Source organism: Maribacter sp. 6B07 (assembly GCF_002700155.1).
In the GTDB taxonomy this organism is placed as follows: Bacteria; Bacteroidota; Bacteroidia; order Flavobacteriales; family Flavobacteriaceae; genus Maribacter; species Maribacter dokdonensis.
Genome location: NZ_PDUT01000004.1, coordinates 1 through 461373, shown reverse-complemented (window position 1 = coordinate 461373; position 461373 = coordinate 1). Strand labels below are relative to the sequence as shown.

The 461373-nt window shown below is 35.6% G+C and carries 450 protein-coding genes, 1 other RNA gene, 4 pseudogenes and 2 riboswitches (1 of these 457 only partly in view); of the genes and pseudogenes, 206 read left to right on the top strand and 249 right to left on the bottom strand.

Annotated features, from left to right (window positions below):
* Positions 1 to 1385, top strand: the 3' portion of a protein-coding gene (priA, locus tag CSC80_RS16245; protein ID WP_099193386.1) for a primosomal protein N'. 1072 nt of this gene lie to the left of the window's left edge; 1385 of the gene's 2457 nt are visible here — the last part of the coding sequence; its start codon lies off the left edge, out of view; its stop codon occupies positions 1383 to 1385.
* Positions 1386 to 1437: 52 nt separating this feature from the next.
* On the opposite strand, the gene CSC80_RS16240 is transcribed toward priA, so the two are convergent.
* On the bottom strand, positions 1438 to 2130 hold the full coding sequence (locus CSC80_RS16240) for a LytTR family DNA-binding domain-containing protein (protein WP_058103007.1): 693 nt from the start codon (positions 2128 to 2130) through the stop codon (positions 1438 to 1440).
* Between the two features lie 231 nt (positions 2131 to 2361).
* Between CSC80_RS16240 and rpsF the strand changes: the two genes are divergently transcribed.
* The 8 genes from rpsF to CSC80_RS16200 all read left to right on the top strand — a co-directional run bounded on the left by rpsF (position 2362) and on the right by CSC80_RS16200 (position 10105).
* On the top strand, positions 2362 to 2703 hold the full coding sequence (rpsF, locus tag CSC80_RS16235; RefSeq protein WP_058103006.1) for a 30S ribosomal protein S6: 342 nt from the start codon (positions 2362 to 2364) through the stop codon (positions 2701 to 2703).
* 5 nt (positions 2704 to 2708) lie between these two features.
* Positions 2709 to 3005 carry a 30S ribosomal protein S18 gene (gene rpsR, locus CSC80_RS16230; protein WP_027067300.1) on the top strand — a complete coding sequence of 99 codons (297 nt, stop codon included), beginning with the start codon at positions 2709 to 2711 and terminating at the stop codon, positions 3003 to 3005.
* Between the two features lie 14 nt (positions 3006 to 3019).
* Positions 3020 to 3472 (top strand): 50S ribosomal protein L9, encoded by a 453-nt coding sequence (rplI, locus tag CSC80_RS16225; RefSeq protein ID WP_058103005.1) that lies wholly within the window; start codon positions 3020 to 3022, stop codon positions 3470 to 3472.
* Between the two features lie 103 nt (positions 3473 to 3575).
* Entirely contained in the window at positions 3576 to 6683 is a 3108-nt protein-coding gene (locus tag CSC80_RS16220) for a TonB-dependent receptor (RefSeq protein ID WP_058103004.1), read from the top strand.
* 61 nt (positions 6684 to 6744) lie between these two features.
* The gene (locus tag CSC80_RS16215; RefSeq protein WP_058103003.1) at positions 6745 to 7221 is read left to right on the top strand and encodes a DUF6495 family protein; all 477 of its coding nucleotides are present in this window, start codon (positions 6745 to 6747) and stop codon (positions 7219 to 7221) included.
* Positions 7222 to 7303: 82 nt separating this feature from the next.
* Positions 7304 to 8683 carry a histidine--tRNA ligase gene (hisS, locus tag CSC80_RS16210; RefSeq protein WP_099193064.1) on the top strand — a complete coding sequence of 460 codons (1380 nt, stop codon included), beginning with the start codon at positions 7304 to 7306 and terminating at the stop codon, positions 8681 to 8683.
* A 136-nt stretch (positions 8684 to 8819) separates the two neighbouring features.
* A complete protein-coding gene (locus tag CSC80_RS16205; RefSeq protein WP_099193063.1) occupies positions 8820 to 9590 on the top strand; it encodes a glucose 1-dehydrogenase in 771 nt (256 codons plus the stop codon).
* Positions 9591 to 9670: 80 nt separating this feature from the next.
* Positions 9671 to 10105, top strand: coding sequence for an RbsD/FucU family protein (locus tag CSC80_RS16200; RefSeq protein WP_058103000.1), 435 nt, complete (start codon positions 9671 to 9673; stop codon positions 10103 to 10105).
* Between the two features lie 31 nt (positions 10106 to 10136).
* Here CSC80_RS16200 and CSC80_RS16195 read toward each other — a convergent pair whose 3' ends face one another.
* Together CSC80_RS16195 and CSC80_RS16190 are read right to left on the bottom strand one after the other, a co-directional pair.
* Positions 10137 to 10694: an NUDIX domain-containing protein gene (locus CSC80_RS16195; RefSeq protein WP_099193062.1), complete on the bottom strand. Its 558-nt coding sequence runs from the start codon at positions 10692 to 10694 to the stop codon at positions 10137 to 10139.
* A gap of 46 nt (positions 10695 to 10740) precedes the next feature.
* Positions 10741 to 11829, bottom strand: a complete 1089-nt coding sequence (locus tag CSC80_RS16190) for a M42 family metallopeptidase (protein ID WP_058102998.1) — start codon at positions 11827 to 11829, stop codon at positions 10741 to 10743.
* A 104-nt stretch (positions 11830 to 11933) separates the two neighbouring features.
* Here CSC80_RS16190 and CSC80_RS16185 point away from each other — a divergent pair, with 104 nt between their 5' ends.
* Entirely contained in the window at positions 11934 to 12626 is a 693-nt protein-coding gene (locus tag CSC80_RS16185) for a DUF4294 domain-containing protein (RefSeq protein ID WP_058104255.1), read from the top strand.
* A 5-nt stretch (positions 12627 to 12631) separates the two neighbouring features.
* Here the strand turns inward: CSC80_RS16185 and CSC80_RS16180 are convergent, their stop codons facing one another.
* The 10 genes from CSC80_RS16180 to CSC80_RS16135 form a co-directional block, all read right to left on the bottom strand.
* Positions 12632 to 12859, bottom strand: a complete 228-nt coding sequence (locus CSC80_RS16180) for a DUF6095 family protein (protein ID WP_071339577.1) — start codon at positions 12857 to 12859, stop codon at positions 12632 to 12634.
* Positions 12846 to 13766 carry a DUF4249 family protein gene (locus CSC80_RS16175; RefSeq protein WP_099193061.1) on the bottom strand — a complete coding sequence of 307 codons (921 nt, stop codon included), beginning with the start codon at positions 13764 to 13766 and terminating at the stop codon, positions 12846 to 12848. The genes CSC80_RS16180 and CSC80_RS16175 overlap by 14 nt, the downstream gene beginning before the upstream one ends.
* Positions 13767 to 13769: 3 nt before the next feature.
* Complete coding sequence (locus CSC80_RS16170; RefSeq protein WP_099193060.1) at positions 13770 to 16169, bottom strand: TonB-dependent receptor; 2400 nt, start codon at positions 16167 to 16169, stop codon at positions 13770 to 13772.
* Positions 16170 to 16282: 113 nt separating this feature from the next.
* The gene (locus CSC80_RS16165) at positions 16283 to 18499 is read right to left on the bottom strand and encodes an NADP-dependent isocitrate dehydrogenase (protein WP_099193059.1); all 2217 of its coding nucleotides are present in this window, start codon (positions 18497 to 18499) and stop codon (positions 16283 to 16285) included.
* A gap of 646 nt (positions 18500 to 19145) precedes the next feature.
* Positions 19146 to 19496 (bottom strand): 50S ribosomal protein L19, encoded by a 351-nt coding sequence (gene rplS, locus CSC80_RS16160; RefSeq protein WP_058102993.1) that lies wholly within the window; start codon positions 19494 to 19496, stop codon positions 19146 to 19148.
* 138 nt (positions 19497 to 19634) lie between these two features.
* Positions 19635 to 20309, bottom strand: coding sequence for a tRNA (guanosine(37)-N1)-methyltransferase TrmD (gene trmD, locus CSC80_RS16155; protein WP_099193058.1), 675 nt, complete (start codon positions 20307 to 20309; stop codon positions 19635 to 19637).
* 16 nt (positions 20310 to 20325) lie between these two features.
* Positions 20326 to 20769 carry a GNAT family N-acetyltransferase gene (locus CSC80_RS16150; protein ID WP_099193057.1) on the bottom strand — a complete coding sequence of 148 codons (444 nt, stop codon included), beginning with the start codon at positions 20767 to 20769 and terminating at the stop codon, positions 20326 to 20328.
* Positions 20770 to 20805: 36 nt separating this feature from the next.
* Positions 20806 to 21429 (bottom strand): hypothetical protein, encoded by a 624-nt coding sequence (locus CSC80_RS16145; protein ID WP_058102990.1) that lies wholly within the window; start codon positions 21427 to 21429, stop codon positions 20806 to 20808.
* 144 nt (positions 21430 to 21573) lie between these two features.
* A complete protein-coding gene (locus CSC80_RS16140) occupies positions 21574 to 23022 on the bottom strand; it encodes a glyceraldehyde-3-phosphate dehydrogenase (RefSeq protein WP_058102989.1) in 1449 nt (482 codons plus the stop codon).
* 115 nt (positions 23023 to 23137) lie between these two features.
* On the bottom strand, positions 23138 to 24529 hold the full coding sequence (locus CSC80_RS16135) for a trypsin-like peptidase domain-containing protein (RefSeq protein ID WP_058104254.1): 1392 nt from the start codon (positions 24527 to 24529) through the stop codon (positions 23138 to 23140).
* A 127-nt stretch (positions 24530 to 24656) separates the two neighbouring features.
* Between CSC80_RS16135 and dapF the strand changes: the two genes are divergently transcribed.
* From dapF to CSC80_RS16115, 4 genes are all read left to right on the top strand, one after another.
* Positions 24657 to 25433 carry a diaminopimelate epimerase gene (gene dapF, locus CSC80_RS16130; protein WP_099193056.1) on the top strand — a complete coding sequence of 259 codons (777 nt, stop codon included), beginning with the start codon at positions 24657 to 24659 and terminating at the stop codon, positions 25431 to 25433.
* Positions 25427 to 25951 (top strand): GNAT family protein, encoded by a 525-nt coding sequence (locus CSC80_RS16125; protein ID WP_099193055.1) that lies wholly within the window; start codon positions 25427 to 25429, stop codon positions 25949 to 25951. The genes dapF and CSC80_RS16125 overlap by 7 nt, the downstream gene beginning before the upstream one ends.
* Positions 25951 to 26994: an endolytic transglycosylase MltG gene (mltG, locus tag CSC80_RS16120; RefSeq protein WP_099193054.1), complete on the top strand. Its 1044-nt coding sequence runs from the start codon at positions 25951 to 25953 to the stop codon at positions 26992 to 26994. Before CSC80_RS16125 ends, mltG begins: the two co-directional genes overlap by 1 nt.
* A 147-nt stretch (positions 26995 to 27141) precedes the next feature.
* Complete coding sequence (locus CSC80_RS16115; protein WP_058102985.1) at positions 27142 to 27771, top strand: hypothetical protein; 630 nt, start codon at positions 27142 to 27144, stop codon at positions 27769 to 27771.
* A 56-nt stretch (positions 27772 to 27827) separates the two neighbouring features.
* Here CSC80_RS16115 and CSC80_RS16110 read toward each other — a convergent pair whose 3' ends face one another.
* Genes CSC80_RS16110 through dnaA form a run of 3 tightly spaced genes read right to left on the bottom strand, consistent with a single transcriptional unit; the run spans position 27828 to position 30440 of the window.
* Positions 27828 to 28550 (bottom strand): SAM-dependent methyltransferase, encoded by a 723-nt coding sequence (locus tag CSC80_RS16110; protein ID WP_058102984.1) that lies wholly within the window; start codon positions 28548 to 28550, stop codon positions 27828 to 27830.
* A 3-nt stretch (positions 28551 to 28553) separates the two neighbouring features.
* A complete protein-coding gene (locus CSC80_RS16105; RefSeq protein ID WP_099193053.1) occupies positions 28554 to 29003 on the bottom strand; it encodes a low molecular weight protein-tyrosine-phosphatase in 450 nt (149 codons plus the stop codon).
* Positions 29004 to 29015: 12 nt separating this feature from the next.
* Positions 29016 to 30440 carry a chromosomal replication initiator protein DnaA gene (gene dnaA / locus CSC80_RS16100; protein ID WP_058102982.1) on the bottom strand — a complete coding sequence of 475 codons (1425 nt, stop codon included), beginning with the start codon at positions 30438 to 30440 and terminating at the stop codon, positions 29016 to 29018.
* A gap of 202 nt (positions 30441 to 30642) precedes the next feature.
* On the opposite strand from dnaA, the gene CSC80_RS16095 reads away from it, so the two are divergent.
* Complete coding sequence (locus CSC80_RS16095; RefSeq protein WP_099193052.1) at positions 30643 to 31041, top strand: thioesterase family protein; 399 nt, start codon at positions 30643 to 30645, stop codon at positions 31039 to 31041.
* A 3-nt stretch (positions 31042 to 31044) separates the two neighbouring features.
* On the opposite strand, the gene CSC80_RS16090 is transcribed toward CSC80_RS16095, so the two are convergent.
* Genes CSC80_RS16090 through ribD form a run of 4 tightly spaced genes read right to left on the bottom strand, consistent with a single transcriptional unit; the run spans position 31045 to position 34255 of the window.
* Complete coding sequence (locus CSC80_RS16090; RefSeq protein WP_099193051.1) at positions 31045 to 31647, bottom strand: YigZ family protein; 603 nt, start codon at positions 31645 to 31647, stop codon at positions 31045 to 31047.
* A gap of 21 nt (positions 31648 to 31668) precedes the next feature.
* Positions 31669 to 32550, bottom strand: coding sequence for a GRP family sugar transporter (locus CSC80_RS16085; RefSeq protein WP_099193050.1), 882 nt, complete (start codon positions 32548 to 32550; stop codon positions 31669 to 31671).
* Positions 32551 to 33156: an HAD-IA family hydrolase gene (locus CSC80_RS16080; protein WP_099193049.1), complete on the bottom strand. Its 606-nt coding sequence runs from the start codon at positions 33154 to 33156 to the stop codon at positions 32551 to 32553. It abuts the gene before it with no gap.
* Positions 33149 to 34255: a bifunctional diaminohydroxyphosphoribosylaminopyrimidine deaminase/5-amino-6-(5-phosphoribosylamino)uracil reductase RibD gene (gene ribD, locus CSC80_RS16075; RefSeq protein ID WP_236973419.1), complete on the bottom strand. Its 1107-nt coding sequence runs from the start codon at positions 34253 to 34255 to the stop codon at positions 33149 to 33151. The genes CSC80_RS16080 and ribD overlap by 8 nt, the downstream gene beginning before the upstream one ends.
* Positions 34256 to 34332: 77 nt before the next feature.
* Between ribD and CSC80_RS16070 the strand changes: the two genes are divergently transcribed.
* From CSC80_RS16070 to CSC80_RS16045, 6 genes are read left to right on the top strand one after another with little or no spacing between them, the layout of a single operon-like run.
* On the top strand, positions 34333 to 34818 hold the full coding sequence (locus CSC80_RS16070; RefSeq protein WP_099193048.1) for a GNAT family N-acetyltransferase: 486 nt from the start codon (positions 34333 to 34335) through the stop codon (positions 34816 to 34818).
* Positions 34819 to 34820: 2 nt separating this feature from the next.
* Entirely contained in the window at positions 34821 to 35690 is an 870-nt protein-coding gene (prmC, locus tag CSC80_RS16065; RefSeq protein WP_099193047.1) for a peptide chain release factor N(5)-glutamine methyltransferase, read from the top strand.
* A complete protein-coding gene (locus tag CSC80_RS16060; RefSeq protein WP_099193046.1) occupies positions 35687 to 36268 on the top strand; it encodes a TIGR00730 family Rossman fold protein in 582 nt (193 codons plus the stop codon). Before prmC ends, CSC80_RS16060 begins: the two co-directional genes overlap by 4 nt.
* A complete protein-coding gene (ligA, locus tag CSC80_RS16055; protein ID WP_099193045.1) occupies positions 36268 to 38265 on the top strand; it encodes an NAD-dependent DNA ligase LigA in 1998 nt (665 codons plus the stop codon). The genes CSC80_RS16060 and ligA overlap by 1 nt, the downstream gene beginning before the upstream one ends.
* A 6-nt stretch (positions 38266 to 38271) precedes the next feature.
* Positions 38272 to 39510, top strand: a complete 1239-nt coding sequence (locus CSC80_RS16050; protein WP_099193044.1) for a sodium:proton antiporter — start codon at positions 38272 to 38274, stop codon at positions 39508 to 39510.
* Complete coding sequence (locus CSC80_RS16045; RefSeq protein ID WP_091603701.1) at positions 39507 to 39806, top strand: hypothetical protein; 300 nt, start codon at positions 39507 to 39509, stop codon at positions 39804 to 39806. Before CSC80_RS16050 ends, CSC80_RS16045 begins: the two co-directional genes overlap by 4 nt.
* A gap of 3 nt (positions 39807 to 39809) precedes the next feature.
* Here the strand turns inward: CSC80_RS16045 and CSC80_RS16040 are convergent, their stop codons facing one another.
* On the bottom strand, positions 39810 to 40298 hold the full coding sequence (locus CSC80_RS16040) for a hypothetical protein (protein ID WP_099193043.1): 489 nt from the start codon (positions 40296 to 40298) through the stop codon (positions 39810 to 39812).
* A gap of 129 nt (positions 40299 to 40427) precedes the next feature.
* Here CSC80_RS16040 and CSC80_RS16035 point away from each other — a divergent pair, with 129 nt between their 5' ends.
* Together CSC80_RS16035 and CSC80_RS16030 are read left to right on the top strand one after the other, a co-directional pair.
* Positions 40428 to 41570 (top strand): MFS transporter, encoded by a 1143-nt coding sequence (locus CSC80_RS16035; protein WP_099193042.1) that lies wholly within the window; start codon positions 40428 to 40430, stop codon positions 41568 to 41570.
* 45 nt (positions 41571 to 41615) lie between these two features.
* Positions 41616 to 42383: a helix-turn-helix domain-containing protein gene (locus CSC80_RS16030; RefSeq protein ID WP_099193041.1), complete on the top strand. Its 768-nt coding sequence runs from the start codon at positions 41616 to 41618 to the stop codon at positions 42381 to 42383.
* A gap of 70 nt (positions 42384 to 42453) precedes the next feature.
* Here the strand turns inward: CSC80_RS16030 and CSC80_RS16025 are convergent, their stop codons facing one another.
* The 6 genes and pseudogenes from CSC80_RS16025 to CSC80_RS16000 all read right to left on the bottom strand — a co-directional run bounded on the left by CSC80_RS16025 (position 42454) and on the right by CSC80_RS16000 (position 46733).
* Positions 42454 to 43068, bottom strand: a complete 615-nt coding sequence (locus tag CSC80_RS16025) for a fumarylacetoacetate hydrolase family protein (RefSeq protein WP_099193040.1) — start codon at positions 43066 to 43068, stop codon at positions 42454 to 42456.
* A gap of 101 nt (positions 43069 to 43169) precedes the next feature.
* A pseudogene (gene blaOXA, locus CSC80_RS16020) lies at positions 43170 to 44012 on the bottom strand (class D beta-lactamase).
* 164 nt (positions 44013 to 44176) lie between these two features.
* Positions 44177 to 44365 carry a hypothetical protein gene (locus tag CSC80_RS16015; protein WP_071342418.1) on the bottom strand — a complete coding sequence of 63 codons (189 nt, stop codon included), beginning with the start codon at positions 44363 to 44365 and terminating at the stop codon, positions 44177 to 44179.
* Positions 44366 to 44567: 202 nt separating this feature from the next.
* Entirely contained in the window at positions 44568 to 45026 is a 459-nt protein-coding gene (locus CSC80_RS16010) for a GNAT family N-acetyltransferase (RefSeq protein ID WP_099193039.1), read from the bottom strand.
* Between the two features lie 14 nt (positions 45027 to 45040).
* Positions 45041 to 45946, bottom strand: a complete 906-nt coding sequence (locus CSC80_RS16005) for a metallophosphatase (protein WP_099193038.1) — start codon at positions 45944 to 45946, stop codon at positions 45041 to 45043.
* 1 nt (position 45947) lies between these two features.
* The gene (locus CSC80_RS16000) at positions 45948 to 46733 is read right to left on the bottom strand and encodes a 5'-nucleotidase (protein WP_099193037.1); all 786 of its coding nucleotides are present in this window, start codon (positions 46731 to 46733) and stop codon (positions 45948 to 45950) included.
* 45 nt (positions 46734 to 46778) lie between these two features.
* Here CSC80_RS16000 and CSC80_RS15995 point away from each other — a divergent pair, with 45 nt between their 5' ends.
* The 13 genes from CSC80_RS15995 (at position 46779) to CSC80_RS15935 (ending at position 59190) form a co-directional block, all read left to right on the top strand.
* Positions 46779 to 47312, top strand: a complete 534-nt coding sequence (locus CSC80_RS15995) for a hypothetical protein (protein ID WP_058102964.1) — start codon at positions 46779 to 46781, stop codon at positions 47310 to 47312.
* Positions 47313 to 47314: 2 nt separating this feature from the next.
* Entirely contained in the window at positions 47315 to 48205 is an 891-nt protein-coding gene (dapA, locus tag CSC80_RS15990) for a 4-hydroxy-tetrahydrodipicolinate synthase (RefSeq protein ID WP_099193036.1), read from the top strand.
* Positions 48206 to 48324: 119 nt separating this feature from the next.
* The gene (bamD, locus tag CSC80_RS15985) at positions 48325 to 49155 is read left to right on the top strand and encodes an outer membrane protein assembly factor BamD (RefSeq protein ID WP_236973418.1); all 831 of its coding nucleotides are present in this window, start codon (positions 48325 to 48327) and stop codon (positions 49153 to 49155) included.
* 17 nt (positions 49156 to 49172) lie between these two features.
* The gene (locus CSC80_RS15980) at positions 49173 to 49499 is read left to right on the top strand and encodes a DNA-directed RNA polymerase subunit omega (protein WP_058104250.1); all 327 of its coding nucleotides are present in this window, start codon (positions 49173 to 49175) and stop codon (positions 49497 to 49499) included.
* A 5-nt stretch (positions 49500 to 49504) separates the two neighbouring features.
* Complete coding sequence (gene coaBC / locus CSC80_RS15975; RefSeq protein ID WP_099193034.1) at positions 49505 to 50710, top strand: bifunctional phosphopantothenoylcysteine decarboxylase/phosphopantothenate--cysteine ligase CoaBC; 1206 nt, start codon at positions 49505 to 49507, stop codon at positions 50708 to 50710.
* Positions 50703 to 51596: a DUF4835 family protein gene (locus CSC80_RS15970; protein ID WP_074674806.1), complete on the top strand. Its 894-nt coding sequence runs from the start codon at positions 50703 to 50705 to the stop codon at positions 51594 to 51596. The genes coaBC and CSC80_RS15970 overlap by 8 nt, the downstream gene beginning before the upstream one ends.
* Before the next feature lie 55 nt (positions 51597 to 51651).
* A complete protein-coding gene (gene recN / locus CSC80_RS15965; RefSeq protein ID WP_099193033.1) occupies positions 51652 to 53304 on the top strand; it encodes a DNA repair protein RecN in 1653 nt (550 codons plus the stop codon).
* 83 nt (positions 53305 to 53387) lie between these two features.
* Positions 53388 to 54194 (top strand): SDR family oxidoreductase, encoded by an 807-nt coding sequence (locus CSC80_RS15960; RefSeq protein WP_058102959.1) that lies wholly within the window; start codon positions 53388 to 53390, stop codon positions 54192 to 54194.
* 55 nt (positions 54195 to 54249) lie between these two features.
* Positions 54250 to 55257, top strand: coding sequence for a glycosyltransferase (locus CSC80_RS15955; RefSeq protein ID WP_099193032.1), 1008 nt, complete (start codon positions 54250 to 54252; stop codon positions 55255 to 55257).
* Positions 55257 to 56222: a hypothetical protein gene (locus CSC80_RS15950; RefSeq protein ID WP_099193031.1), complete on the top strand. Its 966-nt coding sequence runs from the start codon at positions 55257 to 55259 to the stop codon at positions 56220 to 56222. Before CSC80_RS15955 ends, CSC80_RS15950 begins: the two co-directional genes overlap by 1 nt.
* Positions 56219 to 56803, top strand: a complete 585-nt coding sequence (gene coaE, locus CSC80_RS15945; protein ID WP_099193030.1) for a dephospho-CoA kinase — start codon at positions 56219 to 56221, stop codon at positions 56801 to 56803. The genes CSC80_RS15950 and coaE overlap by 4 nt, the downstream gene beginning before the upstream one ends.
* Positions 56804 to 56886: 83 nt before the next feature.
* Positions 56887 to 58470, top strand: coding sequence for a HAMP domain-containing sensor histidine kinase (locus CSC80_RS15940; protein WP_071342408.1), 1584 nt, complete (start codon positions 56887 to 56889; stop codon positions 58468 to 58470).
* A gap of 6 nt (positions 58471 to 58476) precedes the next feature.
* Entirely contained in the window at positions 58477 to 59190 is a 714-nt protein-coding gene (locus CSC80_RS15935) for a response regulator transcription factor (protein ID WP_027067244.1), read from the top strand.
* Positions 59191 to 59243: 53 nt separating this feature from the next.
* On the opposite strand, the gene CSC80_RS15930 is transcribed toward CSC80_RS15935, so the two are convergent.
* The 7 genes from CSC80_RS15930 to CSC80_RS15900 are packed head-to-tail and all read right to left on the bottom strand — an operon-like array spanning position 59244 to position 65466.
* A complete protein-coding gene (locus CSC80_RS15930; RefSeq protein ID WP_236973417.1) occupies positions 59244 to 59732 on the bottom strand; it encodes a gluconokinase in 489 nt (162 codons plus the stop codon).
* Positions 59725 to 60645 (bottom strand): tRNA (adenosine(37)-N6)-dimethylallyltransferase MiaA, encoded by a 921-nt coding sequence (gene miaA, locus CSC80_RS15925; protein ID WP_099193029.1) that lies wholly within the window; start codon positions 60643 to 60645, stop codon positions 59725 to 59727. The genes CSC80_RS15930 and miaA overlap by 8 nt, the downstream gene beginning before the upstream one ends.
* Entirely contained in the window at positions 60638 to 61495 is an 858-nt protein-coding gene (locus CSC80_RS15920) for an ion transporter (protein ID WP_058102952.1), read from the bottom strand. The genes miaA and CSC80_RS15920 overlap by 8 nt, the downstream gene beginning before the upstream one ends.
* A 1-nt stretch (position 61496) precedes the next feature.
* Entirely contained in the window at positions 61497 to 62864 is a 1368-nt protein-coding gene (locus CSC80_RS15915) for an exonuclease domain-containing protein (protein ID WP_099193028.1), read from the bottom strand.
* 38 nt (positions 62865 to 62902) lie between these two features.
* Entirely contained in the window at positions 62903 to 63556 is a 654-nt protein-coding gene (locus CSC80_RS15910) for a YggS family pyridoxal phosphate-dependent enzyme (protein WP_099193027.1), read from the bottom strand.
* Positions 63557 to 63604: 48 nt separating this feature from the next.
* Positions 63605 to 64495 (bottom strand): 3-hydroxybutyryl-CoA dehydrogenase, encoded by an 891-nt coding sequence (locus CSC80_RS15905; protein ID WP_099193026.1) that lies wholly within the window; start codon positions 64493 to 64495, stop codon positions 63605 to 63607.
* Positions 64492 to 65466, bottom strand: a complete 975-nt coding sequence (locus tag CSC80_RS15900) for a Gfo/Idh/MocA family oxidoreductase (RefSeq protein WP_099193025.1) — start codon at positions 65464 to 65466, stop codon at positions 64492 to 64494. The genes CSC80_RS15905 and CSC80_RS15900 overlap by 4 nt, the downstream gene beginning before the upstream one ends.
* A gap of 147 nt (positions 65467 to 65613) precedes the next feature.
* Between CSC80_RS15900 and CSC80_RS15895 the strand changes: the two genes are divergently transcribed.
* Positions 65614 to 66255 carry a protein-L-isoaspartate(D-aspartate) O-methyltransferase gene (locus tag CSC80_RS15895; RefSeq protein WP_058102947.1) on the top strand — a complete coding sequence of 214 codons (642 nt, stop codon included), beginning with the start codon at positions 65614 to 65616 and terminating at the stop codon, positions 66253 to 66255.
* On the opposite strand, the gene smpB is transcribed toward CSC80_RS15895, so the two are convergent.
* Positions 66252 to 66713, bottom strand: a complete 462-nt coding sequence (gene smpB, locus CSC80_RS15890) for an SsrA-binding protein SmpB (protein ID WP_099193024.1) — start codon at positions 66711 to 66713, stop codon at positions 66252 to 66254. The genes CSC80_RS15895 and smpB overlap by 4 nt on opposite strands.
* 80 nt (positions 66714 to 66793) lie before the next feature.
* Entirely contained in the window at positions 66794 to 67336 is a 543-nt protein-coding gene (locus tag CSC80_RS15885) for a phosphoglycerate mutase family protein (protein WP_099193023.1), read from the bottom strand.
* A gap of 84 nt (positions 67337 to 67420) precedes the next feature.
* On the opposite strand from CSC80_RS15885, the gene CSC80_RS15880 reads away from it, so the two are divergent.
* Complete coding sequence (locus CSC80_RS15880; RefSeq protein ID WP_099193022.1) at positions 67421 to 69055, top strand: PorP/SprF family type IX secretion system membrane protein; 1635 nt, start codon at positions 67421 to 67423, stop codon at positions 69053 to 69055.
* Positions 69056 to 69110: 55 nt separating this feature from the next.
* Here the strand turns inward: CSC80_RS15880 and CSC80_RS15875 are convergent, their stop codons facing one another.
* Together CSC80_RS15875 and clpB are read right to left on the bottom strand one after the other, a co-directional pair.
* On the bottom strand, positions 69111 to 69704 hold the full coding sequence (locus CSC80_RS15875) for a TetR/AcrR family transcriptional regulator (protein WP_058102943.1): 594 nt from the start codon (positions 69702 to 69704) through the stop codon (positions 69111 to 69113).
* Between the two features lie 110 nt (positions 69705 to 69814).
* Complete coding sequence (clpB, locus tag CSC80_RS15870; protein WP_099193383.1) at positions 69815 to 72415, bottom strand: ATP-dependent chaperone ClpB; 2601 nt, start codon at positions 72413 to 72415, stop codon at positions 69815 to 69817.
* A gap of 157 nt (positions 72416 to 72572) precedes the next feature.
* Between clpB and ytxJ the strand changes: the two genes are divergently transcribed.
* On the top strand, positions 72573 to 72968 hold the full coding sequence (ytxJ, locus tag CSC80_RS15865) for a bacillithiol system redox-active protein YtxJ (RefSeq protein WP_099193021.1): 396 nt from the start codon (positions 72573 to 72575) through the stop codon (positions 72966 to 72968).
* 29 nt (positions 72969 to 72997) lie between these two features.
* Here ytxJ and CSC80_RS15860 read toward each other — a convergent pair whose 3' ends face one another.
* Positions 72998 to 74182 (bottom strand): hypothetical protein, encoded by a 1185-nt coding sequence (locus CSC80_RS15860; protein WP_058102941.1) that lies wholly within the window; start codon positions 74180 to 74182, stop codon positions 72998 to 73000.
* 246 nt (positions 74183 to 74428) lie between these two features.
* Between CSC80_RS15860 and glyA the strand changes: the two genes are divergently transcribed.
* Complete coding sequence (gene glyA, locus CSC80_RS15855; protein WP_058102940.1) at positions 74429 to 75703, top strand: serine hydroxymethyltransferase; 1275 nt, start codon at positions 74429 to 74431, stop codon at positions 75701 to 75703.
* 26 nt (positions 75704 to 75729) lie between these two features.
* Here glyA and CSC80_RS15850 read toward each other — a convergent pair whose 3' ends face one another.
* The 8 genes from CSC80_RS15850 to CSC80_RS15820 all read right to left on the bottom strand — a co-directional run bounded on the left by CSC80_RS15850 (position 75730) and on the right by CSC80_RS15820 (position 83587).
* On the bottom strand, positions 75730 to 76368 hold the full coding sequence (locus tag CSC80_RS15850; protein ID WP_058102939.1) for a hypothetical protein: 639 nt from the start codon (positions 76366 to 76368) through the stop codon (positions 75730 to 75732).
* A gap of 155 nt (positions 76369 to 76523) precedes the next feature.
* Positions 76524 to 77192, bottom strand: a complete 669-nt coding sequence (locus CSC80_RS15845; protein ID WP_058102938.1) for a response regulator transcription factor — start codon at positions 77190 to 77192, stop codon at positions 76524 to 76526.
* Between the two features lie 76 nt (positions 77193 to 77268).
* A complete protein-coding gene (locus tag CSC80_RS15840) occupies positions 77269 to 79305 on the bottom strand; it encodes a tetratricopeptide repeat-containing sensor histidine kinase (protein ID WP_099193020.1) in 2037 nt (678 codons plus the stop codon).
* A gap of 92 nt (positions 79306 to 79397) precedes the next feature.
* Positions 79398 to 79574, bottom strand: a complete 177-nt coding sequence (locus tag CSC80_RS19525) for a hypothetical protein (RefSeq protein WP_156894600.1) — start codon at positions 79572 to 79574, stop codon at positions 79398 to 79400.
* Between the two features lie 136 nt (positions 79575 to 79710).
* On the bottom strand, positions 79711 to 80442 hold the full coding sequence (locus tag CSC80_RS15835; RefSeq protein ID WP_099193019.1) for a LytTR family DNA-binding domain-containing protein: 732 nt from the start codon (positions 80440 to 80442) through the stop codon (positions 79711 to 79713).
* Between the two features lie 144 nt (positions 80443 to 80586).
* Positions 80587 to 82113, bottom strand: coding sequence for a hypothetical protein (locus tag CSC80_RS15830; RefSeq protein WP_099193018.1), 1527 nt, complete (start codon positions 82111 to 82113; stop codon positions 80587 to 80589).
* Positions 82114 to 82139: 26 nt separating this feature from the next.
* The gene (locus CSC80_RS15825) at positions 82140 to 82529 is read right to left on the bottom strand and encodes a thioesterase family protein (RefSeq protein ID WP_099193017.1); all 390 of its coding nucleotides are present in this window, start codon (positions 82527 to 82529) and stop codon (positions 82140 to 82142) included.
* 2 nt (positions 82530 to 82531) lie between these two features.
* Positions 82532 to 83587, bottom strand: a complete 1056-nt coding sequence (locus CSC80_RS15820) for a glutaminyl-peptide cyclotransferase (RefSeq protein ID WP_099193016.1) — start codon at positions 83585 to 83587, stop codon at positions 82532 to 82534.
* A 134-nt stretch (positions 83588 to 83721) separates the two neighbouring features.
* Here CSC80_RS15820 and ffs point away from each other — a divergent pair.
* Both ffs and CSC80_RS15810 read left to right on the top strand, forming a co-directional pair.
* Positions 83722 to 83820, top strand: an RNA gene (gene ffs / locus CSC80_RS15815) — signal recognition particle sRNA small type.
* An 89-nt stretch (positions 83821 to 83909) separates the two neighbouring features.
* The gene (locus CSC80_RS15810; RefSeq protein ID WP_099193015.1) at positions 83910 to 84719 is read left to right on the top strand and encodes an SDR family oxidoreductase; all 810 of its coding nucleotides are present in this window, start codon (positions 83910 to 83912) and stop codon (positions 84717 to 84719) included.
* Here the strand turns inward: CSC80_RS15810 and CSC80_RS15805 are convergent.
* Positions 84716 to 86098, bottom strand: coding sequence for a transaldolase (locus CSC80_RS15805; protein WP_099193014.1), 1383 nt, complete (start codon positions 86096 to 86098; stop codon positions 84716 to 84718). The two genes, CSC80_RS15810 and CSC80_RS15805, sit on opposite strands and share 4 nt — an antisense overlap.
* A gap of 179 nt (positions 86099 to 86277) precedes the next feature.
* Here CSC80_RS15805 and CSC80_RS15800 point away from each other — a divergent pair, with 179 nt between their 5' ends.
* The gene (locus CSC80_RS15800; protein ID WP_058102930.1) at positions 86278 to 87900 is read left to right on the top strand and encodes an ABC-F family ATP-binding cassette domain-containing protein; all 1623 of its coding nucleotides are present in this window, start codon (positions 86278 to 86280) and stop codon (positions 87898 to 87900) included.
* 35 nt (positions 87901 to 87935) lie between these two features.
* Positions 87936 to 89057, top strand: a complete 1122-nt coding sequence (locus tag CSC80_RS15795) for a hypothetical protein (protein WP_099193013.1) — start codon at positions 87936 to 87938, stop codon at positions 89055 to 89057.
* Positions 89058 to 89069: 12 nt separating this feature from the next.
* On the opposite strand, the gene CSC80_RS15790 is transcribed toward CSC80_RS15795, so the two are convergent.
* On the bottom strand, positions 89070 to 89792 hold the full coding sequence (locus CSC80_RS15790) for a hypothetical protein (protein WP_071342387.1): 723 nt from the start codon (positions 89790 to 89792) through the stop codon (positions 89070 to 89072).
* Positions 89793 to 89999: 207 nt separating this feature from the next.
* Between CSC80_RS15790 and CSC80_RS15785 the strand changes: the two genes are divergently transcribed.
* On the top strand, positions 90000 to 90572 hold the full coding sequence (locus CSC80_RS15785) for a fasciclin domain-containing protein (protein WP_058102927.1): 573 nt from the start codon (positions 90000 to 90002) through the stop codon (positions 90570 to 90572).
* Here the strand turns inward: CSC80_RS15785 and pheT are convergent, their stop codons facing one another.
* Complete coding sequence (gene pheT / locus CSC80_RS15780; RefSeq protein ID WP_099193012.1) at positions 90573 to 93002, bottom strand: phenylalanine--tRNA ligase subunit beta; 2430 nt, start codon at positions 93000 to 93002, stop codon at positions 90573 to 90575.
* Positions 93003 to 93129: 127 nt separating this feature from the next.
* Here pheT and CSC80_RS15775 point away from each other — a divergent pair, with 127 nt between their 5' ends.
* Positions 93130 to 94353, top strand: coding sequence for a TlpA disulfide reductase family protein (locus CSC80_RS15775; protein ID WP_099193011.1), 1224 nt, complete (start codon positions 93130 to 93132; stop codon positions 94351 to 94353).
* A 1-nt stretch (position 94354) separates the two neighbouring features.
* Here the strand turns inward: CSC80_RS15775 and leuB are convergent, their stop codons facing one another.
* Together leuB and CSC80_RS15765 are read right to left on the bottom strand one after the other, a co-directional pair.
* Complete coding sequence (gene leuB / locus CSC80_RS15770) at positions 94355 to 95473, bottom strand: 3-isopropylmalate dehydrogenase (RefSeq protein ID WP_058102924.1); 1119 nt, start codon at positions 95471 to 95473, stop codon at positions 94355 to 94357.
* A 2-nt stretch (positions 95474 to 95475) separates the two neighbouring features.
* Positions 95476 to 96648 (bottom strand): 2-isopropylmalate synthase, encoded by a 1173-nt coding sequence (locus CSC80_RS15765; protein ID WP_074674129.1) that lies wholly within the window; start codon positions 96646 to 96648, stop codon positions 95476 to 95478.
* Positions 96649 to 96793: 145 nt separating this feature from the next.
* On the opposite strand from CSC80_RS15765, the gene CSC80_RS15760 reads away from it, so the two are divergent.
* Both CSC80_RS15760 and CSC80_RS15755 read left to right on the top strand, forming a co-directional pair.
* Entirely contained in the window at positions 96794 to 98338 is a 1545-nt protein-coding gene (locus CSC80_RS15760; RefSeq protein ID WP_099193010.1) for a hypothetical protein, read from the top strand.
* A 15-nt stretch (positions 98339 to 98353) separates the two neighbouring features.
* Positions 98354 to 99214, top strand: a complete 861-nt coding sequence (locus CSC80_RS15755) for a DMT family transporter (protein ID WP_236973416.1) — start codon at positions 98354 to 98356, stop codon at positions 99212 to 99214.
* A 5-nt stretch (positions 99215 to 99219) separates the two neighbouring features.
* On the opposite strand, the gene CSC80_RS15750 is transcribed toward CSC80_RS15755, so the two are convergent.
* Genes CSC80_RS15750 through panB form a run of 3 tightly spaced genes read right to left on the bottom strand, consistent with a single transcriptional unit; the run spans position 99220 to position 101320 of the window.
* Positions 99220 to 99753 carry a DUF4252 domain-containing protein gene (locus CSC80_RS15750; protein WP_236973415.1) on the bottom strand — a complete coding sequence of 178 codons (534 nt, stop codon included), beginning with the start codon at positions 99751 to 99753 and terminating at the stop codon, positions 99220 to 99222.
* A gap of 31 nt (positions 99754 to 99784) precedes the next feature.
* Positions 99785 to 100483: an RluA family pseudouridine synthase gene (locus tag CSC80_RS15745; protein ID WP_074674125.1), complete on the bottom strand. Its 699-nt coding sequence runs from the start codon at positions 100481 to 100483 to the stop codon at positions 99785 to 99787.
* An 18-nt stretch (positions 100484 to 100501) separates the two neighbouring features.
* Positions 100502 to 101320 (bottom strand): 3-methyl-2-oxobutanoate hydroxymethyltransferase, encoded by an 819-nt coding sequence (gene panB / locus CSC80_RS15740; RefSeq protein ID WP_058102919.1) that lies wholly within the window; start codon positions 101318 to 101320, stop codon positions 100502 to 100504.
* Positions 101321 to 101456: 136 nt separating this feature from the next.
* Between panB and CSC80_RS15735 the strand changes: the two genes are divergently transcribed.
* Positions 101457 to 101924, top strand: coding sequence for a 3-methyl-2-oxobutanoate hydroxymethyltransferase (locus CSC80_RS15735; RefSeq protein ID WP_099193008.1), 468 nt, complete (start codon positions 101457 to 101459; stop codon positions 101922 to 101924).
* Between the two features lie 11 nt (positions 101925 to 101935).
* Here the strand turns inward: CSC80_RS15735 and CSC80_RS15730 are convergent, their stop codons facing one another.
* Positions 101936 to 102979: a ThuA domain-containing protein gene (locus CSC80_RS15730; RefSeq protein ID WP_099193007.1), complete on the bottom strand. Its 1044-nt coding sequence runs from the start codon at positions 102977 to 102979 to the stop codon at positions 101936 to 101938.
* A 161-nt stretch (positions 102980 to 103140) separates the two neighbouring features.
* On the opposite strand from CSC80_RS15730, the gene CSC80_RS15725 reads away from it, so the two are divergent.
* The gene (locus CSC80_RS15725; protein WP_091603838.1) at positions 103141 to 103671 is read left to right on the top strand and encodes a hypothetical protein; all 531 of its coding nucleotides are present in this window, start codon (positions 103141 to 103143) and stop codon (positions 103669 to 103671) included.
* Between the two features lie 19 nt (positions 103672 to 103690).
* Here the strand turns inward: CSC80_RS15725 and CSC80_RS15720 are convergent, their stop codons facing one another.
* Together CSC80_RS15720 and CSC80_RS15715 are read right to left on the bottom strand one after the other, a co-directional pair.
* Positions 103691 to 104731: an alpha/beta hydrolase gene (locus CSC80_RS15720; RefSeq protein WP_099193006.1), complete on the bottom strand. Its 1041-nt coding sequence runs from the start codon at positions 104729 to 104731 to the stop codon at positions 103691 to 103693.
* Between the two features lie 119 nt (positions 104732 to 104850).
* Entirely contained in the window at positions 104851 to 105492 is a 642-nt protein-coding gene (locus CSC80_RS15715) for a GyrI-like domain-containing protein (RefSeq protein ID WP_099193005.1), read from the bottom strand.
* 182 nt (positions 105493 to 105674) lie between these two features.
* Here CSC80_RS15715 and CSC80_RS15710 point away from each other — a divergent pair, with 182 nt between their 5' ends.
* Positions 105675 to 106679, top strand: a complete 1005-nt coding sequence (locus CSC80_RS15710) for a sugar kinase (RefSeq protein WP_099193004.1) — start codon at positions 105675 to 105677, stop codon at positions 106677 to 106679.
* Positions 106680 to 106740: 61 nt separating this feature from the next.
* Here the strand turns inward: CSC80_RS15710 and CSC80_RS15705 are convergent, their stop codons facing one another.
* The 4 genes from CSC80_RS15705 to CSC80_RS15690 all read right to left on the bottom strand — a co-directional run bounded on the left by CSC80_RS15705 (position 106741) and on the right by CSC80_RS15690 (position 110053).
* On the bottom strand, positions 106741 to 107148 hold the full coding sequence (locus CSC80_RS15705; protein WP_099193003.1) for an OsmC family protein: 408 nt from the start codon (positions 107146 to 107148) through the stop codon (positions 106741 to 106743).
* 136 nt (positions 107149 to 107284) lie between these two features.
* Positions 107285 to 107746 (bottom strand): DUF3291 domain-containing protein, encoded by a 462-nt coding sequence (locus CSC80_RS15700; protein WP_099193002.1) that lies wholly within the window; start codon positions 107744 to 107746, stop codon positions 107285 to 107287.
* A gap of 62 nt (positions 107747 to 107808) precedes the next feature.
* On the bottom strand, positions 107809 to 108585 hold the full coding sequence (locus CSC80_RS15695) for a TIGR03915 family putative DNA repair protein (protein ID WP_099193001.1): 777 nt from the start codon (positions 108583 to 108585) through the stop codon (positions 107809 to 107811).
* 208 nt (positions 108586 to 108793) lie between these two features.
* Positions 108794 to 110053 carry a putative DNA modification/repair radical SAM protein gene (locus CSC80_RS15690; protein ID WP_099193000.1) on the bottom strand — a complete coding sequence of 420 codons (1260 nt, stop codon included), beginning with the start codon at positions 110051 to 110053 and terminating at the stop codon, positions 108794 to 108796.
* A 139-nt stretch (positions 110054 to 110192) separates the two neighbouring features.
* Between CSC80_RS15690 and CSC80_RS15685 the strand changes: the two genes are divergently transcribed.
* Positions 110193 to 110960: a LexA family transcriptional regulator gene (locus tag CSC80_RS15685; protein ID WP_071342370.1), complete on the top strand. Its 768-nt coding sequence runs from the start codon at positions 110193 to 110195 to the stop codon at positions 110958 to 110960.
* Here the strand turns inward: CSC80_RS15685 and CSC80_RS15680 are convergent.
* The 4 genes from CSC80_RS15680 to CSC80_RS15665 all read right to left on the bottom strand — a co-directional run bounded on the left by CSC80_RS15680 (position 110957) and on the right by CSC80_RS15665 (position 114528).
* Positions 110957 to 111391, bottom strand: coding sequence for a GNAT family N-acetyltransferase (locus CSC80_RS15680; protein ID WP_058102906.1), 435 nt, complete (start codon positions 111389 to 111391; stop codon positions 110957 to 110959). The two genes, CSC80_RS15685 and CSC80_RS15680, sit on opposite strands and share 4 nt — an antisense overlap.
* Positions 111392 to 111405: 14 nt before the next feature.
* Positions 111406 to 112104, bottom strand: coding sequence for a hypothetical protein (locus CSC80_RS15675; protein WP_099192999.1), 699 nt, complete (start codon positions 112102 to 112104; stop codon positions 111406 to 111408).
* 74 nt (positions 112105 to 112178) lie between these two features.
* On the bottom strand, positions 112179 to 113870 hold the full coding sequence (ggt, locus tag CSC80_RS15670; protein ID WP_099192998.1) for a gamma-glutamyltransferase: 1692 nt from the start codon (positions 113868 to 113870) through the stop codon (positions 112179 to 112181).
* Positions 113871 to 113934: 64 nt separating this feature from the next.
* On the bottom strand, positions 113935 to 114528 hold the full coding sequence (locus CSC80_RS15665; RefSeq protein ID WP_099192997.1) for an acyl carrier protein phosphodiesterase: 594 nt from the start codon (positions 114526 to 114528) through the stop codon (positions 113935 to 113937).
* A 94-nt stretch (positions 114529 to 114622) separates the two neighbouring features.
* On the opposite strand from CSC80_RS15665, the gene glmM reads away from it, so the two are divergent.
* On the top strand, positions 114623 to 116011 hold the full coding sequence (gene glmM / locus CSC80_RS15660) for a phosphoglucosamine mutase (RefSeq protein ID WP_099192996.1): 1389 nt from the start codon (positions 114623 to 114625) through the stop codon (positions 116009 to 116011).
* Between the two features lie 67 nt (positions 116012 to 116078).
* Here the strand turns inward: glmM and CSC80_RS15655 are convergent, their stop codons facing one another.
* Positions 116079 to 116996 (bottom strand): lysophospholipid acyltransferase family protein, encoded by a 918-nt coding sequence (locus CSC80_RS15655; protein WP_343224355.1) that lies wholly within the window; start codon positions 116994 to 116996, stop codon positions 116079 to 116081.
* Positions 116997 to 117032: 36 nt separating this feature from the next.
* On the opposite strand from CSC80_RS15655, the gene CSC80_RS15650 reads away from it, so the two are divergent.
* Positions 117033 to 117683, top strand: coding sequence for a rhomboid family intramembrane serine protease (locus CSC80_RS15650; protein ID WP_058102900.1), 651 nt, complete (start codon positions 117033 to 117035; stop codon positions 117681 to 117683).
* Positions 117684 to 117810: 127 nt separating this feature from the next.
* Positions 117811 to 119469: a hypothetical protein gene (locus tag CSC80_RS15645; RefSeq protein WP_236973414.1), complete on the top strand. Its 1659-nt coding sequence runs from the start codon at positions 117811 to 117813 to the stop codon at positions 119467 to 119469.
* A 71-nt stretch (positions 119470 to 119540) separates the two neighbouring features.
* Here CSC80_RS15645 and CSC80_RS15640 read toward each other — a convergent pair whose 3' ends face one another.
* Together CSC80_RS15640 and CSC80_RS15635 are read right to left on the bottom strand one after the other, a co-directional pair.
* Positions 119541 to 120659, bottom strand: a complete 1119-nt coding sequence (locus tag CSC80_RS15640) for a TlpA disulfide reductase family protein (protein WP_099192994.1) — start codon at positions 120657 to 120659, stop codon at positions 119541 to 119543.
* 102 nt (positions 120660 to 120761) lie between these two features.
* Positions 120762 to 121256 carry a hypothetical protein gene (locus CSC80_RS15635; protein ID WP_074674106.1) on the bottom strand — a complete coding sequence of 165 codons (495 nt, stop codon included), beginning with the start codon at positions 121254 to 121256 and terminating at the stop codon, positions 120762 to 120764.
* Between the two features lie 90 nt (positions 121257 to 121346).
* On the opposite strand from CSC80_RS15635, the gene CSC80_RS15630 reads away from it, so the two are divergent.
* Positions 121347 to 124265 (top strand): FAD-binding and (Fe-S)-binding domain-containing protein, encoded by a 2919-nt coding sequence (locus tag CSC80_RS15630; RefSeq protein ID WP_099192993.1) that lies wholly within the window; start codon positions 121347 to 121349, stop codon positions 124263 to 124265.
* Here the strand turns inward: CSC80_RS15630 and CSC80_RS15625 are convergent.
* Positions 124262 to 125128, bottom strand: coding sequence for a UDP-2,3-diacylglucosamine diphosphatase (locus tag CSC80_RS15625; protein ID WP_091603878.1), 867 nt, complete (start codon positions 125126 to 125128; stop codon positions 124262 to 124264). The genes CSC80_RS15630 and CSC80_RS15625 overlap by 4 nt on opposite strands.
* Before the next feature lie 229 nt (positions 125129 to 125357).
* On the opposite strand from CSC80_RS15625, the gene aroC reads away from it, so the two are divergent.
* Both aroC and CSC80_RS15615 read left to right on the top strand, forming a co-directional pair.
* A complete protein-coding gene (aroC, locus tag CSC80_RS15620; protein WP_099192992.1) occupies positions 125358 to 126422 on the top strand; it encodes a chorismate synthase in 1065 nt (354 codons plus the stop codon).
* A 60-nt stretch (positions 126423 to 126482) separates the two neighbouring features.
* Positions 126483 to 127784 carry a dicarboxylate/amino acid:cation symporter gene (locus CSC80_RS15615; protein ID WP_099192991.1) on the top strand — a complete coding sequence of 434 codons (1302 nt, stop codon included), beginning with the start codon at positions 126483 to 126485 and terminating at the stop codon, positions 127782 to 127784.
* A 5-nt stretch (positions 127785 to 127789) separates the two neighbouring features.
* On the opposite strand, the gene CSC80_RS15610 is transcribed toward CSC80_RS15615, so the two are convergent.
* The 5 genes from CSC80_RS15610 to CSC80_RS15590 all read right to left on the bottom strand — a co-directional run bounded on the left by CSC80_RS15610 (position 127790) and on the right by CSC80_RS15590 (position 133721).
* Positions 127790 to 128581, bottom strand: coding sequence for a DUF1206 domain-containing protein (locus CSC80_RS15610; RefSeq protein WP_099192990.1), 792 nt, complete (start codon positions 128579 to 128581; stop codon positions 127790 to 127792).
* A gap of 55 nt (positions 128582 to 128636) precedes the next feature.
* Positions 128637 to 129746 (bottom strand): DUF748 domain-containing protein, encoded by a 1110-nt coding sequence (locus tag CSC80_RS15605; RefSeq protein ID WP_099192989.1) that lies wholly within the window; start codon positions 129744 to 129746, stop codon positions 128637 to 128639.
* A gap of 131 nt (positions 129747 to 129877) precedes the next feature.
* Positions 129878 to 130297 carry a DUF393 domain-containing protein gene (locus CSC80_RS15600; RefSeq protein ID WP_071342353.1) on the bottom strand — a complete coding sequence of 140 codons (420 nt, stop codon included), beginning with the start codon at positions 130295 to 130297 and terminating at the stop codon, positions 129878 to 129880.
* Between the two features lie 254 nt (positions 130298 to 130551).
* Positions 130552 to 131469, bottom strand: a complete 918-nt coding sequence (locus CSC80_RS15595; protein WP_099192988.1) for a polysaccharide lyase family 7 protein — start codon at positions 131467 to 131469, stop codon at positions 130552 to 130554.
* 80 nt (positions 131470 to 131549) lie between these two features.
* The gene (locus CSC80_RS15590) at positions 131550 to 133721 is read right to left on the bottom strand and encodes a DNA mismatch repair protein MutS (protein WP_099192987.1); all 2172 of its coding nucleotides are present in this window, start codon (positions 133719 to 133721) and stop codon (positions 131550 to 131552) included.
* Positions 133722 to 133897: 176 nt separating this feature from the next.
* On the opposite strand from CSC80_RS15590, the gene ung reads away from it, so the two are divergent.
* Together ung and CSC80_RS15580 are read left to right on the top strand one after the other, a co-directional pair.
* Positions 133898 to 134584 carry a uracil-DNA glycosylase gene (ung, locus tag CSC80_RS15585; RefSeq protein WP_099192986.1) on the top strand — a complete coding sequence of 229 codons (687 nt, stop codon included), beginning with the start codon at positions 133898 to 133900 and terminating at the stop codon, positions 134582 to 134584.
* 80 nt (positions 134585 to 134664) lie between these two features.
* On the top strand, positions 134665 to 135093 hold the full coding sequence (locus CSC80_RS15580) for a response regulator (protein WP_058102886.1): 429 nt from the start codon (positions 134665 to 134667) through the stop codon (positions 135091 to 135093).
* Between the two features lie 2 nt (positions 135094 to 135095).
* Here the strand turns inward: CSC80_RS15580 and CSC80_RS15575 are convergent, their stop codons facing one another.
* The 6 genes from CSC80_RS15575 to CSC80_RS15550 all read right to left on the bottom strand — a co-directional run bounded on the left by CSC80_RS15575 (position 135096) and on the right by CSC80_RS15550 (position 141213).
* Positions 135096 to 135941, bottom strand: a complete 846-nt coding sequence (locus tag CSC80_RS15575; protein WP_099192985.1) for a substrate-binding domain-containing protein — start codon at positions 135939 to 135941, stop codon at positions 135096 to 135098.
* Positions 135928 to 137964 (bottom strand): polyphosphate kinase 1, encoded by a 2037-nt coding sequence (ppk1, locus tag CSC80_RS15570; RefSeq protein WP_099192984.1) that lies wholly within the window; start codon positions 137962 to 137964, stop codon positions 135928 to 135930. The genes CSC80_RS15575 and ppk1 overlap by 14 nt, the downstream gene beginning before the upstream one ends.
* A gap of 55 nt (positions 137965 to 138019) precedes the next feature.
* On the bottom strand, positions 138020 to 138886 hold the full coding sequence (locus CSC80_RS15565) for a nucleoside phosphorylase (RefSeq protein ID WP_099192983.1): 867 nt from the start codon (positions 138884 to 138886) through the stop codon (positions 138020 to 138022).
* A 1-nt stretch (position 138887) separates the two neighbouring features.
* Entirely contained in the window at positions 138888 to 139820 is a 933-nt protein-coding gene (locus tag CSC80_RS15560) for a DUF1835 domain-containing protein (protein WP_058102882.1), read from the bottom strand.
* 107 nt (positions 139821 to 139927) lie between these two features.
* Entirely contained in the window at positions 139928 to 140257 is a 330-nt protein-coding gene (locus tag CSC80_RS15555) for a translation initiation factor (RefSeq protein ID WP_091603903.1), read from the bottom strand.
* Positions 140258 to 140262: 5 nt separating this feature from the next.
* The gene (locus CSC80_RS15550) at positions 140263 to 141213 is read right to left on the bottom strand and encodes a 2-oxoglutarate and iron-dependent oxygenase domain-containing protein (protein ID WP_099192982.1); all 951 of its coding nucleotides are present in this window, start codon (positions 141211 to 141213) and stop codon (positions 140263 to 140265) included.
* 121 nt (positions 141214 to 141334) lie between these two features.
* Here CSC80_RS15550 and CSC80_RS15545 point away from each other — a divergent pair, with 121 nt between their 5' ends.
* The 10 genes from CSC80_RS15545 to CSC80_RS15500 all read left to right on the top strand — a co-directional run bounded on the left by CSC80_RS15545 (position 141335) and on the right by CSC80_RS15500 (position 150466).
* On the top strand, positions 141335 to 143311 hold the full coding sequence (locus CSC80_RS15545; protein WP_058102879.1) for an alpha-ketoacid dehydrogenase subunit alpha/beta: 1977 nt from the start codon (positions 141335 to 141337) through the stop codon (positions 143309 to 143311).
* Between the two features lie 148 nt (positions 143312 to 143459).
* Positions 143460 to 143939 (top strand): lipocalin family protein, encoded by a 480-nt coding sequence (locus CSC80_RS15540; RefSeq protein WP_058102878.1) that lies wholly within the window; start codon positions 143460 to 143462, stop codon positions 143937 to 143939.
* 28 nt (positions 143940 to 143967) lie between these two features.
* Positions 143968 to 144660: an OmpA family protein gene (locus CSC80_RS15535; RefSeq protein ID WP_058102877.1), complete on the top strand. Its 693-nt coding sequence runs from the start codon at positions 143968 to 143970 to the stop codon at positions 144658 to 144660.
* Positions 144661 to 144741: 81 nt separating this feature from the next.
* Complete coding sequence (locus CSC80_RS15530) at positions 144742 to 145863, top strand: NAD(P)/FAD-dependent oxidoreductase (RefSeq protein WP_099192981.1); 1122 nt, start codon at positions 144742 to 144744, stop codon at positions 145861 to 145863.
* On the top strand, positions 145863 to 146570 hold the full coding sequence (locus tag CSC80_RS15525) for a methyltransferase domain-containing protein (protein ID WP_099192980.1): 708 nt from the start codon (positions 145863 to 145865) through the stop codon (positions 146568 to 146570). Before CSC80_RS15530 ends, CSC80_RS15525 begins: the two co-directional genes overlap by 1 nt.
* A 22-nt stretch (positions 146571 to 146592) precedes the next feature.
* Entirely contained in the window at positions 146593 to 147648 is a 1056-nt protein-coding gene (locus tag CSC80_RS15520; RefSeq protein ID WP_099192979.1) for a 3-oxoacyl-[acyl-carrier-protein] synthase III C-terminal domain-containing protein, read from the top strand.
* Between the two features lie 12 nt (positions 147649 to 147660).
* Positions 147661 to 148443, top strand: a complete 783-nt coding sequence (locus CSC80_RS15515; protein ID WP_099192978.1) for an SDR family oxidoreductase — start codon at positions 147661 to 147663, stop codon at positions 148441 to 148443.
* Positions 148444 to 148454: 11 nt separating this feature from the next.
* Entirely contained in the window at positions 148455 to 148892 is a 438-nt protein-coding gene (locus CSC80_RS15510) for a FabA/FabZ family ACP-dehydratase (protein WP_099192977.1), read from the top strand.
* A 3-nt stretch (positions 148893 to 148895) separates the two neighbouring features.
* Complete coding sequence (locus CSC80_RS15505) at positions 148896 to 150170, top strand: beta-ketoacyl-[acyl-carrier-protein] synthase family protein (RefSeq protein WP_099192976.1); 1275 nt, start codon at positions 148896 to 148898, stop codon at positions 150168 to 150170.
* 44 nt (positions 150171 to 150214) lie between these two features.
* A complete protein-coding gene (locus tag CSC80_RS15500; RefSeq protein WP_058102870.1) occupies positions 150215 to 150466 on the top strand; it encodes a phosphopantetheine-binding protein in 252 nt (83 codons plus the stop codon).
* Positions 150467 to 150471: 5 nt separating this feature from the next.
* Here the strand turns inward: CSC80_RS15500 and CSC80_RS15495 are convergent, their stop codons facing one another.
* Positions 150472 to 151431 carry a TerC family protein gene (locus tag CSC80_RS15495; RefSeq protein ID WP_058102869.1) on the bottom strand — a complete coding sequence of 320 codons (960 nt, stop codon included), beginning with the start codon at positions 151429 to 151431 and terminating at the stop codon, positions 150472 to 150474.
* 308 nt (positions 151432 to 151739) lie between these two features.
* On the opposite strand from CSC80_RS15495, the gene CSC80_RS15490 reads away from it, so the two are divergent.
* Positions 151740 to 152069, top strand: coding sequence for a hypothetical protein (locus CSC80_RS15490; protein ID WP_143751763.1), 330 nt, complete (start codon positions 151740 to 151742; stop codon positions 152067 to 152069).
* 23 nt (positions 152070 to 152092) lie between these two features.
* Here the strand turns inward: CSC80_RS15490 and CSC80_RS15485 are convergent, their stop codons facing one another.
* Positions 152093 to 152395 carry an HPF/RaiA family ribosome-associated protein gene (locus CSC80_RS15485; RefSeq protein ID WP_058102867.1) on the bottom strand — a complete coding sequence of 101 codons (303 nt, stop codon included), beginning with the start codon at positions 152393 to 152395 and terminating at the stop codon, positions 152093 to 152095.
* A gap of 232 nt (positions 152396 to 152627) precedes the next feature.
* Between CSC80_RS15485 and CSC80_RS15480 the strand changes: the two genes are divergently transcribed.
* From CSC80_RS15480 to CSC80_RS15470, 3 genes are all read left to right on the top strand, one after another.
* On the top strand, positions 152628 to 152960 hold the full coding sequence (locus CSC80_RS15480) for a hypothetical protein (protein WP_058102866.1): 333 nt from the start codon (positions 152628 to 152630) through the stop codon (positions 152958 to 152960).
* 171 nt (positions 152961 to 153131) lie between these two features.
* Positions 153132 to 153404 carry a hypothetical protein gene (locus tag CSC80_RS15475; protein WP_091603929.1) on the top strand — a complete coding sequence of 91 codons (273 nt, stop codon included), beginning with the start codon at positions 153132 to 153134 and terminating at the stop codon, positions 153402 to 153404.
* 55 nt (positions 153405 to 153459) lie between these two features.
* Complete coding sequence (locus CSC80_RS15470; RefSeq protein ID WP_099192974.1) at positions 153460 to 154005, top strand: DUF4251 domain-containing protein; 546 nt, start codon at positions 153460 to 153462, stop codon at positions 154003 to 154005.
* Between the two features lie 28 nt (positions 154006 to 154033).
* Here CSC80_RS15470 and CSC80_RS15465 read toward each other — a convergent pair whose 3' ends face one another.
* On the bottom strand, positions 154034 to 155542 hold the full coding sequence (locus CSC80_RS15465; RefSeq protein ID WP_099192973.1) for a TolB family protein: 1509 nt from the start codon (positions 155540 to 155542) through the stop codon (positions 154034 to 154036).
* A 261-nt stretch (positions 155543 to 155803) separates the two neighbouring features.
* Here CSC80_RS15465 and CSC80_RS15460 point away from each other — a divergent pair, with 261 nt between their 5' ends.
* The 3 genes from CSC80_RS15460 to CSC80_RS15450 all read left to right on the top strand — a co-directional run bounded on the left by CSC80_RS15460 (position 155804) and on the right by CSC80_RS15450 (position 158077).
* Positions 155804 to 156232, top strand: a complete 429-nt coding sequence (locus CSC80_RS15460) for a peptidylprolyl isomerase (protein WP_058102862.1) — start codon at positions 155804 to 155806, stop codon at positions 156230 to 156232.
* Between the two features lie 94 nt (positions 156233 to 156326).
* On the top strand, positions 156327 to 156836 hold the full coding sequence (locus CSC80_RS15455) for a TlpA disulfide reductase family protein (RefSeq protein ID WP_099192972.1): 510 nt from the start codon (positions 156327 to 156329) through the stop codon (positions 156834 to 156836).
* Positions 156836 to 158077 (top strand): hypothetical protein, encoded by a 1242-nt coding sequence (locus tag CSC80_RS15450; RefSeq protein ID WP_180268630.1) that lies wholly within the window; start codon positions 156836 to 156838, stop codon positions 158075 to 158077. Before CSC80_RS15455 ends, CSC80_RS15450 begins: the two co-directional genes overlap by 1 nt.
* Here the strand turns inward: CSC80_RS15450 and CSC80_RS15445 are convergent.
* A complete protein-coding gene (locus tag CSC80_RS15445) occupies positions 158070 to 158540 on the bottom strand; it encodes an FKBP-type peptidyl-prolyl cis-trans isomerase (RefSeq protein ID WP_099192971.1) in 471 nt (156 codons plus the stop codon). The genes CSC80_RS15450 and CSC80_RS15445 overlap by 8 nt on opposite strands.
* A gap of 572 nt (positions 158541 to 159112) precedes the next feature.
* Here CSC80_RS15445 and CSC80_RS15435 point away from each other — a divergent pair.
* The 13 genes from CSC80_RS15435 (at position 159113) to CSC80_RS15375 (ending at position 176053) form a co-directional block, all read left to right on the top strand.
* Positions 159113 to 159490 (top strand): hypothetical protein, encoded by a 378-nt coding sequence (locus CSC80_RS15435; RefSeq protein WP_236973413.1) that lies wholly within the window; start codon positions 159113 to 159115, stop codon positions 159488 to 159490.
* Between the two features lie 125 nt (positions 159491 to 159615).
* Positions 159616 to 163368: an efflux RND transporter permease subunit gene (locus CSC80_RS15430; protein ID WP_099192969.1), complete on the top strand. Its 3753-nt coding sequence runs from the start codon at positions 159616 to 159618 to the stop codon at positions 163366 to 163368.
* Positions 163365 to 164582 carry a TolC family protein gene (locus CSC80_RS15425; protein WP_099192968.1) on the top strand — a complete coding sequence of 406 codons (1218 nt, stop codon included), beginning with the start codon at positions 163365 to 163367 and terminating at the stop codon, positions 164580 to 164582. Before CSC80_RS15430 ends, CSC80_RS15425 begins: the two co-directional genes overlap by 4 nt.
* Positions 164583 to 164585: 3 nt before the next feature.
* Entirely contained in the window at positions 164586 to 165152 is a 567-nt protein-coding gene (locus tag CSC80_RS15420; RefSeq protein ID WP_099192967.1) for an AraC family transcriptional regulator, read from the top strand.
* Between the two features lie 67 nt (positions 165153 to 165219).
* Positions 165220 to 167550 carry a multicopper oxidase domain-containing protein gene (locus tag CSC80_RS15415; RefSeq protein WP_099192966.1) on the top strand — a complete coding sequence of 777 codons (2331 nt, stop codon included), beginning with the start codon at positions 165220 to 165222 and terminating at the stop codon, positions 167548 to 167550.
* Positions 167551 to 167578: 28 nt separating this feature from the next.
* Positions 167579 to 168163: a DUF3347 domain-containing protein gene (locus tag CSC80_RS15410; RefSeq protein ID WP_099192965.1), complete on the top strand. Its 585-nt coding sequence runs from the start codon at positions 167579 to 167581 to the stop codon at positions 168161 to 168163.
* Entirely contained in the window at positions 168164 to 168619 is a 456-nt protein-coding gene (locus CSC80_RS15405) for a heme-binding domain-containing protein (protein ID WP_099192964.1), read from the top strand.
* A gap of 213 nt (positions 168620 to 168832) precedes the next feature.
* A complete protein-coding gene (locus CSC80_RS15400; protein WP_099192963.1) occupies positions 168833 to 171343 on the top strand; it encodes a heavy metal translocating P-type ATPase in 2511 nt (836 codons plus the stop codon).
* An 8-nt stretch (positions 171344 to 171351) separates the two neighbouring features.
* On the top strand, positions 171352 to 172059 hold the full coding sequence (locus CSC80_RS15395) for a PepSY domain-containing protein (protein WP_071342650.1): 708 nt from the start codon (positions 171352 to 171354) through the stop codon (positions 172057 to 172059).
* 12 nt (positions 172060 to 172071) lie between these two features.
* Positions 172072 to 172563, top strand: a complete 492-nt coding sequence (locus CSC80_RS15390) for a DUF305 domain-containing protein (protein WP_180268629.1) — start codon at positions 172072 to 172074, stop codon at positions 172561 to 172563.
* Between the two features lie 2 nt (positions 172564 to 172565).
* The gene (locus CSC80_RS15385) at positions 172566 to 174338 is read left to right on the top strand and encodes an efflux RND transporter periplasmic adaptor subunit (protein ID WP_099192962.1); all 1773 of its coding nucleotides are present in this window, start codon (positions 172566 to 172568) and stop codon (positions 174336 to 174338) included.
* Between the two features lie 21 nt (positions 174339 to 174359).
* Positions 174360 to 175190 (top strand): class I SAM-dependent methyltransferase, encoded by an 831-nt coding sequence (locus tag CSC80_RS15380; protein ID WP_099192961.1) that lies wholly within the window; start codon positions 174360 to 174362, stop codon positions 175188 to 175190.
* A 65-nt stretch (positions 175191 to 175255) separates the two neighbouring features.
* A complete protein-coding gene (locus CSC80_RS15375) occupies positions 175256 to 176053 on the top strand; it encodes a CPBP family glutamic-type intramembrane protease (RefSeq protein WP_099192960.1) in 798 nt (265 codons plus the stop codon).
* Between the two features lie 1468 nt (positions 176054 to 177521).
* Here CSC80_RS15375 and CSC80_RS15365 read toward each other — a convergent pair.
* The 6 genes from CSC80_RS15365 to CSC80_RS15340 all read right to left on the bottom strand — a co-directional run bounded on the left by CSC80_RS15365 (position 177522) and on the right by CSC80_RS15340 (position 182688).
* On the bottom strand, positions 177522 to 178310 hold the full coding sequence (locus tag CSC80_RS15365; RefSeq protein WP_099192958.1) for an RloB family protein: 789 nt from the start codon (positions 178308 to 178310) through the stop codon (positions 177522 to 177524).
* Positions 178276 to 179595 (bottom strand): ATP-binding protein, encoded by a 1320-nt coding sequence (locus CSC80_RS15360; RefSeq protein WP_099192957.1) that lies wholly within the window; start codon positions 179593 to 179595, stop codon positions 178276 to 178278. Before CSC80_RS15360 ends, CSC80_RS15365 begins: the two co-directional genes overlap by 35 nt.
* A gap of 613 nt (positions 179596 to 180208) precedes the next feature.
* A complete protein-coding gene (locus tag CSC80_RS19720) occupies positions 180209 to 180418 on the bottom strand; it encodes a GDCCVxC domain-containing (seleno)protein (protein ID WP_099193379.1) in 210 nt (69 codons plus the stop codon).
* The gene (gene merTP, locus CSC80_RS15350; RefSeq protein WP_099192956.1) at positions 180418 to 181005 is read right to left on the bottom strand and encodes a mercuric transport protein MerTP; all 588 of its coding nucleotides are present in this window, start codon (positions 181003 to 181005) and stop codon (positions 180418 to 180420) included. Before merTP ends, CSC80_RS19720 begins: the two co-directional genes overlap by 1 nt.
* Complete coding sequence (locus tag CSC80_RS15345; protein WP_099192955.1) at positions 181002 to 181379, bottom strand: metalloregulator ArsR/SmtB family transcription factor; 378 nt, start codon at positions 181377 to 181379, stop codon at positions 181002 to 181004. Before CSC80_RS15345 ends, merTP begins: the two co-directional genes overlap by 4 nt.
* A 400-nt stretch (positions 181380 to 181779) precedes the next feature.
* On the bottom strand, positions 181780 to 182688 hold the full coding sequence (locus tag CSC80_RS15340; RefSeq protein ID WP_099192954.1) for a DUF1338 domain-containing protein: 909 nt from the start codon (positions 182686 to 182688) through the stop codon (positions 181780 to 181782).
* Positions 182689 to 182798: 110 nt separating this feature from the next.
* Here CSC80_RS15340 and CSC80_RS15335 point away from each other — a divergent pair, with 110 nt between their 5' ends.
* On the top strand, positions 182799 to 183677 hold the full coding sequence (locus tag CSC80_RS15335) for a LysR family transcriptional regulator (protein WP_236973412.1): 879 nt from the start codon (positions 182799 to 182801) through the stop codon (positions 183675 to 183677).
* 127 nt (positions 183678 to 183804) lie between these two features.
* On the opposite strand, the gene CSC80_RS15325 is transcribed toward CSC80_RS15335, so the two are convergent.
* From CSC80_RS15325 to CSC80_RS15250, 16 genes are all read right to left on the bottom strand, one after another.
* Positions 183805 to 184776 (bottom strand): TIGR03571 family LLM class oxidoreductase, encoded by a 972-nt coding sequence (locus CSC80_RS15325; RefSeq protein WP_099192952.1) that lies wholly within the window; start codon positions 184774 to 184776, stop codon positions 183805 to 183807.
* A 55-nt stretch (positions 184777 to 184831) separates the two neighbouring features.
* Positions 184832 to 185773 carry an aldo/keto reductase gene (locus CSC80_RS15320; RefSeq protein WP_343224353.1) on the bottom strand — a complete coding sequence of 314 codons (942 nt, stop codon included), beginning with the start codon at positions 185771 to 185773 and terminating at the stop codon, positions 184832 to 184834.
* 8 nt (positions 185774 to 185781) lie between these two features.
* Positions 185782 to 186990 carry an MFS transporter gene (locus CSC80_RS15315; protein WP_099192950.1) on the bottom strand — a complete coding sequence of 403 codons (1209 nt, stop codon included), beginning with the start codon at positions 186988 to 186990 and terminating at the stop codon, positions 185782 to 185784.
* Between the two features lie 25 nt (positions 186991 to 187015).
* On the bottom strand, positions 187016 to 187954 hold the full coding sequence (locus CSC80_RS15310) for a cyclase family protein (RefSeq protein ID WP_099192949.1): 939 nt from the start codon (positions 187952 to 187954) through the stop codon (positions 187016 to 187018).
* A 132-nt stretch (positions 187955 to 188086) separates the two neighbouring features.
* Complete coding sequence (locus CSC80_RS15305) at positions 188087 to 189184, bottom strand: L-dopachrome tautomerase-related protein (RefSeq protein WP_099192948.1); 1098 nt, start codon at positions 189182 to 189184, stop codon at positions 188087 to 188089.
* Between the two features lie 32 nt (positions 189185 to 189216).
* Positions 189217 to 189699: a cupin domain-containing protein gene (locus CSC80_RS15300; protein ID WP_099192947.1), complete on the bottom strand. Its 483-nt coding sequence runs from the start codon at positions 189697 to 189699 to the stop codon at positions 189217 to 189219.
* A gap of 118 nt (positions 189700 to 189817) precedes the next feature.
* Entirely contained in the window at positions 189818 to 190390 is a 573-nt protein-coding gene (locus CSC80_RS15295; protein ID WP_074674040.1) for a Crp/Fnr family transcriptional regulator, read from the bottom strand.
* A 121-nt stretch (positions 190391 to 190511) separates the two neighbouring features.
* Positions 190512 to 191111: a DUF6642 family protein gene (locus CSC80_RS15290; protein WP_099192946.1), complete on the bottom strand. Its 600-nt coding sequence runs from the start codon at positions 191109 to 191111 to the stop codon at positions 190512 to 190514.
* Between the two features lie 138 nt (positions 191112 to 191249).
* Positions 191250 to 191816 carry a hypothetical protein gene (locus CSC80_RS15285; protein ID WP_099192945.1) on the bottom strand — a complete coding sequence of 189 codons (567 nt, stop codon included), beginning with the start codon at positions 191814 to 191816 and terminating at the stop codon, positions 191250 to 191252.
* Between the two features lie 15 nt (positions 191817 to 191831).
* Positions 191832 to 192563, bottom strand: coding sequence for an NAD(P)-binding oxidoreductase (locus tag CSC80_RS15280; RefSeq protein ID WP_099192944.1), 732 nt, complete (start codon positions 192561 to 192563; stop codon positions 191832 to 191834).
* Positions 192564 to 192676: 113 nt separating this feature from the next.
* Positions 192677 to 193726, bottom strand: a complete 1050-nt coding sequence (locus CSC80_RS15275) for a serine hydrolase domain-containing protein (RefSeq protein ID WP_099192943.1) — start codon at positions 193724 to 193726, stop codon at positions 192677 to 192679.
* 240 nt (positions 193727 to 193966) lie between these two features.
* Positions 193967 to 194731, bottom strand: a complete 765-nt coding sequence (locus CSC80_RS15270; protein WP_099192942.1) for a phosphoribosyltransferase family protein — start codon at positions 194729 to 194731, stop codon at positions 193967 to 193969.
* A 3-nt stretch (positions 194732 to 194734) separates the two neighbouring features.
* A complete protein-coding gene (locus CSC80_RS15265) occupies positions 194735 to 195733 on the bottom strand; it encodes a hypothetical protein (RefSeq protein ID WP_099192941.1) in 999 nt (332 codons plus the stop codon).
* A gap of 12 nt (positions 195734 to 195745) precedes the next feature.
* A complete protein-coding gene (locus CSC80_RS15260) occupies positions 195746 to 197200 on the bottom strand; it encodes a nicotinate phosphoribosyltransferase (protein ID WP_099192940.1) in 1455 nt (484 codons plus the stop codon).
* Positions 197201 to 197210: 10 nt separating this feature from the next.
* Entirely contained in the window at positions 197211 to 197648 is a 438-nt protein-coding gene (locus CSC80_RS15255; RefSeq protein WP_099192939.1) for a nucleoside 2-deoxyribosyltransferase domain-containing protein, read from the bottom strand.
* A gap of 97 nt (positions 197649 to 197745) precedes the next feature.
* Complete coding sequence (locus CSC80_RS15250; protein ID WP_091604023.1) at positions 197746 to 198420, bottom strand: NUDIX domain-containing protein; 675 nt, start codon at positions 198418 to 198420, stop codon at positions 197746 to 197748.
* 200 nt (positions 198421 to 198620) lie between these two features.
* Positions 198621 to 198714, top strand: a riboswitch (TPP riboswitch).
* A gap of 101 nt (positions 198715 to 198815) precedes the next feature.
* Here CSC80_RS15250 and thiS point away from each other — a divergent pair.
* The 6 genes from thiS to thiH all read left to right on the top strand — a co-directional run bounded on the left by thiS (position 198816) and on the right by thiH (position 204244).
* Positions 198816 to 199019 (top strand): sulfur carrier protein ThiS, encoded by a 204-nt coding sequence (gene thiS, locus CSC80_RS15245; protein WP_091604025.1) that lies wholly within the window; start codon positions 198816 to 198818, stop codon positions 199017 to 199019.
* Between the two features lie 70 nt (positions 199020 to 199089).
* Entirely contained in the window at positions 199090 to 200949 is a 1860-nt protein-coding gene (gene thiC, locus CSC80_RS15240; RefSeq protein WP_099192938.1) for a phosphomethylpyrimidine synthase ThiC, read from the top strand.
* Between the two features lie 103 nt (positions 200950 to 201052).
* The gene (locus tag CSC80_RS15235) at positions 201053 to 201694 is read left to right on the top strand and encodes a thiamine phosphate synthase (RefSeq protein ID WP_099192937.1); all 642 of its coding nucleotides are present in this window, start codon (positions 201053 to 201055) and stop codon (positions 201692 to 201694) included.
* Positions 201695 to 201706: 12 nt separating this feature from the next.
* Positions 201707 to 202360 carry a thiamine phosphate synthase gene (thiE, locus tag CSC80_RS15230; RefSeq protein WP_099192936.1) on the top strand — a complete coding sequence of 218 codons (654 nt, stop codon included), beginning with the start codon at positions 201707 to 201709 and terminating at the stop codon, positions 202358 to 202360.
* A 1-nt stretch (position 202361) separates the two neighbouring features.
* Complete coding sequence (locus CSC80_RS15225; protein WP_099192935.1) at positions 202362 to 203126, top strand: thiazole synthase; 765 nt, start codon at positions 202362 to 202364, stop codon at positions 203124 to 203126.
* Between the two features lie 5 nt (positions 203127 to 203131).
* Complete coding sequence (gene thiH / locus CSC80_RS15220) at positions 203132 to 204244, top strand: 2-iminoacetate synthase ThiH (RefSeq protein WP_099192934.1); 1113 nt, start codon at positions 203132 to 203134, stop codon at positions 204242 to 204244.
* A 36-nt stretch (positions 204245 to 204280) separates the two neighbouring features.
* Here the strand turns inward: thiH and CSC80_RS15215 are convergent, their stop codons facing one another.
* From CSC80_RS15215 to CSC80_RS15190, 6 genes are all read right to left on the bottom strand, one after another.
* Positions 204281 to 204745, bottom strand: coding sequence for a cupin domain-containing protein (locus CSC80_RS15215; protein WP_236973411.1), 465 nt, complete (start codon positions 204743 to 204745; stop codon positions 204281 to 204283).
* Positions 204746 to 204755: 10 nt separating this feature from the next.
* Positions 204756 to 205529, bottom strand: coding sequence for a carboxymuconolactone decarboxylase family protein (locus CSC80_RS15210; protein ID WP_236973410.1), 774 nt, complete (start codon positions 205527 to 205529; stop codon positions 204756 to 204758).
* Between the two features lie 10 nt (positions 205530 to 205539).
* On the bottom strand, positions 205540 to 206013 hold the full coding sequence (locus tag CSC80_RS15205) for a cupin domain-containing protein (RefSeq protein WP_099193377.1): 474 nt from the start codon (positions 206011 to 206013) through the stop codon (positions 205540 to 205542).
* 161 nt (positions 206014 to 206174) lie between these two features.
* A complete protein-coding gene (locus tag CSC80_RS19355; protein ID WP_143751762.1) occupies positions 206175 to 206453 on the bottom strand; it encodes a hypothetical protein in 279 nt (92 codons plus the stop codon).
* Between the two features lie 123 nt (positions 206454 to 206576).
* Positions 206577 to 207035, bottom strand: coding sequence for a nuclear transport factor 2 family protein (locus tag CSC80_RS15195; RefSeq protein WP_099192932.1), 459 nt, complete (start codon positions 207033 to 207035; stop codon positions 206577 to 206579).
* Between the two features lie 53 nt (positions 207036 to 207088).
* Positions 207089 to 207841 (bottom strand): hypothetical protein, encoded by a 753-nt coding sequence (locus CSC80_RS15190; protein WP_099192931.1) that lies wholly within the window; start codon positions 207839 to 207841, stop codon positions 207089 to 207091.
* Between the two features lie 149 nt (positions 207842 to 207990).
* On the opposite strand from CSC80_RS15190, the gene CSC80_RS15185 reads away from it, so the two are divergent.
* Positions 207991 to 208905, top strand: coding sequence for a helix-turn-helix domain-containing protein (locus CSC80_RS15185; protein WP_099192930.1), 915 nt, complete (start codon positions 207991 to 207993; stop codon positions 208903 to 208905).
* A gap of 25 nt (positions 208906 to 208930) precedes the next feature.
* Here CSC80_RS15185 and CSC80_RS15180 read toward each other — a convergent pair whose 3' ends face one another.
* The 7 genes from CSC80_RS15180 to CSC80_RS15150 form a co-directional block, all read right to left on the bottom strand.
* Entirely contained in the window at positions 208931 to 210184 is a 1254-nt protein-coding gene (locus CSC80_RS15180) for an NAD(P)/FAD-dependent oxidoreductase (protein ID WP_099192929.1), read from the bottom strand.
* A gap of 47 nt (positions 210185 to 210231) precedes the next feature.
* The gene (locus CSC80_RS15175) at positions 210232 to 210396 is read right to left on the bottom strand and encodes a Lacal_2735 family protein (RefSeq protein WP_058104242.1); all 165 of its coding nucleotides are present in this window, start codon (positions 210394 to 210396) and stop codon (positions 210232 to 210234) included.
* A gap of 255 nt (positions 210397 to 210651) precedes the next feature.
* The gene (locus CSC80_RS15170) at positions 210652 to 213879 is read right to left on the bottom strand and encodes a glycosyl hydrolase (RefSeq protein WP_099192928.1); all 3228 of its coding nucleotides are present in this window, start codon (positions 213877 to 213879) and stop codon (positions 210652 to 210654) included.
* 299 nt (positions 213880 to 214178) lie between these two features.
* The gene (locus CSC80_RS15165) at positions 214179 to 214916 is read right to left on the bottom strand and encodes a DUF5995 family protein (protein WP_262497252.1); all 738 of its coding nucleotides are present in this window, start codon (positions 214914 to 214916) and stop codon (positions 214179 to 214181) included.
* 185 nt (positions 214917 to 215101) lie between these two features.
* On the bottom strand, positions 215102 to 216370 hold the full coding sequence (locus CSC80_RS15160; protein WP_099192926.1) for a cytosine permease: 1269 nt from the start codon (positions 216368 to 216370) through the stop codon (positions 215102 to 215104).
* Positions 216363 to 217397: a hypothetical protein gene (locus tag CSC80_RS15155; protein ID WP_071342295.1), complete on the bottom strand. Its 1035-nt coding sequence runs from the start codon at positions 217395 to 217397 to the stop codon at positions 216363 to 216365. Before CSC80_RS15155 ends, CSC80_RS15160 begins: the two co-directional genes overlap by 8 nt.
* A 73-nt stretch (positions 217398 to 217470) precedes the next feature.
* The gene (locus CSC80_RS15150; RefSeq protein ID WP_099192925.1) at positions 217471 to 219825 is read right to left on the bottom strand and encodes a TonB-dependent receptor; all 2355 of its coding nucleotides are present in this window, start codon (positions 219823 to 219825) and stop codon (positions 217471 to 217473) included.
* A gap of 110 nt (positions 219826 to 219935) precedes the next feature.
* Between CSC80_RS15150 and CSC80_RS15145 the strand changes: the two genes are divergently transcribed.
* Positions 219936 to 221162 carry a hypothetical protein gene (locus CSC80_RS15145; RefSeq protein ID WP_099192924.1) on the top strand — a complete coding sequence of 409 codons (1227 nt, stop codon included), beginning with the start codon at positions 219936 to 219938 and terminating at the stop codon, positions 221160 to 221162.
* A gap of 108 nt (positions 221163 to 221270) precedes the next feature.
* Here the strand turns inward: CSC80_RS15145 and CSC80_RS15140 are convergent, their stop codons facing one another.
* The 6 genes from CSC80_RS15140 to CSC80_RS15115 form a co-directional block, all read right to left on the bottom strand.
* Positions 221271 to 221750 (bottom strand): DUF4625 domain-containing protein, encoded by a 480-nt coding sequence (locus CSC80_RS15140; RefSeq protein WP_099192923.1) that lies wholly within the window; start codon positions 221748 to 221750, stop codon positions 221271 to 221273.
* A gap of 58 nt (positions 221751 to 221808) precedes the next feature.
* Complete coding sequence (locus tag CSC80_RS15135; protein WP_099193376.1) at positions 221809 to 222633, bottom strand: DUF4625 domain-containing protein; 825 nt, start codon at positions 222631 to 222633, stop codon at positions 221809 to 221811.
* Positions 222634 to 222678: 45 nt separating this feature from the next.
* Positions 222679 to 225048, bottom strand: a complete 2370-nt coding sequence (locus CSC80_RS15130; RefSeq protein ID WP_099192922.1) for a TonB-dependent receptor — start codon at positions 225046 to 225048, stop codon at positions 222679 to 222681.
* A gap of 151 nt (positions 225049 to 225199) precedes the next feature.
* Positions 225200 to 225442, bottom strand: a complete 243-nt coding sequence (locus CSC80_RS15125) for a hypothetical protein (protein ID WP_143751761.1) — start codon at positions 225440 to 225442, stop codon at positions 225200 to 225202.
* Positions 225443 to 225541: 99 nt separating this feature from the next.
* Positions 225542 to 226207, bottom strand: a complete 666-nt coding sequence (gene folE, locus CSC80_RS15120; RefSeq protein ID WP_099192920.1) for a GTP cyclohydrolase I FolE — start codon at positions 226205 to 226207, stop codon at positions 225542 to 225544.
* Positions 226197 to 226601: a MerC domain-containing protein gene (locus tag CSC80_RS15115; protein WP_099192919.1), complete on the bottom strand. Its 405-nt coding sequence runs from the start codon at positions 226599 to 226601 to the stop codon at positions 226197 to 226199. The genes folE and CSC80_RS15115 overlap by 11 nt, the downstream gene beginning before the upstream one ends.
* Before the next feature lie 81 nt (positions 226602 to 226682).
* Between CSC80_RS15115 and CSC80_RS15110 the strand changes: the two genes are divergently transcribed.
* From CSC80_RS15110 to CSC80_RS15070, 9 genes are all read left to right on the top strand, one after another.
* On the top strand, positions 226683 to 227063 hold the full coding sequence (locus CSC80_RS15110; RefSeq protein WP_099192918.1) for a transcriptional repressor: 381 nt from the start codon (positions 226683 to 226685) through the stop codon (positions 227061 to 227063).
* A gap of 300 nt (positions 227064 to 227363) precedes the next feature.
* On the top strand, positions 227364 to 227747 hold the full coding sequence (locus CSC80_RS15105) for a response regulator (protein WP_099192917.1): 384 nt from the start codon (positions 227364 to 227366) through the stop codon (positions 227745 to 227747).
* A gap of 178 nt (positions 227748 to 227925) precedes the next feature.
* The gene (locus tag CSC80_RS15100; protein WP_099192916.1) at positions 227926 to 228582 is read left to right on the top strand and encodes a hypothetical protein; all 657 of its coding nucleotides are present in this window, start codon (positions 227926 to 227928) and stop codon (positions 228580 to 228582) included.
* Between the two features lie 164 nt (positions 228583 to 228746).
* On the top strand, positions 228747 to 229268 hold the full coding sequence (locus tag CSC80_RS15095) for an RNA polymerase sigma factor (protein WP_058102805.1): 522 nt from the start codon (positions 228747 to 228749) through the stop codon (positions 229266 to 229268).
* 37 nt (positions 229269 to 229305) lie between these two features.
* Positions 229306 to 230217, top strand: coding sequence for a FecR family protein (locus tag CSC80_RS15090; protein ID WP_099192915.1), 912 nt, complete (start codon positions 229306 to 229308; stop codon positions 230215 to 230217).
* A gap of 23 nt (positions 230218 to 230240) precedes the next feature.
* Complete coding sequence (locus CSC80_RS15085) at positions 230241 to 232742, top strand: TonB-dependent receptor plug domain-containing protein (RefSeq protein WP_099192914.1); 2502 nt, start codon at positions 230241 to 230243, stop codon at positions 232740 to 232742.
* Between the two features lie 169 nt (positions 232743 to 232911).
* Positions 232912 to 234366, top strand: coding sequence for a vanadium-dependent haloperoxidase (locus tag CSC80_RS15080; protein WP_099192913.1), 1455 nt, complete (start codon positions 232912 to 232914; stop codon positions 234364 to 234366).
* A gap of 150 nt (positions 234367 to 234516) precedes the next feature.
* Entirely contained in the window at positions 234517 to 235731 is a 1215-nt protein-coding gene (locus CSC80_RS15075; RefSeq protein ID WP_099192912.1) for a cytochrome c peroxidase, read from the top strand.
* A gap of 257 nt (positions 235732 to 235988) precedes the next feature.
* Complete coding sequence (locus tag CSC80_RS15070; protein ID WP_099192911.1) at positions 235989 to 236846, top strand: outer membrane beta-barrel protein; 858 nt, start codon at positions 235989 to 235991, stop codon at positions 236844 to 236846.
* A 120-nt stretch (positions 236847 to 236966) separates the two neighbouring features.
* On the opposite strand, the gene CSC80_RS15065 is transcribed toward CSC80_RS15070, so the two are convergent.
* From CSC80_RS15065 to CSC80_RS15050, 3 genes are all read right to left on the bottom strand, one after another.
* Positions 236967 to 237266, bottom strand: a complete 300-nt coding sequence (locus CSC80_RS15065; protein WP_058102799.1) for a hypothetical protein — start codon at positions 237264 to 237266, stop codon at positions 236967 to 236969.
* Positions 237267 to 237395: 129 nt separating this feature from the next.
* Positions 237396 to 238139, bottom strand: a complete 744-nt coding sequence (locus tag CSC80_RS19520) for a hypothetical protein (protein WP_180268628.1) — start codon at positions 238137 to 238139, stop codon at positions 237396 to 237398.
* A 239-nt stretch (positions 238140 to 238378) separates the two neighbouring features.
* Positions 238379 to 239644 carry an arylsulfotransferase family protein gene (locus CSC80_RS15050; RefSeq protein WP_099193375.1) on the bottom strand — a complete coding sequence of 422 codons (1266 nt, stop codon included), beginning with the start codon at positions 239642 to 239644 and terminating at the stop codon, positions 238379 to 238381.
* Positions 239645 to 239936: 292 nt separating this feature from the next.
* Positions 239937 to 240033, top strand: a riboswitch (SAM-I-IV-variant riboswitch).
* A gap of 51 nt (positions 240034 to 240084) precedes the next feature.
* Here CSC80_RS15050 and CSC80_RS15045 point away from each other — a divergent pair.
* Positions 240085 to 241380 carry a Na+/H+ antiporter NhaC family protein gene (locus tag CSC80_RS15045; RefSeq protein ID WP_099192909.1) on the top strand — a complete coding sequence of 432 codons (1296 nt, stop codon included), beginning with the start codon at positions 240085 to 240087 and terminating at the stop codon, positions 241378 to 241380.
* A 67-nt stretch (positions 241381 to 241447) separates the two neighbouring features.
* Here CSC80_RS15045 and CSC80_RS19715 read toward each other — a convergent pair.
* The 4 genes and pseudogenes from CSC80_RS19715 to CSC80_RS15020 form a co-directional block, all read right to left on the bottom strand.
* Positions 241448 to 242764, bottom strand: a pseudogene (locus CSC80_RS19715) (Xaa-Pro peptidase family protein).
* A gap of 48 nt (positions 242765 to 242812) precedes the next feature.
* Entirely contained in the window at positions 242813 to 244129 is a 1317-nt protein-coding gene (locus CSC80_RS15030; RefSeq protein ID WP_099192906.1) for a DEAD/DEAH box helicase, read from the bottom strand.
* A 200-nt stretch (positions 244130 to 244329) separates the two neighbouring features.
* The gene (locus tag CSC80_RS15025) at positions 244330 to 245367 is read right to left on the bottom strand and encodes a leishmanolysin-related zinc metalloendopeptidase (protein ID WP_099192905.1); all 1038 of its coding nucleotides are present in this window, start codon (positions 245365 to 245367) and stop codon (positions 244330 to 244332) included.
* Positions 245368 to 245469: 102 nt separating this feature from the next.
* Positions 245470 to 246678 (bottom strand): patatin-like phospholipase family protein, encoded by a 1209-nt coding sequence (locus tag CSC80_RS15020; RefSeq protein ID WP_099192904.1) that lies wholly within the window; start codon positions 246676 to 246678, stop codon positions 245470 to 245472.
* A 222-nt stretch (positions 246679 to 246900) separates the two neighbouring features.
* On the opposite strand from CSC80_RS15020, the gene CSC80_RS15015 reads away from it, so the two are divergent.
* From CSC80_RS15015 to CSC80_RS14990, 6 genes are all read left to right on the top strand, one after another.
* The gene (locus CSC80_RS15015) at positions 246901 to 247485 is read left to right on the top strand and encodes a TetR/AcrR family transcriptional regulator (RefSeq protein ID WP_099192903.1); all 585 of its coding nucleotides are present in this window, start codon (positions 246901 to 246903) and stop codon (positions 247483 to 247485) included.
* Between the two features lies 1 nt (position 247486).
* On the top strand, positions 247487 to 248152 hold the full coding sequence (locus CSC80_RS15010; RefSeq protein ID WP_099192902.1) for an NAD(P)H-binding protein: 666 nt from the start codon (positions 247487 to 247489) through the stop codon (positions 248150 to 248152).
* Positions 248153 to 248165: 13 nt separating this feature from the next.
* On the top strand, positions 248166 to 248798 hold the full coding sequence (locus tag CSC80_RS15005; protein ID WP_071342269.1) for a nitroreductase family protein: 633 nt from the start codon (positions 248166 to 248168) through the stop codon (positions 248796 to 248798).
* Positions 248799 to 248837: 39 nt separating this feature from the next.
* Positions 248838 to 249995, top strand: coding sequence for an iron-containing alcohol dehydrogenase (locus CSC80_RS15000; RefSeq protein ID WP_099192901.1), 1158 nt, complete (start codon positions 248838 to 248840; stop codon positions 249993 to 249995).
* A gap of 125 nt (positions 249996 to 250120) precedes the next feature.
* Positions 250121 to 251020: an EamA family transporter gene (locus CSC80_RS14995; protein ID WP_099192900.1), complete on the top strand. Its 900-nt coding sequence runs from the start codon at positions 250121 to 250123 to the stop codon at positions 251018 to 251020.
* A gap of 87 nt (positions 251021 to 251107) precedes the next feature.
* On the top strand, positions 251108 to 251719 hold the full coding sequence (locus CSC80_RS14990; protein WP_099192899.1) for a DEAD/DEAH box helicase: 612 nt from the start codon (positions 251108 to 251110) through the stop codon (positions 251717 to 251719).
* 7 nt (positions 251720 to 251726) lie between these two features.
* Here the strand turns inward: CSC80_RS14990 and CSC80_RS14985 are convergent, their stop codons facing one another.
* The 17 genes from CSC80_RS14985 to CSC80_RS14905 form a co-directional block, all read right to left on the bottom strand.
* Positions 251727 to 252488 carry a patatin-like phospholipase family protein gene (locus CSC80_RS14985; RefSeq protein ID WP_099192898.1) on the bottom strand — a complete coding sequence of 254 codons (762 nt, stop codon included), beginning with the start codon at positions 252486 to 252488 and terminating at the stop codon, positions 251727 to 251729.
* Between the two features lie 26 nt (positions 252489 to 252514).
* A complete protein-coding gene (locus CSC80_RS14980; RefSeq protein WP_201796644.1) occupies positions 252515 to 253129 on the bottom strand; it encodes a DUF6134 family protein in 615 nt (204 codons plus the stop codon).
* A gap of 161 nt (positions 253130 to 253290) precedes the next feature.
* Positions 253291 to 253875 (bottom strand): DUF6515 family protein, encoded by a 585-nt coding sequence (locus tag CSC80_RS14975; RefSeq protein WP_099192897.1) that lies wholly within the window; start codon positions 253873 to 253875, stop codon positions 253291 to 253293.
* A 194-nt stretch (positions 253876 to 254069) separates the two neighbouring features.
* A complete protein-coding gene (locus CSC80_RS14970; protein ID WP_091604179.1) occupies positions 254070 to 255968 on the bottom strand; it encodes a monovalent cation:proton antiporter-2 (CPA2) family protein in 1899 nt (632 codons plus the stop codon).
* Between the two features lie 41 nt (positions 255969 to 256009).
* On the bottom strand, positions 256010 to 256561 hold the full coding sequence (locus tag CSC80_RS14965; protein WP_099192896.1) for an NAD(P)H-dependent oxidoreductase: 552 nt from the start codon (positions 256559 to 256561) through the stop codon (positions 256010 to 256012).
* Positions 256562 to 256604: 43 nt separating this feature from the next.
* Positions 256605 to 257228 (bottom strand): MarC family protein, encoded by a 624-nt coding sequence (locus CSC80_RS14960; protein ID WP_058102779.1) that lies wholly within the window; start codon positions 257226 to 257228, stop codon positions 256605 to 256607.
* A 161-nt stretch (positions 257229 to 257389) separates the two neighbouring features.
* Positions 257390 to 258505, bottom strand: a complete 1116-nt coding sequence (locus CSC80_RS14955; RefSeq protein ID WP_099192895.1) for an esterase-like activity of phytase family protein — start codon at positions 258503 to 258505, stop codon at positions 257390 to 257392.
* A 181-nt stretch (positions 258506 to 258686) separates the two neighbouring features.
* Positions 258687 to 259466 carry an SDR family NAD(P)-dependent oxidoreductase gene (locus tag CSC80_RS14950; RefSeq protein WP_099192894.1) on the bottom strand — a complete coding sequence of 260 codons (780 nt, stop codon included), beginning with the start codon at positions 259464 to 259466 and terminating at the stop codon, positions 258687 to 258689.
* Positions 259467 to 259656: 190 nt separating this feature from the next.
* On the bottom strand, positions 259657 to 260622 hold the full coding sequence (locus CSC80_RS14945; protein ID WP_099192892.1) for a 2OG-Fe(II) oxygenase: 966 nt from the start codon (positions 260620 to 260622) through the stop codon (positions 259657 to 259659).
* Positions 260623 to 260829: 207 nt separating this feature from the next.
* The gene (locus CSC80_RS14940) at positions 260830 to 261813 is read right to left on the bottom strand and encodes a zinc-dependent alcohol dehydrogenase family protein (RefSeq protein ID WP_099192890.1); all 984 of its coding nucleotides are present in this window, start codon (positions 261811 to 261813) and stop codon (positions 260830 to 260832) included.
* 169 nt (positions 261814 to 261982) lie between these two features.
* Positions 261983 to 262828 (bottom strand): enoyl-CoA hydratase/isomerase family protein, encoded by an 846-nt coding sequence (locus CSC80_RS14935; RefSeq protein WP_099192888.1) that lies wholly within the window; start codon positions 262826 to 262828, stop codon positions 261983 to 261985.
* A gap of 122 nt (positions 262829 to 262950) precedes the next feature.
* Complete coding sequence (locus tag CSC80_RS14930; RefSeq protein WP_099192886.1) at positions 262951 to 263817, bottom strand: AraC family transcriptional regulator; 867 nt, start codon at positions 263815 to 263817, stop codon at positions 262951 to 262953.
* A gap of 14 nt (positions 263818 to 263831) precedes the next feature.
* Positions 263832 to 265475: an FAD-dependent oxidoreductase gene (locus tag CSC80_RS19795; protein WP_099192884.1), complete on the bottom strand. Its 1644-nt coding sequence runs from the start codon at positions 265473 to 265475 to the stop codon at positions 263832 to 263834.
* A 56-nt stretch (positions 265476 to 265531) separates the two neighbouring features.
* Positions 265532 to 266371: a DUF4437 domain-containing protein gene (locus CSC80_RS14920; protein WP_099192882.1), complete on the bottom strand. Its 840-nt coding sequence runs from the start codon at positions 266369 to 266371 to the stop codon at positions 265532 to 265534.
* A 28-nt stretch (positions 266372 to 266399) separates the two neighbouring features.
* Positions 266400 to 267407 carry a zinc-binding alcohol dehydrogenase family protein gene (locus CSC80_RS14915; protein WP_099192880.1) on the bottom strand — a complete coding sequence of 336 codons (1008 nt, stop codon included), beginning with the start codon at positions 267405 to 267407 and terminating at the stop codon, positions 266400 to 266402.
* A gap of 27 nt (positions 267408 to 267434) precedes the next feature.
* Positions 267435 to 268109, bottom strand: coding sequence for an NAD(P)H-dependent oxidoreductase (locus tag CSC80_RS14910; RefSeq protein WP_099192878.1), 675 nt, complete (start codon positions 268107 to 268109; stop codon positions 267435 to 267437).
* A 207-nt stretch (positions 268110 to 268316) separates the two neighbouring features.
* Complete coding sequence (locus tag CSC80_RS14905) at positions 268317 to 268616, bottom strand: putative quinol monooxygenase (RefSeq protein WP_099192876.1); 300 nt, start codon at positions 268614 to 268616, stop codon at positions 268317 to 268319.
* 187 nt (positions 268617 to 268803) lie between these two features.
* Here CSC80_RS14905 and CSC80_RS14900 point away from each other — a divergent pair, with 187 nt between their 5' ends.
* A complete protein-coding gene (locus tag CSC80_RS14900; RefSeq protein WP_099193373.1) occupies positions 268804 to 269700 on the top strand; it encodes an AraC family transcriptional regulator in 897 nt (298 codons plus the stop codon).
* Here CSC80_RS14900 and CSC80_RS14895 read toward each other — a convergent pair.
* Positions 269697 to 270452, bottom strand: a complete 756-nt coding sequence (locus tag CSC80_RS14895) for an amino acid racemase (RefSeq protein ID WP_236973409.1) — start codon at positions 270450 to 270452, stop codon at positions 269697 to 269699. The genes CSC80_RS14900 and CSC80_RS14895 overlap by 4 nt on opposite strands.
* 239 nt (positions 270453 to 270691) lie before the next feature.
* Between CSC80_RS14895 and CSC80_RS14890 the strand changes: the two genes are divergently transcribed.
* The 4 genes from CSC80_RS14890 to CSC80_RS14875 all read left to right on the top strand — a co-directional run bounded on the left by CSC80_RS14890 (position 270692) and on the right by CSC80_RS14875 (position 274890).
* Positions 270692 to 271432 (top strand): SDR family oxidoreductase, encoded by a 741-nt coding sequence (locus CSC80_RS14890; protein ID WP_099192874.1) that lies wholly within the window; start codon positions 270692 to 270694, stop codon positions 271430 to 271432.
* Between the two features lie 111 nt (positions 271433 to 271543).
* Positions 271544 to 272938 (top strand): NAD-dependent succinate-semialdehyde dehydrogenase, encoded by a 1395-nt coding sequence (locus CSC80_RS14885; protein ID WP_099192872.1) that lies wholly within the window; start codon positions 271544 to 271546, stop codon positions 272936 to 272938.
* 232 nt (positions 272939 to 273170) lie between these two features.
* Positions 273171 to 274169 (top strand): NADP-dependent oxidoreductase, encoded by a 999-nt coding sequence (locus tag CSC80_RS14880; protein WP_099192870.1) that lies wholly within the window; start codon positions 273171 to 273173, stop codon positions 274167 to 274169.
* A gap of 43 nt (positions 274170 to 274212) precedes the next feature.
* The gene (locus tag CSC80_RS14875; RefSeq protein WP_099192868.1) at positions 274213 to 274890 is read left to right on the top strand and encodes a type 1 glutamine amidotransferase domain-containing protein; all 678 of its coding nucleotides are present in this window, start codon (positions 274213 to 274215) and stop codon (positions 274888 to 274890) included.
* 80 nt (positions 274891 to 274970) lie between these two features.
* Here CSC80_RS14875 and CSC80_RS14870 read toward each other — a convergent pair whose 3' ends face one another.
* From CSC80_RS14870 to CSC80_RS14840, 7 genes are all read right to left on the bottom strand, one after another.
* Complete coding sequence (locus tag CSC80_RS14870; RefSeq protein ID WP_099192866.1) at positions 274971 to 275645, bottom strand: SCO family protein; 675 nt, start codon at positions 275643 to 275645, stop codon at positions 274971 to 274973.
* A complete protein-coding gene (locus CSC80_RS14865; RefSeq protein WP_236973408.1) occupies positions 275642 to 276262 on the bottom strand; it encodes a toxin-antitoxin system YwqK family antitoxin in 621 nt (206 codons plus the stop codon). The genes CSC80_RS14870 and CSC80_RS14865 overlap by 4 nt, the downstream gene beginning before the upstream one ends.
* Before the next feature lie 2 nt (positions 276263 to 276264).
* Positions 276265 to 277056: a YHYH protein gene (locus tag CSC80_RS14860; RefSeq protein ID WP_099192862.1), complete on the bottom strand. Its 792-nt coding sequence runs from the start codon at positions 277054 to 277056 to the stop codon at positions 276265 to 276267.
* A 117-nt stretch (positions 277057 to 277173) separates the two neighbouring features.
* Entirely contained in the window at positions 277174 to 277806 is a 633-nt protein-coding gene (locus CSC80_RS14855; RefSeq protein ID WP_099192860.1) for a hypothetical protein, read from the bottom strand.
* A 6-nt stretch (positions 277807 to 277812) separates the two neighbouring features.
* Positions 277813 to 278835, bottom strand: coding sequence for a YHYH protein (locus tag CSC80_RS14850; RefSeq protein WP_099192858.1), 1023 nt, complete (start codon positions 278833 to 278835; stop codon positions 277813 to 277815).
* Between the two features lie 27 nt (positions 278836 to 278862).
* Positions 278863 to 279615: a hypothetical protein gene (locus CSC80_RS14845; protein WP_058102756.1), complete on the bottom strand. Its 753-nt coding sequence runs from the start codon at positions 279613 to 279615 to the stop codon at positions 278863 to 278865.
* Between the two features lie 211 nt (positions 279616 to 279826).
* The gene (locus CSC80_RS14840; RefSeq protein ID WP_058102755.1) at positions 279827 to 280108 is read right to left on the bottom strand and encodes an EF-hand domain-containing protein; all 282 of its coding nucleotides are present in this window, start codon (positions 280106 to 280108) and stop codon (positions 279827 to 279829) included.
* Between the two features lie 190 nt (positions 280109 to 280298).
* On the opposite strand from CSC80_RS14840, the gene CSC80_RS14835 reads away from it, so the two are divergent.
* From CSC80_RS14835 to CSC80_RS14825, 3 genes are all read left to right on the top strand, one after another.
* Positions 280299 to 281366 carry a sensor histidine kinase gene (locus CSC80_RS14835; RefSeq protein ID WP_099192856.1) on the top strand — a complete coding sequence of 356 codons (1068 nt, stop codon included), beginning with the start codon at positions 280299 to 280301 and terminating at the stop codon, positions 281364 to 281366.
* Positions 281359 to 282033 (top strand): LytTR family DNA-binding domain-containing protein, encoded by a 675-nt coding sequence (locus CSC80_RS14830; protein ID WP_099192854.1) that lies wholly within the window; start codon positions 281359 to 281361, stop codon positions 282031 to 282033. The genes CSC80_RS14835 and CSC80_RS14830 overlap by 8 nt, the downstream gene beginning before the upstream one ends.
* A 162-nt stretch (positions 282034 to 282195) precedes the next feature.
* The gene (locus CSC80_RS14825; protein ID WP_099192852.1) at positions 282196 to 282753 is read left to right on the top strand and encodes a DUF4494 domain-containing protein; all 558 of its coding nucleotides are present in this window, start codon (positions 282196 to 282198) and stop codon (positions 282751 to 282753) included.
* A 72-nt stretch (positions 282754 to 282825) separates the two neighbouring features.
* Here CSC80_RS14825 and CSC80_RS14820 read toward each other — a convergent pair whose 3' ends face one another.
* From CSC80_RS14820 to CSC80_RS14720, 21 genes are all read right to left on the bottom strand, one after another.
* Positions 282826 to 283464, bottom strand: coding sequence for a fasciclin domain-containing protein (locus CSC80_RS14820; protein ID WP_099192850.1), 639 nt, complete (start codon positions 283462 to 283464; stop codon positions 282826 to 282828).
* Between the two features lie 158 nt (positions 283465 to 283622).
* Positions 283623 to 285752 carry a catalase gene (locus CSC80_RS14815; RefSeq protein ID WP_099192848.1) on the bottom strand — a complete coding sequence of 710 codons (2130 nt, stop codon included), beginning with the start codon at positions 285750 to 285752 and terminating at the stop codon, positions 283623 to 283625.
* Positions 285753 to 286031: 279 nt separating this feature from the next.
* The gene (locus CSC80_RS14810; protein WP_198033496.1) at positions 286032 to 286769 is read right to left on the bottom strand and encodes a LytTR family DNA-binding domain-containing protein; all 738 of its coding nucleotides are present in this window, start codon (positions 286767 to 286769) and stop codon (positions 286032 to 286034) included.
* A 1-nt stretch (position 286770) separates the two neighbouring features.
* Positions 286771 to 287805 (bottom strand): histidine kinase, encoded by a 1035-nt coding sequence (locus CSC80_RS14805; RefSeq protein ID WP_071342232.1) that lies wholly within the window; start codon positions 287803 to 287805, stop codon positions 286771 to 286773.
* Between the two features lie 6 nt (positions 287806 to 287811).
* Positions 287812 to 289032, bottom strand: coding sequence for an ABC transporter permease (locus tag CSC80_RS14800; RefSeq protein ID WP_099192846.1), 1221 nt, complete (start codon positions 289030 to 289032; stop codon positions 287812 to 287814).
* A gap of 2 nt (positions 289033 to 289034) precedes the next feature.
* Positions 289035 to 289778: an ABC transporter ATP-binding protein gene (locus CSC80_RS14795; RefSeq protein ID WP_099192844.1), complete on the bottom strand. Its 744-nt coding sequence runs from the start codon at positions 289776 to 289778 to the stop codon at positions 289035 to 289037.
* Between the two features lie 5 nt (positions 289779 to 289783).
* On the bottom strand, positions 289784 to 291001 hold the full coding sequence (locus CSC80_RS14790) for an efflux RND transporter periplasmic adaptor subunit (RefSeq protein WP_099192842.1): 1218 nt from the start codon (positions 290999 to 291001) through the stop codon (positions 289784 to 289786).
* A gap of 5 nt (positions 291002 to 291006) precedes the next feature.
* Complete coding sequence (locus CSC80_RS14785; RefSeq protein WP_099192840.1) at positions 291007 to 292338, bottom strand: TolC family protein; 1332 nt, start codon at positions 292336 to 292338, stop codon at positions 291007 to 291009.
* Between the two features lie 158 nt (positions 292339 to 292496).
* Entirely contained in the window at positions 292497 to 295493 is a 2997-nt protein-coding gene (locus CSC80_RS14780; protein WP_099192838.1) for a hypothetical protein, read from the bottom strand.
* 169 nt (positions 295494 to 295662) lie between these two features.
* The gene (locus tag CSC80_RS14775) at positions 295663 to 296514 is read right to left on the bottom strand and encodes a hypothetical protein (RefSeq protein WP_099192836.1); all 852 of its coding nucleotides are present in this window, start codon (positions 296512 to 296514) and stop codon (positions 295663 to 295665) included.
* A gap of 23 nt (positions 296515 to 296537) precedes the next feature.
* A complete protein-coding gene (locus CSC80_RS14770; protein ID WP_099192834.1) occupies positions 296538 to 297371 on the bottom strand; it encodes a DUF2490 domain-containing protein in 834 nt (277 codons plus the stop codon).
* A 3-nt stretch (positions 297372 to 297374) separates the two neighbouring features.
* Positions 297375 to 299261, bottom strand: a complete 1887-nt coding sequence (locus tag CSC80_RS14765; RefSeq protein WP_143751760.1) for a hypothetical protein — start codon at positions 299259 to 299261, stop codon at positions 297375 to 297377.
* 282 nt (positions 299262 to 299543) lie between these two features.
* The gene (locus CSC80_RS14760) at positions 299544 to 300479 is read right to left on the bottom strand and encodes a YwqG family protein (RefSeq protein WP_099192830.1); all 936 of its coding nucleotides are present in this window, start codon (positions 300477 to 300479) and stop codon (positions 299544 to 299546) included.
* A gap of 37 nt (positions 300480 to 300516) precedes the next feature.
* Positions 300517 to 302067 (bottom strand): SDR family oxidoreductase, encoded by a 1551-nt coding sequence (locus CSC80_RS14755; RefSeq protein ID WP_099192829.1) that lies wholly within the window; start codon positions 302065 to 302067, stop codon positions 300517 to 300519.
* Positions 302068 to 302104: 37 nt separating this feature from the next.
* The gene (locus CSC80_RS14750; protein ID WP_099192827.1) at positions 302105 to 303406 is read right to left on the bottom strand and encodes a DEAD/DEAH box helicase; all 1302 of its coding nucleotides are present in this window, start codon (positions 303404 to 303406) and stop codon (positions 302105 to 302107) included.
* 27 nt (positions 303407 to 303433) lie between these two features.
* Entirely contained in the window at positions 303434 to 303880 is a 447-nt protein-coding gene (locus CSC80_RS14745) for a KTSC domain-containing protein (protein WP_058102736.1), read from the bottom strand.
* Between the two features lie 96 nt (positions 303881 to 303976).
* A complete protein-coding gene (locus CSC80_RS14740) occupies positions 303977 to 308866 on the bottom strand; it encodes a DNA repair ATPase (protein WP_099192826.1) in 4890 nt (1629 codons plus the stop codon).
* Positions 308867 to 308925: 59 nt separating this feature from the next.
* Positions 308926 to 310992 carry an SPFH domain-containing protein gene (locus CSC80_RS14735; RefSeq protein ID WP_099192824.1) on the bottom strand — a complete coding sequence of 689 codons (2067 nt, stop codon included), beginning with the start codon at positions 310990 to 310992 and terminating at the stop codon, positions 308926 to 308928.
* Positions 310993 to 311006: 14 nt separating this feature from the next.
* The gene (locus tag CSC80_RS14730) at positions 311007 to 311711 is read right to left on the bottom strand and encodes an OB-fold-containig protein (protein ID WP_074673844.1); all 705 of its coding nucleotides are present in this window, start codon (positions 311709 to 311711) and stop codon (positions 311007 to 311009) included.
* Positions 311712 to 311715: 4 nt separating this feature from the next.
* Positions 311716 to 312429 carry a PspA/IM30 family protein gene (locus tag CSC80_RS14725; protein WP_074674794.1) on the bottom strand — a complete coding sequence of 238 codons (714 nt, stop codon included), beginning with the start codon at positions 312427 to 312429 and terminating at the stop codon, positions 311716 to 311718.
* Positions 312430 to 312441: 12 nt separating this feature from the next.
* Entirely contained in the window at positions 312442 to 312837 is a 396-nt protein-coding gene (locus tag CSC80_RS14720) for a molecular chaperone Tir (protein ID WP_058102732.1), read from the bottom strand.
* 244 nt (positions 312838 to 313081) lie between these two features.
* Between CSC80_RS14720 and CSC80_RS14715 the strand changes: the two genes are divergently transcribed.
* Entirely contained in the window at positions 313082 to 313837 is a 756-nt protein-coding gene (locus tag CSC80_RS14715; RefSeq protein ID WP_099192822.1) for a helix-turn-helix transcriptional regulator, read from the top strand.
* 57 nt (positions 313838 to 313894) lie between these two features.
* Here the strand turns inward: CSC80_RS14715 and CSC80_RS14710 are convergent, their stop codons facing one another.
* Positions 313895 to 314086: a cold-shock protein gene (locus CSC80_RS14710; RefSeq protein WP_027067037.1), complete on the bottom strand. Its 192-nt coding sequence runs from the start codon at positions 314084 to 314086 to the stop codon at positions 313895 to 313897.
* A 284-nt stretch (positions 314087 to 314370) separates the two neighbouring features.
* On the opposite strand from CSC80_RS14710, the gene CSC80_RS14705 reads away from it, so the two are divergent.
* The gene (locus tag CSC80_RS14705; protein WP_099192819.1) at positions 314371 to 315213 is read left to right on the top strand and encodes a hypothetical protein; all 843 of its coding nucleotides are present in this window, start codon (positions 314371 to 314373) and stop codon (positions 315211 to 315213) included.
* 4 nt (positions 315214 to 315217) lie between these two features.
* Here CSC80_RS14705 and CSC80_RS14700 read toward each other — a convergent pair whose 3' ends face one another.
* The 4 genes from CSC80_RS14700 to CSC80_RS14685 all read right to left on the bottom strand — a co-directional run bounded on the left by CSC80_RS14700 (position 315218) and on the right by CSC80_RS14685 (position 319146).
* On the bottom strand, positions 315218 to 316057 hold the full coding sequence (locus tag CSC80_RS14700; RefSeq protein ID WP_099192813.1) for an aminotransferase class IV: 840 nt from the start codon (positions 316055 to 316057) through the stop codon (positions 315218 to 315220).
* Between the two features lie 3 nt (positions 316058 to 316060).
* Positions 316061 to 316960 (bottom strand): sugar phosphate isomerase/epimerase, encoded by a 900-nt coding sequence (locus CSC80_RS14695; protein ID WP_201796643.1) that lies wholly within the window; start codon positions 316958 to 316960, stop codon positions 316061 to 316063.
* A 125-nt stretch (positions 316961 to 317085) separates the two neighbouring features.
* Positions 317086 to 318273, bottom strand: a complete 1188-nt coding sequence (locus tag CSC80_RS14690) for a PQQ-dependent sugar dehydrogenase (protein ID WP_099192811.1) — start codon at positions 318271 to 318273, stop codon at positions 317086 to 317088.
* A gap of 243 nt (positions 318274 to 318516) precedes the next feature.
* The gene (locus tag CSC80_RS14685; protein WP_099193371.1) at positions 318517 to 319146 is read right to left on the bottom strand and encodes an SDR family oxidoreductase; all 630 of its coding nucleotides are present in this window, start codon (positions 319144 to 319146) and stop codon (positions 318517 to 318519) included.
* Between the two features lie 192 nt (positions 319147 to 319338).
* Between CSC80_RS14685 and CSC80_RS14680 the strand changes: the two genes are divergently transcribed.
* On the top strand, positions 319339 to 319626 hold the full coding sequence (locus CSC80_RS14680) for a hypothetical protein (RefSeq protein ID WP_058102727.1): 288 nt from the start codon (positions 319339 to 319341) through the stop codon (positions 319624 to 319626).
* A gap of 54 nt (positions 319627 to 319680) precedes the next feature.
* Here the strand turns inward: CSC80_RS14680 and CSC80_RS14675 are convergent, their stop codons facing one another.
* On the bottom strand, positions 319681 to 320790 hold the full coding sequence (locus CSC80_RS14675) for an alkene reductase (RefSeq protein ID WP_099192807.1): 1110 nt from the start codon (positions 320788 to 320790) through the stop codon (positions 319681 to 319683).
* 211 nt (positions 320791 to 321001) lie between these two features.
* On the opposite strand from CSC80_RS14675, the gene CSC80_RS14670 reads away from it, so the two are divergent.
* From CSC80_RS14670 to CSC80_RS14655, 4 genes are all read left to right on the top strand, one after another.
* Positions 321002 to 323254, top strand: coding sequence for a TonB-dependent receptor plug domain-containing protein (locus tag CSC80_RS14670; protein ID WP_236973407.1), 2253 nt, complete (start codon positions 321002 to 321004; stop codon positions 323252 to 323254).
* 80 nt (positions 323255 to 323334) lie between these two features.
* On the top strand, positions 323335 to 324177 hold the full coding sequence (locus CSC80_RS14665; RefSeq protein ID WP_099192803.1) for a helix-turn-helix domain-containing protein: 843 nt from the start codon (positions 323335 to 323337) through the stop codon (positions 324175 to 324177).
* A 378-nt stretch (positions 324178 to 324555) separates the two neighbouring features.
* Positions 324556 to 325089, top strand: a complete 534-nt coding sequence (locus CSC80_RS14660; RefSeq protein WP_099192800.1) for a carboxymuconolactone decarboxylase family protein — start codon at positions 324556 to 324558, stop codon at positions 325087 to 325089.
* A 62-nt stretch (positions 325090 to 325151) separates the two neighbouring features.
* Positions 325152 to 325538 (top strand): hypothetical protein, encoded by a 387-nt coding sequence (locus CSC80_RS14655; protein WP_058102720.1) that lies wholly within the window; start codon positions 325152 to 325154, stop codon positions 325536 to 325538.
* Positions 325539 to 325601: 63 nt separating this feature from the next.
* Here CSC80_RS14655 and CSC80_RS14650 read toward each other — a convergent pair whose 3' ends face one another.
* Positions 325602 to 327155: a DEAD/DEAH box helicase gene (locus tag CSC80_RS14650; RefSeq protein WP_058102719.1), complete on the bottom strand. Its 1554-nt coding sequence runs from the start codon at positions 327153 to 327155 to the stop codon at positions 325602 to 325604.
* 120 nt (positions 327156 to 327275) lie between these two features.
* Between CSC80_RS14650 and CSC80_RS14645 the strand changes: the two genes are divergently transcribed.
* Positions 327276 to 327860, top strand: coding sequence for a pseudouridine synthase (locus CSC80_RS14645; RefSeq protein ID WP_099192798.1), 585 nt, complete (start codon positions 327276 to 327278; stop codon positions 327858 to 327860).
* On the opposite strand, the gene CSC80_RS14640 is transcribed toward CSC80_RS14645, so the two are convergent.
* From CSC80_RS14640 to CSC80_RS14630, 3 genes are all read right to left on the bottom strand, one after another.
* The gene (locus CSC80_RS14640) at positions 327841 to 328788 is read right to left on the bottom strand and encodes an EamA family transporter (RefSeq protein ID WP_099192796.1); all 948 of its coding nucleotides are present in this window, start codon (positions 328786 to 328788) and stop codon (positions 327841 to 327843) included. The two genes, CSC80_RS14645 and CSC80_RS14640, sit on opposite strands and share 20 nt — an antisense overlap.
* A gap of 18 nt (positions 328789 to 328806) precedes the next feature.
* On the bottom strand, positions 328807 to 329265 hold the full coding sequence (locus tag CSC80_RS14635) for a cold shock domain-containing protein (RefSeq protein ID WP_036154395.1): 459 nt from the start codon (positions 329263 to 329265) through the stop codon (positions 328807 to 328809).
* 1268 nt (positions 329266 to 330533) lie between these two features.
* On the bottom strand, positions 330534 to 331316 hold the full coding sequence (locus tag CSC80_RS14630) for a hypothetical protein (RefSeq protein WP_099192794.1): 783 nt from the start codon (positions 331314 to 331316) through the stop codon (positions 330534 to 330536).
* A gap of 163 nt (positions 331317 to 331479) precedes the next feature.
* On the opposite strand from CSC80_RS14630, the gene CSC80_RS14625 reads away from it, so the two are divergent.
* Positions 331480 to 332097, top strand: a complete 618-nt coding sequence (locus CSC80_RS14625) for a GntR family transcriptional regulator (protein ID WP_236973406.1) — start codon at positions 331480 to 331482, stop codon at positions 332095 to 332097.
* A 5-nt stretch (positions 332098 to 332102) separates the two neighbouring features.
* Here the strand turns inward: CSC80_RS14625 and CSC80_RS14620 are convergent, their stop codons facing one another.
* Both CSC80_RS14620 and CSC80_RS14615 read right to left on the bottom strand, forming a co-directional pair.
* Positions 332103 to 332702, bottom strand: a complete 600-nt coding sequence (locus CSC80_RS14620; RefSeq protein ID WP_099192790.1) for a hypothetical protein — start codon at positions 332700 to 332702, stop codon at positions 332103 to 332105.
* Between the two features lie 3 nt (positions 332703 to 332705).
* Entirely contained in the window at positions 332706 to 333194 is a 489-nt protein-coding gene (locus tag CSC80_RS14615; protein WP_099192788.1) for a sigma-70 family RNA polymerase sigma factor, read from the bottom strand.
* A 143-nt stretch (positions 333195 to 333337) separates the two neighbouring features.
* On the opposite strand from CSC80_RS14615, the gene CSC80_RS19515 reads away from it, so the two are divergent.
* Positions 333338 to 333484 carry a hypothetical protein gene (locus CSC80_RS19515; RefSeq protein ID WP_180268626.1) on the top strand — a complete coding sequence of 49 codons (147 nt, stop codon included), beginning with the start codon at positions 333338 to 333340 and terminating at the stop codon, positions 333482 to 333484.
* 3 nt (positions 333485 to 333487) lie between these two features.
* Here CSC80_RS19515 and CSC80_RS14610 read toward each other — a convergent pair whose 3' ends face one another.
* The 3 genes from CSC80_RS14610 to CSC80_RS14600 are packed head-to-tail and all read right to left on the bottom strand — an operon-like array spanning position 333488 to position 336212.
* A complete protein-coding gene (locus tag CSC80_RS14610) occupies positions 333488 to 334579 on the bottom strand; it encodes an amidohydrolase family protein (RefSeq protein WP_099192786.1) in 1092 nt (363 codons plus the stop codon).
* Positions 334580 to 334582: 3 nt separating this feature from the next.
* The gene (locus tag CSC80_RS14605; RefSeq protein ID WP_099192784.1) at positions 334583 to 335200 is read right to left on the bottom strand and encodes a nucleotidyltransferase family protein; all 618 of its coding nucleotides are present in this window, start codon (positions 335198 to 335200) and stop codon (positions 334583 to 334585) included.
* A 1-nt stretch (position 335201) separates the two neighbouring features.
* Positions 335202 to 336212, bottom strand: a complete 1011-nt coding sequence (locus tag CSC80_RS14600) for an XdhC family protein (RefSeq protein WP_099192782.1) — start codon at positions 336210 to 336212, stop codon at positions 335202 to 335204.
* A 206-nt stretch (positions 336213 to 336418) separates the two neighbouring features.
* On the opposite strand from CSC80_RS14600, the gene CSC80_RS14595 reads away from it, so the two are divergent.
* Both CSC80_RS14595 and CSC80_RS14590 read left to right on the top strand, forming a co-directional pair.
* Positions 336419 to 337510 (top strand): VWA domain-containing protein, encoded by a 1092-nt coding sequence (locus CSC80_RS14595; protein ID WP_099192780.1) that lies wholly within the window; start codon positions 336419 to 336421, stop codon positions 337508 to 337510.
* A 204-nt stretch (positions 337511 to 337714) separates the two neighbouring features.
* Positions 337715 to 338545: an OmpA family protein gene (locus tag CSC80_RS14590; protein ID WP_058102708.1), complete on the top strand. Its 831-nt coding sequence runs from the start codon at positions 337715 to 337717 to the stop codon at positions 338543 to 338545.
* A 72-nt stretch (positions 338546 to 338617) separates the two neighbouring features.
* Here CSC80_RS14590 and CSC80_RS14585 read toward each other — a convergent pair whose 3' ends face one another.
* Genes CSC80_RS14585 through CSC80_RS14570 form a run of 4 tightly spaced genes read right to left on the bottom strand, consistent with a single transcriptional unit; the run spans position 338618 to position 342695 of the window.
* A complete protein-coding gene (locus CSC80_RS14585) occupies positions 338618 to 340081 on the bottom strand; it encodes a M14 metallopeptidase family protein (protein ID WP_099192777.1) in 1464 nt (487 codons plus the stop codon).
* Between the two features lie 12 nt (positions 340082 to 340093).
* Positions 340094 to 340756 (bottom strand): peptidoglycan recognition family protein, encoded by a 663-nt coding sequence (locus CSC80_RS14580; RefSeq protein WP_099192775.1) that lies wholly within the window; start codon positions 340754 to 340756, stop codon positions 340094 to 340096.
* Positions 340753 to 341178: a 3D domain-containing protein gene (locus CSC80_RS14575; RefSeq protein WP_099192773.1), complete on the bottom strand. Its 426-nt coding sequence runs from the start codon at positions 341176 to 341178 to the stop codon at positions 340753 to 340755. The genes CSC80_RS14580 and CSC80_RS14575 overlap by 4 nt, the downstream gene beginning before the upstream one ends.
* 5 nt (positions 341179 to 341183) lie before the next feature.
* Complete coding sequence (locus tag CSC80_RS14570) at positions 341184 to 342695, bottom strand: VCBS repeat-containing protein (protein ID WP_099192767.1); 1512 nt, start codon at positions 342693 to 342695, stop codon at positions 341184 to 341186.
* Positions 342696 to 342798: 103 nt separating this feature from the next.
* Between CSC80_RS14570 and CSC80_RS14565 the strand changes: the two genes are divergently transcribed.
* On the top strand, positions 342799 to 343200 hold the full coding sequence (locus CSC80_RS14565; RefSeq protein WP_074674792.1) for a DUF2452 domain-containing protein: 402 nt from the start codon (positions 342799 to 342801) through the stop codon (positions 343198 to 343200).
* Between the two features lie 52 nt (positions 343201 to 343252).
* Positions 343253 to 344587 carry a serine hydrolase gene (locus CSC80_RS14560; protein ID WP_099192764.1) on the top strand — a complete coding sequence of 445 codons (1335 nt, stop codon included), beginning with the start codon at positions 343253 to 343255 and terminating at the stop codon, positions 344585 to 344587.
* A gap of 451 nt (positions 344588 to 345038) precedes the next feature.
* Here the strand turns inward: CSC80_RS14560 and CSC80_RS14555 are convergent, their stop codons facing one another.
* Positions 345039 to 345881, bottom strand: a complete 843-nt coding sequence (locus tag CSC80_RS14555) for a 1,4-dihydroxy-2-naphthoyl-CoA synthase (protein ID WP_099192762.1) — start codon at positions 345879 to 345881, stop codon at positions 345039 to 345041.
* 182 nt (positions 345882 to 346063) lie between these two features.
* Between CSC80_RS14555 and CSC80_RS14550 the strand changes: the two genes are divergently transcribed.
* The 10 genes from CSC80_RS14550 to CSC80_RS14505 all read left to right on the top strand — a co-directional run bounded on the left by CSC80_RS14550 (position 346064) and on the right by CSC80_RS14505 (position 354862).
* Complete coding sequence (locus CSC80_RS14550) at positions 346064 to 346792, top strand: phosphatase PAP2 family protein (protein ID WP_074673796.1); 729 nt, start codon at positions 346064 to 346066, stop codon at positions 346790 to 346792.
* Positions 346793 to 346901: 109 nt separating this feature from the next.
* On the top strand, positions 346902 to 347666 hold the full coding sequence (locus CSC80_RS14545; protein ID WP_074673795.1) for an SDR family oxidoreductase: 765 nt from the start codon (positions 346902 to 346904) through the stop codon (positions 347664 to 347666).
* A 99-nt stretch (positions 347667 to 347765) separates the two neighbouring features.
* Positions 347766 to 348341, top strand: a complete 576-nt coding sequence (locus CSC80_RS14540) for a DUF2911 domain-containing protein (protein ID WP_201796642.1) — start codon at positions 347766 to 347768, stop codon at positions 348339 to 348341.
* Positions 348342 to 348453: 112 nt separating this feature from the next.
* Positions 348454 to 349788, top strand: a complete 1335-nt coding sequence (locus CSC80_RS14535; protein WP_099192760.1) for a carboxypeptidase-like regulatory domain-containing protein — start codon at positions 348454 to 348456, stop codon at positions 349786 to 349788.
* Positions 349789 to 349872: 84 nt separating this feature from the next.
* Positions 349873 to 350736: a helix-turn-helix transcriptional regulator gene (locus tag CSC80_RS14530; RefSeq protein ID WP_099192758.1), complete on the top strand. Its 864-nt coding sequence runs from the start codon at positions 349873 to 349875 to the stop codon at positions 350734 to 350736.
* A 107-nt stretch (positions 350737 to 350843) separates the two neighbouring features.
* Positions 350844 to 352298: a nuclear transport factor 2 family protein gene (locus CSC80_RS19705; RefSeq protein WP_236973405.1), complete on the top strand. Its 1455-nt coding sequence runs from the start codon at positions 350844 to 350846 to the stop codon at positions 352296 to 352298.
* A gap of 172 nt (positions 352299 to 352470) precedes the next feature.
* On the top strand, positions 352471 to 353094 hold the full coding sequence (locus CSC80_RS14520; RefSeq protein WP_201796641.1) for a class I SAM-dependent methyltransferase: 624 nt from the start codon (positions 352471 to 352473) through the stop codon (positions 353092 to 353094).
* Position 353095: 1 nt separating this feature from the next.
* Positions 353096 to 353293 (top strand): hypothetical protein, encoded by a 198-nt coding sequence (locus CSC80_RS14515; protein ID WP_099192755.1) that lies wholly within the window; start codon positions 353096 to 353098, stop codon positions 353291 to 353293.
* Between the two features lies 1 nt (position 353294).
* Entirely contained in the window at positions 353295 to 353921 is a 627-nt protein-coding gene (locus CSC80_RS14510) for a ferric reductase-like transmembrane domain-containing protein (RefSeq protein WP_099192752.1), read from the top strand.
* Between the two features lie 89 nt (positions 353922 to 354010).
* Positions 354011 to 354862: an SDR family oxidoreductase gene (locus CSC80_RS14505; protein ID WP_099192748.1), complete on the top strand. Its 852-nt coding sequence runs from the start codon at positions 354011 to 354013 to the stop codon at positions 354860 to 354862.
* A gap of 3 nt (positions 354863 to 354865) precedes the next feature.
* On the opposite strand, the gene CSC80_RS14500 is transcribed toward CSC80_RS14505, so the two are convergent.
* Complete coding sequence (locus CSC80_RS14500; protein WP_099192746.1) at positions 354866 to 355789, bottom strand: hydrogen peroxide-inducible genes activator; 924 nt, start codon at positions 355787 to 355789, stop codon at positions 354866 to 354868.
* Between the two features lie 108 nt (positions 355790 to 355897).
* Between CSC80_RS14500 and CSC80_RS14495 the strand changes: the two genes are divergently transcribed.
* From CSC80_RS14495 to CSC80_RS14425, 15 genes are all read left to right on the top strand, one after another.
* Positions 355898 to 357418 (top strand): catalase, encoded by a 1521-nt coding sequence (locus tag CSC80_RS14495; RefSeq protein WP_099192744.1) that lies wholly within the window; start codon positions 355898 to 355900, stop codon positions 357416 to 357418.
* A gap of 84 nt (positions 357419 to 357502) precedes the next feature.
* Positions 357503 to 357988 (top strand): ankyrin repeat domain-containing protein, encoded by a 486-nt coding sequence (locus CSC80_RS14490; protein ID WP_236973404.1) that lies wholly within the window; start codon positions 357503 to 357505, stop codon positions 357986 to 357988.
* 98 nt (positions 357989 to 358086) lie between these two features.
* Positions 358087 to 359076 (top strand): 2-hydroxyacid dehydrogenase, encoded by a 990-nt coding sequence (locus tag CSC80_RS14485; RefSeq protein ID WP_099192741.1) that lies wholly within the window; start codon positions 358087 to 358089, stop codon positions 359074 to 359076.
* Between the two features lie 21 nt (positions 359077 to 359097).
* Positions 359098 to 360057, top strand: a complete 960-nt coding sequence (locus CSC80_RS14480) for an NAD(P)-dependent alcohol dehydrogenase (protein WP_099192739.1) — start codon at positions 359098 to 359100, stop codon at positions 360055 to 360057.
* Positions 360058 to 360148: 91 nt separating this feature from the next.
* Positions 360149 to 361252 carry a polysaccharide lyase family 7 protein gene (locus CSC80_RS14475; RefSeq protein WP_099192737.1) on the top strand — a complete coding sequence of 368 codons (1104 nt, stop codon included), beginning with the start codon at positions 360149 to 360151 and terminating at the stop codon, positions 361250 to 361252.
* Between the two features lie 190 nt (positions 361253 to 361442).
* Positions 361443 to 362234 (top strand): hydroxyethylthiazole kinase, encoded by a 792-nt coding sequence (gene thiM, locus CSC80_RS14470; RefSeq protein WP_099192735.1) that lies wholly within the window; start codon positions 361443 to 361445, stop codon positions 362232 to 362234.
* On the top strand, positions 362227 to 362868 hold the full coding sequence (gene thiE, locus CSC80_RS14465) for a thiamine phosphate synthase (protein ID WP_099192733.1): 642 nt from the start codon (positions 362227 to 362229) through the stop codon (positions 362866 to 362868). The genes thiM and thiE (CSC80_RS14465) overlap by 8 nt, the downstream gene beginning before the upstream one ends.
* Positions 362847 to 363500, top strand: a complete 654-nt coding sequence (gene tenA / locus CSC80_RS14460; protein ID WP_099192732.1) for a thiaminase II — start codon at positions 362847 to 362849, stop codon at positions 363498 to 363500. The genes thiE (CSC80_RS14465) and tenA overlap by 22 nt, the downstream gene beginning before the upstream one ends.
* On the top strand, positions 363488 to 364300 hold the full coding sequence (gene thiD, locus CSC80_RS14455; RefSeq protein WP_099192731.1) for a bifunctional hydroxymethylpyrimidine kinase/phosphomethylpyrimidine kinase: 813 nt from the start codon (positions 363488 to 363490) through the stop codon (positions 364298 to 364300). The genes tenA and thiD overlap by 13 nt, the downstream gene beginning before the upstream one ends.
* A 20-nt stretch (positions 364301 to 364320) precedes the next feature.
* A complete protein-coding gene (locus tag CSC80_RS14450) occupies positions 364321 to 364893 on the top strand; it encodes a Crp/Fnr family transcriptional regulator (RefSeq protein ID WP_099192730.1) in 573 nt (190 codons plus the stop codon).
* An 89-nt stretch (positions 364894 to 364982) separates the two neighbouring features.
* Positions 364983 to 365471, top strand: a complete 489-nt coding sequence (locus tag CSC80_RS14445; RefSeq protein WP_099192728.1) for a heme-binding protein — start codon at positions 364983 to 364985, stop codon at positions 365469 to 365471.
* Positions 365472 to 365486: 15 nt separating this feature from the next.
* Positions 365487 to 367025 (top strand): Dabb family protein, encoded by a 1539-nt coding sequence (locus CSC80_RS14440; RefSeq protein ID WP_236973403.1) that lies wholly within the window; start codon positions 365487 to 365489, stop codon positions 367023 to 367025.
* Between the two features lie 95 nt (positions 367026 to 367120).
* Entirely contained in the window at positions 367121 to 367684 is a 564-nt protein-coding gene (locus CSC80_RS14435) for a Crp/Fnr family transcriptional regulator (protein ID WP_099192727.1), read from the top strand.
* Positions 367685 to 367781: 97 nt separating this feature from the next.
* Positions 367782 to 368171: a RidA family protein gene (locus CSC80_RS14430; RefSeq protein WP_099192726.1), complete on the top strand. Its 390-nt coding sequence runs from the start codon at positions 367782 to 367784 to the stop codon at positions 368169 to 368171.
* A gap of 109 nt (positions 368172 to 368280) precedes the next feature.
* A complete protein-coding gene (locus CSC80_RS14425; RefSeq protein WP_099192724.1) occupies positions 368281 to 369261 on the top strand; it encodes a pyridoxal-phosphate dependent enzyme in 981 nt (326 codons plus the stop codon).
* A gap of 17 nt (positions 369262 to 369278) precedes the next feature.
* Here the strand turns inward: CSC80_RS14425 and CSC80_RS14420 are convergent, their stop codons facing one another.
* Complete coding sequence (locus tag CSC80_RS14420) at positions 369279 to 371123, bottom strand: PLP-dependent transferase (protein WP_099192722.1); 1845 nt, start codon at positions 371121 to 371123, stop codon at positions 369279 to 369281.
* 294 nt (positions 371124 to 371417) lie between these two features.
* Between CSC80_RS14420 and CSC80_RS14415 the strand changes: the two genes are divergently transcribed.
* The 4 genes and pseudogenes from CSC80_RS14415 to CSC80_RS14405 all read left to right on the top strand — a co-directional run bounded on the left by CSC80_RS14415 (position 371418) and on the right by CSC80_RS14405 (position 373653).
* Positions 371418 to 371819, top strand: coding sequence for a hypothetical protein (locus CSC80_RS14415; RefSeq protein ID WP_236973402.1), 402 nt, complete (start codon positions 371418 to 371420; stop codon positions 371817 to 371819).
* A pseudogene (locus CSC80_RS19700) lies at positions 371780 to 371902 on the top strand (DNA cytosine methyltransferase); the annotation flags it as partial. The gene CSC80_RS14415 and the pseudogene CSC80_RS19700, both read left to right, overlap by 40 nt.
* Positions 371903 to 372082: 180 nt before the next feature.
* On the top strand, positions 372083 to 372853 hold the full coding sequence (locus CSC80_RS14410) for an HNH endonuclease (protein ID WP_099192720.1): 771 nt from the start codon (positions 372083 to 372085) through the stop codon (positions 372851 to 372853).
* A gap of 86 nt (positions 372854 to 372939) precedes the next feature.
* A complete protein-coding gene (locus CSC80_RS14405) occupies positions 372940 to 373653 on the top strand; it encodes an MvaI/BcnI restriction endonuclease family protein (protein WP_262497246.1) in 714 nt (237 codons plus the stop codon).
* 109 nt (positions 373654 to 373762) lie between these two features.
* On the opposite strand, the gene CSC80_RS14400 is transcribed toward CSC80_RS14405, so the two are convergent.
* The 5 genes from CSC80_RS14400 to CSC80_RS14375 form a co-directional block, all read right to left on the bottom strand.
* Entirely contained in the window at positions 373763 to 375010 is a 1248-nt protein-coding gene (locus CSC80_RS14400; RefSeq protein WP_236973400.1) for a glycosyltransferase, read from the bottom strand.
* A gap of 827 nt (positions 375011 to 375837) precedes the next feature.
* Positions 375838 to 378048 carry a hypothetical protein gene (locus tag CSC80_RS14390; protein ID WP_099192707.1) on the bottom strand — a complete coding sequence of 737 codons (2211 nt, stop codon included), beginning with the start codon at positions 378046 to 378048 and terminating at the stop codon, positions 375838 to 375840.
* 165 nt (positions 378049 to 378213) lie between these two features.
* Positions 378214 to 379725 carry a DEAD/DEAH box helicase gene (locus CSC80_RS14385; RefSeq protein WP_071342170.1) on the bottom strand — a complete coding sequence of 504 codons (1512 nt, stop codon included), beginning with the start codon at positions 379723 to 379725 and terminating at the stop codon, positions 378214 to 378216.
* Between the two features lie 98 nt (positions 379726 to 379823).
* Positions 379824 to 380753, bottom strand: a complete 930-nt coding sequence (locus CSC80_RS14380) for a glyoxylate/hydroxypyruvate reductase A (RefSeq protein WP_099192705.1) — start codon at positions 380751 to 380753, stop codon at positions 379824 to 379826.
* A gap of 3 nt (positions 380754 to 380756) precedes the next feature.
* Positions 380757 to 381266, bottom strand: a complete 510-nt coding sequence (locus CSC80_RS14375; RefSeq protein ID WP_099192703.1) for a DUF6155 family protein — start codon at positions 381264 to 381266, stop codon at positions 380757 to 380759.
* Between the two features lie 172 nt (positions 381267 to 381438).
* Here CSC80_RS14375 and CSC80_RS14370 point away from each other — a divergent pair, with 172 nt between their 5' ends.
* Both CSC80_RS14370 and CSC80_RS14365 read left to right on the top strand, forming a co-directional pair.
* On the top strand, positions 381439 to 382302 hold the full coding sequence (locus CSC80_RS14370) for an RNA polymerase sigma factor RpoD/SigA (RefSeq protein WP_036154298.1): 864 nt from the start codon (positions 381439 to 381441) through the stop codon (positions 382300 to 382302).
* Between the two features lie 744 nt (positions 382303 to 383046).
* Positions 383047 to 384339: a hypothetical protein gene (locus CSC80_RS14365; RefSeq protein ID WP_143751759.1), complete on the top strand. Its 1293-nt coding sequence runs from the start codon at positions 383047 to 383049 to the stop codon at positions 384337 to 384339.
* Here the strand turns inward: CSC80_RS14365 and CSC80_RS14360 are convergent.
* Genes CSC80_RS14360 through CSC80_RS14335 form a run of 6 tightly spaced genes read right to left on the bottom strand, consistent with a single transcriptional unit; the run spans position 384329 to position 393923 of the window.
* Entirely contained in the window at positions 384329 to 385600 is a 1272-nt protein-coding gene (locus tag CSC80_RS14360; RefSeq protein ID WP_180268625.1) for a YaiO family outer membrane beta-barrel protein, read from the bottom strand. The genes CSC80_RS14365 and CSC80_RS14360 overlap by 11 nt on opposite strands.
* Before the next feature lie 35 nt (positions 385601 to 385635).
* Positions 385636 to 388017, bottom strand: coding sequence for an LTA synthase family protein (locus CSC80_RS14355; protein WP_099192698.1), 2382 nt, complete (start codon positions 388015 to 388017; stop codon positions 385636 to 385638).
* 5 nt (positions 388018 to 388022) lie between these two features.
* Positions 388023 to 389453 carry a glycosyltransferase gene (locus CSC80_RS14350; RefSeq protein ID WP_058102674.1) on the bottom strand — a complete coding sequence of 477 codons (1431 nt, stop codon included), beginning with the start codon at positions 389451 to 389453 and terminating at the stop codon, positions 388023 to 388025.
* The gene (locus CSC80_RS14345; protein ID WP_099192696.1) at positions 389446 to 391782 is read right to left on the bottom strand and encodes a HEAT repeat domain-containing protein; all 2337 of its coding nucleotides are present in this window, start codon (positions 391780 to 391782) and stop codon (positions 389446 to 389448) included. The genes CSC80_RS14350 and CSC80_RS14345 overlap by 8 nt, the downstream gene beginning before the upstream one ends.
* 16 nt (positions 391783 to 391798) lie before the next feature.
* Positions 391799 to 392164, bottom strand: a complete 366-nt coding sequence (locus tag CSC80_RS14340) for a response regulator transcription factor (RefSeq protein ID WP_099192695.1) — start codon at positions 392162 to 392164, stop codon at positions 391799 to 391801.
* 1 nt (position 392165) lies between these two features.
* Complete coding sequence (locus tag CSC80_RS14335; protein WP_099192694.1) at positions 392166 to 393923, bottom strand: sensor histidine kinase; 1758 nt, start codon at positions 393921 to 393923, stop codon at positions 392166 to 392168.
* 143 nt (positions 393924 to 394066) lie between these two features.
* On the opposite strand from CSC80_RS14335, the gene CSC80_RS14330 reads away from it, so the two are divergent.
* Positions 394067 to 395356, top strand: a complete 1290-nt coding sequence (locus CSC80_RS14330) for a dipeptidase (RefSeq protein ID WP_099192692.1) — start codon at positions 394067 to 394069, stop codon at positions 395354 to 395356.
* On the opposite strand, the gene CSC80_RS14325 is transcribed toward CSC80_RS14330, so the two are convergent.
* Positions 395353 to 395757 (bottom strand): hotdog domain-containing protein, encoded by a 405-nt coding sequence (locus tag CSC80_RS14325; protein WP_058102669.1) that lies wholly within the window; start codon positions 395755 to 395757, stop codon positions 395353 to 395355. The genes CSC80_RS14330 and CSC80_RS14325 overlap by 4 nt on opposite strands.
* A gap of 276 nt (positions 395758 to 396033) precedes the next feature.
* On the opposite strand from CSC80_RS14325, the gene CSC80_RS14320 reads away from it, so the two are divergent.
* Positions 396034 to 396441: a hypothetical protein gene (locus CSC80_RS14320; RefSeq protein ID WP_058102668.1), complete on the top strand. Its 408-nt coding sequence runs from the start codon at positions 396034 to 396036 to the stop codon at positions 396439 to 396441.
* Here CSC80_RS14320 and CSC80_RS14315 read toward each other — a convergent pair.
* The gene (locus tag CSC80_RS14315) at positions 396424 to 397110 is read right to left on the bottom strand and encodes a DUF2461 domain-containing protein (protein WP_099193365.1); all 687 of its coding nucleotides are present in this window, start codon (positions 397108 to 397110) and stop codon (positions 396424 to 396426) included. The genes CSC80_RS14320 and CSC80_RS14315 overlap by 18 nt on opposite strands.
* A 94-nt stretch (positions 397111 to 397204) precedes the next feature.
* Between CSC80_RS14315 and epsC the strand changes: the two genes are divergently transcribed.
* Complete coding sequence (gene epsC / locus CSC80_RS14310) at positions 397205 to 397996, top strand: serine O-acetyltransferase EpsC (protein ID WP_099192690.1); 792 nt, start codon at positions 397205 to 397207, stop codon at positions 397994 to 397996.
* Positions 397989 to 398873, top strand: a complete 885-nt coding sequence (gene cysM / locus CSC80_RS14305; protein WP_058102666.1) for a cysteine synthase CysM — start codon at positions 397989 to 397991, stop codon at positions 398871 to 398873. The genes epsC and cysM overlap by 8 nt, the downstream gene beginning before the upstream one ends.
* 69 nt (positions 398874 to 398942) lie before the next feature.
* On the opposite strand, the gene CSC80_RS14300 is transcribed toward cysM, so the two are convergent.
* The 3 genes from CSC80_RS14300 to truA all read right to left on the bottom strand — a co-directional run bounded on the left by CSC80_RS14300 (position 398943) and on the right by truA (position 401593).
* Positions 398943 to 399485 (bottom strand): hypothetical protein, encoded by a 543-nt coding sequence (locus CSC80_RS14300; protein WP_143751758.1) that lies wholly within the window; start codon positions 399483 to 399485, stop codon positions 398943 to 398945.
* Between the two features lie 192 nt (positions 399486 to 399677).
* The gene (corA, locus tag CSC80_RS14295; protein ID WP_099192688.1) at positions 399678 to 400772 is read right to left on the bottom strand and encodes a magnesium/cobalt transporter CorA; all 1095 of its coding nucleotides are present in this window, start codon (positions 400770 to 400772) and stop codon (positions 399678 to 399680) included.
* Between the two features lie 35 nt (positions 400773 to 400807).
* On the bottom strand, positions 400808 to 401593 hold the full coding sequence (gene truA, locus CSC80_RS14290; RefSeq protein ID WP_099192686.1) for a tRNA pseudouridine(38-40) synthase TruA: 786 nt from the start codon (positions 401591 to 401593) through the stop codon (positions 400808 to 400810).
* A gap of 105 nt (positions 401594 to 401698) precedes the next feature.
* Between truA and CSC80_RS14285 the strand changes: the two genes are divergently transcribed.
* From CSC80_RS14285 to CSC80_RS14265, 5 genes are all read left to right on the top strand, one after another.
* Positions 401699 to 402133, top strand: a complete 435-nt coding sequence (locus tag CSC80_RS14285; protein WP_099192684.1) for a hypothetical protein — start codon at positions 401699 to 401701, stop codon at positions 402131 to 402133.
* 117 nt (positions 402134 to 402250) lie between these two features.
* Positions 402251 to 402733: a hypothetical protein gene (locus tag CSC80_RS14280; protein ID WP_074673716.1), complete on the top strand. Its 483-nt coding sequence runs from the start codon at positions 402251 to 402253 to the stop codon at positions 402731 to 402733.
* 222 nt (positions 402734 to 402955) lie between these two features.
* On the top strand, positions 402956 to 403657 hold the full coding sequence (locus CSC80_RS14275) for a response regulator transcription factor (protein ID WP_058102660.1): 702 nt from the start codon (positions 402956 to 402958) through the stop codon (positions 403655 to 403657).
* Positions 403654 to 405147 carry a HAMP domain-containing sensor histidine kinase gene (locus CSC80_RS14270; RefSeq protein WP_099192682.1) on the top strand — a complete coding sequence of 498 codons (1494 nt, stop codon included), beginning with the start codon at positions 403654 to 403656 and terminating at the stop codon, positions 405145 to 405147. The genes CSC80_RS14275 and CSC80_RS14270 overlap by 4 nt, the downstream gene beginning before the upstream one ends.
* 118 nt (positions 405148 to 405265) lie before the next feature.
* On the top strand, positions 405266 to 406618 hold the full coding sequence (locus CSC80_RS14265; RefSeq protein ID WP_099192680.1) for a kelch repeat-containing protein: 1353 nt from the start codon (positions 405266 to 405268) through the stop codon (positions 406616 to 406618).
* 68 nt (positions 406619 to 406686) lie between these two features.
* Here the strand turns inward: CSC80_RS14265 and CSC80_RS14260 are convergent, their stop codons facing one another.
* Together CSC80_RS14260 and CSC80_RS14255 are read right to left on the bottom strand one after the other, a co-directional pair.
* Positions 406687 to 408156: a magnesium chelatase gene (locus tag CSC80_RS14260; RefSeq protein WP_099192678.1), complete on the bottom strand. Its 1470-nt coding sequence runs from the start codon at positions 408154 to 408156 to the stop codon at positions 406687 to 406689.
* Between the two features lie 15 nt (positions 408157 to 408171).
* Complete coding sequence (locus CSC80_RS14255) at positions 408172 to 409323, bottom strand: VWA domain-containing protein (RefSeq protein ID WP_058102657.1); 1152 nt, start codon at positions 409321 to 409323, stop codon at positions 408172 to 408174.
* 351 nt (positions 409324 to 409674) lie between these two features.
* Here CSC80_RS14255 and CSC80_RS14250 point away from each other — a divergent pair, with 351 nt between their 5' ends.
* The 8 genes from CSC80_RS14250 (at position 409675) to CSC80_RS14215 (ending at position 416420) form a co-directional block, all read left to right on the top strand.
* Positions 409675 to 410493 carry a DUF1853 family protein gene (locus CSC80_RS14250; RefSeq protein ID WP_343224358.1) on the top strand — a complete coding sequence of 273 codons (819 nt, stop codon included), beginning with the start codon at positions 409675 to 409677 and terminating at the stop codon, positions 410491 to 410493.
* A 152-nt stretch (positions 410494 to 410645) separates the two neighbouring features.
* Entirely contained in the window at positions 410646 to 411446 is an 801-nt protein-coding gene (locus CSC80_RS14245; RefSeq protein WP_099192674.1) for a hypothetical protein, read from the top strand.
* Between the two features lie 150 nt (positions 411447 to 411596).
* Positions 411597 to 412631, top strand: a complete 1035-nt coding sequence (locus tag CSC80_RS14240; protein WP_099192672.1) for a DUF262 domain-containing protein — start codon at positions 411597 to 411599, stop codon at positions 412629 to 412631.
* A gap of 6 nt (positions 412632 to 412637) precedes the next feature.
* Entirely contained in the window at positions 412638 to 413252 is a 615-nt protein-coding gene (locus CSC80_RS14235; RefSeq protein ID WP_099192670.1) for a hypothetical protein, read from the top strand.
* A 91-nt stretch (positions 413253 to 413343) separates the two neighbouring features.
* Positions 413344 to 414090, top strand: a complete 747-nt coding sequence (locus tag CSC80_RS14230; RefSeq protein WP_099192668.1) for a hypothetical protein — start codon at positions 413344 to 413346, stop codon at positions 414088 to 414090.
* A 179-nt stretch (positions 414091 to 414269) separates the two neighbouring features.
* The gene (locus CSC80_RS14225; RefSeq protein WP_143751757.1) at positions 414270 to 414902 is read left to right on the top strand and encodes a hypothetical protein; all 633 of its coding nucleotides are present in this window, start codon (positions 414270 to 414272) and stop codon (positions 414900 to 414902) included.
* Between the two features lie 151 nt (positions 414903 to 415053).
* The gene (locus CSC80_RS14220) at positions 415054 to 415869 is read left to right on the top strand and encodes a DUF6597 domain-containing transcriptional factor (RefSeq protein WP_099192664.1); all 816 of its coding nucleotides are present in this window, start codon (positions 415054 to 415056) and stop codon (positions 415867 to 415869) included.
* Positions 415870 to 415943: 74 nt separating this feature from the next.
* Positions 415944 to 416420 carry a VOC family protein gene (locus CSC80_RS14215; protein WP_236973399.1) on the top strand — a complete coding sequence of 159 codons (477 nt, stop codon included), beginning with the start codon at positions 415944 to 415946 and terminating at the stop codon, positions 416418 to 416420.
* Between the two features lie 140 nt (positions 416421 to 416560).
* Here CSC80_RS14215 and CSC80_RS14210 read toward each other — a convergent pair whose 3' ends face one another.
* Entirely contained in the window at positions 416561 to 416971 is a 411-nt protein-coding gene (locus CSC80_RS14210; RefSeq protein ID WP_099192662.1) for a hypothetical protein, read from the bottom strand.
* Between the two features lie 307 nt (positions 416972 to 417278).
* Between CSC80_RS14210 and CSC80_RS14205 the strand changes: the two genes are divergently transcribed.
* Together CSC80_RS14205 and CSC80_RS14200 are read left to right on the top strand one after the other, a co-directional pair.
* Positions 417279 to 418583 carry a sugar phosphate isomerase/epimerase gene (locus CSC80_RS14205; RefSeq protein ID WP_099192660.1) on the top strand — a complete coding sequence of 435 codons (1305 nt, stop codon included), beginning with the start codon at positions 417279 to 417281 and terminating at the stop codon, positions 418581 to 418583.
* Positions 418584 to 418609: 26 nt separating this feature from the next.
* A complete protein-coding gene (locus CSC80_RS14200) occupies positions 418610 to 419374 on the top strand; it encodes a ThuA domain-containing protein (RefSeq protein ID WP_099192658.1) in 765 nt (254 codons plus the stop codon).
* An 88-nt stretch (positions 419375 to 419462) separates the two neighbouring features.
* Here the strand turns inward: CSC80_RS14200 and CSC80_RS14195 are convergent, their stop codons facing one another.
* Positions 419463 to 420302, bottom strand: a complete 840-nt coding sequence (locus CSC80_RS14195; protein WP_099192656.1) for a DUF4249 family protein — start codon at positions 420300 to 420302, stop codon at positions 419463 to 419465.
* Positions 420303 to 420306: 4 nt separating this feature from the next.
* Positions 420307 to 422667 carry a TonB-dependent receptor gene (locus tag CSC80_RS14190; RefSeq protein WP_074674783.1) on the bottom strand — a complete coding sequence of 787 codons (2361 nt, stop codon included), beginning with the start codon at positions 422665 to 422667 and terminating at the stop codon, positions 420307 to 420309.
* A gap of 276 nt (positions 422668 to 422943) precedes the next feature.
* On the opposite strand from CSC80_RS14190, the gene CSC80_RS14185 reads away from it, so the two are divergent.
* Genes CSC80_RS14185 through CSC80_RS14175 form a run of 3 tightly spaced genes read left to right on the top strand, consistent with a single transcriptional unit; the run spans position 422944 to position 425097 of the window.
* Positions 422944 to 423486, top strand: a complete 543-nt coding sequence (locus tag CSC80_RS14185; protein ID WP_236973398.1) for a sigma-70 family RNA polymerase sigma factor — start codon at positions 422944 to 422946, stop codon at positions 423484 to 423486.
* On the top strand, positions 423486 to 424025 hold the full coding sequence (locus CSC80_RS14180) for a hypothetical protein (protein ID WP_099192652.1): 540 nt from the start codon (positions 423486 to 423488) through the stop codon (positions 424023 to 424025). Before CSC80_RS14185 ends, CSC80_RS14180 begins: the two co-directional genes overlap by 1 nt.
* Positions 424009 to 425097: a hypothetical protein gene (locus CSC80_RS14175; RefSeq protein WP_143751756.1), complete on the top strand. Its 1089-nt coding sequence runs from the start codon at positions 424009 to 424011 to the stop codon at positions 425095 to 425097. The genes CSC80_RS14180 and CSC80_RS14175 overlap by 17 nt, the downstream gene beginning before the upstream one ends.
* 59 nt (positions 425098 to 425156) lie before the next feature.
* Here the strand turns inward: CSC80_RS14175 and CSC80_RS14170 are convergent, their stop codons facing one another.
* Entirely contained in the window at positions 425157 to 426164 is a 1008-nt protein-coding gene (locus CSC80_RS14170) for a hypothetical protein (protein ID WP_099192648.1), read from the bottom strand.
* 108 nt (positions 426165 to 426272) lie between these two features.
* Positions 426273 to 426785, bottom strand: coding sequence for a VOC family protein (locus CSC80_RS14165; RefSeq protein WP_099192646.1), 513 nt, complete (start codon positions 426783 to 426785; stop codon positions 426273 to 426275).
* A gap of 116 nt (positions 426786 to 426901) precedes the next feature.
* Here CSC80_RS14165 and CSC80_RS14160 point away from each other — a divergent pair, with 116 nt between their 5' ends.
* From CSC80_RS14160 to CSC80_RS14140, 5 genes are all read left to right on the top strand, one after another.
* Positions 426902 to 427222, top strand: coding sequence for a helix-turn-helix domain-containing protein (locus CSC80_RS14160; RefSeq protein WP_071342139.1), 321 nt, complete (start codon positions 426902 to 426904; stop codon positions 427220 to 427222).
* A gap of 129 nt (positions 427223 to 427351) precedes the next feature.
* Positions 427352 to 428020 carry a hypothetical protein gene (locus tag CSC80_RS14155; RefSeq protein WP_143751755.1) on the top strand — a complete coding sequence of 223 codons (669 nt, stop codon included), beginning with the start codon at positions 427352 to 427354 and terminating at the stop codon, positions 428018 to 428020.
* Positions 428017 to 428211: a hypothetical protein gene (locus CSC80_RS14150; protein WP_058102640.1), complete on the top strand. Its 195-nt coding sequence runs from the start codon at positions 428017 to 428019 to the stop codon at positions 428209 to 428211. Before CSC80_RS14155 ends, CSC80_RS14150 begins: the two co-directional genes overlap by 4 nt.
* A 43-nt stretch (positions 428212 to 428254) precedes the next feature.
* Complete coding sequence (locus CSC80_RS14145) at positions 428255 to 428674, top strand: GNAT family N-acetyltransferase (protein ID WP_236973397.1); 420 nt, start codon at positions 428255 to 428257, stop codon at positions 428672 to 428674.
* Positions 428667 to 429404: a class I SAM-dependent methyltransferase gene (locus CSC80_RS14140; protein ID WP_099192644.1), complete on the top strand. Its 738-nt coding sequence runs from the start codon at positions 428667 to 428669 to the stop codon at positions 429402 to 429404. The genes CSC80_RS14145 and CSC80_RS14140 overlap by 8 nt, the downstream gene beginning before the upstream one ends.
* A 3-nt stretch (positions 429405 to 429407) precedes the next feature.
* Here CSC80_RS14140 and hisIE read toward each other — a convergent pair whose 3' ends face one another.
* The 20 genes from hisIE to CSC80_RS14040 form a co-directional block, all read right to left on the bottom strand.
* On the bottom strand, positions 429408 to 430016 hold the full coding sequence (gene hisIE, locus CSC80_RS14135; RefSeq protein ID WP_099192642.1) for a bifunctional phosphoribosyl-AMP cyclohydrolase/phosphoribosyl-ATP diphosphatase HisIE: 609 nt from the start codon (positions 430014 to 430016) through the stop codon (positions 429408 to 429410).
* A 196-nt stretch (positions 430017 to 430212) separates the two neighbouring features.
* Positions 430213 to 430968: an imidazole glycerol phosphate synthase subunit HisF gene (hisF, locus tag CSC80_RS14130; protein ID WP_099192640.1), complete on the bottom strand. Its 756-nt coding sequence runs from the start codon at positions 430966 to 430968 to the stop codon at positions 430213 to 430215.
* Between the two features lie 184 nt (positions 430969 to 431152).
* Positions 431153 to 431668 (bottom strand): DinB family protein, encoded by a 516-nt coding sequence (locus CSC80_RS14125; RefSeq protein WP_071342134.1) that lies wholly within the window; start codon positions 431666 to 431668, stop codon positions 431153 to 431155.
* Entirely contained in the window at positions 431661 to 432392 is a 732-nt protein-coding gene (gene hisA, locus CSC80_RS14120) for a 1-(5-phosphoribosyl)-5-[(5-phosphoribosylamino)methylideneamino]imidazole-4-carboxamide isomerase (protein WP_074673693.1), read from the bottom strand. The genes CSC80_RS14125 and hisA overlap by 8 nt, the downstream gene beginning before the upstream one ends.
* Before the next feature lie 2 nt (positions 432393 to 432394).
* A complete protein-coding gene (locus CSC80_RS14115; RefSeq protein WP_099192638.1) occupies positions 432395 to 432817 on the bottom strand; it encodes a GNAT family N-acetyltransferase in 423 nt (140 codons plus the stop codon).
* Entirely contained in the window at positions 432817 to 433398 is a 582-nt protein-coding gene (gene hisH / locus CSC80_RS14110; RefSeq protein ID WP_099192636.1) for an imidazole glycerol phosphate synthase subunit HisH, read from the bottom strand. The genes CSC80_RS14115 and hisH overlap by 1 nt, the downstream gene beginning before the upstream one ends.
* Positions 433399 to 433481: 83 nt before the next feature.
* Complete coding sequence (gene hisB / locus CSC80_RS14105; RefSeq protein WP_099192634.1) at positions 433482 to 434618, bottom strand: bifunctional histidinol-phosphatase/imidazoleglycerol-phosphate dehydratase HisB; 1137 nt, start codon at positions 434616 to 434618, stop codon at positions 433482 to 433484.
* Position 434619: 1 nt separating this feature from the next.
* On the bottom strand, positions 434620 to 435666 hold the full coding sequence (gene hisC / locus CSC80_RS14100; protein WP_099193362.1) for a histidinol-phosphate transaminase: 1047 nt from the start codon (positions 435664 to 435666) through the stop codon (positions 434620 to 434622).
* A gap of 43 nt (positions 435667 to 435709) precedes the next feature.
* A complete protein-coding gene (hisD, locus tag CSC80_RS14095; protein WP_099192632.1) occupies positions 435710 to 436993 on the bottom strand; it encodes a histidinol dehydrogenase in 1284 nt (427 codons plus the stop codon).
* 147 nt (positions 436994 to 437140) lie between these two features.
* Positions 437141 to 437998: an ATP phosphoribosyltransferase gene (gene hisG / locus CSC80_RS14090; RefSeq protein WP_058102627.1), complete on the bottom strand. Its 858-nt coding sequence runs from the start codon at positions 437996 to 437998 to the stop codon at positions 437141 to 437143.
* 234 nt (positions 437999 to 438232) lie between these two features.
* Positions 438233 to 439048, bottom strand: a complete 816-nt coding sequence (locus CSC80_RS14085; RefSeq protein WP_058102626.1) for a prohibitin family protein — start codon at positions 439046 to 439048, stop codon at positions 438233 to 438235.
* A 10-nt stretch (positions 439049 to 439058) separates the two neighbouring features.
* Positions 439059 to 441083 carry a carboxypeptidase-like regulatory domain-containing protein gene (locus CSC80_RS14080; protein WP_099192630.1) on the bottom strand — a complete coding sequence of 675 codons (2025 nt, stop codon included), beginning with the start codon at positions 441081 to 441083 and terminating at the stop codon, positions 439059 to 439061.
* Between the two features lie 64 nt (positions 441084 to 441147).
* Positions 441148 to 441897, bottom strand: coding sequence for a 3-oxoacyl-[acyl-carrier-protein] reductase (gene fabG / locus CSC80_RS14075; RefSeq protein WP_071342125.1), 750 nt, complete (start codon positions 441895 to 441897; stop codon positions 441148 to 441150).
* Positions 441898 to 442003: 106 nt separating this feature from the next.
* Positions 442004 to 442876 carry a succinate--CoA ligase subunit alpha gene (gene sucD / locus CSC80_RS14070; protein WP_058102623.1) on the bottom strand — a complete coding sequence of 291 codons (873 nt, stop codon included), beginning with the start codon at positions 442874 to 442876 and terminating at the stop codon, positions 442004 to 442006.
* A gap of 75 nt (positions 442877 to 442951) precedes the next feature.
* Positions 442952 to 443887 carry a UDP-3-O-(3-hydroxymyristoyl)glucosamine N-acyltransferase gene (locus tag CSC80_RS14065; RefSeq protein WP_099192628.1) on the bottom strand — a complete coding sequence of 312 codons (936 nt, stop codon included), beginning with the start codon at positions 443885 to 443887 and terminating at the stop codon, positions 442952 to 442954.
* 41 nt (positions 443888 to 443928) lie between these two features.
* On the bottom strand, positions 443929 to 444495 hold the full coding sequence (gene efp / locus CSC80_RS14060) for an elongation factor P (protein WP_058102621.1): 567 nt from the start codon (positions 444493 to 444495) through the stop codon (positions 443929 to 443931).
* Positions 444496 to 444538: 43 nt separating this feature from the next.
* Positions 444539 to 445324 (bottom strand): acyl-ACP--UDP-N-acetylglucosamine O-acyltransferase, encoded by a 786-nt coding sequence (lpxA, locus tag CSC80_RS14055; protein WP_058102620.1) that lies wholly within the window; start codon positions 445322 to 445324, stop codon positions 444539 to 444541.
* 1 nt (position 445325) lies between these two features.
* The gene (locus tag CSC80_RS14050) at positions 445326 to 446726 is read right to left on the bottom strand and encodes a bifunctional UDP-3-O-[3-hydroxymyristoyl] N-acetylglucosamine deacetylase/3-hydroxyacyl-ACP dehydratase (protein ID WP_058102619.1); all 1401 of its coding nucleotides are present in this window, start codon (positions 446724 to 446726) and stop codon (positions 445326 to 445328) included.
* 2 nt (positions 446727 to 446728) lie between these two features.
* Positions 446729 to 447745 carry a UDP-3-O-(3-hydroxymyristoyl)glucosamine N-acyltransferase gene (lpxD, locus tag CSC80_RS14045; protein ID WP_058102618.1) on the bottom strand — a complete coding sequence of 339 codons (1017 nt, stop codon included), beginning with the start codon at positions 447743 to 447745 and terminating at the stop codon, positions 446729 to 446731.
* Positions 447746 to 447768: 23 nt separating this feature from the next.
* Positions 447769 to 448998, bottom strand: a complete 1230-nt coding sequence (locus CSC80_RS14040; protein WP_099192626.1) for an HD domain-containing protein — start codon at positions 448996 to 448998, stop codon at positions 447769 to 447771.
* Between the two features lie 86 nt (positions 448999 to 449084).
* On the opposite strand from CSC80_RS14040, the gene CSC80_RS14035 reads away from it, so the two are divergent.
* The 6 genes from CSC80_RS14035 to CSC80_RS14015 all read left to right on the top strand — a co-directional run bounded on the left by CSC80_RS14035 (position 449085) and on the right by CSC80_RS14015 (position 453914).
* Complete coding sequence (locus CSC80_RS14035) at positions 449085 to 450629, top strand: response regulator (RefSeq protein ID WP_099192624.1); 1545 nt, start codon at positions 449085 to 449087, stop codon at positions 450627 to 450629.
* A gap of 9 nt (positions 450630 to 450638) precedes the next feature.
* A complete protein-coding gene (tsaE, locus tag CSC80_RS14030) occupies positions 450639 to 451052 on the top strand; it encodes a tRNA (adenosine(37)-N6)-threonylcarbamoyltransferase complex ATPase subunit type 1 TsaE (RefSeq protein WP_074673682.1) in 414 nt (137 codons plus the stop codon).
* Between the two features lie 223 nt (positions 451053 to 451275).
* Positions 451276 to 451407, top strand: coding sequence for a hypothetical protein (locus CSC80_RS19770; RefSeq protein WP_262497244.1), 132 nt, complete (start codon positions 451276 to 451278; stop codon positions 451405 to 451407).
* Between the two features lie 105 nt (positions 451408 to 451512).
* Positions 451513 to 452154, top strand: coding sequence for a hypothetical protein (locus CSC80_RS14025; protein WP_099192622.1), 642 nt, complete (start codon positions 451513 to 451515; stop codon positions 452152 to 452154).
* A 98-nt stretch (positions 452155 to 452252) separates the two neighbouring features.
* Entirely contained in the window at positions 452253 to 453452 is a 1200-nt protein-coding gene (locus CSC80_RS14020) for an alanine dehydrogenase (RefSeq protein WP_058102613.1), read from the top strand.
* A gap of 78 nt (positions 453453 to 453530) precedes the next feature.
* The gene (locus CSC80_RS14015; protein WP_071342120.1) at positions 453531 to 453914 is read left to right on the top strand and encodes a DUF4258 domain-containing protein; all 384 of its coding nucleotides are present in this window, start codon (positions 453531 to 453533) and stop codon (positions 453912 to 453914) included.
* A gap of 3 nt (positions 453915 to 453917) precedes the next feature.
* On the opposite strand, the gene CSC80_RS14010 is transcribed toward CSC80_RS14015, so the two are convergent.
* Positions 453918 to 455084, bottom strand: coding sequence for a proline dehydrogenase family protein (locus CSC80_RS14010; RefSeq protein ID WP_091604573.1), 1167 nt, complete (start codon positions 455082 to 455084; stop codon positions 453918 to 453920).
* Positions 455085 to 455194: 110 nt separating this feature from the next.
* On the opposite strand from CSC80_RS14010, the gene aroB reads away from it, so the two are divergent.
* Positions 455195 to 456256: a 3-dehydroquinate synthase gene (aroB, locus tag CSC80_RS14005; RefSeq protein WP_074673678.1), complete on the top strand. Its 1062-nt coding sequence runs from the start codon at positions 455195 to 455197 to the stop codon at positions 456254 to 456256.
* Between the two features lie 109 nt (positions 456257 to 456365).
* Entirely contained in the window at positions 456366 to 456695 is a 330-nt protein-coding gene (locus CSC80_RS14000; RefSeq protein ID WP_074673677.1) for a hypothetical protein, read from the top strand.
* Here the strand turns inward: CSC80_RS14000 and CSC80_RS13995 are convergent.
* From CSC80_RS13995 to CSC80_RS13985, 3 genes are all read right to left on the bottom strand, one after another.
* Entirely contained in the window at positions 456692 to 457213 is a 522-nt protein-coding gene (locus CSC80_RS13995) for a DinB family protein (RefSeq protein ID WP_091604579.1), read from the bottom strand. The two genes, CSC80_RS14000 and CSC80_RS13995, sit on opposite strands and share 4 nt — an antisense overlap.
* Positions 457214 to 457303: 90 nt before the next feature.
* Positions 457304 to 457783 (bottom strand): winged helix-turn-helix transcriptional regulator, encoded by a 480-nt coding sequence (locus CSC80_RS13990; RefSeq protein ID WP_027066901.1) that lies wholly within the window; start codon positions 457781 to 457783, stop codon positions 457304 to 457306.
* Between the two features lie 116 nt (positions 457784 to 457899).
* On the bottom strand, positions 457900 to 459003 hold the full coding sequence (locus CSC80_RS13985; RefSeq protein ID WP_091604582.1) for a M14 metallopeptidase family protein: 1104 nt from the start codon (positions 459001 to 459003) through the stop codon (positions 457900 to 457902).
* A gap of 255 nt (positions 459004 to 459258) precedes the next feature.
* Here CSC80_RS13985 and CSC80_RS13980 point away from each other — a divergent pair, with 255 nt between their 5' ends.
* The 3 genes from CSC80_RS13980 (at position 459259) to CSC80_RS13970 (ending at position 460879) form a co-directional block, all read left to right on the top strand.
* Positions 459259 to 459615, top strand: coding sequence for a helix-turn-helix transcriptional regulator (locus CSC80_RS13980; RefSeq protein ID WP_091604585.1), 357 nt, complete (start codon positions 459259 to 459261; stop codon positions 459613 to 459615).
* A gap of 71 nt (positions 459616 to 459686) precedes the next feature.
* Complete coding sequence (locus CSC80_RS13975) at positions 459687 to 460064, top strand: hypothetical protein (RefSeq protein WP_099192620.1); 378 nt, start codon at positions 459687 to 459689, stop codon at positions 460062 to 460064.
* Positions 460065 to 460066: 2 nt separating this feature from the next.
* Positions 460067 to 460879, top strand: a complete 813-nt coding sequence (locus CSC80_RS13970) for a TerC family protein (RefSeq protein ID WP_099192618.1) — start codon at positions 460067 to 460069, stop codon at positions 460877 to 460879.
* Between the two features lie 92 nt (positions 460880 to 460971).
* Here the strand turns inward: CSC80_RS13970 and CSC80_RS13965 are convergent.
* A pseudogene (locus tag CSC80_RS13965) lies at positions 460972 to 461373 on the bottom strand (C-5 sterol desaturase); the annotation flags it as partial.

Genomic DNA, 461373 nt, shown 5'->3' with positions numbered 1-461373 from the left:
ATCATTCAAAATATAATGTACAGGAAAGGGTAGAGGTTTGGCAAAATGTATTACAGTCTAAACCCAAGGCGCAGCTTGTAATTGGCGCAAGATCGGCAATGTATCTGCCCTTTGGTAAGTTGGGGCTTATAATAGTTGATGAGGAGCATGAGAGTTCATTTAAGCAATTTGATCCGGCACCAAGATATCATGCAAGAGATGCGGCTATTGTTTTAGGGCATTTTCATAAAGCAAATATTTTATTGGGTTCTGCAACGCCCAGTGTAGAGAGTTATTACAATACCCAAACCGGTAAATATGGTTATGCTGAAATTACCAGGCGTTATGGCAATGTGCTTATGCCAGATATGGAATTGGTTGATATAAAAGAAGCGCAAAGGAAAAGAAAAATGAAAGGACATTTTTCCGAACGTCTTTTTTTGGAGATGGAAGAAACCCTAAAGGAGGGTTCTCAAATCATACTTTTTCAAAATAGAAGGGGGTTTGCACCATTGATGGAGTGTTTAACATGTGGTCATTCTCCCCAATGTCCAAATTGTGATGTAAGTTTAACCTACCATCAATATAGGAACCAATTACGCTGTCATTATTGCGGTCATCATACGGCATTACCAGAAGCTTGCTTTGCTTGTGGTAGTCCAGAATTGGATACCAAAGGATTTGGCACCGAACAAATAGAAAAGGAAGTTAAGGAGTTATTTCCAGAGGCCAGGGTAGGGAGAATGGATTTGGATACTACTCGTGGCAAACATGGTTATGAAAAGATAATTAATGCCTTTGAGCAACAAGAGCTGGATATTTTGGTGGGTACCCAAATGCTGACCAAAGGCCTGGATTTTAGAAATGTGAATTTGGTTGGGGTAATGAATGCAGATTCATTATTGAATTTCCCTGATTATAGAGCGCATGAAAAAACCTATCAATTGTTAACTCAAGTATCAGGTAGGGCAGGGCGAACCAAGAAAAGGGGAAAGGTTTTAATACAAACCTATAATCCTTACCATCAAATATTAAAACAGGTGACCACGGGTGATTACGTGAATATGTATAAAGAACAGCTATATGAGCGAGAACAGTTTAAATACCCGCCCGTAAATAGAATTATAAAAGTAACGTTCAAGCATAAAAACTACAATGTGCTTAATGAGGCTGCAGATTGGTTCACAAGTGCATTGCGTACCAATTTTGGCGGTACGGTATTAGGACCGGAATACCCACCGGTTGCAAGAATTAGAAATCAGTACTTAAAGCATATAGTAGTAAAGGTTCAAAAGGCAAATTCTTTGGTACAGACAAAAGCGAATATTAGAAGAATAGAGAAGTCATTTAAATCTGTAGCTATGTATAGAAGTGTTCGGGTTATTTATAATGTAGACCATATATAAAAAAAGACCGCTGATCAGCGGTCTTTTTTTGAGAGTAAAATTATACCATATATTATACGTTACTAAGCGCTTCGGCAAGTTCTGTTTTCTTATTTCTACTTAACGGAATAGATCTACCGCTAACTTCAACATTTTTACTGTTGAATTTTTCAACCTTTTCTAGGTTAATGATATATGATTTGTGAATTCTTAAAAACTTATCTTCTGGCAATTGCTTTTCAAAAGACTTCATTGTTGATAAGATTACAATATTAGCTTCGTCTGTTACCAACTTAATATAGTCACCAAGAGCTTCGATCCACTTAATATCATTTAAAATGACCTTTCTCTTCTTGAGGTTACTTTTTACAAAAATATGCTCTTCGTCTTCATTGACTCTATGCATTTGTTCGTAATTGGCAACGGCTCTTTTTACAGAAGCATCAAAACGTGCCATGGTAATCGGTTTATGTAAATAATCCGTTACATCATAATCAAATGCTTTAAGGGCATAATCAGGTTTACCGGTAATTAAAATTACCTGAGGACTGTTTTCTAGTGACTCGAGTAGGTCGAATCCTGTAATAATTGGCATTTCAACATCAAGGAATATAAGATCTATCTCATGGTTCTTGATTCCATTTTTAGCTTCGATAGCATTACTATATTCAGCTACCATAGTTAAATTTGGATGATTGTTTACCAACTTGGCAACGGCCATCCTTTGCATAGATGAGTCGTCAACGATGATACTTCTTAACTTCATAAGGGTTGATTTGTGGGGTTAAATCATCGACAAAGAACCGAAAAAACATGCTGAACTGCAACAAAAGATGTGAACAATGCGCTGTTGATCGTGTAATTGGTAATGATGATATATTTAAGATTTGGTTTAATTTTTACATGTTAATACCATTCAATAACGAAGAATATTTGCATTTCTTATATTTATTTTAAAAAAATATCTATTTTTGCACTCCTTAAAAACAAATATAATATGAACCATTACGAAACTGTTTTCATTTTGAATCCCGTTCTATCTGATGTTCAGATAGAGGAAACAGTTAAGAAATTTGAAGATTTCTTAATTAACAATGGCGCCAAAATGGTAGCTAAAGAGAATTGGGGGCTAAAGAAATTAGCTTATCCTATTCAAAACAAAAAGAGTGGCTTTTACCACTTGTTTGAATTCACTAGCGATGGTGAGGTAGTATCACCTTACGAGCAGGAATTTAGAAGAGATGAACGTGTTATGCGTTTCTTGACCGTTAAATTGGACAAGCACGCAATTGCATGGGCAGAAAAAAGAAGAACAAGAAACAAAACCGCTAAAGCTTAAGTATTATGGCAACATTACAACAACAGGCAAAAGGAAAGAAAGATGGAGAGATCAGGTATCTAACTCCATTGAACATTGAGACCAACACTAAGAAAAAGTATTGTCGTTTTAAAAAATCTGGTATTAAATACGTAGATTATAAAGATGCTGATTTTTTATTGAAGTTGGTAAACGAGCAAGGTAAATTGTTACCTAGAAGACTTACAGGAACTTCATTGAAGTATCAAAGAAAAGTGGCACAAGCCGTAAAAAGAGCTCGTCATTTGGCTTTAATGCCATATGTTGCTGATTTATTAAAATAATAAGACAAAGAATCATGGAGCTTATATTAAAAGAAGACGTACAAAATTTAGGTTTTAAAGACGACGTAGTAAATGTTAAGAACGGTTACGGAAGAAATTTCCTTATACCACAAGGCTTGGCTACTATGGCTACGGTTTCAGCTAAAAAAGTTTTAGCTGAAAATTTAAAACAAAGAGCACATAAAGAGAAAAAAGTAATTGATGCAGCTAAGAAAACTGAAGAGGCATTAAAAGCTTTAGAATTAAAAATTACCGCTAAAACAGGTGCTGCCGACAAATTGTTCGGTTCTGTTACAAATGGTGATTTAGCTGGTGCTCTTGAAAAAGAAGGTCACGCAATTGACAAGAAATATATTAGCATACAAGGTGGTGCCGTTAAAAGAACCGGTCCTTATAATGCTCAAATCAGATTACACCGCGAGGTAATTGTTGATTTTGGTTTCGAAGTTGTTGCCGAGCAGAAATAATTAACTCTCTAAGTTAATAACTTTAAAGAGCTATGCGTGCATAGCTCTTTTTTTTTGGTATTTTTGTTAAAGAACTCATAAATAACTCTAAACCAAAAATTCCATGAAAAACAACTTGTTTTTTCAATTGTTGTTGTTGCTTTTTGTAAGCGCAACTTACGGTCAGGTTACCACCTCTAACATTAGAGGTTTGGTAATGGATGACCAAGATCAACCACTATTTGGAGCAAATATTGTAGCCATACATACCCCTACAGGTACTAAGTATGGTTCTATTTCTAACGAAGATGGTAGATTTAACCTACTTAACCTTCGTGTTGGTGGTCCTTACACGGTAGAAATCTCTTATGTAGGATTTAAACCTTATTTACTTACAGATGTTAATTTATCATTAGGCCAAACATTTAACGTTGATGTTAAATTGGCAAGTGAAAGTCAAGCATTGGACGAGGTCACGGTAGTATCTGATCGTTCTGGTACTTTTAGTAGTGATAGAACTGGTGCAGAAACTAGTGTGGGTAGAAGAGAGTTGACGCGTTTACCTACAATTTCACGTTCTGCTGCAGATTTTACACGTTTAGAGCCAACAGCAAGCGGAAATTCTTTTGGTGGTAGAAATGACCAATTCAATAATTTTTCTCTAGATGGAGCAATTTTCAATAACCCATTTGGGTTAGATGCAGCTACACCAGGAGGTCAGACAGATTCTCAACCAATTTCATTGGATGCCATTGAACAAATTCAAGTATCAACAGCACCTTATGATGTAACTCAGTCCGGTTTTACGGGGGCTTCAGTTAATGCCGTAACCAAGAGTGGATCTAACGAATTTCACGGTACGGTTTACGGTTTTTTCAGAAATGAAGATATGACCGGGGGAAAAATCAAAGGTGATGACATTGTAAAACCAAAATTAGACCAAAGTCAATACGGTGTAAGTATTGGTGGTCCGGTAGTGAAGAACAAACTATTCTTTTTCGCTAATTTCGAAAGAGATGAGAGAACAGATTTAGGAACTAATGGCTGGGTACCAAACACAGGTTCGGGAGCTATCAATGAATCTAGAGTATTGGAAAGTGATTTAATAGCTGTTAGGGATCAATTACTGGCAGTAGGATACGATCCAGGTGCTTATGAAGGTTTTACCCATGATGCAGAATCTACAAAAGGGCTTTTTAAATTAGACTGGAACATAAACGATAATAATCGTTTAGCGGTGATTTATAACTTTTTGAATGCATCCAAGCAAAAACCGGCACACCCTACGGCAATACAGTTTAGAGGTCCTAATGCAAATACGCTACAGTTTCAAAATTCTGGTTATGAGCAAAATAACGAGCTTAAATCTGTTCAGGTAGAATTAAATTCATCATTATCCGAAACAGCATCTAACAAGCTTCAAGTGGGGTATACTCATTTTAATGACTATAGAAATCCATTTTCGTCTCCTGCTCCATCAATCAATATTGCTAAAGATGGGTCTAATTACATTATTGCTGGTCATGAGCCATTTTCTGCTCACAATAGATTGGATCAAAAGGTATTTCAAATTACGAACAACCTAAATTTTTACAAAGGAGATCATACGTATACAGTAGGGTTTTCTCTTGAGAAATTCATGTTCGATAATTCATTTAACCTTACGGCATATGGTTTTTCAAAATTTGGAAGCGTAGATATAGCCGATTTCGATGCAACTACGTATGACTTTGCAGGACCGCAAGCAACATTTAATGCCAATAACGCTGTACCTGATGGCGAAGGTTGGGCATTGGCAGAAACAAATGTAGGTCAATTGGCTTTTTATGTACAAGATGAATGGAACGTAAACGAGAAATTTAAATTAACCTATGGTGTACGTTTTGATAAGCCTTTGTTTTTTGATTCCGCACAGAAAGCACAAGATGTTATTGATAGAGGTTTTGTAATTGCTGATCAACCTTATGAAAACCCTAATACAGGCGAAACGGTTTTTATTGATAATACACAAATGCCAACTAATGATTGGCTAATTTCTCCAAGAGTAGGTTTTAACTATGATGTAAATGGGGATAAGTCGCTACAGCTTCGTGGTGGTTCAGGTTTGTTTACAGGTCGTTTTCCATTTGTATGGTTAGGAAACCAAATTGCTAATCCAGATGTATTTTTCTTGCAGGCGGTTGATCCAGATTACAAATTTCCACAAGTATGGAGAACTAATTTAGGTGTTGATAAGCGTTTAGATGATGGTATGGTGCTTACTGCAGACCTTTCTTATACAAAAGATATCAATGGTCCACACGTTCAAAACTGGGCATTGACATCACCATCTGGTAATTTATCAGGTGTAGATACAAGAGCAACCTATACTGCTGATGATTTATTGAACAGCTTTGGTTTAGGTGCTGGTCCATATGTATTTACCAACTCAAATAAAGGAAGAATTTGGAATGCATCTTTGAAGGCCCAGAAAAACTTTAATAATGGTCTGTATACAATGTTAGCATATAGTTATTTAGATGCCAAGGATGTAAACTCCATTGAAGCTGAAATTACATCAGATGCTTTTGCAGGTAACCCAATTATTAATGACGCCAACGCAGATATATTAGCACCATCAAAATATGGTGATAAACATAGGTTTATTGGTGTAGCTAGCAAAAACTGGGAGTATGGTAATGGTAAATGGGCCTCTACACTTTCCACATTCTTTGAATATGCTCAAGGCGGTAGGTTCAACTATACGTACGGTGGTGATATCAATGGAGATGGATCTGGTATTAATGACCTTATTTATGTCCCTACTTCAGCTGAAATTGGTCAAATGCAATTTTCCGGTGCAGGTCAAGGAGCGGCTTTTGATGCCTATATTGCACAAGATGATTACTTAAGTGACCGTAGAGGTCAGTATGCAGAGCGTTATGGAGCTTTAGCACCATGGAGAGGAAGATGGGATGTGAAATTCTTGCAAGATTACAAAATCACTGTATCCGAAGGAAAAACCAATACTATACAATTTAGTGTAGATGTATTGAATATAGGTAATTTGATCAGTTCTGATTGGGGCTTGGTACAACAGCCAAATAATGTTCAACCTGTTGGTGTAACTGTTGATCCGGACACTAATGTGCCTACCTACACATTTAATCCTGAATTGACAGAGACATTTGGGTACGATGCAAGTCTGTTGTCTAGATGGCAAGCACAAGTAGGATTGAGATATATCTTTTAAGTTTATAAAATTAAGTTGTAAAAGCCCTAGCAAATATGTTAGGGCTTTTTATTTTTGCAAAATGAAATATACGCGGCTAACAAAAGAGCAACTGGAAGAATTGCATCCAGAATTTATCAATTTTCTTGCGACACAATCAATCACAGGCGATGAATGGGATGATATTAAAAAGAACAAGCCCAAGGTTGCTGAGGAAGAATTAGATGTGTTTAGCGATTTGGTATGGGAAGGTGTTTTAGCAAAAGTGACCTATTTGGAGAATATTTCCAACAATCAAATGCACCTATTTCATTTAACGGATAAAGAAATGAAATTGATTTCCGTAAAGGTGATGAATCCTGAAATTGATTTAACCACAACTGTTGGTTTCGATTGGTTCAAGAGAAACTGGCAATCGGATTTTGTAGAGTATTTAACTGCATCTAAAGCCTACACTGATGATAAAAACGTAGATAAGTTTTTATTGATAAAGCAAGGAGCGGTAATTACCAAGGGAGAATTATACCAATGGTTCGAGAAAGTTATCGTTACCAAATAGAACAATAAAAATCTAAAATCCATACTATTAAAATGTAGCCTTGTTTTATGGAAGGTTATATTTGCAATACAATATAAATTTAATGGCACAGAAACCATCTATACCTAAAGGCACCAGAGATTTTAATCCTTCTGAAATAGCAAAACGTAATTACATTTTTGATACTATCAAAAAGAACTTTCAAACTTATGGATTTCAACCTATTGAAACTCCTTCTTTTGAGAATTCAGATACGTTGTTGGGTAAATATGGTGAAGAGGGTGATCGTTTGATTTTCAAAATATTGAATTCCGGTGATTTTCTTAGAAAGGTTGATGATGCTACGTATGCGGAAAAGAATTCTAACAATATAGCTCCTAAAATTACTGAGAAAGCATTACGCTACGATCTAACTGTACCTTTTGCACGTTACGTGGTTATGCATCAAAATGAGTTGGATTTTCCTTTTAAACGCTATCAAATTCAACCAGTTTGGAGAGCCGATAGACCACAAAAGGGTAGATTTAGAGAGTTTTTTCAATGTGATGCCGATGTTGTTGGCTCAGATTCATTGCTTCAAGAAGTAGAGCTGGTTCAGTTATACGATGCTGTATTTTCCGATTTAAAATTGGAAGGTGCAACTATAAAAATGAACAATAGAAAAATCTTGGCAGGTATTGCAGAAGTAATTGGAGCTAAGGATTTATTGATAGATTTTACCGTTGCATTGGATAAGCTGGATAAAATAGGGGAGGACGGAGTCAAAAAAGAAATGCTCGCTAAGGGTATTACCGAAGAAGCAATTGAAAAAGCATCACCATTATTTTTACCACAAGGCAGTAACAACGAACAATTAGAACGCTTGGATGGTCTTTTAAAAGATTCTGAAGAAGGTAAAAAAGGATTGGACGAGCTGCGTTTTATTCTAGAGACTATTTCAGCCCTAGGTCTACAATCTGCTGAATTGTCAATAGATGTCACCCTGGCACGCGGATTAAATTATTATACCGGCGCTATATTTGAAGTTGCGGCGCCTGAGGGTGTTAAAATGGGATCTATAGGTGGTGGTGGCCGCTATGATGACCTTACGGGAATTTTTGGCCTAAAGAATGTAAGCGGTGTGGGAATTTCCTTTGGTTTGGATCGTATTTATTTAGTACTAGAAGAACTTGATCTTTTTCCTGAAGCAATTGATCGCTCGCTACAAGTACTTTGTGTCAATTTTGGGGAAAAGGAAGCTATGGCGACCTTAAAATTGGTTACTCAGTTGCGAAAAGCCGGCATAAAGGCAGATATGTATCCTTCAAGTGCCAAAATGCAAAAGCAGATGAAGTATGCCAATAATCGCAATGTACCTTATGTTATATTAATTGGGGAGCAGGAGTTGAGTAATAATTCATTTGTTGTAAAGAACATGAATGAAGGCTCTCAACTAGAATATAGCTTAAACAACGTTGGTGCTTTCATAGATTATTTGAGTTAAGTACCTTAAAATCAAATATAAGCTTACTGAGTCATTTTGATTATATTTGGTTAACCAATTTGGTTGTGCAGTTTTCAATTGCCGATCAAAATGGTTTAGAACCAAAATACAATCAAGTTTTATAATTAAAAGAATCATGACGAATAGTAACAAATTATTTGGTAAAAATGTATTGATTACCGCCGGTGCACAAGGAATAGGAGAGTCTATCACCAAACATTTCATTGATAGTGGCGCAAATGTTTCCATTCATTATTTCTCAAGTGCAGATACCGCAGATAAGCTTGTGGCTTATGCTAAGGATAAAGGTGTAAAAGCAATTGCGGTAAGTGGTGATCTCACAAAAGAAAGCGATGCAAACACATTGGTAGAAAAGACAGTTGAAGCATTGGGCGGACTTCATATTTTAATCAATAATGCAGGTTCTTTAGTTGCCCGTAAAATGCTAAGTGAAATGGAAACGGATTTTTGGCACAAGGTGATGGATATTAATATGACTTCAATGATGTTCGTTACACGGGCAGCAGCACCATATTTGGCAAAGAATGAAAATAGTAGTATGGTCAATTTAGCATCATTGGCAGGTCGTAAAGGCGGTCACCCGGGATCATTGGTATATTCAACCAGTAAAGGAGCTATTTTAACGTATACAAGGGCACTTGCATCAGAATTGGGACCACAGGGAATAAGAGTTAATGCTGTTGCGCCAGGGCTTATCTTAGGTACTTCATTTCACAATACGCATACAACAAAGGAATCAGCTGCAGAAACTACAAAAGGTATTCCTATTCAAAGAGCAGGTAACGCTGATGATGTAGCTAGAGCTGTATTGTATCTGGCATCTGAATACGATGGCTTTATTACTGGAGCTACGCTAGACATCAATGGTGGCGTTTACAATATGTAAAAAAATCGATTAAAAATAAAACACTGGTTGCCATTTGGTAGCTAGTGTTTTGTTCTCATTTTTCTCTTAAAAATATAATTATGCTTAAGACTCCGGTTATTCATCCTACTATAATGGAGGTTCTTGCACGCTCTGGGCATTTTGCCCAAGTTGTTATTGCAGATGGTAATCTACCTGTTGGCGCAATGAACGGTCCAAATTCCACAACAGTGCATTTAAATTTTAAACCAGGGCTGTTAGATGCATTGACCGTTCTTGAAGGTATACTTGAGGTTTGTCCTATACAAGGAGCAATTGTAATGGAAAAACCACCTGAAGCAAATGCTGAAATACATTTGGCATATAAAGAATTGCTGGGAGATGTTAGTTGGAGTGAAATGGAAAGGTGGGCATTTTACGACCAAATTCGTGATAAGACCACTACACTAATTTTACAGACAGGTGAACAACGACGTTTTGCCAATTTGATTTTAACGGTTGGGGTAGTTAAAATGGCTGAGGAAAGCAGTTTTTAAACTATAAGAGGTAACATTGAAATCCTGGCTTTTAATTGCTTGTTGCCAAACATTTAGAAATTTCCTTGGTGATGGTATTATAGTACGATATTTCATGTGGCACGTATTTAAACTTTGAAATATCACCTAATTCTTTAGTGAATTGATCCATTGGAATCAATTTTAAGTTTTCTACTTCACTTTCTTGCTTTCGTAAATCATGTAATGATAAATGTAAGGGAGCCAAAAATGTATGATGAAACTCATAGTCCATCAAATTTTTGGAATGATTGTGTATAGATTTAAAAACTCCAATTTTTTGCAATTTTTCAGGTTGAATGGTTAAACCGATTTCTTCTTCTATTTCACGTAGTGCAGAGGTAATTATATTTTCGCCAGCACCAATATGACCTGCAACGCTTACATCCCAAAGTAGGGGGTAAACATCTTTGTTCTTACCTCGTTGCTGTAAAAGAACTTTGCCATCTAAGGTGTAAAACCAAATATGAACCGTTTGGTGAAACCATCCGTTTTTATGGGCTTCACTTTTCATTGCCGTTCTATTGGTCATTCTTCCATCGGCATCTAAAATATCAATTAGTTCATCCATAGCGTAAAAAAAAATCCCTCCAAATTGGTGGAGGGATTAAATAAGATTATTCGAAATAGCTAAAAGTTTCGCCATCCTTTATCGTTAACAATGTTTCGTAGATCAGACGAATTACATTTTCAACATCATCTTTATGAACCGTTTCTACGGTAGTGTGCATGTAACGTAACGGTAAAGAAATTAAAGCAGAAGCAACACCGCCATTACTGTAAGCAAATGCATCTGTATCTGTACCGGTAGATCTAGATGCAGCCATTCGTTGAAATGGTATGTTTTTCTTTTCGGCGGTCTCAATGATACGTTCACGTAATTTGTTCTGTACCGCTGGAGCATAAGAAATTACAGGTCCGGCTCCAATTTCGGTATGTCCCTGAACCTCTTTTTTGATCATTGGAGTTGTCGTATCGTGACAAACATCTGTAACAATAGCAATGTTTGGCTGAATAGTTTGTGTAATCATTTCCGCACCGCGCAATCCAATCTCTTCTTGAACAGAGTTTGTAATGTAAAGTCCAAAAGGTAATTCTACTTTATTCTCATGCAAAAGACGTGCAACTTCGGCAATCATAAAACCACCAGCTCTATTATCTATAGCTCTACAAACATATTTGTTCTTATTAAGAATTTGAAATTCGTCTGGGTATGTAATTACACAACCTACATGTACACCAAGTTTTTCAACTTCTTCTTTGGTGGTTGCACCAACATCAACGGTAATATTCTCAATTTTTGGAGTTTCCTCTTTATCCCCTTTACGGGTATGAATAGCTGGCCAGCCAAAAATACCTTTTACAATTCCGTTTTTAGTATGTATGTTTACCCATTTAGAAGGAGCAATTAGATGATCGCTTCCACCATTTCTTATAACATGAATAAGTCCGTTATCCGTAATATAATTAACGTACCATGAGATTTCGTCTGAATGCCCTTCAATGACCACTTTATATTTAGCATCAGGATTTATAACTCCTACCGCAGTACCATAAGTATCTGTTATAAATGTATCTACATAAGGCTTTAGGTAGTCCATCCAAATTTTTTGCCCTTCCCACTCATAACCTGTAGGAGCGGCATTGTTCAAGTATTTTTCAAAAAAGTCTTCAGACTTTTTGGTAATTATTTTTTTCTCAGCCATCAATGTTAATTTAAGATACAAACTTAAGAATATTAGCGTTGTATTAATAATAACCTTCTTTAATATTCGTTAATTTTGGCAGGACTTTTGTTAAGCCTATGGTAATGAAATATAACTTTTTAATACTTTATCTACTGGTCTCCGGTGTTTTTATCTGTACAGCTCAGGTTGAGGAACAAGAGCTTGATTCTGTTGCGGAAAAAATGATTATCGTAACAGGGGACTCATTGCTGCAAAGTTCTATAGCATTAGAGGAAGCGTATGTTTTTGGTAAACTTAAGTTCTCGTCTTATGATGAAAAATTACGCTACTATATTTTAAGGAGAAAAACGCAAAAAGTATATCCATACGCTAAAATGGCTGCGGAGCGTTTGGTTGAGCTAAACGATAGTTTGGCGAATATGAAGAACAACCGTAAACGCAAAAAGTATACTAAAAAAGTACAGAAATTTATTGAAGAAGAATTTTCTGAAGAGTTGAAAAAATTAACTAGAACCGAAGGTCAAATTTTGGTGAAACTAATTTATAGGCAAACGGGTACTACCGCTTTTGATTTGGTCAAGGATCTTAGAAATGGTTGGAGAGCTTTTTGGTATAATACCACGGCCAAATTGTTCAATATAAGCATTAAGGAAGAGTTTCATCCAGACCTTGTAGAAGAAGACTATTTGATAGAAGATATTTTGCAACGCGCTTTTTCAAAAGGTAAATTAGAACGGCAAGAAACGGTTTTAGATTACGATTACGATAAGCTTTATAATAAGTGGAAGAAAACGACCAAAATACCAAAAGGCTAAAGTTTTTATTTTTTACCGAACATTGAATCCATTATTGTCATAATGCCTTTAAACCCCATATAAACGGCATATGCGGCAAGAACCAATCCTAAAATACAAACCGGCCAGAACATAGAGTGGTCTTGGTTCTTGAAAGCCTGCCATAGTACAAAGGGGGCAGTGAACATTAATAAAACGGTGAATGCCAATCTTTTTAAACCTGTTACAAGTAAATCTTTATCAGTTCTCCTCATTGTTTGTAATTGTTATGCTATCTGTATATTCTTCTACAATGGCGAAATAACCCAATGCAAAATTATCTGAACGTTCAACATTGTCAACAACCTCGTCGTTATCAATTCCGGTAACATTTATTATGTTACCACGAACAGTAGCTGCCGGGGTTTGAAACGGACCTTGATCGCCACCGGACTGAACAATGATTTGGTTCATGTAATTGTAAAATTGTTCATCTACGCCAAGTAAACTTGTATTTACTACAGAGCTTGTATTTATTGCTAATTCATTATCGTAAAAATATGAGAATACAAAAGTCTGCCCTTGATAAAATTCATCCTCTGTTACTAAAAACTCTCCAAAATCCAAGTCGAGCAAATAAAAATCGTTGCTTTCCCCCGGGTCTGTAAATGTTACTATTACTTCTGTTTCATCACCTGAAAATAGGGTTTCGTCACCTTGCTCTAAGGAATCTATAGGCACAGATTTCACATAGGTAGTCGTAGCAAAAAATTGCTCATTTTCTGTTTCTAGAATAAGTTGAAAAACATCTCCTTCTTCAATACTGCTAACTCTAATTCTTTGGTCACTATCAAAACTAGGGTCAGGTACCCAAATACCGCTACCTGGTTCTACTTCAGCTAAATTGGAAATACCACCTCCTTCTAAAATTTCCGGGGCATCGGCGTTAGGGGTGCCATAATAGATAATGGCACTTTTTAATGATGCTACCGTGTTTTCGTCAAAAAAAGAGCTGCTTTCGGAAACAGCTATTTCAATGGGTAGAAATTCTTGATTTTCATCTACGCGTATTACACCGTTAACAACTAGTCTGGTGTCATTTTCCGGTAATTCAACCTCTATGACATCTTCACATGAGATAAAAAGAATAAAGCCTAATATGATTAATATAAAGCGTTTCATTTCCTAAAGATTAAAATTGTAAGTTACTGCCGGCACTATGCCAAATATAGAGGTTCTTACAGCCTCGTTGACTCCGGTGTCATCATTCTGCCTAAAATTAATAGAAGCTGCATTTCGTCTATTATAAACATTATATAAGCTAAAGACCCATTCACCTTTTAATTTTCGGTTCTTATTTTTTTTAGGTTTCAAAGTAGCCGATAGGTCAAGGCGATTGTATGCCGGTAATCGTTGAGAATTTCTTAAACCGTAATAAGGCACGGTTAAATCTTGAAATTCAAATTGACCGACGGGGTAATTGGTAGGTTGCCCGGTTTGGTATGTGAAATTTCCACTAAAACTCCATTTATCGGTTAGATCATAACTTAAGAACAAAGAAATGTCATGCGTTTTATCGTAAGGTGTATTGTACCAATTCCCAAAATTAATTCCGGTTTCAACATTGCTACGACCATTGTCTATAACAGGCGCTCTACCAGGTGTGCGTTGTTCAGATTTGGACAGGGTATAGGCTAGCCAACCCTGTAGTTTTCCCTCATTTTTCCGCAAAAGAAACTCCAGTCCATAAGCACGTGCTTCACCATTTAGAATTACTTGTTCAATGGCGTTATTGGCAATAAGATTAGCACCGTCTATATAATCTATTCTATTTTGAACATTTTTATAGAAGACTTCAGTTTCTAAGGAGAAATCTCCATCATTAATATTTTTAAAGTAACCAAAAGCATATTGATCTAATAGCTGTGGCTTTGTAAATGGTCCACTTGGTGTCCAAACGTCTAAAGGGGTAGGCGAGCTGGTATTTGAAAGTAGATGTAGGTATTGAGCTAATCTAGTGTAACTCGCTTTAATGGAGCTAGATTGATTTAAGGTATATGAAAGGGAAGCTCTTGGTTCAAAATTGCTAAAATGAGACAGCGTAGTGCCTCTACCGGGATTTATAACATCTATAGGGTCTGCTTCTTGATAGATGAGTAAAAAGGGATCATAAGTAACCGGATTGTTATTGGCATAGACATTTAATTCATCTTGCCCTAGTCTCATAAAGTGACTAAAACGCAGCCCGTAACCTACACTCAAATTTTCGCTTAATCTGTGTTCAAAATCAACATAAGCGGCAAATTCATTAGCATATTTTTCAATTAGTTGTTCTTCAATAATGCCAGACTCTGAATTGCTTGGTTCAATTTTACCTGGATTAAACTGGTAGTAGACGTTGTTAATGCCGTAATTGATCTGCAATTTGTCTGTGGCGTAATGTTTAAGGTCATATTTAAGATTAAAGTTTCTTATGCCTGAGTTCCAATTGAACCCTACGAAATCTAGTTTTAACCCGTAATAGTAATCAGAGTAAATTAAAGATAGGTTGGAGAAAAGTTTGTCGGAGAATAAATGGTTCCATCTAAAATTGCCCACAGCATTACCATAGGTGTTTACAAAACTATCGTTGATACCAAAGACATCTCTACCAAAATATCCAGAAAGAAAAATGTTATTTTTCTCATTCAACCTATAGTTGAATTTAGTGTTTAGGTCATAGAAATATGCTGTGTTATCTACATCGAACAATGGAAGGAACAAATGGGCGTAAGAAGCTCTACCGCCAATTAAAAAAGCTGCTTTATCTTTTTTAATGGGACCTTCTAGCAACAATCTACTGGCAACTGCACCAATACCGCCATTCATTTTAAACTCTTTGCTATTGCCTTCTTTTTGAAATATATCTAGCACAGATGAAACTCGACCGCCATAGCGGGCAGGTATGCCACCTTTATATAGTTTTACATCTTTAATGGCATCGGGATTAAATACAGAGAAGAATCCAAAAAGGTGAGAAGAGTTAAAGATGATGGCTTCATCTAATAGAATAAGGTTTTGATCAGCGGCTCCACCTCTCACGTTAAAACCCGAGGCACCTTCACCGGCATTGGTTACACCCGGTAATAGTAATATGGATTTTATGACATCTGCTTCACCTAAAATCACCGGTATTTTTTTAATAGTACCTACTGAAAGGGTATTAACGCTCATTTGTGGCTTTCTGATATCCATTTTTTCCACATTTTCCGTAACCACTACTTCCTCTAATTGTTCAGCTTCTTCGATTAACAAAAAATCTTTACGTCTATTTTCTGTCAATGTTATTTGTTGAGTGATATCCTCAAAACCTAAATAACTTATAAGTACGGTATAGGTACCTTCTGGAAGGGTGATGGAATAAAAACCGTATTCATTGGTGGTAACACCGGTTTTTAATTCTGGTATTGCCACTGTAACGCCAATTAATGTTTCGTTACTGCTTACTTCAGATATAGTACCGCTTAGTGTATATTTTTGTTGGCCCTGAATAGTATGGGATAAGCTTAAAAATAAGATGATAAGAATCGGCAAAAGTACTTTCATCAATTTTTTTGTGTAAAAATACTTAGAATAGATCTATACTCCTAAAAGTAATTAAAGGTCAAAAAAAATACCCTTAAATTTAATTAAGGGTATTCATAGAAGTTAAAGTTGAATTAAATGGATTCTAATATTCCATTTAAAGTAGAACTTGGTCTCATTGCTTTTTGAACCAAAGCGGTGTCTGGCTTATAATAACCACCCACATCTTGTGCTGATCCTTGTGCATCTATCAATTCTGAAAGGATATCATTTTCCTTGTTATTGATTTCTGAACTTACTTTAGAGAAAATAGCTTTTAATTCAGCGTTATCATCTTGTAGCGCCAATGCTTCTGCCCAGTATTTTGCCAAGAAAAAATGACTACCCCTTGTATCCAGTTCTTTTACTTTTCTTGAAGGAGACTTGTCGTTCAATAAAAATTTCTCGGTAGCGCTATCCAAGGTGTCACCAAGAACCTTTGCTGCTGCATTTCCATTCTTTTCTCCATAGAACTCCAAAGAAACGCCTAATGCTAAGAATTCACCCAAAGAATCCCATCTTAAATGACCTTCCTCTAGGAATTGTTCTACGTGCTTTGGTGCTGAGCCTCCTGCTCCTGTTTCAAAAAGTCCACCGCCGTTCATTAAAGGAACAATCGATAACATTTTGGCACTTGTTCCTACTTCCAAAATAGGGAAGAGGTCAGTAAGGTAATCTCTTAATACATTTCCGGAAACAGATATAGTATCCTTGCCATCTTTCATTCTTTTTAATGTGAAAGCTGTGGCTTTAATTGGAGACATAATTTGGATGTCCAAACCATTAGTGTCCTCTTGTGCTAAATATGTATTTACCTTCTTAATTAGCTCGGCATCATGTGATCTGTTCTCGTCTAACCAGAATATAGCAGGTACATCGGTAGCTCTTGCTCTAGAAACTGCCAATTTTACCCAGTCTTGAATAGGAGCGTCCTTAACCTGGCACATACGCCAAATATCGCCACTGCTTACGGTATGCTCAAGTAATACTTTACCACTAGTGGTGTCAACTACCTGTACAGTTCCGCTTTGGCTAATTTCAAAGGTTTTGTCATGTGAGCCATACTCCTCTGCCTTTTGTGCCATTAGACCAACATTTGGTACGGTACCCATAGTAGTAGGGTCAAACGCACCATGTTCTTTACAGAAATCAATGGTAGCCGTATAAATACCTGCATAGCTACTATCTGGTATTACAGCTTTGGTGTCTTGAGATTTACCTTCCGCATTCCACATTTGTCCAGAGTTTCTGATCATAGCTGGCATAGATGCATCAATAATAATATCACTTGGAACGTGTAGGTTGGTAATTCCTTTGTCTGAATTTACCATTGCTAGATCTGGTCCTTTAGCCAAAGCTTCATCTAAATCTTTAGTAATGGCATCTTTTTCACTAGCGGGTAATTTTTCAATCTTCTGGTATAAACTGGCAAGTCCGTCATTAGGGCTAATACCTAATTTATCGAAAGTATCTGCATATTTTACAAATACGGGTTTAAAGAAAGTTTCAACAACATGACCAAAAATAATAGGGTCGGAAACTTTCATCATTGTAGCCTTTAAATGCACTGAAAAAAGGATGCCTTTATCTTTTGCATCTTTAATTTCTGCTTGAAGAAAATCTAGCAAGGCTGTTTTGTTCATTACCGTTGCATCGATAATTTCACCCTTAAGCAGGCTTAAATTATCTTTTAGAACAGTTTCTGAGCCTTCGGAAACCAATTTTATCTGTACCGTAGTGGCATTGGCTAATGTTGTTGATTTCTCATTGGCCTGAAAATCGCCATCGCCCATTGTTGCTACATGAGTTTTAGAGCTAGAGCTCCATGCACCCATGCTATGAGGATTTTGCTTTGCGTAATTCTTTACAGCTCTAGGAGCTCTACGGTCAGAGTTACCTTCCCTTAAAACAGGGTTTACGGCACTACCTTTAATTTTATCGTACTTCGCCTTTATTTGCTTTTCCTCATCAGTTTTAGGCTCGTCTGGGTAGTTTGGTATGTTGTAACCCTTAGCTTGCAATTCTGCGATAGCCTCGTTCAATTGAGGAACCGATGCACTTATGTTAGGTAATTTTATAATGTTTGCTTCTGGCTGTTTTGCCATGTTGCCCAATTCTTCCAAATCATTGGACACCTGTTGTTCTTTCGATAAAAACTCTGGAAAGGTAGCAGCAATTCTGCCGGCTAAAGAAATATCTTTAGTTTCGATTTCAATTCCTGATGATTTTGTGAAAGCTTTTACAATAGGTAAAAAAGACTCTGTAGCCAATGCAGGCGCCTCGTCTGTTTTGGTATAAAAAATTTTGGACATTTGCAGTTTGTTTTAATTTAAGCGGAACAAATATACAATTTTCTAAAGGTATGAAAGTGTTGAAAATGGCTTAATATTTCAGGCAGGTGGGAAGTTTTGTTAAATAACAAAAGCCATATCAATGTACGCATACAATGATATGGCTTTTTAGAAAAAGTTTACGGACAGTTTGTTTTGATTTTTCATCAAAACGGCAACCCTTGATTGCATCCGCTTTACTGATTCAACGTTTAAAATGTTTTTCGATTCCCAGGTTAGGCAACCCAGCATCTACACAGCATTTCTTTTTTATTGTCATCATTGAATAATAAAAACCTAATTTATAGTCTCTTTACTATTCAACTAATCTTAAATTCAATTAGCGACAGCCAACAAATTTAAAATTTACCCCATTTAATAATCATTAAATGCTTTGGTCAAACAACAATACGATAGAACGCAAACTTCGTAATGGTTTTAAAATAGGCATTTTTCTAAAGCTCTATTTCGTAACCATGTTCTAATTTACAAAAAATAATAATACAAAGCTTAAAAATGTAATCTTTTATTAGTCAACATGTTATGAACATGTGTTGTTCACTTTTGTTCATAAAAAAAGCACTGTTCTAAAATAGAACAGTGCTTTATATTTATTTGGATATAAAATTTATCCTCTTACTTCTTTAATTCTAGCTTTCTTACCAGTTAATTCACGGAAGTAGTAAATTCTAGATCTACGTACTTTACCACGTTTATTAACTTCAATTTTCTGAAGTGCAGGTAAGTTAATTGGGAAGATACGCTCAACACCAACTGTTCCAGACATTTTACGAATAGTAAATGTTTCTGTAGAACCGGTACCTCTTCGTTGTATTACAACACCTTTAAAGAACTGTGTTCTTGTTTTTTCACCTTCCTTAATTTCGTAGTAAACAGTGATTGTATCACCAGCAGAAAATTTTGGAAATTCTTTTTTCGTTACGAATTCGTCTTGTACAAATTTTATTAATGATTCCATTGTATAGTTAAAATTGGAATTAAATCAGAGCAACGTTCACGATTATCGTCAGAGGTTGTTCTAACAGGCTGCAAAATTAGTATTTAAATTTAATCACGCAAGTATTTATTTGCTTTTTCTTTAATTCTCAAAATTATGTTACTCTAGCAAATCTGGACGTAATTTTTCGGTACGTTCGTATGCTTTGTTTTCTCTCCATTCTTCAATCTTTCCAAAGTTACCGCTTAACAGTACGTCTGGCACAGTCATTCCTTTATACTCCGCAGGTCTAGTGTATACGGGTGGGGCAAGCAGACCATCTTGAAAGGTATCAGTTAGTGCTGATGTTTCATCATTAAGTACGCCTGGCAATAATCTAATGACTGCATCGCATAAAACTGCGGCGCCCAATTCTCCACCTGAAAGTACATAGTCGCCAATGGATATTTCTTTGGTTATAAAAAGATCGCGTACACGTTGGTCAACGCCTTTATAATGACCGCAAAGAATTATTATATTTTTTGCCAATGAAAGTGTGTTGGCGGTTTTTTGATTTAGGGTTGCACCATCTGGAGTCATATAAATGATTTCATCGTATGTTCTTTCAGACTTTAAGCTAGAGATACATTTGTCAATGGGCTCTATCATAAGTACCATACCGGCTCCTCCTCCAAATTGATAATCATCTACATTTCTATATTTTGTATCGGTATAATCCCTGAGGTTATGAAAATGGACTTCAACCAAATCTTTTTCTATTGCTCTTTTTAAAATGGAAGCTTCAAATGGGCTAGTGAGTAGTTCGGGCAATACTGTAATTATGTCTATTCTCATTTTTTGATGTGCATCTTCATTTAACCTGCCAAAAGTAATGAAAACAGTAGGAATCTTTCTCCCAGCCAAGCTTTTCATATAATTTTTGAGCTGGGTTGTCAATAGCGGTCTCCAGGGCAAGGCCTTTATAACCATTTATTTTACAGAATTCTTGAGATTTTAGTAGTAATTGTTGTCCTACGGATTTACCTCTATGTTCGGCTGCAACATACAAATCGTTTAATATTATCGATTTCTCTAAGCTTACCGAGGAAAAGGTGAAATAGAGCTGAACAAAGCCAATGGCGTTTTTTCCTTCATAAGCAGCAAATATTACGGATTCGTTATTTGTCACTCTATCCTGCAGAAATATTCTTGCGGCATCTAAATCAGATTTCATTTTATAAAAAACTCTATATCCATCAAAAAGAGGTATAATGTCGTTAATTTCTGATGTCGTTACTTGTTCTATATTGACCATATCAAAAAAAAAGCTCCAAAATGGAGCTTTAAAAATTTACTTAGTTTTTTTCTGTTTGTTAATCTCGTCTTGTAGCTGTCTACTTATTTTTTGTTCACGCTCTAATGCCCTTCTTCTGTGATCTTCGTATTCAACTTCTAATTCAGATAAGTTTTGTTTGGCTTCTTGAGTCAGTATATTACTATTTCTAAATTTATAAATAAATAAACCAAGGGTAAGAAACAATGCGCCTATAATAGTCCATAGTACAAAATTATATGTTCCCTTGGAAACTGGTAAGCCAAGAAAAGACATACTATCTTTTTCTTCGGTAACCAGACCCAAATTAGTGGTGGTCTCCTCCAATTTTTTATTTAAAGATGTAATTGTAGTTTCATGTTCTGCAATTGTAGCCTTTAACTCACCCGTTTTTTTATTCATGGCGGCAATAGAGTCAAGAACATTTTTTCTAATCTTAAATAAATTAGATTCTTTTACCACTTCATATCTAACACCATCTGCTCTATAGTTTCCTGATCGCTTGGCTATATAATCGAATTGATTACTGATCGGTCCTTCATCTAATGATAACTTATCTTCCTCTTCTTCGGCATTTTGTGCAAATTGTACATTACTAGCTAATAATAAGGCTAGTAATAATAGTATTCTATAGAAATTCATGTAATAGATTCTTAGGTTAATTTGAATAATTTAGAGTTGACTAAAGTACTTTATAAATATTGAATTATGAAAAAAATATAAAGCTTAAACATTCTTTATTTACCTACGTTCTTAATTAACAAATAGATCTTTTCTTTTTAAAAATTAATAATAGGTAAAACGTCTTACTTTGGCAATGTATTTGGCTAAACGAATTACTTGATGAGAATAACCATACTCATTGTCATACCATATATATAATATAACACTCTTTCCTGTACCGGAAACTATTGTAGCCATGCTATCGTAAATAGATGGGGCAGAGGTTCCTATAATATCGGAAGAAACCAATTCTTTATCAAGTGAGTATTTTATTTGTTCAACTAAATCTCCTTCTAATGCATATTTCTTGATCATGGAGTTTACACCTTCTAGTGATGTTTTTTGATTAATTTCCAAATTAAGAATAGCTAGTGATCCGTTGGGTACAGGAACTCTAATGGCATTAGAGGTAAGTTTGCCTTCCAAAGAAGGTAAGGCTTTTGTTACTGCTTTGCCTGCACCGGTTTCAGTAATAACCATGTTGAGTGCCGCAGCACGGCCCCTTCTGTATTTACCATGCATATTGTCTACCAAATTTTGATCATTGGTATAGGCATGTATGGTTTCTAAATGTCCTTTCTCAATACCAAAAGTTTCTTCTATTGCCTTTAAAATAGGAGTTATGGCGTTTGTGGTACATGATGCTGCAGAAAATATATCTGTGTCATCAGGTGAATATTCTAAATGGTTTACACCATGTACTATATTGGCAACTTCTTTGCCTGGAGCGGTTAATAAAACTTTGGCGGCTCCGTTGGCTTGTAAATGCCTTTCTAATTGTTCTTTAGTTCTAAAAGCTCCTGTATTGTCTATCACCAAAGCTTCGTTTATACCGTACTCCGTATAGTCGATTTCTTCTGGCATATTGGCATATATTACATGTACAGTTGTGCCATTGATGATCAATTTTAGGTTTGAGTAGTCTACTTTTACGGTGCCATTAAAAATACCGTGTACAGAATCTGTTCTAAGTAGGCTGGCTCTTTTTTCAAGATTTTCAATACTAGGCTTGCCTCTTACTACAATAGCTCTAAGTCTTAATTGGTTGCCTTTTCCTGTTTTGGACATAAGCTCTCTTGCAACTAATCTACCTATTCTTCCAAAACCATATAGTACTACATCTTTAGGTTCTATACTTTTGAAGTCTTGAGCAGATTGTAATTTATCTATTACAAAAGATTTTACATTGTTAAGAATGTTGGTGTCAGAATGGTATTCATAGGTTAATTTACCAATATCTAACTTAGAAGGTGGCAACGCCATGTCTGAAATTGACCTTAGTATTTCTACAGAATCAAAAATAGAAATGGGTTTTTGTACAAATTCACCAGCATACTCATGCAAGTGCATTATATCGCTTACATTTTTGTCAATAACCTGATTTTTAAAAAGGACAATTTCAATGGATTTGTCATACCATAGATCACTTACGATTTTGATAAATTCCGTTGTAGCTTTTCTACGATCCGCTTGAAATGCCAGCTCTTTTTCAAAAGTGGTTTGTGGAGCCATAATTAGTTGATTAATTTTATAATTCGCACAAAACTAGAAAAATTAAGCACTTTAAATAAATATTTTTCAAAAAAAAGCCTTCGTTTTTGCGAAGGCTGTATTTTATTGGGTTTTGTTATTGAAATATGAGACGGTCTCTTTGGCCATTGGATCCTAACATGGTAATCACGGTTTTTCCATATTTTGAAATGCCGCCAAATGCTGTATATGCATCGTCAATATTTCCTATTTCTTGATCATCGATTTTGACGATTACTTTTTCTGATAGGCCGTAACCTCTGTAACGTTCCGGTACTCCAATAATTTTTACACCCGTTTTGGTTTTGTATACCTTCTTATCTTGTTCCGTTAGGTTTTTAACTTCTAAGCCCATCTCCGGAACCACTAAGGTTTGTCTCTCCTTTAGGGTTAATGGTAATATTAGCTGCTCGTCTTTTCTGTCTATTACAATTTCTAAAGTGTCACCTGGTCTTTTTGTAGATAAGTATCCTGTTAGATCAGGGTATTTGTGCACATCGATTTCATCAACTTTTTTGATGATATCACCGACTACGATTCCGGCCTCCTGCGCTGCAGATTCTTCTTCGATAAATTCAATGTACACTCCATCAATATTGTTTATGCCTTTTTCTATAGCATCTCTTGTGTTTACAGGTGCAGGTCTAATGCCCATAAATCCCTTTTGAACATTACCGTATTCTAAAATATCCTGAATTACCTTTTTTGCAATATTGCTGGGTACCGCAAATGAATAACCTACATAAGATCCGGTTTGCGAGGTTATTGCTGTATTGATACCTACGAGGTCTCCATTAGTGTTTACCAATGCGCCACCTGAGTTTCCGGGGTTTACGGCGGCATCTGTCTGAATGAAAGATTGGTTTTTTCCAAGGTTTCTAGCTTTTGCACTGACAATACCCGCTGTAACGGTAGAAGTCAGGTTAAAAGGATTTCCAACAGCCAATACCCATTCGCCAATTTTGGTTTGATCGGAATCACCAAATGCCAAGTATGGTAATTTTTCATTTGGGTCTATTTTTATAAGGGCAATATCAGAATTTGGATCCGTGCCTATCAACTCGGCATTGTATGTTCTGTTATTGTTCAAAGTAACCTGTAGTTGATTTGCTCTACTGATTACATGATTATTGGTGACAATATATCCATCAGAAGAAATTATTACTCCAGATCCCGTACCTACTTGCGGTACTACTTTTCCACTGGTACCGTAAAAAAAGTCGAATATATTGGTAGGGGCCTTATTAATGGTAATGTTCTTTACGTGGACAACGGCATTCACGGTATTCTCGGCGGCATTAGTGAAATCAACCTCATTGATGCCCGCACCTCTAGCGGAAGTAGGTGTATAACTTGCGTTTACTATTCCGTTATTATTATCTTGGGTAATAATGGTAAAATTTTCCTTTTCGAAAAATAGTTTATAAGCACCCAATGTAATCGCACCTGCAAAAACGGATACAAATAGGAGACTAGCTATTCTTTTCATATTCATTAATATTTTAACGTATTCTACACAAAATTACTTGATTTTATGCTATTATATAAGCGTTTAACTACTTTTTAACTACACTTTAAAAAGTAATAATGTACTATCTTTGGAGCTTTGTTAAAGCATGGAAAATACATTTTATAAATATCAAGGTACAGGTAATGATTTTGTAATGGTAGATAATCGTAATGGACAGTTTCCAAAAGACGATTATCCATTGATTGCAAAAATCTGTAATAGACGATTTGGCGTAGGTGCAGACGGTTTAATTTTATTGGAAAATGATGCCGAAACCGATTTTAGAATGGTTTATTTCAATGCGGATGGCAAAGAAGGGAGTATGTGTGGTAATGGTGGTAGATGTATTGTTGCTTTTGCACATTTTTTAAAGGTTATTGAAAAGGAAACTGTATTTATAGCGGTTGATGGTTTACATGAAGCTACAATAACAGATGATGTAGTAAGTCTTAAAATGTTGGACGTTAAGGAAATAAAGAAAAAAACCAATGCTCTTTTTATGGATACGGGATCACCGCACCATGTACAATTGGTCAATGGGTTAAAATCGTTTAATGTTGTAAAAGAAGGTGCACGCATGCGCTATGGTGTGTATGGTGAAAAGGGCAGTAATATTAATTTTGTTGAAAAGAATGATGAAGGTGGTTTTGATATTAGGACATATGAACGTGGGGTAGAGGATGAAACCTTGTCTTGTGGAACTGGAGTAACTGCGGTGGCTCTTGGAATGTATCACCTTGGGAATACAAAAGAGAATACGATCGGTATCAAAGCCCTTGGTGGTAATTTGGAAGTTTCATTCAAAGAACAGAACGGTTCTTATTCGGATATTTACCTAAAAGGGGAGGCTAAACAGGTTTTTAAAGGTGAACTAACGTGGTAACATTGAAAGGAAAACAGATTTATCTAAGGGCTTTGGAAAAAAAAGACCTTGATTTTCTGTATCTATTGGAGAATGATACCAGCGTATGGGAAGTTAGTGGAACGGTAACTCCGTATTCAAAAGACGTACTTAGATTTTATTTGGAGAATGCGCATAGGGATATCTTTGATGTTAAACAGTTACGTTTGGTCATTTGTACACATGAGTATAACACATTGGGGTTGATAGATGTCTTTGATTTTGAGCCAAATCACAAAAGAGCTGGTATTGGTATTGTGATATTGAACCAGGCAGAAAGAAATAAGGGGATTGGGGCAGAAGCAATTACCTTACTTACGGAGTATTTGTTCGAAGCCTTAGGATTACGACAGGTATATGCTAATATATTAGAAGATAATTTGGCTAGCCTTCATTTGTTCCACAAGTTAGGATTTCAACAAGTTGGGGTCAAGAAAGATTGGGTGCGCTTTAAAAATACCTTTAAGAACGAAATATTATTACAAAAAATAAATAATTGATGTATATCAAACGTATTTTATTGGGTGTGGTGCTCATAGGGTTGATAGGTGGTGGAATTTTTGCCTTTATGGTTTATGGTACATTTTTTACCCCAAATACCAGCTTTAATAATGATGAGGCCATTGTATTTGTACCGACCGATGCTACTTTGATGGATTTGGAAGAGCGTCTTTCTCCTGTTTTAGAAGACTTTAGTTCATTTGAATCTGCGGCCGATCGAAAAGGTTACTTGGGTAATATAAAGGCCGGTCGATATAAGATAAAGAAGGGTATGAATAATAATGAGATTGTAAACTCATTAAGAAGTGGCAATTTGCCTGTAAAGGTATCTTTCAATAATCAAGAAAATATTAATGATTTGGCAGGAAGAATTGCAGGGCAAATTGAGGCTGATAGCGTTTCTTTAGTTTTGGCATTTAACGATAAAGAGTTTTTAAAGGCGAACGGATTTGATGATGCCAATAAAATATCATTGTACATTCCTAATAGCTATGAATTTTTCTGGAATACATCGGCTGAAGGGTTTAGGAGTAGAATGTTAAAGGAGTATAATAGATTTTGGACGGATACACGTAAGGATAAAGCTAAAGCACTTGGCTTGAAACCGAATGAAGTTATTGCTTTGGCATCCATAGTACATAAGGAAACAGCAAAAGTTGATGAGCGTCCTACGGTTGCCGGGGTGTATTTGAATAGGTTGAGAAAAAGGATGTTGCTTCAGGCTGATCCTACCGTTATATATGCGATAAAGAAAGAAACGGGTAACTTTGATACCATTATTAAAAGGGTCTTGTATAAGGATTTGGAAATGGATTCACCTTATAATACCTATAAGTATGCAGGATTGCCGCCAGGGCCAATTGCAATGCCGGATATAACGGCGATTGATGCGGTTTTAAATCCTAAAAAACACAATTATTACTATTTTGTAGCCAATGTTGAAAAGTTCGGTTATCATATGTTTGCAGAGAATTTAACGCAACACAACCGAAATAAAGAGCAGTACATCCGATGGATTAACGCTCAGAAAATCAACAGGTAAGCTTTCATCCGAATTTTAGAACTTGTTAACTAATTCTGTATTCTTTTAACAGAACCTTCTAAAACTCTTAAAATTTCAGACCTACCTTTGCCTCAGAAATTTAAGCAGGCAAATAGTAGTCGCCATAAGTCTTAAGAAACTATATGTATGAGAAGATGGATATTAGCAAGTTGTCCTCTAATTGTTACGTTTATAATTTCTGGTTATGGGTTTAAACCCTTTAAGGTAGATGTGCCTAATCAGTTAAAAGTAAACAAGCCAGAGCTGGTTTCTTTTCCGGAAGATGAAGCTCTATTGTCAAATTATCAAATAGCTCCCCCTTTTCTTGGTCGCCAATTTATAGGTTTCAAAGAAGCTTTAGCTTTTAAGGAGTCTCAAGGAAACTATTTTGTAACCAATACTTTTGGTTACTTAGGTAAGTATCAATTTGGGTTGGGCACTTTAGAGTTGGTCGGTGTTTACAATGGAAATGAATTCTTGAATAATCCTGAATTACAGGAAAAAGTTTTTCATGTTAACACGTCACGTAACAAGTGGATTTTAAGAAGGGATATTAAACGCTATGTAGGTGTTCGCATGAACGGTGTTGAAATTACCGAGTCGGGTATTTTGGCAGCAGCGCACCTTGCAGGACCGGGTAATGTGAAATTATATTTAAGGTCTCATGGTCGTATGGAAATCACCGACGGTTACGGTACAAGTATTTCTAATTATATGAAAAAGTTTGCGGGTTATGATGTCTCAATGATCGAAGCAAAACGCAACCCAAGAATCTAAGAATTTAAGTAGATATGAGAATGTGAAACCTTGGCACTAGTTTGTCAAGGTTTTTTTTATGCTTGGATTATAAATATAGCCGGTCTTTTGTGTAGATCTACATTTTCCTTTTTCCAGTTAATTGCTGTTTTGGTCTTAATGTATTCGGTAGGTAATGTAATATCGGCAGCAACACAAATACTTGTGCTTGGTGCAAGGGTTTTGATCAACTCTTCAAGCATTTTATTGTTTCTGTAAGGTGTTTCTATAAATACTTGAGATTGATTTTCTTCTTTTGATCTACGCTCTAAGTTTTTAATATATTTTTTTCGGTCAGAACTGTCAATAGGGAGGTACCCGTTGAATGCAAAATTTTGACCGTTCATGCCACTTGCCATTAAAGCTAATAAAATGGAAGAGGGACCTACTAATGGAATAACTTGAATGTTTTTGCTGTGGGCTATTTTTACCACGGCGGCACCAGGATCGGCTATACCTGGGCAACCAGCTTCGGAAAGTATGCCTACATCGTTACCTTCCAAGCAAGGGTTTAGAAAAGTGGGAATTTCTTCTGGTTCAGTGAACTTGTTAAGAACAAAAAGTTTTAAGCCAGGTTGGGATTTTCTGGGACTTATTTTTTTTATAAAATGTCGAGCGGTTTTTTCGTTCTCTACCACATAATGATCAAGTCTCTCTATGGTTTGTTTTATAGAAATGGGTAATACTTCTAACGGTGGCATATCGCCTAGCGTAGAAGGAATCAAATAAACTTTTCCAATTTTACCGTTTTGTGTGCTCATTTATTAATGGTCTAATCTGGCTGCAATTATATTACAAGCTTTATCTATCATTTGAAAAACGGTTTCAAATCCGTCGTCTGCATCATAATAGGGGTCTGGCACTTCTTGGTCCGTGGGGTCAATTTCATTCAACAAAAGCTTTACCTTTTCTGCATCTGCTCTATTTCTGGCCATACCAATTATATTGCCATAATTGCTTTTGTCCATGGCATATATCACATCAAAAGTGTCAAAATCAGATACCAAAAATTTTCTACAGATTTGTGAGCTAATGTCGATGTTATGGTTTTGTGCTACTTTTATAGATCTTGGGTCAGGTGTATTTCCAATATGGTAACCTGCTGTACCTGCTGAGTCTACGTGTACTTTTGTTGTGTCAACTTTACTTTTAAGAATACCCTCTGCCAATGGAGACCTGCAAATATTACCTAGGCAAACCATCAACACCTTCATTTAGTATAGAATTTAAGAGAATTTCTTAGTTAGGTCATCAATATACTTGCGAAACTGCTTGTCTGTTTCGGCTAAGTTATCCACTGTTTTGCATGCATGAAGTACCGTAGCGTGATCACGCTTTCCAATTTGTGAACCAATACTTGCCAATGAGGCTTTAGTGAACTTCTTGGCAAAGAACATGGCTAATTGTCTAGCTTGTACAATATGTCTCTTTCTTGTTTTGGACTGTAATGTTGCAACATCCATCTCAAAGTAATCGGAAACAACTTTTTGTATGTAGTCAATAGAAACTTCACGTTTAGTGTTCTTTACGAATTTTTCAACTACTTGTTGTGCAAGCTCAATAGTGACCTCTCTTTTGTTTAGGGTTGACTGTGCAATAAGTGAAATTATGGCGCCTTCAAGTTCTCTAATATTGGTTTTAATATGTTTAGCAACATATTCAATAATATCTTCTGGTATCTCTACACCATCTCTATATAACTTGTTTTTTAAGATAGAGATTCTTGTTTCGTAATCCGGACTTTGCAATTCTGCGGATAACCCCCATTTAAATCGAGATAACAATCGTTGCTCAATATCCTGCATATCTACAGGAGCTTTGTCAGATGTAAGAATTACTTGTTTTCCGTTTTGATGTAAGTGATTGAAAATATGGAAGAAAACATCTTGCGTACCAGACTTACCTGATAAGAATTGTACATCATCAATAATCAGAACATCTATTAACTGGTAGAAATGTATAAAATCATTTCTAGTGTTTTTCTTTACGGATTCAATATACTGTTGGGTAAATTTTTCTGCAGAAATATAAAGCACTGTACGCTCAGGGTACTTGTCTTTTATTTCAACACCAATGGCGTGTGCCAAGTGTGTTTTTCCTAATCCGACACCACCAAAAACCAATAACGGGTTGAAAGATGTACCTCCCGGTTTGTTGGCTACGGCCATACCGGCAGAACGTGCCAAACGGTTAGAATCTCCTTCAAGGAAATTATCAAAATTATAATTAGGATTTAATTGAGATTCTATCTTTATGTTTCTAATCCCTGGAATAACAAACGGATTGCGTAGTTCAGGGTTTTTAGATTTAATGGGTACATCCATTTCCTGGGCGGCCATTGCACCTCTATTTGAACTAGGAATTTTTTCTGTAAAAGGCTCTTTGTTGCCATACGTATTTTCCATACGTATGATATATACTAATTTCGCAGTCTCTCCTAATTCTTTAGTTAATGCAACCTTTAGCAGTTTAACGTAATGCTCTTCTAGCCACTCGTAAAAGAATTTACTTGGTACTTGAATGCTTAAGGCATTTTCTGTAAGCTTTATAGGTTTAATGGGTTCAAACCATGTTTTGAATGCCTGCGGTTGGATATTATCCTTAATAAACACCAAACAGTTTTTCCATACGGAATTAGCAGTAACATTCATAATAATCTATACTCTTTTAATGGTTAGCTTTTAGCTAAAAGAGATTGAATTTTTTCAATCTAAGTTCTCGTTCAACTTGGGCAAATATGTGAACAAATTATTTAAAAAAAAAATTGATTGTCATTGATTTTGACCTTTTTTTTTCTCATGTTCGTTTACCGCTTAGGGGAGCTTTTAAATATATACTTTTTACTTGAAATAAATGCGAACAAACGAAATTTCTTTTAGAATAAGATACAGTGAGACGGATCAAATGGGAGTTGTCTATCATGGAAACTATGCTCAGTATTTAGAATTAGCAAGAGTTGAATGGTTAAGGTTGTTAGGAATTTCTTACAAAAGTATGGAGGAGGGCGGAATTATGCTTCCGGTGATTAGTTTGTCCATTAAATATTTGAAATCTGCGAAGTATGATGATTTGGTAACCGTAAAGGTAATTTTGACGAAAAAACCTGCGGTTAGAATTGAATTTGATTATGAAATGACAAATGAAGCGGGAGAATTATTGGCGACCGCAAATACGGTTTTGGTATTTATGGATATGAAAAGAAATAGACCCACTAAATGTCCGCAGATATTATTGGACAAATTGGAATATTAAAGATTAGACGTTTGCCTTGATTTCTAATTTGTGATGTGCTTTAAAAAGTTTCATTGTTTTTTTTAAATCACTTTTATTTACAGCTAAAATCATTTTGCATTTCAAATGCAAATCTTGTGATACAATGGTTAGTTGGTGTTTTTTGACCAAACGCATTACGATGTCCATTTCTGAATATTCAAAAGTAACGGTTAGTTCTTCTTGTAATACTTTGGTGATTATTGCCGCATTTTCCAATGCTAGCTTTGCAGTTTCCTTGTAAGCACTGATCAATCCACCGACACCTAGTTTGGTGCCGCCAAATATTCGTACCACTGCAACTAGAATGTTGGTTACATCAAAAGATTGTATTTGCCCATAAATTGGCATACCGGCAGAATTGTTGGGTTCTCCATCGTCATTGGCACGATAAGACTTGGATTCAACACCCATTTGCCATGCGTAGCACACATGGTTGGCGGTTGGGTATTCTTTTCTTAATGCCTCTATGTGTTCTTTAATACTGTCTTCATCGGAAACCGGAAAGCAATATCCATAAAATTTACTTTTTCGCTCTTTGAACAATAGGGGGGTAGAAGGTTTTGAAATGGTTTTATAGGTGTCCATATACGTAGTGCCAAGTAGAATTTAAAGGTACATCATTATTTTAGGGCCAAAAGCCACCAGAATAATACTGAAAATTGCCAAACCTATACCAAACCAGTTTTTAATGCTTAATCTTTCTTTAAACAATAGTATGCCTAAAAGGGTGGAGAACATTACAATGGCCACATTGTTAATAGTAAACACAGATGCACTGTTCCAAGTTGGGTGCTGTAAGGCTTTTAATAAGAAATATATGGAGAAGTAATTGGGGACACCTAAACAAATTCCACCAATAATATTTTTGAAATTTATTTTTAATCGTTGTTGGGTGGATTTATATGCGATAAAAAATAAGCCGAATATCCCTGCAGATGCAAATACCGTTGCGGAGAACAGTGCGTATTCTTCTTCGGGCATATGTGCATCTTGAAAGTATTTTATGCTTGTGTCTATTATGCCTGATCCTAGAAAAACTAAGACCGGTAGGGCAAATGCCCATTTTTCAGCTTTTATTTTGTTTTCCTTTAAAGAAGTGAAGTAAACGGCCAACAATGCGAGAATTATTCCTAAAATTTCTAATATGCTTAAAACTTCCCTGTAGAAGAATACTCCAAACAATACCGGAATGGTGAGTGACATTTTAGTGGCAACAGAAGCTACGGATACACCTAGCTTTTGTGAAGTGGCTGCCATTAAATTAAATATTAGTATGAATAATAGACCAAGAAGTAGACTTCCCCAAAACCAGCTCTTTTGTGGTATGTCATATACATTGATCGGTTCTTTATAATATAGTAAGCCGACAATGCAAGCAATGAAGTAGTTAGTGATAATGGCATAAATTGTTTGTACCCGATACTTGGCATATAATTTAAAAACCACAAAGATTAAGCTGGAGAAAAGAATACTGAGCGCTAAATACATTTATACTATGCGGCTTAAAGTTTCTAAAACATCTTCTTTTCCTACTTGAAGATTCCAACACTGTATTCCTAGTTTAGATGCGCTATCTGTATTTTCTTTGGTATCATCAATGAAAAAAGTTTCTGATGCGTTCAAATTATTATCGCTAAGCACCTTTTCATATATATTGGCATTAGGTTTTCGCATTTTCATTTCTTGTGATAGGTAGAACACCTCAAAACAATTTTTAAACCTTAAAAACCGCTCCATTCCCATAGACTCCTTAACCTTGTCAATGTGAAGATCGTTAGTATTGCTCAACAAGAACAGTCGGTATTGATTGTCGGCTTTCAACTTTTCAATAAACTTTAGGCGTTCTTCCGGAAAGTCCAGTATAATGGAATTCCAGGCATCTGTAATCTGTGTTTTAGAAGCGTTGGTGAAAATGCCTTGCAGTTTTTCAACAAACACGTTAGACGTTATTAAGCCCATTTCATATGACTTGAAAATGGCATCTAAATCCGAAGTCATTTCGGTAAATCCAAATTTTGCCATTTCTATTAACGGCGCTTGTTTGTCTAGATTGATAAATATATCACCAAAATCGAAAATTATATTTTTAATCATTTCTAAGTAAGGTTAGTTGGTCGGTCAAAATTTCCATTTGTTTTATTATTCGTCCTGTGGGTTTTGGAGCTTTTATTCCTTTTTGAAATTCGGCTGCTCCTCTGAAGATTCGAGCTTCGTCCCATAAGTCAGCATCAATAAAACTTTGTAGTGTTTGTGATCCGCCTTCAATAATGACACTTTGTAGCTGCTCTTCAAACATCAGATTACATAATTGCTGCGGTAATTGAGATTCAAAATTCAAAATTTTATAGCTAACCCCTTTAATGTACTTTGTGGTATCTACTATTTGTGTACATACTATCGTTTTTTGTTGTCCATCTAAAACATGAAAATCTTTAGAAATCCTTAGATTTCTATCAAGAACAATTCGTGTAGGTGCTTTTCCTGTCCACTGTCTAATATTCAATTGTGGGTTGTCAGCTAACACAGTGTTGGTGCCCACTAGTATACCTGGTTCTTCACTACGCCATTTATGTACCAATTGCCGAGATTTGGTGTTTGTAATCCAATAAGGTTTCTTTTCTTCTTCTCTTATTAAAGGCTCTGGTGCAATAAATCCGTCAGATGTTTCCGCCCATTTTAAAATAACGTAGGGTCTCTTTTTGGTAAAAAAAGTTAAGAATCGTTTATGGTGTTCCGTGCATTCTTGTTCTAAAACACCAACATTTACTTCGCAACCCGCCGCTTTCAATTTTTTTATACCATTACCGGCTACTTTTTCATGAGGGTCCTTTAACCCAATGACAACCTTAGGTATTTCCATTTTTACGATTAAATCCGCACAAGGTGGAGTTTTGCCATAATGAGAGCAAGGTTCTAAGGTTACATAAATAGTAGAATTTTTGAGTAGCGTACTGTCTTTTACCGAGTTTATAGCATTCACCTCGGCATGTGAACCACCATAAGCACTGGTAAAGCCTTCACCAATAATTGTGTCATTATACACAATTACTGCACCTACCATGGGGTTGGGCGCTGTAGTACCCAATCCGTTTTTTGCAATTTCAATACACCGTTGCATATATTTCTCATCTGCAGAAAGTGCGTTTGATTGAGATGGTATTGAATTTGTAGAATCAAGATTATTAATGGACATCAAACTTTACCTTTATACGCATATCACGTATCTTCACACCTCAAAAATAGTACTTTAAAACCTATTGCATAGTTCATATGGAAAATGTCGTGATACGTGAAATTAAAAAGGAAGATAACCCGCAAGTTGCTAGGGTAATACGGCAGGTATTGGAAGATTTGGGAGTGCCAAAAGTGGGCACGGCCTATGAAGACCCTTCATTGGATAACATGTATGAGCATTATAATAAGCCCAAGGCCACTTATTTTGTGATCGAAGAAAATGGTTCAATTTTAGGCTGTGCCGGTATTGCACAACTAGATAATTACAATGGTAATATTTGTGAGCTTCAGAAAATGTACTTTTTGCAAGAAGCCAGAGGCAAAGGGTCGGGTCATAAAATGATCAATGTATGTTTGGATAAAGCCAAGGAATACGGTTTTGATGCCTGTTATTTGGAGACAATGCCCTATATGGAAGCTGCCCAAAAATTGTATAAGAAAATGGGCTTTGAATATATAGATGCCCGTATGGGGGATACCGGTCATTATTCATGTCCTGTATTTATGCTTAAAACGTTGTAATTGTGCTGTTAAAAGAGGTAAAAAATATTTTTCATGCAGAATTAGACGCTATCTATGGTAAAGATGAAGTAAACAGCTTTTTCTATCTACTTATTGAGCACTATTTTGAATTAGAACGTTTTGTATTGGCGTTACAACCTAATCTTAATATAGAAAAAGAACAAGAGACTATCTTGTTTAAGGCGTTGTCCGAATTGAAGTTACATAAACCTATTCAGCATATTACAGGTACGGCATATTTTATGGATTTGGACTTTACTGTAAATGAACACGTATTAATACCTAGACCAGAAACCGAAGAATTGGTACGTTGGGTGTTGGATGATGTCAAAGAAGTAAAACATTCCTTAAATATCTTAGATATGGGTACAGGTAGTGGTTGTATTCCTATTTCGTTAGATAAAAATCTGTTGGATGCTAAAGTGTACGCTTTAGATGTTTCGCCCCAAGCCTTAGTGGTTGCTGAAGAAAACAATAGAACGCTTGGTGCAAATGTTACGTTTGTTAAGGCGGATATGTTGTCCTTACATTCTAAAACCTCAGCAAAAGAATTAGATCAAAAATTTGATATTATTATTTCCAATCCGCCATATGTACGCGAATTGGAAAAAGCAGAAATGCAAAATAATGTAATAGACCATGAGCCAAGTTTGGCACTTTTTGTTCCAGATGAAGACCCGTTAAAGTTTTACAAGGCAGTAGTAAATTTTGCATCTGAACACTTGAATAAAAATGGTTGTCTGTATTTGGAGATCAATCAGTATTTAGGAGAAGAAACCAAGCAAATATTACAAAAATCTAATTTTAAGACTATCGAGTTAAGACCAGATATGTTTGGTAATGACCGTATGATAAAAGGAATAAGAAAATGAAAAGTATTGTAGTGTTTTGCGGTAGTAGTGAAGGTATTGTTTCTGATTATGGAATAAAAGCATATGAACTGGGAGAGACTTTTGCAAAGAAAGATATACAACTTGTATATGGAGGAGCCAAAATTGGCATTATGGGTAAAGTTGCCGAAGGTGTTTTAAATAATAAAGGAAAGGTAATAGGGGTAATTCCTGTATTTTTAAAGAAAAAAGAGGTAGTTCACGAGGAGTTAACGGAATTGATAGTCACCCAAAATATGCATGAACGCAAATTGAAAATGCATGAACTATCTGACGGGATTTTAATGCTCCCTGGAGGATTTGGTACTTTAGAAGAGTTTTTTGAAATGTTGACTTGGTCGCAGCTTGGGTTGCATCAATACCCTATAGGAATTTTGAATACCAATGGTTTTTACGATTCCCTATTACAAATGATGCATGACATGGTCCAGAACGGATTTGTTAAAAAAGAACATTTAAATACTATTTTGGTAGATGATACTATAGAAACCCTATTGCATAAAATGGAAAACTATATACCATTGCCTACACCAAAATGGATCAATAAAGAACAGCTTTAATAATTATGAAGGCAAAGATTGAAGAACTAAGAAAAGAGTTGCGAGAGCATAATCACAATTATTATGTGTTGGATAACCCGACCATTTCAGATTATGAATTCGATATGAAATTGAAAGAATTACAGGATTTGGAAGCTAAACATCCTGAATTTTATGATGCCAGTTCGCCATCATTACGTGTAGGTGGTATGATCACCAAGAATTTTGCAACCGTAGTTCATGAGCATAGAATGTACTCTTTAGACAATTCATACTCTAAAGAAGATTTAGAGGATTGGGAGAAACGTATTCAGCGTAATTTGGGAGACGTGCCTGTTGAATTTACTTGTGAGTTAAAATATGATGGCGCATCTATCAGTATAACTTATGAACAAGGTAAACTGGTAAGAGCGGTTACCCGTGGTGACGGAATTCAAGGAGATGATGTTACCAATAATATAAAAACCATTAAATCGGTTCCGCTCCAGTTAAAAGGAGATTATCCTGATAAGTTTGATATACGAGGAGAAATAGTATTACCGTTCGACGGATTTCAGAAAATGAACGAAGAACGCATTGCCAATGGAGAAGAGCCGTATATGAATCCGCGAAATACGGCATCGGGCAGTTTAAAACTTCAAGATAGCAGTGTTGTTGCACAGAGACCATTAGATTGTTTGCTGTACAGTATTGTAGGTAGAAACCTGAATATTGACTCTCAATTTCATATGTTGGAGAAAGCACGAGAATGGGGCTTTAAAGTACCAACTGTTGCCAAACTTTGTAAAATTACAGATGAGGTAATGGCATTTGTTGAGGAGTGGGATGTAAAACGCCATGAGTTGCCTTATGAAACCGATGGTGTGGTCATTAAAGTAAATAGTCTACAATACCAAGAAGAGCTCGGTTTTACCTCAAAAGCCCCGCGATGGGCAATGGCGTATAAATTTAAGGCAGAACAGGTTTTTACCACTTTAAATGAAATTACCTATCAAGTAGGACGTACTGGAGCGATAACCCCGGTAGCCAATCTAGAACCGGTTTTATTGGCAGGTACTACGGTAAAAAGAGCATCGTTACATAATGCCGACCAAATAGAAAAATTGGATATTAGGGTAGGCGATACCGTATTTGTAGAAAAAGGCGGAGAAATTATCCCCAAGATTATAGCGGTAGATCTTTCGAAAAGACCAGCAGATTCAAAACCAACGGAATATATTCATGAATGTCCAGAATGTGGTACCGAGCTTACTCGTACAGCGGGTGATGCGAAACATTATTGCCCAAATGAATATGGTTGTCCGCCACAAATAACCGGTAGAATTCAGCATTTCATTTCTAGAAAGGCGATGGATATTGAAGGTTTGGGTGGCGAGACGGTAGAATTACTGTTTAAAGAAGGGTTGATAGACGATTATGCCGATTTATATAAACTCACCAAAGAAGATGTTTTGCCCTTAGAACGAATGGCGGAGAAATCTGCCGAGAATTTAGTAAACGGAGTAGCGGAATCTGTAAAAGTACCTTTTGAACGTGTGTTGTTTGCTTTAGGTATTCGTTTTGTAGGCGAGACCGTGGCTAAGAAGTTGGCAAAAGCATATAAAAACATAGATGCTTTAAAAGAAGCGACGCTAGAGCATTTAACTTCTGTAGATGAGATAGGGGAGCGCATAGCGCAAAGTGTCATTGATTTTTTTGCGAACGAGAAGAATATAGATGCCATAGAAAGATTGCGAAGCTTTGGCGTACAATTATCAATATCTGAAGAAAAGTTACAAAACCAGACCGATACCTTGGCGGGTAATACCTTTGTAGTTTCCGGGGTATTTGAGATTTTAAGTAGAGATGAGCTTAAAAAGAAAATAGAGGATAATGGTGGTAAAGTTGGGTCATCTATATCTTCTAAAACTAGTTATTTGGTTGCGGGAGATAAAATGGGACCTAGTAAGCTTGCAAAGGCAGAAAAACTGGGTATACCCATTATCAGTGAGCAAGATTTTATAAACATGTTAGCATAGATCATTATGGATATTTTTACAATAATTTCAGTACTTGTTTTTCTTTCGGCAATTTTTGGATATATAAATGCCCGCTTTTTAAAACTACCCAATAGTATTGGCTTAATGTTGATTACAATTGTGTTTACTTTAGCTGTATTTGCCATAGGCTATATAGACGATACGTTAATAAACGCAGAGCGTTACATTATTACACAGATAGATTTCAAGTCTGTTCTGCTAGATATAATGTTGAGTTTCTTGTTATTTGCAGGGGCGCTGCATACCAATTTTGAACAGCTGAAAGTACAACGTTGGCCTATACTGGTGTTCTCTACATTAGGTGTTTTGGTGTCTACCTTTTTAGTAGGGACCAGTATGTATTATTTGTTGCAGTTGTTGGGTATGCAGATCAATTTCATTTACTTTTTGTTATTTGGATCTCTTATATCACCAACAGATCCTATTGCCGTTTTGGGAATTTTAAAAAAGGCTGGTGCACCAAAAAAGTTGGAAACCAAAATTGTGGGAGAATCATTGTTCAATGACGGAGTAGGGGTCGTTGTATTCTTAACGATATTTCAACTGGCATCTGCAACCGAGGTAGCTGTATCTCCATTAGATATTATAGAACTATTTGGGGTTGAGGTAATTGGCGGGTTGGGATTGGGTCTGGCTCTAGGTTGGGGAACGTATAAGTTAATGCGATCTATTGACGATTATGATATAGAGGTGATCATTACATTGGCAACGGTAATGGTAGGTACATTGATAGCACAGAAATTCCATTTATCGGCACCTTTGGCAATGGTAGCTGCAGGTTTGGTGGTTGGTAATGACACCGTTCGTAATTCTGCCATGTCAGAGACCACGGAGACCTATGTAGATAAATTTTGGGAGCTTTTGGATATTCTGTTGAATACCTTGTTATTTGTATTGATAGGGATGGAAATGCTGGTACTGACATTTAAAACAGAATATATTATTGCAGGTTTATTGGCAATTCCGCTAGTATTGCTTTGTCGCTATCTTTCATTAATGCTTCCTATTAAATTCTTTGAAGAGAAGTTGGATTTTGTACCAAGGACCAATTTGGTCATGACATGGGGAGGATTACGCGGTGGTATATCTATAGCATTGGCATTAGGTCTTTCAGATGACATGCATAGAGACGCTTTTTTAGTGATAACCTACATAGTTGTGGTGTTCTCGATAATAGGGCAAGGCTTAACCGTTGAAAAATTGATTAAAAGCGTAGTGAAATGATACCTAAGACCTATCTTGAATTTGAAAAAAGTTTGGAATTTACCAATGTGCCAAAAGACTGGTCAAACGGACTAAAAGCTGCTTGGTACGATGCCAAAGGCGATTGGGAAGCTTCTCATAATATTGCCCAAGATATGCACAATGAACTTGGTAGTTGGTTGCATGCCTATTTGCACAGAAAAGAAGGTGATAGATTTAATGCGGGATACTGGTATAGATTAGCGAATAAAGAATATCCCACAATTACCTTGGACGAAGAGTTAAAGATAATTGTGGAATCAATTATTATGAGTTAAGTACTAATTTGTTTTCTCCAGTTCTATTGCATGTGTTACTTCACCACTTCCTCTAGAGTCTTTAGCTTTTACTTTGAAAACGGCATTGCCATTAAAGTCTGAATTAAATCTTATAGTAGCAATAGATTTAGAAGTAGAACCGGTTGCACTTTCTTCGATATTAATAATTTCCATACTCCCAGACTCAATAGTCCATGTGAAAAGAGCAACTCGAGCGTTATATTCTGCGGCGAACGTTATGGTTTCGTTTGGCAAGGCATAGTCTGCACCATTCAAACAAACCTTAACTCCTGTAGGTGAAAAGTCTCCTAAATCACATGAGGTAACACTTTTTGGATTTAAGCTTGCATCATCATTGTTATCATTTGAACATGAAAATTGAAATGAAGTTATGACGATTAGAAATAATAGTTTAATCGACTTTTTTATTGGTGCAGTTTTAAATTGGTTATAGTAGGAAATAATAACTCTAAAATAGGAAAAATAGCACATAGAATTATCTGTTTAACATTTTTCATATGTTATAATTCCTTTGTAGTTGTAGTTGAAAATTTCCATTTTGGTCTATCATTTTAGAAAATCGGCAAAGTTCCTTGAACGAAGATGCAAGAACTTTGCAGTATGAAAAAAATATCAAACTTCGGAATATTTACACTGCTGTTCGTTAGTAGTTTAACGATAATGGTAGGTACGGTGATAGCACCTTCATTATCAGGAATAATGCAACATAAAGACCTAAGCTTTTCACCAAGCTGGTTAATTACCTTACCATCATTGGGTGTTGTGGTTTTTGCCCCGATTATAGGACGTACCTTGAATAAACTGGGAGCATTAAAACTGTTGTATTTTGGTTTAGTGCCTTATGCGTTTTTAGGAGTTATTGGCGCGTTTATAGATAATGATTATGTTTTAATTGTTGATCGGTTTTTATTGGGTGGGGCAACGGTTGCAGTTCAGGTTTCCGTAACAGCTTACATTGCAGAAAAATTTAGCGGTGAACATCGAATGAAAATGATAGCTTGGCAAGGAATGGCAATTGAGTTAGGCGGTGTCGTTTTCTTGGCAATTGGGGGTGTTCTGGGTGAACTAAATTGGCAGTATCCTTTCTATATCTATCTGGTTGCATTGATCTGTTTAATATTAGTTTTAAAGGCATTGCCCAAGGTAAATAAACATGTAGTTGATGAATCATTAAAAACGATAGTAACCAAAAAAGATAAACAAGGAGTCAAAGTAATATTTATTGCGGCTCTTTTAGCAATGATGTTGTTTTTTATAGGATTTGTAACCCTACCATTATATTTGCCATCTGCTTTTAATTTTAGTGAGTCGGAAACCGGCTATTTAATGTCCTTTATATCGCTGATTGCCATTATTACTGCGAGCCAAATGCCTAAAATGGTAAAATGGTTTGGAGACGGAAGAACGGTAGCGCTTGGTTTCTTATTCTTTATGGTAGGTTATTTGGTTCTGGCAATTACCATGAGTATACCGTTTTTAGGGTTAACAGCACTATTTATAGGAATTGGTTTTGGGTTTACGATCCCATTATTAAATCACATGATGATAGAGGTGAGCAATGCTCAAAATCAAGGTAAAAACTTAGGGTTGTTTTCAATGGGCGTTTTTGGAGGTCAATTTCTATCTACGTTTGTGGAATATATTTCTAACAACTACATGGCAATTTACGGGGTTTCAGCGGTATTTGCATTGTGTATAGGTGTTGTTATATTTTTTAGTTTTAGAAAATTGAGAAAAGATTAGGGTTACTTGAATTCTTGTTACTTTTATAGACTTCTATGAAAGTTTATGAATTTGAATACCTGGAAAACTAAAATTAAGATTGATTTAAATTTCGATACAAAGACGGTGTTGTTATCAGGTAATTCTATGGGTATTTACTTTGAGTTTTATTCGGTAAATAACATTATTGTACATTTTAAGCCATTAAATGAATTATTTAAAAATAGTGTTTACAACGGTAATAGCGGTGTGCTTTTAAATTTTGAGCGCGATTTAATAGATGAAGATGATGTAGAGTACGCATTAGATGTTATGTCGCTTTTCAATAAATATCCTCAATTAAATATCAGATCTGAAAAAGAAGTAGCTCAGGTAAAGAAGTTGATTGAGATGTTGAAAGATGAGTATTTTGGAGAGAACGTATCTTACATTATGCTTAAAACATTATTGAAAGTACTCTTGTTACATTTAATTCGGTTTCAGAACAATGAATTGTTGCCACAAGACATTCATCAAAAAAGAGTGTTTCAGTTTTTAGAATTGATGGAAATTAATTTTTTGAATGAAACCAATGCAGAATATTATGCAAATCAATTAGGGATAAGTACAAAGCGATTAAATCAGGTGCTTCAAGAAAAGTTGAACCTTACCGCAAAACAAGTGATACAGCAAAGACGAATAACAGAGGCAAAACGCAAACTTATAAGAAGCGAAATCACTACAAAGGAATTGGCTTTTGACCTAGGGTTCGAGTCTATAAGCAGTTTTTCCCGCTTTTTTAAAAAGAATGTAGGTGTGAGTCCAACCGCTTTCAAGGCTCAGCAAAATTCTTAAAATTTAAATTTGGAGCAAAAAAAATCGGAATTACTTAGTAATTCCGATTCTTATAATGCTATAAAAGCAACTAGATCATTTTAAAATCCAGAAGAATTTCTCCTTCTATGGAAGCCTGTAAATGGTCTCCTTTAAAAGTTTCACCTGCACCAACAGCTGGCGTTCCGGTAAAAATCATGTCGCCCGGATTTAAGGTCATAAAAGTAGAAACAAAACTGATGATTTCGGCAAAGTTATAAATGATGTAACCGGTGTTGCCAACTTGCTTCTTTTCACCATTGATGACCAAATCAAAGTTAATATTATCCAATTCGGGAAAATCGGAAATAGGTTTAAAACCAGAAATAGGTGAGGCACCGTCAAAACCTTTGGCCAAAGCCCATGGACCTTTCTTTTCTCTGCTGGCAGTAAGTACATCCTTTGCAGTATAGTCTATTCCAATACCTATTTCAGAAATGTATGAGTTTGCTTCCTCTACAGAAACGTTTTTTGCGGTTTTACCGATTTTCACGACCAATTCTACCTCATAGATCAATTGATTGGTAATCGCAGGGAATTCAACATCCTTGCTATCCATTACCAATGATGAATCTGGTTTGGTGAATATTAGTTGTACATCATTTTTTAAATCATCAATTTCAGATTTATCTAAAACATAGTTTTTGCCAATGCCTATAATTTTCATTACTGTGGTGTTAGTGTATTATTAATTTTGAAGTGAAATTAAACAATCTGGCGAGTAATATTTATTGTTTTAATTGAAATCACAATAACATCATTTTTTGTTTATGATATAGCATTGATTGTTTTAAGCGCCGATATGGTAACTTCTTTTCTAATAGCATTAAATTCTTGTATATCGATTGTGGCACTCTTTGGATCTAGATTAGTAGCAAAGAAATAAACATCGTTGCCTACTTCTATATACCCAACGAACCAGCCATTATAATGATTGTTGGCAATAGATAATCCGGTTTTTCCGCTAAGTGTATAAGCGCTATTTTCATCAATGAGCAAAATGGTCTTTACGATTTTTGTAGTTCTCTTGGATATTGGAAGCTTATTGGTATAAAATCGTTTTAAGAAATCTATTTGTTGCATTTGATTTATTCTAGATTCGCCTTCTAACCAAAAATCGGTAATGTTGGAATCATCAATTTTTCAATTGCCATATTGCAATTTATTTACATACTGGTTCATTTGTTGAGATCCAATTTTTGACGCCACTGACTGATAACAAGGAACGCAAGAAAACTGAAATGCATCACGTAAAACTAAATCTTGCTCCCAGAGATCTAACCACTTTTGTTCTCCATCCCATTTAAATATTGTTGAATCGCTTTCAATAACTCCCGTTTCCAATCCAATAATAGTATTTGTGATTTTAAAGGTTGATGCTGGCAGTTTACCTTGTAATGCCCAATCAAAATTATTGGAATAGTAGGTGTCTTTAGTGAGGTTGTAAATTACAATAGAACCGTTAGCATCTGCCTTATAAATGATAGTTTGAATTTGAGACTTTTTAATTTTGTTTATATTCCTCACAACGGTTGCCTGTTTTTCAGCCTTCTTTTGTTGTTTACAAGAGGTAAAACAGATGAATAAAAATAAGAGTAAATGTAATTTCATAAGGTAAACGCTTGGATAGAACAACGATGATTAAATATAATTAATCGGTGTTTAATCATTTACGGAAAATACTTTTGAATTAAATGTAAAGCAATAAAAAAGCGACAGTGAATGAACATTGTCGCCAAATGATTTAAAATCTATTGAAGTAAATAAGAATGTGGTTAGTAAAGACTACCCATTGCATCTATTTTCTTTTCAAGATATTCTTCTTTACTATTTTTCAATTGATTTTGCTTTGCTAAAGCTGTCAACTTAAGATTGTTTTTAATGGAGAATTTAAGCTTCATATATTTCTCTTGTAAAACACCAAGATGATCCTCAAGCCCTTCAGAATGGATGTTTAATTGCATAATTTTAAAATTTAGATATATTCTAAGGTAAAAATTAATTGACTGATAATCATTTATTTAAATGAAAATTAAATGTGAATAGGAGAGAAATATGAATTTGATTTTATATAGGGTTCTTAATTGCTGAACTCTTTTTTTAGAGGTGTTTTTTTAATGTATTCGTAAAATAGGTATATACCTGAATAATTGATTTGGATTGGACTTAGGAAGGTTTTAAATATTTCTTAAAACAAACACTATTCTCCATTTCCTCGTAGGGCGGATAGTTATCAATCACTGTATAATTATTCTTCTTATAAAGTGCAATGGCTTCCGGTTGGCGTAATCCGGTTTCCAAAACAGCGTAGGAGTAATTGAATTCTTTTGCCCACTCTTCTAGTACCTTTAGTGCTTTTGAGGCAATGCCTTTTCCTCGAAAATCTGGTTGAACAAACATTCGCTTAATCTCGACCGAGTCTTCATTAAATTCTTTGAATGCGCCACAGGCTACAAGTGTTTTGTCCAAATAAAAAACAACACAGTTTTTCAACGCATCAATACCGTTGAATTGTGCGTAGAAAGCATTTTCATCACCATCACGTAATGCCAAATCAGCATCGAGCAAAGCAACTAATTCTTTAAAGTTTTTATTATCACTAGAACAACGTTTATAGTAAAGCATAAGAGGTCTCTTTTTTAGACTTTAATGGAATATCCATCCGCATTAACCGTGCTATTGTCAAAATAAAAATCAATTCTACCTAGATTTACTCCAAAACACCCAACTTGATTTACAAGAATATCACGCTCTACGGCATTACTAACTACAGTAGGTTGATCTAGAAAGGTGTGAGTGTGCCCACCAATAATTAAATCTGTATATTTCGTTTTTTTAGCGAGCTTTAAATCATCTGGTTTTTGACTTTTATACTCATACCCTAAATGAGAAAGGCATATGACCAAATCGCACTTTTCTTCTTCTTTAAGTTTAGTTTCCATATCTATCGCAAGTTCATAAGGGTCAAGAAATACAGTCTCTTTGTAAAGTTGTTTGGTTACCAATCCGTCCAATTTAATTCCTAATCCGTAAACACCTAACTTAATTCCGTCTTTTTCATAAATTTTATAAGACTGAGTTAATCCGTCTAAAACGGTATTGGAAAAATCGTAATTGGCACTGATAAAATTAAACTTGGCATATGGCATTTGAGCCAATAGACCGTCAATACCATTATCAAAATCATGGTTTCCAATGGTAGTTGCATCATAATTGAGCATACTCATTAGTTTAAATTCTAACTCACCACCATAAAAGTTGAAGTATGGAGTACCTTGGAAAATATCACCGGCATCAAAAAGAAAAGTATTCGAATTCTCTTTTCTGATACTATCTACCAAACCAGCTCTACGCGCCAAACCGCCTAAGCCTGGAAAATCTGCATGATCGTTAGGGAAAGCGTCTACGTGACTGTGTACGTCATTAGTGTGTAAAATGGTAATGTGTTTTTTTGTGGCAACGTTGCAAGAGTTTAAGCTAAGTCCGCCCAAAGTCAATAAACCAGAGGTTGCAGCCGTATTTTTTATAAATTTTCTTCTTTCCATTTTACTGTAATTGATAATATCTTAAATCTACTTTTGGGGCTAGGGTATCCACTTTGGAAAAGAAATCTATCATGGCATTTCTTATTTTGTAATCGGTTTCCGTTTTTGAAATGGCATCTTTGAAAAATCCCATATTGTCGCCACCAGTTACCAAATAATCTGATGTAGCCACATAGTAGGATTTATTTTTGTCAATAGGTTTACCGTCCACAGTAAAGGCTTTGACTGTGTTATTTTTATTCAATATAAGCTGTGCGCCTGCAATGGGGTGCGCTCGTTTAGAATGTATAAGGTAGTCTACCATTTTCATTAACGATTCACCTTTTAATTCTACGACGACAACGGAATTTTCAAAAGGCATTACCTCGTAAGCGGTTCTGGAAGTAACGTTGCCTTTGGAGATAATAGAGCGTATACCGCCATGGTTCAATAAAACCATATCTATATTGTGACCAGTTCGTTTCTTAAATATTGGATTGGTTTCACTTAGAACAATATCCGCCATTAAATTACCTGCTGTAGTGTTGAATTTTCCATCGGTTTTAGAAATAACGAACGGAGCATAGGCCAACGTACTATCTAAAATACTTTCTACTCTATCATGAAAAGGTTGAATAAATTTTTGAATACTGTCAATAGAAGTATAATTTGTATCAACAGCTATTTGCTTGCCAGTCAGCTCAATGAGATGTTCTGGAGCATCTTTGCAAGACGCTAAAACTATAAATGTTATAAATATAACATAATGTTTTATATTTAAAATATTAAAGTGTTTTAACTTCGCCATATAGTTGCAGGGATATTATTTACATTTGTCTAAATGTAAAAATACATGTTTTTAAAAGGAATTAAGGACAAGTTTAAACGGAAATCTGGCCGTAAAATATTAAAACAGTTGGTGGCAACACCAATTGCTGTAACGCGTGAGAGTAAAGGAATACGTTCTGTAGGTTGTATTGTGGATCTAGATAAGTTTGAGAAATCTGAGGTGTTTTTTCAGTTTCAAGAAGAGTTATCATTGCATCCAAATGCGGTGAAAATTATTGGTTATAAACGTTTTTATGATAAAAACTCGCCATATGCCACTCCAGTTTTTTCAGATAAAGATCTTGGATGGAACGGCGATATAGAGAACAGTTATGCCCTTGAATTTTTAGGACGTGAATATGACTTATTGGTGAATTATTATAATGAGGACAGCTTACTGTTAAATTTAATGTCAGTAAAGACCAAGGCTCGTTTAAAGGTAGGTTTTAAAGAAGTTGGGCCTACTTATAATGATTTAATGTTAGATACGCCGTTAAAGGACTTTCAGATATTTAAAAAAGAATTGAAAAAGTACTTGGGCATTTTTAAGGAGATTTAGTTATGAAAGAATTAAGAGGAGCAGGGGTAGCGTTAATAACGCCATTTAAGAAAGATGGATCTGTAGATGTTGAGGCTCTTAGAAAAGTTGTAGCCTTTAATATTGAAGGTAACATAGATTATTTAGTAGTGTTAGGTACAACGGCCGAGTCAGTAACGCTATCAAAAGCGGAAAAACTATTGGTAATGCGTACGGTAGAAGAGGCAAATGCTGGTGCATTACCATTGGTGATAGGTATTGGTGGTAATAATACAGCTGCCTTGGTAGAAGAATTACAATCTGCGGATTTGTCCGCATATGATGCCATACTTTCTGTTTCTCCATATTATAATCGCCCAACCCAAGAGGGAATTTATCAACACTTTGCTGCACTTTCACAAGCATCTCCTTTACCTATAATTTTATACAACGTACCAGGTAGAACAGGAAGTAATATGTTGCCGGAAACCGTTGTTCGTTTAGCAAAGAAGTTTGATAACATTGTTGCGGTTAAAGAAGCTTGTGGAGATATGACCCAAGTACAAGAATTGATTTCAAAAAGACCAGAAGGCTTTTTAGTGCTTTCAGGTGATGATATTACTGCATTGCCTACAATTGTTGCTGGAGGCGATGGTGTAATTTCGGTAATTGGTCAGGGGCTGCCAGAAGAATTTTCTAAAATGGTTCATGAAGGCTTAAATGGAAATACCGAAGTGGCTTATAGCTACCATTATAAAATGCAAGAAGGTATGAAGTTGATCTTTGAAGAAGGCAATCCGGCAGGTATTAAGGTAATTTTTGAATATCTAGGTTTAGCTAACCCCTTTGTGAGACTGCCTTTAATTGTTGCATCGGATGCTTTAAAGCATAGAATTGTTTCATTTATGGAATCCATGATACGTATACCTGCATAAATATTCGTTAAATCTTCATTGAGTAGGGCATTCTTGTGGTTTAAAGCCTGTATTTTTATTGGATTATTTTGTTTTTTAAATCCATTGATAATCACTAATTTTGCAAAATGTTTTTTAAAATGAGGAGAGTTTTTCCAATAGTATTGATTGCCATTGCTTTACAATCTTGTAGCGAGTACCAAAAGGTGCTTAAGCATGATGATGTAAAAGCTAAGTATGATATGGCAGAAACATTCTACGAAGAGGGAGATTTTAGAAGAGCAAATAGATTGCTTGAACAAATTGCCCCTAAATACGTAGGTAAGCCACAAGGGGAACGTGTCATGTTCTTTTTGTCCAACAGCTATTTTCAGCGTGGAGATTATAATATGGCTGGCTACCAGTTTGAGCGTTTTGTAAAGTCATATCCAAAAAGTGATAAGGCGGTAGAGGCTACTTTTTTAGGCGCCAAAAGTTACTACAAACTATCTCCGGAATATTCGTTGGATCAAACAGATACCGATAAAGCCTTGTTGAAATTGCAAAACTTCATCAATACTTATGCTGAGTCGGAATATTTTGCAGAAGCAAATGCGATGGCGCAAGAATTGACTACGAAGAAAGAGCAAAAGGCTTTTGAAATTTTAAAGCAATATAATAAACTAGGCGAGTTCAATTACGATATGCTGAAATCTGCAGTTGCGGCAAGCGATAACTTTGTAGCGGACAATCCGGGTTCTCCTTTTAGGGAAGAGGCCATGTTCGTAAAGGTAGAGGCTTTAACGCATATGGCGGTCAATAGTTTTGAACAGTTGAAGGAAGAGCGACTAAAGAATGCTAAAGCGGCACATGCAGCTTTGATGAAACAGTTTCCTGAATCAAAATTTGATAAAGAGGCTACGGATTTAATTGAAAAGATTGATAAAGAATTACAACGCTTGCAACAAGCGCAGGTAGTTGGGTCAAAATAAATAATGTAATTATGAATATGAACGATTTAAAAAACTCTAAAGCATCAGTATCTACGGTAACTATTAATCGTAATGAGTTTGATCAGCCTACGGAAAATATCTATGAGGCTATTTCAATTACTGCAAAACGTGCTATTCAGATCAACTCTGAAATTAAAAAAGAGCTTTTAGAAAAGTTAGAGGAGTTTGCTACTTACAGCGATAGTTTAGAAGAGGTTTTTGAGAATAAAGAGCAAATAGAGGTTTCTAAATTTTACGAGAAATTACCTAAGCCACACGCTATGGCGGTAGAAGAGTGGTTAATGGATAAAATTTACCACAGAAATACAGAAAAAGACGCTTAAGAAATATGTTGAACGGCAAAAATGTTCTTTTAGGAATCACTGGAGGCATTGCTGCTTATAAGACAACATTCTTAGTTCGTTTATTTATAAAAGCTGGTGCTAACGTTAAGGTTATCCTTACTGATAGTGCCAGTTCTTTTGTTTCTCCACTTACCTTGGCCACTTTGGCTAAAAACCCAGTTGTTCTAGATTTTGTAAAGACCGATGAAAACACGGTCGACTGGAACAATCATGTGGCATTGGGTTTGTGGGCAGACTTAATGGTCATTGCACCTGCAACTGCCAATACCATGTCTAAAATGGCAAATGGAAATTGCGACAATGTGTTAATGGCTACATACTTGTCAGCTAAATGTCCGGTTTATATTGCACCTGCTATGGATCTGGATATGTACAAGCATCCAAGTACAAAAAAATCTTTACAGCAACTTACATCCTTCGGCAATATGGTGATACCGGCAACAAGTGGTGAATTGGCCAGTGGTTTGCATGGTGAAGGAAGAATGGCGGAACCAGAAGAAATCGTTGATTTTATAAAAAATCAATTGTCCAAAGGTTTACCCTTAACAGGTAAAAAAGTTTTAATAACGGCAGGACCAACCTATGAGGCTATAGACCCCGTTCGTTTTATTGGAAATCACTCTTCCGGTCTAATGGGTTTTGAGCTTGCTAAAACAGCGGCTAATTTGGGTGCCGAAGTGTATTTGGTTACAGGGCCTACAAGGTTATCCGTTTCTGATGATAACATACATGTTGTTGATGTAGTTTCTGCAGATGACATGTATCACAGTGCGCAAATGTACTATGATACTGCGGATATTGTTATATGTGCCGCAGCTGTTGCAGATTATAGACCTAAAACCGTTGCGGAACAAAAAATTAAAAAATCCGAAGAAAACCTCACTATTGAACTAGTGAAGAATAAGGATATCTTAAAAACTTTTGGTGATCATAAAACGCATCAATTTTTAGTAGGCTTTGCCTTGGAAACCGAGAATGAGGTAGAAAATGCCAAGGGGAAATTAAAACGTAAAAATCTAGATGCCATTGTGCTTAACTCAATGAGGGACAAAGGTGCAGGCTTTGGAGGTAATACCAATAAAATTTCATTTATAGATACCAATTCGAACATTACTACGTTTGAACTAAAGACCAAGGCAGAAGTTGCCGTGGATATCTTCAATGAAATTATTAAAAGACGGTATGCGTAAAGCGGTATTTTTATTTTTTTTCAACCTTTTTTGTTTTGTTTCCATTGCACAAGAATTAAACTGTGTTGTTACGGTTAATTCGGATCAATTGACTCAAGGAGATCTTCAGGTTTTTAAAACGTTGGAGCGTTCATTGAACGATTTTATCAATAAATCAAAATGGACCAACCGTGTCTACAAAGAAAATGAGCGTGTAAATGCACAAATGTTCATTACCATTACTTCTTATGAGTCTAACGTATTTAGTGGTAATATTCAAATACAATCGTCAAGACCTGTTTATAATACTTCCTATTCAACACCAGTGTTCAATTATAAGGATAACGCTTTTAATTTTCAATATATTGAATTTCAACCGTTGATATTCAACGAAAATCAGTTCGAGTCCAATTTGGTCAGCGTAATGGCATATTACGCATATGTAATTTTGGGCTTGGATGCCGATACTTTTTCTTTGGAAGGAGGTACTGATTTTTACAGAAGGGCGCAGAATATTGTAACTCAGGCTCAAGGTAGTAATTCTGCCGGATGGAGTCAGTCAGCCGATTCTAATCGAAGTAGATTTGAGTTGATAGATAATTTATTGTCCAATACCTACAGGGAGTATCGCATCGCCATGTATAATTATCATAGAAAAGGATTGGATATTTTGCCAGATAATAATAGTACGGGCAAGCAGGTCATTGCAGGGACCATGAATTTGTTCCAAACGATGATCAATAGACGACCAAATGCATTTCTGATTTCTACATTTTTTGATGCTAAATCTGAAGAGATAAAGAATATTTTTTCTGACGGACCAAAGGTAGATATTGTAAAGCTTAAGGAAACCTTGAATAAAATAGCGCCATTGTACGCTACTACTTGGAACGATATTAAATATTGAACCGTTTTACAAAACCGAATTATAGATTACCTTTGTGTATCTAAAATTCTAACGCGTGCTTTCAACCCTTACCATTTCCAATTACGCATTAATAGACAGTCTAGAAGTGGACTTTAATAAAGGTTTTACCGTTATTACAGGTGAAACAGGTGCCGGTAAATCAATTTTATTGGGTGGTTTGTCCTTGGTATTGGGCAAACGTGCAGATTTAAGTTCTCTAAGGGTCAAAGATCAAAAATGTATCATTGAAGGAACTTTTAAAATTGATACTTACGGTCTTCAAAGTTTCTTTGAGGAAAATGATTTGGATTATGAGGATAGTACCGTCATTAGACGTGAGATTTTGCCAAGTGGAAAGTCTAGGGCGTTTGTGAATGATACTCCGGTTACCTTGGGGGTGTTGTCTACATTGGGAGAAAACTTAATAGATATTCATTCTCAACATCAAACCATGCAACTTACTGAAAATGATTTTCAGTTAAAATTGGTGGATGCTCTGGCTAATAATCAAAAACGGTTAACCGATTACAGAAAAGATTTAAAGATCTATCGTAAGGCTCAAAAAGAACTTCAAAATCTTATTGAAGTTCAAAGTACGGCTATTAAGGAGCAAGACTATAATACCTTTATGTTAGAGGAGCTTGAAAAAGCTCCGTTGAAAGAAGGTATTATTGAGTTGTTAGAAGAGGAGTATGAGCAATTGAATAATGTTGAGTTGATCATGGAACAGCTTTCTAAAGGAGATCAATTGTTCAATGATGAGCAAATAGGGGTATTACCTTTGGTTACGGAAATGCGTCAATCACTTTCTAAATTGGTGGATTTTGGAGCTAATTATAAAGATTTGTACGAGCGTGTTCAATCGGTTTTGATAGAATTGGATGATGTAAATTCTGAATTGCAACGCTTGCAAGACGGTGTAGAGGCAAACCCAGATCAATTGGAGCAGGTTAACGGCAAGCTTCAGCTGCTATATGATCTTCTTAAAAAACACAACGCAAGTGATGTATTAGAATTGATCGAGATTAAAAATGCACTTGCGGATAAGGTATTTGAAACAGCTAGTTTAGACGAGAAAATTACATTGAAGACCAAAGAGATTCAAGAAATGGAATCTGTTTTGGGTAAACAAGCTTTGGTTATTCGTGAAAAACGAAAATCTGTTATTCCACAATTAAAGAAAAAGCTGGAATCAGATTTAAATTTACTGGGCATGCCAAGCGCATCATTTCAAATAGGTCTTACCGATACCAGTACTTTCTTAGCAACTGGTATGGACGAACTATCGTTTCTTTTTACCGCAAATAGAGGTGGTAACTATGGCGAATTAAAAAAAGTAGCATCAGGCGGTGAGCTATCAAGAATTATGCTGGTTATAAAAGCATTGCTTGCCAAATATGAAAAGTTGCCTACCATTATGTTCGATGAAATAGATACTGGGGTGTCTGGCGAAATATCTAATAGAATGGCAGATATTATGAAAGATATGAGTGCGGACCTTCAGGTATTTTCCATTACCCATTTACCTCAAGTGGCATCTAAAGGAAATCATCACTTTAAGGTTTTTAAAACTGAAGGTGCTGAACGTACCATGACAAATTTAAAAGAGCTTACCAATGAGGAAAGAGTTGTGGAACTAGCACATATGCTAGGTGGTAAAGATTTGTCAGATTCGGCATTGGCACATGCAAAGCAACTTTTAAATTAAGGGTTTTTACAGGTCACTTCAATTTTGTTTTAACATATTTTAGATATCTTTGAATATTAAATCAAACTATACAATTTACCATCATGGGATATAACTTATTAAAAGGAAAAAGGGGAATTATTTTTGGAGCATTGGATGAAAATTCTATTGCGTGGAAAACAGCACAAACTGTACATGATGAAGGTGGTACCTTTGTTTTGACAAATGCCCCAATTGCCATGAGAATGGGTCAAATAGACGAGTTGGCAAAGAAAACCGGTTCAGAAATTATTCCTGCAGATGCTACTAGTGTTGAAGATTTAGATAATTTAGTTGCTAAATCTGTTGAGATTTTAGGAGGAAAAATTGACTTTGTATTACACTCTATTGGTATGTCTGTAAATGTACGTAAGGGTAGAGCGTATACAGATGAGAAATATGATTTTACCCAAAAAGGTTGGGATGTTTCGGCATTATCATTTCATAAGGTAATGCAATCGTTATATAAAGCAGATGCAATGAATGAGTGGGGTAGTATTGTGGCCTTGACTTATATGGCGGCTCAAAGAACTTTTCCGGATTACAATGACATGGCAGATAATAAGGCGTATTTAGAATCTGTTGCTCGTAGTTTTGGATACTTCTTTGGTAAAGAGAAAAAAGTTCGTGTAAATACTATTTCACAGTCACCTACGGCCACTACTGCTGGACAAGGGGTAAAAGGTTTTGACGGATTCATTAGTTATGCGGAAAAAATGTCTCCGTTAGGTAATGCATCGGCTCAAGATTGTGCTGATTATACTATAACCTTATTTTCGGATCTTACAAGAAAAGTGACCATGCAGAACTTGTTTCATGATGGCGGTTTCTCTAACACAGGAGTTAGTCAAGAGGTTATAGAGAAATTTTAATCAATATTTTAGTTTTCCAATTTCATTGGAGCCTATTCATAAAAGGAGAGTTATAATGAACTTATCGTTTTCTTTTATCATTCCTGTATACAATAGACCCAATGAAATTAAAGAGTTATTGGATAGTCTACGTTTACAGACCTATGATCAACCTTTTGAAGTAGTAATCGTTGAAGATGGTTCAACTATTTCATCGGAAGAAGTTATAGGTGAGTACGTAGACTATTTGTCCATTTCATATTATAAAAAAGCAAATTCTGGTCCAGGTGATTCCCGTAATTACGGTATGGCTAAGGCAAAGGGCAATTATTTTATTGTGTTGGACTCTGATTGTATATTACCTCCACAATATTTAAAAGAAGCGGAAAAAAGTCTAAAGGATGATTTTGTGCATTGTTATGGAGGTCCAGATGCTGCTCATGAATCATTTTCTACGGTACAAAAGGCAATTAATTATGCCATGACTTCATTTTTAACTACTGGCGGCATACGTGGAGGTAAGAGGGCGGTAGACCAATTTCAGCCCAGAAGTTTTAATATGGGTATATCTAAAGAAGCCTTTGAAAATGTTGGTGGTTACGGTAATATACATCCAGGTGAAGATCCGGATCTTACTATTCGTATTTGGAACAAAGGCTATAGAACAAAATTGATTTTAGAAGCTTTTGTGTATCATAAAAGAAGAATAGACTGGAACAAGTTTTATATTCAGGTCAACAAATTTGGAATGGTTAGGCCTATTTTAAATAAATGGCACCCAGAAACAAAAAAGGTTACATATTGGTTTCCAACCGTTTTTTGTTTAGGATTTATATTAGCATTGATTTTGGTGTTTTTAGGTTTTAAGGTGTTATGGTTTATGTATTGCACATACTTTTTGGTTTTGTTTATTGATGCGCTTTTGAAAACACGAAATATAAAAGTTTCGTTTTTGGCATTATTGGCAACTGCGATACAATTTTTTGGATATGGATACGGATTTTTAAAATCAACCCTGTATATTAATTTTTCTAATAAAGAACCAGAGGAGATTTTTCCTAAATTATTTTTTAGAGTGAAGTAATGGAGCGTTTGCTAGAATGGATCAAAACAGGATTAAAAAAAAGAAAGGTGAAAATCTTTCTAATATTCTTGTTATGTGCTTCACTTGCTTGGTTGATCAATAAACTGTCTTTAACATATACAAGTAACACCAGTTTTAAAGTTGAATATATTAATATACCAGATGATTTTTTACTGGCAACTAGCCCTAAAGATGAAATAGCTGTAAGACTAAAAGCTGTCGGATTTCAATTTTTAGGCTATGAATTAAAGCCTAAACACATTCAATTAGATGTAAGCAAGGTAATGTATGACAATGATAGATATTACCTCACCTCTGATCAAATAAGAATACAATTAGAAGCTCAATTGAGTAATTCAAGTGCTTTGGTAGATTTTGAAAGTGATGCCATTTATTTTGATTTTACTTCTTTGGAGACTAAGAAAATACCGGTTGAGGCTGTATTGCAACTAGATTTTTCTGCAAACCATATACTTGAAGGAGACATTAAAGTAGATCCAGATTCCATACAAGTTTCTGGTCCAAAAAGCCAGATTGATTCCATAAGGGTTGTAAGGTCAATGAAAGTTATAAAAGAAAATTTAAATAATTCCTTTGTTGAAGATGTGAATCTAAACTTGCCAAAAAACTTGAATGGTACTTCGTTTTCTGACCACAAAGTACAAATCTCAGGTAAAGTGGTGAAGTTTTCTGAAAAGGTGTTAGCCGTTCCTGTACAAGTAATTAATCTACCTGATAATGTTCAAGTGCGTACGTTTCCAGAGGTAGTGGAAGTACGCTGTCAAGGTACTCTAGATCATTTAAAAGAATTGGAAGAAGAGGATTTTGTTGTTGAGGCAGATTACGCTAAAACCAATAAAGAAACCGGTAATAGGTTGTCAATTCAACTGGTGCAATATCCTAAAACATTGCATAATGTTGTTCTAAGTGTTAATGAGGTAGAATTTATTTTGCGAAGAGAATGAAAGTGGTAGGTCTAACCGGTGGTATAGGCAGTGGTAAATCTACTGTGGCCAAAATGTTTTTAGAGTTGGGTGTTCCCGTGTACAATTCAGACGAGCGAGCAAAGAAATTAATGAATACATCTGCGGAGATAAAAAATAAAATTGTTGCTTTTTTGGGTAAAGAATCTTACCATGAAGAAAAGTTAAACAGAGCATATATCGCAAAAAAGGTGTTCAATGATACCACTTTGTTGGCGCAGCTTAATGCTATTGTGCATCCAGTAGTTAGAGAAGATTTTCTTAAATGGACAGGTGAGCAAGAGCATTGTTATGTAATTCAAGAAACTGCCTTGTTGTTCGAAAATAATGCGAAGCATTTATACGATAGTATTATTTTGGTCACCGCGCCAAAAGAAGAACGTATCTCACGGGTAGTAAGTAGGGATAATGGCACAAGGGAACAAGTAATTGCAAGAATGAACAATCAAATGGACGATGAAGAGAAATTGAACTTAAGTGATTTCGTTATAGAAAATATTGACATAGAAAGAACTAGGTCAATTGTCCTTCAAGTACACGCTGCAATCATAACTGATTGCTAGTAATTTAGCAATTTTAACATTTTTGTTAAGGTTAGGTTAAACGTACTATCGTCTAACTGTTAAATCTTTAATTTTATCCCCCAATGAACAAAAAGTTATTTGTGCTCTTAGTAGTTTTAATGAGCCTTTCACTTATTGGTCTGATTTTCGTTCAAAGTTTTTGGATAAGCAAATCCATTGATAGTAGTGAAGAACAGTTTTCAAGCAGTGTTTCAGAAGCGTTGAACAGTGTTACCAATAAGATTACGGAAAGAGAATCAAAAAATTACTTCGATAGATATTTACATGCGAAGGATAGTGCAGGTGGTGAACTAAAAGGGGCACAGCTTACAAATTTTTTCTTTATTGATCGAGATATCAATTCTAACGAAATCTTACTGTATGAGCACGGTATTTTAGAAGAGGATTACGGAATCTCGTCTACGTTCTTTGATAGTAGTGATGGTGCGGATACCACCATCATTAAAAATTATACCAGTAAACGAACTACTTCTATTTTTAAAAAAGATTTTGATTTAGAAGGAAATACACCACGTTTAAATCCTATTCAACGAATTGAGAAAATTGGAGGTCTTAATAAAATGGAAAAGGCCGCAATGGAAGAAATGTTTATGGTTCATGCCAAACGCGTTCCAATTCATAAACGTGTATCAAAACAAGAAATAGAATTGTTATTGCAGCGTGAACTTGAGAATAGAGGTGTAGATATCGCTTTTGAATATGGTGTGTACAGCAATGGCTTACCTACCAAAGTAAAGTCATCTAAGTTTAAATATGCCGAAGCAAATATCTACAAATCTCCTATGTTCGTAGATTTTGAAGGGGTTTCAAATTTCGATTTGTTAGTTTCGTTTCCTAAGAAAAAACGTTTCTTGGTGCAGTCTATTTTAGGTCTGGCAATGCTTTCATTATTGTTTACCATTATTATTGTGGTAGCTTATGCAGGGGCAATATACCAGTTGATCCGCCAGAAACAGATATCTGAAATTAAAACTGATTTTATTAATAATATGACGCATGAGTTCAAAACTCCCATTGCGACCATTAATTTAGCTGTTGAGGCAATCAGGAATCCTAAGATAATTGTTGATCAAGAAAAGGTTTTAAGGTACTTGCAGATGATACGTGATGAGAACAAACGTATGCATGCCCAAGTAGAAAACGTTCTAAGAATATCTAAGTTGGAAAAAAATCAGCTGGATATTAGTAAGGATAGGGTTAATGTGCACGACATTATAGAAGATGCAATTACCCACGTAGAATTGATCGTAGATGATCGGGGCGGTTATATTCACACTCATTTAGATGCGGAACGTTCAGAAGTATTGGCGAATGAGATGCATTTTACGAATGTGATTGTCAATATGTTGGATAATGCCATTAAGTACTCTGAAGATGCACCAAAAATAGATGTGTTCACAGAACGAGCTAAAAACTATATCATAATTAAAGTTCAAGATCAAGGAGCTGGTATGAGTAAAGGTGTAGTCAAGAAAGTATTTGAAAAATTCTATCGAGAACACACTGGAGATATACATAACGTTAAAGGTCACGGATTAGGACTGGCCTACGTAAAGAAAATAGTAGAAGACCACCAAGGCGAAGTTTATGCCGAAAGTGAAAAAGGAAAAGGAAGTACATTTTACATCAAATTGCCGTTAATATAAAAAAATATGGAAACAATAAACAAGAAGATACTTTTAGTTGAGGACGATCCAAATTTTGGAATTGTGTTGAAAGATTATTTGTCAATGAACGATTTCGATGTCACCTTGGCTAAGAATGGAATGGAAGGTTTTGAGAAATTTAAAAAAGATAATTATGACATCTGTATATTGGATGTTATGATGCCTTATAAAGATGGTTTTACCTTGGCGAAAGAGATTCGTGAAAAGAATGAGAACGTGCCAATTGTTTTCTTGACGGCGAAAACAATGAAAGAAGATGTTCTTAAAGGGTATAAGGCAGGTGCAGATGATTATTTGAACAAGCCATTTGATTCTGAGGTATTGTTAATGAAGCTAAAAGCTATTCTTCAAAGAAAGGCATCTAACGGATTGGCGGACAGTAAGAAATTTGAATTTACCATTGGTGGTTTCCATTTGAATTCTAAATTAAGATTCTTGAAGTACAAAGATGAAGAATCAATAAAATTATCTCCAAAAGAGAATGAATTGTTACGTTTGTTGGCCTTACATGAAAACGATCTTATGCCAAGAGAATTGGCGTTAACAAAGATTTGGAGAGATGACAACTACTTTACTTCTCGTAGTATGGATGTTTATATAGCCAAATTACGTAAGTATTTAAAAGTGGATGATACTGTTGAGATTTTGAATATTCACGGTGAAGGATTCCGTTTGGTCGTAAAGACAGAAGGTGAATAATTCACTATTCCAGATACTAAAAAAGCATCCAATTTATTGGATGCTTTTTTGTTTTAGAGCTTTCTCATAATGTCGTTGACAATATCATTGGGTTCTTGGTCTATTGATACGGTTATTGCCTCTAAAGGTACTTCAAGAATATCAAATTGAGATTGTAGCAGTCCCGCGGGCATGTAATGATTTTTTCTTGCACTCAACCTTTTGTCTATAAGGTCAAAACTTCCTTCTAAATAAACGAACTTATGCTTGTCCTCTAAATTCTTACTAAGAATTGTTCTATATTTTTTTTTAAGGGAAGAACATACAATTACGGCACCAGTAGCTAAATTTTCTATTGCTACTTCATTTAATTTTTCTAACCAGCCCTGGCGGTCATCATCGTTTAAGGGATGACCTGCTTTCATTTTATTTACGTTCGCTTCTGGATGAAAGTCATCACCATCAAAAAACGGAAACTGTAGTTTATTGGCCAATAATTTCCCAATAGTAGACTTTCCGCTACCCGAAACACCCATTACATATAGAATCTGTTTTTTAACCATGCTTTAGTTTTTTAATTTCATCGTCAATTTCATTTAAAAACTTTTTAGGCTCATAATCATAATTGACCCAAATGGTATTTTTATTGCGCAAGAACCAAGTAAGTTGCCTCTTTGCAAATCTTCTGGTATTTTTTTTAATTTCTGAAACGGCAAAGTCTAAAGTCCAATCTCCTTCAAAATACTTGAATAATTCTTTATATCCAACGGTTTGTAGAGCATTCAAGTTTTTAAAAGATAGCATATTCTTTGCCTCTTCCAATAACCCGTTATCGATCATTAAATCAACTCGTTTATTGATACGGTCGTAAATCATAGCTCTTTCTGCCTTTAGTCCAATAGTTAAAACATTGAAATTTCTTTTTTCCTTAGGTTGATTTACAAAAGAAGAGTAGGGTGTACCGCTGCCAATAGTAACTTCAAGCGCCCTAATGACACGTTGCGGATTGTTGATGTCTACTTTGCCGTAATAGGTTGGGTCCAATTCCTTGAGTTTTGTCTGTAAAGCGGCTATCCCGGAATTTTCTAATTCGGCATTCAATTGTTTACGAATATTTGGGTCTACTGTGGGGAAATTATTTAATCCTTCTGTTATTGCATTTACATAAAGACCACTGCCGCCAACCATAATTACTACTTTGTGTTTTTCAAAGAGGTGAGATAATTTTTGTAAAGCCTCTCGTTCAAAATCGCCTACCGTATATGTTTCTAAGACACTTTTATGTTGTATAAAATTGTGTTTGGCTTGTGCTAGTTCTTCTTTATCGGGAACAGCGGTGCCAATATTCATTTCTTTAAAGAACTGTCTAGAATCCGCAGATATAATTTCGGTCTTGAAATAATTTGCTAATAGAATACCTAATTTGGTTTTGCCAATGGCAGTTGGCCCCACAACAGAAATTAAAATATTATTCATTCAATAAAGATCCACAATTATAACAATGGGTAGCATCATCTCTATGACCCTCTTTGGTGCATGTTGGGCAACACTGTGTGTTAACATGTACATAGCTGCCAGAATTCTTTAAAGTAGAGGTATCTTTACCTTGTTTTGCAAACTCAGCGGTTACCATACCTGTAGGTACGGCAATAATGCCATAACCCAATAACATAATAATGGTAGCAATAGCTTGGCCTTGTGGTGTTATAGGGGCAATGTCTCCATAACCAACAGTAGTAAGTGTAACAATAGTCCAATATATGCTAGTAGGTATGCTTGTAAATCCAGCTTCGTCACCTTCAACCAAGTACATTAAAGTACCCATCATAACAGATGCAATAAGAACGGCAAATAGAAATACCGTGATTTTTGCCCTACTTGCTTTTAATGCTCTTTTCAGTTGCGAAGCTTCACCAAGAAAACGTGCTAATTTTAATATTCTGAAAACACGTAGTAACCTAAATGCTCTAACCGCTAAAAGCACCTGAGAACCCGCAAAAATATAGGAGATATATAATGGTATAGTGGATAGAAAATCAATAATACCATAAAAACTGAATATGTAATTACTTGGTTTTTTAATACATATAATTCTTGCGATATATTCAATAGTAAAGAAAATAGTTACCAGCCATTCTAATATAAATAGTATTTCATGATATTCTGCATCTATTGCTTTAACGCTTTCCAGCATTATAAGTATAACACTGAAAATGATGATGATGAACAAAATAATATCGAACAATTTACCCATAGGGGTATCTGCTTCATAAATGATTTCATGAAGTTTTTGTTTCCATGGAGATAATTTTTGGTCTTCTTTCAAACTAATCGTTTAATTCCAATATTTTAAGTACTCGTTTTTTTCTTAAGTAAGATTCAATTAGATAATTGGCATCTCGTGTACCGTTCATAGGGGTAATTATACTTTCTAAGATATGAATATTATTTATTTGATGGTTCAAATCATAGAAACCTAAACCTACCAAAGATCCGTTTTTAAGTAAAATAGCACTTTGTTCGCCTATTTCCCTGCCTTTGTCTATTACCAAAACCTTGTTGCCCTTAATACTGTTTTTGGTTATTGCCGCGGTTACCCTTTTGTTATACTCGGCTACATCTTCTTTGTTGATACATGCTCCTTGGCACGTGCCTTCATCATAACCTGAGCAATTATTTCTAGCTTCGCTAATGCCATTTAGTTTCTCGCACAGACCAAACTCCTTAGTAATCTTATAACGATAATTTTTTGCACTAAATACACCGTTGAAAAGACCTAGAGGTTCTTTACATTCTCTATAAGGCTCTATTTTTAGCTTATAATACCCATGTTCATCAATAGTTATGCAAATTGCATGACTGTACATTCGTTTTTTAGGAATAGTACTGTATTTAGGTCTTATTTTAAGCAGTTCTTGATGTTCTTTTAAAATTGCTACCAAGTCATTCCCAGTGAGTTCATAAGTTACTTTCTTGGTTTCTTTGGCGAGCTTTTTAAATTTTTGGTTGGACTTGGTAAAGATTTGATTCACCTTTTTCTTTAGATCACTGGTTTTACTTAGGTGAATAATGTCCCCGTCCTTATTGTGCATATAGAATACTCCGGTTTCATTGGGTAGGTCTCTTACGATATCCAATTGCTTTTCAGACAGTTCCCCCTGGGTTTCTTTTCTAATAGCGTCTTTGATGATAATCTTTTCAGAATCTTTGGCCAATAAGAGCTTAAAAAGTTTGACCGTAGCCAAAGCATCGCCATTTGCCCGGTGCCTGTCGCTTACAGGTATACCCAAGGACCTTACCAATTTCCCTAAACTATAGGATTCTGCATCTGGCAGTAATAATTTTGAAAGATCTACGGTACAAAGCGTTTTGCGTTCAAAATTGTACCCTAGGCGCCTAAACTCTGTCCTTAAGATTCTGTAGTCGAACTGTGCATTATGGGCTACAATAACGGTATCTTCCGTAATTTCTATTATCCGTTTGGCTACTTCGTAAAACTTAGGTGCAGTTCTCAACATTTTACTGTTAATCCCAGTAAGTTTTACTACAAAAGGCTGAATCTCTTTCTCGGGGTTTACTAAGCTTATGAACTTGTCTACTACTTTTTGACCATCAAATTTGTGAATAGCAATTTCAGTAATTCCTTCCTCATTAAATTTTCCTCCCGTGGTTTCAATATCTAAAATTGCGTACATGTATAATTATCTGTTTTGGACGGCGGTAGTTTTTAGCGTTAATTTCTGGAGCCAAAGATACTACTTCCTATACGTACCATAGTACTACCTTCTTCAATTGCAATTTGGTAGTCACCGCTCATGCCCATTGAAAGCGTTGTAAAATCTGCATATTCACTTTTAAGTTTTAAGTATAGCGAATGTAAGCTTTTGAACTCACGCCTTACCTGATCCATATTTTCGGTAAAAGTAGCCATACCCATTAATCCCACTATTTTTACATTTTTATGCGATTTGAAATTTTCGTTACGTACTAAGTCTAGCAATTCTTCTTCGTTAAATCCGAATTTAGTGTCTTCCTCAGCAATGTGAACTTGTAAAAGACAGGGTATGGTTCTATTATGTTTTTCAGCTTGTTTGTTGATTTCGGCTAAGAGTCTTGGACTATCTACACCATGAACCAAGCTAACATATTCAGCCATGTACTTTACCTTATTTCGTTGAAGGTGACCAATCATATGCCATTCAATATCTTTTGGCATTTTCTCCCATTTTTCGGTCATTTCTTGCACCCTGTTCTCTCCAAAAATACGCTGGCCTTGGTCATACGCTTCTTGAATATCAGAAATAGGTTTTGTTTTAGATACGGCAACCAATGTTACGGAATTGGGTATGGTTTGTTTAACAGCTAAAAGATTTTCTTTTATGGACATACACTTGATTTCAACTACTACTACTACTACTACTACTACTACTACTACTTAGTTTTTAAATTGACTTGACACCACCTCGGCTTTTTTGCTTACGGCATAATCATAAAATCCTTCACCGGATTTTATACCTTTCTTTCCGGCCATAACCATATTTATCAATAATGGAGAAGGAGCATATTTTGGGTTTTTGAATCCATCGTACATAACGTTCAAAATGGAAAGGCATACATCTAAACCAATAAAATCTGCTAATTGAAGAGGTCCCATGGGGTGCGCCATTCCAAGTTTCATTACTGTATCAATTTCTTCTACGCCTGCAACACCATGATGTAATGTTTCTATGGCCTCATTGATCATTGGCATTAAAATTCTGTTTGCTACAAAACCAGGATAGTCATTGACCTCTGTAGGTATTTTTCCTAATTTTTTAGAAAGTTCCATAATAACGTTAGTCGTCTCGTTAGAAGTACTATAACCACGAATGATTTCAACTAGCTTCATTATTGGAACAGGATTCATGAAGTGCATACCTATTACCTTGTCAGCTCTATTGGTTACAGCTGCTATTTGCGTAATGGAAATTGATGATGTATTTGAGGCTAAAATTGTATTGTTGTTACAAACAGCGTCTAACTCCTTAAAAATGTTCAGTTTTATAGTTACATTTTCTGTGGCTGCCTCTATGGCAAGGTCTACATTTTTTACCCCTGTTTTTAATTCAGTAAACAGTGTAATGTTGGCCAATGTATTTGTCTTGTCGTCATTGGTTATTTTTTCTTTTGCCACCATACGATCTAAATTGTTGGCAATAGTACTTAAACCTTTGTCAAGTGCTTCTTGCGAAACATCTATTAGGTGAACTTGAAATCCGCTTTGCGCAAATACATGAGCTATTCCGTTACCCATAGTACCAGCACCTATAACTGCTATTTTATTCATATTTCTTTTGGATTGAATGCTGCGATAATTTGTAAAGCTACTTTTAATGCTTGTGTGCCCTGTTTTAAACTAACAACTGGTGTTGAATTGTTTTCAATGGCTTCGGCAAAAGAGTCTAATTCGTCTAAAATGGCGTTGTTGGTTTCAATGGACGGATTTTCAAAATATATCTGCTTCTTTATTCCTTCAGCATTTTGAAGAATCATATCAAAATCACCAGGTTCTTTTGGAGCGTCTTTCATTTTGACCACTTCAACTTTCTTTTCCAAAAAATCTACTGAGATATAGGCATCCTTTTGAAAGAAACGCGACTTACGCATATTTTTTAATGAAATTCTACTTGCCGTTAAATTGGCTACACAACCATTTTCGAATTCCAATCTAGCGTTTGCAATATCTGGGGACTGGCTTATTACAGATACCCCGCTTGCATTAACCTGCACAACCTCAGAATTAACGACACTTAAAATAGCATCTATATCGTGTATCATTAAATCTAAAACAACTGGTACATCTGTACCTCTTGGGTTAAATTCTGCCAATCTATGGGACTCAATGAACATTGGGTCCTTTATAGCGTGTTTTACAGCTGTAAATGCAGGGTTAAAACGCTCAACATGACCAACTTGACCTTTAACTTTATATTCTTGTTCTAAGGCCAATAGAGAGTTTGCTTCTTCTAATGTATGTGTAATGGGTTTTTCTATAAAAATATGCTTGCCCTTTTCTATGGCCTGTTTGGCACATTCATAATGAGAAAGAGTAGGGGTAACAATGTCCACCACGTCTACGGCATTCATTAAATCTTCAAGCTTTGCAAAATAGGTATATCCGAATTCCTTGCTAACTTTTTCGCCATTTGTACTATCGGCATCGTAGAAACCGATAAGTTCATATTTTTTAGAATCATTTAGGAGTCTCAGGTGAATCTTACCTAGATGCCCCGCTCCTAAAACACCAACTTTTAACATTTGTATCGTTTTCCCCAAAAATACGCATAGTTAGGTACTTTTAGGTTATCGGTTATTTCAATTTTATCAAAAAATGGATATTAGTTTTAATAGGTTCTTCCATCGTTAAAAGAACTTTGTTAACTTTGAAGAACAAACCGACTACCATTGAAAGATACCTTAAAACACAGGGGAATGCGCAACCACCTAGCGCAAGTATTGATTGACAAAGGAATAGCAGATAAAAAGGTCTTGGACGCCGTTAGACAAATACCAAGACATTTGTTTATGGATAGTAGCTTTGAAGGTCATGCCTATCAAAATAAAGCATTTCCCATTGCTGCAAACCAAACTATTTCACATCCTTATACCGTAGCTTTCCAAACAGAGTTATTACAAGTAGAGCCTGGTCAAAAAATATTGGAGATCGGTACAGGTAGTGGTTACCAAACAGCGGTTCTATTAAAACTTAAAGTGAAGGTGTATACCATTGAACGACAATTGGAACTTTTTAAAAAAACCAATATTTTTTTCAAGAAAATGGGGTATAGGCCAAAGCAGGTGATTTTTGGTGATGGATATAAAGGCTTGCCCAAAGAAGCTCCGTTTGATCGTATCATTGTTACTGCAGGTGCCCCAGAAGTACCCAAAGCATTGTTGTCACAATTAAAAGTGGGGGGCAGGTTAGTAATCCCTATTGGTTTTGAAGAACAAATAATGACCCTTTTCGTCAGAACTACGGAAAAAGAATTTTCAAAGACAGAGTACGGGTCTTTTAGATTTGTACCCTTATTGGAAAATAAGAACTAATTATTAAAGTTCTTTTTAATACGGTCAAGATCTCTTTTGTTATCTCGATCTTTAATGGTTTCTCTTTTGTCGTAGAGTTTTTTACCCTTTGCTAGTGCTATCTGCATTTTTGCTAGTCCGCGGTCATTTATAAATACTCTAAGTGGAACTATAGTAAGACCAGATATTTTTACTTCTTTGCTAAGCTTTTTAAGTTCTCTTTTCTGAAGAAGTAATTTACGTTCCGCTTTAGGTTTATGATTAAAATGCGATGCATGTGAATACTCGTCTATTTGCATATTGATTACAAATAGTTCTTCATTGTCGTTAAATTCACAAAAGCTTTCAGAAATTGATGCACGACCTTCTCTAATGGCCTTGATTTCGGTACCGGCCAAAACGATACCTGCCGTGAACTTGTCCTGTAGCTCATATTCAAAACGAGCTCTTTTGTTCTTAATGTTTATTGTATTCTGCATTACCTACAAAAGTAAGAACTATTCATTTAATGATTTGATCTTTTGTAACTAATTACACGTATTAATCGGATAAAATAGTATTATTTTGGACAGTTACAGTTAAATATGAGTTTATCCACAGAAGGTGTGCCATTAGTGATTTTAACTATAAATAAAGTGCCGTTTTCACTGTCGTCAATGCTATAGAATTTTTGTTCGTCAATTAACTTGTTTACAAATTCAGGTGTTGTATTACTATGTCCTACAATTAAAACGTTCTTATTTAAATTTTCACTTTTAAATTGGGCAATATCAATTAAGGTTGGGTCGTAATAATGGACATCTATATTCTGTTTTACCGAAGTTGGAGCAGCGGTCATAGAAGTTCTATTATAATCAGTGGAATATATGGCATCTAATTCTACGTCTGCCAATATTTCTGCCCAGTGCATGGCTCTTCCCAAACCTTGCTGCGTTAATTCTGGGTCTGCATCATCAGGATTGCTTCTATCTTTTTCCGCATGCCTTATCAAGTAAAAAGTAGAAATGGAAGTTTCTTCTTGAGATTTATCAATTGTGGGTTCATCTTTGCAAGAAAGATTGATAGCCAGCAAAATAAAAAGGATATATTTGAATGCTTTCATGAAAATATGTTTGGTGTATTAATTTAATAACTAAAATTACTTCAAAATAGTACTATAAATAGTCTAATTTTTGTTTTTTTGCATATGAAAAAATTTTGTGGGACACTTCTTATTGGTTTTGTAGTTCTTGGTCTTAAGGCTCAGGAAGTAGTACTTCCTACCGATTTTAGGCAACAAAACTTAACTGAATACAACGGGAGTATAGTAAACCCTGCATATAGTTTAGACCGTAATAATCCATCTTCTATAGCATTTTGGTCTAGATGGCAGTGGCAAACTTATGACGGTGATCCAACTTCTCTCTTCTTAAATTATACAGCTAGGTTAAATGATGTTTCGGCTGCTGGTATTGGCTTTTTTCAACACAATACGGGTATTTTTTTAAATACAGGGGCAAACTTAAATTATGCGTATAATATTGCACTTGGTGAAGATATCTTTTTAGGGGTTGGGTTAAATGTTTTTGCCTTTCAACAAAAATTAGCTGACGATCGTTTTTTTGTTCCTAATCCTATACAGACCTCCGCTGAAAATGATTTTATACTACAAATGGCTCCCGGTATAAATTTAAGTATCGATAGGTTTAATATTGGGTTGACTTCTGAAAATTTGTTCGATTATAATTTTACCACTAACGAACGTAACACAAGTCCTGATGATAGGATGTTTCAGGCATTGGTAAGTTATGATTTTCCTGTAAGTGTGTTAAGTAGTGATGATAGTTCAGTATTTAGACCAATGCTGTATTATAAAACAATTCCAGGATTGGATAATCAAATCGGGTTAATCACCTTATTGACAACTAATAAATATTGGGCGCAAGCTGGGTATAATAGTTTTTATGGATTTTCAGGTGGTATTGGTGGTCGTTTCTTTAAGAGATTGTCTTTTGGTGCATTGGTTGAAGTGGGTACAAGTTCAGATTTAAAGGGTCAAGATCCTACATTTGAGTTGGTCACTTCTTATAAATTAGGAAAACAACAGACACCGGCAGAAGAGCTTGAAGAGCAATTAATTGCTGAAGAGAAAAATAAGGAAGAATTACTTGGTCAGCAAGAGGAAATTGAAGTGGCTTCTACTGAATTGACCAAAGCGGAAAAATTGGCTCTAAAACGTGAGTCTAAAAAACAAGAACGTTTAGCGCTTATAGAAAGTAAAAGGTTAAAAGATTCTATTCAAAATGCATCTAGACAATCAGATTTGGCAGTTAAACAATCTAAAAGGGATATTAAAAGAAAGCGTGACTCGCTAGAGAATGCCAAAGCAGAGCAAGCTTTGGCAGAAGCAAAGGCTTTGCAGCAACAAAGGCAAAAAGACTCCATAGCGGCAGTAATGAAGAGAGAGGCAGAAGCGGTTGCATTGGCACAGCAAAGAAGACAAGATTCTATAGCTGAAAGTAAGGCTTTGGCAATGAGAAATGAGGTCGTGGAAGTAAAAGCTGGCGAAAAATATGAAGAAGTTACCAAAGAGGGTGCTTTGGAACCGGGGTATTATTTGATTGCCAACGTTTTCGGAACTAAAAAATACTTGGATGCTTTCTTGGCAGACATGAAAAAAAGAGGGATAAATGCCAAATCTTTCTTTAGGGAAAAGAATAAATATAATTATGTATACTTAGCTAAGTTTGATTTTATCAAAGATGCGAGACAAGCAAGAGACTCTAAATTGAATGGTAAGTACACGGATAAAATCTGGATATTCAGGGTTACAGGTGAGTAAAGAACTTTATCTCTTACAAAATACACCCTTGGTTAGAACTGAAATAAGCAAAAGCTTATTTCAGTTCTCTTTTTATAAGTACTTCTAAATAGCTAACCGTATTTAATAGATATTTACGGTCTTTGGTTAAAGTCGCCATTGCAATGGATCCTTGTATTATAGTGAACAATTGCTTTGAAAACTGTAATGGTGTAACCGGTAATTTGAATTCACCACCATTTATTCCATTTTCAAAAACCAAGGCAATTTTACCTTCAATTTCCTTAATGGTTTCTTTAGCGGCAGCGGCAAGTAATCTGTTGTTATGTTGAGCGTCTATACCAACATTTAAAATAGGACAACCTCCCATATTTAAAGTGAATACGTCATATTTTTTATAGAATTCTATTAAATTCTTGATCTTTCCCATAGCATTTCCATCAATTGACAGATGTTCATCTATAGCCGTGAGAAGTAGATTTCTATTAAACTCAAATGCAGCTAAGGCTAAAGCTTCTTTATTTTCAAAATTCCCATACAAAGCACCTTTAGTAAGATTGGTGGCCTCTGTTAAGTCGCTCATACTGGTACCTACGTAACCATGTTTGTTAAAAACAGGTGCGACAGTCTCAATAATATAAGCGGTGGTTCTTTCGGCTTTTGTGGACATATAAGACTGTTTTATGCGAATATAAAAAAATCTATACTGTATGGTATATAATGTTCATAAAAAAAGCGTCCATATAAAAATATGAACGCCATTTATCCTAATTGTTTAAATTAAACGGTAATATCCTCTTGATTTCTAAATACTAAACTGTTATCAAAAGCATCTAACAACACAACACTGTCAGATTTGATTTCTCCACTTAAAAGAGATTTGGACATATTGTTAAGTACCTCTTTCTGAATGGTTCTTTTAACCGGTCTTGCACCAAATTGTGGGTCAAAACCTTTTTCTGCCAAGTAATCGATAGCTTCTTCTGTAGCGTCAAGAGTTATCTGCTGCTTATCAAGCATTTTCTTTAAATGCTCTAATTGAAGTCTAACAATTTCTTTAATGTTATCCTTGGTTAAAGGCATGAACATTACAATGTCATCAATTCTGTTTATGAACTCGGGCCTAACCGTTTTCTTTAAAAGTCCAAGAACTTCAATTCTTGCGGTTTCAGATGCGCTATAAACATCATCAGTATTTTCAAAGGTTTCCTGTATAATATCGCTCCCCATGTTACTGGTCATGATAATAATAGTATTCTTGAAATCTGCAACACGACCTTTATTATCCGTTAACCTGCCTTCATCCAATACTTGCAATAGAATATTGAAAGTATCTGGGTGTGCTTTTTCAATTTCATCCAATAATACAACGGAGTAAGGTCTTCTTCGCACGGCTTCCGTCAATTGTCCGCCTTCGTCATACCCTACATATCCTGGAGGTGCACCAACTAATCTACTAACCGAGTGTCTTTCTTGATATTCGCTCATATCAATTCTAGTCATGGCATTTTCATCATCAAATAAATATGAGGCAAGCGTTTTGGCAAGTTCAGTTTTACCGACGCCAGTAGTACCTAAGAAAAGGAATGATCCAATTGGTTTCTTTGCATCTTGTAAACCAGCTCTACTTCTTCTAATTGCATCGGATACAGCTTCAATGGCTTCTTCTTGTCCTACAACCCTTTTATGAAGTACACTTTCTAGCTTCAAAAGTTTTTCACGCTCACTTTGCAGCATTTTGGTCACAGGTATACCTGTCCATTTAGCTACCACTTCGGCAATATCATCACTGGTAACTTCCTCTTTAATCAATGTTCCCGAGTGTTGTTGATTGCTAAGGTCATCTTGTAATTGTGTAAGTTTCTCTTGCGCTTCCTTTATTTTACCGTATCTGATTTCCGCAACTTGACCATAATCTCCATTACGTTCCGCACGTTCTGCTTCAGCTTTGAAATTTTCAATATCCTGTTTTGTCTGTTGTATATTGTCAACTACAGATTTTTCACTTTCCCATTGTGCAAAAATTTCATTTCGTTCTTCCTTAATGTTTGCAAGCTCTAGGTTTAAAACCTGTAGCTTTTGTTTATCATTTTCTCTTTTTATGGCTTCGATCTCAATTTCAATTTGCATGATCTTGCGATCAAGCACATCTAATTCCTCTGGTTTAGAATTGATTTCCATTCTTAATTTAGAGGCAGCTTCATCCATTAGGTCAATTGCTTTATCTGGCAAAAACCTATTGGTAATATAACGTTGAGAAAGCTCAACGGCAGAAATTACGGCCTCATCCTTAATACGTACCTTATGATGTGCTTCATATTTTTCTTTAATACCTCTAAGAATTGATATGGCACTCTCTGTATCTGGTTGATCTACCATGACTTTTTGAAATCTTCGTTCTAGGGCTTTATCCTTTTCAAAATACTTTTGGTATTCATCTAAAGTTGTTGCACCAATAGAGCGAAGCTCTCCTCTGGCAAGAGCAGGTTTAAGAATATTTGCCGCATCCATAGCTCCTTGACCACCACCAGCTCCAATTAGTGTATGGATTTCATCAATGAAAAGGATGATATTGCCATCTGCACTAACAACTTCTTTAATAACGGCCTTAAGGCGCTCTTCAAACTCACCTTTATATTTTGCACCTGCAATTAAGGCACCCATGTCTAGAGAATAAATTACCTTATCTTTTAAGTTTTCAGGAATATCTCCTTGAATAATTCTATGGGCCAAACCTTCTACAATTGCTGTTTTACCTACACCTGGTTCACCCACCAAAATAGGGTTGTTTTTGGTGCGTCTAGATAGGATTTGTAGGATTCTGCGAATTTCTTCATCACGCCCGATCACCGGATCTAATTTACCGCTATCAGCTAATTCATTTAAGTTTTTGGCATATTTCTTTAAAGAGTTATAACTGTCTTCGGCGCTTTGGGAAGTAACCTTTTCACCATTTCGCAATTCATTAATTGCTGAAACCAAATGCTTTTCGGTGGCACCTTGATCTTTTAAAATCTGTGCTATTTTACTTTTGGATTTTAAAATAGCTAAAAAGAGATGTTCAATGGATACGTATTCATCATCCATATTTTTGGCAATAATACTGGCTTCATTTAAAGTTTTACCACCTTCTCTAGAAAATTGCAACTCACCACCTTGTACTTTAGGAAAACTGGATAGCTCTTTATCAAGAATTTGTTGAACCAAAGAAAAATTGATGCCTAATTTTTTAATTAAAAAAGGCATTACATTTTCCTCTACGCCTAAAAGAGCTTTGAATAGATGTTCGTTTTCAATTTGCTGATGTCCGAAATTTTGGGCAATCAGCTGGGCTTGTTGAATAGCCTCTTGTGATTTTATTGTGAAATTATTTATGTTCATTATCTTTAATTTTAGTTTATTGTAATACTTTTGAACATGGTATTTCAACAATCTTACCATTTAAGATTGCAAGACAAAATGGCGTATTTTTGGCTTAAACAAACGACATTTAGTCAGTTTTACTGTAATTGGAAAACAATTTTAAATTAAGGATTTTATGGGATTATTTGGTGGATTATTTGGAGGTTCAAAGAGTGGGGAAGGTGATAATTCATCTAATATACCTTGGATATCCTTGACATCTATAGATCAGTTAAAGGATATTAAGGAAGCTTCAAATAGCAAGCCTCAACTCATTTTTAAGCATTCTACCACGTGCGGAATAAGCAGAATGGTTTTAAATATGTTTAAAAGTAGTTATAGTTTGGAAGAAGGACAAATGGATTTGTATTTTCTGGATCTACTAGCTCATAGGGATGTTTCTAATGGTGTTGCGTCAGAATTTGGGGTAACCCATCAATCTCCACAACTTTTGATCATAAAAAATGGGGAAGTAGTGGTACATGATTCACATGGGTCAATTTCAGAAATAAATATACATCAATATGTATAAAAAAAGCCCCGTAATTACGGGGCTTTTTTTTAATTAAAGCGTTGATTGTTCAGTATGTTTTTAAGATTGTTCTTTAAATCTTCACCGGCATCATAAACCATTTGTTCATTACTTGGAAATGGTACTCTGGCCAATTGTAATAAAGAAACCAAGTCATTATCTAAAGCCCTTTTATCCCCATCGTAATTGGCATAAACATGCTCAAATACAAATTGACTAGATAAAGGATATTGATTGATTTTTTGTTGTTTTTTTAAGTCGATAAAGCTTACGACACCTGTAACTTGTGCGCTTTTAAATTGCGTAAATTGGTAAAAATCACATCTAACAGTTTTAAACTTATCCACTTTAATACTATTGCCAAGACTGTCAGCAACAACATTGCCATTTTGATCTTCAACAAAAGTATAACCATCCTTAATTTGTTTTTCTTTACTTATTTGTTTCTCCCTGATCTGTTCAGGAGAAATATTTATGTCTTGAAAAGACACCTCCATTTGGTAATCATACAACTGGTTTTGAATTCTGTTGGTATGATATTCTGTCCAGTTTGTATTTAATCCGTACGTATTTAAATTTAAAAGTTCATCTTCCAATCTTTTTGGAATTATCTGGTCAGTATTATTGGTCATGTTCACAATAACATAATCTAGCCCTTTTAGGTATGCTTCATCAATTTTAGAGACCACATCTTTATAGTTAGGGTTTATTTCATTTAAATAATTAAGGTCGCTATAAGCATTTCTATAATCGGATTTATAATTAGCATTTGACAATAAGGTAGTTGCTTTGTTATATAGAAATTCAGATAAAGCTGTTTTTGAGGCTATGATATCGTCATCATAATTTTTAAAATTGAACTGAGCTTTTCTACCTTCATCTTGAATATGCAATGGTAGTAAAGGACGAATTCTCTCTTGTATAGATTTTAATCTATTGTATGTATTGAATATCTCCTCATAGTTCGCGGCATTACCATCCTTTTTTAAGAACTTAATGTGCTGTAGTTCCCTTTCGGTATTCTTTTTAAACCCTTCCTCTAAAAGAACAATATATTGTTGATTGCTTTTTTTGGTCTTGTTTTCGGCAATATTGATTACTGCTTTGTTAATGGCAGTCTCATAATTTCCCGAATTTAGAGCCTCCTGCGTTTTCTTTACGCCACTACAAGCTAGTAGTAGTCCAATAAAACTAAATAGTAGAAATTTTTTCATATCTATTATTTTTAAAATTTATAGATGTTATTCAACAGCCGTGCCATAATTCATTTTATAGTTAACGTTTTAAGGCGCTTAATAGTATATTTTCGATAAACGACATATAGTTGTCATTATATAAGCCTTTGATAGAGGTGTAGTTATTAACTTATTTTAATAAATAAGTTATGCGATTGTGTCATTTTTTATATTTCTTTAAGTGTGCTATTTGTATTTTTGCCACTTATTTAAAAGATATAGCACATGCAACGCGATACCACAATTTTTAATCTTATTGAAGAAGAGAAACAACGCCAAATCAACGGCATTGAGTTAATTGCCTCTGAAAATTTTACAAGTCCTCAAGTAATGGAGGCTCAAGGTTCTGTACTTACCAATAAATATGCCGAAGGATACCCTGGTAAAAGGTATTATGGTGGTTGTGAAGTAGTAGATAAAGTAGAGCAATTGGCCATAGATAGGGCAAAAGAGTTATTTGGTGCAGCATATGCGAATGTACAACCACACTCTGGGTCGCAAGCAAATGCAGCTGTATATCATGCATGTTTAAAGCCAGGAGATAAAATTTTAGGTTTTGATTTATCACATGGAGGTCATTTAACGCATGGTTCTCCCGTAAATTTTTCTGGAAGATTGTATACCCCTGTTTTTTATGGAGTAGATAAGGAAACCGGAAGGTTGGATTATGATAAAATTCAGGAAATAGCAACAAAAGAACAACCAAAATTGATAATTGCTGGTGCATCTGCATATTCAAGGGATATGGACTTTGAACGTTTTCGTAAAATTGCCGATAGTGTAAATGCTATTTTACTTGCAGATATTTCTCACCCTGCAGGTTTAATTGCTAAAGGGCTTTTAAGTGACCCAATTCCGCATTGTCACATTGTTACGACAACAACTCACAAAACGTTAAGAGGACCAAGGGGAGGTTTAATATTGATGGGCAAGGATTTTGAAAATCCGTTTGGTATAAAACTTAAGAATGGAAACTTAAGAAAAATGTCGGCATTATTGGATTTAGCGGTTTTTCCAGGAAATCAAGGAGGACCTTTAGAGCATGTTATTGCCGGTAAAGCAATTGCCTTTGGTGAGGCTTTGACAGATTCATATGCTACGTATATTTCTCAAGTAAAGAAAAATGCCGATGCCATGGCTAAGGCCTTTGTAAAACTAGATTACAATATTATTTCTGATGGTACCGATAACCATATGATGCTTATTGATTTAAGAAACAAAGATATTTCTGGTAAAGATGCGGAGAAAGCCTTAGTGTTGGCTGATATCACTGCAAATAAGAATATGGTGCCATTTGATGACAAATCTCCGTTTGTAACATCTGGTATTAGATTTGGGACAGCAGCAATTACTACTAGAGGTCTAGTGGAATCTGATATGGAAAAGGTTGTTGAATTTATTGATCAGGTAATTATGAATCCTGAGAATGAATCAATAATAAAAGAGGTTAGAGGTAAGGTCAACGAAATGATGAAAACAAGACCAATTTTTAATGCCTAAGTAAGTTTAGTAATGATTTGGGGTTTTTATTCAGATAAAAATTCCAAATCACCACTTACATATGTATTTTTATTTACATCATAGATAGAGGCCTCATCATCTTTATCTAGATATATGCCCCAAAATTCAGAGTACGATTTAGGAGCAATATTCATTTCATCTTCGTTATTGTCCGGGTTTTCAAGAGTGTCTTCAAAAATGGGGACAAAAATTTCATATGGTTTTTGCGTTAATCCTCTTGTTAGAAACACATAATTAAACGCAATCTGCTTTAAAATGTCATTTAGCTGGGTGGGTATGCTTTTGTCATAAATACGTTTTATAACAACACTTGTATCATTTAAAAAGAATGTTAGTTCTTCAATATCAATATGGTACTTGTTTTTTAAGTCAAGAATTTCTAATTCTTGTTGTAGTGGAGATTTTTCTTTGCCATTATGCCCCCATCTATCCGTATTAAAATGGGCTAGTAGTTCTAATAAATCCAAATTGCAGGAAATTTCCAAAACTAAGCTAATTGAGTTAAATGTAATATGCTTGTTATTTAGCTTAACACTAGAGAAATAATGGAAGTCTAACGATTTTAAAAACTCATCTATACCAATGATTTCCTTGGTATATTCGGATTTAGAATTATTAATAAAATTTTCGTAATTAAATGGCATACGAGTAGAAATTTATAGCATTCTTTATCATAAAGATACTTTTCTAACTTCAAAATCTGATATAGAAAAACCTTAGAATTTCAGAGGATATTATTATAAAATGAATTAAATTTTTATAAAACCCTGTAAATCAATAATTTAAAAATATGCTAATTCTATAGAAATCCTCTTGTTTTAGCCTCGTTAATTAAGGCAAGGTCATTTCCGTTCTTAACGTCAAAAAGTGCTTTTAGTTGCCTTTTTCTAGCTTCAACAGTTGTATTTGCAGATCCAATTAAAGGGGCTATGTCTCTAGTGTGTATTCCTTGAGATAAATGATATAATATTTTCTGATCTTGCTCATCAATAACAATGTCTGTCGACATTCTTCGTCTAATTGCAGATAATGCACTAGCGGTATAGTAAGGTGAATCGTTTGCTATTGTTTCAACCATGGTTTTAAGAGACATTTCATCAATCTCGGATTTTACCATGTAACCATCAGGATTAACCGTTTTAAAAATGTTATTAATTCTGTAGTTATCACTGTAAGATGACATGAAAACAACTTTTGATTTAGGGACTTCATTTCTTGCAACTATACCTAAATCTATACCAGTTCTTGGGTCTTTGGATTCTGGAGAGAACAACTGAATGTCCAATAAAATAATGTCATAAGGTACTGCTCTTTTTGACATTTCAATTTTGCTCTTTCCTTTTTCGAAGTTCGTTGCTATTTCAACTTTAACATTAAAGTTGTCAAATTCAGAATCTTCTAAGATATATTTATATCCAAGAGCAGTCATTTCATGATCATCTACCGCTAAAATTCGTACAGTGTTCATAAGTTGTGATTCTAATCTAATTTACTAAACGTATTAATATAAACTATTATTATTTGTAAAATTATTACTTTCTATTTTAAATGGGGATATTTAAAGATATGGTAGTGCCCTGACCTTCGGTTGAGTCTATATGAAATGAACCATGTAATTTTTCAATTCTAGAAGTAATATTTCTAATTCCTATTCCTTTTTTACCCTTATTTACATTGTAGCCTATACCATTATCACTCATAATGACATTAAACTTTTCATCATCTCTGTAAAACGTAACTTCAAAGAATGAGCATTTTGCATGCTTAATTGCATTTTGAAAAGTTTCTTGTATAATTCGGTATACGTTAATTTTAATTTCACCAGCTAGACTATCCCAGTTTTCATCTTCATTGAAGTGGAACATTGTTTTGATTTTAGTATTGCGATTATTGGCAAGCAGTGTTTCTACAGAATCTGTAAAGTTGCTAATTTTTTGATAAGCGCTATGGCTCAATTCGTGTGAAATTGCTCTAATCTCATTCTCAATTTCTTGTAATGATCCCAGGGCTTTTGATTTTTCTTGAATAGCTTCATCCGTGGCACGTTTATTTAAACCTGTTAGTATCATTCTTGCACCTAACATTTTACCTAAAACGCCATCATGTAGTTCTTCTGAAATTCGTTTTTGCTCTAGCCTTTTTACTTCATCTACTTTTTGCTTTTGCATTAACATCAAATTAAAAATCTCTTGATTGTTTGCTTGCTGTTGTTGGTCAAATCTTAATTTTTGATTTTTTGCACGTTGGTTGATAATGATGTAGACAGATAGCCCCAGTAAAAAGAAACCAGTAGCAATACCGATCCAAATTTGCTTTTGCTTGGACAGCACCTGTTTTTCACTTTCTAACTCAATATTTTCTGCAATAAATTCGTCAGTTTCAAAACGAATTCGAGCAAATTTATTCTGTTGTTTGCGTTCTTCAGATAGTAGACTATCATTTAGTTTAGTAAATTTTTTGAAATAATCTGAAGCATTATTCTTGTCTAAAATGGCTAAGTATTGCCAGGTTTTTAAAAGACGTTCATTCGACTCTCCTTCTATAGCTAAGCTTTCTGCCACTTTTGCTTTATGGATAGCTGCGGTAGTGTCATGGGCAAAAGCTTCAAATTCTGCGTAATTATAATAACTGGTAGCAATACTTCCAAGATCATTTACCTCTCTTTTAATTTTTATGGCTTGATCAAATAAATTACGAACATTTGAAGTGTCTCTTTTGTACAGTTTTGAAGTCGCTAAATTGCTTAGAGCCAATGCAAATAAACTCGTCCTTTTTGTTAATATACTGTCAATACTTAATACTTTTTCAAAATTTTCAATGGCTTTGTCATATTGTTTGTTGTTTCTATAACTTACGCCAATATTGTTTATTACACTAGCCTCATCCATGTAATTCTCTGGAATTTTTTCTAAATAGAAAAGGGCTTCATTATAATAGGCTAAAGATTTTTCATATTCTTTTAAATCTGTTAAAATTATTCCTAAAAGGTTATAACTTCTATATAGATGATGGTTGTTATTTTCTAATGTTTTAAAATATTCAATCGCTTTTATGGTATTGGCTTCACTGCCAATATAGTCTTTAATCTTCATTTGAATACTGGCCATATTTAAATACAACCGGCCAACGTCTTCTTTATAATTTATTTGGTTGTAAAGGTTAAGAGCTTCTGAGTAATAATAAAATGCACTATCATAGGCAATTCTATTTTCCATAAAATAAGCTAAATCCCAATAAATCGCACCTATAGCAGCGGTATCTTTAATTTTTTGGTTCGCTAAAATTGCTTTTTTATTTATTTGTCGGTATAATGAACTGTCGGAAATAAATTGTTGATTGTAAGAGAGGTTAGAAAAATGTAAGCTTTTTAAAGAATCTGTTGGTGAATTTATTGCGAATTGGTAAGCTTTATATTGTAGTTCTAATTTTCTTTTAGATTCTGCCTCATAACTTTCGGCAGACCATATAGAAATACTATCTTTTGTTACAAATGCTGACGGTATCTCTTCTTTGGGTTCAGTTTTTGTGCAGCTTAAACAAAGTAGAAAAAGTGCGGATATATAATTATAAAGCTTGTTCAAAAATAGATTTTATCGGTATATTAAAACCAAGGTATAAAAAAAGCCTTTAACGTTCGCGTTAAAGGCTTTTTTTGTATTTATATTTTTTAAATCTATGCAATCTTTTTTGGTGGTTTTCTATCATCTGGTGGCAATGAGCAATCGTCACAGGATAAATATTTTGAGATATCGTTCACATTTTCAATTTCATTTGATATATTTTGAGATGACATAGAAGCCATACCAACTGCCATTACTGCTACTGCTAAAATACTTGTTACTTTTTTCATACTGTGTGTTTTAAGGGGTTTTTGGTTTATTATACTACCAAAGTAATATGATAAAGCCGGTAACAAATGATAAAATCATAGCTATGAGTGGATGATTAGGTTCTGTGAGTATATGACCTAATTTTGAGAGAATTCATTAATTTAAGGCAGAAAGTGTGTTTTTGTTGAGTATGCTTTTTAAATTGTCCATATTCTCACGGTAAGATTTAGAGAATGGGATATTTTCGTTTACCTTTTTTATGGCGCATATAGATTTACCAAAATTTATACGAGAGACATAATTGGTGTTTACAATATAGCTTTGGTGAATACGCATAAAGTTCTTGGGCAAGGTATTCTCAAAAGTCTTTAACGTCTTATAGGCATTAATAATTGTGCCGTCTTTCATGAAAAACTCCGTTGTATTATTATCTGCCTTTAGATATAAAATATCATTGGTGTCTAAATATTGAAAATCGTTATATGATTTTAAGCATAGGGTAGCCGGCGCTTTTTCCTTTGGCATGCGCTTTTGAAGCTTCATCAATGATTTACGAATATCAAATTCATTGAATGGTTGCAACCAGTAATCAAAAAAACCGTTTTTGATTGCATCATATGCGTAATTTTTGGTTGCCGCAATACCGATCAAAATAGGAAGCTGATTCATATATTGATGAATCTCGGTAATCATTAAAAAAACAGAGGGATAGTCATTATTTAGGTTTATGAAAACAATATCTGGGGAATATTTAAGAATATCGTTTAAACCATCAGAAGGGTTGTTCGTGGTATTTATACACTCAAAATCGCCATACTCATCTAAGAAAGCATGTAGCTGTAAATTTGAAACAGCATCAGAGTCTATTATGGTGTAAGTATAATTCAAATGATATAGCGTATACCACGAAATTAAACATAGGTTATAAAAGGTTGACCTAGAATGTCCTTATAAAAACAGAGGATATATTTATAAAATCAATGTTTATGGGGTTTGTGAGCGAAAAATCTTGCAGTTAAATAAGAATTATAACTAAAATTCCTCTTCAATTGCTTGATAAGCTCCTAAATCTGGAGAAGATATTCTTGAAACTCCTAAAATATCATAGGGTACGGCGTTTGCTGTATTTACATCCCCTTTGTTAAAGGCTTCACTTTCAAATCCTATTCTAAAATCGTTATCAATGGGTGAAAAATAATCTAGTTCTCCGGACATAATGATATTGCTAAAAAATGCCGTGTTATCGGGATAATTTGAAGCATTACTTTCATTGATTTTGATAAAACAATTTTCAAAGGAATAATTAAATGTATGTTGTTCGTTAGGGCTCAATGAAATTTCAATTTGACTATTGCCATCAATAATTGAATTTTTGAATTCTGCTTTTTGCAAGTCGTATGCTACTTCAGGATTGGTTCTAGTATCGTTTCTAATTTCCAAAGCAGCATTGAACCTAAGACCTTTGTTCCAATAATTTGATATAGTTGAATGCGTAAAGCTATAATATCCACCATTTTCTATAAGTAAAGACGAATTACCTGCACTGCCTATTACTAAATTTTCCCCTGTAATATTTGCATTTCTTGCCCAAAGGTTAGTGGTAGAACTGTTGAAAATTTTGGTATTTGTTATGGTTAGGGTGGATTCAGAATTGTTTTCCCTTCCTTCAACAAACAAACCAATTTGTGCATTCTTAATGGTTAAATAATTTATGGTATTGTTCTGACTTCCAGAGCTTATCCAGATGGCTCCCCATTGTCCTGTAACGTTATCAAAATCCGGTTCAAGCCTATCACCTTCAAATAGTACTTCCCCTTCTAAGAGTTCTTGGTTGTCGCTGAGCTCTCCATTTATAGAAATGGAACCTCCATTTTTTACCAAAATACCAGAATTCTGATGGAAGTGTATTCTAGATCCAGCCTCAATATTTAATTTTTTGTTCTCCTCAACTATAGCGTAGCCATAAACTACGTAGGGTTTATCGTTTTTAAAGGTTAAATAGTCGTCTGTTAGCACAAATCCTTCTAATTCTATAGGTTCTGTTGATTCGTTAACTTGAACATCTATTATTTCAGATTGACTCTTTAATTCGTTGTTTGGGTAAAGGAATATGCCATCTTTTGCTAAGGTTACTAATTGCACTGATTGTTGATACGGCCCACTATCGAACTGAATAGCGTCTGTATAAAGTAATTCATTAGCTGTGGGTTCTTCAATATCAATGGTTGTTTCAATTAAAATAAAAAGGCTGTCCTTTGCATAAATAGGTATATTATTAAATTCTTTACCGGCGACACCATCAACATTAAGTCTGTAGAAACTCGCAGTGCCATTTTTAAGAGCTATATTAGGTATTACCACATCGTCTTTCGTGTCATTAAAAACCTTTAGCGTGTACGTGCTACTACCAATATTTGAAAATACGGTATCTAGATAGACAGTATCCTTGGAAAAGGAAAGATGACCATTACTGGGTGCATATTCAAAATCTTTTCTACACGATGCGGACCATAAAATGGCAAATAGCAGCGGTAAGATGATAAATATTTTGGTACGCACGTGATTCTAATTTTACAACACCTAAGTTATATGAAAATTTCCTTTATATCGTCTGGAATTCTAATGGGTTTGTAAGATTTGCTTTCTAGAAGACACCACTCTGTGCTTGATTTTACAAGTAGCTTGTTGGTAACAGCGTGTTTCATTTCAACCACTCTAATTGATTTTGCACCTGAACTGGAGTCTATATAGGTAGTTATTTTAATTCGGTCGTTCAAAACCGCCGCACGTTTATATTCAATATGATGACTTAATACTACCCAGATAACTTCATCTTGCATTATGGGAGATGCTTTTGTTTGCCAATGTTCTTTAGAAATGTCTTGAATCCACTGCACGTAGCGTACATTATTTACGTGGTTTAAGTCGTCTAAATCGTCAACAGAAACGGTAATTTCCTTATGAAATGAATTCATTCTTATTTTTTCTCTATTTGAACTTCGAACATTTTGTCCCAAAATTTTCCGGTAACAAAGAATGTTTTTCGTTCTGCATGGTAGGCTATACCGTTAAGAACATAGTTGGTTTTGTCCCAATTTTCTGTTTTGGTTATTTTATCGCTTAGGCCACTAAAATTAATAACCCCTTCAATTGCACCAGTTTTGCTGTCAATGATCATAACGCTGGGTTTTTGGTATACGTTGGCATATATCTTGCCATCAACATATTCCAATTCATTAGCAGAATTAAAAATGGAGGAATTGGTTACCGTTTCTATATGACTTTCCTCTGTCATGGTTTCAGGATTAATTAGCCAAATTTTTTCAGTTCCATCACTTTTAAAAATTTTTGTGCCATCATTGGTTAATCCCCAACCTTCTCGACTTTTTCCATATTGAAAATTATCAAGTTTTTTAAAAGTATTTAGGTCGTAAATAAAGCCTAAACCACTTTGCCAGGTAAGCTGATAGATTTTATCATTAAGAATAGTAATGCCTTCTCCAAAATATGATTCGTCCAAATCTATTTGCTTATAAACTTCACCTGTCTTAAAGTTTAGTTTTCTTAAAAAAGACTGACCTTTTTTACCTGTTGATTCGTAAAGGGTATCATTATAGAACTCTAAGCCTTGGGTATAGGCTTTAGTGTCATGTGGGTACTCGTTAATGATTTTGTAGGTGTAAATTTCAGGAGCTTTCTCTGATAATACTTTAAGGTTTTTGTTTATTTCAACAGTTTCACCATCAAAAGTAATTTTAGCAGTTAAAACTTTATGCCCTAGTGTAGGCAGATTGACTTTAATTTTACCATTATTCACAGGTAAAGTAGTGTTGTCAATACTATATTCCACACTTTCTATCTGTTTTTCTTTCTTGTTGTTGATGGAAACACCTATTTCTTGATTTTGATTTATTTGTTTTAAATTATTCTCTAATTTAATTTCAAATAATGAAGAGGCTTTTTGGTTGCCACTGCCGCAAGAAGTGAAAATGCTGGTAATAAGAATAATACAGATTATTTTGAAGATATTCATTAAGTAAATCGGTGTTTTAGAATTAGTGGTATTCCACTAAAAGCATGAGTGATTGTTAATAAAAGGCAATTTAATTCATAAAAATTAGAAACTAAAAGGATTGTCAAAGTTTTAAAAGATTGTATATTTGCACCCGGCAAGTCCTACACGACCAGCTCCTGTAGAATCCCCCAGGGTGGGAACGCAGCAAGGGTATACGGTCGTAGCGGTGCGATGTAGGTAGCTTGCCTTTTTTTGTACCCAAAAGTGAAAGAACTTAAACTTGGGTAATATATTCAAAATCAACTCTATATAAAATTTAGCATCACTTATTTTCTTTAAAATGAAAACAAAAGTAGTACTAATAACAGGTGGGTCTTCAGGAATTGGAAAAGCAATAGGCATACATTTAAAGAGTAAAGGGTACATCGTATACGGTACAACTCGTGATGTAAGTAGATATCCTTCATTTACGGATTTTCCTCTTTTGGAAATGAATGTCAGAAATGTAGAAACCATTAAACAATGTATCAATACACTTTTAGGGAAAGAAAATAAGATTGATGTATTGATCAATAATGCAGGTATAGGTATTACCGGTCCTATGGAAGAAACACCGCATGAAGAAGTACTTAATGCTTTTGCAACAAATTTTAATGGCCCATTGAACGTAATGAACAACATTTTGCCCATCATGCGCAGTCAAAAAAATGGTCTTATTATTAATATTACTTCAATTGCCGGTTATATGGGGCTGCCCTATAGAGGTATTTACTCGGCATCTAAAGGTGCTTTGGAAATTGTTACCGAAAGCTATAGAATGGAAACCAAGCAATTTGGGGTTAAGCTTACCACATTGGCTCCGGGAGATTTTGCAACAAATATTGCTTCTGGTAGGTACCATACTCCTGTGTATGATAATTCTCCGTATAAACGTGATTACAAGAATACTCTTGAGGCTATTGATGCTGATGTTGATAGTGGGGGGGACCCGGCAGATGTAGGTAGAAAAATTGCAAAAATTATTGAAACAAAAAATCCAAAACCTCACTATAAAGTTGGTTCCTTCATTCAAAAATTTTCATTGACACTTAAAAATATATTACCAGGACTTTGGTTTGAGAAATTGTTGGAAAGCCATAGCTCTCATTAATTTTTGTAAATATTTGAAAAACCGTCAACAATTACAGAGTTGTCCGTTATGATAGCTTTATTGATGGGATATAACACCAATTTTTCGGTAAGTTCCTTAAAATCGTTACTATGATATTGTAATGTTGGGTCTACACCAAGTGTGGTTAGTATATTCTTCCACTGGTCATAGTCGGTTTTAATATTAATGCCTATAAGTTCGTGATCAGGCTTGTTTTCTTTCAGTACAGCAATTCTCTTGAAGATATCTAAATACTGTTTTCTATTGGTGCCAGACCAAAAATAGAATAATACCTTTTTGTTTGCGGCAATCTCCGTTAGCGTTTTTGATTCGTTTTCAAAAGTAAGAACAGAAAGATTGGGAATCATTTTGGTGGGTTGAAGATTTGCAATTCCCTGATAAAGATTCTCAATTTCCGCTAAGTGCATATTGTTCTTTGAGACCATCTTAAATTCTTTGATGAAAATTTCTGTGTTTTCCGGAGCATCTTTTTTCTTTAATAGGTAGTCAAATGCAACATTTCTAAATAAGTTGTCCCTTAATTCCTTTTCAACGACAAGGCTATCTATTAAATGGAGCTTGTGTTTTTTGTAATGTAATTGTTTGCTTACGTTTTCATGAATATCGCCACAGTTATCCATACAGGTCATGTAAGATAAATTTCCTAAATGAGCTTTCATGAAGTCATAATAGGGTCTTAGGTAAGTTAGCGTATGGTCATCGTAATTTATGTCGCTTCTATAGGCATAGAAGTCTTTTGGTAAATCATGAAAATTTTCCTCTGCTGTTTTTCTTTTATGTCTAAAAGGATATATTTCTTTATATCTGTTGTAGGTATAGTCAATGCTTCCCGTTAGTAATTTAATAGCTTGATTGGAAATTAAATTTTCAGCATTCAGTTCATTTAGTTTATTGACTTTTTGTTGCTTTAGAGATTTGATTTTCTCTAAAAATTCCAAGGGTTCCAATTCGTAGTATTCAGAATACATGTCAGAATCTTCTACTTCCGTTGCCAAGAAAAGATCTAAGAGAAAATTATTTGTTTCTTCATTACTGCCAGAAAAAACTAAAGATTCATCAAAATATATTGTATTGAGCCTAACCATAAGGCTATCACCTTTTTCTAAATACACATATTGGTGTTCTGGAGCTATATTAAAATGGTAAAGACCATTTTCAATTGAAGATAATTTAAACTTGAACCTGTTATTTTCATCAAGTTTTGCTGAATCTATTTTTGATCCACCTTTAAGTAATATTACTTGATCACTTGTTGGGTTTACAATTTCACCAGCAAAAAGTACGGTGTCAGAATCTTTTTTTGTGGAGGAACAACCCACTAATAAGGCTACGCAAGTAGAGAGTAAAATTCTTATCATATAGTATATGGGACTGGTGATAGTCAAAAATAATAAACAAGATCTCCAGATGTTGTTAATAGCTAGTTAAATGTTATGAAGTGCTAACTTAAGAATCTTTTAGAGAATTAGATCAAAATCTAAGCCGTGTAAGCCTATAAATTCTGTATTTTTGCACGGATTTTTAAAATTTAGTTTCTATGTTATCTGTTTCTAATCTTTCTGTACAATTTGGGAAAAGAGTTTTATTTGATGAAGTAAACGTTGCCTTTACGCAAGGTAATTGTTATGGTATTATTGGTGCTAACGGAGCTGGTAAGTCTACATTTTTAAAGATATTGGCAGGACAGATCGATCCAACTTCTGGTCATGTACATTTGGAGCCTGGTAAAAGAATGTCCATACTGGAGCAAAATCACAACTCTGCAGATGAATATACGGTTTTAGAAGCTGTGGTTATGGGTAATAAACCACTGTATGAAATCAAAAAAGAAATAGACGCTCTTTATGCTGATTATGATGATAAGAATGCAGATAGAATAGGGGAGTTACAAGTGAAGTTTGAGGAAATGAACGGTTGGAATGCAGATAGTAATGCGGCCGCCCTACTTTCTAACCTTGGTATTAATGCCGATATGCATTATACCCTGATGTCAGAGTTAGATTCTAAACTAAAAGTACGAGTGTTGCTGGCACAGGCGTTATTTGGTAATCCAGATGTGCTGATTATGGATGAGCCTACCAACGACTTGGATTATGAAACAATTAGTTGGTTAGAGAATTTCTTGGCAGATTATGAGAATACGGTAATAGTAGTGAGTCATGACCGTCACTTTTTAGATACGGTATGTACAGACATAGGAGATATAGATTTTGGTAAACTAAACCTATACTCAGGTAATTATACTTTTTGGTATGAAAGTAGTCAGTTAGCTGCTCGCCAACGTGCACAGCAAAATAAGAAGGCTGAGGAAAAAGCAAAAGAATTACAGGAGTTTATTTCTCGATTTAGTGCAAACGTTGCAAAAAGTAAACAAGCAACTTCACGTAAAAAAATGCTTTCCAAGTTAAAGGTTGATGATATTAAACCGTCTAGCCGTAGATATCCGGCAATTATATTTGATAGGGAAAGAGAAGCAGGCGATCAAATTTTGAACGTTGAAGGTCTTTCCGCTTCTACGGAAGAAGGAGAGGTGTTGTTCAATAATATTAATATAAACCTGGCTAAAGGAGATAAAGTTGCTATTATATCTAGGGATTCTAGAGCAACATCTGCATTCTATGAAATTATAAACGGTAATAAAAAGGCTGATAAAGGATCTTACCAGTGGGGTGTTACTACCACTCAATCATACTTGCCAGCAGATAATTCTGATTTCTTTACAGATAACATTAACCTTGTAGACTGGTTGCGCCAGTATGCCAAAACCGAGGAGGAAAGAGAAGAGGTTTATATTAGAGGTTTTTTAGGTAAAATGTTGTTTAGTGGAGAAGAGGCACTTAAAAAATGTACGGTACTTTCAGGAGGTGAAAAAGTTCGTTGTATGTTAAGTAGAATGATGTTAATGCGTGCTAATGTATTAATGTTGGATGAGCCAACAAATCACTTGGATCTTGAAAGTATTACAGCTTTTAACAACTCTTTGAAGAACTTTAAAGGAACGGTGCTTTTTACAACACATGATCACGAATTTGCTCAAACTGTGGCAAATAGAATTATAGAATTGACTCCAAAAGGCAACATTGATAGATATTCTACGTTTGATGAATATATGTCTGACAAGGCATTAAAAGACCAGCGTAATAAAATGTACGCTGTTTAAGCATAGAATAATAGATTAACCCAAATCAATGTTTTATGAAAACCTACAATTTTGTGACCTGCTTTGTGCTGGCCTTAAGTTTCGTTGCCTGCGATAAATCTACCAATGAGCAACAAGAAGAAACATCAACTAATATAGCTGTAGACTATACGGTCTTTTTAAAAACGAACGATAACGTGAATGCCGTTATTGTGCGCGATAATGAGGGTAATTTGGCTACGGAAAGTGAAGTAGTCTCTTTAGGCAATATACCTACAAGTGCTATAAAAATAAAATCTGTAAATGGCTTAGGGTATTTTTATACAGCCAATTGCGAAGCTGCTTTGCAATGGTATAATTCAGAAAATCAGACTTCTGGTTCAGTTCAGCTGTTCAATGATTTAAATGCCTGTGATGTTAGCGTAGCTTCTGTAACTTATAATGAAGATAATGTGTTTGCTGCGTATGAAGTAGATTTGGCGGGTAAGGACAAACATTATGTAGTAAGGGTAAGTTCTTTGGACAATCCTTCAGCTTTCTCAGAGGTTATCATTGATAATAAACCTGTAGATATTGTGGAATCCTCGGGCAAACTTTTTGTTTTAACTTTAAATGAATTTGTGTCCAATGAATATCATTTATCGGTAATAGACTTAAGTACCTTAGATGAAATGGTCAATGTAGATTTAGGTTATGACGCGTTAAGGTTGTTTAAGAATGATTCTGGTGAAATAATAGTGAGTTATCCTGAATTGCATACGATAATTGATCCAAAGACCTTAGATAAGGTCTATACTACCTATGGGGAAGATACAGCACCGGGATTTATTTCTACTCAGGATTATCATATTGGTAATGATGGTAAATTTTATTTTCAAAAATACATGCCAAATGCAGCTATTAAAGAAGTGCCAGCTACCTATGATTTTAATAGGAACGGAACTGTAGTTTATTTGTTTGAGAACTTTTTATCGGATTCTGAATTAAATGTAAAATATAATATAGCTGGTACAACGGCTATTGCATATGATGATAAGAACAATTACATGCTAATTGGTTATCAAAAAAGGGGAGCGAACAATGAAGGAGGTGTACTAAGAATAACACCTTCGCCCGATTTTAAATTGATAGATAATATAGACGTCTCCGGTATACCTCAAACCATATTTGTCAATTAAAATTTAACTGGTTTAACTGTTATAATATTTGCTGTTCCATATAGCAGGACTAAAGTTTTTACCTAATGCAAAGCCATAAAAAATAACTACAGAGGCTATACATTTAAACATGAAGAAATATAGAATCCAAAATTGAGCGTTTGTACTTGATTTGGAAAATAGACCGTTTGGGATCATTAAAGTAACTAGGAAACTAATTAGTAATACTAGTATGATAAGGTTCGCCATGTTTTTAAAAGGCCACATTAATAATTTTCTAAAAGGATGAAGGTCATTGCCCCATTGGTGTATTAAATAGTAATAGCCATTTCCAATAGGGGCAAACAATAGTGGGTCATCTTTATCCTCTAACTTAAATAGCTTAGAAGGAGCAATAATTTTAAAACCCTTGATTTCCGTATCGTGTTCTTTTTCAAGGGCTTTAATTTTTGAAAGCCCTTCGGCTGGTATAGTGCCTTTAAAATACTTGGTATCAAGAAAACGTAATCGATAATCTATACATATCTGTTTAATTTCTTTGGTGTGATAAATCTTGTCACTGTTCAATAAATCAATATTGAATTTATTGTTCGCAACGCCATTACCAATAATTACATTGTTCTCTATTCTATCTAATTCATTATCAAGATTGGATAATATGGAATACACTTGTTTAAGGTCTATGTCTTCAGCTAAAATTCGTTTCTTTTTAATAGAAGATAGCTTCTGTTCAATATTTGTTTTAGGCAGTAACATATGTTCTTTTTTAAGCAATACACTCAAAGTTAAGTAATTAGTGTTTTCATGTAAATTCTGTTCAACTTAATTAAAAGTTAATAAAATGTTAAAATTTGTTTTTTCGATAATTTGAACTAGGTGCAAATGGGTTCAAATTGTATATTGACGATGAAATTGACCCGTTCGTCGATTTTTAGAACATTTGCCCCTTAAGAACCAACTATTATGAAAAAATGGACATCCCTCGTGTCCCTGTGTGCCCTATTTTTTGGGTTTAGTATGCATGCGCAGGACAATGCAATTGAATTTAAGTTCGATAATTTAATTTCAAAATTACCTTCAGAAAAATCTATTTTAGAACGAACGGAAAGCTTTGAAAACCATTCTAGTTTGTTAAATGCATTAAGAGCGGTTAATTTGGATAAAGTCTTAAATTATAATGGGGAATTTACTGTCTTTGCGCCCTCTAATCTCGCATTTGAAAAACTTTCAAAATCAACATTGGATAAATTGTTTGATCCGGAAAATAAAAGGACCTTAAAGGCCATGCTTTCCTATCACATCATTGCAGATAAATTATCGGCATCTAGTATACTTAAAGCAATGTGTAGAGGAAATGGCATAGCTAAATTTACGACCATACAAGGCGATGAAATTACGGCTTCAATGCAAGGTATTGATATTGTCTTAACCGATAAATTTGGTAATCATGCTATGATTACTACGGCAGACTCAAATCAATCAAACGGCATCATTCATGAGATTGATACCGTTTTTGTTCCTGAAAAAATGTTGTAGTTACCTTAGGCTGGCTCCTAAATTACGTTCGTAGCTATTTTGTAGCTTGGACATAATTTTTTCTATTTGCTTTTCGGTCAAAGTACTCTTGTCATCTTGCAAGGTAAAGCTTACGGCATAGGATTTTTTCCCTTCCGGTAAATTTTTTCCTTCGTACACATCAAACAAGGTCATATCCTTTAAATATTTTCTTTCTGCACTGAAAGCAAGTTCATGCAGTTCACGATATGTAGCTTTTTGATCAAGTAGAAGGGCAAAATCCCTTTTTACTTCAGGGTGTTTAGGGATTTCCTTGTACTTTACGGGCGTGGTATTAATTTGCTTTAAAATAGTGCCCCAGTCAAAATCCGCAAATAATACATCTTGCTTAATGTCAAAATGTTTTAATATGGACTTTTTAACCAATCCAAATGATACCAACGAGTTCTTCTTATAGGTAAATGTTAGCCCCTCTGAAAAGATAGGGGAAGATGTAGGTTCACTTTTTAAATTGTCTAACCCCAATCTTAATAGTACTGATTGGACAATTGATTTTAATTCGAAAAAATTAGTTGCCATTGCTTTACTTGTCCAGCTATCCGGTGCAGTGTTGCCGGTTAATAAGATGCTCAGATATTTAGGCTCAATTCTTTTATCACCTTTTGCATAATATGTTTTTCCGAACTCGAATAATTTAAGGCTAGCACGTCTACGGTTTATGTTGTAGCTAGCAGCTTCCAATGCTGAAAATAGAGATGTTCTTCTTAAAATTGATAGGTCACCGCTTAAAGGGTTAATGATTTCAATTGACCTATATTCATCTTCATCAGATTCAATTAATGTAGTATATTCAGGGTTGGTCAAGCTATTGGTTAAAATTTCATTATAACCTTTAGATGCCAGTGAATTACCAATAGTGCTTTGTATTTTATGGTCTGCAGCAGCGGTAGTAGTTGCAATAGAGGCGTTTAGTTTTTGGCTAAATGCAACGTTGTTGTAACCATATACCCTTAAAATTTCTTCTATGACATCAACTTGTCTTTGTACGTCTACTCTGTAAGAAGGTACTTCAAGACCCATGCCGGCTTCAGTTACGTTCTTTACCTTAATGTCCAAAGAAGCCAAGATAGATTTTATGGTATCTTGAGGAATTTCTTGTCCAATTAACTTATTGATTTTTTCAAAAGCAAGAAACACTTCAAAATTAGGGTGTTTCTTAGGGTAGAGGTCATAAATGTCAGAGGTAATTTCTCCTCCTGCAATTTCTTTGATTAAAAGTGCTGCACGTTTTAAGCTGTACTCCACATTTTCAATGTCAATACCACGCTCAAACCTAAACGAAGCATCAGTGTTAAGACCGTGTCTTTTTGCTGATTTTCTAATAGATACGGGATTAAAATAGGCGCTCTCTAAGAAAATAGATGTTGTTTCTTCAGTTACACCAGAACCCAAACCGCCAAAAACGCCTGCCAAGCACAATGGCTTTTCGGTGTCACAAATCATTAAATCGTCTTCATGTAGTGTTCTTTCAACTCCGTCCAAAGTGGTAAACTTAGTGCCTTTAGCTAAGGTTTGAACAATAATCTTATTGCCTTTTATTTTAGCTGCATCAAAAGCGTGTAAAGGTTGCCCAAGCTCATGTAGTACGTAATTGGTAGCATCTACTACATTGTTTTTAGGAGTTAATCCTATGGCTTTTAATCTATTCTGTAACCAAGTAGGAGAGGGCTGTATGATTAGATTGCTAATCGTAATTCCGCAATAACGAGGTGCTAATTCGGTTTTAACTACATCTACATCAATTTTTAATGATCGGTCATTAATATTAAAGTGGCTAGTAGAAGGGGTGATCAGTTCTTTAGTAATTTCTTTTTGTTTTAAGCCTGCTTTAAGGTCTCTTGCAACACCAAAATGGCTCATGGCGTCTGCACGGTTAGGTGTTAAGCCAATTTCGAATACTTCGTCTTCTTCAATAGCAAAGATATCGGCACAAGGTGTACCAGGTTTTAGGTCCTTTTCTAAAACCATAATTCCATCATGGCTATCACCAAGACCTAGTTCGTCTTCGGCGCAGATCATACCAAAACTTTCTTCGCCCCTTATTTTACCTTTTTTAATGGTCCATGCTTCACCCTCTGAAGTGTAAAGTGTTGTGCCTATAGTAGCTACAGGTACTTTTTGCCCGGCAGCTACGTTTTTAGCTCCGCAAACAATTTGTACAGGGGCATCTAGACCTATGTCAACCTTGGTCACCTTAAGTTTATCGGCGTTTGTATGCTTTTCACAACTTAAAACGTGTCCTACAACAATACCTTTTAATCCGCCTTTTACAGATTCAAATTTTTCAATTCCTTCGACCTCTAAACCCAAATCCGTTAAAAGTTCACCGGTTTTTTGTGATTCCCAATCTATTTGTATGAACTGTTTAAGCCAGTTGTATGATATTTTCATTCAAAACATTTATAGGTCGCAAAGATAAAACAATGCCCTAATACATTCAATAAGCTATGAAGTCTTTATTTTAATTTTTAATTCTGCCTTTTTAATTGTTTATTAGAAGTTCTTTAAATAAAAAAATATGAGAATAAGTATTGCAGTACTTTTTGTGTTCATGGTATTAGTAGGTTGTAAAGAAGAAAAGGTGGTTAAAAACTTAGCTGAGGGCAATTGGTTAGTTGAGCTAGAAGTAATGGATAACCAAGTGTTACCTTTTAACTTAAAAGTTGAAAAGAACATAAATGGTGATTATGAAATGAATATTATAAATGCCGATGAAGTTATACGAATAGATGAAGTGGAAGTTAAGGGAGATTCTATTTTTATGTATACACCGGTTTTTGAAGGATATTTGGCGGGCACTTTTACAGATAGTACCATTGAGGGGCAATTTATTAAAGAAAGTCTAGATAGGATAGTTCCTTTTAAGGCAATTCATGGTGTTAATGAAAGGTTTAAGGTTGCAAATAAGAAAGGTAAGGAGAACGTAACCGGCATATGGGAAACTTATTTTAGTCCTAATTTGGAAGAAGAATACGTAGGTAAAGGTATTTTTTTACAGGAAGGACATAAGGTAACCGGAACGTTTAGAACTACTACAGGAGACTATAGGTTTTTAGATGGTGTAATGGATGGCGATTCTCTTAAATTATCTGCATTTGATGGTGCCCATGCTTTTCTGTTTACCGCAAAAGTTACGGACTCTAGTATGAATGGTGTTTTCTATTCTGGAAATCATTTTAAAGAGCCATTTGTGGCTACTAGAAATGATGATTTTGAACTTCCGGATCCAGATTCACTTACATTTTTGAACGAAGGTTATGATAAATTGGCATTTACCTTTCCGGATAGTAATGGCGATAAGGTTTCATTGTCAGATGATAGATTTCATAACAAGGTCGTTATTGTGCAATTAATGGGAACCTGGTGCCCAAATTGTCTAGATGAAACAAAGTTTCTAGTGGAATATATGGCTGAAAATAAAGATATAGAAGTCATAGGGCTAGCTTTTGAGTCGGCAAAAACAGAAGATAAAGCCTTTAAAGGCATTCAGCGTCTAAAAGATAGAATAGGGGTGGGTTACCCAATTTTACTTGCGCAATACGGTACTTATGATAAATTAAAAGCGCAAGAAAAACTACCTATGCTTAATCATGTGCTGTCGTATCCCACAACCATTTTTATCGATAAAAAAGGTAATGTTAGGAAAATTCATACCGGTTTCAACGGGCCGGCAACAGGGGAGAAGTATATTGAATTTAAAAAGGAGTTCAATGAATTGGTGACCCAATTAAATAATGAGTAGCTTAGATAATGGTAGATTTACCTAAGCCTATGTTTTCATCGTTAATATTAAAACTACCATCTAATTCCATAATATTATCGGCAATAAAGTCACCAACATAATTGGTCCCATATTTAGAGCTTCCTAATATATCTGGTGTTACTATTTTTTTAGAAAAAGATTTTAAGACCGCTGCTACTACTGCATCAGATTCCTCGTTCATTTTAAAATGTTGCAATAGCATTGCGACGCTTAAAATAGAGGCTACTGGATTTGCAATGTTTTTACCGGCTGCATCAGGGTAAGATCCATGAATAGGTTCAAACATGGCATGCTCTAGCCCAACTGAAGCAGAAGGCAGTAACCCAATAGATCCGGCAATAACGCTTCCTTGGTCAGATAGTATATCGCCAAACATATTGTCGGTCAATATAACATCGAACTGTGATGGGTTTAAAATCATCTGAACCGCAGCATTATCAATAAACAGGCAATTCAATTCCACATCTGGATAACTTTCAGAAATAGCACGAACTACGCGTCTCCATAAACGAGATGTTTCAAGAACATTGGCCTTGTCAACCAATGTTACCTTCTTCTTTCTTGACCTGGCAGATTTGAAGGCTAGGTGGGCTATCCTACTGATTTCAGACTCAGTGTAAGTACAAGTGTCCGTTGCTGAATTTTTGTCTTCATCATTGGATTTGTTACCATAATAGATTCCGCCTGATAATTCCCTGAAAATAATTAGGTCGGTATTTTGAACTTGTGTCTTTGAAAGTGGTGATTGCCTAACCAATGAAGGGAACACCTTTACGGGTCTAATATTGGCAAACAGCCCTAATTTTTTCCGTAATTTCAAAAGACCTTGTTCTGGCCATACTTTGGCTTTAGGATTGTCATCAAATTCAGGAAGGCCCAAAGCACCAAAAAGAGTAGCATCTGTACTTTTGCAAAGTTTTAAAGTTTCTTTAGGTAAAGGGCTGCCTGTCTGCTTAATGGCTGATGCACCAATTAGACCGTTCTTAAATGTAAAACTATGCCCAAAAGTTTCTTCAACAGAACGCAGGCACTTTATAGATTGTGCAACAACCTCTGGTCCAATACCATCTCCCTCTAAAACAGCAATGTCTAAATGCATAATTAGCTTATACTTTGTAAATCTATTTTTGAGGTCTCAATTATTTGATGAATGTCATCGTCTTTCACCTCTTTTTTAACGTCGGCATATTTCAAGAACTCTTGGTATACTTGGTCTAGTTGTGTTTTGGTTAATTCGTAACCCACAATTTTTGCTCTATAGGCCAAGGCTGCCCTACCACTTCTGGCGGTCAACACAATTGAAGATTCTGTGACACCTACATCTGCAGGGTCTATAATTTCATAGGTCTCCCTATTTTTAATTACTCCATCTTGGTGAATTCCAGAACTGTGGGCAAAGGCATTGGCTCCAACAATCGCTTTGTTCGGTTGAACCATCATTCCCATTTTATTGGAAACCATTAAGCTAGTGTCGTATAACAATTTGCTGTTTATACTGGTGTCTAAATTTAAATCCGGGTGCTGACGCATAATCATGACCACTTCTTCTAAAGAAGTATTACCAGCTCTTTCTCCAATTCCGTTTATGGTGCATTCTATTTGTCTGGCACCATTGATGACACCTGCAATTGAATTGGCGGTCGCTAAACCTAAATCGTTGTGGCAATGGCAAGAAAGTGTTGCTTTCTCAATTCCTTTTACGTTTTCACGAAGGTATTTCATTTTTGCTCCGTATTCATCGGGCAAACAATAACCAGTGGTATCAGGTATATTCAATACAGTGGCTCCTGCCTTTATTACGGCTTCACATACACGTGCTAAAAACTCATTGTCCGTTCTACCGGCATCTTCAGCATAGAATTCAACATCTTCTACAAAAGTTTTGGCATAACTGACCGCAGCCACTGCACGTTCTATTATAGCGTCCCTATTTGAGTTGAACTTGAATTTTATATGAGAATCAGATGTGCCTATACCTGTATGTATTCTAGGCATTTTGGCATACTTAAGTGCTTCTGCGGCTACTTCAATGTCATTTTTAACCGCTCTTGTTAAGCCACAAACAGTTGCATTTTTTACAAGTTTGGATATAGCTTCCACAGATTGGAAATCTCCTGGACTGGATACGGGAAAACCGGCTTCAATCACATTTACTCCCAGAATATCTAGGCGTTCAGCGATGACCAATTTTTGTTCCCTGTCTAGTTTGCAGCCAGGTACTTGTTCTCCATCTCTTAAAGTAGTGTCAAATATTTGTACGATATCTTTACTCATATAATTTACGTAGTTTTACTCGTCAAACGAATATATAACCTAAAACACAAAACATACTAATTTTGTGAACATGTTTACAATGTTAAGTCAGTTTTTTAGGTATATAAAACATTGAATTACAATTCTTTAAACTATTATTTTTACGATGACAAATGCGCATAAAGATGCTTTGTTCGTTCTGGTTAAATCACTTTCTAAATCTGAGAAGCGTCAATTTAAGCTTTACGTGGGTAGATTAGGTGTGAATACCGATGCCAAATTTTTAGCTCTGTTCAATTTATTGGATAAAATTAAACAATATGATGAGAAAACAATACTAGAAAGTGGGATTGTTAAAAAAGCTCAGCTTTCTAACCTAAAAGCTCATCTATATAAACAGATTTTGGTGAGCCTTAGATTAAATCCGGTTAACCAGAATATAAGGGTTCAAATAAGGGAGCAATTGGATTTTGCTACAATTCTATATCAGAAAGGCCTTTATAAACAAAGCCTGAAAATATTGGATAAGGTAAAAGCAATAGCAATTGAAAATGAAGAGAAGAATATTGCCTATGAGATAGTTGAGTTGGAAAAAATCATTGAAACGCAATATATAACCCGTAGTATTCCTGATCGTGCAGATGAACTTGCAATACAGGCAAAAGAATTGTCTGGGCATAATGTTATGACCAGTAAACTATCTAACCTTTCATTACAACTTTATGGGATGATGTTAAAGGTTGGCTACGTTAGAAGTAATGAAGATTTTCAAAAGGTAAAAACCTATTTTAATGACCATTTACCGCTATATAACATAGAAGACTTAGGTTTTAGGGAAAAATTATGGTTGTACAAGGCCCACTTATGGTACAGTTTTTTAACGCAAGACTTCTTGTCTTGTTTTAAATATGCTAGCAAATGGGTAGATCTTTTTTATGATAATAAAGATATGATCTATTTAAACCCGGTATTCTTCTTAAAAGGCAATCATTATTTGCTAGAATCTCTTTTTTACGTACAATATGGTTCTCAATTCAAAGAAGTGCTTGAGCGTTTGGAAACTACCATCAAGGAAAAGAACTTTCCAGATAACGACAATATCAATTCATTAGCGTTTATGTATTTAAATGCCAACAAATTGAATTTGCATTTTTTGGAAGGCAACTTTGAAAAAGGATTGTATTTGGTAAAAATTATTGAATACGGAATTAACAAGCACAAAGATAGAATAGATGTGCATCATGTAATGGTACTGTATTATAAAATAGCATGTCTGTATTTTGGAATTGGTGATAATAAAACGTGTATTCAATACTTGAAAAAAATCATTGATAACAAGAATTTAAAAATGCGGGAAGATTTAATGTGCTTTGCTAGAGTTTTAAGTTTAGTTGCTCATTATGAGGCAGGTATGGACTATCATTTGGAAATTCAATTAAAGAGTACATATAAGTTCCTCTTAAAAATGAACGATATGCATGCCGTACAAAAGGAGATGATAAAGTTCTTAAGAAGTCTTGGTGGTATTTATCCAAACCAATTGAAGGCGGAGTTTCAGAAATTGTATACGGAGCTTAAAAAATATGAGCATCATCCATATGAGAAAAGAGCATTTTTATATTTAGATATCCTGTCTTGGTTAGAAAGTCACCTACAGAATAAGTCAGTTTCAGAAATTATACGTGAAAAAGCCTTGGCACGAACACGGTAGGAAAGTGATGAGTAAATGAAAAATAACCATTTTCAGCATTTATTGGAAATCAATTTAGCTATGCTGTTTATTTCCACATCGGGGGCATTGGGTAGATATGTACAATTACCGGTGCCAGTGGCAATAGGTGCGCGGGCAATTTTGGCATTTATTGCATTGTTTTTGTATTGTAAATGGAAGGGGTTTGGTTTAAAAATAGATAAAAAAGATACAGGGGTTATCTTATTGAGTGGGTTATTAATGGGCATTCATTGGATCGCCTATTTCTATGCTTTAAAATTATCCAACGTAGCCATTGGCATGCTATCTATCTTCACTTATCCTGTTATTACGGCTTTGCTAGAACCAGTTCTCTTAAAAACCAAATTTCAGCTGGTACATATTTTACTGGCTGTTCTGGTGTTAACCGGAATGTATTTTCTTAGTCCAACTTTAAATTTTGAAGATTCATATACAATAGCTATAGGCTTTGGTGTGTTTTCTGCTTTGGCCTATGCGTTAAGAAACATTCTTTTAAAAAAGAAAGTTTCAAAGTATAATGGGTCAATGTTAATGACCTACCAAACAGCAATAGTTGGGGTGCTATTATTTCCATTTTTATTTACGGTTACTTCAGGGGCCATTGTGGCTCAGTGGCATGTGCTTGTGGCCTTAGCTATATTGACTACAGCTATTGGGCATACCTTATTTTTAATGACATTTAAACATTTTAATATTACTACGGTAAGTATTTTGAGTAGTATTCAACCTGTTTACGGGATTATAATAGGAGCAATTTTTCTTTCTGAAATACCAAGGGGCACAACTATTATTGGAGGTATACTAATATTAAGTTCTGTGGTTATAGAAAGTATACGTTCAAAAAAAGCTGCCTAAGTAACTTATTTGTTCTGGGAGTTGATGCCAGGTGTACTTGCTCCAAATTGATTAATGATATTATCTCCAAATTTGGTGAATTGCTCGTTTTTTGCCATTTCCCTAACCTTTGCAGGATCAAAATCTCCATTGAAATATAAAAAGGACCCGGTTTGGTTGTCGTTATTGTAAATCAGGATTTCCTTGACTAAATTTTTTCTTTCACGAACAGATACTACATTTCGTTTAAGTTCATCGTTCTTACGAAATATCTCTATGAATGAATTACCGGTAATACCATTCATCTGCTGATTTAAAAATTGAGTGCGACTAGTAGTTGTACTAGGGAATTGCATATATCTTAAATCTTTGGTGTTACCTACCATAGCTTTCATTTCTGGTGAAATTTGACTGATCATGGTAAGCATAAATTGTGGTACTCTAATCGCTGTAACCTGATTATCGTTTTTGTGTGCGTTGTAGAATGAATCAATTGAATTATAGCTGCTGCAAGACGTAATTAGTAAGAAAACGCTTAAAATCGATAATTGCTTTATCATGGTCATAGTGTTTTCCCTAAAAATAGTGAAATTAAAGACATGCATTCCAAATAGGGTCATTTGGCGGTGGGGCAATGATCTCTAAAGGTTCTTTTTTTACAGGATGTGTTAAACGTAATTTTCTGGCGTGTAAATGTATGCTGCCATCATCATTACTTCTATTGAAACCATATTTTAAATCGCCCTTTATTGGCGAGCCAATAGCGCTTAATTGTGATCTTATTTGGTGGTGTCTACCCGTTTCCAAATCAATCTGCAAAAGAAAGTAATGGTTAAGCTTTTTTATGGTTTTGTAGGTAAGCATCGCTTTTTTACTATCGGGTACCTCTTTAATATTTGCGTAAGATTTATTTTGCTTTGTATTTCTTTTCATCCAGTGAACCAGTCTTTTTTCCGGTTCTTTAGGGTTATTTTTAACAATTGCCCAGTATGTTTTCTTTGCATCTTTTTCAGCAAACATCTTATTCAATCTTGGTAGCGCTTTTGATGTCTTTGCGAACACCACAATACCAGATGTAGGTCTATCTAAACGATGAACTACACCTAAATATACATTACCAGGTTTATTGTATTTAATTTTTAAATATGCCTTAACGGTATCGCTAAGAGGTTGGTCTCCGGTTTTGTCGCCCTGTACAATATCACCAGGTCGCTTATTAATGATGATAAGGTGATTGTCTTCAAAAAGTACTTGAAGATTGTCTACGGTAGAATGTGTTTTTTTTGACAAAGAATATGATGATAATAATTAGTATTGCTCGTCATCATTAGGGAAATCTTGACTTTTTACATCACTGACGTAATTGGAGATGGCATTTCCCATTTCTTCATAAAGATTCATATATCTACGTAAAAAACGTGGGTTGAATTCATGTGTCATTCCTAAAAGATCATGAACAACCAATACCTGCCCATCTGCATATTTACCACCACCGATACCTATGGTAGGTATGGTCAAATTTTCAGAGACTTGCTTTGTGAGCATTGCAGGTATTTTTTCTAGAACTATACCAAAGCAACCCAGTTTTTGAAGTAGTTTGGCATCTTCCATTAATTTCTCTGCTTCTTCCTCTTCCTTGGCACGAACGGTATATGTTCCAAACTTATAGATGGATTGTGGTGTAAGGCCCAAATGGCCCATTACCGGAATACCGGCTGCAAGTATTCTTTTAACGGATTCCTTAATTTCTGCACCACCCTCAAGCTTTACAGCATGGGCACCACTTTCTTTCATAATTCTAATTGCCGATCGCAAAGCTTCCTTAGGGTCGCTTTGGTAGCTTCCAAAAGGTAAATCTACAACCACCAATGCACGGTCAATAGCCCTAATAACAGAAGAGGCATGATAAATCATTTGATCTAAAGTAATAGGTAAAGTAGTTTCATGACCCGCCATGACATTACTGGCAGAATCACCAACCAAAATAACATCGACTTTGGCAGCATCTACAATTTTGGCCATTGAATAGTCATATGCTGTAAGCATGGAGATTTTTTCTCCGTTCTTCTTCATATCCACTAAAGATTTGACCGTAACTCTTTTGTATTCTTTTTTAGCTGTTGACATAACTTGATTTTGGTTTTGCGCCATAAAAGTAAGGAGTTTTAATGAGACTAAGCACTCCCTAATTAGAATCCATTTGAAAAGTCATCATTCATATTTTACCTATTTTTACCGTAAATAACTTTTCAAAAGAATAACAATGAAATATTTCTCTTTGCTATTGATGCTTTTTATAATAAATGCAGTAAATGCGCAAATAGACGAAGAGGTAAAGGTTAAGTATGCCGTTGAGACTTTTTTTTATGCTTTTAATGGCAAAAATGAATTTGCCATGAAAGGCGTTGTTGACCCCGATGTTAAAATGCAAACTGTAAATTTAAATGTGCTGGGTAAAATGAGTATTCGGGATAATAACTTTAATGACATAATTAATTTTATGATTACCACGCCTGATTCCATTACCTTTCACGAAAAAATACTAGACTACAAAATTCAAATAGATGGCGGCATGGCCCATGTTTGGGCTCCGTACGAATTTTGGTACAAAGGTGAATTCAGTCATTGTGGTGTTAATTCATTTCAGTTGTTTAAAGAGAAAGATGCCTGGAAAATAATCTACCTAATAGATTCCAGAAGAAGAGAGGACTGTGATCCGGTTTCAGAATAAATAATTATATGTTATTTCCAAGGTCTAGAATTTGAGGCATCGGCTGAAGGGAAATCTTTAGGAATTTCCTGTGTTACTACTCCCGTTGCCGCCCATTCAGATCCTCGTTGAAGCGTAGTTATAAAGCCGGTACATTCCATAGAATAATCAAAGTGTCCTAGTGTGGAGTGAAAAACACGACCCTTACCATAATTAATAGCCATTAATTGTGGTACGTGTTGTCCTAAGCCGGTAACATTGGGGTCCCATGGTGGAGCATTCTTTTCAACATCGGCATATGCCGTGGCTAGTATAGTCGCATTTTCAAATGGTCCTCTCATACGTTCGTACATTTCATCTGGTGTGTGCAACCATTTTTCAGGTAAACCTTTCATGATAGGATGTTCCGCTGCCCTTGTAGTAATTTGAAATTCGTATTCTGGTCCATGAGAACCGCAAACACCAACTACGGTATCTTTTATAATTTCTCCTTGTTCATTATAGTATACGTAAGGTCCTGATTTTTCATCACGGCCACCCCATGCACCTAATCCGATCATTTTATTGTATTCTCCCCATTCTCCCCATGCATTATCTGCAGCATGTATAACCACAAGTCCTCCGCCATTTTTCATATAACTTTCAAAAGCTTCCCTAGTTTTAACGGGCCATAAAGGAGAATCGGCACCAAGGTTGGAAATGATAACGTCATAATTATCAAAATTGAATGAAAAGTCCGATGTTTTAATAGGGCTGTGAGAAATTTGATATGTTTTATCTTTCAAAGGATAGGTCTCAATAAAAGATTCATAAGCTTCGGGGCGTGTTTTATTATATTTTATTCCTAACCATATAGAGTCCATTCTTTCAATATCTACTGTAAATAAATTGGTCTGTTCTAAATAGTCCTTTATCATCATCGTTGTTTTTGGCCACACGTAATGGTTGTTCTGTCCGTCAATAACAAGGGCTTTTATTTTTTTAGGTGACTGTATATGTTCGGCTATTTCTTTCTTTTTTTCTCCGCAAGAAATAAATAGAAAACTAAAAAAGGCAATTGCCATTATATTTTTCATGTTGATGGATTAAGGTTGTATACAAATATTGTCACTAAATGTACATGAAGTAGACTAGATAACAAAAATCAATATTGACTTCATTGGTTGTAAAAAGTAAGTTCTTATTTGCTGATCATCAAAACTGATCTTAAATTAGCGATGCATAAAAGTTGAAAACAATGAAAGTATTAGGAATAGGCTCTAGAATATCACATACGGAATTTGGTAATGGTGTAATTACAAACGTATCCAGTAATATGTATTGGGTGACATTTATGGATAGTGGTTTAGAAACTATTGATATAGATTCTGACTACGAGGTAATCGAGGCAATTGAAAATGAAGTGGATACGGTTAGTTTTTTTGACGTGGAAAGTTCATTGGTCTCCATTTTACAAAAATGGAGCGACGCTACCCAGCGTGTTGCCATAGCCGATAAATGGAAAGGTGGTAATTTAATATTAGAACCAGGTGAGGCTGGTTTAAGTAATAAAGAGATACCTATAAATACTTTTTTTCATAAAATAGTGATGGTTCGTGATCGTATACGGGTTATGGAGCAAAAAATAAATTCCAGTAAAAATTTAGATGATCAAGAGAAGATAGATCTTCAACAATACATTACCCGTATCTATGGCAGTCTAACAACCTTTAATGTGTTGTTTAAAGCTAAAAGTGATCATTTTGTGGGTGATAAGGGGAGCAAATAGGCTGCTCAATGGAAATATGTTATTTCTGGATATAAAGTGATTTTAAGATTTCATATTGTTTTTTAACAATAGCTTCGTTTAAACCATGGGCTGCATTGGAGACTAAAACATATTCTTTTTTTGGAGCCCTGATTTTTTCAAAATAAGATTGATTTAATTTTTTTGAACAAAGAATATCACCTTCACCTTGTATTAAGATGACAGGTAGGTGAAAAGATTGTGCCGTTTTGTTGAAATTAATGTCCTGAACCATTGATTTTATACCAAGATCCACATCGCCAACAAGGTTTAAAAATGAATAATCATCTCCGTTGTAGCGGTCTTTACTGTCTTGGTTGTTTTCATATGCAGGATCTATTTTGAACCAGGAAGTTGGAGCAGGGGCAGCGTTTTCTTTTTCATACTGTTTGGTTATACGTAATAGTTGACCATAGGTTTTGGCTTTTGAATAAGGAGGTGGTCCTAAATCTTTAAGTTTTAAAATTATGGATTCATCTTTTTTTGTTTGTGCTATTTGGTGCACTTCTGAATAGGCATTTTTAATGTTTTCTGAAAAGTGGACAAATTGTGCATGGCCAATATACGCATGAAATAAATTTGGATTCTTTTGAGCCATTAAGGTACCAAGAATTGATCCCCAAGAGGTACCTATTAGTATGATTTTGTTTTTGTTAAAGCGTTCAAGTAAGTATGTAGAGACCGCAATACCATCATCGGTCATTTCTGCAATGGAAAGCGGGTTGTTCTGATAAAATGTTTCATTGACTTCTTCAGGAGCATTTTTTCCAAATGTTTTGCCGGCCCCGCGTTGGTCCCAATGTACAAGGGTGAACTCTTTTTCCCAATTGGTAAATGGCTCGTCTTTGTAATGGCTCATTGTACTACCCGGTCCACCGTGTACAAATAAAATAATTGGATTGGTGATATCGTTGCCGTTAATGGTTATCCATTGTTCAATACCACCAATGGTTATAAATTGTTCTTCTGATATTTTGGTTTGACCAGCAACTATATTAAATAATAAAAGTATAACACTAAGTGGTAATGGTTTTAAAAGCATTTTAAGGATGGATTGATGATGAATACTTTAAGATACAAAGATGTGAGCAATTTTTTAATTATGTTGTGGGCATTTTTAAGTTTAATAAAAATTCGATATTTACTATTTTCTGTTAAGATTTAAGGTTCGGTTGTAAACCGTAATACTGTTTTTAACTTACTTTCAGGCGTTTTCCTGAAATCGGACAAGTAGATTTCTTTGTGAATTTTAGATTTTCTCTTAAGCCCTTTATTCTTGGCAAATGTTTCCATTATTTTAAATGTTTCGTCTTCCTTGTCAAAACTGCCCATGTGCAACATTTGAATACAATCACCTTCATCAATTGTCTTGAATTTTACCTTGTCAAGCACTTTTTGAGGCTTTTTATTCTTTACAAGTTCAAGCATTTCATTAAAGTAATCACTTGTAATGAAAGCGGGTTGCCGTATCATTAACTCAAAAACCAATTCATCTTTATTGATTTCTCCGGTGAAATTTAATTTTGCTTTTTCAGAGATGTCCCAAAAACCTTCTAAAGGGTAAACTGTCCAATCCATATAATTGTTTGGTAATAGTTCCATTTGTTTTAGGTTCATTTTAATTGTGTAAGCCGTACTGTATAAAGCTTGTACGTGTTCTTGAAAAAGTTTGCTGTTAGGGTTACAAGAACCCTTAATCGTGATATATTGAAATTGCGGAATGGTAATAAGTACAGGTTCCTTTTTAGGAAGGTAAATATTCTTTTCTTTTTTTCGCCATTCGTGTTTAAGGGAGTGCGCCATATAAACAAAGTAAATAAATATGTACTAAGGTTGCATTTAAAAATATCTAAATGAATTATAAAAGTAACCGCAGTGTTTATGCAAACAGAAAGTTATGTCTCATTTCAGCCTAGTTTTGATATATTTTTTTGGAACTATAGTTTTTTGATAATCATTGGTTATTTTAGGATTAAAATTATTTTATGGGACAGATAATAACATTTGGCGAAGTTTTAATGCGAATATCACCACGCGGCAATAAGAAATTTGTGCAATCTAATATTGTGGAATTTTATTTTGGAGGAACAGAACTGAACGTTGGTATATCCATTTCTAATTTTGGAGGAAAAGTAAAGCATATTAGTGCCGTTTCAGATGATTTTATTGGTGATACAGCAATGACCTATATTCAAAAATTTGGTGTAGATACTTCCGCTATCGTAAAATCAAAAAGACCTCTTGGCGTCTACTTTTTAGAGGTAGGTGCGGTAATTAGACCTAGTATGATCTCTTATAACCGTTCACATTCGGCATTCTCAGAAATTGAACCATCTAAGGTAAATTGGGAAACGGCTTTAGAGAATGGTGAATGGATGCATTGGACCGGTATAACACCTGCGCTGTCAAAAGGTGCTTATGACTTGCTAAAAGACGGTTTAAAACTGGCAAGAGAAAAAGGGATGGCGGTTTCTGCAGATCCAACTTACCGTAGTGGACTTTGGAAATATGGACAAGATCCTAAAGAAGCTTTGATAGAACTTTTAAATTATTCAACAATTTTTATAGGCGGAGTAAATGAAATTAATGAAGTTTTAGGAACAAACTTTGGCTATGATAATGAAGATTTCATTGAAGCAAGTAAACAGTTGATTCTTGAATTTCCGAGTATTGTAAAGGTTTTTGATAAAATTAGAACTTCTTTAAATTCATCATGGCACAAAATAAGAGCTAGAATGTGGAACGGTCAAGAATTTAGGGAAACTGAAGATATTGATATTACACATGTTGTAGATCGTATTGGGACTGGAGATGCATTTGCTGCAGGGTTAATTTACGGACTTCAGCAATATGATGATTATAAGGCTATGGAATTTGCAAGCGCAGCATGTGCTTTAAAACATACGTATGAAGGGGATGTTAATTTTGCGACGGTGAGCGAGGTGAATAATATTATTGCTGGAAATCTAACAGGTAGGTTGGTTCGGTAAATGCTATTTTTCCAAGATTAATTAAAGCGGTTCTATCAAATAAAATACTATCGTTTACACGTTAGCTAGTCGCGGTTATTTTAATGCTGCCGGTTATAGTACATGATTGTTTTATGGTATTATAAATGGTACCATACTCCTCAATATTCTTTTTCAAAAGCGATTTGTTTATTACGTCATCATCACTATAAATGGTTAAAGAGTACTCAATCTCATTCATTCTTGAGGGGTTTTCTAGTCTTACCGCAGATACTTCTAAAGATGTTTTCTGGTAATCAAATTTCATCATCATAGAAAAACGTTCCACATTTTTGAGCATACATGCAGCAAACGAACTCAAAAATAGTTCCGCTGGGTTAGGGAGTGTATTTGTTGTTTTAGCGGTTGTCCCAAAATCAATAACGGATTCTTTTACATGGATGGTGGCATCGTTCTTTGATTGTGAAGTGGCAAGTATGCTGTAATTCATCTTGAAATAATTAAAAAATGTACTTTATGTGACATTCAGTTAGCTACTTCAAAATTATATTGAATTATAGAATTAACAGCTGATTTATATCATACTAATCAGGTTCGTCCTTAGAAAATGTTTTTTTTAAACATAATTATAGAGTAGGTGGTGCGTATTTGTTTCTAAAATTAAAAACCTTTTGAGAAGGTCCTTTTTTTTGCAAATAATCTAATAGTTCAACTGCATTTTCCACGCTTGGAAAATCTCCTTCAGCAATCCACCACATAGCAGTAGAGACTTTTCCAAACTTTTGAAACCATTCTTTTCTTCTTTTTAGAAAATCTGTATGTAAAGTTTTGAAAACAAAGGTTTCTAAAGATGCTATAGATTCCCATACCGAGATATTAATGATCACCTGCTCGTCATTATAAGGATTGAAACTTGTTGCGTCGTTATTTTCATCTTTAAGTCGCCATACAAACCCTTCGCTATGTTCTGCTAAATTATTAACCTTGTCTAAGTTATCAACAAACTCTTTCATAATAGGATCATTAATATTCACTCCTATCATACGTGAAATATTGATTTGTGCTAACTGGTATTTTTTGTCTAACATAATATTTGTTTAGAATACATTTAAAGACTATAACTTACAATATATGAATTAGATAAATAATACTAAACAGCTTCTTTCTTTTCCGATAAGTATTTCCAATAACGCTTAGGTACATGTTGCACATGTAGTTTTGTATTAATACGAGATTTAATAGTGGTACTTTTAAAATAATTGTTCCAAAGGTCCTGATATTCAAATTCTTCATCGGTGAACACAGAACTTTTTTCAAGTGTATTTGAATGTATATCGGTTAAATCAAGCGAAATGATTTCAACGGTATGTAAATCATAGAAGATTCCGTATTTACGTTTTACATCATAAATGATCCACTGTTGGTCTGCGTATCTATTTCTAAAATGTTTGGAGATTAAAGGTAGAACATCAAAATCTGGTTCTATGTTTGCAAAATAGACATTGTCCTTTGTTAGTTGAAAACGTATAAAAGCTTCCATACGGTGTTTTTCTCTCCCTACTTTATGTGCAAGTTGATTGATTTTTAAAACTCCGTCATCGCTAAAATCTGCAGAACCGTAATATTTACTGCCCATAAGTTTTTGAATATAATGATAGAGTAGGGCTTCAATATTATTGTGCTCGCTTAGAAAGGAAAAATAGATGTTCTTTATTGCTGTATAACTCTTTTTTTGAACACCGTTCCATACTCGTTGTGCTTTTTCAACATTGGTGAAAATGGTTTCATTTTCTGCAAAAAGTCCACTTTGTAGCTGATTGTTCCTCTGAATATCTGCGTGCGTTAATTTCTGCTCAAATCCGGTGAATACAGCAGTTAAAAATCCGTTGAAACTGCCATCGTAAATTAAGGTTTTAGAAGCGTTCATACCTATAGTTTTAAAAGTTGAAGAAAAAGATTCTAGAAATTATTTTAAGTCTTTTTTTAATTTTACTTTTTATAAATACCAAATGGTATCCAATGGATAATATTTTACTTTGAACACGAGCAATTATGGTATTCAGAATTGAAATTTGAGAAGTGGTTAAGGTGTTGTCCAGGGTGTCCATAATGTGTTTATTTATTAAATGGTTACTTTAATTAAATAGGGATAGTTGATTGCTATGTATATTTTTATACTTACTATTTTGTGATTGTAAAATCATACCTTTAATTTTATTTGCATCAAGATCTCTACGTTCCCAATCATTAGAATTGCATATGATAAAATACTGAGCACGATTTAGGGCTACTCCCATTTTTTTAAGATGTTCCCAGTTGAGATTTCTATATTTCCTGCCACTTATTATTTTATGTACAGAACCCATTCCTATGCCTGGTATACGTGCTAACATTCGGGCTTCTGCTTTATTGATATCAATAGGAAAATGATTAAGATTACGTAGCGCCCACATTAATTTAGGATCAATATCCATATCAAGATTGGGGTTGTTGACATCTAAAATTTCATTTACGCTGAATCCATAAAATCGAAGTAACCAATCTGTTTGGTACAATCTATTTTCTCTTAACATTGGTACTTCAGAACCCAAAGAGGGCAATCTGCTATCACTGGATATAGGTACGTAGCCAGAATAATACACACGCTTCATTTTAAAATTTTTGTAAAAGTGGGTGGCAGAATACATGATGTCCTTATCGCTTTCGCCTGTAGCACCAATAATCATTTGAGTACTTTGACCGGCGGGTGCATATTTAGAGGTGCTTTTAATAATTTTCTTCTCCTCTTTGTAGCGTATAATTTCATCCTTTACCTTTTGCATAGGTTTAATGAAATCTTCATGTTTTTTGTCTGGCGCCAAAAGTTTAAGGCCGGAAATAGTGGGGATTTCAATGTTGACCGATAAACGATCAGCATATAAACCGGCCTCATACATTAATTCATCGCTTGCACCTGGTATGGATTTTAAATGAATGTATCCATTAAAATTTTCTTCTTCACGTAGTTTTTTAGCTACTGCAATTAAACGCTCCATGGTATGGTCTGCGCTTTTGAAAATACCGGAGCTTAAAAATAAACCTTCAATATAATTTCTTCTATAGAAGTTGATGGTAAGGTCTACTACCTCTTGAATTTTAAAAGCAGCTCTTTTAATATCATTACTTTTTCGCGTAACGCAATAAGCGCAGTCAAAAATGCAATGATTGGTCAATAAGATTTTTAACAATGAAACGCATCGCCCATCTTCAGTATAAGTATGGCAAATACCATTACCGGTATCGCCTAGACCATTATTCTTGTTTTTTCTGTTACTTCCACTGCTAGAACAAGAAACGTCGTATTTAGCGGCATCTGCTAATATGTTCAGTTTTTCTTTTATTCGGTTAAAATCCATATTTCTATTTGTAGTTAATCCAAAATTATGGAAATATTCCTAATTATGGAAATAATCCAAATAATTAATTGGATATAATCCATAATTAGTATATTTGAGGTGTCAGGAAAGTTAATGTCTTGATAGAAAATGACTTACTATGGAAAATGAATTGACGTTAAAACGATTTACAGATTTACGTAGGGAATTGGGTTATACCCAAGCGGAGTTTGCCTCACTAATCGGCGTATCGAACACCACGGCAGATATAGAACGTGGAAGAACAAAACTTTCAGGTAAAGTAGTATTAGAGTTATTAAAACAATTTAAAATCAATCCTCTTTGGTTGTTTGGGGAAAGTGAAGAGCAGTATTTGGAAACATCAAAAACCAGTGTCATACCAAAAGTAGTTACGGTTGATTCTGCCAACCGGGACAATATGGTTTTGGTAAACGCCAAGGCAGCAGCAGGGTATCCGCAAAATATTTCAGATACCAGTTGGTATAAACAATTGCCAGCATTTGATTTGCCTATTCCAGAATTTAGAAATGCAACCTATAGAGGGTTTCAGGTAGAAGGAGATAGTATGTTGCCTAATTTACATCCGGGTGAATGGGTGTTGGCTAGAGCTATTGAACACATAGATTATGTAAGTGCAAATAAAATGTATGTCGTTGTTTTGCAAGATTCCATTATGGTAAAGAAAATAGAGAAACGACCTAACTCAAATAATATCACGCTGGTTTCTTTAAATGAAACTTATCCTCCTTATGATATTAAGCCTTTTCAAATACAAGAAATTTGGGAAGTTAGTAGTAAGATAACTTTTAATGTTGATGCAACTACCGACAGTGGATTGTTACGACAATTACAAGAGTCTATGAAAGAGTTAAAAGATCAATTACAGCATGTTAAGAAAGTTAACTAAAGAATTGGTTTAACATATAGTCCGCTTTCTTTTAGTTTAAATCCTAAGCTTTTGTAGAGTGAAATGGCGGCTGTTCTATGGTGTCCGCTAAACAATAGTACCGTACTAAGCTTTTCTTGTTTTGCGTGTTCAAGCAGTTTTTTCATTAGTTTTCTCCCTATACCCTGTCCTCTATATTGCGAAGAAACTACAACATCTTCAATCATGCCTTTATGGCCAGAGACTACTTTGTATTTTGCCATCATGGCTATACCAACCAGTTTTTCCTTGTCCAAACAAACGACAACATCTGTAGTGTTGTAATCCGATAGAGCGGATGCTAGGTCCAATTGAGTTATTTCGGCATTGAGCTCTTTATATAATTCGGTTAGTTGAGATTGTAAATCTGCTGTAACTTCGTTAAATGTGATTAGTTTAATGATTAGATCCATAGTTTAAAATATAATTATTTACCCACAACCTCTCCCATAGATATTGATAAAGGACCAAGTTTATGGAGAGTAGGTAAAAATACTCCGCTTTCTGTTTTTGTCCAATCTTGCCACGTAGCTTCAACTCCGCCTATGGGAATGATCTTAGTCCAAAGTTTAAAGCTTTTTGGTTTTCCGCTAGGTTCTATGATCCACATATAAGAATCACCAGGTGTATCTCCGCCTTGGGTATAGGTTACCAATAATGCTTCAGAACCATCTTCTAGGTCTACTAAATAACGTTCTGTTCCATGGTCAAAAACTTTAAATGGGGCTACTAACCAAAAAGAATCATTGTTGAAATAACTTTGGGCTTTTTCTATTAAATCCTTAGTTTTCTCATAAGAGGCACTTGAATTGTTGATTGTAGCCTTACTGGAAGAAGGGGTGATCAGGTCTAAATGTACCGTGATATCATTCCATGAAACGGAGACAATTTCTTTTCTTCGATCCCATTTATAATGATGGTAACCACGAAAAGACCATTCCAAGACATTGGTGTTATTATAATTTTTGTAATTAAGGGCATCTAACATTCTATAGGCTAAAGCATCTGCTTCCGGACCAGATTCTCCTGTAGGTAGGGGTTCATTATATAAATAATATAATACACCATAACCAATGGCAAGCACTAATGCAAGTATTCCAATAAACTTAAATAGTTTCTTTATCATATGTATTATAAAATATTGATTTAAAATTTATTATAATAATATTTAATTCCCAAAATTATAATTTTTAGATACATCTAAAACCCAACTGCAGCGTCATCACCGCGTTTATCTGCACCTCCTTCAAGCTTGCCGTTGTCTAAAACACGTATAGCATCTACTTTGCCTATAATGGGTGTTCTTTCCTCGTTGATAATATACCCTTTTGTTTTAAGCTCATCTGTAAGAGTGGTAGAAAAACCGTCTGGTTCAAAAATTACCATATCAGGAAGCCATTGATGGTGAAATCTTGGTGCGTTGACAGCATCTTGCATGCTCATTTTAAATTCATAACTATTTAAAATAGTCTGGGCTACGGCGGTTATAATGGTTGAACCTCCAGGGGTGCCAACAACCATCCAAAGCTTACCATTACGTTCAACAATGGTTGGGGTCATACTGCTCAACATCCTCTTTTCTGCAGCAATACTGTTTGCTTCCGCACCTACCAGTCCAAACATATTTGGTACGCCTGCTTTTGCGCTAAAATCATCCATTTCATTATTTAAAAAGAAGCCTAGCTCATCTGAATAAAGTTTAGAGCCGTAAGCACCATTGAGAGTCGTTGTAACAGATACCGCATTACCTTCTTGGTCTATGATGGAGTAGTGCGTGGTTTCCATGCTCTCAATAATTTCAAGATTGCCATGTTGTACCTCGGAAGATTTGGTGGCTTGACCAAAAGAAAAATTAGCCATTCTTTCGTTTAGGTAATCCTCGCTTAATAATCGGTCAAAAGGTATATCTACAAAATCTGGATCACCCAAAAAGTAATTTCTATCCGCATAGGCTCTTCTAGATGCCTCGGTAAATAGTTGTACCATTTTAGGACTGTTATGTCCAAATTCCGCAACATCATATTTCTCCATCATCTTAAAAATTTGATTTATGGTAACCCCACCACTACTAGGTGGACTCATGGAAATAATATGCAAATCCTTATAGTCAAACGTAATTGGATCTCTCCATACTGCTTGGTATTTTTCTAGGTCTTGTTCTGTAATATATCCACCTTTTTCTTGAATGAACGCTGCTAATTTTTGAGCGACTTCACCTTTGTAAAAACCATCTCTGCCATTTTTGGCGATACTTCTAAACGTTTTTGCCAATGCAGGATATTTAATAGTATCGTTTTCTTTGAATTCAGTAGCAAATTTGGTGCTATCACTATTTACTTCTATAAACTTATCTCGTTGACTGGCAAGTCTTTTTTCTTGATTTGCAGTAACCACTACACCACGTTCGGCCAGGGCAATTACCGGGGCCATAATCTCTTCAAGAGGTAATGAACCAAATTTTTTGTGTACTTCTATAATACCGGCAACTGTGCCAGGTACCCCAACTGCGGTTGCTCCTAAAGTACTTTTGTTTGGTATTACGTTGCCCAGGGAATCCAAATACATGTCTCTATGGGCAGATAGGGGAGCTTTTTCACGGTAATCTAGAGCTCCTGTTTCTCCGTTTGCTTTTCTATAGACCATAAAGCCACCGCCACCTAGATTTCCGGCAAAAGGATAAGCAACTACCAAAGCCATTTCCGTAGCAACCATGGCATCAAAAGCATTACCTCCTTTTTGCATAATGTCGCTTCCTATTTTTGAAGCTTCTTCACGTGCGGAAACAACCATTGCCTTGCTGGTAACTGTTCCGGTTGGTGCGGGTGGATTCTCTTTGCAGCTGCCAAAAATCACGAAAGCTGTCAGTGAAATGGCTAATTTTAGATGGTTCATAGTTGGTTAAATATTTAGGTTAATTAAATGTATTTAATATTTTGATAAATAGAATTTTAGTATATTAATTATTTAATAGCGATATGTACTTATGTTTTGAAAATGTAATTAACTCTTCAAAAAATTCGGTGAATTCTTTTTCAAAAGAATCATAATGTTCTTCTAGGTCTATAATGGCAAAATTCATTTTAGATTTGTTTTTCGTTCTTCGGTTCATACCATTCAGTACATTGCCAATGCCTTCCATTTTAGAATAGTTGTAAAGCCAATTGTCAGAAATCATATACGGCATCATGCGTTTTACACCTTCAGGTAAAATTTCATAATTATCTTCCAAGAGGTCGTAAAAATCTTCTACAAATATGTCTAAAGGTGTGTCGGAATATTTGGACCAATTTTTAGCTAAAAAATGGTCGTAATAGATGTCTACGATAACTCTGCTATAGTGACTATAATTGGCATGCAATCTTCTACTGCTAATCTTTGGGATACTATGCGCATCTGTATAGGTGTCAATATGTCTGTGTAGTTTTATGCCCTTTTGAACTTTTGTAGGTAAGTGTTGAAATTTATTAGCGCGAATACTATCGGCAATAAAGTTGCCAATGGTGATTTCTCTGTCTCCGAATGATAGAAAGATATGTGCTAAAAAATTCACGCTATTATTTTTATGCTTATAAAGTCGAATTTACAAAGAAGCGCAATAGTGGTAAAAACTAACCGTTTATATTTGCAAAAACTTATTAAGAAATATGACACTTATAAAATCCATATCAGGAATACGAGGAACAATAGGAGGTAAGCCAGGAGACAACCTTACACCGATCGATGCGGTAAAATTTGCTGCTTCTTATGGGGTCTGGTTAAAAGAATACTCTAAAAAAGAAAAGTTAAAAGTGGTAATTGGTCGTGATGCTCGTTTGTCTGGTGAAATGATCCAAAATCTTGTTGTATCTACTTTGGTAGGTTTAGGTATAGATGTGGTTGATCTTGATTTGTCAACGACGCCAACAGTAGAAATAGCAGTACCTATGGAAAAGGCGGACGGCGGAATTATTCTAACCGCTAGTCATAACCCTAAGCAATGGAATGCTTTGAAATTACTCAATGAAAGAGGGGAATTTTTAGATGCCGCCCAAGGTGCTAAAATTTTAGAAATTGCGGAAAAAGAATATTTTGAATTCTGTGATGTTGATGATTTGGGGCAGATAAACAAGAATGATAGTTATATAGATATCCATATCGATGAAGTGTTGAATCTTTCTTTGATTGATGCAGAAGTCGTTAAAAAAGCAAAGTTTAAAGTTGTTGTTGATGGTGTAAATTCTACAGGAGGTATTGCCATTCCAAAATTATTAAAGGAATTTGGAGTAGAAGTAGTTGAGCTGTATTGCAAGCCAACGGGTCATTTTCCACATAACCCAGAACCGTTAAAGGAGCATTTAAAAGATATTTGTGACCTAGTCGTGAAGGAAAATGCCGATTTTGGTATTGTTGTAGATCCAGATGTTGATCGTTTGGCCTTTATTAGCAATGATGGTGAAATGTTTGGCGAAGAATATACTTTGGTTGCTTGTGCAGATTACGTGCTTGGTAAGACCAAGGGGAATACGGTTTCTAATTTATCATCTTCAAGAGCATTACGTGATATCACTCAAAAACACGGAGGTACCTATGAAGCTGCGGCAGTTGGTGAAGTGAACGTGGTAACAAAAATGAAGAGCAATAATGCTATCATTGGTGGTGAGGGTAACGGAGGTATTATCTACCCAGAGAGTCACTATGGTCGAGATTCTTTGGTGGGTACCGCATTGTTTTTAATGTTAATGGCTGAAAAAGGTGGTACTGTTGCAGAATTAAGGGCAAGCTATCCTAGCTATTTTATGAGCAAAAAGAAGATTGAGCTTACACCAGGTTTAGATGTAGACGGAATTTTAAAGTCAATGGCGGAAAAATATGCCAATGAAGAATTATCTACTATTGATGGTGTTAAAATTGATTTTACAGAGAACTGGGTACACCTTAGAAAATCGAATACAGAACCTATTATAAGAATTTATACGGAAGCTAAAAGCCAAACCGAAGCCAATGATTTGGCAGATAGAATAATTGGTGAAATAAAATCTATTGCAGGTTTATAGCTTTAGTTATATCTATTTAAAAACCCGAAAGTAAACAATCTATTTTCGGGTTTATTTTTGTTGTATTTTAATTTACTTCTGCAAAAGCCGCCGCTTTTTTATCTCTATGTTTCCAACGTTTATGGGTCCATAGATAATATTCCGGTTTTTCTCTTATCTGTTCTTCTGTTAGTCTAAGAAAAGTGTTGGTTATCTCGTGTTCCTTGGTTTCTTTACTGTTTAGGGCAATAGTTATGAATTCGGCTTTGTAATGACCTCGTTTCACCTTGCTTACTTTTAAGAAGACTGTGGCCAATCCTGTTTTGCGTGCTAAAATTTCACCTCCGTTGAATATGGGTACGGTAATTCCCATAAAATCGGTCCAATAATGAGCTCTATGAGCTTGTGGAGATTGGTCGCTTACCATACCGTAAGTTGCCCTTACGTTATTTCTGAAATTTTTAATTATCGTTTTAGCGGTTTGTGCTTGGGTAATTAATGTGGTGTTCCATCTGGCTCTTACTTTTCTAATAAAATTGTCAAAATATGAATTGTTTACTTTTTGGTAAACGGCATAGCCTTTGGAGTGTACAAAATTATTTATGCTTACGTTCCACTCCCAATTGGCGTAATGTGCGCATAATATAATGATGCTACGCTCTTTTTCAATTTCAAGCAAAACTTTCGGATTAACTATTTGATATTTTTTAGCAACGGACTCTTTACTGAGGTTCATAGTTTTGACCATTTCAAGAAAGGTGTCGCACAAATGTTTGTAGAAGTCTTTTTCAATACGATTTATTTCATTTTTGGATTTCTCAGGAAAGACCAAATTTAAATTCTCTTGAACAACCTTTCTTCTGTAACCAAAAACGCGGTAAATGAAAAAGCAGGCAAAATCAGATAATCCATAAAACAAACGATGCGGCAAAATAGAAACAACCCATAAAAAAGGATAGATCAAAACAAAGGCCAATAGTTGCATGCTGAAAAAAATTATGGGCAAATATAACTATATTTGAGGCCAAATAAACAGTAGATAATGTACAACCTAGATTTAGCGACAATAGCAATAATTGCGGCAAATGTATTGGTTTCAATGAAAGGGTTTAATGATACCACCTTTTTTGAAAGATATAAATTTAGTATAGGAGCTATTAAAGCGGGACAGAAAGATCGTATGGCAACTTCTGGTTTTTTACATGTGGATATTTCGCATTTGTTGTTTAATATGCTAACGTTGTACTTTTTTGCTGGTGTTGTGATCAATTGGTTTGGTCAAACCCAGTTTTTAATAATTTATGCTGTTAGTCTTTTGGCTGGTAGTCTTTTGGCATTAAATTTTCATAAGGATGAGCCGTATTATTCTGCTGTTGGTGCTAGTGGTGCGGTAACCGGTATTTTATATGCTGCAATATTATTACAACCAAATATGCAATTGGGTATTATGTTCATACCAATTCCTGTTCCTGCATATGTTGTTGGTATTGGTTATTTATTATATTCTATATATGGTATGAAAAAACGATTGGGTAATATAGGTCATACGGCCCATTTTGGTGGCGCTATTGGTGGTTATGCCTGTACATTGTTGTTTATGCCTAGCTTATTACAGACCGATACTTTAATGGTGGGGTTATTGGCATTGCCAATTATTTTGCTTTTTGTTTTAGGTAAAATGGGAAAAATTTAAATTTTTCTTAAGTTTTGTAATACTATTCTGTAAGATGGTCTAATATATTGTGCATTTCATCGGATTTCTCTGTGAATAGACAACAATACGGCAATTCGGGTCGTTAATGCAAAAACCCGAATTTAAAATGAAATCAAACCTATCTATCAGAAAATCATGGCTACTAGCTATTTCGGCAGTAGTTTTTATTACAAGTTGTAGTGATGAAACCACGGTTTTTGAAAACCCCGAAGATAATTTAGTAAATGAAACAGATCAGTCAAAGCTTTTAAATAGTGTAAGTTTTGATGAAGCAGGTGTCCTTGATATTTATGAAGACCCATCTGCTAGCGCTAAAAGGTATAATACTACCGGCAAGGCAGAACCTGCTGGTGACTATCCGTTGACCCTGGTAGCTCAAATTGATCCTCCAACATTTACAAATGGTGAAAATTTAGCAGCAACACATGTCGCTTTAGACGGTGATTATGGTTATGTCTCTTATAACACTGTAGGGCAAGACTATGTTGGTGCAATTGATGTTGTAAACATTAGTGACCCTAACAATCCTAGAGTTACATCTAGGGTGTATTACACCAATGCGGATTTGAATTCCATTGCTTATGATAATGGATATATATATGTAGCCGGTGGTGTAGACTCAGAACAATCTGTAACCGCCACGGCAAACTCATTGGTTGCTAAAATAGCTGTTAGTGGTGGTAGAATAAATACATCTAACATAAGCTATGGCTTCCAAGAAGGTTTTAATGCAACAGATGTTCGTATTGTAAATAATGATGTAGTGGTAACTAGTGGTCAAGACGGCTTTGTAGTTATTTATGATAAAAACGATTTAAGCGTAAAAAATGAAGCTGCTTTTTCAGATTTGCGCTCTGTAGCATATAACGGTAACGAGTTGGCGGTATTAGATGCTGCGGAAGGCGTTAGTTTTTTAGATACCAATTTAAATACTGTTAGAAGCATAGGTATACAATCAGATTTTGGAATAGATGCTAAGCGAACATTGGATTTTTTAGGCAATAATATTATTGTTTCTGAAGGTACAAAAGGAGCTGGAGTGTACAATAGTGCATCTGGAAGCTTTGTTGAGTATTTACCTATTTTAACTAATCCTGATAATGCAGAGCCTGGAGAAATTGTAACCAATGGCGTTGCAGTAAATGATGATGTTCTTTTAATGGCAAATGGAGCTGGCGGATTAAGTCTTTCAGAAACAAAAGCTGATAATACTGTTGGTGTAGGCGTTATTGAGCTTACGGGCTCTATTAATTATGTGGCATCAAAGGATGATTATATATTTGCTGCCTCTGGTAAATCGGGCTTTCAAATTATTAAACTGAATAGACCAAGTGAGAGTTTAGAAGAAAGATGTTCAGAGCTTTCAAATTATTCTGGTAGTGCTAATCTGAACGTGAATAGCGGAGAAGAGCTGGCTTACAGTGGGTCAAAGAGGTTTAATAACGTAAATGTTAATGGTTCCTTATTACTTTGCGGATCATGGACAGTTAAAGAAGGTGTGGTTATTAATGCTAATGGCTTGTTCGAAATGAACGGTACCTTGGTTGTGGGTAGAAATAACCGTCAAAGAAATATAACCATCAATTCTGGTGCAACCTTAATTGTAGAAGGTGATTTAGTTATCTATGGTAATTTGGTACTAAATGATGGAGCTTCCATAGCATTTTTAGGTAATGATTCTGTAATTGCCGTAACTGGTGAGGTTATTAAAAATGGTGATGTTACCGTTACGGGTAATTTTAATGACTACTACAACAAGTTTTAAGACTAAAATCAAGTTATAAAAAAATCCCCTAGGCAACACCTAGGGGATTTTTTTATAAATGAACTCAAAAACTAGTTCAGTAATTCTGCAACCTTAGCCTCTAAGGCAGGTCCTCTTAAATTTTTAGCAACGATAACACCATTTTCATCTAAAAGAAAAGCAGCTGGTATAGCGTCAACATTATATAATTTTGCAATTTTATCATCAAAGTAAGCGATATTGGAGATATGATTCCATTCCAAACCATCTTCGGCTATCGCTTTTTTCCAGGCTTCTTCGGTACGGTCTAAAGAGACGCCCAAGATATTTAGCCCTTTATCGTGGTACTTTTTGTAAACAGCAACAATATTGGGGTTTTCAGCTCTACATGGTCTGCACCATCCTGCCCAAAAATCTATTAATGTAACTTTTCCCATTACATCTTTTAATGCAAGAACGCTACCATCTAAACTAGGTCCTGAAAATTCTGGAGCCTTAGCGCCAATACTTGAATTTTTTCCGGCCTCTTCAGAAGCTTTTAATTTTTCTATGCCTTCTTGAATTTGTTTTCCTGTCTTGCTGTTTTTGATCTCTTCGGACAACGTTTTGTAAATTTCCTCGACTTCTTCCAATCCTACCGCTTTTGTTGCAATGGCTCTATCTAACACTAATGCGGAGATAAGTGCTTTTGGGTGGCTTTTAACGTAGTCCAATTCAAAGGTTTTGTACTCTTCTTGAAGTTCTTTCATTTCATCCTGCAGGGCAATAGCGGCCTCACCAGAAGCAGATTTCATATCTTGCTGTATAGATTGGGCTTGAAGGGAGATTTCTCTTGACTGTTTCATGTAATCGGCAAAAGCATCATTTTGAAATGTTCCGCTTATTTCAGCAAACCCCATACTGTCTCTTTGGGCGCTAAAATCAATTTCTCCATTTTCTAGTATTACCGCGGTATATCCTGGTAGTTGTTCTACAAAAATATAATGCAGTTCTGGTATTTCGGCTTTACCGGTAAATGTAAACTCACCATTGGTAGTGGTTGCGGTATCTATATCCATTGGTTGGTTGTTCTCGCCAATGGTTTTGAGAAAAACACGGGTTCCATCAGTCAGTTCCCCTCTTAGTTTGCCGTTAAGGGTAAAGCTTTCCGGTTTAGAATTACAACTGAACAATAAAATTCCGGCAAGCAGTATTACAATACTATATTTCATATATCTCACTTAGGTTAAGCTACAAATGTACTTATATATGAGATATAAAAAAAGACCCTTAACGCAAGGTTAAAGGTCTTTTTTCTAATACTATTTTTGTAGTTAGAACTGGTATCTAATTCCTAGGCCTATATCAAAATCAAAATTGTCCGAGAACCCATCGTATCCTATGACACCAAGTTCTGGTCTAAAGTCTAGAGATAGAATTAGGGGTATGTCAAAATTGTATTCAATACCTATGTCTCCGGCCGCAAATATAAAAAGACCGCCATCATTGTCGTTATTGGGGTTGTTTGGGAAGTCTACGCTTCCTAAACCGCCACCAACACCGTAGTACCAATTGAAATCTCCTTCAATAGGTCTTACCCATTGGTAAAGACCGGCTAACTTAAAAGCGTCAAAGTTTCTACTATCTCTCCATCCTAGGTCAAATTCTGCTCTAGTGTATCTAGTTAGTGATTTTTGATAACTGATCTCTGCGCCAAAGCCATCGCTATCTCCTAATCTTAATCCAAGTGCGTGATCGGCAATATCTTGAGCGGAAATTGTACATGTTGCCAGTAAAGACAACGCTATAATACTTTTTAAAATCTTCATATAGTTATAGGTTTTTGTGATGAAAAATGAGCCAATTTATAATGTGGCTCACACAATAAAACTTAATTTAGCAATCAAAATTGTGTTACGTTGGATAATAATTTGCTTTCAAAGTTACGAGAAGATTTAGAGGGAGATGTACAATTTGATAATCTTACCAAAACACTTTATGCTACCGATGCATCGGTGTATCGTAAAATACCGTTAGGTGCGGCTTTTCCAAAATCTGTTGAGGACATTAGGAAAATAGTGCGTTTTGCCAATGATGAAAACATTAGTCTTATACCTAGAACTGCAGGTACTTCATTAGCGGGCCAATGTGTTGGCGATGGTTTGGTTGTAGATGTGTCAAAACATTTTACCGACATTATTCGTGTGGATGAGGCTAAAAAACAGGTTACTGTTCAACCGGGAGTCATTAGGGATGAACTTAACGAATATCTAAAGCCATACGGATTGTTTTTTGGTCCTAATACATCAACATCTAATAGGTGTATGATCGGTGGTATGGTAGGTAATAATTCTTCTGGTACCACATCTATTCAGTATGGAGTTACCAGAGATAAAGTTATCTCGATGAAAACTATATTGTCCGATGGTAGCGAAGCAGAGTTCGGAAGGATTTCTACAGAAGAATTTAACCAAAAAATACAGGAAAATACATTTGAAGCTTCACTTTATAAGAAGGTGTATAATGAATTATCAAATAAGGAAATAGCTTCGGAAATTAAGGAGAATTTTCCAAAACCAGAAATTCATAGGAGAAGTACTGGATACGCTGTTGATGAGTTATTGAAAACAGATATTTTTGGGGGTGATTTGTCTTATTTTAATATGGCGGAACTACTATGTGGAAGCGAAGGTACATTAGCTTTTACAACAGAAATAACCGTGCAATTAGATCCTTTGCCGCCTGCACTTTCTGCCATGGTCATCACGCATTACACCACCTTGGAAGATTGTTTGATGGATGTTGTTCCGGTAATGGAACATCCATTACAATTATGTGAAATGATGGATAAGGTTATTCTGGATTGTACTAAGAATAACCGCGCTCAATTGGCGAATAGGTTTTTTGTTGAAGGTGATCCAGCGGCCTTGTTGATGCTGCAAGTATCTGCGCATACCAAACAGGAGTTGGATGATGCGGTTGCCTCCTTGCAAAAAACAATTGTAAATTCAGGTTTAAGTTATGCCAATCCTGTATTGTACGGTGATCAAATTGCCAAGGCTATTGAGCTGCGCAAGGCAGGTTTAGGACTCTTAGGTAATATTGTGGGAGATATGAAGGCGGTAGCATGTATAGAAGATACGGCGGTAGCATTGCCAGATTTAAAAGATTTTATTGCTGAGTTTTCCTTGATTATGAAGGGTTATGGTCAAAGTGCGGTTTATTATGCCCATGCAGGGGCGGGTGAGCTCCATTTAAGACCAATTCTTAACTTAAAAAAATCTGCCGATGTGGGCTTGTTCAGGGCAATAACAACCGATGTTGCCAAGTTGACCAAGAAATATAAAGGTTCTTTTAGTGGGGAGCACGGAGACGGTATTGTGCGTGCCGAGTTCATACCCTTAATGATTGGGCAAAAGAACTATGAATTGTTAAGAAGGATAAAATCATATTTTGACCCTAAAGGAATTTTCAATCCCGGTAAAATTGTTGATGCCTACCCAATGGACCAGTCTTTTAGGTACGAAGTTGACCGTAAAGAGCCAGAGGTTGATACGTTGATGGATTTCTCTGATAGTCAAGGTATTTTGAAAGCTGCTGAAAAATGTAATGGAAGCGGCGACTGTAGAAAAACAGACAAGGCAAAAGGCGGAATGTGCCCCAGCTACCATGCCACAAAAAATGAAAAAGATACCACAAGGGGTAGAGCCAATACCTTACGGGAATTTTTGACCAACCCAAATAGTTCTGCCAAAAATAGATTTGACAGCCCTGAAATTAAAGAGGCTTTTGATCTCTGTTTAAGTTGTAAGGCGTGTGCAAGTGAGTGTCCCAGCAATGTAGATGTGTCTACTTTAAAAGCGGAGTTTTTGTATCAATATCAAGAAGCGAACGGATATTCTTTACGCGGTAAATTGTTTGCCTATAATACTAAATTGAATGGTTTGGGCAGTAAGGTCTCTGGCCTGACCAATGCAGTATACGATTCTAAATTTCTTGGAGGATTATTGAAGAAAACCAGCGGTGTGGCAAAAGAAAGAAGCTTGCCAAAGGTTTATAGCTTTAATTTTGATAAACATCTTCAAAAATTTGATAATAAGAAAGTTATAAAAAGTAAGAAGGTTGTACTGTTTATAGATGAATTTACTCGCTATTTGGATATTGAAGTTGGTAAAGATGCTATTGAATTGATGACAAAACTTGGTTATGATGTTTCATTGTACTATGCTGAAAGCGGAAGAACATTCCTTTCAAAAGGGTTTTTGAAACAAGCTCAAAAATTAGCTATCAAGAATTCTGAACAATTACAGAAATTCGCAGATGCCGGGTTGCCGGTTTTAGGTTTGGAGCCTTCGGCAATTTTGTCATTTAGGGATGAGTATAAGCGAATGACCGGTGATAGGGAAGTTGCACAGAAAATTGCTGATAATTCTTTTTTAATTGAGGAGTTTTTAGCTAAGGAGGTAAGCGATGGTAATTTAGATGCGACCAGTTTTACAACTAATGCCAAAGACATTAAGATTCATAATCATTGTCATCAAAAAGCGCTGAGTAACCAGAAAGTTACATTTGATATTTTGAATCTTCCCAGTAATTATAAAGTGACTATTATACCTTCTGGGTGTTGTGGTATGGCAGGTTCTTTTGGTTATGAGGAAGAACATTACGAGACCAGTATGAAAATTGGTGGTTTAAAACTTTTTCCTGCAGTAAATAAATCTTCGGTAGAAACCATCATAGCTGCAAATGGAACAAGTTGTAGGCACCAAATTTTTGACGGGACCAAGAGAATCGCGAAACATCCGGTGAGTGTTTTAAAAGAAGCTTTAATTGCTTAGTTATCGGTAAAACCGTCTTTTGCTTTTTTAGACTCCCGTTCTTTTCTTTGGGTAATGGTAGCAATTAGCTCGTTCATGTTCATGGATTTGAGTTCTTCATCCATATAGAACGATGCTAGTTTGTCATTTTCATATCGGTACAGTTTCCAACGTTTAAAAGAATATTCCAGGGCGGTCATATGTTTTACCCAATCGCCAGAATTTAAGTATAGACATTCGCCCTTTTTGGTTTCAAAAAGCTGTTTGTTGGGAGAATGGCTATGACCACAGACCACATGGTCATAATGATGGTTTACCGCCATTTTTACAACGTTATTTTCAAATAGGGAGATTTGGCTTGGGTCTCTTTCGCCATAATCTAATTCAGGATTGGAGAACGGCTTGTTTTTCTTACCGAACAGTCCTAAAACCTTGGTCTTTAATTTTGCTAGTTTTAGCAAGGTATCAAAACCAGTTTCACCAAAATTCAATAACCAATGGGAATGTCTAAATGAAAAGTCAAAAATATCGCCATGAAAAAAAAGCGTGTTTTTGCCATTTAGCTTTAGAGAAAGTCTATTTGACACCTGAATGGTACCCATATAGATGTCATCTATTTTTCTAAAAGGTTCGTCCTTGTTGCCTGTTATGTAGTGTACCACAGTTCCCTTTGCCGCTAATGAGAATATTTTCTTGACTACCTTTAAATGTGCTGGAGGAAAGTAATTATTGCGCATTCTTTTTGCATCAATAATGTCACCGTTAAGAATTAGTATTTTAGGATCAATACTAGATAGGTATGTTAGTAATTCTTCCGCGTGACAAGCGTATGAGCCTAAGTGAATATCAGATAGAACCGCTATTTCAAGACGACGTTTTTTCAATGAGGGTAATTTTTAGGACAAAATTAAACCTAATGGTATACATGCCAGTCATTTGGAGGGTCAACAATCTATAATGATTAGGTTAATTAATCATTATCACAAAACAGTTAGGTTAAGGTAATATTAAGCACTTTATAAATTTTTCTTTCATGCATTTAACATTTACCTTTGAAGCTTGTGAAATGGTAAGTAGTGATAACTTACGTACATAAAAAGAACGTACTTAATTATGGCAGGTAATAGCTTTGGAAATATATTTAGGGTAAGCACATTTGGAGAATCTCATGGTAGGGCAATTGGTGGAGTGATAGATGGTTGTCCTTCTGAAATTGAATTGGATTTTGAAGCCATACAAAAAGATTTAGATCGTCGTAAACCTGGGCAGTCTGCTATAGTTACCCAGCGTAAAGAGCCGGATGAAGTAGAATTTTATTCCGGTATTTTTGAAGGTAGGACCACAGGTACTCCAATTGGTTTTGCTATACATAATACCAACCAGAAGTCTAAGGATTATGGTCATATTAAAGATTCTTACAGACCGTCGCATGCAGATTATGTATATGATCAGAAGTATGGTTTTAGGGATTATCGAGGTGGAGGAAGAAGTTCTGCAAGGGAAACGGCTAGTAGGGTAGTGGCAGGAGCCATTGCAAAACAGTTTTTAAAAGGAATTGAGATACAAGCCTTTGTTTCACAAGTGGGTGATTTGGGCTTAGGTAAGCACTATACGGAATTAGATCTTTCTCTAACGGAATCCAATGTGGTGAGATGTCCTGATCCGGAAATGGCCGCTAGGATGGAAGAGTATATAAAATCCATTAAAAAGGAAGGTGATACCATAGGTGGAATAATTACCTGTGTCGCCAAAAATGTACCGATTGGTTTGGGTGAACCTGTATTTGATAAGTTACACGCTGAATTAGGCAAGGCAATGCTATCGATCAATGCTGTTAAAGGCTTTGAATATGGTAGTGGTTTTGAAGGTGTAAAGATGAAAGGTAGTGCACATAATGATCAATTTAATAGTGACGGATCTACAAAGACTAATTTCAGTGGTGGTATTCAAGGGGGGATAAGTAACGGAATGGATATTTACTTCAATGTTGCATTTAAACCAGTGGCTACAGTAATACAAGGCTATGAAACTATTGATAAAGAGGGTAATATGGTGAAAACACAGGGTAAGGGAAGACACGATCCATGTGTAGTGCCAAGAGCGGTACCCATTGTAGAAGCTATGACGGCATTGGTGTTAGCGGACTATACACTTATGAATAGAACGATTAAATTATAGGTTCGTTTTTAGCACTTTTCCTTGCAAAATACTATCTTACTTCCCTAAACTAAATTATATATGAGGAAGCTTGAGTTGCATTGGCAAATTCTATTGGGAATGTTGGCAGGGGTTTTATTTGCTTTAGCAATGGTTCAATTGGAATGGGGTCCAAAATTTATTTCAGATTGGATCAAACCATTTGGTAACATTTTTATCAACTCATTAAAATTAATTGCGGTACCACTTATTTTGGGCTCGTTAATAAAAGGAGTATCAGATTTAAAGGATATTTCTAAGCTTTCACAGATGGGAGGGCGCACAATAGCTATATACATTGCCACTACCATTATTGCCGTTACCATAGGTTTAGGAGTGGTAAATATTGTGAAACCTGGGGGCTCAATTACCGAACAGACAAGAACTGAACTGGTTGAAAACTACAAAGGTGATGCCGATGCCATAAAGTCTAAAGCGGAAAAGCAAAAAGAGGCGGGCCCGTTACAAGCTCTAGAAGATTTGGTGCCTAGTAATATATTTAATGCAGCTTCTGATAATGGAAACATGCTGCAAGTGATATTTTTTGCCATTTTCTTTGGTATAGGATTGATACTCATACCTGAAGAACAAGCAACACCTGTAAAAAAGTTCTTTGATGGTTTTAATGAAGTAATTCTAAAGCTTATAGATTTAATTATGCTGGCGGCACCATATGGTGTATTTGCTTTATTGGCTGCCTTAATCGTGGAATCTCCAAGTATGGACCTCTTTAAAGCCTTGGCGTGGTATGCTTTCTGTGTTGTTCTTGGGCTTACGCTAATGTTAGGTGTATATCTACTTTTGGTTTGGATTTTTACTAAAACTTCTCCAAGTAAGTTCATGAAAGGTATGTCACCGGCACAACTTCTAGCTTTTTCAACAAGTTCTAGTGCTGCTACGCTGCCGGTCACCATGGAAAGGGTAGAGGAGCATTTGGGGGTAGATGAAGAAGTAACAAGTTTTGTATTGCCAATTGGTGCAACTATAAATATGGATGGGACAAGTTTATACCAAGCTATTGCAGCGGTTTTTATTGCTCAAGCTTTTGGTATGGAGCTTAGTCTTTCCGCGCAATTGGGTATTATTGTAACGGCTACCCTTGCATCAATAGGAAGCGCTGCGGTACCGGGAGCTGGTATGGTAATGCTGGTTATTGTTCTTGCGCAAGCAGGAATACCTGAAGCTGGATTAGCGCTCATATTTGCTGTTGATAGACCATTGGATATGTGTAGAACGGTAATTAACGTCTCTGGTGACGCTTCCGTTTCTATGATGGTAGCGAAGTCAGTTGATAAATTGCACGAACCAAAGGTTAAGAATTGGGACGATAATTATAAAAAATAACTTTTTCAATCATTGTACTTGCGGTAGGCTGCGGTACTGAACATGAACAACCCGTAGCAAACCAAACCGGCAGCAACAAAACCTAATAAATATTTTCCATAAGCTTGATCTTGTATAAATGAAAAAGCTTCCGCAGTACCTTTGACTTGTTTAGAAGAGGCATTTAAATCAATTCCTGTTGACAGAAAAAAATAGGAAATAATACTGGTGACAATGCCTCTGGATAGTAAACCGGCATAACCCATTCTTTTAATATATTTTCGTGTGTTCAGTGATGTGACGGATTGTATGGCAAAGTTGTTAATGAAATTACCTTTATAGATTTTAACAAATTGATATACCGCTTTTATGCCAAGGGCACCTCCAGTGATAATAAAAATCAGGGAGCGGGTGGATGTATTTAATATAGGTTCTTTGCTATTTTCACCTGTACTATAAATAGAAAATAAACCGAACGCTTCGGCAATGGCAATTAAGCCTAGTGAGAAATAAATGATTCCGCTTATGGAAAAACTAATTCGTTTTACCAAACCTTTAAAATCGGTTCCAATGCCTTCAGGGTCGTTTACCCCTTGTATCAATCTCCAAATGCCATAGCAAATAAGTCCTACACCTAGTAAAACTACAATTACAGAGCCTAGGGTTTGTTGTTCCAAATAGCTAATAATTGAAATTTTTCCAGCTTTTCTTCCTCCCATATTAAATGCCGATAAGAAAGCTAGAATTCCTGTAATGGAAAATACGATGCCTTTGGAAATGTAACCGCTAAGGGCAATTTTTTTTATAGTACCGTTCATTATTGTTTGGATGAATAAGTTTTCCTAGGTATGTGTAGCAATTGGATATTTTGATTTAATTCTTTTTTGATTTCTCATTTAACTTATCGGCTCCATCGGCGGCATCCTTAAAATTTAAATCATCATCTGTAATATCCTTATAAGCCTGTATCCATGCATTTCTGAAAATTCGAGTAACTGTGGGCCAGATTTTTGTTTTGACGCTGTTAAGGTCTCCTTCAACCGGAATTTTAGTGGCGAGCGTATCTTGCTTATGATTTTTAAGAATGAATTTAAAAAAGCCAACAAAGCCTTCCCATAAGGTTTTCAAGAAGCCGTCATCTTTGCCAATTAGTTTGGCATTTTTTAAAATAGGTTTAAACGAACCCTTTAAATATCCATCGGCAATGGCAAGTTCTCCGAACAAATCAAATGAACCTTCGTCAAAATCAATTCCGGCGTAGTGGTTAGTAAAGTCGTTAAGAGCCGTTGCATTGGCATTTTCCAAACTAAAAGTAATATCCATATCCGGTATTTCTTTTACCAAATTCATATCACCTTCTAATACTACATTACCATTACCGATAGAAGTGGCAGTAGCCTTAATGTTAGATGGTAACGTTCTTGATTTTTCAACTACATTTCTTAAGTTGGTTGCGGAGAGTTCTACATGAGACAAGTGCAGATCTATGTTGGGGTCAGCTTGCAGCTGTAAAAATGCAAGTTTTCCATTTTTAACTGTAAATCGGTTAATATCAATAGGAACTAGGTCGGTTAACGCTTTTGTCCAATCTTCAGCATCAGCCTGTGTAGTGGAGTCTTGTTGGTCTTCAAAAATATATATGACCGTAGGTTTTCTCATTTCGATTTCACTAACGATCCTTCCGTGAAATAGGGCATTCCACTCAATGGAAATATCCGTTTCTTTAAAATCTAAAAACGGCACTTCCGTATTGCCGTTAACTGTATTGAGGTACATGCCGTGTATGGTGTAGGCACCCCGAATAATAGATAGATCAATGTCTTCAACTTGACCATAATATCCGGGAATGTCCGCAAGAACATTATTTACGTAATTTTTTACGATGTAGGGTAGGGAGAGCCGTATAGCAATTAGAAAAACTATTAGTGTGATAGGTATTACATATCTTTTTTTCTTATACCGTTTCCTATTTAAATCGCTCATTAAATTCAATGTTTATATCAATGTTGATAATATAAGTCATTGATAATAAATGTATGAGCTTAAATGTTAAATGGAGTAAAACTATACTTATTAGAATTAAAATTTAAAATTTAGGAGGGGAATTCAAGAGATTAGATGAATTTGCTTTTTAATTCTTCACTCGGAATCATACAATTATCTTTTTTACCATACCATTTGTATCTATTTCTGGCAATAAAATCGTATACGATATTTCTTAAAGCCTCGGGTAGCCACAGTAAAATGGAAGATATTGCCTTAAGTCCTTTTAAATGTTTTCCAATTTCAAGAGCTGCTGTGGATTTTGTGTAATAGGCGATATTGGGTTCTATAAGAATTATAGAGTCAACTTCTTGGGTGTCAATATTTCGTTCTGTTAATAGCTTTTTTCCTGTTTCACTTTGTAACGCGGCAAATTGGAATACATCGTTAACATCTCGCTTAATTACAAATTGCACACTATTGTTGCATAAGTTGCAAACGCCATCAAAGAGAATTATTTTTTTAGATTGTTCCACATTGTAAAGATACATTAGAGAAAGTGTACCTTATTAAATTTTATGATCTATTTAAGGAAATGAAAGTAAGTTTAAATAAGTCCGCTAAGAGGATAAAGCAAAAATTTTAAGTTCGATTATAAAGAAATTCAAGTTGGAGCGAGAATAGGGGTATGGTTTAAATAAAAAAACACTTACAAAAAATCATATACGATTTTTTGTAAGTGTTTGATTGTCAATTGAGATAAATTCTAATCAAACCATTATGGTCTAATTTGAATTCATCTTTTTTAGTAATGATCAGTTACAACTTTTCTTAGGGTAACTTGTGCGGTTTGCTCGTAGTCATCATGCCAGCCAAAGTAGTTTCCGGTTTTAAAATAATTTTGATAAGCATATCCATTACCAACATAATCATACATTAGGGTGTAATCAATAGAAATATCTTTTGCTTCACATTCTAATGCGTAGTAACACTTACCATCTTCTATTTTTAATTTAAAAGTAAATATTTCGTTATCAACGTCGGCTACATCTATCTTGTTGTCGTAAGTACTGGTCCATGGCTCGTTATCATTAGGTACGGTGTAGTAATCTAATTGAATGGTTCCGCTGTTCCATCTTATCTTAACGGTTGCTGGTGATCCCTCTAAACCTTCGGTTTCTTTTCCGTGAATCTGTGCAATTATAGTTCTACCGTTACCTTCAACAAAATCAACGTTTAAGGTAGTTTCCAATATATGCGTTCCCTCATCCATATACCAGTTATCATCCGTGCTTTGATTGCCTTGCCAGAATTCTCTTAATTCAGTTCTGCAATATTTATCGCCCAATTCAGAAGTACCAGAAGTGGTGAATCCTGTAAATCTCGTGAACATGGTATACGTGCCATCATCATTTTTATAAAAATACTCGGACTCCTCGTTAGTTAATTGCTCATTTACAATATCCTCGTAAAAAATAGAGGTGGCCTTGCCATCGCCATTGTCAATAGGAACAGATAAGTACCAATTTTCCCAAACAATGAGACTTTCTTCATTTTCAATTTCTGGTTCTTCTTCTGGTTCTTCCTCTTCATTCATCTCGGTCTCTTCTACTAAAACTTCGGTCGTTTCTTCTTGTTCAATAACCGTATTGTCAGATGAAGAACATGATAATACATTAAGAACAATGCCTAATGATAATAGACTACAAAAATGTTTTTTCATATCGTTTACTTAACTTTTGGGGGATTATATTGTTTTAATAGAACGTATATATCATTGAATTCTTATGAGTACCGAATAAGCTATTTTTTCTTTTCAACCATTTCTAATTGGTCAACACTGACATTGGTGGTGAAAATGCCATAATTAACAATTGCTTTCCCTTTTTCTAGAGAATCTATGCTCCCAACAGCTTTACCATCTTGCATACGTACCCGATCACCAACCTTAAAAACTGGTCTTGGTTTATTCCTTTCCTTAATAATCGCCTTTTTCTTCTCTACCTTCTTTTTCTCGCGAATTACCTTTACTTCTTTTTGTACTTCTTGTGCAACTTGAGCTTTTTTGGCTCTTTCCAATTTGGCCTGATGCGCCGTTTTCTTTTTTCTTTTACTGTTTTCTGTTTCTACAATTCGCAAAAGTTCAGAAACCAAAGGTCGTTTCTTATTATCTTGAAAATATTTGTCTGCAGCAACGTTTACCTTGTTCCCCAATTGGATCATTCGCTGATCATGATCGTAGAGCTCTTGATAGTTTTCAAGTTTAGATTTTATTTTTGCATTTAGTTTTTCCAAACGCTGACTTTCTTCTCTAGCCTTGTCTTCTTCCTCTTTTAATCTAGACCCTGTTTGCGCCATTTTATTGCGTTCTTTCTGCAATTTTGCAATGGTGGCATCAAACCTTACTTTACCTCGTTCAATTTTCTTTTTCGCCTTGTTGATCAATGAATAGGGGATACCATTTTTTTGGGCTACTTCAAAAGTAAATGAACTACCGGCTTGTCCTAAAATTAATTGAAAGGTAGGTTCCAATGTTTTGCCGTCAAAAAGCATATTGGCATTGGTTACGTGCGGTAATTCATTGGCAAGAGCCTTTAAATTGGCATAGTGTGTAGTTATGACTCCGTAAGACCCGCGTTCATAAAACACTTCTAAAAACGCTTCGGCAAGCGCACCGCCCAATTCAGGGTCACTACCTGTTCCAAATTCATCTATTAAAAACAGGGTGTTATCATCGCATCGCTTTAAAAACTGGTTCATGTTCTTTAAACGATAACTATATGTACTTAAGTGATTTTCAATACTTTGGTTGTCTCCTATATCAGTTAAAATCTTTTTAAAGAAGCAAACTTCACTTCTCTCGTGAACAGGTATCAACATTCCGCTTTGAAGCATTACTTGAAGCAAGCCAATGGTTTTTAAGGTAATACTCTTACCACCAGCATTGGGACCGGAAATAACAATGATCCTGTTTTCTTGATGAAGTTCTATAGTCTGTGGAAAAGTCTTTTCCCCTTTGCGCTTATTGTTTAAAAATAACAACGGATGATATGCTTCCCTCAGATACAACCTATTGTCTGCATTGATTTCAGGCATTAAAGCGTTGATATCTTCCGCGTACTTAGCTTTTGCTGCTATGACGTCTATTTGTGTTAGAAATTCTTGATATGCGCTTAAAAGAGCTCTAAATGGTCTAATTTGGGAAGTTAACAGCTTAAGGATACGCTGTACTTCTTCCTTCTCTTCAAATTCTAGGTTGTTTAGCTCTCTGCTGTACTTTAAGGCCGCTTCCGGTTCTATGTAAACTATACTTCCTGTCTTTGATGTACCCATGACGGCACCTTTGATTTTTTTACGGTACATGGCCTTGACCGCCAATACGCGTCTATTTTCTACGACCGATTCCCTTATTTCATCAAGGTAATCCGAGGCTTGGTAGGTGTTAAGGGCAGCACCAAAACTTTGGCTGATTTTTCCCCTTACGGCATTAATTTGTCGTCTTATGGCAAATAACTGATCGGAGGCATTGTCTTTAACCTCTCCAAATCGATCAATTACGCCATTGATTAGATTGGGTATTTCAGTATTGGGTTCAAGTTTAACGGCAAAATCATTTAATAATGGATAGTAATCCTTGAATTTTTTAAAAAATTTTTGATGTTGTGCAACCGTTAAGCAAATACTGGCTATACGTTTAAAACCTTGGAGTTCTAAAGTAGTGTTTTCAATTTTCAATAGCTTTAGATCGGCATTGATACTATCAAAACCATGATTTGGAATACGATTTTCACTTACTAATGAAGATAGGTATTCAGCAGTTTTGCCCAGTTCAACTTTGATGACCTCTTCCGTAATGAAAGGGGCAATTTGTAAAGCGGTTTCTTTACCTAGTTCAGTATGGCACCTAAGGGATACTTGTTGTAATACCGATGGAAATTCTAGGTCTTGTAATGTTTTGGAATGTATGTTGGCCACGTTATCTTAATAATAAGTGGCAAAGGTACACATTGACAATGAAATCTAATAGATGGAGCAATTATGGGTTGATCCGATGAAATGTGTTCTGGGGCTAATTAATGGAATTATGTTTAGTATTTAATTGTTATGACATGAGTTGACTTGTGATAATCATAATATTACATTTGAAAAAGATGAATGATCTATTGAATACCTTACAAAATAAACTAGTTCCAAGTTGGCGACATCAACTTGAGAATGAATTTGAAAAGCCTTATTTTAAAGATCTTATGCAATTTGTGGACAATGAGTATAGTGAGCACACTTGTTACCCCGGTAAAAATGACATCTTTGCGGCATTTGATTATTGTGATTTTAAAGATGTAAAAGTTGTAATTATAGGGCAGGATCCCTATCATGGTCCTAATCAAGCTAATGGATTATGTTTTTCGGTAAAGGATGGTGTAAAACATCCACCATCATTAGTGAATATATTTAAGGAACTGGAAAATGATATAGGCAAAACATACCCGAAGAGTGGAAATCTTGAAGATTGGGCTAAACAGGGTGTTTTATTATTAAATGCTACGCTTACCGTAAGGGAACATGAAGCCGGAAGTCATCAGAAAAAGGGGTGGGAAACATTTACCGATGCTGTTATAAGATCGCTTTCAGAAAACAGAGAGCAATTGATTTTTCTATTATGGGGTGGCTTTGCCAAAAAAAAAGCGAAACTGATCAATGCAAAGAAGCATTCGATTTTAACATCGGGTCATCCATCGCCATTAAGTGCTAATCGTGGGTACTGGTTTGGTAATGGACATTTTTCTGCCAGTAATAAAATTTTGAATGATTTAGGCAATAAAATGATAACGTGGTAAGTTAGATAATAAATAAATGCTTTAAATTTAGTAGGTATCAAAAGGTACACCACTCAATCAAACAAACTAAAACTACTTAAATGAATAACTTAGACAGGCTGAATACCATTTTACTGGTCGATGATGATGATGCAAGCAACTTCTTGCATTCTATTTTTATCAATAAGCTGGATATGGACGTCAATATTAATTCTGCATTAAACGGTCAAGAAGCTTTAGATTTTATTCTAGGTAAAGGTCAAGAGCAGTTAGAATTACCTTGTATGGTCATGTTAGACCTTAGAATGCCGGTGATGGACGGTTGGCAGTTTATGAAAGCTTATGAGGATATGGTTCCTAAAAAGCTTAAAGATCAAATAACCATTGTTCTAGTTACAATTAGTGATAATAAAGACGATAAAGAGAGAGCTAATACAAACAAATATGTTGCCGATTATGCGCAAAAGCCTTTGTCAGATGATACGTTCAAAGCATTAATTCAAAAGCATTTTAGTTTAGCGACAATCTAAAACTATTTTAAAATATCTGTTACGGGAATTGAATCTTCTATAAGATTTAGTTCCCGTAATGTGTTTTGTACATGGGTCAAAGTCTCTGCGGATAGCTGTTTTTGACTCCAATCGGTTATTTGCAACCACTCTTGAATATCTTCCAATTGTTGATGATACCTATTTGCTAGCGTAGTATCTATTTTAGGTATTTGTTTAAATTCTCTAGTATAGGTATTGATTATCTCAAGTATATGATCTAGAATTCCGCTATTTTCTTCAAGAAAGGTGTTGGTACCTACAAGAACAAAACATGGCCATGGTGTAGGGCAATTTCCTAAATGTCTAAAAGTACCTTTATCTACCAATGGCTTTGTGGTAAAACGCTCCCACATAAAATAATCGGCATCACCAGAAGCTAAACCATTAATTGCACCTTCAAGATTGTTTATAATGTTGAATTTTAGATTATGGGTGTCCCATCCCATTTGCTTAGCTTGAACGTAAGCCATTAAATGGCTGCCACTACCAAAGCGACTAATGGCTGCAGTGGTGTTTTCTAACTCATTTAATGATTGGAACGAACTTTTGGCATCTACGTGTATACCCCAAAGCAGGGGAGATGCAATATATTCTTGAATAATTTTTACGGGGTTACCTTCGGTGATGCTCTTAACAATACCTTCTGTCAAAATGATTGCCAGATCTGTTTCGCCATCTTTTAGCATTTGGCTCATTTTACCTGTTCCTTCAGGTATATCTGTCCATTCAAGTTGAATACCACGCTCCTCAAAAGCACCTTCTTCAATGGCTAGATGCCAAGGAAGGTTAAAATGTTCTGGAACTCCAATTATCTTAACAGTTTTCATTCAATTTACTTTTTAGATAGTCATAGATGGCGTATTGTGATCGTATTGGGGCGTCACCATCTGCCATATCAACTTTTTTGTTGGTGTTGTTTACATCAAGTATACGTGCTTTTTGATTGTCATCTAGCTGCAATGACAGAATATGCTTCAATTCGTTAAAGATGTCCTCGTCTAAAATAGGTGTTAATACCTCAATTCTTCTATCAAGGTTACGGGTCATCCAATCAGCTGAGCCAATGTACATTAGTTCGTCTCCGCCATTTTCAAATAAATAGATACGCCCATGTTCCAAATACCGATCTACAATACTAGTAATGTACACGTTATCTTTCATGCCGTCACTAGGGTTTTCGTTAGATGTTAAATAGCAACAGAACCCTCTTACGATCAATCTAACATGGACACCTGCATTAGCAGCTCTGTACAGAGCCTTGATCATGTTAGAATCTTCAAGGCTGTTCATTTTCGCAGTAATACCAGCCTTCTTTCCGTTCAATGCCGCCGTAATCTCATTTTGAATAAGGTTCATAAACGTAATTCTGGTTGTAAACGGCGAAACCATTAAACGCTTCAATTTAGGTACGATCAATTTACGTTCCAGCACCTGAAACACCTGGCTTAAATCTTTGGTTATTTTCTTATGAGCGGTAAATAAACCGTGATCACAATAAATTTTGGAAGTTTTGGCATTAAAATTACCAGTGCCAATATAGGCGTAACGCTTTTCGATTTCGCCCTCCGTTCTATATACCATGGCAATTTTTGAATGCACCTTTACTTGTGGTATGCTGAAAATTACTTTAGCGCCTTTCTCATCAAAAATACGTCCCCATTTAATGTTATTGGCTTCATCGAACCTTGCTTGTGCCTCTACGAATAAAGTGACCTCTTTATTATTATCCAATGCGGTCAATATGGCATCTGCTAGAGATGATGACTTGGCAATACGGTAAATGGTCATTTTTATAGCTTTTACCTGTGGGTCTGTGGCTGCTGCTGTCAAAAAATCTTCAACCACCTTAAAATCTTGGTACGGAAAATGTACCAATTGGTCTTTTGTGGCAATACTATTAAATATATCCGTTGTAAATGATAATTCTGGGTGAGGCAATGCCGGTTTCTCTTGGTATTGTAAATGTGCTGTTCCTTCCGGAGCGGGAAAAGAGAAAAAATCGGATAAATTATGGTAAGTGCCACCTGGTGAAAGATCAACGTCTCCTAGTTTAAAATCACGTTTCAATGAATCTATGAGCCAATTTGGCATTGACTCATCATAAAGTAATCTGGTTGCCTGACCGGATAGGCGTTTGTCCAAAGAATTGTAAATTTTCTCAACAAGTTCTACATCAGAGTAATCGTCATCCAAATATAATTCCGCATCTCTAGATAGTTTAATAGAATAACAACCAAGGACCTCTTTTGACGGAAGTAATTTATCAATGTTAAGCCTTATGGCATCATCTATATAGCAAAATTGATGACCATCTCCTGGAATAGGAATAAAGCGTTCTTGTCCATCTGTTGGTATTTTAACAAGGCTATATTCATCTCCCGGGTGTGCTACTACTAAATAAAGCGCACCATCGGTTAAAAATGCATTTTCCTCATGAATCTCACATGCATCTTTTATGTCATTCAAAAACAGCTCTTCTAGAAATTGCTTCTGGTTTTCACTAATGTTTTTGGAATTCTTAATGAATATGTCATGTTCTTCCAATTGAGCTAGGGTAGATGCTATGACTTTGCCAAATTGTACTTGTTGTTCGTTTACGGTTTGTAAAATATGCTGTAAGGTAGAATTTGCCTTGAACATTAATTTTTTACGAAACTTTTTATCAAGATTTTTAATTTGACGAAGCTGAGAGACACGAACCTTAAAATACTCATCTAGATTAGATGAGAATATCGCCAAAAACTTTAATCGCTCTAACAACGGTGTGTCATCACTTTTAGCTTCAAGTAGAACACGCTCGTTAAAATAGAGCCAATTAATATCCCTATGCTTTAAATTGTCTTTTTTCATTGTAAGATTTGCGTAAAAATAAGTAGTACAATTTTAAGATTATTGTAAATCTATGTTAAGCCAATCTTTCCAAACAGAACTCAATAAGTTTATCTACCGAAGCGGTTGGGGTAGTAGAGAACTCCCCGGTTGACCTGTTCGCTAAAATACAATTTAGTGATACGGCCTCGTGACCTAGTAGCTGTGAAAGGGCATAAATACCCGAAGTTTCCATCTCAAGGTTGGTCAATTGAAGATCATTATAGGAAAAAGATGATAGTTTCTCCATTAATTCCATTTGACTTGGCTTAATTCTTAATTGTCGCTGTTGAGGACCGTAGAACCCTGTATTTGTTGCTGTGAAGCCTAATCGTATACGATTATCCGTAAACAGTTCTCCTAGTTTTTTTGAGTAGGATAGCACGTATGGCCTTGCTTTGGTCTTATGCCAGGAGGTGTGTGCTATGAATGATTCTTCTATTTCTGGATAATTGATGTTACTGTGCTCATAGAAATGCAAGAGCCCATCAAAACCAATAGCATATTCACTTATTAAAAACGAATCAATGGGTATGTTGGGTTGTATGGCGCCACTGGTCCCTATTCTAATAATATTTAAAGAAGTGTGCTCTTTTTTTAATGTTCTTGTCTTAAAATCAATGTTAACCAATGCATCCAACTCGTTTAAGACAATATCAATATTATCCGTACCTATGCCGGTAGAAATAACAGAAATTCGTTTGCCGTTCAAATGCCCGGTATGGGTATGGAATTCACGCTTTCCTTTTCTGACCTCAATGGTATCAAAAAAACGGGAAACCTGACCAACCCTATCTGGGTCGCCAACGGTGATAACTGTGGTTGCAATATCTTCTGGTAATAAATTCAGATGATAAATACTGCCATCTTCATTGATGACAAGCTCAGCAGGCTTTAGTTGCATGCTATAATTTTAAGATTCGGTTCGTAGTGGTGTTATAAAGGAAATTGTACTTTAAAGCACCTCCTAAATACACATCGTTGTCTTGAATACAAGAATAATAGCTTGTTTTGCCTTCTAGGATTTCCTTTCCTTTTTTGGAAATACGGACAGGGTTTAAGCTGGTGATCAAAGGTTTTAATCGTGTTATGGCACGATCATATTGAGTATTGGAAAAACCAAGATTTCCCTGATTTTTAAGCAGCACATCCATGTATTCTGTTTTGGACTTTGGCTTTTTGTCAATGGCCAATTTTAAAATGGTATTCTCCATATCATTAAGTCCGTTATTAATGCTTGGAAAACGTTTTAAGTGGGATTTTACGGCATCACCTAAATAATCAAACTGATAATCCTTAAAGTCGGTCAGGTTCTCTAACCGTATAGGGTTATTGCTACAGTAAAGCTGCCAAACATAATCGGCATATTCGGTATCATCTTGTGTTAATACCTTTTTGTTTTTGTAAAGACCCAATAATTGTTCGTCAGATAGCTCATTAAGGCTATACATCTTATCGGATTCATCTTCTTTACCACTACATACCAAAGATATTTGGGCATATTTTCTATGGGTGAGAAGCCAGCTAATGACCGCTAGCATATTCACTTGACAAAAAAGATCATATTCGAACCAAAGTACGATATGATCTTGTTGTTTATGACTACAGAGCGATCTGTATTCTTTAAGTGTCTTTTCTATAAACCACGATTTTGAAACTTTATAATTTTTATGGAGAAACTCAAAACGTGCTTTCCAAAATGTTTCCGTACCTACGTTAGGCAGTGTTTGGCCTTCACAAAGCATTTCGCGCCATGTAATGACGTCACCGTCTAAATTTAATTTCTGAAGGCGTTCGGTAAAAACATCTCCATTGGTAATGTGTAAGAGAGAACTCATACCAGGTTTGATTTAGTTAGAATGATTAAAAATAATACTTATAACAACGTTATAAAATTATTTAACAGAAAACAAATGATAGTTTTAAAGACTGAAATAATGTTAAATTAACCGCCTACACGCTTCACTGCAAAGCCTTTATCTTTAAGTATTGACATGATTTTATCGCGATAATCTCCTTGAATTATAATTTTATCGTCTTTAAAACTGCCACCAACACTCAATTTCGTCTTTAGTTCTTTGGCTAATTTCTTAAAATCTTCGTCTGCACCGGTATAACCTTCCAATATTGTAATGGGTTTACCTTTGCGTTTTTCGTACTTACAGATTATTGGGTCGTCTTGAAGCCAAATAGGGTTGTCCGCCTTATTTTCTACCTCGTTTTCTTCGGGTTCGTGGTCTGGAAAAAGATTTTTTAACTGGTCTTTTAAATCCATGGTTATTATTTTTTGATTAACCCTAACTCAATTAATCTTTCATGTAAAAATTCTCCAGCGGTAATATCTTGATATAGTTTAGGATGCTCATTATCAATACAGTTCTCCAAACAGTTTAACGGCATTTCGCTAACAGGATGCATAAAGAACGGAACAGAATATCTAGAAGTGCCCCAAAGTTCCTTAGGAGGGTTAACCACCTGATGGATTGTGGAAAGCAATTTATTATTTGTTAATCGTGACAGCATATCGCCAACGTTGATCATTAACTCATCTGGTTTTGCAATGGCATCTACCCATTCGCCTTCGTGGTTTTGCACTTGTAAACCTTTACCATGTGCACCCATTAAAAGGGTAATCAAATTTATATCGCCATGTGCAGCAGCTCTAACGGCATTCTTTGGCTCTGTCTTAATAGGAGGGTAGTGGATTGGACGTAAAATTGAATTTCCGTTTTTGATGAAGTTATCAAAATAAAACTCATCTAAGTTTAAGTGAAGGGCCAATGCACGTAAAACGTATTTTGCCGTTTTTTCCAACATTTTATACGTTTCCTTACCTACTTTGTTAAACTCAGGTAATTCTTTTACAATGACATTTGCAGGATATTCCTTTTCTAACTTATCATTATCCTCAACATACTGTCCAAAATGCCAAAACTCTTTTAAATCACCTTCTTTTCTACCTTTGGCATGTTCTTTACCAAAAGAAGTATAACCACGTTGCCCGCCTATGCCTTCAATTTGGTACCCGTCTTTTACATCATCAGGTAAATCAAAAAAAGCTTTTATCTCTGCATAAAGCGAATCTACCAGCTCATCGGACAGGAAATGTCCGCCCAACGCAACAAAGCCAATCTCTTCAAAGGCTTTTCCAATTTCATTTATAAATTTCTGTTTTCTTTTTGGATCTTCCGAAAGAAAGTCAGTCAAGTCTACACTAGGTACCAAACTCATATTTTAAAGATTTTACGTAAAATTAATAATTATTGCTGATTTAATAGCGTTGTTATAATCGATACTTGCTATATCCATTTTTGTTACATTTATAGTTTAATAGTCTAAATTGACCTTATCAATGAATTACACCGATTTTAAAGTAACGGAAGACGTTAAGTTAAAACTTTATAAATCAATGCTTAAACCTCGTATGGTAGAGGAGAAAATGTTGATATTACTGAGACAGGGCAAAATTTCCAAATGGTTTAGCGGTATTGGTCAAGAGGCTATTTCTGTTGGGGTAACTACGGCTTTAAAGGAAGATGAATATATATTGCCCATGCATAGAAACTTAGGAGTTTTTACAACCAGGGAAATTCCATTATATAGATTATTTGCGCAATGGCAAGGTAAAGCTAGCGGATTTACACAGGGTAGGGACCGTAGCTTTCATTTTGGCACGCAAGATTTCAAGATTATCGGTATGATCTCTCATTTGGGTCCGCAGTTAGGTGTTGCAGATGGTATTGCTTTGGCTCATAAACTCAAAAAGGAGAAAAAAGTAACTGCTGTATTCACAGGGGAAGGGGCAACAAGTGAAGGAGATTTTCATGAAGCGTTAAATGTCGCTGCTGTTTGGGAACTTCCTGTACTTTTTTGTGTTGAAAACAATGGGTATGGATTGTCTACTCCCACAAACGAGCAGTTTAAGTGTGATAATATTGCCGATAAAGGTGTGGGTTATGGTATGGAATCGCATATTATTGATGGGAACAATATTTTAGAAGTTTATTTTAAAGTTGCTCATTTGGTAAGGGATATGCGTATAAATCCAAGACCAATTTTGTTGGAATTTAAGACGTTTCGCATGCGCGGACATGAAGAGGCCAGTGGAACAAAATATGTGCCTCAAGAGCTTCTAGATACCTGGGCGGCTAAAGATCCGTTAGAAAATTTTACGACTTATTTAATCGGCGAAAATTTGTTGACCCCAGAAAGTATAGCGGCTTACAAAACTGAAATACAGGTAGAGATTGATGAGCATTTGAGAATTGCTTTTGCTGAGGATACTATTAAACCTAATGAAACTATAGAGTTAGGTGATGTATATCAAAAATTTGATTATAAAGAAGTTAGACCTAGTAAATTTATCACAAAAATCCGTTTGGTAGATGCCATATCAGAAGGTTTGAGACAGGCTATGAAAAAGTTTGATAACCTAGTGATAATGGGACAAGATGTCGCTGAATACGGTGGGGTATTTAAAATTACCGACGGGTTCGTTAACGATTTTGGTAAAGAGAGAGTACGCAATACACCTATTTGCGAATCGGCAATTGTTTCGGCTTCTATGGGTTTGTCCATAAACGGTATGAAGGCGGTTATGGAAATGCAATTTGCGGATTTTGCCAGTAGCGGATTTAATCCTATTGTAAATTATTTGGCAAAGAGCTATTACAGATGGGGAGAAAACGCAGATGTAGTTATACGAATGCCCTGTGGTGGTGGGGTAGCGGCAGGTCCTTTTCACTCCCAGACCAATGAAGCATGGTTTACCAAAACACCCGGTTTAAAAGTTGTGTACCCCGCGTTTCCATATGATGCAAAAGGATTGCTTGCTACGTCAATTGAAGATCCAAATCCGGTATTGTTTTTTGAACATAAAGGGTTGTACAGAAGTGTATACCAAGAAGTACCTGTTGATTACTATACCCTTCCCTTGGGGGAAGCCAGTCTTTTAAGGCAGGGAGATCAAATAACTATTATTACCTATGGTGCAGGAGTGCACTGGGCATTGGAAACTTTAGATGATCATACGGAAATTAGGGCAGATGTATTGGATTTAAGAACCTTGCAACCCCTGGATACAAAAGCTATTTATGATTCGGTTATAAGAACAGGAAAAGTTATAATACTACAGGAAGATAGCCTTTTCGGCGGAATTGCAAGCGATATTTCTGCAATGGTCATGGAGAATTGTTTTGAGTACCTGGATGGTCCAATAAAAAGAGTTGGTAGCTTAGAAACGCCAATACCTTTTAATGCCGAACTGGAAGCACAGTATCTTGCAAAATCTAGGTTTGAAAAAGATTTGCTAGAGCTCATAGCTTATTAAAGGAAACAGGTCAACAAAAATGTTAAAAGAGGTAATAAGTATGATTGTTTAAGAGCATCTTTGCAGTGTCAATTGGTCGAAAATATAAAAAGTTTCCGTCCAAATAATGACAAACGACGTATATAGATCAAACCTAAATAATTTACTTATGAAAAAAATGATTTTGCTTTTTAGTGTGGTACTCTTAATATCCTCATGCTCAATTTCGAAGGATGCTAGGGGCAAGCGCAACCTACTAAGCGGTACTTGGACCTTGAACAATGTTTCTTTTGAGGGTAATACGGGCAATGTTAAGGCTGTTTTGTTCAATGATGTTGAAGATATTTGTTTAGAGGGCAGCGAATGGTTCTTTAGAGATAATAACAGCACTGGTAGATATACCATAGACCAATCCACTTTTTGTACAGGGGGCGATCGTTATATTAGATGGTCTGTTGTAGAACGTGAAGAAAATTATACAAGCCAACTACAGTTCAAATTCATTAACGAGAAAAACCAAGATATTTCCGGAGGTGCGGGTTACCGTTTAAATATTGAAAACCTTACGGAGTATGCAATGACCCTAAAGTCTAACGTTATGGTAGAAGGATCACCTGTGAACGTAGTTTATGAATTCAGTAAAAAATAATTACCTACTTATAAATTAAATAAAGTATATGAAAACAATGATATTACGCAAAACTAGTTACATAATCGCTCTTGCCATGGTAATGAGCTGTAGTACAGTAAAAAATGCAAATAAAACCCAAAAAGGTGCGGTAATAGGCGCAACGGGTGGAGCCGTAATCGGTGGTGTTTTAGGAAATAACGTAGGTAGTGGAAATAATACCGCTCTGGGTGCAATTTTAGGTGCTGCCATAGGTGGCGCTGCCGGTGGATACATAGGAAATAGAATGGACCGCCAAGCTGAACGTATAGAAGAGGAAATTCCAGGAGCAGAAGTGAAAAGAGTAGGTGAAGGTATCAATGTTACGTTTAACGAAGATGCCGGAGTTTATTTTGACACCAATAAATCAAATGTACAAGGTACATCTGCAACTACATTGAACAAATTGGTTGGTATTTTCAAAGAATACCCAAAATCAAATATTTTAGTAGAGGGTCATACCGATAGTGCAGGTGCAGAAGAGTATAACCTTAATCTTTCTAAGCAAAGAGCGGAGTCGGTAACCAATTATTTAATAAGCCAAGGGATAGACGCTAGTCGATTCGATACCAAATGGTATGGAGAAACACAGCCAGTTGGTGATAACAGTACCGCTGCGGGAAAAGCAAAGAACAGACGTGTGGAGTTGGCAATTGTTGCCAGTGAGTCTCTAAAACAAGAAGCTAAAACCCAGACGAACTAAGATTTTCAAGTTTGGTATTGAGTTAAAAATAAAAGCCCTGCATTTGCAGGGCTTTTTTGTTTTTGGTGTAACTTCCATGCAATGAAGGAGCATAGCATACTGATAATTGGAGGTGGTCTAGCGGGACTTTGCGCAGCGGTTCATTTGGCTATGGAAGGATTGGATGTTGCCGTATTGGAGAAACAGACTTATCCACATCATAAAGTATGCGGTGAATATGTGTCTAAAGAAGTTGAGCCATATTTACAACGTTTGGGTATAGACTTAAGAGCTAAAGGGGCTATAGAAATTACCCGGTTTAGTATGAGTGCCATTGATGGTTATAATATAGAAACCGAACTGCCTTTGGGAGGATTTGGTATTAGTAGATATGCATTTGATAATTACCTATATCTACGGGCAAAAGAACTTGGGGTCATTTTTTATTTTGAAAAAGTAATTTCTACGGCGTTTAAAGATGATCAATTTACCGTGGTAACAAATGTACAGAACTATACGGCAAAAATAGTCATTGGCGCATATGGTAAGCGTTCTGTACTAGATAAGAAACTCGATAGAAACTTCAGTAGAAAGAAGTATTCTTGGTTAGCGGTAAAGGCACATTATAAGGTTTCTGATTTTCCAAAGGGTATAGTAGCATTACACAATTTTAAAGGAGGTTATGGTGGCTTGTCCCAAACGGAAACAGGAGCAATAAATTTCTGTTATTTAGCACACTACAACAGTTTTAAAGCTTGTAAAGATGTGGATAGCTACACACAGGAAATTGTTGGAAAAAATCCGTCTTTGAGAAAATTTCTAGAAAATTCCGAACCTGTTTTTGATAATCCCATGACCATAGCACAAATATCCTTTGATAAAAAAGATAGTGTAGTAGATCATATGCTTATGTGTGGAGATACTGCGGGACTTATACATCCACTCTGTGGAAATGGTATGGCTATGGCAATACACAGTGCTAAAATTGCTTCAGAATTGATTGTTCAATTTTACGGTCAAGGTAAATATAGTCGTGTTGCTTTAGAGCAAGATTACCGGAAAGCTTGGTCTAAAAATTTTGGTAGAAGATTATGGTTTGGCAGAATATTACAAGGCATATTATTAAATGAAAAATGGGTTTCAATAGGCTTAAAAACCATTGGAAGATCAAAAACAGTATTAAGATACATTATTTCAAAAACACATGGTAAGCCTATAGTTTAATGATAGATTTTAAGCATAGAAGTGAAGAAGTGGAGATTATGGATACCTACAAAGGTACCATCTCCGAGCTTGAGTTAATATTAAATGATATTAATAAGGTAAATAATTTGCTAGGTGGTTACCGTATTACTTTAAATGCTGTTTTTGAATTACTTAGGTTTAAAAAGAAAGAATCGTATACGATTTTAGATATGGGTTGTTCCGATGGAACCATGCTGAAAAAGCTTGCGTCTGCAGCCAGAAAGAAGAATATGGACCTTAAATTAATAGGAATAGACTTAAATGCAAAAGCATTGGAGTTGGCAAAGCGGAATACAATAGATTATCCAGAAATTAGCTATATACAGGCTGATATTCTTTTACACGATTTCTCCGATTTAAAAATAGATATTGTGATGTCTACATTGACCCTTCACCACTTTACGGATGATGGTGTTTTAAAGTTTGTAAATCGGTTTGTACAATTAGCTTCAATTGGGGTGGTCATCAATGATTTGGAGCGTAGTCCGGTTGCCTATTACTTGTTTAAAATATTTAGTTGGTTTTTTATAAAAACTGAAATTGGCAAAAAAGATGGCTTATTATCTATTCGAAGAGCAATTAAAATAAATGAATTGCGACAAATAGCTCATAGGGTTTCTAATGTAACGCATCACATACAATGGAAATGGGCATTTAGATATGTATGGGTTTTAAAAAAGAAGTAGTAGATTGAAGATTAAGAAAGCTATGAATTACACAAGAATTGTATCTGTCACCAAAGAATTACCACCGTATTATAGAAATACCGAGGATATTATTCCCCTTGTTGAATATTGGTTAAGTGGGCAAGAGCAACGGTTTACCAGAAAAGTGGTTAAAATATTTGAAGGCGCTGCGGTAGATAAACGTTATTCAATTATGCCACCGGAAGATGTGTTTCAAACAACTTCTTTTGAAGATAAGAACAAGATTTATAGCAGAGAGGCCAAACGTATGGGGGGTAATGTTTTAAAGAAAGCCTTGGGCAAAAGTAATTGGGCGGCTTCATCAATAGATTACATTATTACGGTTAGTTGTACAGGTATAATGATTCCATCGTTAGATGCATATTTGATCAATGAATTGGGTATGCGACAAGATGTAGTTAGACTTCCCGTAACAGAAATGGGTTGTGCAGCTGGCGTTTCCGGGCTCATATATGCACACAATTTTTTGAAATCCAATCCGGGTAAGCGCATTGCCTTGGTATCGGTAGAAAGTCCCACCGCAACCTTTCAGCTTCAAGACTATTCCATGGCAAATATGGTCAGTGCGGCAATTTTTGGTGATGGGGCGGCATGTGTGTTATTATCATCCGAAGAAAATGCAATTGGACCTAAAATAATTGGAGAGGAAATGTACCATTTTCATAATGCTACCCAAATGATGGGGTTTGACCTTACCAACCACGGATTGAAAATGATACTTGATCCCGCAGTACCCGAAACCATTGCTGATCATTTTGCAGAAATAGTACATCCTTTTTTAGGAAAGTACGGTAGTTCCATTCAGAAAGTAGACCACTTGGTATTTCATCCTGGTGGAAGAAAAATTGTGCAGACCGTAGAAGCTTTATTTGGCGCTTTAGGGAAAAACATTGATGACACTAGAGAGGTATTGCGTCTTTATGGAAATATGAGCAGTGCTACGGTGCTCTACGTTTTAGAGCGCTTCATGGATAAGAAAATTCCGGAAGGAGAGCAAGGGCTCATTCTAAGTTTTGGACCAGGATTTTCGGCACAACGGGTATTAATAGAATGGTAGTATATTTTAAATATGGAAAATAGGTATTGGGCATTAATTTTAGGCGGTAGTAGCGGGTTAGGGTTGGCAACGGCAAAGAAATTGGCTTCCCATGGCTACCACATCATCATAATTCATAGGGATAGACGGGCAGATATGGATATCATCGAAGAACATTTCAATGAAATTGAAGCATTAGGCAATCAATTACTGGCAATGAATGTAGATGCCTTAAATGCTGAGAAAAGAAAAGGAATTATTGATGATTTAAGGCAGAAGTTGCCTTTTGGGCATAAGATTAAGGTAATGGTACATAGCGTGGCAAAAGGCACATTAAAGCCTATGTACTCCAAAACAGCACCTACTTTAACAGATGTGGATTTTAGAATAACTTTTGACGCAATGGCATTAAGCTTGTTCGATTGGACAAAAGCCTTAGAAATAGCAGCGTTGTTTGCTGATGATACTAGGGTAATATCGTTTACCAGTGAAGGTAATACCAAAGCCTTACCTAATTATAGTGCTGTTTCAGTGGCTAAGGTGGCGTTAGAGGCATTGACAAGAAGTATTGCACTGGAGTTCGCTTCCGTAGGTATAAAGGCAAATTGTATACAAGCGGGTATTACAATGACCAAATCATTATCAATGATTCCCGGTTTTGAACAAATTAAAGAAAATGCCCTGAGTAGAAACCCTAATAATCGTTTAACCACTCCAGAAGACATTGCCAATGCAGTGTATTTACTTACCACTGATGAGGCAAAATGGATAACGGGTACCGTAATCAAGGTAGATGGAGGTGAAAGTTTATTATAAATGTAAAACCTATGAAAAAATCATATTCTTATATTTTGGACCAATTGCCTTATGCACATCCTTTTTTATTTGTAGATGAAATTTTAAATGCACATGATACTGGTATTGATGGCTCATATACGTTTAAGGCTGATGCTGATTTTTATAGTGGTCATTTTAAGAATAACCCTGTAACGCCTGGAGTCATATTAACGGAGTGTTGTGCCCAAATTGGTTTGGTGTGTTTGGGCGTATATTTAATGGGGAAAGATGAGGCAGAGAAAGCGGTTGGTATAAGTATGAGCAGTTCGGAAATGGATTTTTTATTACCTGTTTTTCCTGGAGAACGGGTAAAAGTAATTTCAGAACTGAAGTATTTTAGATTCCAGAAATTAAAGTGCCATGTAAAAATGTATAATGAACAAGATAAACTGGTCTGTAAAGGTATATTGGCAGGCATGATGAGATAGCTAATGGGTAGACGTGTTGTAATTACCGGTTTAGGAGTTTGTGCGCCAAATGGTGTAGGTCTTACTGATTTTACCCAGGCATTATTGGATGGTAAAAGTGGCATTAGGCATCAACCAAATTTAGAGAAGCTTGGCTTTGGTTGTCAAGTAGCGGGAGAGCCCTTGGTGAAAGATAATTTGATCAATTCTTATTTTACTCCATTAGAAAGAAGGGGGCTAAATGCTTCGGGAATTGTGTATGGTGTAATTGCAGGTGTGGATGCTTGGAATGATGCGGGACTTGTTAAGAATACGACAAATGAGCCTAGTTGGGATCGTGGAATTGTTTTTGGAACAGGTATCCTAGGGGTAGATAAATTTAGGGAAGCCATTCACTTAATAGATGATGGTAATGTGAGAAGATTGGGTAGTACTTCGGTTATTCAAACCATGGCAAGTGGAATTAGTGCTTATTTAGGGGGTATGTTAGGGTGTGGAAATCAAGTGACCACCAATTCTGCAGCTTGTACTACGGGAATAGAAGGTATAATTATGGCTTATGATAGAATAAGTCAAGGAAAGGCGGAAATTATGCTCACAGGTAGTTGTAGTGACAGCGGACCTTATGTATGGGGAGGTTTTGATGCCATGCGTATATTGCCTAGGGGATATAATAATGACCCGGCAAAGGCGAGCCGGCCAATGAGTGCAACTGCAAGCGGATTTATACCGGGTAGCGGGGCAGGAGCTTTGGTATTAGAATCTTTAGAAAGTGCGCAAGAACGTGGTGCACACATATATGCCGAAGTTTTAGGTGGGGAAATTAATAGTGGAGGGCAAGTAGGCGAAGGTTCTATGACAGCACCCAATAGCTTGGCGGTACAACGCTGTATTAAGAATGCTGTAGTCAATGCCGGTATAGAAGCATCGGATATAGATGTTGTTAACGGGCATTTGACGGCTACCTCAAAAGACAGCTTGGAAATTGAGAATTGGAGCGTGGCCTTAAATAGAAAAGGGGCGGATTTTCCTTTTATTAATTCTTTTAAAGGTGCAGTAGGTCATTGTTTGGCAGCTGCAGGTAGTATGGAATGTGTGGCAGCTATTCTTCAATTTAAAGAACAAGTTGTTTTTAAAAATATCAATTGTGAAGATGTTCACCCTGAAATAACTGAACTGATTGCAGATTCATGTATCCCAAGAAAGACGTTAGAACATGCACCTAGTATAATAGCCAAAGCCAGTTTTGGATTTGGAGATGTCAATGCCTGTGTAATTTTTAAAGCGTTTACTAAATGACCCTATAAGTTTATACCGAATAGTATTAAAAATTGAATAGTAGTATGCAAAAGGAAGAAAAGTATCAAAAATTAAAAAATATTATCAAAGTCTACCTTCCCGAAGACGTAGCGTTTTCTGATATTTCAGAAGATAGCCATTTGATGAACGACTTAAATATCAACTCTGCCAACTTGGTAGATATTGTGTTGGATGTGGAGGATGCTTTTGATATCCGGTTAGAGAACGAGGATATGGAAAACATGCAGACCGTTAATGATGCCGTTGCTATTATAGATGCAAAATTAAATACATAATAATGTTAGCTCTCCGTACCGTGTTCCTTGTTCTTATCCTTAATTAGAGTAGATGCAAGAATACCGGAAATCAGTGCTACCGAAATTACGGTCAGCGAGACCCATTCAGGTAAATGAACATAATGTGAGAAAAGCATTTTTAGACCTACGAAAGCTAAAATAACCACTAAGCTATAATTGATGTACCTGAATTTTTCTAGCATTCTGGATATTAGAAAATACATAGATCGTAAACCTAAAATAGCAAGTATGTTAGAGCTGAATACAATAAACGGGTCAGCTGTTATCGCTAATATGGCAGGTATACTATCAAGTGCAAAAAGAATATCTGTCAATTCGATCACTATTAATGCAACAAAAAGCGGTGTAGCAGCATTGAGCCCCATTCGTTTAACAAAGAAATCGTGACCATGCATAGTCGTCGTTACGGGGTAAATCTTCTTTATTTGTTTAAAGACAAATGAATTTTTGGGGTCAAAATTATCGTCATCGCCCTTTAACATTTTAAAGGCGGTATACAATAAGAATACTCCAAAAACGTAAATGATCCATTCGAATTTGGTTATTAATGCAACACCAAATAAAATCATTAATGCTCTAAATACGATTGCCCCTAGAATTCCCCAAAATAACACACGGTGTTGGTATAAAGGCGGAATTTTAAAGGATGAAAAAATGACGGCGATTACAAATACATTGTCCACACTAAGTGAAAGCTCAATGAGATAACCCGTTATATATTTTAAAACGGCGTCATTTGGCGTAAGTGCAGTTGGGTTGTCAATAATTTCCGCATTGAAGAGCCAATAAATAACACCACTGAATGCTAGGGCAACGGTTACCCATATAGCGGTCCAGATGCCTGCCTCCTTAGATTTGATTACATGTTCGTTCTTGTGGAATACCCCTAGGTCAAGGGCAAGAAATACAAGTACAAATGCGATAAAGACTATCCAGACTATCATATAAAATTTTTGAAGTTGCAAAGGTATTAAAAAATGGAAAGTAGCACTGTGATTTGTTTAAAACGTTAATGCTTGATTATCATTTATTTAAATACCTTATCGTTTTTGCAAAGGTGATATTTGTGTTTAAAAAGCATTACATCTTTTGACTATATTTTTAGCCTATATGCCATAAGTATCTAAAAAGCTTGGCAGATTACCTTTTGCAGTTAAAGCGAGCAATACTTTCGATGAAGTGCAAGTAAGTTTCTAGTTTTTTGACCGGTAGTAATAAAATTGCTACTTTAAGGGTAGAACAACTATATGAAATGAAAAAACTAGCTCTTTGGGGTGGTGTTTTCATGTGCCTTTTTTTGGGGATGAACACTGCTGTTGCACAAAATTCAGATACTGTTAGTGCAAAAGTAAACAAACGCCCTTTGTTGAACCAATTTGAATCCGATTATGTCTTAACTGCTTCGGAACGAATTGCATTGAAACAAAGTCGTATCGCATATCAATATCGTGTAAAGGAAATCTTGGATTCTGTTGAAATATCGGATCGAAAAAGAAAACGGTTGCTTTTAGAATTAAAGCGAAATCCTTTCTCTGAAAAAATTAAAGAAGCGGTCGCGGAATATACGTTGATTGAAGAATAGGAAGTGGTATAAAAAAATGCAGTCTAATGAGACTGCATTTTTGCTTTTCTTTTTTCTAATTGTCGGTGTAAATCCTCAATCGAAGAAGCTATGGAAGCTTCAAAACTAGCTGAAGAGGATTGCGCAAATAATCGCGGTCCCGGTGCACTTAAGCGTATGTTGCAAACCATACCTGTGTCGGGGGAAGAGGTATTCTCTTTTTTGAAAAAAACATCGGATCTTACAATAAAATCATACTTATCCAATAATTTCTCTAATTTTTGCGCTGCCATAATCTCTAAACGATTACTGGCTTTTACATCGTCGTATTCAAAATTGATATTCATAGGCTATAAGTTTAGTTTAAGATACTCATTTTGGTAATGCTTCACAATTAAAAATATCTTAATAAGATGGTAGGTCAATATTAAGTTTTGCTAACTGTTTTGTTTTTATAAGGTTAGCAGTTTCGGTTCCATTTTAAAATTAAGTTAAACTTACACAAACATAGTACAAATATGAAGTGTTTATCTTAAATTGAAGTAAAATTCCCACATTTTTACTTTTAAATCAACCGCCATGGAAAATGTACAGGATAAATCTCAGTGCTTAGGTAAGTTGGAACGTTGTAAAAACACTATCCAACATTTTAAAATTAGGGTAGATTCCTATTTGTATGAACCTACAACGATGGCATTGTTTGAAACCAAGGTGCATTTAAAAAATACGATTAAGAAGCTTTCAGAGGTTAATAAAAGTTTGCTTGAGTATTTAAAGTCTACTAATGATCTATTGCCGGAACAATACAACATGGTCAATTTTCATATCAGGGAAACTTCTGAACTTGAATTCGATTTTATGGAGTACACGTTAAAATTTAGAAAGCGTATTGATTCAAGACAAACCGTTTAAAAGCTTATTTCTTAGGTGATTGGTAAATTTGAATATTATTTTTCTTTAACTATTGGGTTTCTTTACATTTTAAAATAATTGTTCTTAATTTAGAGGTAGAACACTTATGAAATTGATATGAAACTATTTATGCGGCTAGCTATTTGCTGCACATTTTTTTGTACTAGTTTGTTGTACTCACAACAGAACACTACGCCTTCTGTAAAACCTAATGAAGAAGATGAAGGACCAATAATGTTTCAGTTTGAGCCTAATTATGAAACTGCCGTTATGTTGCAAAGGGCAGCTTTAAAGCAAAAAATAAAGGCACTTGATACATTGGATATTTCAGATAGAAAACGTCAACGATTGATAAAGGCATTGTACAAAGAGTCTCACAGTGTCAATTTTAAGAAATCGGTTTTAGCGAATACCGAGTTCGAGGAAGAAGAATTTGAAGATTAATTTACACTCTTTGGCATAAAATTGGTAGCGATTAGGGTGTGTAAAGTTAAACCTTATGAAAGCACCATTTTTATTTGTACTTATCTGTTGTATCATGTTTAGTTGTAAATCATCTAAAACCTTAATTGATGATGCGCACCCAATACATGCCTTAATTTCGTCAAAGAATTTTGAGTTTTCAGCTAAATTTGCTAGTCCCATGGCTACGCAGAGTTTAACTGCTATTGCCAACAGCGGGCTTTTACCACCTGGAAATAGTGTTTCAAGAATAGACTTAAATGGTAATGGATATTTTTTACAAGTATTCAATGATAGTGTTTCCGCAAATTTGCCTTACTATGGTGAAAGACAATTTGGAGGTACTTACGGTATTGCGGATGGGGTTGAGTTTAATGGTGTTCCCATCGATTATGAACAAATTTTCAGTGAGGACAAACAAAAGTATATCATCAACTTTCAAATAAGCAACAAAACGGATCGATATACTATAACCATGCATATATTTCCAAATAATTCTTGTTTGGTAAATGTGAATACTACCAATAGGAATACTATTCAATATAATGGCAATGTTAAAGCACTAAATACTAAAAATGAATAATTTATATTTAAATGTTTAAAGTAATAGTTTAGTAGTTGTCCGTATTGGTTATGAAGGCAATACTTTTACTGTCTGGTGACCAACTAGGTACGTTAATAGTTCCTTGACCTCCATAGATATGAGCTAAAACCTTAGGTTTTCCACCATTTATTGGCATGATTCTTAGCATACAATGTTTGTAAAAAGGATGTTCCCCTGGATCAATATCTTTAGGAAAGGAAATAAAAACAATCCACTTTTGATCCGGACTTATATGAGGAAACCAATCGTTATATTCATCAAAAGTTAATTGAGTTTGTTTTTTGCCATTTGCTTTCATTCTGTACAATTGCATTGTGCCTGAACGAGCTGAGTTGAAAAATATAAACTTGCCGTTTTTGCCATATTCCGCACCGTCGTCCAATGTTTTAAAATCTGTTAATTGCTCTTCTTTGCTAGATTTAACGTTAATTGAATAAATATTATATGCTCCATTTCTTTCTCCTGTAAACAGCATTTCTTTTTGGTTTGGTGACCACCCATGTAGATAAGAAGCACCAACACCAGGTTTAGTTACTTTTTTTGGTTCATTGCTTCCTTCGCTTGACAAATAGTAAATAGACGAAGTATTATTGTCCTCTGGATTATGATGGCTAATTCCTAAAAGTTTACCATCAAAACTAAGTACATGGTCATTATTATTTTTAGTGGCAAAACTTGTGTTGAGAATACTTATAGCCTTGGTGTCTAGGTCATAATTATATAATAGACCTTTTGAATTATATATTAACCTTTTACCGTCTACAGTCCAGTTAGGCGCTTGTATGGAGTGAGCCGATTTGTAAATTATGGTCCGATGTCCCGTAGAAACATCCATAATCTCTAAGTTACTACCAATATAGTCTTGATATTGTTGAAAATCATTATTCATAGGTTTAATAATCCTAACATTACTAAAAGTTGCGGTTTCCAATACTTTAGGGTTGTGTGAACAAACGAACAATCCTATGTATACTTCTTCGTCCAAAGCCACATCATTAAGTTCAACATGTGTAAATTCCTCTCCAAATTTAGCAGTGGACATTATGTACGTAGTGCCACGTCTTTCTAACTGAATTATAGTTGGTGATTCATCGTTAGATTTAATTTCTTCGGTAGGTCCGTCAATAATTCTTCGATATTGTAAAGAAGTTAATCCGTCCCCATGAATACTTGCATTAACATGGGGTGTGTTAGATTTTAGGTCGTTTTTTATGATCCATCCTGCTTTTCTGTGCGGGTCTTTGCCCTTTCCCTTAAAGTTGATGGTGGCTCTTAAAATAAAATCGCCTTGAATGGTGGTCCAGAGGTATTGAAATTCATCGTTGTTAAACCACATATTTTTGCCAGCACCATTTATGGTATAAGTCTGTTCATTTTTATTATACCTGGCAGAACCGGTTAAATTAGGATTGCCTATACCTATTTGGTTGTCAAAAAGTCCTATTGTTTCTTGAGCTTGTAGAATTGAACAGTAAAAGGTGAATACGAAAGCAAATAGATATGTTGGAGATTTCATGATTATAAGTTGATTGTTGGTTGATTGTCTTCTAAATATACCTAATAATTTAATTGTCTGCTTAGTAGGGTATAAAAAGCCTATTTATATTCGCTGAATTTTTGTTGATTTTTATTCGATCTCCCTACTGTTTAAAGATTTTATATGCTGTTTTTGTTAAGATGAGGCTAAAAAGGGAAGGTTTTTCTATAATCTTCGTTATTCCCTACTAAGAACAATACCTTTGTATCTTAATTAAGTGAAATAGTAGAAATTTATAGTATGAGCAAAGTAAAAGCAGATAGTCAAGTACGTGTACATTATACAGGAAAATTAAGTGATGGTCAAGTATTTGATAGTTCGGTAGACAGAGAACCTCTAGAAGTAAAATTAGGACAAGGTAGTTTGATTCCTGGTTTTGAAAAAGGTTTGTTGGATATGGAACCTAACGAGAAAAAGACTATCGTCATAGCTAAGGAAGATGCATACGGGGAAAAGCAAAAAGAGCTTTTTCAAACTGTACCAAAATCTGAATTACCAGCTGAAATTGAGCCAAAAGTAAATATGGCTTTAATGGCCACTAATGCAGATGGTAGTGAAAGACAATTGCGCGTAGCAGAAGTAAATGAAAATGACATAGTGGTTGATGCAAATCATCCATTGGCCGGTGAAGATTTGACCTTTGAGCTAGAGCTTGTTGAGATCAAATAAATAAACTCGGTAATAAATTAAGAACCGCCTAATAGGGCGGTTTTTTTTGGTTTAATTTCTAATGTTTTAAACCATTGAAATATTATATTTGGGTATGTATTTAAAAACACTGTTAATCATGGTTTTGGCTACTGCCATGGCAAGTTGTAAAGATGTTAACACCAACACTCAGAAGGCAACGGTTAATGAAAATAATGTAGTAGAAAAGAAATCGACTGCTACCTATGAAGATTTGGAGGGCAACGCAATTTCCTTAAGCGATTATAAAGGCAAACGGGTACTCTTAAACTATTGGGCTACATGGTGTAGGCCATGTATTGCGGAAATGCCGGATATGGAAAAGGCGCAGGCTATATTAGAGAATGAAAATTATGTATTCTTATTTGCTTCGGACCAGTCCGTGGCAAAAATTGAAAAATTTAAAGAGGCACGAGGTTTTAATCTGAATTTTATAAAATATAATGGTGTCTATGCCAACAAAGGGGTAAGTGCCTTACCGGCTACCTTCATTTATAATGAAGTAGGTGAACAGGTGTTACGTTTTGATGGAGGCTTAAAATGGGACAGTCCAGAAGTGATTGAAAAACTTAGAGCTGTTCAATAATGCGTAAATTAATATGTACTGCTGTTGTATTCTTGGTTTTAGGTGTCAGTTTTGGGTGCAAAAATTCAACCACTAAACCGGAACCCAATAAGCAGCTGCCACTGGTGCAAAAAATGACTTCTCCTGCTGCCATGGCTAGCTCTTTACCTCATATCATGGTAAATAAAGATGTTGCCTTAATGTCTTGGGTAGAAACTGTTGATGATACTTTGACCACTTTAAAATATTCAGAATTAGTGGATGGTGAATGGCAAGAATCAGAAAGTATACTGAGTGGTACAAACTGGTTCGTGAATTGGGCGGATTATCCTATGATCTCTGAAAATAATGGTAGCCTTTGGTCTCACGTTTTAAAAAAATCTAGCCTTGGCACGTATTCTTATGATATTAAAATGAACGTGAAACCAAAAGGAGAAACACATTGGAATACAGATTTGCGTTTGCATACGGATGGCACGCCTACTGAACATGGATTTGTAAGTATAGTTCCTTATCAGAACAATTTTTTTGTGAATTGGCTAGATGGAAGAAATACCGAAGCAAATGAAGTAGGGGAGCACGGGGCAATGACACTGCGTGGTGGTGTAGTTTCTGCAACGGGTAATCTTATTGAAGAATATGAATTAGACGACAAGACTTGCGATTGCTGTCAAACAACTTCCGCGATTACCGATAACGGTCCTATTGTAATTTATAGGGATCGATCAAATAAAGAAGTTCGTGATATAAGTATAGTTCGTCAGGTTAACGGGGAGTGGACGGCACCTAAAGTAATACATGAAGATGATTGGCAGATCATTGGATGCCCCGTGAACGGTCCTAAAGTTGATGTTTTAGGTAATAATTTGGTCGTAGCCTGGTTTACCGGTGCTGGCAACAAACAAAAAGTACAACTGGTATTTTCCTCTGATGGTGGTGCTCAGTTTTCAGCTCCAATTACCATAGTTGAGGGAAGGGTAATTGGTAGGGTAGATGTGCTTTGGGCTGATGAGGAAACCGCTGTTGTGAGTTGGATGGAAGCAAATGATAAGACCGCATTGTTCAAAGCAATGGCAATTACTTTGAGCGGTAAAACGTCTCAGCAACAAGTAATTACCGAAATGGTGGATTCTAGAAAATCCGGATTTCCTCAAATGGAAATTATGGAAGAGACCTTGTACTTTGCTTGGACGGAACAGGAAGCAGCCGTCACCCAGGTTAAAACCGCAAAAATGCAGGTAGAAGCGTTATCGTTTAATTAACCGAAATCAATTCAACTTCAAATATTAATACTGAACCGCCTGGTATTCCATTGACATCAAAACTACCATAACCTAGGTGTGCCGGTATAAGTAATATGCCATTTCCTCCCTCGTTAAATAAGGGTATACCCTCGGTCCACCCGGAAATCACTTGGTCTAATCCTATGGAAAGTCCATCCGTATTTTGGTCAAAAACACGTCCATCAAGTAAGTATCCTTTGTAAGCAACGGTTACATTCGATGTTGCTGAAGGTTTTGCGCCTTCTCCTTGGTTTTCAATAATGTAATGTAGGCCAGAATCCGTTTTTTGAGATTGAAGAAAATTATCTTCTAAATACGTATTAATTTGCTCTTCGTTGATTTCAGAATAATCAATTGGTTCAACAACTATAGGATTGGTGTCATCCGATAACTTACAAGAAACCAATGCGGTAAAAAGCAAAAAGCAGGTAATATATTTCATATGTTTTTTAAGGTAAGTTACGTTCTAGGTTGATTATACTTTTACTCTTTAAGAAGTAATTAACCCATTTTAAAAATGATAAACTTAAACTTTTAGGCAATAAAGGTATTCACAGAGAACCTTACGCTACAATGCTTATATAAGTATTTTTGAAATTTAAGTGCTTGGGATTGCGACTCAAAAATAACAGCTTCTGTAATACTGTTGGCTAAAACAAGATGCCCAATTAGGTATTCTACGTAGTAGGTGTTGTTTTCAGAAAGAAGAACAAAATTTGGTTTCGTTGTCACGCTTATTAAATTATGGTACTAAAATAAAGTTTTTATTTTATTGATCCTAATTTTTTCTTTTTTCCTTGTTGAACAGTCTTGAGATCGTAGTGATTTTACTTTTACTGTTTCTGAAGAAAATGTAAATGTGCATCTATTTGTTTAGATGGTGAATGATTAATTTGGATTGTTTTATGATAGATAAAATCCAATAGAATTAGCAAAACAGCACCTTTTGTATTAAGATAATTAGTAATTTTGCATGTAATGAAAATTTTAGCTCACAAATTTATCTCTGTTGTTATGGCAGTTGTAGTGCTTTTATCTACAATGTCATTTAGTGTAGATATGCACTATTGTGGAGATATGTTGGTTGATTTTTCTATCATGGAGCAAGTGAAAACTTGCGGTATGGAAATAGTTAAAACTGATTGTGAGAACACCACTATAACCGAAAAATCTTGCTGTACCGATACTCAATTAGTAATTGAAGGTGCTGAAAGTATTAAAGTTTCATTTGATCAATTATCATTTGATCAACAGGTTTTTGTGGCTACATTCACGTATTCTTATATCAATCTTTTTCAAGGAATTGATTCTAAGAAATTTTCTTTTAAAGATTATCCCCCTCCGTTTGTCAAACAGAATGTGCAAGTGCTGCACCAGACGTTTTTAATTTGATTTATTAAATAGTTCCGGTTTTTGATCGGAAATTGAGCCCTACAGGATACCTGTTTTGGGCATGTTTTGTTTGTTATTGTTTTAACATCTGAACGTTTAATTCAACTATTTAATATCAATGATATATGCTAAATAAGAGCATTAAATTTCTCATAGAGAACAAGTTGGTTGCTGTATTGTTACTGGTCTTGTTTGTATGTTGGGGTATTGTAAGCACTCCTTTTAATTGGAACACGGGTATTTTACCTTCTAATCCAGTGGCAGTAGATGCTATTCCCGACATTGGCGAAAACCAACAGATTGTTTTTAGTAAATGGGAAGGTAGATCTCCTCAAGATATTGAGGACCAAATTACCTATCCATTAACGACAACCCTATTGGGTATACCTGGGGTTAAGACTATCCGTAGCTCATCTATGTTCGGATTTTCCAGTATATATATCATTTTTGAGGAAAATGTTGAATTTTACTGGACACGGAGTAGAATTCTTGAAAAACTAAATTCATTACCTAGTGGTCTGCTACCGGACGGAGTAAACCCCACTCTAGGTCCAGATGCCACAGGGTTAGGGCAAATTTATTGGTACACTTTAGAAGGGCGTGATAAAGATGGCAATGTAACTGGTGGATGGGATTTACAAGAATTGCGTAGCATACAAGATTATTATGTAAAGTACGGTCTTGCATCGGCTGGCGGAGTATCTGAAGTAGCTTCTATTGGTGGTTATGTACAGGAATATCAAATTGATGTGGATCCTGAAAAAATGAGGCAGTACGGTATTGGATTGGGAGATGTAGTTAAAGCGGTGAAGGAATCCAATCAGGATATTGGAGTGCAAACCTTGGAGATGAACCAGGCGGAATATCTGGTTAGAGGTTTAGGTTATGTAAAATCAATTGCAGATATAGAGAATGCCGTAGTTACCTCAAAGGATTTTGTTTCAATACGTGTTAAGGATGTAGCTAACGTTCACTTGGGGCCACAAACTAGAAGAGGTATTTTAGATAAGGAAGGTGCAGAAGTTGTTGGTGGGGTTGTAGTGGCTAGGTATGGCGCCAATCCGTTAGAGGTAATAAACAATGTAAAGGAACAAATTGTAGAGATATCTTCTGGTTTGCCTTCAAAAATATTAAAAGACGGCCGTACATCTCAATTGACCATAGTACCGTTTTATGACCGTACGGAACTTATTCAAGAAACCTTGCATACTTTGGATGAGGCGCTTACCCTAGAGATTCTTATAACCATTCTTGTAATTATCGTAATGGTATATAATCTGCGTGCATCTATCCTAATATCGGGATTATTGCCCGTTGCCGTATTAATGGTTTTCATAGCAATGAAACTATTTAATGTAGACGCTAACATTGTGGCCTTATCGGGTATAGCTATCGCTATTGGCACCATGGTAGATGTAGGTGTAATCCTAGCGGAGAATATGATAAGACATCAAGAGGACGATAAACTACGCCTTAATGCCAATGGGGAGGAATACACTACCAATGAAATTATTTATAATGCCACTTCAGAAGTTTCTGGAGCCATACTAACGGCAGTTTTAACCACTATCATTAGCTTTTTGCCTGTATTTACCATGATAGGGGCAGAGGGAAAACTTTTTAGGCCATTGGCATTTACAAAAACCATGGCATTAACGGCATCACTGGTTATTGCACTTTTCTTAATACCGCCCATTGCCGCATTTCTTTTCAGAAAAAGAAATATAAAAACAGGTACGGCCTATGTTGTAAACGGTCTTTTCGTTTTACTTGGTATCACTGCGGTGATATATGGTTTTTGGTTAGGATTGCTGTTAGTTGCCTTTGGGGTAATTGCTTTTTTAAAGTTGAAATCATTTATCTCTACAGGCCAAGAAAATCTTATCAATATAGGTGTTTCTACTTTAGCAATCGTAATGTTATTGGCAACGTATTGGAGACCACTTGGTTTTGATCGAAGTATTATTTTGAACTTGATTTTTGTCTCCATTATTTGCTTTGGTCTTTTGGGGGTTTTTGCAGTTTTTAGAAGATATTATGATCAAATTCTGCGTTGGGCACTAAAAAATCGTTTGCTCTTTTTAACGATTCCCACTACTGTTTTGCTATTGGGGTTCTTGATCATGAGAAATACGGGTAAGGAATTTATGCCGGCACTTAATGAAGGTTCTTTCCTCTTAATGCCCACTTCTTTGCCACATGCCGGTGTAGAAGAGAATAAGCGTGTATTGCAGCAGTTAGATATGGCCGTTGCCGGTATTCCTGAGATAGAGACGGTGGTAGGTAAGTCTGGCAGAACGGAATCTGCACTTGATCCAGCTCCGCTATCCATGTATGAAAATATGATTCAGTATAAGTCTGAATATATGCGGAATAGTAATGGTGATAGACAACGTTACAAAGTAAATAATGATGGCTTGTTCGTTCTCAAAAATGGTCAGTTTGTCATTAACCCGAATAACAAGATTAATGAAGACGCCAGTTACAAAGCTTCACAGCTTAAGACAACTGCTACAAATAAAGATCTGATAGCGGATGAAGACGGATTATATTATAGAAATTGGCGCCCCGAAATTAACAGTCCAGATGATATTTGGAACGAAATCGTTAAGGTGACCAAATTTCCAGGTGTGACTTCTGCCCCAAAATTACAACCTATAGAGACCAGACTTGTAATGCTACAGACCGGTATGCGTGCTCCAATGGGTATTAAGGTGAAAGGTCCTGATCTTAAAACCATAGAGAATTTTGGGCTGCAATTGGAATCTATTTTAAAAGAAGTAGATGGGGTCAAAAAGCAAGCTGTATTTGCAGATCGTATTGTTGGTAAACCATACCTGCTAATTGATATTAAACGTGATCAGCTAGCGCGTTATGGACTTTCTATTATGGATGTGCAAGAGGTGTTGCAGGTTGCCGTTGGGGGTATGCCATTAACACAGACCGTTGAAGGAAGGGAGCGTTATGGTGTAAGGGTTCGTTACCCTAGGGAATTAAGGTCCAATCCCGATGATTTAAAGAATATATATGTTCCTATAAAAAATGGGTCTCAAGTACCCTTGGGTGATCTAGTTACAATTAGGTATGAACAGGGTCCGCAAGTAATTAAAAGTGAAGATACTTTTTTAATAGGCTATGTATTGTTTGATAAATTAGATGGTTTTGCCGAAGTAAATGTTGTTGAGAGTGCCCAAGCTTTAATTGATAAGAAAATTGAAGAAGGCAGCTTAACAGTGCCTCAAGGTATAAGTTATCGCTTTACGGGAACTTACGAAAACCAACTAAGAGCAGAGAAAACCCTTTCTATTGTGGTGCCCATGGCATTATTGATCATTTTCTTGATCTTATATTTTCAATTCAGGTCGGTAACTACATCCTTAATGGTGTTTACAGGTATAGCGGTTGCTTTTGCCGGCGGGTTTGTAATGATCTGGCTTTACGGACAAGATTGGTTTTTCAATTTTAGCTTGTTCGGTGAAAATCTGCGCACACTTTTTAATATGAAGACCATTAACTTAAGTGTGGCCGTTTGGGTTGGTTTTATTGCCTTGTTCGGTATTGCTACAGATGACGGCGTGGTCATGGCAACCTATTTGACCCAGACATTTGATAGTGAGAAACCTACGGATAAGACCGGAATTAGAAAAGCAACTTTAGAAGCTGCAGGTAAACGCATTCGTCCTTGTTTAATGACTACCGTAACCACAATATTAGCATTGCTACCGGTATTGACATCCACAGGAAAAGGTAGTGATATTATGATACCTATGGCAATTCCAATATTTGGAGGAATGATTATAGATATCACTTCATACTTTTTAGTTCCGGTATTGTTTAGCTGGAAAAAAGAATATCAACTTAAAAAATTAAACAGATGAAAAATAGTATACTAAATATCTGTTTTTGGTTTGTTGTTCTTTCCGTAAAAGCACAACATGTTCAAAAGTATATAGAGGAAGCGGTTGAAAATAATCCTGAGATTCAATCTCTGGAATTAAGATATCAAATTGCGGATGAAAAAGTAAATGAGGCGGCTTGGATTCCTAATACGGAAATAAGTGCCGGCTATTTTGTAAGTGAACCGGAAACTAGGGTTGGCGCACAACGTGCAAGGATAGGGGTAAAACAAATGTTGCCATGGTTTGGTACAATTACCGCCCGTGAAAATTACGCTACCTCAATGGCAGATTCGGAGTATGTGGAAATCGTTATCGCAAAAAGAAAATTGGCGCTATCGGTATCCCGATCATATTATGAGTTATTTCTAATACGTTCAAAGCAAGGAATACTTGAACAAAATATTCAACTATTACAAACCTATGAGCGCCTGGCATTGACCTCGGTACAAGTTGGAAAGGCTTCTGCGGTAGATGTTTTACGATTACAGATTCGCCAGAATGAGCTACAACAGCAAATAGAAATACTAGAAGAAGCTTTTATTTCTGAACGGGCAGCCTTCAATATTTTACGCAATAGAGAAGAAAATTCAGCTGTGGAAATAGTTGCCTTATTGGAAATTCCCAATGAAGATTTTGGTATAGATACAGAAAAACTTGCCCTTAACCCAGAGCTATTAAAATATGATAAACTTTATGAGTCTGTTGTAAAATCAGAATTGCTTAACCAGCGTGAAAGTGCACCTGCAATTGGGTTTGGTATAGATTATTTGCCGGTTAGCGAACGTACCGATATGGACTTAGATGACAATGGCAAAGATATTTTAATGCCCATGGTTTCAGTTTCAGTGCCCATTTTTAATCATAGGTATAAATCTATTTCCAAGCAAAATGAATTACGAAAACAAGAAATAGAATTTCAAAAGAATAGTCGCCTTAATGTATTGGAGTCTGCTTTTGCAAAAGCGATATCAGAACGTAACCAAGCTAGAATAGCCTACAACATTCAAAGTAAAAATGTAGCCCAGGCCAAAGATGCCGAGCAAATTCTAATTGCCAATTACGAGACCGGCACAATTGACTTTAATGATGTATTGGACATACAGGAACTACAGCTCAAATTTGAGTTGAATCAAATAGCATCTATTCAGCAATACTACCTGCAATCGGCAATTATTAATTACTTAATAGACTAGGCTATGGACAAGAAATTATTTGTAAAGAATATGGTGTGTAGTCGCTGTATTAAAGTCATTAGAAGTGAAGTTGAAAAGTTAGGTATTACATTGAAAAACATTGAGTTAGGTACAATTACTTATACGGAAAATTCTAGTAATGACTTTGTGAATATACAATCGGCATTAGAGCAAAATGGTTTTGAAATATTACTTGGTCAAGAGCAACGATTGGTAGAACAAATAAAAATTGAACTCATTAAGTTGTTACAAACATTACCGTTTCATTTAGAACATACACTGTCTAAGTATTTAGAGGGTTTAATGGACTTGGAGTATTCAAAAATCAGTAAGATATTTTCCGTGAATGAAAATGTTACTATTGAAAAATACTTTATAAAACTTAAGCTGGAAAAGGTGAAAGAATTGGTGCAATTGCAAGAATACAACTTTACCGAAATTTCACAATTACTTGATTATAGCAATGTAAATCATTTAAGTAGGCTTTTTAAGAAAGAAACAGGTATGAGTTTAACGGAATATAAAAACAATCAGTTGAATAGAAGAAACACCTTAGACGGAATTACGTAGATAAGAACCATAATTATGACACAATAAATTTTAATTAGTGCATAATTTTATTTGGAAAAACTAGCATATGAAAATCAATAAAATACTAATGTTTTTAATAGCCTTGACTTATGGAGTTTATGGTCAAGAAGAACAAGGTAACGTTAATAATCTTCCAGTAAGAGAGCACACGATTACATTACGTGAGGCTACTGTTAATAAGGCGGGAAAAGATGTTATGGGTATGACCGTTGACGGTACAATTCCTGGTCCAACTTTAGAATTTACAGAAGGGGATTACGCGGTTATATATGTAAAAAATGAAATGAGTGTAGAGACTTCTGTGCATTGGCATGGTCTATTGCTACCAAACTATTATGATGGAGTACCATATTTGAACACGCCGCCTATAGAACCGGGACATACTCAAAAATATGAGTTTCCAATAAGGCAAAGTGGAACCTATTGGTACCATTCCCATACTATGTTACAAGAGCAAAGTGGTGTTTATGGTTCTATTGTTATAAAACCAAAGGAAAAAACTTTAGAGTATGACAAGGAGTTGGTTTTGGTGCTTTCTGACTGGACTAATGAAAAACCTATGAACGTACTTAGAAACCTTAAACGTGGAAATGAATGGTATGGCATTAAAAAGGGAACGGCTACACCCTTGAATCAAGTTATTTCTCGTGGGGCTTTTGGGGCGCAATTAGATTTTTGGCGACAACGTATGGAAGGTGCCGATATTGCAGATGTATATTACCCAGCTTTTTTAATTAATGGGGAAGAAAGTATTGAATATTCCCAGTTTAATCCTGGCGAAAAAGTGCGTTTAAGAATTATAGACGGGGCAGCATCTACATCATTCTGGATGACCTTTGGGGGCAGTGATCCGTTGTTAGTGTCGGCCGACGGTCTTGACGTAGTACCAGTTAAAAAGAATAAAACATTTATAGGGATAGCAGAAACATATGATTTTATTGTGACTATTCCTGCAGAGGGCAAAATAGAATTCAAGATTATGGCGCAAGATGGATCGGGAACGGCATCCGCGTTTCTTGGTACTGGCAGAATTTTACCTGCTCCTACAATTCCTAGACCCGATAAAATCGGGATGATGCAGAAAATGGCAAAAATGGATATGAAAATGGGGGCTCATGCCTTGAAGTTTCGTCCTAAAAAAGATGAGCGTTTTGAGATCAAGGCCGAATATGGAATGCAAATGGATAAAATGGAGCATTCAAAAACGGCAGAAATGGATATGAAGAAAGATAAACCAATGTCTGGTATGAATATGACCAAAGACTCAATGTCAATGTCTATGGATCATTCTAATATGTCAGGAATGAATATGAAAAAAGAGCAGACTATGCCAGCAATGCAAATGGAGGGTATGGATATGTTTGCCGAATATAATTATGATTACTTAAAGTCGCCTGAAAAAACTAGCTACGACAAAAATGTTCCCGTCAAAGAAATATTATTAAATCTTACGGGTAATATGAACAGGTATATCTGGAGTATGAATGGAGTACCATTATCTGAAGCCGACAATATTAAGATAAACAATAAAGAGGTAACTCGTATTACTTTCAATAATCTTACCATGATGCACCATCCTATGCATTTGCACGGGCACTTTTTTAGGGTACTCAATGATAATGGGGAGTATTCACCTTTAAAGCATACTGTAAATGTACCGCCCATGCAACAGGTTACCATAGAGTTTTATGGTAATGATGGCGATGAATACGGTGATTGGTTTTTTCACTGTCATATACTTTACCATATGATGGGGGGTATGGCTAGGGTAGTTTCTTATGATACACCTAGAGATTCTAGAATGAAGGATTTTCCGGTCTCCAAAATTATTGATGAAACAAATGAATGGTATTCTTGGGGTATGGCGGATTTGGCTTCCCATACTAGCGGATTTAATTTGGTTACATCAAATATTAGAAACCAATTCAATGTTACACTTGAGTATGGTTGGAACCAAAACTTGGAAGCTGAAGTTACGTATGAATATTATTTACATGATTATTTGCGTGTATTCGGAGGGGTAAACATGGAAAATGAAATTCAGGATAGTTTAGATGAATTAAGTACAACAGCTGTAGTAGGTGTAAGGTATTTGACTCCGTACCTGTTTAATTTAGACGTTCGTACAGATAATAAACTAAGACCCCGTATTGGTGTTGGTCGTAGTGTAATGATATTTCCTAAGCTATCTATTTTCGGATATTATGAATACCAAATTGATTTAGGGTTGGTCAATGACCTTCCAATGAACAAAGACTACGTTTCAGAAACTGTGTGGAGTGCGGGAGCGGAATATATGCTTTCCAGAAATTTTTCACTAATGGGTAGTTATGACAATCGTTTTGGAGCGGGAGCAGGATTATCGGTAAGGTTTTAATCAAATAATGAATATTAAATAAATAAAAATGAAAACAAAGAAAAGAAGTATAGTTTCAGTAGCATTGCTTGCTACTATAATGTTAACGGTGTCATGTAAAGACGCAGATAAAAAGTCAACACCTTCGGCTAAAGAAAATGTAGAAAAGCAAGAGGATATGGGGAAATCAGGGACTATGGGCAGTGAACAAAATGCAAGCTCAGAAATTATTCTTGAAGATTACTTCAACTTAAAGAATGCTTTGGTCCAAGATGATAATAATAAAGCCCAAAAGCTAGGCGGTGCACTTGCGAAATCATTGGGTAACCTTAATAGATCGGCATATACAGAAAGTCAACAGGTAACCTTAACGGATATTATTGAAGATGCAATAGAACATTCGGAGCATATTTCGGAAAGTGATATAGCCCATCAACGCGAACACTTTAAAATACTGAGTAAGGATATAACCGATATGATCGCTATTACAGGTAGTGAAAATACCTTGTATGAGCAGTTTTGTCCAATGTATGATGGCGGTACAGCTTGGTTAAGCAAAAATGAGGCTGTACTTAACCCATATTATGGTAGCTCAATGTTAAAATGTGGTAAAGTACAGAGAGAAATCAACTAAGTGAAAAAGATAAAATTCATAGCCTACATAGGTCTCGTTGTATTAGGGATTATTCAATTTTTTCCTACGGATAAGAATGAAAGCAACTTGATTCTTGATACTGATTTTATGAAAGTGAACAAAGTGCCGTTAGAGGTTGAAAAACAGATTAAGGTGTCTTGTTATGATTGCCATAGTAATAACACAGTATATCCTTGGTATAGTAAACTGCAACCAGCGGCATGGTTCTTAGAAGATCATATCAATGAAGGTAAAGTAGAGTTGAATTTTAGTGAATGGGGAGCATATTCTAATCGAAGAAAGGTTAGTAAGCTGCAATCTATCATAAAACAAATTGAAAATTCAGAAATGCCACTTTATAGCTATACACTAATGCATAGAGATGCAATTTTTTCTGAACAAGAGAAATTAATGGTAATTGATTTTATGAGTAGGTTAAAAGATAGTAAAGAATAAAGTCCTGGTACAGGAAGTGTATTTCTTATGTTAATGGTTAGTGTTTAATCACTTCCGTATCAGGCATTTTTTAAGGTTTAATAGCAATTATTTTTCGGTTCAGGTTAAGCTGTTCCCTATTAATTGTTGAATTTATGGTAGTCCAAGTAAGGCGTTATAGAATCGGTTTTCTATGCTACACCTTATGATTAAGAAATTAAACTAAAGTGCATTATGAAACACGTTTATCACATACACGGAATGACATGTGACGGATGCCGAAGTCATGTTGAGCAAACACTTTCAAAAGTTGATGGTGTTACCAATGCATCTGTAGATTTAGAAAAAGCGGAGGCAACTATTGAAATGCAATCGCATATTCCAATAGAGACTTTTCAGAACGTGCTGAAGAAAGAAGGCGGTACATATTCTATTCATGGTTCTAGTGAAGACTTTAATAAGGATGTATCTAAGAAAGATAACCATGTAAAGAAATCAAAGAAGGGCAACGGCACCTTTTATTGTCCCATGCATTGTGAAGGTGATAAAACATATGATAAGCCGGGTGATTGCCCGGTTTGTGGTATGGACTTGGTTGAAGAACAGAACCTCTCTTCTACATCATCAGAACAGTGGACTTGTCCTATGCACCCAGAAATAGTTAAAGATGAAGCGGGCTCATGTCCTATATGTGGTATGGATTTGGTTCCCATGGAGGCTGATAGTTCTGCAGAAGAGAAAACCTATAAGAAATTGCTCAAAAAATTCTGGATCGCATTAGCATTTACCTTGCCCATATTCATTATTGCTATGAGCGAAATGATTCCGGATAACCCGTTATATAAGGTTATGCCCCAGAAACAATGGAACTGGATTCAGTTTGCCTTATCAATTCCGGTGGTGTTCTATGCTACGCGCATGTTTTTTGAAAGAGCGTATAGAAGTATAAGGACATGGAATCTTAATATGTTTACCTTAATTGGTATCGGTGCCGGTGTCGCATGGCTTTTTAGTGTCTTTGGTATGTTGTTTCCAGATTTTTTTCCAGCACAATTTAAAACGGAATCCGGTGCAGTGCATGTGTACTTTGAAGCCGCAACGGTGATATTGACGTTGGTATTAATGGGTCAGGTATTAGAGGCCAGGGCACATAGCAAAACAAATTCTGCGGTAAAGGAACTATTGAAACTTGCCCCAAATAAAGCCATAAAAGTTGTGGATGGCAAAGAGGAAGAAGTAGCTATAGATACCATTGAAAAAGGAGATGTTTTACGAGTTAAGCCAGGTGATAAAATTCCTGTAGATGGTAAGATTACTGAAGGAGACACTACTGTGGACGAGTCCATGATCTCTGGTGAACCCATACCGGTAAATAAAACCGTTGGTGATCATGTTAATAGTGGAACCATAAACGGAAACCAATCTTTCTTAATGCAGGCGGAAAAGGTAGGTAGTGATACCCTTTTATCTCAAATTATTCATATGGTGAACGATGCTAGCCGTAGTCGTGCGCCTATACAAAAATTGGCCGATACCGTTTCTGGGTATTTTGTGCCGGTGGTTGTCCTTGTTTCCCTAATAACATTTGTAGTATGGGCGATCTGGGGTCCTGATCCTGCGTATGTTTATGCCTTGGTCAATGCAATAGCAGTTTTAATAATTGCTTGTCCCTGCGCTTTAGGGTTGGCCACGCCCATGTCAGTAATGGTCGGTGTTGGTAAAGGAGCTCAAAACGGGGTACTCATTAAAAATGCTGAAGCACTTGAGAAAATGGATAAGGTAAATACCCTTATTGTTGATAAAACAGGTACCATTACAGAAGGAAAACCAACTGTTGATAAAATAGGGGTTTTCTCTAAAGATTATACTGAGAATGAGATTTTACATCTAATTGCATCTCTGAACAACTCCAGCGAGCATCCACTGGCCCAAGCCACGGTAAAGTATGGAAAAGAGAAACAGGTAGAGATATCTAAAACAGAACAGTTCAATTCTGTAACAGGTAAAGGGGTAGAGGGTAGTGTAGACGGTAAGTCTCTCTATTTAGGCAATGCCAAAATGATGGAATATGCAAATGCATCGGTATCGTCACAAATGCAATCAGAAGTTCAAGACCATCAAAAGCAAGGTAAAACAGTTTCATATTTAGCGGTAAATGAAGAAGTGGCAGGGTATGTTGTTATTGGTGATAAAATTAAACCCTCTAGTGCAAAGGCCATTAAAGAACTACAGGATAAAGGCATAGAGGTGATAATGTTAACCGGTGATAACCACAATACGGCACAAGCTGTTGCCGGTGAATTGAACCTTACCGATTTTAAAGCTGAAATGTTACCCGAGAATAAGCTCAATGAAGTTGAAAAATTGCAAGAGCAGGGTAGGGTTGTGGCTATGGCCGGTGATGGTATTAATGATGCCCCTGCCTTGGCTAAAAGTGATGTGGGTATTGCCATGGGCACAGGAACGGATGTTGCTATTGAAAGTGCCATGATCACATTGGTAAAAGGAGATTTACATGGTATTGTAAAAGCTAGAAACCTTAGTCATAAAGTTATGCAGAACATAAAACAGAATCTCTTTTTTGCTCTGATCTATAATACACTTGGTGTGCCTATAGCTGCGGGAGTGTTATTCCCATTTTTTGGCATACTGTTGTCGCCAATGATCGCGGCTTTGGCAATGAGTTTTAGTTCTGTATCGGTAATTGCAAATTCATTAAGGTTAAGAGGTTCGGATTTAGATTGATATATAAAATGGTAAAGCGTAAAACGGCATTAAGAATAAGAAAAGCACATAGGTATTTGGGTATCTTTTTAGGTATTCAGTTTTTGATGTGGACTATTAGTGGAATGTATTTTAGTTGGACGGATATAGATGAAATACACGGGGATCATTATAAGAAAGTAGTTCCTGAACAGGCATCTTTTTCAAATTTGATAGGAAGCTCCCAAATAGATGTTCAAGAACCTATCAAAACTTTAGAATTGCTTGAAATTGCTGGGCAACCGTATTATTGGATCAACAATACAAAGCTCTTTAATGCACGTACAGGGGCAATAAAAGAAGGGCTCACAGAACAAGAGGCATTAAATGTTGCTGACCGCTTTATGCTTTCTGACTTAGAACTTGGGCAAATACAGAGAATTGATGCTGTGGGCAAGCATCATGAATATCGCGGAAGACCTCTACCTGCTTATGAAATTTCTTATAAGACAGATAAAAACTTAAAGGCTTATGTAGCTGTCAATAATGGCAGGTTTCAAACAGTTAGATATAGAGATTGGCGCTGGTTTGATTTTCTTTGGATGACCCACACTATGGATTATCAAGGCAGGGACAATTTCAACAATATAATACTTAGAGCCTTTTCCCTTTTAGGATTGATTACCGTTGGTAGCGGATTTTTACTGTGGTATACAAGTTCGCCTACTATTAGGAAAATTAAAAAGAAGTTGAATTAAAACTAAAAAATCATGAAAACAGAAGAACATAAAAATCATAAAATGGATACCAATAACTATACAAAATTTGCACTGATGCTAGGGGCATCGTTTGTGGCCATGTACATCACCATGTACTTAAATACCTATGCTATAGACCATGTTTATTTTAGTCTCACAAGGTTCTATATGAGTTGTTTGGGTATTTCTACCATGGCATTGATCATGTTTTTTGCCATGCGTAATATGTATAAGAACAGAAAGAAGAATATGGTTATCATCTTTGGTAGTATAGTTTTGTTTTTAGGTGCTTTGGGCTTGGTTAGGGTACAAGCGCCCATTGTAGGCGATGTGTTGTGGATGAAGGCAATGATACCGCATCATTCAATTGCAATTTTAACCAGTGAACGTGCAGATATTCAGGATCCAGAGGTCAAAAAGTTGGCCAATGATATTATCAAAGCACAAAAAAAGGAAATTGAAGAAATGAAGGCGATGATCAAGCGCCTTGAAAACGAAAAATAAGTATGAAGAAAAATGTTCTTTACCTAGTTGCCGCCGTGTTCGTAGGGTTGCTTTGTGGCTATTTTATATTTGGCACTAATTCTACTGCCCCGGGTGAAAAAGTGCACAATGATCATGACCATGAAGAGGTTGGATCCAGTGAAATGTGGACCTGTTCTATGCATCCACAGATCATGCAGCCAGAACCAGGCGATTGCCCCATATGTGGTATGGATTTAATACCTGCGGAGACAGGTGCGGACGGACTTTCGGCCAACGAAATTAAAATGACCGAAAATGCCATTGCCTTGGCAAATATTCAAACAACGATAGTAGGATCGGTTGCTGGTGCATCTGGGGATAACAGTATTTTACTTTCCGGTAAAATTGTACCCAATGATGAGAATAATGCGGTACAGGCCAGTTATTTTGATGGTCGTTTAGAACGTTTACATGTGAATTATGAGGGGCAAAAGATACAGAAAGGCCAGCTATTGGCAACCATTTACTCTCCTAATTTGGTCGCGGCACAACAAGAGCTTTTGACCACGGCAACCCTAAAAGAATCTCAACCGGCTTTATATGAAGCGGTGAGGAACAAATTGAAATTGTGGAAATTATCCGATGCTCAAATTGCCGCAATTGAATCTACAGGTAAGGTTAAGGACAATTTTCCGATCTATGCTACGGTAACCGGTACCGTTACAGAGGTTACGGCTAGGGAAGGGGACTACGTAAAACAAGGTCAGCCTATATTAAAAGTGAGTAACCTTACTACGGTTTGGGCAGAATTCGATGCTTATGAAAATCAAATATCAAGTTTAAAAGTTGGGCAGAAAATAAAAGTAGTATCAAATGCTTATGCTGCAAAAGAATTTGAGGCAACGGTATCTTTTGTAGACCCAATTTTAAGCAATGCCACCCGTACGGTCATTGTTAGGGCCATTCTTAAAAATACAAATGATTTATTTAAACCGGGTATGTTCGTTACCGGTAAAATCTCTGGTGACAACAACCATAATGAGGATATTATAACCGTACCTGCAAGTGCTGTAATGTGGACGGGGGAGCGGTCTTTGGTATACGTAAAAACAAGTGTGGATCAACCCATTTTTGAAATGCGGGAAGTAAAGATCAACGGAAGAAACGGTGAAAACATAAGTATTGCTAGCGGCTTACAGCATGGAGAGGAAATTGTTTCCAATGGTACGTTTACCATTGATGCTGCTGCACAGTTACAGGGTAAGAAATCTATGATGAACAAAATGGGAGGTAGGGTAATGACCGGACATGAACATCATACTGGGATGGAAGCTACTAGTAATAAAGCTGAAACATCATCTCATATGGAGATGGAATTTTCAAAGTCTTTTCAAGATGATTTTTCTAAGGCCTTGCATACCTATTTGGAAATGAAAGATGCATTTGTTTCTGGTGAACCCCAGCAAATTACTTCTTTGGCCAAAAAAGCTGTAGCTGCTTTTGAATCATTACCAAAAAAGGATTTGGGTACACTTGAAAAAGAACATTTGGAAAAAAGTATAGCCATGTTCTCGGCAATTGGTAATAGTGGCCATCTAGAACAACAAAGGGAACATTTAGTAGTCTTAAATGAACATATGGTAGCTATGGCCAAGAATTTGAAATCACCTTCAGAAAATTTATACGTACAACGTTGCCCTATGGCCAATAGTAACCAAGGTGCGGTATGGCTAAGTCTTGATGAAGAAATAAGGAACCCATATTTTGATAGTGGTATGTTAACCTGTGGTAGCGTAGTACAGGTGATTCAATAGATCTTAGAACTTAAAATTGTAATGAAAAAGCAAATTAAAGAATTTACAGGTGCAATTTTAGTGCAGTTGCAACCTAAAAAAGCTGAATCTCTCATAAAAAAGGGAATCAGTTTTAATGTGGGTAATGAACTTAATTTAAATGAGCGGCTAATGCGTGCAGCCCTTTTAAAACAAGCTGAGAAAAATAAAGATTTCAATCTACTGGCCAACTATCATAAAAACTTTTGGGAGCAAACCGGTAGAAAATATTTTTCTGAGAAAGAGAGTGTATTAAACAATTTCTTTTTGCCACATTGCTTACCTGTATTTGAAATGCTTAAAAAGCTTCTTAAAGCCAGTCCAGAAAAATACCATACCATTATAGAAATAGGTACGGGTAACGGTGAGGTTCTAGAGTATTTGAGTAGACAGTTTCCGCAAATAGAAAAATTCATTGGTATAGATTTAAGTGCTGATCAAATTGAATTTAACACAAAAAAATACCAGCAATATCCAAATATTGACTTCGTAGCTGCAGATGGTGCTGAATGGATCAGGGAAAACGGAACGGATAATATAATTATTATTACTTCAGGTGGTGTTTTAGAGTATTTTACACAACAACAATTAAAGCATTTGTTTAACTATTTAAACCTTTTAAAAAACACTATCTTCATTGCCATAGAACCCATTGGGGTAGATGTTGATTTCACTAAAAACCCAAATTCGCAACCCTATGGAATAGAGCGGTCATTTTCCCATAACTACACACAGCTTTTTGAAGATACTGGATTTAGCTTATGGTACCAATCCGTAATAGAAGGTGTGCAAAAAGAAGCCGATTTTGGAGTGTTCGGCGCCATAAACCTTTAGGGAGTTTCTGTACATTTTAGATTACATTTGATCCGAATAACCAAACCACAACTAAGAGAATACCGATGACCACAAAAATGATCAACTTTTTAAAAAAGTATGAAATCTGGGTATTTTTAACCCTGGCGCCATTGTTGAACTTTGTGATCACCTTTGCAAAAAGTAAGGGGATTATAGAATTTTTTCCATATACCAATGGTAGGTTTTATGCACTGTTTTTCTTGTTAGTATTTATAGTGAAAATTACCAAGGGCAATGAAGGTATCAAGAATTTGTTCAGACCAATGGCAGTGTGGAAGATACACCCTAAATGGTATTTGTTTAGTTTGCTCTTTGCATTTACCATAGGTCTCATCACCTTAGCGATCAAAGCCATATACCATAATGATATATCTTTTCTTCAGTTCCAATTGTATATACCCACTTTAAAATTCACGTTGTTCTTGTTGTCATGGGCATTTTTGGGAGAGGTGGTTTGGATCGGGTATGCCGTGCGTGTACTGTCAAAGAAAATAAATCCGTTTTTGGCAACTCAGATTATTGGTTTTGTATGGTCTTTATGGTGGTTGCCGTCTGTTTATATCAATGTTGGGGTTATAGAAGATCTACCGGTGTGGCCCTTATTCTTGAATATGATGGGCGCAGCAGGTATGTGTGCCATAGTGTATTCAAAAACTAAAAGCGGTATTTGTGTTTTGGTGATACAATCTATGTTGAACATGTCTTTGGTATTATTACCAATTTCTCCAGATGCCGGTGATTATACGTATACCATATTTGCCGTATTATATTTTCTGATCATGTTGGTGTTTATGTATTTTATGCCGCTTAATATTCACTCAGAACCTAAAAAGGTTTCTTAGTTTGGAATTTGCTAACGTGAACTTATAATTATCCTATGGATGAAAAGTCGGTGAGACGATGTAGGTGGACTTATAAGTTAGATTTTGAATTTTTCTAATGGGGATGAATTATGTAACTAATAGTGGGTTATTAAATATTCTATATTACATACACGAGCTTTAGAATTATCCTGTGGATGATTTAAAAGTCGGTGAGATGATGTTGGTGGACTTATAAGTTAGATTTTACAATGTTTATAATAGGGCTAAAATAAGTAACTAGTAGTGGGGTTGTTTAAAAGTCTATTTTACATAATATAAATTATAATACAAATATAGTAGTTTAGTGGATAGCGCATTTCCGCGCTATTTTGCATAGTTACGTTATAAGGTCCGCAGGAGAATTATAACAAAGTAATTATGTAAAAACGAAACTACGGTAAGTTCAACTATATTCTAATTGAGGCAGCCGCTTCATCTCGCCGCAAAATAATATCAGCCACTGGCTAATTTTATTTGTTACGGGTTATGTAAAATAGCCGCTACCAAGCGCTCGATTGTTTTATAAAATCAAATTGCTTTGGCAATTTATTTTACACACAATTGTCCAGCGCTTGGCCGGCGCCAAAAAAGCAAAACTTTTAGATTCTTTTGAAATATGAGATTTATGAGAAACTATGTGCCAATAAATTTTTCAGAGAATTCTCGGTAGCTTGCCACGGCATAAATTTAGAAGATTGAGAATCTTTTAAATTTTGAGCGAGATGCAGCGCTGGCATTAATTTGTGAAATTTCTGTACACTTGCTACCACTATCCTTTGTTTCTACAATTACTTGAGGCACTTCTAACATTATGTAAAATAGAAATGGATTCTGTCACAAATAAATTAAGACTTTTTCAAAGCATAAATATTGAATTTACATTTGCCTAGAATAATAATCTAAAAACCATTAATATGTATAAATTACATTTTCACTTCCTTCAAAATTTGGAAAATGATTCCTATAAATTTTGGCAAATACTTTCACTTGATGAGCTTCCGAAGCTAAATTCTATATTTCACTATTCGCAAGACTTATTTGATAAGATTCCTAGAGAAGAATTAGAGAGGTTCAATGATTTATCATTTGGTGTAGGCAACTACTACGTCAAAACAATCATGGATTACACTGATAAACCAGGGGAAATCGATTACATTATTGAACTGGTTTATAATCTCAATTAAGTGCCTTTTCTTTTTTTCTTGATATAAAAAGAAACAAAAAAATCAAGGCTTACAGTTCCGATAGCTATCGGAATTTAGAAACAATGTACGGGTCGGTCGCTAAATTTTAGGATCCATTGTAACCCTTAAGACCGCTTAAAGGCAATACAACCAATTGTAGCGGTCAAAAATTCTTGTAACCAGCCCCCCCCCGAAATTCTTAACGCTCCTCTCCCCTATTGTTTTGCCAAAATTCTCTTAGGCCATAAAACCATTAGGGGAAATCAACCACAAAGGGTGTCAATTAATATTTTATCAGAATCATCTCTGTCAAAATTTATTAATCTTAAAACTAGTTCAAAAATATTTGTTGAAGACTCTTCTTGAGCTGGATTTGTGTGGTCATGTTTATCATAAATTCTTTTAGCTCTACAAATTGCTAATTCAACTCTTGGTTTTCCTGTTACTTGGTCCTTACCTTGTAATAGAGCAAATAGTTCAGGTGTCACTTCTTTCGAGCCGCTTCCGTCAAAACTAGCACCTAATGGATTTATTAATTGATTTAGTTTTTTATTATAATCTGTTCGATTTATACTTCCACCTTGATGGTCTTCAAAATGTAAAATGAGCCAATATTCAAAAGCCTGATGGGCATATCCGACATGATAATTCTTCCTTTCGGCTGTCCAGATAGCATTATTGAAGTTGTGTGCCCAATTTGGGTCTGCAGGTTTAGGGTCAGCATCAAAAACACACCATACTTCATCGTAAGATTTAACTTTTTCTAGTTTCTCAGCCCAATGCACAAGCGATAAATGACTATACCCATCGCCTTTCGGCTCAATTTCTACAGACTTTAATTCAAATTGATTAAAGTATGATGGTTCCGTATTTTTACCTTCACAAGCAATTAATATTAAAGGAAGGGCAGTTTTCGAAGCTCTTCGACGATTTAACTTTGGTTCCTCTCTTCGTTGTTTTTTATTTCTTCCAACTTCATCTAAATGACGAAACTTATTCGCTCTTTGTATTTGCCTTTTATTCAACATTTTCTTCTTGAATAAATTTAGCATCAATTTTATTAAAGTATTTTAAAAAGGGAGTTGCCCCATATTTCCCTCGCAAATAATTGCTTTCCAATGCTTCTTTTTGCCTTACTTTTTTAAAATCCGATAATGAATAAATTGAACCTTCACCTTTTTTATTCTTTTCAACAAACCAAATTTGGTCTCTTCTAAAAAGCCCTGAACTTAATAGATTTGTATCATGAGTATTAAAAATTAATTGGGCGTTGTTAGGGTTAGATTCTTTTGAATTGAATAAAGAAACAATCTCACTAACTAAATTAGGATGAAGTTTCGAGTCTAACTCGTCAACAATAAGGACGTATCCTTTTTCCAATACATTTAGTATAGGGCCAGTTAGTGCGAAAAACTTTTTGGTCCCTGATGATTCATTCTCATCCATTGAAAAATAAGTGTCAGAAACGAAATTCCCTTCATTATCATATTTCTTTTTTGTTGTTGTCACATCAGTAAAAACAACCTTACCATCTTCTTTTGCTTCTTTTATTATAAGCTCTCTTAATCCCTTAGGCATATTTTCAGGCATTTTGTTAATGTCTAACTTTTCAGCTTTTACATCATCAATATTTAAATCAGCTGCCTTAAGGAGTTTTAATATTTTATTCTTATCGTTCTTATTTTCAAGTCTTGACATTGTATAGCCTTGAAATCTTGATTCATCAAGTCCTGATAATGTCTTCAATCCTCCAAACCAATTATAAATAGATTCAGAATACTCATCATTAAACTGAGTAGCTTTTGAAAGAAATAACTGATTATCTCTAACAAAACCTTGTTTAGCTATACTGCCTGCTTTTTTAAATCTTTTTGAATGGGTTTCAATATTTTGGTTATCTCGGTAGAATAACTCTATTTCTTTAGTTTTTGCTTTTTCAAAAAGCCATTCTGAGATAACTCTTTCATTATTCAATTCAAAACCATAGCGATATCGAACATCTTTAATAATAAAAATGAACTCGAATTCACTTGGCTCTTTCTCGCTAAAATTGTTAAGTAAAAAAGGTTCTACAGGTATTTCATCACCAGCATTGTAGTCCGTTGCAGAATTAATAATGTAATGCCTTGCAAAACTTAGAGCATCATAAAATTTACTTTTTCCACTAGCGTTTGCACCATAAAGTACAGAGCTTTTTAAAAGACGTAAATCGAATTTATCCATTTGATTTACATTTTCTCTCTCTCTGATGGTTTTATCATAATTAGAAGCAACCATACTTAGGGTGGTTCTTTCAAGGAAAGTTTTGTAATTCTTAACAGAGAACTGAACTAGCATTATAAAAGGTTTTTTTGCAGGTTTTGAGTAAAAATATGTTTTATTTGTTATATACAATGAATAATTATGAATTTTATTGTGTTTTATTAACAGTTAATTTCATGTTAAACAAAAGTTCACATGAAAACTATTAGTAGAATACCATTCCACACACATTGCCCTCCCTCCTCTCGTCGGTCAGTTAATAAGTGTTCCATTACCCTTTCAGAAGAACTATTTAGAAGAAAAATTTAAGGAGAGTAAAGTGCCAAATACTTTGCTTTATCCAAGCAAAGTTACATAACGGGGCACATTATAGTACAAATATTGTAGTTTAGTGGATAGCGCATTTCCGCGCTATTTTACATAGTTACGTTATAAGGTCCGCAGGAGAATTATAACAAAGTAATTATGTAAAACAAAACTACGGTAAGTTCAACTATATTCTAATTGAGGCAGCCGCTTCATCTCGCCGCCAAATAATATCGGTCACTGGCTAATTTTATTTGTCACGGGTTATGTAAAATAGCCTTTTTGCATTAATTAAAAATCACGTATTCCAAAAGTGGATTGCCACAACAGCATTAAATTTTTGAGGCTAAGTTTATATTCAAGACTCTATTTTACATAATAATTAACAACAACTTTTGTTTTTCTGAATTGGCGGACAAGCAACTAATCCATACGAACAATAAACGCAACAATCACCTTCTTTAGGTTTTAATGTTTCTTTACAATTTTCACATTCATAAAAGAACTGACAATTATTTGTTGGCATTTCTTCTTCTTTCTTATGCCCACATTTTGGACACGTAATTGTTGATTTTAATTGTATTTCCTCCATCATTCTATAATCTTATAACCGGTTTTTCCTATGGCATCCTTAATTTCTTTAGTAGTCACTTTTGTTTTGTCGTATTTGACAATTGTATTCGCTTTTTCGTGATTTGCTTTAACTTCAATTATTCCATTGAGTTCATTTACTTCACTTTCAATATGTACTTCGCATCCGGTACAAGTCATTCCTTTAATCTTGTATTCAACTTTACTCACATTAGTTTCTGATACGTAAACTACTTCCTTATTTGTATTTGGATAAAATATTTGAGTGTAATATGGAAATGCAAGCATTAATCCTGCAAATAACGTAACTAAAAGCAGAAATTTTTTTGAGTTAATAAATTTTGGCTTTTCGTTTTCACATTCGCAATCAATTTTTTGTTTTTTTGGCTTCAAGGTTTGATACCAAGCTATTGCTAATATTAAAAGTGTAAGCGCAATTAAGAAAGGTCTAAACGGTTCAATCCAAGAGAATGTTGATGCTATTCCACTTGTTCCTGCTAATAAAGCTAAAATTGGCGTAATACAGCATAATGAAGCTGCTATTGCAGTTATAATCGTTGTGCCAACTAACTTCTTTTCTAAATTCATAATTTATCTTCTAGAACTTTATTATTGTCTAATATTTTAAAAAACGGAACCAATAATGATATTTTTTCTTTCTTAATTGAATAGAATATAGTTTGTGCTTCCTTACAGGAGAAAATAATATTTCTGTCTTTTAATTTTCTTAAATGCTGTGAAATGGCAGAAACATTCATTTCTAAAATATCACTTAAATCGCAAACACAAAGGCGTTCCTCTTGATTCAGCAAATACAATATCTTTAAACGAACAGGGTTACCAGTTAAACTTAAAATGTTAGAAAGTTCTTCAAAAGAATTTTCCATTTTTTGAACAACTTGCCTACAGTTCATTATTTGTTTAGCGTCGGCTTCTAATCTAATGCAAATGGCTTTTTCCATAGTTCAAATTTATAATTATTAACTTATTTAAGCAAATACTTAAATACATATTTAAATATTACTTCTATAGTCTGTCCATACACACACGTACATATACTCATAAATAGAATACACACCCCTCCTACCGTCAGGCACTAGTAAGTGTTTACTCACAAGATATTTATTGTTTTTTAAAGGAGTTCATGAACCTCGTACCTCGGTTTTATTACATTTTATAAGAATCTATTAGAAAAAATTTATAAAAGAATAATATCTAATACTTCTTTACCCTAGAAAATGCCAAAACGCCTAATAACAAAATAGAAAAGCGGTATAATCAGATGTTAAATACAATAGTAATAAGTAATTATATTCTTTAAGCGAATCTTTCAAGCTAGCAATATATCAACAGTAAACATTCTTACTTCTTGGAAGTTTGCTCCAAATAAGTGCTCTCAAAGATTTTATCTGCATTTGCAGCTTCAAAGCCTTCCCTTCTATGCTCTCTTTGTATTTCATTCTTGTCTAAAGAGACAAATTCTGGCAATATGGATCGCTCCGCAAATTCCACATAACTACCTGAAATTTTCATGATTTCGTTATGGGCAAAAGTGGCATCTACCATTTCGGCTACCGAACTACTTTGGCGTAATAAACCGTCCTTACTGGTTTTTATTTTTCCCCCAGAGGTATTAAGCACAATCCCCAATTCTTCTAAAAACTCATTAAATACTTCCAATGAATTATATGGGGAAGGCAAATCATGGACACTAATGGTGTAGTGATTTAAATAATAACGATTGTAGATGACCCAAGCGGCATATTCGCTTTCTTCCGATAATTGTTGAAAATGGGCTAAGGTTGGCAATTTCCATAACGGCTGATAGAAAAAGTCACCAACTGCCTTTGTATCGTCCAAATCAATGGTATCTATAGGGTCTGTGTTGATGGCGTTGGTATATTCAGAAATGATACTTTGCGCTTTACTAGATAGGTCTTGTACTCTTAGCTCACTAATGAAAATTCTAGGATACTCCGGGCTTGGCGGTGCATACCAATAGGCATCTAGTTTTTTACCTGGAAAATAGTAGGAGTCCATTTTGGTGTATCCGTAGTGCAAAAATATCTTTTCAAAAGAAGAAATTCCTAAATTAGGAACACCTAAGGTACGAAAAGCAATATGGTCATTAACGATTTCATCTTCGTTAGAAATCATATCGGCATCGATCATTGCCTTGGAGATTTTTTCTACATCGGTAACGCTTTTTTTATAGGGAAGAAACAAAGCGGTCAACACTTTATCTAAAGAAGTATTTTGTTGAAAATTCATAGCAACCAGGTATTAAAAACTAATTATGCAATTAATTTGATGTAATTATTTTACAAAGTTCTTATCTAATTTGACAATTAACAATTAACATTGTACATTTATTGATAAGTATGACTAATCAATTAGAATTTAGACATCTCCACTATTTTTTGGTGTTGGCAGATACATTACACTACCGTGAGGCGGCAGAGAAATTGTACATTTCACAATCTGCCCTGAGCCAACAAATACAGCGTTTAGAGTTTATTTTGGGAAAAAGTCTGTTTATACGCAACAATAGAAAGGTGCGTTTAAGTGCTGAGGGAATTCTTTTTAAACAAGAGGCTGTGCTGATACAAAATCAGGCTACCGTATCCATGGAACGTTGGAAATCTGCAGTTTCTGGCAAACAAGGATTGCTTAAAATTGGATTTGTAGCTTCTGCCATGCAAACATACTTGCCCACTATTATAAAGAAATTTACCGAAACGCACCCGAATATTGAATTTTACCTGAACGATCTTAGTAACACCGATCAGCTTTCCGCTTTAGAAGCAGGCAGAATTGATATTGGATTTATACGTTCTAATGTTGTTCCCGCTACACTGAAAATCAAGTCGGTCTTTAAAGAAAAATTCGCTTTGGTATTGCCAAGAGATCATGCAATTTCTACATGTAATTTTAAGGATGTGTCGCAATTGTCAGATGAGTCTTTCATCTTATTGCCAAACGAGAATAGTCAAATGTACTATGACCAAATTGTAGCGCTTTGTAACGATTATGGATTTGCTCCTAAAATATCGCATCGATCAATTCATGCCCCTACGATTTTTAAGCTAGTGGAAGGCGGATTGGGTATTTCTATAGTACCCAACTCCCTTAGGGATGACCACAATACTAAAATTAAATTCATTGAACTGAATAATGTACCTCAGGAAACCGAGCTGTTTGCCGTTTGGTCCCAAAAAAATACAAATTTGGCTTTACCCTTTTTTCTGGAGATGCTGTAAGGCAGTTCTATTCTAATAATACAACCTAAAATCCAACAACCTACAGACATTGTAATGTCTTTGGTGTAGCTCTTCGACCACATCGAACATATTATCATTATGTTGTAGAAATTAAGAATTTTGCCTTTTAATCAACCTTCAAAAACTCCGGTAATACAACCTCTTCAATTTTAGCAATAGCCTCACTTACGGGTGTTTCAGACTTTCTTAGATTGATAGCCATATGGTTGACTCCTACATTTTCATATGCTTTTAAATATTCGGTAAGATGATTGATACCTACCGTACCACCAAAACGTTGTGGTTTAAAAGTAGCATTGTCGTCTTTAGACAGGTTTAAATGTATAGCCGAGATATAAGGCTTTGCTGCTTGGTCTTCATCGTACAAAGCATTACACCAGTATTTTCTGTTTTCTAAAGTTTCCGCTACCGGCCTTGGATAATTAAACCAAGCTTGTGCGTTTTTTGCTATCCAATTAATACTTTGTCCGGAATGACCAGCGATTACAAGCGGAATGTCTTTTTTCGGTTTAGGATAAACTTCTATACCGTTAGTTAAATAATTGTATTTAGATTTTAAATTGCTATTAGTTTTCCAAGCTTCTTTAATGATATCAAGATTGTTTCTAAAGATTTCAGGTCTTCTTTTATAATCGATATTGTACATCGGGAACTCCACAGGTCTGTCGCCCAATCCCAAACCTAACAAAAGTCTGCCATCACTTAAATTTTCTATGGTAGCAGCAGCTTTTGCCAATTTTATAGGCTGTTGCAATGGTAATACTATTGCTGCCGTACCCAACAAAACGTTTTTGGTAGCTGCAGCTAAATAACCCAAGTATGGTAAGGTGTCAAACAATTGTGCACCATCGCCAAAGTTAGGGTCGTACACCGGAACATCGCGCATCCATAAAGCGGAGAATCCTGCTTCATCAATTTGTTGTGCCAATGCTAAATGATTGGAAATATCGGGTACTCCAAAAGGTCTGTTGTCTTCCAAGCGTTTGCGATTTCCTTCGGTTGACCAATCGTTATCTAAAGGAAACTCTATACCAAGTGTCATTTTACCTGGTTTGTAAAGTTTGTCAAATGGATTCATAGTGTGTGTTTTAAATTCATCAGGTATCCTTTAAGACACCTGATGAACAATATGTTTAAGCATTCCAGATACGATCTGCTTTGTATGGTCCGTTTTCAACTTCCCAAAATTTACCGTCAATAAAGCGATGTCCTTTGTCTAAATCTTTCAACAACGACATATCTTCTTCGGTGAGCGTATGGTTTAACGTCTCTAAATTCTGAAGCAATCTCGCTTCATTTATAGATTTAGGAATTACCGCAATGCCTCGTTGTATTGTATATGCCAATGCGACTTGTGCAGGCGACATATTTCTTGTGTTGGCGATGTTTTTTATCGTATCATTTTCCAACAAACGTAGTTTGGAATTTTTATCTACAAGCGAACCTAATGGTGCGTAAGCGGTGAGCAGCATATCGTTTTGTACGCAGAATGATTGTAATGCTTCTTGCTGTAAAAACGGATGCATTTCTACTTGATTCATCTCTGGTTGATGCACTGCAGTCGCTATTATTTCTTTCAACTGATTCTCATTGAAATTGCTCACGCCAATATGCTTTGCAAGTCCTTGTTCTAAAGCAGCTTCCATCCCTTTCCAAGTATTGGTTAATGGCACTTCTGATAATGGAACAAAATCAGATGCTTTTTCTGGCATTTCCGTTCCTTTTTTAAGAGCGACAGGCCAGTGGATAAGATACAGGTCTAGATACTCTAGTTGTAAATCTTCTAAAGTTTGATGTAGCGCAGGAATCACATTCTCTTCACCGTGAGAAGCATTCCATAATTTGGAAGTCACCCATAAATCTTCACGCGTAACCAAACCTTGTTTTATGGCTTCAGCAATAGCATTACCTACTTCTTTTTCGTTTCCGTAAGCTGCAGCACAATCTATATGTCTGTATCCCATTTTTATTGCGGTAAGTACTGCATTGTACACTTCATTAGGTTCAGATCTAAAAGTTCCTAAGCCTAAAATTGGCATTTTGTCGTTATTTCTAAATTTTAATGTAGTCATCATTATATTATTTATATTTTTTCTTTTTTGAATAAAACTAGGGTCAACAAGAATCCTACAATTACTAGAATACCACCTACCCAAGGAGTCGCTTCAATTCCTAAGCTCGATTCTACAACCATTCCGCCTACATAGGCACCAATGGCAATTCCAACATTAAACGCTGCGATGTTTAAGGCAGATGCTACATCTTCGGTTCCTGGTAAGTATTTTTCAGCCATTTTTACGACATATAATTGTAATGCCGGTACGTTTGAAAACGCTAGGATTCCCATAAAAAATAGGGTTACGATGGCAAAAATCTGACTAGAAGCGGTGAAGTATAATACAAACAACACTATAGCTTGTAAAGCAAACATTACCAATAAGGCTTTTCCTGGTTTGTTGTTAGAGACTTTACCACCTATGATATTTCCAATTGCGATGGCAATACCATAAATTAAAAGGAATATACTGGTCATATTTGAAGAGAAACCGGTTACTTCTTCCAACAAAGGAGTTAAATAGGTAAAGGTTACAAACGTACCTCCATAACCAAATGCGGTAATGGCTAATACCAATAAAATAGACGGATTCTTGATCACTTTTAATTGGTCTATAAGACGTAATGGCGCTGATTGTTTGATGTTTTTAGGCACCAACGCTAAACTAGCTATTGCACCTACTAATCCTAATAGGGCAACACCAATAAAGGTTGCTCTCCATCCAAAATTCTGACCGATATATGTTCCTAAAGGCACACCAGTTACAATAGCTACTGTAAGACCAGCAAACATTATAGAAATTGCAGTTGCTCTTTTATCTTTAGGCACCAAACTAGCTGCAATGGTAGAACCGATAGAGAAAAATACACCGTGCGCAAAACCTGTTACCACTCTTGATAATAGCAACAATTCAAAACTTGGAGAGATAGCTGCTAATCCGTTACCAATGATGAAAAGCAACATAATACCCATTAATAATTGTTTTCTAGGAATTTTACCTGTTAAGGCAGTTAAAATGGGAGCACCAATGGCAACACCAATGGCGTACAGACTTACTAATAACCCTGCTGATGTTAATGAGGTGCCTAGGTCACTTGCAACGGTAGATAATAAACCTACAATTACAAATTCCGTTGTTCCTATGGCAAATGCACTTATGGTCAATGCCCATAATGCGGCTGGTAGACTCTTCTTTTTGGCTACCGTAGTATCTCTATGTATTGTTGATGTTTCCATAATTTATAATCGTTTTATGTTATTGTTATTTAATGGCAACAGGATTTATTTGTACTTGCGTAGAGCCTTCATATAAAGGGTGACCTAATACAAAAAGGAATTCCCAAGCTTTATCTTCTACCAACTCATCTACAAGAATATTTTCCAATACTTGTACACCGTATTCAGTTGCCATCATTTGATTTACAGGGAAAGACAGTGCGCTATTTTCGTGTGGTACTGCTTCAAAAGACCAGTTGTCTGCACCTGCTGCAACAATTCCTTTTTTACCTAAATAATGTGCAGCTTCAGTACCAATTCCAGGTCCGCCAGCTAGGTAACGTTTGTCATCTTTACCCATTAATTTGGTCCATCCTGTATAAAACAGAACCACATCTCCTTTACGGATTTCAATGCCTTGTTTTTTGGCTACTTTTTCAATGTCTTCAACTGTAAAAACAGTACCTTCTTTTACAATATCTTGATTGTAGTATGAGCGCATATCTAGCACAACACCTCTAGTAACAATTGGAGGTAATTTTTCTAGACCTAATTTTTTTACACCAGAAACGGTTAAAAAATCTTCTACTTTATGTCCGTTATAATGCACATTGTCTCTACCGTAATGTGCCAATCCGTTTATTTGAGATCCAACACCTGTCCAACCAATCAATTGATCATCTACGTAGGTGAATTTATTAGAACCTGCAGCGGCAGTTTCTGGTTGTAAAGTTTCAATATGAAAGTATCTGTGACGGAAAGCTGCGGTTTCTGCATTTACCACCATTCCTAAGCGGTATACTTTTCCTTTTTTAACCAATTTTACGGCATCTAAAACCGTTTCTTCATTTAAAAGATTAAGTGCACCAATTTCATCGTCTGCTCCATAAGGTGACGTTGGTACTTGTTGTGCGTTTGTACTTAAAGCAGTAAAAAGTGTAGCTGCTAACGCCATTGTTTTTAAAGTATTTACTATTGTTTTCATTTTATTATATTTTTAATTTCTGATACAAATTTCCGATTAAAGCCAAGTGTGTGCGAGGATGTACATCACCATTTTAAAGTGATGTATGTCACATTTAACACTGCTCATACATCACTTTACTTTTAATTTTATTTAATCTTGAAGCTTCATTTTTAACACCAAATACGGAGGTTTACTGGCATCTTTTCCTTCATTTAACAAAGGCAGATTATGAAGCTGATTTGCCACGATATACAAGTAGTTTCCGTGTATAGCAACACCATCTGGCCAAGACAGGTCTTTTTTAGATTGTGCAATGGTTTTCATTCCCGAAGGCGTACTTTCTACAATAGCTGAATTTTCAACATCGGTGACATATACTTTACCGTTTACACCCACTTTAAATCCGTCAGATTTTGGTTTGTTGGCATAAAACTCGATATACTTATTCAGGTCGCTATCTTGCTTACTTTCATCCGCTAATACAGCAGATGGAATACGGTAAATTTTGGTATTCCCCATTGCACCATAGTAGATGAAATTGTTTTTGTCATCTATAGAAATTGGATTTAAAGGATATCTTGGCTGTATGGTAGTACCATCTTTTCTTTTATGAGAGACCAATCTTCCGTGAATTTTCACTGGTTCATCTGCCGACAAAAATGAAGCATTCCCTTCCAGAACTCGTCTTATATAACCTGTTTCTAAGTTTATCACTACAAAAGCAGGTGCAATTGGCGGATTTAAAGCATCGGTCATATCTGCAATTACCGCAATGTTGTTTTTCACATCAATCACAAAATCTTGTAAAAAAGGTTTTGTTGACAATACCGTATTCGGAATAGGAAAAACCTTTGTTACATTACCGGTTACCAAATCAAAACCCACCAATTTTGGAACCTGATTTTGTTTCACATTACCCATATCCAACACCCAAAGTATTCCGTTAGCATCGGCTTGTATTCCGATAGTTGAATTGATACCTTTTATACTTCCGTTTTCTGGTTTTACAATCCATTCTTTATCTCCAAAAGGAATAGCTTCTCCATTAGGTAAAATTTCTTTCACCATATACTTTGAAGCACTTAAGGCACTCATTGTTACAAATATTCTTCCGTCGTTAGACACCGTTATATTTCCTGGTCTTGATTCTGGAAATGTTGCTATCGTTTCTAATTGTGCTTGTGCTAATAGTGTAAAATTCATTACAAGTGCGAACAAGACTGTTTTTATAATTGTTATTGTTTTCATCGTTATTATTTATAAAAGTGAATATGATTTAATTAGTTGCCTAAAAATTTCTTTTGGGTTGAAGGGTCTACCCAGATTACATCGCTTGGGTCTCTGGCAATGGCATCAAAAACGAGCACGTCTAACGGACCTTCTAAAATTTTTCCGTTTCCGTGTGCTGTACCTTTGCCCCAAAAAAGTAAGTCGCCTTTTCCTGCAACAACAGGACCTTTATCGGTAACATAAAATTCTGCTTTGCCATTTAAAATATAGAGGTAAGCATCAGATTTTGCGTGGTAGTGCATAGGCACTTCGTCATACAACCTAAAGATTCTTACACCTGCGTGTTCACGATCTAATAATCTGATGTCTTTGATGATACCATTATGACTTTTAGGTAGTAGTGTTACGTATTCATCAATATTAATAATACCGTAGGCGTTACCCATTAAGGGTCTTTTGTTTTCTTGCGCATAGGCATTAAAACCTATGGCAATTACCGTAAATAATAGAAAAAGTGTTCTTGTAGTTTTCATAGTACATTGTATTTAATTGTTCGATACAAAATTCTATGAAAACCAAGGGGTGTGCGAGGACATACATCACGGATTTTTTGTGATGTATATCAATCTTGAAAAGTGATTTAGGTCACTTTTAGCTGTTAAAACGACTTAAAGTCTCTCTGGATACGCCTAAATAAGAAGCGATTAATTTTTTAGGAACGCGTTGAATCAATTTTGGAAGTTTGTTTAATAGGTACTCATACCTGCTTTCCGCGGTCATAGTAAGCAATGAAAGGATTCTTTGTTGCAGATTGATATAACCGTGGTTGGATTTAATTCTGAAAAAATTGGCAACCGCAGGTACTTCAAAGCAAATCTTTTCCCTGTTCTCTAGGGATAAACAGAAAAACTCGGAATCTTCAAGGCAATCAACAAAAATGGTTCCCGGTTCTTGATGTTGAAAAGCACAATGGTCACTCACCCAATAGTCTTCCATAGCAAATTGAAGAATGTGTTCTTTGCCTTTTTCGTCTATGGAATATGCTTTTACCAAACCTTTGATAATCCAATATTCAAAGTCTACAGGCTGCCCAACTTGTATTAAAAATTGGTGTTTTTTAAGACTTTTAAATTCAAAGTGTGATTGTACAAAGTTCCACTCCTCATCAGTTAAAGAAACGATTTCCTCAAAATGTTGTCTTAGTAACTGTAACTTGTCTTCCATAAAACAAAAATACTTTTCTTTAATAAATACCCAAGTAAAATAATCACCCTAGTTATTGATAACTAAAGCAAACTGATAATAAAGGAAAATTAGTATTTATATGCTCGGCGCTCTTACTGAATTAATAATACAACCTAAAATCCAACATTTTACAGATATTGTAATGTCTTTGGTGTAGCTCCTCTACCACATCGAACATATTATCATCTTCTTTGAAAAGATTAAAAAAGGCTTTATCTAGGTTGGCACTGCTAACGCCGTTGAAAGCATTACCATAGCCAGAGACAGCTTTTGCGTTGGTGATGTCCAAAAAATACTGGGCTTCATCCTCGTCCAAATCTAGAATTTTGGCATTGGAGAAATGCAGGATCTTGCCTTTTAATCGGCTTTCAAAAATCTCCGCAATTTCCTGTAAGGTGTAATAGTAATCGTTTAGGCAAATACTATTGGCTTCGCCATGCATGACCAAATAGATTATTTCATAATCCTTAAAATTATGATCATCTAAGACCAGTGCGTTTAGACTGTCTTCCAGACCTTCAATAGTATCGCATGTTTTATAAATACTTGCAATACCATATTTCATGGCCAATTGTTCCAAGCTCTGTTGCGCTTCGGTCAGTAATTCATTTTCGATATCATCGACACCTTCTAAACAGTATATGAAATGGTCTTCATCTGTTAATTGGGTTTGGGGTAATTGTCGTCTTTTTTCTAGCAAGCTTTTGTATTATTTGGGGAATATGAAATACAAAATTACAGCAACTGTTGTATTCTTTTTAGCGTTTTTGGGATAAATATAAGTTCTTATGGCTAGTGCTTCCCTCCTACTGATAGTTATTGGGTTTTGCTAATGCTGCTAATTTTTGCCTCTAGATTTCAACCTACGTAAACCAAGTTTAATCAAGATGGCTATTAAAACTAAAAAATAAATACTGGTAGCACTACTTTTAATAATTGAAAATAAACTATTGATATGTACAGAAGTTTCCGTAACCGTTGGGTAGGCATTCAGCATAGTTACAATACCAATGTTTTCAAAATAATCTGCTATACCGGCAATTACTGGTAAAAGACACAGATATAGGTAGTTTTGGTTTAGTCCAGGTAGTATCTTTAGGAAATATGCTAGAACTGCTGCATAAGAAATACCAAAGAGTAATGGGTAAATCATATCAACAGGAATTTGTTTGGTAAGATACATTTGACGACCGGTATTTCCTAGTGTCTGCAAAAGGGTGTTTACATACTCTAAATCATATCCGGCGGGCATCATATCCAATAATTGTAATCCGTTAGAGAAGGCCATCGTTGCCGGTATGGTAACTAAAAGCATATACGCATAAACGATATTGGTTAACAAGAAAAGCACCAGAACCTTTTTCCCTGATCGTTGTTTTTCTAACTGTTTAATGATTCTTCCCATTTTTCTAATGTTTAATTAATTTTCTTTCGATGAACTATAGATAACGGGCATTTTACCCTTCCATGTGCTCCATAAGTTTTTGTCATTGATAAGGCTAGCCATAAAATGAGCGACATTGATACGGCTAACTTTACCGGCATTAAATATAGCGCTACGCGTGGGTGAAGGAAAAATTTCATAATCACTTACTTTTTCTTCGTTAATTAATCCGTCCGGTCTTACAACTACCCATTCAATGGCTGTAATGTTTTGTCCAATTTGTGTCCTTAAATAATCTGCCGCCATTTCATTATCTATATGAGGAGGAAGTAGTACGCGAAGCAAACCGATCACGCATTTTTGAGCGAAAGAGATACTTTCGTCCAAATCACGATTTCGATTACCGGTCGTATTCATTAGAACAAACTTTGTAGTACGTTCCAATTTATTGGATTCTATGGCATTGCATAAACGTTTTGTAGCATCGGCAACCAATCTTCTAGGTTGACCGTAGATACCATTCCAGGTTAAATTGTGTCCTAGGCATGATGCCACTGCATGGCAATCGCTTAACAAATCTTGCATTTCGGTATCGGTAAGGTCTAATATACTGGCTGTAATTATTAGAAGATGCTTATTGTTCTTCCATGATTCAGGGAGCTTATGGGGAGAACGAACAACAACTTTTACGGAGTGTTGTTGCAAAAGAAGTTGCGCTACCAATTGACTACCTGTGGCACCACTTGCGCCGACCACTAAAATTTTCATATTGATTGATTGATGATTGATTGATGATTGATGATTTGTCTTTAGGACGATGAGAAACTATAATTGTTACATGTTCAAGTATTTAACTTTAAGAGAGTTACAAGGTTTTGGTATTATTTTCCTTTACGTAGTATTTTAACCACTCTGCTATGTGTTATTTGTAGCAAATTCCATTGATAGCCTTCAAAATCGGTCGTATTCATGAATTGAACAACCACGGCATCAATATCTTTATGGTATTCAGCCAAACATTGATATCCAGCAGCCAAGCCACCGTGATTAAATTCATACAGTGATGTGTAGATTTCCATTTCTTGTTCATTGAGCAAGGTTCCGTTGTTCAATGCCCTTAAGAACGTGCCAACATCTGCTGCGGTAGCCAGCATCATGCCATTGTCCTCATATTTAAAATCTTCATCGATACCCACATAATAACCGCTCATTACATCATCTATGTTTACTTCGCTAAGCGATCCGTAAGTATGGTTAAGCCCTAAAGGAATCAGAATTTCCTGTTTAAAATAATCTTGACGACTACCTCCTGTTACCTGCTCTATAACTCTAGAAAGTAATAGGTAATTGGTATTGGAGTAGCCATAATCCTTGTTGGGTTCAAAGTTCGCTGGTAAATCCAATGCATATTTAAGCACATCTACATCGGTGTTCGGTTGGTTTTTCCAATACTCAGGATTGTCGGTGAAATTGGGAATACCGCTTCGGTGCTGTACCATCATTCTCAACGTAATTTTATCGGCATTTTCAATTCTACTCGAAAGCTCAGGAAAATAATCGGTGAGCGGTTTATCTAATGAGATACGATCTTCATAAGCTAATCTTGTAATAGCAACAGCAACATACAACTTACTTATACTTGCAATTTTGAATAAGGCGTTTGGTTTGGCAGGTATTTGCTGTTCTTTATTGTGGTACCCAGCGGTATAGAATGCCGGTGGTTTGCCCGCTTCATCAACATACACGATTACGCCGTCAAAACCATGGCTTAACGTTTGGTCTACTTGCTCTTGAACCGTATTGGGCAATGGTAAAATCCATGCTTTTTCTAAAATCCAAGGGACGAACCATAAAGAAATGAACGTACTAACAAATAAAACTACTCTGAAAATCTGTTTGTTCTTACTGACTTTAGGTTGGGCATTTTCCATGATGCATTGCTTTGGTTTGATTGATGATACAAACTTACAGCGTAACAGTAAAGAAATAAATTACGAATTACCGAAATGTATATTATTGAGGATGAATTGAATACTATTGGTTTAACATTAGCAAACCCTTTTTAATAGGAAGGCAATTAAAATATAGCGGAGTAAGTACGTTTTAAAAATTTCGAAAACAAAAAATAGCGCAGAAATGCGCTATTTTTTATTTTACTATTATTAAGAAGTCTACAACCCCGCTAACTTGAACTGCGTAACAAAATCATCATCAATATCTTTGTAGCTATTGGTGCAATACACATGGTCAATAGTTTCTTTGAGTTCATCAAAACCATAGTTGAATTGGGCGTGGGTAACATATAAATACACTTCCGCGGCACCCTGTTGTTTCAACGCTTCCGCCAAGAATTTGAATGTTCTTCCTCCATCGGCTAAATCATCGACGATAAGACATTGTTTGCCGTTTACATCACCTTGAATACTAATTACCGGAGCACCATCTACTCGTACTTTATTGGACGGTACCAAATCGGCATTCAATTTTTCAGCAATTTCATGGGTGGTTTTATACGCACCAGCATCGGGACTCACCAATACAGGGTTACCAATGTGTTTAAAAGCCTTTTCAACGTAATCTACATGAGATATTTTTTCGGAATTATCAATTAGCGCCAATGAAATAGGACTGTGCGGATGTAAAATAGCCACGGAGTCGAATTTCATATCATTGATAAACTTACAAATTACCTTTAAATCGAACGATTCTCCTTTATTGAATCGCCTATCCGAACGCTGCCCTATCAGACAAAAGATAGTGAGTTTGGCAACGGCTGTTTTGTTGGTGGCATTTTCTGCATCCCAGGCTTCTTTAATGGCTGCGGCCTTAAAAAGATCTTCGTAGCTGTTACCTCTAATTTTTATATGAATATCTCCGCCTTCAATGATTTTGGCAGTTACTTGTCCGTCTTTAAATCTTTTGCTTTCGTATTTCATGTGTTAATTCTTGTTGTTGAAATTATCAATTTCCTGTTTCAAAATATAATTTGAGTTTCCGTAGCTTACAATGCTTACATCTAAAGGCGTTTTTCTAAATTTCTCTAGCGCTTTGAACATTGATTCTAATATCCAATCTAGATCATTACCAAAAGCACCACCGCCTACCAAGGTTAAAAAGACCTTGTTTGACTTGTTGTTTTTTAGATTTAATAATGCCGTGTATAATGTGGCTTCATAAGTAGCCTCTAAAATTATTCTGGCAAAATTTTCCCAATAATAAGATTCGATATACGAATATGCTACAGGTAGTGCAGCACAATATATTTGAGATACTATCTGTTTTTCATCCGTTAGAGTAACTTCTGTATTCCATTGTATTCCTACCTTTAGTTTACCTTTTAATTTCTCTCTTTGGGCATCTGTAAAGCACCCTAACTGCTTATTAATACTGAGCAAGCCTTCTTGACTTAAAACAGCATAACCGTTCTTCATTTTCCATAATTGGAGCTCTTGATTATGAAGCTCTTTACCGATTTCATCTAAACAATCAATTTGATAGGTACCCGTTTGCCCAATTTGGTTTTCAATAGGCACAAAATAGTTTCTGTAAATGGTACCTGCACCACAAGCTATGGCGCACGCCGGTCCTTGGGTAAAGTCATTTTCGTAAATACCAACTCCCGCTTTAGGCGAAACCTCAGGACCAATCATTTCCAATAGATTAAATTGAGAGGCTGCTTGAAATAGTGCATTTGCATTATTTGGATCGCAATGTACTTTTTGAATATCAGCCACCAATTCTGAGACCTTTATTTGGTTAGAAGTGTTTACCCGTAAATCCTGTTTTCTTAGTTCTTCTAAAGAGGAAACATCTAGTTTTCCGAATTGAAGGGATCTGTTATTGATTTTAGAAATTAAATGCTTTCCATCAATACTGATATGATCACGTACATTACTAGGTGATAATTCTACAAATCCTGTCAATTCTTCAAACCACATGATAAGATATTTTTAAAGATTGCTATTGATACGGTCTCTTATCTCCTGTATATTCACCTGGTTTACAAATTTCCCGTTTTCATAGATTACCTGTAACTCGCCCGTATTTTCTTCTTGAGGAGTCACCTGGTCTACCAATACATATTCGCCATTTTGTAATTCCACTTTTACCAATCCCTTTGCAGATTTTTTAACACCGTCATCGGTAATAGGATCTTTGAAAATTTCCCTACGCTCACCATTTACCACCACAGAAGTTGCTTTCATGGCAAAACCAAACGTATCTCTTGTATTAAATTGGTAAGTAAACGATCCAATACCCAATACCACGTTAGTTGTGGCAAAGCCTTTATTGCTTAAGCGTTGACAAATAGCCTCTGCTCTTTCTGTGGTAATACTATCACCGTAAATAGCGCCAATATGTGCATCTAGCACTTTATAACCCTGTTCGTTTACGGTACCTCCAAAAATATCCCAAAGTAGCTCCACTACCCCTTTATCCTTAGGAGTGTTGCTGCCAAGCTCACGAGACTCGCCACAAATGATATCTACAGGATCGCCGCTATCTGGTCTGATCACTAATTTGCCATCTCTAGAAAGCACCTCTTCTTTAAGTTTTGGTAGGTATTCGGTCAATACCTTCCATAAATCCCAGGTATCACTAACCACGGATAAAATGCCCGTTGGGTAGGTTTGCATTAGGGTTCTGAACGTTCCAATTTCATCATCTTTGGTACCTGCACACATAACGGAGTGTTCGGTAGCATTTACAGAGCCTACCACAAAACCTTCAGCTTTGTAATATTTACGTAGGCTACTAATGACCGGTAAGGTATCTGACCCCAAGAATACAGATGCATGCCCCATACCAGATGATATAGCACTTTGCAGACCGCCCATACCTCTCATGGAAAAATCGTGTCCCTGAAAATCGATGAAAGCCAAGTTGTCCTTATCGGTCTTTAAGGTCCATTTTTTAAAAATTCGTTTGTAACACAAAGCAATAGATGCTGATGTCATTGGCTGCCAAAGCATGGTAGATAAAATGGTCTCTAGGAAATTGGTGATCCAGTAGAATTTTTTATCCGTGTTCACAACGGTAACCATGGGAACCCTTACAGGTACCTCTACCCCTTCTATGATAGATTTTACTTTAATGGGCAAGTATTGAAGATCGTGTAGTTCCTCATAATGCGTAACATCATAATCGGTACCCAAATACAACGACAGCTCTTCTTTCAATTCATTACATACCAGAGCTTTTGGTTTGGAAAAGAAGTTATCTTGAAAATAATCATGTAACCATTGAAAAACATATTGTTGCCCAAAAGAAACTACTTTGTCGCACCCTTTGGGAGCGTATTTGTTGCTTCTTGGTGTCCAGTTAGAATATACTTCTTCTGTACCTTTAGGGTATTGTTGGTGGTGTCCTGTTTTGTATCCGTCGGTTAATAATAGTCCGTTCATAATCGTTATTTTAAATACTGTTTTTTAATAGTGTTTTTGCTTCTTTGAGGGTATTGAAAATTGGAGTGCTGTATTTTTCGCAAAGTATATGTACATAATTGTGTTTATAAAATTCTTGCGGACAAACCACGATCAGCTTGCCAGACTGTACATATAGTCCTAGTTCCACAAGTGAAATAGGAGATTTGGAATCTTTTAGAAAATTGAGCAAAATAAAATCTGATTGCTGCATGGCCTCTAACTCCCACATAATATGATGCTTTAATTCCGCATTGCTTAAATCATCATGCTGTGTATGTGTAGGGTCAAAAATATGGTGCGAACCAAATTCGCCAATGATTTCATCTCTCCAACTATACTCCTGTCTATGGTCCATACTACCTGCTAGGAAAATAGAACGTAAGTTGTCCTTATTTATTGGTAGTGTATTTTTGGAAGTAAATAACATAAAATTATATTTGCGTAATTATGACGCAAATATAAAACATAATTTAAATTTACAAAGAATTATTTTGCGTTTATTTTACGCAAAATAAAAAAATCAATTATATCTCGAAGATGATTCCTTCCTTTTTAAGCTTGAAATACCTGTCTTTATTGAACATGAACAAGTTTGCGGGCCTACCGGAACCTTTAGAAACTTTTTCATCTAGTTCATCTAAAACATTAAGACCTAGCATTTTTTTTCTAAAATTTCGCCTGTCAATAGCTCTTCCTAGTACTGCAGCATACAGTTTCTCTAAATCTGAAAACGGGAATTTTGTGTCTAATAGCTCAAAACCAATAGGTTCATACGTTATTTTAGCCTGTAACCTAGTTATGGCAAGTTTTAGAATCTCGGCATGATCAAAGGAAAGTTCTGGGAGATTGTTAATGGTAAACCATTGTGCCTCTTCGGCATCAGTGGATGCCAATAATTTAAAGGCACTGGGTTTTATAAGTCCAAAATACGCAACGGATACTACCCTATTTCTGGGATCTCTATCCGGTTTGCCAAAAGTGTAAAGTTGTTCCAGATAATTGATTTTAATACCTGTTTCTTCCTTTAGCTCCCGCTCTACAGCTTCTTCCAGCGACTCTGAGTCTAAAACGAATCCGCCGGGTATTGCCCATTTTCCTTTAAAAGGTTCATATTTTCTTTTGATGAGTAATACGGATATGGTTTCAGATTCATACCCAAAAACTACGGCGTCTACAGAAAGCTTGATAGATTGTTGCATACTATGCGTATATTTTACGCTAATATATGAAAGATTATAGAATATAAAGTGCTCCTTTGGAAGCTTAAACTACATCACTGATATAGTTATACAATAAAAGTCTTGGTGTAGGACTTAACAGATATTGATGAATTTGAAATAAACTGGTAATCATAACAACTTTCACCATTATATCTCATATCTAATTCCTAACTTAGCCATGTAGACTTTAGGAGTAGCTATTTCATAGTTTGAGAAATATCCTTAGAACCTGATTTGATTAATATCAACGTAGGGAAAAGTTATCGGGAACAACTACCTGTACTTTCCAATTATCAATTCATTTTCATATTCCCCTAGTTTACACTGTAATCAAATCAATGTAGCCATGTGCTCTTGATTAAATTTTTAAGCAGATGATAAACATAATTGTAAACGACACCCCTCACCTATTTAGGCCTGACACTACTTTAGACCTTATTATCAAAGAATTGAAGATTTCCGAAAATGGTATCGCCGTAGCGGTCAATGAGAATATTATTACCAAGAGTGCTTGGAACACCAAAACGCTGAACGAAAATGATAAAGTTTTAGTGATCAGGGCTACACAAGGAGGATAAAATTCTACTTCAAATTAGTAATAACACTAGGTACAAGAGATAACGACCACAAAAATCACCGTACAAGAATATGAAGAATAAAGATACAGCACCCAAACAAGGCGGTATAACCCGTAAACCATTTCCCAATTCCCAAAAAATTTACGTACCGGGAAAATTGTATCCTGAAATAAAGGTAGCAATGCGCGAAATAACGTTGACGGATACCATAGATTCCTTGACCAAAAAGAAAACTCCTAACGAACCGGTAACCGTTTATGATACTTCTGGTCCGTATACCGATCCTAACATAGAAATAGATGTGCACGCCGGTATTGAGCGGATTCGTGAAAATTGGATCAAGGAAAGAGGTAATGTAGAAGAATTGGATACGTACTCATCAAAATATTGCAACGAGAGATTGAACGATAAAAGTTTAGATCACATGCGTTTTAAGCTGTTGAAGAAACCGTTGCGGGCAAAAAAAGGCGAAAATGTTACGCAGCTACATTATGCTAAGAAAGGGATCATTACTCCAGAGATGGAGTATATAGCCATACGCGAAAATCAGCGTATAGATGAAATGACCCAGATTAGGGAACAACATAAGGGCGAACATTTTGGAGCGTCTATTCCACAAAAGATTACGCCCGAATTTGTAAGGGACGAAGTGGCACGTGGCCGTGCCGTAATACCTTCTAATATTAACCACCCAGAGGCAGAGCCTATGATCTTGGGGCGTAATTTTCTGGTAAAAATAAATGCGAACATAGGTAATTCCGCAGTGACCTCCTCTATTGAAGAAGAAGTGGAAAAGGCGGTCTGGGCATGCCGTTGGGGAGCGGATAACATTATGGACCTGTCAACAGGTGAAAACATTCACGAAACCCGTGAATGGATCATCCGCAACTCTCCTGTTCCGGTAGGTACGGTACCCATTTACCAGGCATTGGAAAAGGTGAATGGAGTTGCAGAAGATCTTACATGGGAGATTTTTAAGGATACCTTAATAGAACAAGCGGAACAAGGCGTAGATTATTTTACCATTCACGCCGGGGTATTGCTGCGTTATATACCAATGACCGCAAAGCGCGTAACGGGTATTGTATCTCGTGGAGGGTCTATTATGGCAAAATGGTGCTTGGCGCATCATAAAGAGAGCTTTTTATATACCCATTTTGAAGAGATCTGCGAGATTTTAAAACAGTATGATGTGGCATTCTCATTAGGCGACGGTCTGCGCCCGGGCTCGGTAGCAGATGCCAATGACGAAGCTCAGTTTGCAGAACTGGAAACCTTAGGGGAATTAACACAAATTGCGCGCAAGCATGAGGTACAATGTTTTATTGAAGGTCCTGGCCATGTACCAATGCATATGATCAAGGAAAATATGGAAAAGCAGATCCAAGTTTGTGATGAAGCACCTTTTTATACTTTAGGACCCTTGACTACTGATATTGCGCCGGGTTATGACCATATAACCTCAGGAATAGGTGCGGCAATGATCGGCTGGTACGGTTGCGCCATGCTATGCTATGTAACCCCAAAAGAACATTTGGGCCTACCCAATAAAGAAGATGTTCGTGTAGGTGTGGTAACCTACAAATTGGCGGCCCATGCCGCAGATTTGGCAAAAGGCCATCCGGGTTCTCAACACCGTGACAATGCATTAAGCAAAGCACGATTTGAGTTTAGATGGGAAGATCAATTCAACTTAGGTTTAGATCCAGAACGCGCCTGCGAGTATCATGATGAAACCTTACCTGCGGCAGGGGCTAAAATTGCCCACTTCTGCTCCATGTGCGGACCCAAATTCTGTTCCATGAAAATATCTCAAGAAGTACGTGATTTTGCTGCAAGCAATGAAATTGTAAATAATGAGGTCATTCAAAAGGGAATGGATGAAAAGTCAAAAGAATTTAAAGAGAAAGGTTCAGAAGTCTATCTTTAAGTGTTCAAGGAAGTTCCCACGCTAAAAAGCGTGGGCAGGCTTTCCATTTCAATCTTTTGCAAAAAGGTAAAAGGATTTTCATTGCAATCCTTAACTCAAAAAAATGATCGTACTAATAGCACCGGAAAAAGATATTCCTAACGAAATTGAACTGCTACATCAATTGTTTCAGGAAGGTTTGGAATATTATCATCTAAGAAAACCTTTTAAGGACTATCAAGAACATTGTGATTATTTGAATGCTATAGATTCAAAATATCATAATAGGATCGTAGTACACTTACATCATGAGCTGATCAATGATTATCCTCTAAAAGGGTTGCATTTTCAAGAACAAATGCGAATAGATCATATTGATAACCCCGGTCAGTACTTTAAAAAACTGAATATGTATGGTAAAACCATAAGTTCCTCTTTTCATGACCCACAGGTATTGGAAGATTGTGAATTTGAATTCGATTACCATTTGCTGAGTCCCGTTTTTACATCCATCTCTAAAAAAGGATATGAAGGCAAAGGTTTTAATGTTAACCATAGTACTAAATTGATTATAGGTATGGGCGGTATTACCTATACCAACATAGCAGAAACCTTAAGTTTAGGGTTTAGGGGAATTGGGGTCTTAGGCGGTGTATGGAATATGGACAACCCTATACAAAGCTTTATAAGCTTAAAAACGGCATATGAGCAGGCATGTATGGAAAAGCGGCAGGCACAATTAAAGAACAATACAAAAGGCAATTAAGCAGTAAAATATATGATTCCGAAATTACACTATATATCACAGGGACAAACACCCGAAGAGCATTTAGAGCACATTCAAAAAGCATGTACCGCAGGAGCGGAACTGGTGCAGCTACGCCTAAAGAAGTTACCGGGAAAAGTGGTTTGGGAAACCGCAAAAAAAGCAAGGGAGATCACGGAAAAATACCAGACGAGATTAATAATCAATGACTTTTATAAGATTGCCGCTTCGGTAAAAGCGGACGGAGTACATTTGGGAAAGACCGATACCTGCCCTACCGTTGCTAGAAAAGAACTGGCATCATGGCAAATTATTGGCGGTACGGCCAATACCTTAGAAGATTGTGAAGCTTTATTGGATAAGAAAGTGGATTATATAGGTCTAGGTCCTTTTCGTTTTACGAAGACCAAAGAAAATTTGAGTCCGATTTTAGGCTTAAACGGGTATTTGACCATCCTTGAAGAATTGAAATCGCAGGTACCGGTTATTGCCATAGGTGGTATTGTTTTAGAAGATGTTACGGAACTAATGAAAACAGGTGTTCATGGTATTGCGGTATCTGGCGAAATAACCCGAAACTTCAATTCCATATCAGAATTTAAAAAATTGATTAATGGAGGTCCTCTTGATGAGCAGCGTTGGATCTCAGATGAAAAGATAAAATAATATGTTACAGATCGCAGATAAAAAGTTTAGTTCACGATTGTTTACGGGGACAGGGAAATTTAGCTCGTCGTCATTAATGAAAGAAGCTTTATTGGCTTCTGAAAGTGAGTTGGTCACCGTTGCCCTTAAACGTGTAGATGTGGAAGATACACAAGATGATATATTACGGCATTTACAACATGAACGTATAAATTTATTGCCCAATACATCTGGGGTGCGTACGGCAAAAGAAGCGGTATTTGCCGCGCAATTATCTCGTGAGGCTCTAGAGACCAACTGGGTGAAATTGGAAATACATCCTGATCCAAAATACTTGCTGCCAGACCCAATAGAAACCTTAAAAGCGGCAGAAGAGCTTGTAAAATTAGGGTTTGTGGTGATGCCCTACATACATGCCGATCCCGTTCTGTGCAAACGATTGGAAGAAGTTGGAGTGCAATGTGTAATGCCGTTAGGCGCTCCAATAGGCAGTAACAAAGGCCTGAAAACGCAAGATTTTCTAGAGATTATAATAGACCAGAGCAATGTTCCGGTTATCGTTGATGCCGGTATTGGGGCACCATCACATGCTGCCTTTGCGATGGAATTAGGTGCAGACGCAGTGCTGGTTAATACGGCAATAGCGGTTTCCCAACATCCTGTTGAAATGGCAAAAGCATTTAAAATGGCCGTAACAGCGGGCAGAATGGCCTATGAAGCAAAATTGGCTCCGGTAGTGCATAAAAAAGCCGAAGCAAGTAGTCCGTTAACCAGTTTCTTGAACTAAATAACATGAGCAATTTTAAGTCGGTCTTTGATACCTATAATTGGGATAAAACCTTAGAGAGTATTTTTGCAAAAACGGAGCATGATGTGTTACGTGCCTTGGGCAATTCTAAACGCGATTTAGAAGATTTCAAAGCATTGATTTCGCCTGCTGCAAAACCTTATTTGGAGCAAATGGCGCAGTTAAGTAGGCAGTTGACCAAAAAGCGCTTTGGCAATACCATACAAATGTATTCGCCCATGTATTTAAGCAACGAGTGCCAAAATATTTGTACCTATTGCGGATTTAGTATGACCAATAAAATACCGCGAAGAACCTTGACCGATGCTGAAATATTAAAGGAAGTTGCCTATATAAAATCTAAAGGTTATGACCATATTCTTTTGGTAACCGGTGAGGCAAACAAAATAGTTGGTGTAGACTATATCAATAATGCCTTACAATTGATTCGTTCTCAATTTGCGAATATTACTATTGAAATTCAACCTTTATTGCAAGATGAATATGAGCTATTGATCGAAAGCGGATTGTATGCTGTGTTGGTATATCAAGAGACCTATCATAGGGACGAATACAAAAAACACCACCCCAAAGGTAAAAAGTCGAATTTCGATTTTAGGTTGGATACGCCCGATCGCTTGGGCAAGGCGGGTATTCATAAAATTGGATTAGGTGCTTTATTTGGGTTGGAAGATTGGCGTGCCGATAGTTTTTTTACAGCACTGCATTTAAAATATTTACAGAAAACCTATTGGAAGACAAAATACTCCATTTCTTTCCCACGGTTAAGACCACATTCGGGCGGGCTGGAACCTAAAGTTGAAATGACGGATCCAGATTTGGTGCAGCTAATTTGTGCTTTTCGGTTATTGGATGAAGATGTAGAACTTTCTATATCTACACGGGAAAGTGAAATATTTAGAAATAATATTGTCAATTTAGGCATTACCTCCATAAGTGCAGAATCCAAAACCAACCCAGGTGGGTATGCCGTAGCGCCAGAATCATTGGAACAATTTGAAATATCTGATGAAAGGCCAACGGAGGAAATTACGGAAATGCTGAAAGCACAAGGCTTAGATGTGGTTTGGAAAGACTGGTCTAACAATTGGGAGTAAACATATTATTGGGGTAACATATATGATGCCCAAACCTTAATTGAGAAATTCATTGTCGGTAACGGGATCAAACCATTGTGCCGGACCTTGATGACGATCCGAGATTGCAATATGTGCAACCGTTGAATTTGGAGTGGCCCCATGCCAATGTTTAACATTTGGCATACATTTTATAGTCTCGCCATTACGCAATATACGCTTTGGTTCTCCCTCCTCTTGGTAATAACCTTCTCCTTGTGTTACAATCAATATTTGTCCTGCAGGATGTGAATGCCAATGGGTACGTGCACCGGGTTCAAAGGTGACTAAACCAGCATACATGGTATTTAATCCGTCTGGAGGAGCTAACATATTTAACCATGCAGTTCCTGTAAAGTGGTCATTGGTTATTTCCGTTCCTTTTGGGAATATAGTTTCTTTCTGCTTAAGGTGACTGGTTCCGCTACATCCTACCACGAATACCATAACGATACTGATGTATATTAATTTTCTAATTAGCATTATATCTTATTTAATCGGTTACATTTTCTAGAGCCCTAGCAAGAACATCTTTTGCAGTTTTCGCGTGCTCAGGTGAGGCCGTACGTTCTATAGTGGATATAAAGTGTTGCATTTGACTTGGTTGCCAACCTACGTTCAATGAAAGGTTTAGGTGACTGGTTAGCATGGGCTCTAAAGCACCTAAACTTGCTATGACAGAAATGGTCACCAGTTCACGTTGTTTATATGTAAGTACATCGCGCTCAAAAATATCGGCAAATAGATGTTCTTTAAGAAACCTGTCCATTTCAGGGGAGAATTCTTGATATTCCGGTTTAGGTCCATCTAAGGGTCTACCTATCAAAGTCTCTAAAATTTTCTTTCCTCGCATATATTTTTCGCCTGTATCTGGAATAGGAGTAGCCTCTACTCCCCTTTCATCAATAACTCCCATTTCTTTACGGTCATCAAGCACTTGTAAAAAAGTTTGTAAACCACGAATACTTCTTGGGAATCCGGCATAGGCGTACACATGTACCAACACTTCCTTAATTTGGTTAACGGTGAGCTTATTATCCAGCCCATCATGAAGCGCAACCTTTAAGTTCTCTAAATCACCTTGTGCAGTATAACTTGCAATTTTGATGATACTGGTTTCTTTATCAGTTAAAGCATTGTTTAATGTTAATTCTTGCGCGTTAGATTGAAAACCGATAAAAAATAATACCCAAAATAATACTGTTGCCGTGTCAAGGATACTGCTTAAACGCATGATAGGTTTAGTACTCAATTGTTTTAATTTCATAAGGGGTATATTAGTCTTTCAGCTGATCGGCAACACTATCATAATATTCTTGCGATACCACTTCGGTCCATGTGGTGGGTTGTCCTCCTCCATAAATTGCTAAATAAGTGACATCACTATCCTTGGTTGAAGCATGCCAGTGTTCTGTTTCTTTATCACATTTAATCACATCGCCTGCTTTAAGCATCACAGGGTCTTTTCCTCTTTCTTGATAATAACCTTCACCGTCAACGTAAATAAGAATTTGAGAAGTTGAATGTTTGTGCCAGTCTAATGTAGAATTTGCCTTAAAAGTGGCTTTAGTAATATTAAAGTCAGTTTCATCATCTGCCTGTAATACACCGTTCAACCACGCTTCACCAATATAATGCGTATTTGGTGCTTTAAAGCCTTCGTCTTTGTATGAAGATACATTGTAGTCCGTATTTTGGGCAAAAATGTAAATGGGAAGGATAAACAGGACTGTTGTAATTAGATTTTTCATTTCCTTGTTTTTTAGTTTAATTTCTTTTCTTCTAGCCAATTGTACATCAGATCGGCTATATACTTGCTTTGTTCATTACAACTAGCAAATAAAAGTATGCTTGCAAGTGCTAATGTATTACTTTGTTTAAATAGTCATTTTAATAAGGGGTATACCTTTTCTTAAATCTTTCTTTTTGTTGGAAAACTATAGTTTAAAAGAATACTCCACGTAAAATCGTCATCGGGTAATATTTGCGTGCTAATGCCTTTGTTTATAACTCCGGTCAATGAAAATGGACAGTTCTTCTTCGCTATGGTTAAAAATCCCGAAGTATAGTACCCCGTAAGTTCACCTGAAGTAAGATAGTAAACTTGTGGCGTAAAGTTTAAAAATAACGAGTTTGAGAGAGCTATTTGATTGAATGAAAGATTGAATACCAAAAAATTAGTTTCTTTCACTCCTTCGTCAAAACCTCGACCATGACTTCATGAACATCTGCCTTTTTGTAATCAATGAGTCCACCTCTAATAATATTACTTCACGGTCTTTATATCAGTTGTTTATTTAGCATTATTAATTTTTTAGTGTTCAATTTTATGGGTATCACGTACACTGCTAAATGTCAGGTCCAGTAATTTCCAATCTTCTCCTTCCATTTTATAAAATTCTGTAACCGTAAATTCATTTTCAACATCATTTCCCCTTACATGTGCCGTAAGCGTAATACGGTTCCAAAGTACGGCGGTATCGTCACCAAATGTTTCTACAGCAACGTCATGTACTTCTGCATTTTTGTACCAAATACTTCCGGTCTTGATAATTTCTAGTTCCCTTTCTTTTTTCCAAGAACCACTCATATGTACAAATTTGGATTTTTCATGAAATAGCTTTTCCAAATTATCTATATCCTTATCAGCCATCCATTGCCATTTTAATGTTGATAGTGTTTTAATTTCTTCCTCGATTTCGGATTGTGCTATTGCATTGAAACTTCCTAAAATAGTAATGAGAATGGCGAAAATCTTAATTTTTGTTTTCATTTTATTATTGTTATTAATTAGTATTATACTTTAGTTTGTTTAATGGTATTCCTTTAATTTTTCGAAAAACTATAGTTCAAAAGAATACTCCACGTAAAATCGTCATCGGGTAATATTTGCGTGCTAATGCCTTTATTTATGACTCCGGTCAATGAAAATGGACAGTTCTTCTTCGCTAAAGTTAAAAATCCCGAAGTATAGTACCCCGTAAGTTCATCTGAAGTAAGATAGTAAACTTGTGGCGTAAAGTTTAAAAATAACGAGTTTGAGAGAGCTATTTGATTGAATGAAAGATTGAATACCAAAAAATTAGTTTCTTTCACTCCTTCGTCAAAACCTCGACCATACAAATAATACATGCCTACTCCTATTTTATTGGTAATTTGATATTTAGGTACCACTTCTGCGCCTAAGTATCTTCTAGATTCTAAAATAGCTTCACTTTGTCCGTTACGTATGATATTGACCGTTCTAAAATTTAATCCCGGATGAGCCCCTAACCTTAAAGAGAACTTTTCATTCTCCATTGCTTTGTACCTGAACCAAAAAAGCATGGTCCATGGTTTGCCTTCGAGCGAAAAACGCATATCTGGTTCAAAACTGAATTTCTTTTTAATAAACTTTAAATCGAATAACAAAGCAGGATCACCTAAAGAAAAAGAAGGAACCAATGATACGCCATTATGGGTAATACTGGCAGTACCTCTAAAATCATCTAAAAACATGTTGTTTTTCTCTTGTTCATTTTCCTGCGCATAAGAGGTCATGCCTAATAGCAATAGCAAAAAAGTTCCTATCTTCTTCATTTAACGTGATTACTTTGCCAAAATTACGCTAAGAAAACAGGTGCTATACTACCCGAATAACTGATGTTTATACCATTATTACTGATATTGTCATTACACTTGATGATTTGTCTATCAATAGGTTATCTTTATTTTAAAATCAACCGGTTGTGAAAAATATATTGGAAATCAAAACCATTGCAGATTACTTTAAACTAAGAAATTACGAGGTACTTCACCCGTTGGTGGGTATTGTAGACTTTTTTAGGGTAGATGAAAGCGGATATACCAATAAATCCTATGACGGATTTCATTATAGCTGTTATGCTATTTTTTTGAAAGATGCAGTTGGCTGTAAATTAAAGTACGGCGGTAGTTCATACGATTATGATGAGGGTACCTTGGTTTTTATGGCGCCCAACCAAACTATAGAATTTGGGGGATATGAACCGGGTTATGTGCCAAAAGGTTATGCCTTGTTATTTCACCCGGACCTTTTATTGGGTACGGACTTGGCTAAAAAAATACATGAATTTAATTTCTTTGCCTACTCCAGTAATGAAGCCTTGCATCTGTCGGCAAAAGAGCGAAAAGTAATTTTGAGTTTATTGGATAAAATCCAATTTGAACTAGAACAGCCTATAGATAAGCATAGCAAGAAACTGATCGTTACCAATATTGAATTGTTTTTAGATTACTGCCTTCGTTTTTATGATCGTCAATTCATTACACGAGAAGTGGTGAACAAAGGAACCTTAGAAAAGTTTGAAAACCTTCTAAGTAGCTATTTTTATTCGGATAAACCAAAAACCAATGGATTGCCGTCAGTAGGTTACTTTGCTGATGAGCTACATTTATCTTCCAATTATTTTGGGGATTTGGTTAAAAAGGAAACCGGTAAATCTGCACAAGAATATATTCAGTCAAAAATGATCGATGTGGCAAAAGAGAAAGTATTCGATCCAAATAAATCGGTAAGTGAAATCGCGTATGAACTAGGTTTTAAATATCCGCAACACTTTAGTCGGTTATTCAAGCAAAAGGTGGGACATTCACCAAAGAAATTCAGGGCCTCTCTGAATTAATCAGAGTAAAGACTATATATAAGCATTATTTAAATAAACCCTGCAAATTTTCTATAACACCAAGCGCCGCTTTTTCACCGGCAATCATTGCGGCATTTAATGAACCGTTTAATTGTACGTCACCTGCCAAATATATAGTTTCGGTTAAGCGAGTTTCAGAAGGTGATATTTCATATTGCAAATCACTTAATTTTGGTAGTGACTTAGGAATGCTGTAGTGTTTTATAAATGAGCAAGTGGTTATACCACAAAATTCTTTCAGCTCCTTTTGTACTTGGTCAACAAGAGTATTCCCGGATAAGCCCTGATTATTCACCACGGTAACCGATAGTAATTCTTTACCGCCATTTACGGATGTCTTAAGACCGGTATGGTAAACAATATTGTTGATCAATGTGTTTTGATCAGGAATTAATCCGATCAACGGTTTTTGAATTGCCCTGTCTTCCGTTTCAAAATATAAAGTATCACAACACTTCCAATCAATTTTCTGATTCTTTAAGTTTTGAATTAAGCTACTAGCTTCAGTTGCAACGATAATAAAATCACTTACTATTTCTTGTCCATTTCTAAGAATAATTTTACCATCTACGACTGAGGATACGGCTGAGTCATACGTAACCGTAGTATTTTCTAATTTCTGTAATAATTGTTTAGGAATTTCTTCAATGCCACCTTTAGGTAATGCAGCACTGCCTTCACCAAACATTTTATAAACAAACTCAAACATTCTGCTAGAGGTTTCTAGTTGGTCTTCTAAAAATATTCCGCTAAAGAAGGGTTTAAAAAAATCATTGATCATACTTTCAGAGAAATCTAGTGCTTTTAAATAAGAAAGAGTAGATTGTTCTTTGTCTGAGAAAATCTCCTCAATAGTTTTATTCTTAAGTCTAGTATTTAATTTTAGAATCTTTATTTTATCTGAAAATGAGCCAACGTTGGCAAGAAGAGTTGAAAAAAGTAGGGATGTATCCCTTAGCGGATCACCTATTACCTCTTGTTTTTTATTCTTGAAAATTGACGCGCCAGGTAAAAAGTGTTGTAGCTCCAAAGATTTATAATCTAGATATTTTTGAGCAGCTGGATATGCAGTTAACAATACTTGAAAACCTTGATCTAATTGATAACCATTTATCTTATCTGTCTTTACCCTACCTCCAACTCTATCCGTAGCTTCAATAATTATAGGAGAAAATCCGTTTTGTTCTAAAACAGTCGCAGCTATCAATCCACTAACCCCAGCACCTACAATATGTATTTTATAATCCTGCTTATCCATGTTTACCTACTTCACTTTATTACTATTTCTAAATTGAATAAGCTTAATTAAGAAAGCATTTCAATTTTTTTCATTATTTCATCGGCTTCAAAAGCTTTTTGATCGCTCATTTTTCTATTGGTGGTAGAAAGTTTATGAGCTTCACTCAACAATTTTTCATATTGAGATTGTAACTTTTCTTTTTCCGACTTTTTTTTAAATATTCCGAACATAATTTTAATATTACTCATGAATTGTATCTCTACAAATTAGACACTAAAAATACATAATGTTTAATTAATACAATAAATAGTTAAACAAAATAATCCAAACCTAGCTGTTATTGAAGTAATTAAGTTGAAATTTATCGTACTAACATAAAAAAATACCGCTTAAAAACTTAGACATATGAATTTGTACGACTAAGCTTTTAAGCGGTATATGTTCTTGTTGAGCAGTACTAGTGCTGCTTATAACTATTCTTGAAATTAATTTTTGATAAGTCCTTGACCTTCAATCCAAGGAGCTCCAGATTTTTTCAATTCACCTTCAAGTGCTGGTAGTTCGGTTTCTATTATCGGCTGAAGCTTGGTCTTTACTTTCTTAAGCTGACTTTGTACACGACTTAAAAAGGCTTTATGTTCACCTGTTGGTCCGTAGGTAGTTCCTAAGGCTCTCCACCCTATTGAACTACCATCACTGGCTGTAGGGTTAGAACGTTCACCTATTTCTTCTTTTATCTCATCACCGTTTAACTCCTTATCGATAGCCAATAAGTTGTTTTTAGTATCGTATAATTTTTTATACAAATCTTCAGAAGGATTAGGTGCTTTGTTCAAGGCACGTAACATGGCATTAACGGTTTTTTGACTTGTGGACAAGGCAATATTTGTAGCTGTTAAATCTTGTTGAAAAGCAAAAGCAGCTTCTCTAAAATTACTGATTTCTTCATTTGACTTTCTAGGTAAAGCACTTTCAAATACAGGTGTTACATTAAATAATTCCGGACCTTGTAAAACAGTATTCACTCCATCTTCACGCTTCATTAATGTTACTGAATATTCGCCCGGTGTAACCATAATGCCACCTCCACGGCGACCACGTCTTCCTCTTGGGGCTTCTAAACGTTCTCCATTTTTATTTGGATAGCTCAAATTCCAGCTTACGCGATTAAAGCCTTCTTTGTTGGTACCTTTTACGCTGTTTATCACATTTCCGCTAGCGTCTTTGATTACCAATACGATTGATGGTCCATCTTGTAATTTCTCTTCTTCCAGCGCATCCCATCCAGGAAATTTGCCTGTACCTTTTTTCTCCGCAGCTTTACGAATGTCTTTTTTTGATTTTAGTTTATTAGACATGAAATAAGTAAATGTTGCGCCAAAAGGAGGGTTTTCACCTATCCATTCAGCATCACCTTGGCTACCTACCCTACTAGATGGTTTATACCATGGCACGGTTTTAACTGGGAAAAGTTTAGCCGAAGCACTAGCATCATATTCACGCAATGGTGAAATATCATCTAAAATATAGATACCTCTAGCGAACGATCCTGCAACCAAATCATTTTCTCGACGTTGTATGGTAATATCTCTAATAGGAATATTAGGCATACCATCTTCAAGCTTAGTCCATTTACCACCACCATTTAAGGTGACGTATACACCGAATTCAGTGGCAGCGAAAAGTATATCTTTTTTAACATGGTCCTGTACCAGTCTCCAAATCAGTAATTTATTCGGTAGGTTACCATTGATTAAAGTCCAAGATTTTCCTTTGTCACTACTTTTAATAATATATGGTTTGTAATCTCCGTATTTATGATTGTCTAATACAGCATATACCACATTTGCGTCAAAAAGATCCGCTCTAACATCATTTACAAAGGGAGTTTCAGGAACACCTTTAATGTTATTTAGGCTAAATTTTCTCCACGTTGCTCCACCATCTTCAGTAACTTGAATAAGTCCGTCATCCGTACCGGCATAAATTAAACCTTCCTGTTTAGGAGATTCAGCTAGTGAGGTTATGGTATTGTAATTGGACATCGCTTTAATATCCCAAGCATTGTCCCAGCTTTGCGATGTTCCATAGTAAGGAAACTCCATCCGTTCTTGGTTCAATGTAAGGTCTTCTGAAATAGGTTCCCAAGCATCTCCCCTGTTTTCTGATTTCCATACACGTTGCGATGCAAAATATAAGCGAGTTGGGTTATGTGGACTCACAAGAATTGGAGCATCCCAATTGAAACGTTCAAACGGGTCACCTTCCCTGGCTTGAGGTTGTATAAAAACACTTTCTAAAGTTTTACTATCAATTCTCCATAACGCCCCCTGCTGAAATTCACCATACGTAATATCAGGATTACCAGGTTCTGTAGCCGTTTGTGCACCATCCGCACCTAGGGTTTTCCACCAATCTGCACTAGCGATACCATCGGAACTTCTGGTACGTGAAGGTCCGCCATGTGAACCATTATCTTGCGTACCACCGTACACATTATAAAAAGGTTTTGCATCGTCAACGGCAATTTTAAAATATTGGGTTATAGGCAGGTTTCTTACATATTTCCAGCTTTTGGTATTATCAAAACTTTCATATAAGCCACCATCAGTACCGATTAATAAATAATTTGGGTCCGATTTTTTAAAGACCAGTGCATGACTGTCACTATGTTGGTTAGACCTGCTCATTTGTGTAAAGGTCTTCCCGTGGTCTTTAGTTACCAATGCACTATTGTTCATAAAGTAAACCGTACCTTCTTCATGTGGCGAAGCAATAATTTCTTGATAGTAATGCGGACCCGTACCACCAGAAACGGCATCGGATTGTTTAACCCAAGATTCTCCACCATTGTTGGACATATAGAAACCACCTTTGGTCCTGTCAAGCTCAAGCGCGGCATAAATAACTTCCGGGTTAAATGGGGACATAGCCAAGCCCGTTTTACCAAGATTGGATTTTGGGATTCCATTTTTTAAAGGTTTCCAAGATTCACCACCATCCGTACTTTTGTGAAGTCCAGAACCAGGACCGCCGCCTAAATAGCCGGCAACAGTTCTGTGTCTTTGCCATGTAGCCGCATATAGAACATCAGGATTGGTTGGATCTATTAGCATATCTGTTGCTCCAACCCATTCAGCATCACCCAAGGTACGTTTCCAAGTTTTACCACCATCTATAGTTTTATAGACACCACGATCGCCACCTTTACTCCATAAAGGACCTTGTGAAGCTACCCAAATGGTGTCGGAATCGGTAGGATGTACAATAATTTTGGAAAGGTGTTCAGAATTTTCTAGACCCATATTCTTCCATGTTTTACCATCATCATGACTAACATAGATCCCATCACCAAAACCGGCATGGCGACCACCTACGTTTTCACCTGTTCCTACCCAAATAGTGTGTGGATTACTAGGGTCTATGGTTACACAACCCATTGAATAGGCACCTTGTTTTTCAAAAATAGGTGTCCAGGTAGTTCCAGAATTCATTGTTTTCCACATGCCGCCAGAACCAACGGCTACGTACCAGATATTTTCATTTTCAGGATGAATAGCAATATCGGCAATACGACCAGAGGTCATTGCAGGACCAATATTTCTAAATTTTAGTCCACTAAAGGGATTTTTGTTTTTTTCTTGTGCACGCAAAGAGAACCCGATACTACTAATGCATAGCAATAGTAGTACAGTTTTAATAATAGTTTTCATAGTTTGATTGTAGTTTAATTTGTGTTGTAACTTCGAAATAGAAAATAAAGGGTAAAAGACAAGTTGAAAATCTACCAACTGTCCCTTAAAAAGAACTCAAATTTACTATTTAGATGTAGCTTCAAATTAGTGAAATTACTAGGGTTAAGAAGATTATTTAATACTCTTTTAACTTACAATTATAAATTTAATAGTTGTAGGGTATATTATTTAGAATTGGTTATTAAACAGTTGCGATTTTTAGTAATTTCTAATTAATATTTTTAAAGTAAATATAGTTTTGATCAATTCAATAAAAATTAATCCTTGCGCAATTTAGAAATTACTGCAACCACGTTCTTTTCTTCAAATTTCCCTATAAACTTAAGGGTATAGTTGATAAGAGTTGATTTCGGGGATTTAATGAATTCCCCTAATCGTAAAACCGCTAAATCCATTTGACGTATAGCGTTATCTTGATGACCAACGCCCAAGCCCCAAAGCAAATTGGCATTGTACCATGAAAATGCCCTAGCCTTGCCCAGACTAAAATTGATAATCTCTTCATCGGTGTTCTTACCTGCAATGTCCAATAGAAAAAGCAAGGGAGAAACCCTACTTAATCGGTCTTGCATTTCGTTTACAATATTTCCTAGGATAGAATTTACTGTATTGAAATCATTTTCTATATCACTTATTTCTTTGCCTTGCATTACAGCGCTTGCGGCTAATCCCAAATCAAGATTAATATGGGTATTGATACCTAACATGATATGCTGTAAAATGGTTAAAGGTTCATCTTTTGAACCAAAGGCAAATTGCCACGATTTACTGATTGACGTCTGCTTTTTATATCCATTGTAGGCATCTAAATAGTAATTGGCGAAGGCTACATCAAAGATTTCCATACGGGCATTGTCTTCAAAATTGCCTAGTATTATCTCCTTTTGAATTTCAGCGGTTACTCTTCTGTATAAAAAAGCAAAGAACCCTATCCGATCGTTGTTGGCTATTGCACTATCTATGATTTCGTCCAATTGAAATAGGACTTCTCGTATGGTGGTCGGTCGGCTAATGATAATTGTTTTGGCTACAGTATTATACTGCTATATTGTTATTAAAACGTATAATCGTTTTCATAGCTATAAATTTATCCAATTCTAATTGTAATTTGAAGTTACGTAAAGTAAACTTTTGCTATAACTACAAAAAAGAATAAATCTCAAGCTGTAGAAAAAGATAATTAATCGGCAGTTTTAAATATAGCTCTCCATTTAAAAGCCAAATAGATGATTGCTCCCAAAAGAAACGAATCTAGAAAATATGCACCTGTTATCTGAAATACTTCAAAGTAAGTTAGCATACTGATCAGTGAACTCAACACCCAACTGATTAGAGCTGCTGGTTCCCATTTAATAATATCTTCAAGGTTGTACTGTTGTCTTTCAATCCAAAAGAAATGAATAAAATAGATAGAAGAAATGGACGGAGCTAAAATGCCCAAAAACTCTAAAAATTCAAAAAGGTAACTAGCAAAACCCAAAAGGGCTAAGATTGTACCAATAATACTTGAGATGATTACGACGCTTTTAAATGTCCATTTTTTATTGATGGTTGTAAACGTTAAGCTCGCCGAATAAAGGTTGGTCGCGTTGGTGCTCCATGTGGATATGAATAGAAGTAAAAAAGCAGGAATTACCATATTATATGCTTCCATTATTTTGATGATATCAATTTCACCGGTTTGTATGGAAGGTACTGCGCTTAAAATATATGCAAGCGGAGTACCAATAGTTAATCCTAAAACAGAGGCAAGACTTTGTTGGTCGTTTTTTACGAATCTAGAAAAATCCGCCATTAATACTGGGAATAAAACTGCCGCGCCTACTAGAATTGAAGTTGCCTTAAAGAGTGTCATTGAATTTTCTTCGGGAATATAATCGAACAGTGCTGCTGGAGTTTCTAATTTCTCAAGAGATAGGTAAAAAACATAACTTAGAAAAGCAGTTAAAATTGGGATGGAAATATTAGCGACTTTCTCAATGCTTCTAATTCCATAAACCGTAGTAATCGTAATAAAAATACTGGTCACGATAATGATCAGTTCTTTTGAAATGGTAAAGCTAAATGTACTCGAAGTGGTATCAAAAATAGCAATGGCTAATAATTCTAACGCTACGGCAAACCACCCGATTAAGGTTATGCCAAAAATGAAATTGACAATCTTTGCTCCATGTTCCCCAAAACTAAAATGAAGAATCATGTAAGTAGATAATCTTGAACGATTACCGATTAAGGTAGTCGCCATACACATAATTGTCAATACCAATGTAGAGATACCAAAGGCAATAAGTGCATCTTTAAAACCAAGACCAAGGGCAATTTCAGAGCCTAAAAACAAGGTGGATACCGATAATCCCGTACTTGCAATTATCAGCGCTACCACCCAACCAGAAACGAAGTCTTTGGGTTGAACTTTGGTAGTTGCGTATTGATCTGCTTGGTTAGACATTTGTAGCGCTTAATAAGCTCTCTGCTAAAGGTCTTAATTCTTCATGACATACTTCGCCATTATCGGTAATTTGTATTTCATCAAAATAAATACTGGTTTTGGCTACTACGCCGTCAAAATGCGATTTAGCCATTTGTCCGAATGGAGGCATATCCATGGCGCTTGTATGTCCAAATCCGAAATCTACACCGCCCCAAATACGTTCGTCTTCAACAAGTTCACCTGTAATGGCATGAACTTTCGGATTAAGCCCTATCATATTATGAGAAATCTTATACATGTTCTCGTCTTCAAAAGAAGTGAGGTATTCTTTGAACTTAGCAGCGCCCTCCCCTTCTATTTCAACAATTTTACCATCTTTCAATACAAATGCTACTTTATCAGTAAGTTTTGCATGCTGTAAATAATCGAATATAATACGACCGTTCATGCTATCTAATTTGGGGACCACATTTACAAAACCGGGTGCTGTACCAAACTTAGGCATGGAAAAATCGCCATCATCATAATCGAAGGTGTAATTAGTATCAATATCGTAAGATACATCTGTTCCGTTATCACTGGTGATACGTACAGTATTTGCAGTTTTGACCATACTGGTTACTTTAGACAGAAGTTTCTTTAAAACGGGAATTTCAAAACCTGTAAATACTCGGTCTAGCGAATCTATAGAGCTTTCTGCAATTATTAAGTAGCGTAGCTTTTTATTATCTCTCATAGCTTTTTCCCAGATTTCTGAGTATAAAAGCACTACTTCATTGGCTTCAATCCATACATCAGCTTTTAATAAGGCTGCTGTTAATGCTTCAGAAGGCCAATCCTTCATTCCGGCTTGACTGTCTTTTTCAGCTTGGGGAATATACATGACCAATGGCAGTCCACCAGCATTTTGTGCAGCTTGGGCCATAGCATCAATAGTAGCTCTATCTGTACCTAAATCCGCTGTAATGGCAATGGTTTCTCCAGGTTGTACCTGAAACATATCTTCCATTAATATTCTTGAAAAACGTTCTCTTTTGGCTTCCATATGTATTTAAAAAAAGTATGATAAGGGCATCCTAAGACGATGCCCATAATTATCAGTTAATGGTTGTAGAATTTTAGAACTTTACAGATATTGCAGTACCAACGGTTAAAGGTTGACCTCTCCAGGCAACATCATCAGGACTGCCAACAAATTCTCCTGGTGAAAATTCTTGGTAGTACTCTTTATCAGTTAGGTTTTTACCCCAAAATTCAAGCTTCCAGTTTTTATAGGATATTCCAAAACGAGCATCTAACAAAGAATAAGTATCAGTAGTAAAGGCATCTCGATTACTTTCATGCCAATAGGTTTTCCCTGTAGTGTCCATGTTTAAGAAACCGTTGAATTTTAAATAATCGGTAATATTGAATGAAGATTCTAATCCGACAGCGAAAGTACTTACAGGTACAAACGGTGTTTTTTGACCATGGTAAGCGGAATTGTTTGTAAAAGTACCATCGTCTCCACCTGTAGTACCACCTTCTACAATTTTAGCATCTGTTACACCTATATTGGCAAAAATATCTAAGAAGTTGGTAAGTCTAGCACGAGACTCCAACTCAAAACCGAAAACATCACTCTTATCATAATTGTAAACTCCTGCAATAAAAGTGGTCAAATCTAAAATGTATTGTTGTTGGTTATTTAAAGAAGAATAGAATACAGAACCGTTAAGTATTAAGCGATCGTTCCATGAAGTAGTTTTAAATCCTAATTCATAATTGTCTGAAGTTTCATCGTCAAACTCTCTATTGAACAAATCAGTTGGCTGAGCATTGAATCCGCCATTTCTATATCCACGTCCGTAGTTTGCATACACTAATATATTTTTGTTTGCTTGGTATGAAAAAGAGACTTTAGGCTGAAATTCATTGTTGTCTCTTTCTGAATTGGTAACAAATAACGCATCATCTTGCGTAAACTTGTCCATATCTAAACGGAAACCTGCAGATAATGTTAATTTATCGGTTAGTTTGTAATCTCCAAATCCAAATAAAGCTATGGTTTGGGTTTCATTAATATAATCTGCGGTATCATAGGCATCAGGTCCTCCAAAATCTACCCCCGTAGTTCCGTTTTGGTAGAAATCTTTTTCTATTTTTTGGTAGAATCCGCCTAAACTCCAATCAAACTTAGTATCTGTTTTGGTATTGTTAATTCTAATTTCTTGGTTAAAAGTTTTGGTAGTAATTTCTTCGCCTTGTGTTAATCCGTCCAACTCAAGAAAATCTAAATCTCCACTGGTAGAACGCTCTACTTTATTAATAGAAGTGATACTTTGTAATTTAATACCAGTAAGGTTATAGTCCATGTTTAAGGTACCATAGCTGTTGTTCATATCAGATCTTCCAAGCACATCAGAAAATATTACATTATTACCATCTGACGGATTAGGATCTAAAATACCACCTGTAAATTCGCCATCTGTTCCTGTTGGGTTAACCGAGTAATAAGTTGCGCCACCTTCTATATTAAAATACTGGTAAGAACCTGTCATTGAGAAGTTAGAAGATAACTTCGCTTTCAATTGACCCCTTACATTAATATCTTCTCTAAAATCAACTTTTTTGTCTAAGAACTCGTTGGTCAACAATCCATCAAAATCTTTATACTGTGTTGAAAAATGGTAGAACAACTTGTCTTTCGCTATAGCTCCGGATGATACGAACTGTGCTTGTTTAAAACCACCATTACCAACACCTATTTTGATTTGGTTGTTCATTTTATTGGTAGGGTCTTTTGTGTAGATATTTACGGCGCCACCAATTGCATTTTTGCCATATAAAGCACCTTGCGGACCTTTAACCACTTCAACCAATGCCAAGTCATACAAATCTTGACTTAATAAACTTGGATCTGGAATGGTAACACCGTCAATAACGAAAGCCAAAGGGGCATCGCCTCCCCTTACTTGAGGAATACCACGAACCGTAATAAAGTTTAAACCAATGGATTGCGCAGAGTTAAATTTTAAATTTGGGACAAGGGTTGAAAATGAACTAACGTCTGTTATACCGGCACTTTCAATTCCTTCCGCATTCAAAGCGGTAACAGATTCTGGTGTGGTTTGTATAGATTCTGTTCGTTTACGGGATTTACCCATAACACCAGAGAAACCTTGAACGGTAACCCCAGTCAGTGATACAGCAGTTTCTAGCAGTTCTATATCAATTTGAGATTGTCCTGAAATTATTATTTCTTTTGTTTCAAATCCAATAAAAGAAACAGATAATACTGCTTCTTCAGATGTTATCGTAATATCAAAATTTCCGTTGAAATCTGAAATTACACCATTGGATGTACCTTTTTCGCTAACACTGGCTCCGGGTAACGGTTCGCCATTTTGGTCTGTAATTTTACCGGTCACCAAAGTTTGTGAAAAACCTAAGGTAGAAACCAGAAAACTAATAAGTAAGAATAATTTTTTCATGATCTGTTTAAATTAGTTTGTTTGCTAAATGTAGAAACACATCTATTAATTCTTATTAATTCTAAATACTAAAAATATTTTTAATAATTTTAATCATAAAATAGGAATTTATGATAACAAGCTCAGGGTCATTAGTTTTTACTTCAGAATACTTTAAATTACTAATAGATAAGTTACATGATGAGTTTATAAGAAAACATAATCTTAAGCAATTACCTAAAACCTTTCAATTGTATGGTTATGGTGCTTATGATGAAACCAAGCCTAGTTTAAAAACTGATTTTGAAGCTTTGGGTTCCGAATTCATTAACGGTAAGTACTTATATGATAAGTTCCGTGAATTTGAAAAAGGGAAACCACTAATAAAACTGAATCATTATTATAAAACTATCATCTTGCTTTTTTTAGGATATCAGGATTATGAGGTGTTTCTAGCAGAACACAAGCCTTCTGAGGATGAGTTCGAAAAACAACTAACCCTCCTTAGAAGTAATGATGAAGACATTACGTATTACTATATCAACTACTATTTTGGAGAAGACAATACAATCTTAAAAGGGCAAAGTATCATTTCTAAAAATTGGAAGAAGATTCAGCATATTTTTATGTATCCATTAGAAGATGGCACCATGCGTGAATATTATAGCCACGGCAATATAAAACGCCAAGGAGATACTTTGACTATTAAAACAAATACTCTTTCTGGAGACAGATATATTGATGGGGCTAGTGAAATCTATTATTTAGGACACCGAGCACCATCTAATATAAAATACTTGATCGGTACCTATTGCACATTTGATCTATTTACGAATACCGTTGCCGGACGTTCCATTTTAGAAAAGTGTGATAGTAAGCAAGAAATGGAACAAAAATCTAAAGATTCTAGAATACCACCCTATATTGCTATGGAAATAAGAAACAAGCGAATTGTAAATCCTAGTGTAGTTCCAAAACACGCACTAGAATTATCAAGTAACAGTCCGTACGCATCACTTTATGGCAAATTACCGGGTATTTATAATGTAACTTTTGAATTTGTGGACGGATTTCAGGAAAAATTGAAATTTAAAATATTAAAATCAAATTTCGCAATTGTAACACTCACGGATAATGTCTATATAGAAAAAGATCGAATAGAGCTTTTAAATAAAGGCTCTGTAATTAATTTCAGGTTTAATTTTTCAGGAATAATAGCTCTTGAAAGAGTTAATATTTATTTCAAAAGCTACTATTTGAAAAATAACAGTAGAAACCAAGAAGGGGTTTTTAGTGGTATAGATAATGAGAACAGGTTGGTGAATGGCTCACTAAATGTAGATTTTATAGAAGCATAGGCAAATCAGAAAATATTAATAAAAGATTTGTCTTTACCAAGATTAGAAATCTCCTGCCTTTCACTATAATTTCTTGTAAAATTATTCTTATAACAGCTATAAACGTTATTACTCCACAATTTTAATATCTATAGATGTTCTGCTCTGCCAACCGGTTGCATCTGTAACCGAATATGCACAGTGGTAATCGCCCGTATCTATGTCATTTGGTATGGTTACCGGGATATTGATTTCATAACTGGTCAATGCGCCTTCAATGGTAAAGTTTTCCACATAGATCAAAGGATTTACAGCTGATTTAATTTCACCTAAATCACATTCTGTTACCTGGTCATCATGGGTATGGTGATCAAAATTATGATGGATATCAATACTGTAAGCGGCAAGTTCATTGTTATCCGTAACCATTGCCCTAAAATTATAGGTTTCTCCTCTAGTAAGTAACGCGCAACCTTGAGGAAATCCTGCCGTATAGTTAACTGTAATTGTAGGCTTTTCTTCATCAATTTCAACGCTGTCGTCACTAGAACACGCCGCAGTTAGTAGTATAATGGATATAAAATAGTAATATTTAAAAGTAGATTTCATAAGATTAGATTTAAGACCGCACAGCATGTTGGTACGCCGTGCGGTTTTGTTTTATAATTTAAGCAGTTACATCAATATGTGCTTCGTATACTACGGTATTACCAACTTCATCCTCAACAGTAAAGATGATATGATATTCCCCCGCAGGAGCAGTAGCAGGTACATCTATATGTTCATGGAATTCCGCTTCCATTTCTTCATGGTAACCTTCTAAAAATTCTTCTTCAAAATCCCATGCTACTTCTCCTTCTCCAGGTGTAACTCCGTCTGCATGAATATCTACGGTTATACTATGTATACCATGCGCAGCTAGTATCATGAATTCAATATGGAAATCATCTCCTCTAGCTACTGTTTCATCCATTTCAAAACCACTAATAGCTATGGCATCTAGTATTATAAGGTGACCATCTACTTCTGTGCTGTTCCCCAATTCATCGGTAACCAAAAGTTCAATATGGTATTCGCCAGAAGGAATGTCTGTTGGTACATCTACATGCTCATGAAATTCAGGATTAAGCACCAAGTATTTGGCATCTGTAAATACTTGCTCAAAATCCCAATCTACTTCTCCTTCTCCGGCAGTTACTTCATCGGAATGAATAGAAAGTGTAATACTACTTACGGTAGCTTCTGCAGCAATTTCTGCTGCTAAATGAATATCTGAACCTTTAAAAGCGTATGCTTCTTCTGAATCATGATCATGATCATCATCCCCATCTTCGTCATGATGACCTTCACCAAATTCAAAATTGGTAATTACTGGAGCATTCAATTCAATAGCTCCTTCATCATCATCACTACTACATGATTGTAAAAAGAGTCCGACAGACGCAACGATTGCTAAAAATTTCAAATTTGGTTTCATAATAGTTGTTTTCATTGTTTTCATTGTTTTCATTTCTAATTTGATTACTGATTACTGATTTTAAAAAGGTATTGTTAGGGACAATGAGATGTTTCTGCCAGCCTCCGGAACATCTATAAGTCTATAAAAGCTGGTATGATTAAAATATTTGGTATTGAATACGTTATTCAGTTTTATGCGCATTTCAAGTGGGGCGTTATTGCTGAACGCATTTAATTCTGATAAGAAAGACATGTTTAAAACTTGATAGCCATCTGTTTTTTCTTCGGGAGGAACAATGTCTTCTTGATCGGCTGTAATTCTAAAATCTGCGATCAATTGAGGTTTCTCAAAGAATAGCAGCTTGTTAAATTGATATTTTGCGGAAAGTAAGGCAGATAAAGGCGGTGAAAATGGCAACGTAAATCCTTCTTTTGGACCGCTCTGCTGTCTAGAATACACATATTCTACAGATGCAACTAATTGCAGATTTTTAAAAATAGAGGCACTTGCATTGAACTCTCCTCCCATTCTAAAAACCTTAGCTTGTGTATATTCATAAATTTGTATGGTTTCAAAATAGCTTGATGTTGGATTGAGGTAAATATAATTTTGAAAAAAATTCACGAACGGGCTAACCCCTACACTAAAAGTTTCTTCAGCATGGTCTACACTTAAATCTAACTGATATGATATTTCTGGTTCTAGATCAAGATTACCTTGCTCAAAACGGTACATGTGATAGTTGACACCGTCAGATGCTAATTCATTTGCCAAAGGCATTCTAAAACTTCTACCAATGTTAATTTTATAGCTGGTCTTATTTTGAATGTAGCTAAGCCCAAGAGAAGCACTAAGACTGCCAAAATCAAGAGTTTTGTTTTTAGACCTTTGCAGGTGTATATATGATGTGGAACCATCATCGTTATTTACTGTGGACGGGTACCAATCATAATGCGCTTTGGTGTCTACCCTGCCAATATCATAGCGTAAACCTGCTAGCACATGAAGATTGGAATTTACCTTAAACTGATCATAACCAAAAACACCAGCTGTATACCGATTGTATTCCGGGATTAAAAAGCCCCATCCTCCTATATTATTATTTTGGTATTCCGTATTTAAGCCCAAGACCAGGTTATGTTGGTCAGTGGGTTTGAACGTATCACGAAAATTTAGGGAATAGGTATTTTTAATAAACAATCTTTCCTTGGTATCGGGCGGTGTTGGCATATACCCATGTGGTACGGGTTCTGAATGCTCTTTCCTATTGTTATTTTGGTAGCCAAGGTCAATGTTTAAAATATGTGCACCCGAGCTTAAAACAGTATTGTTGGTAATTTTAAAGTGGTTTACTTTATGATATGGAAGATCAATATCTCTGTTAGAGCTGTCATAATCTATACTGGAAGTTCTTACCTCCAAACCATGTGCGTTCGCAAAGAATCCGTTTTTTGCATTAACATTGCTAAAGACGGTTTCAGATTTAATACCCTCAGAGACAAAACCTATACCTAAACTTGCATCAGCCTCATATCCGGCTGTATTTCTTAAATTATTTTCATGCAATTCAAATATGTAATTTTCATAATTGATTCTATCTGCAGGTACTTTGTAATCTCCGTAATCTCTATATGTTAATCTTCCGCGATAAAACCATTTATCTTTTCTAGCCGTAATACCTGTAGAAACACCCAGCAAATCATTATTGCTTTCACCTAGAATATTCACTTCACCATTAAAAGAATTGGTTAACGGAGTTTTATTCGGTTGAATATCTACAACACCCGCTATAGCGTCTGAACCATACAATAAAGAAGCCGGTCCTTTAATAATACGTATGTTTTCAATGCCGTGCTGGTCAATTTCCAGTCCGTGGTCATTGCCCCATTGTTGTGCTTCATGTTTTATGCCGTTTTGTACGACGGCAACCCTATTAAACCCTAATCCGCGAATTACAGGTTTAGATTGCCCGGAACCTATGTTAATAGTACTTACACCGGCAATTTTGCTCAATGTTTGCATTAAGGTGTTTTCCCTATTTTGTTCTAGAAACTCCTTTGATACGGTTTGTGTAACGATCGGTACTTCTTTGGCTTCCCTATTTTTGGTCTTTCCGTTGACTTTTACCTCCTCTAGTTCAGTGGCAGCTTCAAGTAAAAAAACTTTTATTTCCTTTATGTTTTGCTGTACTTCAACATTCATGGTTGCAGGCTCGCAACCAATATGTGATACGGTAAAGGTGTAAGTACCTTCAGCTACATTGTTTATCGTAAAAGTTCCATTTTCCATAGAAACGGCATACAAGTTTTTACTAACAATAGTGGCGCCTTGTGCCGGTGATAAGTCTTTAGCATGTAATACAACACCCTTAATTTGATAAGTATTTTGTGCAAGTGCCATTGAGTATAGACCAAAGAATAGCCATATACCCAGTATTTTATAAAACATAAAAATGAACTATAAGAGTTGAATAATTGCTCTTTAAAAAAGCAAAATGATAGAGGTGCGTTTAGCTTAAAAGTGTATGAATTGAGTCTATATAGCCAAATAGTATAAGGCATATAAATCAGATGACTTTTAGCATAAATTGTAGTGAAACTTATAGCAATACAGGTGGAGGTCTAGAGAATAGTGCCTTGGTAACAATAGTACTATCTATTGTAAAATGGTAATTGGTGACAATTTCAAGTGGTATTATAAATTCAGGATTCTCTATTCCGAAATCGCTTGAACTGGGGGAAATAGTTGGGGTAAAGTTATTTATTATGGCATAATCGCAAATAATGCAAGTATCATGCTCTTGTTCATCATTTGAATGGGATAAAACATGTAGTCCAGACACATTCGTGAAAAGGTAAAGTACTAGAAGTATTCTAGTTATACTATGTTTTATACGACTACTTTTCATTGAAAATTTATGATTGTAATAAGCTTTAATGATCTATATTTTTTCTTGTCCAATAATTTTTAAAAACTCATTACGTATATCGGTCTCTGAAAAACGACCGCCATACTCTAAGGTTGTGGTAAAACTGCTCTGGTCCTTAATTCCTCTAGAAGATACACAAAGGTGCTTGGCGGTTACTGAAACAATAACGTCTTCAGTACCCAATGCTTCTTGCAGGTCGTTTAAGATTTGAAGAACCAATCTTTCTTGAACCTGAGGACGACGAGCATAATAATCTACTAAGCGATTGATTTTTGACAATCCGATAACCTTTTTTTGGGGAATATATGCCACATGGGCATACCCCACTATGGGTAAAAAATGATGTTCACATGATGAATCTATTGTGATGTTTTGTTCAATAAGCATTTTCTTGTATTCATACTTATTTTCAAAAACCGAAAGCTTCGGTTTGTTTTTTGGGTTTAAACCATAAAACAATTCTTTTACATACATTTTTGCGAAACGGTATGGCGTACCGGATAAACTATCATCGGTTAAATCTAAACCTAGCTCTTCCATTATTTTAGAAAAATGATGCTGAATACTTTCTATTTTCTCATCATCGCTTTTATCAAAGGCATTAGGTCTCAATGGAGTTTCTATGCTTGAGGAAAAGTGGTTATCCCCTACTATCTCTATTTGTTCTTTATTCTTCATGTATACAACAATTATCCGTAGCGCATTTACAATGATTTCTATTATACAAATGCAATGTAACCAAAGCAAGGGCGGGTATATATATAGCAAATTCTGGTATTGGGAAAAGTTCTAATTTTTCATTTAGAATTATTGCCGCCAGTACAGACCAACTTAACCAAAGCATTGGTTTTATCCATTTTAGTGTTGTGTTTTTTGTTGACCAAAATATGGCAAGAAATGAAATAGCCAAGAACACGTAATCTAAAGATTTCCACCACACAGGCGGACCACTGAAAAAGGTTGCTGCGCTAGCTTGAGCCAGAAATAGAAATGGAGTGGCAATACAATGAACAAGACATAAGGAACTGGCAAAAGTTCCTAAAATGTCAGATTTTTGTTTAATTAATAGCATTGATGTAAATGTTAATACAACTGAGTTGCAAATGTAATCATAATATTTGTTAATGCAACAAAGTTGCGTTATATTTGTTTTATGGGAGTAATTAGAAAAACAAAGGCTGTTGAGGTTTTACTTAATGAGTTTAGCACAGGCTCAATGGCCATTTCTGCAAAAGCTTTAATTGAGCAGTTAGGAGATACGTTTAATAAAACCACTATTTATCGTGTATTGGATAAGTTGGAAGATGATGGAGTTCTACACTCCTTTTTAGGGAAAGATGGATTAAAATGGTATGCAAAATGCAACGGCTGTACCTCAAAAGAACATAAAGATGTTCATCCACATTTTCAATGTTTACAATGTGGTAAGGTAGATTGTTTGCCCGTACATGTATCACTTCCCGAAATTCCAAACAGAAAAATAGAGATATCACAATTATTGATACAAGGTAAGTGCGAAGCATGTTTTGTTTAAATTAACTTGCGGTCACGGATATGGTGAGCCGTTTGTCAATAATTAGTATAGTCTTGACAGGTATAAACCTAAGAAGGTTATAAGGAACAAAAGGCTAGAAGAAATTCTAGCCTTCTACTTTTGTGGCAAACACTGGTTTAACAGGATATTTTAAGCACCTGTTTTTACAGATAAATGCATTGAATAAGAGAGATTTCAATGTCTTGTTTCAACATTTGAAGACCTTTTTAAACCGTTCAACCGAATTAATTTTTCATTTTGAGACAATAGGATACTTTTCCCTCTTTAAACTCGAAAAGTATGAAACTCGAACTAGTTATTGTAGATGACTCTCATCTTTGGTTGTCCTTGGCAGAAAAGTTGGCTACAACCCATCCTTTAGTAGGTAAAATAACCACTTTTGAAGATTCTTATGATGCATGGGTACATATACAAATCAACAAACCTCAGTTTGTAATTTCAGATATAGAAATGCCTGGTATGAACGGACTCTCATTTTTAGAAATGTTCAGTGATAGGTTACCATTTATATCCACCTCAACCAAACAAGAATTTGAAGTAGTGGCAAAAGAGCTTGGTTGTATAGATTTTGTAGCAAAACCTTTTACAAAATCAGATATTCATAATGCAATTGATGAGGTTTATAGCCACATGTTTGGTGAAAAAGTAAGTAATTATAAGTAGGTTATCGTGTAACTATAAATGTCTGGTTAAACCTGCTTTTTGCAGAAGATTCTATACAAGTACTTTTTTGTAACAATTGTATTTGAACTTGACAAAGATTCTTCAAAGATTGAGTTGTATGTAATTAATTTATTTGTAGTGCGTTATAGAATTTCTAAAATTCTTAAACCATTAACAAATGAAATTCAAAACTTTATCATTAGTAGCATTACTTTTAATACTATCAAATTTATCTGCACAACACAAAGGTACAGTAACCTTTAAAAATGGAGATGTTAAAGAGGGTATAGTAGAAAATAAGGGTAGTAAGATTCTATTTACAGCAGAAGGTTCAGAAACCGCTAAAATTGCACATGAAGAAATTGAGCATATAAAGACAGGTGACATTGAATATTTTAGAACCTCCGCAAAATCTAAGAAATTAGAGGAATATCAAGTTATGGTTTATGGCAGTACTATGCTTTTGGCCAAAAATATTCAAACCAATTATGGTAGTATACAAACTGATTACGATACCTATTCTGTACAAAGTGGAAACTTAACCGCTAGTCAAACAAAACAAGTATCAAGAAGAGTTGTAAGAGGACCAAGTACCAGAGGTACTATTATTAAATACTTCATTAAAAAGCCAGGTTCGGATCTTGAACAGGTATATAGGCTAGTTGTCGGCGATGTAGACTGGATCGGATACAAGAAAAAGGTGAAGAAGCAATTAGGAGACTGCAAAGCACTTATTGATAAAATGAACAATGGGGACTTTAAAGATGATGAATATGGTAAGGGAGCAGAATTAGCAGCTATTGTCCTGTATTATAATCAAAACTGTAGTAAGTAATTAAGTACGCTCCTTGAACATTGTCAAAATAGTCAACCATGAATATATCAAAGCCTATAGTAATCTATAGGCTTTTATTTTTATAGTATATTGCATCTTAAGCTATAAAGGCTGTTAAATATAGTAGTACGGATTATTATAGATAAAGGAATTAATTTAGATTAATGGGGCAAGAACCATCTATTTGTGAAGAGCAGGTTTACAATCAAGTGTATAGAACCCATGCAGAAAGTTTACGTAATTACCTGTATTACAAATTTGGGGATATGCAACGTGCGGAGGATATTGTGCATGATTCGTTCGTGAAATTGTGGTCTAAATGTAGTGCCGTACTTTACAATAGGGTAGCTGGTTTTTTATATAAAATGGCAAGAAACCTTATGATAGATACGCTCCGTAATAAAAAAGTAGCATTAAAATTTGAAAGGGGTTTAGTGCTTGAACAAGAGAATGAAGACCCTTATTTTAAACTTAGAACCAAAGAGTTTAGGTTAAAGCTTGAAACTGTTATATCTAATCTGCCAGAAAAGCAAAGAGAAGCTTTTTTAATGAACAGGATAGATAAATTAACCTATAAAGAAATTGCATTAAGATTAGAAGTTAGTGAAACAGCAATTGAGAAACGCATTTCAAAAGCATTGATAAAATTGAACAATATTTCAGAAATTAAAGATTTTTCAATTTAAAGGGTTGGTTAAATAGTTTTTCAAACGTATTACTGGTATGAGCAAGCATTTAGAAGATAATAATTTAATTGCCCGTTGGATGGATGATCGTTTAAGTGACGAGGAGAAAGAACAACTGAAAGCATCGGGTGAATTAGATGCGCTCAAAACGGTTATAGATGATATTGATACTTGGAAAGTTAAACCATTTAATGCAGATGCGGGTTTGTCCAGATTAAAAGAAGCGAATGCTACGGTTTTACCGATTAAAAAATCTACAAATAAAAATTGGTTGGGTATTGCCGCAGGTTTGGCCGTATTATTTACATGTAGCATCGTTTGGTATTTTATGTCTACCGGGGCAACTACCATCACAACCGAAATTGCAGAAAATAAAATAATAGACTTGCCATTGGGTTCTCAAGTAGCAATTGATGCTGGTTCTAGTATTACGTATAATGAAAACAAATGGGAAGAAAGTAGGCTTGTTACACTTAAAGGCCAGGCTTACTTTAAGGTGACCAGTGGTTCACCATTTGTGGTCAATACACCTACAGCACAAGTTTCGGTTTTAGGAACACAATTTAATATCAATACACAAAACGATCAATTTAAAGTGTATTGCTATGAAGGTAAAATAAAAGTTTCATACCAAGAAAATGACAAAATAATAACCATGGGTCAAAGCGTAACGCTGCATAATGGAGAACTCCTATTAACAACCCATCAATTGTCTCGTCCAGATTGGATGAGCGGTATTAGCAATTATGAAAAAACACCGCTAAAAAATGTAATTGCTGATGTTAAACGATATTATAATGTAGAAATAGATCTTCCCAAAGCTTATGAGTCATTACAATTTACAGGAACAATAGAACATAAAGATTTGCAACATACCCTTACCACTATTTTTACCACTATGGAGATTGAATACCGGATTAAAGACCGTAATAAGGTTATTTTTGAATAACATTGAATCACTTAAAGCCTAGTATGATAAGTTATAAACAGAAAAAGAGTGCAATAATAACGGTTCTCCTTAGTATTTTCTTCTGTATATTTTATCATAATTCTTCATATTCACAAAATGAACCTGCTTTAAAGTTGGTTGATCGTTTAGAGCAACTCAAAGATGTTTACAATGTAGATTTTACTTATAACCATACCCTTTTAGCCCCAGTAGTTCTACCCCCTAATTTTAAATGTGATAATTTAATTCATTGCTTAAATGCTATTAAAGAAATAGCTCCTGTCAAATTTGTAGAGAACGGGACCAATTCCTTTATGATTATTCCAGTTAGGCAAAATGTAACATTTACGGTAGTAGATTCGGAAACTGAAGAATTTGTAAGTAATGTTACTATTCGGATAAATTCTGGAGAAGAACGGTTTTTATATCCTATAAAATCTACTTATACCATTAAGAATTTATTTCCATTAGATTCCGTTCATATCCATTCGGCTTTTTATAATACCATACATATGAAAGCCATGGATCTAAATGAACTAAAGTCTCCATTGCGACTACAACACGCAATGATTCATTTAAATGAGGTGCAGATAACAGATTATTTGACCAGGGGGGTCAACGCTAAAATTAGCGATAATACGTTTCAAATAAAAATGGAATCTTTGGGTTTGCTTGCCGGTGAAACGGATGGAGATGTTTTTAATGTAGTTAAAAATATTCCAGGTGTACACACCCCCAGTGGTAAACCAGGTAGTTTAAATTTTAGGGGCAATACCTTTGATCAGTCCCTTATTGAAATTGATGATATACCTATATACCATAATGGACATTTTTTTGGAGCTATCGCACCGTATAACCCAACTACTGTAAGTGAAATTGAGATTCAAAGAAATACGCTTTCTGCCAAATGGGGAGGTCGTGTTGGCGGACTTATTCACATGACCACAAAAAACAAGGTGCCAGATTCAACTTCCTATACCGTTCAAGCGAATACGGTTTATGCTGGTGCAACGGCAGAAGTACCTTTGGTAAAAGATAAACTTGCACTTTATGTGGCAGGTAGATCTAACTACCCAGGAGTTAACTCACCTAAATTAAGGGCTTTTTCAAATTTAAATTTTCAAGGCAGCCGGTTAGAATCTGTTGCCAACGATGTAAATAGTGATTATTTTAAAGTTGGCTTTTATGATATAAATTCAAAATTGATTTATGATATCAATGAGAATCATAAAACAACAATTAGTTATATAAATATACAGAATAGACTGTCTGCAGTTTTAGAGGATTCGGATGATAAAGATAACAGGGATTTCAGGGATTTATATTTGGATAATTGGGGAATGACTATAAAATGGGAAGGTACATTTTCGGACAGATTAAGTGCACAGGCAAGAGTAAGTACATCGTCCTTGTATATTGATAATAAAAGTGAGGGCTTTTCTGCAGATGTACGCTCAAGTTTTGAAAAATATTCCAATACGATAAACGATACTCGGTTTATTAGCGAAGTTCAGCTACAATTGAACGAGAATACTACTTTAGAAACCGGGTACACCCTTACCGATTATAATTTACGGTTTGATCAGCGAAATGATGAAAATAGTGTTGACAGTCGTAGGGATCAAAATGCATTGACCCATAGTACTTTCATTTCATACAATAAAAACTGGAATGATAAAGTGACGGCCAATTTAGGCATGCATGCAGACTATTTTGAACCCAATAAAAGATTTTATGCGGATCCCAGATTATCAGTAAATATAAGTCTTAGTGATGCATTGTATTTAAAAACATCTGCCGGTCGTTCACATCAATTTATTCAAAAAAAACTACGTGACGATTTTGATGATTTTAATGATCAATCTCAATTTTGGTATCTGCCAGATGCAACTACATCCGTTTTAGAGGGCTACCAAGCCATGATAGGAGCTATATACAATAGATCGGGCTGGCTGTTTGATGTAGAATTGTACAGTAGAAATACGAAAAACGTAACCGTACAGACCAACACTAGTACACTTGAAGAAGGAAAGTTAAAAAGCAAAGGGGCTGATTTATTTATAAAAAAGCGTTGGAATAATTTTGAATCGTTATTCAGTTATTCATTAAGTGAGGTAGATACCGAATTTGATACCGATTTACCCATTTTTTTTGACCAACGCCATATCTTACACGTTACGGGTTTATGGCACTTAGATCCTTTTAATTTGGCGGTGACCTGGGGTTACTTTTCAGGTATGCCGGTAGTTGTTCCAGATTTTGATGAAGATGGCAATACCTCACAAAATAGTTTGGATATAGCGTATACAGAACGTTTTCCAAGTATGCATCAATTTGATGTTTCTGCCACGTATGGATTTACGAACACTAAGAAAAGTTGGAAAGGAATTGTGGGCTTGTCAATCGTTAATTTATTTGATCAGGACAATATTGTCAATATTTTTCAAAATGAACCACCTGTAGATGAACCTTATCGTAAAACTATTGGTTTTGCCCCCAACCTACAGTTTAGCATACATTTTTAATAACTAATTATACTTCAAATACTACTTTGGTTTTTCCATTAATTAGGTAGTAAATCAATAGAATTTATTTTTTTTCAAAAAGAGGGTTGGGTATATGTACTGCCTCAGCGTATTAAGGGAAAGGCACAAAAGGCCTTCAGTTAAACATTAACCTTTAATACAGAAATTTATGAGAAATTATAATTTAAGATGGGTGTTGATTATTCTATCGGTGATCCTACTACAGGCTTGTGCAAAAGATGAGTTAGACGTACTTGAAATTAGTGAAACGGACACAGATGATTTTGAAACAGTAGCCCAAGACTCTTTGACCGCTAGAAGGCAAAATAACCGTAACAATGGCTTGAACCCATCTGAGGAGACTGTGCAATTAATTGTGGATTGGAATGATCTTTGGCTGGTTTTGGATAGATATACTGATGGCTTAAGACCTAATACTACAGCAAGAGCTTTAGCCTACATTCATTTGGCCGGGTACGAAACTGCCGTAGCGGATATGGATGGTTATGGATCTACACAGAGCCAATTACAGGGCTTTAATCTTGACTTAAATGAAAGAGCAAATAACGTAGATAGAGACTTGGCACTTAACACTTGTTATGCCCTGGTAATGGACCATTTCATGTTCAGTGTTTCCAATAATGCAAAAGCGGGTATTGCAACTTTAGAGAATGAGTTGGCAGATGAACTAACGGAAGAACTTTCACAAGAAGAAATTGAGAATTCCATAGCATGGGGGACTTTGGTCGCAGAAAGTGTAATTGCCTATAGCCAAACCGATACCGAAGCAGAATCTCAACAGTTAGATCCTAATCCTGCATCATATGTAGCACCTGTTGGTGAAGGGTTATGGGCTGCATCTGAAGGAGAAAGTGCGTGGTTTCCTTATTGGAACAGGGTAAGAACATTTGTGATCAGTCCGGAACAGACCTCTAGCACACCGCCGCCATTTTTCCACAACACTAATAGAAATAGTGGCTATTATGAGCAAATGGAAGAAGTTGAGATTTCTGCTACAACCGCTAGGTTATCAGATAACGAAGATCTTTGGATAGCCGAATTTTGGTCAGATGATGTAGAAGGGTTAATGATGAGTCCTCCTGGTAGACAGTTTTCCATTGCCAATCAATTAATTGAACAGGAAGACTTGGATTTTGAAAAAGCATTGGAGTTGTTGCTGAAGCTTGGTTTTGCAACTAATGATGCTGCGGTTTCTGCTTGGGATGATAAATACACCTATAATTCAGAAAGACCAAGTAGATTTATTCTGGAGTACATCAACGATGATTTTCAAACAAATTTAGCACGATTCATTTCCAGCCCCAATCCAGCTTTTCCGGCATATCCGTCAGGGCATGCTACATTTGCAGCGGCGGCATCGGGAGTTTTTATAGACATATTTGGGGGAGACGCCATTAACTTTACCGATAGAACCCATGCCGGAAGATCAGATTTTGATGGCACCCCTAGAAGGTTCAATTCATTTACGGAAATGGCAGAAGAAAATGGATATTCTAGAATACCATTGGGTGTACATATACAAGCTGATAGCGATGAAGGCGCTCGTTTAGGTTATGAGATTTCAGCCGCAGTGAACAACTTAAGTTTATCACCTAATTTTTAATTCTTAACCCTTGGATTGTAGAAGTTTCGCCAGTAATGGCGAAGCTTTTGCAATACCATATTCCTACCGCTACCCTACCCTTATTTAATTGGCCTATATGACAGAAAACTACTTTTTAATTTTTATCAATCTTTTAAAAAACAATGTAATATGAAAAAGTGTTTTGTCCCAATTTGCTTACTAGTGATTATTTTAAGTTCGTGTAGTAAAGATGAATATGTAGAAATTACCGAAGATGAAGAACAAGTTCTGGTAGATGATGATACTAATGAAACGGATGTTGATACTGAAACTGATACCAACAATGATCTTGCGGTAAATTCATCTATATTAGACTTGCCCGTTTCTCCATTCAATTATGCCAATATACTTTTGCCAGATTTCTTCTTGGATAATGATGTAAGAAATGAAGATAATACCCCTAACAATAACGAAATAACAGATAACGGAGCAACTTTAGGCAGGGTGTTGTTCTATGATAATAATTTATCTAGGAACAATACTATTTCTTGCGCGTCTTGCCATATTCAAGAACATGGTTTTTCTGATCCTACTGCCTTAAGTACAGGGTTTGATGGTGAATTAACTTCTAGGAATTCCATGGGACTGGCAAATGCCAGGTTTTATGAAAATGGAAGGTTTTTTTGGGATGAAAGAGCGGCTAGTCTAGAAGAGCAAACATTGGTTCCAATTCAAGACCTTGTGGAAATGGGACTAACTTTGCCTGAATTGGAAGCAAAACTGTCGGTCGTAGATTATTATGAAGCTTTATTCACTAATGCCTTCGGTGATGACAATGTTACCAGTGAGCGTATAGCATTGGCATTATCTCAATTTATACGTTCTATGGTTTCATATGAATCTAAATTTGATGAGGGCCTATCTCAAGTTCAAGATATTGATGACAACTTTCCAAATTTTACAAATTCAGAAAATACAGGTAAGCAACTTTTTATGAGCAACCAGACCAGATGTTTTGATTGTCATGCTACCAATGTTTTTGTGGGTGATGCTGCTAGAAACAACGGGCTAGATGCTAATATTACAGATCCGGGCGTGGGCGGTATAACCGGTAATAATAATGACTTGGGTGAATTTAAAGTGCCATCTTTAAGAAACATTGCTTTAACAGGACCTTACATGCACGATGGTAGATTTGAAACTCTTGAAGAGGTTATAGAGCATTACAATAGCGGAGTACAGAACAACCCAAATTTGGATAATAGACTTACGCAAGGTAATAACGTTCGCAGACTAAACTTATCCGATAATGACAAACAAGCATTAGTTGATTTTCTACATACCTTGACCGATACAGAGTTTATCACAGATGAGAAATATGCCGATCCGTTTATAGAGGATTAACCATTCATTTATTTCAATAGGTTTATAATTCAAATTAATATAATTAGTTAAAAAATCTTTTAAGCTAAGCTGTATTATTGGTTTGATGTAAATTTGGCGTTCAATTTAAAAAAAGCTCAATACTAAAACTCTTATTCTACCACTTTTATACGCACTCTAGCAAGTGTTAAACGTAATATTTATTAGGTATTTATAAGAAAAATTGGGTTTAATGAATAGAATGAAATTTACTTGATTTAATACATAAAAAATGAATTATGAAGTATAAAATGTTAATAGCTGTTTTGGCAATTTTTAGCACAACGGCATATGGGCAATGGCAAGTCTCGGCAAGTTCTGGCTATGCCGTTGGAAGTGCAGGTATGAAATTGGGAGAACGAATTACGACAACGGAAACAGAAAACTCATATGGCAGTTATGGAGAAGGCACAAACTTTCAACTTAGAGGCACCTATTTTTTTGACGACTCTTTCGGTTTTGATCTTGGAGTAGGTTATTTGCATGGTGCTGACCAAGATATTTCTGTTGTTAGTTTACCGGATACAGAAGTGAATGCTGTTGCAAGGGCAAGGGCATTTGGTGCTTCCGCATCCGTGGTATATAAATTTACCAATAATATATATGGACGTTTTGGAGCATTATTAAAATTGGGAGGTAAAACGGAAGGTGTCATTTACCAAAAATCTGTTTTTTCTGAAGCCGAAGCCGAGGCTTTTGGTGTACCGGAAGGCTCTTATTCCGAAACGAACTATAAAGAGGATTTTCATGGACATTTTCCTTTAGGGTTCGTGGGAGCTCTTGGATATAAATATGATTTAGATGATAATTTTAGCCTGTTTGTAGAAGCTGAATATTACGGTATTAGTTTAAAGCGTAAAGATTCTGAAATATCGGAATTCAATACAGATGTAAAACTACCTGATGGTACTGTATCGGTTAGTGGGCTATATACCATTGATAATTTGCCAGAAGGTGTAAATAGAACTACTACCTACGTAGATAACCTCTCGAATACCAATACTGATACATCTAAAGAACTGTCCCAAAAAGTACCATACTCTTCTTTTGGATTAAATATTGGTATTACTTACAAATTTAATAAAGCAACGAATTAAGTTTTCATTATTAATCTTCTACAAAAAAGAACCCCCTGTTTAAGATAAACAGGGGGTTCTTAGCAAATAACCCAAAATGAAAATAAACGTATTCGGGGGGAATACGTTTAAATGGAAGGTTTATTTTAACAAACCAAGTATACCTTCCAATTCGGTTAAATTAAGGCTAGCGTTATTATCAGTGTCCAATACATCAAAATTTTCAGAAACTTCGCCAATAGCTTCAGTTGAGCTAATAGCTTGATCATTGTTGGTATCCAATAGGCTAAATAAGCTCGCCACCTGCTGTACCGTAGAATTAGAACTTAGTGAGCTTAATAATGTAGCAGCATCGGACATAGATGAGGTGTTCATGTTCTTTACACTGTTACAACTGGTTATTGAAGCAATAATGATAAACGTTGCAATTACTTTTTTCATGGTTATGTGTTTTAATATTTATGTGTTACAAAAGTATATTTACCTCTTAGTAAGTGAAAACAATATATACCAATAGTGTAATTATTACTACGTATCTATAGAATCAATAGATGAAAAATTTTGTAATACTTAATTGTTGGCATCGGCCTTAAACCAAATATTAATGGAGACTTCTTCTGGTCGCTGATCTTGTGGTGGTGTTCCTTGAGAACCTCCTCTACCTCCACCGCCAGGACCACCACCTTGACCACCTCTGCCACCTCCAGGTCCACCACTTTGACCTCCAGCACCAAAACTAACATTTGAGCTCACAGTTTTTGTTTCGGATTTTATTTTTGGAGTTACAATACCAATGGATAATTTGGATAGCTTGGTGTCATTATCAGCAATGCTATTTTTTGGTATTTTTAAGTGATAATGAAGTTCTTTTGAAGCTTCGTCAAAATTGTAGTTTATGGTAACACCTAGGTTGTTTAAGTCTAAATGAAATTCTTCTTCATGGTCAAAATTAATAAAGCGTGCCGTTCTGGGCATTTCTTCCAATAGCTTGTTCATGTCCGGTCCTTTCCGCTCTTGTTCATCTGTTTTTTTACGAGAATTATTATCTCTTTCATTTCGTTCTGGACGTTCTGGCGGAGTAATATTGATTGGATATTGAATAGAAACATTTTTCTTCTTTTTTCCTTTAACATCAAAATACACGTAAAAGCCCTGGTGCAACATAGACATCATAGTAGCTTGGTCTACTGTACTTAATTGGACCATAATATGTTCTGCGTCTATAATGCTTTGATAAGTAATGTTATCCTCTGTATTTTGAGCTTGGCCAATTGCCCAACCAAATAACAATAATAGCGTAGTATATATTTTCATTTTTTTGATCTTAGTAATTTTGGAATGGTAAACCTATTGATAAAACAAAGACTTAAGAGGAATTTTAAGTGTATGCCATAAGATTTAAAGCGAATGCCTGAACCTTTACCGGTTACATATTTGAACAATGCTAGTTGCTTATATTTCATCATGTAGATGAATTTAAAAAATAGAAAAGCTCCAATATTGCTATTGGAGCCCTTCGTCATCAATCAATCAATCAAAAAAACTATCTTTAATTATAGACCTAATGCGGTTATTGCATCGTCGTCTTTTGTAAATGCATACGCACGCCACGGTCTATTGTAATTTGTAAATCTCCACAGCACATCTCCGTCGCTATTAACTTCCCAAATAGCACCTGTGCCTTCGCAGATAAGGGTGTTGCCATTACTCATTCTAACCCCACTGCCTAAACCATTACTATATAAATCGGTATCTGTGAATTCCCATATTAATTCAGGCTCATTATCTTGACCGGCTACCAGTTCATAAGGCGGACTCAATTGGTATTCTGCTACTGCAGATTGGTTGTCATACTTATTATTTACAAATACCAACATCTTATTATCATCAAAAAGATTAGGATAATGTACCCTGTTCATGGTCACTTCACCAACATTGTCATAAGTAAGGGGGTTTCCAAAACGGTAAACCAGGTCACCACCTAAATTATAGTTTCCGCCGGTATTGGTGGCAGCCTCTTCTGTTGAGGTGCTATGATCAATAACCCAAACCTCGCTATAGAAGTTAACGGTCATGTATAAAAGGTCGTTCGTTTCATCTAGGGTTATACCGTTTACATGCATAATGTCACCATCAGTTTGATCATTATTATAATTGATGTCAATAAGGTTGGGGACATCGGCAACGACACCAAAGTTTAATTTGCTTTCATCGTAATCTTGAACAATATGGTCTGTAGCATGCCACTCCCAAACTATTTCTTGGGTTAATGGATTCATTTCAATAATAGCTTCAGGATAAATATTAAAATTACCCGAAAATCCCATCTCTGCAGCATCTGCAGCACTTACTTCTTCCCATACGGGAAATATGATATTTCCATTAGATAAATAATTAACATCATGATGTGAGATGTAGGTACTAGTAGAATAGTCCACTTCCCATTCAATGGATTGGTCTGCGTTTATTTTTCTAAATCCGCCACCATAACCACCAAAGGTTATCTGTGGATTATCAGCTTTTATCGTAGATACCAAACTACCATCAGATTGAAGCATGGCATCATTACCCAATTGGTCACCATTGAAATCCCAATCAAATAAGGTATTGCCATCATGATCAATTAAATATACCCCATTGTCCGGTGCAACGGCTAAAATATAGGAGTCACTGTCCACAGTACTACTTGCTTCATTGGTGCCGCTAGTATCATCTGTTGTTTCTTCTTCGGTGATTGAAACATCATCGGAATCATTACTGCAAGAGGTTAAGAAAAGCAGGCATACGAATAATGCAGTTGTTCCTAAGTTAAGATTCATTTTTCTCATCGATTTTAATTTTTAGGGTTGTTATACGGTTTAAGCATCTAAGTAGGTATAGATACCAGTCTCCGTTTAGATTTTAAATGTAGTTCGAAGTTTAAATGAAAATGAAGCTTCTCAGCGAATGGAGCGTATAATTCAGTAAAAGGCCCTATTGTGTAAGTGAAATTTTTTAGCCTTTTGTCATCTTAAAATGGCATTTTCTGCAATTGTTCAAAACGGTTTAAATTAAGATATAATTAGTATAATTTTTGATTTTATGTACTGATGGTTTATTAATTTTGCGCCCTTAAATTATCAAGAATCTCAAATAGAGATAGCAACCTGCAATAACGAGCAAGGTGCTAAAAGCGATAAGCCAATACCTTGGAAAAAACGTTAAATCCTTCCTCTAGTATTTGCTATAGCTCTAAACGTGATTCTACAAATAACCATATATGACTCAAGTAAAAGCTGTAACAGCCAATGCAAAGGCACTTATTCCATTTTTAATATTCATTGCAATATTTCTAGGCGTAGGCATTTTTCAAAATGATTTTTATGCCCTACCCGCTCCTATTGCCGTAATTGCTGGTATACTGGTAGCATTTCTCATGTTTAAGCAATCTATGAAGGAGAAAATTGCCATTCTTTTAGAAGGGTGCGGTAATGATAAAATTTTGACCATGTGTCTTATATACCTATTGGCAGGAGCATTTGCAGCGACAACCAAAGCTATGGGCAGTGTAGATGCTATTGTTCATTTAGGTCTGGATGTTATCAGCGGACACTATATATATGTAGGTGTGTTTGTAATTGCCGCATTTTTGTCTATTTCTACGGGTACCTCTGTAGGCGCTATAGTTGCGCTGGCTCCAATTGTAATTGGTTTTGCGGATACCGGTAATTTTTCGCTAGGTATTTTATGCGGTGCCTTGTTGGGAGGTTCCATGTTCGGTGATAATCTTTCGGTAATTTCAGATACCACCATTGCCGCTACACAATCACTGAATGTAAAAATGAGTGATAAATTCAAGGCGAATATCAAAATAGCCGTACCTGCTGCCATTATTAGTATGGCTATTTTAATGTATGAAGGTCTAACCATGAATACCGTAGGAATGGAAATGGAAGAGTATCATTATTCCATTCTTAAAATTTTGCCTTATTTAATTGTAATTATACTTTCAGTCATAGGTGTGAACGTTTTTGTGACGCTTGTATTGGGCGCAATTTCGGCTGGAATCTTAGGTGTCTTTTATGGTGATTTCACGGTGTTGGAATTTACAAGAATATCATATACAGGCTTTACCAATATGACGGAGATATTTCTTTTATCATTATTAACGGGTGGTTTGGCCGCTTTGGTGACGTACAATGGCGGTATAGCGTTTATACTACTAAAAATTAAAACTTTTGTAAAAAGTAAGAAGTCTGCACAGTTTGGCATTGCAACATTGGTATCAACTATTAATATGGCTATTGCGAACAATACGGTCTCCATAATTATATCTGGACCCATTGCTAAATCTATTAATGATGAGTATGCTTTAGAGAACAAACAGACTGCATCTATCTTAGATGTCTTTGCTTGTATAACTCAAGGGTTATTGCCTTATGGAGCCCAAGTCCTTATGATTTTGAGCTTTGCAAAGGGTAGCATAACTTATTTGGACCTTGTAAGTAATACTTGGTACCTTTTGTTATTATTGGTGTCTACTGTTATGTTTGTAGGATTAAAATCTAAAAAGTAAACAGCCTACAGGAATATTAAAAAACATTCTCAATAGCATTTAAATAAGGTATAATAAAATGTAGTGATTAACTTTTCATCAAATTCTCTAAATCTTCAGGTGTTCTAGGTAAGTCCGAACTTAACACTTCACAACCATCTTCCGTGATTAATATCATATCTTCTGTAAATACTGAAATATTGTTATCATGGTTATAATACCACGGCTCTACAGTAAATACCATGCCTGGTTTTAAAGGAGCATTAGATAAGTTTGGATCGCCTGTTGATAGGCCTAAATGGTGACCAAAAAATAAACCTACTTGCATATATTTTTTTGAGTGTTCAGGAATAATGGTATTGGTGAATTTCTGCACATCCTTAAAGGTTATTCCTGGTTTTAAAAACTCAATAATTTCATCAGCAATTTTGGTTTCCATCATCAGAATCTCTTTTTGCTCTTTTGTTTATTTGCCAGAAACCGGAAATGTTCTTCCTATATCACTTACGTATTGTTCATATTCGCACCCCACATCAAAAATAACAAGATCCCCATTTTGCATAATACGGTTTCTTCGATTATAATGTGTTGCTAAAATTCTCCAGGGCCAATGAGAATTTGGTCCGGATTTTATGATGGACCCAAAGGCTAGCCTTTGTGAACCATTTTTCTTGAAATCGCCTTCTAAAACGCCTTCTAAATAACGTTCGTCTATACCTGGTTTTATCGCTTTTGCCGCCTCTTTAATGCCTTTAACTGTTATATTTGCCGCCTGTTTTAAGATTTCTACTTCATTTTCAGATTTTATCATACGTACTTTGGCAATTGCTTCGTAGATATTTTCAAAACTTAAATCTGTATGTTTCTTTTTGATTGCCTCTAAAAGAACTTGAACAGGAGAATAGGTAGCAATGTAGTCATTGGGTGCAAATTTTACTTCGCCAGGTCTACCGTTATTGATTAGTATTTTAGATTTATTGGAGTTTTCTAAATTCAACAGATTGGTAAAATCTTCTATGGAAGCGAGTGGGATACCTGTTCTGTTTATGATACTATTGTCATATAATAGAGGTCTTCCGGGAAAATCATTTTTTCTAGAACTGTTTTCAAACCTGATATCCTGTTCAGGTGTATAGATAGTAACTTTTTGATTATTCAAGTTAAAAACTAAAATGGCATTTGGCAATTCTAAACCGGTAAAGTAATAAAAATCATCAGTTTGCCTAAATGTTTCACCAAATGAAAATCCGTCTTTCGCGGGAATTAATACTAGCCCCTTTTTATTTAATTGGGCTAATTCAGTCATCAGGTTTTCTCGTCTAGTGTTTAATTCTTCCTTTGTAAAAGGTAAATCAGTCCATTCAAAATAAAATTGCTCCGGTGTTTGACCAATTACAACCACCATAGCTAAAATTGATACTAAACATGTTAAAATTACTTTCATTTTCTACTTTTACTTAGATTGGTTATCAGAAGTGCTGTTCTCAGTTAGGTAATGTGCCAAAATTTTCTCAACGAGTTCATCTTTAGTTAAATGATGAAATACCGTTTTAACTTTCGTTCTAAGTTCATCTGAAATTTCTCGGTTCGGTTTTGTTTTAAATATTTTCTTGGCCCATAATAAAGTGTTGTTCTCTTCAATACTTTTGGCGTCCGCTTTTTGATATTTAGAAAAAGAAATACCTAATTCTTTCTCAAAATCGAAAACCTCTGCAACCTCTTCTTTTTGTAAAATGGTCAAAGAAAGTCCCTTTGCCCCTGCTCTGGCCGTACGTCCACTTCTATGCACATAGGCATCGTAGGTGTCTGGCAAATGATAATTTACTACGTAACCCAATTCTTTAACATCTATACCTCTGGCAGCTAAATCGGTTGCCACAAGAATTTTAATGTATCCCTCTCTAAATTGCCCCATAATGCGATCTCTAATGGGTTGAGATAGACTACCGTGCAACGCTCCCGAAGAAAATTTATTTATAGCCAATTTTTTTGCCAGTTTGTTTACGGCGGCCTTGGTCTTACAAAATATGATTCCGCTTTGTCCCTCTTTTGAATTCAAAAAATGTGTTAATACATCTAGTTTTTCAATGGGCTCCACAACTACATATTTATGATCAATGCCTATATGACCAAGGGTAGACATATCAGCTTCAATATGCACCACATGTTTGGACATATAATTTTGCACCATTTGTTTAATAGCACCGGACATGGTTGCAGTGAATAGAAAAGTACGTCTAGCTTTAGGTATGCCAGCAATAATGGTGTCTAAATCGTCTTTTAATGCAGTTACCATTTCATCGGCCTCATCTAAAACCAAATACTTTAGTTTAGTAATATCTAAAGCTTCGCGTTTTACTAAATCAACTAATCTACCAGGTGTAGCGACAATAATTTGGGTAGGAGTTTTAAGTACCTCTATTTGAGGTTTAATGGGAATACCACCACATAAAGCAGCAATGGAAACATCAGTATTATTTGAGGTATACGATATTAAGTTGGCATGAATTTGCTGTGCCAATTCTCTTGTTGGTGCTAAAATAATAGCTTGTACAGCTGTACTTTTGCTGTTTATCATTTGCAATAATGGTAGACCAAAGGCAGCGGTTTTTCCAGTTCCGGTTTTTGCTAAGGCAACAAGGTCATCCTTTTTCTCCAAAATTATAGGAATGCATTTCTTCTGAATAGTGGTGGGTTCGGTTATCTGTAATTCATCTAGACTTTTTTGTAAATCCTTAGATATTCCTAAATCTGAAAATTGGCTTGGCATAAAATGATTTTAAACAAAGATAGGTACACTTTTAGTAGCTAAGACTACTTACGCCTAAAGGTTGTATATAAAATGTAGAATAACCACAGGGTATATGTAGATGTGCGGGAAAATAAAAAGCTTGCACCATTTCTCCAATGGTGCAAGCTTAATAATTTAAACGGTTTAAGGGTTATGATATCCTTGTAAGAGGGTGTGTGTTATTTTTTAACATTTACAAAACCTCTCAAAGGCACTAACTCTTCCATTTTGGCTATGTTTAAACCTTGATTTTCAGCAGTGCCAAAATCACCAAGATCATTAATGTCAACACCTTCAGTTCCACGAGGTAAATCATAAGACTCCCCAACAGATGCAGATCCATAGCCTAAATCTTTCATTGACCCGGCCGTAATACGACTTAATGGGTTTTCACCAAGATTTAAGAAACCGGTCATTAACTCATTGTTTAATGTAGATTCTCTCCAATGACCTAAAGCAGTACCAGGACCACCCATATTCTCAATAGGTAATTCATTTGTACCACCTTCTGCATTCCAGAACACATTAGCCTTTCTTCCTGTAAAATAAGGGTTGCTATCAGGTCCTGCTCTAAGGGTTCTATCAAAGCCAAAAGGAGCTGTATTCCATAAAGTACCAATGCCTAAAACGTGGCCCATTTCATGAACAATTACTTCTTCAAATAAATCTATTTCCTCAAGAAAATCCAGATCATCCACATCAAAGAACATAACTCCGGTCAATGATAAGAAATCTTCAGTTCTAACAAATTGCGGACCCGCTTGACCTAAAATTCCTCCTGGTCCGTCAATTGGCGCCAAGGCAACTTCAATTACCAAATCATCTATGGTATCAATATCAGGAAAACCAGTGAAAGCAGAAGGTATTGGTCCGGCTACATCTGGTACATCTTTAATAATAATTCTTTCCCATCTTGCTGCCGCAGCTTCAAAAACTTCAACTTGTCTTTCGGTGGGTGGTAACAAATACTTTAAAGTAATATTATAACGGCCTTTGGTTGCATTACTTGATTTTGCGGATTGTATATTGGTAATCCCCAGATCATCAATAATAATAGGATTTTCAGTGGGGGATTTTAAGGCAATTTCAAGCGTCTTAACTTCTTGTACAGTTTCAATTTCTGTATCTAATTTTTCCTCTGAACAAGATGTGAAAATCAATGTGCTAAAGGCACATGTCATCGCTAAAAATTTACCGGTTTTAAAAGCATTTTTCATAAAATATATAGTGTTTAATGTTTAAAGTGTATTGTATTATCTAATTTGGTAATAAAATTATGTTAAATTTAACATAATCATTCTAAATGTGCAATTTTTAAATCAAAGTTCCCAAGTAATCCACCTATCCATACCGTCTTTGTACCATTTATCGCCCTGTAAGAACAGAAGGTCATTACTGCGTTCTACTCTAAATTCAATAGGTTGGTTATAGATCAGTCCGTTTTTCCAACCAATAAAACACTTTATTAATTTATCGATTTCTTCATCTGTAGTTAAGTCCATATCCATTTTATAGAGCTGTTGGATCAATGGAATAATTTCTTCAGAACTATGGCTATCATAATGTATTAAAGGAGATAATCTAATAATCTGCTCATTGGGTTTATTGCCCGTTGCAGCTTTTAAGAACATCATAGCAATGTAATTGGCGGTGTCTGGCGGTTGATATAATATGGTTTTAGCTTGGTGCAGTACCGTTTCTTTAAAAAAATTAAATTGAGGTTTCCATTTTGAAAAATGTAATTTCTTTCTTCTGAATTGAAGCGCAATTTGTTTCCAGTTCCAAAAGTCCCTTTTAGAATCTGAAGACATTAAGGAATTGCTGGTACCTAAAGAAACAACGCGAATGGTATTTAGGTCAACACCCAATTTATACGCTTCAATGATTCCCGCTAAAATAGGATTGTTGAATCCGCCGAGAGCACCGTCCCAAAGCTCATAGAATATATCGCTACCCTTAGCCTTAAAGCGTGCAGGAAAATCAAAATATTGTACGGGAGCGTTAGATGAAGCGTTTATGGCCTGTGTAAGTCTAACGGAATCATCTCCTTCGGAATTCGATGAAAACGATTTGAAGAATTTTGCACGATTGTTCAGTGCATCGTATGTTGCAACAACAATTTTAAGTGAATCCTTTCCAATGAGTTTTGGAAGTTCATCCATTTGTATTTTATCGATTTCGGGAAATAAGCTCTCAAATGCTTCCTTTTTTCTTTTGGCACTATATTTAGGTCCAAAACCGGCATTGAAAAGTCCCAGATAATCCACGGGAAAGTATCGATCCTTAAATCTGTTTTTATGAAAAATAGCTGCCCTGTTCTTCTCTTCTTTAAATAAGGAGATGGCCTTGTCAATAGTATAGTCTTCAGCTAAAGCAGCCAATACGATACTACCACCTGAATTGGCAATGACCAAGTCAAATTTGTTCAAAATCTGATGACCATTCATATTACCATATCTGTCTTTTAGCGTAAGTAATTGCATAATTGCCCAACTACCGCCGCCGTCTAATGATAGAATTTTATACATGTGTTATAGAATACCTAGTAAGGATAAATGAGTAGTTAATGAAAAGGACGTGGGAACTACCTTTATTAGACATCTTAAAGTTAGTGAATTATCATTTATAGCCGTTATAGGATGTTCTTAGAATTTATGAGGATATTATATTTTAATACGACCAATTAAAGTTCTGTTAATAAAAAAGAATGAACGTTCATTTTCTGTAACTTTGTACAAAGATTTTAATTCATGGCAGCACTTCAAAAAAGTATAGACAAACGCAACGCATTGATAAATGCAACTATAGAGCTTGTAAATAATGATGGCTTTCATGCAACGCCTATGAGCAAAATTGCTAAAATGGCCTGTGTTTCTCCTGCCACTATTTACCTCTATTTTGAAAACAAGCAAGATTTGGTAAACAAGACATATTTAGAGGTGAAGTCAAGTTATACTGCTTACGCTTTTGCTACTTATGATGAAACCATGTCGGTCAAAGAAGGTTTTGAAGTAATCTGGAAACGTATTGCTGAATTTAAACTAAAAGAAGATGCCTACGCCATGTTCTTGGCCCAATGTGATAATACGCCCATGATAGATGAAGAAAGCAGACAAGAAGGGATAAGGCATTTACAACCCTTGTTAGATTTATGGAAAAGAGGAATTAAAGAAGGAGTTATAAAACCCATGTCAGATTATATGTTGTATGCCTATGCTATAAATCCGCTTTCCTTTTTAACCATTGCTCAAAATCGTGGTGCCTTAGTTTTGGACGACAAACAATTGGAGCTAGCTTTTGAGGCAGCTTGGAGCAGTATAAAAGTATGCGAATAGGATGAAAAAGACAGCAATTATTTTAGGAGCTTCTGGTTTAACGGGTGGCTTGCTTTTAGAGAAACTTATTGTTGATGATAGATATAAAAGCATAAAGTTGTTTTCAAGGTCTAGCATAAAGGGTTTGCCCAATAAAGTGAAGCAGTATATAGGCAATCTTTTAGAATTGGAACAGTTTAAAAATGATTTTACTGGTGATGAAGTCTTTTGTTGTATAGGTACCACCGCAAAAAAGACTCCGGATAAATCTTTGTACAGAGACATTGATTATGGTATACCTGTAGCCGCGGCAAAATTAGCAAAGGCTAATGGAATCAATACTTTTTTGGCTATTTCCGCAATGGGCGCAAATAAAAAAAGTAGTGTTTTCTATAACCGTACTAAAGGAGAAATGGAGCAAGAAGTTTTAAATCAGGCAATACCGAGAACTTCAATTTTAAGACCTTCTTTAATAGGCGGGGAAAGAAACGAACAACGATTACTAGAAAAGATAGGTCTTGTAGTTTTTAAAGTAATTCAGCCCCTATTCATTGGTCCCTTAAAGAAATATAGAATAATTAATGCCGATAGTATTGCACAAGCAATGCTCAATTTGGCAAATACCACGAGTAATACCGATGTTATAATTACGTCGAATGATATAGAACAATTAGCAAAAACAACTTAATTAAGATTAGATAATGGAATTATTGGATAAATTGAACTGGAGATATGCAGCTAAAGCCATGAATGGTGAAAAAGTTGCTGAAGATAAAGTGGAACGCATATTAGAGGCGGCACGCTTGGCTCCTACTTCTAGTGGCTTACAGCCTTTTGAAATTATAGTGGTTAAGAATCAAGAAATAAAAGAACAGATTAGACCGGTAGCATGGAACCAATCTATGATTACAGATTGTTCTCACCTTTTGGTATTTGCCGCTTGGGACACGTATACCGAAGAACGTATTAACTATATGTTCGACCTTACCAATGAAATTCGTGGTTTTAAAAATGAAGGTTGGGAAAACTATAGAAAGATGTTGTTGGATTCATACCCACAAAAAGATGAAGAGGAGAATTTTAACCACGCGGCAAAGCAAGCTTATATTGCTTTTTCACAAGCCATTGCTGCGGCAGCTTTTGAAAAAGTAGATGCAACGCCTATTGAGGGTTTTGATCCTGCAGCTGTAGATAAAATATTGGGTCTTCGTGAAAAAGGATTAAGAAGTGCGGTATTATTGCCGTTAGGCTATAGGAATGAAAGTGAAGATTGGTTGGTGAACCTTGTAAAGGTGAGAAAACCAATGAAAGATTTGGTTACTGTTATAGAATAGTAAAGCCAATGAACAATTAAAAATTAAAAGAGAAAGAAAATGAACAATTTTGAATTTAAGAATCCCACCAAAATCATTTTTGGAAAGGATACGATTAAAAAAATAGAAAGTGAAATACCCGCCAATGCTAAAGTACTTATGCTCTACGGTGGCGGAAGTATTAAGAAAAATGGCATTTACGATCAGGTAACCAAGGCACTGTCCAATTTTGATGTTATTGAGTTTGGCGGAATTCCTGCCAATCCTGAATATGATACATTGATGAAGGCGTTGAAGGTAATTAAGGATGAAAATATATCTTACTTATTGGCAGTAGGCGGCGGTTCTGTAATTGACGGGACAAAATTCCTATCTGCGGCAGCTGTTTATGAAGGTGACACCCCATGGGATATACTTACTAAAAATGTGAGAACCCAAAAAGGAATGCCATTTGGTACGGTTTTAACGTTACCGGCAACAGGTTCTGAAATGAATTCAGGAGCGGTGATCACAAGAGCGGAAACAAAGGAAAAATTAGCCATGGGCGGACCAGGATTGTTCCCAGAGTTTTCCGTACTTGACCCACAAGTGATCACATCCATTCCTGAACGTCAATTGGTAAACGGTATTACCGATGCTTTTACACATGTTTTGGAACAGTACATGACGTATCCTATAGAAGCATCGTTACAAGATAGATTTGCAGAAAGTATTATGCAAACGTTGATTGAAGTAGCGCCAAAGGTGATTAAAGACCCTACGGATTATAAACCTGCGGCCGATTTTATGTGGAGCTGTACCATGGCCTTGAACGGATTAATTCAAAAAGGAGTACCTGGAGATTGGGCCGTACACATGATGGGGCATGAATTAACCGCGTTGTTCGGTATTGATCATGCACGTACATTGGCAATTGTGGCACCAAGTCATTACAAGTATAATTTTGAGGCCAAAAAGGAAAAATTGGCTCAATATGGCGAACGTGTATGGAATATAACCGAGGGAAGTGTTGATGACAAGGCTTATGCGGCTATTGAGAAAACCGAAGCTTTCTTTCAAGAATTGGGCATAGATACCAAATTGTCAGATTATACCAAAGAATACGAAGGTACTGCTGAAGAGATTGCTAAACGTTTTACAGACCGAGGTTGGAAATTAGGTGAGCGACAAGCTTTAATGCCTGAAGACGCTGAAAAAATCGTAAAAATGGCATATTAACATTAAGTTTGAGTGTTGAAAAAGGGGGTGTCTTTACAAAAGGCATCCCCTTTTTGTTTTAAAGGTGCAATACAAGGTTTTTCGGTTATGAACAAATAAGATAAACCAATATCTTCGCGCGCATTATGTGGATGTACCTTGGACTTTTAGCGGCGTTATTTTTAGGATTACACAACTTATGCAAAAAGCATGCTGTACAGGGCAATGAGGTTTTTCCTGTATTGTTGGGTACGATCTCGTCTGGGTTTTTATTACTCCTGCCCTTTTATTTTGGCTCCTTGTTCTTCAAGGAATATATGGTGTCCATAGATTTTTATATCACTAATATTCCTCTTGAAACTCACGGATTTATTGCAATTAAATCAGCGATCATGGCGGCATCATGGGTGCTGGCCTACCAAGCATTAAAACATTTGCCCATAACCATTGTTACGCCCATAAGATCTGCGGGACCATTTTTCACTTTTATAGGTGCCATCACCATTTATCAGGAAAAACCGAATTCATGGCAGTGGATCGGTTTTTTTCTTATCATATTTTCTGTGATTCTCTACTCACGAATCGGTAAAAAAGAAGGAATCCGTTTTAAGCGAAATAAATGGATCTTTGCTATTGTTGGAGCAACTTTTTTAGGAGCTTCAAGCGGTTTGTACGATAAATTTTTAATTCAAAGCTTAGCCTTGAATCCGCAGGCATTGCAATTCTGGTTTTGCTTTTACACCGTTTTATTTTTATTGATCATACTTACGGTAACTTGGTTTCCTTATGCCGAAAAAAGAAAGGCATTTACTTGGAGATGGACCATACCATTGGTGGGTATTTTACTTCAAATTGCAGATTACTTTTACTTTAAGGCATTACAGGATCCAGATGCATTGATCATGCTTTTATCGGCCATTAAACGAAGTCAAATTCTTATTGCCGTGGTCATAGGTGGCTTTATCTTCAAAGAGCAAAATAAGCGTAAAAAGCTAGTTCCATTGGCAGGTATTATGCTGGGCGTTTTTCTAATACTATATAGCTAGTGCTTAAATATACTTTCTAATTGGTATTGCCCCCTTGTAGGTAGTATCTTTGCACATGAACAGCTCGTTTAATTTGTATCATTAGCTATGGCATTTAAAAAACTGAATCCGCATTTACTTGAAAGGTTGACAGCATTGGCAATTGAAAAGCCCACTTCACTTCAGAAGAAGAGTATACCGGTTATTAAAAGTGGAGCAAATGTATATTGTTATGGTCCTAAGGAGAGTGGAAAAACCACCGCTTTAATTTTGACAACATTACAAAAATTACAGTGCAAGGCAGAAGGTAATGCGCCTAGAGCAGTGGTCGTTGTTGAAAACAAAGAAAAAGTGCTGGAGCTCTATGATAAGTTTTTTGAGTATACCAAGTATACGGATATGAGGCTCTATGCCAGTTATAAAGAACTGCATATAGACATTCAGAAGTCGGAAATTTTTGAGGGGATCGATGTTCTGATTACCACCCCTACTACCCTACATAAATTGTTTTTGTCAAATGGTGTAAGTACTTCGCAATTAAAAATTTGCAGTATTGATGACGGTGATTTTTTAATTCAGAAATCCGATTATACCGCAATGGTTACGGTTTCACAAAGTATTAGAAAATGCCAGTATGTACTATATGCTGAAAAATTATCTCCAAAATTAGAGCGATTTGAAGATTTCTTCATGGAACGCGCACAGTATGTCTCTGAGTAAATACGTTTTACTTTTTATATTCTAAATCCTTTAAAACCTTAATGGTGCTTTCGTAACCAATTTTGAAGATCGTATCTATATTGCGCATATCAAAAGTGGCAAACTCACAAAGTTCATTAGGTGATATTACAAATTTACAAATAGGGAATTTTGCAAGAGATTCTGCGGCTGATTTTATTTTGTATGCTCTTTCAAGAACATTGTAAGAATGTTTTAGATCGTTAATGGCTACAGGTTTAAGAGCGTTTACATAGCTGCCAATTATAGTTTCACAAGAGCTTAATAGAGGTTCTACAGGGAAATTGTTCAGTACACCGCCATCTATATAATAAGACCCTTCTATATCAATTGGAGAGAAAACACCGGGAAAAGTTGCCGAGGCTAAAATTGGTTTGATCAATTCTCCTTTTTCAAAAATGACCAATTCGCCCTTTATAATGTCGGTAGCAGTAATAAACAATGGTTTTGGTAAGGCGCCAAAATCATCATTTGGAAAAAACTTTTTAAACTCGTCATAAAACTTTTCGGTATCTAAAAATCCGGGTTTTCTTCTTGCGAACCTATTGGTGTGAAAAATTGGAATTGCCTTGAAAAAGTCTAAAATTTCTTGCCATTGAATACCACCGGCGTATAGGGCACCAACTATGGCACCTGCACTGGTACCTGAAATATGGGTCGGAAAAATATCATATTCTTCCAAGGCTTTTATGGTTCCAATATGGGCTACACCCCTAATACCACCTCCAGATAACACTAATCCTGTATTCATGACCATTTATTTTATTAGGTTAAAATTCAATTTTCTGCCACTATTTCAAATTTTATCAATCCGCCATCAATTTCAGCCTTCTGTAAATATCCACCTTCATAATAGTACACATTTTCATGTTTTTTGGCGTTGATCTTTTTATAGACATGATTGCCTAAAGGTACAATGGTGTTAAAGCTACCATCTTGTTCAGAATAGCAACTATCAATACCTATAGGTTCTTTAAAATATAAAACTATGGTCGCATAATGTATAGCATTTTCTATAACCGATTCTTTCTTTTTGTTTTTAGTAATTAGATAGGTTTGATCTGCACGGTTGGTGATGATATCGGCATAGGGTTTATCATCTACCCCAATGATTACGCTAGCCTTTTTTAATAGGTTATCCTCAAATACAACATCATATTTATAATCTACTTCAATTTCCTTGATCACCCTTGTTTTAATTGTCGTAATACTTTGATAATGAATTTTTGAACCATTAACAACTTTGGTAGCTTTTAAGGTGCCAATGGCTTTGTCTTTATTGATAATGGTAAAGTTTAGGGTATTTTTACTGGTATTAACAGTATTTGGTGCAGCACTTAGCAGAGTCATAGCAAAAATGAAAATACCAAGTAGTTGATTTGTTGACGGCATTGGTTAATTATTGTTTTGATGATGAATAATGTAATGAAGTAGTAAATCTAACAAAACGTGTTCTTGTAAAAACTAACCGTTGTCATATTTCACTACTGTTCATAAACAGAAAAGGCCTACCCATTATGGGTAAGCCCTTTACAAATTCAATTTTAATTTAATTATTCCATATCAATAATACCTACCACTTCATAGGCTCTAGAACCGTCCAGTTGTATTTTTTCATAAAGTATGTTAGCATATTCATAGTATGTTAAACCGTCAATAGTAACTTTTTCATACCCGTCTGGTAATTCATAAACTACGGTGCCAATTTCTGGTTCAACCACCTCATATCCAGAATTTGCTTCAATATAAAAAGTGCCCCCTACATTAAAATAAAGTCGATTATTAAATCTTACCCTTACTGAATTAGCAGGTAAAGTGTTGATTCTAAATCCTACTTTTGGTGCAATGGCAATATATCTACCTCTAGAAGCCGTATAATATTTATTATTGGCATAGTAATAATTTTGACCATTGTGTCTAACCACGGTTTTATTAGGAACCGATCTCACCGAAACCACCTTTTTCGTTGGTGTTCTGTATACTACTTTCTTACTGGAAACCCTTCCAGGTGTTTTAGTTACGGTCCTGGTAGTGGTAGTTTTTGTTGTTGTTCTTTTACGTGTTTGGGCATTGCTAGGTAAAGCAAAAGCAATTAATAACAAACCAAGTATTGCATATGTTTTAGTATTTGTTTTCATCTGTTTTAGTTTTAAAAGTTAAACTTTACTTTATCGTTCCATACTTTGACAAGTAATATGGCAAGTGGTTTAAATGAAACAGATGAAAAAACTGTACTAATAGATGATTTAGGGAATTTGATCTACGAATGAGTAAATTGTATAGAAGTTTTAAGATTGAGTTTTGGTGGTACTTTACGCTATTGGTTTAGCGTTTAAGATTTGGCATTGTTCTGTTGGTTTTTCAATACTTTTCTAATAGACTCACTATCCCAATGAATATCATATTCAACAATGCCTCTTTTAAAATCCTCCTCCAATAATCGCTCTTGCTCTTCAAGTTCTTTTCTAACCTTAAAAAGGTAATCATCATCGCCTTTGGGTTCCATTGCCAGCCTTCTTAAACTAGATTCATCATATTTAATAAAATTCTGGACCTGTCTAATTAAGGTGTATTTTCTAAAACCTAGTTTACTTAAAACATCTTTTGCCAATGCTAAAGAGGTATCTAATGATTCTCGGTAAATATTCTCAAAGCCCAAATTCAGCAATTCATATGCATCATTTCTATTCTGGGCACGTATCATTAATTCTACATGAGGATATTTTTCTTTCACAAGTTTGGTAATTTCTTGTGTTATAGGAGGATTATCTATGGCGCATATCAATATTTTAGCCTTTGCAATACCTGCAGCTTCAAGAAGATCTATTCTAGTGGCATCACCATAATATACTTCAAAACCCATTTTGCGGAGTACATCTACCCTATTGGAGTCTTGATCTAATATAGTAGCTTCAATACCATGAGAGCGTAAAAATCTACCGACCGTACTTCCAAAATGACCAAAACCTACCAAAATAACATTTTGTGATTTCGCAATATGATCCATAGGTCTTTTGATGGACTCCTTAGTTCCAATTTTTGGTAAGATGAATCGTTCGTTTATGATACTTATTATGGGAGTAATGGACATGGTCAGTGCCGTGATTACCAACATTATATCCATCTGTTCCTGATCTAGGATATTTAATTGAAATGCGAAGGATAGCAATACAAAAGCAAATTCCCCAATCTGGGCCAAGCTAAATGTTAACAACAAGTTTTGGTCCAGTTTAAGTTTAAATACCTTTCCCGTAATAAAAAGTATCAATGCCTTTATCAATACTATTGCCAATAATATACCGCCAATGGTCAAAGGAATTTTGGCAATGACCACAAAATTGATGGACGCACCTACGGCTATAAAGAACAAACCTAAAAGAAGGTTTTTAAAAGGTTCAAGGTTACTTTCAAGTTCATGTTTGTACTCACTACTAGAAAGTACCACTCCCCCTAGAAAGGCACCTAAAGCAGGTGATAGGCCAACATACTCCATTAAGAATGAAATACTGAATACGATTAACAAAGCAGAGGCAAACAGCAGTTCCCTAACTCCCGTTTTAGCGACTCTTCTTAACATGGGAACAATTAAATATTGACCCGCACCTATGATCAACACTACAGATAGAATAATTGCCAATGTCTGGTAGCCCATGGGCAAACCATCTAAAAGATTACCGGTAGATTCATGACTATCTGCAGCTGCTTCAACCTCGGTATTGGAAAGCAAAGGAATTGCTCCCAACATAAAGATCACGATGATATCTTGAAATAATAATATGGAAAATGCCGAATTACCAAAGGTAGTTTCCATAAGGCCTTTTTCATCAATAGTTTGCATGGCTATAGCCGTTGATGATAAGGCAACTGCCATAGATATCACCAAGGCAACCTTCCAATCAAAATCAATTAGTATAAAAAAGAGATAAGAGAGCAGCATGGTCCCGGCAACTTGTAAACCACCCATGCCTGCAATGGATTTACGCATATTCCAGAAGTTCTTTGGTTCAATTTCAAGCCCAATCAAGAATAGCATGACCACTACTCCAAATTCAGCAAAATGAAGGATGTCTTCTCCCTCTTCACCTATAAATCCCAAAACATACGGACCTATTAAAACTCCGGCGATCAGATAGCCCAAAACAGAGCTCAAGCCTAATCTTTTAGCTATAGAAACACAGATGATCGCTCCCAATAAAAATACAATGGCATCAAAAAGAAGGCTTCCGGTCATAATTGGTTTGGTTTATTTAGTGCTTTTAATACAACTGAACTTTATGTACTAAGCACCGTCTTTTCATTTTGTAGGCTATCTATCAAAGAACTGTATTGCGAACCGTATTCGCTAAGCTGTTCATCAGTTAATCTATAGGTACCCATAACGGTAAATGGTTGTCTATAATTCATTAGACAAAGGTTGGCGGTCTGTTCAAAAGGTCTTAAAAACTCGGTAATGGTATAGCTATTGCTACCTTGTGAGCAATACAATTCTTTACTTCCACCGGTAGTAATGGCATTTAAACATATTTTTGAAGTTAGGGCCTTGCCCTCTGGTCCGTATGCCCAATTAAATTCCAACACCATATCTATCCATTGCTTTAATAAAGGCGGACAACTGTACCAGTACATTGGATGATGCCAAACGATTACATCATGTTCTTCCAATAATTTTTTTTCATAGGAAACATCAATATGAAAATCTGGATACTCTTCATACAGATCGTGAAAGGTTACACCCTCTTTATTTCTGATATAATTGACCAAAATGGTATTTGCCCTAGATTTTTCAAACTTTGGGTGAGCAAATAAAACAAGTACTTTTTTCATGTTATATCAATTAAGAATAATGACCTATGGTTTAGTAAGCCAATTACTTCGTAATTAGATTAAAGGAGATTTTAATACCCTCTATGATCATACCCGTACCAATAATGGCTATGATAAGACCCATTATTTTTCCAATTACCGAAATAACGTTAAAGCCAACTAATTTTACTATTAAATTACTAAGTCTGAACGTGAAATAAGTTAGAAGGCTCATAAAACCGAATACGGCAATAACTATAGCAATATGTACCGGTTGTGCACTGGACACAAAGTTCATTGCGGTAACAATAGTTCCCGGACCGGCCAAAATTGGAATGGCAAGTGGAGACACGGCAATATTCTCATCAATATTAACGTGTTTTATATTTTTTACATTAGATTGTTTTGATTGAAGCATCTCAAAACCAATATAGAAAATTAGAATTCCGCCCGTAATCTTAAACGCCGGAATACTGATATTGAAAAGTTCAAAAATATACTTGCCTAAAAGCACAAATACCAATACAATAATAAATGCAATTAGGTTTGCTCTTTTATTGATATCCTCCTTGGTTTTATTATCGGCACCTTGGGTTAGCGATAAAAAAACGGTCATGTTAGAAATTGGGTTTGTAATGGCAAAGAAACCAGTAAAAACGGCAATTGAAAATGTAATTAAGTCATCCATTATTATGAGCAAAAATTAATCGTGCAAGAACTTCAATTCCATTTTAAATTCCTAAATAATTTTGAAACTTTTGGGAATTATTGAAAAATAAGAAAAGCTTGGACCATTTTAAAATTAATCTCATTTTTAAACTGGAATACTTTAAGGGTACAGGTTTTAAATTACTTGCCAATTTCAAACAAAATAAACTGATTGAGTTGACTGCCGTAAAGATTGAAGTTGTTATCGGCAACCACAATTAAAGACCTTTTACCATTTTCAAAATTTGGTCCAAACGTAATACCTTCAATATTGTCTACAACACCGTTTGTTAACTCATTTCTAATAGTATCAAAATTATACAAAAGCTTTTTGGTTGCCTTTGAGTAGTTTCTGTCTTTTAAACTTATAAAATTGCTTACGTCCGTTGCATTACTGGCATCTACATCATAAATTTTAACCGTGTTACCACCATCTTGGTACCCCATAGCGTAAGAACGTTCCAAAACTAAAAACTTATTGGTATCATATTCCAAAATTTCTACAACACCGTTCAATTCAAAAGAATGCCCATTTATAGCTTGCCTGGCTACATTATCTAACTCGTATACTATTTCTTTTTCAAAACTATGGGTTTCCTTATTGATAAAAGCAATCCTTACTGGCGAATCAGTCTCGTCTAACGTTGGTTCATCGCCATCTTGTTTTAATGGTAATTCCATTGCCGCCCAATACCCATTTTGGTGATGACTTAAGGTTATACTTTCAAAAACACCATTATGACGAGGACCAAACTTTGGGTCAGCGTGGATTAAAAAGCGGTCTCTGATATCAATGTCTTTAACGAATTTTCCGTTTGAATCTGAAATACGTACAAATGGGTTTACTCCATTATTGATATTACCTTCATTTGTCCAAATGAACGAGCCGTTATCATATCTTAAAGATTCTGGATCAATACTTCCTTTAGAAAAACCTAGACCATTTTTATCTTTAAGGAGTATAACCGATTTCATGAAGATGGAATCAAAGCCATTTAAGTCAAACGAAATCTCAGCCTGATAAAATCTTGGAAATTCAGTATCATCACTGATTAAATAATAACTGCCATTTGCATAATCAATACTGGATAAGCCACCAACTTTAGTGCTGTTAAGAGCTGATTCTGCTGGCAGAACATACTCATCTACAAAACGTAAGTTTATAGTGTTTTCTGCTTCCTTGCTATCCTTTTTACCACCGCAAGACGTTATTATTAAAGCTGTGCATGCAAATAGCAATGTTACTACAATCCTCATTTTATTGGTGTTAATAGCGAAATTTTATTGGCACCGCCAAAGGGTATAATACCCCGAGGCTTGCCTCGAATTTAAAAGTTTATTTTCGTTGAATGCCTCATGGGCTTATCCTGAGGTGTTTTACTCTTGCAAAATTATTCATAATAAAAAGGTTGTATCAAATTAAAAGAACAAAAAAGTCCTAAACCAATGTATTTGTTATAGAAAGTAAATTTTCAATTTTCTGAGTGTTGTATGCATCTGCGTGTGCTGTGGCATATGAACCTTTATCATTATCAAAATACTCACCTGATTTTGCTAAATCTGTCATACTTAAATTGTACAGAATGTCAACCCCTTTTTCTGCAGGAGACCAATGCTGTCCGTAAGCTTCTTTAGCCATTTTGGTATTTAATAAAGAACCCGGGTTTACTGCCACTACCGTAATTGATGGTTCTTGTTCCGCTAAATAAAAACTCCACATTGTTAATGCTAGTTTGCTTTGTGCGTATGCTTCGTTGGCGCCCAAGCCTGTTTTACCTTCTAATGCTTGTATATTTATAGTAGATTGCGCGGCAGAACTTAAATTCACAATTCTTGGTGCGTCCGATGCTTTTAAATTTGCTAATATGCCATTAGTAAATACATATGGTGCAAAGTAATTTACCACAAACCGTATATCTGTAGTTCCACTACTATCATTTGTCATTAAAACGCCTGCATTGTTGACCAAAACATCAATTACCGGCATTTTTTCAGCAACTTCTTCAGCCATATTTTTAACCGCAATTAAGTCTGAAAAATCCGCTAAAAAGCCTATTACATTTTCATTATTAGATTGTTGTTTAATTTCTTTTAAAGTAGCGCTTAATTTAGCATCACTCCTACCGTGAATGGCTACAAAGTGCCCTTCTTTAGCCAAACGCAAGGCAAGTAATTTTCCTATGCCGTCGGTACTCCCTGTTATTAATATATGTTTCATTGTATTTTTTATGTTGATGAAAACTGGCAATACAACTATTGCCAGTTTTATAATTTTATTGGCACCGCCAAAGGGTATAATATTCCGAGGCTTGCCTCGAATTTAAAGGTTTGTTTCCTTTGAATTCCTCATGGGCTTGCACGGAGATGTTTTACTTTTTGTCTAATATAATAAACTACACTTGCTGTAATTAGAATGGTGCAACGGTATCTTTAGGACCATCAGGTAAACTCCAACGTTGGCGAGCCGTAACACTTTCTAATGCAATGTCTTTGATTGAACCATTGCTACCAATGTTTCCGTAACTGCTAGTACTACCACGTGGTATTTGCATACGGTCACCATACAGCCAAACTACTAAATTACTGCGTTGTCCGCTTGTAATTGAATGTGTTGCGTGTGGCACATTACCTCTATGGATGATGGCTTTTCCTGGCTCAAAAATAGCTTGTACCGTTTTTCCAGAAGCTTTATCATAAAAATCGACCTCAGATCCTGTAAACTTTTCATCCGGTAAGTTAATGTTGATATTCAAGGTAGCCGCAGAAGCATCGGTATGTGCGTGTAAATCCTTGTCCTTATCTGGATTGTACTGTATTGAAAATCCAAAAGTCTGATTGTCATAACCATAGGTTCCCAATAGCAAGCGCGCTATAGGACGCATAAAACGGTCCATCATATCATTATAAAAAGCCTGAAAATTAGGTGCAGCCAAATGCCCTTCAGAACGAGGATCTAGCATCATTCCATATCGGTTTAACTGTATGCCATAAGGCGCACGTTTTGGTACTCTTGAGTTTGCAACAGCTTCTAAATAGTTGCGGAAATCCGCTAAGCGATCTACATCAAAAAACTGTGCCACATAAACACCAGGTATAACTTCTTCCCATAAATCGGCAACAGCAGATTCTTTTTCTGGATTTTCCCAAGCGTCCTTAATAGCTTTACGTAAACGTGGGTCAAGCAAAGTTTCGTCAGGAACTAGTAAATCGTCTTTGTTTTCTATTTCCCACTCTGCCCAAGCAGCTTCTAGCAATTTACGGTTTTCATTCCAAAATCGTGCAACTGATGGATCGCGTCTTAACGATAATTCTCTTGATGGTACTTCTAAAGCACGAGCTTCTGCAAGTGCATTGGTATGTTCTATTGTTTTCATAATTATATGTTTTAAGTATAGCTACTGCTATTGTATTTTTTATCTATAACAAAATTACGCACAACCGGCTGTTCTGCTTTGGTAGTAAAAATGGAGGTTTTAGTAAAAAACAAGGTTTTGCTATGTTTTAAATGAAAAATGCCTCTAAAAAGAGGCATTTAACACTATTAATCAACCATAAGGATACATTGCAAATCCCTATTGTTTTTAGTTCTCAACTACTATTTTACCAATAGCTTTTCCGCTTTGTAAATGTGCGTAAGCATCACCAACTTCTTCTAACGAGAACTTGTTTTCATCTACTATTGGCGTTAAATGTCCCTCATTAGAAATTTCAGCCAAACGCTCTAAAATATTTCCGTGTTCCTCTCTTTTAAAATTATGCAACATTGGTATTAGCATAAATACCACGTGTAATGATGCTCCTTTAAAATGCAACGGAGTTAAGTCTAACTCACATAACGACACCGTAGTAGAAATATGCCCGTTTAAGGCAACAGCTTCAATAGAATTGGTCAGGTTTGCACCACCAACAGTATCAAAAACCACATCAAAACCACCATCGGTATATTTTGCTGTGTAATCTGCTACTTTTTCAGTTTTAAAATCGATGAAGGTTGCACCAAATTTTTCAACAATAGCTTTTTGATTACCACCAGTACCTGTAGCAAAAACTTCTGCTCCAAAATACTTTGCCAACTGCACCGCTAAATGACCAACACCACCAGAACCACCGTGTACCAATACTTTCTGACCTTCTTTTACGCCTGCTCTTGTTAAACCTTCATAAGCTGTAATAGCTACCAAAGGTAAAGCTGCAGTTTCGCGCATAGTTAAGCCTTTTGGTTTGTGCGCTACAAGGTTGCTATCGGCTACAATATATTCAGTTAAGGTTCCTGGTAAATCGGCTAATCCGCCAGCGCAACCATATATTTCATCGCCTACATTAAAACCTTCTACGCCATCTCCAACCGATTCTATGGTTCCTGAGAAATCCATACCTAATAAGGCTGGTGTAGCTGGTGATAATGGTAAATCGGTTCCCATATTTTTAATCATAGTGTCAATCGTATTTACACTAGATGCCGCTATTTTCACCAATACGTGATTTGCTTTTACTGTTGGTTTTTCTATTTCTGATACTTCGAAATTTCCGTTTTCTCCGTAGTTGTTTATAAGCATTGCTTTCATAATCTTTCTTCTTTTTATTGTTTTAATCTGTTTATCTTTGGAAATATCTCTAGCCTTAGACAGAGACTTTATTTTATTCGCTATTCGCTATTCGCTGTGCGCAACACGCTCTACGCAAACTGTGATATGCGATTGGCGTAAAGCGTGTAGCGCTCGGCGCTCGGCGCCCTTAATTTACTTCTTGAATATCCATTACCATTTGTTCCCAATTCTTTTGGTTGTTATGGTCAAACTGAGCGCCATTTTCATCTGCGTAGGTGAATCTTTTTATGGCTGGTGTTCTGCTCGTAGCCTGAAATAACTGGTAAGCTTCTTCTTTTAAAGCTTCCTTTATTGGTAAGTCTATAGACGCATATACCGCACGTTTGCTAGCTGCTATAGAATCTGCCGGAAATTTAGAAATGCGCTCTGCCAAAGCATCCACATAAGGTCCTATTTCATCTGCATCTAATGCTTTGTTAATAGTTCCGAACTTTTCAGCTTCGTCTGCATCCCAATCTCTGGCTCCCAAAATAATTTCAAGTGCTTTTCCAAGTCCTGTTTGTCTTGCCATACGTGAAGCGCCACCACCACAAGGTAAAATGCCCATACCTACTTCCATTTGCATAAATTTGGCTTTACCTCTTGCTGCAAAACGCATATCCAGTGCCAACGCCATTTCGTGTCCGCCACCACGCGCAAAACCTTCAATTTTAGCTATGGTTGCTTGTGGTACGTTGCTTAATCTTTCTAAAATTGCTTGTAAGTCCAATAACTGTACTTCGTTTCTAGGTACCGCTTCCATAGACATATCTCTAAGTAAGTTGGTATCATAATGACACACCCAATAATCTGGATTTGAAGATTCAAAAACAACTACTTTTACGCTTCTATCGCGCTCTAATCGTAAACAAAGACTACTTAAATCTGCAATCATTTCTTGCCCTTGTACGTTTACAGGACCAAAATTGATAGTCACTGTTAAAATTCCTCCTTTTTGTTCTGCTGTAAATGTTTGAAAATTCTTGTATTCCATAGTATTGAGTTTTTGGTTAATTATTGTTCTGTTAGTATTACAGGACAAAGTTACCTAGGCACTCAAGCTTTGGATAAGTAAAAAACAAAGGGCTTTTAGTAAAAAAAGAGGTAAATGGTAATTTATTGGGAAATACTTGCCTTATAAGCACCAATAGTCATCCCCTTATAACTTTGGAAAGTCTTGTTAAGGTGACTAGAATCTGTAAAGCCTAATTCCATTGCAATCTCTGAGAACTGCAGATCCGTATATTTTAATCGGGTTTCTACCAGTTTTAATTTGTAGTTAAGAATGTACTTTTTTAGCGACACATCAGTATGTTTTTTAAAATATTCACTGATGTAATTGTCCGCCATATGAAACTCTTCTGCCAAGTTTTTGGTGGTCAGCAATTCAGGATTGTAAATATTGGCGTGAATAAAGTTGATGATTTGCTGAATTTTAGAAGACTCCACAATTTTGGTACTCATATCAGCATTTAGAAACTGAATGTTACGGGCAATAAGGTGAAGAATTACAGAAAGTGAATTTTGAATGATAAACAGATCGTATGATTTCTTTTTATCGTTTTCCGCAGCCACCATTTTTATCAATGAAAGTAAATGTATTTTGTCCGATTCGGTTTCAAAACGCATTTCACGTAATTGATGACTTTCACTGTTTAGAATCCCTTCAATTTTACGAAACCAATCGTTCACTGGAAGATTTGCATTTTGTGGCGCATCTCCCCTAAAAAAGCTTTTCAAGAATTTAATGGCAATGGTAGTAGTTGCCGATTCCGGATTTACGATATAAATATCATCTGGTACAAAAACAAAAATGCTGTTAGCCGAATAGTTTACTGTTTTCCCATTAATCTTTATGGTGCCGCTACCCTTTTCAAAATACACGATTTCAAAAAACCTGATGTTAGTATACTTACAAAACTCAAAAAAGGTTTGGTCTTTGTATTCTTGAATTACAATATTTTCGATTATGGTACGTGGCATAGGGCTTAAAAGTACTATATAATTTTTGCTTCGGTTTCAAGCGCTAAAAATTTATGGATGTCACTAACTACAATAGACCCTTCACCTACTGCCGAAGCTACACGTTTAACCGACCCGGAACGCACATCGCCAACAGCAAAAAGTCCTGGCAAACTGGTTTCAAAAGTGTAAGGCTTTCTATGTTTGAAAACTGATTCGCCATTTAAAGCATTGTCGCAAATAGTGAGCCCTGTATGTACAAAGCCTTTAGCATCCGTATCTATGATATTGTCTAACCACTCCGTACACGGTTTTGCGCCAACAAATGTAAACAGGTAATTAATGTTGTTTTGGACTAAAGTATCGTTTTGCTTGATTTCTACCTTTTCCAAATACGTATCGCCGTCAACCTTAACGACATTACTACCCGTTAAAACTTCAATATTATCACATGCGAAAATTCGCTGCACTAGATAATCGCTCATTTTTGCGCCAATATCCTCGTTTCTGATGATTACATATACTTTATGCGCATGGCTTGCCAAAAACAATGCCGCCTGACCTGCAGAGTTGCCACCGCCCACAATACCTATTTCGCTGTTTTTACACATATTGGCATGCATTGAAGTGGCACTGTAGTACACTCCGGAACCTTCAAATTTTTCAATACCTTCTAAAGGCAGTCTTCTATACGCGGCACCTGTTGCGGCAATGACCGTTTTAGCCTTTAATATAGATGTGTTGTTAGAATTAACTTCGTAATAACCTTCTTTGCGCACTATGCCCTCTACCCTATGCGGTACGGAAATGGTACAACCAAACTTTTGTGCCTGTATGTAGCCATTATTGGCAAGGTCACGTCCTGAAATTCCGGTAGGAAACCCAAGATAGTTCTCAATTTTAGAACTTTTACCGGCTTGTCCGCCAGGGGAAGTACTATCTATAGTCAACACTTTTAAGCCTTCTGAAGCGGCATAAACACTAGCAGCCAAGCCAGCGGGACCAGCACCTACCACCAGAACATCATAAATATCATCATCCAATTGTAATCTAACACCGGTACACGTACCAATTTCATCTATGGATGGGCGAACGGAAATCTCATTCTGACTATTGATCAAAACAGGCAAGTCAGATTCTTTTAAATTGAAAGTTTCCAATAGTTGCACCAATCCGTCTTCCTTATCCGAATCAATAAAATTGTACCAAATATCATTCTTATCCATGAAATCACGAATAGCGTAGGTTTCATTGGAGTGTTCAGAACCAATTAGCTTAATACCCTGAACGTTGTTTTTAAGCGCGTCTTCACGCAATAAAAATGCATTCAGAAGTACATCGCTAATATCACTGAATTTGGCAATGGCACTTTTTAGATTATCAGGACTAATTCTTATAAGCTGCGTATTTGCCAAGGTTTCACCACAAACCCCAACGGCTCTGTGCGAAAGAATACTACTTGAACCTGAGAATTGATGCCTGGTATGAATGGCAATATTTTCATCTTTTTTGTCAGGATCAATAATTCTGATTCCGCCAGTAAGCACCACAAAAAAATCATAATGCCGGTCTCCAAAATCTAAAACGATCGTTGGCTCCTTATAGAACTCTATTTCACCGTACTTCTTAAGTTTTTCTACCTGAACATTGGTTAATTCAGGAAATTTTGGATCGATCATAATTGGTTTGATTGTTTAGATAGTGATAACCTTGAACATAAGATAATGTTTGTAATCTATTTTACCTCATAATCTCCATTACTTCTAATGTAGATAACTGTTTCTTTAGCTGTGGAAATGATTGAAGTTGCATTTTCTTCAGCTCCAAAATAAGAACCGGGCTGCAACTCATTTTTAGTATCTTTTTTAGAAAACTGATGTGTTACTTCACCAGAAATGACCACTGCTCTAAAATTAGGACTTAAGTTTTTAATCTTTCCATTAAAACCAGCTGGCAATTTTAAAAGTGCGGCACGTAGCTGATTTTTTTCGTGACTTCCCCATAAAAATGCAGTTTCTACATTGCTCTTTTCAGAAACCCATTGGATGTCGTTAGCATTTAACCAAACCAAGTTTGTTTTATCAACATTTACAGGTCTTTCGCCATTATCAAAAGCTTCTGATGTTGGTTTTACCAAATACGGACCTTCTTGAATGTCTAAAAAAGCTAAATTTTCTTCACCGTCAGCAGCGGTAATATGCGCTTCTCCCGCTGGCTGTTGCCAATAAGAACCTGCTGGCAGCCATTGTTTCTCGGCATTCTCATCATCATTATGTAACAATCCCTTAATTACTACACCTCTATAGGTTATGTTGTGAATGTGTGGTGGTGATGAAAATCCTTTTTTGAATTTCACCAAAAATCCCGCTGGTTCGTTTTTGGTTCTGTCTCCCCAAAGTTTTCCTGCAGCCGGACTTTTATCGCCTCGTAAAGGGTTTAACCAACCCCATTCTACATTATCTGCGGTTACCACTTCATTTACAGACTTAATGTCGTCTGTTGTTGGTGTTTGTGCAGTTATCTTGTTACTTGCAAATACAGCCGTTACAGCTAAAATTGATAATATATTTTTCATTTTGCTTAATTTATTTGACTCATAGAGTCTAAAATCCTTCTAAAACAATTTTGCCTTTTGCTTTTCCGGTTTCTAAAAAAGCATGAGCTTTTCTAAGGTTTTCTGCATTAATAGTCCCGAAGTTTTCTCCCAATGTGGTTCTTACTGTTCCGTTGTCTATAAGCTCAGAAACTTCGTTTAAAATGTTATGCTGCTCAATCATATCATCGGTCTGGAACATAGAGCGCGTAAACATTAACTCAATGTGTGTAGATACCGCTTTACCTTTAAAAAGCATCACGTTTAAGGATGTTGGGTCATCTATAAATCCGAATTTCCCCTGTGGCTTAATCAATTTTGCAATTTCATCTACGTGATGTTCAGTAGCATTTAAACTCACTACGTATTCAGGTGCTGGCAAGTGGTATTTTTCAAATTCCACGCTAAGCTTATTTCTGTGATTAATTACCGTATCTGCACCCAATTCTTTTAACCAAAAGGTAGTTTCTTCTCTAGAAGCGGTACCAATTATATTCAATTTTGTAAGCTTTTTAGCCAGTTGGACCAAAATAGAACCCACGCCACCAGCAGCACCAATAACCAAAATAGATTTGTTGGTATCATCTTTAGAAACCTCTAATCTATGAAACAGCATTTCGTAAGCCGTTAGCGTAGTTAATGGTAAGGCAGCAGCTTCTGCAAACGATAAACTTGCAGGTTTTTTACCTACAATACGCTCATCAACCAACTGATATTCGGCATTACTACCTTGTCGGTTTAAATCACCAGCATACCAAACTTCATCACCTACATTAAAAAGAGATACATCTTCTCCTACTTCCTTAACAACACCTGTGGCATCCCAACCAATAACACTCCATTCTCCATCTGGAGCTGGTCTATTGGCTCTAATTTTATAATCTACAGGGTTTACCGAAATGGCTTTTACTTCAACTAAAATATCTTTTCCTGTTGCTTTAGGCATATCTATTTCTATATCCTGAAGCGAATTAACATCTGTTGCCGGAAGATTTTTTTTGTATCCTATTGCTTTCATAAATGTGATTTTTAAATGAACTTGTCCTTATTTCCAAGTTACAATGTCTTCAAAATTTCTTCTAGATTTAGGAAACTCTGGGTCCGCTTTTCTATATCCAAAGGCGGCCATAAAAGCTAGTCCGTATTTATCGGTATCAATTCCAAATTTCTCTTGTAATAAAGCCTCTGCTTTTTCTTGATGAAATCCTTCAATTGGGCAAGAATCTATGCCTGTTAATGCCGCTGATGTCATCATATTACCCAATGCAATATAGGTTTGCTTAGAAGACCAATCAAATAGCTTTTTATCCGTATCCAAGTTAAAATCGCGCTCCTGAAATTCCCTATAAAATTTAGAGTACATTTCTATAACTTCGGCAGGCATTTGTTTTACCTCTTTCATCATATGTTCTATATAAGGTGCGTTATGCTTTACCATAGGCGCTTTCATTGCTAAACCTAAAACAAAGTGACTGGCAGTATCTAATTTTAAAGGAGCGCCCCAAGCAACCGGTTTTAAAAGCTCTCTTAACTCTTTGTCTTGTACGACCACAAAATGCCAGGGCTCAAAACCAAATGAACTAGGCGATAAATGTGCCGTTTCTAAGATGAATTTCATGTCGGCATCAGAAATGGTCTTTGTAGCATCAAATTCCTTAGTAGCGTGTCTGTAATTAAAAGCGTTTAGTATGTCTTCTTTGGCAATGTTAGGTGTGCTCATTATATATATTTTATGTCTGTTATTTAATTTTGAGACAAAGATATATAGGTAATGAGCCTATGTTGTAGTATAAAAAAAGGTGATATATGTACAAAAAAAGGTTTTAGAGCAATCAAATATTAAAATATTGCCAAAACAAGCTGTAAGCCAATATAAATAGTGGTTTATATTATATTTTTTAGATATAAAACCTTTATTATTACTAGTCTAGTTGGTAAGCTCCGTCATTTTGTAAGCAGTAACATTCTCTAATTTGTCTTTAGAACTAATTCTATATGCCGCAATGTGTTCACTTTGAGAATGTTTGGTTAAATATTCTTGATTTACCCATTTTTCATGAAATAGGAATAGGTTTGGGTTGTCGTTATCTTGGTGTAAATCATAAGCAATACAACCTTCTTCGCCTCTTGTAGGACTAATAAGCTTTAGTAATTCAGCTTTTATTTCTTCTCTATATGCTTCTTTTACTAAAATATGTACTACTAGGGTTAAATAAGATTTCTTCATGAAAATGTTTCTAATTAAATGATTTGAAAAATAGGAAAAATAAAAATTAAAACTAAGTAAAATAAACTTCAGCTTTTAAATAAAAGGTAAGTGAGATAAATGTAATATGTATTTTTAAAGGTTGTTTTTGATGTTTTGTATTCAATTTTATACTTATTTTGTAATTTTTCATCCAAATGTTCGTGAAATGCAGGTATTAGAAGCACATAAACCTTTTGAAATACAAGAAATTGAATTGACTAGTTGGAAGCAACGCCCGGTGAAGAACAATTTTTTTGAACTGGTATTAATTAAAGAAGGTGAAGGTACGCAGTGCATAAATTATAATGACTATAGCTATGGTAAGAATAGTATGTTTTTGTTACCACCTTTAAAGTGCCATTCTTTTACCATAGAAAAACCTACACGTTTTGTTTTTTTAAAGTTCACCGATTCGTTTTTTAAAAATGCGAATAGGATAACCATTGATAGAAATGAATGGTTTAAAGAAGCGTCTTACATACTATCTAACTACAATCAATTGCCAGGCGATATCATTAAGAACGAAATAGATCGTAACTATCTAGAAAATTTAATAGGTATGATTCTTCAAGAGTCTAGAAACTATGGAGAAGAATCTATAAACTTGGTCACTAGTTTAATGACGAGTATTTTAGAAATTTTAATTCGCAATATTAAAAAGAGCAATTATTTTGAATTACCAAAGAACCAAGTTGATGATCGCATCACTAAAATGCTCACCTATATTAATACCCATATAGATAAGACGGAATTATTAAAGGTAGAAAATTTAGCCAAGGTATTTAACATGTCGCCCACCTATGTAAGTGAATATTTTAAAAAACAAGTAAGTATGTCTTTACGTGAATATATAATAAAGGCAAAACTGAAATTGGTTGAAATTCGCCTATTAAATTCAGACTTTACCCTTACCCAAATAGCAGATGATTTAGGTTTTACAGATGTAAGTCATCTTTCAAAAACCTTTAAACGTTATACAGGCTCCTCTATTCGGGATTTTAAAATTAAAGGCGAATATATGTTATTGAAAAGAGCAACTTGTATGCCTGCTATGCATACTTAAACTAATTGTTCCATTTTTTTAGATTCTCTGATAAGGGCACTTGCCAATACCGTAGTGGCATCAATAATTAAACTGTTTTCTATTTTTTCATATTGAATGGCTAATGGAATTTCGGTACAACCTAATATTACCGCTTGGGCACCTTTTCTAGATAAATATGTGGCTGCCATACTCAAATTTTCTTTTGCCTTTTGATGAACAGGATTAGAGAAAGCCTTTATACCATAACTAGTATCATAAATTGACGGATGCACAAATAAATCTTGAATATCTTCAGAAGGTTGTATTACCTCAATACCGTATTTTGATAGCACTTCAGGATATACTTTCGCCAAAATTGTACCAGTAGTTCCCAATACACCTACCCTAGTAATTTCTGGATGTTTTTCCGATATATATTTACCTACTTCCTCAATTAGGTTTACCAAAATACAGGATTCAGGAATGCTCTTTTCAATGAAACTTAAAATAGGCTTGGCATGCGCGGTGTTGCAGGGAATACCAATAATACCGGCTCCACTAGCAATCAACGAAGCTATGATTTCAGAAATGGCAATGCCAGGGTTCACATCTGTCTCACCCAATAAAAATTTGGTACGATCAATAATTTTATGAGGTACAGATAGCATAGATACCGGTAAATGTTCTTGATCAGATGTGGCTTCCGTAAGGTCGTAGACTTTTTTAATTAAATCTATGCCCGCATAACTACCAACACCACCCACAATGCCTATCATTTTGTTTGTCATCATAACTCCACCTTTATTTAGAAAAAGAAATAAGGCATCAAATTAATGGCATTTAAATAAGTAATGGTCTTAATAAATCTATAATTTCTTCAGTATCCTTTTTAACACCCTAAATAGTAGTTTTTTTTGACTTAAATCAATAAAGAAGTATCGTAAAACTATATACGTCAATAGTTGAATTCATCTGGTCAATAGAACTCAAAAACTGCTCCTATCTTGTGCTTAAATCAAATTAAAACGCAATGAAAATAGAAGATAAAGTAATTATTATAACAGGAGCATCTAGTGGTATTGGTAGAGCTACAGCAATGAAATTAGCTGATAATGGAGCTAAAGTAGTTTTAATGGCACGTAGTGAAGATGAATTGAACGATTTAAAATCAGACATCACCAAAAAAGGTGGAGAAGCTCTTGTGGTTACAGGAGATGTTACTAAAAAAGAAGATTTTGAAAAGGTCGTTTCCAAAACAAAGAGAGAATACGGTAAAATTACAGGATTGATCAACAATGCTGGTTTAATGCCGTTATCGTTTGTTGAAAAATTGAAGACAGACGAATGGAATAAAATGGTGGATGTTAACATTAAAGGTGTATTAAATGGTGTTGCGGCAGTACTACCTGCATTGAAAGAAAATAAAGGTGGTAATATCATAAATATATCATCTATGGCCGCCAACAGGTATTTTCCTGGTGGAGCGGTGTATTGTGCAACGAAATCTGCAGTGAAAATGTTTTCGGAAGGTTTACGCCAAGAATTGGCACCAAAATATGGTATCAACATTACCTCTATAGAACCTGGTGCGGTGGCTACAAATTTGACCAGCACGATTACCGATGAGGATATTAAGGATAAGATGAAGGAAATGCAAAAAATGGAAACGCTTGAGGCGGAGGATATTGCAAATTCCATTTATTACGTGTTAACTCAGCCAGCTAGAGTAAATATCAACGATGTTTATTTGGTGCCAAGCGAGCAACAGTAAACAATCTCTGGGGTAAGCCCCCCAAAGCTATGAATTGAAAACAAATTAATATTTCGGCTTAATCTATGAAGTATTAAAACCTCGATTATCGAGTAACTTAAAAATAATATTATGTCTACGACAACAAAACAAGATACATTTAAAACAATAAACCCCACAACGGGAAAAGAAATAGCATCTCATGCATACATGACCGATGACCAAGTTGAAGAAAGCATTCAACAATCTCATAAGGCTTTTCTAAAATGGAAGATGAAAAGCGTTGAAGAACGTGGTGAAATCATAAAAGCAATTGGTAAGGAGCTTCAAAATTATAAGAAAGAACTTGCGGAGTTAATGACCGATGAAATGGGAAAATTGCTTAAGCAAAGTAATCAAGAGGTCGACTTATGTACTGCAATATGTGAATATTCTGCGGAACACGCGCCAGAGTTTTTAAAGAATGAAGAACGTGAGCTATCAAATGGAGGAAAAGGAATTATCACCTATTCCCCTATGGGAATTATTTACGGTATACAACCTTGGAATTACCCTAGTTATCAAGTATTGCGATATACTATTGTAAACCTAATGGCAGGCAATAGTATTTTACTGAAACATGCATCTAACGTAACCGGTACTGCTAAATTATTGAAGACCATTTTTGATACGGCTGGTTTGCCGGCAGACTTGTTCAATGTTCTTATAATTGAACATGATCAATCTAATGCCATAATAGAACATGATTTGGTTAGAGGTGTCACCCTGACCGGAAGCCCAGTGGCAGGTGAGAAAATTGGAGAAAAAGCAGGTGCCCAACTAAAGAAAACGGTATTGGAACTAGGTAGTAATGATGCTTATTTGGTACTGGATGATGCAGATATAGATGTAGCGGTTGAAAAGAGTGTCATGGGACGTATTTATAACAATGGGGAAACCTGTATTGCTGCCAAACGATTCATAGCTACGGAGAAAGTATATGATGAATTCAAGGAAAAATTCGTAAAAGCCATGGATGCCTTAAAAGTAGGAAATCCAAAGAATGAGGATACCGAGTTGGGACCAATGGCACGTAAAGATCTTAGGGAGAAAATTCACGAACAAGTACAAGAAAGTGTAGAGAAAGGAGCCAATGTATTATGTGGAGGAAAAATACCAGACGGTGAGGGTTACTTCTACCCTGCAACGGTACTTGCCAACGTTACGCCGGGGCAACCAGCGTATGATGATGAGTTGTTCGGACCTGTGGCTTCATTAATTAAAGCGAAAGATAATGAAGATGCCATGCGTATAGCCAATGACAGTAGATTTGGCTTAGGTGGTGGTATATTTTCAAAAGATATTAAGAAGGCGACAGAACTTGCTGAAAAACATTTTGACACCGGTATGGTATTTATAAATTCTTTTGGTCTGGCAGAACCAAGTATGCCATTTGGTGGAGTGAAAGATTCAGGATATGGTAGAGAACATGGCGGATTTGGAATGAAGGAATTCGTAAATGTGAAATCTATAATGATCATGGAATAATAATTAAGTTTTAAAAGCACCTAACATGGTGCTTTTTTTAAACCTACTTTACAGTTCAATCTTTTAAAGCTTTGTTAATAAATGAATGTTCATTCTTTTTTTGAATACCTTTGAACTGTAGTTAGAAATAGCGAAAAATACACTGGAATTCTAAGTGGGTAAATGCACTTTTTAAAACGGTATAGACCAGCGTTCCAGTTGTAGAATTATTATATAATTTAAAAGATAACTTATGAATAAGTCAATTAATTTAAAACAACGTCCGGTAGGAACCCCTACCCTTTCCGATTTTGAATTTAATGAATTGGACAATGAACTAAAGGTCTCTGACGGTGAGCTTTTATTAGAGGCGAAATATATATCCGTTGACCCTTACTTACGTGGTAGAATGAGCGATGCAAAATCTTACGTTCCTCCATTTAAAGTGGGAGAACCTATAAGTTCGGGTATTGTAGCAGAAGTGTTGGAATCTAAAAATGGTAATTTCCAAAAAGGAGATTTTGTTTCAGGTCTATTACAATGGAAAGAAAAGCAAATTTCTACAGGCGAAGGCTTGCAGAAAATAGATAAAAGCAAAGCACCATTAAGTGCCTTTTTAGGCATTGTAGGTATGACCGGATTGACCGCCTATTTAGGCCTTCATGAAATTGGGAAGCCTAAAAAAGGTGAAACCTTGGTAGTTTCTGGTGCTGCGGGTGCTGTGGGTAGTGTCGTAGGACAGATCGGTAAAATTCTTGGTTTAAATGTTATCGGTATCGCTGGTTCAGACGAAAAAATTGATATGCTGAAATCAGAATTCGGTTTTGACCACGGCATCAATTACAAAACAACCAAAGATATGAAAGCTGCTATTAAAGAAGCAGCGCCAAACGGAGTGGATGTCTACTTTGATAATGTTGGCGGACCAATATCTGATGCGGTATTATTCAATATAAATCAGTTTGCCCGTATTATTATCTGTGGGGCTATATCGGTCTACAATAAAACAGAATTGCCCATGGCGGTAGCCGTACAACCCTTCTTGGTAAAAAACAGTGCATTAATGCAAGGGTTCATTGTGTCTAATTATGCCGACAAATTTCCACAGGCAATGAAACAATTGTCTACATGGTTGGGCGAAGAAAAACTGACCTATAAAGAAACAATAGTAGAAGGTTTTGATAATACACCACAAGCATTCTTGGATATGATGGATGGTAAGAACAAAGGTAAAATGATAGTAAAAGTCTAATAATAAGACTTCAAAATAATTGCGTAACTAAAAAGAAGATAAAATGAAAATATTATTTGTATTAACGTCTCACGATCAATTGGGAGACACGGGAAAGAAAACAGGATTTTGGGTAGAAGAGTTTGCAGCTCCATATTATGCTCTTTTAGATAAAGGAGCAGAAATTACGGTAGCAACACCAAAAGGAGGTCAAGCACCAATTGACCCTAGTAGTGATACTGAAGATGCGCAAACAAAAGATACCAAACGCTTTAAAGAGGATAAAGAAGCGCAAGAGGTAATTGCCAACACAAAAGTATTGGCAGATGTAAATGCCAATGATTTTGATGCCGTTTTCTATCCTGGTGGTCACGGTCCGTTATGGGATTTAGCAAACGACGCTACTTCAATCAAATTGATTGAAACGTTCAATGAACAAGAAAAACCAATTGCATTTGTATGTCATGCACCTGCGGCTTTAAAAAGAGTTTCCGGTACAGATGGTAATCCTTTGGTAAAAGGTAAAAAAGTAACAGGATTTACTAATAGTGAAGAAGAAGCTGTACAACTAACTGAGATTGTACCATTTTTGGTAGAGGATATGCTACAAGAAAATGGCGGAATCTACTCTAAGAAAGAGGATTGGGCAGCATATGCATTACAAGACGGTAATTTAATTACAGGTCAAAACCCTGCATCATCAGAATTGGTTGCAGAGAAGTTATTGGCTGCTTTGAAATAGTTAATAAATTAGTTGATATTAAAAAGCCCGTAAGCTAATGTTTACGGGCTTTTTGTCAATAAATAATCAAACAATTGCAATCAACTTTCTTCTAGCAAGGCATTTACATCAGTAATCAATTGTGCTATTGAAGCACGGTTGAGTCCGTTGTAGATACCCCGTATGTGTTTATTTTTATCTATGAGCAAGAAGTTTTCTGTATGTAAAAAGTCATTAATGTCCTTTGGTATACCTAAATCATTCTCCACGAAATATTCGTTTCTACCTAAGTTATAAATTTCAGTTTTGTCACCAGTAACCAAGTGCCATTTTGAATCTATAACCCCGTTTTTATCCGCATACGTTTTAAGCACAGCCACAGAATCTATGGATGGTGTTACGGAATGGGAAAGGATGGCAACTTCAGGATTATCTAGAAAAGCCTCTTGTACTTTGGTCATATTGTTCGTCATCTTCAAACAAATGCCGGGGCATGTAGTAAAAAAGAAGTCGGTAATATATACTTGATTTTCAAATGACTTCTGTGTCAATGTATCACCTAATTGATCAACCAGTTTAAAGTCGGGTATTTTATGAAATTGTTTCTCCTCTTCAGAGTTTGGTGTCAACCAATGTGGAGTAAAAGATTCGTCATTATAATAAGGCAAATACGCTACCCGGCTAGTTTCAGTTACCTGAATATGCTCTTTTTTTACTGTTTGTTTACAGGAAATCAAAACAAGTATAGCTGCAACGTGAAATAAAGTCTTTTTCATAAAGGTTCATTTTCTGATCTAACTACAACTTCATCTTCTAATTGGTAGCAAGAATTTGCTCTTCTTAGACCAAATATGCGTCCGTTTTTGGCTTCATAGTTTACATATAAGGTTCCGTTTTGCAACCAAGCCTTTTGTAGCCCTTCTTCCCTACCGTTTACCAATTGTCTTTCTTTTGCCAATTGCCCGTCAGGATACCATTTTCTTTCCACACCATCCATTTTACCATTTAAGTAATTAGCTTCTTGAGCTAACTGACCGTTTTCCCACCAGGTTTTGTAAGAACCTTCAAGTCGGTTATTTTTATAATGAAACTCAACCCTAAGAACTTCATTGACAGACCATCTTTTGGCAATTCCTTCTCTTTTTCCTTTAACAAAACCCACCTTTTCTGCCAATGTGCCGTTCTCATGTAAGGTTAATGCATAACCATCATAAGGTGAGTTTTTGTAATACCAGGTACCTTCTAATTGATTAAGGGTCAACTCTTCCTTGAATTTAGTTACTTGACTGATTTCAACAGGGGTTGCTACCTGAGGCTTTGAACCGGAACTTTGTTTACAACCGGTCTGCAACATCAGTGCAAGGCAAAGGATATGGAAGTGTTTACTATTCATTTTTAGTAGCCTTGATATGGACCGGCGAATGCTAAATAGGATCCAGTAGTAGAATACACTTCATTGATAATGTGATAATGGTATTCTTCTTCACCATCAGTATACTGTGTGGTAGAAGTATGTCCACCAGAAGCATCTAAATCCGTTGGGTAATCTCCCGTTGCACTGCATTTGCGTCCGTAAAGAAATACGCCGTCCAATAATATACCTACTAGGTTATCATCGTCATTGGTAAAAGCCTTTGGCTCTAGGTGATAATGATATACTCCAGGACCAATATGGGCACCTGTCCAATCTAAACTAGCAGCAGCTTGATCTAAGGCACCCCCACCTTCTTGATCATTGAATATTGAAGAGCCGCTTACCGCAATACCAACAGTTCCTAATTCTGTTTGTACAGTACTACCCGTTAAATCAGGAGTAGCATCTACACGTATGGTATAAGCGTTGTTATTACTGGACATGATACTTGGAGTAAGGGCAACATCTGGCTCTTCTTTATATAGGGAATTACCCTCTCCCCAATAAACCGTTTCATGATTTGGAAGTCCGGTAGTCTCTATAACAACTTCAGAACCATCTAAATACACAGTCACGGCATCTGAATTAAACGCACTATAGGCAGCATGAAGCTCAGTAACCACTTCATCATCATCTACATCACTATCGTCTGTTGTACTATCATCTATCACTCCATCATCTACACTGTCGCTACTACAGGCAACAAAAGTTATAAATGCTAATGCAAGAGCAAAAGAAATAGAGGGTATTTGTTTGATGTTATTTTTTCTCATAATTGACTTTTTAAATTGATTAATGTTATTAAAACAGTATAAAACTAATGTCTTGATTACTGCGGATTTTTGGAAATCAGTGAATAGCCCCTAATTTTAAGTGGAATTGTATTTTATTTAATATTTTCTTGGTAGATATAATGTGTTCGTTTCAATTAATCTTTTGGTCAATAGTCCAATGAGCAATAAACCTGTTAAGAGAAAAATAACTATCCATGGGTCAATACCGGCCTTTTGTTTATCTATTTCCACAAATTTGTTATCATCAACTTTTAATGCAATAAAATGTTCATTTTCATTGTTTAAAATGAATTGGTCTTTTTTAAACCCATTTTTAAATATAAACAGTGCACTTTGACTTTGCGTAATATCATTGAAGGCAGTATTTCTCATGTTAAGTGTTTTCAAATTTTCATCTATTCCAAGAACTTCAAAAATTACCTTGGTTTCATGCCCTAGTTTTACACTACCGTTACCAATTTTTACTGAAGAACCATTGTTAAATTGAATATCAATATTGTTTTTTAAATGTTCAAGGACCAAGTGTTGAAACTCCTCGGGGGATTTATACGGAGTTTCGGTAAAATGGGTTCTTACTTCCTGCTGAAAAGCGGTCAAAGAAGAGCTGATTTGTAATATCCAAGAGCCATTGCTTTTTTCGACCAACATGGTTGTTGAAGCATTTGGGCTGTGGGCATGGCCAATAATTATGAATAGAAGGTTTGCCAGAATTAATAAATACGTTTTCATATAACCTTAGTTTACGTAGGCCCCTTTAAGCCCGTTAATAAAATTGTTGTTACCGGCGGCATCTACGTGGTAGTGATAGCCTCTGGTGTCATCTTCATGACCTCTTAACTCATCTAGATCGGTAGCTTCAAAGCCTTCACTATCTTCCAATTCGTAAATTCCAAATCCATCTAAAGCATATCCAATTAAAGCGGCATGTCCATCATCTTGTACAACCTTTGTACCGTAGCCTGTAGCAGCGTGATAGTGATAACCTTGGTGTACATTAATATGACCACCAGCATCATCAAAAGGAGCCAAAGTATAGGCGCCAAGAATATTATCTACCGGAGCCGGTGCAGAAAACTCAATACCATTAAGTGCAATACCACGTGTAGATGGAGCTTGAGTGGTTTGTGGTCCTTGTCCGACAGAGTTAAAAAGAACGGGAGTATCTTGTACAACTGGGGTTATGGGTATTGTCCAAGTTTGGTTTAGGTTGGTAATATAGGAAGGCAGACATTCCACACAAAAATTTTCATATTCTGCACCAACATTTGGGTTTGCCGCATTTATACAATCGTCTTCAGTATCGGTGATATAAATATCTCCGTTTTCATCATACATCATCCAATTATCATCATTGTAGAATTCAGCTAAATTCGCAACAAAGGAACCATCAACATCGTATACTTCTCCACTTTCTAACCAAATTCCTCCTGCTTCCGCGCTATCACTAATATTGTCGGGGCACCAAGGTCCCATTTCATGATCTCCCGGTAAACTGGTAGTTACAATTTGATAACAATCTGTTTCGGTACCATCAGATAACGTACAAGGAACTGTGGTTATACTTACAGAACCATCTTCAGTATAAAAGAAAGAAGCTTCTACGTTTGCAATAATCGTGCTGTCCCCCGTGGTATCAGTTGCAATACCATTCTCAGAAATGTCTGTATCATCAGTAGTATTGCTGCAACTGGTAAAACCAATTACAACAAATGAAATAAGAAGGGCCGATAGGCATAAATGTTCAGTTTTATATATCATATTATATGGTTTTAGTTTCGCTTGGCTCTAAGACCTGTTCAGTTCTTGATTTAATTTTGTAGCAATAATTTTTGTCTTATTCCTTAAATTTTTGGCAATAGAAAGTTGTCCTTTGGTTTGTAACAACCTGTCAATGACACTGTTTTGATATTCTCTGCTTACTAGCAAATCCGGATAATTTGATCGGTTGCCGTAGTTTTTCATACGCTGATAATTATAGCTGTCTTCCGGTAAAATTTCAATTAATGAAATATGCTTTTCAATGATAGGTTTTAGGCGCTCGTTTATAATATTTTCAATCTTGATTTGTTGATTGTTAAAGTTGTCAAGTTCATTGGGGTAAGCGGCAATCAGTTTTTTGAGCGAATCACTTTCAATAAATTCAAATTTATTGGTTGCATTAATTGAGTTTATGGCTTCATCCCTAACAATGGTCTTATGGTAATTTAGATTTACGATCATTGACTTGGCATCGGCAGTTAATTCCGCAGGTTCCATACCCAAATAATTTATGGTGTTTTGCAAGGTTTGTATATTCTTGGTATAGTCTGCAATGGCACTATCCAATACACCTAAATTTGTATTCAGTTCTTGGCTTAGACTTTTGTAGATTTTAACTTCTACAATTCTATTTTTTCTGGATTCGTTGATATCATTGATCTTCCATGCAATTAGAAGACCTATGACTATAAGAAGAATTTCGCCTAATGCGTAGATTAAATAGGTCTTGAATTTCTCTAACTTTATCAATCTACTTCTAACCTTTCTGAATAAGACCATTTGTTTATATACTTATCTTATTGATGATAAATAAAGCTTCATGGCGGACCATGAAGCTTTGGGCTAACTTCAACAAATTTTATTGGCACCGCCAAAGGGTATAATACCCCGAGGCTTGTCTCGAATTTAAAAGTGTGATTCCTTTGAATGCCTCATGGGCTTGCCCTGAGGTGTTTTACTGAATCAATATTTAAAATAAACTGTGTAGAAATTAATTTCTAGGTCTTCCTTTAGGTTTTGGAGCCTCATCAAATTCCTCTTTAGAAATAAAACCATCTTCATTGGTATCTATTTCAGAAAAGTTATCCTTTAATGGACCTTTTACCTCTTCTTTAGAAAGCTGACCATCCTCATCTGCATCCATTTCTTCTAAAAGTTTGGCATATGTTGGGGGCTCTCTTCTTTCACCTTTAGATTGTGCGTTAACAGCTACTGTTCCAAAAGCTACTAATAGGGCAAATAACAATCCTGTTTTTAATGTAATACGTTTCATATATATTTAATTTTATAACTAATATTCGTTAGCAAAGATGTAAGAATCTTTAATGCGGAATGGTCGTTTTAAGTGTTTGCCGTTTACTTTTAAGCGAAAGGTGTTCTATATACAATGAACGTTTAATTAGCAGCGGTTTATAGCACTGTTTTTAAGGTTGGGTTGAAAATTTATTCCTTTTATTTGTACCATGAACAGACATAAGAATATAGTATTTCATGTAGCCTTATGGCTTTTGGTTTGGTCTACCGCATGGATCTTTAGTGGTAGTGATTTTCAGTTCGTACTGGAAAACGGTATGGTACTTATTTTTCAAATAATAGTCATTGCTGTACTGATTTATTTAACGGTGCCATACCTTTTGTTAAGGAGAAAGTACATTTTATTTGCAGTAGCATCCATTGCAGTTGTAGTTGGCTTGACCTTAATTTTGACCAATGTAATTCCTTGGTCTGGAGGAATGGTTAACGAACCGAATATGGGTACTTTGCCCGGACCAAGACCCGGACCAAGGTTTGACGGCGGCAGACCTTTGCAAGAATTGCGTAGGCCACCTTCACGTTTTTTTATTAATCTGCTTTTAATTACAATTGCCTATATCATTGCAACACTTGTAGAAATATTTTTGTTTGCACAACGTAAAGAAGAGGAAATCATCATCAATAAAAATGAAGCGTTACAAACAGAGCTTAAGCTATTAAAATCACAGATTAATCCTCATTTTCTATTTAATGCCTTGAATAATATTTATGCACTATCTGCAATTGATGCCGGTAGAACCCAAAAAAGCATTAGCTATTTATCAGACATGTTGCGTTATGTGCTATATGAATGTGAACAAGAAATTGTACCGTTATACAAGGAGGTAGATTATATTGAGAATTACATAAAACTGTTCTCCCTAAAGAGTAGTAAAACCTACCCTATTTCAACTACGTTTTCTATTGAAGATCAAAATGTGCCTATTGTACCCATGTTGCTGATTCCTTTTTTGGAAAACGCCTTAAAACATAGTAATATTGAAAAGATTGAAGGCACATTTATCAACTTGAAAGTTACTTCATTTACTGATGGTATTGATTTTGAGCTGGAAAATTCAAAACCAGAGCATGTTGTTGTAAAAGATGATGTTGGCGGTATTGGCATAGAAAATGTAAAAAAGCGTTTGGCTATCTTATATCCTGATCGACATGAATTAGTGATCAATGAAACTTCTAAGGCGTTTAAAGTGAATTTAAAACTCAGATTACATGAATAGTATAAACTGTATAGTTGTAGATGATGAAGAGTTGGCTAGGTCTTTATTAATAACCTATATTGATAAATTAGAGTTTTTAAATTTAGTAGGTGAAGCTGAGAATCCATTAGAAGCTTTGAGCATAATGAAGGAAAAACAAGTTGATCTATTGTTTTTGGACATTCAAATGCCAGAAATAAAAGGAACGGACTTTGCCAAAATGCTCGGGTCTAAAACCAAAGTTATTTTTACGACGGCCTATTCTCACTATGCTTTAGAAGGATACGAATTAAATGCTGTAGATTACTTGTTGAAACCAATAACCTTTGAACGCTTTGTTACTGCGGTAAACAAGGTACAATCCAATACCACTATTGATAAATTGGATACCATAACCATTAAATCTGGATATGATCTTCATAAAGTTAAGTATGACGATATTCTTTTTGTAGTAAGTGATAGTGAGTATGTAACTTTTCACCTGAAAACTAAAAAAATAATCAGCAATCAGCGTTTAAAGGCATTAGAACAAGAGTTGCCTAGCAGTCTATTTATGAGAGTGCATAGATCGTACATTGTCAATAGAAATTATGTCACTGGATTAAAAGGTAGAGACTTGCAATTATCCGATGTAATTATTCCGGTGAGCGATTCTTATTATGACCATGTAAAACAAGAATTATTTTAGCGCACAATTCAATTAATTTTCTTTTTGCATCATTTTTTTATAAATGCTTAAGTACTAATCATCTATACCCGTCATTTTGAAATTGTGAATATCTATTGCTTTTTTTAAGGTTGCAAACTATGACTAAGAAGTATATTTAGCACCCCAAAAAAAATATAAGATATGAGTGCAACGTGGTACGAGTGTAAAATAAAATATAGAAAATTAGATGATGCATCTGGAATGTTAAAGGTGAAAACCGAGCCATTTTTGGTAGATGCAATTTCTTATACCGAAGCAGAAAGTAGAATTACGGAAGAAATGTCAGCTTACCTCAGCGATACGGAAGAAATAAAGATTACGAACATAAAGGTTGCAAATTTTGCAGAAATTCATCCCTTTGAAAATTCGGACAGATGGTTCAAATCAAAAGTATCATTAATTGCTTTTGACGAAGAAAGTGGTAAAGAGCGCAAGACCAATATGTACCTATTAATTCAGGCCAATGATGTAAAAGAAGCATATGACAATACCATTAGTGTTATGAAAGATACTATGGGTGAATATTCTGTTCCTTCCATATCAGAATCACCTATTATGGACGTGTTTCCTTACTTTTCTGGCGAAGAGGATGATATGGAACGTGTTGCAAAATTTAATACGGTAAAAGACTCTGTACCCGTAGATAATACTATGAATGAGGAGTTAGAACTTAGCGATGTACTATCAAGTGAAGAATAGAAATTTCTATTTAAAATATAAAAAGGAGGACTAATGAAGTCCTCCTTTTTGTTAATAGAAAGTGTATACTGATTACTTCATTATTAGCACATCATTAATAACGTGTACTACCCCATTGGAAGCTTCTACATTACCTAAAACAATTTCTGTTCTATTACCTTTTTCATCCTTTAAGTTAATTTTATCGCCCTTTAAGCTTGCCGTCAATTCCTTACCTCCAACGGTTGTAAACGTATATTTTCCGTTGGCTCCGTTAATAGCCTCTACAAGCTTGTCGCTAGTAATTACACCAGATACTACGTGATATTGTAATACTTGAGTCAACATTTCTTTGTTCTCTGGTTTACCCAATTCTGCAATCGACATTTTTTTAGGAAGATTTTCAAATGCATTATTAGATGGGGCAAATACGGTATAGCTACCAGGTTCTGATAACATTTGGTCTAAATCTGCCGCTTTAAGCGCAGATACCAATGTGCTTAGCTCTTCATTTTTACTGGCAACCGCTGCAATACTTGTTGCCATCATTTCTTTCTTTTCGGCTTCTTCCTGCATTCTTGTTTCTTCAGCTTTCATTTCAGCCTCCTCCATGGCTACTTTTTCTTCCATAGCTTTTTTATCGGCATCTTTTTTCATTTGCTCGTTACAAGATGCAAATGCCAATACCGCAAATGTCATTAGTGCAAAATTTTTGATATTTCTAGTTTTCATAATTTTTGAATTTATTGGCACCGCCAAAGGGTATAATACCCCTAGGCTTGCCTTGAATTTAAATGTTTGTTTCCTTTGAATGCCTCATGGGCTTGCCCTGAGGGGTTTTAATTATTTAGATTAAAAGCTCGGTGCAAATTGCCCCGAGCATTTTTTATTTATACAGGAACTTTATCAGAATGTTCCCTTCTATCCCAGTTTCTATGTTTGGCAATACTTTTAATGAACTTATCTGTTGAGTCGTTGATATGTACGGCGCCATCTTCTTTAAAGTTAGCTACGAACGTATGATCTAATACATTTTCACCTTCCTTATCTGCTGCAATTGCCTTGCAATATTTGAAAGTTTCATTAATGAATTTTATATATTTTCCATTTTCAATAATGGTGCTAACGGACTTTTCACCACCAGGAATGTAAATGGCATCAAAAAGAACACTTTCTGTTGTTGCAATTGCTGCATCTACTTTATGTTCCTTTCCTTTATCACATTTAATGGTGCCACCATGTGGAGCAACAATTTTTAACATAGCACCTTCTTTTTCCAATGCTTCTTTAATTGGAGAATAATCGCTCATGCTAAAACCATCTGCGGCTAAAATCGCAATTTGTCTTGTGGCAATGCTATCGAATTTGGTGTGCGCCATGCTAAGGGCTTTAGATTTTTCTAAATAGATTTTCTTTTTTCCTGGTTGGTGCTTTTTCACATCGGCATCAGCACCAATTGCTTGATTTATTGGTTGCTCTATTTCTTTTGGAATATCCATTCCCAGTCCTTCCCCTACCTTATTGGCAAGATCCGTATCTATTTGTGCTATCAACCATAACATACGTTCTTTAATATGTTCATGGTTACATTTGCCCAACTCAAAAGTATATGCAGCTGCAACATGTTCTTTTTCCCAATCTGCCAAACTTCTATAAAATAGCGCTGGTTGAGAAAAATGATCGCTAAAGCTTTCGCTACGTGTTCTTATTTTTTTGGCATCTATACGTTCTTCATATGAATGAAATGCTCCCTCTGCCATTTTGGATAAATGAGGACAACCACCACTTAAACTGTTTGGAAAATAAGCTGTTTGTCCTTTTGGAATTTCCATTTGCATGTGGGCATCACGTTGATTGTTATGTGTGTCCGCTACAGGTCTGTTAATGGGAATTTGATGAAAATTTGGGCTACCTAATCGGGATAATTGTGTGTCTCTATATGAGAATAATCGCCCCTGTAATAATGGATCGTTTGTAAAATCGATTCCCGGTACTATATGTCCAGGTAGAAAAGCCACTTGTTCCGTTTCTGCGAAAAAGTTATCAGGATTTCTGTTTAAGGTCATTTTACCAATAATTTTTACCGGTACCATTTCCTCTGGTATCAATTTAGTGGGGTCTAAAAGGTCAAAGTCATATTTATGCTCATCTGCTTCAGGAATAATTTGTAGACCTAATTCCCATTCAGGGTACTGCCCTGCTTCAATGGCATCCCATAAATCCCTTCTATGAAAATCTGGATCGGCACCGTTAATCTTTACGGCTTCTTCCCATGTTACAGAATGCACCCCTAGCGTTGGTTTCCAATGAAATTTCACAAAATGCGCCTCCCCTTTGTCATTGATCAATCTAAAGGTATGAATACCGAACCCTTCCATCATTCGCAAGCTTCTAGGAATAGCTCTATCGCTCATTGCCCAAATATGATTGTGTAAAGTTTCTGTAGTGAGTGAGACAAAATCGTAGAATGTATCATGAGCAGATGCAGCTTGTGGAATCTCTTTATTAGGCTCTGGTTTAACCGAATGTATTAAATCGGGAAACTTCATGGCATCTTGAATAAAGAATATAGGCATGTTGTTTCCAACAAGGTCCCACGTGCCCTCTTGTGTATAGAATTTTACGGCAAACCCTCTTACATCTCTGGCTAAATCAGGTGATCCCTTGGATCCAGCAACTGTAGAAAAACGTACAAATACGGGTGTTTTACGTTTAGTATCCGTAAAAATACCCGCTTTACTATACTCTTCTATACTTTCATATAATTCAAAATAACCATGTGCAGCACTACCGCGGGCATGTACAATTCGCTCCGGTATACGCTCATGGTCAAAACTTGTAATTTTCTCTCGTAAAAGAAAATCTTCTAACAAGGTTGATCCTCGTTCGCCTGACTTTAGACTGTTATTGGTATCGTTGACTTTAAGCCCTTGATTTGTAGTAAGGGGCTTACCTGTCATATCTTTTTTGAAATTTTCTAATTCCTTAATTTTAGAAGTCTCCTTATTATCTTTTTCCATGGGATAGTGTGTTTTGTTAAGAGCGCTAAAATTATTGCTAACCTATTGTAATTATTAGCTGTGAAAAATTTAAAATGGGCTCAAACCAAAACATACCATATGACCGACTAATATGGATGTAGTAAAAATCAATTATCAAACGGCACTTTTAATCACTGTTCATTTAAGAGTAGGCAAGCGAAAACATACCCCCAATTAGAAGGAAGAGAAAAGGGAACGTATTGTGGAGATTATAAATTTGATAAACTCAATGTAATTAAAAGCAAAAAATCTATTGCTTTAAGAATTCAAGGAGTTATTGTTGATATATTCTAAAAACTTAGGTTTGTACTGTTCCGATACTGTAATACGTTGTTTGTTAATGATAATTTGGCTACGCTCTATTACTTCAACATATTTAAGGGCAACTATAAAAGATCTATGAACCCGCATAAATTGGGAAGATGGTAAATCTTCTTCTAGACTTTTAAGACTCATTAAAGTAAGTATAGGCTTAGGATTATCTTTTAGCCATATTTTAATATAATCTTTTAACCCTTCAAAATAAAGTACGTCCGCTAGTTTAATACGCAGTTGTTTATATTCTGATTTTACAAATAGAAATTCCTTTGCTTCAGAAACTTTAGTAGTAGTTGTCTTTCCTTTGACCAAAGTAAACCAATCTAAAGCTTTGTTCGCAGCGGTCAAAAACTCGGCATAGTCAAAAGGTTTCAATAAATAATCCAAGGCCTCAACTTTAAACCCTTCCAAGGCATATTGATCAAAAGCTGTTGTGAAAATGACCCTAGTTTCTTTTGAAAGCATTTTGGAGAATTCCAGTCCCGTTAAATCGGGCATTTGAATATCTAAAAAAAGTAAATCTACCTTTTCCGTATTCAAAAATTGCATGGCCTCAATTGCGCTATTGCATTTCTTTTTAAGGGTTAAATAAGGTGTTTTATCAACATAACTTTCCACAAGATTAACCGCCATAGGTTCATCGTCAACAATCATGCAAGTAATTTCAATTGCTTCCATTTTACGTTATAATTTTTAGGTACACCGAATAAATACCATCTTTGATTTCCTGAACAAACTCATGTTTATTTGGGTATAGCAAATGTAACCTCTTTTCCAAGTTAGGTAGCCCAATACCGGAACCACTTTTATCAGTTTCCTCTTTTGGAAAGTTATAATTTTCTATTTGAAAAATTACACTGCTATCTTGCGTAATCATATCTATTGAAATGACACTTTCTTTATTTGCAGAAACCCCATGTTTAAAAGCGTTCTCTATTAGAGAAATAAATAACAAAGGAGCTATATTTATTTGTGGTTCACTTATAGGGAAACTAGATTCCACTGTTGTCTTATCGGTCAACCGTAATTTCATTAATTCAATATACTTTCTCATGAATTCTATTTCTTTAGAAAGTGGTACCATCTCGGTATTGGTTTCATAAAGTAGGTAGCGCATAAGCTTACCTAAACTATGAATGGTAGACTTGGCTTTATCAGGAGAAATATCTACTAATGAATAGATGTTGTTCAATGAATTAAAGAAAAAATGCGGCTGTAATTGGTATCGCAAGTGCTGTAACTCTGTCTGTAACTTAAAATTATCCGCTTCTTTACGTTCCGCCTCTGTTCTTACCCATCTTTTAGTGGTCTTAATGGCAATAGAAAAAAGTAGCGGTGCCGCATAAGTCAACATTTGTATATAGATGAACAATTTAAATGGTGGACCTACTCTTTCATTTTCCGGCGGACGATTCTTTATAAGCATACTGAAAAAGTTATCTTCAATAAACTCTTTCGCCAACATAAAAAATCCAATGATAATAATATTAAGAACTACGAAAATCAGTGTTTTTTTTGCAAATAGAAACTTATCGATCAGAATAAAAAAATTGAGATAAAATATGATTGCATAGAACAATACAGGTATTAGAAAATGGGCAATAAGTCTGCCAGTTTCTAAATTTTGCCCGTACGATAACGCAAAGGGTATACTGAACAGCACCAACCAAATGAGAAGGTGCTGGGCAATTATAATATTTTTATTCTTATACATAACTTATTATTCGTAGCGTAATGCTGTAATCGGGTCTAAAGCAGAAGCCTTTCTTGCCGGGTACCAACCAAAGAAAATACCGGTAACTGCACAAACGGCAAATGATATTATTATGGAATACATAGCAACACTCGTGGGCCAATGTAAGAACTTTTCTATAAAAACAGTAGCTCCAAGGCCTAAGATTACACCAATGATTCCTCCAGTAATACTAATTAATACAGCTTCTATTAAAAATTGCATAAGAATATCCGATCCTTTGCCACCTACTGCCATACGAAGTCCAATTTCCTTGGTTCTTTCTTTCACGGAAACATACATGATATTCATAATACCAATACCACCGATCAATAACGATATACTTGCTACTGCCACTAATAATACCGTAAGCATTTCACTGGTGGAGCTAAAAGTAGATATCAATTCTTCCATGGAACGGACGGAAAAATCATCATCTTCATTATCCATTAATTTGTGTTCGTTACGAAGAATATCCGTTACCTCTATCACCGCATCGGGTGCATCATCTTCACTAATTGCCGATGCCATAATCTGATTCAGATAATCTATTGCCAAAATTCTTTTTTGTACCGTGGTGTATGGGGCTATAACAACATCATCTTGGTCTTGCCCAAAAGTATTTTCACCTTTTTCCTCTAAAACACCAATAACTTTGAACGGTATATTATCAAAACGTATCATTTGCCCAACGGGATCTTGACCATCTGGAAAAACATTGTCAACTACGGTTTGCCCCAGCACCACAACCTTTGAAGCTGATTTCACTTCCGCATCCGTAAACATGCTTCCGCTTTGTAACCCCACCACTTTAATGTCCAAATATTCTGGGTTTACACCATAAATGGTACTTGGCCAGTTGTTAGCGCCACTAATGACTTGTCCGCCACCGTTCACTACGGGAGTAATGTAACTTAATAATGTAGATTTCTCTTTTATGACATCATAATTTTTAAGTGTTAAGGTCTGTACATCTCCTCCACTACCCCTTGCTGGTCCCCTATCATCTGTTCCAGGGCGTATAGTTATCATGTTGGATCCCATACTAGAAATAGTGCTTCTAATACTTTCTTTTGAGCCCTCACCAATAGCGAGCATGGCAATTACGGATGCTACACCTATAATAATACCCAACATGGTAAGTAAAGTTCTAACTTTGTTTAGAACAATAGCTTTATATGCGATTTTAAGTAGATTTAATATTCTCATAATCAATGATCTTGTTGTGGTAGTTTAGCCAGTTCGGCAGCAGCTGATTGAATGTTGTTATTCTTGTAATCCTGAATAGTATTTCCATCTTTCAAAACAATGGTTCTATTGCTAAAGGTCGCAATATCGGGTTCATGGGTAACAAAGGTTATTGTAATGCCTTGGCTGTTCAGGTCTTGGAATAAAGACATGATTTCGTAAGACGTTCTAGTATCTAGGTTACCGGTAGCTTCATCTGCCAATATCATAACGGGATTATTTACCAGGGATCTGGCAATGGCAACACGTTGTTGCTGCCCCCCGGAGAGTTGAGATGGTGTGTGATATAGCCTTTCGCCCAGACCGACCATTTGCAGTGCATGTATGGCACGTTCTCTACGCTCTTCATTACTTACGGCGCTATTATAGAGTAGCGGTAACTCAACATTTTCTATGGCAGATGTTCTTGCCAATAAATTATAGGATTGAAAAATGAATCCTATTTTTTCGTTTCTGATAGTCGCTAATTGGTTTCTGCTTAAATCTTTCATGCTCACACCATCAATCTCATATGTTCCTGAGGTGGGTTGATCCAAACAACCTAAAATGTTCAACATAGTACTTTTACCGGAGCCACTGGATCCCATTATGGTAACGAACTCACCTTCTTTTATGGTAAATGAAATACCTCTTAAGGCATGAACGGTTTCATTACCCATGGTAAACTCGCGCTTTAAATCTTGAATTTTTATAATTTCCTTGCTCATGATCTTTATCTTTTACCTCCTGGTGGTTTTGGCATAAACGGACTTTCTTCTGAGTTTCCGGCCGCCGGACCAGCTATTGTGGATTCAGATTTTAAGCTGTACACCAATTTATCACCTTCATTAATACCACTTAAAACTTGTACGTTTACCCCATCACTTGCCCCTAAGGTCACTTCCTTAGGTGAAATAGCGCCATTAGATTCCATCACCCATACCTTTGTAGAGCCTTCATCAGAATTCATAGGTCCACCTTGAGGTCTTTCCATAGCTAAGTTTTCCTGTTCATTATAAGCCATCATTTCAGGTGGCGTGGGTTTAAAATTGATGGCCTTAGCTTCTACCGATAGCACATCTTTTAACTCTAAGGTGTAAATGGAAATCGTAGCCGTAAGTCCGGGTTTTAATCTTAAGTCAGGATTATCCGCTTTTATCACCACGGTATATGTAACTACATTTGAAGTAATGGTTGGGTCTAATCTTACTTGTGTAACCGTGCCTTCAAATTCTTGACCTTGGTATGCATCAACAGTAAAGCTTACACGCTGCCCCTCTTCTACCACTCCTATATCAGCCTCATCAACATCTGCTTCAACTTGCATCTCCTTTAAATCTTGTGCTATGGTAAATAATGTAGGTGTACTATAACTTGCAGCTACCGTTTGTCCTTCTTCAATATCTCTTGAAAGTACAACTCCATCTATTGGTGAGTAAATATTGGCATAACCTAAATTTGTTCTCGCCTGTTGTAAGTCGGATAAACGCTGTGTAACCGTACCTTTTGCAGTTTCATAATTGTAAACGGCATCATCAAAATCAGACTTACTGATGACCTGATTGTCATATAATGTTTTTTGTCTTTCATAAATGGTCTGTAAATAATTACGGTTACTAACTGCGTTGTCATATGATGCTTGAGCTTGCACGGTAGCCGCTTTAAGGTTGGTCTTATCTAATTCGGCAATAAGTTGCCCTTCTTTGACTTCGCTATTGTAATCCACATATATTTTCTCTACCACACCAGATACTTGTGTACCTACATCAACCTGGTTAATGGGTTCTATGGTTCCAGTAGCCGTTACCATAGTGGTTACATCTCCTTTTTTGGCCAAAACGGTTTTTGCCTCAATAGCAGTACTGTCGTCGCCTTTCATAAAACTGTAAGCTACAAGGGCTACGATCACTAATGCAATACCGCCTATTATGATTTTATTTTTATTTTTCATTTTGATTAAAGTTTAATTTCGTTTCCTTGATAGAATTGTAATAATTGATGGTATAGAATGTTTAGATATTTTGATTGTAGGTAATTCTGTTGGGCATTGGTGTAAGTGTTTTGACTAATTACAAGATCCGTAGTACTTAAATCTCCCAACTCGTATTTCTTCTGTGCAAGATTATAAGATTGTTCAGCGGCTTGTTGTGATGCCTCTGCGGCTACCAATTGTTCTTGGGAAGAAAGTGCGTTTTGGTAAGCGGTTTCCACCTTTTTAATGACCTCTTTTTCTACCGTTTGCTTTTGTATTTCAGCTTTTTCAATATTAAAAGTTGCCGTCTGTACAGCAGACTTTGTCTGGTTTCTATTAAAAATTGGAATATTTAAGCTTAAGCCCAATCTTTGGTTGAAGTTGACATCCAATTGATCATAGAAAGTATTGTCGCTAATACTGGTATATCCGGAACCAAGACTCCCTGTTAACGATAATGTAGGTAAGTAACCACCTTTGGCGATTTCCAACTCTTTTTCGTTGATCAGAATATTGGTGTTACTGGCTTCTACTTCTGGCAGGTATGAAAGCGCATTGGTATAAATAGCTTCTCTATTTAATTCAAGGTGAAGTAAATCTTGATTTTCATCAACTGTTTCAATTTCTAAGTCCTCTAAAGGGGATAGCTCCAGCAATTGCTTTAGATCAATGATATTAAGCTCGTAATCATTTTTTGCGGCAATAACATTGTATTTGTTGGTTGCTGCCTGACTTTGCGCCTCGGTATAATCACTTAAGGCAATAGTACCCGCATCTAATCTAGATTTAGCCCTTAGCACTTCTTTTTCAGATGCATCTAAATTATTCTCGGCAATGGTAATACCTTCCTTACTGAATAAGGTTTGTAAGTATGATTCAAGAATACTGATAACAATGTTGTTTTTTGCTTCTTGCGCCAATAAGCTATTCTGTTCTATTAAAAGCTTATTCTGTTTTACTTGATTGGTTAACTGATTCCCTTGAAAAAGTGTTACAGAACTATTGATACCTAAATTGGTACTATGGATCTGATCTGAAACATAGTCGCTGGTAATAGGGTCTATAGATGTACCGCTAGAAAAATTTTGAGAAGCACTACCAAAAAGATTAGGAAGTTTTGCTGATTTTGCTGCGCTATAATCTACCTCAGAAATGCTTGTGTTCAATTCAGCATCTTTTACGGTAATATTGTTTTCAATGGCATATTCAATACAGTCTTCTAAAGACCATATTTTTGATGAGGAATTTGTTTCAACATCTTGAGTAAAACCAAAGTGAGCAAATAAAATGCTAGCTATGATTATAAATTGTTTCATTTAAGGTGCGTTTTTAATTAACACCTCAAAAGTGAAACTTTATACTTCTTTACTAAAAAGGAATAGAAGTCTACCCTCTTTGTTTATACGGAAAGTAAAATTTTATCGACGAATTTTTTTGGCAATCGCCGAATACTTCAACAATTGCCAATATGTAATTAGTTAAGTTGAGCCTTTTGTTTAACCGCCTGTAATTGTTGTTCTAAATCTTTTAGGCGTTCAACTTCTTCGTTACCGGGTATTTTATCTGCACCCCCAACGATATATGATAAATATGCTATTTGTGGTATTAACATCTGCTGTGGATACGCTCCTTCATCATTCTTAATGGCTTTTAATACGCTCTCTAAAGACTCTTTTCTGTCCCCTTTACTTTTTTTGATTTCAGCCTCTAATTTCGATTGAAATTTTCTGGCTTTGGTCAATAAATCCAATACTTTATTTTCAAAAGCTAAATGCGCTGTAATAATTTTTTCGTCAATACCTTCATCGGCTAATCGTGGGTCCACTAAAATTTCAAATGGCTGCTCGAATGATTTATCATCAACCGTTAATTTTACAGTATAATTACCTGGTGGTACCATAGGTCCATTTTTGTAACTTCTAGAAGCCTTATCACTCCATGCTCCTTTTTGGCGCATATCCCATTGAAATCTGTTAATGCCTTTTTTAGTATTCAACGTATTATCATAATAACTGAAAGACATGCTTAAACTCATATTGTCCACTTCTTCTTTTGAGGATTTTGTTTTAGTGGAATCACTGCAAATAGTAGCGATAGTTTGTTTGCTGGCATCCAATATTTCTAATTGTACATTGTTTTTACCATCTTTTGGTAAGTAGTAATCTATAAGTACCCCAGTTGAAGAATAATCAGGAAATCCTTTTGATCTTCTAGGTGTTCGGTATCTGATTGTATTATCCGGTTGAAATAATACAGGGGTATCTTTTAACGATGATATTGCATTATTTCTTAAAGCGGTGATGTTGTCCAATACCCAAAAGCCGCGGCCCATGGTGCTTAAAACTAAATCGCCTCTATAAATAGTAATATCAGTAATTGGTGTTACGGGCAAGTTCTGTTGAAACGGCTTCCAATCTTTGCCATCATTCATGGATACGAACATTCCATATTCAGTACCTGCAAACAATAGCCCTTCTTGGACAGGGTCTTCGCGTAAAACTTTGCTGGTATAGTCAGACGGAATTCCGTTGGTCAACAACTCCCAAGTTTTACCATAATCTTCGGTTTTATAGAAATATGGAGTAGTATCCCCCAACAAATGTCTGTCAACGGAGATATACGCTTTCGCGGGATTAAATTGAGATGGCTCAATAGATTCCACTCTACCCCCATTTAGCATTTTCTTAGGCGTTACGTTCGTCCAAGTTTGTCCGCCATCTTGCGTTAAAGAAACTACGCCGTCGTTGGAGCCTGTCCAAATCAATCCTTCTTTTATTTTAGATTCCCTAATAGAATATAAAGTGCTGTAATATTCTTCACCTGTGATATCCCTAGTGATCGGGCTCCCCGAGTTTACTTGTTTGTCGGCCTCAAAAGCGGTTAAATCTGGCGAGATGGTTTCCCAAATAACCCCGTCATTTCTGGTCTTATGTACAAACTGTGAGCCCATATAAACAACATCTGGATCATGTGGAGAAACATGAATTGGTGCTACCCTTTGAAATCTATATTTTAGGTCTTTAGGATTGTGCCCATAGATGTTGGATGCTCCAATAGAGTATTCCCTGCCAACTCCCGTAATCTTGTTATAAACACTAAAACGACCTTTACAGTTATTGTAAACAATATTGTGATTACCAGGTTTAGGAATAGTGGGTCCGGTTTCACAACCACCTACATCAATCATTGTCTGCGAGCTTCCTTGTACAGCTGTGGCACTTGGAGCAGAACTAGGTATGGCTATCGTTGTATTATCTTGTTGCGCGCCATAGATCCAATATGGATATTGATCATCCACAGCAACTTGATAGATTTCTGCGGTAGGTTGATTGAATTGAGAAGACCAAGTTTTACCTCCGTTATGAGAAACATTGGCACCGCCGTCATTACATTGTATCAATAAATCTGGATTGTTTGGGTTCAACCAGATATCATGATTGTCACCATGTGGTACGGACATCATTGTCCATGATTTTCCACCATCTGTAGATTTTAAAAGCGGATTGGCATTGGAATAGACAATATCAGGGTTTGTAGGGTCTAGTTCAATATTAGTGTAATAAAAAGGTCTATTTACAAGACCTTTATTGCTTGATGTCTGTACAAAACTTTTACCCTGATCAATAGATTTGTATACTCCGCCCTCATCACCAGGAGCTTCAATTACTGCATACAGAATACTTGAATCAACGGGGGATACGGCTAAATCTATTTTGCCGATCAAACCCTGTGGCAGTCCCTCTTCCAGTTTTATCCAGTCCTTACCTCCATTGACCGATTTATAAATACCGCCTTCTTTATTTTCACCACCAGAGATGATGGTCCACGGAGTTCGTTGTGCTTTCCATGCGGCCGCGTAAACCACATTAGGATTGCCCGGTAACAATTCTAGATCGGCAAATCCTGTAGTATTGGATATATGCAACATTTTTGTCCAAGTAGTTCCACCATCCACTGTTTTGTAAATACCACGTTCTTCATTTGCCTTGAATGCATTACCAATAGCGGCCACCCAAACCACATTACTATTGGTAGGGTCAATTTCTACCGCTCCGATCTGTCCTGCATTTTCAAGTCCTATATGACTCCAGGTTTTACCACCGTCTATAGATTTGTACATGCCTTTACCACTGATGATATTACTTCTTAATCCATCAGAACCTGTACCAACATATACAATATTAGGGTCGTTTAGCGCAACTTCAATGGCACCTATGGAGGGAGTATCGAAAAATCCATCAGATATATTGTTCCAAGTTGTACCGTAATCATCGGTTTTCCATACACCAGCACCAGATGCACCTAGATAGAAGGTACCTGGTAACATGGGTGTACCTGTAACAGTAGTTACACGACCTCCTCTTTGTGGACCAATAGTTCTATATTCCAGTGCAGAAAAGTCTTGGGATAAAAGTGTTGTGGTAAGTAAAATAAACGATACGGAAGTAAGGTAACGAAATAGCGTTTTCATTGTAGTGTACAGATAGGTTGGTTAAAACCTAAAGTTACTTAAACCTAAACGCAAAACATACCGCTAATGTAATTTTTATGATTTTGATAGTATCCAACGGATAAATTGAGATTCATATGGTAAGCATTGGCTATTTTACCCAAAACTATAAAGTGGGCAAATCAGAAACTTATTGTTTCTTTTCTTTTTTGCCAGAATCTTTAAGTTTATCATTTTCCCAGATACCACTGATAACGGAGCCTTCTTTTGAATGAAAAATTCCTTTTCCGTTTCGTTTGTCATCTTTCCATTGACCTTTGTATTTATCTCCATTGGGCCAAAAGTAGGTACCTTCTCCACTACGCATATCATTTTCATAGCTGCCAATGTAATATTCGCCATCTGGCCAGTAAAATGTACCGTATCCTTCACGAGCATTGTCTTTCCATTGCCCTTCATACCTACTGCCCGTTTCCAAAAGGGCAATACCTGAGCCATTGGCCTTGTTGTTTTTTACTTGACCTACATAATGCAATGCAGTTCCCTTCTTTGTGCTAAAACTAAGATATTCACCAAAGGATTTATTGTTCAATTGCTTACGCATATTGTTCAATTGTACACGTGCTTTTTCCAGTGCAAAACTTAAGGAGTCAATACTTCTAATTTCCGTTTGACTAATTGGGTTGACGGCAACGGAATCTTTTAAAAGGTCAGTTTCGGTTATTTCAAGTTTTGCTTTGCTGTCATTCTGCATAAGTTTTTCTGCAAGTGCAATTCTTAAAGGAATAACAGAATTAAGTTCTTCATGATTTTCTAGGGTAGAATTGTATGATGCAATGGCCTTATTATAATCACCTTCAATGAGTACGGAATCAATGGCCATTAACTCTTTATTACCAGTAACCAATACATCTAGTTCTTCTTTTGCCTTGCTACTCTCACCGATTTCATTTTGAAGCGAATTAGATTTAATGCCAAAATAAATTACCAATACAGTAAGTATGGCAAGTAAGCCGTAAAGTGTAATATCCTTTTTCTTCATACTCTTTTAATTGCGGTACCTATCTAGTCCGTTAAATGAATTTCTGGAAGTTTGTTCTTAACCTTTCTAAAATCTGGAGAGAAGTATACATGAAAGCGCATGGCCCAACTATGTTTAAAAAATCCACCATTGGCTAAATCTTGACCTTGGGAATACATGGCACCCGCAGCCACGGTCAACCTAGGTGTTAGTATATATCCTAAGGTAGTTGTAAGTCGTAAATCTTCCATAGGGCTCGCTACTACCGCTTTTCCACTTTGCATGATCAATTCTGCCTCTGGAGCTACGTACAATGTTTTTGGTTTCAACTTATGATTGTTCAATGGAATTTTCATTCTGAACATGTAACGCCATCTATTTCTAAAAATATACTCGCTATTCTCGGCAAAACCTTGGGTCCATCTATGCTCTATACGAATACGGTGATAAATCATCATACTTTCCAAAGCCTGTGCAAATTGATACTGATGCCAAATACGCCATTCGGGCACTAAATTACGATCAGTTGAAGATTCATCGGTATTAAAATTCAATCGGAGCACACCACCTAAACGTACATTGAAATATTTAGAATGTATATACCCTATAGCATGTCTGTTATAGACTTGGGCTACCTGACCTACAAAAGGTGTAGCTTCTGTTTCTTCAAGTCTTAAGTGTGTTTGGGCATCCCAAAACAAGCGTTTGCCAATACGTATGTTTCCGTATGTATTGATCCAGGTTTTAGTAGTGAGGTCCTTATACTTAGAATACTCGGGTAAAACCTCTGGCTCCTCTTCTTGTGAAATAACATGGAATGCTGTTAGAAAGCAAAACAAAAACAACCCTTTTATTATGTATGTACCAAACGATTTCATAGACTATTGCTTTGTGTTTTGTACATTCAACATTTCTAAAATTACTGAAGGGTCCTTTTCTTTTTTCAGTTTACGTTCCAGCTTTTTGGTATCCTTATCCTTTAGCATTATTACCGTATGGTAAGTGGCGTTAATATGCTCATTTAAATTGAAGGTGTTTTCACATGTGAGCGATTGTTCTATTTGCTTTAAGAAATAGGGTTCCAGAATTTTAGTATAAGCAGATGTTATTCTCTTTTTAATGTCTTCATCCATTAAGGTTGCCATAAACGGATTCCAAATACGATCGGTATATGAATCTTGTATGGTACTTTTAAATGTGGGCATTTTGGAGACCGTAACGGATAATTCATTTAAATTCTTTAAACAGGTAAGCGTACTTCTAGCCGCGGTTAATCTGTTTTGGGCAGATTTTACTTTAGAATAATCGTTCAGCGTAGCGCTCGCAAAAGACTTTAATTGACGTAAGGCGGCTAAATAGTTTACAGGAAGGCTGGTTCCCATAGAATCAATGAACATCACTAAAGAATCGTTTTGAACAATAATTTCCTCTTCAAGATTAGCCAGTTCATTCTGTCTTTTTTCTTGAGCAAGGGTTTCTTTTACTTCGTTTGCAATGGCCTGTATACCATCATATCCCATTTTGGCAATGGTTTTAATATAAGAAGTACTAGTAACATCAGAGGAAGGTACAGTTGAAGTAGGTATTGTATACTCTCTTGTAGAGGTGATACTATCCATCTCAATGGCAATGGTCATATTAGGTTTGGGTAAATCCTCTGCAAATACGTGATCCAACAGCTCTTTACGTGAAGTATATTCTAAAATGGATAAAGAATCATAGCGTACCATTTCTTGAATAGGCGTTAAAAAATCCTTCTTTATTTGAAGTACCGTGTTGTATTGATATGCTGTAGTTTCATCTGACAGCTTTAAAATATTCAATTGTGAGTTATGTAGGATGGATTCACTTAATTCCCTCGCTTTTTTATAATATGCCACCGTACTATCAATATCATCTCTTTCTAATGAATCTAATGGGTAATAAGGCACCTTTACCTTAAACTCCGGAAGAAAATCAGATTTACCCAACGCTGATAAAATATCGTCTATTTCTTGATAGCGCAAAGCATTTTGTTTTAATAACTTAGGTAGATTATTTTGATGAAGTGTATTGACATCTTCTTGAGAAAACTGAATATCAAGTGCAGCAATATAGGACGCATCTAAATTTATAGTTTTCGTTTCGCCAGAATAATCTTTAAATGCGGTTATGGTCTTATGTTCATTATCATCATCTACACGTATAGACTGTAACAGACCATCTTTAAAAAACCAGCTTTCAGATTGGTCAATTCCGTTAGTGGGAAATAAAGACCACTCATCATGTGCCACACCATCCCTTAAAAACCTACCAACTAAGGTGTAATCCTCATTATTGATACTGAAATTTTGCTGGGGCACCCCGTCATCAAAAGTAATGACACTTTTAAATAAGGTTTCTGAAATTTCGGAATCTTCGATCTGCTCTTCTAAAATGGTCCACTCACCATTTGGTTTGCCCATCTTTATTTTTCCCGTAGAAGTTTTTTGAACACCGCTTACCAACACACGGTATTGATAATCAATAACTTCAGACTGGCTTTTGGAGTTGAATTCTCCAAATTGAAATTTCCATGGACCATTGGCCGTACCATCCACAAAGCTACCTTTAAATTGAAAAGAGTAATCTTGTTTTTGTAAAAGCTCTTGAAGATTGGAGCGTAACACTAAAAAGTCGCCTTCCAGTACTGTGTCGTTATCAACAATTTTATACGTGTAGGTTGCCTTACCGTTGTATTTGCCAATTTGTAACGGTCCGTTGTAATTTTTGACCTCTTGGGCATTCAACAAATTTGTAATACTGAAACAACAGCATACAATAAATAATAGTAATGGGTTGATAGTTAGCCTAATCATGCCGCAAAAAAACGAAAATAGATTCAGACTAGTAAATTAGAACCGTATGATTTTTAACTTTTTATTAAAAGTTTTTGATCTATTCAGAATGAAGCAATAAAAGCTATAAAAATTACGGAAGTCTCAATAATATTAAGAAAAAGTATGTAAAAAAAAGACCTGAACCATAAATTCCTATCAATGCTAATGTACTGTTTTATCCAAATTTGGATATTAAGTACCCTGAAAAGCCATAATAACGTTATCGAAATTTTTCATTTTTAGATCTTTAGGGTCAATTCCGAAGTAAATAGTAGAACTGCCACCAAACTTATCTAAGTTATTGCCATCAGTTTCAAGTTGTAGAAGTAATTGGTATTTTTTAGATAACTCTAAAATTTTAGACTTTTTAGTATTCCATTCATCTTGTGTAGTAATTTCTAATTCAATTTCTGCAAAACTATATGTTACACTAGATTGAATTGAACGATCATAACCTAATACTTGATGAAAACTATCTATATCTAACTCAGTTAAATGTTGTATATATTCGTAGGTAGAATGATAGAAATCATGAAAACCTTCATAACTATCTTGAAAATTTTTCAAGATAATACTCTCATCATCAGGCAAGGTATACGATTCAAAATATTCAATCTTGGAGGGTTCAAAAATTCCTTCACTGAAGTAATTCAAGGGAAATTCTGTTCTAATTAATTCGTCTGTGTTTTCTTGAAAAATAACTTTATAAGAATTTTTCTTGTTTAGGAAACCTGGCCATTCTTTATCAATATAAATAAAAACATAAATTATTCCGCTATCTGGTAATTCGTTAGAGACATCATAAATATTGATTTCCTCTAAGTTGTATTGAGCACAAAAAGTAAGAAACTCATTGTCCATTTTGGGCCAATTGAAGTTAATGGGTAAATCTGGTTTACCTCCAATTTTTGATGAACCTATATTAATATCCTTATCATCTTTAACTATTGTTTTTACACCCACAGTAGGCTTAATCAATTCACTAAGTTCTATTTTACAGCTATAAGGAACATTAAAATCTGAGTTTAGTATTTCATTTTTGATCTTTGACAAGTTGTCTTGACTGTTACCCATAATGGAATATAAAATAATAACTAAATAAAGGTAGCTGTTATTTCTTTTACTCATTTAAAGACATGTTTTTCAAAAAGATAAAAGTAGTTGTCTACCAATCAATTGGGAAGTAATCCTTTAAAAATTTACCACACCAATGTTTACCTGTATTTATCCCGTCAAATAATGGATCCATAACTCTGGCTGCACCATCAACAATATCTAGCGGAGGCTGAAAATCGTGTACTTCTTGTTTCTTTTTCGCTAATTCCGCTGGATCCTCATCGGTAACCCAGCCGGTATCCACAGCGTTCATAAAAATACCATCTTTTGCAAGTTCGCCAGCTGCGGTATGCGTTAACATATTCAGTGCTGCCTTCGCCATATTGGTATGCGGATGGCGCGATTCCTTAAAGAAACGGTGGAATTTACCTTCCATGGCCGTAACGTTGATAATATGTTTTTGACCGGTATTTTCTTTTTTCATCATTTCAGCCAAACGATTGCACAGTACAAAAGGTGCAACGGAGTTGACCAATTGAACCTCGATCATTTCAGTAGTTTCTATCTCTCCTAATTTTAGTCGCCAACTGTTGGTTTTACGTAAATCTACTTGTTGAAGATCGGCATCTAATTCGCCAGTTGGAAAAACCTCTTGGGCAACCAATGCATTGTCAAAACTATACGGTATTTGTGATAGTTGAGCAGAGGCTCTTAAACCAATACCGGGTTCTGGTCCGTGCCATGTAACCGGCATGTTTTGATTTGGTGATGCTTTTGAGCTGAATGTTTTAAGCTCTTCCAAACAGCTTTCATGGTCGCTTAAAACCATTTGGGCAAATTTTGGTAACGACGAGAATTCACGCTCTTCGTTCTCCATTAAGTGATGGTAGAATCCTGCTGGTCTACGCACTGTTTGCGCAGCATTATTGATCAAGATATCCAGTTTGTCATATTGCTGTTCCACAAAATTACAGAAGATCTCTACACTGGGTATATGGCGCAAGTCTAGACCATGAATTTTAAGTCGGTGCCCCCACTCCATAAAATCTTCCTCTTTGGAAAAACGTAATGCAGAATCTACAGGAAAACGCGTGGTAGCAATGACCGTTGCGCCCCCACGAAGTAACATTAAAGTAATATGATAACCAATTTTTAAACGTGAACCGGTAATCACCGCTACCTGACCTTTAACATTTGCAGTCTGAAATCTTTTGGCATAGTTGAAATCGCCACAATCTGTACACATGGTATCATAAAAATGGTGAAGCTTTGTAAACTCGGCCTTACACACATAACAGTTTCGAGGGGTAGTAAGCTCCGGCAAATCTTTACTGGCCAATTCGGCTGCAGGTAGTAATTTTGGCGCAACAAAGACATGGGCTTCACGCGCACTACGAATTCCGGTTTCTTTACGGGCATGTTTGTCACGAACAGCCTGCTTTCTTTTTTCATTTCGTTTGGCGTCCTTTACCCGTTTAGCAAATTCTTGTTTGCTAGGGCGAGATAATTGACCGGCAGCTTTAATTAAGGCAATACGTCTATCTTCAGGAATTTCAAAAATCTGGTTGGTGTCGTTAACCAAACGATTTAAAATATCAATACAACTTTCAATCTCTTTTAAGTCGATTTCTGTTTCTTTATACTGCTGTTCTTCCTTCATGATACTACCTTAATAAGGGCAAAAATACTAACAATGCTCAAAGTACGGTAATGCGTACTTTCTTCTTTTTTAATCGGGTGTTGTTCAATTTATTCGCAAGTTCTTTTGATAGACTTTTAGGTACGGCAACAAAAGCGCAATCTTGCTTAAGTTCTATATCTCCCAATTGGTCTCTATTTAAGTCGCCTTGCTTAAAGAAAAGTCCCGCAATATCACCTTTGGATATTTTATCTTTTCTTCCGCCAGAAATAAATAAGGTTTCCCAAAACGGATCACCTAATTTTTTTGAGGGATTGATTTTAATTGGGGTCGATGCTTCAATAAACTCGGGTAATTTTTCCTTATCCCATTTTAAAACATAGGCTGTTCCCAATTCATTTACACGCGCAGTTCTACCATTACGGTGGGTAAACTCTTCTATACGATGCGGTAATTCGTAATGAACAATGAATTTTAGTTCGGTAATGTCAATGCCCCTAGCGGCAAGATCAGTTGCCACTAGAATTCTGCTACTGCCATTTCTGAATTTAATAAGCGCACGTTCGCGATCACGTTGTTCCATACCACCAGAAAAGCATTCGTGCAAAATACCTTGTTCGCTTAAAAAAACGCTTACACTTTCAATACTGTCCTTGTAATTACAGAAAATAATGCCAGGTTCTTCTCCAATAAATTCAAGTAACTGAACCAAAGTGTTTAGTTTGTCTTTTTCTTTGGAAGCAACAGTACAAATGGTTAACTGTGATGGAATTTCTTTTTTTAGAAAATTAATTCTTCTTGGGTTTTCCATACCCACAAATTTTGGGATTTTAACGCCCTCGGTCGCAGAGGTAAGAATGCGCTTTTTAAGGTTTGGCAATTCTAGCAAAATTTCTGTCATTTGCTCTTCAAAACCAACTTCGAGCGATTTATCAAACTCATCAAGTACAAGCGTTTTAATATGGTCTTTGGTGAAACGATCTGCCATAAAATGATCTAAAATTCTACCAGGTGTGCCAATTAAAATGGCAGGTGTATGTTTTAGTTCAATCTTGTCCTTGGACATTGCCCTACCGCCATAAATGGCATTTACCTTAAAACCGGTACCCATACCACGCAGCACTTGCTCTATTTGTATGGCCAGCTCACGAGAGGGCACTAAAATGAGCACTTGCACTTCAGGATTGTTTGGATCCAAAAGGTCTAGGACCGGTAATAGAAACGCCAAGGTTTTACCAGTACCCGTGGGTGAAAGTAATATGGTGTTGTCTGACGAAGAAATGGTTTCTAACGCCAATTCTTGCATAGGGTTTAGCGCATTGATATTCAATTTTGATAAAATATCCTTTTGATTTTTCATGCGTTATAACCCTTTAAAAATATGATATTATGCTTCTTGAAGATCTCGTTTAGATTTTCTGTATAAGTAATTTGGAAAAATACTTCTTTTGGCAAATCTGTTTAATTTGTTGGCATTGATCATCTTTTGGAAGATAGGTTTTGTAACTCCAAAATATTCGTAAGTAGCACCATCAACAAAAGTAACTTCTAAAACAAGACCGTTATGTTGAAAATCTGCAATGCCAGAAGTAATACTTTCTTCGTAAGCTTCTTTATTGGCTTCTTTGGTTTCTGGAGCAATACTTACTAGAAAATGGTAGCCGTCAATAATTCTACGACTTTGCACTTCTGCCTCTTCCCTCTTTTCATCACCCTCTTGAAATTTATCTGGATGCCATTCTTTAACCAAGTTTCTGTACTTGGTTTTTAAGGCTTTAAGTTCAATTTCCTTCTCTACCCCAAAAAGTTTTTTGTATTCGTTGATACGTTTCATAACATAGCTTTTTTGCGGCTGCGAAACTACGTCTTATTTTTATGTGAACACCTATAAGATCTTGAAATAACGAAAAATAGAAGTGTTTTAATTCAACTAATCTTTTTTAAGTCCGTTTTGCAACACCGATTTAATACCGGCAAGATTTTCTGAAAACTCCATCATTTGCGATAAAACCTGTGCCATTTCATTGGCATTGCCAAAACCTTTGATCTTATTATTCTTTACAAACTGCTCTTTTATGGCAGACCATCTTTCATTTTCATCTGTAGAAAGTTGTCCGATTAATTCGTTGTACTTTAACAAATTAGCTTCTGCCGACCCGGTAAGTGTCTGTGCTTCGTTTTCATAATGAGATCGTAATAAGGTGTTTAACTCTTTATCGTTCATTATTGGAACAATTTGGGCCACAAGTTTGTTCATATCCCTATACGAACCTTGTAATTTAAAAGCAGGCTCGGTTCGGTATTCATCTTGCATAGCCGCGCTTTTAATATAGGTGGCATTTACTTTTAAGAGCACATCTCTAACCTTAAGAACCTTTTCCAATACTTTTTTATATTCCTCAACCTCTTGACTGGAATGGTTTCCTAATAACTGACCTTCTTCCGTTTTAGATTCTATTTGGTTGACCAAGGTATAGACATCTTCAAACTCCTTGCTTGCCAATTGTTGTAAAATGGGGTTTGCAGTGAGCGAGTTTTCAATTAAGCTCAATCTGAACAGATGTTCAGTTTCTCCAATAATATCACCAAGGTTATAGATATCTGCACGGTTAGCCAACATATCTGGAATCTTAAATTTCTCTCCACTTTCCGTATAAGGGTTACCCGCCATAATCACACAGAACTTTTTGCCCCTTAAATCATAGGTTTTAGGTTCATTGTCATAAACCCCTTCTATTTTACGGGTACCATCTGATAAAGAAATAAATTTCTGAAGAAATTCTGGGTTACAGTGTTGAATGTCATCTAAATATAACATAACATTGTTTCCCATTTCAAAAGCCAAGTTCAGCTTTTTTAGTTCTTCCCTTGCCGCACTATTATTTGCGGATGCGGGGTCTACATTGGTGACTTCATGACCAATTGCCGGACCGTTAATTTTTACGAATATTAAGCCCAATCTGTTGGCTATATATTCCATTAACGTGGTTTTTCCGTAACCAGGTGGAGATATTAAAAGCAACATTCCCATTCTATCGGTACGTTTATTGGCTCCAACCGTACCTAGTTGTTTTGCTAGGTTATTACCGAAAATGGGGAAATACACTTGGTCGATCAACTTATTACGCACAAAAGAAGTAAGCACCCTAGGTTTAAACTCTTCTAGTTTTAAATCATTTTTAAGTTGCTCCGTTATATCTAGTTTGGTCTTTTTAAATTTTTGAAATGCAGGAACCTCACTAGTTACGAACAATCTCATTCTAGAAATAAAATCATGGTAATTAAAGATATACGTACCATTGTTTATGGTGGTATGAGAGCCTCTTAATTCTTTAATGGTTTCGTTAGGTGAAACGGATTTAATTTTTGAGGCAGATTCATCTCTGAACAATAAAGCCCCAACAATTTCATGCGTATATCTTTTAAGGTCTATTCCTTGGCTTTCTTTTACTTTGGTTTTTAAAAATGCGGCCACCCATTGTTTAGCTAAACGAACTTTGTCCTCTAAACTAACCGTATCTTCAATGCTCTTTTTAAATTTTAAATCTGCCTGTTGTGATTTTAGGAATTTTATAAAGTCTTCTTTCAATTGTATTGCCACACTGCTGTAAACAAACTCAGAATCAGATTTAAGTTCTTCAAATATATAGGAAGCAATATCTTCACTCAGCAATGAGTCATATAGGGCGGTATTTTCTCCAAATTGAGCTACCAGACCCTGTATTTTTTCAACGACAGAAGCATATTCGTTAGATGTTGGAAAGTACTGTAGAACCTCACCTGCTGTTTTTAGACTTTTATCCAACTCATTTTTCACCTCTTCATTTAAACTATTCCAGAAAAATTGAGCATATCCTCTTATTTCTGGTCGGTAAGTAAGCAAACCTAATTCATGATGTTTGTGAACCAATAACTTTAATAATCTTGATGCATCTACATCATGAACACCTTTTACATAACCTTCAGAATAGTCATTTCGACTCTGTTCTTGAACAACCTTCAATAATTCTTCATCATTTAGCGATAGTAATTCATCTTCGCTAAAATTGGAAAATAATTTATAGGCTAAGTAGGCACCTCTATAGATTTCATCAGTTTCAGATACGTACTCTTGGTTCCATAAATGCCTGTTATTTACAAACTCCTCATTATCCAATTGTTTGTAGAAATCGGTCCCCGTTAAATGATAATTTAGTTCATTGTCATGAAAAACAATGGTTAAATCCAATTGTTGCTTGTTAACACCAAATTTGTGCTTTCCTAACCTAATGACACTGTCGCCATCTTCATAAAGGTCAAGTTTATCCTTTAACTTTCTAAGTGCATCTTCTCGGGCAGTTTTAAGTTGGGTCTCTATCTCTTCAGCTTTGCCACTATCATCTAACTCTTGCAGTTGGGTAATGATGTCGCGAAGCTTATTGATCATTAGGTCCGATGCAAAATACCCATTGATTTCAACCGCGGTATTAAAACTTTGTGCCTTCTTTTGTACTCCTTTTAAAATACGTTTAGAAGCATTGGTCAATGCGCTTGACTTCTTATTTCGTTTTTCAATTAAGGAATTTTTTCGGGCATCAAAAGCGGCGTACACCTCTTCTCTTTTTTCAATGATGATTTCAATAAATTCCTCAAAATCCGTGAATTTGCCCTCAAGCTCCTCGAGTTGAATAGATGTTTTGGTTTGATATTCATCGCACTTCTCAGGAGTGGTTGCCATGTCAATATAATTGATGATACTTTGATCAATCAACTTTAATTGAGCGGCAAATTCTGCCTTTGCTTCAGATATGCCCAAAGAATTTCTTTTGTTCTTTAAAGCCGCCTTTAACTCATTTATCGTGGAAAAAATCAACGATATATCATCTATTATTTTAGTGGAATGTGCAGTATCCTCTATCTCTAAATTTGAAACAATATCAATCAACATTTCAAGATCGGTACTGATTTCATTGATTTCCTCTTCCTTTTTCTTGGCTTCTATTACCTTTTCAACGGTATCTATGAAACTCTTTTTTTCTTCTAAAGCTTTATGGTAAGGTTGTAAGGCATTCGGATTCAATAAAAACTGTACGCAGCGCTCAGATATTTTTTTAGTTTGAGCTTCAATTTCCTCTTCTAATGATTTAAGAAATTCCAGGTCAATATATCTAACCTCTTTTAGCGAAATGACCTCACCCCTAGTGGATCGTAAACGTGTTAAAAGTGCTACGAATTCATCAATACTTTTAAAAGATGTGCTTTTAATTTTATTGAATAGTTCCGATGAGTTTTTTTGAATTTCCTTAGATTGATTTTGAGCATTTTTACGAAGCTGTACAACCTTCTCAAATTCATCTATAGCGGCATTGGACGCTTTATTGATTTCCTCTATAGGAACATTAAGCTGATGCGTTTCCGGTTCTGGCAACCAGTAATATGCATCTATTATATCTTTTGAAAACTTGGCGATATCACTGTAAAGACCCGCATAGTTGTCATTTTTGTTCAACAAGGTAATTAAGCTGTTTACTTCAGCCATTGCCCGCACAATGTCCTTATTGCCAATTTTGTACAACAAAGTATCTTCATGTTGCGATGGCATATAATCACCTTTCAAATAAGGAGTTTGCCATATTTGTACCACGTGATGCTTTGTTTGCTCCTGCTCTGTCTTAAAATAGCATAGTTCACCATTTTCTAAAATGGTAAATCCGTTACAAATTATTGGTGTTTTAATAACTTGACTAATGATGTTGAAGGACATAAGATTATAAAGTCCTTCATTAGCTGCATAAAACACGTATAGAAAATCCTCACCGTTAGGTGATACAATGCGTTGTTGAAATTTTACATTTGGTATTGCATTGTCAAAAATGTGATATTCTCCGGTTTGTAAATAATACCCGGTTGGGAAAATGATTCCTTGATCATCGGGAAGAAGAATACAGGCATCTTTTACAGATTCAATTTTCTGTACTTCTTTCATTTTATCGTTAAAAACAAAATAACGAGGCGACTCTTGAAATGGTTTTATTTCTAGAACCAACAAGTTTCCTAAATCTCCAAAACGATACTGACCATCATCTAAAGTCTGGTCTACATACTCAACAGGTTCATCAAAAATACCTTTGCCTTCTTCGGTATTATCTTCAATTTTTATGGTTAGGTCACCACCAATGGTTTCAACAAATACACGATCTTTAATGGAAACATGTGAGTGCACACCATAGCGGTGCATGTCTCTACTTGCCTCTTGCCACTTAAATTCTTGCTGAACAGGAAATTTATATTCATGTTCACTTCTGTTGTCAACATATTTTAAGGTGTTGTTGACCAATAACCATTTAAAGGTTTTTATATCTGTAGGGCTATCGCTTAAACGAAAGACCATATGTAGATAATTACCAATGATGGCAAAATTGGAGAAAATAGTATTTCTGTAATACTTATACAGATTGGTGAAATCTGTTTTAAAAGTATCATCCTCTAAAAGACCAAGGTCTATTGCCTTAAAGCTATTATCCTCAAAGTGATAACAACTAAAAACATCTTTAATGTTGATGTCCGTCCTTAGTCCAAAATGAACATTATAACCAAACAGACACGTATTGCCAAAAGAAACAATATCCCGTGCAATACAGTTGTTCTCCGTATTGATGCGGTCATTAGCAATAAGCTTGGTCTCTAAGGAACCAAAAACTGTTTTTCTGTCATTGTTAAGGTCAACTAACTTGTTCTGTAACAGCTCTTTTTGCTTCTGTAATCTATTTTTGATAACATCATATGTGCCACCGTCCAATACATGCTCTTCCGTAGTGTCTGTTTGGGTATGCTCTGCCATAAAAATTCTTAGGCTTTTAAATTACATTATTAATTTAGTTGAAGTAATAAGCTTTGGTGTTAACGCAATTTCTTATCACTCATTCCTAAACCTTTGGCAAGGTTGAATAAATTGCTGAACAAGGTTTGTTCATCATTATCGCTGGATTTGGATTTTAGGTCCATCAATAAATTTGCAATGGTTAAATTCTTAAGATCATCTGAAGAAATGCCATATTTATCAGCGAATTCTTTCACCTTTTCCAATAGGTTGCCCTTTACGTCATCACTACCTAAAATAGCATCTTTTACATCTTGTATATTGGTACTATTAGCTACGAGCCTGTCATAACCTTTACCTTTAGTAATTTGCCCGATAATCTGGTCAAAGAACATTGTTTCACCACCAACAATATCAATTTTGGCAGCTTTCAATGCATCTCCAATAACTTGTGCTTGAGCATCGGCAATATCTTTCTGGATATTAATTTGAGCCAGGTCAATTTGTAGTTCTTTGTCTAAACGCAGCTTGAACTCTTCATGCTCTTTACCAACACCATCTAATTTCTTCATGGCATTCGCTTTTTCTTCTATACCAGCAGCATCTGCTAACGCTTTCTCTTTAATTACATCTGCTTCCGCTAAACCATCTTTGCGTTTTGCTTCCGCTTTAGCTTCAATACCTGCAGCCTCTGCTTTTGCTTTTTTCTCAATGATAAGCGCCTGAACAACACCTTCACGCTCATAGGCATCTGCTTTGGCATGCATTACTTGTGCTTCAGACATACCAACGGTAGCTTCCTCTTTAGCTTGTGCTTCAGCCAAAATCTTACGTGCTTCTGCTTCTTTCTCACTAGCTTCTTTATGTGCTAGGGCTTCAATATTGATTTCCTCCGCTTTTTGCTTAGCTGCTTCTTTTTGAGCCTCGGCCGCTTTGATCGTTTTGATCAAATCTTCTTGTGCATTAGCTTCAGCAATGGTGATCTTAACTTGTTTTTCACGATCTGCAGTCTTGAAAGCTTCAATGTCTTTCATGTTCTCCTGCTCTTCCACTACTCCTTTTTCTAGGGTAACACGATCACGAATAACATCTTGAATATTCTTTTTCTCAACTTCTACTACTTTCTCTTTCTCTATTTGAGCCAGGGTAACAACTCGCTCTCTTTCCGTAGCCTCTAATAAACGGTCTTTTTCAACTCTTTCGGTTTCAACAGCATCTGTACGTTGTTTATTTTTCAACGCTACAATAATTTGTCGCTCCATATTCTCTTCGGCAACCTTTACCTTTTCTTGTGTTGCAATACGTGCGGTTTCAGACTTTAAACGCTCTTCTTCGGCTACTTTTAAAGTTTCTGCTTCTTCGCGAGACTTTATGTTAGAGATTTCTCTTTTTTGTTGCTCCTCTTTTTCCGCTAATTGCTTGTCCAGCTCAAGAATAGCCTCACGAGCTTCAACATCTTGTTTACGGATAATTTTCTCCTCATCGCGCTTAATAAGATTCGCTTTAATGTTTTGTGCAGCGGTTAGATCGGTAATTTTTTTGATACCTTCAGCATCTAAAATATTATCGGCCTTTAAATGGGCAACAGCAGTTTGTTCCAAGTAATCAATGGCACAATCCTCTAAAGTATAGCCGTTTAGATCAATACCAATAATATCTACAATTTCATCTCTAAACTCCCTACGGGCTTCATACAGTTGAATAAAATCGAATTTTTTACCCACGGTCTTTAAAGCTTCCGAGAATTTGGCTTCAAAAAGTTCTTCAAGCGTCTCTTGTCTAGAAGCTCTTTGTACACCTATAGTCTGTGCTACCTTTTTAATAAGGTCAACCTCGTTGTTTACCCTAACAAAGAACGCCACTTTAATATCTGCACGCATATTATCCTTACAGATAAGACCTTCTGTAGCCAGTCTTTCTATTTGAATTTTCTTTACCGAGATATCCATTACTTCTACACGGTGAAAAAAAGGAACCACATAAAGACCTTTATCGGTGGCTACCTTTGTACCACCAAAACCAGTTCTTACCAAGGCTTGACCTTGATGAACCTTTTTGTAGAACATGGCAATAATTGCAAAATAAACGATGATAAGGAAAAGAAGAACTCCTAGACCTATACCAATAATTGAAAAGATGGATTCCATAAATGATTTAAGATTTATTGATTATAAGATTGAACTAAAAAGTGTGTGTGATCCGCAGATCTTTTAATAATAAGTACAGAACTGCCATAGGGCAAAGGTTTACGGTCTAACGATTTTACGTAAATAGAATGACTGTTGCCATCTGCTTTTACTTCTGCATTACCCAGTTTATCTTCACTAATACTGGATAACATAATTGCTTGTCTCCCCAAAAAATCTACAGGGGCGTCACCATCCTTATTCAATTGCTTAAAAAATCCTTTAAACGGTGTGGTAAGAATTTTATTGATAAACAAAGCAGGAATAAGAACCGCAATCATTATGATAAAACCAATGTAGTTTTCATAAGTACCTGTAAGTGTTGTAAGTATGGTAGTAGCAAACCACCAAACGAAAATCCAGAAGGTAAAGGTGAACATGAACGGTAAACCAACAAAGTTGAAATAAATGAGAAAAATTTGCCACTTTTTTAAGGGTTTGCGCTTCTTACCTATTACATCGTCTTTATTGACCTCTGCATTTGAAATGTCCTCAAAATCTAGATTTCCGCCTTCAATACCGGCATCAAAATCTATATCTGCATCTACCTCTATATCTACATCAAGGTCATAATCAAGACCACCGATCATGGTAATGATCCAGTAGACAATTAGAAGTATCAACAGTACGGTCAGCGTAATGTTTACTTCAGAAAATAATATGTCGGTTAGTTGATTCAAATTCTTATTTTTTGGTTTTTGTGAACCCTAATTGTTCTTTTAATTTTTGAAGTTCGTCATCTGCAGCGGCTTCAGTGGTATCTGCAGCTTTATCTAGTTCTTCATCAATAGATTTACTAGCATTGGCAATATCACCATACGCTTCGGCCAAGGCCTCTTCTTGCGCTATTTTTTCTTTCATACGCTCAAGCATAGAAACCGTACCACTACTGTCTAGCTCTGCCATTTGCTTATTTAAATTTTTGGTAGCATTACTCACTTTAACACGCGCTTTTAACGTTTTAAGTTCGTTTTCCCAATTATTTATATTCGCCTTTAGCGCTTCAACGTTGCCTTGCATTTGACTTACATTAGCCTCAAACTTTTCAGTTTCTACCTTGGTAGCTTCTAATTGTTTCTCATTGTTCTCTTTCTGCATTAGAGCTTCTTTTGCCAGTCTGTCCGCTTCGGCAGCGTCCAATTCTTTGCTGTTGGCCTTCTTTAGAATGATAATAGCTTTATCTTGATATTCCTTGGCTTTGTTCTTATAAACGTCTTGATCGTTCTTAGAACGTATAGCAAGTGCTTTTACTTGTGCAAGAGCCTCTAAACTTTTTTCTAAGTCTAATTTCATGTCCCTAATGCCTTGCTCCGTCATCTTAATGGGATCTTCCATTTTGTCAATAGCCGAATTGGTTTCAGCCTCTCCTATTTTAAATAGTCTTTTAAATATATTCATGATTTTATTGTTTTAATATTTAGAAAATTCAATGATTTTGTCCGAGTATTCACTCATAAGTAAGCTTAATGAATTAAGACTGGCCTCAAACTCGTTCAAATCCATATTCTCAATTTGTAAGGTGTCCCTGAATATGACGCGGTTTGCAGTTTCATCTAAAACAAAAGCGCCGTGAATGATATCTCTATTCTTCTGAAGTAAGCTTTTAAAGATTTTTTCAGATTGATTGTGAACGGAGAATATAAACTGTTCCATAATCAAAATTGGAGGCGATACTCCCAAAATCAAATTTTTTATTCCAGAATCTTCTTTCTCAACAACCATAATTCCGTCTGCCCTATTCTCCTTTACAATATTAAAATTCAATTCAAGCAGGTAATCTCTGGTTATATTAAAGTGGTTTTTCATTTGTGTTGGTTTTTGTAAGTGGATTCTTAAATTCAATAATACAAAATAATATTGGTGCGTAATCCTAAATTGATAATAGGAGCGCTAAAATGTAAATAACTACGACGAACATGATATTGAGTTTTTAAAATTGGTTAAACAAAAATTAATAGCTCAAAATAATAGCAATTCAAATATTTATTGCTAATTTTGTTAGACAAATATAAATAAATATTTATCATTTGCAAATATAATTAGCAAAAAAATGTCGTATTTCGGTAAAAATATTAGGAAAATCAGAAGTTTAAAAAGTCTTAGTCAGCAAGCATTTGCAGAGCTATTCGACTTAAAACGAGGTACTTTGGGTGCTTATGAAGAAGGGAGAAGTGAGCCAAAACTAGAAACATTGATAAAAATTGCTAATTATTTTAGCATTCCTATAGATGACTTGCTAACAACCGAATTAACGGTAAATAATTTATTAAAGTTCAAAGGTAATTTAACTGTTGAGCAAGACCTTGGTGAGCAAGAATTCTTTATTAAAGTACCTTGTATTACAGCTGTGAATCAGACCGATTATATAAAGTATTTCAGCAAGGATTCTTACATACAAGACCTCCCTTTTTTATCATTACCTATAAATCCAGATAAAAAATTTAGGGCATACACCGTTCAAAATTTAGAAATGAGCAGAAATGAACTAGGAATGTTCCCTAAGGATATTGCTATTGGGGAATGTGTGCCGCCAACGGTATATTCAAAACTTAATAATGGCACCTTGGTTTTTACGGTAACGGAAAAGGAAATCATTTTAAGGAGATTGTTTATTACCAATGATAGTTTTGTGTTACGGGCGGATCATAAAAATGTGGATGACGTAGTACTCCAATTAAAGGAGATTAAGGAAATGTGGCGTGTACGATACGTTTTCTATCATAGACTGCCAGAGACCAATTTTAACATAGAAGAAAAGTTATTTCAATTAGAGAAAGATTTTGATAGACTCAAAAATGAGCGATAATAAAAAAAGCCCTCTAATAGTAGAGGGCTTTTTCTTAAACTTGAATGTATATATGTCTTAGATAACTTTAACGTTCACTGCGTTTAAACCTTTGTTACCTTCTTTAAGTTCAAATTCAACTTCATCGCCTTCGCGAATTTCGTCGATCAACCCAGAAATGTGTACAAAGTGATCTTTCTCAACTCCTTCTTCAGTGATAAAACCGAAACCTTTTGTGTCGTTGAAAAATTTTACTGTTCCTTTACTCATTGTAATGTAATTTAATTTATAATACTTATTAGTGAACAAAGATGACGCCAATAGTTGACAATGAGCGGTTATTGATCACTTATATTCTTTTTTTGTGAATACTTTATGAGTTTTGTGCTCAAAATGAATCATTTACTCTCTGTAAAACTAAATTGAGCATCTTTATTGATTATGTCTGATGTTGTTTATTTCATGATTTATGAGAAAATCATCAATTATGCTATTATAAATATTGATACATTAGTAGAAACAACAAAAAAAATCAACTAATAGCATTCAACAACATGAAAAACACATTTGACTTTAAGAAAGCCATATCAGGTATTACTTGCATTTTACTATTTAGCTTTTGTTTGACAGCCCAAAAACCAAATTATGATATCTCTAAAGATTTATTATTGGTACAGTTAGATTGCAAGACGGATATTGATGATTTACATACAGCTGCGGGATTGGCTACTCTTTTAAATCACCCGGATTATAAGCATTTAAATTACTATGCTGTTGCTGGTTCTTATGGTATTCAAGAAGGACTTTACGTTCCGCCAAACGAATTAATGAAAATGGCATTTAAAAATGATTGGACAGATGCTGATAAAGAATGGGAAGCATCTGTAGCCAGAGTTGCAAAATTAGTGGTAAAGACTATTAAAAATGGTGGCGATGTTTGGGTAGCCGAAGCAGGTCAGTCAGATTTCACGGCAGATTGGGTAAAGCAAATATCAAATCAAAATCCGTCAATTAAAATAAAAGAACATATTCATGTGGTACAGCATAGTGATTGGAACGAATCTGTAACAGAACCTACAAAGCTTAAATACACACAAACGGTTACGGATTATCACAAAATTGCTGATGGCAATGCTGTTGGCAATGGTACACCTGGTTTAAAATCTGATGGTAAGGTAGTTTGGGAGACTAAAATCAATGATGAAAAGTTGACTGACATTTGGAATGCGGCAATACGACTTGGCAATCAGTATAATGGAAAAGATGGTAGATATTTAAATGAAAGCGTAGATGAAGGTGGTCTTGATTTTTCGGATTTAAGCGAGGTATGTTATATACTTGGTCTAATGGAAATAAAGGATACCGATCAGTTCTTCGATTATTTTCAAGTAAAATAATTAACTACTTAAGTTTTAAAAAGGCCTCTTGCAGTTTTTTTGTAATGGGGCCTTTTTCATTTTCTGAGTATAGTAATTTATCATCAATCTGTTGAATTGAGACTATTTGGGTACTGGTTCCTGTTAAGAAGGCTTCATCAATATGTTCAATTTCTTCAACTGAAATAGCTTCTTCTTTTAAAGGTATGCCTAGCGAATTACAAAGTTCAATGACCACTATCCTTGTAATTCCGTTAAGAATATGTTCATTTGCCTTATGTGTATAAACCGCGCCTTCTTTAACAAAGAATACATTGCTATGCGAAGCTTCTGTATAAACTCCGTTTCTATGTAAAATAGTTTCGTAGCATTCATGCTGCATAGCTTCTTCATTAAGCATAACGTTGCCTAAAAGTGAGGTCATTTTAATATCACAGCGAGACCATCTAAAATCTTTTCTGGTTATTACCTTGGCATTAATTTCATTGATAACAGGTAATACTTTTGGTATGGCATACATCATTACAGTAGGTTGACATTGTTGCGGAAAAGAGTGTTGCCTTGGAGCTACTCCCCTAGTAATCTGTATATACAACATACAGTCAATAGCTGTCAGCTGAGCAGCATGTAATAATTTGGGTATTTCTTTCTTAAGAAAGGCTGCATTAAAATCTATGTTGATTGCTTGTAAACCGTATTGTAGCCGTTCTAAATGTTCTTTCTCGTAGAAGAAAGAGCCATTGATCTGTACCATAACTTCGTACAATCCGTCACCAAAAATAAATCCGCGGTCGAATACAGATATTTTTGCTTCCTCTGCATCTACAATATTTCCGTTTAAATAAACCTTGTTTGGATATGCCATTGATTAAAGGTAGCGTTGCAGATGTTTTTTAAAATATATGGCACTGTCTGTAATACTTTGCATTGAATTTTTTGCAAAATTACCACCTTGCTCAATATAATAGTATTGTAAATCTTTCTGTTCTATGGATGATAATATATTCTTGTAATCAATAGAACCGTTACCCATTTCAGAATAGTCGCGCGTTACTTTGTCCATATCCTTAATATGCCACATGACATATCTACCTTGATTTTCTTTGATCAATTCATGAATACTTTTATTTGATGAATGTTCTACCCAATACATATCCATTTGTAATTTTACCAAATTTGGGTCTGTACCGGATAGGATAATATCATAGCCCTGTTCACCATTATGGTCCGTAAATTCAAAATCGTGGTTATGATAGGCAAATTGTAAACCTGCATTGGATACTTGTTCTCCTATGATGTTTAACTTATCTGTCAGTACTTTAAAATTCTCGATAGTTCTATATTCCGGGGCAAGCCAAGGCCAGGTAATGTATTTGCTGTTTAAATTTTTAGAACCAATAATGCACTGGTCCACATATTTTTTTAAAACATCAATAGGCTCATTAAAGCGACTGGAAAAATCATAATGGCCACTAGAAATAGTAAAATCCAAACTATCTAGCTGTTTTTTAAACTCTTTTGAATTTATGCCATAATACGTGTCATTATCACCGTTGTACCCATAAATTTCTCCATCTTCATAACCTAAGGACCTAGCATATTTTATGCTTCCTAAAGGATCTTTGGCCATGGCATCTCTAATAGTGAATAATTGTAGTCCCATTTTATACTTGTAATGTACCGGAAGAACGGATAACGGAAGTATGGAGCTAACGGATAGAACCCCTGTTTGCTTTAAAAATGTTCTACGCGAACTTAAACTATTCATGGTATGATGTTTTATTGGTATGGACCTATAATATAAATATAATACATAGGTAGCGAAATAAGGTATGTGTAAAATTAAAAAGCAGCCGAAAACGACTGCTTTTTATATAAAAACCTATATAGTATTTAGTTGTTGGCCAATGCGGTCTCATTATATGAAACACGATAAATAGCATCTCCATAATCATCTGAAATCAACATTGAACCATCTTTTAATAGTAATAAGTCTACCGGTCTGCCTGTTGCTTTTTGTTCAGCTTCATCTAACCAACCATCTATAAACGGCTCACTGTTTACTGCTTCGCCATCTTCAATATCGACCATCATGATTCTATATCCAACTTTTTTGCTTCTGTTCCAAGAACCATGTTCTGCAATAAATGCTTTTCCTTTGTAGTCAGCTGGAAACATATTGCCAGTGTAAAACTTGATTCCTAATGGAGCCACATGTGCATCTAGTTGTAAGGCGGGATCAACAAAATCTGAACAAGGGTGTAAATCTCCGAATTCAGGATCTTTAACAATGCCCCCGTGGCAAAAAGGGTATCCAAAATGTTGCCCGGCTTCGGTAACGGTATTTAATTCGCATGGCGGTATATCATCACCTAGCATATCACGTCCGTTATCTGTAAACCACATTTGTTTTGTATCGGGGTGCCAAGTAAAACCAACTGAATTCCTTACTCCTCTGGCATAAATTTCACGATTGCTTCCATCAGGGTCCATTCTGGTTATTGTCGCAAAACGCTCATCTTCTTCGGTACGATTACAAATATTACAAGGAGCACCAACTGGCACATATAATTTGTCATCTGGACCAAAAGCAATATACTTCCATCCGTGATGAAATTCCGTTGGGTAGTCATCATAGATCAACTCTTTTTCAAGCGTATTTCCTAGTTGATTTTCTATATTGGGATATTTCCACAAACTACCTACCTGTGCTACATATAAGTCTCCATTTCTCATGGCTATTCCATTTGGTACTTCCATGGTATCTAAAACCATAATATTGTCAGCTTTAAAATCACCGTTGGTATCTTGTATGGCGTAGACGGTATTTTCTGTTCTAGTACCAACAAACAAAGTGCCATTATCACCCATAGCCATTGATCTTGCACCATCTACTCCCCTGGCATAAACTTCAATTTGAAACCCTTCTGGCAAATTAAGTTCTAACAAGGCTAGATCTGTACTGTCAAGTTCCACATCATTATTGGTAGTGGTGGTGTTTTCTTTTTTATTTTCTTTACAAGACTGTATGGAAAGCAATATAGCTAGTACTGCTATACTTTTTAAAAACGTTTTTTTCATGTTCAGAATATTTGGTTTTTATACGAAGATACGTAACCTCTTCAAGTTATATAATGTTTGCATGGTTGTATAAAGGTTATTAAGAGTAAAACTCCTCAGGGCAAGCCCATGAGGTACTTAAAGGAATCAAACTTTTAAATTCGAGGCAAGCTTAAGGGTATTATATCCTTTGGCAGTGCCAATAAAAAAGCCAACCTTAAAAAGAATTAAGATTGACTTTTTACAACCACCTACTTATTTTTTTTATGAATTGGCATCCATTGCTTTAGAAATTAGCGTATCGCCCTCTATAATTTCAAAAGTTCTGTTAATGGCCGCATCGTCATGTAATGATCTTACTAGAGTTTGCGCAACATCATCTCTTGTTACCGATCCTTTTTTGTTCAATTTATCTTGCAATTCAATTTTACCTGTACCAGCATCATTGGTTAATGAACCTGGTCTTACTATGGTATGCATTATATTGGCAGATTTTAGATATTCATCAGCATTGTGTTTCGCTTTTAAATAATCCTTTAGATTTTCGGCTTGTTCAGGATTATCTGCTCCCATAGAACTTAGCATTACAAATTTCTTAATGTTCGCGTTTTTTGAGGCGTCAATTAAATTTTTAGCACCTTCCTGGTCAACTTCAACTACTTTTTTTCCTCCTGAACCTGCAGCAAAAATGACTTTGTCCATATCTTTTACGGTGTGTGATACATCTTTTTCCAAATCACCCAAAACCGTTTTAATATTCTCTTTCTCAAATTGCTCCTGCTGTTCTTTTTTCCTGACCATTGCAATAGGTTCAAAATATTGAGAGTTTTTTAAAAGTGTAACTATTTTCTTTCCAGTAGTACCGTTAGCACCGGCAACTAATACATTTTCCATTTCAATTTGTTTTCTTGCAAGGTGATTAAAATGCCCTATTTGTATTAATTCGTTAACCAAAAATATTGATGCAATACCCACAGTCTATATTAAAATACCTGTTAAATAATAAAGCAAGGATAAAAGGCATTTGTGTTAATAAATAGTGGATGTAAGTAGTAGCTTACCATTTCAATTATTAAAATGTTATATATGAAAACTGAAGATAAAAAGTCAACCTATAATTCTGATGTTACCACGGATGATTTACAGGCTCTGGGAGAAAAAACTAAAAACACAAGAACGGATAATGGCGATGATAGTCAGCTCACGGATAGAGACCGAAAAGTCGATTTTGCTGGTAAGGATTTAGATGTGCCAGGGAGGAAACTGCCGCAAAGCAAATCTGAAAATTCTTTAAAAGATGAAGAGAACCAATTGTACAGCCAGGGAGGTGCGGAAAATGAAGATTTAGAACAAAATACGGACCATATAGTTTAAAAAAGAAAAGCAGCCGTTTAGGCTGCTTTTTTTGTTATGGGGCTAATTTGTTTTCTAAACAGTGATGTTACTTTCCTTGTATGTTGGGTAATCAAGATATCCTTCTTTACCCGGTGTGTAAAATGTATCTTCATTCCATTCGGATAGTTCATAATTATTCTTGAATCGCTCTACCAAATCTGGGTTAGATATAAATAGTTTGCCAAAGGCAACCAAATCGGCATTGCCGTCCTCAATTATTTTATTGCCAGATTCTCTGTCAAAATTAGAGTTTATCATTAATGTACCGGTATACAATGGTCTAAAATGCGCGGCAATATGCTGTACTGCATAGGGTATGTTAGAAACATCTGTAAAGGGCTCGGACAAATGAATGTAGGCTAGATCATAATCATTTAACCTTTTTATGATGTATTCAAAAGTTGGTATGGTTTCCTCGTCCATTGTAATACCAAACAAGCCATCTAAAGAAGGATTAAATCTTGCTCCTATTTTTTGTTGGGGCACCACTTCTTTTATGGCATCCAAAACTTCAAAAAAGAACCGAGTTCTATTTTCAATGTTTCCTCCATATTCGTCTGTTCTATGATTAGATGTACCGTTAAAAAATTGATGAAACAAGTATCCGTTAGATGAATGTATTTCTACACCATCAAAACCTGCATCTATTGCATTTTTTGCGGCATTTTTAAAGTCACTGACCGTTTGTTTTATTTCATCAATGCTCATTGCTTTAGGGGTTACGGTATCTTTAAAACCATTAGGGGTGTAGCTTTTTGCATTGGGGTTAATTGCAGAAGGTGCTAAAGGTAAATCGCCATCATGAAAATCTGGGTGAGACATACGCCCAACATGCCATAACTGAATAAAAATCTTTCCTCCATTATCATGAACTTCTTTAGTGACTTTGCTCCACGCCTCTACCTGCTCTTGAGAGTAGATGCCAGGCGTATTCACATAGCCAACCGCCTGTTTAGAAACTTGTGAGCCTTCTGTAATGATCAATCCGGCAGATGCCCTTTGTTTATAATACGGCACATGTAAATCTTCTGTTGGTTTATTTTCTTCATTTGTGGCCCTGCTTCTGGTCATAGGGGCCATAACAATTCTATTATCTAATGCTATATTCTTATTGTACGGTATTAACAATGCTTGTTTTTTCATAAAACTAATTTCTAATAGTGTTTAAATCCTCCTCAAAGTTTTGTTTTATTCATAGAATAAGTTAACTCTTATCGTGAAAAAAATGTCATAAAGCGTAATTAGGTTGCAGAACTTTATATAACCATTATTTTTGCCTTTCTATAAATAATTAAAACCTTCCTTGTTTTTTGTCGTAAGTATCGTTGAAAACAATCTTTCTAAAAACAACTTTATGAATTCTAGCAGTAAAAGGGCTTTAAAACTGTTGAGCCTAATTATGATATTTGGTGTAACATCCAGTGCGACAGCACAAAACCTAAAGGGAAAAGTAACGGATAAAGAAGGTCTTGCATTAGAAAATGTTGGTATTTTTAATCAGACGACCGGGCAACATAGCCATACCAATTTATCAGGATCTTTCTCACTTCTTTCAACAACAGTGAACGATTCGGTTTACTTTTCTAACCTAGGATATAAAACTTATGTATTGGTCATACAGCCCCAACATGTTAATGAAGGAGTGCAAATTGCTTTAGAGGAGTCTAGCATAAATTTGGATCAGGTGGTAGTAGTATCAAAAGTTGATGCTATGAGCAGAATAGTGAACATTGATGTACAGAACGATCCGGTTAAATCTTCACAAGAGATTTTACGTAAAGTTCCTGGATTATTAATAGGACAGCATGCAGGTGGTGGTAAGGCCGAGCAAATATTTTTAAGAGGATTTGACATAGATCATGGAACGGATGTAGCCATTAGTGTTGATGGTATGCCGGTAAACATGGTTTCGCATGCGCATGGGCAAGGTTATGCCGATCTACACTTTGTTATTCCTGAAACCATTAATAATATAAATTTTGGAAAAGGTTTGTATTATGCGGATAAAGGAAATTTTAATACTGCCGGATATGTTGATTTAAGCCTTAAGAAAAGTATAGATCAAAGTATGGTTTCTTATGAATCCGGACAGTTCAATACCAATAGATTTGTTGGACTTTTTAAAGTTTTGGAAAGTAGTAAAAGCAATGCTTATTTAGCTTCTGAAGTCTATCTTACGGACGGACCTTTTGATTCTCCTCAAAACTTTAATAGAATTAATATTTTAGGACGCTATAATTATAAAGATATAGGAAATGAAGAATTGACTTTGACCGCTTCGCATTTTCAAAGTAAATGGGATGCTTCTGGTCAAATACCTGAAAGAGCGGTAGATCAAAAACTAATAGGTAGATTTGGTGCAATTGATGATACTGAAGGTGGGCAAACCAGTAGAACCAACTTAATGTTGAACCATGTTAAATTCTTGGGTGAAGACCAATTTTTGAAAACAAGGGCTTTTGTAAGTAAATATGATTTTGAGTTGTTTTCGAATTTTACATTCTTTTTGGATGATCCGGTCAACGGAGATCAAATTCGTCAGTTTGAAGATAGAACCATTATGGGTGCCGAAACTATTTTTGAACAGATTAACATTGCTGTGGGTAAAGATGATACTTTTAAGTATTCTGCAGGTGGTGGGTTTAGGTATGACAATGTAGATGATGTAACGCTGTCACATACATTAAACAGAAAAACCACCCTTGAGCAGTTTGCTTTTGGCGATGTAGATGAAACCAATTTTTACGGATTTGTTGACGGGGAATATAAAACAGGTAATTGGACTTTTAATCCTTCTGTACGCTTAGATTATTTCAACTTCGATTATGAAAACAAACTAAGCGAGCTTTATGATAATAAAAGTGAAAGTAAGGCAAAAGTGAGTCCAAAACTAAATACATTGTATACCGTAAATAGAAATTGGCAAGTTTTTTTGAAAACGGGTCTTGGATTTCATTCTAATGATACTCGAGTAGTCACTGCAAATGAAGGTAGGGATATATTGCCAACCGCTTACGGTGCAGATTTAGGTACTATTATTAAACCTACGGATAAACTTGTGCTGAACGCTACCTTATGGGGGCTTTTATTAGATCAGGAATTTGTTTATGTAGGTGACGCTGGTATTGTTGAGCCAAGCGGCAAGACTCGTAGGTTAGGACTTGAGCTTGGTGGTCGTTATCAAGTATTGAATTGGTTGTATCTATATAGTGACGTCAACTACACCTATGCAAGAAGTACAGAAGAAACGAGTGGTGAAGACTATATTCCCCTAGCACCCGATTTCACGGCAGTAGGCGGACTATCAATTACCGATTTAGGCAATTTTTCTGGGAATTTGAATTATAGATATTTGGGCGATAGGGCTGCGAACGAAGACAATAGTATTGTTGCAGAAGGCTATTTTGTAACAGACTTAAACCTGAACTACAGTATTAAAAACTGGACGGTTGGTGTAATCGTAGAAAACTTATTTGATACTGAGTGGAACGAGACCCAATTTGCTACAGAAAGCAGATTGTTCAATGAAACTGCATCTGTAGAGGAAATTCATTTTACTCCTGGTACTCCGTTTTACCTAAGAGGAAAGGTTTCTGTGAGGTTTTAAAGAAGTGCTATTTCTATATTTTTGAAAAGGTTGATGCATTACCAGTGTAATGTATCAACCTTTTTTAAGACCAAGACTTCATGCAAGAAGTGTTTAAGGATTTTAGTACTGGCGGATTACTAAAAATTGGTAACGAAGTTTTGTTGGAGAATTACGTAAAACCAAAACAAGCCGGACTCTATATTTTTATTAGAACTACAAGTAATAAAGCCACTATTGAGGTAGATGGCATACCATATATCATTTCAGAACATAGTCTGCTTGCCTTGACACCAATTCAATTTATTCATTTTGTTGAGGGTAAAGATTTAATTGTTTATCAGTTCAATAGAGAGTTTTATTGCATTAAAGACCATGACCAAGAAGTAAGTTGTGCTGGGTTGTTATTTTTTAGCAATGCACATTTTCCATTAATAGATTTAGGAGAAAATGAACAACGAAAGTTTAATACCCTTCATGAGGTTTTTGTGGATGAATTAAATACGGAAGATACGATACAAGCCGAAATGCTACGCATGCTTATGGCTCGTTTTATGATAATGAGCACAAGGCTACTTAAGGCAAAAGAAGGATTTGGAAGTGCTGCCAATGATGTAAAGCTAGATTTGCTAAGGTCATTTAATTTGTTGGTAGAAGCCCATTTTAAAGAGCAGCATTCAGTCTCTTTTTACGCGGATAAGTTATTTAAATCCCCTAAGACCCTTTCAAATACTTTTGCAAAATTCAATACTACTCCTTTACAAATAATACATGAACGTATAGTTCTTGAGGCTAAAAGACTACTTATTTATACCGATAAAACAGCAAAGGAAATTGCTTATGAAATTGGTTTTGAAGATGCATCTCATCTAAGTAGGCTATTTAAAAAATTGACAAGCCTCTCTCCTTCTCAATTTAAGAAACAACTGGCAAAAGCCGTTTAGGGAAAAATTGACAACTACTAGGGTGAAATAGCCCGTTTTAAGTTTCACTTAAAGATGTTCTTTGTACTGTAGAATTAAAACAGTAAAGACATGAACTTAAAACACAAATCAATTTTTAATTTAATAGAAATATTTACATCTAAAAGGATAGATGCGTCTAATGCAATCAATGTGAAAGAGCATTATAAGCACAATCATTTATCGGACTATTATTGTGATTCTGATAATTCCTCAAAACTGGGCCGAGTATTCAATTCATTGCTTTGAGGGAAAAATTGACATGTCAATGGGAATTTCAAGCATGACCATAACTACTTCACCAATTTACCTTTGTACAAGATTAATAACATAATAAATTCAATTTAAAAAAATAATAATATGAGCACATTTAATGTACCAACAAGAGAAGAAGTAAGCGAGAAAAATCAAGGTATTTTCGATAATTTGGAAAAAGCATTGGGCTTTGTTCCTAATTTATATGCCACATATGCCAATAGTGATACCGCATTAGAAAACTACTTGAATTTTGCAAATGCCAAAACTTCATTATCAGCTAAGGAGAAAGAAGTTGTCAATTTAGCGGTAAGCCAAGTTAACAATTGTATTTACTGTTTATCGGCACATACAGCCATTGGTAAAATGAACGGTTTTACAGATGAACAAATTTTAGAGCTTAGAGCAGGAAAAGCCTCTTTTGACACTAAATTAAATGCACTTGCAAAATTAGCGAAGAATATTACTGAAAATAGAGGCCGCACTGACGAGGACGTATTGAACGAATATTTTGCGGCAGGTTATACAAAAGCCAATTTAATAGATACAATATCATTGGTTGGTGATAAAACAATTTCCAACTACATACACAGTACTACACAGGTTCCGGTTGATTTTCCTGTAGCACCATCTTTATAAACAATTATAAATAATAATTATTAATCATTAAAGCGGGGAAACCCACACTAAATTTTAAAAACATGAAAAGAGTATTATCAATTTTAGTTATCGTATTGGCATTTTCATTTAACGCAAATGCACAAGACAAAATGATGAAACAGCCAGTTAAGAAAATTGCCTTAGAGCAAACAACAGGGGAGTTCACCCAAAAATCTATCACTGTTAGCGAAGGCACTTATATTTTTGACGTTGCCAACAATAATGTGGGTAAAGATGTAGGTTTGGTTTTAGTAAAAAAAGGAAAAGATGCTTCAAAACCAGAGAACCACATTCAAACTGCATACGTAACTGCTGCGGTTAAGAACAACACGGTTGGTCATTCTAAAGAAACTAAATTAGAAAAAGGTGAATACGTATATTTCTGCCCATTAAATCCAACGCCACAATATAGTCTTATCGTAGAATAAGGTTAAGTTTTGCAATGAAAAAGGGCTATTCTTACGAATAGCCCTTTTTTATAAGTTATTATTTTAATCTTCTGGCGGGTGACCATGTATATCTTCAAAAACAGAATCAAAATTCTCACGTAAATAAGCATTTAGTTTCTTTTGATAATCATCTTTTAGCCAACTTAAAAAGTTATAGGTGCTTTTGCTAATACATTTTCCGTAAACGTGAATTCTATTATCAATATCTTCTTTTAATAGCTTTGCCAATGCTATGGCATCATAGACATCTTCACTGTTTTCAATACAAATGTATGCGTGTTGAGCTATAGATCGTTCAAGAACTACTTTAGAAGATTCCCCTGCAAATGTTGCAGTTTCATAAGTTTCCTTAATATCGAAATAGGTCTCTTTGGAGTTTTTGAACTCAGCTTTGACTTCATCTGAAAGTTCAAGTTTAAAATCGCTCTCAATATCTTCGTCATCACGTATGCGATCCATGTAGAAATTGGGCGATTTAAAAATTGCACCCCAATCTAAATCTGCGCCCCAAGGTCCAAAACGATATAGGTTGTTACCTAAGTCGATTACGGTGAATTTGGATTTATTGTTCAAGACCCTAGATCCCCTACCGATCATTTGATAGTAAAGCGTAAGAGATTTTGTAGCCCTGTTCAATATAATAGTATCAATTGTAGGTTCATCAAAACCAGTGGTTAAAATACTAACCGAAGTTAATATGGCATCCGGTGTTTCTTTAAACCATTTTAAAATTTGTTTTCGCTGCTTTTTTGTTGCGGTATTATCAAGGTGCATAATATTTAAACCTGCAGCTTGAAAGGTATGGTAAACTTGTATAGAGGTTTCAATACCGTTATTGAAAATTAAAGTCTTTTTACCTTTTGAATGTTTGGTGTAAGCTTCTAAAAGCTTGCTCAACATTGCCGGGCTTGTATAAAGATCTGCAGATGACTTAACGGTATAATCACCGTTAGAACCAATTTCCAATGAAGTTAATCCCATGTCATAATGAAATACCTCTGCTCTTGCCAAAAAGTCATTGGCAATAAGATTTTCTATGGTTTCACCAGGTATAAGTTCATCATAGTTCTTGTTCATTGGCAAATCCTTGTTAGAACTTAACGGAGTTGCCGTTACTCCAAGTACGAACGAATTTTCAAAGAACTTAAAAAGTTTGGTAAAAGAATTATAGTGAGCCTCATCAATAATGACCAAACCAACATCAGAAATATCCAACTGATCATCGTTCAACCTATTGTTCAGTGTTTCAACCATGGCAACATAACAGCTATAACGCTCTTGGTCATCAAGGTTTGCCTTACTGTTCACAACCTTGTTTACAACACCAAAACTTGTAAGCATGGTAGAAGTTTGGTTACATAACTCTATACGGTGTGTCATAACCAAAACCTTCTTGTTATGGTTCTTAAGGTACTGGCGAACAATTTCTGAGAAAATTACGGTTTTACCACCACCCGTTGGTAATTGGTATAGAAGGTGGTAATCATCTCGTTCTGAATCGAACTTGTCAAATATTTGTTGAATTGCTCCTTGTTGGTAGCTGTAAAGTTCTTTATCTGTCTTTCTGTCCTGTAGTTCAAAAACTGTCTCTTGCATAAAATCTTCTCTGGAGTGTGCAAAGGTAACAATCTCGCTAGTTTATTACTAATTCATGGGTTAAAAAGGGTATCTTTTGCGACCATTTGTAACTAATATTAATTGTAAGGCAGAAATTTAATGGAACATTTCCATTTTAAGGTTTATAAACCTTTTGGCATGTTAAGTCAATTAACTTCAGGAGAAGACCGTCAACTTCGAAAAAAACGCTTTTTAAGTGAACTTTCTGATTTTCCTGAAGGAACAATGCCTGTGGGTAGGCTTGATGAGAAGTCTGAAGGTTTGTTACTGATGACCACAGATGGAAAATGGAGTGACGACATCAATAGATCAGGAATAGAAAAACAGTATTTGGTGCAATTGGATGGTTTAGTAACAACTGACGCTATAGATAAATTATCTAAAGGTGTGGTCATAGGGTTGTTCGGTAAAAAGTATGAAACTTTACCGTGTGATGTGGATTACTTAAAAGAAGAACCAATATTACCAGAAGCAAGTGCTGCTTTGCGCATTGGTAGACATAGACCAACATCATGGATCAGTATGGTAATCAAGGAAGGTAAATACAGACAAATACGAAAAATGACTGCTGCGGTAGGTTTCCCTACGGTACGTTTGGTACGTATAAGAATAGGTGATATCTCTTTAGGTCAAATGAATCCGTCCCAAGTTTTAAAGATTACCCCTACTCTATTATCTTCTTAGGAATTCGCTTACCTGAAAAGCGAGATAGAATGGTCAAACTTTTTTTGGTGTTTATAAAGTATACTCCCGTTAATAAAACTACAGAGGCTATGGCTGATTGCAAGGTGATATTCTCGTTCAAGAAATACCAACCAAGTATCATTGCAACAATGGGGTTAACATAAGTTGATGTAGCCACCTTGTCTGGGGAAACAATTCTTAACAAGTAATTAAATGCAGTAAATGTAATAATACTACCAAAGATTATTAAAAGTAGCATGGACCAGATTACCGGAGTACTCCAGGTAAGTGGTGAAGACCATTTTTCACCCAGGAATGTACTTATAATCATTAACGAAAGACCACTAGTTAGCATTTGATACCCGGTATTTACAAAGAAATTTTTAGGTAGTACGGCCTTACCAACAAACAAACTACCGTAAGACCAGCTTAGCATACAGATAAAAATTAGTATCATTCCTAGTACAGCACCTTCTTGAGCTATGATCTCTTTTTGACCTACCAATAAAAATATACCTATAATGCCCAAAATAACACCAATGATAGACATTGGTTGTATTTTTTTGCCCTGTAATATCCGCATCATTAATAATACCACCAAGGGTTGGGCAGAAACTTCTAACGCTGCAAACCCGCTATCTACGAACTTTAATGCCCATACTACTACCCCATTTCCAAAGGTTAGAAATAGAAAACCTGCTATGAAAGTATTTTTGAATTCTTGTTTGGAAATTTTTAAGGGTAAACCCAAAAATTTTGAGATGATAAAAATTAAACTACCGGCAGTAACAAATCTAATTCCTGCAAGCATAAATGCGGGTAGTTCAGTTACGGCAATTTTATTCCATAAATAGGTAGAGCCCCAAATAAAATAAATGGCAAAAAATGACAGAATCACCAATAAGGTATTACGCTGCATTTTTGCCATTGAATGTTATTGAGAATGTTAGATTTTTTTAACACGAACGGCGTTCATGCCTTTCATGCCTTTTTCTAACTCGTAAGAAACCTTGTCGTTTTCCATGATTTCATCAATCAATCCGCTAACGTGAACAAAATATTTCTCGTTGTTTTCAGCATCGATAATGAAACCAAATCCTTTAGTGGTATCAAAGAAAGAAACTTTACCGTTTCTTACTGGATCAAATTCTTCAACATCACCTTCTTCTTTCTTTGGTATACCTAATACAATGTCTTCTGCTTCTATTTCAACCTTCATTGCTGGATCTGGCGGAGTGTCTACCAAATTTCCATTGAAATCTACATAAGCAAGAGGAATACCCGAAGTACCATTTTCTTTTGCTGCCGCTTTACGGGCTAGCATTTTTTTCTTCTTCTCTTCACGCTTCTTTAAGCGTTTTTTTTCTTTTTCAGTTTTATTAAATGTTTGTTGCGATTTTGCCATTCGTAATTTTAATGATAATAATAGATTTTACTGTAAAGGGGTTGAAATACGTAGTGACGTTGATAACCGAAGGAAAGCTTATGGGTTAACTACGATGTCATTTGTTGTAAGGTCATTGCAGATATTAGTTGCATCCCTCTAAAGTTCTACAAAGATATGATTTGTATTTCAATTATTTAGCATTCGTAGCTCTCAAACTATCAAAGTTTTGAAAGACTTAAGATTAATTTCAATATTAAGATACATTACGCCTAGTCTTTTTCCATTTTAGAACCTTATAATTCTTAATTCTAATAAACCGTTATTTTATTTTATTCAATATTTTGTTAAAATTTAATTTTTAGGAAATAATATAAAATATTGTATATCAGGTTTTTATATTATTTTCAAAAGTTTAATTTGTTAAAAATAGTACCTTTTTATGCATAGTACTGTAACAAAATATATTTATGGTCGTCTTGTAAGTATAACAGAATTATTATTCATTAATTAAAAACAATATATCATGAGAACTTTTATTAAAAATACACCAACAGAATCTAGACGAAATGTTTTTTTCACCGCTTTTAGAAATAGTAAGCGCGTACAATGGGTAGCAAGTAGACAGTTTACACATTAACATTTATCACACATCAAATCAAAAAAACAATCGATCATTAATCAATCTGACTAATCACCAGATCTAAAAACGAACATCATGAGAACTTTTATCAGAAATACACCAACGGAAACAAGGAGAAACACATTCTTTTCAAGCTTTAAAACCAGTAAAAGAGTGCAATGGGTAGCAAGTAGACAGTTTACTCATTAATATTCATCACACATCACTTCAAAAAACAATCGATCATTAATCAATCTGACTAATCACCAGATCTAAAAACGAACATCATGAGAACTTTTATCAGAAATACACCAACGGAAACAAGAAGAAACACTTTCTTTTCAAGCTTTAAAGCCAGTAAAAGAGTGCAATGGGTAGCAAGTAGACAGTTTACTCATTAATATTCATCACACATCACATCAAAAAACAATCGATCATTAATCAATCTGACTATTCACCAGATCTAAAAACGAACATCATGAGAACTTTTATCAGAAATACACCAACGGAAACAAGGAGAAACACATTCTTTTCAAGCTTTAAAACCAGTAAAAGAGTGCAATGGGTAGCAAGTAGACAGTTTACACATTAAGAATTTTTTGAGTTAGCTAAAAAAAAAAAGGATAAGACCTAAAAGTCTTATCCCTTTTCATTTTCATTATTTTATTTAATCCTCTAAAGTAATTTCTTCCTCTACTCCATTAGGGTATGTAAGTGTTGCAATATCATCACAAGTGCCATCACCAAAATGTACATTTACTGAGAGTCCGTTTTTAGAAACATCCATATCTCCGCTAGAAACATAAGCACAAGATAATTCACTTGTTAATGCACTGTTTACGTTTACATTATAGGTATTACCTTCAAAAACTACGGTCCAATTACCTTCAATACTATACGTACTACTATCATTGAATGCAATAGTGGTAGATTTGGTTCCGCTGTCAGCAATTATAGAACCATCTTCCATTTCTAGAGTCATATCGCTAGTAACCTCAAAAGTTATAGCGCTATCATCTGAATTTGTGCTGAACGTGAAGGACCTGGTTCCATTTATTTTAATTTCTCCTACATAAAAGTCAACATAACTAGCTGTAAAAGAACCCGTTTCTCCTTGTTGGTCATAAGTGACGCTTAAAGTACCATTAACATTATCAGTTCCGTTCAATACACAATTATTGAATGTTGCAACATAGCCCGTGTCTGAATATACTGCACTGTAGCAATCATTATTTGAAGTTTTGCCGGTACTGCTGTCGTTAGAAGATAGCTCAAATAAAGCAAGATCAATATCACCAATAATTTCATCGGTTTCTAGAACTGCTTTAAGTTCTGTTTGGGATAGTGTTACCTCCTGGGCGGTAGTGTCGTCATCACTACAGCTATATGCCATGCACAATACTCCCGTAAGTAGAATTCCTTTTTTTAAATAAGATGTTAGATTTTTCATGTTTGTTTATTTGTAGGGTTGTGTGGATAAAACGAAAAAACAGTCTGTATAGTATGGCTATGTTACACATTAGCAGCTAGTAAGTGTAATGAATGGCAATAATGAAACTAAACATTAGTTTTAATCGTATACGATATATTATATTTGAAACATGATTGTTAGAATGAATTTAAGGGACCAAGTACAAGATTATTTACTTTCCGAAATGATTACAGGTAATCTTAAGACCGGAAAAACAATCAATTTAGCAGCCTTGTCAAGACATTTAAAAGTGAGTGTTACCCCAATACGTGAAGCGCTTACACAATTACAGCAGTCAAGGATAATTAAAGCTGTGCCAAATAGAGGGTTTATTATAGCTGAACTAGATGTAGAGGAAGCTGAAGATCTCTATGAATTGGTAGCCAATTTAGAGGTTATGGCTATTGAAAACTCAGAGTTTAATGAAGAGCATATAATTAAATTGAAAGCGCAACAAGAAGTTTTTGAAAATGCCACCAATGCCCTTGATAGAATTCAAGCCGATTTGGAATTTCATAGATTACTTACCAAAGGATACAAAAACGAGTTAGCGCTCAAAATACTAAATGACCTCAAAACTCGTCTTTTTTTCTATGAGCATGCTTTCACCAATAACGATTTTTTTTATAATAAATCTGACAATCAGCATGAAGCCATTATTTCTGCCATTGCCGATGATAACGTACCAACCGCCTCTCTCCTACTAAAAATGAATTGGATGCTGATTTTAAATTATATTCAAAAGAAGCTTACCGAATAATTCGCTTACTCCAAATCCTGTAAAAGCTCTTGTGCAGACCTTGTAATCTTTTTATACCCTTTGTATGCCCAATTACAGAAAAAAGCCATAGCAACTAATGTTATAGTCAAAGTAATAATTTGTTCCGTTTTTAAACTATTTAGAAAAACGTTCTTGTTGGAAATTATTTTTGAGGTTACCGGCACAATGAAAAACAAGCCAATAAAACCAACCACAATTCCGATCTGTTGCAACCTGAGCAATCTATTTTTTGTATGCACGTAAACTTTAAGATTCTCTGTGTAAGATCCATTTAGAATATCGATATTCTTGATTTTTTTAAGGGTTGATAACACTGAAACCGGCAATACAATTAAAAACAAGAGCGTAAATGCCCCACATGCCTGCAAATACCAAGTATCTAATTTGTTAAAGTTAAAGATTACAAATAATGCGATTGCGAAACATACCAATGCGCCTAAAGATTCATATTTGGTAATGGTAGTGAATTTGTTCTGATATTTCTGTTTTGTCATGTCTAATATGATTTTGTTCGTTAATTTTTTTTGTTGATCTAATTTATCGCTCATTTTTGTCCAAGCAGATTGTAGTTCTTCTATTTCCATGATTTATTTATTTGTCATGTTCGTTTTTAACTTTTTCTTTACTCGAGATATTTTTGTACCCACATTACTTGCACTCAAGCCCGTAATTTGTGCTATTTCATTATAACTTTTGCCTTCTAGCAATAGAAAAATGAGTCCCTTTTCTAATGTATTCAGGTGTTTTAGATGCTGATAAAGTAACCGTAATCGTTCTTCAAAAACTTCATTATGGGTATCAGATTCGTTAATAAAGACTTCAGCAACTGAAACGGAATCTGGTCGTCTCTTTTTCTTTTTTATAAATGTGATAGATGTATTCATTGCCACGCGATACATCCAAGTTGTTATTTTAACATCATTACGAAACGAATCAAAATATTTCCAAAGTTGAAATACCACTTCTTGAAAAAGATCTTCTTGGTCTTCCTTATTATCAGTATAAATTGAAGTCACCTTATACAAAAGTCCTTGATGTTCTCGTATTAAATTTGTGAAGACCGCTTCTTTCTGCATCTCTTAAAACTTATTTCCCCATTAGTATGTTGATTTTCCCATTTGTCACACTTTCAGGTAAATTCTTTTTTAAAATAGGGTAAATTAATTCTAACGCATACAACATGAGGTACATATGTACGTTTTATTAAAAAATACGTGATATGCAGTTTTTAAATCCTGAGATAGAAGCATTGACAAAAAGAAAAAGCACACAAAGCTTGGTCAAGAAACAAGTTTCATGTGGCATTTTTCAAAATGTAGATGATATTCCTGTTGTAAAAGAAACCGTTGAACTCAAAAAGGTATAGATTTTACTCTTCGAACAAAGAAGTATCTAAACCAGGAATAAGGTTTAGAGCGTTTTGGTAGTACAATTTCCTTAACACTTCATCGGGTAAGTTTAATCCGTACATTGCCCAAAAAGCATGGTATTTCTTGTAGTAGGGAAAATACTCGTCATTGCTTTCAAGCACCCTAAAATACGTCGGAAATTCTTTGGGCTTCCAACTGTCTTTTCCAAATAATACCCTGTCTTGATATTTGATAAAAAAAGCTCTTGCATGTTGTGGCTGTCTTCCTAACTCGGCTATTACAGCAGATATCCCAACATTCATGTTTGGCATTTCATCTAATAATTCACCTAGTTTTTCTAAGTTATTTGCGTGCCAACCCATGTGGGCATTAATAAATTTAGTATTAGGGTGTTTTTTAAATACATTGTGCTGTTCTTGAATAATCTGTTCAAACGGGGCGGGATCTGTTGCCGTACGTTTTCTTCTAGGATGGGTTTTTAGCTCTAGCCAACGTTCATTATCTGCATCCATATCATCCCAAAAAGATTTGGGATCAGCCGCGTGTATTAATACTGGAACGCCCATTTGGGCACATTTGGCCCAAATGGGATCTAAGCGAGGGTCGTCAATGGCCAATCGGTTGCCATTGGCATCTTTATTTCTCAGTCCTAAGCTTTTAAATATTTTTAGTCCTTTAGCGCCATTCTTTATGTCTTGTTCTAATTGAGCTGCAGCTTGTTCGCCCCATGCCATATCTTTTGCTCCTTCAAAATCAACATTGGCAAATACTACAAATCTATTGGGATAACTTTTATTGATATTATCGATTTTTTCTTTTAAGCTTTTGCCCGATCTACCACTTAAGTTTACCATAATGGCTTCGTTCATGGCATCCATGTGGGTAATTAAACCATTTAAGGCTTCTACGGACATATCTCTTTGATGGCTATGAACATCAATGAACGGGAATTTTGCTTTTGTAATCTCTGTTCCCGGTACAACTAATGTAGATGTTGGATTGTATTCTTCAAAGCCCATTTCTTGGGCAAAGCTAGGTGATGTAACTACGGCCAAAATAGTAATTAAAATAATGTTCTTAAGTTGGGTCATTTGCTAAATATGTGTTTTTTTGGCTTCTGCCATTAACTGTTCGTATTCTCTAGTGGTATCAATATCTATTATTTGCCTTGCTGCATTTACGGAGATGATGTTGTTGGTATGTTTATTCAAATAGTCTTTTGCCCCAAAATCACCATCTAGTTGAGACAATGCCTTAAAGTGCAATGTAGGGAACAATACAGGAACACCTGCTTTTGCATTATAATCCGTAGCTATAATTTTAGAGGTGTTTTTTTCAAATTGGTCAATTAAATTGTTTAAATGTTGGTGTTCAAGTAAGGGCTGATCTGCCAAACAAATTAAAATACCATTATATGGTTCATGTTGCTTTAGTAATGATTGAACACCGTGTGCTATACTATTACCTAAACCCTTATCCCAATGGGTATTGGTGAATACGTTTATATTCATTTCAGTTAATTGACAGGTAGATACGATAAGATCCGCATTGGAACCTAGAACAACGTTAACACTTGTGGCATCAGATTTTTGAACAGTTTTTATAGTTTCAACTAGAAAATTAGAGTCTTTCCAGGGCATAAGTTGTTTAATGCCTTCCATTCTTCTTGAGGCACCTGCGGCCATAATCAATGCAGCAATCTTCATAGCCATATTAATGATGAATTTCTTTCAACTTATCTTTTAGCATCATAGGTTCGGTTTTTCTGATTACCGTTAAAATCTCCGCTAAAATCGATATTGCTATTTCCTGTGGTGTTTCGGCACCTATATTCAACCCTGCAGGACCATGAATACGTTCAACAAAACTGATATCTATATCCATGTCATGTTCCAATAATTCCGATAATAGATTTTCTCTTCGCCTTGCCGGACCCAATACTCCCAAATACGCAGGATTACAGTTTTTTAAAGATATTAGGTATTTCAAATCTTTTACATAGCTATGGGTCATTAGTAATACGGCAGTATTACTATCTATGATATCTACTGGAAAATCTTCTGGTTCATAGATTAATATGGAATCAATACCTGGAAAATCCTCTAGGGTTTTATCTTCTTTAGGGGTAACGGCAACACTTACCTCCCAGCCCATGCCTAAACCAAATTGGGAAAGCTGGACGGCGTCATGTTCACCACCAATTAACAAAAGTCGTTGGCAAGGAGCCATAACCTGAGAAAAATGCAGCGCTTCTGTTTGCCTTTCGGTTAGCATGTTAAAAGCATAATTAGTAGCATTTATGTTGATAAAAGTACCGAATCCTTTAAGTTCCCCATAAGTTCTTTCGTAAGATGTAACTAATTGAAATGATTTTCTATCCTTAATTACCTGGTCAAATGCATGCAAACAAGTTTCGTTTGGCTCAAATGGTTCCAATAACAAATAAAGTATTCCTTCACAGCCTAATCTATACCTGCCATCATACGTCATTAGTTTTGAGCAATTGTTTTTAAATACCGATTGTGCCTGAAACAACACTTCTTTCTCAACACAACCACCACTTACCGCACCGATCATAACATGGTCTTCGCGTATAAGCATACGAACACCGGGTCTACGATAAGAAGAACCGTCTAAATCTACTACTGTGACCAAAACACATTTTAAACCAGAAGCTTTGGCTTGTCTATACTCTTTAAATATCCTTTTGAACTCGTGGGTCATCCATTGCATTTTACATCTTCTAATGTAGTGAAATTATAATTTATATTATGAAGCGTTATGTGCTTAAGCCTAACAAAATATAGGTCTTGTAGAATTTAAAGGCTTTAAGTGGGTAAGCTTTAACAATCTTTAACATTAATTTTATTATTCGCTATAATTTAAATAAACTTTGTGCGTTCTGCTAGTTGAACCCGTAATAATTGAATATGAAAAATTTTTTAAAAACCTTTAGTGTGTTTTTTATGGTTACCCTACTTGTTTCTTGTGGTAACGCAGATGATGATGTAAGCATGATTTTGAACACTGGAGACGGACTGGGAGAAGGAACGGAAGTTGATGAATGTTTAGGTTTGGAAGAAGGTGAGCTCGTATTATCCATACAAGATCAATATACCACATTGCCAGGTAAAGTTTCAGTATTTTTCAAAGTATCCGATACCAATGGAAACCCTTTACCTGGGTTAACGGCAGACCAGTTCACTATTTATGAGCAAGGTAGAAATGATGATTGTTTTAATACCATTTCAACTTCAGAATCATCGGCACGTATTTCTCCAAATTCACAAATTTTCTCGAACAATACCTTATTGGTACTTGATTTAAGTAATAGTGTATTGAGCAGTAGTCTAGAAGAGCTAAAATTAGCTTCAACTAGTTTTGTTGACGCTGTAATGCCTGCTACTACACAAGAATCTGTAAAAATGGCTATCTACTGGTTTGATGGTGAGGATGAATTACATTTATTAAATGAGCTTACTCCTTCAAAAACTGAATTAAAAGATGCCATTGAGGGTATAACAGATGATATCAGTAATGACCCTTCAACAGACTTATATGGAGCCGTTATCAAATCGACCGATATTGCATCGGACTTAGTAAAGGTTTCTACGGCTGATGGTAAAATCGGAGCTGCATCAGTTGTGATATTTACTGATGGTACCGATCAAGCATCACGTTATACAGAAAGTGCTGCCCTGAAAAAAGTTAATGAGGCAAATGCGAATATTTCCTTCTTTAGTATTGGGCTTGGTGCTGAAATTGACACTGAAGTTCTAACAGCTGTTGGTAAAACGGCTAGTGTTTTTGCTACCAACAAAGATGAGCTGGAAACAACATTTAGAGATATCTCCGAAAAGGTTTCTGAAAGAGCCAATAGTTTCTATTTATTCGAATATTGTAGCCCTAAAAGAGATGGTAGCGGTGAAAATAACTTAGCTATACAGATCAATACAGGATCTAGACAAGGAGCGGTACAAACCAAGTTTAGTGCAAACGGATTTACCGGAGGTTGCGAATAGATATAACACCTACGAAAAGTAAAAAGAAGCATGTAAATGCTTCTTTTTTTTGCTCTTAACCGAAATGAACAACATATTGATAATCATTTTGTTGTAGACGTATTTTACAGGGAAAAACGGATTGAGTTAAAAATTTAAACATCCGTAATTCTGTTTAAGCCGTATATAAAAACGATTAAACTAATATTAATTAAAAAGAACAAAATGAAAAGATTATCCTTAGTTACTATAGTATCTGTAGCGCTTTTAACTTCATGTGTTTCAAAAAAGAAATATGTTGCATTAGAAGATAACTTATCTCAAACCCAAAGTACCCTACAGAAAACACAAGTAGAAAAAGAAGAGTTGCAAGCTCAAATGACACGTATTGAAGCTCGTGTTGAAGAGTACAATAATAAAATAAACTCTTTAAAGGAAATGAACGATAGCCAGTTTACAAGTGTGGACGATGTAGCTGTAATGAGCAACAACACAAAGGCTAAAATGAGAAATACATTGAAAAATGTTGACCCTGCAAAATTAGCTGGTGCTAAAACATTACAAGATTCAATGAACTTGGCAGTTTCTTACAAATTAAAGCAGTCTATCTCTGAAGAGGGAGAAGATATTGATGTTAGTATTGATAAAACTGTGGTTATGATCAATATTTCTGATGAGTTATTGTTCAATACAGCTAGTTATAGAGTAAGTAACAAAGCTGACAATATTCTTAAAAAATTGGCGGATGTTATTAAGTCAGAGCCAAGTATGGAAGTTATGGTAGAAGGTCATACAGATTCTAGAACCATTAACACTCCTATGGTTACAGATAACTGGGATTTAAGTGTAAAGCGTGCTACTTCAATTGTACGTAAATTACAGAAAGAATATGACGTAGATCCTTCTCAATTAATTGCTTCTGGTAGAAGTAGCTACTTACCATTGGTAGAGAACGATACTAAAGAGCACATGGCAATGAACAGAAGAACTAAGATTGTTATTTTGCCAAACTTAGATAAGTTTTTTGCACTTTTAGATGCAGAAGATGCTATGTAAAGCACAAAATCTATATATGTAAAAAAGGGAAGCATTTGCTTCCCTTTTTTTATTCCATTAATGGTATGACCTTTATCTAAAAATCATACTATTGGGTACATTGATATCGGTCTTTTTTAAGTTGACCAAAAATCCGTTAATGACCGCATATTCCGTAACACCATCTTTTTCCAAAAAGAACGTAGGATTTATTCCGGGTGATAAGTTCAATTCAGGAACATTGTATTTTGCACCAATCAAGTGCACAGGAAATGGCGAATTAATGCGCTTTGCAGGAAACGTTGATAAACGCACATAACCAAACCCCTGTTTTAAAATATCATTGAAATTCAAAGCCTTTACCTCTTCAAAAGAATTTAAAGTCCTTGGATATACTTTTGCTTGTTTTATGGTATACCCAGCAGCATCTAAGGTTTCATAACCATAATATGTAGAAAGATCACCTTGGTCCAATATTCTGCTACTATACCAAAATGAATTGTGATCCAGGTAATCTACTTCAATTTGATTGATACCTAGGTCCAAAACGTAGGTATTACCCATTAGGTTATAACTTGCTCCTGTTATTTTAAGATCAAACAACTTTCTGTCATTTTCGGGAATTTCCTCATATTTCTCAATAGCAATGGTTTCGTAAGATTTTTTTGCGATCGTATATATGGCCGATAAAATTGAAGTGTAATTTAGCTTCCTAATTTCCTGTTTTTCAATATCATTGGGGTAACCTCCAGACTCAATTAAAATGGTACTAGTCCCCCATTTTTGAATATTATCTCCAAAAGCACGTGGCTCAAAATCATCATTGTATCTGCCTACTTGTCCCGGGGCATACTTTTGAAGAATATCATTCATGAATACAATAATTTTCATGGCATTGCCACGCGTTTCATTAATATCCTTCTCATAATTATAAGCCGGTGCTAAATAAGAAATGGTAGCAGGCTTTTCTGTTCGTTCCGCATTATAGTACGTGCTTTGATCATGTAGGTTGAATCCAAAATCGGCATTTAAACTGTCCCTCACCCTTTTTAAGGTTTTAGATTCGGGCGATTGCAATCGTAGGGCATCTCTATTGATATCTATACCTAAAAGATTACGTCTTTGAAAAAGTTCTGCCCCATCTGGGTTCAGCATGGGTAAAAAATGAATGGTTAAATTAGCTAAGATCTCCTCTTGTTCTTTTTTAAAATTTGCGCTGTCAAAAAAATTCAGAATATCAAATATAGCCTGTGTCGCTGTAGGTTCGTCACCATGCATTTGAGACCAAAGAAATACATTGGTTTCCCCAGAGCCAATACTAATTAAACTTAACTTTTTTCCGCCGATCGACTTTCCTACGGTTTGAACCTTAAATTTATCGTTTGCCGTATAATTGTCTATCAATGGTTGAATATCTGCTCGTTTAATCCGTCTCTTCCCAATAGAACCTTCTTTGTAATTCTCATAGGTATCATACAATTGGGAGGTAATGTTGTCGGTTTGGCAAATGACCGAACAAGAGCATAAAAACAATACGGCTAATAATAGGTGTTTCATTCTATAATTATATTAATTATGATTAGTTGGTAATTTTTTAAAGTTCAAATCTTTGACCGCTTTTCTAACATCGTTCATGAAGGCTGTACCAGGATCGGTCTTTTTAGTTCTATATCCTTCATCTTGTTCTAACCATAGCGGATGGTTTTCAAAGAGCGTATACTCATAATGACCAATTAGATAGTCAATGTCATATTTATCTTCTAAGTATCTAACAAGCCAAATGTTAGACTTTAGCTGTGCTTTGGTCAAGGGCAAGTCATCTGTACCACCAACGTTCTCAATACCAATGGCACAATGGTTTAACCCAATTACATGGCGTGCCATGGTTGTTTCTGGCAGTAATTGATATATGGTGCCATCTCTATCTATCATAAACTGGGAAGATACATTTAAACCGCTCACATTTTTAATATCAGGTCTCCAATTAGGTAATGATACGGGATCGAAAGCTGCAAAAGACTTTTCAAATGTTGGAATAACCGTCCAATGCAATACGATCATTTTAGGGTCGATCTCAGGGGAATCTTGCTCTAATCCGTATCTGTTTTGCAAGTATTCCAAGGTTAACACCTTCCTTTCCTCATTAAAAGTAATTGGTCGTTCTACAATAGTTTTAGATGAAGAACATGAAAATAAACCTATTAAAACGATGTAAAAAAGATACTTTTTCATTTAATGATGCTTTCCTTGCTGTCCTTTTCAACAGCGTATGATATAGTAATTTTTCTTCTTCCCCACTCCTTGGCTTTTTCAATATTTTCACCCATGTAAATATCTATACGGTTACGCCATCTAGAATGCATTTTATCTTTTACAATATAAATGCCTTCAAAGGTATCTATCTTTACCAGAGTATTATAAGAAAGCCCTTTTTTTAAAAGATCTCTAGAGACGGCTATCCATTTTTTTCCTGGTTTTATGGAGTCGCCCCATGCCGTAATTGCAGGGTGTTCGTATGATGTTTGGTTGGGTATTGAATTATAGGCTGTTGCCGTAACTTCCATAGGCACCCAATCGTATTTATCTATTACCACTTCTTCTTGACAACTTAGCACCAAAATGGCAAAAAATAAAACGACCCCTCTTTTCAACATAGTTACTAATGTAGCTTATTTTTTAAAATTAGTAGATCCGTATAACTTTCTTTCCATGCTTCTTCTAAGTATTCCGGGGCTGGTGTAAATGAAAAACTAAGGGCACTAAGTACGATGTCAACATCTCCATCATCATCAATATCTTCGGCATCCATTAAAAACCACCTTCCTAATTTGGTGTTTGTTAAATGCTCTTGGGAAAACATATAGGAAGTACTTTCCTTATTTTCCAGATATATGAAATTATAATCGGGGTGATTATCAAAATCGGGGAAAGTAGCCAACAAAGCGAAATCAATGTCCCCGTCTTGATCAAAATCATTGGCAATAACCCTTGTAGCACCGTTTAATGGATGAAAATATGATTCTTTAAAGCTGTTCTGTCCATCATTTATGTGAATTCGCATACCGTGGTATGGTTTGTTTACAAAAGATTTGTCTGCGTTGTCCCCATTTACGGTGATGATATCCTCAAATCCGTCTTTATTATAATCAATAAGCTCAATCCAGCTAGATCCATAGACTGGACTAAATCGCAGTACCTTTTCAGCTTCGAATTTTAAATTTTCTTGTTGGTATAATATATAGACCGATTCATCACCTTGCGCAAACAACACTACCAAATCCTCTTTGCCATCGTGGTTCATATCTTTAGGTATTACCCTTAACGCACCTGGCAAAGCTAATAGCACTTGTTCTTCGTAAAACCCGAAATCATTTTTCTTCAATAAGGTTAATTTTCCCTTTATGTCTCCAAACTCGCTAATAACAATTTCCTCACTACCATTTTTATCAAGATCTAAATATAGCGTGTGTACCGGTCTATGGAGAGAATCCTGTAATACCGCTGTTTCATTGCCTTTTCTTAAAACAGCTGCGCCACGTGGTATTTCATTGGGGTCCATTTTCCCCATACTAGTGACATACAGACTATCGTTTAAAATTCTGGCATTGATTATTGCGGAGTCGAAATCTCCTAAAAGCTTAAAGGTCTTGGTATTTAAATCATATGTATTTAATTCACCTTGACGGCTACCTGTAATTATTCTGTTTTTTTCACTATCGATATCCAAATATGTAATCATACTGCCCTTTACGCTATCTAAACTTATAGGGAAAGCCGTGAATGTATCTAGTGGTTTACTTTCCGTTTTATGAACATTACTTAGAAGACTATCTGGAGCCAATTCAATTATATATTCCTTTAGTAGTTTCCAGTCTTCTAACGGAATCAAAGGTTTTGAAGGGTAAACGCCAGTTTTGATTACAGCAATTTGTTCATGAAAAGGCAACTTGTAATAGGGGTGTTTTCCTTTGGTAAATATGCCCATTCTGGCTCCCATTTCGGGTAACACTTCATTTTTCCAGATATCTTTGGGTAAAGATTGTATATCTGGAGCAATATGACAACTAGCACAGTAACCAGTAAAAAGGGCTTCCTCCCTTGAAGGTTTCTCTGTATTGCATGAAATAAAGACCATAAATACAATACAGTAAAAACAAAATTTTAAATTCATCAATTATAATGATTTCGTATAGTGACTTCAATAGAATATGGAAGATACCTATACCCTTAAAACCTTGCAATATACATGAATGCTTTTCTTTAAATTTGTTGATATGAAAAAAGAAAAAAAACCGGATAATGTCGTCTTTGATGAAGATGCTCAAGAATATCATGGAAAACTACTGCCATTTGCAAGTGGTGTAGCGGCCCCTAGAATTACACCACCCGATGTTACTTCATGGAAAAACACCCATATTGTAGGTGCTAATAACCAGTTTAAAGCACAGTATGAAGCTTTGCAGAAAGCTTATGATAAATTAATGACCGATTTTGAATATAACAATTTGGTCTACAATGCTAAGTTTAGTTTTGAACCCATTGTAGGTAAGGAGTATCACTTGTACCGTGCTAAAGACCAGAGTACCTTTCTATCATTGATTTTGCCCCAAGAATGCAATTTTGACTATTTAGGAAGTTTTAGGTTATCTGCAGATAAAACTTGGCAAAAATTGTAAGTTGCCATTTAAGAATTCTGATTTTCAATCAGATAAAAACCATCAAACAATAATGAGAAAGTTAAAATTATTTTTAGGAATTGCCTTGGTAGGCATTATTGCCGCTATTTATTTTAATTACCCAAAGCTGAACCTCATTTCCGGTTACGCATCAAAAAGTATGGCATCCAGTGTATTTATTGCGGATAGAGAACCCGTGGATGTAATATTAAACGATCACGAAATGCCTTTGATCAAGTTATCTGATGGTGAGGTTTCCACTGAGGATAATTCTGCTACTGCAAGCGTTTATGGACTTATGCCAAGAAAAGCGGTTTTCAAGGAGGGGTTAGGTGCCGTCTTGACCAATGACGAATATGAGAAGCATAATTTTGATATCATCCCCAACAGGTTTTTCGTAAAAGATACACTACCGTTTCCTTTTGGTAACAACGGTGTAAAAGATACCATTTTAGCGAATGTTGATTATGATAAATTAGAGGTCGCATTTGAAAATGCTTTTAAAGATCCTGAACAGAGAACAAGGTCTCTATTGGTGGTTCATAAAAACCAAATCATAGGTGAACGCTATATTAGAGGATTTACAGAGGATACCAAAATATTGGGGTGGTCTATGACTAAAAGTATATTAGCTACACTTTATGGTATTTTAGAGTATCAAGGGGAAATGAAGATGGATTATAAACCATTTGGCAATGAGATTCGTATGAAAAATTTGAAAAGTAATATTACTATAGATCATTTATTACGCATGCAGAGTGGTTTGGCTTGGGAAGAAAATTATTTTAAAATATCAGACGTTACCCGCATGCTTTTTTTAGATGCGGATATGACTTTGGCACAGCGTAATAAAAACGTAATTGCGGCCCCGACCGAAATTTGGAACTACTCTTCCGGTACCACAAATCTTTTGTCAGGGATATTGCGCGAACAATTTGAAACCCACCAAGAATATCTAGATTTTCCTTATCAGGAATTGATCGATAAAATTGGTATGAATTCAATGTTGTTAGAGACAGATTTAATGGGTAATTACATACTATCATCCTATGCGTGGGCAACTACCAGAGATTGGGCTAAGTTTGGGCTACTATATTTAAATAAAGGGGATTGGAACGGGGAACGTATTTTCTCGGAATCTTGGGTGGATTATGTTTCTACCCCTACCGTAAATTCTGATGGAGTCTACGGCGCACATTTTTGGTTGAATGCAAATGGAAAATATCCAGATATATCAAAAGACCTGTATTCCGTAAACGGATTTCAAGGTCAGCGCATATTCATAATACCCTCTAAAGATTTAGTTGTAGTGCGTACCGGACTGGAAGAGCAATCTGACGAACAGTTCAATACATTGTTAAAGGAAATCATAAGATCTATTCAATAATACACATTAGCTTTAAATAATTTAAGCAACACCACAATTCTCAAGAAACACACAACAGATTGCTCTTACATGACAACAATAGTTTCTACGAACTGAAGAACATATATATCTTTACAGTGTTGTTAAAAACGAAATAAATTTTTTCATTTTCATATAGTGTTCTCGTAAAAGAGTCTGATCTTCAAAGGGTTGGACTCTTTTTAGTTTAGGGTGGTTTTTGTTTTAAGTGTTCAGAAAAAAGTATTAAGTAAAAAGTACTGAGTATTAAGTACTGCTTTATGAAAGCTAAACGCTTCGCGTTTAAATAACCACTTTTAGCCGTTAGCCTAAAAAAGTTCATTTTTTCTTTTGGAAAAAATGAACTTTTTTAAAACAACCATTAACGGACAACCATTAACGGACAACCATTAACGGACAACCATCAACGGACAACCATCAACGGACAATCAACTTACGGTAGCCAATTATCCTTGCCAAAATCAGGTTTACGCTTTTCTAGAAATGCATTTCTACCTTCTTTTGCTTCTTCGGTCATATAAGCCAATCTTGTTGCTTCACCGGCAAATACTTGTTGGCCTACCATACCATCATCGGTTAAATTCATGGAGAACTTTAGCATTTTAATAGAAGTTGGAGATTTCTCCAATACTTCTTGTGCCCATTGAAAAGCAGTATCCTCTAACTCCTCATGAGGTATAACGGCATTGACCATACCCATGTCAAACGCATCTTGTGCGGAATAGTTTCTACCTAAAAAGAAAATTTCACGTGCCTTTTTCTGTCCCACCATTTTTGCCAAATATGCAGAACCGTATCCACCATCAAAGCTGGTAACATCAGCATCGGTTTGTTTAAAAATAGCATGTTCCTTACTGGCCAAGGTCATATCACAAACTACGTGAAGGCTATGTCCGCCACCTACGGCCCAACCCGGTACAACACAGATTACCACTTTGGGCATAAAACGAATCATTCGTTGTACTTCAAGAATATTCAAACGGTGCTGCCCATCTTGCCCAACATATCCTTTCTCTCCCCTAGCCTTTTGGTCGCCACCGCTACAAAAAGACCATATTCCGTCTTTAGTTGAAGGACCTTCCGCGGAAAGTAGAACCACTCCTATAGAAGTATCTTCCTGTGCATCATAAAATGCTTTTATAAGTTCACTTGTGGTATGTGGTCTAAAGGCATTACGCACATTAGGCCTATTGAAAGCAATACGTGCTACGCCGTCACATTTTTTATAAGTAATATCATCAAATTCTATGGCAGTTTTCCAATCGGGTGATTTCATAATTTCTAACAATTCTATTATCGCATAAAGATAAGGTTTCAGGATATACTCGTCCAAATCTGTATGACCCCATACCCCTTTAAAAAATGAGTTTAACTCAAACGAGTTATTTATCAATTTGTTTGAAACACTGATATTGACCCATATCGGCTAAGTTTACATCGAATTAAATAGATCGTTTCATGAAACAATCCCTTTTTACATTTATAAAATCGCTACGAGAATTTCTAGAAAATAAACTCAACCAGTACAATACAACGTTACCTTATGTGATAACTGTAATTATTGCCCTTGTTATAGTCGTTGGCGGCATAAATCTATTTGTAGAATTAACAGAGACATTAAAGACCGAAATGCTTGCCAATTATGATACTGCAATAACGGATTATATTGTTTCTAGACGTACACCTGGCTTAACCAACTACTTTAAATTTATGACCAATGTTGGCGATACTTATGGCTATTTAATTGTATTATCCATTTTTTTGTTAGTCTCCCTTTTGGTCTTTAAACGTTGGAAATATATTGTACAGGCAACTTTGGTGTTAGCATTGGCAACAGTTTCAAATATGATGCTAAAACGATTTATTGATAGAGCTAGACCGGGAATAGAACATTTGGTCTCTGTAGAAACCTTAAGTTATCCTAGCGGACATGCCATGAGTGCAATGGCTTTCTATGGCTTTCTCATTTTTTTGGTGATCAAATTCGACATTCAAAAAGTGTTTAAATACTTATTGGTGATAGTATTGTTAACGGTAATTTTAAGTATTGGTATTAGTCGAATTTATTTAGGGGTGCACTTTCCATCCGATATTGCGGGCGGATTCATTGCTGGTTTTATCTGGGTTGTTTTCTGTGTTTTGGTATTTGATCTGATTCAATTATTTAAACGCGACCCCAAAACTTAAGTAAAGATCAACTTTAATAAAAAAATAACGTAGCTGAAGTACTATTGAAAAAACGGTATCTGTATTTTAGTTACACTAAAAACTTCACATATTATAGACATTGAACATCATGAAATCATCTTCAAAAATTGCCTTAGTTACGGGTGGTAGCCGTGGAATTGGTAAGAATATTGCACTAAAGATCGCCGAAAAAGGATTGGATGTTATTTTGACCTACCATTCCAAAAAAGAGGCTGCTGAACAAGTGGTTAAACAAATTGAAGAACTGGGGCAAAAAGCAGTAGCATTTCAGTTAGATACAAGTGACACTTCCAATTTCTCAAGTTTCTTTAAGAGAATTAGTATGTATTTGAATGAAAATTATCGCGTAGCTAAATTTGATTATTTGATAAATAATGCCGGAACGGGAATTTATAAGCCTTTTTTGGAAACCACCGAAGCCGATTTTGATGATATGATGAACATTCACTTAAAAGGCGTTTATTTTTTAACCCAACATGCCGTAGACCAATTAAATGATGGTGGCGGTATTATAAATATATCCTCTGGGTTGGTACGTGTTACCATACCGGGTTCTTCTGCGTATGCAAGTATGAAAGGTGGTATTGATGTATTTACAAGGTTTTTGGCAAAAGAGTTGAGTTCAAAAAAAATAAGGGCAAATGTAGTGGCTCCTGGTGCCGTTGGTACAGACTTTGGAGGTGGCGCAAATAAAGATAATGAGGAAAGACGTCAGAAAATTAGTAGTAATACGGCTTTAGGTCGCGTTGGTGAACCTGAAGACATAGGAGGTGTTGTAGCCTTTTTGTGTACAGAAGATGCAGCTTGGATCAACGGTCAACGTATTGAAGCGACCGGGGGATTGATGTTATAAGAAATATTGATTCTTAGGTAGATACCTAGCGAATAGTCTAGTTTTCATTTTAATTATCATTAAATTTAAATGCTAATCTATTTTTATATACATATAATTATGATGAAAAAAATTACGCTACTTATCGCCTGCCTTAGCCTAGTTACTTCAGTTAGTTTTGCCCAAAGTTTTAGGGGCTTAGATAAAAGTCCGTTAGACAGGGCGTATTTACCTGATCATTTTGCCCATGATATAAAATTTGCTCCAGAGCGAAATTTACCTGACAGCCCTATTCTAAAAATAGATTATAGTAGACCCCAAAAGAAAGGTCGCCAAGTTTTTGGTGTTATGGTCAAATACAATGAAATATGGCGACTTGGTGCTAATGAGGCAACTGAGATAAAGGTTTATCAAGACGTTAAAATAGATGGTAAATTACTTAGGGAAGGAACGTATACTATGTATGCTATACCTACCGAAGAAATATGGACCATTATATTTAACAGCGATGTTGATCAATGGGGACATTATAGCTATGATGATAAAAATGATGTACTAAGAGTTAATGCACATGTCTTACAGAACGATCAACCCGTAGAAGAATTTTCCATTCAATTTGAAGACTCAGAACAAGGTGTTGCTCTAATGTATATTGCTTGGGATATGAACAGGGTTGAGATTCCTATTGGTTATTAAAATTAAATATTACTGCATTATAAACTCAACAACAAACGAAAATGAATTAGCAGAATAAATAACAAATAAGTTTTTAGTCCCCCACTCATATTAAATTTAAGTTTAAAACAACATGAAATTATCATTAGTCTTATTTTTTACTTTTTTTACAGTTATTGGGCAGAACATTGAAGGGACTATTTTAGATGCAGAAACAAATCAACCCATTGAATTTGTAAATATTTATGTTAAAGAAGGTCAAATTGGTACTACTTCTGATGGACTGGGAAAGTTCAATTTAGTATCAAACAGTGAACTTAAATCTACACAAATTGTATTTTTTACCATTTTAGGTTATCATCCTAAATCATATTCCATATTAGAATTAGAAGAGCGGAATTATGTTGTTTACTTGCAAAAAAAGACCGAAAACCTTAACGAGGTTACCTTGTCTGGTAATCGCAAAAGAAAACCAAGCATAGCCTTTACCAAATTAGCTTCTTTACCATTTGGCGTTCATAATTTTGGATCTACGATAGTTAATGGTAAAATGTATATTCATGGAGGTGATAAAACATTTTTTAGACATGAAATTAGAATTGCACTAGAAAATTCACTGACTGCAGAAGAATTCATGCGGAAAATACAAAATAACCAAAATTGGAAAAACCATAGTGACGCTTTACAGATTTATGATATTGAAAATGATTCATGGGACATTTCAGATTTAAAGTTTAGAAAAAGGGCATATCATCGCATTACCACTGTTAAAGATCAATTATATATTATAGGCGGTAAAAGATTGTCGACCAACAGAATGTATGAATATTTGGATGATAAAATAGAAGTTTTAAGTCTTAGTGACAATACTATTCAAATAGACGACATTAATCCACATCAAGCATTAAATTTTGCTGCATTTTCTATTGAAGATAAGATAATTGTTATGGGAGGTTCAACTAAAAGAAAATTAGATGGTCCTAAAACTTATTCTAATCTATCTCGTTTCTATAACACTAAAACGGGCTATTGGTATGATTTACCAAATATGACAACAGCAAAGGAAATTAATGGTGTTACAATAGGAAATAAGATTTACCTTATTGGAGGATATAAAGAAAAACCATTAAAAGAAATTGAATCATTTAACCTAGAATCTGGTCAGTGGCAAATTGAAAACGAATTACCATTTGGTATAGCAAACCCGGCTATAACAAGTTATAAAAACACTATCTACATTTTTGATTATGGTAAAATTTATACTTTCAATACGCTTTCGAAACGTTTAACAGAGTATAATATAGATTTAAACATTCATGAAGCACAAATGCATTATTATGAAAACAAACTATATATTGTTGGTGGCAGGTATGAAGAAAAGTATAAATCACAACCTTTAAACGGTTTATATTCCATACACCTAAATGAATTTGAAAATACCAAAGTTATTCAATCACTTAGTAAATAAGTAGTGTTATTGTAGCCTAGAAAGGTCTATATTTAAAGCCTTTCATTGTTGTTTGTAAGATTGTAAAATTTTCGTTCCCTTAAGTTGAAAACCATACCCGACATATCATTTCAAGATGCCGATAATAAGCACAGTTTTGAGTGTTTAAATCTGACCAAGTTCTTTGATAGAATCCCTGAAATAACAGACCATAACCCTACCCAACCACACAGAATTCATTTTTTTGCGTTATTGATCGTTACAGATGGCAATGGCACACATCAAGTAGATTTAAAAGATTATACCGTACAAAAAGGCTCGGTACTAAAATTGGCAAAAGGTCAAGTTCATGCTTTTCAAAAGAATGCCACTTACAAAGGGTTTTTGGTGTTGTTTACAGAAAATTTTGTGATGAACCACTTCTCAAAATCCTCGATCAATATGATTTCGCATCTGTATAATTATCACATCACATCCCCTATTTCAGAAAATGAAGAGTTAAATCATTCCTTTATACAGGAATTAACTGAAGAGCTTAGGAATTCAAACGATTATGCTAGAAATAATATAGTAGCCTCTTTGATCAATCTTTATTTATTGAGACTTGAACGAGAATTTGATCAGCAATTACCCCATAATAATGCAAAGAATTACACCATTTTCATCGCATTTAAAAACTTAGTAGAACAAAATTATGCTACTACAAGGAATGTGAAAGACTATGCCGAAATGCTTACCATTACTACCAAACACCTAAATGAAATAGTTAAGGAATTTACCTTGGACACAGCTAAAACCTTTATTGACGGTTACGTAATTCTTGAAGCAAAAAGATCAATTGTCAGTACAGATAATGGCTTTAAAGAAATAGCATATGAAATTGGCTTTGATGAGCTTACAAATTTCACCAAATTCTTTAAAAAAAATACTGGTGTTTCTCCTAAAACATTCAGAACCAGTGTAATTTAATTACTCACATTTACCATTCTTAGCCTCATTTTGATAATAGAATACCACTATTGCCATTTTAGTTTTGCAGTGTAGAATTACACTTAAAATCAACTAAAATGAAAATTATGAAATCAAAATTATTCGCAATTAGTCTGTTTACGATGGCAATAGCCAGCTGTAATAGCCCAGAAAAAAAAGTTGAGACTGTTTTAGAAGTAACTAGTTTCAATATCAAGACAACCGTAAGTGAATTGGAATTTAACAAATTAGATGCTGAAGTAGAAGAAACTTTTACAAGTAAGCAACCTGGTTTTATTAGACGTCAAAGCGGTGTTGACGAACAAGGTAGATATGTGGTATTGGTATATTGGAAATCAGTTGCCGATGCAGAAGCTTCAATGAATAAATTTATGTCAGATGAGTCTGTTGCCAGTTATGCAGGTATGATCGATGATTCTTCAATGAAGATGTCCCGTTTTACAATAACCGATGAATTTACGGCTACGAATAGCACATTTACAGAAGTAATGACCTTTAAATTAAAGAAAGGTGCCAATGTTGAAGCTTTTAATACGGTAAACGACCGGGTTGGACCAAAATTCAGTGAAAAACAAACCGGATTTTTACAACGAATTACTGGGTTTAATAAAAAAGGAGAACAAGTTGCTGTTGCGTATTGGGACACAAAAGCGCATTCAGATGCAGTAATCAATGATTTTATGAATGCCGCGGTTGCTAAAGAATTCATGGGGATGATGGATAAGTCCACCATAGATATGATTAGATTTCAATCGCTTACTTCTTTGAATAATGTTGCATTATCGAATAAAGATAAAGTAGTAGCTTTATTGAACAGCTTCAATACAGGTGACCAAACACCTATTTCTTACATTAATCCCAATAAATACATTCAGCACAACTTAGGTGTGGCAGATGGCTTACAAGGTTTTGGAGAAGTAATGCAACATGCCTCGGAAGGCGGATTTAAAGCAAACGTTTTACGTGCCTTTCAAGATGGGGATTATGTGTTTACGCACACTGAATATGATTTCTTCGGACCAAAAGCAGGATTTGATATTTTCCGATTCGAAGACGGATTTATTGTTGAGCATTGGGACAACCTATTGCCTATTCAAAAGACAAACCCAAGTGGAAGAACTCAATTTGACGGTGCAACAACTTTGGCTGATCTAGATAAAACAGAAGCGAATAAAGCCGTAGTTAGAGGTTTTATAGAAAATGTGCTTTTAAATCATGAAATGGATAAGGTTACCAACTACATCAACCCAGCAACATACATTCAACATAATCCCGCAGTAGCAGATGGCTTAGATGGTTTTGGGGCGGCTATGAAATATTTTGCAGAAAACGGATTAGTAATGCAGTATGATAAATTACATATGGTTTTGGGTCAAGGTAACTTTGTACTAAGTGTTAGTGAAGGCAAATTCGGTAAGGGTGACCATACCGCTTACTATGATCTGTTTAGATTAGAAGATGGTTTAATTGTAGAACACTGGGATGTTATCGCTACGATACCTGCAAAATCTGAATGGAAAAACGAGAATGGTAAATTCTAATCCGCTCTAAAGAGTAAAACCCTAAAGGGCAAGCCCATGAGGCATAAAAAGGAAACAAATTTTTAAATTCGAGGCAAGCCTCGGGGTATTATACCCTTTGGCGGTGCCAATAAAATTAATTGAAAAGGAATAGCCGTTAACACGGTTGTTCCTTTTAAAAGGTTCAAATATTATGATTGCAGCACACCAACAAATAGAATCTACATTGGCAGATTTGTTCGAAGATGCCAAATTTGATGAGATAAGAATAATGAGGGCTTTGGGGAAAAGCATTCTAGGTCCTATACGACCCATACATTTTAAGGATACCTATCTGGCAATCTCAAAAAAGCAAGGGGAAGATGTAGTACAGCTCATTAAAGAAAATGGAGTGAAAAATGTGGTTGAATTTGGTTCTTCATTCGGTATATCTACCTTGTATTTAGCCGAGGGAATTCTAGAAACAAATGGCACTATTGTTACAACCGAACTCATAGATTCTAAAGCAAAAAAAGCCATTGAGAATTTTAAAAATGCAGGTGTTAATCACCTAATAGAAATGAGAATTGGCGATGCTATAAATACATTAAAAGGGTATTCAGAACCTATAGATTTATTATTTCTTGATGGATGGAAAGATCTATACTTGTCCCTTTTTCAGATGCTAGAACCTAATTTTCATAGTAAAACAATAGTATACGTGGATAATGCAGAAATGCACGATACAAAACGATTTTTAAAAGAAATACAACAAACCAACAAATACCATTTAACACCAAAGTATGACGGTAAAGTGGTAATAATTAAATCTAAATAGTATGAGTGATATAAAAATTTGTCCAACATGTGGCAGTAAGTCAAAATTCAAAGAAAAAGATGGTGTAACAACGTACACCGCAGTACAAGATGATGAGGCATTCAAAAAAATTGGTCAAATGAAAAAGGCAATGCAAAAATTTAAGGATAAATCAGAAGCTTTGGAAAAAGAATTGAATGAACTAAAAGCCTCTTTATAACATGTCATTTATAAAAAAGAATTATGGTTGGATTATAGTAACCATTCTTGCCATAATACCAATGTTCATTTTAAGTACAATGTTGAAAATTGATACTTCTAATGGATTTGTTTTCACTTTAGTTGAAAATGGAGGTAAAGAAGGCATGTCAACTTTAGAAATGTTATACCATATCACAGGTGAATTTTCAATAAGATGGATGACCGCCGTGTTGACCTGTACTCCGTTTTTTATCCTGTTTGGTATCCATAATCTATTTGTAAGACAAGCTATGGGTATAGCTACGGCTGTATGGAGTCTGTTGCATTTTGTCATATTTATTTGGGCAGAAGGTTTTTCGGAAACCTTTACCCAATTCAATTATATAGCCGGATTCATAGCCGTTTTAATATTGATTCCGTTGTTGTTCACTTCAAACAGAAAGTGGATGAAAAAATTAAAACGTACATGGAAAAAGCTTCAAAGTTGGGCATATGCAGCGGTCATACTTAGCCTTTTACACGTAGCCATTTTAGAAAAAACTTGGATTATTTATGCGGTAATAGTGGGTATTGGTTTCATAATTAGAATTCCGTCAGTAAAAGAAAAAATTATGAGCCGAAGAAAGAATAAAACTCAACCAGCCTAAGAAAATTAAGTAGTTATTTATAAAACAAACAGTTGGTTCTGAGATAAGGAATAAATATAATCTCAATTAACGAGTAAAAATAGAATGAAATGAAAATAGCAGTAACATCGGCAAGTGGAAAATTAGGTGCATCAATTGTAAAACATCTTATCAATTTAATAGGCAAAGAAAATGTCATTGGCATAGCCAGAACACCTGAAAAAGCTATATATTTAGATGTAGAAATCAGAAAAGGAGACTACAATAGCCGCGAAGATTTTAATGAAGCATTACAGGGTATAGATGCCGTTCTTTTGGTATCTGGCATGGATGAACCTCAAAAACGAATTCAGCAACACAGAAATGTAATTGAAGCTGCAAAACAAAATGGAGTACAAAAAATAGTGTACACCAGTATTGTCGGTGATGATGATAAAAATGCCTTTAGTCCTATCGTACAAAGTAATAGACAAACGGAAAAAGATGTACAGGATTCTGGACTCAATTGGGTAATAGGTAGAAACGGAATTTATATAGAACCAGATTTGGAATATATTGATACCTATGTAAAAAAAGGAAGAATAGAAAACTGTGCGGGTCAAGGAAAATGTACGTATACCAGCAGAGAAGAACTGGGCTATGCGTATGCCAAAATACTCATTGAAGATAAACACAATGGCAATGTTTATAACCTAGTTGGTGAACCCGTTACACAAAGTGAGTTGGCCGAAAACATCAATAAGGTGTATGGTACTAACTTGATCTATAATTCAGTAACAATTGATAGTTATGCAGCAGATAGAAAAGCCGCATTAGGTGATTTTATGGGTACGGTAATTGCAGGCATTTACGAGGGAATTAAAAGTGGTGCCAACGATGTACCATCAGATTATGTAAAGGCTGCAGGTAGAGTGCATAAATCAAATTTAGAAATGATAAAGAATTTTAATTCAGGTGACTAATGCCTAACGCCAGTTAATTTTTATAAAACGCTGGTTCTTTTCAAATTCTTTGGGGGTTTTATCTAAAATTTCTTGTCTTAAGGCATCTAACAACACCTCTTTTGAAAAAGTTTGTTGAACCACTAAGCTTACTTCTCTAACCGGTTTGGGCTTTTGAAAATGAAGTACATGGCCATTATCATTAGTGCTAATGGCCATTTCAGGCACTAATGTAAATCCTCCATAATTATCTACCATTTTCTTTAAAGCTTCAATAGAACCGCTTTGAAACTGAATGTTTCCGTTAGTATTGGTATGCCCACAAATATTTAGAACCTGGTTTCTAAAACAATGTCCTTTCTCCAGTAACCATAAATTAGTTAACCCTTCTATTTCATCAACAGATATTTTGTTCTTATCCTTATCTATAAAACCAGGCTGCCCATAAAAGACAAAAGGCTCATTATACAATTTTATTTCCCTTAGGTGGGCATCGTTCAATGGTGTTACCAATAGACCTATATCTATTTCCTTATTGTGTAAAGACCTTATAATTTGGTCACTTTCCATTTCTTCAATCATCAATCTTGTGTTGGGATATTTCTTTGAAAATGGTCCGGAAATTAATGGGATCAAATAAGATGAAATTGTGGGCAATACAGCTAAACGGAATTCTCCTTCAATACTGTTCAACTCAATATTCACCATATTTTTAAGTTCACGGGCTTCTTTCAATATCATCTTCGCCTTCAATATGAACATTTCCCCTAAACTGGTAGGCTTTAGAGGGAACTTACTCTTGTCAAAAATTAAAAATCCTATTTCATCCTCTAATTTTTTAACCTGTATGGTTATGGTAGGTTGGGTAACAAAACACTTTTCTGCAGCCGTAACAAAGTGTCTATAAGCGTCTAGTGCATTCACATACTCTAATTGTTGCAAGGTCATTTAGGTGGCATATTAATTTTAGCAATACAAGTATATAGAGTATTAATTTGATTGATAAGCGCTTCTAATTGAATTTTGCTTCATCATTATAACATAAATCTATAAAGAATGAAAAAAAGATTAGTGACGCTTATCACCCTAGCCTTGGTAGGTGTAGGTTTGGCCCAGTCTAACAACACAATAACTACAAATGGTGGTGTTCCAGTTGGCGATAATCAGAATTCCAAAACCGTAGGTGAATATGGACCCGTTTTATTGGAGGATATTTATTTGGTAGAAAAACTGGCAGCGTTTGATAGGGAAAGAATTCCAGAACGAGTGGTACACCCTAGAGGCGCAGGAGCGTCGGGTTATTTTGAAGCTACTAAAGATATGTCCGAGTTCACAAAAGCGGTATTGTTTTCACAAGTTGGCAAAAAGACAGACCTTGCCGTTCGTTTCTCTACCGTAATACATGGAAAAGGTTCTCCTGAAACTGCAAGAGACCCAAGAGGTTTTGCCGTTAAGTTTTATACGGAACTGGGAAATTATGATATCGTAGGTAACAATTTGCCAATTTTCTTTATCAGGGATGCCATTAAATTCCCGGACATGGTACACTCCTTAAAACCTTCGCCAGTAACCAATAAACAGGATCCTAACAGATTTTTCGATTTCTTTTCGCATGTGCCAGAATCTACACATATGCTTACAAGATTATATACGGATTTAGGTATTCCAAAAGGATACCAATACATGAACGGTAGCAGTGTGCACGGTTATAAATGGATAAATGCTGAAGGAGATGTTACTTATGTAAAGTATTCGTGGGTTTCTAAACAAGGTGAGAAAAACTTGACTATTGAAGAAGCCGCAGAACAACAAGGCAAAGATTGGCAACATGCTACCATGAGCTTAAGAAAGGACATTGACGATAAAAATTATCCTCAATGGGATTTGTATGTACAATTAATTAAGCCAGAGGACATGCATTCTTTCGACTTTTGGCCTTTAGATGCAACTAAAGACTGGCCAGCCGATAAAATTGAAAAAATTAAAATTGGTACCATGACTTTAAATGAGAACCCGGTAAACTTTTTTGAGCAGGTAGAAAGTATTGCTTTCTCTCCAGGTGCTTTAATTCCAGGTGTAGAACCTTCTGAGGATAAATTGTTACAAGGTAGATTGTTCTCTTATTTTGATACACAAAGACATCGTCTTGGTCCTAATTTTTTACAATTAGAAGTCAACAAGCCTTTAGAAGAACCTAACAACTATAATTCTGATAGTTGGAACAGTGCCGGAAATAAAAGATTTGAAAATCCGGATGTGAATTATCAACCAAGTTCAAAAGCTGCTTTAGCAGAAGATCCACAATACAAGCAATCAGAAACTACACTTAGCAATGTAACTATTACACAAAAGAAAATCTCTAAAACCAATGATTTTGCCCAAGCTGGGGATTTTTATAGAACGCTATCTAAACAACAGCAAGAAAATTTAATTAAAAACTTAAGTGGCGATTTAAGTGCTGTAACAGATAAAAACATTCAAAAAACCATGATTGGTCATTTCTATCAAGCAGATAGGAATTTTGGAATGGCTTTAGCAAAAGCACTAGGTTTTTCACAGAAAGATTTCATGCATTAAATATTTATACTAAAAAGAGGGTGCTATTATGCATCCTCTTTTCCAATACAGAAAATAATGAAGAATTTACTAATACTAACTATTATGATAAGTACACTTATAGGTAACGCTCAAAACATTTTTGAGGCTTCTAGAACGGGAGATGTAGAAACATTACGCAATCTTTATAATCAAAATAAGGAGTCAATAAATGCCGTTGATAGTAAGGGATTTACCCCTTTAATATTATCAGCATATAACAACCAAAAAGAGGTTGTTTTATTTCTATTGGAGAAAGGTTGCGATGTAAATGCTAAAGATACATCCGGCAATACGGCATTAATGGGTGTTTGTTTTAAAGGTAATTTTGAATTAGCTAAAATACTTATTGACAGCGGAGCCAAAGTCAATCAGCAAAACTATAATGATGCAACGGCGTTAATTTATGCCAGCACCTTTGGCCATAAAGATATTGTGAATTATTTGCTAAAAAATGGCGCTGACGCAACAATTAAGGATAACCGTGGTAATACGGCCTTATCACATGCAAAAATGCAGGGCAATAATGAAATAGCCGAACTATTAAAATAGATAGTAACAATACCATTCTAAAAACTCGTGAAATAGGATTGGATTACTAAACTAGTATAGTTAACTTTAAGATACTATTCATCATCAAAACTATCTTAATGAACATTGCCGTATTCAGTACCAAATCTTATGACCAAGAGTATTTTGAAAAGTATAATGCCGATTATGACTATAATTTTTCATTTTATGAAACCGCTTTAAATCCAGATACTGCCAAACTTTCGGCAGATTGCAATGTGGTATGTGTTTTTGTAAACGATGTAGTCAATGAAGAAACTATTAAAATATTATCCGCCAACGGTATAGAACTAATAGCACTACGCTGCGCTGGCTACAACAATGTAGATTTAGAAGCTGCGGAGAAAGAAGGCATAAAGGTAGTAAGAGTACCTGCCTACTCACCAGAAGCGGTTGCAGAGCATGCCTTGGCTTTGATATTGACCCTTAACCGTAAAACACACAAAGCTTACAACCGGGTCAGGGAAGGCAACTTTTCATTAAAGAACCTTATTGGTTTTAACCTGAGCAATAAAACCATAGGTATTATTGGAACGGGAAAAATTGGAGCAACATTCGGTAAATTATTAAAAGGTTTTGGTAGTAAGCTCATTGCATATGACATTGCTGAAAATGAAGAACTGGTAGCTGCAGGAGTAGAATTTTTACCGCTTGAAGAAGTATTTCAACAATCGGATATTATATCGTTGCACTGTCCTTTAAACAAACATACCAAGCATATCATCAATAAAGCATCTATTGCTAAAATGAAGGATGGTGTTATGATCGTCAATACCAGTAGAGGTGCCCTGATCAAAACGGAAGATGCCATTGCCGGACTAAAAGATAGAAAAATAGGATATTTGGGAATCGATGTTTATGAGCAGGAAGAAAATCTGTTTTTTGAGGATCATTCAGAACATATCATTCAAGATGATATGATATTGAGACTATTAAGTTTCCCTAATGTGTTGATTACATCGCATCAGGCATATTTTACAAAAGAAGCAATGGATCAAATAACTACGATCACCTTAAACAATATTAAATCATTTGAGACAGGTAGCGAGTTAGAGAACGAGGTAAAGTAACTAATTTCAATTTTAGGGGGTATGAAGGCATTTACCAAGTATAAATATGGCGGTCCGGAGGTTCTTCAAATGGAAGAAGTTGAAAGCCCCGTTGTAAAAAACAATCATATTTTAGTGAAAGTGATGGCAAATTCCGCTAACCCTGCAGATTGGCATATTCTACGGGGAAAGCCCTTTTTTGCTAGATTTTCGTTCGGACTTTTTAAACCCAAGGATGCCATATTAGGTGCTGATTTTGCAGGAATTGTAGTAGAAATTGGTTCTGGCGTGCAGCATTTTAAAATTGGAGACCATGTATTTGGTGAAATGTTAGGTGGTGGTGCTTTTGCAGAATTTGCTTGTGTTCCGAATAATATCTGTGCTAATATGCCAGAGCATGCAAAATTCACTACCATGGCAGGTGTTCCCATTGCCGGTCTAACAGCTTATCAGGCAATAATTACGCATGGTAACATAAAAACTGGAGAATCTGTATTGATTAATGGGGCATCTGGTGGTGTGGGTCATTTTGCGGTCCAAATTGCCAAGGCATACGGAGCACATGTTACGGCTGTATGTTCTTCCAGAAATTCGGACTTTGTAAAATCAATGGGCGCAGATAATATCATTGGGTATGATAAGGTAGATATTCACCAGCATAAAGAAAATTATGATGTAGTCATTGATGTTCATGGCAACCTAACGCATTCCGATTATACACGAATGGGCAAAAGAGGTGTTATGGTCGGTTTTACTACTATAGGGCATATGTTTGCCGTTTTATTGAAAAAAGCTTTCAGTAAGTTCCCATTGACCCAATTTACGGCTGAAGCGAATACTAAAGATTTGAAAGTTTTGGCTTCTCTTATTAAAGAAGAACAAATCAAGGTCCACATAGAAAAGTCATATCCGTATACCCAGATACCAGAAGCAATAGCACATATTGAAAAAATGCGTACACGCGGTAAAGTGGTAATGGTTTGGCAAGATATTCATGAATAGAAGGTTATTCTTCATTTTCTCAATAGAAAATGTCCTATAATTTATTAATTGTTTAAACTATTCCTATCTTATCGCTTTATATCGTAAGAAAATGAAAAAATATATAATTGCTTTGGCATCGTTAGTAACAATTTTTTGTTTTACTAATTGTAGGAACACAACCAAGAAAACAAATGATGCTCCTATTGGGAATGATCCAGAAGAAACGGTTTACGCAAGTGAGGTAATTCCGTTCTTTGATGATTGGAAATTAATTTTGGGCGATGGTTTAAATGCGGGAATAGCCAATAACTTTGAAAACAAAGATTTCTTCTACGTTGCCAATGATGGCAAAGATGATTGGGTAGTTTTTAAAGCACCCAATGGAGGGAATACGCATGGCTCTTCCAATAATACCAGGACCGAACTGGCGCAAATTAAAAAATGGTACCCAAAAACGGCAAATGACAAATTGACGGCAACTCTTAAAGTAATGAACGTGTCATCTACGGGAGATGCCCGTGTGGCAGCAACCCACGCGGTAGTTGTGGGTCAAATTCATAGCGCAGATGCCTTTGAAAACGAGCCATTGAAAATCTTTTATAAAAAATACCCAGGTCATAGCAAAGGCTCTGTATTTTGGCATTATGAGATCAATACCGCTGGCGATGATAATTCTAAGAGATGGGACTACTCTACCGCTGTTTGGGGCAATGATTTTTCGGTAGTTGGTGAAACTGCGGACACCTATCCTACAGAACCTGAAGATGGCATAGCGCTAGGTGAAGAATTCAGCTATGAGGTTATTGTAAAAGACGGAATCATGAGCTTAAAGTTTATGAGTGACGGACATGATACCAAAACGTATACCAAAAATTTACTGGAATCGGAATACCCAACACAAGCGGATATACCTGAGCAAACCAAGAAATTGTTCTTCCCTATTGGTCAAGATGGTGTAGAACGAAAAGAAGCATACACTGGTGAAGGCTGCTTTTTTAAATTGGGCGCTTATAATCAAACCAACGGCAAATCTCCAGATGAAAACATGAACTGGTGTTCTGGTGCAGAAACCCATGGTGGCGATATTCAAAAGCAATATGCCGATGGCAATTATGCAGAAGTTTGGTTCAAAACGGCTAGTATAGTAGTTAGTGATGCTGCAATATCAAACGAAGGGTATTTTTCTAAAAACGATGATTACAAATCAAAGTAAAGGTGGCTACCATATCAGCCATTGAAATGTAGACGTCTATTGTTCAAAAAACTGTTTGCTTAAGCTATTTAAATCATTATTAAGAAACTAACGTTAATAACTTTACACAATACTAATACATTATTGTTTTCTATTTTTTTGAATTTAGCGAACTTAGTTGCTCACCAAAATAATCGATTATAAGTATTCAATGAGCAGTATTTCCGAGATATTACAAAAAATAAGAAGTAAGAGTCCTTTAGTTCATAATATTACCAATTATGTAGTCATGAACAATACTGCCAATGCTTTATTGGCTGTTGGTGCATCTCCTGTAATGGCACATGCTAAAGAAGAGGTCAAGGATATTGTTGCTATTTCTTCTTCACTGGTCATTAATATGGGAACACTGAGCGACAAATGGGTAGAAAGTATGCTAATGGCTGCAGCACAAGCCAAGGCGACCAATACCCCTTTTGTTTTCGACCCGGTTGGCGTTGGTGCATCTGCATACAGAACGGAAGTCGCACAGAAAATCATAGAGACAGCAATACCCAATGTAATTCGTGGAAACGCCTCGGAGATAATGGCCTTGGCTAAATTGACCAATTCCACTAAAGGTGTTGATAGTACAATGGATACCCAAGATGCCATTGAAGGTGCTACCCTACTTGCCAAGCAACTTAATAATACCGTAGTGATCAGTGGTGCTATAGATTACATCATCACTGCAGATACTATTAGTAAAATAGAAAATGGAAGCCCGCTTATGGCAAAAATTACCGGTATGGGCTGTACAGCAACCGCTATGGTAGGTGCTTGTTTGGGGGTTGAGGAAAATACACATTTAGCTGCAGTTACTGCAATGGCCATTATGGGCGTTGCAGGTGATATGGCCAATGAAAAGAGTGCCGGTCCGGGTAGTTTTCAAATGAATTTTTATGATAGTCTATATGAGCTTTCCCCTGAAGTTTTAGCGGTAAAAGTTAAGACGAATGCCTAAAATAGATTACGCTTTAATGTATGTTACCGATGATAGTATTAGGGACGATAATACCTTTTTTGCTATTCTAGAAGCTGCTTTAAAGGGCGGTGTAACATCGGTACAATTACGTGAGAAGACCTGCGACACGGCTACATTTTACAAACGTGCCGTTCATGCAAAAGAGTTGTGTGTTGTTTATAACATTCCATTGATTATTAATGACTGTATAGACATTGCACTGGCAGTGAATGCAGACGGAGTTCACATTGGACAAACCGATATGCCATTTAATGTTGCCAGACGTCTACTAGGAAAAAGTTCCATTATCGGACTATCGGTAAGTACTTTGGAACAAGCTATAAAGGATAATGCCCAAGCGGCAGATTATATTGGCATCTCCCCTATTTTTTCAACGGATACGAAAACTACAGACCTGGCAAAACCTTTGGGAATTTCAGGTCTTAGATCAATACGAAAAGTATATAACAAACCTATGGTCTGTATTGGTGGCATCAACAAAAATAATACGGCAGAAATTATAAGCAATGGAGCCGACGGTATTGCCGTAGTTTCCGCAATTTCAAAAGCAGTTGAATCTCTAACGGCAACAAAAGAATTAAAACAAATAGTATGCAAGACTGGTACACACTAGTAAGACAAGAAACAGATTTTATTCTAGAAGCAATAAAACAACAGCCCTTTATCAAAGAACTGATGAACGGCACGCTGTCATCGGATGTATTTCAATTTTACATCAATCAAGACGCCATGTATTTGGCGGAGTATAAAAAAGTACTTGCTATAGTGGGTGTTAAGTGTCAGCATGAAAACGACACACAGTTTTTTCTGGATTCGGCAACCGGCATTATTCATGTTGAAAATGCGCTACATCAAATTTTCTTGAAAGATAATCGGTTAACACACGAGCCCTCGCCAACTTGTGAATTGTACACTAGTTATTTAACACGTATGGTAGCAAACCATTCTTTAGAAGAAGCGTTGGCAGCCGTGCTCCCCTGCTTTACCATTTACAAAGAAATTGGGGATTACATTCAAGAAAACCAAACCAATAAAGCAGATAATCCATATCAAGATTGGATAGATACCTATGGCGGGGAAGAATTTGCAACCTCGGTCAATAATGCGGTAGCCATTACCAATAGGTATGCGGAAAATGCTCCGGAAGAAGTTTTACAAAAAATGAAAACAGCTTTTATACAAGCATCTAAATTGGAATGGATGTTTTGGGATAGCGCCTATAATAAAGAAGCATGGAAGATTTAAATAGAACCTATAATAGTGTGTTAAGTATAGCTGGGAGCGATTCTGGGGGTTGTGCCGGCATACAAGCGGATATTAAAAGTATTAGCGCCTGCGGAGCATTTGCGGCAACGGTAATAACGGCCACCACGGCTCAGAATACGCAAGGTGTAACAGATATACACGCTATACCCATTGCACATTTGGAAAAACAACTAGATGCCGTATTGAGTGATATTTATTTTGGCGCCATTAAAATTGGTATGCTCCATTCTTGCGAGGTAATCAATATGGTAGCGGCTAAATTGACCGAGTATAAAGCAACTAATATTGTATTGGATCCTGTTATGATAAGTACATCCGGTCATAAATTAATTGCGGACGATGCTATTGAATGTTTAAAGGATTTTCTGCCAAAGGTGAGCTTGATTACGCCTAACATACCCGAAGCGGAATTATTGATCAATGAAAAAATCAATGTGGACAACATGAAAGCTATGGCACAAAAAATTGGTGAACAGTTTCAAGTCTCCGTTTTGTTGAAAGGTGGTCATGTGGATAATGATTCTTTTATTATGACCGATGTTTTTTATGTTCATGAGACCAAAACAGTAAAAATCATCACCAACCCAAGGGTTAACACCACTAATATACATGGTACTGGTTGTAGTCTTTCTTCAAGCATTGCAGCTTATTTAAGTTTAGGATTTTCTATGGGTGAAGCAATTACAAAAGGGTGTAATTACGTAAACCAAGCTATTGCCGCGGGTAAAGATAAAATCTTGGGTCATGGCAATGGTCCTATTAATCACTTTGGGATATAATATAGAATATAAGACCATCAATGATTTTCGACCCTTTAATAGCGCATGTTAATAAAATTATTCATTTATCAAAAGATGAAGAACAAGAATTTTGCAGCTATTTTCATCTAAAGACTATTGATAAAAAAGATTTCATATTACAACAAGGTGAAATCTGCAAGTTTGAAGGTTTTGTGCTAGAAGGTTGTTTTAGAACGTTTACCTTGGACAAAAAAGGGAATGAAAACACCATGTTCTTCGCCGCAAAAGATTGGTGGCTTATGGACATAGATAGTTTTATGAACAACAAACCCTCAGAATTGAACATTCAGGCTTTAGAGGATAGTCAAGTGCTGATTATTAATAGGAAGAACAAGGAACAACTATACGCGGCAATACCGTCTGCAGAAAAATTGTTTCGCATCATGTTTCAGAAGTCCGTCGTGGCATGGCAGCGCAGGTTGGTGCAAAACCATAGCTTAACGGCAAAAGAAAGATATCTTCTCTTCACATCTACCTACCCGGAAATTGCTTCTAAATTAACGGATCGGCAGACTTCTAGCTATCTCGGCATCACACATGAATTTCTAAGTAAAATAAAAAAACAGCTTTAAATTTCATTAAATTAACCATAGTTGAACAAGTTCAACTTTATTCTCGGTACTGTTTTCAATTTTTGTAAAGCAAAACAGCATAGAGAGGTATGAAACAATTACTAAAAGTAAACCGACTGATACTTACATTGATATTTTTAATACTAATGGATGGCGCTTATGCGCAAGTAACCTATAACATTACCCATAATGAAGCTTTGGAAGTGTTACTTGAAGCAAAGTCAAAAGCGGAAGCCGATGACGTACTTGTAAATATAGCCGTGGTAGATGCCGGTGCTAACCTAAAAGCGTTTATAAGAATGGACCAATCTTTTTTAGGAAGCATTGATGTAGCGATCAAAAAAGCAAAAACGGCAAGGTATTTTAATATGGATACCGGTGAACTGGGCGAACTGACACAACCTGGCGGAATTATTTATAATATTGAACATTCTAATGACGGACTCATGACTTTTCCCGGTGGCTATCCTATTAAAAACAAGCAAGGAGAAATCATTGGGGCAATTGGTGTTAGTGGCGGTACTATAGATCAAGACAGGGAAATTGCCATTGCAGGTGCCAAATACGTTTTAAATTAAGCATACATAATGACGATGAACAACAAGAAAATCATGAATACATTTAAATATGTGCTTGCTGCAATTTTCGCAATAGCGCAGATAGGCAATGCACAGTCTACGGATGATTTAATGCTGTACAGAAAGGATTTTAAAGCCATTTCTGGTGAAAACACTGTTTCTGTTACTAGCTATGAGAAAGGCGGTAAACATTATGTATTTGCCGGCGGTGTAGGCAATATAGATGTGTATGGTTTAAATGAAGACGGAATTCTTTCTCCCATAAGCGACCATGAACTGCATATGAAAAAAGGTCCGGCACGGGGTATGGTAGCTACCCGTATAAAAAACAATGACTTTTTATTTGTAGCCAACAAGCATGGAAATGTAATTGAAAGTTTTAAAATATTGGATTCAGGATCTTTAGAACGTACGGCATTGACCGAAGATACAGAAGATACCTATTTGGGCACCGCCATTACCTTACAGGTAGTACATATGAAAAATGGGTCTTATTTGTTTGTTGGCGGACTAGAGGAAAATCCCGGTCTAAGTTGTTTTCAAATTCAGGAAAATGGAGCACTTACCCACGTACAGTCAATGAAAGATGATGAAACGGTACATACAGATGGTATTATTGGCATGTATGTGCATCAAATAAAAGGTAAAACTTATTTATATACCGGTGGTTTTCAAGATAATGGTGTTAGCAGTTTTAGGGTGTATGAAGATGGAACGTTCAAGAATATAAATAATATAAGTGACAACAAAACAGATCGCTACCTCACGGGCACTTACCCCGTTACCGGAGTTACCTTGGAAGATCAGCATTATGTAATTGTAGGTCACAGACATCATAAATACTACAAAAGGGGCAATTTTATAAAAAGAAAAGATTTTGTGTACCATGGTGACGGTGTAAGTGTTTTCAAGGTCGATAAGAAGGGTGCATTAGTACCACATTTTGTTCTGAAGGATGACGAGAGCACTAAATTATCCGGGCAAACAAGAATAGAAGTCATTTCGGTCAATACTGATGAAGCGGTATTGGCGGTAGGCACTAGAGATGATGAGGCTATACAATTGCTAAAGTTGAATAAGGAAGGGACTCTTAGCCCTATGAACTATTTGGAAACGGGGTATTCCATTTATTACGGTTTAAGGTCGCACTCCATTGGCGAAAAGGATTTTCTCATTGCAGGTTCGTTTCGGTTCGATTTACATAAATTGGTGACCTACAATGTACTGCCTAAAATAAATAGAGATCATAAAAAACTGAGGCACGTGGTTCATTTAAAATATAAATCAGATGCTACCAATGCGCAGATTAAGGAAGCGGAACAAACTTTTGTAGCCCTTAAAGACCAAATTCCACAGATTACGGCATTGGAATGGGGAATAAATGATAGTGAAGAAGGCGCCAGCAAAGGTTTTACACATACCTTCACGCTGACATTTAACGATGAACACGGTAGGGAAATATACCTTTTTCATAAAGCCCACTTAGATTTAGTAGCCAAAGTAGGACCTATCATTGCCGATGTTTTGGTAATGGATTATTGGACAGAGGAATAGTCCAACATCAAAAATATCGTGAATAACTTGATTATAAGTACGGTGACATGTAATTGCTTTGTTTTTTAATTATATCGACCTTTAGTTCATAATCAATGGAAGAGAAGTTAAAACAACATATTCAAAAATTAGTGCCTCTTACAGATGATGAATTTGTAGAAGTGCTTTCATACTTCTCATTCGAAAATTATGGTAAAAAGGATTTTCTTATTCGGCAGGGAGAAAAAGTAAATCACTGTTATTTTATTGTCTCCGGACTCTTAAAATTGGTGTTGGTAGACCAAGATGGTAAAGAACATATTATTTCATTTGCTATGGAAGATTGGTGGGAAAGTGATTTTTCCGCCTATTTCATGCAAACCAATGCTTCCATGGCATTACAGACAATTGAACCCACCAGTGTATACGCTTTACCCCTTGAAAATTACCATACCTTGTCATCGGCATTTCCAAAAATGGAGCGTTTCTTTTTAATGAAATCAAATTTAGGTCATATCGCCTCGCAAAATAGGATTGTATCTTTTCTAACATCAGACGCCAAAGGTAGGTATGAGCAATTGCTCAAAACACATCCAACATTATTTCAACGCGTACCAAAAACCTTGTTAGCTTCATATTTGGGTGTATCACGAGAAACACTTAGCAGATTATCCTCTTAGCCTTTTCTAGTTTTATAATTGTGATGTATGTCACACTTCAACGGTGCTTTAATTCGAATATTTGTAGTGTAAAAATGAACACCAAATATAAAATAGCATGGAACGAAGAATAATTAATCCCTGGGAGTGGCAGAATGAAAGAAGTTATGTTCATGCGGTTGAAGTCGTAAAGCCAGAAGCTACGTTGTACATCTCCGGTCAAACAGCCATTGATGATAACGGTATATCTAGTACCGGCAATATGAGAAGCCAAATTACGGACACCATAAGCAATTTAGAAAAGGTCATTGATGAAGCTGGGTATGCATGCAAGAATATTGTGCGATTAAATATTTACACCACGTCATCAGATGAATTTTTTGCCTCTTTTGATATTTTCCAAGACTGGGTAAAAAAGCATGGGATAAAACAGACCAGTACCGTTTTAGAAGTTAAAAGCCTATTTGAAACCTTAAAAGTTGAGTTAGAGGTTACTGTCGTACGGTAGCTATCGTTATCATACCAAAACAAAAGCTTCATTTATTTTTTGATGTATCTGCAACAAAATTGCTTTCGTCATTCTCGTTTTATACTTTTGATTGACTTTAATAGCAGCTATGGAATACGCAGAAAATATATTGGGAACAATTGGTAATACTCCCCTTGTAAAGATCAATACACTTACGGCAGAATTGCCCTGTTTGGTATTGGCTAAATATGAGACATTTAACCCTGGTAATTCGGTTAAGGATCGTATGGCCTTAAAGATGATCGAAGATGCTGAAGCGGATGGAAGATTGCAACCTGGCGGTACCATTATTGAAGGTACATCTGGCAATACAGGTATGGGTTTGGCATTGGCTGCAATTGTAAAAGGCTACAAGTGTATTTTTGTATTGGCGGATAAACAGTCCAAAGAAAAGTGCGACATTTTACGTGCCGTAGGTGCAGAAGTGGTCGTGTGCCCTACTGCTGTTGAGCCAGATGACCCACGTTCCTATTATTCGGTTTCCAAAAGATTGGCGAAAGAGACGCCTAATAGTTGGTATGTAAATCAGTATGACAACCCAAGTAATGCAAAAGCCCACTACGAAAGCACCGGACCTGAAATTTGGAAACAGACCGATGGTAAGATTACCCATTTTGTAGTTGGTGTGGGTACCGGAGGCACAATTTCTGGTGTGGGCAAGTATTTAAAAGAACAGAATCCCAATATAAAAGTTTGGGGTATAGATACCTATGGTAGCGTTTTTAAAAAATACCACGAAACGGGAATTTTTGATGAGAAAGAAATCTACCCTTATGTAACCGAAGGTATTGGCGAAGACATTCTACCCAAAAACGTAAACTTTGATATTATTGACGGATTTACCAAAGTAACCGATAAAGACGGTGCGGTATACACCCAGCGTTTGGCAAAGGAAGAAGGTATGTTCTTGGGCAATTCTGCCGGTTCTGCCATTAAAGGCGTTTTGCAGTTAAAGGAACACTTTACCAAAGATGATGTTGTGGTGGTTTTATTTCATGACCACGGTAGTAGATATGTCGGTAAAATGTTCAATGATGATTGGATGCGTAAGCAGGGCTACATAGAATAGCCCGACCCTAGCCATTTTTACATTTGTTCCACGAACTTCAAGAAGACCTCTTTATGGCGTCCTAAGTCCATATTAGGGGAAAGCGATACACGGGCGATATAATCCTTATCGTCCTCTTTGGTGGTACCCTGTGTTGACGTTGCCGGTATGGTCCAATAACACCCTTTCAATTGTCCGTAGCTGACGCAATACTTACTTTCATCAGGTATTTCGGTAATCATTAAATCGATCAACAGGGCGTTCATTTTTCTTTTGTACGCCTCCTTTTCTTCTGGAGTATTCCCTTTCGTGGGTAGGTCCAAGGAAAAGACCGATGGCGTAAAACCTTCCTTTGCCAATGCCTCTGAAACAAAATTAATTTTCGCCGTAGGCAATGTTTTTTCTATAAAGGAAACAAAATCTCGTGTATTGATATAGGCATCATGAATTCGCTGCATCATAGACGGCATTTGTTTTGCTAAAATTTCATATTGCAAATCCGTAGCTTCATTATCACAAAGGGCTAAGTGCAACTGTATTTTTTCGATCAAAGCTTCCGCTTTTTTATTCGCTATACAATATCCGGCGGTACACTTACCACCACTTGGAAATTTAGAACCACTGGCAAATGAAATGGTTCTAACAGATGAAAGAACGTCGGAATCACCTAAAAAATGGACATTTGGGCAAAACGTTTGGTCCAAAATAAATACGGGATCAATAGCCTGGCTACCAGCATCGGTTTTTCGTTTGGCACTTAATACTGCCCTTAGATTTTGAAGGTCGGGAACTTCAACTCTGGGATTTGTTGGTATTTCCGCAATAATATAAGGAATGGCATCTTGGGCAGCTATTTGTTCCAAAACATGATCAATGCTTTGCACCATATCATTGTCACCATCTACCAGTAAATCCACAATTTCTATGGCATCGCTGCAAGCGGCAACGCGCCTTGCTTGATCATTGGTGCCACCGTAGCAATTTGGTGGAACCACAATTTTAATGGCTTTGCCCTTATGGTTTTCCAGAGCGTCATGCACCAAGCCCATTAGAATCGCATATTGAACGGATAATCCGCTAGATGCTACCAATGGTGTGGTCTGGCTGCCACTCACCTGTCGGATCAAATCCAACACGGCAGCTTTATGCTCGGTCGTATTCTTTGTTACCGAATTTTCAGCCGGTAGTTGCACCAAAGACAGTAAAGCATTCAAACAATTATGAGGTGTCATGGCTACGGTTTCCCTACGTCTAAAATGCTGAATATCTAAAATGTAATGTATATTTTCTGCACCGTTGATAAGCAATACACTTCCCAATTCTGCATACATATTAATGTAAAAGTCTATATGCGATGATACGCTTATAGCTGAACTGTCATGTTGCTGTGAGATGAAAATGGTACTGCCATTGAACGATTCCACATCAGCGGGACTATCCACTTTTTTCAGCTCAAAAGAAAAAGCGTAAATGGATTTTAGCACATCAATATCAAATGCACTTGGGAGCTCGTTGGTGTATGTGATAAGCGTATTTCTCTGCGCTAAAAGATTTTTTCTTAAAATGGCTAAAATAGGTGCCGTCTTAGATTGAAAACTGATCACCTGCTCGGCCGGCAACCCGTTGATATTCCCAATTGCCCATTCTAACACACAGGACAATGGGTGACCCAAGCGAATGTAGTCATACGCCGTAGGTAAATTGCTCAATGCTGTAGTACTGGAGTTCCCTTCTTTTGCTAGGTGGATAAACTGGTCTAAAAACTGGACTTTAGCCAGTTCTTCATTGTAAATATCCAACCGATGCGTTGTTAAGTTCAACCAATCTTGTGGCATTTGTTCAATGACCTTTGTAATATACGCTAGCATTTTATTCACTTCCATTCTTAGCAATTTATTGAAAGTTCGAAATTACGTAATAATTGGTAGTGTTTGGTGTTCTGTTGGCAGTATCAGTATTCAGTGACAATTGTCTGTTATAGATATTCATTGGCAAGAACTAATGTGAAGTATAGTAATGGAAAAAGGTTTGGAAATTTTCATGGAAAAATACTATTGAAAAAATAAAACAAGATTTTTTTAGAAGATAAATTCTATCATAGTTGAATAAATTGTTAAGAAAACATGTAAGATTTAGCCTGAAAAAAGTTATATTTTTTGCATATTTAAAAAATGAAAATGAGCAAAAAATATTCGGAAATTAGAGAAAAGTTAAAAATCGTTGTAGATAAGAAAACTACTAACGAAATGGCTCATTTAACTCATTATTTTCAAAATCACAAAAATGGAGTTTCTCAATATTTCAGACCAACAGCAAAAGAATATTTAGCTGAATTACACGAAAATTCAGAAATAGCTCAAGAGCCCGATTTTCAATATTATTTACCAATAAAATGGGATGTTCCATTTCCGCCACCGGAAAATCCAACCTTTAAATTCATTGATCTTTTCGCTGGAGTTGGAGGAATTCGACTTGCGTTTCAAAAAAGGGTGGAAAATGTGTTTTTACAAGTGAACGGGATTCTTTTGCAAAAAAAACATACGAAGCTAATTTTGGAGAAGTTCCTTTTGGAGACTTAACCCAAGTTTTTGAAAAAGTAATTCCAGACCACGATAAATTAATAGGAGGTTTTCCTAGCCAACCTTTTTCAATTGCAACTTAATTGAATTATGATAGATTTTAAAGAAGTTATAACTTACAATGACCAACCAGTAACTTGTCCTGACTGTGGAAACAGAACAGAAATTACTTTAGATTTATCTCATACAATTGAACAAAATCAAATTCACAAATGCTTATCAGAAAATTGTCGAAATGAATTTGTTACTCAAAATGATAACGAATGAAAAAAGGGCAAAAACTGTGGACTAGAGATGAATTAATTTTAGCAATAAATCTTTATTGTAAATTGCCTTTCGGAAGATTACACCGAACAAACCCACAAGTTATTCATTTAGCAGAATTGATTGGCAGAACGCCAAGTTCGATAGCATATAAATTAGTAAACTTTGCTAGTCTTGACCCTAGCTTACAAGCAAGAGGAATAAAAGGAGCTTCCAATTCTAGTAAACTTGATAAAATAATTTGGGATGATTTTTACAATAATTGGGAAGAACTTCCTTTTGAAAGTGAAAAGTTGTTGTCAAAATTTGAAAATAAATCTATAGAAGAGCTGAATCACATAGATATTAATAGTTTACCAAAAGGAAAAGAAAGAGAAAGAATTGTAAAAGTTAGAGTTAATCAATCATTTTTTAGGAGTTCAATTTTAGCATCATACAATAGTACCTGCTGTATAACTGGAATTAACCATAGTGAATTATTGGTAGCTGGTCATATCAAACCTTGGAGTCAAGATGAACAAAATCGATTAAACCCAAGAAATGGTATTGCTATTAATGCGTTGCATGATAAAGCTTTTGAAAATGGACTTATAACTATTACGCCTGATTACAAAATCAAAATTTCAGACTTACTTTTAAGAAGCAAAAAAACAGATTCTCTTGAAAAATACTTTTTCCAATATGAGAATAAGGATATCTTCTTACCATCAAAGTTCTTACCTGATGTTGAGTTCTTAAAATATCATAATGAAAACAGGTTTCAGCGTTAGGGATAGAAGTGGAAAGCCCACAGCGAAGAATGAGCGAGGACTTGTAACGAATAGCCCGACCTTTTAGGGAAACGCCCAAAACCATTTTGCCTTGTCGAGCATCAAATTGTGGAGAATATACGCTTGAAGCTGAACTAGGTGTTACACCAAATGGATATTCTGAACCTGATTTTATGGGTTGGGAAATCAAACAATTTGGCGTTAAAAAATTTGAGAACATCAACTCTTCTGTAATAACATTAATGACACCAGAGCCCACAAATGGACTTTATAAATCTGAGGGAACAGAATACTTTATAAAAACCTATGGTTATCCAGATAAACTTGGACGACCTGACCGAATGAATTTTGGAGGTGTTCACAAAGCTGAAGAAGTTCATCCAACGACCAAACTGGAAATGAAGTTAATTGGTTTTGACCAAGAAAGCGGAAAAATCAGAAATTCAAACGGGAGTATTTCATTAATTGACCAAAAAGGAAATGAAGCAGCTTCTTGGAGTTTTTCTTCCATGCTCTTGCATTGGAATAGAAAACACGATAAAGCTTGTTATGTACCATCTCTTTCAGACACGACAGGAGATAGAAGATATAAATACGGCAAAAATGTGATTTTGGGAACAGGAACAGATTTTCAACTTTTTCTTGCTCAAATGGCGAATGGAAATATTTATTATGACCCAGGAATTAAATTGGAGAATATATCAACAAAACCCAAAATTAAGAAAAGAAGTCAGTTTAGAATTAAATCAAGGTTTTTACCAAACTTGTATAAAAAAAATGAAATAATTAATTTGTCATAAATATTTCAAAACTTCAAAAAAATGATAGAATTCATTTCCAGATAACAATTTAAAACTACAAATAATAAATCAAGTATTTAACATATAAGATACTGATAACAAAACTCAACTACCCCCTATTCTTCTCCTCAATCCATTTACTCATAAACTTGGTGGCACTCATGGTTTGGTGTAGTAGTAAGCTGCCTATAAAATTTTGTATACGGTGTGTAGCTATAAGCTGTTGAAGCTGTGCTATGGTGTTTGCAACTATGCTTTCTAGACTTGTTTTATTGTATAGGGTATTGATCAAAGTTTTGGCTTGATCTTGCGCGGTTTGCCATGCTTCTTTTTTCGTGTATAAGCGAATAGCAGCTTCTACAAAAGCGCTATGGTCATTTTCTATATAACCGTTCCAATCCAGAATACCATGCATACCTTCCGCACCCAAAGTGGTGGTTACGCTGGGTGTGCCGTTTTGCATGGCAGAGAGTAATTTACCTTTAATACCAGCCCCAAAACGTAGCGGAGCCAAGCATACTCTGGCGTTTTGCATGATAGCATCTACATTATCCGCTCTACCGTGTACTAGAAACTTCTCTTTTGGGTTGTGCATTTCCAGTAGCTGCTGTGGCAAATAAGCACCGTAAATATGCATAGTTGCTTCGGGTAATTGTTTGTGCACCAATGGCCATATCATAGTTTTCAAACATTTTACGGCATCTATATTAGGGGCGTGTTTGCCTCCACCTATAAATATAAAATCTTGTCGCTGTTCAAATGTTTTCCAACTGTAGTCGTCACCAATTTCATTCACCATAAAAGGAAGTAACAACAATAGACTTTTATCTATTTTGAGTACTTCGGTCAACAGTTCTATTTCATAGCTGGAAATAATCAGGGACAAATCGCACCGGTATATACTGGCAATTTCCCGTTTGGTCTTATCATCGGCTAACCAAGCATCTCTAGTAAATGGAATTTCTTTCTTAAAACACTGCTCGCGTACATGTCGTAGGGAATGCAGATCTTCAGTATCCAAAATGCGAAGAGCGTTCGGGCAGTTTTCCGCCACGCGCCACCCAAATTGTTCTTCGGTCAAAAACCGATCAAACAACACCACATCAGGATTTAACTCTTTTACAAAAACATCAAAAGAACTATCGTTCATCTTGATCTCTGCAGTTTCATATCCAAGCGCTACCATATCCGCCGAATATTCTGATTTTGAAGCCGCAGAAGCAATCGTAATGCTGTAGCCTTGATTTTTAAAAACCTGTAACAGTTGCATCATACGGACACCGGCAGCAGTAGAAGCAGGTTCTGGCCATACGAGTGCGATTACGAGAAGGGTTTTGGGATGTTTTTTTACGTACAAAGTCCGAAGTATTAAGTACAAAGTACGGGAAATGGTTGTTGGTTGGCAAGTTTATTACGTCATTGCGAGAAGCTTTTCGCGACGTGGTAATCTGTTGAATGAATGTAACGGATTATCAATAAAGTACTATTGTCAGTTCGAGTGGCTTTTTAGTTGAAGCATAGCGGAAACAAGAAAGGTGCCTGCCTGCCGGCGGGCAGGTATCTAGAACCTTTGGTACACGAAATAGTTCTCGATACTAATTTCTCGTGCCTCGAAATTCACTCGAACTGACCATACGTTTATGGCATAGTATTGCAGACTAAAACCGTTGTCACTTCGAGTGGCTTTGGAGTTGAAGCATAGCGGAAACTAGAAAGATGTATCGAGAACCTTTGGTACACGAAGGAGTTCTCGATACCCTCCTACTCGGCGGGCAAGCTAATTTCTCGTGCCTCAAAATTCACTCGAACTGACCATACGTTTATGGATTGGTATTGCAGATTAAAACCGCTGTCACTTCGAGTGGCTTTTTGTTGTAGCGTAGCGAAACCAAAAAGTTGTATCGAGAACCTTTAGTACACGAAATAGTTCTCGATACCCTCCTACTCGGCGGGCAAGCTAATTTCTCGTGCCTCGAAATTCAATCGAACTGACTGAAAGGTGTAAAGTGAGAAGTACAAAGTACGAAGTATTAAGCAGTTTGATTTTACAATGTGTTAAGTAAGAATTAAGAAAATAGAAATTAGAGTATAGACTTTTTGTTCTATGAAATTTAGCAAAGCTAAATTTCCAACAACCAACAACCAACAACCAACAACCAACAACCAACAACCAACAACCAACAACTAATCCCCCGAAACCCCTATTTCATCTAGTACCACTACCCCATAATCCGTTTGGTCAAAAATAAAACTGATCGTAGTGATCTCATCGACTTTAAGTGTTGAATTTGCTGCTGAAAAAGCTTCCAAGGGGATATGAAAGGTCTGTAATTGCACCTCCCAATCTTCACCGATCATTTCCTTATCCAAGAATCCGAATTTGGTAAAGCGGGTTTTTAAAGGTTTGGTTATGCCTTTGATATCACTCACTTTTACCATGCTTGTTTGTCCCGCTTTATCGGTAAGCTGAATTGTGAAATCCAACTGTGGCACTTCACGTTCTTCGGCATCTTCTTTTGCTTCTTTCTGCTCATCGGTCAAATTGAAATCCAGCCATTCGTGATTGCCCGCACCTAGGGTAAACTGCAGACTTGTGGTATTTCTAAAAGAAATGGAATCGGCTTCGGAAAGTAAGATTTCATACCTTGCTTTATCGGAACTATTAGTGTTATTCCCATAATCCCATCCCAAGATAACGGCATTGTTCTCTTGGCTACCTTCATCACGTGTAGGTAGGTTTTGTTCTTTCCAAAGCGCCATATTCGTAGCTAGTATCTTTGCGCTATCCTTTGCCGTAGTTATATCAATATCGGGCTCAAAATCAGCAATAGTATGAAAATTAGAGGATTCAAAAGAAGTAAGGTAATGCTCTACCGGAAGCCATTGTTTGGCAACGGAAACATTTTTGAATATGGCGTGGTATTCTTCCCTATTCTTCAACGTAGCCTCTGCAAAGGAGCTGATAAATACCTTGGCAGCTTCTTGTTGCTGTACCTCCTTTAAAAGCGGATTTAAATTCAACAACCATTTAGACGGTGCTCCAAAATCCGAATTTCCCCAAGTGGAGTTGAATTGACCGTGATTGGCATGGTGAATATACACCCCGGCCTTAAACCTGGAAATAGAATCTGTGTACTGTAACCGACGGTAGGGTCTCATACCCCAAAAGCTCACTTCATCGGCATCATAAGAACCTTGTATACTTAGGAAATTTATATTGTTCAATATGATTTTACGATCATATCTATAATCCGTTGGTGCAAGTGCCACTACCCCTTTAATTCCGAAATTGAAATTGAATTTTTCCAAAGCCTGATCAGGAAAATAGGATAAGGGATTATATGCTGCGGCAATGGACACCGCTTCTCCACCACGGGAATGCCCAACGAGTATAATATTGTCCAAGTCTACCTTTTGAGATAGCTCATGACCCTCTTGATTGTTCCAAGTTCTCCATTGCTCCAAATGCTTTAATAACAACCATGCCCGCGCAGGCATTTCCTTTCCCCTAAAATCGCCGGACCAATGACCGTTTAAAAAGTTCTCATCTACGGATACCGCTATAATTCCCCTACTCGCTAATAAATTCCCCAAATAACCATAACCATCATCGGAGTAATCGATCATACTATGATTACCATGTACAATTAAGGTAATGGGGAAAGGTCCCTCACCTTCGGGCATATACACCCTACCGTTCAATGGAAAATTCTCTGCACCAAAACCCCAATAGCGCTCGCGCCATTTTTTCTTTTTATCCTTCCAATCGGGAATTAACAGGGAACCATCAACAGCATTTGTTTTAAACTTTACGCCGGTTGAAAATTCCTCTCGTTGTACATCCGTACCGCTACCATAGGTAAACGTTTTAACCGTGAACGTACCGGGTGCAGCAGGGTTCTGTATGGGAACCGGTTTTGGCGGAAAGGAATTGTCATGTGCAAAAGCCAATGGAACTTCTTTCTCATAAGGGTCCGCCCCAGAATTTGCCAGGGCGAACAATGCATAACCTGTGCCGCCTAAAAGTATCAATAAAAAGGCACCATTTATAAAGTTCCTTTTCAATTGAAATTGATATAGCGCAATACATAAAAGTATGCCTAAAACTATGATGCACGTATAAAATAAGGTAGGCCAACCAAACCCAATATATTTTAAAATGGTAAAAACAATAACTGCACTAAGAACAGCGGTTATAGAGTGAAGAGAAATTTGCTTTAAACTTTTACCTAGAACATTTAAGATGCCATATACTAAAATGTTGATCACGAGCCCCAAAATAATGGCAATGAACATCATGACAATAGGATGCCAACCGGTTAAAAAGTGATAGCCTGCAATGCCGTAAAATAAAATGGTGAGAAGTAAGGTGAGTGAAAATAAGCGATTTTTCATTAGTTGAGAGCGTTCTGGTGGTTCTAGCTCTTGAAATTAACCAACTTCTGTGTAAATAGGTAACGAACCCTACATTTTTCAACATCCCGTAAAATACGGTACACCTAAATACAGAATTGGCAACTACGCTTATTCTAAATCATAATGCCTAACCTAGTTTTGACTCTACATTTTAGCCGCAAAAAGTTTAGAGATTTTAGAACGTAGTTTACGCTCATAATCTTCCTCTAACCATTCTTTGTAATTTTTGGTATTGTTCATAATACAATACGAATATTGGCGTACACGATATTGAATTTCTTCCTTTAATTTTTTCGCAAGAATACGGGCATCAAAAACGTCTTCTGAGTTTTCTACACATATTTTGGCATGTTGCTCAATACTCTTTTCCAGCACCAGTTTGGATTTTTCACCGTTGGCAAAACTTTTTTTGTATTCCGCCTTAATGTCAAAATCAATGTCGGTCGATTTTGAAAATTCCGCCCTTAAATCCGGCGGCATTTCATAAACGAATTCACGCTCAATTTCCTCATCATTTTTAATATTCTCCAAATAGAAATCTGGAAAATGAAAAATTTCCTGCCAATCTATACCAGCGTTCCAAAGTCCAAAACGGGCAACATTGTTACCCATATCAATAACATTGAATTCCTGTTTGTTTGGCAGATATCTAGAACCACGACCGATCATTTGAAAATAAAGGGTCAATGAACGTGTAGCACGATTTAAAATAATGGTCTCCACACTAGGTTCATCAAAACCGGTGGTCAAAATACTTACTGAAGTCAAAATGGCATCAGGGGTTTCTTTAAACCATTTTAGAATCTCTTTTCGCTCCGCAGCATTATTCTTATTATCTAAATGACGAATGTTATACCCAGCTTTTTTAAAGGTTTCACAAACGTACCTAGAAGTATTGATACCGTTGTTGAAAATTAAGGTTTTGGTGCCCTTGGCAATTTCATTGTAAGCGGAAACAAGCTTGTTCAACATGCTGTGGTTTCCGTAAAGCTCATCGGACGATTTTACCGTATAATCTCCACTAATACCCAATTTTAGGGTCTGTAGGCTAACGTCATAATTGTACATGTTGGCCTTAGCCAAGAATTTTTTCTGAATCAAGGATTCTATAGACTCGCCCACGATCAACTTTTTATAGTTGTCTTTCATGGGCAGCTTAATATTGGAGCTTAAAGGCGTTGCCGTTACCCCAAGTATAACAGAGTTCTCAAAGTACTTAAAGAGTTTGCGGAAAGAATTGTAATGCGCCTCATCAATAATGACCAAACCAATGTTATTGATCTCTACCTTCTCTTCCTGAAGTCTATTGTTCAGCGTTTCTACCATGGCAACAAAACACATGAACTCATCTTGATCCTGCCACTCCTTGACCTCGCTATTAATTATTTTGTTCTTTACCCCAAACCCTTTCAACATTCTAGAGGTTTGTTGACTAAGTTCTATACGATGGGTAAGTACAATGACTTTTTTATTGGTCTTAGCTATGTAGCGCTTGGCTATTTCAGAAAACACCACGGTCTTTCCACCACCGGTAGGCAGTTGGTAAAGCAGGTTAGAATTATCACCGTTCTCTTCTAGATACTTAAAAATAGTATGTAGATCTTCCTCTTGATAATCGTACAGGGTCTTCTCAGCGGTCTCTTTATGTAACTTCAAAAGGTTTGTAGGCGTTTATTTAGATTAATAATGCAAAAACCTTATAAAATTATAAGAATTTTATGGGTATAGGAAATAAAAAACTTTAAAACACAATATTAATATCCCTTGTTCATATCTACCAGATTTTGCAATTTTTCACCGGAATCTAACCTTTTGTAGTTTTCTACAATTTGTGGAATAACCGAACCGGTGTCCGATACACTAGCGTAATGAGGGGTCATGTGTATTTTTTTATGGCTCCAAAACGGATGGTCTTTAGGTAAGGGTTCAGTATGGTACACATCTAAGCAAGCCCCTGATAAATGTTGCTCGTCTAAAAGTGCCAAAAGATCTTCATCTACCAAGTGCCCCCCACGGGCAACATTAATAACATAAGCATCTTGAGGAAGTTTGGATAACAATTCTTTATTTAAAATACCTTCGGTTGCCGGAGTTAGCGGTAGCAGGCACACTAAAATATCACTAGTCATTAAAAAAGAATCCTTTTCCTCCGGACCTGCATAAGTTTTTACGCCCTGTATGTCTTTCTTGCTTCTGCTCCACCCTTGTACCTTGAACCCAACTGAAGTGAGGTCTTTAGCAGTAAGCGCGCCCAATTCGCCAAGACCTAAAATGCCAACGGTAACGTCCTTAATTCTTTTGTAATCCTTAGGTTGCCAAATATGGTCTATCTGATCCAATTTATATGCGTTCAAATTTTTAAGATGCGCCAATAGAACACTCAGAACATGTTCAGACATGTCACTGGCCAAATAAGGATCTACAATACGTGTAATGGGAATATTCTTAGGTCTGGTATCATCTTCAAAAATATAGTCTACCCCTGCCCCTGCAGAGGCAATACATTTTAAGTTTGGGTAATCTGCCAGAGCACCTTTTGGATGTTTCCAAATACAGGCCATGGTAATATCTTCCTTTGGGTGCTCTTCTAGATAGCTGTACACTTTAAGTGAGCTATTCTCTTTAAGCAGTGCATTCTTCCATAAATCTATCTTATTGTCTTGTCTTATGATAACTATTGCCATATGCTAATCAATTATATCCAAGGCCTTAGAAAATTCTTCTTCATAAGGCCATTTTTGGTTTTGGGTTTCCGTATAAATTTTAAGAATACGCTCTTTAAAATCCGTAAATATCCCTTGAACGCTTGTAAAGTGAACTACCTCGTTAAATGAATTCAACATGCTTTTGAAAAAGGAGTCGGGCACATTTTTCTCCAATGAAAACGTTTGTGCAATCTCAAGATTATAGCACATGACATCAGCAATAAGGTGAGGGTCTACCCCTAACTTAATAAAATGTTTGATGAATTTTTGGGCTACCGATCGTCTTGCCCGTGGCCGCTTTCTCTTTAAAGGGAAGTACTCGTTTGAGATTTTTGCCTTGGCATCTTGCACCAATTTATCCTCTTTAGGGTTAAAGGCAAAGTCATAGTAAGTCTTCACCGCCGGAAATTTCTCGTACAACTCCAATATCTGCTCTTCCAGCGCTTTTTTCGGTGATTTGGATAGGTGTGTTTTTAATGCCCTTTTACTCATAAATATGTGCTGTAAGACAGCAAAAATACGCTTTACCAATGTAACGTCATAAATCCTTAAATCTTTGTTAAAGCTAATAAATGGTGTAGAACTATGATGTTATTCATTAGGTTATTACGATAAAAAATGCTATACTGTAAACTTGTACAACTTCTAAATTCCATACACACATATGAGGCAACTAAAGATTATCAAGCAGGTAACGAATCGTGAATCGAAATCACTGGATAAATACTTGCAAGATATCAGTAAAATTGATTTGATTACAGCGAATGAAGAGGTAGAACTAGCGCAGAAGATTCGAGAAGGTAGTCAAGCAGCTTTGGAAAAATTGACCACGGCCAACTTAAGATTTGTGGTTTCCGTAGCAAAACAATACCAAAATCAGGGTCTAAAATTACCGGATTTAATTAACGAAGGTAACTTAGGCTTAGTTAAAGCAGCAAAAAGATTTGATGAAACAAGAGGATTTAAGTTTATATCCTATGCCGTTTGGTGGATCAGACAATCCATATTGCAAGCTTTGGCAGAACAATCTAGAGTTGTTCGTTTACCATTGAACAAAATTGGTTCCATTAACAAGATAAAAAAGACATTTTCTTATTTAGAGCAGGCACATGAGCGCCCACCGTCTCCAGAAGAGATTGCCAAAGAGTTGGAAATGACCGTTTCTGAAGTAAAGCAATCCTTGAAAAATTCTGGAAGACACGTATCTATGGATGCTCCATTACGTGAAGGCGAAGATTCCAATCTGTATGATGTATTACGTTCAGGAGAATCTCCAAGACCGGATAACATCTTATTGCAGCAATCATTGAACACTGAAATCAATAGAGCTTTAGATACCCTATCTCCAAGAGAAGCAGATGTAGTAAAGCTATATTACGGTATTGGTGATCAACAGTCCATGACCTTGGCAGAGATCGGACAAACATTTGATTTGACCAGGGAACGTGTTAGACAAATTAGAGAAAAGGCAATTCGTAAATTAAGACATGCCTCTAGAAGCAAGTTACTTAAGACCTATTTAGGCTAAATATAATTTTGTTTTAAAAAAGAAAGCGCCCGTTTTATACGGGCGCTTTCTTTTTGTTTTTTATCATCCTAAGAATAGGATAATTTATTGATATTAAAATTTACCAGAATACTATTTAAATCCTGGATGAAATTTTGATAGGACGAGAAATCTTGGTTTTGATGTGCCATAGGTTTAAATTTTATTGGTGTTTTGGTTTGGTAGATTTTACATGTAATCCAACTCAGCTAATTCGTTGATACTTAAAATCTCATTTAAATCTTGAAGAAAAATAAGGTATTCTTCACCGTAGGTGTCGTAAAGCATATTGTAGGTTTAAAAGTTAATCTTAATTTGGGTTTTCATATCTTGATAGTAAATATATAATGATGTTAAGATTGTCACAATAAATTGTGGTGAACCAATTTAAATATGTTGTAAAAACTACCTAAATATGTTGTTAAACATAAAAATACCCTTCAACCCTGTGTTTTATTAGGGGTGCGACCAATGTAGTTCATCCTATTTTTAGGTACTTAATCGGTATTTCCCTCAAATTTGATGCTTTTTTATAGCCATCCGGAATACTAACTTTCATATATGTTTTAAGCTATTGTTAAGAAATCTTTTAACTTTCATTAATACAAAAGGTTGATTTTCAGTAATATAACAGATAACAATACCTAGATGATATTTGCGTTTTTATAGTAATCCTTTAAGAATGGTATAATCTTTTACCTTTAGTAACATAAAACAATACATATAATGATGTGTTTCCCCGGCAGTAAAACAAAAAGTATACTATATATAATATTGGTAACTTTCTTTATAGGTTACCAAGTAAATGCACATGCAGTAAAAGAGCATACTGCTTACGTAGATGATTTCACCAATGTAGAACTTAAACTCAACAGCCACAGTTTTAATACACACCAACGTAGTACCTTCACCTATGGTTCACAAACCGAAACCATTGAACGAGGTCTTACCATAGTACACTTGCAAGGCGATCATAAAATAGAATTTAAGTCTTTTGACACCTACGGAAGTGATCAAGATGTAGTAGACTTTATTAAAATACTTACTGAAATGATGAATGCCAAAGCTAGCATAGCCATATTGGCACATGATTCCGCAGCCGCAAAATTAGAGGGATACCAGAAGGAACTTAACAATTTAGGGCTACCCCAGTTAAGTACATTAAAAGGAAGACAAGCATATATTATGCATCATATAGATGGGCAAATTTTTGAGCAAATAGATGATAATTCCATTACCAAGCAAATACGTATTGCTTCACCAATATTGGACACAACCATATATTTTCCAAGAGAGGTCTATGAATTTGAAGATAATATTGATCGTTACATTGCCCACGCAGGTGGTGAAATCAATGGTGTAAAGTCTACTAATTCTAAACACGCCTTAGATGAAAACTATAAAAAAGGATTCAGGTTTTTTGAGCTGGATATTATAGAAACCTCTGACGGCAGATTAGTAGCGGCACATGATTGGGACATGTGGGCACGTTTTACGGATTATACAGGTACCTTGCCCCCTACCCATGCCCAATTTATGAAACAGAAAATCTATGGGGATTATACCACCTTAGATATGGAAGGCATAAATACTTGGTTCAAGCAACACCCAGATGCTACTTTAATAACTGATAAAGTAAACGACCCACTAGCTTTTGCCAATGCTTTTATTGATAAGGACCGACTAATTATGGAATTGTTCAGTGTTATGGCCGTAGAAAAAGCATCTGAAAACGGTATACATACCATGATCTCCCAAGAACCCTTATTGGCTATTAAGGGAGACAAAATTAATTTCTTAAAGGTGAACGATGTAAAATACGCTGCGGTATCACGTAGAATAATCTCCAGTCAGAAGAAATTAATGTTAGCGTTAAGAGATGCAGGAATTAAAGTATTTGTCTTCAACGTAAATTTCGACAGCGGTAAAGATGAACAATATGTATATGATAATGAACTGGGCTTGGTATATGGCATGTACGCCGATAAATGGATTACCGATATGGGTTCTAAAAATTGAACTCATAGGTGAGCCCCGCTGAAATGGAATAGAAATAACTACCAGGGTCAAAAGATTGTTCTTGTCTCAAAACCCCAACATTGGTTCTATAAGCGCTCAAATTATTCTTACTTGTAAACTGATACTCAAAACTTAATCGTTGAGATTCTATATACAATAGGGTTTCTGCCAGTAATTGGTCACCAGAAGTAAATTGACGTAGCTCTGGTGAAAACCCTACACCTACATTTATACCCATAAAGTTTTCGGCATCTTTTAGATACTTTCGGATTAATAGATTACCCGATACATTGGTTAAATTATCGGCTTCTGGTGTAATGTACGATCGCAATGAAAAATAGTAGTTACCAGTATAATACCCCAATGAATTGGTTATAGATTTTACATCCTTGGTCGCAAAATTTATGAATCTACCACCAGCAGAAAATTCAATACCACTTTTATGATTATAGTAGACATCCCCACCCATCTTATGGTTTGGATACAAATCAGATTCCGAATAACCATAATTTAAATAGGCATAAAAACCCTTGGTAATTTTTGGATAAAGGTCTACATCTAATTGAATTCCGTTTTTGCCTAGCCTATTACTGTTGTTTATTCTAGGAATGATCACTCCGTAAGGTGTTTGTTTGTTGTAAGAAATACTAGAGGTTGTAATAGGATCAAAACGCTTATCGTAAAAAGTAACCGAACTGTTTACCGAAACCGTGTTTTTAAGCTGTTCTTCGGTAACCGGTGTTTTATGTACATTTTGCAAGGTATCCCTCTCGGCAACCTTAGCAGTTTCTTTTTTTGGTTTTGATGAACTCTTTGCTATTTTACTGTCTACATTATACCAAGCTTTATCACTATAAACAATGCCATTTATCCCATCTATGGCAATTGCTCGTAATCTTTGCAGCTCAGGGTCATTAGATTTATGCAGTAAAGCCTTATTGGCAAGACCAAGTGCAGTATGATAGTTTTTGGCATAAAGTTCGTTCTTTATAGCCCCTAACCACACTACTCTGTTATTCTTGTTCTTAGACAATATGGTATTGAACGCAGACCTGGCACCATCATAATCGCCTCGCCAACTTAAGGTTCTTGCCCATAGAATAGAAGTTTCCTCCTCTGTTTCCGGTTCATTGATCAAAGTATACAATATATTGTGGGCAGTATTGGTTTTGCCCTCATATGCCAAAGCATAAGCACTTTCAAAAGAAGGGTTACTATACGGTGTATCTTGCCCTATTGCTTGCTTAACAAGCAATAGCATGATTAAAGATGTAATATGTAGCCAACTCTTATTCATTATTCTATAGATGCCAAAGTGCTATTGGTAGTATCTTTTGAAGTTTCATAATTTTTAATTCCAGCCTTTCTTGCGCTTGTTTTAGCCCTTGTTATTTTATTTGAAATTTCATTGGCACTAGCACTATTTTCTTGAACGATATCTACCAAGGCCAAACCTTCCGCATATTTGTCATACCAGAAATACACATCAAAAAGTGCGGCGTAGGAATCTATATAATTTGGGTTCATGGCAATACATTCCTTTAAAATCTTTACCGACTCCTCATAATTACCTTTCCAAATGTGTAACCGTCCTGATAAAATCTTAGTGTCTATATGGCTGGGAGATTCAGACAGAATGTAACGGCATAATAAAAGTGCATCATCCCACTTTTTGTTAAAAGCTAAATCCCGTGCCTTAAAAAAGGAACGGTCAAAATTGCTTCCATCATAAATACTGTTGATCCACGTAATTTCTGCCGGTGTAAATTTTTCCGTTTGAACAGAAAATATGGTCAAACTATCTGGTATGATCTTATTTTCTGTAGTGACATAATGGTTCACGGACTTAAAGCGCTCCAATGATTTTTCAACCACACTACCGCCAAAGGTAGAACTGATATCCATATTTTCATCTAGCTCCATAATATCACCGTTCGTATATAGTTTCTCTTTACTTATATACTCTTTCAGCTCATTTTTGTTACGCATTAGGGGTATGTTCTTAGTGGACCTAAATGCTGTTTCCATATCTAGCGCACCACCCATCCATGCTACTTTCTTAGGCATCTTCATTTCGTATGCATTATCCAACAACGCTAGAATAGACGGAGTGACATCAAAATGTGATGAGATAGAACTCATTTTACGTGTTTTTTTTAGCATTGGGCTATACATGATCAATGGCACATGAAAACGACTGATACTGTTTCTCTGCGGAATAGGTATAAGCCTATGGTCACCGGTAATCACAAATATGGTATTCTCATAATTTGGCTGAGATTTATAGGATTCCATAAACCATTGAATAGCATCGTCTGTATATAACAGTGTGGCAAAAACATTATTGTTTTTTTCAATGATTTTTGTCTCCCTGGAACCAAAATCACCATTCTTTAAAATCTGATCTACTTTGGTTTCAAAAAAATCTTGGTTGGGCGGTATAAATGGCTCATGCGTACTAATGGTCATGTACACTTCTAGTCTTGGTTGATCTTCGTTTCTTTCTAAACTTATACTTTTTTTGAACAATTCCTTGTCCGGATATCCCCATGATGAACCGGCGGCATCTTCAGCCTGTTGCTGGTATTGAATTCCAAATCCCGATTTATCCAGTATAAAATCAACATTCTCGCTAGTTAGAAATCGGTCTACCTTATCAAAGGAACTATTGGTACCTTGATAAAAAGAAGTATGGTAGCCATTATTTTTTAGAACACTGAACATTGTAAGTTTATTGGGATATTCTTCTAGCTCCATAAATCCGCTTTTACCAAAAGGCAACGAACCCAATAAAGAAGGTAAAACCCCAAATGTTCTCCCGGTATTGCTCAAGAAATTTTCCCAGTACAAGGATTTGGTGGTCAATGAATCTAAAAATGGGGTAAATCCGCCAAACTCGGCACCTTCACCAACGAAATCCCTACCCAGACCTTCTACCATAATAAATACGATATTTGGTTTCTCTTCTTTTAATTCAAAGTAATCACCAAGAACATTTTCAATGATCGGACCTTGAACCAATGGGTATTCTTCTTTAGAGGTATATGAATTATCTTCTGTACTGGTATTGTATATGTTAACCGCTAAATATTGAACTTTGTTCTGGTTAATGGGCTTTCCATCTGTAAACAAAGAAGCCATGAACAAACTGAACAACACAATGGTAAATGGGTACATTCTACTGATCCTATGATAAAATTTAGAAGTAACCTTGTATAAAACCCAAAAAAGACCAATTAAAAAGGCAACGGCAAAAAGTAGGTATACCGAGATCATGAATCCGCCAGAATTGGCAAGGGTTATCTTTACATCCGCATAGCTATATCCTAGTAAATCTGACCCTAAAGGCACCAAAGTAGAACAATAGTATGCAATAAGAACTGCCTCAAATATCAGCACTAAGCCCAAAAGAATGAATACCAGGTTAAACCCATATCTGGAGCGTAGATTTTCCCAAAAATTAAAAGGAAAAACCATAACAATACCCATTAAAGCGGTAAAGCCAATTTGATGTACAACAGCTTTAAGAAAACTAATGGAAATAATAGCATCTATAACACCTTTATAGTAGAGCATACCATATTGAAAAAGCGTTAATACCAGCAGACATCCAAAAAAGGATATCATAAGCCGCGTATACTGCTTTAAGGTATATCTATCTATTTTACTTGTGTTCATTGCTATTATGTTGCTTTTGCAAAACCTTTTCTAACTTGGGATCCCCAGCCAGATTTAATCTTAAATAATTTTTTATAATTGCCCCTGACCGCAGCATATACCACAATTGGGTGAAAAATGAAAGGTTCTAAAATGGCCAGCCCCATGAGAATAAGAATATCTTTTGTTTTTCTATATTGGTTATAGGAATACACATCCCAAAGAATGGCGTAAAAGGAAATCATGATCGAAAACAGAAAAATGGCCAACGTAATCATGAAAAAGAATTCCCAATTTAAAATACCCAAATAGGCAAAAAGGATAATGGTGAAAAAACCAAAAAACTCCAATAATGGAGAAAGCCACTCATAAAAAAACCAGTACGGATAGCTTAACAATCCCAATCTACCATACTTTGAATTGAACAACATATCCTTATGCTTGAACAACGTTTCTAAATTGCCCCTGGCCCAACGATCTCTTTGGTTCACAAGAATGTTGAGATCTTCTGGAACTTCTGTCCAGCACAGAGGATCGGGAATATACTCTATTGTATACGGTTCCCTTCTATCATGCATGTAACGGCGCATTTTAAAGACGATTTCCATATCCTCACCAACCGTATCCGTATCATAACCGCCAACAGCCAAAGCAATTTCACGTTCAAAAAAACCAAATGCACCAGAAATAATAAGTAAACTATCAATTCTACCCCAGGCCATTCTTCCTAGAATAAAAGATCGTGTGTATTCCAATAATTGGAATCTTGCCAGCCAATTACTGGGTAATCTTATCTCCTCTAACTGTCCGCCTTGAATAATACATGAATTTGCCACACGTATAACACCACCAACAGCTATGACCCTTTTCTTGGAACGTTGAAAGAATGATTTTACCACATGCAATAAGGCATCTGGCTGTAAAAGGCAATCAACATCTATACAACCTACGTATTTGCTCGTAGAAAGTGCTACACCGGTATTAAGGGCATCAGACTTGCCACCGTTCATTTTATCTACAACGGTCAGCTTTTCAAAAGCCCTATTCTTAGATTTATATATTCCACGAACCGGTTTTGATTTCCAGTCGGGATCCATTTCTACATCGATTTTTTCAAGGTCGTAAGAATCTATTAATTTCTGTAACGTATCATCTTTACTACCATCATTAACAACCATTACATCATAGTTGACATATTGTAATGATAACAAGGATCGTATATTCTCTACAATGGTAAGTCCCTCATTATAAGCAGGTGCTATAATGGTAATTGTTGGCGCCAAAGGAGATGCCATAATTTTTGAAATATCGGTGAAGCTGTTCTTATTTCTATAATGCAATGAATTTCTTGTAGAGAAATACGCCATTAAGGAAAATAGAATAAAGAGTATTAACGTAAATACAAAGAATACAAAATTGATGTATTCCAAAACAACACCAAATAATTCACTATCCATTTTTCTTATTATATAAAGAGTTGGACATGGAACATAATTGGTCAAATAAGGTAGAACCGCTTTCTTTGTGTGCTACGTTGTTTTTTGCTTTCTCTGTTATTTCCAGTTCAAAATTAACATCGAAAATGGAGTTTTTTACACCTTCTAACTGCTCTTCTTTGGGCAATGCTAAGCGGATTTTGATCGCATTCAGTGCTTCATTTGCCTCTTTGGACAAATCATTAGAAGTAGAGTCTATAATACTGTTTAGTAATCGGAATTCTTTTTCATCGCCCACAATTTTAATTTCATGAATCAACATAAGTTTGGTTTCATGATCTGCTTGGTGATAAATATCGGTAAACACGCTCATAGCCAAATTACTGTCCTCGCTTAACAGATCATTTGGTCGTGGGGATTGATAGGAGAATTTTTCAATAAGCTCATTAGCTCTTTCAATAACCAATTCAGAATTATTTTCCTCAATAATATCATACAATAAACCTAGTTCACGGCAATCTCCGAGTTCAGAAATGTTTTCTAAAATCACCATGGTCTCCAATTCTTCTTCAGGCATAAAATTGGCCGAAAAATTTACGGTACCGTTCTTTATTTCTAAAATAGGTTCAATTGCAGCGTCTTCTAAGTTGTTTTTGTCGTTTTCCGATATGATCGATGTCCAATCAATACTCATTTCTTCATCGAAATCTTCTTCATTGTCTGAAGTTTCAGTGACCTTATCCACTTGGTTTAACGCTTCGTTTTCTAAAACGAACATAGGTTCCAAAGCATCGGGCTCCTCAAGGGCAACATCTTCTTGAGTAACAACATCATCTATCACCAACGGTAAAAAATTAAACGTAAAATCTTCGTTTTCAATCTCTAAAACTGTGTCCTTCGTCTCTTCATCATCTAATTCAGTTACGTCATCATTTATAACACTTACATTAGCTTGATCTTCACCCATAACATGAGGCAAGAAAGAAAGATCCAATTCACTTATTTGCTCCTCAACTTCTGGTTTTGACATTGGTTGTTCGGTAACGCTCGTTGTAGGTTCTGTAGAAATCTCTTTAGATGCCTCTACCGCTGTATTTTCTATAATTTCATTTTCTATAACCGGTAAATCTTCTTCCCCTTCTATTTCAGCTTCAATTGAATCAGTATTCTCAATAACTTCTTCTGTTTCTATGGACGAAGAAGGTTCTATTAGTGATTCAAGTATCTCATCTTCAATTACTTCTTCTGCCGCTTCAAACTCTGGCTCATAAAAATCTACTTGAGAAATATTTTTTGTAGGCAATACACTTTCAGGATTGATCTTGTTCAAAGTGCCGATAACTTTGCCCTTAATATTGAAATGACGTTCTGTAGCTTTTAACTTTTCTAGAAAGGGCACCTCTGAAGCCGACCCCAATTCACCTATGGCATCTAATATTGCAATTTTTATATCATGGCTGGCCTTAGGATACACCATAATTAATGTGGGTAAGGCGCTAATAAAATGAAACTCTTTAATGCACTCTATTGCCTCTGCCTGTATTTCTTTCTTTTTATGTTTTAACAGTGTTATGATTGACTGTTCAGCATCGTTTTGACTATAATATTTTATAAGTCGTAAAGAGAACAACACTACATGTGTATTGGTAGAGGTTAACCAAAGCCCAAATTGTGGTGGTGTGTAATTTGGTTTGTGCCTAAGTACATCTAACAATTTTAACTGTTGCCATTCTGCAATTTTATATTTTGTATTGTCAAGAAAGTATTTAATACCTTCTTCTTTTAGGTTGACCACGGCAATTTCTGCCTGTTTACGTACTGTACTTTGTCTATGGTTAATGAATTTAATGATCAAGCCATAGGCTTCATCCACTTCCATGGTCGTCAGTTCCAAAATTCCGCTTGAAACCACTTGCCACTTGCTACTGCCCAATTTTTCATAAGCATCATGATGCAGCCCTAAATCTTTGTATAAATGGATTAAAACATCTTGGGATTGTCCAGATAGGTCTTTGCGCAAATCAAGTAAAACTTCGGTCAATACATGTCTATCGAATTTATTCTTGATCAATTCCCTTATCTGTACTTTTAAATTTAGATAGTTCATTTTTTCCTCTTTAGAATTAGAATCATCATAGAATAAAAATTCATTGATCATAGGGGAAAATTCTACCTTCTTTTCTTTGGTACGCTTGTTATTGGCAGTAATGTTATTTCTGATTAGAAATACCCCAACAAAGTAAATTACCGATAACACCAAAAACAATATGGTGAGCCACCAGAGATATTCTAAATTGAATTCTGGGGCTGTAATCAGCGAAATTTTTATTTGTCTTGGGGGAATTAACAAATGTTATTATTTAAAATTATTTATTTATCTCTCTAGCTATGCGTACTAATAATTCTGTTGGACTAACTGGTTTTGTAATAAAATCATTTGCTCCTAATTCAAAAGCGGTAAGAACGTTCTGTTCATTGCCTGCTGATGAAATAATGATGATAGGCGTTTTTGATTTAAGGTCGTTTCTGACATAATCTATAAGCTCAATACCTGAAAAATAAGGCATCATAATATCGCTCACGATAATATCGGGCATATCATTTTTTAGATATTCCTTCACCTCTTTTCCATTGACGGAATGATGAACCGCATAACCGCCTTTTTTTAGCCTAAAATTTAAAAGCGAGGCCAACAGTTGATCATCATCTGCCAAGAGTACACGTTTACCCATATTATTTTTTGTTTAGGGCCTTTAAATCCATATCTAAATTCTCCTCTAACAAAGGATAATCGGTTAAGAATAGTTCATATAACTCTTTTACCTTTTCAGGTTGATGTGCTTTACAGCTTGCCTCTAAGTCTACGATAAGCTTTCTCATACCATCAGCTTTAACCATGGCAAAACCAGCCTTTAATTTATGTGCGGATAACGCTATCTCTTTTAAATTTTCGGTTTTTAAATGAATTTTTACGTTACCTATAAATTCTATGGCGTTTAATTTGAACAACTTCACCAGTTCATTTAGCATATCTATCTCTCCAAAACACTCTTTTAAAAGATGGTTAAGGTCTACAACAGTTGTTTCTTTAGGTTCTATCATTGGCTTTTGAAGTAATGCAGAATACTCTGCTTGTTCAAGTTTAATATTCTTATTGTCTAGTATGGTCTTCATTAATTGTTCTAATGTGTACGGTTTCAGTAAAAAATCATTTATGCCAATTGCCTTACAGTCTTTACTGTCCTGCTCAGTGAAATCTGCACTAAATGCAACTATAGGAATAGTATTCACCTTGGTATTGCTGTGCTCTCTAATGATTTTAGACACTTCAAAGCCGTTTTGTCCGGGCATTTTAAGATCCATTAAAATGAGGTCTATTTCTTTGGATTCTAAAGTTTTCAATGATTTTGGCAAGCTTAAATTGGAATATACCTTACAGCCCCATTTGGTCAGCTGCTCTACAATTAAGCGCTGATTCATTTGGTTGTCTTCAAAAACCATAATTTTGGTTCCTGCCAACACCTTTTTACCTTCTAATGTGCTGTCATTATTGGTGTTTTTGCTGGTATGGACATTATTGCCTAAAGGATAAGGAACTCTAAAAGTTACCGTTGTACCGCTATCTACAGTACTATCTATTTCAATATTGCCCTGTAGTTTTTCAATAATCTCTTTTGTAATCGTTAAACCAAGTCCCGTACCACCATATTTACTAGAGGTATCATTTTCAGCTTGAGTGTAGCTATTGAAAATAGTCTTTATTTTCTCCTGAGAAATACCAATACCGGTATCTGCCACGGAAAATTCAAGTTCACAACCATCATTGAAAGTCTTAGATGCTAAAACTTCTAACTTAATAAAGCCCTTATGCACAAACTTTACCGAGTTCCCTAAAAGGTTAAGTAGCACCTGAGATAGTTTAGAAGGATCTCCTTTAATTATCTTAGGTACGTTTTCGTCAATTTCTACCAACAACTTTATATCACGATCAACAATTAAGGTTTCGCACAAGAACATAACATCATTCAACAAGCTATGCAGATTGAAATCTACAGACTCGAAATTGGTATTGCCTGAAGATATTTTAGAATAATCCAGCACCTCATTGATCAACTTCAAAAGTGTATTGGAGGCAAATTGTATAGCATCCACTTTTTTGTGTTGGCTTTTGGTCAAATTTTCTTCGTTCAGCAAATTTGTAAACCCAATGATGCTGTTTAAAGGTGTTCTGATCTCATGGCTTATATGAGCAATAAATTGGTTTTGAGCGCTCTCTTGCTCTCTCATATCACCAGCCTTGGTTTCTTCCACCATAGGGAAAGTAGTATTGGGAGAATAAATATGATTTTCTAAACTAGATCTAAACGTGTCAAAAGAGTTTTTTAACACCTTAGCTTCATTGGCATTTAGCTCCTCAAAAGAAAATTCACTTACTGTTTTTTCCAGTTGTGCTAATTGACCAAGTAAATCCTTAGTTTTTGAAATTGCCATAAATAGGTTTTCTTTAATTAGTTTGGGTTGTAACTTATAATTCCCTAAAAATGCGCTATAACCATTATGCAGACAATAAAATGTTCTCTAAGGCTGGTTATTTGTTGTGAATACACTTAAATTGTAGGTCATAAACCAACCCTATGAAACAGTTTATCTATTTAATTTGCGTTTTATCTATAGTATCCTGCGCAGAAAAAAAGGAGAAAAAAGAAGAAACCACGCTTGAAAAAGCCCAACGTATTCATGAAGAAGTCATTACTATTGATACCCATAATGACATCAACATCAAAAACTTCACAGACAGTGTAAATTACAGCCAGAGGCTAGATACCCAAATCAATTTACCTAAGATGGAAGAAGGCGGTTTGGATGTTACTTGGCTTATTGTTTACACAGGTCAAGATACACTTACAGATGAAGGTTATGCCAAGGCCAAAGAAAATGCCATGTCAAAATTTGAGGCTATCCATAAATTGTGCGAAGAAATTGCACCGGATCAAATTGAATTGGCATTAAATTCTGCAGATGTAAAAAGAATTGTAGAAAGTGGTAAAAAGGTTGCCATGATCGGTGTTGAAAATGCATACCCGATCGGACTAGATATGGACCAATTTAAGGTTTACAATGATTTGGGCGCACGTTATATTTCATTGGCCCATAATGGTCATAGTCAGTTTTCTGACTCCAATACAGGTGAAGCTGATGATGAATGGTTGCATAATGGTTTAAGTGATTTGGGGAAAGAGGCCGTTGCCGAAATGAACAGGTTAGGTATAATGATAGATGTATCTCACCCATCAAAAGAAGCTATAAAGCAAATGATTTCATTGTCAAAAGCTCCTATAATAGCCTCGCATTCATCGGCAAGAGCCTTATGTGGACATAGCAGAAATTTAGATGACGAGCAATTGCTTATGATGAAAGAAAATGGTGGTGTAGTACAAACGGTTGCCTTTAGTTCATATCTAAATACGGAAAAGCATGAAGCAAGGGCAGCATTCATGAAATCAATTTACCAGCAAGTAGCAGATTCTTTGGATATAGCTTGGTATGAGCGTTCTCAATTTTCCAGTTTATCCGATGTTGAAAAGGAGGCATTCATGGACAACTACCCTAAGGTTTTAAAAATAGGCAAAGATATTGCAGAAACTAAAAGCGATGCACCAGAAGCGGTAAATGTCAGTGATTTCGTAGACCATATAGATTATATGGTAAAATTAATAGGAATTGACCATGTGGGTATTAGCTCTGACTTTGATGGCGGCGGTGGAATTGAAGGCTGGAACGATGCTTCTGAAACCTTCAACGTAACCCTAGAACTTGTAAATAGAGGCTATACCCAAGAAGAAATAGAAAAATTATGGGGAGGAAACCTTATGCGAGTACTTGATGACGTACAGCGAATAGCTAAAGAATTGGGTGAAAGTTAATCAACTTCACCCAATGCCGCTAAGCGATCTTTTACAAACTCTATTTTGGTCTTACCATGTGGTGTAGGTTTTCCGTTTTCACCTAGGTTGACCATAATAATATTATCTACGGTAACAATAGTTTCATGATTCATCTTATTACGTACCTCGCAGTTTAAGGTCAATGATGTTTTACCGAACTTTACCACCTCTATACCTATTTCAATAACGTCACCTTTAACGGCAGCGCTCATGAAATTGATTTCTGACATATACTTGGTAACCACTTTACCGTTTTCCAATTGAATAATGGCGTAAAGGGCTGCTTCTTCATCTATCCAAGCTAATAATCTACCACCAAATAAAGTGCCGTTAGAATTTAAATCGCCTGGTTTAACTAATTTTCTTGTATGAAATCTCATAGTCTATTTTTTAGCAAAATTTACACTGCAAAGTTAGTTGTTAATTTAGTAAAACTACAATTTGACCCATTTTAGAGGTACGATTTATCAATTGTAAATAGAGAGCAATTAATAAGTTTCATATTAATAATTGTTGCTTGACAGAATTATGATAAACAAAATTTTAGGGGTACTTATTTAATACTGTGGTTATTGTTCATAAGAGGTTAAAAACTTATTATACCCCTTGTATATGGATTTTATCTTATACGTACCTTTAAGTAAAATCTATAAATAATGGACAGGACACAGAAATTGCAGTCAATTCGACCTTTAATTCCATCTGCCAGAATAGTACCAAATATGAGTGATGATGAACGATTTCAAAATCTTACATTACGCCCCATATTAAAATTACAGAATGATTTATTCCTAGCCTCTTTTCAGAATTATATCAAGAAAATGAAAAATACGTTTTACGAGCTAAAACTTGAAAAACGTTTGGACTATGTTACCAAGGCCATTCAAAAAGACATTAAGTTTAGAAATTCTTTAAAAGGTATGATCATTGGTCAATTTACGGTCGATGAATATGAAATTTATATTCAAAACTCATCTGCCTTGAACAAGCGAATGATGAATATGGTGATTAAAAGAATACAGGATCAAATTCAATATTTTGAAAAGTTAGAGCTCGTCCAATAGTGATTCCCCATTTAAATTGGTGGTCAATATACTGCTCATAAGGTCAAAATATGGTCTTATAGTCTTAAACGCTTGGTCTATTTGCTTGGCAAAATCGTCTGACAGTACCTCTGCATCGGTAAAGCTTTTGGTAAAAATGAATTGTTTTTTACGAATAAATGCAATGTTAGGGTCTTCTTTATCAAATCCCTTAGGTGCTGTCTTAAGCTCATCACCTACCAATGGACCCCATATGTTTTTAAACGAATTGTCTTCGATAATGGCGACCAATTCAGAAATATCTAACGCCCACTCCTTTCTTATGCGTAAAAGGTCATTCTTCTCTGGTGCCCAAAAACCGGTAGCTATAAAACTATTGCCCGGCGCAACTTGCACATAGTAGCCACCACGCCTATGCTTACCAGCTCTAGCAAATGAGGCAGAAAAATGCGTTTTATAAGGAGTCTTGTTCTTGGAAAAACGAACATCCCTATAAATTCTAAATATTTTTAATTTTTCAATTTCATCGTGGGCATTCAATAATTGTAGTACATGATTAAAAAAGCTTTTTACCTGTTCTTGTTCTTTTTGAAAGGTGGGTTTATGTTCCGTAAACCACTCTCTATTATTGTTTTCTTTAAGTGCATTTAAATATTGTAAAGTGCTTTTTGTAATATTCGTTTCTAACATACGACCTAACTCTTGTGATTTTAAGCTAAAGTTAACCATTAGATGAGAAGTACTTTTAGTTATTTGGTTAATTTTGATGAACTAATGCAAACTCATGGACCATCGATCTATTATCGAAAAGATTAATACTCACAAGAAGCAACCAAACTTAAGATTTCGATTAAAAAGAAATACTGAAAAGTTTACCGACTTACTTTTTTATACCCTGTTCGATATTGAAACACCGGTAGCGGACAGCTTGGGTGAATTGGAGAAACAATTTGATGAACTAGTTGATCTAGCATGCTGGGAAAGTGAAAAACCCTGTAAAAAGGTTTGGGAGAACTATGTTGAAAAATTACCCTTAGTGTTAGAAAGTTTAAATTTAGACGCAGAGGCTACCGTTAATTGTGACCCTGCTTCATTATCCATTGAAGAGGTGTACATGGCATATCCTGGCTTCTATGCCATATCCGTATATAGGTTGGCACACGAACTGTATAAAACAGGATTTCCATTGGTACCAAGATTAATGACGGAATATGCCCATAGACAAACCGGCGTAGATATTAATCCTGGTGCGCAAATAGGAAAGTCGTTCCATATAGATCACGGCACAGGTGTGGTCATAGGTGAAACTGCAATAATTAAGAACGATGTTAAAATATACCAAGGGGTTACCTTGGGCGGTCTTTTTGTGGCTAAAAATTTACAGAAGACCAAACGGCATCCAACAATAGAAAATAATGTCACCATATATGCCAATGCCACTATTTTAGGCGGAGATACCATAATAGGTGCCAACAGTATTATTGGTGGTAACGCATGGATAACGGCGTCTGTACCCGCACATTCCACTGTTTTCCACACCCCAGAAATTAAAATAAAAACAATACCCCATGTCTAATTCTTTATTATCGCTCATTGGTAATACGCCTTTGGTAAAATCAAGGGTTTTAAATACCAACCCTAACGTATCCGTGTATTTTAAGATGGAGGGTCATAATCCTGGTGGAAGCGTTAAGGACCGTGCCGCGTATAACATGATCAAAACAGGTTATGATAATGGTGATTTTACGGCAAATGATAAGCTGATCGAAGCTACTAGCGGTAACACCGGTATTGCCTTGGCTATGATCGCCGGAGTATACGGATTGGATATAGAATTGGTAATGCCCGAGAATTCTACGAAAGAACGTGTGCAGACCATGAGAGCTTATGGCGCAAAAGTGACCCTAACTTCTTCTGATGTAGGTATTGAAGGTGCTCGCGATTATGCTGAAAATAAAGTAGCCAATGAAGGTTATAAAATGATGAACCAATTTGGCAATCCAGATAACTGGAAAGCACATTATAAAACAACGGGACCTGAAATTTGGAACGATACCCAAGGTAAAATTACCCACTTTGTTTCCGCTATGGGTACAACGGGTACCATCATGGGAACTTCTACGTACTTAAAAGAACAAAATAAGGATATACAAATTGTAGGAGTACAACCAAGTGATAACGCCAGCATACCTGGTATTAGAAAATGGCCTACGGAATATTTACCTAAGATCTTTGATGCTAAAAAGGTAGATCGTATTATGGAGGTCAATGAGATAGAAGCCAAGGAAATGGCAAGAAAATTAGCCAGGGAAGAAGGTATTTTTTCTGGGATGAGTAGTGGTGGCGCAGCTACCGTTGCCCTAAGATTAGCTCAAGAAATAGAAGAAGGTATTATTGTATCTATCGTTTGTGATCGTGGTGATCGGTATTTATCATCTAGCCTTTTTGATTAGTTAAACAATAAAGATTGATATAAAAAAGAGCCGCATTTGCGGCTCTTTTCTATTCATTGTTATAGTGAATTACTCTTCTAACATAGCAGTTTCATTGGGTCTACTATATTCTTCCACCAAAAATTCTAAATTTTCACCGTGTTCGTTGGTAAAAATATAAGTGGTTTTATCGTTCATCATTTTTTTGCTTTTCAAATTGATGTTCTCTACGATTTTTAAATTGTCACCCTCATTCATAGCTACCACCAATTCATTGTTCTTTGAAACCAAAACAAAATCTTCAGGAGTTTTAGCTTCATAACTGAACACTATTTTTTCATCGAAAGCATCGTCTTCGTCATTATCTATTTGAACTGTTTTAATAATTGTGGCTACACTGTCCACTACCCTATCCTGATCTATTTTGCCCTCATCTTCTTTAGCACTTTCAACAGTGTTCAATCGTTTTGTGGTAATCTCTACTGAATTTTTAACCAACTTTTTTCCGTTGTTTACAGTATAAGATTTAGATATTTTAGTATCTAAAACTTCTTGATTCTTCTCTTGCGCCATTAGCGTTCCTGTCATTAAAAGGATTCCCGCTATAGACATATAAATATTCTTAGTTTTCATATATACATATTAAATGTTACTACTACATTTTGATCACTTTTAAAAAAATGTCAAAACCTTATTTGTCCAATACATTGAACAAGGGCAAGATATATGAAACGCTAAGCTACCAATGACCCATAAGCATATTTCTTTAATGGAATACGTATGCTATAGGTAATTCAGTACTTTAAAAAGGCAATAGACGCAGGTTTATAACCACTTCTTCTTTTTAAAATAGAACATCATACCTATAAATAGAAGTATCATTACGATCCAAACAACGTAATAACCATACTTATAATGCAGTTCTGGCATATGGTCAAAGTTCATTCCGTAGATACCGGCAATAAAAGTCAATGGTATAAATATCGAGGCCATAATGGTCAATACTTTCATTACCTCGTTCATTTTATTACTCATATTACTCATGTACATTTCCATTAAACTCATAGACATTTCTCTATAAATCTGTAAACTTTCGTTTATTTCAATGGCATGGTCCAATACGTCTCGTAAAAACAATTTCGTATCCTTCGTAATCAACGGATTTTCAGAATCTATAAGTCGGCTTATTAGCTCCTTTACCGGAAAGATCCATCTTCTGATCTTTAGCACTTCCTTTTTAAGTAGTTGAATGTTCTTTGCTACCACCGGTTCTGGATTAGAATATACTTCTTCCTCTAGAATTTCAATTCTGTTGTTCAGGTTTTCAATAGCTAAAAAATAATTATCCACAATAGCATCTAAAAGTGCAAAAAACAGGTAATCTGCACCTCTGGTCCTAATGCGCCCTAACTTACCGGTTATACGATCTCTTAGCCCGTTAAACACATCAGCTTTAACCTCTTGAAATACCAATACGGTATTCTCCAATAAGACCAAGGCAATATGTTCCCCTACAATTTCTTCTTCCTCAGAAATATATAACATTCTAAATATGCCAAAAATATAGTCGTCATATTCATCTACTTTGGGTCGTTGTTCGGTATTTACGATATCTTCTAACACCAAAGGGTTTAGGTTAAAATGCTTACCTAATTTTTCAATAAAGGGCTCATCAGATATACCAACTACATTGATCCAAGAAGTTTGATCTGTTCTTTTTTCCGCAAAAAATGCTTCTAAATCCGTAAACTCTTTGGTTTCATAACCATCGGCATTATAAGTAGTACTATAAATAACACTATCTCCACGCTCCTTATCTCCCATGTAACTTATAGTCCCCGGAGCTTTCCCTAGCTTATTCTGCTGGCGCGATTTTTTCTTTTTTCGCTTTGGGAAGTTGAGCTTTTTATTTGTGGCCATATATAGTATTTTTTATAAATATATTAAACTAACAACTAATTCGTAAAGGTCAGTTCATTAAGAATTAAACCGGAACCAGGTGCAATAGTTTTTAAGACCATATCAGCATCTGAAAGCAAAGAAGCTCTAATATCATCAAGTGACAGTTCCCCCTTGCCCAATTGTACTAATGCTCCCATGATCATTCTAATTTGATATCGCATAAAACCCTTGCCCTTAATTCTTAAAACATAACTCTGCTCTGGAAAAAAATTAGCGGTCAACATAGTGTTGGGTTCAATATGGCAAGAATCAATTTTTCTTATGGTTTTGGCATTCGCTTTTAATTCTGCAGTATATACAGAGAAGTCATGAGTCCCAGTGAATAATGTGGCACCTTCTTTCATTACATCTAAATTAAGGTCGTGCATATAGTTTGTAATGAACGGGGCACTAAATGGGTGATTTTTGGTTCCAAAGGAAAAGAAATAACAATATTCCTTTGTTTTACTATCCTTAATAATATTAAAATTTTGTTCAACGGCTGATATGGAAAGTAATCTAATATCCGGTGGTAGATTTTTATTAAAATCAATAACAAAACCATTGAAGTCTTTAATTTCATCATCCACGAACAATTCAAAAGCACCATCTAATGAAGAAACCTTTGCATCTGTTCTACCGGCACCTAATATTTTAAAATGCTTATCTGGGTATAAGAAAGCATAGGTTTTGTTTAACATACCCGTAATAGTCCTCATTTTTGGTTGCTCTTGCCAACCGTTATATCGAAAACCTAAATATTGTAATCGTACCAAATAGCAAAACTGCTGTTTTTTCATAGCTACAAAAGTAATTACAATTTAGCATGAACTATACAGTGGTTTGTTGTTAATCATTGGGTTTTTATTAAATTGGTCTAAGTAACAAACACTTAGGCTCCCTCTATGATCAATTCAACAGTAAATCCGCCAAAAATTTTCTGGGCAGTTGCTGTTTTTGCCCTTTTTTATAGCATCACTGGAATTCTATCTTTTTTAAGCGAATGTTTTGTTACAGATGAAATTTATAACGTGTTGACAGATGATGAACGATATATCTATGAGAACCGTCCTTTTTGGTTGCTGATCGTATTTGGTGTTGATGTTTTTGCTGGAACTACAGCATCACTATTTCTACTTCTTAGAAAAGTTATGGCTTTTAAATTAGGTTTAATATCCATTATTGCCACGACTATTCAAATACTATATTTTTATTTTTACAGTAATATAAGTGATGTCATAGGACCAACTAGCATGCAAATGCCTTTGCTAATTTTTGCAATCAGTTTTATGTTACTTTTATTTATAAAATATAGTATCATAAAGAGGTGGTTAGCTTAAGGTCAGTAACTTAATCAACAAAGTTAACCGTTCATCGAATTGTTTAAAATAAACGAAAAACATACCCGTTCTTGAAACGAAACTATGGTTCCCCTAAGACCATTTAAACTTAGTTTTATGAATTCTATTAAAGGAATATTGACCTGGAAACGTACTTTAATCGTATCGGTTGCCGTATTGTTTCTATTGAACATTTTTAGTTTTTACGGCTTGTACACCAACAAGTTTTATTTCTTTAAGATTGACAACTACATTTTCCCCTTGTTATCCATAATCCATTTGGTTTTTCTGTATGTACTATGGTTTAAGATCAGTGAAAACGAACTAAGTGACCCGCCAATGCGCACTTTAGAATACGTGTTATATCTTATTTCTTTGGTCTATCTCTATAAATTGGTAGAAACCATTATCATATTATTCAGTTATTCGGATTTTGAAAATCATCTTATTCCAAGTACGTTTTTGCCCCTGGGCTTTGCTATATTATTGCTATACGCCGTATTATTATTAGTTACCTTTTTGGCTGTAGTGTACAGAAAAGAAATTGTGGGTACTTATTTGTTCGATGATATGAACCAGCATGTGGATCACTGGAAATAATATAAAATTCTAGATATATTAGCCTCGATTATTTTTATCGAGGCTTTTTTTTTGCTGTCACCTTACATCGCCTTATGTATTCTGTTAATCGGATTTATTCAACTTCTTTGTAATTATTATTGGATTACACGACTCAACACCCAAACCATTACAGTAGATACGGTACTTTTCTGCGTAATGTGATTTTTCTGTGATACTTTTTATCTTAATTCGTTACTCCATATGAAACGTATACTAATTATAGAGGATGACCCCGAAATCATTAAGTTGTTAGAACTTCATTTGTCTGATGTCAGCTATGAAACAACCATGGCTATGGATGGCGATGAAGGACTTCAACTGGCTTTGCAAAATGATTATGAGCTCATACTTTTAGATTTGACCTTGCCAAGCTTAGATGGTGTTGAAGTTTGTAGAAGACTACGGGCTACCAAAAATACACCCGTAATCATGCTTACCGCAAAGTCAGAGGAAATTGATCGGGTTCTGGGCTTGGAAATAGGTGCAGATGATTATATGACCAAACCTTTTAGCATAAGGGAATTATTGGCACGGATAAAAGCTGTTTTAAGAAGAACTAACGACACCGGTAAAAAACAAGAAGATACTTCCATTATATCAGCGGAGGGTTTAACCATAGATATTGACAAACGTAAGGTAGTTGTAGATGATTATAAGATCGAACTTTCGCCTAAGGAATTTGAACTATTGGTCCTAATGGCCTCTAACCCAGGTAGAAACTATACCAGAACAGAATTATTGAATATGATCTGGGGCTATAATTTTGAAGGATACGAGCATACGGTAAACTCCCATATCAACAGATTACGCGCCAAAATAGAATCTGACATGGCTAACCCAACCTATATTTTAACAACATGGGGCGTTGGTTACAAGTTTAATGAAGAGATAATGGCATTATGAAGAACGAAAAGACCTTGACCCCTAAACTGGTCAAAAAATTATGGATCGCTTTTATTTTCCTAATTGTTTTAATGGGTGCCTCTTATATTTTTATCACAGGGTATCTTACGCTTAACTACAATGAGGCCATTACCCAGCGCATTAATGCTAACGTTGCAGAACATGTCATCCAGGAAAAATTTCAGAATGATGCCCCTTTTCTTGAAGACGGTAGTGTAAACAAAGCGCTTTTTGGTGATTTAATGCATGATATGATGGCCGTTAATCGGGGTATAGAAATATATCTTTTGAACAATGCCGGTGACATTCTGTATTCCGTAGTACTGGAACATAACGACAACGAGCCAATGAAATCGGTTTCCTTAGAACCGATTAATAAATACATAGCATCAAAAGGACAAGAATTTATTTTGGGCGACGACCCTTTAAACCCCAATGAGCAAAATATTTTTTCTGCAGCTCCATTTTCAATAGATGGTCATGAAGGCTATATCTATATTATAGTTGCCGGAAAGCAATTGGCCCTTATAAGTGACAACCTTTTTGGCTCGTATTTTACAAAACTGAGCATTGGTGCCATTTTGCTGACCATGCTTTTTTCGGCTTTAATTGGAGTTCTAAGTATTTGGTTCTTGACCAAAAATTTAAGATTGATTACACAGACCGTTCGTAAATTTCAAGAAGGAGATCTAGATATTAGAATAGAAAATCCTGAAGAATCCGATATTGAAGTGGTAGCACTTTCCTTTAATAAAATGGCAGACTCCATAGTAGAGAATATGGAGAAAATAAAATCTGTAGATAATTTACGAAGAGAGTTGATTGCCAATGTATCACACGATTTACGTACTCCGCTTGCTGTTTTAAAAGGATATATAGAAACGTTACAGATCAAGAAAGATTCATTGACAGAGCATCAAAAAGACGAGTACTTACAAATAACCCATGCTAACATTGATAAGTTATCTGACTTGATCAATCAACTGTTCGAGTATTCTAAATTAGAAGCAGAACAAGTGACCCCAATAAAAGAACCTTTCTCTATCACAGAACTTTCACATGATCTTATTGCAAAGTTCAGGTTATTGGCAGAACAGAAGCAATTGCACTTAGAATTGGACAATCCTGAGGAGAATTTTATGGTCTATGCAGATATTGGTTTGGTAGAAAGGGCACTGCAAAATTTAATCGAGAATGCAATTAAGTACACGGAGCCTCATGGAAAAGTCACTTTGAGCCTTTTAAAAATGGGCAAACAGATAGAAATCAATATTACAGATACCGGTAACGGCATACCTATAAACGACCAACCATTTATATTTGATCGATATAAACAGGTAGATAAAACCACTAAAAAGCAAGGGTTAGGTTTAGGCCTTGCCATTGTTAAAAAGATTATGGACTTACATGACACCACCATTGTGGTACTCAGTAAACCATATGAAGGCAGTTCCTTTATTTTTAAATTGCCCGCTTATCAATTGCAATGAGTTTAAATTGCTATGAAAAAGAAGAAAGCCCTTTCAAAACATGAAAGGGCTTTTCCATTGGGGACTACAATAAAATATTTTAAATAAGGTTATATGTAAAACTTAAATTTTCTAATATATGAAAGTAAGAAACCTACTTTTTATTTCAATGTCAGCCTTCTTTATTCAATCATGTTCTAATGACGACATGGTCAATGAGCCTGAAGATCCTATTACTGAAGAACCTACAACAGAAGAACCTGAAGAGACTGAAAATAGTGCTCCAGAAGCGTTTGACTTACTTACTGTTGAAAATGAAGACAGCAATATAGAATTGGCACCTACCCTAACTTGGAATGCCGCTATTGATGCTGACGGAGACAGTATTACTTACAAAATACTTTTAGATACAAATACAACTCCTGAAACCGTTTTAGGCGAAAATATTGAGGATACTTCATTTGTATTGACCACGAATTTGGAAAGAAACACTACATATTATTGGATGGTAGTTGCTATAGATGCAAATGGTGCAGAAACCAACAGCACCTCTATATTTAGCTTTTCTACCAAAGGAATTTCTTTGGCAGAAGTTGCATTACAAGAGAATGCAGCCTTTTCGGCAAGAAGAAATCATACCATAACGGAGTTTAACGGTAAACTTTACCTTATTGGTGGGCAAGATGATTCTAACGGCTATAAAGATGTATGGTCTTCTGTTGATGGAAAAGACTGGACCTTGGTTGCCGAAGAACCTTTTGGTTTCTTTCCTAAAAGCAACCATACAGCTATTGTTTTTAAAGATAAACTTTGGGTCATAGGTGGTGGCTTTAGTGATGTTTGGTCAACGAGCGATGGTGAAACTTGGACACGTAATGAAACCTCGCCTGGGTTTGATTCTCGCGAAGGTCACTCCACGGTCGTATACAACGATAAACTATGGGTAATTGGAGGCACTAGTGTATCTGATCAAAAGAACGACGTTTGGTCTTCTGAAGACGGACTTGTTTGGGAACAGGTGGCAGAAAGCACGCAATTTTCTCCAAGAGCAGACCACACGACTGTTGTCTTTGAAGATAAAATGTATGTTATAGGTGGTATGTTCATAGAAGATTTTTCATCAAACTTTTTAAACGATATCTATTCTTCTACAGACGGTATCAATTGGGTAGAAGTTGATCCAGCAACCGTATTTGGCGTTCGTGCAGAACATACATCTGTAGTATATGATAATAAAATTTGGGTCATTGGCGGATGGCAAGCCGTTGTAAACGAAACCACTTTTGAACAAGATGTTACTACTTTTGCAGATGCCTGGTATTCTGAGAATGGTATTGATTGGGTACAAATAGCAATCAATGAGACTTTTGCCGCTCGTTTAGGACACGCGACCACATTATTTGAAAACAAGATTATTGTTTCCGGCGGTTTAGACCTTAATGCAAGTGCTAACAGTAGAACCCATTCAAATGATGTTTGGGTAATAGAATAACAAACTCATTTTTAGCATAAAAAAAGCCCGTTCAAGTTTGAACGGGCTTTTCTATTTTATATGGAATTTTAAATTCCTTTCAAGAAACTACTGTACAGGTCTTTAAACTCATACCCGTCTGTAAAGCGTTGTTTGTTCAATTTTTTGTAGGATACCAATCCCCATAATAACAACTCTTTTAAGAAATAGGCATCTTTTGCATCAAAATCTGGCTGATGATCTTTCATCAATTGGTTTAATGCAGGAATACTATCCAATGCACGTTTGTATTCCTCATCGGTAAAATCGTCCATCAATTCAAAACCTTCACCTTGAAAAAACCAGTGCAACAGTTCATCATAAACGGTTTCTTCGTCCTTTCGTTCTAGTTTATTGATTTTTGGAAAATACTTCGGAAACAATGTTTTAACCGCATCATCTATCAGGATACCGGCAACAACATCCGCTCCCTCCTGCTCTCCTTCATATACCAATTCTATTTTTCCCGTAATGGCAGGTACAATTCCTAAGAAATCACTTAAACGTACCATGGTATGGTCACCACCGTTCAATAAAGACCTGCGCTCTGCGGTACTCAACAAGTTTTCAAAAGCCGTAATGCTCGTACGGGCACTCACCCCGCTTTTGGCATCTACATACTCACTGTCCCGAGCTTCAAAAATCACTTGCTCCAAAAGGTCTTTTGCAAGATCCGGAACATAAACAGCATCGGTTTGGCGGGCATCAAGCTTAGCTTCTTGCTCCGTAATTTTTCTGGCTATTTCAATATCATCAGGATAATGGGTTAATATTTGCGACCCAATTCTATCTTTTAGTGGAGTTACAATACTTCCTCTATTGGTGTAATCTTCCGGGTTTGCCGTGAATACGAATTGAATATCCAAAGGCAATCTCAGCTTGAATCCCCTGATCTGAATATCCCCTTCTTCCAGAATATTGAATAAAGAAACCTGAATACGAGCTTGTAAGTCGGGTAACTCGTTGATTACAAAGATACAGCGATTGGCACGTGGAATCATCCCAAAGTGAATTACCCTATCATCTGCATAAGATAATTTTAGATTTGCCGCTTTTATAGGATCTACATCACCAATTAAATCCGCCACCGTAACATCTGGCGTTGCCAATTTTTCTGCAAAACGCTCACTTTTATGCAACCATGAAATTGGCGTATCGTCTCCTTTTTCTTTGATCAGTTCCATGGCAAATCTAGACATGGGATTCATGGGGTCGTCATTGATTTCAGAACCTTCTACAACGGGAATATATTCATCTAACAGGTTTACCATTAAATGCGCCAAACGTGTTTTTGCCTGACCACGAAGTCCCAATAAATTAATGTTATGTCTAGATAATATGGCGCGCTCCAATTCTGGAATAACCGAGTCTTCATAGCCCCAAACACCGGTAAAGGCATCTTCTCCCTTTTTTATTTTATCAATAAGGTTATCTCGCAACTCGTCTTTTACACTTTTGGTTTGGTATCCGGCAGCTTTTAAGGCTCCCAACGTATGTATATTTTTATAATCTAATTTCATAGTATTCCTTTGGTCTTATTTCAATCTTTTTTTTCTGTTTGCTTCGTAATCTTCAAATATCATTTCACCCAACCCTTTTAAACCCGTGAAAAATGCCTTGCCCTTGTTGGCTTCCGTAAAATGGCGAATAAACTGCATGAGATATGGGTCTTGAGCTATCATAAACGTGGTAATGGGTATGTGCAATTTTCTTGCCTGTCGCGCCATATTGTAGCATTTTTCCACAATAAAATCATCTAGCCCCACACTGTTTTTATAATACGTACCGTCTGGCATGCGCAAACAACTTGGCTTACCATCGGTAATCATAAAAATCTGTTTATTGGTATTACGCTTTCTACGCAGCATATCCATGGCCAATTGTAATCCGGCAACGGTATTGGTGTGATACGGACCTACTTTTAAATATGGTAAATCTTTAATAGGTATGGGCCAGGCATCATTACCAAAAACCAAAATATCTAATGTGTCTTTTGGGTATCTGGTGGTAATCAATTCTGCCAATGCCATAGCAACCTTTTTGGCAGGCGTAATACGGTCTTCTCCATACAAGATCATACTATGGCTAATATCGATCATAAGAATGGTGCTCATTTGCGCCTTATGCTGGGTATCTTCTACTACCAGATCATTTTCGCTCAATTGAAAACTGCCCACACCGTGATTAATTTGGGCGTTTTTAAGACTCTCGGTCATAGATATGTTTTCTAGACCATCGCCGTAACGGTATTCCCTAAGGTCGCCCGTGTGCTCATCACCTTGTCCGGATTTTCCTGTTTTATGGTTACCCGCACCACTACGTTTTAACTTGCCAAAAATTTGGTCCAATGCACGCTGACGAATAATACGTTCCATTTTTGCGGTTATGGAGATATCTCCGCCGCCAGAACCTTCTTCCCCGTCTTCACCGTCGCCACCTCCATCTTTAAACTCTTCGCGTATGTACCCTTTCGCTTTTAGATCTTCAATAAAATCGTCAATGGTGTAGTCTTCGGTAGTCAGTTCATATTCCTTGTCCAGCTCACGTAACCAGTCTATCGCTTCGTCAAAATCGCCAGAAGTATGTGTGATCAGCTCTTGAAAAATATCAAAAAGCTTATCAAAAATCGATTGTTCGGGTGCTTCGTACGTTTCAAAGCGAAACCCTTTTCTTTCATTCATAGCCATACTATAAAATTAACACTTTTACCTTGGATGCCCACGGCTTTTGGGAAATGTTAACGTTGTTGTTTAAGTTTGGTTGTTGGTTGTTGGTTGTTGGTTGTTGGTTGTTGGTTGATTGTTGTTGGTTGCTCGTTGTTAAATGTTGGATGTTCATTGTTAGTTTTATACTTGGCGCTTTGCGAATACCAATGTCATAGCGAAAAGCGACCGGCGCAAAGCGTATAGCGTTTAGCATGCAACGTTTTGCGCGTAGCATTTTAAAAAAGTAACTTCGGCTACGCTCAGTTACCGGTATTTAGGAACACTATTTACAAACAACGGACAACCGAGAACCAACAACTAAAAAGGTAAACCATCGACCAACAAGCTACAACCATCAAACAGATACAAGGTTTTTTAAGCACTCCACCGCTTTGGGAAGGTGTGCAGTTTGGCGTTTCCCAGTTTCAGTTTCCTGTTGTGGCTGCAGATAGTTTTGTGGTAAGTGAAATACCGGAAAAATTGCGCTTGGGACATCAAATGGAATTTGTGTGCAAACAGTTGTTAGAGGCAAGTAATGCGTATGATGTTCTCCTGCACAATATGCCCATACGGGAAGAAAAACGAACTATTGGTGAAATAGATTTTATTGTTCAGGAAACCGCTACAAAGCAGCTAATTCACATAGAATTGACCTATAAATTCTATCTGATCGACACCCAAATTAAAGAACCCATACACCAATTGGTAGGTCCTAACCGGCGCGATGCCTTTTATGCCAAGCTAGAAAAGATAAAGAACAACCAATTTTCATTGATTCACACGCCTATTGGACGCTCCAAATTGTTGGAAAAAGGAATTAATGCCGAAAACATAACGCAGCAAGTTTGCTATAAAGCACAGTTATTTCAACCCTATTCTAGCGACACATTATCCATTGCACCGTTAAACAAAAATTGCATTATAGGCTATTGGTTACGCTTGGCAGCATTTCATACTGCTGACTTTACACCACATACATTCTATATCCCTACCAAAAGCGAATGGGTTTTGCAGCCTACGGACACCGTAGCATGGCGCACACATGAAGAAATAACTATAGCTATTACAGAACGCTTAAATAACAACAGTGCACCCATGGTTTGGATGAAGAAAAACAACACGTTTGAGAAGTTCTTTGTGGTATGGTGGTAAGCATAGTTCTAAGTTTAAACACACAAATGCCTGTTAATAACTGTTGATAGGTCTTTTTTTAAGTGGGTGGGAATTAGATTACTTTTATAGGTGGAATATGTGCAATTGTGTGCAAATACAATTGTTGCCAGCAATTTAAACCAAGCCACAGAATGAACAGATTAGAAAGAGATAGATATATAGCTTGGGTTGGTTATTCAAGTGGAGATATTCAAATTTGGGGTCAATACGAACGGTTATTTGAATTTATTTTTGAGGAGTATCCAAAGACAAAAAGAAGATTTGATGAAATTTCATTACCCACTCTATTTACATTATCTCACGCAATTGAATTAGGACTAAAAGAAAACATTAAATTTTTCAAACAATATCACGAATCAAGTCTGTTATCGAAATTTAAGAATTGGATTTTACTTAAAAAAAGTCACGATTTGAAAAGTCTATCAGAAGAATTAAAATCTGGTTACAATAAATTACATAAAAAAGTAAAAGCTGACAAGGAAGAAAAAGAGGAATTTAATAGATATTTTAAATCATTGGAAGAATTGATTTCATTACTTGACCGAAATTCAGAAACTTATAGATATTATTACAAAATTGACAATAAAGGAGATACGATAAAGGAAAGTATTGAACGAACTAAAAAAATTGATTTTCTTGTAATTAAAGAACATTTTGACGAAGTAAAAACTCTTTTAATTGGAGCACCAAATTCATTAGGAATTTATACCGACTTTATTGATTTTCAAAAAGCAAATCCTGATTACAAAAAAGGAAAAGGATATTTATATTGTCAAAAACTTCATTACACCAAACATTTTTTGGAAAATGTAAAAGAAACACTAAATAAACGAATGACTAAAATAAGCGATGATAGATGGTTTGACACAAAAACTGGAGAAAACTTTGAAATAGAAATTTACAAAGATGACATTTATATAATTGCAGTTTGAAATAAAAACTACTGGGAACAACGTATATAATTTATTGCTGGCTTCTTGCTTACTTACGAAAGTCTTCACGGACTTTCTTGGTCGGTAATTATTTGCTTAAACCACGCAACAAACTATATACAAACACGTTGACGATAATTAAAAAAGAAAATGAAAAAAGTACAATTATCACATAGGATGTACAGCATGGATGATATAAAGAGGCTTCTTGAAAAAAAAGAACTTGTCATCCAGCCTAAATATCAACGAAGAAGAACAAATTGGCCAAATACTGCCAAAACCAGTTTGATGGATACCATCTTCAACAACTATCCTATTCAGCCAATTTATCTAAGGGAATTTGTTACAACCTCAAGGGAGAGACGTAAAGAAATAATTGATGGCCAACAGCGTATTTCTACAATTATTGAATTCATAAACAATCAATTTGACTTAGGAAAAAACTTTTCTGATTCTACCCTTCATGGATACAAATTCTCAGAACTTCCATTTGAAATTCAACAAGATATTTTAGATTACGAGCTTTCTTTCATTTCAATAAAAGGAGCCACCGAATCAGATATCATCTCTATTTTTTCTAGATTAAATTCGTTCACTTTACCACTTAACGCCCAAGAGAAAAGAAATGCAATTTGGTCCGGGCAGTTTAAGTCACTCATTTATAATCTATCGTCTTTATATTCTGCTTTTTGGAATGACTTCAAAATCTTTTCAGATAAGGCAATAGCGAGAATGAAGGAAGCTCAATTTATCTCAGAGGTAATTACTACAATCGAGCTTGGTTATAATCAATACTCTTCGAAGAAAATTGATGATATGTATAAAAAATATGATGATAAATTTCAGAATTCAGAACACTATTATGAGGCTTTTAACTATATAATGTCTGTATTAGGAAACTTATTCGAAAATGACAAAATCAATAAACATTTCAGAAGACAAGCTTGGTTCTTTACTTTATTCATGTGCCTTTTCGAAAAAGCATACTTCGAGATAGGAACAAAAAAGAAAGATTTTACTCATAAAAAACTTAACCTAAAGGATATTGAAACTAAGCTGGAAACCTTGGTTAACAAATATAATCGAAATGATTTTGATGAAGATATAGTGTTATTATATAGACAAGGTACCGGTTCTTCTTCGAACAGAAGGAGTAGGCACAACCATTTAAAAGCGCTTCTATAAACAATTATGTACAGCATAAAATCTTTACATAGAAATTTTATTGCGGAGCTCTCATCATTGGAACAAATTTTAAAAGACCTTTCATTAGAACCAAAGTCTTACAAGAGAGATGTTTTTATTCAGGGGGCTTTTTTACGGGCGGTAATAAATTGGGAAAACTTCATTGAAGAGTGTTTTCTCGCTGCGATGTGTACTTGTAAAACAAATAGTAATTCTGTATTACGACCTAAAATCACGTTGTCAAGAAATAAAAATGAGGCCTTTAAGAAGATTAGTGCAAACAGAAGACTGAGAGATGGTGATTATGTTGACTGGATAGACTACCAAAAACTAAAGCAGCGCGTTGATTATACTTTCCATCATCGAAGTAGATTTCATTGCATTTATCGAGATGCAACAATTCTAAATCAAGTTAAAGCAATAAGAAATCATATTGCACATAACTCCAAACATTCAGAAAGGAACTTTAGGGAGCAGATTATTCAAAATGTGGGATACTTAGCAATACCAGACCCTAACGCCGCAGATATATTGGTTTCAACAAATAGAAGAAGAGCTTTAAAGTTTTTTAGTATTTACCTAAGTTACTATACTGAAACCGCAAATGAAATTTGTAAATAAAACTCTTGCCAACAAGGTGTAAAGTACATACCCTACCGGATACGTACTATCCACAAATCGTAACCAAAAAACTCAATACAAATTTCTACCAATGAATAAACTTTCTACTCAGAACTTGAATCTTTTACCGAACCCAAGAGAACTTAAAAGTATTTGCAAGTCAATTTCTGCATTGGAAGCAATAATATGTCCAGAATGGGAATACAGGTATTATTCATATCAAAAAAATTGGAGTGAAACAGAAGAATGTTGCGAAATGCGAAATGGACAGGGCGATCAAATGTTGATTTTATTTAGCAACAATGGTACCTGTATAAATGGATTTGCTCACGAAAGTGAAATGAACGGATGGAAAAATGTCAAAATTGAAGAGAAAAAGTCTTTTATAGAAAAACTCCTCGGCTCAAAAAAAGAAAACAAAACCGAACTGACCCAGGAAATCATAAAAGAAGTTGTTAATGATTTACCAGAGGTATTTAATGAATTTATTTTCGGAGAACCTGTAAAAAGTATCGGAACGACTTTTTGTATTTGGCAAACAAACACCGACAAGAACTGGGAAACTGGCAAGGTTAATTTACCCGAAGATGACTACAAAGATGGCTCAAGTGATTTGCTTGAACTATTAGATGGTAAACCTATGACTTATAAGAATTGGGCAGAAGAATATTACGAAGAAAATTTTGAGGAAAACAAACTTAAATTAGAACTTGTAGAAAAAATTTATAATGGAGATACAATAACTAAGGAATTGGTTCTTAAATTAAATCCTGAATTAGATGATTTAGTACAATTAAAATCTGATTTAGATGAAATCGGATATGAGCATAAAATATAAAAAACAGTTTTCTATATTGTATAACCGCAATTACGACGGATTCGGCTACGTCCAAATATACTTGGAATTGCTAACGTTAGTGCCAAACCGAAAATAAAATCTAATTTAACCCATAACTGACGGTTATACGAGACCGTTTCCTGCAAGCTAAACAAATGCTCGACTACAATAATATATATATGATTGGAGAAACACATTCCAATCAACCATTCAGAGGCAAAATTGAATGTTTTGAATTAGCCGAACCTGAAATTTCTCGTGGAGAAAAAGAAGTTCGTGAAGCGGTTTCTGTTAAACACTCCATGGGAGGAAAATCTCTTTCTGACATTATTTGGACAACTAATGCATTTCCATTTATTGTAAGTAAACGAATTATTGATTTATTTAAATCAAACGGAATTACAGGTTGGAAAATCTATGACGTTCATATATTATCCAAGAACAACGAGCTTATCGACCAAAAATATTACGGACTAATAATAACTGGTCGCTGTGGTTATCAAGATTACTCTCAGAGCTCTATCGTGATGGACAAAATTGGAATTACGACCGAACCGCATGCAAAAGGATTTTATTTTAAAAACAATTATTGGGACGGAACAGACCTATTTATGTGTGAAACAGATGAAAATGGGGAATCAACAATGTTTAGGTTCTGCTCCCAAAAAGTAGTTGATTTAATAAAAAAGGAAAAAATAAAAAATTTGTCACTTAAAAAGACAACTGACTTTTCATTGTCAATTGCACTTTACGACATCAAACTCACTGATAAACAGAAGTTCGAAATGGAATTATTAAAAGCCAGTAGGTAATACGGTATATAATTAATTGCGGTCGGAATTTCCACTTGAAAATTCCTGCAATCAATTATCTTTAGGTTCAGGTGGACAATTTTCGTTGGAAATGTCCGCAACTAATCATACACAAAACCATTACATCCCACACCAACAACACCCTAAAACAATGAACTACCAAACATTTCAACCACATCAAGATTTGGAAGCTTTGGTAAGTTGTTATTGGACTTTGGAAATTCCTGCGGAATATAGTGCAGAAAGACAGCGCATAGTACCAGATGGTTGTATTGAAATGGCGTTTATTCTTGGCGATGATATTAAACGCTATACTTCGCAAGATGAATTTATACTACAACCACGTGCCATGGTACTTGGGCAAACCCTAGCACCTTTTTTTATTGAACCTACGGGCTATGTAAACACTTTTGCCATACGTTTCTACCCTTATGGCTTTGCCAATTTTGTTACTACACCCATTGAACAGTTGGCAAATAAAGAAACCCCGCTAACCTCACTTTTTGATGCTTCAATTGTCAATGAACTGGAGCGCAACATCATTAATGCGGAAGACACAAAACAACGCATTGCAGTTATTGAAAAATTCCTTTTAGGGAGTTTGCATGAACAATCCACCATTGATACTATTGTAAAGCAAACCGTAGATGCCCTTTTAACCTCAAACGGTACTGCGACTATTTCCACCATTCTCAAAGAAGATTTGTCCAAAAGAAGACAATTGGAAAGAAATTTTAAAAAGCAGATTGGCGTTAGTCCTAAACAATTGGGCAAGGTTATACGATTGCAATCTGCATTAAAAATGCTACTGAACAAAGAAACGGACAGCCTTACCAAAATTGCCTATGAAAGCGACTACTTTGACCAAGCCCATTTCAATAAGGATTTTAAGGAGTTTACCGGCATTAGTCCCACAGCATTCTTAAGCAATGAACAAATGGTACTCTCTACCTTGTTCTATAAATAGCCTGCGTGTCGCATTTTTACAATTTTTTAGTTGAATACTATTTCATATTTGTATTTTACCTGTAAACACTACAAATGAAAAAGGCAATACTATTAGGTGCGGTATTATTTACTTTTTGGGGAATTAACTGCAATGCTCAAGACAAAGTAATAAATACGCAAGCAACTGAAAACAAAAGCGATATGAAAAGTTTTATTTCCATTTTTGAAATTCCGGCTACGGATATTACTAGGGCGGTAAATTTTTACCAAGCTATTTTGGACATAGAAATTGAAAAGATGGAATTTCCGGAAATGCAAATGGGTATATTCCCCTATGAAAATCAAATGGTCACTGGAGTTATCATGAAAGCGGAAGGCTATACCCCTTCTGCAAACGGAATAACCATTTATTTAAATGGCGGGGATAACTTACAAGCCATACTCGATAAAGTCCAAATCAACGGTGGTGAGATTATGGTTCCAAAATCGCTTCATGCAGACGAAAGCGGTTATTACGCTATATTCCTGGACTCTGAAGGCAATAAAATGGGTCTGCATTCACCAAACTAAATGACAAACCAAGCACTAATTGCTGTAGCGCTTGGTTTTTTATTTGTTTATTCAAACTCTTACTGCTCCACTACAAGTTATTCTAAAATGGAATAGATACTTGGCGGAGCCTTATAAAAGAGTTAAATAAACGAATAGTCTTAATAACTCACTTTAGACTTATTCTCCAACTTCCCTTCTATTAGCGGGTACAAATTGTATGTAGGGTAAATTTCAGATTTAAAAGCTTTCCAAGCCGTTTTTTCTATCGCCAAGTTCACGTCCCGTAGTTTAGAAGCGGGCAATTCTAATACCACCATTTGCCCAATACCCATAACAACATACCAATTGACCAACGAAACACCTTCCGGAGGAAAACTTTCATAAAAGCCTTGTTTGGTTCTAATGCCTTCTATTTCACTTAAATTCATAGACTGATCGTGTTTTAAGAAAATGGTCAAAAGCATTTTCTCCGTGTCTTCCTTTTCCGATACTTTCTTGTCTGGCGATTGTGCATAGCCAAAAGTTGAAAAGCATATTATAACCCATGTGGCAAAAAGTAAATTTTTCATACGTTGTTTTAGTTTAAAATTTATAATTAGAATATCTATTTTTTTAGAATACCTCAGAAACTTTCGATATCAAAATCCAGTAAAAAAGCTATCTCAATTTTATGCTTAAATCAGTTCTAAGGTACATGTTAATCTAGCTGCATATTATTACAAATTATGCATTGTATAGCACATATGTGGCAAAACCTAAATTGAATAGTGTTTGCAAAATAGTAACCTAAGTGCAACATCAGTACTATTCATTGCTTGATTAATTATAGTCATAGACCATCAACTCCTCTATTTTTACCATCATAAATATAAAGTTATGATGGATCATACTAGTATTAAAAAATTTACGAATAGTATTCTTTTACTCTTCATTTTAATAGGAACAAATACTGTTTTTTCACAGATGCCCATTGCAGAACAAGCAGATAGGCTACAGCAATATTTAGGGTTCTGGGTCAGTTCTATAGATCATACCACAGATAGCGTTGCCAGCATACCGCTTATTAAAATGAACAACTATCCTACAATAGATCATACTGCCATGTCGGTAGATGTGTTTCAAAAGGAAGGAGATATTTACAACCATACGCTTACTGAACTTATTGGTTATGATACCAAGACCGATTCCATTTTTACCTTGGGAAAAAGTGCACAGGGCGATATGTTTTTGGGTAAAGGCGAATTTACCAGCAAAACAGATTGGATCATGAAAGATCGCGACTTTACGGGCAAAGAAACCATGACAGTTACTTTTGATTTTAAGAATCAGACCGATGTACATTTAATAGGCAAAGACCCACAGAACCTAATACTTTGGCAAACACGTTATATCAAGAAAAATCCAAAAAACAAGAATATTGGAATTCAGCTGGTTTCGGTTCATGAACAAATGCAGAACAACCCAAAAGAGACCTTAAAATATCTTGATAGAATGGGCTTTAGTTATATTGAAACCTTTGTGTATAAAGACCGCTCTTTCTATGGACTTTCTCCCTTAGCTTTTAAAAGTTTGGTGGAAGAAAACAACCTGAAATTTACCGGGTCCATGACCTTTTACGACCTGCCCAAAGACGAAGATCAAGCTTGGAAAAACGCCATGCAATGGTGGAAAAATTGTATAGCTGATCATAAACAGGCAGGTGTTGAATACCTAACCATATCAAACAATCAAATTAAAGACATTAAGACCCTAGCAGAATTAAAAAAGTATACCGAGTACTATAATGCTATTGGTAAGCTGTGCACAGAAAGAGGAATAAAGTTTGCCTACCACAATCACTCCGATGAATTTAAAACAATAGAAAACAAGGTTGTTTATGATTATTTGTTGGAAAACACCGATCCGGCATATGTTGGTTTTCAAGCAGACCTGTATTGGATGCATTTTTCTAAAGTTGACCCCATTGACTATTTCAAAAAATACAAGCACCGTTTTATAAGCTGGCATGTAAAAGATTATGAGGAATTAGGACAGAGTGGTAAAATGGATTTTGAACTATACTTTAAATACGCGGAAACAGCCGGACTTAAATATACCATTGCGGAAGTTGAAGCTTTCAATTACCCAGTGTGGTATAGCATTAATGCCGCCTGGAACTTTCTTTATTTCAACATTTTATAACAACTCACCGTCAACTTACTCAACTTATGAAAACTAGATTTTTACAATTAACATGTTTCATCATTTTAACTTTCCATCAAATGAGCTATGCCCAAGACCAATTTAAAGTGCTGTTGTTTACAGTACAAGATACCTGGCATTATGAGTGTATTCCTAAAGCTGTAGACGCTTTCCATAAAATGTCAGTCGAGCACCAATTTAAATTTGATTGGACGCAAAGTGCAGAAGACCTTGCCAAAAAATTACCGTCTTACGATGTGGTGGTCTTTTTAAATGCAAACACGGACAATTTAAGCAATGAACAGCTTAATGTTCTCAAAGAGCACATACACAATGGAAAAGGTTTTGTAGGCGTACATTCAACATCTGATAGTGATATTAGAAACCCGTGGTTTGATAATCTTGTGGGTGGGGTTTTTAAGGACCATCCAAAATTTCAATCTGCCGTATTGACCAATCATGATTCAAATTTCCCTTCAAACATGCACCTACCGGAAAAATGGTTATGGAGTGAGGAGTGGTACAATTTTAAATTATTAAAATCAGATAAAATCACAGTACTCCTATCCGTAAACGAAAATACCTACGATTATCAAAAAGGATATGACGAGATACCGCTTGAAGGTATGGGCGATCATCACCCCATAGCTTGGTATCAACTATTTGAAGGAGGTCGCTCATTTTATACAACACTTGGTCATAAACCAGAAGCCTTTCAAAAACAAAATTATATAGACCACTTATATGGTGGAATCTATTGGGCCGCGCAAGGTGCACTAAAGCAAAAATGATTTAGAAATAATTGAACACTACATTTAAAACAAAAAAACCAAGCACTAATTGCTGTAGCGCTTGGTTTTTCTATTCTTAAAAAGACTTCTACTCTACCGTATAACTTACCTTATTGGTTTCCGTTACCCTAAAATAGCCATGAGCATAATTATCTGGGTTAGTCGTATTAATGCAATTGCCACGAACATCTACCGGTGTAGCTTCAAAAATACCTACGCCGCCAATTTGGTCTATAACAATATCCATGTAATTATAGTAAGCTCTAGAAATACCGTTCATGGTAATGTTTACCACATCACCTGGTTGTAACGGATGTATATCACCTTCCTCATCATCATCGATCTCATACCACCAGTCCACTTCGTTCCCGTTTATAAACTCATCATCACCTGTTTCCAAAGTAGGTAACAGGTCTTGTGGTCGTTCAAACTTAAAAAGGTAATTATCGCCTTCGTCCTCAAAATCGGTAAATACAATATGCAATTCTATTGCCTCATCATCAAACCCATCTTCCGTATCTTGGTAGATTTCGGTAATATTGGGAACAGGATTCATAGTATCTTCAGCAACATACCGTTCTCCATTATATACAATTTCCAAAGTATAGGTGGCAAACAATTGAGGTTGAAAGGCACTTGTGGTATAGGTGCCATCATTCTGATCGGTAAAACGAAAAACTTCTCCCGTAGCGTTATTGGTCACAGTAACTTCCGCACCCGTAACATTGGTACTTTGAGTGTCAAAAAAAGGTGTGGACGTACGTAACGTGATCACTTGATCATTACCCGTAGTTCCTTTTTCCCAGTCTAAGGAAGCCTCTACCACCAAACGTAAGGTATCTGTTTGTACGTCAACATCTATAACATCTGTACAACCCGTAAGAATAACAGTGAACAGGGCTATTATTGATTTTATATAATTTTTCATCGTATTAAAATTTAAAGTTATAGGTAATGGATGGTACAATTCCGAAAATAGCGGTTCTGGTAGCCTCATTTGCCCCCGTTTCTATATTCTGCCCAAAGGATACAGAAGCAGCATTTTTACGGTTATAGGCGTTATAAATACCTAGTACCCACTCCCCTTTTAATTTGGCATTTGGCTTTCTGTTGGGCTTATAATTGACTGACAGATCTAAACGGTGATACGCAGGTAGGCGATCGGAATTTCTATCGGAATAACTAGCAATGGAAACGCCCTCATACTCATATTGACCATTAGGATACGTAACTGGCCTACCCGTTTGAAAGACCAAATTGGTACCAAAACTCCATTTATCGTTTAATCGATATGACCCGGATATAGAGACATCATGCGTTCTATCATAAGGTGTGTTGTACCAATTACCGTCATTAATACCCAAACCACCGGCATTACCACCGGGAGTTCGCTGCTCTGACTTGGATAGCGTATAGGAAATCCACCCCGTAAATTTACCCTCGTTCTTACGGAATAAAAGCTCTAGTCCGTATGCCCTTGACTCCCCTTTTAATATTTCGGTTTCAATGGTATTCTGTCCAATAAGATCAGAACCATCTATATAATCGATTCTATTATCGGTATTCTTATAATAGATTTCAGCCTCCATGGAATACGCCTTGTTCTTAAAATTACGGAAGTAGCCCAAGGCATATTGATTGGATAATTGCGGGTCTATGTACTGACCGCTTGGTGTCCAAACATCTAATGGCGTAGCAGAAGAAGTGTTGGATAATAGATGTATGTATTGCGCCACCCTAGAAAAGCCAGCCTTTAAAGAAGAATTGTCATTTATAGTATATGCCAATGACGCCCTAGGCTCCAAATTACCAAAGGTCTTAATGGCGTCTCCCTTTTCGTATACCGTTTCACCAATGGCTTCACCACGTTCATAAATACCTAGGTCCTCATTATAGACTACCGGTTGATTATTGGCATATTCCGTCATGGGCTGCCCCCCAAGTCTAGAAAATGCACTGTATCGCAAACCGTATTGTGCAGTCAGCTTCTCCGTTAATTTATGTTCCGCATTTACATACACTCCAGTTTCCAACGCCCTTTTCTTATCCAATACCAAAGGATTGACAGATGACGTTTCGGTGGTAGGAATAATTTCACCGGGATCAAACTCATAATGTATACCGCTGGCTCCAAAATCTAGCTTAAATGCATCACTGAAGTAATACTTTAAGTCATATTTTAGATTGTAATTGGTAATGGACGACACCCAGTCGAACTCCGCAGAGGTAATACCCAGCTCATAGTCATACTTACTATAAATAGCGGACAGGTTAGAGAAAAGTTTATCGTTAAAAATGTGGTTCCAACGCAGATTAGCAGTTGAATTCCCATAAGAACTACTAAAGTTTTCTCCCAGCTCAAAAGCATCGCGCCCAAAATAACCGGAAAGAAAAAGTCGGTTGTTCGTATTGATCTTATAATTCGTTTTTAAATTTAGATCGTAAAAACTTACGCTATTATCTTCCCCCGCAGCTTTTAATAACAAATCGGCATAAGAACGACGACCAGCAATTAAAAAAGAACCTTTTTCTTTAAACAAAGGCGCTTCTAGTGCCAAACGGCTAGATATGATACCTATGCCGCCCGTTGCAGCAAACCGTTTACTGTTACCGTCTTTCTGCCTAACATCTAACACTGAGGAAACACGCCCACCATACCTTGCCGGTATACCACCTTTGTACAGTTTTACATCTTTAATGGCATCTGCATTGAAGACCGAGAAAAAACCGAACATGTGAGAAGTATTATAAATGATAGCCTCATCCAACAGAACCAGGTTTTGGTCGCCCGCACCACCACGTACGTGAAAACCGCCGGTACCTTCACCGTTATTGGTTACCCCCGGTAGCATTTGTAGCGATTTTAAAATATCCACTTCACCCAGAACCACCGGCATTTGCTTAACCGTTTCAATGTTCATTTTGAGGACGCTCATTTCCGGTTTTCGTAATACGGCAATTTCAGATTCCTCTGCCGTTACCTCTACTTCATCTAACTTGGTAGAAACTTCAGAAATTTCAAAATTGAAGTTTTGGTTTCTGTTCAGGTTTACATCTTGCTTAACATCACCATATCCCATATATGTAATGAGTAAACGATAAGATCCTTCTGGTGCGGTCAACGAATAAAATCCGTATTCATTGGTAACCACCCCAATACTTGTACCCTCCAAAAAAACAGATGCCCCAAAAAGGGTTTCTCCGTTGTCAATGTCGGTAATTTTACCACTAATGGTATAATTGTCTTGGGCATGTAATTGAATGCCCGCAAATAGTAACATAAGCACTGCCATACGTTTTAGCTGCCTTATGCATACTTGTTGTTTTTGTTTTTTAATCATGCTATTTTGTTTAATTGATTGATGAACATTACTAATTGACAACATAATTTGTAAAAGGTTGCACAGCAGATAAAGTTTTATCACAATGGTAACATTCGCCCCTTTGGATCGTACTAACTTACAAGTCTATTAGTTTCAAATAAATTGTAGCAAAATGCAACTATCTAAAAAAATGGTTGTCTTTATCATAGAAACCAATTTTAGAGTACAAATAACCACCTAAATTCATTGGAAACCGAAATTCGTTTTACGCATCGATCCCTTGTTGAGCGCAGCAAGACTGGCGATAGAACCTCGCAGTATCAACTGTACGAGCTCTATGTTGATGCCATGTTCAACGTTAGTATGCGTTTTTTGGGAATTAAGGAAGATGCCGAAGATATTGTGCAAGATAGTTTTGTAGATGCTTTCAAAAACCTGGATAGGTTTAAATATGAGTCTTCTTTTGGTGCTTGGTTAAAACATATTGTCATTAATAAGAGTATTAACCATTTAAAGGTAAAGCGGCTACCGCTTACCTCTATGGATGAGCATGAATACCACCTAACCGATGAAGTGGAAATTGAAAAAGTGGATGCCATAGATATTTTAAAAGTGAAATCTGGTATTGAAAAACTTCCATTAGGGTATAAGCAAATAATAAACCTTTACCTATTGGAAGGATATGATCACAATGAGATTAGTGATGTTTTGGGCATAACCACATCTACCTCTAAATCACAGTATCACAGAGCAAAAAAGAAATTAGTAGAAATTATAAACGGATTGTAATGGATCAATTTGAAAAACATATACGGGATAATAAAGCGATCTTTGATGACCACAAGGCAGACCGTGCAAAAATGTGGGCAAATATTGCAGCGCAATTAAACGAAAATCCACCAAAGGTGGTACCACTCTGGAAATCGCCCATGATACGTATTGCTGCCAGTATAGTAATTCTACTGGGAATTACCGGAATTGTTGGGCTTACCTTCTTTGGCAGCCCCAATACACCAACCCATTATGTCTCTAAGGAACTACAGGATATAGATATGCATTACAAAGGTTTGGTAACCTACCAAGTACAATTAGTGCAAAACAACAATCAATTAACGGCGGCAGATAAAAAAGAGTTTCTGTCATTTATGGTTGAGCTTGATGCCGAATATGAGCAACTAAAACTTGAAATGCAGAACAATCTAGATAATGAACAGGTTTTGGCAGCCATTGTTTCCAATTATAGAAAGCGCATAGAACTCATTGAAAATCTATTGCAGCAGCTAAACGAATCTAAAATTAAAGAAGACGATTATGGATATACTTTGTAAAAAGCTTAAGCTTTTCGCCTTGGCGATGCTGCTTGGTTTTACAGCCTTGGCACAAGAAAAGGTATCTAAGGATATCTCTAAAACCTACCCTTTCACCAATGCAGGAGAACTTCATTTGGAAAATAAATACGGTAATATCAATATCTACGGATGGGTCAAGAATGAAGTCTCCATCACCGTCAATATTACGGTGACCGATAAGAAAAGGGAAAACGCCCAAGAGCTCTTGAATAGAATAAAACCTGTAATAAGACATAGCGATAAATTTATATCCGTTAACTATGAAATAGCGGAAAAGAACTCCGGATTTTTCTCTAACCTTTTTGAAAAAGCCAATCCGTTCGATTTTGACCGAAGCAATGTGCAAATTGATTATAAGGTTTACGTGCCCCAAAAAGTTGAACTAGAGGTCATCAATAAATTTGGTGATGTTTTTATTGAGGATTGGGTAGGTATTTTAATGGCAGATGTACAACATGGAGATATGTGGATAAGTGATAATTTGAACAAAACGGATGTAAGTATCAAATATGGAAAGCTTAGGGCAAAAAATATCAATTATGCCAATATAGATATTACCAATGGCGGTTTGGATATGGACCATGCGAATACCATGAGACTTAATAGTAGCGGTAGCAACATAGAAATACACCAAGTAGAGTCCCTTGAATTTTACTCTAATAAAGATGAAGTTGATATACGGGAGATAGGTACTCTTTACGGCAATCTTAAATTTAGTAAACTACGCTTACATCGCCTTAAAAAGGATATTGATTTGAACTTAAAAATTTCAGATTTATGGGTAAAGAATATCCTTTCTGCAACGTCTAAAATAAGCTTGGAGCAAGAATCATCTGAAATACATATCAATGTTATTAACTTTCCACATGTCTTCTCTGCAACTTTAGAAGAAGGTTTGGTCAGATTGCCAAAATCATTTCATGACGTAGATTCCAAAATGTTGGACAAGGGCAAAAAGTTACGTGAAATAAAGGCGAAATATGGTAAAAAAGGACAAGGATATATTTCTATTTCAGGTAAAAAAGGGGTTGTTCTAATAAAAGAAATTTAATACATGTACCCTTACTACATGAGATTGATGAAATGGTAGAACCGTACTATTACAAACCGTTAATTTGCATATTTGCCTTCTGAATAAGCTGATAAAATACTGCTGTTAGGGGTTTTACAGTTTTGTGGAAAGTCAGAAAAATAAATACATTTTGGCAATCCGTTATCAAATGTAATACGAACAGATCCCCTACTGTTTCCACCAAAACCGGAATAGCTGTAATTAGCGCTAAGTTCTCTAGGTCTGCCTTGACTATCCTTAGCGGAAGAATGCACATTTGTTATACTACCGGCAGTGTATTTATTAAATGCCCAAGTCTTTGCTTGGTCATATACCAAGTCATCTATTAATTTGTTGAAATTTTGTGCACCAGTTGGTCCGCCAGTTTTTTTCATGGTAGTATACTTGCTGGCTTGTTGCATTCTAATGGATGCCTTATTTCTTGCAAACAATTCTAAATTTTCATCGAATCGTTTTAAGGCTTCACCATTGCAAGCGTTCATTTGAAACAGTTTTACCATATCATTATTTAAACCTTTAGTTTTATGAATCATATCAACAGAATTCCCCATACTATTAGGGTTGGTAATCATGTCCATCATGGTATTCAATCCTTTTGAACGTTGTATTTGATCCACTACAGCATAAGCATCATATAATTCTGGTTTGGCATACAAACCACTACCAACCCAAGTATACTCTACGCATACTCTACTAACAACATCTCCCCAGCCATTTTTTGTTACCTCCTCGGTCTTACAGACCTGATTCAAAATTTCAACTTTATCTGCTGGCAAATAACGATCGCAATTACCTCCATAGGCTCTTAAATATTGATCGAAAATGGTTAAAAACATCATGTCATCTCTTTTGATCTCTAAATTCTCAAAATGACCACGATAAATATTATCATAAAACTCAGCAAAATAGAGTCCGTCTGTTTTCAGCTCAGCTTCGTCAAGAGCTGCAGAATCAAAATTTTGGGAGTCGTTACTGGAAAGAGAAACAAATAAAAGCCAGATAATACTAATAAGAAATAAACGGAAGATTTGAACAGATAATTTCATGGTTGTGAGTTATTTTAAAATGAAACAGTCTGAGGGAAAGGTAAATATATACAAAATGCGATTGACAATCAATAGATTACAATCGCATTTATCAACATTTAAGAATTACTATTCTGAATACGCACCAGAAGAATAAGTTAGTTCATAACTGTGCGTGTATACTTCAAAAACAATCCCAAAAGGGTCTTCAACATAACACATTTTATAGGGTTTGTCATTTGGGTAGTATGAACGTATAGGCATACGCTGTTTGCCTCCATGCGACACAATTTTAGCGACCAAATCTTCTATATTTGGGTCTTGAATACAAAAATGAAATAATCCTGTATTAAACGGATTGAATTCCGGTGCTTCTTTAACCCCATGAGGAAAAGAGAACAACTCTACACCTATACCATCTGAGGTAGACATATGTGCAATTTCAAACTCTTCCCAATCATCACCAAACACATCAATACACATTAAACCGATCGCTGTTTCTTTTTCTTTTTTAATTTTTGATGGTTTCATGATAACATACCAACCCATTACTTCTGAGTAAAATTCTACCGCTTTCTTTAAGTCCGGTACTGTAATGCCAATATGCGAAAATGATTTTGGGTATTCTTTATTCTTATCCATAGTTCTAATTTTACTACAAAATAAATCTATATTTGCCTTATGGACAATAACTTACTTAAAAGTGCTATAGTTACCAAAAAGAGTAAAATATTGATTTTCAAATAATTAAATTTTAAATGAATACTAAAAAATATTGCCCGTTAGACCATACGATGAATCTAATTGGTACAAAATGGAAACCTATTGTACTTTTTCATTTATTGGATGGAGCATTACGATCGGGAGTATTACAGAAAAAAGTGCCGGGAATATCCAATAAAATGTTTACACAAACCGTGCGCGAATTGGAAAAAGATGGCTTGGTAGAACGTATAGTGTACCCTGTTGTTCCACCAAAAGTAGAATATGGTTTGACCGAACGAGGAAAATCCCTTAAAACTATTTTACTTAGTCTTGACTCATGGGGAGCCAATGACACCTCTAATAAGCTAGTTTAAAAGCAATTAGAGGTATGTTTATACAACAAAATGTAGAATTTTGGGTTTTATCTAAAAAATAATGGTTTTTGGTGCAACTATTTGTTGCTTAGGTTGTCTATTAGATAATCAATCAAAAATCAAACAGTAATGAAACCACTTCAATTTAGCCTTCTATTGTTTTTATTTCTGTCCGCCATGTGTAGCTACGGACAAGAGGAAACTGATGAATACCTTGAATTTAACGATCGCAACAATGTAGTACATGGCGTCTATGTTGGTATTCATATGGGCTTAGGAGAAGTTGAAAATGAAAGGGCCTATTTGGGGGGATTAAAAATTGCCTATGTTGCCAATCAACAGTTCGAAGTTGGATTTGCTGCCAATTTTTTATATTCCGAACAAGATATCTTTAACAATACACTCTCTAGATATGAAGATTTAATTGCTGTTTATGGCGGGTTACATTTAGAACCCATATTGTTCAGTAAGAAAAGAATTAATTTAAGTTTTCCGTTGTTGCTTGGAGCCGGTGCCGTAGGTTACGTGGATGCAAAATATAGACATGACGACAATTTTGAAGAGGAACTTACCGAAGATGATTTTGACGAAGTATTTGTTGCCGAACCGGGAATAAATGCTCTTTTTAATATCTCTAGATACTTACAACTAGAAGCAGGGGTGAAATATCGTTTTTCTAGCAAAATAGAATTACCACCCACCAGAATTTCTAGAATTAACGGCTTTTCAGCCGGTATAGGCATTAAAGTTGGCATATTTAATATGGGACGTAACCGTTATAAGAAAAACGTGCAATGATCAACAGAAGAAAATCAAAGAAGCGTTACGCTAAAAAAGGTATAGACACGCAACACGTGTTCACTGAAAACAATCAGGTTTTCGTAAAGAACAAAGCTTCATACAAGGCAAATCCAAAAAGTGAATGGTCACCGATAACTTTTAAATGGGTGTCAATTGAAAAAGTTCAAGATTGTTTAGTACTTGAATAAACCAGAACCTAGTTATATTTGAGGTCACGCATACACCATGCCAATGACCACAAAAATAATTGAGATTTCTGCCGCAGACACACTACCTATAAGACATTTGGTTATGTGGCCAAATCAACCATTGGATTACGTAAAGCTTCCAAAAGACCATGAAGGTCTGCATTACGGACTATTTATAGATCACAAACTTATATCGGTTATTTCTTTGTTTATTGATGGCGATGAAGGTCAATTTCGAAAATTTGCTACGTTAGAAAACTACCAAGGTAAAGGCTATGGAAGCTTGTTATTAGAAGAAATAATGCACGTTGCCAACACAAAAAAATTGACAAAGATTTGGTGTAATGCCAGACAGAACAAAAGCGCCTTTTACGCCAAATTCCAAATGCACAAAACCAATAAAACCTATGTGAAAGGAGGAATAGATTTCGTAATCATGGAAAGAACTTTTGAATATGAGTAAAGAGTATGACCAAATAACAGCCTTGCATTACGCAGCTTATAGACCTTCCTTACATGAAGATATTCTAAAAACGTATCTTCCCACTACCCCTAAAAGTAATTATGGATTAGACATTGGTTGCGGTACTGGGCAATCTGCCATAGCCCTATCCAAATTTTGCAATACCGTAGTTGGTGTTGACCCTAGTAAGGAGATGATCAAAAAGTCCATTAAACACACTGGCGTTAGCTATGAGTTAATGGAAACCAAAACCCTGAACTTTGACAGTGATAGGTTTGATATCATTACGTTTGCAGGGTCATTATTTTATGCAAAATCTCAAGAACTACTAGATGAATGCATAAGGGTATCAAAAGTTAATTCCCTCATCATAGCTTATGATTTTGAAATTCTTTTGACAGATATATTAAAACTGCTTGGCGTAGGTACAGAAACAGGTGTGACTTCTGACTATGATCATGAAATCAACTTTTCTGGACTACATACCACGAACGTACATTTAAATAGCCAGTATAAACAGTCAATTCGCTTGGACATCACAGTAGCCGATTTAGCACATGTGTTGTTGTCCTCTAAAAACGACTACATAACAATGGCAAATACTTTTGGAACAGAAAATTTATTTGAAAAGCTACAACAAGAATTAGAAAACAAGTTGAATACAACCCATACTACAATAAAAGTAAACACATTTTTAAGCGCATATACGGTAAAAAAATATGGGTTGTAAAGATTATTTTTTACGTTTCATCAATTCAGCCTCTATATCTTTAAGTGTAAAACCTTTTGCTTGTAAGAGCATTAGATAATGAAACAATAGATCGGCACTTTCGTACAAGAAAAGCTCATCATTATTATCCATGGCCTCAATTACAGTTTCAACGGCCTCCTCTCCCACTTTCTGGGCTACTTTATTAATGCCTTTTGCAAATAAGGAAGCTACATATGATTTTTCTCCATCGGCATTCGTGCGCCTTTGTTCAATAGTTGATTCCAATTCAGAGAAGAACCCAAAGTTTGAATCATTGCTTTCTTTCCAACAAGTATCGGTGCCTGTGTGGCATGTAGGACCTGTAGGATTTACCGAAATTAATAATGAATCTTGATCGCAATCATTTTTAATGGATACCAAATTTAGAAAATTGCCACTTTCCTCACCTTTGGTCCACAATCGGTTTTTAGTTCTGCTAAAGAAAGTAACCTTACCCGTTTCGTTGGTTTTACTTAGGGCTTCAGCATTCATGTAGCCCAACATTAATACGTTTTTAGTACGTGCATCTTGTATGATTGCAGGTATTAATCCGTCATTTGTTTTATTCCAATCCGGTGTTTTAAACTCCATATGTATTGTATTCTATTTTTTTTATTTTTTCTAAGTCTTTAGTTCTGTCTAGGTCACTGAGCGTAGCCGAAGTGAAAATTCGTGTTCCAAAGCCTTCGACTGCGCCCAGGGTGACATTCTATCTAATGTCAGTCACTGTCACCTGTTACTGAAAATTGATACTACCTACTAACCAATTATCGACTACTTATTGAAACTAAACCCTCACAGGAATTCCGTTCCCCTGTAATTCAAGTTTCAATTCCTGAATCCCTATTTCCTTAAAATGAAAAACACTTGCCGCCAAAGCTGCATCTGCTTTTCCTTCTATAAAAGTATCTGAAAAATGCTGCATATTACCTGCACCACCAGAAGCGATAATCGGGATATTTAATTCTGTGGACAATCTAGCCAAAGCTTCATTAGCAAAACCATCTTTAGTACCATCATTATCCATTGATGTAAATAGAATTTCACCAGCACCGCGTTCTTCAACTTCCTTAGCCCATTCAAACAACTTACGCTCTGTAGGTACTTTTCCACCCACTAAATGCACGATCCATTCTCCATCTATCTGTTTGGCATCTATAGCCACCACAATGCATTGTGAACCAAATTTAGCCACCAAATCATTAATCAACTGTGGCTTCTTAACTGCCGATGAGTTTATAGACACTTTATCGGCACCATTTTGCAATAGAATATCTACATCTTCTACAGAGGAAATTCCGCCACCAACGGTAAATGGAATATTCACTTTTTCTGCAACTCTGTATACCAGATCAGCCAATGTTTTGCGTTTTTGTTCCGTTGCAGAAATGTCTAAAAAGACCAATTCATCTGCCCCTTCTTTACTATAAATTTCAGCAAGTTCAACAGGGTCACCGGCATCACGTAAATCAACAAAATTTACGCCTTTAACCGTTCTACCGTCTTTTATATCTAAACAAGGAATTATTCTTTTTGCAAGCATTTTTTTTAAAGTATTAAGTACTAAGTAATTAGTACTAAATTTTTTATAATAAATATTTCATTCTAACATCAAGTTACTTTTTATAGCTATCCAAAACTTATAACTATGTACTACGCACTTTGTACTTGTTACTCTGTACTTTGTACTTGATACTTCATTCTTTGTACTCTGTACTTTTATCTCCTTACTTATTTTTTATATTCAAATCTACACCGTCATAAAAACCAAGGTCCTTATTCTTCAGCTGTTTTACCCAAAAGGCTATTTGCCCAGTATGATATGAGTAGTGTTCTACCACATGGAGAATAATACCTATTCCAGAAAAAGAAAATCCCTGTACCGAACGTTTTTGAACCAATTGAGCTGTTGAAGCATCAAAAATGATTCTTTTTGCCGAGTCTAGCACATCATCCAACTTTTTTAGCAGCTCTTCTTTAGTGTAACCATTGGTAGCAGCAAATTCTACATCACGATTTCTTGTGTCTTCATTTTCTCCTAAAGACGATATGGCGTATTGTGATATATTACCACACAAATGAAGAATTAAATTTGCAATGCTATTTAAAGAAGCGTTCGGTTTTTGCCATAGTTCTTCTTCAGAAACATCAGTAAGGCTTTTCTTGATCATACGTGTACTTTCATCCATACGATACAAAGCATTTTGCTTTAGCTCTTCAATGATTTGAAATTCCTTATCCATTGCTTAAAATATAAGATTCCAACTGTTTTAAACTAATACGGTTCTCGTAAATAGCCTTACCTATAATTGTCCCTTCACAACCCATTTCGGCTAGTTTAGGCAACTCATCAAAAGTAGATATTCCGCCGCTGGCAATCAGTTTAATTCCAGATTCCGTTGAACTGATAATTTTTGAGTATAAATTAAAAGACGGACCTTCTAACATACCATCTTTACTAATATCCGTACAAATTACGTATTGAATTCCCTTTTCTTGGTACGATTGTATAAAAGGAATCAACTCTTCTTTAGATTCTTCTAACCAGCCCGAAACAGCTACTTTTTCATCCATAGCATCGGCTCCCAATATTATTTTATCGGAACCATGCTTTTCTATCCAACCCATAAATGTTTCAGCATCCTTAACTGCAATACTACCACCCGTAATTTGCTTGGCACCACTTTCAAAAGCGATACGTAAATCTTCATCCGTTTTTAATCCGCCACCAAAATCAATCTGTAGTCCGGTTTTGGTTGCAATTTGCTCTAGTACTTTATGGTTCACAATATGCTTAGATTTTGCACCATCTAAATCCACTAAATGCAAGTGTTTTATTCCGTGTGCTTCAAACTCTTTGGCAACTTCTAACGGGTTTTCATTGTATATCTTCTTGGTATCATAATCCCCTTTAGAAAGGCGTACACACTTACCGTCTATGATATCTATGGCTGGTATTATTCTCATTTTTATTCTAAAATTTGTTTATCAACAGACATCCACAATGCTGAATCTCCTATTTTATTAAATCCGTAACGCTCATACATTTTATGGGCATCCTTGGTTTTTAATGCAAGTGTTTTTAGGTTTTTTATGATTGGGTCTTCTAACATAAAGGCTACCAATTTTTTACCGTAACCCTGACCTTGGAATTTATCAAGGATAATGACATCCATAAAATAACCAAAATAGATATAGTCGGTTACTACCCTAGCAAAACCAATTTGTTCATTATCAGTGGTATAAATACCAAAACAATACGAATGTTCAATAGTGGTCTTTACATCTTCAATAGTCCTATTCTTTCCCCAATAAGAATTTGCGATAAACTCCTGTATGGCTTCTACGTTTAATAGACTTTTATCTTTGGAAATAAAGTAATTCGGCTTCATTACATTTTTAAAAAGTTCTCTAAAATTTTCTCACCAACATCACTAGATTTCTCTGGGTGAAACTGCGTACCGTAAAAATTTCCTTTTTGTAATGCAGCGCTATAGTTGAGTCCGTATGAACATTCAGCTATAGTTTCGCTACACAATGGGGCATAAAAGCTATGAACCAAGTAAATATGCTCATCCTCGGCAATAGAGCCAAACAAATTTGATTTTAGGTTCGATATTTGATTCCAACCAATTTGGGGAACCTTTACGCTAGTATCAAATTTTATGACATCAACATCAAAAATGCCCAATCCTTTGGTATTCCCCTCCTCGGATGAATTACACATTAATTGCATGCCTAAACATATACCTAAAACAGGCTGTTTTAAGGTTGGTATTATGCTATCTAGACCGCTATTCAACAGCATTTTCATAGCACTGCTTGCCTCGCCTACTCCTGGAAAAATTACTTTATCGGCATTTTTTATTTCCTCGGCATCGCTACTTAAAACAGCATCAAAACCTAACCTTTTGATGGCAAATTTTATGCTCTGTATGTTTCCGGCGCCGTAATTTATGATAACAATTTTCATTAAAACTAGTATGAAGTACTCAGTATGAAGTACAAAGCAAATCTTAGAACGATTTAATACTTTATACTTAATACTTTGTACTATTATAGAACTCCTTTAGTACTTGGTAACACCATCTTTTCTACATCTCTTTTTACCGCCATTTTAATGCTTTTTGCAAAAGCTTTGAATATAGCTTCTATTTTATGATGTTCGTTGGTACCTTCGGCTTTAATGTTCAAATTGGCTTTTGCTCCGTCTGTGAACGACTTAAAGAAATGGTGAAACATTTCCGTTGGCATATCGCCTACCATTTCACGCTTAAAGTCTGCATCCCATACTAGCCAATTTCTGCCACCAAAATCAATAGCGGATTGCGCCAAACAATCGTCCATTGGTAAACAGAATCCGTAACGTTCTATACCTAATTTATTCCCTAAGGCATTATGAAAAACTTCACCTAAGGCAATACCGGTATCTTCAATAGTATGGTGTTCATCAACTTCTAAATCACCATCAACCTTAATGGTTAAATCCATTTGCCCATGACGAGCCAATTGGTCTAGCATATGGTCAAAAAATGCTAATCCGGTTTTGATATCACTTTTACCGGTACCGTCTAAATTCAATTGTATGGCAATATCGGTTTCATTGGTCTTTCTATGAATTTCAGCCGTTCTATCATTCAGCTTTAAAAACTCATATATCTTTTCCCAATCATTACTTTCAATAGCAATATGGCTATCTAATTCATCACGTTTTACTGTGATTTCACCAGTGCCAAGATTCGTATCATCGTTAATAAAAATTCCTTTAGAACCTAAGTTTTTAGCCAATTCCATATCCGTTAATCGGTCACCGATCACAAAGGAATTCTCCAGATCATAATCCTCGGAAAAATATTCGGTCAATAATCCGGTGCCAGGTTTTCTAGTGTCGGCATTTTCATGGGGAAAAGTACGGTCAAGAAAAACCTTATCAAAAACAACGCCTTCATTCTCGAAAGACTTAAGAATGAAATTATGAACCGGCCAAAAGGTATCCTCTGGAAATACATCTGTACCCAATCCGTCTTGGTTGGTAATCATGACCAATTCATAATCCAATTCTTTCGCTATTTTACCTAAATATGTAAATGCCTTAGGATAGAAAATCATTTTCTCAAATGCATCGATCTGCTCATCTACAGTTTCTTTTATAATTGTACCGTCTCGGTCTATAAATAGTACTCTTTTTTTCATATTAGTTTGATAGTGCTCTTAAAGCGGTAATTACAATAATATTTTCTTCTGATGTACCCACGGTAAATCTAAGCGTATTCTCGCATAAGGGTTGCGTAGTTCGGTTTCGTACAACGATACCTTTTTCCAATAATTGAGTATAACGTAGTGTTGCATCATCAACTTTAGCCAAAATAAAATTAGCATCGGTAGGATAAATGGTAGAAACAAAAGATATGGTTTTCAATGTTTCGATCAGTTTTTCACGTTCTTCAAGAATTGAAGCAACTTCTGTTTGCACGGCTTTTTGATCAGATACTCTTTCAATAGCCTTGTCTTGGGTAAGCTGATTGACATTATATGGCGGTTTGATTTTATTGATTACCGCGATAATCTCTGCAGATGCCAAACATAAACCCAAACGAATACCTGCCATGCCGTAAGCTTTAGACAGCGTCTGAGTAACAATCAAATTTGGATAATCTGCTAATTTCGATGTCCAGCTTTCTTCAGTTGAAAAGTCGATATACGCTTCATCGATAACCACTAGCCCATTAAAAGAATTTAAAAGCTCTTCAATAATTGCAGTAGAGAAACTATTGCCTGTAGGATTATTTGGAGAACATAAAAACAACAATTTTGTATGCTCGTCAATTACCTTTTTAATTTCTGCGATATTCGGCTGAAATTTAGCAGTCAGTAATACTTCTCTATTTTCGACTAAATTGATACCCGAAAGCACCTTGTACATACCGTATGTGGGCGGCAAGGTGATAATATTATCCTGTTTAGGCTCACAGAAAGCCCTGAACAATAGATCCAATACTTCATCACTACCATTGCCTAAAAGGATGTTTTCTTCCTTAATTCCTTTCTGTGCAGCTAGTATTGTCTTTAAACTACGTTGTTGTGGATCAGGATATCTGTTGACACCGTTTTCAAACGGATTTTCATTAGCATCTAAGAAAACCATAGTAGAACCATCGGACACATATTCGTCACGTGCAGAAGAATATGGACTTAAACCCTTAACATTTTCCCTTGTAATATTGTTTAAATTGAAACTCATTAGTTCAACATTGAATTGGTCATTGAGCATAGCCAAAATGACATTATTTTAAACTGTTTAATCTTAAGGTCACAGCATTTTTGTGAGCCTGCAAGCCTTCAGCCTCAGCCATTAGTTCAATTGCTTTGCCTATGGTTTGGATTCCTTTTTCATTAATCTTTTGAAAGGTCATACTTTTCATAAAACTATCTAAGTTTACACCGCTATATTGCTTGGCATAACCATTGGTAGGTAAGGTATGATTGGTACCCGATGCATAATCACCGGCACTTTCAGGCGTATAATTTCCTATGAACACTGAACCTGCATTTTGGGTGTTGTCAATGTAAAAATTTTCATTTTCTACACAAACAATGTAATGTTCCGGTCCGTATTCATTTATTAAATCAATAGCATCTTGATCGTTATCAACATATATTAATTTACTATTTGAAATTGCTTGCTTTGCGATTTCCTTACGTGGCAACTCTTCTAATTGAAGGGCTACTTCCTTCTCAACAGCAGTAATCATACTTTTTGAAGTCGATACCAAAATCACTTGACTATCTACCCCATGTTCAGCCTGACTCAGTAAATCTGAAGCTACAAAGGCGGCGTTTGCAGAATCATCTGCAACCACCAATAATTCTGAAGGACCTGCCGGCATATCTATGGCTACACCATACTTGGTGGCAATCTGTTTGGCGACGGTTACATACTGGTTACCCGGTCCAAATATTTTATACACCTGAGGAATAGTGGCTGTACCAAAGGTCATTCCTGCAATAGCCTGTATACCTCCTACTTTCACTATTTTGGTAACACCGCATAAATTTGCTGTATAAAGAATAGCCGGATTCAGTTTACCATCCTTATCCGGTGGGGAGCACAATACAATTTCTTTACAGCCAGCTATAGTTGCAGGCACGGCCAGCATTAAAATTGTTGAAAACAAAGGAGCTGTTCCTCCTGGAATATATAATCCTACCTTCTGTATAGGTCTTTTCTCCTGCCAGCAAAAAACTCCCGCAGCAGTTTCAACTTCAATACGCTCGGTTTTTTGAGCTTTATGAAATACCTCTATATTAGCTTTTGCGAGCTTTATAGCTTCTTTCAAATCATCTGAAACCAATTTTTGTGCCTCTTCCATTTCGGTCTTTGACACAAGCATATTTTCCAAGACCACCTTATCAAATTGTTCGGTATACTTTTTAATGGTATCGTCACCATTTGATCGTACTTCTTCAAAAATACCATTCACCAAACCTTCAATATCAGCAACGGTTTGCGTAGGTCGTTTTAAAACGTTGTTCCAATCTACTCTCTTTGGATTATATATTTTGTTCATTATTTATTTAGTTGTTCGTTGATGGTTGTTCGTTGATGGTTGTTCGTTGATAGTTGTTCGTTTTTGGTTTACGAAATGCAAATAGAACAATGAACATTTCCATCTAATATCAATTCCAAATAATACTACTTAATACTTAATACTATTTTACAATACCATCTTTTCAATTGGGCAAACCAAGATACCTTCGGCACCGGCTTTTTTTAATTCATCTATCACTTCCCAAAAAGTATCTTTATTGATTACGGTATGCACAGAACTCCATCCAGCATCAGCTAAAGGTAAAACTGTAGGACTCCTCATTCCCGGTAATAATTTTAAAATACCTTCCAATTTTTCATTAGGTGCATTCAACAAGACATACTTTGAAGCTCTTGCACGTAAAACCGATTGAATTCTGAATTGTAGTTTCTCAAGCAATTCTCTTCGCTCGTTAGATATTTTGGGAGAAACCGCCAACACCGCCTCACTGGTAAGCATTACTTCTACTTCTTTCAAGTTATTCTTGAATAAAGTACTACCGCTAGATACAATATCACAAATGGCATCTGCAAGCCCAATATTGGGTGCAATTTCAACAGAACCGTTAATAATATGCAGGTCTGCCTTAACCCCTTTATCCTTCAAATAGTTAAGTACTGTATTTGGGTAAGAAGTAGCAATACGTTTACCCTCAAAATCCTTTACCGAATTATATTTAACGGATTTTGGTACGGCCAAGGAAACTTTACATTTAGAGAAGCCCAATTTTTCTGCAATGGAAATATCTTCTCCTTTTTCGATCAATACATTTTCTCCGATAATAGCAATATCTACTACACCATCTCTTAAGTACTGAGGGATGTCACCATTTCTTAGATAAAAAACCTCCATTGGAAAATTTCTTGAAGATGCTTTTAATTGATCTTTGCCGTTATCAATTGAAATTCCGCAGTCTTTTAAAATTTGAAGGGATTCCTCATTAAGTCTTCCCGATTTCTGAATAGCAATTCTAATTTTAGTCATTGTTTTAATTTAATGCTTGGCAACCAAAAGAGATTTAAATACAAAACCCGTTTGATTGCTCAAACGGGTTTTTAAATATGTTGTTCTACTACAATACATTCCTACCTCGCCTGAGCGTGTGTATGAATATGATGATGTGTAGTTCTGTTTTTCATTCTGTTGTAAAAGTAAAAGGTATTTTTCATTTCGCAAAACAAAAGTTTAAAATGAAACAAAAATAATGTTCTACGTGTTTTAGTTATTACCTAAAATTAAAGGAAGACCAGATTCACCACCACCAACTACAATCACCTTGGTATTGGGAGATTCTGAAAGTTTTAGCGTTGCATCAATACCTTTGTCCTGTAAAATTTTATCTGTCAAGGATGCACTTAAAATTTTATTGGCATCGGCTTTACCTTGTGCCTCAATCGTTACTTTTTCAGCTTCTTTTCTAGCGGTCACTAAACGAAACTCATATTCCAATGACTCCTGTTCTTGACGTAACTTTCTTTCAATAGCCTCTTTAATTGTTGGCGGTAAGGTTACATCACGCACCAAGATTTCGTTTAATTGAATATATTCTCCCTCAACAATTTTTTTGGTCTCATCAAAAATCTCTTGTTGAATAGCATCTCTTTTACTGGAATATAATTGCTCCGGCGTATAACGACCAACTACAGATCTTGCTGCCGATCTAATGGTAGGCAACAAAACACGTTGAATATAGTCTTCTCCTTTTTCTTGATGCAACTTGCCCAAATCATTTCTAATAGGCTCAAACCAAGCGGAAGCTTCTAATTTTATATCCAATCCGTTACTAGAAAGCACATTCATTTTTTCTAAAACTTCTTGCTGTCTAACTTCATAAATAAAAACTTTATTCCATGGAGCAACAATATGAAATCCTTCACCTAAAGGCGGTTCATCTGTAACTACACCATCTCCAAATGTTTTATACAATACGCCAGCTTCACCAGAACCAATGGTGACCGTAGATTTAGAAAACATTATTACTAGTACTATTAAAACAAATATTGCAGGTAATGCAATTTTAGGTAATTTATCCATTAGTGTTCAATTAAATTAATCCGTTATATTTTCTTATAAACCATTCTGAAGCAAAGGCAAATACAATCATTGCCAGCAGTATTTCGAAATCAATCAAAGATACGATATTTTCAGTGCTTTTCTCCGTGGGAACGTAGGTGTCATTTTCTTCCAAATCACTTATTAGTTCATCTATTTGGGAAGGATAATACAATTTGCCGCCAGAGTTAGTTGCCAATTTTTCCAATTTTAAATAATCGCTTGAAACAAATTGATTTTCCAAATTAAATTCATTGATAACAAATGAACCAGTTTCTGATTTTTGGTAGTTTTCAACCGACACCACAAAACTATAATTACCTGCAATTAAGTTGGATAAGTCCGCTTCAAAATACCCGTTCTTTAAAATCATGGGGCTCGTTTGAGTATTTTTGGTTTTTGTATCGGTAACCTTTATACTGATTTTGGCATTTGGGTCAAATAAAAAGGCCTCATCAAAATAAGTTGCTGTAATAATAGTGTTATTACTGCCTTCATAAATTTTTTCATAATCTACATTTAACCTGGTCTTGTTTTTAGAACTGGTTAAATAACGGACTAGATTTGCTATAAACTCATCAAAATTGGAAAACGCTCCGGTATTTCTATATGTCTGAACCCTCCATTTCCAAAGGTTTTCTCCTAGTAAAAGTGCTTTTTTGTTTGAGTTTTGTTCTAATACCGTAAGTAACGGCTGTTGAATATCCTTTCCTTTAATCTGCGTTCCTAACAGCGGTTCAAATGCAGTGGTTATTAAAACCGGTCCTGCATCACTAAGCAAAGGTGGAAAATCCGTTAAATCAAAATTTGCAATATCATATTTTGAGAAGCCATTGTTCAATAACCCAAATACTTCTTGCTCAGGATATCCGTTCTCAATTTCAAAACCTAAATTACTCCTGTTCAAAAAGTTATAATCCGTTTGAATACCTGTAATCACAAATGAATTAGAATTTCTATCCTTAACAAAATCGAACAATTTTTTAAATTTGGCATTGGGCTGATAAAAAATAAACAAGTCAATATCCTCTAAATTATTAGCTGTATTTGGCTTTAAAAAAGATACCTCTCTTTGCTCATTACTTTCAATAGCTTTTTTTAATGCACCTATGTCTGGATGTAAAATATCACTGACCAAGGCTATTTTTGTTTTCTCGTCTATGACTTCAATACTAGTACTGCGTACGTTATTATTGACGTCACGTTCATCTTGCATTTTCGTAACTTCTACACGTATATTTTTTGTGCCAACTGAAATGGCATTAACCTGAATAGCAATTGTTTTTAAGTTAACATCTGCATTGAGTTCAACCTTTTCCCTATGCACCACTTTGTTATCCATTCTAACCAAAACTGTTGCAGAAACAGCTACTTTGCCCTGATAAGAAATATAAGTCTCTAATGGGAATTTATTTTTTAGAAATGCATATTTATTGGTCAATATAGGTCCTACCGAAATATCTTTATACAAAGTAGTATCTCCTAATACCACTGTGTTTATGGCATTACTTTCATTAGATTTGAAAAAGCTATAGTCCTCACCAATAGTCTGGTTACCGTCTGACAACAACAGTGTAATTGTTTGCTCGCGACTATAGATATTTTTTAAGGCTGATAAGGATTTATGAAAATTGCTATACTTTTCATCAAATGAAAGACTATCCAAAACTTCTAACCCTGTCCCAAATTTATAACTAGCCACATTAAAACGATCTGAGATTTTATCAGAAGCTCCAATTGAACTCATTAGCTCATTCAACTCTGCTCCATTTTCAGAAATGGAAGAAGAATTATCAGCAAGAATAACCAGATTAGGTTTTTCTAAGGTATACGTTTTTTGAGAAAACTTCGGATTTACCAATAATAGAAGCAATCCGAAAACCCCTATAAATCGCAAAAAGGCTAAAAGCAAGTTAATTTTGCTTTTAGCCTTCTGTTTATACAAATACTGAAAAACAACGATACCCAGTGCAGCTATTGCCGCAATAATTATATACAGTACCGTTATGCTCTCCATGAATGCTTATAAATTTCAATTAATCAAAGGAACTTAAAAAGTAAGCCTAAGAATAAATATTGTGTTAGGTAAGCATACCACCATCAACATTAAGTACTTGACCTGTTACATAACTAGAAAGGTCAGATGCAAAATACAAACATGCATTTGCAATATCCTCGGTAGAACCTCCTCGTTTTAACGGAATACCGTCTCTCCATCCTTGAACTGTCTTTTCATCCAATTTTTCGGTCATTTCTGTTTCAATGAATCCTGGTGCAATAGCGTTACATCTAATATTTCTAGAGCCTAATTCCAATGCTACAGATTTAGTAAAACCAATCATACCTGCCTTAGATGCAGCGTAATTGGTTTGACCTGCATTACCTTTTACCCCAACCACACTACTCATATTAATGATAGAACCTTTACGTTGTTTCAACAAAGTTCTTTGTACGGCTTTGGTCATATTAAAAACAGATTTCAAGTTGATATCTATGACAGCATCAAAATCTGCTTCTGACATACGCATTAAAAGATTATCTTTAGTGATACCTGCATTGTTGATCAATACATCAATTCTTCCATCAAAATCTTCTAGTACTTTAGCAACCAGCTCTTCAGCTTCTTGAAAACTGGCAGCATTACTTTTATAGGCTTTTGCCTTAACCCCTTTCTCTGTTAATTCCTTCTCTAACGCTAATGCAGGAGCTTCACTAGAACTATATGTAAATGCAACATTTGCTCCATGATCCGCAAAAACTTGGGCTATACCCATACCAATTCCTCTGCTAGCCCCTGTTATAATTACGTTTTTATCTTCTAATAATTTCATAAGTCCGTTGTTTTAAACCGATGTTTATCAAATATACCTTTTGTTTCATTTATAGGCTAAAAAAAATCCCGCTATAAACGGGATTTTATACTATAAAAAGGGAATCTTATCCCATTACTTCTTTAACTTTTAAGCCAATTTCAGCCGGAGAATCTACAACGTGAATACCACATTCTCTCATAATTCTTTTCTTGGCTTGGGCAGTATCATCGCTACCACCAACAATAGCACCAGCATGACCCATTGTTCTACCGGCCGGAGCAGTTTCACCTGCAATAAATCCAACAACTGGTTTTTTACTTCCACTAGCTTTATACCACTGTGCAGCATCAGCCTCTAATTGTCCACCGATCTCACCAATCATTACCACACACTCTGTAGCAGGATCATTGATCAATAACTCAACTGCTTCTTTAGTAGTAGTTCCAATAATTGGATCACCACCAATACCAATAGCAGTAGTAATTCCTAAACCTTGGCGAACCACCTGGTCAGCAGCTTCGTAAGTTAAAGTTCCTGATTTGGAAACAATACCAACATTACCTTCCTTAAATACAAAACCTGGCATAATACCAACTTTTGCCTCACCTGGTGTTATTACACCCGGACAGTTAGGTCCGATCAAGCGACATTCTTTATTTTTAATATAGTTGGCCACCTTTACCATATCGGCAACAGGTATACCTTCTGTAATTGTAATGATAACTTTAATTCCAGCTTCAGCAGCTTCCATTATAGCATCTGCAGCAAATGCTGGCGGAACGAAAATTATAGTAGTATCTGCGCCTACCTTTTCAACAGCTTCGGTAACCGTATTGAAAACGGGTTTTCCCAAATGCTCTTGTCCACCTTTACCTGGTGTAACACCACCTACGATATTAGTACCGTACTCAATCATCTGTCCTGCATGGAAAGTACCTTCACTACCGGTGAAACCTTGTACGATTATTTTGGAATCCTTATTTACTAATACGCTCATACTACTGTAGTTTATTTATTTTTTTAATTATGAACAAAAATATAAGTTGTTAATGAATTTTATAGCATTACTTAGCTATTTCTTATCTATTTTTTTAATTATTTCTGGAATCTGCTTTAAATAGGCCAATTGCTTTAGCTTTTCACGAGATTCCTCTATTGGCGTACCAAAGTAGCTCTTACCTCCTTTTACAGATTTTGTTACTCCTGTTTGCCCCATAATTACAGCTTTGGCACCTATGGTAATTCCACTATTGGTACCAACTTGTCCCCACAAAGTCACTTCATCTTCAATAATAACACAACCGGCAATACCCGTTTGAGAGGCAATTAAGCACTTTTTACCAATAACCGTATCATGGCCAACATGAACTTGATTGTCCAACTTTGTTCCGTAACCAATTGTCGTATCACCCGAAACGCCTCTATCAATGGTACATAGCGCACCAATATCAACATTATCCTCAAGTACTACCCTACCGCCCGAAATTAATTTATCAAAACCTTCTGGGCGCTTTTTATAATAAAAGGCATCAGCACCTAAAACAGTGCCTGCATGTATGGTAACATTATCACCAATTAAGCAATTATCATAAATTGTTACGTTTGAATGAATTATACAATTCTCTCCTATTACAACATTGTTACCAACAAAAGTATTAGGTTGTATAACAGTATCCTTTCCAATTTTTGCAGTTGCAGCAATTGATTGACTGCTTGGCACAAATGGCTGAAAGAACGTGGTAAGCTTATTGAAGTCCCTAAATGGGTCATCTGAAATCAATAATGCTTTTCCGTTAGGACAATCTACTTGCTTATTGATCAAAATGATAGTAGCCTTGGACTCCAAAGCCTTATCATAATACTTTGGGTGGTCTACAAATACAATATCCCCTGGTTCCACAACATGAATCTCGTTCATGCCCAACACAGGAAAATCATCATGCCCAACATATTCACTAGAGATTATCTCTGCAATCTGTTTTAACGAAAAAGTAGTAGGAAATTTCAAATGACTTTTTTAGCTCTAAATAAAGAATCTACCTTTGGCAATTATTCCTTTACACGTTCCATGTAAGAACCTGTAGAAGTATCTATTTTAACCTTATCACCTTCATTAATAAAAAGTGGCACATTCACTTCCGCTCCAGTTTCAACCGTTGCAGGTTTTGTAGCATTGGTAGCTGTATTACCTTTTACTCCAGGTTCAGTATACGTAACCTCAAGAACAACACTTGCCGGCATATCAACAGATAAAGGCATGCTGTCCTCTGTATTGAACATGATCTTTACAATTTCTCCTTCTTTTAAAAGACCAGGAGCATCTAAAGAGCTTTCTTGAAGTGTAATTTGATTGTAATCATCAGTATTCATGAAGTGATACGTTTCACCTTCTGGATATAAATATTGATAAGAACGTGTTTCTACACGAACATCTTCTATTTTATGACCTGCAGAAAATGTATTATCCAATACTTTGCCTGTAGAAACACTTTTTAATTTAGTACGTACAAAAGCAGGACCTTTACCTGGTTTTACATGTAAAAATTCTATTATTTTATAGATATCGTTATTATATCTTATGCATAGTCCTTTTCGTATATCTGATGTAGATGCCATTACTGTTTAATATTAATGTAGTTAACTTAAGTTTAAAATTTATTTAATTGTTACTGAAATAACCTTTCATGATACCACGCTGAGAATCACGAATAAACTGCAATATCTCATCTCTTTCTGGAGTGGCCTCCATTTCAGCTTCTATAATTTGTACCGCTTGGGTATTGTTGTAGTTTTTTTGATAAAGGATACGGTAGATATTCTGTATTTCCCTAATTTTTTCCGAGATGAAACCTCTTCTTCTCAAACCAACAGAATTGATTCCTACATATGAAAGAGGCTCTCTTGCAGCTTTCACATAAGGTGGCACATCTTTTCTAACCAAGGATCCTCCGGTAACAAAGGCATGTTGACCAACCGACACAAATTGATGCACGGCAACCAAACCAGCCAAAATTACATTATCACCAATTGTAACGTGACCCGCTAGTGTGGAATTATTAGAAAAAATACAATTATCACCAACCAAACAGTCATGGGCAACATGGCAATACGCCATGATCAAGCAATTTTTGCCGATTACCGTTTTCATTCTGTCTGAAGTACCCTTATGTATAGTAGCACACTCCCTAATGGTAGTATTATCACCAATAACTACCGTGGTATCTTCCCCTTCGTATTTTAAATCTTGTGGAGAAGCGGAAATAACCGCACCAGGAAAAATATTACAGTTTTTCCCAATACGTGCACCTTCCATGATAGTTACATTAGACCCGATCCAGGTACCATCTCCAATAGTAACATTATTGTGAATTGTTGTAAATGGCTCTACAACTACATTCTTTGCTATTTTAGCTCCCGGATGAATATAGGCTAAAGGTTGATTCATACTATGTTCTTTTTACAATTTGAGCCATCATCTCCGCTTCACTAACCAACTTATCATTAGCGTAAGCATAAGCCTGCATATGGCAGATTCCCCTTCTTATCGGGGTAATTAGACTACAATGGAATATTAATGTATCTCCAGGTAGTACTTGTCTTTTAAATTTAACCTTGTCAATTTTCATGAAAAGTGTTAAGTAGTTTTCCGGATCAGGCACTGTACTTAGAACCAAAATACCACCAGTTTGTGCCATTGCCTCTACTTGCAACACACCAGGCATTACAGGAGCTCCAGGAAAATGACCTACAAAAAACGGCTCGTTCATGGTAACGTTTTTCATACCTACAACATGTTGATCGGAAAGCTCTAAAATACGATCGATCAACAAGAATGGCGGTCTATGCGGTAGCATATCCATTATTTGATGAATATCCATCAATGGAGGTAAACTTAGATCGTACTTAGGTACGTTGTTACGTTTCTCCAATTTTATTATTTGAGCAATTTTTTTAGCAAATTGAGTATTTACATAGTGCCCAGGCTTATTTGCAATAACCTTACCTCTAATTCTAGTACCTGCCAAGGCTAAATCACCAATAACATCCAATAATTTATGGCGAGCTGCCTCGTTTGGCTGATGCAAGGTCAAATTGTCAAGAATACCATTTGCCTTAACGGAAAGTTTCTTTTTATTAAAAGCTTTTTCAAGCTTTTTCATTGTTTCCTCCGAAATCTCCTTATCTACATAAACAATGGCGTTATTTAAATCACCACCTTTTATAAGTCCATTTTCAAGTAAAGCCTCTAATTCATGTAGAAAACTAAAAGTTCTAGCATCGGCAATTTCTTTTTTGAAATCGGAAATATTTTCTAATGTTGCATTTTGGGTACCCAAGACCTTAGTGCCAAAATCCACCATAGTAGTTACTTGGTAGGTGTCACTAGGAATTATGGTAATTTCACTACCCGTTTTTTCGTCTCTATATGAAATAACTTCCTTAACTACGTACTCCTCTCTATAGGCATCTTGCTCAACAATACCAGCTTTTTCCAATGCTTCTACAAAAAACTTGGAAGAACCATCCATAATCGGAGGCTCGGCAGCATTAAGCTCTATAAGAACATTGTCAATTTCCAAACCTACCAAGGCAGCCAAAACGTGCTCTGAAGTCTGAATTTTAACACCGTTCTTTTCTAAGTTAGTACCTCTTTGCGTATTGTTCACCAAATTAGCATCTGCAGGTATTATAGGAGTACCTTCCAAATCGACTCTTTTAAAAGCGTATCCGTGATTTTTATCTGCGGGTACAAATTTAATGGTTACATCACTACCGGTATGTAAACCTACTCCCGTAAGACTTACCTCTTTACCAATTGTTGTTTGTTTAATAGTTGTTGTGCTCATCGTCAATCTTTCTTTTCTAAGGTGTCGATTCTACTTATTATTTTTGATAAATTCTTAAAATGAACATAAGATTTGTTGAAATCACCATAGTTTAGTGCTGGTGAACCTTGCAAAACTTCATTGTCTTTCACATTTCTACCGATACCAGATTGTGCCTGTATTTTTACATTGTCGCCAATGACAATATGACCAACGATACCTACCTGTCCGCCAATCATACAATGTTTGCCAATTTTTGTAGAGCCGGCAATGCCTGTTTGAGCGGCAATTACGGTATGCTCTCCAATTTCAACGTTATGCGCTATTTGTATTTGATTATCTAGCTTAACCCCTTTTCTTAAAATGGTAGAGCCTAATGTAGCTCTATCTATGGTGGTGCCTGCACCAATATCAACGTTATCCTCCAAGATTACATTTCCGGTCTGTGGCACTTTAATAAACTCGCCGTTTTCGTTTGGAGCAAAACCAAATCCGTCTGCACCCAAAACTACGCCACTATTTATTACGCAATTGTTTCCAATTATAGTTTCTGAATACACCTTTACTCCAGCGAAAATGATAACGTTGTTTCCAATCTTTACATTATCACCTATATAAGCATTTGGATAAATTTTCACATTATCACCCAACACCACATTATTTCCTAAATATGCAAATGCACCTATATATACATCTGATCCATAAGTAACATTATCAGATTTAAAAATGGGTTCTTCAATACCCACCTTATTATTTTTAACCTGATTGTAGTATTCCAACAACTTGGAAAATGACTTGTAAGCATCCTCTACTTTAATCAATGTAGTGTTCAAATCTTGTTCAGGAACAAAACTTTTATTCACTATCGTTACCGATGCTTTTGTTTTATAAATGAATGAAGTATACTTAGGATTGGCTAAAAAAGTAAGGGAACCTTCTTCACCTTCCTCTATTTTAGCAAGTTTATGTACGGCTATTTCTGGATTTCCATGTACTTCTCCTTCTAAGATACCTGCAATCTGACCTGCTGTAAATTTCATGAGCGTAAAAGTAAGAAAAATTGTTAAACCCCTTCTTTAGGATAACACATATAATATTTGGTTACCGTTTTTGAAAGTGCATTTAAATTTAGGTGATCAGACAATTTGGCGACATCGGTTATTTTTCCATTTTTCCTTAAAATGTTGATAGTCTGATGTTGCCTATCGTAAGCTTTATTTCTCAACTCGCCCTTAAACACAAAATACGAAGCCTCTTCATCCGTAATATTATACTCGGCTTTTACCTTATTTAATTGCATTAAAAATTTAGTTTCGCTAATAGGCTCCTTTTTCACCTTTATATGAAGTAGTTTTCTATTAATGATCATTGCACACAATGAACTTAAAACAAAGTCATTAGAATATTGCCAATCTTTTAATGCTGCAAGTATGTCTATATCATCTAACTTGGCAAACTTTAATAAGGTATCACCATTAAAGTTATTGATGTCTATATGATGGGTTAAAAAGTAATGTAAGGGAATACTAGAATTCAATGTTTCACCTTTTTCAATCAGAAAACGTGCCCTTTTAAGTATACTGATAAGTAATCGTTCTGCCACCACTGCTGTTTTATGAAGGTAAACTTGCCAGTACATGAACCTACGTGCCATTAAGAATTTTTCAACCGAATAGATACCCTTTTCTTCAATGACCAAGCTACCGTCAACTACATTTAACATGGTAATTAAACGTTCTGCGTTAGTATTACCTTCCGCTACACCAGTATAAAAGCTATCTCTTTTTAAATAATCTAAACGGTCCATATCTAATTGACTAGACACTAGCTGGTTCAAGAATTTTTTTTCATGATTTCCAGTAAAGATAGAAATGGCCTCCGTTAAACTTCCGTTAAATCGTTCGTTGAGTTCTTGCATGAATTGAAGTGAAATAAACTCGTGGCTAACACCTTCAACAATGCTATGTTCCATGGCATGTGAAAAAGGTCCGTGACCAATATCATGTAAAAGAATGGCACACAAAAGTCCGTCTTCTTCACTTGTATAAATCTCAACCCCTTTAAAACGAAGCACTTGTATAGACTTCTGCATTAAATACATACAACCCAATGCATGATGGAATCTAGTATGGTGTGCCCCCGGATAAACTAAATAGGACAACCCCATTTGTGAAATTCTTCTCAACCTTTGAAAATAGGGATCGGCAATAAGGTCGAATATTAGGGCATTGGGAATTCTAATAAATCCGTAAATTGGATCATTAAAGATTTTCAATTTGTTTGATGTCTTCAAGATAACGTTGTCTTTTCTGAAATTAACATTTCAAAGTTATACAAAAGCATTAGCATATAATTTGATTATCGTCAAATAATAATTCAATGAACAAAATAAAAATATTGTGGGTAGATGATGAAATAGATCTACTTAAACCACACATCATCTTTTTAGAATCTAAAAATTATAGTGTAATTACCTGTCAAAGTGGACAAGAAGCATTAGAAGAACTTGCCCAAACTAGAGTAGATATCGTATTTCTTGATGAAAACATGCCAGGCATCTCCGGTTTGGAAACATTATCAGAAATTAAAACAATAAACAACTCTTTACCTGTGGTCATGATCACCAAAAGTGAAGAGGAGTTTATAATGGAAGAAGCCATAGGTTCTAAAATTGCAGATTACCTTATTAAACCTGTAAACCCCAATCAAATTTTATTATCCCTTAAAAAGAATTTAGACCACTCCAGATTGGTTTCTGAAAAAACCACTAGTAACTATCAACAGGAATTTAGAAAAATAGCCATGGATTTATCCATGGTCAGCACTTATCAAGAATGGGCCGATCTTTATAAAAAGCTAATTTACTGGGAACTTCAATTAGAAGAAATTGAAGACAGTGGTATGTTCGAAATCTTAGAATCCCAAAAAACCGAAGCCAATCAACAGTTTGGTAAATTTGTAGACCGCAATTATGAGGATTGGTTTACAGATACGGACGCACCTGTAATGTCTCACACCTTATTCAAGAAATGGATCGCCCCCGAGATAAAAAATCAAAAAACATTACTGATCGTAGTAGATAATTTACGATACGATCAATGGTATGCTTTTGAAGATACGGTCAACTCATTTTATAAAAAGAAAAAAGAAGATTCCTACTATAGCATTCTACCTACTGCAACGCAGTATGCCAGAAATGCGATATTTTCTGGGTTAACACCGTTAGATATGGAAAAGAAATATCCGGAATGGTGGAAAAACGATACCGATGAAGGCGGAAAAAACCTTTTTGAAGACAAATTCTTAGATGCTCAACTAAAGAGACTTGGACTTGAGTTAAAATGGGAGTACCATAAGATTAGTAGTTTAAAACAAGGCAAACATTTAAGTCAGAATTTTAAGGGGCAGAAGGATAATGATTTGACCGTAATTGTGTACAACTTTGTGGATATGCTTTCTCATTCTAAAACAGAAATGGAAGTTATAAAAGAATTGGCTTCCAATGATAAGTCTTACCGTTCATTAACAACCAGTTGGTTTAAGAATTCTCCCATGTTAGAAATTATACAGCAAGCGCAGACCTTGGGAATGAAATTGATTATTACCACGGATCATGGCACCATCAATGTAAAAACTCCTTCCAAAGTTGTTGGCGATAGGGACACAAGCCTGAATTTACGCTATAAAACCGGCAGAAGTCTTACGTATGAAAAAAGTGAGGTTTTAGCAGCCAAAGACCCAAAAACCATTAATTTGCCAAGTATAAATATGAGCAGTTCTTTCATATTTGCTAAAAATGATTATTTCTTTGCCTACCCCAATAATTACAATCACTATGTAAGTTATTATAGAAACACGTATCAACATGGCGGAGTTTCTTTGGAAGAAATGATTATACCTTTTGTAGTTTTGGAACCTAAATAGTTTATTAAAATGGAATTCATTTATAACGAAGGTGAGTTACCTAATGTTGCCAAGCAAATTGTAACACATTCTAAAAGTAAAATATTAGCATTTTATGCCCCAATGGGAGCCGGAAAAACTACTTTAATAAAATCATTGGTCAAAGAATTGGGTAGCGGTGATACTGTAAGTAGCCCTACTTTTGGACTGGTTAATGAGTATGCACTTGAAACTGGTGAACTATTGGGCTTTCATTTTGATTTTTATCGTCTTAATGATGAATCTGAAGCAATGGATATGGGGCTTGATGATTATTTGTCTTCAAATGGCTGGATATTTATGGAGTGGCCAGAAAAAATACCGAACCTTCTTCCTTCGGATATTCAAAATATTACTATTGAAATAATTGACGAAACAACAAGAAAACTAATTCTTTCTAAATAAGGGTTTTAACGCTAATATTCATTTGGTGTAAGAATTGTGGAATTTTGCATCGTTCAAACTAAAGATTTATTGTATTTATTCGATGAAAAACTAGGATTTCGATAAAATGTACAAATAATCGGTTAAAAGTCACAATTTTAACGTTTAACAACATTTTAGTTGTATATTTTTTCTTACGTTTGTAGAAGAACTAAATATTTGTATAACCAAAAACCCCTTGAAAATGAAAAACAAAAGAACATTCTTAGCTTCAATCGCTTTAGGCGTATTCCTTTTAGCAATGGCAGCACCAGTAATCAACATTGATAATCAAGATCTTAATGTTGACAAAAGAAAGTTAACTAAAAGAATATAACTATAATCATTTTGTAGTTAGAAAAGAGAGCATTTTAATGCTCTCTTTTTTGTTTATAATAATTAGCAATTTACTTCGTTAGCATATAGTAATACTATTTTGCAAATGATTAATAAAGTAAAAAAAAAGAAAGCTAAAAAGAAGATTTTTCTAGAAACTCTTCTAGTTTTTTTTATAGCCATTTCTCCTTTTTTATATAAGGTTTATGATTATTTGCCTTATAACCAAAATGGCGATGCTTTAATTTTAGGCTTTACCTTAGGAAATAATGGATTTCCAGATACCTTAACGTACTTATGGTATCTAACTTCTAAAATAGTACCTCTATATTTAATGATATTTTGGTTTCTTACTTCACGAGATTGGTGGTATCATATAATATTAATTCCAATAGCAATGTATGCTTTTCAAATGTTTGAAGTATTCTATGACTCAGATAATATGATCGACACTGATAATATCTGGTGGATAATTCCTATTTGTATGATTACCATTCCCTTTGTTTATTTTATTCGTATTAAATTATACGACAAACATGTTCATGGAATAGATCTAGAAGCAATGGAGGCTGAACTTGAAGACCTAAAAGCTAAAGGCTACACCAGTGACAAAAAAGATGATAGTTCCTTAAATGAAGTACCTTCTTTGTCTGATGATTTAAATTCCAAACTATCTACCGGCAGTATTGAGAACTTTTTAAAAAATTTGCAAGAACGTGTTCAAGGTTGGCTACACCTTAAGTTTTAACCTCACAATATCATTAGTTAAGCACAACCCATTCATTTCTTTAAAAATTGTACATTTGAGTTTCAAGTCAGTGATTTGAACCACGCATTTTTGTAGTTATGAATGAACCCACATCACCGTTTAGCAAACATCAATTAATTCCACAAGAGGAAACCTTAGAGGTTTTACGCCAAAAAGGTGAATTGTTTATAGGCATCCCAAAGGAAAATCAGTACCAAGAAAAAAGAATATGTTTAACGCCCGATGCGGTCAATGCCATTACTTCTAACGGTCATCGTGTTCTAATAGAATCTGGAGCAGGTGAAGGAGCCCATTTTTCTGATGCGGATTATGTAACCGCTGGTGGGGAAATTACCAGGGATACTAAAAAGGTTTTTGCGTGCCCGTTAATTTTAAAAGTAGAACCTCCTACCCTTACCGAAATAGAATATATAAATCCGCAGACTACAATAATATCCGCACTTCAGATAAAGACCCAGTACAAGGAATATTTTGAGGAATTGGCAAGAAAACGAATTACGGCTATAGCTTTTGAATATATCCGTGATGAAGAAGGAAAATACCCGGCTGTGCGTTCTCTCAGTGAAATTGCAGGTATTTCTTCAGTACTAATTGCCGCAGAATTAATGGCAGCAAATAATAATGGTAACGGGTTAATGTTCGGGAACATAAGCGGTGTACCACCTGTAGAAGTGGTCATCATTGGAGCGGGAACCGTTGGTGAATTTGCTGCACGATCCGCAATAGGTATAGGAGCAAATGTAAAGGTCTTTGACAATTCTATTACCAAGCTAAGAAACATACAGACCAATCTTAAACAAACGGTATACACATCTACAATACAACCCAAAAATTTATTGAAAGCCTTAAAACGCTGCGATGTTGCTATTGGCGCCACAAGAGGAAAAGATAGGTCACCGGTAGTAGTTACCAGCACCATGGTAGAACATATGAAAAAGGGAGCCGTAATCATTGATGTAAGTATTGATACAGGCGGATGTTTTGAAACCAGTGAAATTACCGATCACAATAAGCCTACTAGAAAAAAATATGATGTAATACACTACGGTGTGCCGAATATACCCTCTAGATATCCAAAAACAGCCTCAGTTAGTATCAGTAATATATTTACGCCTTATCTACTTAAAATTGGAGAAGATGGCGGTTTAGAAAATTCTCTACGTTTTGACAAAGGACTACGTAATGGTCTATATATGTACCATGGTATTCTTACCAACAAATCGGTTGGCGAGTGGTTCGACCTTCAGTATAGCGATATTAATTTTTTAATATTCTAAAACAAAAAAGCAAAATTTTCTCTATCCATTTAAAAAGACATAATTTCGCGTTCTTAATTATTACAATAAGCAGCTAGAATGGATTTTCTTAAGAGGTTAGGTTATTTTTTGGTGGGGATGTCTATAGGAATCGTTTTTCTAACTTTTTTTCTTAAGAAAAAATCTGAAGAAACCGGTGTATATTTTTGCTACCTACCTAATTGCAGAACATTAAAAGACATTCGCTCAAAATCTATGTACTATAGTGAGGAAGCCCAACAAAAACTCCAAGAGTTACAGCTGGATTCTACTGCAGTGACCTATATTTTAACTGAGGGTGATGTGGATTTCGGAAATAGTGATACAAAATCCGTTCCCTGTAAAACTTATGTTATTGAGTCCGATTACAAGGAACAAGATTATATTTTCACCGTTAAGAATTGCAGAGAAAAAGCTACGATAGAAAACGTGCAACTACAATAAATTTTACATTTTTCTGCGCTTTCTTTCTTTTTTCAAAAGGGTAAGCTCCCTACTGGTTTGTCCCGCTACAGAGGTATTTTCATCCGCTCTTCTAATTAAATAAGGCATTACATCGCGTACTGGTCCAAAGGGTAAATATTTGGCAACGTTATAACCATGAGCAGCCAAATTGTAAGAAATATGATCGCTCATACCATACAACTGACCAAACCAAATATGAGTGTTATTTTTTTCAATACCCTTCTCTTCCATTAGCTCCATCAATTTATAACAACTCTCTTCATTGTGTGTTCCTGCAAAAATGGAAAGCACATCAATATTATCGATCATATATGCTATTGTTGCATTGAAATTATCATCAGTTTCTTGTTTGGTTTTGCAGATCGGTGAAGTGTAGCCCATTTCCTTTGCTCGATCATTCTCTTTCTCCATGTATGCACCCCTAACGACTTTCATTCCAACCAAGAAACCATCTTTTATAGCGCGCTCATGCAACGCTTTTAAATACGGTAAACGATCCCATCTGTACGTTTGCAGGGTATTAAATACTATTCTTTTTTTCCTATTATACTTACGCATCATTTCTTCAGCCAGATCATCAGCAGCATCTTGCATCCAGCTTTCCTCTCCATCGATCAGCAAAGACACTTCAAGATCATGTGCTTTTTTACAGACCTTGTCAAACCTATTGACAACCCTTTGCCATTCTGCTTTTTCTTTAACAGTGAGTTCTTTTTTCTCGCTAATTTTTTGGTACAAGGCAAATCTCCCAAAACCAGTTGGCTTAAAAACAGCATAAGGTATGGCGTCCTTTTCCTTTACAAAATCTAAAATGGTCAAAATAATTTCAGTAGCCGTATCAAAAGGGTCCTCCTCTTCTTTACCTTCTACAGAATAATCCAATACAGAGCATACACCCTTTTGCCACATACGATCCACCACAGGCAAGCAATCCCTTTCATTAACACCACCACAAAAATGGTCAAAAACAGTAGCACGAATTAAACTTTCTACGGGTAAATGAGCTTTAAAAGCAAAATTGGTAATAACAGAACCCATTTTCACCAAAGGTTCATTTGAAATCATTTTAAAGAGAAAATAAGCTCTTTCTAATTCTGAATCGGTTTTAAGAGCAAATGCAGTTGCAGTATTTTCAAAAATTTGGTCCATTCCTTATAATTTCTATAACGATCAAATATAATCACAGAATTTATAATCTTAAGACTAAAAATTACCTTTATTTTGCGTATAAGTTTCAAACAAATTAAGCTATATTTTTAATGGATTCCATTATTTCAGATTCTTACGCAGTACATTTCAATGAACAAGCTTTTTCTGCCCTAAATACTCATTTAGCAGAGAAAAAATATTCTACTATTTTTATAATGGTAGATGAAAATACCCATGAACACTGTCTACCAAATTTCATGGCAGAGCTAAATGGAGACTATGCATTTGAAATAATTGAAATTGAATCTGGGGAAATAAATAAAAACATTGAAACCTGCGTTGGTGTTTGGGAGGCACTTTCAGAACTTGGTGCGGACCGTAAAAGTTTACTAATAAATTTAGGAGGAGGAGTATTGACCGATATGGGCGGTTTTATTGCCTCTACATTTAAAAGAGGTATAGATTTCATAAATGTACCCACTACCCTATTATCTATGGTAGATGCTTCGGTAGGCGGTAAAACAGGTATTGACCTTGGCGCGTTAAAGAATCAAATTGGTGTTATCAACCAACCGGTAATGGTATTGGTGGTACCAGATTTCCTTGATACCTTAGAAGACAGACAGGTCAAAAGCGGGTTTGCCGAAATGCTAAAACATGGTCTTATTCAAGATAAAGATTACTGGCATTCACTTAAAGAAGCTAAAAACCTTGAGGATATGAAAAATCATATTCTTACTTCAATTCAAATTAAAAATGAAGTGGTCTTGCAAGACCCTACCGAACAACATATACGTAAAATATTAAATTATGGACACACGTTGGGTCACGCCATAGAATCGTATTTTCTTGAAAACGAATCTAAAGAAATGTTACTACATGGAGAAGCAATAGCAATTGGTATGATCTTAGAAGGCTATTTATCACAAAAACTATTAGACCTACCCCAAGAAGCCATGGAGGATATAAAGAAAACTTTTTTGGACAGGTATGACAAAGTAGAATTTTCTGATACCGACATTGATAATATTCTAAATTTAATGAAGTATGACAAGAAAAATTCTCATGGTAAAATCAATTTTGTACTCTTAAAATCTATTGGTGAACCTAAGTTTGATGTTGAAATTCCGGTAACATTATTTACTGAAGCTTTCGCTTACTACAAACTTTAAAAACTTCACATACCCAAATCATTACTTTCACAACTCTATAAAGATGTGTGTAATTTTAATGACTAGTTTAGTTATAGTTAAATAATAACCCGCTATAAATAAATTAGTTATGACCAGACGACTTATAGATTATCGTAAATTAGACCACAACTTAGCAGCTCTTTTAATTGAAACTTATCCTTATGGTTATGGTGATGAAGACATTATAACCTTCAAGAATATTAATGGTGATTATGTTGAGGCAGTTGAGCTGAAAACAACAGACACCTTATACTTGGTAAAAATTAGTAAGAGCCTTTCTAATTTTATCGCAAATTTTGAGGAGAATGTAGGCAAGGAGCTAGAATCAAGCACTCCCGAAGAAATAATGTCTTCAGAAGATATGACAAATGCCTTACACCTAAATTTTGAAAACGAACACGAACAAGAGTTAGATTAAACTAAATATCGCTCTTTTATAATATTAAAATGATGCCTTTGATGACCACTAATCACAAGGCCTAGCGCTGCTACAGACCAAGGTAATCCGCTTGCGGTACCGGTTCTTTTTAAGACATCATTAGATAAAAGACAGAAAAAGTTAATAGATGCTTCTCTAACTATTAGGAATTCCCGTAAAATATCCTCTTTAGTTCTTTGATTTGCATAACTCTCTAAAACGTAATCATCTTGCTCAAAACCTGGTAAAGGAGTTTTATCGTTTCTAGAAATTCGAAAAGCCCTGTATTGAAAAACGCGTTCAGAATCTATTAAGTGAACTAAGACTTCAGCTATAGTCCATTTACCCTCCCCGTAGCTATACATCAACTGATCTTTGGTTAAATTTTCAATTAGCTGTTGAAAGTTCTTCTTGCCATTTTCTAAGGCAGACTTTAAATCTTCTTCTTCATTTAAAGCATTTAAGTAGGTTCCGTAAAAATATTGCAATTCGCTATTCTCTAAATCTTTTACCTTCATAAAATATTTTTTGTTTTACAAAAACAACCAAAAAAGCCCAATTAAAAAATTTAACCGGGCTTTTCTTCAAGTTAGTTGACTATATTATTCTTATAACTCGTTAAAAATAGTATGCATTAAACGCTTTTTGTCATTAAAGCTTTCTTCTAACGAAATCATTGTCTCAGTTCTGCTGATACCATCTATATCATCAATTTTAAAGATAATATTTTTAGCATGCGTAGTATCCTTTGCTCTAATCTTACAGAAAATATTGAATTTCCCGGTTGTAATATGTGCAATGGTAACATTAGGTATTTGATTTAAACGTTCCAATACAAATTTGGTCTGGTGCGTTTTTTCAAGAAAAATACCCACATACGCTATAAATGCATAACCTAGTTTTACGTAATCTAAAGTTAGCGAAGAGCCTTTTATTATACCGGCTTCTTCCATTTTCTTAACCCTTACATGAACAGTACCTGCAGAAATAAGAAGTTTTTTTGCAATATCAGTAAAAGGTGTTCTGGTGTTATCAATTAACATATCCAGAATTTGGTGGTCTATTTCGTCTAATTTGACTTTGCCCATAGTTGTAAAATTTCTGCCAAAAATAAAAAATAATCACATTAAATTCATTGAAACTCGATTTTTTTTATTGAAAATGTAAACAATTTTACTATTTCAAAGAAATAAAACAATGAAATCTAAGAAAGTAGTTTTAAAATATCATTTTCTCTCAACCATTTCACATCGTTTTCATCATTGCAATTCAATGATTTATGTGCAAAAACTTCAGGAGGTTCCTTATCAAAAACATGAACCATAGGAACAAAATCCACTTTACCATTTTTTAGCACCTCCTTATACTGAATTGGTGTAAATTCAGCCGAAGTAAGACCATTATTTTCAAAATCTATATTATACACCCCAATATCAACAAACTGTTTACCATTCTCCGGTATTGATAAATATTGGTCAACGGTATAATCTGTTATTTCATTATCCCTTATAGTTAACAAACTCTTTACTAAAGCTTTAAAAATGTATACCCTTGTTACATCTCTATCATAATCATTATAATAATGACCAGCTTCAAATAATATAGTAGGTGTTCCCTTCATTTGAAAAGCATCGCCTACGCAATTTGCATTAAAGCCATCATCATACCTACCTACCTGCCCAGGTATTTCTTCTTGCAATTTGCTGTTCATTGCCGCTATTAATTGCATACTCAGTTTTCTAGACGGTGAGTTATTACGATCTTCATCAAAAGCTGGAGCCAAAAAAGAAACCGTAGCCGGTTTATGAGTAGTACCTACATTAAAAATAGTACGCTGATCATGTAGATTAAAACAGAAATCTGGTGTAAAATCTTCATAGACTTTTTTTAGCACTTTACTCTCTGGTTGCGATAAGTTTTGTGCGTCTCTATTTAAATCGATTTCATTAGCATTTATTCTAGTAAAGTCTCTAGCTCCATCTGGATTTAAAATTGGAATAATCTTAATGGTACAGGCATTCCATATTTTGAAGGCTTCCATGGATTCTTGACTCATAAAATTAAATAAATCTAAAACAGCCTTCGTTGTCGTTGATTCATTTCCATGCATTTGAGACCACATTAAAATTCGCTTAGGTCCGTTACCAAAAACAACACTTTTTATAGCTTCTCCGCGTACCGATCTACCTACTACCTCAGTTTTAAATGTTACCGGTAATGAATTTAAAAACTCATCTATATGGTCATAAGTAATATATCTTCCCGATATACTGGTTACACCATAGTCCTTATAATTTATTTCTTCCATGTATTACTTTTCAAAAAACAAAAATACTACAGGTACAGTTTACAATTGTAAATCAGTTTGTGATAAAAGAACCAAATTAAATGGTATTGAAATTTACAATTCTAATCAAAAAGATAAATAACATTTAATTAAATTGAAAATCAGTAATTTACTGTTATTTAAATAAACATGAACTTCATAAATTTCTAAGCGGATTTGAGAATTTTACACATAATTTAACTACTATTAAATGGAGTATGAATTAATTTTGTAAACATGTTAGACAGCAATTCATTCATATTAAGGTTAAAGTCAATTTTAACCCATTACGAACTTTCCTCCTCTGCATTTGCAGATTTAATTGAGGTGCAAAGATCTAGCATATCACATTTGTTGAATGGCAGAAACAAACCTAGCCTAGAGTTTATCATGAAAATTAATGATGCCTTTGCGGAGGTAGATATTCAATGGTTGCTTTACGGCATTGGCAGCTTTCCTAAACTAAACGAAAAAGAACCAACCAAAACTTACAATAAATCTAAACAGACCACCTTACCACCTAGCGAAAAGAATATTGACCGAATAGTTATTTTCTATAGTGACGGTACATTTAAAACATACCTAGAAAAATAGTTTTAAAATTCTAAATTCAGCATTCCTAACTTTTACTAGAATCATCATCGGGAATTTGTTTATTTTGCAGTATGATGAAAAAGATATTTTTTACTGCTATTACAAGCCTTTTACTTTGTTCTTGTTACCAACCTGAGCGCGATTGCGAAAAGTATAAAACAGGCGCTTTTAAATTCACTTATGAAGTTGGAGACACTGTTAAGGAAGGAAAATTTATAAGAACCAAAGATTACAGCATTGACTATTATGAAAACAAAATAGACAGCGCCACCGTCCGCTGGTTCAATGACTGCGAATTTGTGCTACAAGACATTAATAGCAAAACAGCCATACATTATAAAATTATTAGTACAACGGATTCTTCTTACACCTTTCAATACAAAAGCGCTGTAAAAGACCCTAACAAAAAATTAGTAGTAAAAACCGGAACCGCAATTAAAACCAACTAACCATGTTTGAAATTTTCACCAGTCCAGATGCTTGGATTGCCCTACTTACACTAACATTTCTTGAAATAGTTTTAGGTATAGATAATATAATTTTTATCTCCATTGCCGCAGGAAAACTTGAACCTGCACAAAGAAAAAAAGCTACCAATATTGGACTTGTATTGGCCATGGTAATGAGAATTGTATTGTTATTTGGCATCTCATTGCTTACTTCAATGAAAAAACCGTTTTGGGTGTTTGACAGTGAATGGATTACAGGAGGAATTAGCGGACAGGGAATAATACTCTTTCTAGGAGGTTTATTTCTGCTTTACAAGAGTACTAAGGAAATTCATGAAAAGGTCGAAGATAAAGGGCATGACGAACGCGAAGTAAAGAAAGCGAGATCCACATCCCTGACCAATGCCATTTTGCAAATAACCGTAATAAACATAGTATTTTCATTTGACTCTATTTTAACTGCCATAGGAATGACCAACGGCATCTCTCCTAACCCTAACGATGCTTTAATACTTATGATTGTAGCCGTAGTTATCTCAGTAATCATAATGATGTTATTTGCCAATCCTGTTGGTGAATTCGTAAATAGACACCCTTCCATTCAAATTCTAGGGCTTTCTTTTTTAATCTTAATAGGTTTTATGCTAATTGCAGAAGCAGCTCATTTAAGTCATCTAATTGTATTTGGTAATGAAGTGGGAACTATCCCGAAAGGATACCTTTACTTCTCCATTGCATTTTCATTAATGGTTGAATTCTTTGATCTAAGAATGAAAAAGAATAAGAAGCCCGCTACACCAATTGAAGAGCAATAGGAAAATTAAATAACGTAAAAACCCTAATTAAACACATGTTTAATTAGGGTTTTATATTTTCTTGCAACTGTATTTTAAACCGCCCGAGGTGTTTAATTTGGTCTATCAAAAGCCATTTCAGGGTTTTGTTCTTTTTGCTGCTTAAAAAGCCTTTGTTGCTGCTTAACAGTCATTGTACTACCATCATGGCTCCATCCTGGAGGACCAAAAATATACATTAGTTTGTGTTTAAATTTCTTCACCTTCTTCACATCTGCCCATATATCTTTAAATTCATGGGTAAGAATTACAATAGGGTTATTAGAATTAGGCGCATGTATAACGCCGAATTTCACATCAATTTCTTCATCATACTCTTTCCAGGTACCGAACATTTTATCAAAACAATTAAGAAATCCACCGTGATTCTTATCTAAGTACTCTACATTCTGTGCATGGTGCACTTGGTGCATGGTATGAGTGTTGAAGATTTTTTCTATAAAGCCCATTTTTCT

Excerpts from the sequence above, each read along its gene's own strand:
- CSC80_RS16240 (WP_058103007.1), bottom strand. The coding sequence starts at position 2,130 with ATGAAGTTAAGAAGTATCATCGTTGACGACTCATCTATGCAAAGGATG.
- rpsF (WP_058103006.1), top strand. The coding sequence starts at position 2,362 with ATGAACCATTACGAAACTGTTTTCATTTTGAATCCCGTTCTATCTGAT.
- rpsR (WP_027067300.1), top strand. The coding sequence starts at position 2,709 with ATGGCAACATTACAACAACAGGCAAAAGGAAAGAAAGATGGAGAGATC.
- rplI (WP_058103005.1), top strand. The coding sequence starts at position 3,020 with ATGGAGCTTATATTAAAAGAAGACGTACAAAATTTAGGTTTTAAAGAC.
- CSC80_RS16220 (WP_058103004.1), top strand. The coding sequence starts at position 3,576 with ATGAAAAACAACTTGTTTTTTCAATTGTTGTTGTTGCTTTTTGTAAGC.
- CSC80_RS16215 (WP_058103003.1), top strand. The coding sequence starts at position 6,745 with ATGAAATATACGCGGCTAACAAAAGAGCAACTGGAAGAATTGCATCCA.
- hisS (WP_099193064.1), top strand. The coding sequence starts at position 7,304 with ATGGCACAGAAACCATCTATACCTAAAGGCACCAGAGATTTTAATCCT.
- CSC80_RS16205 (WP_099193063.1), top strand. The coding sequence starts at position 8,820 with ATGACGAATAGTAACAAATTATTTGGTAAAAATGTATTGATTACCGCC.
- CSC80_RS16200 (WP_058103000.1), top strand. The coding sequence starts at position 9,671 with ATGCTTAAGACTCCGGTTATTCATCCTACTATAATGGAGGTTCTTGCA.
- CSC80_RS16195 (WP_099193062.1), bottom strand. The coding sequence starts at position 10,694 with ATGGATGAACTAATTGATATTTTAGATGCCGATGGAAGAATGACCAAT.
- CSC80_RS16190 (WP_058102998.1), bottom strand. The coding sequence starts at position 11,829 with ATGGCTGAGAAAAAAATAATTACCAAAAAGTCTGAAGACTTTTTTGAA.
- CSC80_RS16185 (WP_058104255.1), top strand. The coding sequence starts at position 11,934 with ATGAAATATAACTTTTTAATACTTTATCTACTGGTCTCCGGTGTTTTT.
- CSC80_RS16180 (WP_071339577.1), bottom strand. The coding sequence starts at position 12,859 with ATGAGGAGAACTGATAAAGATTTACTTGTAACAGGTTTAAAAAGATTG.
- CSC80_RS16175 (WP_099193061.1), bottom strand. The coding sequence starts at position 13,766 with ATGAAACGCTTTATATTAATCATATTAGGCTTTATTCTTTTTATCTCA.
- CSC80_RS16170 (WP_099193060.1), bottom strand. The coding sequence starts at position 16,169 with ATGAAAGTACTTTTGCCGATTCTTATCATCTTATTTTTAAGCTTATCC.
- CSC80_RS16165 (WP_099193059.1), bottom strand. The coding sequence starts at position 18,499 with ATGTCCAAAATTTTTTATACCAAAACAGACGAGGCGCCTGCATTGGCT.
- rplS (WP_058102993.1), bottom strand. The coding sequence starts at position 19,496 with ATGGAATCATTAATAAAATTTGTACAAGACGAATTCGTAACGAAAAAA.
- trmD (WP_099193058.1), bottom strand. The coding sequence starts at position 20,309 with ATGAGAATAGACATAATTACAGTATTGCCCGAACTACTCACTAGCCCA.
- CSC80_RS16150 (WP_099193057.1), bottom strand. The coding sequence starts at position 20,769 with ATGGTCAATATAGAACAAGTAACGACATCAGAAATTAACGACATTATA.
- CSC80_RS16145 (WP_058102990.1), bottom strand. The coding sequence starts at position 21,429 with ATGAATTTCTATAGAATACTATTATTACTAGCCTTATTATTAGCTAGT.
- CSC80_RS16140 (WP_058102989.1), bottom strand. The coding sequence starts at position 23,022 with ATGGCTCCACAAACCACTTTTGAAAAAGAGCTGGCATTTCAAGCGGAT.
- CSC80_RS16135 (WP_058104254.1), bottom strand. The coding sequence starts at position 24,529 with ATGAAAAGAATAGCTAGTCTCCTATTTGTATCCGTTTTTGCAGGTGCG.
- dapF (WP_099193056.1), top strand. The coding sequence starts at position 24,657 with ATGGAAAATACATTTTATAAATATCAAGGTACAGGTAATGATTTTGTA.
- mltG (WP_099193054.1), top strand. The coding sequence starts at position 25,951 with ATGTATATCAAACGTATTTTATTGGGTGTGGTGCTCATAGGGTTGATA.
- CSC80_RS16115 (WP_058102985.1), top strand. The coding sequence starts at position 27,142 with ATGAGAAGATGGATATTAGCAAGTTGTCCTCTAATTGTTACGTTTATA.
- CSC80_RS16110 (WP_058102984.1), bottom strand. The coding sequence starts at position 28,550 with ATGAGCACACAAAACGGTAAAATTGGAAAAGTTTATTTGATTCCTTCT.
- CSC80_RS16105 (WP_099193053.1), bottom strand. The coding sequence starts at position 29,003 with ATGAAGGTGTTGATGGTTTGCCTAGGTAATATTTGCAGGTCTCCATTG.
- dnaA (WP_058102982.1), bottom strand. The coding sequence starts at position 30,440 with ATGAATGTTACTGCTAATTCCGTATGGAAAAACTGTTTGGTGTTTATT.
- CSC80_RS16095 (WP_099193052.1), top strand. The coding sequence starts at position 30,643 with ATGCGAACAAACGAAATTTCTTTTAGAATAAGATACAGTGAGACGGAT.
- CSC80_RS16090 (WP_099193051.1), bottom strand. The coding sequence starts at position 31,647 with ATGGACACCTATAAAACCATTTCAAAACCTTCTACCCCCCTATTGTTC.
- CSC80_RS16085 (WP_099193050.1), bottom strand. The coding sequence starts at position 32,550 with ATGTATTTAGCGCTCAGTATTCTTTTCTCCAGCTTAATCTTTGTGGTT.
- CSC80_RS16080 (WP_099193049.1), bottom strand. The coding sequence starts at position 33,156 with ATGATTAAAAATATAATTTTCGATTTTGGTGATATATTTATCAATCTA.
- ribD (WP_236973419.1), bottom strand. The coding sequence starts at position 34,255 with ATGTCCATTAATAATCTTGATTCTACAAATTCAATACCATCTCAATCA.
- CSC80_RS16070 (WP_099193048.1), top strand. The coding sequence starts at position 34,333 with ATGGAAAATGTCGTGATACGTGAAATTAAAAAGGAAGATAACCCGCAA.
- CSC80_RS16060 (WP_099193046.1), top strand. The coding sequence starts at position 35,687 with ATGAAAAGTATTGTAGTGTTTTGCGGTAGTAGTGAAGGTATTGTTTCT.
- CSC80_RS16050 (WP_099193044.1), top strand. The coding sequence starts at position 38,272 with ATGGATATTTTTACAATAATTTCAGTACTTGTTTTTCTTTCGGCAATT.
- CSC80_RS16045 (WP_091603701.1), top strand. The coding sequence starts at position 39,507 with ATGATACCTAAGACCTATCTTGAATTTGAAAAAAGTTTGGAATTTACC.
- CSC80_RS16040 (WP_099193043.1), bottom strand. The coding sequence starts at position 40,298 with ATGTGCTATTTTTCCTATTTTAGAGTTATTATTTCCTACTATAACCAA.
- CSC80_RS16035 (WP_099193042.1), top strand. The coding sequence starts at position 40,428 with ATGAAAAAAATATCAAACTTCGGAATATTTACACTGCTGTTCGTTAGT.
- CSC80_RS16030 (WP_099193041.1), top strand. The coding sequence starts at position 41,616 with ATGAATTTGAATACCTGGAAAACTAAAATTAAGATTGATTTAAATTTC.
- CSC80_RS16025 (WP_099193040.1), bottom strand. The coding sequence starts at position 43,068 with ATGAAAATTATAGGCATTGGCAAAAACTATGTTTTAGATAAATCTGAA.
- CSC80_RS16015 (WP_071342418.1), bottom strand. The coding sequence starts at position 44,365 with ATGCAATTAAACATCCATTCTGAAGGGCTTGAGGATCATCTTGGTGTT.
- CSC80_RS16010 (WP_099193039.1), bottom strand. The coding sequence starts at position 45,026 with ATGCTTTACTATAAACGTTGTTCTAGTGATAATAAAAACTTTAAAGAA.
- CSC80_RS16005 (WP_099193038.1), bottom strand. The coding sequence starts at position 45,946 with ATGGAAAGAAGAAAATTTATAAAAAATACGGCTGCAACCTCTGGTTTA.
- CSC80_RS16000 (WP_099193037.1), bottom strand. The coding sequence starts at position 46,733 with ATGGCGAAGTTAAAACACTTTAATATTTTAAATATAAAACATTATGTT.
- CSC80_RS15995 (WP_058102964.1), top strand. The coding sequence starts at position 46,779 with ATGTTTTTAAAAGGAATTAAGGACAAGTTTAAACGGAAATCTGGCCGT.
- dapA (WP_099193036.1), top strand. The coding sequence starts at position 47,315 with ATGAAAGAATTAAGAGGAGCAGGGGTAGCGTTAATAACGCCATTTAAG.
- bamD (WP_236973418.1), top strand. The coding sequence starts at position 48,325 with ATGAGGAGAGTTTTTCCAATAGTATTGATTGCCATTGCTTTACAATCT.
- CSC80_RS15980 (WP_058104250.1), top strand. The coding sequence starts at position 49,173 with ATGAACGATTTAAAAAACTCTAAAGCATCAGTATCTACGGTAACTATT.
- coaBC (WP_099193034.1), top strand. The coding sequence starts at position 49,505 with ATGTTGAACGGCAAAAATGTTCTTTTAGGAATCACTGGAGGCATTGCT.
- CSC80_RS15970 (WP_074674806.1), top strand. The coding sequence starts at position 50,703 with ATGCGTAAAGCGGTATTTTTATTTTTTTTCAACCTTTTTTGTTTTGTT.
- CSC80_RS15960 (WP_058102959.1), top strand. The coding sequence starts at position 53,388 with ATGGGATATAACTTATTAAAAGGAAAAAGGGGAATTATTTTTGGAGCA.
- CSC80_RS15955 (WP_099193032.1), top strand. The coding sequence starts at position 54,250 with ATGAACTTATCGTTTTCTTTTATCATTCCTGTATACAATAGACCCAAT.
- CSC80_RS15950 (WP_099193031.1), top strand. The coding sequence starts at position 55,257 with ATGGAGCGTTTGCTAGAATGGATCAAAACAGGATTAAAAAAAAGAAAG.
- coaE (WP_099193030.1), top strand. The coding sequence starts at position 56,219 with ATGAAAGTGGTAGGTCTAACCGGTGGTATAGGCAGTGGTAAATCTACT.
- CSC80_RS15940 (WP_071342408.1), top strand. The coding sequence starts at position 56,887 with ATGAACAAAAAGTTATTTGTGCTCTTAGTAGTTTTAATGAGCCTTTCA.
- CSC80_RS15935 (WP_027067244.1), top strand. The coding sequence starts at position 58,477 with ATGGAAACAATAAACAAGAAGATACTTTTAGTTGAGGACGATCCAAAT.
- CSC80_RS15930 (WP_236973417.1), bottom strand. The coding sequence starts at position 59,732 with ATGGTTAAAAAACAGATTCTATATGTAATGGGTGTTTCGGGTAGCGGA.
- miaA (WP_099193029.1), bottom strand. The coding sequence starts at position 60,645 with ATGAATAATATTTTAATTTCTGTTGTGGGGCCAACTGCCATTGGCAAA.
- CSC80_RS15915 (WP_099193028.1), bottom strand. The coding sequence starts at position 62,864 with ATGTACGCAATTTTAGATATTGAAACCACGGGAGGAAAATTTAATGAG.
- CSC80_RS15910 (WP_099193027.1), bottom strand. The coding sequence starts at position 63,556 with ATGTCCATAAAAGAAAATCTTTTAGCTGTTAAACAAACCATACCCAAT.
- CSC80_RS15905 (WP_099193026.1), bottom strand. The coding sequence starts at position 64,495 with ATGAATAAAATAGCAGTTATAGGTGCTGGTACTATGGGTAACGGAATA.
- CSC80_RS15900 (WP_099193025.1), bottom strand. The coding sequence starts at position 65,466 with ATGTTAAAAGTTGGTGTTTTAGGAGCGGGGCATCTAGGTAAGATTCAC.
- smpB (WP_099193024.1), bottom strand. The coding sequence starts at position 66,713 with ATGCAGAATACAATAAACATTAAGAACAAAAGAGCTCGTTTTGAATAT.
- CSC80_RS15885 (WP_099193023.1), bottom strand. The coding sequence starts at position 67,336 with ATGAAAGCATTCAAATATATCCTTTTTATTTTGCTGGCTATCAATCTT.
- CSC80_RS15880 (WP_099193022.1), top strand. The coding sequence starts at position 67,421 with ATGAAAAAATTTTGTGGGACACTTCTTATTGGTTTTGTAGTTCTTGGT.
- CSC80_RS15875 (WP_058102943.1), bottom strand. The coding sequence starts at position 69,704 with ATGTCCACAAAAGCCGAAAGAACCACCGCTTATATTATTGAGACTGTC.
- clpB (WP_099193383.1), bottom strand. The coding sequence starts at position 72,415 with ATGAACATAAATAATTTCACAATAAAATCACAAGAGGCTATTCAACAA.
- ytxJ (WP_099193021.1), top strand. The coding sequence starts at position 72,573 with ATGGGATTATTTGGTGGATTATTTGGAGGTTCAAAGAGTGGGGAAGGT.
- CSC80_RS15860 (WP_058102941.1), bottom strand. The coding sequence starts at position 74,182 with ATGAAAAAATTTCTACTATTTAGTTTTATTGGACTACTACTAGCTTGT.
- glyA (WP_058102940.1), top strand. The coding sequence starts at position 74,429 with ATGCAACGCGATACCACAATTTTTAATCTTATTGAAGAAGAGAAACAA.
- CSC80_RS15850 (WP_058102939.1), bottom strand. The coding sequence starts at position 76,368 with ATGCCATTTAATTACGAAAATTTTATTAATAATTCTAAATCCGAATAT.
- CSC80_RS15845 (WP_058102938.1), bottom strand. The coding sequence starts at position 77,192 with ATGAACACTGTACGAATTTTAGCGGTAGATGATCATGAAATGACTGCT.
- CSC80_RS19525 (WP_156894600.1), bottom strand. The coding sequence starts at position 79,574 with ATGAAAAAAGTAACAAGTATTTTAGCAGTAGCAGTAATGGCAGTTGGT.
- CSC80_RS15825 (WP_099193017.1), bottom strand. The coding sequence starts at position 82,529 with ATGAATTCATTTCATAAGGAAATTACCGTTTCTGTTGACGATTTAGAC.
- CSC80_RS15820 (WP_099193016.1), bottom strand. The coding sequence starts at position 83,587 with ATGAATATCTTCAAAATAATCTGTATTATTCTTATTACCAGCATTTTC.
- CSC80_RS15810 (WP_099193015.1), top strand. The coding sequence starts at position 83,910 with ATGAAAACAAAAGTAGTACTAATAACAGGTGGGTCTTCAGGAATTGGA.
- CSC80_RS15805 (WP_099193014.1), bottom strand. The coding sequence starts at position 86,098 with ATGATAAGAATTTTACTCTCTACTTGCGTAGCCTTATTAGTGGGTTGT.
- CSC80_RS15800 (WP_058102930.1), top strand. The coding sequence starts at position 86,278 with ATGTTATCTGTTTCTAATCTTTCTGTACAATTTGGGAAAAGAGTTTTA.
- CSC80_RS15795 (WP_099193013.1), top strand. The coding sequence starts at position 87,936 with ATGAAAACCTACAATTTTGTGACCTGCTTTGTGCTGGCCTTAAGTTTC.
- CSC80_RS15790 (WP_071342387.1), bottom strand. The coding sequence starts at position 89,792 with ATGTTACTGCCTAAAACAAATATTGAACAGAAGCTATCTTCTATTAAA.
- CSC80_RS15785 (WP_058102927.1), top strand. The coding sequence starts at position 90,000 with ATGAAAAAATGGACATCCCTCGTGTCCCTGTGTGCCCTATTTTTTGGG.
- pheT (WP_099193012.1), bottom strand. The coding sequence starts at position 93,002 with ATGAAAATATCATACAACTGGCTTAAACAGTTCATACAAATAGATTGG.
- CSC80_RS15775 (WP_099193011.1), top strand. The coding sequence starts at position 93,130 with ATGAGAATAAGTATTGCAGTACTTTTTGTGTTCATGGTATTAGTAGGT.
- leuB (WP_058102924.1), bottom strand. The coding sequence starts at position 95,473 with ATGCATTTAGACATTGCTGTTTTAGAGGGAGATGGTATTGGACCAGAG.
- CSC80_RS15765 (WP_074674129.1), bottom strand. The coding sequence starts at position 96,648 with ATGAGTAAAGATATCGTACAAATATTTGACACTACTTTAAGAGATGGA.
- CSC80_RS15760 (WP_099193010.1), top strand. The coding sequence starts at position 96,794 with ATGACAAATGCGCATAAAGATGCTTTGTTCGTTCTGGTTAAATCACTT.
- CSC80_RS15755 (WP_236973416.1), top strand. The coding sequence starts at position 98,354 with ATGAAAAATAACCATTTTCAGCATTTATTGGAAATCAATTTAGCTATG.
- CSC80_RS15750 (WP_236973415.1), bottom strand. The coding sequence starts at position 99,753 with ATGATAAAGCAATTATCGATTTTAAGCGTTTTCTTACTAATTACGTCT.
- panB (WP_058102919.1), bottom strand. The coding sequence starts at position 101,320 with ATGTCAACAGCTAAAAAAGAATACAAAAGAGTTACGGTCAAATCTTTA.
- CSC80_RS15735 (WP_099193008.1), top strand. The coding sequence starts at position 101,457 with ATGAAATATTTCTCTTTGCTATTGATGCTTTTTATAATAAATGCAGTA.
- CSC80_RS15730 (WP_099193007.1), bottom strand. The coding sequence starts at position 102,979 with ATGAAAAATATAATGGCAATTGCCTTTTTTAGTTTTCTATTTATTTCT.
- CSC80_RS15725 (WP_091603838.1), top strand. The coding sequence starts at position 103,141 with ATGAAAGTATTAGGAATAGGCTCTAGAATATCACATACGGAATTTGGT.
- CSC80_RS15720 (WP_099193006.1), bottom strand. The coding sequence starts at position 104,731 with ATGCTTTTAAAACCATTACCACTTAGTGTTATACTTTTATTATTTAAT.
- CSC80_RS15715 (WP_099193005.1), bottom strand. The coding sequence starts at position 105,492 with ATGGCGCACTCCCTTAAACACGAATGGCGAAAAAAAGAAAAGAATATT.
- CSC80_RS15710 (WP_099193004.1), top strand. The coding sequence starts at position 105,675 with ATGGGACAGATAATAACATTTGGCGAAGTTTTAATGCGAATATCACCA.
- CSC80_RS15705 (WP_099193003.1), bottom strand. The coding sequence starts at position 107,148 with ATGAATTACAGCATACTTGCCACTTCACAATCAAAGAACGATGCCACC.
- CSC80_RS15700 (WP_099193002.1), bottom strand. The coding sequence starts at position 107,746 with ATGTTAGACAAAAAATACCAGTTAGCACAAATCAATATTTCACGTATG.
- CSC80_RS15695 (WP_099193001.1), bottom strand. The coding sequence starts at position 108,585 with ATGAACGCTTCTAAAACCTTAATTTACGATGGCAGTTTCAACGGATTT.
- CSC80_RS15690 (WP_099193000.1), bottom strand. The coding sequence starts at position 110,053 with ATGGATTTTAACCGAATAAAAGAAAAACTGAACATATTAGCAGATGCC.
- CSC80_RS15685 (WP_071342370.1), top strand. The coding sequence starts at position 110,193 with ATGGAAAATGAATTGACGTTAAAACGATTTACAGATTTACGTAGGGAA.
- CSC80_RS15680 (WP_058102906.1), bottom strand. The coding sequence starts at position 111,391 with ATGGATCTAATCATTAAACTAATCACATTTAACGAAGTTACAGCAGAT.
- CSC80_RS15675 (WP_099192999.1), bottom strand. The coding sequence starts at position 112,104 with ATGATAAAGAAACTATTTAAGTTTATTGGAATACTTGCATTAGTGCTT.
- ggt (WP_099192998.1), bottom strand. The coding sequence starts at position 113,870 with ATGAACCATCTAAAATTAGCCATTTCACTGACAGCTTTCGTGATTTTT.
- glmM (WP_099192996.1), top strand. The coding sequence starts at position 114,623 with ATGACACTTATAAAATCCATATCAGGAATACGAGGAACAATAGGAGGT.
- CSC80_RS15650 (WP_058102900.1), top strand. The coding sequence starts at position 117,033 with ATGTACAACCTAGATTTAGCGACAATAGCAATAATTGCGGCAAATGTA.
- CSC80_RS15645 (WP_236973414.1), top strand. The coding sequence starts at position 117,811 with ATGAAATCAAACCTATCTATCAGAAAATCATGGCTACTAGCTATTTCG.
- CSC80_RS15640 (WP_099192994.1), bottom strand. The coding sequence starts at position 120,659 with ATGAAATATAGTATTGTAATACTGCTTGCCGGAATTTTATTGTTCAGT.
- CSC80_RS15635 (WP_074674106.1), bottom strand. The coding sequence starts at position 121,256 with ATGAAGATTTTAAAAAGTATTATAGCGTTGTCTTTACTGGCAACATGT.
- aroC (WP_099192992.1), top strand. The coding sequence starts at position 125,358 with ATGGCAGGTAATAGCTTTGGAAATATATTTAGGGTAAGCACATTTGGA.
- CSC80_RS15615 (WP_099192991.1), top strand. The coding sequence starts at position 126,483 with ATGAGGAAGCTTGAGTTGCATTGGCAAATTCTATTGGGAATGTTGGCA.
- CSC80_RS15610 (WP_099192990.1), bottom strand. The coding sequence starts at position 128,581 with ATGAACGGTACTATAAAAAAAATTGCCCTTAGCGGTTACATTTCCAAA.
- CSC80_RS15605 (WP_099192989.1), bottom strand. The coding sequence starts at position 129,746 with ATGAGCGATTTAAATAGGAAACGGTATAAGAAAAAAAGATATGTAATA.
- CSC80_RS15600 (WP_071342353.1), bottom strand. The coding sequence starts at position 130,297 with ATGTATCTTTACAATGTGGAACAATCTAAAAAAATAATTCTCTTTGAT.
- CSC80_RS15595 (WP_099192988.1), bottom strand. The coding sequence starts at position 131,469 with ATGAAAAAACATTTTTGTAGTCTATTATCATTAGGCATTGTTCTTAAT.
- ung (WP_099192986.1), top strand. The coding sequence starts at position 133,898 with ATGAATGATCTATTGAATACCTTACAAAATAAACTAGTTCCAAGTTGG.
- CSC80_RS15580 (WP_058102886.1), top strand. The coding sequence starts at position 134,665 with ATGAATAACTTAGACAGGCTGAATACCATTTTACTGGTCGATGATGAT.
- CSC80_RS15575 (WP_099192985.1), bottom strand. The coding sequence starts at position 135,941 with ATGAAAACTGTTAAGATAATTGGAGTTCCAGAACATTTTAACCTTCCT.
- ppk1 (WP_099192984.1), bottom strand. The coding sequence starts at position 137,964 with ATGAAAAAAGACAATTTAAAGCATAGGGATATTAATTGGCTCTATTTT.
- CSC80_RS15565 (WP_099192983.1), bottom strand. The coding sequence starts at position 138,886 with ATGCAACTAAAGCCTGCTGAGCTTGTCATCAATGAAGATGGCAGTATT.
- CSC80_RS15560 (WP_058102882.1), bottom strand. The coding sequence starts at position 139,820 with ATGAGTTCTCTCTTACACATTACCAATGGAGATGTTTTTACCGAACGC.
- CSC80_RS15555 (WP_091603903.1), bottom strand. The coding sequence starts at position 140,257 with ATGGATTTAAAAGACCAGTTAAAAAATCTTTTTCCAGACCACGAACCC.
- CSC80_RS15550 (WP_099192982.1), bottom strand. The coding sequence starts at position 141,213 with ATGAGTTTGGTACCTAGTGTAGACTTGACTGACTTTCTTTCGGAAGAT.
- CSC80_RS15545 (WP_058102879.1), top strand. The coding sequence starts at position 141,335 with ATGAATTACACCGATTTTAAAGTAACGGAAGACGTTAAGTTAAAACTT.
- CSC80_RS15540 (WP_058102878.1), top strand. The coding sequence starts at position 143,460 with ATGAAAAAAATGATTTTGCTTTTTAGTGTGGTACTCTTAATATCCTCA.
- CSC80_RS15535 (WP_058102877.1), top strand. The coding sequence starts at position 143,968 with ATGAAAACAATGATATTACGCAAAACTAGTTACATAATCGCTCTTGCC.
- CSC80_RS15530 (WP_099192981.1), top strand. The coding sequence starts at position 144,742 with ATGAAGGAGCATAGCATACTGATAATTGGAGGTGGTCTAGCGGGACTT.
- CSC80_RS15525 (WP_099192980.1), top strand. The coding sequence starts at position 145,863 with ATGATAGATTTTAAGCATAGAAGTGAAGAAGTGGAGATTATGGATACC.
- CSC80_RS15520 (WP_099192979.1), top strand. The coding sequence starts at position 146,593 with ATGAATTACACAAGAATTGTATCTGTCACCAAAGAATTACCACCGTAT.
- CSC80_RS15515 (WP_099192978.1), top strand. The coding sequence starts at position 147,661 with ATGGAAAATAGGTATTGGGCATTAATTTTAGGCGGTAGTAGCGGGTTA.
- CSC80_RS15510 (WP_099192977.1), top strand. The coding sequence starts at position 148,455 with ATGAAAAAATCATATTCTTATATTTTGGACCAATTGCCTTATGCACAT.
- CSC80_RS15505 (WP_099192976.1), top strand. The coding sequence starts at position 148,896 with ATGGGTAGACGTGTTGTAATTACCGGTTTAGGAGTTTGTGCGCCAAAT.
- CSC80_RS15500 (WP_058102870.1), top strand. The coding sequence starts at position 150,215 with ATGCAAAAGGAAGAAAAGTATCAAAAATTAAAAAATATTATCAAAGTC.
- CSC80_RS15495 (WP_058102869.1), bottom strand. The coding sequence starts at position 151,431 with ATGATAGTCTGGATAGTCTTTATCGCATTTGTACTTGTATTTCTTGCC.
- CSC80_RS15490 (WP_143751763.1), top strand. The coding sequence starts at position 151,740 with ATGAAAAAACTAGCTCTTTGGGGTGGTGTTTTCATGTGCCTTTTTTTG.
- CSC80_RS15485 (WP_058102867.1), bottom strand. The coding sequence starts at position 152,395 with ATGAATATCAATTTTGAATACGACGATGTAAAAGCCAGTAATCGTTTA.
- CSC80_RS15480 (WP_058102866.1), top strand. The coding sequence starts at position 152,628 with ATGGAAAATGTACAGGATAAATCTCAGTGCTTAGGTAAGTTGGAACGT.
- CSC80_RS15470 (WP_099192974.1), top strand. The coding sequence starts at position 153,460 with ATGAAAGCACCATTTTTATTTGTACTTATCTGTTGTATCATGTTTAGT.
- CSC80_RS15465 (WP_099192973.1), bottom strand. The coding sequence starts at position 155,542 with ATGAAATCTCCAACATATCTATTTGCTTTCGTATTCACCTTTTACTGT.
- CSC80_RS15460 (WP_058102862.1), top strand. The coding sequence starts at position 155,804 with ATGAGCAAAGTAAAAGCAGATAGTCAAGTACGTGTACATTATACAGGA.
- CSC80_RS15455 (WP_099192972.1), top strand. The coding sequence starts at position 156,327 with ATGTATTTAAAAACACTGTTAATCATGGTTTTGGCTACTGCCATGGCA.
- CSC80_RS15450 (WP_180268630.1), top strand. The coding sequence starts at position 156,836 with ATGCGTAAATTAATATGTACTGCTGTTGTATTCTTGGTTTTAGGTGTC.
- CSC80_RS15445 (WP_099192971.1), bottom strand. The coding sequence starts at position 158,540 with ATGAAATATATTACCTGCTTTTTGCTTTTTACCGCATTGGTTTCTTGT.
- CSC80_RS15435 (WP_236973413.1), top strand. The coding sequence starts at position 159,113 with ATGGCAGTTGTAGTGCTTTTATCTACAATGTCATTTAGTGTAGATATG.
- CSC80_RS15430 (WP_099192969.1), top strand. The coding sequence starts at position 159,616 with ATGCTAAATAAGAGCATTAAATTTCTCATAGAGAACAAGTTGGTTGCT.
- CSC80_RS15425 (WP_099192968.1), top strand. The coding sequence starts at position 163,365 with ATGAAAAATAGTATACTAAATATCTGTTTTTGGTTTGTTGTTCTTTCC.
- CSC80_RS15420 (WP_099192967.1), top strand. The coding sequence starts at position 164,586 with ATGGACAAGAAATTATTTGTAAAGAATATGGTGTGTAGTCGCTGTATT.
- CSC80_RS15415 (WP_099192966.1), top strand. The coding sequence starts at position 165,220 with ATGAAAATCAATAAAATACTAATGTTTTTAATAGCCTTGACTTATGGA.
- CSC80_RS15410 (WP_099192965.1), top strand. The coding sequence starts at position 167,579 with ATGAAAACAAAGAAAAGAAGTATAGTTTCAGTAGCATTGCTTGCTACT.
- CSC80_RS15400 (WP_099192963.1), top strand. The coding sequence starts at position 168,833 with ATGAAACACGTTTATCACATACACGGAATGACATGTGACGGATGCCGA.
- CSC80_RS15395 (WP_071342650.1), top strand. The coding sequence starts at position 171,352 with ATGGTAAAGCGTAAAACGGCATTAAGAATAAGAAAAGCACATAGGTAT.
- CSC80_RS15390 (WP_180268629.1), top strand. The coding sequence starts at position 172,072 with ATGAAAACAGAAGAACATAAAAATCATAAAATGGATACCAATAACTAT.
- CSC80_RS15385 (WP_099192962.1), top strand. The coding sequence starts at position 172,566 with ATGAAGAAAAATGTTCTTTACCTAGTTGCCGCCGTGTTCGTAGGGTTG.
- CSC80_RS15380 (WP_099192961.1), top strand. The coding sequence starts at position 174,360 with ATGAAAAAGCAAATTAAAGAATTTACAGGTGCAATTTTAGTGCAGTTG.
- CSC80_RS15375 (WP_099192960.1), top strand. The coding sequence starts at position 175,256 with ATGACCACAAAAATGATCAACTTTTTAAAAAAGTATGAAATCTGGGTA.
- CSC80_RS15365 (WP_099192958.1), bottom strand. The coding sequence starts at position 178,310 with ATGCTAAATTTATTCAAGAAGAAAATGTTGAATAAAAGGCAAATACAA.
- CSC80_RS15360 (WP_099192957.1), bottom strand. The coding sequence starts at position 179,595 with ATGCTAGTTCAGTTCTCTGTTAAGAATTACAAAACTTTCCTTGAAAGA.
- CSC80_RS19720 (WP_099193379.1), bottom strand. The coding sequence starts at position 180,418 with ATGGAGGAAATACAATTAAAATCAACAATTACGTGTCCAAAATGTGGG.
- merTP (WP_099192956.1), bottom strand. The coding sequence starts at position 181,005 with ATGAATTTAGAAAAGAAGTTAGTTGGCACAACGATTATAACTGCAATA.
- CSC80_RS15345 (WP_099192955.1), bottom strand. The coding sequence starts at position 181,379 with ATGGAAAAAGCCATTTGCATTAGATTAGAAGCCGACGCTAAACAAATA.
- CSC80_RS15340 (WP_099192954.1), bottom strand. The coding sequence starts at position 182,688 with ATGAATTTTCAACAAAATACTTCTTTAGATAAAGTGTTGACCGCTTTG.
- CSC80_RS15335 (WP_236973412.1), top strand. The coding sequence starts at position 182,799 with ATGACTAATCAATTAGAATTTAGACATCTCCACTATTTTTTGGTGTTG.
- CSC80_RS15325 (WP_099192952.1), bottom strand. The coding sequence starts at position 184,776 with ATGAATCCATTTGACAAACTTTACAAACCAGGTAAAATGACACTTGGT.
- CSC80_RS15320 (WP_343224353.1), bottom strand. The coding sequence starts at position 185,773 with ATGATGACTACATTAAAATTTAGAAATAACGACAAAATGCCAATTTTA.
- CSC80_RS15315 (WP_099192950.1), bottom strand. The coding sequence starts at position 186,990 with ATGGAAACATCAACAATACATAGAGATACTACGGTAGCCAAAAAGAAG.
- CSC80_RS15310 (WP_099192949.1), bottom strand. The coding sequence starts at position 187,954 with ATGAAAACAATAGTAAATACTTTAAAAACAATGGCGTTAGCAGCTACA.
- CSC80_RS15305 (WP_099192948.1), bottom strand. The coding sequence starts at position 189,184 with ATGAAAACAATAACAATTATAAAAACAGTCTTGTTCGCACTTGTAATG.
- CSC80_RS15300 (WP_099192947.1), bottom strand. The coding sequence starts at position 189,699 with ATGAAAACTACAAGAACACTTTTTCTATTATTTACGGTAATTGCCATA.
- CSC80_RS15295 (WP_074674040.1), bottom strand. The coding sequence starts at position 190,390 with ATGGAAGACAAGTTACAGTTACTAAGACAACATTTTGAGGAAATCGTT.
- CSC80_RS15285 (WP_099192945.1), bottom strand. The coding sequence starts at position 191,816 with ATGGGAAGAATCATTAAACAGTTAGAAAAACAACGATCAGGGAAAAAG.
- CSC80_RS15280 (WP_099192944.1), bottom strand. The coding sequence starts at position 192,563 with ATGAAAATTTTAGTGGTCGGCGCAAGTGGTGCCACAGGTAGTCAATTG.
- CSC80_RS15275 (WP_099192943.1), bottom strand. The coding sequence starts at position 193,726 with ATGGAAAATGCCCAACCTAAAGTCAGTAAGAACAAACAGATTTTCAGA.
- CSC80_RS15270 (WP_099192942.1), bottom strand. The coding sequence starts at position 194,731 with ATGAAATACGAAAGCAAAAGATTTAAAGACGGACAAGTAACTGCCAAA.
- CSC80_RS15265 (WP_099192941.1), bottom strand. The coding sequence starts at position 195,733 with ATGTGGTTTGAAGAATTGACAGGATTTGTAGAATTATCACCTAGTAAT.
- CSC80_RS15260 (WP_099192940.1), bottom strand. The coding sequence starts at position 197,200 with ATGAACGGACTATTATTAACCGACGGATACAAAACAGGACACCACCAA.
- CSC80_RS15255 (WP_099192939.1), bottom strand. The coding sequence starts at position 197,648 with ATGTTATTTACTTCCAAAAATACACTACCAATAAATAAGGACAACTTA.
- CSC80_RS15250 (WP_091604023.1), bottom strand. The coding sequence starts at position 198,420 with ATGCAACAATCTATCAAGCTTTCTGTAGACGCCGTAGTTTTTGGGTAT.
- thiS (WP_091604025.1), top strand. The coding sequence starts at position 198,816 with ATGATAAACATAATTGTAAACGACACCCCTCACCTATTTAGGCCTGAC.
- thiC (WP_099192938.1), top strand. The coding sequence starts at position 199,090 with ATGAAGAATAAAGATACAGCACCCAAACAAGGCGGTATAACCCGTAAA.
- CSC80_RS15235 (WP_099192937.1), top strand. The coding sequence starts at position 201,053 with ATGATCGTACTAATAGCACCGGAAAAAGATATTCCTAACGAAATTGAA.
- thiE (WP_099192936.1), top strand. The coding sequence starts at position 201,707 with ATGATTCCGAAATTACACTATATATCACAGGGACAAACACCCGAAGAG.
- CSC80_RS15225 (WP_099192935.1), top strand. The coding sequence starts at position 202,362 with ATGTTACAGATCGCAGATAAAAAGTTTAGTTCACGATTGTTTACGGGG.
- thiH (WP_099192934.1), top strand. The coding sequence starts at position 203,132 with ATGAGCAATTTTAAGTCGGTCTTTGATACCTATAATTGGGATAAAACC.
- CSC80_RS15215 (WP_236973411.1), bottom strand. The coding sequence starts at position 204,745 with ATGCTAATTAGAAAATTAATATACATCAGTATCGTTATGGTATTCGTG.
- CSC80_RS15210 (WP_236973410.1), bottom strand. The coding sequence starts at position 205,529 with ATGAAATTAAAACAATTGAGTACTAAACCTATCATGCGTTTAAGCAGT.
- CSC80_RS15205 (WP_099193377.1), bottom strand. The coding sequence starts at position 206,013 with ATGAAAAATCTAATTACAACAGTCCTGTTTATCCTTCCCATTTACATT.
- CSC80_RS15195 (WP_099192932.1), bottom strand. The coding sequence starts at position 207,035 with ATGAAAACAAAAATTAAGATTTTCGCCATTCTCATTACTATTTTAGGA.
- CSC80_RS15190 (WP_099192931.1), bottom strand. The coding sequence starts at position 207,841 with ATGAAGAAGATAGGAACTTTTTTGCTATTGCTATTAGGCATGACCTCT.
- CSC80_RS15180 (WP_099192929.1), bottom strand. The coding sequence starts at position 210,184 with ATGGATAAGCAGGATTATAAAATACATATTGTAGGTGCTGGGGTTAGT.
- CSC80_RS15175 (WP_058104242.1), bottom strand. The coding sequence starts at position 210,396 with ATGTTCGGAATATTTAAAAAAAAGTCGGAAAAAGAAAAGTTACAATCT.
- CSC80_RS15170 (WP_099192928.1), bottom strand. The coding sequence starts at position 213,879 with ATGAAAACTATTATTAAAACTGTACTACTATTGCTATGCATTAGTAGT.
- CSC80_RS15160 (WP_099192926.1), bottom strand. The coding sequence starts at position 216,370 with ATGTCTAACCAAGCAGATCAATACGCAACTACCAAAGTTCAACCCAAA.
- CSC80_RS15155 (WP_071342295.1), bottom strand. The coding sequence starts at position 217,397 with ATGGAAGCCAAAAGAGAACGTTTTTCAAGAATATTAATGGAAGATATG.
- CSC80_RS15150 (WP_099192925.1), bottom strand. The coding sequence starts at position 219,825 with ATGAAAAAATTATTCTTACTTATTAGTTTTCTGGTTTCTACCTTAGGT.
- CSC80_RS15145 (WP_099192924.1), top strand. The coding sequence starts at position 219,936 with ATGATAACAAGCTCAGGGTCATTAGTTTTTACTTCAGAATACTTTAAA.
- CSC80_RS15140 (WP_099192923.1), bottom strand. The coding sequence starts at position 221,750 with ATGAAATCTACTTTTAAATATTACTATTTTATATCCATTATACTACTA.
- CSC80_RS15135 (WP_099193376.1), bottom strand. The coding sequence starts at position 222,633 with ATGAAAACAACTATTATGAAACCAAATTTGAAATTTTTAGCAATCGTT.
- CSC80_RS15130 (WP_099192922.1), bottom strand. The coding sequence starts at position 225,048 with ATGTTTTATAAAATACTGGGTATATGGCTATTCTTTGGTCTATACTCA.
- folE (WP_099192920.1), bottom strand. The coding sequence starts at position 226,207 with ATGAAGAATAAAGAACAAATAGAGATAGTAGGGGATAACCACTTTTCC.
- CSC80_RS15115 (WP_099192919.1), bottom strand. The coding sequence starts at position 226,601 with ATGCTATTAATTAAACAAAAATCTGACATTTTAGGAACTTTTGCCAGT.
- CSC80_RS15110 (WP_099192918.1), top strand. The coding sequence starts at position 226,683 with ATGGGAGTAATTAGAAAAACAAAGGCTGTTGAGGTTTTACTTAATGAG.
- CSC80_RS15105 (WP_099192917.1), top strand. The coding sequence starts at position 227,364 with ATGAAACTCGAACTAGTTATTGTAGATGACTCTCATCTTTGGTTGTCC.
- CSC80_RS15100 (WP_099192916.1), top strand. The coding sequence starts at position 227,926 with ATGAAATTCAAAACTTTATCATTAGTAGCATTACTTTTAATACTATCA.
- CSC80_RS15095 (WP_058102805.1), top strand. The coding sequence starts at position 228,747 with ATGGGGCAAGAACCATCTATTTGTGAAGAGCAGGTTTACAATCAAGTG.
- CSC80_RS15090 (WP_099192915.1), top strand. The coding sequence starts at position 229,306 with ATGAGCAAGCATTTAGAAGATAATAATTTAATTGCCCGTTGGATGGAT.
- CSC80_RS15085 (WP_099192914.1), top strand. The coding sequence starts at position 230,241 with ATGATAAGTTATAAACAGAAAAAGAGTGCAATAATAACGGTTCTCCTT.
- CSC80_RS15080 (WP_099192913.1), top strand. The coding sequence starts at position 232,912 with ATGAGAAATTATAATTTAAGATGGGTGTTGATTATTCTATCGGTGATC.
- CSC80_RS15075 (WP_099192912.1), top strand. The coding sequence starts at position 234,517 with ATGAAAAAGTGTTTTGTCCCAATTTGCTTACTAGTGATTATTTTAAGT.
- CSC80_RS15070 (WP_099192911.1), top strand. The coding sequence starts at position 235,989 with ATGAAGTATAAAATGTTAATAGCTGTTTTGGCAATTTTTAGCACAACG.
- CSC80_RS15065 (WP_058102799.1), bottom strand. The coding sequence starts at position 237,266 with ATGAAAAAAGTAATTGCAACGTTTATCATTATTGCTTCAATAACCAGT.
- CSC80_RS19520 (WP_180268628.1), bottom strand. The coding sequence starts at position 238,139 with ATGAAAATATATACTACGCTATTATTGTTATTTGGTTGGGCAATTGGC.
- CSC80_RS15050 (WP_099193375.1), bottom strand. The coding sequence starts at position 239,644 with ATGAATCTTAACTTAGGAACAACTGCATTATTCGTATGCCTGCTTTTC.
- CSC80_RS15045 (WP_099192909.1), top strand. The coding sequence starts at position 240,085 with ATGACTCAAGTAAAAGCTGTAACAGCCAATGCAAAGGCACTTATTCCA.
- CSC80_RS15030 (WP_099192906.1), bottom strand. The coding sequence starts at position 244,129 with ATGCCAAGCCAATTTTCAGATTTAGGAATATCTAAGGATTTACAAAAA.
- CSC80_RS15025 (WP_099192905.1), bottom strand. The coding sequence starts at position 245,367 with ATGAAAAATGCTTTTAAAACCGGTAAATTTTTAGCGATGACATGTGCC.
- CSC80_RS15020 (WP_099192904.1), bottom strand. The coding sequence starts at position 246,678 with ATGTATAAAATTCTATCATTAGACGGCGGCGGTAGTTGGGCAATTATG.
- CSC80_RS15015 (WP_099192903.1), top strand. The coding sequence starts at position 246,901 with ATGGCAGCACTTCAAAAAAGTATAGACAAACGCAACGCATTGATAAAT.
- CSC80_RS15010 (WP_099192902.1), top strand. The coding sequence starts at position 247,487 with ATGAAAAAGACAGCAATTATTTTAGGAGCTTCTGGTTTAACGGGTGGC.
- CSC80_RS15005 (WP_071342269.1), top strand. The coding sequence starts at position 248,166 with ATGGAATTATTGGATAAATTGAACTGGAGATATGCAGCTAAAGCCATG.
- CSC80_RS15000 (WP_099192901.1), top strand. The coding sequence starts at position 248,838 with ATGAACAATTTTGAATTTAAGAATCCCACCAAAATCATTTTTGGAAAG.
- CSC80_RS14995 (WP_099192900.1), top strand. The coding sequence starts at position 250,121 with ATGTGGATGTACCTTGGACTTTTAGCGGCGTTATTTTTAGGATTACAC.
- CSC80_RS14990 (WP_099192899.1), top strand. The coding sequence starts at position 251,108 with ATGGCATTTAAAAAACTGAATCCGCATTTACTTGAAAGGTTGACAGCA.
- CSC80_RS14985 (WP_099192898.1), bottom strand. The coding sequence starts at position 252,488 with ATGAATACAGGATTAGTGTTATCTGGAGGTGGTATTAGGGGTGTAGCC.
- CSC80_RS14980 (WP_201796644.1), bottom strand. The coding sequence starts at position 253,129 with ATGCCGTCAACAAATCAACTACTTGGTATTTTCATTTTTGCTATGACT.
- CSC80_RS14975 (WP_099192897.1), bottom strand. The coding sequence starts at position 253,875 with ATGAAAACAAATACTAAAACATATGCAATACTTGGTTTGTTATTAATT.
- CSC80_RS14970 (WP_091604179.1), bottom strand. The coding sequence starts at position 255,968 with ATGACCGGAAGCCTTCTTTTTGATGCCATTGTATTTTTATTGGGAGCG.
- CSC80_RS14965 (WP_099192896.1), bottom strand. The coding sequence starts at position 256,561 with ATGAAAAAAGTACTTGTTTTATTTGCTCACCCAAAGTTTGAAAAATCT.
- CSC80_RS14960 (WP_058102779.1), bottom strand. The coding sequence starts at position 257,228 with ATGGATGACTTAATTACATTTTCAATTGCCGTTTTTACTGGTTTCTTT.
- CSC80_RS14955 (WP_099192895.1), bottom strand. The coding sequence starts at position 258,505 with ATGAGGATTGTAGTAACATTGCTATTTGCATGCACAGCTTTAATAATA.
- CSC80_RS14950 (WP_099192894.1), bottom strand. The coding sequence starts at position 259,466 with ATGAAACATATATTAATAACAGGGAGTACCGACGGCATAGGAAAATTA.
- CSC80_RS14945 (WP_099192892.1), bottom strand. The coding sequence starts at position 260,622 with ATGAAAACAATAGAACATACCAATGCACTTGCAGAAGCTCGTGCTTTA.
- CSC80_RS14940 (WP_099192890.1), bottom strand. The coding sequence starts at position 261,813 with ATGAAAGCAATGCTTATAAACAACTACGGAGAAAACGGAAATTTCGAA.
- CSC80_RS14935 (WP_099192888.1), bottom strand. The coding sequence starts at position 262,828 with ATGGAATACAAGAATTTTCAAACATTTACAGCAGAACAAAAAGGAGGA.
- CSC80_RS14930 (WP_099192886.1), bottom strand. The coding sequence starts at position 263,817 with ATGCCACGTACCATAATCGAAAATATTGTAATTCAAGAATACAAAGAC.
- CSC80_RS19795 (WP_099192884.1), bottom strand. The coding sequence starts at position 265,475 with ATGATCGATCCAAAATTTCCTGAATTAACCAATGTTCAGGTAGAAAAA.
- CSC80_RS14920 (WP_099192882.1), bottom strand. The coding sequence starts at position 266,371 with ATGAAAAATATATTATCAATTTTAGCTGTAACGGCTGTATTTGCAAGT.
- CSC80_RS14915 (WP_099192880.1), bottom strand. The coding sequence starts at position 267,407 with ATGAAAGCAATAGGATACAAAAAAAATCTTCCGGCAACAGATGTTAAT.
- CSC80_RS14910 (WP_099192878.1), bottom strand. The coding sequence starts at position 268,109 with ATGAGCACACCTAACATTGCCAAAGAAGACATACTAAACGCTTTTAAT.
- CSC80_RS14905 (WP_099192876.1), bottom strand. The coding sequence starts at position 268,616 with ATGAAGAAATCTTATTTAACCCTAGTAGTACATATTTTAGTAAAAGAA.
- CSC80_RS14900 (WP_099193373.1), top strand. The coding sequence starts at position 268,804 with ATGCAGGTATTAGAAGCACATAAACCTTTTGAAATACAAGAAATTGAA.
- CSC80_RS14895 (WP_236973409.1), bottom strand. The coding sequence starts at position 270,452 with ATGATGACAAACAAAATGATAGGCATTGTGGGTGGTGTTGGTAGTTAT.
- CSC80_RS14890 (WP_099192874.1), top strand. The coding sequence starts at position 270,692 with ATGAAAATAGAAGATAAAGTAATTATTATAACAGGAGCATCTAGTGGT.
- CSC80_RS14885 (WP_099192872.1), top strand. The coding sequence starts at position 271,544 with ATGTCTACGACAACAAAACAAGATACATTTAAAACAATAAACCCCACA.
- CSC80_RS14880 (WP_099192870.1), top strand. The coding sequence starts at position 273,171 with ATGAATAAGTCAATTAATTTAAAACAACGTCCGGTAGGAACCCCTACC.
- CSC80_RS14875 (WP_099192868.1), top strand. The coding sequence starts at position 274,213 with ATGAAAATATTATTTGTATTAACGTCTCACGATCAATTGGGAGACACG.
- CSC80_RS14870 (WP_099192866.1), bottom strand. The coding sequence starts at position 275,645 with ATGAAAAAGACTTTATTTCACGTTGCAGCTATACTTGTTTTGATTTCC.
- CSC80_RS14865 (WP_236973408.1), bottom strand. The coding sequence starts at position 276,262 with ATGAATAGTAAACACTTCCATATCCTTTGCCTTGCACTGATGTTGCAG.
- CSC80_RS14860 (WP_099192862.1), bottom strand. The coding sequence starts at position 277,056 with ATGAGAAAAAATAACATCAAACAAATACCCTCTATTTCTTTTGCTCTT.
- CSC80_RS14855 (WP_099192860.1), bottom strand. The coding sequence starts at position 277,806 with ATGAAAACGTATTTATTAATTCTGGCAAACCTTCTATTCATAATTATT.
- CSC80_RS14850 (WP_099192858.1), bottom strand. The coding sequence starts at position 278,835 with ATGATATATAAAACTGAACATTTATGCCTATCGGCCCTTCTTATTTCA.
- CSC80_RS14845 (WP_058102756.1), bottom strand. The coding sequence starts at position 279,615 with ATGGTCTTATTCAGAAAGGTTAGAAGTAGATTGATAAAGTTAGAGAAA.
- CSC80_RS14840 (WP_058102755.1), bottom strand. The coding sequence starts at position 280,108 with ATGAAACGTATTACATTAAAAACAGGATTGTTATTTGCCCTATTAGTA.
- CSC80_RS14835 (WP_099192856.1), top strand. The coding sequence starts at position 280,299 with ATGAACAGACATAAGAATATAGTATTTCATGTAGCCTTATGGCTTTTG.
- CSC80_RS14830 (WP_099192854.1), top strand. The coding sequence starts at position 281,359 with ATGAATAGTATAAACTGTATAGTTGTAGATGATGAAGAGTTGGCTAGG.
- CSC80_RS14825 (WP_099192852.1), top strand. The coding sequence starts at position 282,196 with ATGAGTGCAACGTGGTACGAGTGTAAAATAAAATATAGAAAATTAGAT.
- CSC80_RS14820 (WP_099192850.1), bottom strand. The coding sequence starts at position 283,464 with ATGAAAACTAGAAATATCAAAAATTTTGCACTAATGACATTTGCGGTA.
- CSC80_RS14815 (WP_099192848.1), bottom strand. The coding sequence starts at position 285,752 with ATGGAAAAAGATAATAAGGAGACTTCTAAAATTAAGGAATTAGAAAAT.
- CSC80_RS14810 (WP_198033496.1), bottom strand. The coding sequence starts at position 286,769 with ATGGAAGCAATTGAAATTACTTGCATGATTGTTGACGATGAACCTATG.
- CSC80_RS14805 (WP_071342232.1), bottom strand. The coding sequence starts at position 287,805 with ATGTATAAGAATAAAAATATTATAATTGCCCAGCACCTTCTCATTTGG.
- CSC80_RS14800 (WP_099192846.1), bottom strand. The coding sequence starts at position 289,032 with ATGAGAATATTAAATCTACTTAAAATCGCATATAAAGCTATTGTTCTA.
- CSC80_RS14795 (WP_099192844.1), bottom strand. The coding sequence starts at position 289,778 with ATGAGCAAGGAAATTATAAAAATTCAAGATTTAAAGCGCGAGTTTACC.
- CSC80_RS14790 (WP_099192842.1), bottom strand. The coding sequence starts at position 291,001 with ATGAAAAATAAAAATAAAATCATAATAGGCGGTATTGCATTAGTGATC.
- CSC80_RS14785 (WP_099192840.1), bottom strand. The coding sequence starts at position 292,338 with ATGAAACAATTTATAATCATAGCTAGCATTTTATTTGCTCACTTTGGT.
- CSC80_RS14780 (WP_099192838.1), bottom strand. The coding sequence starts at position 295,493 with ATGAAAACGCTATTTCGTTACCTTACTTCCGTATCGTTTATTTTACTT.
- CSC80_RS14775 (WP_099192836.1), bottom strand. The coding sequence starts at position 296,514 with ATGAAGAAAAAGGATATTACACTTTACGGCTTACTTGCCATACTTACT.
- CSC80_RS14770 (WP_099192834.1), bottom strand. The coding sequence starts at position 297,371 with ATGAAATCGTTTGGTACATACATAATAAAAGGGTTGTTTTTGTTTTGC.
- CSC80_RS14760 (WP_099192830.1), bottom strand. The coding sequence starts at position 300,479 with ATGAGTAAAAGAAATAACAGCTACCTTTATTTAGTTATTATTTTATAT.
- CSC80_RS14755 (WP_099192829.1), bottom strand. The coding sequence starts at position 302,067 with ATGAAGGAAGAACAGCAGTATAAAGAAACAGAAATCGACTTAAAAGAG.
- CSC80_RS14750 (WP_099192827.1), bottom strand. The coding sequence starts at position 303,406 with ATGAAAAATCAAAAGGATATTTTATCAAAATTGAATATCAATGCGCTA.
- CSC80_RS14745 (WP_058102736.1), bottom strand. The coding sequence starts at position 303,880 with ATGAAACGTATCAACGAATACAAAAAACTTTTTGGGGTAGAGAAGGAA.
- CSC80_RS14740 (WP_099192826.1), bottom strand. The coding sequence starts at position 308,866 with ATGGCAGAGCATACCCAAACAGACACTACGGAAGAGCATGTATTGGAC.
- CSC80_RS14735 (WP_099192824.1), bottom strand. The coding sequence starts at position 310,992 with ATGGAATCCATCTTTTCAATTATTGGTATAGGTCTAGGAGTTCTTCTT.
- CSC80_RS14725 (WP_074674794.1), bottom strand. The coding sequence starts at position 312,429 with ATGAATATATTTAAAAGACTATTTAAAATAGGAGAGGCTGAAACCAAT.
- CSC80_RS14720 (WP_058102732.1), bottom strand. The coding sequence starts at position 312,837 with ATGAAAAACCACTTTAATATAACCAGAGATTACCTGCTTGAATTGAAT.
- CSC80_RS14715 (WP_099192822.1), top strand. The coding sequence starts at position 313,082 with ATGTCGTATTTCGGTAAAAATATTAGGAAAATCAGAAGTTTAAAAAGT.
- CSC80_RS14710 (WP_027067037.1), bottom strand. The coding sequence starts at position 314,086 with ATGAGTAAAGGAACAGTAAAATTTTTCAACGACACAAAAGGTTTCGGT.
- CSC80_RS14705 (WP_099192819.1), top strand. The coding sequence starts at position 314,371 with ATGAAAAACACATTTGACTTTAAGAAAGCCATATCAGGTATTACTTGC.
- CSC80_RS14700 (WP_099192813.1), bottom strand. The coding sequence starts at position 316,057 with ATGGCATATCCAAACAAGGTTTATTTAAACGGAAATATTGTAGATGCA.
- CSC80_RS14695 (WP_201796643.1), bottom strand. The coding sequence starts at position 316,960 with ATGAATAGTTTAAGTTCGCGTAGAACATTTTTAAAGCAAACAGGGGTT.
- CSC80_RS14690 (WP_099192811.1), bottom strand. The coding sequence starts at position 318,273 with ATGAAAAAAACGTTTTTAAAAAGTATAGCAGTACTAGCTATATTGCTT.
- CSC80_RS14685 (WP_099193371.1), bottom strand. The coding sequence starts at position 319,146 with ATGGAAAATGTATTAGTTGCCGGTGCTAACGGTACTACTGGAAAGAAA.
- CSC80_RS14680 (WP_058102727.1), top strand. The coding sequence starts at position 319,339 with ATGAAAACTGAAGATAAAAAGTCAACCTATAATTCTGATGTTACCACG.
- CSC80_RS14675 (WP_099192807.1), bottom strand. The coding sequence starts at position 320,790 with ATGAAAAAACAAGCATTGTTAATACCGTACAATAAGAATATAGCATTA.
- CSC80_RS14670 (WP_236973407.1), top strand. The coding sequence starts at position 321,002 with ATGAATTCTAGCAGTAAAAGGGCTTTAAAACTGTTGAGCCTAATTATG.
- CSC80_RS14665 (WP_099192803.1), top strand. The coding sequence starts at position 323,335 with ATGCAAGAAGTGTTTAAGGATTTTAGTACTGGCGGATTACTAAAAATT.
- CSC80_RS14660 (WP_099192800.1), top strand. The coding sequence starts at position 324,556 with ATGAGCACATTTAATGTACCAACAAGAGAAGAAGTAAGCGAGAAAAAT.
- CSC80_RS14655 (WP_058102720.1), top strand. The coding sequence starts at position 325,152 with ATGAAAAGAGTATTATCAATTTTAGTTATCGTATTGGCATTTTCATTT.
- CSC80_RS14650 (WP_058102719.1), bottom strand. The coding sequence starts at position 327,155 with ATGCAAGAGACAGTTTTTGAACTACAGGACAGAAAGACAGATAAAGAA.
- CSC80_RS14645 (WP_099192798.1), top strand. The coding sequence starts at position 327,276 with ATGGAACATTTCCATTTTAAGGTTTATAAACCTTTTGGCATGTTAAGT.
- CSC80_RS14640 (WP_099192796.1), bottom strand. The coding sequence starts at position 328,788 with ATGGCAAAAATGCAGCGTAATACCTTATTGGTGATTCTGTCATTTTTT.
- CSC80_RS14635 (WP_036154395.1), bottom strand. The coding sequence starts at position 329,265 with ATGGCAAAATCGCAACAAACATTTAATAAAACTGAAAAAGAAAAAAAA.
- CSC80_RS14630 (WP_099192794.1), bottom strand. The coding sequence starts at position 331,316 with ATGAAAAATCTAACATCTTATTTAAAAAAAGGAATTCTACTTACGGGA.
- CSC80_RS14625 (WP_236973406.1), top strand. The coding sequence starts at position 331,480 with ATGAATTTAAGGGACCAAGTACAAGATTATTTACTTTCCGAAATGATT.
- CSC80_RS14620 (WP_099192790.1), bottom strand. The coding sequence starts at position 332,702 with ATGGAAATAGAAGAACTACAATCTGCTTGGACAAAAATGAGCGATAAA.
- CSC80_RS14615 (WP_099192788.1), bottom strand. The coding sequence starts at position 333,194 with ATGCAGAAAGAAGCGGTCTTCACAAATTTAATACGAGAACATCAAGGA.
- CSC80_RS19515 (WP_180268626.1), top strand. The coding sequence starts at position 333,338 with ATGCAGTTTTTAAATCCTGAGATAGAAGCATTGACAAAAAGAAAAAGC.
- CSC80_RS14610 (WP_099192786.1), bottom strand. The coding sequence starts at position 334,579 with ATGACCCAACTTAAGAACATTATTTTAATTACTATTTTGGCCGTAGTT.
- CSC80_RS14605 (WP_099192784.1), bottom strand. The coding sequence starts at position 335,200 with ATGGCTATGAAGATTGCTGCATTGATTATGGCCGCAGGTGCCTCAAGA.
- CSC80_RS14600 (WP_099192782.1), bottom strand. The coding sequence starts at position 336,212 with ATGACCCACGAGTTCAAAAGGATATTTAAAGAGTATAGACAAGCCAAA.
- CSC80_RS14595 (WP_099192780.1), top strand. The coding sequence starts at position 336,419 with ATGAAAAATTTTTTAAAAACCTTTAGTGTGTTTTTTATGGTTACCCTA.
- CSC80_RS14590 (WP_058102708.1), top strand. The coding sequence starts at position 337,715 with ATGAAAAGATTATCCTTAGTTACTATAGTATCTGTAGCGCTTTTAACT.
- CSC80_RS14585 (WP_099192777.1), bottom strand. The coding sequence starts at position 340,081 with ATGAAACACCTATTATTAGCCGTATTGTTTTTATGCTCTTGTTCGGTC.
- CSC80_RS14580 (WP_099192775.1), bottom strand. The coding sequence starts at position 340,756 with ATGAAAAAGTATCTTTTTTACATCGTTTTAATAGGTTTATTTTCATGT.
- CSC80_RS14575 (WP_099192773.1), bottom strand. The coding sequence starts at position 341,178 with ATGTTGAAAAGAGGGGTCGTTTTATTTTTTGCCATTTTGGTGCTAAGT.
- CSC80_RS14570 (WP_099192767.1), bottom strand. The coding sequence starts at position 342,695 with ATGAATTTAAAATTTTGTTTTTACTGTATTGTATTTATGGTCTTTATT.
- CSC80_RS14565 (WP_074674792.1), top strand. The coding sequence starts at position 342,799 with ATGAAAAAAGAAAAAAAACCGGATAATGTCGTCTTTGATGAAGATGCT.
- CSC80_RS14560 (WP_099192764.1), top strand. The coding sequence starts at position 343,253 with ATGAGAAAGTTAAAATTATTTTTAGGAATTGCCTTGGTAGGCATTATT.
- CSC80_RS14555 (WP_099192762.1), bottom strand. The coding sequence starts at position 345,881 with ATGAAATCACCCGATTGGAAAACTGCCATAGAATTTGATGATATTACT.
- CSC80_RS14550 (WP_074673796.1), top strand. The coding sequence starts at position 346,064 with ATGAAACAATCCCTTTTTACATTTATAAAATCGCTACGAGAATTTCTA.
- CSC80_RS14545 (WP_074673795.1), top strand. The coding sequence starts at position 346,902 with ATGAAATCATCTTCAAAAATTGCCTTAGTTACGGGTGGTAGCCGTGGA.
- CSC80_RS14540 (WP_201796642.1), top strand. The coding sequence starts at position 347,766 with ATGATGAAAAAAATTACGCTACTTATCGCCTGCCTTAGCCTAGTTACT.
- CSC80_RS14535 (WP_099192760.1), top strand. The coding sequence starts at position 348,454 with ATGAAATTATCATTAGTCTTATTTTTTACTTTTTTTACAGTTATTGGG.
- CSC80_RS19705 (WP_236973405.1), top strand. The coding sequence starts at position 350,844 with ATGAAATCAAAATTATTCGCAATTAGTCTGTTTACGATGGCAATAGCC.
- CSC80_RS14520 (WP_201796641.1), top strand. The coding sequence starts at position 352,471 with ATGATTGCAGCACACCAACAAATAGAATCTACATTGGCAGATTTGTTC.
- CSC80_RS14515 (WP_099192755.1), top strand. The coding sequence starts at position 353,096 with ATGAGTGATATAAAAATTTGTCCAACATGTGGCAGTAAGTCAAAATTC.
- CSC80_RS14510 (WP_099192752.1), top strand. The coding sequence starts at position 353,295 with ATGTCATTTATAAAAAAGAATTATGGTTGGATTATAGTAACCATTCTT.
- CSC80_RS14505 (WP_099192748.1), top strand. The coding sequence starts at position 354,011 with ATGAAAATAGCAGTAACATCGGCAAGTGGAAAATTAGGTGCATCAATT.
- CSC80_RS14500 (WP_099192746.1), bottom strand. The coding sequence starts at position 355,789 with ATGACCTTGCAACAATTAGAGTATGTGAATGCACTAGACGCTTATAGA.
- CSC80_RS14495 (WP_099192744.1), top strand. The coding sequence starts at position 355,898 with ATGAAAAAAAGATTAGTGACGCTTATCACCCTAGCCTTGGTAGGTGTA.
- CSC80_RS14490 (WP_236973404.1), top strand. The coding sequence starts at position 357,503 with ATGATAAGTACACTTATAGGTAACGCTCAAAACATTTTTGAGGCTTCT.
- CSC80_RS14485 (WP_099192741.1), top strand. The coding sequence starts at position 358,087 with ATGAACATTGCCGTATTCAGTACCAAATCTTATGACCAAGAGTATTTT.
- CSC80_RS14480 (WP_099192739.1), top strand. The coding sequence starts at position 359,098 with ATGAAGGCATTTACCAAGTATAAATATGGCGGTCCGGAGGTTCTTCAA.
- CSC80_RS14475 (WP_099192737.1), top strand. The coding sequence starts at position 360,149 with ATGAAAAAATATATAATTGCTTTGGCATCGTTAGTAACAATTTTTTGT.
- thiM (WP_099192735.1), top strand. The coding sequence starts at position 361,443 with ATGAGCAGTATTTCCGAGATATTACAAAAAATAAGAAGTAAGAGTCCT.
- thiE (WP_099192733.1), top strand. The coding sequence starts at position 362,227 with ATGCCTAAAATAGATTACGCTTTAATGTATGTTACCGATGATAGTATT.
- tenA (WP_099192732.1), top strand. The coding sequence starts at position 362,847 with ATGCAAGACTGGTACACACTAGTAAGACAAGAAACAGATTTTATTCTA.
- thiD (WP_099192731.1), top strand. The coding sequence starts at position 363,488 with ATGGAAGATTTAAATAGAACCTATAATAGTGTGTTAAGTATAGCTGGG.
- CSC80_RS14450 (WP_099192730.1), top strand. The coding sequence starts at position 364,321 with ATGATTTTCGACCCTTTAATAGCGCATGTTAATAAAATTATTCATTTA.
- CSC80_RS14445 (WP_099192728.1), top strand. The coding sequence starts at position 364,983 with ATGAAACAATTACTAAAAGTAAACCGACTGATACTTACATTGATATTT.
- CSC80_RS14440 (WP_236973403.1), top strand. The coding sequence starts at position 365,487 with ATGAACAACAAGAAAATCATGAATACATTTAAATATGTGCTTGCTGCA.
- CSC80_RS14435 (WP_099192727.1), top strand. The coding sequence starts at position 367,121 with ATGGAAGAGAAGTTAAAACAACATATTCAAAAATTAGTGCCTCTTACA.
- CSC80_RS14430 (WP_099192726.1), top strand. The coding sequence starts at position 367,782 with ATGGAACGAAGAATAATTAATCCCTGGGAGTGGCAGAATGAAAGAAGT.
- CSC80_RS14425 (WP_099192724.1), top strand. The coding sequence starts at position 368,281 with ATGGAATACGCAGAAAATATATTGGGAACAATTGGTAATACTCCCCTT.
- CSC80_RS14420 (WP_099192722.1), bottom strand. The coding sequence starts at position 371,123 with ATGGAAGTGAATAAAATGCTAGCGTATATTACAAAGGTCATTGAACAA.
- CSC80_RS14415 (WP_236973402.1), top strand. The coding sequence starts at position 371,418 with ATGAGCAAAAAATATTCGGAAATTAGAGAAAAGTTAAAAATCGTTGTA.
- CSC80_RS14410 (WP_099192720.1), top strand. The coding sequence starts at position 372,083 with ATGAAAAAAGGGCAAAAACTGTGGACTAGAGATGAATTAATTTTAGCA.
- CSC80_RS14390 (WP_099192707.1), bottom strand. The coding sequence starts at position 378,048 with ATGAAAAATCGCTTATTTTCACTCACCTTACTTCTCACCATTTTATTT.
- CSC80_RS14380 (WP_099192705.1), bottom strand. The coding sequence starts at position 380,753 with ATGGCAATAGTTATCATAAGACAAGACAATAAGATAGATTTATGGAAG.
- CSC80_RS14375 (WP_099192703.1), bottom strand. The coding sequence starts at position 381,266 with ATGAGTAAAAGGGCATTAAAAACACACCTATCCAAATCACCGAAAAAA.
- CSC80_RS14370 (WP_036154298.1), top strand. The coding sequence starts at position 381,439 with ATGAGGCAACTAAAGATTATCAAGCAGGTAACGAATCGTGAATCGAAA.
- CSC80_RS14365 (WP_143751759.1), top strand. The coding sequence starts at position 383,047 with ATGATGTGTTTCCCCGGCAGTAAAACAAAAAGTATACTATATATAATA.
- CSC80_RS14360 (WP_180268625.1), bottom strand. The coding sequence starts at position 385,600 with ATGCTATTGCTTGTTAAGCAAGCAATAGGGCAAGATACACCGTATAGT.
- CSC80_RS14355 (WP_099192698.1), bottom strand. The coding sequence starts at position 388,017 with ATGAACACAAGTAAAATAGATAGATATACCTTAAAGCAGTATACGCGG.
- CSC80_RS14350 (WP_058102674.1), bottom strand. The coding sequence starts at position 389,453 with ATGGATAGTGAATTATTTGGTGTTGTTTTGGAATACATCAATTTTGTA.
- CSC80_RS14340 (WP_099192695.1), bottom strand. The coding sequence starts at position 392,164 with ATGGGTAAACGTGTACTCTTGGCAGATGATGATCAACTGTTGGCCTCG.
- CSC80_RS14335 (WP_099192694.1), bottom strand. The coding sequence starts at position 393,923 with ATGGCAATTTCAAAAACTAAGGATTTACTTGGTCAATTAGCACAACTG.
- CSC80_RS14330 (WP_099192692.1), top strand. The coding sequence starts at position 394,067 with ATGAAACAGTTTATCTATTTAATTTGCGTTTTATCTATAGTATCCTGC.
- CSC80_RS14325 (WP_058102669.1), bottom strand. The coding sequence starts at position 395,757 with ATGAGATTTCATACAAGAAAATTAGTTAAACCAGGCGATTTAAATTCT.
- CSC80_RS14320 (WP_058102668.1), top strand. The coding sequence starts at position 396,034 with ATGGACAGGACACAGAAATTGCAGTCAATTCGACCTTTAATTCCATCT.
- CSC80_RS14315 (WP_099193365.1), bottom strand. The coding sequence starts at position 397,110 with ATGTTAGAAACGAATATTACAAAAAGCACTTTACAATATTTAAATGCA.
- epsC (WP_099192690.1), top strand. The coding sequence starts at position 397,205 with ATGGACCATCGATCTATTATCGAAAAGATTAATACTCACAAGAAGCAA.
- cysM (WP_058102666.1), top strand. The coding sequence starts at position 397,989 with ATGTCTAATTCTTTATTATCGCTCATTGGTAATACGCCTTTGGTAAAA.
- CSC80_RS14300 (WP_143751758.1), bottom strand. The coding sequence starts at position 399,485 with ATGAAAACTAAGAATATTTATATGTCTATAGCGGGAATCCTTTTAATG.
- corA (WP_099192688.1), bottom strand. The coding sequence starts at position 400,772 with ATGGCCACAAATAAAAAGCTCAACTTCCCAAAGCGAAAAAAGAAAAAA.
- truA (WP_099192686.1), bottom strand. The coding sequence starts at position 401,593 with ATGAAAAAACAGCAGTTTTGCTATTTGGTACGATTACAATATTTAGGT.
- CSC80_RS14285 (WP_099192684.1), top strand. The coding sequence starts at position 401,699 with ATGATCAATTCAACAGTAAATCCGCCAAAAATTTTCTGGGCAGTTGCT.
- CSC80_RS14280 (WP_074673716.1), top strand. The coding sequence starts at position 402,251 with ATGAATTCTATTAAAGGAATATTGACCTGGAAACGTACTTTAATCGTA.
- CSC80_RS14275 (WP_058102660.1), top strand. The coding sequence starts at position 402,956 with ATGAAACGTATACTAATTATAGAGGATGACCCCGAAATCATTAAGTTG.
- CSC80_RS14270 (WP_099192682.1), top strand. The coding sequence starts at position 403,654 with ATGAAGAACGAAAAGACCTTGACCCCTAAACTGGTCAAAAAATTATGG.
- CSC80_RS14265 (WP_099192680.1), top strand. The coding sequence starts at position 405,266 with ATGAAAGTAAGAAACCTACTTTTTATTTCAATGTCAGCCTTCTTTATT.
- CSC80_RS14260 (WP_099192678.1), bottom strand. The coding sequence starts at position 408,156 with ATGAAATTAGATTATAAAAATATACATACGTTGGGAGCCTTAAAAGCT.
- CSC80_RS14255 (WP_058102657.1), bottom strand. The coding sequence starts at position 409,323 with ATGGCTATGAATGAAAGAAAAGGGTTTCGCTTTGAAACGTACGAAGCA.
- CSC80_RS14245 (WP_099192674.1), top strand. The coding sequence starts at position 410,646 with ATGAACAGATTAGAAAGAGATAGATATATAGCTTGGGTTGGTTATTCA.
- CSC80_RS14240 (WP_099192672.1), top strand. The coding sequence starts at position 411,597 with ATGAAAAAAGTACAATTATCACATAGGATGTACAGCATGGATGATATA.
- CSC80_RS14235 (WP_099192670.1), top strand. The coding sequence starts at position 412,638 with ATGTACAGCATAAAATCTTTACATAGAAATTTTATTGCGGAGCTCTCA.
- CSC80_RS14230 (WP_099192668.1), top strand. The coding sequence starts at position 413,344 with ATGAATAAACTTTCTACTCAGAACTTGAATCTTTTACCGAACCCAAGA.
- CSC80_RS14225 (WP_143751757.1), top strand. The coding sequence starts at position 414,270 with ATGATTGGAGAAACACATTCCAATCAACCATTCAGAGGCAAAATTGAA.
- CSC80_RS14220 (WP_099192664.1), top strand. The coding sequence starts at position 415,054 with ATGAACTACCAAACATTTCAACCACATCAAGATTTGGAAGCTTTGGTA.
- CSC80_RS14215 (WP_236973399.1), top strand. The coding sequence starts at position 415,944 with ATGAAAAAGGCAATACTATTAGGTGCGGTATTATTTACTTTTTGGGGA.
- CSC80_RS14210 (WP_099192662.1), bottom strand. The coding sequence starts at position 416,971 with ATGAAAAATTTACTTTTTGCCACATGGGTTATAATATGCTTTTCAACT.
- CSC80_RS14205 (WP_099192660.1), top strand. The coding sequence starts at position 417,279 with ATGATGGATCATACTAGTATTAAAAAATTTACGAATAGTATTCTTTTA.
- CSC80_RS14200 (WP_099192658.1), top strand. The coding sequence starts at position 418,610 with ATGAAAACTAGATTTTTACAATTAACATGTTTCATCATTTTAACTTTC.
- CSC80_RS14195 (WP_099192656.1), bottom strand. The coding sequence starts at position 420,302 with ATGAAAAATTATATAAAATCAATAATAGCCCTGTTCACTGTTATTCTT.
- CSC80_RS14190 (WP_074674783.1), bottom strand. The coding sequence starts at position 422,667 with ATGGCAGTGCTTATGTTACTATTTGCGGGCATTCAATTACATGCCCAA.
- CSC80_RS14180 (WP_099192652.1), top strand. The coding sequence starts at position 423,486 with ATGGATCAATTTGAAAAACATATACGGGATAATAAAGCGATCTTTGAT.
- CSC80_RS14175 (WP_143751756.1), top strand. The coding sequence starts at position 424,009 with ATGGATATACTTTGTAAAAAGCTTAAGCTTTTCGCCTTGGCGATGCTG.
- CSC80_RS14170 (WP_099192648.1), bottom strand. The coding sequence starts at position 426,164 with ATGAAATTATCTGTTCAAATCTTCCGTTTATTTCTTATTAGTATTATC.
- CSC80_RS14165 (WP_099192646.1), bottom strand. The coding sequence starts at position 426,785 with ATGGATAAGAATAAAGAATACCCAAAATCATTTTCGCATATTGGCATT.
- CSC80_RS14160 (WP_071342139.1), top strand. The coding sequence starts at position 426,902 with ATGAATACTAAAAAATATTGCCCGTTAGACCATACGATGAATCTAATT.
- CSC80_RS14155 (WP_143751755.1), top strand. The coding sequence starts at position 427,352 with ATGAAACCACTTCAATTTAGCCTTCTATTGTTTTTATTTCTGTCCGCC.
- CSC80_RS14150 (WP_058102640.1), top strand. The coding sequence starts at position 428,017 with ATGATCAACAGAAGAAAATCAAAGAAGCGTTACGCTAAAAAAGGTATA.
- CSC80_RS14145 (WP_236973397.1), top strand. The coding sequence starts at position 428,255 with ATGACCACAAAAATAATTGAGATTTCTGCCGCAGACACACTACCTATA.
- CSC80_RS14140 (WP_099192644.1), top strand. The coding sequence starts at position 428,667 with ATGAGTAAAGAGTATGACCAAATAACAGCCTTGCATTACGCAGCTTAT.
- hisIE (WP_099192642.1), bottom strand. The coding sequence starts at position 430,016 with ATGGAGTTTAAAACACCGGATTGGAATAAAACAAATGACGGATTAATA.
- hisF (WP_099192640.1), bottom strand. The coding sequence starts at position 430,968 with ATGCTTGCAAAAAGAATAATTCCTTGTTTAGATATAAAAGACGGTAGA.
- CSC80_RS14125 (WP_071342134.1), bottom strand. The coding sequence starts at position 431,668 with ATGGATAAGGAATTTCAAATCATTGAAGAGCTAAAGCAAAATGCTTTG.
- hisA (WP_074673693.1), bottom strand. The coding sequence starts at position 432,392 with ATGAGAATAATACCAGCCATAGATATCATAGACGGTAAGTGTGTACGC.
- CSC80_RS14115 (WP_099192638.1), bottom strand. The coding sequence starts at position 432,817 with ATGAAGCCGAATTACTTTATTTCCAAAGATAAAAGTCTATTAAACGTA.
- hisH (WP_099192636.1), bottom strand. The coding sequence starts at position 433,398 with ATGAAAATTGTTATCATAAATTACGGCGCCGGAAACATACAGAGCATA.
- hisB (WP_099192634.1), bottom strand. The coding sequence starts at position 434,618 with ATGAAAAAAAGAGTACTATTTATAGACCGAGACGGTACAATTATAAAA.
- hisC (WP_099193362.1), bottom strand. The coding sequence starts at position 435,666 with ATGAGTTTCAATTTAAACAATATTACAAGGGAAAATGTTAAGGGTTTA.
- hisD (WP_099192632.1), bottom strand. The coding sequence starts at position 436,993 with ATGAACAAAATATATAATCCAAAGAGAGTAGATTGGAACAACGTTTTA.
- hisG (WP_058102627.1), bottom strand. The coding sequence starts at position 437,998 with ATGACTAAAATTAGAATTGCTATTCAGAAATCGGGAAGACTTAATGAG.
- CSC80_RS14085 (WP_058102626.1), bottom strand. The coding sequence starts at position 439,048 with ATGGATAAATTACCTAAAATTGCATTACCTGCAATATTTGTTTTAATA.
- CSC80_RS14080 (WP_099192630.1), bottom strand. The coding sequence starts at position 441,083 with ATGGAGAGCATAACGGTACTGTATATAATTATTGCGGCAATAGCTGCA.
- fabG (WP_071342125.1), bottom strand. The coding sequence starts at position 441,897 with ATGAAATTATTAGAAGATAAAAACGTAATTATAACAGGGGCTAGCAGA.
- sucD (WP_058102623.1), bottom strand. The coding sequence starts at position 442,876 with ATGAGCGTATTAGTAAATAAGGATTCCAAAATAATCGTACAAGGTTTC.
- efp (WP_058102621.1), bottom strand. The coding sequence starts at position 444,495 with ATGGCATCTACATCAGATATACGAAAAGGACTATGCATAAGATATAAT.
- lpxA (WP_058102620.1), bottom strand. The coding sequence starts at position 445,324 with ATGAATCAACCTTTAGCCTATATTCATCCGGGAGCTAAAATAGCAAAG.
- CSC80_RS14050 (WP_058102619.1), bottom strand. The coding sequence starts at position 446,726 with ATGAGCACAACAACTATTAAACAAACAACAATTGGTAAAGAGGTAAGT.
- lpxD (WP_058102618.1), bottom strand. The coding sequence starts at position 447,745 with ATGAAATTTACAGCAGGTCAGATTGCAGGTATCTTAGAAGGAGAAGTA.
- CSC80_RS14035 (WP_099192624.1), top strand. The coding sequence starts at position 449,085 with ATGAACAAAATAAAAATATTGTGGGTAGATGATGAAATAGATCTACTT.
- tsaE (WP_074673682.1), top strand. The coding sequence starts at position 450,639 with ATGGAATTCATTTATAACGAAGGTGAGTTACCTAATGTTGCCAAGCAA.
- CSC80_RS19770 (WP_262497244.1), top strand. The coding sequence starts at position 451,276 with ATGAAAAACAAAAGAACATTCTTAGCTTCAATCGCTTTAGGCGTATTC.
- CSC80_RS14025 (WP_099192622.1), top strand. The coding sequence starts at position 451,513 with ATGATTAATAAAGTAAAAAAAAAGAAAGCTAAAAAGAAGATTTTTCTA.
- CSC80_RS14020 (WP_058102613.1), top strand. The coding sequence starts at position 452,253 with ATGAATGAACCCACATCACCGTTTAGCAAACATCAATTAATTCCACAA.
- CSC80_RS14015 (WP_071342120.1), top strand. The coding sequence starts at position 453,531 with ATGGATTTTCTTAAGAGGTTAGGTTATTTTTTGGTGGGGATGTCTATA.
- CSC80_RS14010 (WP_091604573.1), bottom strand. The coding sequence starts at position 455,084 with ATGGACCAAATTTTTGAAAATACTGCAACTGCATTTGCTCTTAAAACC.
- aroB (WP_074673678.1), top strand. The coding sequence starts at position 455,195 with ATGGATTCCATTATTTCAGATTCTTACGCAGTACATTTCAATGAACAA.
- CSC80_RS14000 (WP_074673677.1), top strand. The coding sequence starts at position 456,366 with ATGACCAGACGACTTATAGATTATCGTAAATTAGACCACAACTTAGCA.
- CSC80_RS13995 (WP_091604579.1), bottom strand. The coding sequence starts at position 457,213 with ATGAAGGTAAAAGATTTAGAGAATAGCGAATTGCAATATTTTTACGGA.
- CSC80_RS13990 (WP_027066901.1), bottom strand. The coding sequence starts at position 457,783 with ATGGGCAAAGTCAAATTAGACGAAATAGACCACCAAATTCTGGATATG.
- CSC80_RS13985 (WP_091604582.1), bottom strand. The coding sequence starts at position 459,003 with ATGGAAGAAATAAATTATAAGGACTATGGTGTAACCAGTATATCGGGA.
- CSC80_RS13980 (WP_091604585.1), top strand. The coding sequence starts at position 459,259 with ATGTTAGACAGCAATTCATTCATATTAAGGTTAAAGTCAATTTTAACC.
- CSC80_RS13975 (WP_099192620.1), top strand. The coding sequence starts at position 459,687 with ATGATGAAAAAGATATTTTTTACTGCTATTACAAGCCTTTTACTTTGT.
- CSC80_RS13970 (WP_099192618.1), top strand. The coding sequence starts at position 460,067 with ATGTTTGAAATTTTCACCAGTCCAGATGCTTGGATTGCCCTACTTACA.